Below are 455,623 nucleotides of genomic sequence, written 5' to 3' on the forward strand. Positions count from 1 at the left end.
TCGCCCGGGCGCACGGAGAACATTACCCCATGTCAGGGGGTGCGTGTGACCAGCGCGAAGCCGCCCCGGCCGACGTCCGCACCCCCTCGCGGATCACTGGTCCTTGATCTTCCAGGGCATGACGAAGCCGAACTTCCAGAGGTAGAAGCCGAGTATCGCGCCCACGATCACGAGGCCGATCGTCGTCAGGATGATGTTGCGGCGCCGCACCTTCGGGTCGAGGGCCTTCTGGGCCGCCTCGGTGACCTTGCGCTTGGTCCAGCGCAGCACGAGCTGGGCCCACACGAACTCGGTCGCCCAGACCGCCATGCCACCGAAGATGATCACCCAGCCCGGACCCGGCAACGGCAGCAGGACGATGCCGGCGCCCACTATGGCCAGGCCGATGATGAAGACGCCCACCTGCCAGCTCAGATGCAGCGCTCTACGCGCCTTGACGAACTCCGGCGCTCTCGACCCGAGCCCCTGCTCGCCGTCGTCCTTCACACCATCCACATCGACCTCGTTGGTAGCCACGGCAACCTTGCCCGGCTCGTTACTCCCCGTATTCATACGGCCAAACCCTACCGGACCGAAACGAGTCACCGGAATGGTCGTACCTCGCGAACCGGTTCTCGGCCGGAAGAGTTACGTAAAGACACGCAAAACACTCAGAGGGGTTTACAACGGCACCGTAGGTGGCATGTCGATTTCGCCGACGTGCGAATCCCCGAGCGCACACTGAGCGAAAGGCCCTGGCGCTTATGAACACCACGGTCAGCTGCGAGCTGCACCTGCGCCTCGTTGTGTCGAGCGAGTCCTCCCTGCCTGTCCCCGCAGGCCTGCGGTACGACACGGCCGACCCCTACGCCGTGCACGCCACCTTCCACACCGGAGCCGAGGAGACCGTCGAGTGGGTGTTCGCCCGCGACCTCCTCGCGGAGGGCCTCCACCGGCCCACCGGCACCGGCGACGTCCGCGTCTGGCCGTCGCGCAGTCATGGTCAGGGCGTCGTTTGCATCGCCCTGAGCTCCCCGGAGGGCGAGGCGCTGCTGGAGGCGCCCGCACGTGCTCTGGAGTCGTTCCTGAAGCGGACGGATGCCGCCGTGCCTCCCGGCACGGAGCATCGGCATTTCGACCTCGATCAGGAGCTCTCTCACATCCTGGCGGAAAGTTAGGGCGAGGCCCCACGAAGCCGCCCGGCGCCGTCGACTCGGGGAGACGGCTCGGGCCAAGACAACCGCATACGGCACACAGCAGCGCCGTCTCCGCACCGCGGGGGCGGCGCTGGTGCGCATGTGGGTGACGGGGACCGTGGGGCGAGAGGGGCGATTCTGGGGCAGGTGGGGCTCGCCGGGGCGAGTGTCGCCCTGAGTCACGCGGGGTCGGCGCTCAGGCGCGTGAGGACCGCTCCGTCGGGCCGCTCGGGGCGGCCCGGCCCGGCCCGGCGGGAACCGTTGGCGCCGCTGTGGCGTTGTACTCGGAGCCGCGTGCGGGCGCGGCCCGTGGGTGGGCTCCGTGAGCCACTACCATCGGCCAGCATCGGCGGGCACCCCGCCCGACCACCAGGCCAGGGAGCGAAACGTGCTGATCACCCATGACACCCGGTGTGCACTCGATGCCGTGGTGGATCTGGTGAACACCGTGCCGGAGGGCGACGAGACGTCGGACGGACTGGCGGATGTCGCCGCTCTAGGAGATTTCGTACGAAAGCACGAAATCAGCGATGTCGGGGTGCTGTCGGAGTTCGATCTGTCGGCGGTGCGCAAGGTGCGCGCGCGGTTCGCCGCGATCTTCGCGGCCCCGGACGCCCGGATCGCCGCGGCCCTGATCAACGAGCTGGTGGCCGCCGCGGGCACCACCCCGCGCCTCACCGACCACGACGGCTACGACTGGCATGTGCACTACTTCGCCCCCGGCGCCTCCGTCGCCGACCACCTCGCGGCGGACTGCGGCATGGCGCTGGCGTTCTTCGTGGTGGCCGGGGAGGAGGAGCGGCTCAGGCGCTGTGAGGCGCCGGACTGCCGGCATGCCTTCGTGGATCTGTCCCGTAACCGCTCGCGGCGCTACTGCGACAGCCGTACCTGTGGAAACCGTCTGCATGTGGCCGCCTACCGTGCGCGCCGCAAGGAAGCGGCCGGCTGAGCGGCCCGCCGACACGACAGGTGTGTCGACGCGGACCCCGGCGGGTGGCGCCGGGGGCCGCGGGTACGGCTCAGAGCAGCAGCAGATCGTGCAGCGCAGCCATGAGGAGCAGACACCCGATCACCGCAAGGAAGATCATCAGCGGTGGCTGGGAGAGGGCGAAGAGGCACCCGCGAGGCTCGTCCTGAGACGGTGCGGCCTCGCTCTGTGTCGTGTCCAGCATCTCGCGGCGATGATGACGTAGTTACGGCCTTGCGCGCGATCAACACGCCCGGAATGAGCGGGAGTTCGCTGGATTCCGTGATGTCCGGTCCGGGTCTTGATCACTTACGGCCGGGGGGCGACCCACTGTGTCGTTTCAGTCCTGCGCGCGGGCGTCATATGCCGTGCTTCTTGAGGATGGCCTCGATGTCGCTGAAGTCCTCCCCGGCCTGCGCTTTCGGTGCGGTCGCGGGCCGGGTCGACTGACGCGAGCCCGGGCCCAGCGAGGGCGCCGATGCCGCCGGAGCCACGGCCTCGCTCTGCGCGGCGGCGCGGGCCTCCTTGCGGTCCTTGCGGGTACCGCCGCGGCGACGCTCCACCGCCCGGGTGGTCGAGAACAGCAGCCAGGACACCCCGAGGACGCCGAAGCCCGCCCAGGCCGTCGGGCTGAACGCGGTGTCCGCCAGCCAGTCGACGACTCCGGTCATCACCAGGCCAAGGGGCACCAGGGAGTAGGCGGCGATGCGTGTGGCCGCGAGGAAACGCTTGCGGTACGCCGTGACCACCGCGATGCCCAGGCCGGCCGCGGCGACGGCTGAACAGACGGTCTCGGCAATCATCCGGGCCTCCAGGCAGGCTGCGTCGGGACAGGGCACTTCGTCCCTTCCATCCTGCACCGTGCCGACCCCGCCCGGCCATGCCTCACGCCGACATCAGGGACATCTCCGGGTCGTCTCCTCCGCAGGTGCCGGTCAGGGTCCCGGCACCCGGGCCGGCCCCCACCGAGGCCCAGGTCGGATTGGGCCGTCCGGGCCCGGACTGGGAGACTGGGACCATGAGCGACTCCTCCCCCGACCGCCCCGCCGCCCCCGTCCTCGACGTCTGGTGCGAGCTCCAGTGCCCCGACTGCCGCAGCGCCCTGGACGATCTCCGTGCCCTGCGCGCCCGCTACGGGGACCGGCTGGACCTGCGGCTGCGGCACTTCCCGCTGGAGAAGCACAAGCACGCCTTCGCCGCCGCGCAGGCCGCCGAGGAGGCTCTCGAGCAGGGGCAGGGATGGCCGTACGTCGAGGCCGTACTGGGCCGGGTCGAGGAGCTGGACCGTAAGGGGGAACCCTTCCTGGTCGAGGTGGCCCGGGAACTGGGCCTGGACGCCGAGGAGTTCGACACCGCGCTGATCGACGGCCGGCACATCCTGATCGTCGACGCCGACCAGGCCGAGGGCAAGGCGATCGGCGTGACCGGCACACCGACGTATGTGATCGGCGGCGAGCGCCTCGACGGCGGCAAGAGCCAGGAAGGGCTGCGCCAACGCGTCGAGGAGATCGCGGACCGGCTGCTCGCCGAGCAGGCGGGCGCCTGACCGGGCCCTACAGCAACGCCTTGTACAGGACGTACTGCTTCGTCTCGTAGCCGAGTGACTCATAGAGCCGCTCGGCCGGCGCGTTGCCCGCGAAGACGTTGAGGCCGAGGACGCGGTGTCCCGCGACGATCGCCTGGCCCTCGGCCACCAGCATCAGGGTGCGGCCGTGTCCCTTGCCGCGGTGATCGGGGTCGGTCGCGACGTCGTAGACATAGGCACGGTCCTCGTGCGCCGCCACCCACAAGGTGCCCACCGGGGTCCCCTCGTGTTCCAGGACGCTCAGGAACACATCCGGTGTGCGCGGGCCGTCAGGCAGCAGCGTCGCGTGGTCACGCTCGGACTTGGCCCGGGCCTCTGCCTCCGGCACCCCGCGGTCGATCCAGCTGCGGCTGTAGTCCTCCTGGCCCTTGGCCAGCCAGGGACCGTACTCGGCCTGAGTCATGGGCCGCGCCCGGCTGCCCGGAGGCAGTTCGGGCGGAGTGTCGCCGAGCGCCTTCTCCATGCCGCGGTTGCGTACGACGTAGCCGAGGGCCGTGGCCAGGCGCAGCGCCGGTCCGGCGGCGCCGGAGACCATCGTCTCGATGCGTCGGCAGCCCCAGCCGCGCGCCACCTCCTCCGCCGCGAGGGCGGCCACGGTGCCGCGGCCCCGGCGCCGGTCCGGCTCCTCGATCCGCAGCTCCGATATCCGGGCCACCGCGTCGCCGAAGACGGGATGTGTCCCGAGGTGAAGGGCGCCCACGGGTCGGCCGTTCACACACACCTGATAGCGGCGCGAACGGGTCCCGTCGTCGTTGCGCTGAAGCGGCTCGGTCGGCCGCAGGGTCGTGGTCATCAGGGGTGTTCTACCCACCCCGCCGCCCCACGGCAGCTCATTTTCCCCGCCCTCACGGATCCAGGTCGTCCCCGGACCGCTCCTCGAAGATCCGCATGGCCTTCGCGGTCACCGGGCCCGGTGCGCCCGGCAGTTCACGGTCGTCGACGCGGTGCACGGCCTGGACGTCCCGCAGGGTGGAGGTGAGGAAGACCTCGTCGGCCCGCTCCAGCGCGTCCAGCGGCAGGTCCGTCTCCTTGGCTCCGGTCCACTCGGCTGTGAGCGCGCGCGTGATGCCCGCGAGGCAGCCCGAGGCGACCGGCGGGGTGTGGATCTCGCCGTCCAGGACGACGAAGACGTTCGAGCCGGTGCCTTCGCAGAGTTGCCCGACGGTGTTCGCGAACAGGGCCTCGGACGCGCCGTGTTGGTGGGCGCGGGCGAGGGCGACGACGTTCTCGGCGTACGAGGTGGTCTTCAGGCCGGTGAGGGCGCCGCGTTCATTGCGGGTCCAGGGGACCGTGATCACGGCCGTGGAGTCGGGCCGGCGGGTGGTCTCGCCGAGGGCGACGACGAGGGTGGGGCCGTGCTCGCCGCGGTCGGAGCCCAGGGGGCCGTGGCCGCCGGTGTAGGTGATGCGCAGCCGGCCGAGCGGCATCGGGTTGGCCTCAAGGACGGCGGCGCAGGCGCGGCGGACCTCGTCGTGGTCGGGCTCGGGCAGGCCGAGACCGAGCGCCGAGCGGGTCAGCCGGTCGAGGTGCCGGGTCAGCGCGAACGGACGGCCGTCCACCGCCTTCACGGTCTCGAAGATGCCGTCGCCCACGGTCAGCCCGTGGTCGAAGACGGAGACACGGGCGGACTCCATGTCCTGCAGCCCGCCGTCGAGCCAGATCTTCACTGGTCCCCACCTCGCAAATCCATACCCGGGACCTGGCTGCGGCCGGGGGTCCGGGGGTTGTCCCCCGGGCTGGCACAGCACGATTGCAGTCCCTCTCCACTCACCTCGTACGCCCCCGACGCTACCGCGAGCAGCCGGGACGCCTTCAGTTCGGTCTCCCGCCACTCCCCCTCGGGATCCGACCCCCAGGTGATCCCGGCGCCGGTCCCGAACCTCAGCACCCCTTCGCCCCGGTCGATCCAGAACGTACGGATCCCGACGGCCAGCTCGCCGACACCCCGGTCGGCGTCGACCCACCCGATGCCTCCGCAGTACGGCCCGCGGGGCGCCGTCTCCAGCGCGTCGATGATCCGCAGCGCGCTCGACTTGGGCGCGCCGGTGACGGAGCCGGGCGGGAAGGCGGCGCCGAGCAGCTCGGGCCAGCCGGCGTCGGGGCGCAGCTCACCGCGGACGGTGGAGACCAGATGGACGAGGCCGGGATGCTTCTCGACGGCGCACAGATCGGGGACGGTGACCGTCCCGGTGGCACACACGCGGCCGATGTCGTTGCGCACCAGGTCCACGATCATCACGTTCTCGGCGAAGTCCTTCTCCAGCAGGTCCGCCTCGGTCCGCCCGGTGCCCTTGATCGGCCCGGACTCGACGACACGCCCGTCACGCCGCAGGAAGAGTTCGGGCGAAGCGGTGGCTATCTCGACCCCGTGCCCCGGCAGCCGGATCGTTCCTGCGTACGGCGCCGGGTTGCCGCGGGCCAACAGGGCGGTCAGGGCGTCCACATCGGCGCCCGCCCCGATCGGCGCGCTCAGTACGCGGCACAGATTCGCCTGATAGACCTCGCCGGCCGCGATGTGCTCACGTATGCGCCGCACGCCCGCCGTGTACGCGGCGCGGTCGAGGGACGACACCCAGTCATCGGCCGTGGGCCCCAGCCACTCCCCCGGCACCGGCGCGGGCACGGGCTCCTCGCGTACGTCCCGGAAGCGGGCGCAGGTCAGACCGCCCTCGAAGTCGGCGCAGACGGCCCAGAAGCCACTTGACTCCAAGGCCGCGGGATCGCTGGTGACGTCGAGGAGGCCGGTGGCGACGCGGTCGCCGAAGCGGGCAAGGGGAGGGAGGTCGAGCACGCAGTCGAGTCTATGGCCGGTGTCCTACGGGTGACCTGGCCATGTCCCTTCGGGAAGCTCCATCCGGTCCCTGAGCAGGTGCAGCGCAGCACGCTGCACAAACGCGTTTTTGTACTGGCTCCGGAATCCGCTAGAGTTCAACACGTCGCCGGGCCGCGGGAGCGGAACGAAACGACAAGCGGACGTAGCTCAGTTGGTAGAGCGCAACCTTGCCAAGGTTGAGGTCGCGAGTTCGAGCCTCGTCGTCCGCTCGATGGAACAGGGGATCATCCCGAACCCCTACACTCCTGGTGGAGTGGCCGAGAGGCGAGGCAACGGCCTGCAAAGCCGTCTACACGGGTTCAAATCCCGTCTCCACCTCCAAGGACGATTAGCTCAGCGGGAGAGCGCTTCCCTGACACGGAAGAGGTCACTGGTTCAATCCCAGTATCGTCCACTGGATCTTCGGATCCCCCCGCGCGATTAGCTCAGCGGGAGAGCGCTTCCCTGACACGGAAGAGGTCACTGGTTCAATCCCAGTATCGCGCACGCAGTGCTCCGTGATCTTTGGATCGATGATCTTCGGGTCAATGGTCGGTCACGGTCCCGAGGACGATTAGCTCAGCGGGAGAGCGCTTCCCTGACACGGAAGAGGTCACTGGTTCAATCCCAGTATCGTCCACACACCGAAGCCCCCGGTCGATGACCGGGGGCTTCGTCGTGCCGGTGCGGCTCAGCTGGAGAACAGCATGTGGCCAAAGCTCTTGTGACGCTTGTGGCCGTAGTGACCGCCGTGGTGGCCACCGTGCTGGGCGCCCCAGGCCGGAGCCTGCGGGGCGGCCGCCGGGTAGGCCTGCGGGGCGGCCGGGGGCGGCGGGGCGGGCTGGGACCACTGGCCCTCCAGGCGGGTCAGCGACTCCAGCTCGCCGTAGTCGAGAAAGATCCCGCGGCAGCCACTGCACTGCTCGATCTGGACACCATTGCGGTTGTAGGTGTGCATCGGCGCATGGCACTTCGGACACTGCATGGTCGGCTCAACTCCTCGCCGGTCGGTCCTGCTTCATGTATCGCCAGGACAGACACTGTCCGGCTGTGGTCGGTTGCACCCTACTTCGCCTCATCGTGGACCAACTCCGGGGGGACGGAAGCCATTCGGTCACAGGCGTCGACGAGGGCCTGTTCGACCTCGTCCAGGGGGCGTCCCTCGGCCGCGGCCTTGGTGATCGCGCGGGCCGCGGTCTGCACGGTGAGAGCGCGGGCCGGGACGTCCAGCGCGGGCCAGGGGTCGCCGTCGCCGGGCACTGCCGAACCGCCGGCGGCACGGTAGGCGGTCAGGAACCGGTGCCACTCGTCGGGCGGGAGCAGCCCGCAGGCGAACCAGGCGGCCGGGCGGCCCAGATCCCAGGCCGCAGCGCCCACGCCAAGATCGTCGACGTCGATGAGCCGCCAGGGGCCGTCCGGTGCCGGGTGGCGCACGAGCTGGCCGAGATGGAGATCGCCGTGGCAGAGGGTGGCTGTGTCCGGCTGGGGCGCCTCGTCCCGAGCCCAGGCGGGGAGGGTGTCCCAGGCGCGCAGGACGGCCGTGGCGGGGCTGCCGTCGGTGGCCACGCGCAGGCGGGACAGGGCGAGGGCGGCTTTCGCGGGGCCTCGCATGGGAGGCAGAGGGGTGGCTGCGGGGGTGCGGTGCAGACGGGCGAGCAGGGTCGCGACCGCTTCCCAGGGGGCCGCGTCCGGATCCTGGGGGTCCACCGGGGTGCCGTACGGCCAGAAGCTCACGGGCCGGTCGTGCAGGTCGACGGGTATGGGGGTGAGCGGGGGCAGGAAGATCTCGGGGAGGCGCGTGGCGGCAGCCAGGCGGGGTGCCAGGTCGGGGAGCGTGATGTCCGGGGCGTGGGCCTTGGCGACGGTGTCCGCGTGACGGACGACGGTGGCGTCGGGGCGTTCGGCGAGGGTGACGGTTGCTCCGCAGGGGCAGGCGGAGTTACGTGAGTGGGCCGCGGCTATGGCTCGTGCGGTGAGGTCGGGCAGGAGCGGGTTCGGGGTCACGGGTGTCCCTTGTGCGGGGTGGTCCGGGCCGGGCCGCCGGGTGCCGCGGCTGTCAAGGTGCTCAGCGTCCATGGAGCCCAGCTGGGGGCTGCCGCCCCCCAGACCCCCGCTTCGGTCCTGAACGGGCCTCGTCCTCAAACTCCCCCAAGCTCTTCGAGCAGGGGGGACCCTCAGACGGGCTGGATAATACCGCCCGGCATCCAGAGGAAGCCCTGTCTCACAGGGCCCCGTCGGTTTCAGGGAAAAGCAATGCCGGCGCAGCTCCCCAGCTGCGCCGGCATTTGTGCCGTCCGCCGCACCCCCGTCCCCACGGGGTTTCATGGGTGGATGTCCCCGCCCGGACCGCTCTTCCGGGCCTGGGGTCGCCGCTCAGCGCCCCAGCATCACTCCCACGGACGACGCCTGTGTGGCCACTGTCTCCCAGCCGTCGAAGACGAGGAGGAGAAGGGCCGCCAGGGGAAGGGCCATGAGCGTCGCCACCAAGGGGTGGCGGCGGCCCTGGCGGCGGGGGCGCATGGTGCGCTCCTGGATACGGATCAGTGTCCGCGGTGCCGTCTGGGCCATGGTCCCTCTCCTGACCTGTGTCAGTTGTCGTTGGCAGCGGCGGGTGTCTGACCTCGGGGGACGAGTGCTGCACCCGCCGCTTGACCTCAAATCTAGGCGCGCGGCCGCTCCGGCACGTCATGCCCTCGTACCGATTGGCGGGCCTCCCGGAGGATGAGCCATGACCTGCGGAGTACTCCCCTGGGTGGAGACGAGGTCCTAGGTCTCGGGGTCTTCCCCGAGGGGACGCCCGGTCTGCCCCGGTTTCTACTGACTCTTCTCCGAGCTGTCCTCCCGCGGTATCGGCTGCTCGACCAGGGCCAGGACCCGGTTCGCCATGAAGCGGGCCGTACGCACCACAGACCCGCTTCGGGTGACTTCGCTCACTTCCACGACACCTCGACGCACCGCCGTCTCCACCCTGCGGCCCGCCCTGCTCGCCACCACCTCATACGTACGCGTCGTGTCCCCGGCGTCCACGACTATCTCCACCCGATCACCCTTCACGAGCCCAATCCCCCTTCTGCGACGGACGGTTGGGGGTGGCAGGGGACCGAAGTCGCCCTGCTCACCCACCCTCTGACCACCCTTCAAGTCTCCCACCCGCCACTGACAATCCGTCGGCCCGAGAGGGCGCGGCCTCTGCGCACGGCGGCCCGCGGAAACGTAAGCTGTGGCTCGTCAGACGGACCGGGCAGCGGGGATGAACATGGCGATGATGCGCCTGAGGCGCGAGGACCCGCGCGTCGTCGGCTCGTTCAGGCTTCACAGACGGCTCGGCGCGGGCGGGATGGGCGTCGTCTACCTGGGCTCCGACAAGAAGGGGCAGCGGGTCGCGCTCAAGGTGATCCGGCCCGATCTGGCGGAGGATCAGGAGTTCCGCTCACGCTTCGCGCGTGAGGTCTCGGCGGCACGGCGGATTCGCGGGGGGTGTACGGCACGGCTCGTGGCCGCCGATCTTGAGGCGGAGCGGCCGTGGTTCGCCACGCAGTACGTGCCCGGGCCCTCCCTGCACGACAAGGTCGCCGACGAAGGCGCGCTCGGCGCGGCGGAGGTCGCCGCCGTCGGGGCCGCGCTGTCCGAGGGGCTGGTCGCCGTCCACGAGGCCGGTGTCGTGCACCGGGACCTCAAGCCGTCCAACATCCTGCTGTCCCCCAAGGGGCCCAGGATCATCGACTTCGGTATCGCCTGGGCGACGGGTGCCTCCACCCTCACCCATGTCGGCACGGCGGTCGGCTCCCCCGGCTTCCTCGCGCCCGAGCAGGTGCGCGGCGCCGCCGTCACCCCGGCCACGGACGTCTTCTCCCTCGGCGCCACGCTCGCGTACGCGTCGATGGGGGACTCTCCCTTCGGGCACGGCAGCTCCGAGGTGATGCTGTATCGCGTCGTGCACGAGGAGGCGCAGCTGCACGGCGTACCGGACGCCCTGGCCCCGCTGGTGCGGGCCTGCCTGGCGAAGGACCCGGAGGACCGTCCCAGCACCCTTCAGCTGTCGCTGCGTCTGAAGGAGATCGCGGCCCGGGAGGCGCAGGGTTTCGCGGACGTACGCCCGCCGGCCCCGCGGTCCCCGGAGTCGGACCGGCCCACCGGGCGGCTCGCCGACACCTACTCCGACCAGCAGCGTGCCGGGCGGCGCGCGCAAGGCGCTCCCCCGCCCCGCGGCTCCGCCATGCCGCGGGGCACGGGCACCCCGCGCGTCCCCGGCCCCGCCCGCGACACGGCTCCGCCGAGGGGCACCGGCGCCCCGCAGGGCGGTCCGCCGCCGTCCCGCTCCGGTACCCGGCCGATGCCCGGCCCCCGCACCACACCCCGCTCGGCGGGCGGCAGCCGGCCCACCGAGCGGGGCGGCGGCAGCCGGCCCGCGCCACGCGGCGGCAACGGACGTCCGGCCCCCCGGAACACGGGCACGGGCCGCAGGCCCGCCAATCCTCAGCTGCTCCGGCAGCGGCTGTTCGTGTTCGTCGTCGTGACGGTGCTCGTGGCGCTCGGCATCGCGGCGGCGCAGGGCTGCCAGGGCCCGGACCGCGGGCTCGGCGGGACCGGGGACGGGGAGGTCGTGCGTCCGCAGCAGGAGCAGATGGAGCCGGACTTCAAGCCGCTGGACGGAGACGAGATGTCCCAGCGGTACGAATCGACGGTCGAGATTCCCGAGTAGGTGGCATGGGCGGCCCCGCCCCGGTGGACTGCGCCGGACGGCAGGTGTCAGAGGAGTGCGGGCAGGATCCGCTCGAAGAACTCGCGGTCGCCCTCGAAGACCGGGTCCAGGGACAGGAACTCCTGCGGCGTGACCCAGCGGGCCTCTCCGACCTCGTCCGGGTCGGGGACGACGTCGCCCGTCTCGGCCCGCGCCGTCCACCAGTGCAGACGGAAGCTGCCGTCGTCGGTCTGCGACTCCCAGACCTTGGCGAGGGGTACGACGGTGAGGCCGACCTCCTCCTGGACCTCCCGGACGACGGCGTCCCGCTGGGTCTCCCCCGCCTCGATCTTGCCGCTGACGGGTTGCCAGTAGCCCGGGCGCGCGACGGCGGGGCCGCGCCGGACGGCGAGGACGCGGTCGGCTCGGAGCAGGACCGCGACGATCGCCTCGCCCCGGCTCATGTGGGGACGCCCTAGAACCGGGGGCGGCCGGTGGCCACCGCGTAGAAGGCGACCGCGGCCGCCGCACCGACGTTGAGGGAGTCGACTCCGTGGGCCATCGGGATGCGGACCCATTCGTCCGCGGCGACGAGGGCCTGGGTGGAGAGGCCGTCGCCCTCGGCGCCGAGCATCAGCGCGACCCTGTCCATCCGGTGCGGCGCGGCCTCGTCCAGGGTCTTGCCCTTCTCGTCGGGGGTGAGGGCGAGCAGGGTGAAGCCCGCCTCGCGGACCGACTCCAGGCCCTTCGGCCAGGTCTCCAGGCGGGCGTACGGCACCGAGAAGACCGCGCCCATGGAGACCTTGACGCTGCGGCGGTAGAGGGGGTCGGCGCAGTCCGGTGAGAGCAGGACGGCGTCCATGCCGAGGGCGGCCGCGGAGCGGAAGATGGCGCCGATGTTGGTGTGGTCGTTGACCGACTCCATGACGACGACACGGCGGGCGGTCTGCAACAGCTCGGTCGCCGTCGGCAGCGGCTTGCGCTGCATCGACGCGAGCGCGCCGCGGTGCACGTGATAGCCGGTGACCTGCTCGGCGAGGTCCGGGCTGACCGCGTACACCGGGGCCGGGAGCTCGTCGATGACGTCGCGCATGACGTCGACCCACTTGGCCGACAGCAGCATCGACCGCATCTCGTAGCCGGCTTCCTTCGCCCGTCTGATGACCTTCTCGCCCTCGGCGATGAACAGGCCCTCGGCCGGCTCGCGCTTGCGGCGCAGGTCGACGTCGGTCAGGCCCGTGTAGTCGCGCAGGCGCGGGTCGGTGGGGTCATCGACGGTGATGAGATCGGCCACAGAGTGATACTGCCTTGTCCTGGGTGCGGTGCCAACGGTTCGGGACGGGTTGCGTTACCCGCGGTTACGCGGAGGTGCTCGCTCCGCTCGGTCCTACGTTCACGACCTCGCCGATGACGATCACCGCCGGCGGCTTCACCTCGTGGGCGAGCACCACCTCGGCGGCCGTGGCGAGGGTCGCGTCGACCCGGCGCTGGGCGGCTGTCGTGCCCTCCTGGACCAGGGCGACGGGCGTGTCCGCGGGCTTGCCGTGGGCGATGAGGGTCTCGGCGACCTTCCCGATGGTGCCGACGCCCATGAGGATGACCAGCGTGCCGGTCAGCTTGGCGAGGGACGGCCAGTCGACCAGGGAGCGCTCGTCGTCCGGGGCGATGTGGCCGCTGACCACCGTGAACTCGTGGGCGACGCCCCGGTGGGTGACCGGGATACCGGCGGCGCCCGGGACCGAGATCGAGCTGGAGATGCCGGGGACGACCGTGCACGGGACGCCGGCCTCGGCCAGCGCCTGGACCTCCTCCATGCCACGGCCGTAGACGAAGGGGTCGCCGCCCTTGAGACGTACGACCGACTTGCCTTGCTTCGCGTGCTCGATCAGGGCGTTGTTGATGGCCTCCTGGGCCATGAAACGGCCGTACGGCAGTTTCGCCGCGTCGATCACCTCGACGCTGGAGGGCAGTTCGGCGAGCAGGTCGCGCGGGCCGAGGTGGTCGGTGATGACGACGTCGGCCTCGGCGAGCAGGCGGCGGCCGCGCACCGTGATGAGGTCCGGGTCGCCGGGGCCGCCGCCGACCAGGGCGACGCCGGGTGTCCGGGTGCGGTGGTGCGGGGCGACGAGGGTGCCGTCGCGCAGGCCCTCGACGACGGCGTCGCGGATGGCGGCGGTGTGGCGGGGGTCGCGGCCGCGGGAGTCGGTGGTGAGGACGGCGACCGTGACGCCCTCGCTGTGGCCGGTGGCCGGGGTCCAGGCGGTGGCCGCGTCGGCGTCGTCGGAGCGCACGCACCACACGCGGTGGCGCTCGGCTTCGGCGGAGGCCGCGGTGTTGGCCTCGGGGTCACTGGTGGCGATCAGGGCGTACCAGGCGTCGGCGAGGTCGCCGTCCTCGTAGCTGCGCTTGTGCCAAGTGAGCTCGCCCGCGTCCACCATCGCCTCGACCGACGGGGTCGCGTCCGGGGACACGAGGACGATGTCGGCGCCCGCCGCGACGAGTGCCGGGAGGCGGCGCTGGGCGACCTGGCCGCCGCCGAGGACGACGACCCGGCGGCCGGTGAGGCGGAGGCCTACGGGGTAGGCGGGGTTTTCGGCCATGAGGGTGCGGCTCCCTTTTGCGGCGGCGGTGCGATGCCCTGACGTGCGGATTTTATGCTGCCGACGGTTCTGACGATTCGGGTGTCCGATGGCTGGGCCACCGTGGCGACGTGACTGGGGACCCGGGGGTTGCACGTCCCCGGGTCCCCAGTCATGCGGCTACTTCTCGGTGACCCCGGCCGAGTCGAACGTCGCCACCTCGTGCATCGCCCTCGCCGTGCTCTGCACCAGCGGGAGCGCGAGCAGGGCGCCCGTGCCCTCGCCGAGGCGGAGGTCGAGGTCGACCAGGGGGCGCAGGCCCAGCTTGTTGAGGGCGGCCACATGGCCTGGCTCGGCGCTGCGGTGGCCCGCGATGCAGGCCGCGAGGACCTCGGGGGCGATGGCGCGGGCGACCAGGGCGGCGGCGCCGGCGCTGACGCCGTCCAGGATCACCGGCGTGCGCAGCGACGCGCCGCCCAGCAGCAGGCCGACGAGCGCTGCGTGCTCGAAGCCGCCGATCGCGGCGAGAACGCCGATGGGGTCGGCCGGGTCGGGCTGGTGGACCTCGAGCGCGCGGCGCACCACCTCGGTCTTGCGGGCCAGCGTCTCGTCGTTGATGCCGGTGCCGCGGCCGGTGACCTCGGCGGGTTCGGCGCCGGTGAAGACGGAGATGAGCGCGGCGGACGCCGTCGTGTTGGCGATGCCCATCTCACCCGTCAGCAGCGCCTTGTTGCCGGCCGCCACGAGATCGCGGGCCGTCTCGATGCCGACCTCGATGGCCTGTTTGGCCTCGTCGCGGGTCATCGCGGGGCCGGTCGTCATGTCCGAGGTGCCTGCGCGGACCTTGCGCGGCAGCAGGCCGGGGGTGGCCGGGAGGTCGGCCGCGACGCCGACGTCGACGACGCACACCTCGGCGCCCACCTGTCCGGCGAAGGCGTTGCAGACCGCGCCGCCGCCGAGGAAGTTGGCGACCATCTGGGCCGTCACCTCCTGCGGCCAGGGGGTGACGCCCTGGGCGTGCACGCCGTGGTCGCCGGCGAAGATCGCGACGGCCGCGGGCTCCGGGATCGGCGGCGGGCACTGCCGGGACAGGCCGGACAGCTGGGCGGAGATGATCTCCAGCATGCCGAGCGAGCCCGGCGGCTTGGTCATCCGCTTCTGCCGCTCCCACGCCTCACCGAGCGCCTTGGCGTCCAGCGGGCGGATCTGGGCGACGGTCTCGGCGAGCAGGTCGTGCGGCTCCTCGCCGGGCAGGGCGCGGCGGCCGTACGTCTCCTCGTGCACGACCCACGACAGCGGGCGGCGCTTGGACCAGCCGGCCTGCATCAGCTCGGGCTCGTCCGGGAACTCGTCGACGTACCCGACGCACAGGTAGGCGATGACCTCCAGGTGCTCGGGCAGCCCGAGCGCGCGGACCATCTCGCGCTCGTCGAAGAAGCTGACCCAGCCGACGCCGAGGCCCTCGGCGCGGGCGGCGAGCCAGAGGTTCTCGACCGCGAGCGCGGCGGAGTACGGCGCCATCTGCGGCTGGGTGTGCCGGCCGAGGGTGTGGCGGCCGCCGCGGGTCGGGTCGGCGGTGACGACGATGTTCACCGGGGTGTCGAGGATGGCCTCGATCTTCAGTTCCTTGAACTGCTTCGCCCGGCCCTTGGGGAGGGACTTGGCGTACGCGTCGCGCTGACGCGTCGCCAGCTCGTGCATGGTGCGCCGGGTGTCGGCCGAGCGGATGACGACGAAGTCCCAGGGCTGGGAGTGGCCGACGGAGGGCGCTGTGTGGGCGGCCTCCAGGACCCGGAGCAGGACCTCGTGCGGGATGGGGTCGCTGCGGAAGCCGTTGCGGATGTCGCGGCGCTCGCGCATGACCTTGAGGACGGCCTCGCGTTCGGCGTCGTCGTAGGCGGGCGCCGCGGGACCGGTGGGCTGTCGCGTCTCTTCGACCACGGCCGTGCTCTCTTCCGCCTGGTCTTCCTGGTCTTCCTGATCGGCGGCCCGGGTGTCCAGGTCGTCCGCGTGCTGTACGAGTTCGGGGCCGCCGTCGCGGGGTGCGGGCACCATGATGACGGGGCCCGGTCCCTCCGCCACGGGCAGCACGATCGGCTGCGGCGGCGTCGGGGCGAGGTGGGGGGTCGTCGGCACCGAGCCCTCGACCTGCACGAACTGGCCCATGGGCGGGTCCGGTACGGGCTCGTGGGGGATGCCGCCCGACAGGACGGCGGCCTCACCCTCGCCGGACGCCGTGGGCTCGACGGGCGTGCGAGCCGGGTCCTCCGCGATCTGTACAGGCTCGGCCTGAGCCTGGGCCCGCAGCTGCGGACCGGCGGGTTCGGCGACGAACGGCGGCTCGGGAGTCTCGGCCGCTACGACCTCTGCCGGGGCCGGTTGCGGATCGACGAGGTTCGGGGCGGCGGCAAGGTCCGGGGCCTGCGGGGCGTCCGGGAACGAGGCCGACGGTTCGGCGACAGCTGCGGCGGCTGCCACCGGTGCCTCTGCGTCGGCCTCCGTCGGAGCGCCTTCGTGCATCGGCTGCTGGGGCGGTGCGAGGCGCGCGTCGGGGACGACAGCTTCGAGGGCCTGCGCCTGCTGCGGGTCCTGAACGGGCTGCTCGACCGGGACGACGGGCTCGCTCGGACGAGCGGCCTGAGCCACGTCCGTGGGCTGCGGGAGCGGTTCGGCGGCTACGGCTGCGGGGGCGCCGTCGATCGGCGCGGCGCCGGCGTCGTCCGGCTGCGGGACGGGTGCGAGATGCTCGGCGTCCTCGAACTGGAGGGCCTGAGCGGCATCCGGTGTGGCCGGGGTGGCATCCACGAGGGCCTGCGCGGCCTCGGGGAACTGGGCGGCCTCGGGAGCCTGCGCGGCCTCGGGGAACTGGGCGGCCCCGGGAGCCTGCGCGGCCTCGGGGAAGTGGACAACCTCGGGCGGGTGGGTCGCTTCGGGAGCGGCGACGGCCTGCGGGGCAAGGGGCTCGGCGACCGGAGCGGGCGCCTCGGGCACAGCACCGTCGAGAACCTGAACCCCCTCCGGAGCGGGAGCGTCGGAGACCTGCGCGACGTCAGGAACGGATACCTCGGGAAGCGGCTCGCTCTGCGGGACGGGGGCGTCGACCACCTGAGCGGCCTCAGCAGCGGGCGTCTCGGGGAGCTGGTCGCCCTCGGAAATGGCGGCGACCTGCCCGGGCTCGGCCACCGGTACCTCGGCGACGTGCGCTTCTTCACTCACGACGGCCTCGGCGACCTCGACGACATCGGCAACCCCGACAGCCTCGGCACCGACCGGAACCTGCCCGATCGCAGCGCCGCCCTCCGGAGCCTCGCCGACCACCGGGACCTGCCCGGCGTCCTGGGCACCGTCCCCGCCGGGCATGGGCCCAGCAGCCGGGACGGCCTCGCTCACCGGCGTGTCCCCGGCTGCCGTACCGGCCGTCGGGACATCGCCTCCATCCGAGACAGGCGGGTCGACGGGCGAGACCTGGTCGCCCTGGGGAGCGGGCACGAACCCTGCGTCCCCCGGAACGGCCCCGTCCCCGGTGACCTCCACGGCACCCGCGGCCACCGGTCCCTGAACCGCGTCCTGACCGGGCACCGCCTCGGCGACGGGCACAGCGACCGCGGCCACCTCGCCACCCGACGGCACCTGACCGTCGTATCCGCTCTCCTGCACTCCGGACGCACCGGCCTCTTGAACCTCGCCCGTCACGGGACCGGCCTCCGTGGCGACCCGCGCCACGACCGCCTGTGCCACGCCCACCGGCGGCTCGGTGGGGACAACCGTTTCGGCAGCCGCCGCCTCGGTGCTCGACGGCACGGGGGCCTCTGCCTGGGCGGGGGCGGGAGCGCCCCAGGGCGCCGCAGGCTGCGGGACCGTGGCGTCGAGGTACTCGGGGCCGGCCGGAGCCAGGCCTGGCTGGCGTACCGGTGTGCCGACGGCGCCGCGGTCGGCGAGTGAGCGGACCGGGCTGGCGGAGGCGTCCGGGGTGGGCGGGCCCAGGTGCAGGGGGCGTCGCGGAGTGATCGGGGGGATCGGCGTCGTGGGTGCCATGGGGGTCGTCGGACCCGGGAGGCGGACGCCGCTGAGGTCGACCGAGCCGCTGTCGCGGCCCGAGATCTCGTGCGGGCCCGGCTCGTGCAGGGTCTCGACCACCGGCTCCGGCATGGGCGGGGCGACCTCGTTGCCCCAGGCCCCTTGGGTGCCGGGCATCAGCAGGTCTTCGTCCTCGGCGGTGGTCTCGGAGAGGTAGGTGTACGTACCGTGCGCCACGGGGGCGCCCGGCTGCTCCACCGTGCCTGCGCTCTCCGGCAGTCCCTCGCCCGGGACCTGGCCGGTGTCGGTCATGCGTACCCCTCGCCCATCGGTTAGTGCTTATACGACCAGCTCACCGGGAGCGGCGCACCGACCGCCCCCGCAGTGAAGAACGAGCGTGCCTGCCCAGCGGCACGAACGACCCGCCTCAAAAAGGCGACAAAGCCATTGAGTGGCATTGTCCTGGCCATTCGACCGTCGCGACAGGCTGATCCGCGACAGGCCGCTGTGGACTGCGCCACGTTGCGCGTCCCCCGGTTCCGCCGTACCACACTCTCCCCAAACGGGGCGTGTTTTTCCGGACATTGACCGACGAAGTGCCGGGCGACCGAGTGCGGTACAACGATCGGCCAGCCTACCGCGCGCGGTACGACAACAGGATCACGGGGACGGGTGGGCGCTCACCCTGTGCGGTCGGGCAGTACCCCGCTGAGCAGGAACGCGACACTCCGCTCGCGCTCCGTCCAGGCCCGCGTGTCGAGTTCGACGGACTGCAGGAGGGCGCACTCGACGTCGTAGCCGTGTTCGGTCAGGCCACGGCCGATGAGTTCGGCGTCGTCACGAGTCTCGGCGTGGGCGACGATGCGCTGCGGGCGCCGGTCGGCGACAGCCGAGACGACGGCCGCTCCCCCGCCGCCGACGCGGACGACGTCCGGCTCGGGGAGGTTCTCCAGGACGTGCGGGGCGGCGCCGTGGACGATCTGGAGCTGGACGCCGAAGGCGCGCGCGTTGGCCTCGGTACGGGTGCAGGCCTGCGGGTCGCGGTCGACGGCGATGACGGCGGCGCCGGCCCGGGCGGCCTCGGTGGCGAAGGCGCCGCTGGCGCAGCCGATGTCCCACACGAGGTCGCCGACGCGGGGGCCGAGCCGGGCGAGTTGGGCCGCGCGCAGCGGTTCGAGTTCGCTCTCGCTCATGAGGCCGCCGTAGGACTCGGCGGGCAGCGTCCAGCCGCGCGGGCCGGTGCCCGGGTCGCGGCCGGCGATCCATCCCCCCTCCGCCGCGGCGACCGTGGCGCCGATGACGATGACGACGTTCGGGTCGCGCCAGGTGTGGTCGGCGGCCTTGTCGGAGGTGACGACGGAGACCTGTTCGCGTTCGGTGCCCAGTTCCTCGCAGATCACGAAGGTGCGGTGGACGCCCTCCATGAGCAGGCCGAGTTCGGCCGGGCCGGCGCCGGGTGAGGTGAGGACGGCGACCTTGGTGTGGGCGCGGCACACATTCACCGCGCGTCGCAGGGTGCGGCGGTGTGCGACGACCACCTGTGCGTCGTCCCAGGGCATGCCGGCCCGGGCGAAGGCGGCCGCGACCGAGGAGACGGCGGGGACGACCTCGACCTCCAGGCCGAACTCGGGTGCGCGCAGGGTCCGTACGACTCCGAAGAAGCCGGGGTCGCCGTCGGCCAGTACGACCGCGGTGCCGCGGTGGCCGGCGATGCGGCGGGCGGCGAGGGCGACGCTGCCGAGGCGGATGCGCTCGGCGGTGGGCGGCACCTCGGGGAGCGCCAGGTGGTGGGCGGCACCGGCCACGAGCGTGGCGGCACCGAGGGCGGAGCGTGCCGCGGCGGTCAGCGGCGAGCCGTCCCAGCCGATCACCGTGACGCGGTCGGCCATCGTCGTCAGTCTCCAGGGTTTGCGCAGGTCGTCGTGGGGGCGCCCGAGGGCGCGCTCCGTGAGCGTACCTGGTCGCCGTTTCGGCGCCCCCGATGCCCGAGGGTTCGTTTCGCGTCAGTTCCACTCGCCGAACGAGGTGAAGCCGCCGCTGTCGGCCAGCTGGTCCCCGGCGCCGTCGAGGTCCTCCGGCAGGAGGCTCCATACGATGAAGTCGGTGCGTACATCGGCCCAGGTGCCGTCGTCCCTGCGGACGTGCGCTATGCACGCGCCCCGCAGGACGCCCTCGCTGATGCAGCCGATCTTCTGGGCGACCTGCTGGGAGGCGGTGTTGTCAGCGGCCGTGCGCAGCTCGATGCGCTCGAACTTCTGGTCGGTGAACAGCCATTGGGCGATCGCGAGCGCGGCCTCGGAGGCGTAGCCCTCGCCGCGGGCCCAGGGGGCGACGATGTACGACAACTCGGTGGCGCGCACATGCCAGTTCGTCTTGGCCAGCTGGACGACGCCGACCAGGCGCTGGGTGAGGAACTCGGTGACGGCGAGGTCGAGTCCGCGGCCGGTTTCCCGCTCCGCCGGGGCGTACTCGGCGATCCAGTTGCGGGCGCCCTCCTCGGTGAAGGGCTGGGGGACGTCGGTCCAGGCGCCGACCTGTTCGTCGTTCATCATCTCGGCCAGCGCGGGCACGTCGTCCTCGTCGAGGGGACGCAGCACCAACCGCTCCGTGCTGATGGAGATGTTGGGGAAGGTGCTAGTCATGCGACGCTCCGTAACCTTCGACGAACGTTCAAGGCCTGCTGAACTGCCCAGCATGCAGCATGAAAGCACTGAACTGCACCACGGGGTCCACACCAAGTGAAGGAGTGGACCCCGTGCGTGGCGATACGCGGTAAACGCACCGTCAGATAACGCTTGACCTCTTAGAACGCCGCGACGACCGCGCCGTCGTACTTGTCCGCGATGAACTTCTTCACCTCGGGCGAGGTGAGCAGCGTCGCGAGCTTCTTGACCCTCGGGTCGTCCTCGTTGCCCTTCTTGACGGCGAGGAAGTTGCCGTACGGGTTGTCCTTGGGCGACTCGGCGGCGATGGCGTCCTTGGCCGGGCTGAGGTCGGCCTCCAGGGCGTAGTTGCCGTTGATGACCGCGGCGTCGACGTCACCGAGGGAGCGCGGCAGCTGGGCCGCCTCGAGCTCCTTGAACTGGAGGTTCTTGGGGTTGGAGGCGATGTCCTTGGGGGTCGCTGCGTAGCCGGCGCCCGCCTTGAGCTCGATCACGCCATTGGCTTCGAGCAGCTTCAGCGCGCGGGCCTCGTTGGTGGTGTCGTTCGGCAGGGCGATCGAGGCGCCCTTCTTCAGGTCCGTCAGCTTCTTGACGCCCTGGGAGTACACGCCGAGCGGCTCCAGGTGCACCGTGGCGTTCGGCACGGCGACGATGTCGGTGCCGTTCTTCTTGTTGAAGTCGTCCAGGTACGGCTGGTGCTGGAAGTAGTTGGCGTCGACCTCACCCTGCTGGACGGCGGTGTTCGGCGTCACGTAGTCGGTGAACTCCTTGACCTCGAGTTCGAGGCCGGCCTTCTTGGCGAGGTTGTCCTTGACGTAGGTGAGGATCTCGCCCTGCGGGGTGGGAGTGGCGGCGACCTTAAGCGGGGCGCTCGTGTCGGAACCGGAGTCCTTGTCCGAGCCGCAGGCGGAGAGCCCGAGGGTGAGGGCTCCGGCGGCGAGGACGGCAGTGGTGATCTTGGCGGTGTTACGCACGAAAAGTGCCTTTCCTTATGGGTGGTGCGACCCCGACATGGGTGTTCGGGGGGATCAAGGGGAGCCGGACCGGATTCAGACGGTCTTGCTCGTGGCCGTCGACGCCTTCAGCAGCCGCAGCTTCGGCGCCGGGCCCGACTGGCCGCCGCGGCGGTGCAGGGAGCGGGCCGCGTAGTCGCCGGCGAACTGGATGAGGGAGATGACGACGGCGAGGATCGCGACGGTGAGCCACATCAGCTCGGTCTCGAAGCGCTGGTAGCCGTAGCGGATGGCGATGTCGCCGAGGCCGCCGGCGCCGACCGTGCCGGCCATGGCGGAGTAGCCGATGAGGGCGACGACGGTGGTCGTGGTGCTGGCGATGACGGACGGCAGGGACTCGGGTACGAGGACCTTGCGCACGATGGTCCAGGTGTTGCCGCCCATCGACTGCACGGCCTCGACGAGTCCGCCGTCCACTTCGCGGACAGCCGTCTCAACCAGGCGTGCGAAGAAGGGGATCGCGCCGATCGCGAGCGGCACGATGGCGGCCTCGCGGCCGATGGTCGTCCCGGTGATCGAGCGCGTGAAGCCCATCAGCGCGACCATCAGGATGATGAACGGCATCGAGCGGGCGACGTTCACGACCTGCCCGATCACCTTGTTGGCGACGACGTTCTGGAGCAGTCCGCCCCGGTCGGTGAGGACGAGGAGGATGCCCAGCGGAAGTCCGGCGACGACGGCGATCAACGTGGACCAGCCGACCATGTAGAGGGTGTCCCAACACGCCTGCTCCAGCAGGGGCTGCATCTCGGACCAGGTCACTTGGCGCCTTCCTTCAGCAGAACGGGCTCCTGGCCCAGTACGTCGATCTGCAGGCCCTGTTCGCGCAGGAAGCCGATCGGCACGACGTTGTCCTCGTAGCGGCCGGGCAGTTCGATGCGCATCCGGCCGACCTGGAGGCCGCCGACGGTGTCGATGGCGGCGCCGAGGATCGAGATGTCGATGTTGTAGGTCCGCGACAGCTGGGAGATGACCGGCTGGGTGGCGGCCTCGCCGTGGAAGGTGACGTCGACGACGGTGCGGTCGTCGCCGGTGGCCTCGCCGCCCACCGGGAAGAGCGCGGAGGCGAGTTCCGAGCCGGGGGTCGCGAGCAGCTCGCTGACCGTGCCGGACTCGACGATGCGGCCCTGCTCCATCAGCGCGGCGGAGTCGCAGATCGACTTCACGACGTCCATCTCGTGCGTGATGAGCAGGACGGTCAGGCCCAGCTGCCGGTTCAGGTCGCGCAGCAGCTGGAGGATGGAGCGGGTGGTCTCCGGGTCGAGGGCGCTGGTGGCCTCGTCGGAGAGCAGCACCTTGGGGTCGCCGGCCAGGGCGCGGGCGATGCCGACGCGCTGCTTCTGGCCGCCGGAGAGCTGGGCGGGGTAGGCCTTGGCCTTGTCGGCCAGTCCGACCAGGTCGAGCAGTTCGAGCGCCTTGCGGGAGCGCTCCTTGCCCGACGTGCCGAGGATCTCCAGCGGAAGCTCGACGTTGTCCTGCACCGTCCGCGAGGACAGCAGGTTGAAGTGCTGGAAGACCATGCCGATACGGCTGCGTGCCTGCCGCAGCTCCTTGCCGGCGCGGGGTCCGCGTCCGGCCAGGGCGGTGAGGTCCTGTCCGGCGACGGTCACCGTGCCGGCGGTGGGGCGCTCCAGCAGGTTGACGCAGCGGATGAGCGAGGACTTGCCGGCGCCGGACTGGCCGATGACGCCGTACACCTCGCCTTCGCGGACGTGCAGATCGACGCCGTCCAGGGCGGTGACCTCACGGCCGCGCGAGCGGTAGACCTTGGTCAGGCCTGATGTCGTGATCACTGGGGTTTTCCGTCACTGTCGAGTACGCGGGCGTGGGTGTGCCCTGGTACGGGAGGGAAGTCATGCGCGGGCAACTCGGTCACGTACGGCATCAGGCGTACGGACGTGCCACGGCGGCTCGCTTCGGGGCGCGAGGCTCAGAGTGGTGCGGGGGCCCTCTAGAAGGCGCGCATTCGACACATACAACGAGCACCGGGCGTCATGGTCGCCTCGGTCGCAAGGGTGCGGCAGCTCGTCGTGGTCATGCGATCAGTAAAACAGACGTACTGCGGTGACCAAGAACCGCTGTCCGCATTGCGGACAGCGGTGGACGCCCCTCAGCCGCGGACGGAGATCTCCACTCCCCCGTCGTTGACCAGCGCGGACAGGGCCGACAGGTCCTTCACCACCAGATCGGCGTCGACCTCGTGGGCCTGGTGGGTTGTGGTCAACGCCACGGTGGTCATCCCGGCGGCGCGGCCGGCCGCGAGACCTGCGGGGGCGTCCTCGAAGACGACGCAGTCGGCCGGCTCGACGCCCAGTTCGCGGGCGGCGAGGAGGTAGGGCTCGGGGTCGGGCTTGCCGCGGGTGATGTCGTCGGCGGTGATCATGGTCTTCGGGAGGATGCCGACGGCGTCGAGGCGGGCCTCGGCGAGGCGGCGGGTGGCGGAGGTGACGACGGCCCAGCGGTCGGCGGGCAGCGAGTCGAGGAACGCCCTGGTGCCGGGGAGCAGGTGCACGCCCCCGTTCGGTACGTCCTCCACCTCCAGGCTCTCGATCCGGGCGAGGGCCTCCGGCACGACGTCGGCGGGCAGCAGTTCGGCGACTATCTCGACGGCCGGGCGCCCGTGCAGCTCGACCCTGCCGAACTCCTCCGTGATCCCGTACTCCGCGGCCCACCGGGCCCAGCAGCGGTCCACGGAGTCGAGGGAGGAGACCAGGGTGCCGTCGTTGTCGAACAGGAGAGCGCGTGCGTGGATCGTCATGGTCTAGACCCTACGGCGCCCGCCGGAGCTTGCCGGACACGGCCTCGGGCGTCGATCATGCAGGCATGAGACCGGAGGTGGCGGCCTTCGTGGCCGACGGCGAGTTGCCCAGTGGGTACGACGACGGGGACGAGATCGATCGTCGAGTCGAGCAGTTGGACGCCATCGCCCGGCCGGTGACGGGCGAGGAGGCCCGTGCGCTGGCGGACTGCTTCGGCCCCGACGACTGCCACGGCGTGGCCTGGTCGCTGCTGCACCTGATCGAGACGGGGCCGAACCCGGTGTTCACCGTCCGGCCGGAACCCGATGCGAACGAGTGGCGGCACAGGTTGTGGCAGCGATGCGTGAACAGCGGCCTCGTCGCCGACGAACCGGCCGGCTGACCGCCGTCGGCCGGCCGCCGGGGGCGGCCGCATCGGGCCTTTTGGGCCGTAATAGGCTCGCCGCATGTTTGATGCCCTGACGCTGGTGACCGGGGTCGCCGCGCTGTTGCTCGCCGCCTGGTGCGGCTGGGCGGCCTACCGTGACCAGGCGACGAAGGACTGGCACTTCATCGGGATGGCCGTGGTGACGGTACTGGCCCTGGTGCAGCTGGTGGTCGGGATCGTCCTGCTGGCGCGGGGCGAGAAGCCGGAGCAGGGCACGACGATCTTCGTGGCGTATCTGCTGGGGTCGTTCGCGTGCATCCCGGCCGCGGGCTTCATGTCGCTGGCCGAGCGGTCCAAGTGGGGTTCGGTGACGGTCGCCGCCGGCGGTGTGGTGCTGGCCGTGCTGGAGGTGCGGCTCTATGACATCTGGGGAGGCTGAGGTGGCCGTGACGGAAGAGAAGCCGACGCGACTGATCAGCGGGCCGGGCATCCTGCTGGTGTGGCTGTACGGCGTGATGGTCGTCGGGGCGGTGTCGCGCTCGGCGTACCAGATCGCGACGGAGTTCGACCGGGCGCCGCTCGCCTACTCGCTGTCGGCGGTGGCGGGGCTCGTGTACGGATTCATCACGTACACGCTCGTCAGGGGCGGCGAAAGGGCCCGCAAGGCGGCGCTGGTGTGCTGCGCCGCCGAGCTCGCGGGCGTTCTGATCGTCGGCACCTGGACCCTGGTGGAACCCTCGGCGTTCCCCGACGCGACCGTCTGGTCCGACTACGGCATGGGGTATCTGTTCATCCCCGTACTGCTGCCCCTGTCGGCCCTGTACTGGCTCCGCAAGGCACGAACCGTCAAGCAGTAGCCGCGTAGGTGCCCGCCGCCTTCTCCAGGACGACCATCGGGACGCCGTCCGCGCCCTTCGACGTGCCCACCGCCTCGTAGCCGACCTTGCGGTACAGCCGTAGGTTGCCCTCGCTGCGGTGGCCCGCTTCCAGGCGGAACCGCTTGGCGCCGCGCTGTTCGGTCAGGGCGGCTTCCGCGGCGCGCAGGAGGCGGGCGCCGATGCCGTGGCCCTGGAGGCGGGGGTGGACGCAGAGCTTGCCGATGGCGGCCGAGCCGTCCTCGGTGACGCTGCCGCGGACGGAGCCGACCACCTCCTCGCCGAGCCGGGCCACGAAGACGCAGTCCGCGGTCACCTCGGCCCGGACCGAGTCCAGGGTTTGAACGAGCGGGTCGATGCGGTAATTGCCATACAGCGCCGCTTCGCTCTGGAAGCACAGGTACTGCAACCTGAAGATCTGCTCCGCGTCCTGCACGGTCGCCGCAGAGATGGTCACGCTCATGCCCATGTGCGCACGCCTCCCGCTCACCTGATCGCCTGTCGTCCCCCACTCCTATCCCCGCGTACTCCGGGCCGCAACCTCCGGTGTGAGCAATCGGCGCAGACATCCCAGGCATCTGGAACGTTCCGGGCCGAGACTGCCCTGTGAGATACCCAACTCCCCCGCGATTTCCCGGTATGTCAGGTCGTTCGGGGAGAGCAGTGCCTCCACGAGTCGGGGGCAGCGGCCGGGCAGGCGCCGCACGGCGTCCCGCAGGTCCCGGCGGCGGGCGGCCGCGAGGGCGAGGTGTTCGGGGTCGTGGCGATCGGTGTCGGCGGCGGGTTCGCTCTCGCTCCCGTAGGGCCGCTCACGATTCGTCGTACGACGGCTTCGGCGCGCCTCGGAGCGCACGGCCCTGCGCAGCCAGCGGTGCGGGTCCACGGGCGGGCCGTCGGCGTCGAGTCTTTCCAGCAGGCGCAGCCAGACCGCCTGTTCGAGGTCGCCCGGCTCCGCTCCGGAGGCGGGCGCCTCGGCGCGGGCCTCCGCGACGAGCAGCGGGCGCAGGGCGGCAACCAGGTCGTCCGTCATATGCGGCACGACGCGGCCGCCCGGGCACGGGGTTGCCCGGGCGGCCGACAGTCACCCCAACCGGGGCGCGGGTCTCAGCCGTTGACGAAGTCCTCGCGGGCCAGCAGGCCCGTGTCGGGGTTGTCGGTGAAGACACCGTCGATGCCGGTCGCGAAGTACGTCCGGTAGGCGCCGAAGACGTCGCCGTAGGCGTCCGCGTCGGTGCCCTTGCGGAAGTTCGCGGGCAGGAAGGGGTTCTCGTTGCGCATCGTGTAGGGGTGCAGGATCAGGCCGACCTTGTGCGCGTCCGCCACCAGCGTCGTCGGCCTGGTGAGGTTGCCGGCCGCGTCCTTCGGGATGACCAGGTCCAGGGTGGGGCCGATGCCCTGGGCGTAGGAGGCGATCTCGCGCAGGCCGGCCGGCTTGACCAGGTCGGCGACGGTGCGCGGGTCACCCGTCTCGACGAAGTCCCAGGGACGGGTCGTCGCGCCGGAGAGCAGGACCACCAGCGGGTTGTCGACCAGCTTGTTCATGCGCTGGATGCTGGTCGGCTCGAAGGACTGGATGATGACCGGCGAGTTCCGCTTGTCCCTGCCGTACTTGTGCAGCACCTTGGCGACCCGCTCCTCCAGGGCGAGGCCCTGCTTGCGGAAGTAGGTGGGGTGCTTGAGCTCGGGGTAGATCCAGACCTGCTTGCCGCGCTTGCGGGTCTGCTCCTCCTGCCACTTCAGGACCTCTTCGAAGGTCGGGATCTCCCAGCGACCGTTGTAGAGGGTGTTGTGCGGGCGGTTCGCCGGGATGCGCTCGGTCGCGCGCAGGGTCTTCAGCTCGGCGAGCGTGAAGTCCTCGGTGAACCAGCCGGTCGTGGCGACGCCGTCGAGGGACTTCGTCTTCTTGCGGTCGGCGAACTCGGGGTGGTCCGCGACGTCGGTCGTGCCGCCGATCTCCGGCTCGTGCCGGCAGACGAGATGGCCGTCCTTGGTGGGCACCAGGTCACCCGCCTCGACGATGTCGGCGCCCATATCGAGGGCCAGCTGGTAGGAGCCCAGCGTGTGCTCGGGCCGGTAGCCGCTCGCGCCGCGATGGCCGATGATCGTCGGCTTGGGCAGGCTCTTCACGCCACCGCTCACGCCACCGCCTCCGTGCCGGGCCTCCGCGGCCCTCGCCGTACCGGACAGGCCGAGGACCGCACTGCCCGCGCCGAGCACGGCCGCGCCGAGAAGCCTCCGCCGACCGGTCTCGGCCGTCTGCTCGTTCTCCTGGGTTCCCATGAGCGCCCTTCCTGCCTTCTCCTCATCGATGCGCGCCGATCGTAGGTGCGCGTCCATGACAGGTGGGAGACCCGGGGCGTAACTCGCGGGGGACTCCGGATGTCGCGTGAGAAGGGCGAGGTGACGACGCGTCGGATTCACCGCGGACCTGCGGGGCACTCGCACGGAGCGCCCGTGAGCGATGTCCGTCACATCATTGCGTGCGCGTTACGGACGGTCGACGGCGCGTCACCGCAGGTAAACGTGGGTCAACGGCGAGTAAGACCTGAGTGAAGTCGGCCCACCCGATGTGCGGGACCCCCTGAACCGCGAGTATCGTCCTCACCTGCACAGACTTCTACGAATCCCTTGACACCGGAGGGCCCGTTGTCCCGCTTCGCGCTCATCAAGGCAGTGCTCGGACCGATCATGCGCCTGATGTTCCGCCCACAGGTGGAGGGCGCGGAGCACATCCCGGGTGACGGTCCGGTCATCCTGGCCGGCAACCACCTCACCTTCATCGACTCGATGATCCTCCCGCTGGTCTGCGACCGTCAGGTCCTCTTCATCGGCAAGGACGAGTACGTCACCGGCAAGGGCTTCAAGGGCCGCCTGATGGCCTGGTTCTTCACCGGCGTCGGCATGATCCCGGTGGACCGGGACGGCGGCCGGGGCGGCGTCGCGGCGCTGATGACCGGGCGCCGGATCCTGGAGGAGGGTCAGGTCTTCGGCATCTACCCCGAGGGCACGCGCTCGCCCGACGGGCGGCTGTACCGGGGGCGCACCGGCATCGCGCGCCTCACGCTGATGACCGGGGCGCCGGTCGTCCCGTTCGCCATGATCGGCACGGACAAGATCCAGCCGGGTGGGGCGGGGATGCCCCGGCCGCGGAAGGTGACGGTGCGGTTCGGGGAGGCGATGGAGTTCTCCCGGTACGAGGGGATGGATCGCGACCGGTATGTGCTGCGGGCCGTGACCGACTCCGTGATGGCTGAGGTCATGCGGTTGTCGGGGCAGGAGTACGTGGACATGTATGCGAGCAAGGCCAAGGAAGCGGCGTAGCTCCGCTGGTTCGGCCGGGTGGGTTCGTCGGCTGTCGGCTGTCTGTCGGCCGCGGGTCCGTCGTGGCTTGTCGCGCAGTTCCCCGCGCCCCTTCGGGGCGCCACTCGGGCGGGCCGCCTGAGTGGCGCCCCGCCGTTCGTGTACTCCGCTACGAAGCCGTGTTCTCCAGGCGTTGGCCGCGCAGGAGGAACCATGCCGCCACCGCCGCTGCCAGCAGTACGGCCGCCCCGGCTCCCGACGCCAGGGCGAGGCCGTCGACGAAGGAACTGCGGGCCGCGTCCAGCATCGCCTCGGACGTCTGCGCCGGCATTCCGGCCGCCGCTTCCACCGCGCCGCCCAGTGACTCGTGGGCCTCGGCCGGCGTACCCGTCGGGCCCGTGAAGTCCCGGTAGACGCCCGTCACGATCGAGCCCAGCACGGCGATACCCAGGGCCGCGCCCAGCTCGTACGCCGTCTCGGAGACGGCGCTCGCCGCGCCCGCCTGCTCCTTCGGTACGGAGGACAGGATCACGTCGGACGTCACGGTGAAGGAGAAGCCCGCGCCGATGCCGACGACCAGGAGGGCGGCGCCGAGCAGGGGATAGCCCGTCGTGCGGTCGATCACCGTGAGCGCGGCCAGGGCGAGGCCGATCCCCGCGAGGCCGCCGGAGACCACGAGCCGTACCGAGAAGCGGCGGGCCGCGCGGCCGGCGATCAGACCGGCCACGACCGCGCCGATCGCGGCGGGCAGTTCGGCCAGACCCGCCTCGAACGGACCCCTGCCCTGCACGAGTTGCAGGAACTGGGAGAGGAAGAAGACCAGGCCGGACAGGCCGAGGATGGTGAGCAGGTCGGCCAGCACCGCGCCGCTGAAGCCGCGGCTGCGGAACAGCCGCATGTCGAGCAGCGGGGCCGGCAGGGTGAGCTGGCGGCGTACGAAGCCGTACAGCGCGGCCGCGCCCAGCAGGCCCGCGGCGAGCATGATCCAGGTGAAGCCGACCGCGGCCGCCTCCTTGACGGCGTACACCACGCCGATCATGCCGACGAGCGACAGGACGACGCTGATCATGTCCCAGGGACCGGGGTTCGGGTTGCGCGACTCCGGCAGCAGCTTGATGCCGACGACGACCAGGACCGCCATCACGGGCAGGTTGATCAGGAAGACCGAGCCCCACCAGAAGTGTTCGAGCAGGAAGCCGCCGACGATCGGGCCGACGGCGGTACCGGCGGACGCGGTCGCGCCCCAGATGCCGATGGCGAGGCTGCGCTCGCGCGGGTCGTGGAAGAGGTTGCGGATCAGGGCGAGCGTGGCCGGCATCAGGGTGGCGCCGGCGACACCGAGCAGTGCGCGCGCGACGATCATCATCTCCGGCGTCGTCGCATAGGCGTTGAGCACGGATATCGCGCCGAACGCCGTGGCGCCGACGAGCAGGATCCGCTTGCGGCCGATGCGGTCGCCGAGGCTGCCCATCGAGACGAGCAGACCGGCGATCACGAAGGAGTAGACGTCGCCTATCCACAGGAGCTGGGTGCCGGAGGGCTTCAGGTCCTCGCTGATGTAGGGGGTCGCGAGGCCGAGGACGGTCGCGTCGACGGCCACCAGCAGCACGGCGAGCACGAGGACGGACAGCGCCAGCCAACGACCGGGACGCTTGGTCACCGCCTCGGTCGTGGTCTCCCCATGCTGCAGGGTGCTGGTCATGATTCCTCTCTCCGGATTGCGCCGCCGAGCAGCAACTCGACGATCATGTGGGTGAAGTCGTTGCGGGCGACCCGGCCTTCCGCGACCGCCCAGGCCGCAGAGCCCAGGAGGCCGTAGAGCGCCTCGGTGAGCCAGAGCGGGCTGAGGTCGATACGGAACTCGCCGCTTTGCTGGCCGCGCCTGAAGAGCGCGGCGATCCGGTCGTCGATGCGCGCCCAGCCCGCGTTCTGCTGCTCGCCCTCGAACAGCTGGTTCTCCGTGTAGAGGAAGGCGAGCAGTCCGGCCGCGGGCTCGATCTCGCGGACCAGCCGGTGCACGGCGTCACTCGCCGGCCCCTCGTCCAGCCGCGCGGCGTCCACCGCGGCCTCGCACTCCGCGATGCCGAGCGACTCCAGCGCCCGCACGAGCGCGTCCCGCCCGGCGAACTGCCGGTGCAGTGTGGCGCGGCTGATACCGGCGGCTTTGGCGACCTCGTCCATGGTCGCGGTGGATTTACGGGTCAGCAGGGCGGCGGCAGCGCGCAGCACGTGGTCACGATCGACGGCCATGAGACAACCATAGCCCATGTGAGACATCATTGTCTCATTCAAGGCATGCGAAGCTCACGGTCTCCTGCATGCAGGGTGTCTCAGTGCCAGGGCAGCTGCCCGCGCCGCCCCCAGTACGCGCCCGGCTCCTCCACCAACGCCGCCAGGCTCTCCAGCTGATCCTCGTCGAGGTCCACGACGGCGGCATGCAGGTTGGACGCGAGCTGTACGGTCGTCGCGGCGCCGGAGAGGACCACGCCGGCCCAGGGCTGGCGCAGGACCAGAGCGAGGGCGACGGCGTCGCAGCCGAGAGACGTTTCCTCGGCGACCGCCTTGAGCGCGTCCGGCGCGTACGGGTCCGCCAGCCGCCCGTTGGCCATGCCCTCCTTGACGATCACCGTGAGCCCGGCGTCATGGGCCTCGGCGAGTGCGGGGGCGGCCGAGGTCTCCAGGGCGTTGTACGTCGACTGGACGGTGCGGAAGAGGGGCTCGCCGTCGACGGTCACCGCGAGGGCGGCGCGGATGGCGTCGGCCTGGGCGGGGCCGCTGGTGGAGAAGCCGATGGTGAGGCCGGCGGCCGCGGCCTCGGCCAGCCTGGCGTGGAGGTCCTTGTCGGTGAGGGCGGGGCTGTCCGGGGTCACCGAGTGGATCTGGTAGAGGTCGAGCCGGTCGCCGAGCAGGGCGTCGGTCTCGGCGCGCTGGCGTTCGTAGGTCTGGAGGCTGTGGTCCTTGACCTCGTGCTTCTCGGCGTCGGTGGTCCAGTCGGCGGTGTAGGTGTAGCCCCATTTGCTGCCTACGACGATGTCGTCGATGTCGGGGCGGGCGTTCAGCCAGTCCGCCAGGAACGCCTCGGAACGGCCGTAGGAGCGGGCCGCGTCGAAGTAGCGGACGCCCTGGGCGTAGGCGGCGTCGAGGAGTTCGTGGGTGCGGGTGCGCAGCGCTTCGGCACTGCGGTTGTCTCCGAGGTCTTGGTCGCGGCCGAGGTTGATGTAGCCGGGGCGGCCGACGGCGGCGAGGCCGAGTCCGATGTGGCAGGTGGGGGTTGTCGCGGTGGCCAGTCGGGCGAAGGGCATCGCGGGCTCCGTTCGGTCGGGTCCGGTACGGCTGTCGACCAACGTAACCCGCGATGACCTTCGCTTCAGAGCTCGGGTTGTGCGGTGTTGTGGCGAGTGCGGGATCGTCCTGGCTTGTCGCGCAGTTCCCCGCGCCCCTGGGGGCGCTGCCCTAGCGCGCCTTCTTGGCTGTCGCCCACTCGTGCTGCGCCGCCACGTCCCGCTTCACCTCTGCCAGCTGTACCGCCACCGCACTCGGTGCCGTACCCCCACGGCCGTTGCGGGACGCCAGCGCTCCCGGCACGTTGAGCACTGTCCGCACCTCCGGCGTCAGGTGGGCACTGATCTTCGCGAACTGTTCGTCCGTCAGGCCGTCCAGTTCCTTCCCCTCGGCCTCGGCCACCTTCACGCACTCGCCGGCGACCTCGTGGGCCACCCGGAAGGGGACGCCCTGTTTGACCAGCCACTCGGCGATGTCGGTGGCGAGGGAGAAGCCGGCCGGGGCCAGTTCCTCCATGCGCTCGCGGTGGACGGTGAGGGTCGCCATCATGCCGGTGAAGGCGGGGAGCAGGACCTCCAGCTGGTCGCAGGAGTCGAAGACCGGCTCCTTGTCCTCCTGGAGGTCGCGGTTGTAGGCGAGGGGGAGGGCCTTCAGGGTCGCCATGAGACCCGTCAGGTTGCCGATCAGGCGGCCGGACTTGCCGCGCGCCAGCTCGGCGATGTCCGGGTTCTTCTTCTGCGGCATGATCGACGAGCCCGTGGAGAACGCGTCGTGCAGGGTCACGAAGGAGAACTCCTTCGTGTTCCAGATGATGACCTCCTCGGCGATCCGGGAGAGGTTCACACCGATCATCGCGGTGATGAAGGCGAACTCGGCGACGAAGTCACGGGAGGCCGTGCCGTCGATCGAGTTGGCGGCCGAACCGTGCTCGAAGCCGAGGTCCTTCGCCACCGCCTCCGGGTCCAGACCGAGGGAGGAACCCGCGAGGGCGCCCGAGCCGTACGGCGAGACGGCCGTCCGCTCGTCCCACTGGCGCAGCCGCTCGGCGTCCCGGGACAGGGACTGGACGTGTGCCAGGACGTGGTGGGCGAAGAGCACCGGCTGAGCGTGCTGGAGGTGGGTGCGGCCGGGCATGGCCACGTCCGGGTGAGCTTCCGCGAGGCCGACCAGCGCGTCCTGGAGGTCCGCGATCAGGCCGCCGATGACGCGGGCGTGGTCGCGCAGGTACATCCGGAAGAGGGTCGCGACCTGGTCGTTGCGGGACCGGCCGGCGCGCAGCTTGCCGCCCAGGTCCGGGCCGAGGCGCTCCAGCAGGCCCCGCTCCAGCGCGGTGTGGACGTCCTCGTCGGCGATCGTGCCCACGAAGTCGCCGGCGGCCACGTCCGCCTCCAGCCGGTCGAGACCGGCGATCATGCGCTGCAGTTCGTCCTCGGTGAGCAGCCCCGCCTTGTGCAGCACGCGCGCGTGGGCACGCGAACCGGCGATGTCGTAGGGCGCCAGCCGCCAGTCGAAGTGGACGGACGCGGACAGCTTGGCCAGGGCCTCGGCGGGACCGTCGGCGAAACGGCCGCCCCAGAGCCGTACGTCACCGCTGTTGCTGCTCACTCGCTGTGCTCCTCGGGAGGGTCCGGGTGTGGCACCGCCTCCTCGTGGCGTGAACGAGGAGGCGGTCGTCAGGCTAGTGCGCAGTCACCACGCTCACCATGCATTGACCTGCATGAGTATGCAGAGGTCTGCATGATTCGTCAATTCGGACGGCTGGTGACGGAAATTCGAGCCGCCCATTGAACGCGAGAAACCGCTTTCCCGTACTTCTCGCCGAACGCAGGCGCCGCGTTCGTCAACGACGACACCTCGAACCCGAGTGAGGCATCCGCATGTCCAGGGCCCTTCCGAAGTACAACAAGCGTCGCGTCACGTTCATCGGCGGCGCCGCCGCGGTGGCGCTGTCCGGCACGGTGATCGCCGGGTTCGCCCTCGCCGGGGAGACGACCGCGTCCTCGAAGAGCGGCGGCACGAACGCCCGGACGCTGGCCGGACCCGGCACCGTCTCGTGCCCCGACGTGAAGTCGAAGCTGCCGGCCGTCCCCGCGACCGCGAAGGCCGAGATCGACCGCAACCTCGCGCTGCTCAACACGCAGATCCAGGAGGCGAACAAGCGGCTGGTGGACACCGTGGGCCAGGGCGGGCCCAACTTCGTCCAGAACGCCATCCTTGGCCCCCTCAAGGACAAGCGGGTGGCGACGATCAACCGCATGGCGACAGCCATCGGCCGCACGGCCGCCAGACCGCAGGGCCTGGACTCGCTGGCGCCGTGCACCCTCAACGCGAACGGGAGCGCGGCCGCTCCGGCCCCGACCCCGACGCAGCAGGCAGGCGGCAACACGGGAAACAGCGGCAACACCGGGAACGCGGGCAACACGGGCACGGGCAACACAGGTAATGCCAACGCCGCGGGCGCCATCTCCTGCCCGGACGTGAAGTCGAAGCTCCCGGCGGTCCCCGCGACCGCGAAGGCCGAGGTCGACCGCAACCTCGCCCTGCTCAACACCCAGATCCAGGAGGCGAACAAGCGGCTCGCGTCCTCGGTCGGCCAGGGCGGGCCCAACTTCGTCCAGAACGCCATCCTCGGCCCTCTGAAGGACAAGCGGGTGTCGACGATCGACCGCATCGCCATCTCCATCGGCCGTACGGCGGCCAAGCCGCAGGGACTCGGTTCCCTGGCCGCCTGCACGCTCACCAAGTGAGGTGACAGGCAGCCATGGCCGCCCGTTGGCACGCCGGCCGGGGCGGCCATGGTGACGCCAAGGTGACGTCAAATGGACCCCGCAATTCCTTAGACAGGCGAACGATCCCCGTCCATACTCGGTGGACGTGGGAAAAACTCATGAGCGCATAGACGGCAGGCTCCGCACCTTCATCGAAGAGCAGCCACTCTTCTTCACCGCCACCGCGCCGCTGTCGGCCGACGGGACGGTCAACCTCTCCCCCAAGGGCCTCAAGGGCTCCTTCGCGATCCTCGACGAACTCACGCTGGCCTACCTCGACTTCGCCGGCTCCAACGCCGAGACCATCGCGCACCTGCGGGAGAACGGCCGCATCACCCTCATGTGGTGCGCCTTCCAGGGGCCGCCCAACATCGTGCGGGTGCACGGCCAGGGTGAGGCGGTCTTCCGCGACGACCCGCGGTTCAAGGAACTGCTCGGCCACTTCCCCGACATCGACCCGTCCCTGCACGGCCTGCGTGCGATCGTCGTCGTGCGGGCCGAGCACATCCGCGACTCCTGCGGATACGCGGTCCCCTTGATGACGTACGACGAGGACCGCGACCTGCACGGCAAGCGGTTTGCCCGGGAGGACGACGACTCCCTCAGCGCGTACTTCGCCAAGAAGGACTACATCGCGAGCAGCCTGGATGGCCTACCCGGGCTGCCGTTGCCGCTGCCCCCGTCTAGCGTCTGAGCCATGCGCCCCGGTGTCGTCGCCCTCGCGTCCGCGTCCCTCCTCGTGCTCGGCGCCGCGCCGGGCGAAGGACCGCCGCGGCCACTGCCCGCGCGCATGGCCGACACCGGGGGCGGCACCCAGCTGATCACCGCCGTCGCGCACCGGGCCCGCTCGACGTCGGGGACGGTCACCTGGTGGAACCGGATCGACGGGCGCTGGGTGAAGGCCGGTTCTGCGTCGGCCCGGTTCGGGGCGAAGGGGCTCGTCCGGGGGACGAAGCGCCGTCAGGGCACGAACACGACGCCGACGGGCCTGTACGGGCTGCCGTACGCCTTCGGTATCGACAAGGCGCCGCGCGGGACGGCGTACAAATACCGCCGTGTCCACAAGAACTCCTGGTGGTGCCAGGACAACGACTCCCGCGTCTACAACCGCTGGACCGAGCCGCGGGCGCGCGACTGCCGGGCCGCCGAGTCCGAGCACCTGATCTCGTACGGGGCGCTGTACGCGCACGCGCTGGTCATCGGCTTCAACTACGAGCGTCCGGTGAAGGGGCGCGGCGCCGGGATCTTCCTCCATGTGAAGGGGCGTGGGGCGACGGCCGGTTGTGTGTCGGTGCCCGCGGACGCCATGCGGCGCATCCTCAACTGGGCCGAACCGCTGCGGAAACCGCACATCGCGATCGGCACGGCGAACGGGCCGACAGCGATCACCCGGTACTGAGCGAATACCGCTGAACACACGGACCTCCCCGCACGTATCTCTGGGCCAAGGGACCACGCCCACGCACTCCCCTTGCTCCCGTCCCCGGAGGAACCGTGACCACCACGCTCGCGGGCGGCCGTGCCGCCCGACGCCAGACGATGCGCCGCATCCGCCCGCGCCGCTCCCCGGCCGTACCGTTGGTGATCGCCCTATGGGCGGGCGCGGCGGCGGTGCTGTGGCTGTGGTGGGACAACACGCCGTCCCTCGCGGACAACACCGCCAAGATCATCGCCGCGGGCCGGATCACCGGTCTGCTCGCCGGCTACCTGATGGCGCTCGTGGTGCTCCAGATGGCGCGGGTGCCCGCGCTGGAGCGGCGGGTGGGCTCGGACCGGACCGCGCGCTGGCACGCGATGAGCGGCAGGTACACGGTCTGCCTGGTCATCGCGCACGTCTTCCTCATCATGTGGGGGTACGCGCTCCAGGCCGGCAAGACGCTCGGAGACATCGTCCAGCAGACGATCGACTCGGTGAACACACTGCCGGACATGGGCAAGGCGGCCATCGGCACCGGGCTGCTCTTCTTCATCGCGTTCATCTCGATCGGCGGCATCCGCCGCCGGATCCCGTACGACACCTGGTACCACGTGCACCTGCTGACGTACGCGGCGGTGTACCTGACGTTCTGGCACCAGATCACCACCGGCAACGAGTTCGCCGTCGAGCCCCTCGCGAAGACCTTCTGGTACGGGCTGTACGGGGCGGTGACCGCGGCGGTGGTCTGGTACCGGATCCTCACCCCGATCCGCCTCAACCTGCGGCACCGGATGTATGTCGAGGCGGTCATCGAGGAGACGCCGGGCATCGTGTCGGTGCTGATCGGCGGGCGCAAGCTGCACCGGATGGGCGCGGAGGCCGGGCAGTTCTTCCGCTGGCGGTTCAAGGCGCCGGGCATGCGGTTCAGCTCCCACCCGTACTCGCTGTCGGCGGCGCCCCGCCCCGACATGCTGCGCATCACGGTCAAGGCGATCGGCGACCACACGTCCCGGCTGCGCGATCTGAAGCCCGGCACCAAGGTGTGGGCCGAGGGTCCGTACGGCGCCCTGACCGCCCAGCGCCGCAGCCGGGGCAAGGTGCTGCTGGTCGCGGGAGGCGTCGGCATCACGCCGATGCGCGCCCTGTTCGAGACGCTGCCGGGCGCGTCCGGTGACATCACCCTGCTCTACCGGGCCAACAGCACCCAGGAGCTGGCGCTGTGGGACGAGCTCGCGGCCATCGCCGACGAGCGCGGTGCCCGGCTGATGTACGCGGTCAACAGCCCCGACGGCGAGCGGCCCGACATCTCGGCCGAGCGGTTGCAGCAGAAGCTCCCCGACATCGACAAGCACGACGTGTTCATGTGCGGGCCGGCCGGCTTCGCGCAGTCCGTGTACGAAGCACTGCGCGGCGCGGGTGTGCCCGCCCGCCGCATCCATCACGAGTCGTTCGAGATGTGAGCGACGGGACTTAAGGACTTCAGGAGCTGTTGAAGCGATGAAGAAGAGTCACCCCATCCGGCGTGTCGTGCTGGCCGGCGCCGCCACGGTGTCCGGGATCGTGCTGCTGCTGTCGCTGAAGCCGGCGTCCGACCCCGGTTCCGCGCAGGCGGCGGGCGCCGGCGCACCGCCCGCGGCCTCGGCCCAGGGCGGTGCCGAGGCGGCCGGGGGCACGGTCACCGGCGACGCGGCGCAGACCCAGTACGGCGCCGTCCAGGTCCGGCTGACCCTGGCCAACGGCAAGATCGCCAAGGCCGAGGCGGTGCAGGCGCCCAAGGGCGGCCAGAGCGACCAGATCACCGCCAACGCCATACCCAAGCTCAACCAGGCAGTGGTCACCGGGCAGACCGCGAACATCGACGCCGTGTCAGGGGCGACGTACACCAGCGCCGGCTACAAGAAGTCCCTCCAGTCGGCGATCGACAAGGCGAACGCGGGCGCCGGCTCCCAGGGCTCGGGCGGCTCCGCCCAGGCCGCCACCGTCACCGGCGACGCCGTCCAGACCCAGTACGGGGCCGTTCAGGTCCGTGTCACCGTCGCCGGCGGCAAGATCACCAAGGCCGAGACGGTCCAGGCACCCAAAGGCGGCCAGAGCGACCAGGTCACCGCCAACGCCGTGCCGAAGCTCAACCAGGCCGCCGTAGCCGCCGGAACCGCCGACATCGACGCCGTCTCCGGAGCCACCTACACCAGCGCCGGCTACAAGGAATCGCTCCAGTCGGCCCTGGACAAGGCGAAGGCGAGCGCCGGTTCGGCACAGGGCTCCGGCTCCCAGGGTTCGGGGGGCGGCGCCGCTCAGGCCCGCACGGTCACGGGCAGCGTCTCGCAGACCCAGTACGGGGCGGTTCAGGTCCGTGTCACCGTCGCCGGCGGCAAGATCACCAAGGCCGAGACGGTCCAGGCACCCAAGGGCGGCCAGAGCGACCAGGTCACCGCCAACGCCGTGCCGAAGCTCAACCAGGCGGCCGTGGCGGCCGGCAGCGCCGACATCGACGCGGTGTCCGGGGCCACGTACACCAGCGCCGGCTACAAGGAGTCCCTCCAGTCGGCTCTGGACCAGGCCGGTGGCTGACACGGTGGCGGATCCGACAGAAGCTCCCGCAGCGCTACGTCATGCGGAGGAGGTCATGGGGACGGTCTTCTCCTTCGACGTCCGCGGCGGGGATTCCGGTGCGGTGCAGTCGGCCCTTCAGGAGGCGGTCGCGGGGCTGCACCGGGTCGACGAGGTGTTCAGCACGTACCGCGACGACAGCCAGATCTCCCGGCTGGCGCGCGGGCAGCTGACCATCGACGAGTGCGACCCCGAGGTCACCGAGATCCTCGGCCTGGGCGCCGAGGCGGAGCGGCTCAGCGAGGGCTGGTTCAGCACGACGTACGAGGGCCGCTTCGACCCGACGGGCATCGTCAAGGGCTGGTCGGTGGAACGGGCGGCCCGCCGTATCGCGGACGTCCCCGGCGTGACCGGCGTCAGCGTCAACGGCGGCGGCGACGTCCAGCTCCTGGGCGTGCCCGGCCCTCAACGCCCCTGGCGTGTGGGCGTGTCCGATCCGCTGCGCCCGGGCGGCCTGGCCGCGGTGATCTCCGCGGCGGGACTGGACGAACTGGCGGTGGCCACCTCCGGCACGGCGGAACGCGGCGCGCACATAGTCGACCCCCGCACGGGCCGCTCCGCGGTGACGGACCTGGTGGCGGTGACCGTGGTGGCCCCGCAGCTCACCTGGGCGGACTGCTGGGCGACGGCGGCCTTCGCGATGGGCTCACGGCAGGGCCTGACCTGGCTGGAGTCCCTGCCGGACGTGGAGGCCCTCCTGATCACGGCGGGCGACGAGGTCCGGTGCACAGGGGGCTTGGCGGCTCGACTCGGGTGAGTGGGCCGACCCAGGGGCGCGGGACTGTCTCTGATATGCGGCTCCGCCGCGCGGGCGCGACCAGCCACAATCCACCCGCAGTCGGCGACTCGGCGCCACCACCCCACTCAGTGCCCGTTCTGGGCCAGCCTCAGCAAGTGATCGGCGAGGGCCTGCCCACCCGTCGGATTCCGGCTGATCAACAGCAACGTGTCGTCACCGGCGATCGTGCCGAGAATGTCGTGCAGCTCAGCCTGGTCGATGGCCGAGGCGAGGAACTGCGCGGCCCCCGGAGGGGTCCGCAGGACCACCAGGTTCGCGGAAGCCTCCGCAGAGATCAGCAACTCCTGCGACAACCGCCGCATCCGCTCTTCCTTCGCCGACTCCCCGAGCGGCGCCCGAGGGGTCCGGAAACCCCCCTCGCTCGGCACCGCATAGATCAGGTCACCGTCGTTGTTACGGATCTTCACCGCGTTCAGCTCGTCCAGATCCCTGGACAGCGTCGCCTGAGTGACACTCAGCCCGTCGTCGGCGAGCAGCTTCGCCAGCTGACTCTGCGACCGCACCGGCTGCCGGTTGAGGATGTCCACGATCCGGCGGTGACGCGCGGTGCGGGTCTGCGGCACGGAAGCCCCGGCGGCCCCGTTGTGCTCGTGCTCCTGCGCCTGACTCATCGTCGTCTCATTCTCCGGATCATTCTTCCCCGTCGGCCGTGTCGGCCCCGTCCAGGATGCCGGGGAGGGCCTGGAGAAGCGCCTCCACTTGATCGTCCCCGAGGTTCAGCGGCGGCATGAGCCGTACGACATCGGGGGCGGGCGCGTTCACCAGGAATCCGGCGTCCTGAGCCACCTGCTGCACCTTGGCGGCGAGCGGCTCGGTGAGCACGATACCCAGGAGCAGGCCCGCACCCCGGACATAATCGATCAGCCGGTGATCGAGAGCCTCGATTCCGTCGCGCAATTTCTCGCTCTGCCGCTTGACGTTCTCCAGCAACCCGTCGTTCGCGATGGTGTCCAGCACGGCCAGCCCCGCGGCACACGCGACGGGGTTCCCCCCGAAGGTCGTCCCGTGCTGCCCGGGCCGGAGCAGCTCCGCCGCCCGCCCGAACGCGACCGTCGCGCCCAGCGGCAGCCCGCCGCCGAGTTGCTTGGCGAGGGTGACGACGTCCGGCAGGACGCCCTCGTGGGCCTGGTACGCGAACCAGTGCCCGGTCCGCCCGGTGCCGGTCTGCACCTCGTCCAGGACCAGCAGCGCTCCGGTGGCCGCGGTGATCGCCCGTGCCGCCTTGAGATAGCCGGCCGGCGGGACCACGACGCCGTTCTCGCCCTGGACCGGCTCGATGATCACCAGGGCCGTCTCCTCGGTCACCGCCGCGGCCAGCGCCTGCGCGTCGCCGTACGGCACGTGCGTGACGTCGCCCGGCAGCGGCAGGAACGGTTCCTGCTTGGCGGGCTGGCCGGTGAGCGCGAGGGCGCCCATCGTGCGGCCGTGGAAGCCGCCGTCGGTGGCGACCATGTGGGTGCGCCCGGTCAGCCGGCCGATCTTGAACGCGGTCTCGTTGGCCTCGGCGCCGGAGTTGCAGAAGAACACCTTGCCGTCCCGGCCGAAGAGCTCCAGGAGCCGTTCGGCCAGGGCGACGGTCGGCTCGGCCATGAAGAAGTTGGAGATGTGACCGAGAGACGCGATCTGCTTGCTGACGGCCTCGACGATCGCGGGGTGGGCGTGCCCGAGCGCGTTGGTCGCGATGCCGCCGACGAAGTCGAGGTACTGGCGGCCCTCGGCGTCCCAGACCTTGAGGCCCTCGCCGCGGACGAGAGGGAGCCGCGGGGTGCCGTAGTTGTTCATGAGCGAGCCCTGCCACCGCTCGGCGTACTCGGCGTTTGTCGCGGTCCCGGTCATTCTGCGTCCCCCTCAGGCGCGTCCGGCACGACCATCGTGCCGATTCCTTCGTCGGTGAAGATCTCCAGCAGGATGGAGTGCTGGACCCGGCCGTCGAGGACCCGGGCGGTGTTCACGCCATTGCGTACGGCGTGCAGGCAGCCCTCCATCTTCGGCACCATGCCGGAGCTCAACTCCGGCAGCAGCTTCTCCAGTTGGGAAGCGGTGAGGCGACTGATCACCTCGTCGGAGTTGGGCCAGTCCTCGTAGAGGCCCTCGACGTCCGTGAGGACCATGAGGGTTTCGGCGCCAAGAGCAGCAGCGAGTGCCGCAGCCGCCGTATCAGCATTGACGTTGTAGACATGGTGGTCGTCCTGGCTCCGGGCGATCGACGAGACGACCGGGATCCGGCCGTCGGCCAGCAGCGCCTCGATCGCACCCGTGTCGATGTCGGTGATCTCGCCGACCCGGCCGATGTCGACGCGTTCGCCGTCGATCTCGGGCTGGTGCCGGGTGGCGGTGATGGTGTGCGCGTCCTCGCCGGTCAGGCCGACGGCGAGCGGGCCGTGCTGGTTGAGCAGTCCGACGAGCTCGCGCTGCACCTGTCCGGCCAGCACCATCCGTACGACGTCCATGGCGTCCTCGGTGGTGACCCTGAGTCCGGCCTTGAACTCGCTGACGATGCCGTGCTTGTCGAGGGCGGCGCTGATCTGCGGGCCGCCGCCGTGCACGACGACCGGCTTGAGCCCGGCGTGGTGCAGGAAGACGACGTCCTGGGCGAAGGCTGCCTTCAGTTCCTCGTCGATCATGGCGTTGCCGCCGAACTTGATGACGACGGTCTTGCCGTTGTGCCGGACCAGCCAGGGCAGCGCCTCGATGAGGATCTGGGCCTTGGGGAGCGCGGTGTGCTTGCGCGCGGGTGAGTTGCTCATGAGGAGTAGGCGCTGTTCTCGTGGACGTAGTCGGCGGTCAGGTCGTTGGTCCAGATGGTGGCGGTCTCGGAGCCCGCGGCGAGGTCGGCGACGATGTGCACCTCGCGGTAGCGCATGTCGACCTTCTCGCGGTCCTCGCCGACGCCGCCGTCCTTGCAGACCCAGACGCCGTTGATGGCGACGTTGAGCTGGTCCGGCTCGAAGGCGGCGGCCGTCGTGCCGATCGCGGACAGGACACGGCCCCAGTTGGGGTCCTCGCCGTGGATGGCGCACTTGAGGAGGTTGTTGCGGGCGATGGAGCGGCCCACCTCGACGGCGTCGTCCTCGGTCGCGGCGTTGATGACCTCGACCTTGATGTCCTTGCTGGCGCCCTCGGCGTCCCGGATCAGCTGCTGACCGAGGTCGTCGCAGACGGCCCGCACGGCCTCGGCGAACTCCTCGTACTCCGGGGTGACGTCGGCCGCCCCGGAGGCGAGCAGCAGCACGGTGTCGTTGGTGGACATGCAGCCGTCGGAGTCGACGCGGTCGAAGGTCGTGCGCGTCGCCGCCCGGAGCGCCTTGTCCAGTACGTCGTTGTCGAGGGCAGCGTCCGTGGTGAGGACGACGAGCATGGTGGCGAGGCCGGGGGCGAGCATGCCGGCGCCCTTCGCCATCCCGCCGACGGTCCAGCCGTCCTTCGTCACGACGGACGTCTTGTGGACGGTGTCCGTGGTCTTGATGGCGATGGCGGCCTTCTCGCCGCCGTGCTCGGAGAGCTGGGCGGCGGCGGTCCCGACGCCCGGGAGCAGCTTGTCCATGGGCAACAGCACACCGATCAGGCCGGTCGAGCAGACGGCGACCTCGATGGCGCCCCGCCCGAGCACCTCGGCGACCTTCTCGGCGGTGGCGTGGGTGTCCTGGAAGCCCTTCGGCCCCGTACAGGCGTTGGCGCCACCGGAGTTGAGGACGACGGCGGACACCGCGCCGCTCTTCAGCACCTGCTCGGACCACAGGACCGGCGCTGCCTTCACACGGTTGGAGGTGAAGACACCGGCGGCGCCGCGGCGGGGCCCGTTGTTGACCACGAGGGCCAGGTCCGGGTTGCCGTTCTCCTTGATCCCGGCGGCGATGCCCGCCGCCGTGAATCCCTTGGCTGCCGTGACACTCACGGTGCGACTCCGATCGTGGAAAGCCCCGTGTTCTCGTGAAACCCGAGGGCGATGTTCATGCTCTGGACGGCGCCGCCGGCCGTTCCCTTGGTCAGGTTGTCGATGGCGCTGATCGCGATGATGCGGTTCGCGGCGGCGTCGAATGCGACCTGCACCTGAACTGCGTTCGAACCGTAGACGGACGCCGTGGCGGGCCACTGCCCCTCCGGGAGGAGGTGGACGAAGGGCTCGTCGGCGAAGGCCTTGTCGTAGGCGGCGCGGACGGAGTCCGCCGTGACACCGGGGCGCGCGCTCGCGGTGCACGTGGCGAGGATGCCGCGCGGCATCGGCGCGAGGGTCGGTGTGAAGGAGACGGAGACCCGCTCCCCCGCCGCCGCGCTGAGGTTCTGGATCATCTCGGGCGTGTGCCGGTGGCCGCCGCCGACGCCGTACGGCGTCATGGAGCCCATGACCTCGCTGCCCAGCAGATGCGGCTTGGGCGCCTTGCCCGCGCCGGACGTGCCGGAGGCGGCGACGATCACGGCCTCGGGCTCGGCGAGGCCGGCGGCGTAGGCCGGGAAGAGGGCGAGCGAGACGGCGGTCGGGTAACAGCCGGGTACCGCGATGCGCTTGGACCCCTCCAGCGCGGCGCGGCCACCCGGCAGCTCGGGAAGGCCGTACGGCCAGGTGCCGGCGTGCGGGGAGCCGTAGAACGTCTCCCAGTCGCCCGCGTCCTTCAGCCGGAAGTCGGCGCCCATGTCGACGACCAGCACATCGGGGCCGAGCTGCTCGGCGACGGCGGCGGACTGTCCGTGCGGCAGGGCGAGGAAGACGACGTCGTGCCCGGCGAGGACCTCGGGGGTCGTCTCCTGGAGCACGCGGTCGGCGAGGGGCAGCAGGTGCGGCTGGAGCGCGCCGAGCCGCTGCCCGGCGTTCGAGTTGGCGGTCAGGGCTCCTGTCTCGACCTCGGGGTGGGCCAGGAGCAGACGCAACAGTTCCCCGCCCGCGTATCCGCTCGCTCCGGCCACTGCCGCACGTACCGCCATGGAATCCTCCTCTTAGACGGCATGACTATACGTATCGCCGCAGGTTTATGCAATCACGATTCACCGTGACCCGCGCCCGGAGTGGGCCGAGAAAAACCAGCTTTGTCCTGGACATGCCCCTGAGCTAGTGTCCCCGCGCGAACATCAGGGGATCACGGCAGGTGGGGGACATGGCCGAAGACGTCGGCGCGCCCGTGAAGGGCCCGAACGCATGGAGACAGGCCTTCGCGGCGGTGGCGCTGTTCGCCGCGATCGGTGGCGCTCTGTGGGTTTCCGAGGCGAGGCCCGGGAACAGTGGCTCACCGCCCGCCACCTGCTCCGACGAGGAACCCGGAAAGCCGACCGGACGGGTGACCGGTGCGCAGCTGTGCGAGGCACTGCACCGTAAGGACCTCGCCGAGCTGCTGGGCACACCGGCGCAGAGCGCGAAGACCGTCCAGAGCAACGACGGCTCCGTCGGACTGGAGGGCGGCAAGGACATCCCGATGCCCACCGCCGAGATCGAGTTCGACACCTACACCGTGACGCTCTCGGCCACCTACGACGACCTTCCTGTGGCCGGGGCCCATGAGTTGCTCGGGGACCCGAAGCAGCGCACGGTTCTGGGCCGTCCGGCGGTCCTGTACTCGGACCGCACGATCAGAATCAGCTTCCGCCTCGACGGGGGCGACACCGACAGCGGTCCGGGGGTCCCGCTCCGCTCCCTGATGGTCGCCCAGGACGCGAAGGACGGCGGCGGGTCCTTCGACGTGACCCTGTGGCGCTCGGACGGCATGGTGCCGGACGACGCCGTACTGCTGCGGGTCGCCGAGAAGATCCTGCCGACGGTCCCGGGGTGGGCCGCCGGCAGCTGACGCGTGCCGGAGGGGCGCTGTCCGCGGACAGCGCCCCTCCGGATGCCGTCACCTCTGCTTGATCCGCAGGAAGGTCACGGAGTTCGCGGGGAAGGTGTACGTGAACTTGGCGGCGACCCCCGAGACGGTCGACGTCGCCGGGGTGACCGGCGCGTCCGTCTCCGTGTTCACCGCGTCCTGGTCGGCGGCCAGGGTGGTGACCTTGGCGGTGCCGGCGACCTTGGCGCCGCCCAGGTCGATGGCGGTGCGGGCCTCGGCCGGCTGGGCGTTGACGACCTTGACGATCAGGTCACCGGTGCGGGCGTCCAAGGTGGCGACCTGGCGGAACGGCTCGGCCGGCTTGTCGTCGCTGAAGCTGCCCCATTCCTGACCGTCGAGGTACAGGGTGACCTGGCGGCCGCGCACCTTGATGTCGATGTCATAGGCGCGGCCCGTCTCGATCGACCCGGCCTTCGTCATCAGCGTGCCCTTGCCGCCGTCCGCGGCCTGCTCGATCGCGGACTGGGTGTTGTTCCAGCCGCCCAGGTTCCACCAGTAGTAGTTGCCGGTGTCCTTGACGCCGAAGGCGACGAGGAAGCCCTCCTTGCCGGACTTCTTGGTGGCCTTCACATGCAGGTCGTAGTCGTGCCAGGTCGGGTCGCCGGCCGAGACCATCGTGTTCTCGGCGGCGGCGTCCGTCTGCACGTACTGCCCGTCCGTGACGCTCCAGCTGCCGCCGCCCGTGTGGGTCCACTTCGAGGCGTCACCGGAGAAGTCGTCGCTCAGCAGCGTCGACCCGTCCGCCGCCGTGACCGACACGTCGTCGTAGGCGGCACTGGTCGCCCACGTCGACAGGCCGACGGCGCCGGCGATCGGGCCGCTGACGTCCGGCGTGGTCGTCGCCTTCGAGGGGACCACCTTGTCTCCCACGTTGTTCATGAACAGCTTCTGGACCTCGTAGTTCGTGGAGTTCCAGGAGGCACGGTTGTTGAACCACACCAGGTCCGGCCGCCACTGGACGTAGTCCTCGTTGGCGAGCAGCGGGGCGTACGAGGCGAGCTTGACGACGTCCGCGTTGCGCTCCAGACCGGTCATGAACGCGGCTTCGGAGAGGCCGTTCTTCCAGGCGTTGCCCTGGGAGGCGTACTCGCCGAGGAAGACCTTCGGGCCGTTCCTGTCGTAGGAGTCGTAGCGGTCGTTGTTCTGCAGGAACCAGTTGGGGCTGTTGTAGTAGTGCTCGTCGACCATCGCGACGTTCGCCTCGCGGTTCAGCTTCCAGGCGGCGTCGAAGGTCGTGCCGGAGTCGTCCGGGCCGGAGTTGGAGATGACCGTGATGTCCGGGTGCTTGGCCTCGATCGCGGCGCGGAACCGCTGGAAACGGGAGAAGAACTCGTCGGGCAGGTTCTCCTCGTTGCCGACCTCCAGGTGAGTGAGGCGGAAGGGCTTCGGGTGGCCCATCCGGGCACGGACCTTGCCCCACTTCGAGGTCGCCGGCCCGCCTGCGAACTCGATGAGGTCGAGGGTGTCCTGGATGTGCCGCTTGAGCAGCGCCTCGTCGTCGACGGCCCTGTTCTGGCCGCAGCCGGTCACCAGGGCCGGGACGACGGGCAGCGGCATGGCGCCGATGTCCTCGGAGAAGCGGAAGTACTCGAAGTAGCCGAGGCCGTAACTCTGGTTGTAGCCCCAGAAGTTGGAATTCGTCGCGCGCTCCTCGACCGGGCCGACGGTGTCCTTCCACTGGTAGGAGCGCCCCCGCTGCCAGCCGGAGGCCTCGCTGTAGTCCTCCATGGAGCCGGTGTTGACCAGGCAGCCGCCGGGGAAGCGCACGAAGCCCGGATGCAGGGCGGCGATCTTCTCGGCGAGGTCCTTGCGCAGGCCGTTCGGCTGGTTCCGGTAGGTGTCGCGCGGGAACAGCGACACCATGTCGAGGGCGGCCGCGTCGGTGGCGGCGACGGCGAGGCGACCGCGGTTGCTGGTGCGGGTCGCGGTGAACGTCGCCCGGTATTGGGCCCAGTCGCCCTTCACGGCCACCTCGCGGGCGGTGCCCAGCGCACCGGCGGCGTCCTTGAGGGCGACGCTCAACGTGGTGCCGCTCCCGGCGCGGGCCCACACCGAGAAGTCGTACTTCTTGCCCTGCTCGACGCGGATGCCGGTGTTGTAGCCGGCGTTAGTGACGGATGAACCGGCGTCCAGGGAGAGGTAGTTGCGGTTGCGCTCGTTCAGGCGGCCGGCGTCGTTCACGACCTGGCCCGTGCCGACGACCGTCCAGGAGGTGAGGGGCGTGTACGACCGGTTGTCGTCCGTGGAGTACTCGAAGGACCGGTTCTGCACGAGCTCGGCGTACAGACCGCCGTCCGCGGCCCGGTTGATGTCCTCGAAGAAGACGCCGTACATCGTGTCGTCGATCTTCGCGCCCCGGGTGGTCGGGTCGACGGTGATCGAGTAGTCGGTGACGTCCTCGGCGTGGGCGTGGACGGTGGGGATGAGGCCGGCCGCCACCAACAGGGCGGTGGCGGCTGTGCCGTATCTCCAGCGGGTGCGTGACATGGATGCTCCGCGGCTCGTTGTTCGACATATCAAATGCTGATCAGCACTTCGAACGGCAAGATAGGGAGGGGGCGGAAGAGCGTCAACGGGTCGAGCAGGATCGAAAGTGTCGGAAGCGAGGAGCGCATGGGCGAGTTCTGGCCGGTTCCGGATGCGCTGACCTATCTGGCCGGGCACTGGCGGGCCGAGCGGACCGTGCGGGATCTCGCGAGCGAGGCCACAGGTGAGTTCTCGGGCACGACGGCTTTCGGCCCACTGGAGGGCGGCGGGCTGCTGCACCGCGAGTCCGGCACGTTCGTCTGGCAGAGCGTCCCGCGCCCCGCGGAGCGGACGCTGCGCTTCCTGCCGGGGAGTTCACCGGGCACGGCGGACGTGCGGTTCGCCGACGGACGGCCCTTCCACGACCTGGACCTGACCTCCGGCCGGCATGTCGCCGACCATCCCTGCTCGGCCGACCTCTACCGGGGCGAGTTCACCGTCCTCGACGAGGACCACTGGCGGACCCTCTGGCGCGTGCGCGGCCCCGCCAAGGACCTGATCCTCACCACCGACTACGCGCGCGAGGGCTGAGTCGACGCCGCCTCGAAGCGGAGGTTCCAGCGGCCCGCGCGACCGGTGACCGTGGTCGTCGACAGGGGGCGGACGTCGATGTTCCAGTACGTCGACGGCGGCGCCTTCAGGGCGTACACCAGGGCGGCGCGGATCACGGACGGTTCGGCCACGGCGACGATCCGGCCGCCGTCCTCCACGGGCCGGGTGTCGAGCCAGCCGCCGACGCGACCGATGAACCCGAGCAGCGACTCGCCGCCGTGCGGTGTGGCGCGCGGGTCGGCCAGCCAGGCGTCCACCGCTTCCGGCTCGCGGGCCATCGCCTCGCCGAGCGTGAGCCCGCGCCAGCGGCCCATGTCACAGTCGCGCAGGGCGAGTTGCACCAGCGGGGCATAGCCCAGGGCGTCGCCGGTCGCACGGCTGCGCGGGGTCGGCGAGCAGTAGCGCAGCTCGGCCGCGGCGAGCGGCAGCAGCTCCCGCGCGACCTGCTGCACCTCCTCCCAGCCGGCCTGGTCCAGCGGCCGGTCGTCCTGGAAGCGCTCCGCGAGCAGCGGGGAGCTGCGCGCGGCTGCGACGAACGTGACCCGAAGTGGCATGCGGCGATGGTGTGACGCGAAAGTGCGCAGGTCAAGAGTGGTTGTGCAGCTGTCACCGAGGGTTGGCGAAGCCTTACTGCGGGGTCAGGATCAGACGGACAAGTTGCTGGAAAACGAGTCGTTGGAAAGTTCAAGCACGGCGCCCGAACCCGGAAGACGCCCGACCTAGAAGGAGAGCGCCATCCACCGGTCCGGGTACTCCAGCGGCGCGAAGCCGAGCTTCTCGTAGACCCCGTGCGCGTCGTGCGTGGCGAGCAGCAGCCGCTTCACCCCGTACGACCGCACCTGCTCGCGTACGGCCCCGACGAGCGCCGTCCCGACCCCCTTGCCGCGCACCGACGGGTCGACGTACACGTCGCACAGCCACGCGAAGGTCGCCCGGTCGGTGACGACCCGGGCATACGCCACCTGCTCCCCCGAAACCGTCTCGTACACCCCGAAGTTCAGCGAGCCCTCGATCGCCCGGTCCTGCTTCTCCCGCTCCCGCCCCCTCGCCCAGTACGCGTCGGTGGACAGCCACCGGTGCACGCGCTCGGCGTCGACGCGGTCGGGGTCGGTGGAGATCTCGTAGCCCTCGGCGAGGGGCGGGGTGTCGGTCATGCGGCGAGATTCGCAGGACGGGGGCGCCGGCGTCGAGCGGATTTCCCCGGTGGCACCGGAGCTCCTGGACACCGCGGAGTTCGTCTGCGGCCTCGCACCGCTGCCCGGCTACTGGAGCACCTCGTCCCAAGCCGCCCGCAGCCGCCGTACCCCCTCCGTGATCTCCCCCGCCCCCGCCACGGCCGCGAAGCTCAACCGCAGGTGCCCGGCCGGAGGCTCCGCGCTGAAGTACGGGCGGCCGGGGGTGATCGCGACGCCCGCGCGCAGGGCGGCCGAAGTGAGTCCGGACTCCTCGGTGCCGTCGGGCAGGCGGAGCCACAGGTGGTAGCCGCCGGACGGGATGTGCGGGAGGGAGAGGTCGGGGAGGTCGAGGCGCAGGGCGGCCGTCATCGTGTCGCGGCGGGTCTTCAACTCGGCGGAGATCGCCCGCAGATGGCGCGGCCAGGCGGGCGAGCCGACCAGTTCCAGCGCCGCCTCCTGCATCGGTCGCGGCACGAAGAAGCTGTCGACGACCTGGATCGCGCGCAGCCGCTCCAGCACCGGGCCGCGTGCGGCGAGCGCGCTGACCCGGAAGCTCGGCGAGGTCGCCTTGGTCAGCGAGCAGACGTGGACGACGACGCCGTCGGGGTCGTCGGCGGCCAGCGGACGCGGCAGCGGCCCGGCGTCCTCGTGCACCAGCCGTCGTACGAAGTCGTCCTCGACGACGAAGGCGCCGGCCTCGCGCGCGATGCGCAGCACCTCGCCGCGCCGGTCTGGGGCGAGCATCGCGCCGGTCGGGTTCTGGAACAGCGGCTGGCAGACGAAGACGCGGGCGCCGGTCGCCCGGAACGCGTCGGCGAGCAGGGACGGCCGTACGCCGTCCGCATCGACCGGGACGGGAATCGGACGCAGTCCGGCCGCGCGGGCGATCGCCAGCATGCCCGGGTATGTCGGTGACTCCACCAGCACCGGCGCCCCCGGCGGCGCCAGTGCCCTGAGCGCGGTCGTGAGCGCCGACTGGCCGCCCGCGGTGATCAGCACCTCGGCCGCCGTCACGGCACCACCCGGCCCGCCGATGCTGCGCGCGAACCACTCCCGCAGCTCCGGCAGCCCCTCCATGGGCGGCCTCCCCCACGCCCCGGGCCGCCGGCCGGCCCGCGCCAGCGCGGCGGCCATCGCCCGCTCGGGCTGCAACGACTGGTGCAGATAGCCACCGTTGAACTCGATCACGCCGGGCGGCGGAGCGGCGAGCGAGACCAGTACCCCCGACGCGTCCACCGAGCGCGGGACGAGTTCCGCGCCGCCTTCCGCGCTGAGGGTGACCTCCTGCCAGGAGGTGTCCCCGGCGGCTGCGGTCCGTGTGTGCGCCTCGGCCCGGAACGCTCCGGCGCCGGGCCGGGTCACCACGAGCCCCTCGGCGGCCAGCTGCCCGAGGGCGCGGGAGACGGTCACCGGGCTCACCCGGTACCGCTCGACCAGGGCCCGGCTCGACGGCAGCTTTCCACCTGGAGAGTAGCGGTCGAGTTCCCGCCGCAGCTGATCCGCCAGTTCACCGACACTGCTACGCTCTTGCATGAGGACCAAGAATAGCGCTATCGCTCAGAGCTCGATAGCAGTCACCGCCGAGCCGACCCCTGCAGCTCCGGGCGCCCCTGGCACTGCGGCCACTCCGGCCGGGGCGACCCTCGGCGGCACCCTCCAGGCCGCTCTGGGCGTCGCGGCGTTCTCCCTCACCTTCCCCGCCACCGCGTGGGGACTGGAGAGCTTCGGCCCCTGGTCCCTGGTGGCCGTCCGCAGCGTCCTCGCCGCCCTCATCGCGGGCGGCTGTCTGCTCGCCCTGCGCGTGCCGCTCCCCGCCCGCACGCACTGGGCGGGCCTCGCGGTGGTCGCCGCCGGAGTGGTGGTCGGCTTCCCCCTGCTCACCACGCTCGCGCTCCAGACGTCCACCACCGCGCACGCGGCGGTCGTGGTCGGCCTGCTGCCGCTGACCACCGCCCTGTTCTCCGCCCTGCGCGTCGGCACCCGCCCCTCGCGCACCTTCTGGCTGGCCGCGCTCGCGGGCGCGGCCGCGGTGGTCGCCTTCACGGTGCAGCAGAGCGGCGGCGCCCTGACCACCGCCGACCTGTATCTCTTCGCGGCACTGCTGGTGTGCGCGGCCGGCTACACCGAGGGCGGCCGACTGGCCCGGGTCATGCCGGGCTGGCAGGTGATCGGCTGGGCGCTGGTGCTGTGTCTGCCGATCGGCGCGGCGGCCGCCGCCGTGGCGCTGTCGTACGAGCCCGTGCACCTGACCTGGCACGGTGTGACCGGACTGCTCTGGGTCGCCGCGGGCTCGCAGTTCCTCGGTCTGGTCGTCTGGTACCGGGGCATGGCCGCCATCGGCATCCCGAAGGCCAGCCAGTTGCAGTTGGCCCAGCCCCTGCTCACACTGGTGTGGTCGGTGCTGCTGCTGGGCGAGCACCTGACAGTGGCCGCCCCGCTGACGGCCGCGGCGGTGCTCGTGTGTATCGCCGTGACTCAGCGGGCGCGTGGCTGAGCGGGCCCTGACGACCCACTTCCAACCACCGCTCCACGCCGTAGACTCAAGGCCACGGACCGCTGCTCCCGCACCTGGTGAGGAGGCCCAAGAGATGCGTGCAACCGTGGGCGACCAGCTTGTTCAGCACGGCAGGGTGGTCGGACAACACGACAAGGTCGGCGAGATCGTCGAAATCCTGGGCCAGGAGGGCAACCCCCCGTACCGCGTCCGTTTCGAGGACGGGCACGAGGGTCTGTGCTCCCCCGGCCCCGACACCGAGATCCGTCACAGGAACACGATGAGCAGGTAGTCCGGCGGCGCGTCCCGGCCGGACGGCCGGGCGCAGTCCGGGCGAGCGGATCAGCGCGGGGCAATCGCCGGCCGCGGATAGTGGTCGGCGACCACCCGCGCCATGGCCCCGATCCGGTCCGCCGCGATGTCCTTCGCGGCGAAGTAGACGTGACCGCGTGCCTCCGGGTGGTCCTTGGCCAGCGTGAGATGCCGTGACAGCTCGGCCGGGTCCTGCCAGGCCGCGGGCTGCGCGGCGTCCCCGGCCTTGTACAGGGCCTCGCCGAGGTAGAGCTGCGTCCTGCTGCCGCGCGCGACCTCCGACCACCACGGCAGGAGCTTGGCGTAGTCGGCGGCGGCGAAGCCGACGTTCCAGTACAGCTGCGGGCAGATGTAGTCGATCCAGCCCTCGCGGACCCACTTGCGGGTGTCCGCGTACAGGTCGTCGTACGTCTCGACGCCGCCCCGGGTGTCGGAGCCGAGCGGGTCGGTACTGGCGTTGCGCCACACCCCGAACGGGCTGATGCCGAACTGCGTGGCGGGCCGGAGCCACTTGATGCCGGTCGCCATCTCCTGGATCAGCTTGTCGATGTTGTCCCGCCGCCAGTCGGCCCTGACCGCGAAGCCGCCGCCGTGGCGGTCGTAGGCCTCGTCGTCGTCGAAGCTCTGGCCCGCGACCGGGTAGGGGTAGAAGTAGTCGTCGAAGTGGACCGCGTCGACGGGGTAGCGCGCCACGGCGTCGAGCATCGCCTGCTGCACGAAGGTGCGCACCTCGGGCAGCCCCGGGTTGTAGTACAGCTTGCCGCCGTACGGCACCACCCAGTCCGGATGCCGGCGGGCGGGGTGGGTCTCGGCCAGCCGGTCGAGGTCCGTGTGGTTGGCGATGCGGTACGGGTTGAACCACGCGTGCAGCTGAAGACCGCGGGCGTGGGCCTCCTCCACGGCCGTGCCGAGCGGGTCCCAGCCGGGGTCCTGGCCCTGGGTACCGGTGAGGACGAGCGACCACGGCTCGTACGGCGAGGGCCACAGGGCGTCCGCGGTGGGCCGTACCTGGAGGATCACCGTGTTCAGCCGGCAGTGCGCGGCCGTGTCGAGGTGGGCGATCAGTTCGGCGCGCTGCTCGTCCGGGGTGAGCCCCTGCTTGGAGGGCCAGTCCCGGTTGGCGACGGTCGCCAGCCAGACGCCGCGCATCTCGCGGGTCGGCCAGCGCCGGTTCCGGTTCGTTCCGTCCGCCATGGCAGAACCGGCCGCCGTCGCGCTGCCTGACGCCACGAGTGCCGACAGTGCGGTCACCGTGAACGCCCGTCGGGACAGCCAGGACTTCCGGTGCAGCATCTTCTTCGTACCTCCGTGTGCCGTGGTCAATGGCCCCACCCTGGGACAGATCCGAGCGTTCCGGACAGTCCCGTGTCAGCCTTTCATGCGGCACCCGAATGATCGATCAAGCTTCGCCGAAGGTAACGTGCAGGTTTGGAGCAGGCGCCGAACAACGGGAGACCTGCCGCATTCGTGGACCAGCGAAGGGGTCGATGTGACCGGCATCTCCGGAGATATTGCACGCGTCGGTGTGGTGGGCTGCGGCCAGATGGGAGCGGGCATCGCCGAGGTGTGCGCCCGCTCCGGACTGGACGTGAAGGTCGCCGAGACCACCGGCGAGGCCCTGGAGATCGGCCGCACCCGGCTGTTCAGCTCCCTGGCCAAGGCCGCCGAGCGCGGCAAGATCAGCGCGGAGGAGCTGGACGAGACCCAGGCCCGGCTGTCCTTCACCACCGACCTCGGCGAGTTCGCCGACCGCGACCTGGTGATCGAGGCCGTCGTCGAGAACGAGCAGGTGAAGACCGAGATCTTCCAGGTGCTCGACCAGGTCGTGACCCGGCCGGACGCGATCCTCGCCTCCAACACCTCCTCGATCCCGCTGGTGCGGCTCGCGGTCGCCACCTCGCGCCCCGACCAGGTCATCGGCGTGCACTTCTTCAACCCGGCCCCGGTGCAGAAGCTCGTCGAGCTGATCCCGGCCCTCACCACCTCCGAGGGCACGATCGCCCGCGCCCAGTCCTTCGCCGAGAAGCTGCTGGGCAAGCACGCCATCCGCGCCCAGGACCGCTCCGGCTTCGTGGTGAACGCGCTGCTGATCCCGTATCTGCTCTCCGCGATCCGGATGTTCGAGTCCGGTATCGCCAGCCGTGAGGACATCGACAACGGCATGGAGCTCGGCTGCGCCCACCCGATGGGCCCGCTGAAGCTGTCCGACCTCATCGGTCTGGACACGGTCGCCTCGGTGGCGCAGAGCATGTACGACGAGTTCAAGGAGCCGCTGTACGCCGCTCCCCCGCTGCTTCAGCGCATGGTCGACGCGGGCCGGCTGGGCCGCAAGTCCGGCTCCGGCTTCTACACCTACGGCTGATTACAGTCGGTCAGATTCCGGCCAAGTACACGGGCCCGGCACCGAGATGGTGCCGGGCCCGCGTCATTCACACACCGTGTGCGCCCCGGGCTCGCATATGCCCCTCGCACACTCTCCCCAGGCGCCCACCAGGCGAGTTCACTTTCCCTGCGCATGCCAGGGATTCGAGACGACTACGGAAAGGAGCGGCAAGTGACCGCCGATCCCGAGCATCCCGTCGTACAAGGAGAACTCGCAGAGTTACGACGTCGACTCGACGTCGCCTACGCCCGCGTGGAGGGCGGGCTGGCTCTGCTCACGCACCGCACCGAGGAGAGCGCCAAGGAACTCGACGAGCTGAACACCCGGATCAACACACTGGAACACGCGCGCTGGCCGCTGCCCGCGGTCGCCGCCATCACCGCCGTGGGTGCTCTCGTCGTGGCGATCTGGCAGGCCGTGGGGCACTAGCCGCGGTGGGGTGCACGCTCGGGGACGTCGCATCAGGGCAGGACGTCCTGCCCGAGCTTGAGATGGTGCAGCATCAGTAACGCGGCCGCCATGTTGGCGGCCGGGACCTCCCCACGGGCGACCATGTCGGGAACGAGCTTGAGCGGGACCCATTCCCGGCGGTCCGACTCGTAGTCGTCCACGGGATGCCCGACGTACTCGCCCTCGTCGGCCCAGTAGATGTGGTGCCGGGCGTCGGTGAGCCCGTTGGAGGGCTCCACGCTCATGAGGTGGCGCAGAGGTCCCGGCCGCCAGCCGGTCTCCTCCTCGAGCTCCCTGGCGGCCGCGCGGGCGATGTCCTCGCCGTCCTCGACGACGCCCGCCGCGAGCTCCCACCCCCAGCTGTCGGTGATGAAGCGGTGGCGCCACAGGAGGAGGACCTCGCCCGCCTCGTTGACCACCGTGGCTACGGCGACCGGCCGCATCCGTATGAGGAAGTGGTCCAGGTGCCGGCCGTCGGGCAGTTCCACGTCTGCCAGGTTGACGGTGAACCAGCGGTTTTCATACACAGTTTGTTCGTTCTGTTTCGTCCACTGCACGGTTCTGCCACCTTCCGTCGAGTAAGTGGCAATATCGCAGCAGGGACTATGAGGTGTCGGTGTTCGAGTACCCAAGCGTGCACCGGCCTACAGCGGTACGCGCAGTGCTCCGTCGATGAGTTCGGCGGCCTCGGCGGTGCCCGCGCCGCCGCTGCGCGCCAGGTGTTCGCGTACCGCGCGGAGTCGGTCGCGCAGGCGCTGGGACTCCATTCCCCGCGCCTGCTCGGCCATCTGCACCGCGGTGGCCACCGCCTTGTCGGCGTTGCCCTGGCGCAGCTCGATCGTGCTGAGCATGGCCAGCCGGTGCACCCGGCCCCGGTCGTGGGCGGGATTGTCGACGGCGGCCGCGGCGTGCTCCCCCGCGGCCGCCAGCTCTCCGAGACTCAGCAGCGCCTCCGCCACCTGGACGTTGACGAGTCCGGGCTGGACATAGCCCGTTTCGTCGGGTTCGTATCCGCGGTGGATACGATCGGCGGCCTGCTCGGCACGCCGGATGCAGGACAAGGCGCTCGTGCCGTCGCCGAGGTGGGCGTACGCCTTCGCCTGCATCGCGTACAGATCGGAGGCGAGCGCGGGGGTGATGTGCTTGCCGGCGGCCCGCAGCGCGGCCTCCGCGAAGGCGACGGCCTGCCGGAACTCCCGCATGAACAGCGCCTGGTTGACCAGCAGCGCGATCACATACGCACCGAGCCCCCGGTCCCCACTGGCCTTCGCGAGCCTGAGCGCCTGGTGGAAGTAGCGCTGGGCGAGCCCGTGCGCGTCGGAGTCGTAGGCGCAGATCCCGGCGATGGCCACCAACCCGCCCGTGGCCCGGTGCAGTTGGCGCCCGGTGGCGTCGGTGTAGCTGCCGCGCAGCAGCGGGGCGGCCTCGGCATTGAGGAAGCCGACGATCCGGGTGCGGGTCGCCATGCCGCCCGCCTTGCGGTACATCTGCTCGTAGTGGGTGCGCGCGGCACGCAGCATGTCGATGTCGCCGGAGGTGACCCGGTGCCGCCCGCCGCGCGACACATCCACGTCCTCGGGCGGGTTCTCCCACTCCCACACCGGCATCACGGCGGGCGTGCCCGTGACTGCCGGGGCGCCCAGTATGTGGGGGCGCTGCTGCTCGTCGGAGCGCCACAGGGCGGTGGCCCGCTCGACGAAGCCGGACAGCGAGGTGGTGTGCGCGGAGTTCGGTTCGCCGGGCACACCGAGGCCGATGTCGTCGAGGGTGACGGTGCGGTGCAGCCGGCCGGCGAGTACCTCGCAGATCAGGTCGGGCACCTGGCCGCGGGGCCGCTGCCCCTTCAACCACCGTGCGACGGCGGTGTGTTCGTATCTCAGCGCGAGCCCACGCGCCCGCCCCGCCTGGTTCACGTGTGCTGCCAGCCCCGCGTGCGATATCCCGGCCTCGTCCAGGATCGCGTCGAGCAGAGTGTTGGGCTGCATGTATGCCCCCCGGGTGGCTCGGTGCCGACAGAGTAGTGCGAACCGGTTCACACGGGGTGTGAACGGAGTACGCGAATCCGTAGCGTGCGCGCGCTGTTGCGGAGAGTTTCCTGCCGGTTGACTGAAATGCCTCGCAAGAGGCCGGCCGGGCCGCCGGCTCCCCCTCGTACAGTGCGGCGGCCCGCTTCCACGCCGTCCGCCCAGCTGCCTGCCCGACACTCCGTGGCGGGGCGGACGGCCTGCCGGCAGCTTGGCCGCGCGACTGATCGCCGTTGCGCTAAAGGTGGTTGGTCGGCTGCGGGTTCGAAGTGGCTGGTCGCGCAGTTCCCCGCGCCCCCAGGGGGGCGCAGTGGACCCTTGCTCGGTCGTTCCGTAGGACCAGTAGTGCTATGTCGTCCGTCTGCCTGCCCCTTGTGTGGCGGAGGAGACCGGTGAAGAGGGTGCGCAGGATCAGCTGGGGGGTGGCCGGATGGTGGTGTACGGCCCCGATGAGGGCCGCCCGCAGGGAAAAGAACCGGCCTCTCGCGTCCCGTGCGTCCTCGACGCCGTCCGTGTACAGGACCAGCGAGTCGCCGGGCGGCAGAGCCCCGCAGGGCAGCGGGGTCGGTTCGGCCGGGAGCGGGAACGGGCCGAGCGGTGGGAGGGGATCGGTGTCGGCGAGGGGTTCGACGGAGGTGCCGCTCAGCAGATACGGCCAGGGGTGACCGCAGTTGAGGGCCGTGATCTCGCCGTCCGGGGCGATCTCCAGCAGCAGGACGGTGACGAACTCCTCGGAGACCGGGTTGTCGGGCTCACGGCCCGAGGCGGGGTGCTCGTCCCGTGCTCGCTCACGCAGGTGCCGGGCCAGGGCGCGGTCCAGTCTGTGCAGCACCCGGCCCAGGTCGGGTTCGTCGTGGACGGCCTCGCGGAAGCTGCCGAGGACGGCGGCGACCGTGCCGATGGCGGAGATGCCGTGGCCGCGTACATCGCCCATGACCACGCGGACGCCGTGCTCGGTGGCGATGACCTCGTACAGGTCACCGCCGACGCGGGCGTCGCGATCCGCGGAGAGCTGGGCGGCGGCGACGGTCAGCCCGTCGATGCGCGGCGGCAGGGGCCTCAGCAGCACGCTCTGCGCGGCGCCGGCGACTTCGCGGACCTGCTTGAGCTCACGCAGCAGGGCCTGGCGGACGTGCAGGATCAGACCGGTCCCCACGGCGAAGAACACGGCGCTCGTGACGACCCGGGCCCCGAGGCTGTCCTGCTGGGCGAGCGGGCAGGCCAGCTTGTAGGTGATCGCCATCGCGCCCCAGGCGGTGGGCAGCCCCAACGCGAGCACCTTGCGGGGAACCCGAGGCTTGATGCGGAACATGCCGATGGCCCCCCAATAGGCCCTGACAACGCAGATCGGACCGACCTCGAAAGGCCGGTCCGATTCTGTCGAGTGAGGGTCCGGAAGTACCGGATCACCCGGAGAAGTCACCCTATTGAGTGAGGTGACCGCAACGCGTCACGAAAGGGGCGCTCAGCCCCTCAGAACTGCCCCGGTCCGCTCGCCCGCCAGGGCAACCGCCGCATCCCGAGCCGCCGAAGCCTCATCGACGGTCAGGGTCCGGTCACCCGCACGGAAGCGCAACGCATACGCCAGCGACTTCTTCCCGTCACCGAGCTGCTCGTCGTTGACGTACACGTCGAACAGCCGGATCCCCTCGAGGAGTTCACCCGCACCCTCACGCAGCGCGGCCTCGACCTCGGCGGCCGGCACCGGCTTGTCCACCACGAGGGCGACATCCTGCGTGGCGACGGGGAACGTGGAGATGCTCGGCGCCTGGGGCGTGCCGTCACCGACCTGCTCAAGGGCGTCCAGGTCCAGGTCCATCGCACAGGTGCGCGCGGGCAGACCGAGGGCCTTGAGCACCCGGGGGTGCAGCTCGCCCGCGTGTCCGACGACCGTCTCCGCACCGGCGACGACCACGACGAGCTCGGCGCAGCGCCCGGGGTGCCACGGCCCGTACTGGCCGCCCCGCACGATCAGTTCGGCCCCGGCCTCACGGGCCACGAGCCGTGCCGCCTCGATCGCGTCGGCCCAGTCGGCCGGGCGGCCCGCGCCCCACCAGCCCGCCTGCTCACGCGCACCGGCGAGGACGACGGCCACGTGCCGCGGCTGCTCGGGCAGCACGGCGTTCAGGGCGGCGAGCTCCTCGTCGGTCGGACGGCGGTCGACCGGCAGATGACCGGCGACACCCCGCTCCTCGTTCGGGAGGAAGACCAGCCCGGTCTCGAACAGCGCCAGGTCGTGCGAACCGCGCCCGTCGTTGCGCCGCAGCGCGCCGAGCAGACCCGGCAGCAGCGACGTACGCAGCGCGGGCTCCTCGTCGTTCAGCGGGTTGACCAGCTTGACGACGCGGCGGGCCGGGTCGTCGGCGGCCAGGCCGAGCTGGTCGAAGACCTGCTCGCTGACGAAGGGGTAGTTCGGTGCCTCGACGTAACCCGCTCCGGCCAGCGCGCGGCCGACCCGGCGGTGCAGGCGCTGACGGTGGGTCAGGCCGCGGCCGGACGGCGGCTTGGGCAGGGTGGAGGGCAGGTTCTCGTAGCCCTCCAGACGGATGACCTCTTCGGCCAGGTCGTTCGGCTCGAGGAGGTCGGGCCGCCAGGACGGCACGGTGACGATCAGCTCGTCCTGCCCGTACACGTCGCAGCCGATCTCCTGGAGCCGGCGTACGACGGTCTCGCGGCCGTACTCGACGCCCGCGACCTTGTCCGGGTGGTTGGCCGGGACGGTGATGGTGTGCGGCGCGGACGGCGTGATGACCTCGGTGACACCGGCGTCGGCGGTGCCGCCCGCGAGCAGGACCAGCAGGTCGACGGTGCGCTGGGCGGCCGCGGCGGCCGCCGCCGGGTCGACGCCGCGCTCGAAGCGGCGGGACGCCTCGGAGGACAGCTTGTGCCGGCGGGCCGTACGCGCGATGGAGACCTGGTCGAAGTGGGCGGCCTCGATGACGATCTCGCTGGAAGCGTTCTCGAGGTCGTCGTGGTCGGCGATCTCCGTGTTGGCGCCGCCCATGACGCCCGCGAGGCCGATCGGGCCGCGCTCGTCGGTGATGACGAGGTCCTCGGAGTGCAGCTCCCGCTCGACGCCGTCGAGGGTGACGAGCTTCTCGCCCTCCTCGGCCCGGCGCACCCCGATGGTGCCCTGGACCAGGCCCCGGTCGTAGGCGTGCAGCGGCTGCCCGAGCTCCATCATCACGTAATTGGTGACGTCGACGGCGAGCGAGATCGGGCGCATGCCGACCTTCTGCAGGCGCCGCTGGAGCCAGATCGGCGAGCGCGCCTCGGGGCTGAGGCCGCTCACCGTGCGGGCGGTGAAGCGGTCGCAGCCCATCGGGTCGGAGACCTGCACCGGGTAGCCGAAGGCGTTCGGGCCGGGCACGTCGAGCAGCGCCGGGTCGCGCAGCGGGAGGCCGTAGGCGATGGCGGTCTCGCGGGCGACGCCGCGGATGGACAGGCAGTCGCCGCGGTTGGCGGTGACGGCGATGTCCAGGACCTCGTCGACCAGTTCGAGCAGCTCGATGGCGTCCTTGCCGACCTCGGTCTCCGGCGGCAGCACGATGATGCCGTGCGTGCCGTCGTCGCCCATGCCCAGCTCGCTGGTGGAGCAGATCATGCCGTGCGAGACACGGCCGTAGGTCTTGCGCGCGGCGATCGAGAAACCACCGGGCAGCACGGCGCCGGGGAGGACGACGACGACCTTGTCGCCGACGGCGAAGTTCCGGGCGCCGCAGATGAGTTCCTGGGGCTCGCCGGTGCCGTTGGCCTGGCCGACGTCGACGGTGCAGAAGCGGATCGGCTTCTTGAACTCCGTCAGCTCCTCGATGGTCAGCACCTGGCCGACGACGAGGGGGCCCTTGAGGCCGTCGCCGAGCTGCTCGACCGTCTCGACCTCCAGACCGGCGGAAATGAGCTTGGCCTGGACGTCACGGCCGGTTTCGATGGCCGGCAGGTCGACGTACTCCCGCAGCCAAGAAAGCGGGACCCGCATCAGATCTCCATCCCGAACGGCCGGGTGAACCGGACGTCACCCTCGACCATGTCTCGCATGTCCTCGACGTTGTGGCGGAACATCAGCATCCGCTCGATGCCGAACCCGAAGGCGAAGCCGCTGTACTTCTCGGGGTCCACGCCGCAGGCGGTGAGCACCTTCGGGTTGACCATGCCGCAGCCGCCGAGCTCGATCCATCCCTCGCTGCCGCAGGTACGGCAGGGTCGGTCGGGGTTGCCGACGGACTCGCCGCGGCAGACGTAGCACACCATGTCCATCTCGGCGGACGGCTCGGTGAAGGGGAAGAAGTTGGGCCGCAGCCGGGTCTTCATGCCCTCGCCGAACAGGGCCTGGACCATGTGGTCCATGGTCCCCTTGAGGTCGGCCATGGTCAGGCCCTCGTCCACGGCCAGCAGCTCGACCTGGCGGAAGACCGGGGTGTGCGTGGCGTCCAGCTCGTCGGTGCGGTAGACCACGCCGGGGCAGATCACGTAGACCGGCAGCTCACGGTCGAGCAGCGAGCGGATCTGCACGGGCGAGGTGTGGGTGCGCAGCACGACACCGGACTCGGAGCCGCCGTCCGGACCCTGCACGAAGAAGGTGTCGGCCTCGCCGCGCGCGGGGTGGTCCGGGCCGATGTTCAGCGCGTCGAAGTTGAACCACTCGGCCTCGACCTGCGGCCCCTCGGCGACCTCGTAGCCCATGGCCACGAAGACGTCCTCGATGCGCTCCGACAGGGTGGTGAGCGGGTGGCGGGCGCCGGCCGGTACGCGCTCGTACGGCAGCGTGACGTCCACGGCCTCCTCGACCAGCACCCGCTGGTCGCGCTCGGCCTCCAGCTCGGCCTGGCGGGCGGCAAGGCCCTTGTTCACGGCGCCGCGTGCCTGGCCCACGCGCTTGCCGGCATCGGCCTTGGCGTGCGGGGGCAGGGCGCCGATCTCGCGGTTGGCGAGGGCCAGCGGGGAGGTGCCGCCGGTGTGGGCGACCTTGGCCTCCTGGAGGGCGTCGAGCGAGTCCGCGGCGGCGAAGGCGGCGAGCGCCTCGTCCCGCATGCGCTCGATCTCTTCCGGTTTCAAGGCCTCGACCTCTACAGGGTCGTACGACTTATTGGGTGCGGACATCTCTTCCCGTGCTTCCGATTGGCTGGCTGAAGTGCCCCGTCTTCGACCGGGAGACGATTCGTCTCTGGTTGTGGACACAAAGGTGCCAAAAGCCGAGTCTAACGGGGTTGAGGAATGCGAATGCGCCCGTGGTGCCTCAGGCCAGGAAGGCCGGTGCCGCCACGGGCAACGTAAATCGGAACTGTGCGCCGGCGCCGGGGGCGCGGCCGACCGTGATGGTGCCGCCGTGGGCCTCGACGATGCCCTTGACGATGTAGAGCCCGAGGCCCGTGCCGCCGCGCTTGCTGCCCCGCCAGAAGCGGGTGAAGACGCGGTTCATGGACTCCTCCGGGATGCCGGGCCCCTCGTCGCTCACGGTGACCGACGTGCCGGTGTCCTCGCCTTCGCGGGGGGACGCCGTGGCCGTGATGTCAATGGTGACCGTTCCCTCGCCGTGCCGCACCGCATTTTCGATGAGGTTGCTGAGCACCTGGTCGATCTTGTCGGGGTCGGCCCACAGGGCGGGCAGCGGCTGCTCCAGGCGCAGCAGGAACCGGTCGGCGGGCTGGCCGGCGGCGACGTAGGCCTGCATGTGCCGTCCCACGGCCGCGCCGATGTCGACGGGCTGGCGCCGCACCTCCAGGCGCCCGGAGTCGATGCGGGAGATGTCGAGCAGCTCGGCGATGAGCCGGGTGACACGGTCGGCGTCGGCGTCGACGGTCTCCAGCATGAGCCGCTTCTGGTCGTCGGTGAAGCGTTCCCACTTGGCGAGGAGCGTGGCGGTGAAGCCCTTGACGGAGGTCAGCGGGGAGCGCAGCTCGTGAGCGACCGTCGCGATCAGCTCGGCGTGACTGCGCTCGGTGCGCCGGCGGGCCTCGGTGTCCCGCAGGGAGACGACGACGCGGCGGACGGGCCCGGTCGGCTCGGTGCGGACGTAGCGCGCGGAGACCAGCACCTCCCGCCCGCCGGGCAGCAGGAGGTTGCGCTCGGGCTGCCTGCGCCTGATGGCCAGCCCGCCGTAGGGGTCGGTCAGCTGCCACCAGCGCCGCCCCTCCAGGTCCTCTAACGGCAGGGCCTTCTCCAGGCGCTGCCCGAGGGCGTCGGCGGCGCGGACGGCGGTGATGCGCTCGGCGGCGGCGTTGAAGCAGATGACGTGCCCGTGTTCGTCGGCGACGACGAGGCCGTCGGGCAAGTCGTCGGGTTCGAAGCCGAGCTCGGCGGGATCACCGGACCGGGACGCGGACTGCCGCCGCACCTCCCGTGCCCCCGGTGCGCTGCTCGTGCCGACACTCATCCCCGTACCCCACCTCTCACGACGGCTGAGGGGCCCCCGAGCGGGTCACACTACTAGCTCTCGGTGACGGTGCGGCACCCTGTGGAGGCGCGCTGTGCACGGGCCGACGCATAGAGACATACGGCGGCGGCGGTCGCGAGGTTCAGGCTCTCGGCCTTCCCGTGGATCGGGACGCGCACGACGGCGTCGGCCAGCGCGCGCGTCTCCTCCGGGAGCCCCCACGCCTCGTTCCCGAACACCCAGGCGGTCGGCCCGCCCATGCTCCCCTTGTCGAGCTCGTCGTCGAGGTCCCGGTCCCCGGCGCCGTCGGCGGCGAGGATCCGCACCCCGGCGCCCTGGAGGCCGGCCACGGCCTGCTCGACGGGCACACCGACGGCGACGGGAAGGTGGAACAGGGAGCCCACGGAGGCCCGTACGGCCTTGGGGTTGTACAGATCCACCGACGCGTCGGTGAGGACGACGGCCTCGGCGCCGGCGGCGTCGGCGCACCGCAGCACGGTCCCGGCGTTGCCGGGGTCGCGCACATGCGCGAGCACGGCCACGAGCTTGGGCCGGGCGGCAAGGATCTCCTCGAAGGGGGTGTCGATGAACCGGCAGACGCCAACGACTCCCTGCGGTGTGACGGTGGTGGAGATGTCCGCGATCACCTGCTCGGCGGCAAGGTGCACGCGGGCGCCCGCGGCCCGGGCCTCGCCGATGATGTCGGCGTACCGCTCCGCGGCCTCGACGGTCGTGAACAGCTCCACGAGCGTGGATGCGTAGGCCGCCGCCTCCCGCACCGCCTGCGGCCCCTCCGCGAGGAACAGGCGGTCCTTGCCCCGGAAGTTCCGCTTGGCGAGCCGCCGGGCGGCCAGGACGCGAGGGGAACGGGGGGAGATCAGCTCGGGGCTGACGGGGGACATGGCTTCACCTTGGAGTTCTGAGGTTCACGAACAACAGGACCCGCAGACCTCCTCGGCCTGCGGGTCCCTTCAGTCACGTCGGCTGGAGCCGTCGCAGCGTCACGCCGCCTTCGGGGCGTTGACGTCGCTCGGCAGCGCCTTCTGGGCGACCTCGACGAGCGCGGCGAACGCGTTCGCGTCGTTGACGGCCAGCTCGGCGAGGATCTTGCGGTCCACCTCGACGTTGGCGGCCTTCAGACCCTGGATGAAACGGTTGTACGTGATGCCGTTGGCGCGGGCAGCGGCGTTGATGCGCTGGATCCACAGCTGGCGGAAGTCACCCTTGCGCTTCTTGCGGTCGTTGTAGTTGTAGACCAGCGAGTGGGTGACCTGCTCCTTGGCCTTGCGGTACAGGCGAGAGCGCTGACCGCGGTAGCCGGAGGCCTGCTCGAGGATCGCCCGGCGCTTCTTGTGGGCGTTGACTGCCCGCTTGACGCGTGCCACTTGTTAACTCCTTGTAGCCGGGCCCGTGTGGTGACGTGACCCGAGAACGGCTTGGTTTCGGTGCCTTCGTGCGGTGCCCCGCGACTCGCGGGACGAACCGACTATCGACCGAGAAGCTTCTTGACCTTGGCGGCGTCGCCGGAGGCGACCTCGACGGTGCCGGCGAGGCGGCGCGTCAGCGTCGACGACTTGTGCTCCAGGTAGTGGCGACGGTTCGCCCGCTGGCGGAGCACCTTGCCGGAGCCGGTCACCCGGAAGCGCTTCTTGGCACCGCTGTGCGTCTTGTTCTTCGGCATAGCGCCGTTCTCTCCTCATGGGTGGCGCTCCGGTGCCCGGTCGTGAAACCGGGCACGGTGGAGCGTCGCTCTTGTTTCGGTTACATCCTGGGGACTCGCGTCCCTGGGATCACGCCTCGGCGGAAGCCTCGGCAGGGGCCTCGACGTCGTCCACTTCGTGGTCGGACTCCGCGGCGTTCTGCGACTTGCCGGGGTTGGCCTTCGCTTCGGCCTTGCGGGCTTCCTGCGCCTGGCGGGCCTCGGCCATCGCCTCGGTCTTCTTCTTGTGCGGACCGAGAACCATGATCATGTTTCGGCCGTCCTGCTTCGGGTTCGACTCGACGAACCCAAGCTCCTGGACGTCCTCCGCGAGCCGCTGCAGCAGTCGGTAGCCGAGCTCCGGCCGGGACTGCTCGCGACCACGGAACATGATCGTGATCTTGACCTTGTCGCCCTGCTTGAGGAACCGGACGACGTGACCCTTCTTGGTGTCATAGTCGTGCGGGTCGATCTTCGGCCGGAGCTTCATCTCCTTGATGACCGTGTGCGCCTGGTTCTTGCGCGCCTCACGGGCCTTCATGGCCGACTCGTACTTGAACTTCCCGTAGTCCATGAGCTTGCACACGGGCGGACGGGCGTTCGCCGCGACCTCGACCAGGTCCAGGTCGTACTCCTGCGCAAGCTCCAGTGCCTTGGCCAGCGGGACAATGCCCACCTGCTCGCCACTGGGACCGACAAGTCGCACCTCGGGAACGCGAATCCGGTCGTTGATGCGGGGCTCGGCGCTGATGGATCCTCCTCGGTTAGCACCACACGGCCATCTGGCGGACGGCCGCGTTTGTCTCTTTTCGACAGACCTAACCGCGCCGAAGCACAAAAAATGCCCCGGACGATCACAAGACGGGGCTCCAAAGCACTGCCGGAGCACCGCCGCAATGATCGCGGGGCGCGATTTCGGGCGACTCCATCGTCCGTACGGAACGATGGTGGCCGCCTGACCGGGGTGACCCGCCGTCCCGGGGGACGGTCAGGTGGGAGATCGGAGCCTCCACTTGTGGGTCGGTACATGACCGACCGGTCGAGAACCAGCGTACCAAATTCTGCAAGGACCGCTAACCGCGCGGTTAGGGTCGGCCGCATGCCCACGTCGATCTGGCTCTGGTCCGCCGAGGACGTCCTCCATCGTGACGTACTCAGCGAGGAGGAGCGACGGCGGGCCGCGGCCCTGCGGGAGCCGCTCGGGGCGCACTTCACGGCGGCGCGGGTGGCGGTGCGGACGATCCTCGCGGACCTGCTCGGTGTGCCCGGCGGCGACATCGTGCTGGGCAACCACCCCTGCCCCGGCTGCGGGGACGCCGGCCACGGGCCGCCGCGTGTGGTGTGGCCCGAGACGTCCCTGTGGATCAGCATGAGCCGTTCGGAGGGCTACGGCGCCCTGGCGGTGAGCACGGCCGCCGTCGGGGTGGACGTCGAGACGCACCGGCCGGTCGACCTGCCCAGCCTGAGCCGCAGCGCCCTCGCCCCGGCGGAGGTCGCCTGGCTGGACGGGCTCACGGAGCCCCGGGAGAGGTTGCTCGGCTTCTACCGCTGCTGGACCCGCAAGGAGGCGGTGCTGAAGGCGGTGGGAGTGGGCGTGAGCGTCGACCTGCGCCGCTGGGACACCGCGCCCGAGGCCGAGCGCGGCAGCGTGCGGGACACGACGTCGAGTCCGGCGCGGCTGTGGACGGTGGAGAACCCGCCGCCGCTGCCCGACACGACCGTGGCCGTCAGCCGCCCGGCTGCGTCCATGGCGCGGGAAGGGGACGTATCCGTCCGGACCCTTTCCTAGCCAGGGACCGGCGCGGCGGTTTTCGCGGTGAACGGTGACAGCGCAGCCGGCAATTGACCGCGTCGCGACCGGGGGCCGGCGGCGTGGGGACGGACCGTGCGGGGCGGCCATGGGGGTGCGAATTCGGCGCGAGTGGGTGGCACAGAAGGCGGGCGGGCGGTACCGAAAGGGAGTCGACTGACATTTTCCGGTGACCCTGCACAGGTGACGCCGGGTCGAGTTTGGAATTCCGGATTTGCTTCACGCATCCTCCGTCGCACAGATGCCGCTTTCAGGGGATCGCCACGTCCAGCGCATCCAACCCCTGGTCGGAGTCCCCCAGTTCGACCCCATACACGGGCACAACGGATACAGCAATCACGGATTAATTAGCCGGCCATTACTCCACTATGACCCCTTTGAGCACGTGAGATGGGTCACATCGCAGTCAAGGCTGTCCCTTGCCCAGCCCAACCTTGGCTGATAGCTTCCTGCGCAGACCATTTTGCTGTGCCGCTACAGGCGGCATATTTACGGGGCCTCCGGAAACGGGGCTGCGGGGGATTTATGCCTGATAATCAGGGGAGAGTCATACCCTCCTGGCCCGAGCTGGTGGAAAAACACGCCCGGCTCACTCCCAACGCGACCGCCGTCGTCGACGGTGCACAGGAATTGTCGTATCGGGAATTGATGACCGCCGCACGCGGGCTGGCGCAGCGGCTGGGGGAACTGGGCGTCGCGCCGGGCAGCCCGGTGGCCGTCGCCGTCGGGTACGGAACGCTGCTGCCGACGGCGGTGCTCGGGGTGTACGGCGCAGGGGGCACCGTCCTGCTCATGGACGCCGCCCTGCCGAGGCCGCAGCTGGCGGCCCGGCTGGCCGGGGCTGCCGCGACGGTCGTCGTCACCGACAAGGAGACCGCCCCCCTGCTGGCCGAGGCCGCCGCCGGGCTGGGCGACGCGGCGCCGGTCCTGATGGAATGGACGCCCGCTTCGCACACCGAGCCGTGGCAGCCCGCCTCGCCCGACGCGTTGCCTCGGCCGCTCCCCCGCGACCCGGCCTACCTCGTCTTCACCTCCGGCTCGACCGGAACGCCGAACGCGGTCGTGGTCTCACACGGCGCGTTCGCCGCGATGACCGCCGCGCACGGTGAGGTGCTTTTCGGTGACGTCGCCGCCGGCTGTCGCCGTTTCTCCCTGAACAACCCGGCCTCGGCCGACGCCGTCTACGCGGACCTGGCCGCCCTGGCTCACGGCCGGACCCTGGTCGTCGCCCGGCCCCGGGTCCGGCGCAACCCCGAGGCCCTGGCCGAGTGGATCACCGTCGCGGACGTGGAGGTCCTGGACGCCACGCCCACCCAGATCACCGCGCTGGTGACGGCTGGCCACGTCGCTGCGCTGGAGCGGCTGAGTGTACTGATCCTGGGCGGTGAGGCGGTGCCCGCCGCCCTGTGGTCCAGGCTGCGCGAGCTGCGCGGCACCCGGGTCCTCAATCTCTACGGCCCGTCCGAGTGCACGGTCGACGTCACCTGGGCGGAGCTGTCGGCGTGCGGCGACGAGCCGGTCATCGGGCGTCCGCTGCCGGGGAACACCGTGCGGATTCTCGGCCCGGACCTGCGTGAAACACCGGCCGGTACGACCGGGCAGATCGCCGTGTCGGGACCGCAGTTGGCCGATGCCTACCTCGGCAACGAGGCCCTGACGAACGAGCGATTCGTCCGTGTGGAGGGCGAGCGGACCTACCTCACCGGCGACAGCGGCCACGTCGACTCGGACGGGGTCATCCACTGTGTGGGCCGGCTCGACGGCCAGGTGCAGATCGACGGTTTCCGAGTGGAGCTGGGGGAGGTGGAGGCGGCCGTCGGCCGTGCCCCGTACGTGAACCAGTGCTGCGCCTTCGCGGTGACGGAGCCCGACGGCTCGACCACGCTGCATGCCGCGGTGGTGCTGGACCCGGCCGCGGACGCCGTCGGGTCGCCGGCCACCATCACGCGCGAGCTCGCCGACACGCTGGCGCGTCACATGCGCCCGCGGCTGCATGTGCGGGCGAGTCTGCCGCTCGCCGCGACAGGCAAGACGGACGCCCGGGCCGTGCGGGACGAGATCCTCGCCGAGCGCGAACGGGCCGCCGAGGGCTCCTCCGACTCGGCCGGCCCGTCCCCGGAGACGGTGCGGGACGCGGTCGCCCGGTTCTGGCGCGAGCTGCTCGGCGTGGATTCGGTGGCTCCCGACGACGACTTCTTCGCGATCGGGGGCAACTCCCTGCGGGCCGTGAAGTTCGTGCTGCGCGTACGCCGTGAGCTGGGTGTCGAGATGGCGATGACCCAGTTCTTCGGCGCTCCCACGCTGCGTCGGTGCAGTGAACGCATCGACGCCCTGCGGGAGGCTGCGGGTTCCGATGGCTGACCCCGGCCGCGATGACACGGTCTGGATGGATGCCGCTGCCTGGAAGGACGTCAGTGCCTGGGAGGGGGTGCGGCCGGGAATTGGGGGGCCGGTGCCGGTGGCCGTCGGCGGTGACGTCGCACCCGGAACCCTGTTGGCGGCCTATCGCCTGGGGGTCTTCTGCCAGCCGACACAGGACGCCGAACAGGCGTGGCTGAACCGGGAGATCTACGAGCCCGATGTGACGAGTGGCGCCATCCCCGTCCTGCCCGGACCAAACGGTGCCGACCCCTACGAGGTGCTGTGGTGGGCGCCCGCCCAGCGCGCGCTCCTACCGGTGGACGGGTTCCGGCTCGGTCGCCACGGTGCCAAGTACCACCGGCGGTACCCGGAACTCACGAGCACTGTCGACAGCGCCTTCGACGAAGTGGTCGAGCGGTGCCGTAAGGACCGCGAGCCGGTGTGGCTGACTGATCCACTGGTGGCCGGTCTGCGGAAACTGCACGACGCCGGGGCGGTGCACAGCCTGGAGATCCGGCGTGACGGCGCGCTCGTCGCCGGTCTGTTCGGGTACGCCCTCCCGCGCGTCTTCGTTGTCGACTCGGCCTTCCAGTCCGAGGACCAGGGACTCAAAGCGCTCTATCTCGACCTCACCCTGCGTTCCCGCGCCGCCGGAATCGAATTCATCGACCTTCAGATCGACGCCGAACACAAACGCAGGATGGGCGCGAGGATTTTCGACCGTGAATTCTACCTCGGGCTCCTCGGAGACGTTCGGGGTACTTTCGCGGCCGAGCCGCGCACACTGTCGCAGAACCTCATCGAGTATCTTGCGAATGAGGCAAATGCGACGTGATGAGCTGCACCACGGAGTTCATTTCATCCGCCACGAAGAAATGCCCACCCGAGAAGAAGCGGGCGGCGAATCCGGCAGTCGCCACGTCCGCCCAGGAATGCACGGCATCAAGGTGCACGCTCAGGTCGGACGCTCCGCCGAGCGCGGTGACCGGACAATCCACCGGAGTCACCTCACGCGGGCCGTACGTCTCCGAGATGCGGAAATCCGAGCGCAGTCCGGGAAGGATGATCTCGCGCAGGTCCTGGCTTTCCAGGATCGCGTCATCCATTCCACCGAGGGCGTGCACGGCCGCCCAGAATTCGTCGTCGTCGCGGGTCCACACCGTGCCGGCCCGGACGGTGTGCGGCGCCGCGCTGCCGGACACGAAGACATGAGCGGGCGGTCGGCCCGCGGAAACTGTCCGCAGCGCGACCTCGTACGCCACCAGGGCGCCGAGGCTGTGCCCGAACAGCACGAACGGCAGGTCGGGACGGTCGTCCAGGGCCTGAACCGCAGCGTCGGCCAGCTGCTCGACATCCGCGGCGGGCTGCTCGGTGATGCGCTCGATACCGCCGGGATAACGCGCCACGACCAGTTCGACATGGTCCGGTATCAACGCGCGCCACGGCCGGTAGAAGGAGGTACTTCCTCCGGCGTGCGGAAAGCAGACCAGCCGCACCCGGGGCTCGACCGGACCATGCACGACACAAAGCCGACGGTCCGTGTCGACCGCACCTGTAGGTCGCATTTTGCACTCCCTTTCAATTCCGCTTTCCCGCCAGTACGGCCTGGCCGGCAAACCCCGCCCAGCCACTGACGGGGTCCATACAACCATGCGGCCCGATTTGCTTGCCACCTCCATCTTCCGCAGCGTCTGAAGGGATCATTCCGTGCGGGCAGCACCAGACCATCCTCTTGCCGTCCCTCTGTCGCCCACCCAGAGCGACTCCAGCACTGCCTTTCCCGTCGTTCTCTGCCCGCATGCGGTGAGCGGCAGCGCGTCCGTGTACGGACTTCTCGCAGCCAAATGGCGGGATGCGTTCACCGTCATAGCCCTGCAATCTGCGGGTCTGACGGAGGGAGCGGCTCCGCATGAATCCGTCGAGGAAATGGCCGAGGCGTATCTGGCGGGCCTGAAAGCCGAGTCGCTGCCCGAGTCCGTTTGCCTGTTCGGCTGGTCCATGGGCGGAGTCGTCGCCTACGAGATGGCCCGGCGTCTGACCCTGCGCGGACACCGCGTCCGGCTCGTCATGGCGGACAGTGAGTTCCCGGAGCCCTTCGCCTCCCGGCCCTCGGAGAGCGAGTGTCTGGAGTGGTTCGCCGAGGACACACTCGGGTCGCTCGGCATGAGCCTCGGCTCCTGGCCGCCGGGCCTGTCGATGGACGCCTCTCTCACTCTTCTGCTCCAGCGGCTGGGCCTCGCCGAGGGCACGCCGCCGCAGGGCCTGCTGGACGACTTCCGGCGCCGTTTCGTCGTCTTCCGGCAGAACCTGCTCGCAGCCACCAGCTATCGCCCGGCCCCACTGGACGCGGACGTCCTGATGATCCGCGCCGCCGACGACGCGCTGTCGCTGACCCGCTGGCGGGAGGTCGTGCGCGGATCCCTCACCGACCGGGTCGTGCCCGGTGACCACTACGGCATGATGGCCGCGGGCACGGTCGACACGGTCGCCGACCTGGCCCGGGCGCATCTCACCGGGGGGTCCCCGGCGCCCCGCACCGAGCGGCCGGCCGACGGGCCGACGTCCGCCCCTCCCCTCTCCGGTACCTTGCGGGACGCCAGGACTTCCGCTGCCACGAGCGCCGCCGCCGACGCCGCCTTCCTTGAACTGCAGACGCCTGTCGGACTCGCCGACCCGTACCCCTGCTACGACCGGCTGCGCACCAAGGCACCGGTGTACCGCACCTCCTACGGGCAGGTGCTCGTCACCGGGTACACCGCGGCGGGGCAGGCACTGCGGTCCGGTGATCTCGCGGTCGAGGACGCGGGGTGGATGGATGTGCACGACCCGCAGTGGCGCTCCAGCCCCACCAACGTGGTGATGGGCGAGTCTCTGCTGCACCGCAATCCGCCGGATCACACCCGGCTGCGCCGGCTGGTGAACGGCGCGTTCGTTCAGCGCCGTGTCCAGGCACTCGGCAACCGGATCGAGGAGCTGGTCACGGCGCGGCTCGACGAGCTGGCCGAGCGCGGGGCGTCAGGCGCGACCGTGGATCTGCACGAGGTCCTCGCGTACCCGCTGCCGGTGGCGGTCATCGGGGAGATGCTCGGGGTGCCGCCTGCCGACTGGGAGTGGCTGCGCTGGTCGACCGCCGCAGTCTCCGTGGTCTTCGACATCTTCACCTCCGACGACGACTACAAGCGCTCCGACGAGGCGATCAACACGCTCACTCCGTACTTCGAGGCGCTGGTCGAGGAACGGCGCAAGGCACCTCGGAACGACATGATCTCGGCGCTGCTCGCCTCGCACGACGGCACGGGCACCCTGTCCGGCGACGAACTCCTACAGATCATCCTGCTGTTGTTCATCGCGGGCTTCGAGACGACGGTCAACCTGCTGACCAACGGCGTGGTCGAACTGCTGCGCCGTCCGGACCAGTTGGCGCTGCTGCGCGCCGACCCCGACCTGGTGGGCGCCGCCGTCGAGGAGACGCTGCGTTTCCAGTCCCCCGTGCAGGCCACCATCCGGCACGCCGTGCGAGACACCGAGCTCGGTGGGATACCCGTCGACCAGGGCACGCCGGTGGTGGTGTTCATGGGCGCGGCCAACCGCGATCCCGGACACTTCGAGACGCCCGACCGGTTCCGTGTCGACCGGGTGGGACCGAAGAACATGACGTTCGGCGGGGGCATCCACTACTGCCTGGGCGCGTCGCTGGCGCGTCTGGAGGCCTCGATCGTCTTCCGCTCGTTGTTCAGCCGCTTCCCCCGCCTGTCCTTGGCCGGTGAGCCCGAGCTCCGGCCGATCTTCAACCTCCGCGGTTACTCGACCCTGCCCGTCACGATCGGCTGACGGACCGGAAGGACGCGTCCGACGCATGCGCAAGAAATCCGTACTCTCCTCCACCGGCTTCTTCCGGATCTGGGCGGCCGAGTCGATCTCGCTGACCGGTGCTCAGATCACCACGTTCGCCCTGCCGCTGGTGGCGGCCATCAACCTCGACGCCTCGCCCTGGGAGATGAGTCTCCTGGTCGCCGCGGCGGGCGTCTCCAGTCTCACGTTCGGCTTGTCCGCCGGTGTGTTCGCGGACAAGTACGAGCGCACCGGGCTGATGCACATCGCCAACCTGGCCCGCCTCGCGGTGCTGCTCACCGTGCCGCTGCTGTACTGGGCGGACGCTCTGAGCGTGTGGCTGCTTGCGCTGGTGACGTATCTGATCAGCGCGCTCACCCTGCTCTTCGAGAGCGCCATGACGCCCTATGTCCCCCGGCTGGTGGGCCGGGACAAAGTGGGGCCCGCCAACTCGTGGCTGGAGGCCAGCGAGGCGGTCGGCGACGTGGGCGGGCCCGGTCTGGCGGGTGTGCTCGTGCAGACCCTGGGCGCCCCGATCGCGGTGCTGATCGACGCGGTCAGCTACGTCGTCAGCAGCGCGGCCCTGCTGGGCCTGCCCAAGGCGCATCCGCGGGACAACGGGGGCGCGGACAGCGCCGACGAGACGCATCTGGCCGCCATCCGCAGCGGGCTGCGGCTGCTGCGCCGGGACCGCTACCAGTGGCCGATCGCCGTCACCTCGGTGTTCTTCAACTTCTTCTGCTCGATGTTCATGGCGACGTACATGCTGTACGCGCTGCGCGTGGTGGGGTTCAGCCCCGCGCTGCTCGGTGTGATGACCATGCTGGGCGGGGTCGCCGGGCTGACGGCCGCGGCGGTCAACCAGCGGATCATCAACCGGTTCGGGATCGGCCCGACGGTGATCCTGGGGTACGTGCTGCCCGGAATCACCGCGCTGCCGGTCGGCTTCGTGCACCTCTTCGACCTGCCGGTGACGCTGACGCTGATCGGGATCTCGCAGTTCTCGTGGGTGTTCGGCATCGTCGTGATGCACATCTGCGTCGCCACTATGCGCCAGACGATGATTCCCGAGCATCTTCAGGGGCGGATCATCTCGTCGGCCAGGTTCATGGGCTGGGGCGTGGAGCCGATCGGTGCGCTGGTCGGCGGCGCGCTGGCGACGGTGTCCGCTGTCGGCCTGTCGGGGACCATCGTCGTCTCGACGGTGGGCCTGCTGCTGGCCGGTCTGTGGCCGCTCTTCTCGCCGGTGCGGACACTGCGCACGGTGGAGGCCGAGGCGGACGCCCCGGCGGACGAGAAGCCCACGGAGCCGGCGGGCGCCTGAGCGACGAGGGTCCGAAACGCCGGCGGCCCGCGCCCCCTCCAGGAGGGCGCGGGCCGCCGACGTTTCGGACCGGCCGGATGCTCTACGGTGCCGACGCTCCCGTGCCCAGTCCGAAGAAGTCGTCCGCCGCCACGGCGAGCCCGAGGCGGCCCGCCTCGTGGTGGATGAACCGGGCCAGCGCCAGGTCCAGGACGCCGAGGCCGAACGGCGAGAAGATCCGCGGGCGCGTCGGGTCCGGCGCGATCCGGCCCTCGATCAGGTCCGACACAGTCCCGGCGACGAAGTCCCGGCCTCCTGTGGCCTGTTCGGCCAGGTGCGGGGAGGTGTTGGCCTTCATGCAGTGCTCGACGTCGTCCAGCACGTTCTGGGCGGCGAGGATCACGGGCACGGCGAGGTCGCGCAGCGAGACGTTGAGGACGGTCTGGTCCGGCGTCAGCAGCCCGGGATCCGCCAGCCAGGGCTCGGCGGCGGTGGTGGCAAGGACGACCAGACCCGCGCCGCGGACGGCGTCCTCGGCCGAAGTGGTCACAGCCTCGGCATTCACCCCGAGAGCGCCCAGCTCGTCGCGGAACGCCTCGGCGCGGGCGGGGACCAGGTCGTGGACGCGGAAGCGCCCCGGCCTCCAGCCGGACTGCCTCAGATACTCCACGACCTGCCGGGCGATCGGGCCGGAACCGATGACGGCCACCGCGTCGGGTGCCGTGTCGGAGTGCAGCAGCCGGGCGGCGAGCGCGGCCGAGGCGGCGGTCCGGTTGGCGCTGATCGCGGATCCCTCGATGCAGGCGAGCGGGAACCCGGTGGCCATGTCGTTGAGGATCACGACGGCGGACGCGCGGGGCAGCCCGCCGTGCTCGTGGTTGCCGGGGAAGCTGGCGATCCACTTGATGCCCGCGACTTCGTCCTCGTCCGCGATACGGGCCGGCAGGGCGATGATGCGCGCGTCGGGCCGCTCGGGGAAGCGCAGGAAGTAGCTGTCCGGGTTGGTGGTACGCCCGTCGCCGTGCAGCCGGTACGTCTGCGCGACGAGCTCCATGACGTCCTCGTGGCGGCCGTGCAGCACCCGCGCCACCGCGTGGGCGCCGATCAGCTGGAACTCTGGTGCCTTCAAGGGTTCACTCCATCCATGGAACGGGGTCGTGCACGGCGCGGACTGCCGCGGTGCGCTGCTCGGGACCGGGCTCCCGTTCGGGCCGTCGGCCGTCCAGTACCTCCCGGAGCGGGCCGCACAGCGGCGGTCCCGGCCGACCGGCCCCCGTGAGAGAGCCGGGTGTCCGCTCGGCCAGTTCGGGGAAGTTGGCCGCCAGCCACTGCTGGTCGTACACCGTGTCCAGGTACTTGTCGCCGAGGTCGGCCGAGACGCCGACCACGACGCTCGTCTCCTGGAAGGTGTCCGCGTCCTGGGCGATGGCGTGCAGCACATGGCCGGTCGAGCACCCGACCAGCAGACCGCGCTCCGTCAGGATCTGGTGGCTGCGGCGGACCGCGTCACGCTCCGCGACGTGCACGATGCGGTGGACGCGGGTCGCGTCCGCGATCTCGGGGGGCCGGCTGGTGCCGACCCCCGGCAGGGTGCGGCGGCCGGGCCGCCCGGTACCGAAGGTGACCGAGCCCTCCGGTTCGACGGCGATGAGCTCGGTCTTGGGCGAGCGCTCGCCGAACCGGCGGGCGATGCCCATCATCGTGCCGGTGGTGCCGGTGCCGACGTACAGGTGGGTCACGTCGGGCACGGACCGCAGGATGTCGTCCGCCGTCCACTGGGCGTGCGCGGTGACGTTCGCCTCGTTGGCGTACTGGTTGAGCCAGACCCGGTCGTCGTCGGCGTCGACGAGCCGGCGCACCAGGTCGAGCCGGGTGCGCAGATAGCCGCCCTCCGCGTCCTTGTCGGTGACGGTCTCAATGCGTCCCCCGTACGCCCGGATCGCCATGACGTTGGCGGGCGAGGCGTTGGGGTCCATCACGCAGATGAAGCCGTAGCCACGCATCCGGCAGATCAGTGCGAGGGCGACGCCCAGATTGCCCGAGGAGGACTCGACGATCGTCGACCGGCCGGGGAAGAGGCGCCCCTCGCGCTCCAGTCGGTCCACCATGAAGAGGGCCGACTTCAGCTTGATCGACCCGGTGATGTTGAAGCCTTCCAGCTTCAGCAGCGTCCGCCCGGCGGAGGTGAAGTCGGTCAGGTCGAAGAAGACGTCGGGGAAGTGGAGGTCCAGCGGGTTGGCGGTGATCACGTGGCCTCCTCCACGGCCCCGGCGAGCGCGCCGAGGGGCGTGTCAGGTGCCTCGACGACCGCGTCGACGACGAAGGCCAGATCTGCGGCGATCCGCTCGACGGTGCGCTGCTCCAGCAGCGCGGTGGTGCAGTCGAGCTCCAGGCGCAGGCTGTCCGGCGCCTCGAGAACGCTCAGGGTGAGGTCCAGTCGGCAGGTCAGGCATGGCAGTTCGGGCAGGGCGGCACGCGGGTCGCCCACCACTTCGGCGAGGTCGGCGTCGGCCCAGGGGCTGCGGGCCTGCGGGTCGGCACTCACCATGTTGAAGAAGCCGTCGACGAGCGGGTCCTCGCTGACGTTGCGCCGCGAGCAGGCGCGCTCCACGATCGCGTCGTAGGGGTACTGGCTGTGATCGAGCCCGGCGAGGATGCCGTCGCGCACGGACGCGGCGAACTCGGTGAAGGTCAGGGTCGGCTCGGGGAAGCTGCGCACCGGCACCGTGTTGACGAACAGCCCCAGCTGATCGTCGAGACCGGCGTCGGCCCGCACGTCGACGGGGAACCCGATCACGACCTCGCCCTGGCCGGTGAACCGGTGCACGGCCAGGTGGTACACGGCCTGGAGGAACATGGCCGTGGTCAGTCCCCGGAACTGGCAGAATGCGCGCAGGGCGGCGGTCCTCCCGGCGTCGAACTCCACGTGAGCGCGCCGCGATTCGGAACCGAACAGCTCCGGGTGGAGCTGCGCGGGCGCGAGGTCGACGCGCGGCTCGGAGGCGAAGACCGAGTCCCAATACTCCCCCATCCGGCGCAGCTCGGGGCCGTCCAGACGCCGCTGCCACACGGCGAAGTCCTTGTAACCGACGGGCAGGGGCCCGAGCGGTTCGCCGCGATGGGCGCGCACGAAGTCGCGGGCGAACAGTGGCCGGGAGGCCGCGTCGAAGACCAGATGGTGCTTGTCGGTGAGGAGATAGTGCAGGTCGGGGCGGACTGTGACGAGGCGGGCGCGCAGCAGTGGCGGGTGCTCCAGGTCGAAGGGGTGCACGAAGTCCCCCGTGCCGCCCGGCCCCTCGGGTGCGAAGTCGGGATCGTGGACGTGCTCCAGCCGCAGCGTCACGTCCTCGTGGACGGTGGCCACCGGCTCGTCGCCGTCCAGGTCGAAACCGGTGCGGAACCCCTCGTGCCGGCGGACCAGCTCGTTCAACACCCGCTCGATGTGCGCGGGGTCCACCGGGCCGTCCAGGCGCAGCACGTCCGGCAGCTGATAGGTGACGGAGTCGGGGTAGAGCAGCTGGGTGAAGTAGAGCCGCTCCTGCCCGTGGGAGAGCGGGTACGTCGCGGCGGGCGGGGCCGGCGGTATGCGCGAGACAGCTCGGCGCGCGTGTCCCGCGCCGGCCTCGGTCAGCATCCGCAGCAGGTCCCGCTTGTGTTCGCGGACGAGGGCGAGCAGGGCGTCGTCCATGCTGCCCCGGGGGGCGTCCAGTACGAGCCGGTCGTCGTCGGCCCGCAGCTGGACGCCCGCGGAGCGCAGCCGGGACATCAGCTGCGCGAGATCCACGTGCGAGGTGTCCCTCATCAGATGTAGAACTCCTCGGTGTCGCCCGACGGCGTGGCGGCGGCGCCGGTCTCGAGCCACCTCAGGTTGTCGATGTGCTCGGCCAGTCCGCGGGCCGTGGGCCTCGGGAAGAAGTCCATCAGCCGGACCTCGACACCGAACGCCTCGCGCACCTCGGCCATGAGGGCCACCGCCTTGAGGGAGTGGCCGCCCGCCTCGAAGAAGTTGTCGTCGAGGCCGGGGGACTCGGTGGCCAGCGAGCGGGCCCAGATGTCGAGCACCTTGCGTTCGGTCTCGGTCCGGGCCGCCGTCCCTCCCGTGGACGGGGCGGTCACGGACCGCTCGCCGGGCGTAGGCAGCGGCAGCGCGTGCCGGTCGACCTTGCCGCTGGCGTTCAGCGGGAGGCGCTCCAGCACCACGAAGGCGTGCGGCTGGAGGTAGGACGGCAGCCGGTCGCGCAGATGGGTGCGGGCGGCCTCGGCGACCGACTCGTCGTCGGAAACCAGGTAGGCGCACAGCCGCTTCTCGCCGTCCAGGTCGCGGGCGACGACGCGGGCGTCGGTGACACCGGGGCATCCGCGCAGCGCCTCCTCCACCTCGGCGGGCTCCACGCGGAATCCGCGGATCTTGAGCTGGTCGTCGGTGCGGCCCATGAACTCCAGGGCGCCGCCGGGCAGTCGGCGGGCGAGGTCGCCGGTGCGGTACATGCGCTCACCCTCGACGAACGGGTCCGGCTGGAAGGGCCCGTCGGTGGCGTCCCCGGCACCGAGGTAGCCGCGTGCCACGCCGGTACCCGCGATGCACAGCTCGCCGGCGATGCCGTCGGGTGCCGGTTCGCCCTGCGGCATGAGCAGGTAGACACGGGTGTCGTCGACGGGTGTGCCGATGGGCACGGACACGGCGTCGTCCTCGATCTTGTCGACGCGGTGGGCGGTGGCGTAGACGGTGCCCTCAGTGGGTCCGTAGGCGTTGATCAGCCGGCCGGGGCCACCGCGTTCGACGACCCGGCGGGCATGGTCGGCGGAGAGCCGCTCGCCGGCCACCACCAGGGTGCCGATGGGGTCGAGGCACTGGGGGGAGACGTCGGACAGCAGATGGAAGTAGCCGGTGCTGAAGAAGGCCAGGTCGACCTCCTCGGCCTTGACGAGGCGGTGCAGGCTCTCCACATCCAGCAGTTCCTCGTACGACGGGCAGACCAGCGTGGCGCCGTTGAGCAGGGCGGTGTACATGCTGGCCGCGGAGACGTCGAAGCCCCAGCTGGTGGCCTGCAGGACGCGGTCGCCGGGTGTGAGCGGCACATAGTCCGGGTCGTGCGTGATGCGGCGCAGGCTCGCGTGTTCGACGAGGACGCCCTTGGGGCGGCCGGTGGAGCCGGACGTGAACATGATGTACGCGAGGTCCTGCGCGCCGGCGAGCGGCTCGGGCCGCTCACCGCTCCGCCCGGCGATCCGGTCGTCGTCGGGTGCGACGAGCGTGATGCCGTCGGGCACGGTGGCCGCGTCGGCGAGGTCGCTGACCAGAACGCCGGCCTCGGCGGAGTCGAGCAGTTCGGTGACGCGGGCCGTCGGCGTGGAGCGGTCGAACGGCACATAGGCACCGCCGGCCTTCAGCACGGCGAGCATGGCGGTGACGGTGTCGTGCGGGGTGGCCAGGAGGATTCCGACGGGCTGCTGGGGCCGCACTCCGAGGTCGGCGCGCAGCAGGTGGGCGAGGCGGTTGGCGCGCTCGTCGAGTTCGGCGTAGGTGAGCCGCACGGCGCCGCTGACCAGAGCGGTGCGGTCCGGCGTGCCGTCGACGGCGGCCTCGAACAGGGCGTGCAGGGTGGGGCCTTCGGTGCGGACGGGGTGCGTAGCCGCGGGGCCGGCCGTGCCGGTCGTGAGCGCGGCCCGCTCCTCGTCGGTCACCAGCCGGTGCCCACCCATCGGGGCGTCCGGCGCGGCCAGGGCCTGCTCAAGGAGCCGGGTGTAGTGGCGGCCCATCTGCTCGACGGTGTCCTCGTCGAAGACGTCGACCGCGTACTCCTGGATGACCTCGACGGTGTCCTCACGCTCGTACGCGGAGAACGTCATGTCCATCTTGGCCACGCCGATGCTGACCGGCTCCGGGGTGCCGATGGCGCCGTCCATCTCGAACCAGGACTCGGCCAGGTCGGTGAAGACGAACATGAAGTCGAACAGCGGGTTGCGACTCGGGTCGCGCGGCAGGTTCAGCTCGCGGACCAACTCCTCGAAGGGGTACGCCTGGTGGTGCAGCCCGTCGATGACGGCGGCGCGGACCTCGTCGACATATGCGCCGAAGGTCTTGTCCGCGTCGGGCGCCGTCCGCAGCGGCAGTGAGTTGCCGAACATGCCGATGATGTCGGCGCACGCCGGGTGGTAGCGGCCGTCGACAGGCGTGCCGACCACCAGCTCCTGCCGGCCCGTGTACTTGGACAGCATGAGCTTGAACGCGCTGAGCAGCACCATGTACGGCGTCACTCGGCGGGTCCTGCAGTGCTCGCGCAGGCGGGCGGTGAGGCCGGCGTCCAGGGTGAAGGAGTGCCGACTGCCCTTCATCTCCAGGACCGCCGGGCGGGGCCGCAGCGGGAAGGGTACGGGGCTCGGTGGGTTCTGGAACCGCTCCAGCCAGTAGGAGCGGTCGTCGGCGTAGGCAGGGGAGGTGCGGTAGAGCTGCTCCCACTCCGCGAAGTCCTTGTAGGTCAGCTGCGCCGGTTCGAGCTTCTCGCCCCGGTAGGCGGCGGACAGGTCGCGGAAGAGGACGCCCATGGAGCCCTCGTCCAGCACAATGTGCGGCAGGTCGAGGAGGACGACGTACTCTTCGCGGCCGGGCCGCCGGGCCAGGCCGGCGCGGATCGGCGGGCCGACGCGCAGGTTGTGCGGCTCGGCCCAGGCGTCGACCAGGTCCTCCAGCGACTCGTCGTTGATGCCGAGGTCGGCGAGCGCCACGTCGGCGGAGGGCAGGACGCGCTGGAGCAGCCGGCCGTTCTCCATGTGGAACGTGGTGCGCAGGATGTCGTGCTTGGCGACCACATCGTTGATCGCGCGGCGCAGCCTGGCGTGCTCGACCGTGCCGCGGACGACGTAGGCCATCGGGATGTTGTAGAGCCGGCTCTCGGGGTCCAGCGTCCACAGGAAGTACATGCGCTCCTCGGAGGCGGAGGCCCAGTAGGCGTCCTTCTCGCGGCTGCGCGGGATGGGCGCCAGCGGGTCGAAGACCCGGGCGGCCACGGCGTCGGCGAACTCGCGCAGCTTGGGGCGCTCGAAGATGGTGATGCCGGGCAGCGCGATGCCGAACGCCTCACGGACGAGCTGGATGAGCCGGACGGCGGAGATGGAGTTGCCGCCGAGCTCGAAGAAGTCGTCGTCCATGCCGATGTCGGAGTGACCGAAGATGGTGCGGGCGCACTTCAGGACGGCCTCGTCGACATGGTGGCGGGGCGGGGTGGCGGCGCTGCGGCGTCCGGTGAAGGCTCGCGGTTCCTCCAGCGCCTTGCGGTCGACCTTGCCGCTGTCGTTCAGGGGCAGCGCGTCCATCAGCACGACATGGGCCGGGACCATGTAGTCGGGCAGCCGGTCGCGCAGGTCGGCGCGCAGCCGCTCGGAGGCTGTGTCGGCACCCTGAGCCGCGACCGCATAGGCGACGAGGTAGGAGCCGCCGCCGTTGGGCTCGGGAAAGTTCCTGACCACGGCGTCTGCGATCTGGGGCAGAGTGTGCAGCGTGCGCTCGATCTCGCCGAGTTCCACACGCTGGCCGCGGACCTTCACCTGGTGGTCGCTGCGGCCGAGGATCTCGATCTGGCCGTCCTCTCGCCAGCGGGCCATGTCGCCGGTGCGGTAGACCCGCCCGGGCCGCTCGGGTTCGACCGGGTTGTGGTCGAGGAAGGCGTGCGCTCCGGCCGGGCTGTCGGTGAGGTAGCCGCGGCCGACCGGTATGCCGGCGACGAGTAGTTCACCGCGCACTCCCGGGGGCAGCAGCTGGAAGTCGTCGCCGACGATGTAGACGGAGGCGTTGCGGATGGGCTTTCCCGTCGGGGTCAGGTCGCCGTCGGGGACCGGGGTGACGGGGTGCAGCACGTCGTCCGCTGTCTCTGTGGCGCCGTAGGCGTTGGACATGACGATGTCGGGGAAGCGCTCGTACCAGCGGGCGACGAGCTGGGGCTTGAGCGGCTCGGCCTGCAGCACGACGTGGTGCAGGGACCGGAACAGGCCGGTGCGGCCGCTGAGGTCGAGTTCGTCGAGCATCAGCGCGAGGTAGCTCGGGACGAGTTCGAGGACGGTGACTGCGTGCCGGTCCACCAGGTCGATGAAGGCGGCGGGGTCCTCGACCACGCTGTCGGGGTAGACGCGGACAGTGCCGCCGCCCAACAGCGGCGCCACGAACTGCCATACGGAGATGTCGAAGGAGCTGGGCGCGTTCTGGGCGAGGACGCCGTCGCCGTCGTCGACCTTGTAGTCCTCGATCTTGGCGAGGATGTGGTTGAGCATCGCCCGCTGCTCGATGACGATGCCCTTGGGCTCGCCGGTGGATCCGGAGGAGAACATGATGTACGCCGCCGCGTCCATCGGGCGTGGTGCCGCGGCCGTGTCGGTGTCGGCCTGCGGGGTCTCGGCGAGCAGTTCGGAGTGGCGCAGCCAGGTGACCTCGCCCGTGGGCCGCTCGGGCTCGTGAGCGGCCTCGGATATGACGGCGACGGCGTTGCTGAGGCTCAGCACCTTCTCGTGCCGCTGGAGCGGGTGCCTGGGCTCCAACGGGACGTAGGCGGCGCCGCACTTCCACAACGCGAGGATCGTCACCAGGAAGTCCTCGGAGCGGGGCAGCCGGATACCGACCACGGTCTCGGGACCGATGTCCAGGCGTCGGCGCAGCGCGGTGGCCAGCCGGTTGGCGCGGTCGTCGAGCTGCGCGTAGGTGAGCGTGCGGTCCTCGCACGCCACGGCCCTGCCGTCGGGGGTGCGGGCGGTCTGCTCCTCGATCAGCTCGCTGACCGTGCGGGAGCCGAGCTCGACGTCGGGGCCGCGGCCCCAGCGCAGCAGCCCGGCCCGCTCCTCGGCGTCGACGAGGTCGAGCGCGGACAGGGACTGGCCGCTGTCCGCGGTCATCTCGGCCAGGAGGTTGCGGAAGAGAGTGGGCAGTTGCTCGGTGACGGCGTCGGAGAAGGACTCCAGCTGGGTGTCGAAGTCGCAGCGGTAGCCGGAGCCGGTGTCGGTGACGGTCACGAAGAGCGGGTGGATGGCGTGCCGGACGGGCGTCTTCCGGGCCTCGGTCATCCGCAGGCCGTCCATCCGCGGGAGAGGCACCTCGCGGTCGAAGACCAGGACGGTGCGGAAGATGCGTCCGGCCCGGCCGGGCCTGCCCGACTCGCGGTCCAGGGCGTGGACCGTGTCCGCGAAGGGGTGGGCCTCGTGGTCCATGGCGTCGAGGAGCTGGCCCTGGACGGCGTCGACGGCGGTGCCGATCTGCGTGGCGCCGTCGACGCGGAAGCGCAGCGGCAGCAGGTTGGTGCAGTAGCCGACGGTATCGCTGAACTCCGGGGCGCGGGCAGCCGACGGGACGAGGAGCATCACCTCCTGCTGGTCGAGGAGGCGCTGGAGCAGCGCGCCCCAGGCGGTGACCAGGTAGGCGAAGACGGTCACCCCCTGCGCGGCGGCCTCGCGGCGCAGAGTCCGGAGCAGCTCGCCCTCCAGGTGCAGGGTCCGGCGCTCGCTGCGGAAGGTCGGCAGGGTGTGCTGTGCGTCGCCGGGCAGCTCGGTCTCGGGGGCGTCCCGGGTGATCTCCGTCCAATAGGCGCGGTGTTCGGCGGCCTCGGGCGCGGCGGCGTTCCTGCCCTGGTGGGCGAGGAAGTCGCTGAGCTGGGCCACGGGGGCGAGGCCGACGTCGATGCCGGCGCGGGCCGCGTTGTAGAGCGTGGCCAGGTCGCCGAGCGCGGGCACCGTGGACCAGCCGTCGGCCGCGAGGTGGTGGACGGCGAGGTGCAGGAGATGGCGCTCTGGCGCGGTGCGGATCACGGTGACCCGGAACAGCGGACCGTCGAGCAGGTCGAAGTGCCGCTCGGCCAGTTCGTCCAGGAGCCGGGTGAGGGCCGCGTCGTCCGCGGCCTCGGTGAGGTGCAGGACGGTGTCGGGCGGGACGTCGGCGGCGGCGCGCACCAGGATGGTCTCGCCGTCGGCACTCATGGTCATGCGCAGTGACTCGTGCCGGGCGACCAGCTGGGTCACGGCGGTGCGCAGGGCGGCCTCGTCGAGCGGGCCGTCGAGCCAGAAGTCGGCGTTCAGGTTGTAGGCGAGGGAGCCGCCCTCGTTGAGGTTGGCCAGCGCCCAGAGCTGCTTGTGGGCACGGCCGGCCGGAAAGGAGGCCGCCCCGGCGGAGGTGTCGGCCGCTGCGGTGGAGGGGGCCGGAGCCGCTGCGGCGGGCGCGGCGGGAAGGGCTGGGACGGGCGGAGCGGAGGCCGCGGCACTGAGCGGCGGCAGCAGCTTGTGCTCTCGCAGTTCGCCGACCGAGTCGCTGATGGCCCGTCGCACGCGGGTGAGGTCGTCCTCGTCGTGGGACGTGGACAGGAAGCAGCAGCGCCACTCCCAGATGTACACGCCCTTGTCCAAGAGGTTGTAGAAGAAGAGGTCCATGTTCGCGTCGTGTTCGAACCGGAACAGGGAGGTGAAACGGTCGACGGTGATGGGGACTTCGAGGGCCTTGAAGTCGGCGTTCAGCGCGTCCGTGAAGCGGGCGGTCTTCTCCGCGAGGCCGGCCTGGAGCGCGGGGCCCTTCGCCCGCAGTTCGTCGAGCACGGTCTTGGCCGCGATCATCGACAGCGGGTGCTGGCAGAACGTGCCGCCGAAGAAGGTGGATTCGACCGTGGGGAAGGAGTCGTCGCCGAAGTGCCACACGCCGCCGTCGATGGCGTCCATCACGCCGCCGCGGCCGGCCACCACACCGAGCGGCAGGCCGCCGCCGATGACCTTGCCGTAGGTGCAGATGTCGGCCTGGATGTCCCACAGGCCCTGGATGCCGCCGGGGTGGGTGCGGAAGCCGGTGACCATCTCGTCGAAGATCAGCTTGGCGCCGTGCTTGTACGTCAGGCGCCGAAGGGCGCGCAGGAACTCCGGCTGCTGGTCGCCCGGGTGACGGGTGGTCACCGGCTCGACCATTACGGCGGCGAGTTCACCGCCGTGGCGGTCGATGAAGTTCAGCGCCTCCTCCGTACCGAACTCCAGGACGTAGACGTCCTGGACGCTGCGCTGGGTCACACCGGTGGCGATGGGCTTGGTGCGCAGGTCGCCGTCGACCCAGGTGGGCGCGGCGAGCACGCCGTCGGCGTGGCCGTGGTAGCCGGTCGAGAAGATGACGATCTTGTCGCGCTTGGTGGCGGCGCGGGCGAGGCGGACCGCGTTCATCACGGCCTCGCTACCGGTGTTCACGAACGCGACGCGCTCCATGCCGGTCAGTTCGAGGATGGCGGAGGCGACTTCTTCGGCGAGCTCGGTGCGCGGGCCCAGGCCGAATCCGACGTCCATGCGCTCGCGCAGGGAGTCGACGATGGGCTCGTACTGGTGGCCGAAGAGGTGGACACCGAAGCCCATGGTGAGGTCGACGTACTCGTTGCCGTCCAGGTCCCACAGCTTCGCGCGGCGGCCCTGCTCGGCGACGATGGGGTAGAGCAGTTCCTTGGTGGACATCCGGAAGCCGATGGTGGACCGGCTGTCGGCGATCGCCGGGCGGAAGCGCTGGGCGTAGTCCTTGGACTTGCGGGTGCGCTCCGAGAACCGCTTGATGAATCCGTCCAGGTACTCCTTGCGCGACTGTGTGTCGGCGGGCAGCGCGGCGGCGGCCCGCATGCGCGGGGCGAGCGGCACCTTCGGCGCGGGGGCGGCGCTCTCGGTGGCCGGGGCGGGCGTGGGCGGCCGGGTGAGCGCGGCGGCCGACGGGACGATGGCCTGAGCGGCAGGCAGTACGGCCGGCTGGGGCGCGGGATCCGTGACGGGTGCGGCGGTGTGGTGGCCCTGAAGCAGCTCCAGTTGACGGCCCATCAGCTTCAACTGTTCGGCCGCGATCCGCTCGATCGCCGACATCGGCGCGCCCGGCGCGGGGGTGTGTACGGCGACTGGCTGGGGCGCGTGGGCGGCCGGGTCTGTCGCGACGGCTGCGGAGCCGGCGGGCGCGGGGGAAAGGGGCACCGGGGCTGGGACCGGAACGGCGGCCCGGGTGGGGACCGCGGGCGCGGCGGGCACGGGAGCGGCCGCCTCCGCGGGCCGGGCAGCGGCCGCGTTCGGCAGGCGCTGTTGGTCCGCGTGCGCGGTCAGGTAGTCGGCCAGCTCGTCCAGCGTCTGGAACTCCCGGAAGAACTGACGCATCGACAGCTTGCAGCCGTACCGCTCTTCCAGGGGCTGAAGGATGCTCAGCAGGAGAAGCGAGTCCGCGCCCATCTCCAGGAAAAGGGGACGTGGGCGTCCAGGTCGTCCGGTTCCATCTTGAAGCGGGCGGCGACGATGTTCCGCAGTTCGGCGAGAAGAAGGTCTTTCATGGTGTCGTCCTCAGTCGGGTCGTCTGCGGTCGTCGCCTCGGGCAGCGGGGCCGGCACGGCGGTCTCGGCGGGCGCTGCCATCGGTGCCTGCTCCTCCACCGGGTCGGTGTCGGGCCAGTGGCGCTTGCGGATCATGGGGTGGGTGGGAAGGGGCAGCCGGCGGCGCGCCTCGCCCGCGTACAGGGCGTCGAAGCCGGCGGTCCGGCCGGCGAGCCAGCGGTTGCCGAGGTCGGCGAGCGGCCCGCTCCCGGGGTACGGCACGGTGACGCGGCTCTCGCCCGAGGGCACGGCCTCGCCCTCGCCGTACCGCCCCTCGGCGATGGCCGCCGCGGCCGTCTCGGCGTCGGCCGCCACCAGCATCCGGCGGTGACGGTAGGACTGGCGGCCGTTCTGGAGGGTGTAGGCGATGTCGGCGGGGGCCGTGTCGGGGTGGTCCTCCAGGTAGCGGCGCAGGTCGTCGGTGGCCAGGTCGAGTGCCGCGCGGCTGCGTGCCGACCAGACGAAGAGGTGCTCGGCGCCGGCGGTCGGGCCGCTGACGGGCTCCGGCGCCTCCTCCACGATGACGTGGGCGTTTGTGCCGCCGATGCCGAGGGAGTTCACCCCGGCCACGCGGCGCCCCTCGACGGGCTCCCAGTCCAGCGCCTGCGCGGCGACGTAGAAGGGGCTGTCGAGAAAGTCGATCTCAGGATTGGGCCGGTCGAAGTGCAGGCTCGCGGGGATACGGCGGTGGCCCAGTGCGAGCACCGTCTTGATGAGCGCGGTGACGCCCGAAGCCGAGTCGAGGTGACCGACGTTGGACTTCACCGAGCCGATCGCGCACACTCCGCGCCGGTCGGTTCCGAAGGCCTGGGTGAGCGCCGTGAACTCCACACCGTCGCCCAGCGGCGTCCCCGCACCGTGCGTCTCGACGTAGGAGACGTCCTGCGGCCGGACGTCCGCGGCGGCCAGCGCCTCGCGTACCGCCCGCGCCTGGCCACTGACGCCGGGGGCGGTGTAACCGGCGCGCTGTGCGCCGTCGTTGTTCACCACGGAGGCCCGGATGACGCCGAGGATCGTGTCCCCGTCCTCCAGGGCGTCCTCCAGCCGCCTCAGTACGACCACGGCGGCGCCGTCGCCGAAGATCAGTCCGTTGCCGTCCGCGTCGAAGGAGCGGCAGCGGCCGTCCGGGGACAGGGTCGCGCCGGCCCGGTGGAGGTAGCCGGTGTGCTGCGGCAGACGCAGGGCGACACCGCCGGCGAGCGCCATGTCGCACTCGCCGTCGAGCAGTTGCTGACAGGCCAGGTGGACCGCCACCAGGGAGGTGGAGCAGTAGGTCTGGACGGTCAGCGCGGGCCCGGTGCAGTCGAGCCGGTAGGCGACCTTGGTGGCCAGTGCGTCGGGGGCGTTGCCCTCCCTCACGAACGAGTCCGTGACGTTGTCGTACTCAGGGCGATCGAGGAGGTTGTCGTAGCCACTGCGGCGGGTGCCGGCGATGACGCCCACAGGGCCGTCGAAGGTGCCGGGAGCGTGCCCGGCGCGCTCCAGCGCCTCCTGGCAGATCTCCATGAAGATCCGCTGTTGCGGGTCGGTGAGTTCGGCCTCCCGGCCGGTGTAGCCGAAGAAGGACGCGTCGAAGTACTCGACGTCGCGCAGGTGCGCACCACGCTTGACGTAGTCCGGGTGCGCGAGCAAGCCCGGGTCGACTCCGGCGCGGATCAGCTCGGCGTCGGTGTAGGTGCGTACCGTCTCCCGTCCCTCGTCGAGCACGCGCCACAGCTCGTCCACGCTGTCGGCTCCGGGAAAGCGCCCCGCCATCCCGATGATCGCCACACTGGGATGCTCACTCACGCGTCCCGGTCCTTTCTGCTGTCACGGCGGGCCGCACGCCTGCGGGAACGCAGGTCCGCCCGTTGTTCTGCCTTCGCCATCGAGTCGTCGGCGGGGCTGTCCCCGTCGGGTGTGCCGTCCGCGTCGGCCCGGATGCGGGCCGCGAGATGGTCCACCGTGGGCGCCGCCAGCAGGTCGGTGGCCTGGAGCGGGATGCCCAGTCGCGCTTCGATCCTGAGCGCGAGTTCGACGAGGAGCAGCGAGTCGCCGCCCATGTCGAAGATGGTTCGGTCGTACTGGTCGACCTCGGTCCTGAGTACCTCGCCCCAGACCTCGGCGAGCCTCTGCTCCAGTCCGGGCCCGAGGTCGGGCGCGTCGGCGGAGGACGGTGCGGACGCGCCGTCGGGGGCCTCGTCCAGCGGTCTGGCCCAGCGGCGCCTGCGGGTTTCCAGGTCGACGGTGGAGACCGCGATCCGGCGCTCGGCCGTGTGCCGCATCACCAGGTCGAAGGCTGCGTTCCCCTCTGCGGGCCGCAGTGCCAGGGCGCGCAGCTCCTGCCACGCCGTGCCCTGGGCGGCGGGGGTCGCCGGGCCGGAGGGCGTGCCTTCGGCGGCGGTCACGTCCCAGCCCTCCCAGTCGACGCTGAACCGGTTGCGCCGACCTAGGGCCACGGTGTCGAGGAAGGTGTTGGCGGCCGCGTACGCCGCGTACCCCATCCCGCCCACGACCGACGACAGCGAGGAGACCATGCAGCCGAAGTCCAGGTCCTGCCCGGCGAACACATCCTCCAGTACCAGCGCGCCGAGGACCTTCGGGGCGAGGGTTGCCCGCCAGTCGTCGCGGCCGGTGGCGCCGATCCACTGGACCGCGTCGCTGAGCGGGACGCCCGCGGCGTGGAACCAGCCGTCGACACGGCCGAACCGCCGGGTCGCCTCCGTCACCACGTCGGCCATGGCCGCGCGGTCGGTGACATCGGCGGCTGCCGTCATCAACCCCCCGGCCACCGTGGCGAGTTCACGCAGTGCGGCGACCGTGGCGTACTGCGGGTGGTCCGGGCCGTGAACGTCGAGCCAGGCCGCGCAGGCGGCGGGTTCGGGCACGGCCGTGCGTCCAGTGAGGACGAGCCGTGCCCCGTACCGCCGGGCGAGGTTCGCGGCCAGCGTCAGCCCTACGGCGCCGAGGCCCCCGGTGATCAGATAGACACCGCCCTGCCGCAGCGGACTCGCACCCTCGGCGGCCCGTTCGGCGCCGATTTGCTGGAAGACCTGCCTCCAGCGGTGGCCGCGCCGCAGGGCAACGACGGTCTCGCCGGCCGACGGCTCGGCGGTGAGTTCGGCGAGCAGTGCGCCGGCGTCCAGCGGGCCGGTGCCCGGGTCGAGGACGTCACAGGTGACACCGGCGTACTCCTGGGGGATCACCCGTGCGGCCGCTGTCACGGTGGAGGTGGCCGGTGCGAGCGGCTCACCGCCCAGGACGTCGAACAGGCCGCGGGCCACGACGGAGATCCGGGTGGTGCCGGTGCGCCGGGCGCGCCCCAGGGCCGCCGCGGTGTCGAGCAGGGAGTACAGGCCGAGTTGCTGCGCCCTCTCGATCTGCGCGGGGGTGGGCATACGGCCGTCGTCGGCGGGCCCGGCCGCGTCGTCGAGGGACCACAGGTGGACGATCCGGTCCGGCAGTGAGCCGCGCTGTGCGAGGTGGGTCAGCAGCTCGCGGTGACCGTCGGCGTCGGCCGGGTCGACGGTGAAGGTGTTCGGGCCGGTGCGTTCGTAGCGTTCACCCGCCTGTACGGACATCGCTTCGACGCCATGTGCCGCGAGGGCGGTGCGCAGGCGTTCACCGACGCCGGAGCGGTCCTCGAAGATCAGCCAGGAGGAGCCTGCGGCGGGCGGCCGGACCACGTCGCGGACCGTGCCGGACCGTTGCCAGCTCTCCGTATGGAGCCACTGCTCGGGTGCGTCGGACCGGCGCGGAGCGGTGTCGGCGGGGGCGTCGGGCTCCCGGATCAGGCGTCGGCGCCGGAGCGGATGCGTCGGTAGCGGCACGCGCCGCGCTGTGCCGCCCCACCATGCCGACCAGTCCACGTCGGCCCCGGCCGACCACAACCGCCCCGCGGCGTCCAGGAGTCGGGTGGGCAGCAGGCCGGCCGCCGCCGTGGCGCCCGGCACCGTGAGGAGCCGCGCCGGGGTGAGGCCCAGCGCACCGATCGCCTCGGCCTCACGGGCGTTCAAGCTCAGGGCGAGCACGATGCCGTCGGGCGCTGACCCCGGCTCGGCCCCGGCCCCCGACTCGGCGGCGGTCACGGCCTCCGCGAGGTGCGTACCGCTCGTGAGCGCCTCGTGGGCCCAGTGGCGGACGCCGGTCGTGGCGGGGTCCAGCTGCCGTCCGTGCACGGCGGAGAAGAAGGGTACGGAGCCGGGCCTGATCCGGAGGGTCGGGAGGGTCGGCTCCTGCCCGCCGGCGGTGTCCAGCAACCCGGCCCGTGCAGCCAGCAGCGCAAGGACATCCCCCAGTGGCAGTACACCCGTGGCGCAGGCGGCCGCGAGTTCTCCGGTGCCTGCGCCGGCCACGGCGGCGGGCCGAAGACCCGACCTGGTCCACAGGACGGCGAGGGTGTGTGCGGACAGGAAGAAGGCGAGTTCCGCAACCTCCGGCCGGGGGCGGCCGTTCAGGGCACCGGCGACGGCGTCGCCGGCGTGCTCGGCGGCGACACCCCGGTCGGTCAGGAGCTGTTCGGCCCGTTCGAGCCGAGCCCGCACCGTGCCGCCCGGCGGGGCGATCTCCTCCAGGGGCGTGCCACCGCCGCCCACCACGAGGGTGACCGGCGCGGCGAAGTCGACGGCCCGGTCGTGCGGCAGTCCCGCGGCGGCCCGCAGCTGCGCGGCCACCTGGCCGTGTGTCGTGCCGCGCACCGCGTACCGGTACGGGAAGGCGCGACGTCCCGTGCGCAGGGTGAGGGCGACGTCCGCGAGCGGCGGCGCGTCGGGGGCTTCGAGCCGGTCGGAGAGCGCGGTGAGCGCGGCGACCAGAGCCGTCGGCGTGGTCGCGCTCACCGGAACCAGCTCGGGCATTACCCCGGCCCGGGCCGGCGCCGGGCCGGCGGCGGCCGGGGCCTCCTCCAGAACCACGTGGGCGTTGGTGCCGCCCATGCCGAAGGAGCTGACGCCCGCGCGGCGCGGGTACTGGTCGGCGGGCCAGTCGACCGGCTTGTCGTTGATGTAGAACGGGCTGTCGTCCAGGCCGAGTTCGGGCAGCGGGCGGGTGAAGTGCGGATGCGGCGGGATCTTGCCGTGGTGCAGGGCGAGGACCGTCTTGATGAAGCCCGCGATGCCGGCGGCACCGGCCAGGTGGCCGACGTTGGCCTTGACCGAGCCGAGCGCACAGAAACCGGTGTCCTGGGTGTCGGCGCCGAACACCTCGCGCAGCGCGGCGAATTCGACCGGGTCGCCCAGGGCCGTGCCGGTGCCGTGGGCCTCCAGCATTCCGATGCCGCGGCTGTCGACCTCGGCCACGGCGTGTGCCTCGCCGATGACGTCGCGCTGTCCGGCCACACCGGGAGCGGCGAAGCCGACCTTGCGGGCACCGTCGTTGTTGACGGCGGTGCCCCTGACCACCGCGAGAACGCGGTCACCGTCCTCGATCGCGTCGCCCAGCCGCTTGAGCGCGGCGATGCCGACGCCGTCGCCGAACGCCGTCCCCGACGCCTGCGCGTCGAACGGCCGGCACCGGCCGTCGGGCGAGAACATGAGCCCGTCCTGGTACAGATAGCCCGGCCGCGGTCCGACATGGACGGACACTCCCCCGGCCAGCGCGACGTCGCACTCCCCCGCCGTAAGGCTCTGCGCGGCGAGATGGACGGCGACGAGGGAGGTCGAGCAGCCCGTCTGGACGTTGACGCTCGGTCCCCTCAGGCCGAGCTTGTACGAGACGCGCGTCGGCAGATAGTCCTTGTCGTTCGTCAGCATGAGCTCGGTGCCCTCCAGGGAGAGCAGATCGACCGTGCGGCCCAGCACGTTGGTGAGGTAGGTGTTCATCGACGACCCGGCGAACACGCCCACCACGGGCTGCCCGTCCCGGTCCCCGGCGTAGCCGATCGTCTCCAGCAGCTCCCAGGCGGTCTCCAGGAAGATTCGTTGCTGCGGGTCGATCAACTCGCCCTCCCGGGCGCTGTACCCGAAGAACTCGTGGTCGAAGGCGTACGGCTCGTCGAGACCGCCGCGCGTCCTGACGTACCGCTCGTCGGCGAGCAGTGCCTCCGGCACCCCGGCCGCCCGCAGCTCGTCGTCGGAGTGGAACGTCACACAGTCGTCACCGGCGCTGATCCGCCGCCAGAACTCGTCGCAGTCCCGGGCTCCGGGGAACCGGCCGTGCACGCCGATCACGGCGATGTCGCCGGACCGGATGTCGGTCCGGTCACCGTGGGCCGCGTCCTCGTAGGCCTCGGGGTGGTCCGTTCGCTCAGTCATCGTCCTCGCCTCCGGCGGTGTCGGTACGCCCGGCCCGGTGGCCTCGGCGCAGTGCCGCCCGGTCGGTGCCCAGCTGTGCCGCCCGCCGGCGGGCGGCGCGGTCGCGGCCGGTGTGCTCGGTGCCCGCGGCGGACGGCTCGTCGTCCGCCGGCTGCCCGGCCGGGGCGAGCCGGGCGGCCTGGCTGGCCACGGTGGGGTGGCCGAACAGCTCGGAGACGCCGACCGGTCGGGCCCCTGGGAGTTCCCGCAGCCGTCGGTGAACCTGGAGCAGGAGCAGGGAGGTACCGCCGATGTCGAAAAAGTTGTCCAGCGGCCCGATGCCCTCCCGGCGCAGCACGTCACGCCAGACGGCGACGACTGCTTGCTCGAACCGGCCACCGAGCGGACGGGTGACTGTGGGCGGCCCGGCGGTGCCCCGCGCGGTGGCCGACGTGGCCCGTATCTCCCCCACGCGGCGGGCCAGTTCGCCCCGGTCGACCTTCTGATTGGGGTTGAGCGGCATGGCGTCCACGAACACGAAGGAGGTGGGCACCATGTACGCGGGCAGGGCGTCGTGCAGGCGCGCCCGCAGGCGGGCCTCCTCAGGCGCCGCCGCCGGGTCGGCGGGGGCCACGCAGGCCGTCAGCCGGCGGCCGATGGGGGTGCTGTCGCCCTCGACAAGGACGATGGAGCGGTCGACGCCGTCCTGCCGGTCGAGGACCGCCTCGATCTCCTCCAGCTCGATGCGGTAGCCGCTGATCTTCACCTGGTTGTCGACCCGGCCGAGGATCTCGACGAGTCCGTCGGCGGTGATGCGCGCGAGGTCGCCCGTGCGGTACATCCGGCCGCCGCCCGAGCCGGTGAACGGGTCCGGGAGATAGCGCTCGGCGAGGAGATCGGGCCGGTCCAGATAGCCACGGGCCACCGCCTGGCCGCCGATGTAGAGCTCGCCGGGCACCTCGGCGGGGACCGGCTGGCGCCGGGCGTCGAGGATGTGGACGGACGCGTTGGCCAGCGGGGTGCCGACGGGCACGGACGTGCCGGTGCAATGCTCGGGCCGCACGTCGTGCGCGGTGACGCACACGGTGGTCTCGGCCGGGCCGTACAGGTTCCACAGCGTGCCGCACCACGCGAGGGCCGAGCGGGACAGGTCCGCGGAGAGCAACTCTCCGCAGGCGAAGGTGTGCTGGAGGACGAGCCCCGCGCTGCCGGCGGCCGCCACCTCGGAGGCGAGGCCGTGCAGTGCGGAGGGCGTCTGGTTGAGGTGGGTGACGGCCTCGTCCACGAGCAGCCGGCGGAAGGCGTCGGGGGCGCGGGCGACGTCGGCGGGCACGACGACGAGGCGGGCGCCGGAGAGCAGGCATCCCCACAGTTCCCAGACGGAGACGTCGAAGGCGGTGGAGTGGAACAGGGTCCACACGGCCTCGGGGTCCGGGGTGACGTGCTCGCGCATAGCCTCCACCAGGCTCAGGACATTGCGGTGTTCGACGTCGATGCCCTTGGGCAGGCCGGTGGAGCCGGAGGTGTAGACGGTGTAGAGCAGGTCGCCGGCCGCCGGCCGCTCGGGCGTGAACGGCAAGGTTCCGGCGGGCGGTTCGCCGTCCACGTACAGGGCCCGGACCCCGTCGGGGGCCTCGCTGAGCAGTCCGGCGAGCGAACGGGTCGTCAGGACGACCGAGGCGCCGCAGTCCGCGAAGAGGAACGCGAGCCGGGCCGGCGGGTGGTGCGGGTCGAGCGGGACGTAGGCCGCCCCGGCCTTGAGCGTGCCGATCAGCGCGACGAGCGTCTCGACGGACGGCTCCAGCAGCAGCGCCACCCGGTCGCCCTGACCCACCCCGTGTGTCCTGAGCACGGCGGCCCAGGCCGTGCCCAGGTCGTCGAGTGCGCGATAGGTCAGCTCGCGCTCGCCGCAGCGAACGGCGACGCGGTCCGCGTGGGCCGCGACGGACTCCTCGAAGCGCCGCAGCAGGCTGTCGTCGGCGCCGATGACGGGTGCCGGCGCTGCACCGGCTGCGCGCGGGGCACCGGGCTCGGCGACCAGCGGGAGCGTTGCCACGCCGCGCGACGGGTCGTCCATGGCGGCGCCCAGCAGCACGGAGAAGTTCTCGATCAGGCACCGCACCGCTGTGGGTGAGAACAACGCGGGGCGGTACTTGAGGGTGCCGAGCAGGCGTTCGCCGTCCTCGACGACCTCCAGCTGGAGGTCGAGCTGGCCCTCCTGCTGGGGCAGCCGCCAGGGGCGCAGCTCCAGGTCCGCCCAGCCGACGGCGGGGCCGCCGTCGGACTCGTCGCCCCAGTGCAGTGCGGCCAGCCCCGGGAAGACGACCGGCTTCTGGTACACGAACATGGTCTGGAACACCGGGTTCACGCCGGGCGTGCGGCGCGGCGCGAGTTCCTGCACCAGGCGCTCGAAGGGGTAGTCCTGATGGTCCAGGGCCTCGGTCACGCTCGTCCTGGTCCGGCGCACCAGCTCGGCGAAGGACGGGTCGCCGCTCAGGTCGGCACGGAGCACCACCGGGTCGGTGAAATAGCCGGCACAGCTCCGGAACCGGGAATCGGTGCGTCCGGCCACGGGTGCGCCGACGAGCACGTCGTCCTGTCCCGTGTAGCGGGCGATCAGCGCCTGGAACGCGGTGAGCTGGACGATGTAGGGCGTGGTGTTCTCCTGCCGGGCGAACGCGAGGACACGCTTGGTCAGTTCGCCGTCCAGCTGGAAGTACTCCGAGGCGCCCGGTTCCCGCGCGGCCTCCGGGTCGGTGTGGAACGCGGGCCAGCGGGTGGTTTCCAGTTCCCCGGAGAGCCGCGCGCGCCAGTGGGCGGCGTCGCCCGCGCCGCGCCCGTCGGCCAGATAGTCGCGCTGCCAGGCGACGAACGAGTGGTACGGGGTGTTGTCCGACGACAACCTGCCGTCGCCCAGGCCGCGTTCGGCGACGTAGAGCGTGCCGAGCTCGTCGAGCAGGAATTCCAGGGTGCGGAAATCGGCGACGAGATGGTGGATCACGAGGAGCAGCACGGCCCGGTCGGGTGCGGTCCGCAGGAGCGTGACCCGTACCGGCGGACCGTCCACCACGTCGAAGGGCTGCCGGTACGCGGTCCGTATCTCCTCGCGCAGACGCTGTGGAGACCAGTTGGAGGCCTCGGTCTCGGCCCAGCTCGGCTCCAGCCAGCCATGCACGATCTGCCGCGTGTCGCCGTCCCGTTCGGCGAAGGTGGTGCGCAGGGCCTCGTGGCGGCCGGCCAGTGAGCGCAGAGCGTCGCGCAGTGCCGCCGGGTCGATCGGGCCGGTGACCCGAGCGACGAAGGCGATGTTGTACGCGGCCGAGTCCGGGTCCATCCGGTTCAGCAGCCACATCGAGCGCTGCCCGTAGGAGAGGGGGTGTTCGGTGCGCACGGACGCGGCGCGGCGCCGGAGTTCGGCTTCGATCCGCTTGCGTACGGAGATGTCCGCCATGGTCTCAGCTCTCCTGTTCCGTTACGGCGAGCAGTGCCGCGAGGGCTTCGAGTTCGGCGTCGTCCAGGTGGTGCACGGAGGCCAGCAGGTCGGCCGCGGCGTCGGGAGTGACGGTGTTGTCGTAGCGAGTGGCCACTCCGATGCCCGCGAGGCGCGGGTCGGTGGCCCCGGTCGGGGTGCCCATGGCCCGGTTCAGTCCGTCTTGGAGGGCGTCTTCGACTCGGCGTAGGGGTTCGTCCTGGAGGAGCAGGGTCAGCGGGAGGTCGACGCCCAGTTCGGACCTGACCTGGCTGCGGATCTCGATGGCGATCATCGAGTCGACGCCGAGGGCGGTGAGCGAGACGTCGGTCCCGGCCCGGGACGAGTCGGTGCCGACGCGTTCGGCGAGTACCTGGGCGAGGTATCCGGCGGCCAGGTCGCGACGCGCCTGCGCGGAGACCGTGCCCCAGTCGCGCAGCAGCGCGTCGCCCGGTGCCGTGCGCTCGCGCGGGCCGCTCGCGCCGGGCGCGGTGTGGACGCGTGCGCCGGCCGGGCGGTTGGCGGGGAGCCGGTCGGGGGCGAAGCGCGACAGGTGGGTGTCCCAGTCGAGTTCGAAAACGCCGTGCACCGGGTCGTGGTCGCCCGCGAGAAGTCGGCCGACGGCCGTGAACACCCGCCGGGGGTCGACGAGGGTGAATCCGGCCGCGGCCATCCGCTCGCGCAGCCGGTGGTCGAGCCGGGCCGTCATGCCGGCGGTGACCGGGCCCCAGGCGACGCTCAGCGCGGGCAGCCCGCCCGCACGCCGGTGGTGGGCGAGGGCGTCGAGGTAGGCGTTGGCGGCCGAGTAGTGGGTCTGACCGGCCGACCCGAGCAGGGCGGCGGTGGAGGAGTACATGACGAAGTGGTCCAGGTCCTCGGCCGTGGTGGCCAGATGCAGGTTCCAGGCGCCGGCGACCTTGGGGGCCAGGACGCGCTCGAAGGCGTCCCAGCCGAGCCCGTGGAGCGTGGCGTCCTCGATGACGCCGGCGGCGTGGAAGACACCGCGCAGCGGGACGCCCAGCCCCCTGATCCGGGCCACGAGGCCGTCCGCGGCGGCGCGTTCGGCGACGTCGGCGGTGAGGACGGTGACCCGGACGCCGGTGGCCTCCAGTTCGGCGATGGCACGCCGGGCCGTCTCGTCGGGGCCTCGGCGGCCGTTCAGCACGAGGTGCCGGGCGCCGTGCTCGGCAAGCCAGAGTGCGGTGCCGAGGCCGAGGGCGCCGAGGCCGCCGGTGATCAGGTGGGTGCCGTCGGGACGGACCCGGAAGTCCGTCTCGGGAGCGGTGCGGTGGACCTCGACCCCGGGCACGTGGATCCGCCCGCCGCGCAGCACGATTTCGGTGCCGTCGCCGCCGAGGGCGTGCCGCAGAGCTGCCGGGTCGGTGTCGAGGGCCGGGTCGAGGTCGACCAGCCGGACAGCGGTGTAGGACAGTTCGTGCGCGGCGCTGCGGCCGGCGCCCCACAGCGCGAACTGCTGGGGGTGCGCGGCCGCTCCGCCGTCGGCGTGCGCCACGGCGCCCCGGGTGAGCAGCGTCAACACGGCGGGGGCCGGCCGGCCCGTGCGGTCCAGGGCCTGGAGGAGCGCGGGGACGCTGCCGAGGGCACGGCGCAGCAGGGCGTGATCCGGCGTGGCGGTGGTGAGGTCGAGGGCGGCGCAGTGCACGACGCCGACGGGTGCGCCGTCGGTCCATGTGGGCGGAAGGGCCGCGGCGAGGCGCTCCGGGTCCGCGAGGTCGACGACCGGGCGGACGGTGCCGCCGGCATCGGCATCCTCGGGCGACGGTCCGTCGTGCAGTACGACGTGGTCGGCGCCGCGGGCCGCGAGGTCTGCGGCGATCGCGCGCCAGTTGCCCCGCCGGTCGGCGAGGACGAGCCAGCGGCCGGGTTCGGGGCCCGGTTCGGGCGCCCGGTCGTCGGCGGACCGCCAGGTCTGGGCGTGGACCGTCGCGGGCTCGTCGGCGCCCGCGGTGAGCGCGTGGGACGGCACCAGGCGCAGTTCGAGCCCCGTGAGTTCGACCAGCGGGCGGCCCTCGGGGTCTTCGACCCGGATGTCCAGCAGGCCGCCGGGAGCGGCGCTGTCCGCCGGGCTGCCGACGGAGCGCAGGGTGGCCCTGATCCGCCCGGTGCGGGGCACGGCCGCCACGGGGTGGAACATCGCCCGCTCGGCGCGGAAGGGCAGCAGCAGGCCGTCCAGGCGGTCGAGGTCACGTACGCAGACACCGATGGCCGTCTGGACGCAGACGTCGATGAGGACGGTCCTCGCGGGCCGGCCCGTGGGGTCGAGGAACTCCGGGACGGTGATGTCCGCCTCGATCCGCGCGCCCTCCTGTCGCAGTTCTCCGATCCACCGGAAGGCGGGGCCGAGCCGGTAGGAGAGCCGGTCGAGGTGGGCGTAGAGCTCGTCACCGGCCATGGTCCGGGTCGTCCCTGTGCCCGGCGCATCCCCGGCCTGCGGGCCGGCGCCGTCGGCGGCAGCCGTGGCGGGGACGGTCGCCGGGGTGCTGACGCGGCCCTGGGCGTGCACTGTCCAGGCGCTGTCCAGGTGGGCCGGGGCGCCGGGACGCAGCCCGAGGACGCGTGCCTCGCCGGCGCCGTCGCGCGGGGCGTCGAAGACGACCTGCACGCTGGTCGGTTCCACGCCGACGACGAGTGCGCGCGGGAAGAGCAGGTCGTCGATCAGGACCGGGCGGTTTGCGCCGTACGCCTCCAGCAGGCAGGCGGTGTGATAGGCGCCGGGGACGACGACCTCGCCCAGCAGCACATGGTCGGAGAGCAGGGCAGGGGTGCGGGCGTCGGCACCGGTCGCCCAGCGGCGCTGCGGCGACTGCGGCAGCGGGATGCGGGTGAGGTCGTCGAGCGCGCCGCGGCCGTCCGGCGTGACGGCCGGGGAGGCTGCGGGCGCGGGGTCCGTTGCGCGGGCCGCGGCGGAGCCGCCGTCGGTGATCCAGTGCCGGTCGCGGGCGAAGGGGTAGCCGGGGGCCGCGACGCGTCGCCGGCGCAGCGGGGCGTGGAAGGCCGTCCAGTCGACGCGGACCCCGTCCGTGTCGAGGACGCCGAGGGCGCGCAGCAGCGTGTCCCAGTCCGAGCCGCGCGCGGTGAGCAGGTCCAGCCAGGTGGCGGAGGCCTCGCTGCGGGCCCGGCCGAATCCGGTCAGGGCGCGGCCCGGACCGACCTCCACGAAGTGGGTGATGCCTTGCGCCAGCAGGGTGTCCAGCGTCTGGCTGAACAGGACGGGCGAGGTGAGCTGGCGGGCCCAGTAGCCGCCGTCGACGCCCGACGCCGTGCCGGTCACGTTGGTGACCAGGTCGATCCGGGCCGGGTGATGCGGCGTCTTCTCGGCGGCTCCCAGGAGCCGGTCGGCGCCGGGGGCCATGAGCGGCGAGTGGAAGGCGTGCGTGACGTCCAGGTCGACGACGGCCCAGCGGCGGTCACGGCACTGGGCGCGTAGCCCGTCCAGGGCCCGCCGGGTGCCGGACAGGGTGAGCAGGTCGGGCGTGTTGTGACCGGCGACGGCGAGTTCGTCGCCGTACGGCTCGATGAGCGTGCGCAGTGCGTCGACGTCGGGGCAGCGCACCGCGACCATGCCGCCGGGGGCGGCGGTCTCGGCGATGGCGGCGCCGCGCTCGGCGACGAGCCGCAGTCCGTCCTCGGCGCCGAGCACCCCGGCGGCGTGGGCGGCGGCGAACTCGCCGAGGCTGTGGCCGGCGACGGCCTCGGGGCGCACGCCCCAGGAGCTCAGTACGTCGTGCAGGGCGACCTGGAGGAGGAAGGTGGCGGGCTGGAGGATCTCTGCCCGGCGCAGCAGCTCCCCTCCGCGTTCCCGGTCGCACAGCGCGTCCTGGAGGGACACGCCGGTGAGTGCGCGGAACAGGTCCGCGTGCCGTGCCAGGGCGGCGCGGAAGTCGCTGTGGTGTGCGTGGAGTTCGGCCGCCATGCCGGCGTACTGCGAACCCTGCCCGGTGAAGAGGAAGGCGACCCGAGGAGCCCGTTCGCCCGTGCCGTGCACCACGCCGGTGCCGGGGTGTCCGTCGAGCCAGCTCTCAAGCTCGTCGGCGGTCCGGCGGGGCGAGCCGGCGACGACGCTGACGCGGTGGGGCAGCCGGCGCCGGCCCACCTGGCTGGTGTGGGCGAGGTCCGCGAGGTCGTCGTCGCGTCGCCCGCGCAGGTCGTCGGCCCAGCGGCGGGCGGCGGTGCGCAGGGCGTCCGCGGTCTTGGCGGTGACGGTCAGCAGTTCCCGGGGCAGCGCCACGGCGGCATGGACCGGATGGTCCGGGGCCTGTTCGAGGACGGCGAAGGCGTTGGTGCCGCCGATGCCCAGGGAGTTGACGGCGGCTCGTCGCGGTGGGCCGGCGGTGGTCCAGGGTTCGGCCTCGCGGTTGACGCGCAGTCCGCTGCCCGCCAGCCGCAGCCGGGGGTTGAGCTCCTCGACGTGCGGGCTGGGCGGCACGACGCCGTGGTGCAGGGCCAGCACCGTCTTGATCAGCCCGGCGACGCCCGCGGCGGCCTCCAGGTGACCCACCAGGGCCTTGACGGATCCGATCGCGCACCGGGCCTCGTCGCCGAGCGCGCGGCGGACGGCGGCGACCTCCAGCGGGTCGCCCACGAGCGTGCCGGTGCCGTGGGCCTCGACGTAGCCGATGGTGGCCGGGGACACCTCGGCGACCATGAGGGCCTGGCGCATCGCGGCGAGCTGGCCGTCCAGGGTTGAGGCGCCGTAGCTGGTCTTGCGGTCGCCGTCGTTGTTGACGGCGGTGCCGCGGATGACGGCGTACACGGTGTCGCCGTCGCGCAGGGCGTCTGCGAGCGGCCGCAGGACAACCGCGCCGGCTCCGCTGCCGAACACGGTGCCCGCGGCACGCGAGTCGAAGGGCCGGCAGCGACCGTCGGGCGACAGAATGCCCTGGTCCTGGTGGAGGTGGCCGGCGAGGGAGGGGACGCGGATGGTCACGCCGCCCGCGACGGCCGTGTCGCACTCGCCGAGGAGCAGGCTCTGGCAGGCGAGGTGTACGGCGACCAGGGAGGTGGAGCACGCGGTCTGGACGGTGAGCCCCGGGCCGGTGAGCCCGAGCTTGTACGAGACCCGGGTGGCCAGGAAGTCCTTGTCGTTGCCGAGGTGTTCCAGCGAGGCGGTGGGGTCGAGGAACCGGCCCTGCTCACCGAGGACGTCCGACAGATAGCCGGCCAGGACACCGCCCGCTCCGCCGAACACGCCCACGGAGGACGCACCCTTGGTGCCGCCGCCGTACGGTGCGAGGCGGCCCGCGTGCTCCAGCGCCGCCCAGCACGTCTCCAGGAAGACCCGGTGCTGCGGGTCCATGAGCGCCGCCTCACGGGGCGTGATGTCGAACAGCCCGGCGTCGAACCGGTCGGCGTCGTCGAGGACGGCCGCAGCCTTGACGTAGTCGGGGTGGTCGATCCACCGCTGGGCGACGCCGGCGGCCCGCAGTTCCTCGTCGGTCAGGTCACGCATGGCGTGCCGTCCGGCCAGGATGTTGTCCCAGTAGCGGCTGAGGTCCGGGGCGCCGGGGAAGCGGCCGGCCATGCCGACAACCGCGATCGCCCCGGGCGCGGTGTCCACCGTCTGCTCGGTCATGCCTCGTCCCGTGCCCTGGTGCGCAGTTCACGGGCGCGCAGTGCGGCGGCCCGGCCCGTCGGGGCGGGCTCCGGGGCGTCGGAGACCGGCGCGGCCGCGGAGGGGGCGATGTCCCCGGCGGCCAGGTCGTAGGCCCGGTAGAGGTCGTCCAGGGTGCGGATGCCGGTGATGGGGACGAGCTCGCTGAACGGGTCGAGGCCGAGCTCCACCTCCAGGATCGCCGTGATCCTGGCCAGGTGCAGGGAGCGCAGCCCGAGCTGGTCGACGAGTAGATCGCCGCCCCCGACCTCGCGGGGCTCGCCGGTGACTTCCTCCACCATGTCCAGGACGACGGCCTTGATGGCTTCTCTGCGGCTCAACTCTGGCCTCCGGTACCGATGGGGCTGTGGGAACGGACGAGCGGGAACGGGCGGCGGCGCGGGGTCAGCACGTGTAGCCGCCGTCGACCGTGATGGTCTGGCCGGTGATGAAGCGGGCCCGGTCCGAGATCAGGAAGGCGAAGACGTCCACGACGTCGTCGACGGTGCCCAGCCGCCCCAGCGGGGTGCGGCGGGTGAGCCGGCGCCGGGTGTCCTCCGGCATCCCGGCCGTCATCTCGCTGTCGAAGTAGCCGGGAGCGAGTCCGACGACGCGGATGCCGGCCGGGCCGACTTCCTTGGCGAGGCTGCGGGTGAGCCCGTCGAGCCCCGCCTTTGCGGCGCTGTAGACGGCCACGCCCTGCTGCCCGCGGACCGCGTTGATGGAAGAGATATTGACGACGCATCCGCCGCCGCGCGCGAGCATCGGCTTGAGGCAGGCGCGGGTGAGGTGCACCGGCAGGTTCAGGTTGACCTGGAGCGCCCGGTCGAGGGCGGTGGGCGGGGTCGTGGAGAGCAGCCCCTCCAGACCGATGCCGGCGTTGTTGACGAGCAGGTCCACCCGCCCGCGGCGGCGGACGATGTCCCGGACGAAGTCCGCCGCGGCGCCCGCCTGGTCCCCTGCGCCGTCGAGCTGGCTCCAGTGGAGCCGGTCGGGGTCGGCCAGGGAGGCGCGCAGCTTGGTCAGCCCCTCCGACTCGGTGCGACTGAAGGTGGCCACGTGGTAGCCCTCGTCGAGGAGATGGGCGATCAGGCCCAGCCCGAGGCCGCGGCTGCCGCCGCTGACGACGGCGACCCGGCGTTCCTCGCCGTGCTCCGCGACACGACTCGTGCGACTCGTCCGACTGCTCATACGGTCCGTCCCTGACGCTTGAATCGGCTGCTGTGGAGCTGGCCCTCGGCCTGGGTGATGACTGCGGGCACCTGGTGCGGAGCGAGCTGCTCGGCGCAGTGGGCACGCAGCCGTCTGCTCATCGCACGGGCGTCCTCGGGCTCGATGACCTCGACGGTGGCCGTGACGATCTGTCCGGTGACGGCGTTGGCACGGCCCTCGACGACGACGTCGCGGACGTTCGCCGCCTGGAGCAGGACGTTCTCGACGTGCGCCGGGTAGACCTTCTCGCCGCCCACGTTGATGCACAGGGAACGCCGTCCGATGATCCGCAGCAGTCCGTCCCCGGCCAACTCGACGGCGTCGCCGGTGTCCATCCAGCCGTCCGCGTCGAAGGGGTCGGGGCTGTTGAGGTAGCCGAGCATGCTGCTCGCCGAGCGGATGTGCAGGGTTCCGTCGACGATCCTGGTCTCGAACCCGTCGCCGCCGACGCGCATCAGAAGCGAGCCCGACGACTCCGACCGGGTCGGCAGGATGCCCGTCTCGGTGAGGCCGTAGGTCTGCTTGAGCCGTACCCCGGGAAACGTCTCGGCCAGGTGGGCGAGGGTGACGTCGCGCATCGGCTCGGTGCCGTACGTCATCAGCCGCAGCGAGGACAGGTCGTGGTTCTTGTACGCCCCCGAGATCAGCAGCATGTTGAGGAATGTCGGTGTGGTGGGCAGCAGTTCGGCCCGGTGCGTCTCGACGGTGCGGCAGATCTCCTCTGCCGTGCGCCGGTTCTCGACGATCACCGTGCCGCCGCCGGTGAGCGTGTGGAAGAGGGTGTTGACACCGCCGATGTGATCGAGCGCCATGAACTGCATCGTGCGCAGCGGCCGGCCCGCATGGGTGCGGAAGCGGTCCAGGAGGCGGGGGAAGGAGTGCAGGGCCGCCTTCACCTCGCCGGTGCTGCCGGAGGAGAAGAGCACGAGTCCGGCCTCGCCGGCCGCCCGCAGGGAGTCCAGCAGGGCGTGGCGTGAATCGGGCGCGGGGCGGTTGCTCACCTGCCAGTCGTCCGGCGCGCGGAACTCGACGACGGTCTCCACCGCGGCGATGTCCAGGCGCGGTCCGCGCGCACCCGGCGGCGGGTCGGCGGGGGCCAGGGGCACCACCACGCAGCCGCGCAGGATCAGCGCGAGCACCAGGGATACGGTGCCGACGGAGGTGTCGCCGATCACGGCCACGGAAGCGCCGCGGCGCACACCGGCGGCGCTCAGTTCCGCGCCCCAGGCGTCGACCCGCTCGGCCAGTGCGGTGTAGTCGGCCTGTCCGCCGCGTCCGGTGACGGCCTCCCGCTGTCCGAACGAGCGGAGCCGCTCCGGCAGCCAGTCCATGTTCACGTCCACATCAACGTCCCCGTACCGTTCGGTCTTCACAGTCGGACCCCCCGTGCCTGCGTCCGCGGGTCCTCGGCGAGCAGCCGGCGGTCGATCTTTCCGCTGGAGGTGCGGGGCAGGCCGGCGTGGCGGTCGTAGGTCGCGGGCACCATGTAGGCGGGCAGCCGCTCCGCGACATGGCGCCGCAGGGCCGCGCGGTCGAGCTCGTCGGTGCCGGTGACCGCCGCGCGCAGGACGGCCAGGGCGGGTCCGGGCTCGTCGAGGTGGACGGCGCACTCCATGACGCCGGGGGCCTCCAGCAGGACGTTCTCGATCTCCTGGAGGTCGATCCGGATGCCTCGGATCTTGACCTGGTGGTCCTCGCGTCCGAGGAAGTCGACATCGCCGGAGGGCAGCAGACGGGCGATGTCGCCGGTGTCGTACATCCGCTCGCCCGGCCTGCCGTATTCGGGCACGAACCGCCGGCTCGTGAGCTCCTCGTCGCCGAGGTAGCCCCGGGCGACGCCGGCTCCCGCGACATGCAGGGTGCCGTACACGCCCTCGGGCAGGGGCCGGCCGTGCCTCAGCACATACAGCCGGGTGTTGTCGATGGGGCGGCCGATCGGGACGCGCGCGCCCGGGGCGCCGGGCGGGCAGTCGAAGGCGGTGGAGTCGACGGTGGTCTCGGTGGGGCCGTACAGGTTGGCCAGCCGGGTGCCGTTGGGGGCGCCGAGGGTGGCGTGGAAGGCGTCCACCATGTGGCCGGTGAGGGTCTCGCCGCTGGAGAACACCACACGCAGTGCGCTCAACGCGCCCGCCGTCCGCGCCCGTTCGACTTCCGCGAGGAAGACGTTGAGCATCGAGGGGACGAAGTGCATCACGGTCACGCGGTGCCGTTCGACGGCCTCGGTGAGTGCGAGTGGGAAGCGTTCGGCGCCGGGGGCGGGCAGGTACATCCGGCTGCCGGTGAACATCCACCAGAACAGCTCCCACACGGACACGTCGAAGATCGCGGGGGTCTTCTGGATGAGCGTGTCGTCGGGTCCGATCGGGTACGCGCGCTGCATCCAGCACAGCCGGTTGACGACTGATCGGTGCTCCACCATGACGCCCTTGGGCGCACCCGTGGAGCCCGAGGTGTAGATGACGTAGGCCAGGTCGTCCGGCGTGGCACGGTCGGTGAGCGGCCGCGGCGCCGGACCCTCGGTGACTTCGGGGGCGTCGGGCGCCAGTACCGGCACCGGCAGGTCGAGCCCTTCGGTGAGGGCGGCCTGCCCCACGACGGCGCGGGCGCCGCTGCGCCGGACGATGTCCTGGACGCGCAGGGCGGGTGCCTGCGGGTCGAGCGGGAGGTAGGCGTACCCGGCCTTCAGTACGCCGAGGAGGGCGACCGGCAGGTCGAGCGAGCGCTCTGTGAGGACGGCGACGACCTGGTCGCGTCCGTCACCGAGGCGGCGGCGGAGCGCATGAGCCAACCGCTCGGAGCTCTCGTCGAGTTCGGCGTACGTCAGGGCGGCGTCGTCCGTGCACACGGCCTCGCGCCCGGGTGTGGCCGCGGCCTGTCGGCGGAAGACCTGATGGAGGGTCAGGTCGGACGGGAAGGTCCGGTCGGTGGCGTTGCGGGCGCGCAGCACCCGGTCCCGGTGAGCCGGCGGGATGACGGTGAACTCGCCGACCGTGCGCTCGGGCCGGGCAACGGACTGCCTCAGCAGCTCGGCGAACATCTCGGCGAGCGCCGTGCAGGCCGCCTCGTCGTCGGCCTCGGCGGCGACGACCCCGGTGGCCGGGTCCAGGTAGAGGTGCCAGCCACCGTCGGTGTGCGGGCTGCCGTGGGTGTCGGTGACTCCGGGGCCGATGGTGAGCCGGAACGCGGGGCCGCCGGTGGCGGTTGCCGCGGCCGGGGCCGGCACGGTCAGGTTCCGGGCGATCCGCTCGGTCAGCGCGGTGAAGCACTCGGCGGGGTCGACGGGCGTGCGGGCCGCGAGGGTCTTGCCGCCCGCCTCGTCGGCGGTGCGGGCGATGTCCACGAGGTCGACCCGCAGGTGGACTTCGCGGACGAACGCGGCGTAGTGGAAGGCAACAGCGCCGGTCGCCGCCGTGACGGCCAGCGGTACGGGCAGGGGGTCGAGGCCGCGCGGAAGTGCGGGGTCGAGGCGGGTGAGGACGCGTGCCATGTCACGCACCTCCCGAGGCGGCCGCCCGCAGAAGGGCGGGGGCGAGCATGCGCTCGATGATCTGCGTGGTGCCCTCGATGATGTTGAGGACCTTGCTGTCGCGGTACGCGCGCGCCGCGATGCCCTCCTCCAGCACGCCGCGCGAGGCGAGGACCTGCACCGCGGCGGCGGAGTGCTCCTCCAGCACCCGGCACACGAAGTACTTCGCCATCAGGATGCGGTCGGAGGCGTCCAGCCGGCCCTCGTCGACGGCGCGCGAGGCGGTCACGCACATCAGCTTCGAGGCTTCGAGATCGGTGCCCATCCGGGTCAACAGGCTCTGGATCTGTCCGTGTTCGATGAGATCGCGGCCGAAGGTGCGCCGCCCGGAGACGAACGCGGTGACCGCGTCGAAGGACGCCTGGAGCATGCCCAGCGCCATCCAGGCGACGGCGTGCCGCCCGTGCTCCAGTGCCTGCGGTACGAGGAAGTGGAGCCCTAAGCCCTCCGTGCCGACGATGTGCTCGGCCGGTATCTCGCAGTCGGCGAACTCCACGCGGGCGAGGTCGGCCGCCCGCAGCCCGAGGACGTCGCCCATCGGGTGGGTGGTGACGCCGGGGTGTTCCCGGTCGACCAGGCAGGCCACGGACCGTCCCTCGCGCTGAGCGAAGACCAGGAAGACATCTGCGAGACCACCGAAGGTGATGAACACCTTGGTGCCGTCGAGCCGCCACCGGCCGTCGGCGCCGGGGGCGAGCTCCGTACGGATCCCGGAGAGGTCGCTGCCGGCCCCGGTCTCCGTCATACAGATGGCCGCGACCCGCTCGCCGGCGGCGAGAGCGGGCAGAACCTTGTGCCACTGGTGCTCGGTGCCCCAGCGGACCAGGGTCTGGGCCGCCATGCCGTGGACGTTCACCAGAGAGGCCAGGGAGGCGCTGATCCTGCCGAGCGCCTCGTAGCGCAGCCCGGTCCGCACCGCCGTGCTGCCACCGCCCCCGAACTCCGCGGGCAGCGCTGCCCCCATCAGGCCCTGTTCCGCGCACCATCGGACGACGGGTGCGGGCAGGGTGCCCGCCCGCTCCCAGTCGGCCGCCGAGGCGGCCCAGGTTTCGGTGACGCGCCGGACGAGATCCGCGTGGTCGCGGTGCTCCTCCTCGGTCAGCAGGTGCTTCACGTCGTTCGCCCCATCTGTTGGTCCCGCATCCGGCCGTTACGCGCCCGTGGTGGTCGCCGTCTTCGCCAGGACGAGGTCGGCCACGCGGTTGACGGAGGAGAAGTTCTGCAGGTCGAGGTCGGTGACGGTGATCTTGATCCGGAAGGTGGTCTCCAGGAACCCGACCAACTGGATGGCGAAGAGGGAGTTGACCCGTCCCGTGTCGAACAGGTCCTCGTCCAGGTCAGGGGTGCCACTGGTGTCGTACTGGGCCAGGTAGTCGAGAACGACCTGGACGATTTCCTCACGGTCCGCGCGTGCCACGGCGAACTCCTCTCAATCCTGCGACGGTTGAACGGATTGAACGGGGCGATAGCGGTAGAACCCTTCTCCGGATTTGCGTCCCAGCCGCTCGGTCTTCACCATCTCGCGGAGCAGATCGGCGCACCGAAATTTCTCATCGCCATACGAGTCGTAGAGGTGGTCCAAAGTGAGGGCCACGGTGTCCAGGCCGATTAGATCGGCGGTCTCCAGCGGCCCCATGCGATGGCCGAAGCACTTCTTGAATACGGCGTCGACCGTGGCCGGATCCACGCCCTGTTCCTCGACGACCCGGATCGCCTCGTTGAAGAACAGGTGGGAAATCCGATTGCTGACGAAGCCTGGAAAGTCACCGACGACAACGGCGCTTTTCCCGAGGACTGTCAGCAGCTCCGAAACTTGCGCGAGACAGGCGTCGGAGGTTTTCTCACCGCGCATGATCTCCACCGCGTCCTTGAGATAGGACGGGTTCATGAAGTGAATACCGATGACATCGGGTGCGCGCTGGGTCTCGGCGGCCAGTCGCCCGATCAGAATGCTGGAGGTATTGACGCCGATACCGACTCCGGGCGGCAGCACCGACTCCAGTTCACGGTAGAGCCGGCTCTTCACCTCCCATGATTCGGTGACGTTCTCCACGACGAATTCACAGGCGGCCAGGTCCGCGAGCCGAGTGGTGAAGTCCACGCGCTCCAGCGCCTCCTCAGCCGGAATGCGGGGCAGCGCCGGCCGCAGCATCGGACCGTAGGTCACCGCCTCGACCAGCTCACCACGGGCCTGCTCCAGACGGGACTCGACGTTGTCGACGAGCACCACACGAAAGCCGTGCAGGACGAAGTCGGCGGCGACCGAGAGCCCGATACCACCGGCCCCCACCACGCCCACCGTCCTCGCGGCGCCGTTTTCGGACACACGTCCCCCTTATTCGTCGATCGTTTGAGAAGCCGCGCCGGACATACTTCGGCGGGCATGTGAACCGGTGGCGCGGGCGCGCCCCGTCAGGCCGCGAGCACGCGGCCGTCGAACACCTGGCGTAGCCGGGACTCCCGGTCGGCCCCCTGCCACCCCTTGGTCTCCAGGATCCATCCGATCCAGGTCAGGGCGTCGTCCACGTCCCTGCGGCCGACCGGCTCACCGGCGGCGGCCGCGCGGTCCAGTTCGCGCAGTGACGCGTAGGCCCGGTCCATGCGGTCCCGCTCCGCCGGGGCGGGCTGGGTGCGGCACGGGGTGCTCGCGGCGAGCGCCAGACAGCGCCGCACCACGTCCGGATAGTCGTCGGTCCCCAGGGCGAGTTCGGCCATCAGCGCGTCCGGGCAGTCGTAGCGCTCCAGGGGCCAGAGGCGCATGTGCTGTGTGGTCTTGCCGAGCAGGAAGGTCAGGACGTTACCCGGCCCGCACTCCAGAGCGAAGGGGACGTTCGCCTCAACCAGCCGGCGCTGCACGGTGAGCCAGTGCACCGGCGAGATGAGCTGGTCGGCGAGGAGCGCGCGGCTGCCGTCGCCGCCGGGATGGTGCCGTCCGTCGACGGTCGACAGCACCGTGCCGTTCGGGCGGGCGATGTGGACATCCCGCAGTACGTCGGCCATCCGGCGGGCGGCCTCGGCCATGAGGGGGCTGTGGTAGGGGCCCTCCATGCGCAGCGGGAAGACGCGTCCGCCACGCGCCTCCAGCAGTTCGGCCGCTCGTCCGACGAGGTCCGTCTCACCGGAGATGGCCACTTGACGGGGCGCGTCCACGGCTGAGACGACCAGGTTCGGTCCGCCGCCGGCGACTCTGCGGCAGACACCCTCGACCGCGTCCGGCGCGATGCCGATGACCCACACCATTGTGCCGTCGAGCGAGTCGGCGGTGTCGCGGATGATGTCGGCGCGCCTGCGCACCAGACGCAGTGCCTCGGCGAAGCCGAGGGCGCCGGAGCAGCAGAGTGCCGTCAACTCGCCGAGACTATGGCCGGCCAGGAAGTCGAATCGCAGGTCGAGTTCGGCGGCGTAGGTACGATACATCGCGACGCCGGTGACGAACGTGGTGAGCTGTGCCTCTTCCTGTCGAGCGAGTCTCGCTCTGTTCGCCGCTTCGAAAATGAGCGCGGGAACATCCTCACCCAGTTCGTCGGAAGCCTCCGCCAAGGTATCCCGGTAACTAGTGAAGCGCTCGAACAGTTTCTTTCCCATACCGACGCGTTGTGCACCGATCCCCGGAAAGAGTGCGGCCAACCCCGTTTGCACGGCTCCACTCTCACTCTCGATGTCCGCGATTCTCAGTGGCCAGGTCGGCCATCCGGTCGCGATGGACAGACATACATGAGGGGAATGGTCCACAACACGAACATCCGGTGCGAGTCACACCACAATAGCCCCCGTTGCTCCCCCTGCTCCAAACACCCTCTGTCAACGTACGCAACAAGTCAACCCTTGACTGCTTCATTGCCTTGCAGACGATATACGGAACCGAGTGTTCCGTATGTTACGCTCCAACTGGCGCCGGTTACGCCCGATTTGACGCACCGTAGGTTGCATATAAAGAGGCTGCGGAATGACATCCGCCCGCGGGCGCCTCAGAATGTCCCCCATGGACACGCGTACAGAATTGCTTCCGCGTCAGATCGCCGACGCGCATCTCACTGAATACACGGGTCTGGACCCCGTCAGCGGGGTGTTCCTCGGTATCGAGGGAAGCGAGGTGGCGCTCCCCGACTTCTCCCCCGCCTGGCAGGACTCCCTCGCCCGGCTCGCGCGCACCACGCTGACCCGGCTGGAGGCCGCCGAGCGCCGGCCGGGAGCCGCGGACGCGGCTGAGCGGCGGTGCGGGGCGCTGCTGCGGGAACGTCTGCACGCCGAACTCGCCCTGCACGAGGCGTCGGAGCATCTCCGCGCGGTCAGCAACATGGACACACCCGCGCACAACGCCCGCGAGATGTTCACCCTCGTCCCCACCGACACCGAGGACGACTGGGCCGCGGTACGGCGTCTGCTGGGTGACGTCCCCGCAGCCCTGAGCGGCTACCGCGAGTCGCTGACGCTCGGCCTGGAGCAGGGGCTCCCCGGCGGGCCGCACGCCACGGCCGCCCTCGTCGGCCAGCTCGGCGAGTGGCTGACGGATGGCGAACGGGGCTGGTTCCACGGGTTCGTGAGCGACGCCCCAGCGGCGTCCGCGTCGTTGCGGTCGGAGCTCGACACCGCCGCCGAGCGGGCCACCGAAGCGGTCGCCACCCTGCGCGACTGGCTGCGCGACACCTATGCGCCGGCCGTCGCCGACGCACCCGACACGGTCGGCCGCGACCGCTACGCGCACTGGTCGCGGTATTTCAACGGCACCGACCTAGACCTTGACGAGGCGTACGCGTACGGCTGGGCCGAGTACCACCGGCTGCTGGGCGAGATGCGCACCGAGGCCGCCCGCGTCCTGCCGTCGGCCGCCACGCCCTGGGAAGCCCTGGCCCATCTCGACGCCCACGGCACGCTCCTCGACGGCCCCGAGAAAGCCCGCGTCTGGCTCCAGGACCTGATGGACGGGGCGATCGAGACGCTGCACGGCGTCCACTTCGACCTCGACGGACCGCTGCGGCACGTGGAGTCGCGGATCGCACCGGCCGGCAGCGCGGCGACGCCCTACTACACCGGGCCCTCCGAGGACTTCTCCCGGCCGGGCCGCACTTGGCTGCCCGCCGAGGACGGGGCGCCGATACCCGTGCACACCCTGGTGTCGACCTGGTACCACGAGGGCGTCCCGGGACATCACCTCCAGACGACCCAGTGGATGCTCAACAAGGACCGGCTCTCGCGCTACCAGGCCACCCTCGGCTGGGTCAGCGCCAACTGCGAGGGCTGGGCCCTGTACGCGGAGCGTCTGATGGACGAGCTCGGGTTCCTCACCGACCCCGAGCACCGGCTCGGCCACCTGGACGCGCAGATGATGCGGGCCATGCGCGTCATCGTCGACATCGGCATGCACCTGGAGCTGCCGATCCCGAGGGAAGCGCCCTTCCGTCCGGGCGAGCGCTGGACCCCCGAGCTGGCGAGCGAGTTCATGGCGGCGCACAGCGGACGGTCCGCCGGCTATCTGCGCAGCGAGCTGGTGCGCTACCTCTCCACGCCCGGACAGGCGATCGGCTACAAGCTCGGGGAGCGGGCCTGGCTGCTCGGCCGTGAGAACGCCCGCCGGGCCCGCCCGGCCGCCTTCGATGTCAAGGCCTGGCACATGGCGGCGCTCTCGCTGGGTTCCCTGGGCCTGGACGACCTGGTCACGGAGCTGTCCGCCCTCTGACGAAGGGCGCCCGGCGAGCGGCCCGGTACAGCCGGTCAACTACGCTGAAGGGGTCCCGCGCCCTGAAAGAGATGTGAGCGATGACCGACAGTACGCCGCCGCCGTCCGACTTCGACGCCATGACCCGCGACATCGCCGAGGTCCCGGCGGTCGAGGTGATCGTGACGGTCGCCGTCAATCTGATGAGCGCCGCCGCCGTGAAGCTCGGTCTGACCGACGAGGGCGACAAGTACAAGGACCTGGACGAGGCCCGCAAGCTGGTGCACGCCCTCGCCGGGCTGCTGGACGCGAGCGCGACCGAGATCAGCTCGTTCCACGCGGCGCCCCTGCGCGACGGCCTGAAGTCGCTCCAGCTGGCCTTCCGCGAGGCCTCGATCGTCCCGGACGAGCCCGGTCAGGGCCCCGGCGAGAAGTACACCGGGCCGGTCTACGGCTAGGCCCCAGGTCACCCTCGGACGTACAGGGGCTCGCCCGGTGGCGTCGTCCCGGCCGGCAGCAGTGCCAGGTCGAGGCCGCGCACCAGGCGGGCCCTCAGTGTTGTGTCGGCGGCGAGCCGATCGGCGACCGCGCGTGCTGCCTCGGCGGGTACGGCGGAGGCGTCCACGACGAGGGCCAGGGTGCCGTCGGCCCGACCGGGTCCGAGGTGGGCGCGGAGCACGGCGGGCACGGCGGCGACCGCGGCGCGCACCGCCTCCCGCACGGCCGGGTCGGCCAGCGGATCCGTCGTCGTACGCCCCTCGGCGAGTGCGAGCAGCGCGCGCCCCGTCAGCTCGTAGGGCACCGGACCGGCCATGTCCAGCACGATCGTGTCCGCCTTCTCGTGCGCGGCGGCCTGAAGGGCCTGGTGCAGGGCTACGGCGACCGGGCGGGCCGCCGGATCCCAGCGGGCGAGGGAGTCGGTGGACGTGAAAGCGGGCAGGGCGGTGCGGTTCCCGGCCTTCAGGGTCGGTACGGCCATGTCGCTGGTCTTCTCGCGGCGCAGCCCGTTCTCGTCCTCCTCGACCTCGCCGAGCAGGGCCACGACGGGGACGAGCAGCCGGGCGCCCTTGAGCGCTTCGAGGACCGGGCCCTCGGCGGTGCGGTCCTCGGCCCAGGCCGCCAGCGCGGCAGTCAGTCGCGGGTCGGCGGAGCCGTCGTCGTCGGAGAAGAGAGAGTCGGGAATGTTCTTGTTCGCCACGGTCGACGACCCTATCGGGGGGATGCTGCTGCGCTTGTGCGGCCCCGTTAACCCGGGCGTGACACCCGCCCCCTGAATCTCCGTTTCTCTGACACGCCTCTAACGTCCGTCTCACGGCACACACAGACGCAGCCCCGAAGATCGCTGCATGGAGTCCTCCAGAGTCCGGCGCCGCGCACCCCGACGCCGCCCCCTGCTGCACGGCGCCCTCGCCACCGTCGTCGTGCTGGGCACCGCGGCCGGGGGCACCGCGTATGTGAAGGCGCGGGCGCACTCCGGGGTACGGGCCGTATCGTCGGCGGCGACGCCGTCGCCCTCGGCGTCGATCGCGGCCCGCGCGGGTGGGGAGGCTTCGGTGGATCCGGTGGCGGAGCCGACGGTGGACCACGACGCAGCTCTGGCCGGGGCCATGAAGGCGGTCACCGTCGAGGACGGCGCCGCGGTGTCGGTGGCGGTGCTGGACCTGACGTCCGGTGTCGGCGCCGCGTACGCCGGCGGCGGCTTCGACACCGCGAGCATCGTCAAGGTCGACATCCTGGCCGCGCTGCTGCTCCAGGCTCAGGACGCGGGGCGTGAGCTCACCGCGGCGGAGAAGTCGTACGCCACGAGCATGATCGAGAACAGCGACAACACCGCCGCGTCGGCCCTGTGGCGGACGATCGGGAAGGCGGGCGGGCTGGACACGGCCAATGAGCGGCTCGGGCTCATGGACACCGTCGGCGGCGACGGCATGTACTGGGGACTGACCCAGACCACGGCGGCCGATCAACTCACGCTGCTGCGCCAGGTGTTCGGGGACGACTCGGAGCTGAGCGCGGACTCGCGGGCGTATCTCACGGGGCTGATGGAGCAGGTCGCGGTCGACCAGCGGTGGGGAGTGTCGGCCGCGGGCGACGGCTCCGCGTGGGCGCTGAAGAACGGCTGGCTGCCGCGCACCGCCACCGGGCTGTGGGACATCAACAGCATCGGGCGGGTTACGGTGGCCGGCCACGGCTATCTGGTGGCGGTACTCTCCGACGGCAACTCGACGAAGGCGAGAGGTGTTTCGCTGGTCGAGACGGCGGCACGAGCTGCGGTGTCGGTGTTCACCGGGGAGACCGCGTCCGGTTCCCCGGCTCCCGCGACATCCGCCGTCTCCTCGTAGCGGACCCGTCGGCTAGGGCCTGTCCGGCGGATCAGGTCGGCTGCAAGGAACGGCACCTCATCAGCGCAGGTGAGCGGGGCCTGGTGCGTCCAGCTGCAAGGCGGAGGAGGGAGTCGACGCGGCGGCAACCGACGACAACGCGGCTGGGGGTCCCCCCTCTGGGGGGCGTGCCAGGCCCCGCGACGCCGGCATGATCCGCCGGACAAGCCCTAGAGGCCGTACCGTCCGCGGCGGCCCCGCCACACGACGACCGCCGACACCAGCAGGAGGCCGCCGGCGCCGCCCGCGAGCCAGGCGGTCCAGCTCATCGCGTCGTCGTCCGACTCGGCCGCGTCCGGGCCCGAGCCGAAGTACTCCTCGCCGTACGCCGCGGCCTCCAGGTCGTCCGGCTTCATGCCGGCGGCCTTCTTGATGGCGGCGGCCGGGTCGACGAAGCCGTAGCCGCGGGAGTCGTCGCGGCCGTCGGCCGGTGCGCCTCGGGCCGTGTCCTCCAGGAGCTTCTTGATCTGGGCCGGGGTCAGGCCCGGGTGGGCGGCCTTGACCAGGGCCACCGCGCCGGAGACGAAGGCGGCCGCGGCGCTGGTGCCCCAGCCCTCGTAGTACTTGTGATCGGGGTCGGCGATGACGACCTTTTCGCCGGGCGCGCTGACGGTGGCGTACCAGCGGCGGGTGGAGAAGGAGGCGCGGGTGCCGTAGCGGTCGACGGCGGTCGCGGCGATGACGCCCGGGTAGGCGGCCGGGTAGGAGATGTGGTCGCCCTTCTCGCCGCCGTTGCCGGCCGAGGCGACGACGACGGCGCCCTTTTTCAGGGCGTACTGGACGGCCTCGTCCTCGCCGGCCTCGGGGTGGGCGGACTTGGAGTCGTCGCCGAGGGAGAGGTTGATGACGTCGGCGCCGTGGTCGGCGGCCCAGCGGATGCCCTCGGCAAGGGCGTTGCCGCGGCTGCTGCGGGCCTTGGCGCGGGCCGGGTCGCCATCCTCCAGGATGACCCGGACGGGGAGGATCTTGGCCTCGGGGGCGATGCCCATGACGCCGTCGCCGCCGCCCGCCCCGTGTCCGTGGCCGGCGATGATGCCGGCCATGGCGGTGCCGTGCCGGGCCCAGGCGCGGTCGCCGCGGTCGGCTCCGAAGCCGACCATGTCCTTGCCTTCGAGGACGTTGCCGGCGAGGTCGGGGTGGTCGTCCTCGACACCGGTGTCGAGGACGGCGACGGTGACGCCCCTGCCCTTGGTGGTCTGCCAGGCCTCCTCCGTGTGCATGGCCTCCAGGGCCCACTGCTGGGCGCGTATGGAGTCGGCGTGCGCGGCGGTGGGCGGCAGGAGGGCGAGGCAGGCGCCGAGGAGGGCGGCGACGGGGCCGGTGCGCCGGGTCACGAGATGCTTCACACCACTGGTCACGGCGCCGGAAGCCGCTCCGTTCAGGCAGGTCCGCGTACCCGGGTTCGTGCCGGCGTTCATGACGACTGCTCCGTGGACGGACCGACGTTCTTGCGCAGGGCGCGTTCCATGCGGTCGGCGAGGCCCTGTGCCTCGTGGCCGAGGCCGGCCTGGGCGACGGCCGTGGTGGCGGCGGAATCCATGGCCTCCTCGGCGGGCTGGGGGTCGTCGACGGTGCGGCCGTCGGCCCAGCCGGAGACGGCGTAGACGACGACGGGTGCGTCGGTGAGGACGGAAATGGTCCAGGAGGCGCGCTGCTCGTCGCCGAATCCGGCGGCCGGGGTGCCCTTCGCCGCGTACGGACGGGGCATGAGGTCCGTACGGCGGTCGAGGCCCTCCCTGGTGAACCTGCTGTCGAGCGAGCGCATCGCGGCGGCGTCGGCGTCGGTGAAGAGCAGGCCGACGGTCGTGACGTAGCTCTGGGTGGCGTCGGTGTAGGTGGCGCGCAGGAGGCGCTCGCAGCCGACGGGGGCGAGAGCCTTGCGCAGCAGCGGGTCGAAGGCGCCCGCGCAGCCGGTGTCGGGGGCGACGGCGATCCGCGTCCAGATCCGGTCGGCACCGCCGGGTCCGGCGCCCTTCCCGATCACGGTGGGCGGGAACAGCTGGTCGACGGGAACGCCGTGCCACAGGTTCCCGGCCGCGGCGAAGGTGTCCCGCGCACCGTCGTCACCCGGCTCCCCGACCAGCCAACTCCCGGTCACGGCGCCGCCGATGAGCCCGACGCCGAGCACGACACAGGCGACGGCCACGGCGATCCGGGGCCGGATCCGCATCCCGAGCGGACGCGGCCGTGCCTGCTCGTCGTACCCCTCGGGCTCCCCGAACGACACGACGGGCCGCCCGGAACCCGACGTCATCGGCGCACTCCAGGACAGAGACGGGTCGGGCGAGAACTGGGCGGAGGTGCCCTGGCCGCCCGCCTCGTACGGCATCGCGCCCGAGGACCCGGCGGAGCCCGACCCTCCGTAGCCGTTGCCGGCCGAGGGCGCCTGGGCAGGTCGCATCGGAGGCAGCGGCGCGGAGGGGCTGCGCCGGGGGGACTCGGCGGGAGCCCGGCCCGGAGAGGGAGGCGTGCCGAGGGAACCCTGCGCGGAAGCGGTGGAGGGGCGGTTGCCGGAGTCGGTGGCCGGCGGGTTCGCGGGGATCGGGCGGAGGCGGAACGTCATCTCCGCGGCGGTCTCGGCGGGGGCGCCCGTACGGCGGCCGGGTGCGGGCCGGCCGGGGCTCTCGGGGCGGGGCGGCGTGCGGCCGGGGCCCGCCTGGTCGGCGTTCTCGGGGCGCGCCGGTGCGGTGCCGTCCCGGCGCTCGTCGCCGGCGCTCGGGCGTCCGGCCATGGGCGGTGCGTCCGGGAAGCGGGCCGAGGCCCGGGGCGGGGGCGGGGCGGAGGATCCGGGGGCCGGGATGCGTGCGCTCGGGCGGGGCTGGGTGCCCGGCGTCCGGGGGTCGGCCGTACGTCCGTCCGGCGAGCCGCCGGTGGGGTCCGGCCTCACGTCGACACCGCCTGGCACCGATCCCTCCGTTCGCGTACCCTCGCCGGTCGCCCGTGGGGCCGGCGTGCCCGGGCTGTCCGTGTCCTCGTCCCGTGTGTCGCCGGTGACAGGCGGCTGCGCGGGTCTGGGCGGTGTCGACGGGCGGGGCGGTACGGCGGGCGGAGGCGGGGTCGACGGGCGTGGGGGAATGGGGGCGCGACGCGCTTCCGTGCTCATGCACCCCCCGTTTCCTCGTGCCCGGGCCCGTCCTCGTACGCGGCCGCCGTCTTCTGTTGCTCCGTCTGCCCCGCCCGGCACGGACTGCTCCGACCAGGCACGCATACCCGCGCCGAGGGAGCGTCATCCCGGCACGACGCGCGGCCGGGGACGTTCCCCCCTGCGTGCGCGTCACTCTACGGGTTGAACCTGCGCGAACGGGAACCAGTCCACGACCCCGTGCAGATCTGCCCGGAACGTCCCCCTACCCTGCGGTAATCCCGTCTGGCAGGCTGCGTTCATGACTGCGCGCGCCGCTGACCGGGCCCGTTACGACCGGGCCACCGCCCATCTCGACGCCCCACTCGCGATCGTGGACCTGGACGCCTTCGACTCCAACGCGGACGACATGCGCCGCCGGGCCGGCGGAAAGCCGATCCGCGTCGCCAGCAAGTCCGTACGCTGCCGGGCGCTGCTGGAACGCGTCCTCGCGAAGGACGGCTTCGCGGGCCTCATGTCCTTCACCCTCGCCGAGTCGCTGTGGCTGGCGCGCTCCGGGTTCGACGACGTCCTGCTCGCCTATCCGTCGGCCGACCACGCCGGTTTCGCGGAGCTGACCGGTGACCCCAAGCTCGCCTCCGCGGTCACCGTGATGATCGACGACCCGGCACAGCTGCGCCTGATCGACGCCGCCCGCGGCGGTGGCCGGGAAGTGGTGCGGGTCTGCCTGGAGTTGGACACCTCGCTGAAGCTGCTCGGGGGACGGGTGCGGGTCGGCGCCCGGCGTTCGCCGCTGCACTCCCCCGCCCAGGTCGCCGACATGGCGCGGACCGTCGCCCGGCAGCCGGGGTTCCGGCTCGTCGGGATCATGGCGTACGAGGGGCACATCGCCGGGGTCGGGGACTCCCTGGCGGGACGGCCGCTGCGCTCGCGTGCCGTACGGCTGATGCAGGCCACCGCCCGCCGGGAGCTCGCCCAGCGCCGGGCCGAGGTGGTGCGGGCCGTGCGGGCGGTGGTGCCGGACCTGGAGTTCGTCAACGGCGGAGGGACCGGGAGTGTGCAGTTCACGGCCGCCGAGGACGCCGTGACCGAGATCGGGGCCGGGTCGGGGCTGTACGTACCGCGGCTCTTCGACAACTACACGTCCTTCACCGGGCGTCCGGCCGCGCTGTTCGCCCAGCCGGTCGTGCGCAGGCCGGGCGTCGGGATCGTGACGGTCCTCGGCGGCGGCTATCCGGCGTCCGGCGTGGCGGGCCCCGACCGGCTGCCGGTGCCGTATCTGCCGGAGGGGCTGCGTTACGACCCCCAGGAGGGGCCCGGCGAGGTGCAGACGCCGCTGCTCGGCTCCCCCGCCGACGACCTGCTGCTCGGCGACAAGGTGTGGTTCCGGCACGCGAAGGCCGGTGAGCTGTGCGAGCGGTTCGACGCGCTGCACCTGGTCGAGGGCGACTCGGTCACCGCGACCGTGCCGACGTACCGGGGCGAGGGCCAGACGTTTCTGTAGCCCGGTCCGTAGTCCGGTCCTGTGGCCCGGTCCTGTGGCCCGGTCCGCCCGGGCTCAGTCCGCGGTCGACCGGATCCCTTTGGTGAAGCGGTCCATGTCGGCCAGCGGCGGCCCGTCCTCGCCCGCGTCGAACACGTAGCGCACGACGACCGGCGACCCGGTGCCGATGCCGGACGGAAAGGCGAGCGACTGGACGTAGCCGCCCGGTCCCTCGGCCGTCGTGACCTGCCAGCGCACGAAGTAGCCGGCGCGGCCCGCCACCGAGACCGGGCCGGAGCCCATGACCTTGTGGGACTCGATGCCGCCGAAGGGGCGCCGGCCGACGAGGTCGCGGTCGTAGGCGTCGTCGGCCGCTTCCTGGATGTCCGCCTTGGCGATCGCCTCGGGGGAGCTTCCGTCGTCGCCGGTCGCCGTGCGCGAGCTGACCTCGCCGTGCCGGCAGTAGCCGAAGTCGGCCGGGCACTGGTAGGTGCCGTCCGTGGTCATCAGGACGTCGGCCTCGGTGATGTTGCGCGGTCTGACCCAGCCGCTGAGCAACGGCAGGGTGATGCCGTTGAGCTGGTCGGTCACGACGGCGGGGCCGTCGGCGGGGGGCTCGGAGGCGGACTCCGTCGGGGTCGGGGTGTCGGAGGCCGGCTCGCGGTCCACGGGCGCGGAGGTGGCGAGCGTGGGAGCCGTGTCCGGCTCGGTGCCCCCGTCGTCCTTTCCGAGGACGAGCGCGCCCGTGACGATCGCCGTGAGCAGGACGGCTCCGGCGGCGACGAGGGCGACGATCCTGGGCCCCCGCCCGGAGGCACCGCCTGCCGACGGCCGCCCGGCCGTCAGCGGCACGGTCGCGTGCGGCTCATAGGCCGGCGGGCCGGGCACCGGCGGTGTCGTGACCGCCGGTGCCGGTGCCTCGGGGGCGCGCCGGTGCTCGGTCCAGGCCGTCCCGTCCCACCAGCGCTCCAGGTGCGGGGCGGAGGGGTCGCGGTACCAGCCGGGCGGGGGCGTCATGCTCATTGGCGCAACTGTAGGGCGGCCTACAGCGGTGTGACGTACGCCCCGGAGATTCCGCCGTCGACCAGGAAGTCGGTGGCGTTCACGAAGGACGAGTCGTCGCTGGCCAGGAACGCGACCGCGGCGGCGATCTCCTCGGCCTCGGCGAAGCGGCCGACCGGGATGTGCACGAGCCGGCGCGCGGCGCGCTCGGGGTCCTTGGCGAACAGCTCCTGCAGGAGCGGGGTGTTGACCGGTCCCGGGCACAGGGCGTTGACCCGGATGCCGTCGCGGGCGAACTGCACGCCCAGCTCGCGGGACATGGCGAGGACGCCGCCCTTGGAGGCCGTGTACGAGATCTGGGACGTGGCGGCGCCCATCCTCGCCACGAAGGACGCCGTGTTGATGATGGAGCCCCTGCCCTGCTCACGCATGTAGGGGATGGCGGCCTTGCAGCACAGGTAGACGGAGGTGAGGTTGACCTCCTGGACGCGCTTCCAGGCCTCCAGGCCGGTCTCCAGGATGGAGTCGTCGTCGGGCGGCGAGATGCCGGCGTTGTTGAAGGCGATGTCGACGCTGCCGTAGGTGTCGAACGCCGTCTTGAACAGCGCCTCGACCTGCTCGGGGTCGGTGACGTCGACCTTGACGAAGATCCCGCCGACCTCCTCGGCGGCCGCCTTGCCGCGCTGCTCGTCGACGTCGCCGCAGACGACGCGGGCGCCCTCGGAGGCGAGCCGGCGGGCGGTGGCGAGACCGATGCCGCTGCCGGCGCCGGTGATGACGGCGGTACGGCCGACGAGACGCCGGCACACGATTGCTTCGGTCACTGTGCGGAACCCTCCGTGCTGATGAAGACGTTCTTGGTTTCGGTGAAGGCGGTCAGGGCGTCAGGACCCAGCTCACGGCCGATGCCGGACTGCTTGAAGCCGCCGAACGGGGTCCAGTAGCGGACGCTGGAGTGGGAGTTGACGGACAGGTTGCCGGCCCGGACCGCCTGGGAGACGCGCAGGGCGCGGCCGACGTCACGGGTCCAGATGGAGCCGGAGAGGCCGTAGTCGGTGGCGTTGGCCAGACGGATGGCGTCGGCCTCGTCCTCGAAGGGGAGGACCACGGCGACGGGGCCGAAGACCTCCTCGACGGCCACGCGCGCGTTCGGGTCGACGCCGGTGAGGACGGTGGGCGGGAACCAGAAGCCGGGACCCTCGGGAGCCTTGCCGCGGATGGCCTCGGCGCCGGGGGCGACGTACGAACGCACCCGCTCCAGCTGGGACTTGGAGATCAGCGGGCCCATGTCGGTCTTCTCGTCGGCCGGGTCGCCGACCGTGACCGCCTCGATCGCCGGGCTCAGCAGCTCCAGGAAGCGGTCGTAGGCGGAGCGCTGGACGAGGATGCGGGTGCGGGCGCAGCAGTCCTGGCCGGAGTTGTCCAGGAAGGCCATGGGAGCCGCTGCGGCGGCGGCCTCGATATCGGCGTCGGCGAAGACGATGTTGGGGCTCTTGCCGCCGAGTTCGAGGGTGACGCGCTTGAGGAGCGCCGAACCCTTGGCCAGGACCTGCTTGCCCACGGCCGTCGACCCGGTGAAGACGATCTTCGCGACGCCCGGGTGCTCGACGAGGGCGTTGCCCGCGACGGGGCCGCGGCCCGGCAGCACCTGGAACAGCCCCTCGGGGAGTCCCGCCTCCAGGGCCAGCTCCGCCAGCCGCAGAGCCGTCAGCGGGGTCGTCTCGGCGGGCTTGAGGATGACCGCGTTGCCCGCCGCGAGCGCCGGGGCCGTGCCCCAGGCCGCGATCGGCATCGGGAAGTTCCAGGGGGCGATGACGCCGACGACGCCGAGCGGTTCGAGGATCGTGACGTTCAGGCCGCCCGCGACCGGGATCTGGTGGCCGGTCAGCCGCTCCACTCCCCCGGCCGCGTACTCGAGCAGATCGCGGACATTGCCCGCCTCCCAGCGGGCGTTGCCGACGGTGTGCCCGGCCTCCTTGACCTCCAACTGGGCGAGTTCTTCGAGGTGTTCGTCGACGGCGACGGCGAACCGGCGCAGCAGGCGGGCGCGTTCGCCGGGCGCGAGGGCGGACCACACGGACTGCGCCTTGGTGGCGCGTACGACCGCCGCGTCCACGTCGGCCGCGGTGGCGGCCGGGACGGTGGCGACGACCTCTTCGGTGGCCGGATCGAGTACTTGGAGCTGGTCGGACAAAGCAGGCCTCACATGCGTTCGAAGGAGCGGCGCAGCTCCCAGTCGGTCACCGCGGCGTCGAAGGCGTCCAGCTCGACGCGCGCCATGTTGCGGTAGTGGGCGACGACCTCGTCGCCGAAGACGGCCTTGGCGATCGGGCTGTTCTCCCAGAGCTCGGCGGCCTCACGCAGGGTCGTGGGGACATGCGCGAAGTCGGCGGTGTAGGCGTTGCCGGGGCAGGGCTCGGGCAGCTCCAGCTTCTGCTCGATGCCGTACAGGCCGGCGGCCACCAGCCCCGCCACCGCGAGGTGCGGGTTGACGTCGCCGCCGGGGAGCCGGTTCTCGAAGCGCATCGAGCGGCCGTGGCCGACGACGCGCAGGGAACAGGTGCGGTTGTCGTATCCCCAGGCGACGGCGGTCGGCGCGAAGGAGCCCGGCTGGAACCGCTTGTAGGAGTTGATGTTGGGGGCGTAGAGGAGGGAGAAGTCACGCAGGGCGGCGAGCTGGCCTGCGAGGAAGTGGCGCATGACGTCCGACATGCCGCCTTCGCCGTCCCCGGCCATGGCGTTGTTGCCGGCGGCGTCCGCGAGGGAGAGGTGGATGTGGCAGGAGTTGCCCTCGCGCTCGTTGTACTTGGCCATGAAGGTGATCGAGACGCCCTCCTGGGCGGCGATCTCCTTGGTGCCGGTCTTGTAGATCGCATGCTGGTCACAGGTGACCAGGGCGTCGTCGTACTTGAAGGCGATCTCGTGCTGGCCGGGGTTGCACTCGCCCTTGGCGGACTCGACGGTGAGGCCGGCGTCCGCCATCTCGTTGCGGATACGGCGCAGCAGTGGCTCGATCCGCCCGGTCCCCAGCACCGAGTAGTCGATGTTGTACTGGTTGGCCGGGGTCAGCCCCCGGTAGTTCGCGTCCCAGGCCTGCTCGTAGGTGTCCTTGAAGACGATGAACTCCAGCTCGGTGCCGACGTTCGCGGTGTACCCGTGCTCGGCGAGGCGCTCCAGCTGGCGGCGCAGGATCTGGCGCGGGGCGGCCACCACCGGGGACCCGTCGTTCCAGGCCAGGTCGGCGATCAGCATGGCCGTGCCGGCGTTCCAGGGGACGCGGCGGAGTGTGGCCAGGTCGGGGTGCATGGCGAAGTCGCCGTAGCCGCGGTCCCAGGAGGACATCGCGTACCCGTCGACGGTGTTCATCTCGGTGTCGACGGCGAGGAGGTAGTTGCAGCCCTCGGTGCCGTGGTGCAGGACCTCGTCGAGGAAGAAGCGGGCGGCGAACCGCTTGCCCTGGAGCCGCCCTTGCATATCGGGGAACGCCAGGACGACAGTGTCGATCTCACCGCCGGCGACGAGGGCGTGCAGCTCCTCGACGCTCAGCGGGGGTGTGCGGTCTGCCACGGGAGAGCCTCCATTCGGCTACTTCGGTCAGCCGGGAGCCATAAGGTATTGCGCAGGACCATTGATTGGGAAGGGGGTCCGGCCACATGTCGCAGGCGGAAACGGAGCACGGGGCGCCCGGAGCCGACGACCGGCTGACGTCGGTGCTGCGGCCGGTGCGGGCCGGCAACGGCTTCGAGGAGGCCCTGGAGCAGATCCTCCAGGTCGTCCGGCTCGGCCTGGTGCCGGGCGGCGAACGGCTGCCCGCGGAACGGGAGTTGGCCGACCGGCTGGGGATCAGCAGGGTGACGCTGCGCGAGGTGCTGAAGGTGCTCCAGGACCAGGGCCTGGTCGAGTCGCGGCGCGGCCGCTACGGCGGAACGTTCGTGCTCCCTCGCTCCGTCACCCCCGGCGAGGAGGAGCTGCGCCGCCGCCTCAAGGACGTCGACGTCGAGGACGCGCTGCGCTTCCGCGAGGTGCTGGAGGTGGGCGCGGCCGGGCTGTGCGCGGCGCACGGGCTGGAGGAGGAGCAGGCGAACCGGCTCCGCGAGGCGCTGGCCCGCACGCACGACGCCCCGCTCGCCGAGTACCGCCGGCTGGACACCCTGCTGCACCTGACGCTCGCCGAGCTGTCCGGCTCCCCCACGCTCACGGCCCAGTACGCGGCCGTACGGGCGACGGTCAACGACCTGCTCGACTGCATCCCGCTGCTGGTGCGCAACCTCGAGCACTCCCAGCGCCAGCACACGGCCCTCGTGGAGGCGGTGATCGAGGGCAACGCGGAGTGCGCGCGGGAGATCATGCGCGAGCACTGCGGGGGGACGGCGGCGCTGCTGCGCGGCTTCCTCGGCTGAGCGTCGCCCCGTCCCCGGCGCGGGTGGATTTACCGGCGATTAACGCAAGGGTATTGCGTTCGAGCAGCCGACCCGGCAAAGGTATGCATCCATTCCATTGAACCGGAGCCCGGTCGACCCCACCGTGCCCGGAAATGCCCGGTGTCCACCGCACGTGGGGAGTTGGCCATGTCCGTCCCATCCACAAGCACACCCGCCGCCGCTGAAGGCGACGACTATCTGGAGCGCAGAACCCTGCGCCGCGGCAGCGCCGGCTGGGTGCTGCTGACCGGACTCGGCGTCGCGTACGTCGTCTCCGGCGACTACTCCGGCTGGAACTTCGGCCTGGCCGAGGGCGGCTTCGGCGGCCTGGCGATCGCCATGGTCCTCATGGGCACCATGTACGCCTGCATGGTCTTCGCCCTGGCCGAGCTGTCCTCGATCCTGCCGACGGCGGGCGGCGGCTACGGCTTCGCCCGCAGAGCGCTCGGCCCCTGGGGCGGCTTCCTCACCGGCACGGCGATCCTCATCGAGTACGTCCTCGCGCCCGCTGCCATCGTCATCTTCATCGGCGACTACGTCGAGTCGCTGGGCCTGTTCGGCCTGGAGTCGGGCTGGCCGGTGTACCTGGTGTGCTTCGCGATCTTCCTCGGCATCCACCTGTGGGGCGTGGGCGAGGCGCTGCGCTTCAGCTTCGTGGTCACCGGCATCGCGGTGGTCGCCCTGATCGTGTTCGCGCTGGCGGCGCTGCCGGACTTCTCGGTCGGCTCGCTGGACGACATCCCGGTCGACTCCTCCGCCGCCGGGTCGAACTCCTGGCTGCCCTTCGGCCTGCTCGGCATCTGGGCGGCGTTCCCCTTCGGCATGTGGTTCTTCCTGGGCGTCGAAGGGGTGCCGCTGGCCGCCGAGGAGACCAAGGAGCCGGCCCGTACGCTGCCGAAGGCCATCCGCTGGTCCATGGCCATCCTCGTCGTGCTGGCCGTGGTGACCTTCTTCGCGGCGGCCGGCGCACGCGGCTCGGCGGCGATCCAGGAGGCGGGCAACCCGCTGGTGGAGGCGCTCCAGCCGGGCGGCGAGGCGACGACGCTGAGCCGGATCGTGAACTACGCGGGCCTGGCGGGCCTGGTGGCGTCGTTCTTCTCACTCATCTACGCAGGCTCGCGCCAGCTGTTCGCCCTGTCCCGCGCGGGCTACCTGCCCCGCTTCCTGTCCCTCACCAGCCGCCGCAAGGCGCCGTACCTGGGCCTGCTGGTGCCCGGCACGGTCGGCTTCCTGCTGGCGGCGTGGTCGGGCGACGGTGCGCGGATGCTGAACATCGCGGTCTTCGGCGCGACCATCTCCTACGCGCTGATGTCCCTGTCGCACATCGTGCTGCGCCGCCGGGAGCCGGAGCTGGTACGCCCCTATCGCACGCCGGGCGGGGTGCTGACGTCGTCGGTCGCGCTGGTGCTGGCGTGCGCGGCGCTGGTGGCGACGTTCCTGGTGGATGTGACGGCGGCGGTGATCGCGCTGGTGGTGTACGTGGTCGCGATCGCGTACTTCGGCCTCTACAGCCGTAAGCATCTGGTGGCGAAGGCGCCGGAGGAGGAGTTCGCGGCGCTGGCGGCGGCCGAGGCAGAGTTGGCAAGGGACTGAACGCTTCCCTGTGAAGGAGCATGAGCATCGTGGTCAGGCCGTTGATCGGTGTCAGTACGTATCTGGAATCGGGTGCGCGCTTCGGGGTGTGGGAGCTGGACGCGGCGTTGCTGCCGGTCGGCTATCCACGGCTGGTCCAGCGGGCCGGCGGCCTCGCCGCAATGCTGCCGCCGGACGACCCGGAGCAGGCCGCGGCCGCGGTGGCCCGCCTTGACGGGCTGGTCATCGCGGGCGGCCAGGACGTCGAGCCGGTCCGCTACGGAGCGGAGCGCGAGGCGCGTACCGGGCCGCCGGCGCGGGAGCGGGACGCCTGGGAGCTGGCCCTGATCGACGCGGCGCTGGCCGCGGGCGTGCCGCTGCTGGGTATCTGCCGTGGCCTGCAACTCCTGAACGTCGCCCTCGGCGGGACGCTCGTCCAGCACATCGACGGGCATGCGGACGCGGTGGGTGTGTTCGGCAGCCATGACGTCAAGCCGGTGCCGGGGAGCCTGTACGCCGGTCTCGTCCCGGAGGCGATGTCCGTGCCGACGTACCACCACCAGTCCGTGGACCGCCTGGGCGAGGGCCTGGTCGTGTCGGCGTACGCGGCGGACGGGACGGTGGAGGCGGTCGAACTGCCGTCCGCGGCAGGGTGGGTGCTGGGGGTGCAGTGGCATCCGGAGATGGGTGACGATGTGCGGGTGATGGGGGGGTTGGTGGGGGCGGCGGGGGGCTGACACGGGCAGTTTCCCGCCCCCGCCGCCCCTACCCGTCCCGTCCCCGGGGGCTGCCGCCCCCGGACCCCCGCTTCGGCCCTGAAGGGGCCTTGTCCTCAAACGCCGGACGGGCTGATTTCAGCCTCTCCGGCGTTTGAGGAGCGGGGTCTGGGGCGGAGCCCAGAAGGATGGGACGGGTAGGGGCGGCGGGGGCGAGAAAGGCTACCCGCGGGTCAGGGACAACAAATCCCGCGCCGGGCCCACCGGCCGGTGTCCCGTCGGCCACACCGCCCGCAGGTCCCGCGCCAGCGACACCCCCGCCACCGGCACACTCACCAACCGCCGCATCGACAGCTCCTCCCCCACCGCCAACTCACTCAGCACCGCCGGCCCCGCCCCACTCACCGCGGCCGCCTTGACCGCAGTCGTCGAGGACAGCTCGATCAGCGGACGGGCCAGACCCCCCAGCGCCGCGTCCAGCACCTGCCGCGTCCCCGACCCCTTCTCCCGCAGGATCAACGGCGTGGCCGCCAGCTCCGACGCCTCCAGCGCCCGCCGCCGACGCGACCACAGATGCCCCGGCGCGGTCACCACGATCAGGTGGTCGTGGCCGATGACGACGGAGTCCAGCCCCGTCGGCACCGTGAGCCCCTCCACGAACCCGAGGTCCGCCTCGTCCGCCAGCAACCGCTCGGCGACGGCCGCGGAGTTCCCGGCGAGCAGTGACACCGCCGTGTCGGGCCGCTGGGCCCGCAGGGCGAGCAGCCAGCCCGGCAGCAGATACTCCGCGATCGTCATGCTGGCCGCCACCCGCAACCGCGAGTCCCGCCGGTCCCGCAACGCCTGCGCCCCCACGTCGAACGCCTCCGCCGCCTCCACGATCCGCCGCGCCCAGTCCGTCACCAGCGCCCCGGCGTCCGTCAGCCGGGAACCCCGCGGTGACCGGTCCACCAGCGCCACCCCCAGCTGGCGTTCCATCGACCGGATCCGGCTGCTCGCCGCGGGCTGGGTGATCCCCAGCTCACGCGCCGCCCCGCCGAGACTGCCGAGCCGCGCCACCGCCAGCAACAGCTCCAGCGCGCCGAGCTCCGGGACGCGATGCGCCAGGGATCCCGCGCGAAACTGCCCCTCCGCCGCCTGAGTCATAAACCCAGTTTATGTCGCCATAGAGCCGAACTCCCTGGTGGGAGTGGACCCGCGCGAACACCCTGGACTTCATGGTCACCGTCGCCCGTCACCTCGGGCCCCTCCCTCGCCTCGGCACCGTCCGTCACCTCGGACCGAACTGGTACGCCGCGATCATGGGCACCGCCGCCGTCGCCACCGCCGGAGCCCGACTGCCGCTTCACCTGCCCGGCCTGCGCACCCTCTGCACGGCCGTCTGGGCCCTCTCCCTCGTCCTGCTGCTGGTCCTGCTCGGCGCCCGCGTCCGGCACTGGACCCACCACGGCGACCAGGCCCGCGCCCACCTGCTCGACCCGGCCATGGCGCCCTTCTACGGCTGCCTGTCCATGGCCCTGCTCGCGGTCGGCGGCGGTGCGGTCACGGTCGGCCGGGACTGGATCGGGGTCGGGGCTGCGGTGGCCCTCGACGCCGTGCTGTTCGTCGCCGGTACCGCGATAGGACTGGCGGCCGCGGTCGCCGTCCCGTACCTCATGGCCGTACGCCATCGCGTCGAACCGTCGCAGGCCACGCCGGTATGGCTGTTGCCGCTCGTCGCGCCGATGGTGTCCGCCGCGCTCGGGCCGCTGCTCGTGCCGCATCTGCCGCCCGGGCAGGCCCAGGAGACGCTGCTGCTGGCGTGCGTCGCGATGTTCGGGCTCAGCCTGCTCGGCACGCTGCTGATGCTGCCGCTCGTCTTCGCCCGGCTCATCACCGGCGGGCCCCTGCCCCTCGCCCTCACCCCGACCCTTTTCCTGGTGCTGGGCCCGCTCGGGCAGTCCACCACCGCCGTCGGCGCGTTCGCGGACGTCGCCCCGGGTGTGGTCCCGGCGCCGTACGGCGAGGGCTTCGGGATGCTCGCCGTCCTGTACGGCGTGCCGGTCATGGGTTTCGCGCTGCTGTGGTTCGGGCTGGCCACCGCCCATGTCGTACGCGCCCGGCGGCACGGCATGAGGTTCTCGATGACCTGGTGGGCGTTCACCTTCCCGGTCGGCACCTGTGTCACCGGCGCGGAGGCGCTGGCCCGGCACACCGGGCTCGTCGTCTACGACGGGCTGGCCGTCGGGCTGTACGCCGTGCTCGTCGGCGCCTGGGCCGTGGCGGCCGTCAGCACCACGCGCGGGCTGCTCAGCGGTGCGCTGCTCGCAGCGCCTCGGACAATATCCGTGGTGCCTCGGCCAGTGACGGGCCGTACCACGTCAGGTGCCGTCCACTGACGAGTGCGCAGGGCAGATCGGGGAATGCCTCCGGGCCGTCGTCGGCCGTGAAGCGGTAGGGCTCGTCGGGGAGGACCACGACGTCGGGGGCCGCCGCCCGCAGGTCGTCCAGCGGAATGCGCGGGTAGCGGTCCTCGTGCGTGGCGTACAGGTGGTCCACGCCGAGGCGGGCCAGGACGTCGCCCGCGAAGGTGTCGCGGCCGAGGACCATCCAGGGGCGCCGCCAGATCGGCACCACGGCCGTCGTACGGCGTTCGGGGAGCGGAGGCGACGACCATGCCGCCTCCGCCTCGTCCAGCCACTGCGGGCGTGCGCCCACCCCGCAGGCGTCCAGCACGCGGGCCAGTTCCCGGAAGGCCTGCGCCACGTCCCGCACCTCGGTCACCAGGACCTCGACGCCGGCCGCGCACAGGGCGGCGAGGTCGGGGGCGCGGTTCTCCTCCTCGTTGGCGATCACCAGGTCGGGGGCGAGGGCGACGATCCGGTCCACGTCGGGGTTCTTGGTGCCGCCCACGCGGGTGACGTCGAGGCCGGCGGGGTGGCTGCACCAGTCCGTGGCGCCGACGAGGCGACCGGGGGCCGAGACGGCCACGGCCTCCGTCAGGGACGGGACCAGAGAGACTGCGCGCATCAGCGCCCCGGCCGGTCCCGGACCGCCTCGATGTGCTCCGCCACGGCGACGACGACCACGCGCGTGTCCGGCACGGTCGCCCGCCAGCGGTGGCGCACCCCGCCGGTCAGGTACAGGGTGTCGCCGCGGCCCAGGCGATAGGCGCGGCCCTCCGCCTCGATCTCCACGGCGCCGTCGGCGACGTACATCAACTGGTCGTTGCGGTACTGGAATTCACGGCCCGCGTCATGGTCGCCGGTGAACTCCGAGGCGTGCATCTGGTGGTGACCGCGCACCAGGGACCGCGTCCGGGGCTGCGGCGCGAGTTCCGTGGTGTCGGCGCGCACCACGTCGACGCTGCATGCGGGGTCGGCGGCGGCGAGGAGTTCGACGGCGGTCGTCCGCAGTGCGTCGGCGACCTTCTCCAGGGAGCTTCTGCTGGGCCGCGCCCGGTCGTTCTCGACCTGGCTCAGGAAGGGCACCGACAGGCCGCTGCGCTCGGCCACGACGGCGAGCGTGAGGTCCAGCGCACGGCGTCGCCGCCGCACGGCCGCGCCCACCCGAAGGGGCTGTTCTTTGTGGTCGCCCATCGCTCCGGCTCCCTCCTTCGCTCGTAGGTCCACTGTCCTCGCGCCCGGTTTCCGGCGCACACCTTCTGTTGAGTTCTCTGCACCCTACGCATGTTCGGCAAACCGTTTCATGCGCCCGTCACATCGACGACACATCGACGGGAGTACGACCCACTGGTTCGCGCCAGCGGATCGGCTCCCGCGACCTGCCGAGCGCCCCCGTGGCGCCGCTGACTGCCGTTCAGCACGCGAGCGCCGCTGTTTGGTTCAATGCTCCGCCGCTCCCCCGTGTTCCCGCGCCCGCGCCGACGGGCGGGCCTGGTCAGCGCGGAGGTGAAAGGGGGCGCGCGAGGCCGGGAAGTCGGAGTCGTCCGTGGGGAGTTCGCCCGGCCCGGCTCGGGTGGTGGGATAGCGCTACGTGGTTGGCCGGATCCTTTTCGTAGGCATGCCGGACGACTATGCGGACATGCCGCGAGGGGTGGGTCAGCCGTACGGAGGGGAAAAACGTACGGCGTGACCCACCCCTCGGGAGGCGGTCCGGGACTGTCAGGTCACCCGGCCGCCTGGCTCTTGTGCTGCGCCCCGGCGACCGGGGCCCACTTGTCCAGCAGGCCCGGGTTCCGCTTCAGCCAGCTGCGCACGGCGTCCTGCTCCTTGCCCTTGCCGGCCTTGGTGATCTGCGACTCCAGGCCGGTGAGCTGCTTCTCGGTCATGGAGAAGTTCTTCAGCCACTCGCCGACCTCGGGGTTGTCGTCGGCGAAGCCCTTGCGGGAAAGCGTGTGCACGCCGTCGCCCTTGCCCCAGGCACCCTTGGGGTCCTTGAGCTTCGTCAGGTCGTAGTCGCTGTACGCCCAGTGCGGCGACCAGAGCGTGACGACGACCGGCTCCTTCTTGGCGTACGCGCGCTTGAGCTCGGCGAGCATCGCGGGCGTCGAGCCGTCCACGACCTCGTAGCTGCCCTCCAGGCCGTACTCCTTGAGGACCTTGTCCTTGAGCATGCCCATCATTCCGGCGCTCGGCTCGATGCCGATGATCCTGCCGTTGAACTTGGAGGCGTTGCTCTTCAGGTCCTCCAGGGACTTCACGCCCTTGACGTACGAGGGGACGCTGAGCTCCAGGGAGGTGGGGCCGTACCAGGAGCCGAGGTCGTCGAGCTGCTTCCCGTACTTCTTCCAGTACTCGGCGTGAGTGGTGGGCAGCCAGGAGTCCGTCTCGAAGTCGACCTGGCCGGTGGCGAGGCCCGTGTAGAGGGGGCCCGCGGTGTACTGGGTGGTCGTGACCTTGAAGCCGCGCTGCTCCAGCAGTTCCTTCCAGAGGTACGTGGAGGCGATGCCCTCGTCCCACGGGATGTAGCCGATCTTGACCTCCTTGCCCTTGCCGACGTTCGTGGCGGAGGCCTCGGTGTCGGCGGAGGTCGGGCCGAAGACGCCCATGCCGCCCGCGACGAGGGCCAGGGCGGCGACGCCGGCGACAGCGACGACCGGGCGCGGCCGGTGGTTCCAGACCTTGACGCGGCCGGCGGCGCGGACCTTGGCGGCGGCGCGACGGCCCAGCGGGGAGATCTGCTCGCCGAGCGCGCCGGTGATGCGGTCCAGGTAGATCGCGAGGACGACGATGCCGACGCCCGCCTCGAAGCCGAAGCCGATGTCGAGCTGGCCGATGGCCTCGTTGACGGCGCCGCCGAGGCCGCCGGTGCCGACCATGCCGGCGATGACGACCATGGACAGGCTCAGCATGATCACCTGGTTGATGCCCGCCATGATCGTCGGCAGGGCCAGCGGCAGCTGGACGCGCAGCAGGGTGTCGCGCGGCGAGGTGCCGAAGGCCTCGGCGGCCTCGACCAGCTCGGCGTCGACCTGGCGGATACCGAGCTCGGTCATGCGGACGCCCGGGGCGAGCGCGAAGATCAGGGTGGCGATCACGCCGGCGGCGGTGCCCAGGCCGAAGAAGAGGATGGCCGGGATCAGCAGCACCATCGACGGCATCGTCTGGAGCAGGTCCAGGATGGGCCGAACGGTCGCGCTGACCGTCTTGGAGCGGGCCGCCCAGATGCCCAGCGGGACCGAGAGCACCAGGGCGATGGCGGTGGCGACCAGGACGAGGGCCAGCGTGGACATGGCCCGGTCCCACAGTTCGAGCGAGTCGATCAGTGCGAACCCGCCGAAGGCGAGGACGCCCGCTACGACGCCGCGCAGCCACCAGGCGAGCACGGCGAAGATGCCCGCGAGGAGCAGGGGCTCGGGGGCGGTCAGGAGGGCGTTGACGCCGTCGTACATGCCTTCGACGACTGCCTTGATCGCGTCGAAGAGCCAGCCCATGTGGGCGACCAGCCAGTCCACGCCGGAGTCGACCCAGTCACCGAGATGCAGCCTAGGCACGGGCGGTCACCTTCCCCTCCGGGGTGTCGCAGGGCGAGGGATCGGCGCTCTCGTCCCCGAGGAACCCGACCAGCCGCTGCCGCGGAACGACGCCGATGACCCGGTTCTCCTCGTCCACGACGCTGACGCGGTGGGACAGGCGGGCGCTGATCGCGCACAGTTCCACGAACGGCGTTTCGCTGGTCGCGGTCTCGCAGGCGCACAGCGGGGCGTCGGCGGTGACGGAGGTGTCCATGAGGGCGCCCGCGGTCAGCACGCGGGAGCGGTCGACGTCCTGGATGAAGGAGGCGACGTAGTCGTTGGCCGGGCGCAAGAGGATGTCCTCGGCGGTGCCGGTCTGGACGATGCGGCCGTCGCGCATGACGGCGATGCGGTCGCCGAGGCGCATGGCCTCGTTCAGGTCGTGGGTGATGAAGACGATCGTCTTCTTCAGGCTCTTCTGGAGCTGGAGCAGCTGGTCCTGCATGTCACGGCGGATCAGCGGGTCGAGCGCGCTGAAGGACTCGTCCATCAGGAGCAGGTCGGCGTCGGTGGCCAGCGCGCGGGCGAGACCCACGCGCTGCTGCATGCCGCCGGACAGCTCGTCGGGCCAGGACTTCTCCCAGCCGGCCAGTCCGCACAGGGCCAGCGCCTCGCCGGCGCGCTTCTCGCGCTCGGCGCGGGGCACGCCCTGCACGGCCAGACCGTAGGCGGCGTTCTCCAGGACGCTGCGGTGCGGGAACAGCGCGAAGTGCTGGAAGACCATGCTGATCTTCCTGGCGCGGACCTCGCGCAGCTCGCGGTCGCTGATCGCGGTCAGGTCCTGGCCGTCGAAGCGGACGTGACCCGCGGTCGGCTCCAGAAGCCCGTTGAGCATGCGCAGCAGGGTGGACTTACCGGACCCGGACAGACCCATGACGACGAAGATCTGGCCCGGTTCGACGGTGAAGGAGGCGTCGATCACGGCGGCGGTGGTCCCGTCGGCGCGCAGCTCCTCCCGGTCGGCTCCCTGGCGGAGCCGCTCGACGGCTTCGCCCGGTCGTCTTCCGAACACCTTGTAGAGCTGGTCGGCCTCAAGCCTGGATGACACGGGTACCTCTTGTCTCGACGGCAAATGAAGGGAGCGACTGGCGCAACAGTTGCGCAATGAGAGTCGCTCCGGCTGCGCGCCTGCCCGGCTTCCCCGCCCACAAACGCACAAGTGGTCCAGGCCACAGGACCGCCACACATCGCGACCGCACGCTCACACCGGGGCCGTTGTCGGTGCCGTACGGCATGATGCGTGGCGTGACCGGACGACTGATGCTCCTCGACACCGCCTCGCTGTACTTCCGCGCCTACTTCGGCGTCCCGGACTCCGTGAAGGCCCCGGACGGCACCCCGGTGAACGCCGTGCGCGGGCTCCTCGACTTCATCGACCGCCTGGTCAAGGACCACCGCCCCGACGCGCTGGTGGCCTGCATGGACGCCGACTGGCGGCCCCAGTGGCGGGTCGAGCTGATCCCCTCCTACAAGGCACACCGGGTCGCCGAGGAGCGCGCGGCGGGGCCGGACGAGGAGGAGATGCCCGACACGCTGTCGCCGCAGGTGCCGGTCATCGAGGCCGTCCTCGACGCACTCGGCATCGCGCGCGTGGGCGTCGAGGGGTACGAGGCGGACGACGTGATCGGCACGTTCACCGCGCGGGCGAAGGGCCCGGTCGACATCGTCACCGGCGACCGCGACCTGTATCAGCTGGTGGACGACGAGCGCGGGGTGCGGGTGCTGTACCCGCTCAAGGGCGTCGGCACCCTCCAGCTCACCGACGAGGCGTGGCTGCGCGAGAAGTACGGCGTCGACGGCGGTGGGTACGTGGATCTGGCACTGCTGCGCGGCGACCCGAGCGACGGCCTGCCGGGCGTGCCCGGGATCGGCGAGAAGACGGCGGCGAAGCTGCTCACCGAGTTCGGCGACCTGGCCGGGATCATGGCCGCGGTCGACGATCCGAAGGCGAAGCTCACGCCCTCGCAGCGCAAGCGACTGGACGAGGCACGGCCGTATGTCGCCGTCGCGCCGAAGGTCGTGCGGGTCGCGCAGGACGTCCCGCTGCCCGACGTGGACACGGCACTGCCGCACACGCCCCGGGATCCGGCAGGGCTGGACGAACTGGCGGGGCGCTGGGGGCTGGGCGGGTCACTCCAGCGGCTGCTCGTGACGCTGGGGGCGTGAAGGTACCGGGAGCGTGAAGGGCGTCCCGATCGTGCGCATGGGGCTCGTGACACGGGGAATTCGTTCCGTGCGTGCGCGACATGCACCACTTCATGAACGTTCATAGCGGCATTCGCCAGGCGGAGGTGCTAACTTAGGTAAACCTAAGCTTGGAACGAGGGAGGCCAGTGATGGCACTACGCCCTGCCCGCAAGCCGCGGAAGCCCCACTCCGCGCAGGTCATCCGTACCGAACGGCTGACCCCGCACATGCAGCGTGTGGTGCTGGGCGGTGAGGGGCTCGCCGAGTTCGCGGCGGACACCTGCACGGACCATTACGTGAAGATGCTGTTCTCCCCCACGGGTGTGAGCTATCCCGAGCCCTTCGACCTGGAGCGCATCCGCGAGGAGCTGCCGCGCGAGCAGTGGCCGGTGACGCGGACGTACACCGTGCGGGCGTGGGATCCCGAACACCGCGAACTGACACTGGACTTCGTGCTGCACGGCGACGAGGGTCTGGCCGGCCCGTGGGCGATGCGAACCGAGCCCGGCGAGATCGTACGTTTCATGGGCCCCGGCGGCGCCTACGCCCCCGACCCGGACGCCGACTGGCATCTGCTCGTCGGCGACGAGAGCGCCCTGCCCGCGATCGCCCGCTCCCTGGAGTCACTGCCGGACGGCGCCACGGCGTACGCCTTTGTGGAGATCGCCGGCCCCGAAGAGGAGCAGAAGATCGACTCCGACGTGGAGGTGATCTGGCTGCACCGCGGCTCCCGTCCCGTCGGCGAGGCGCTGGTCGAGGCCGTGCGGGCGCTGGAGTTCCCCGAGGGCCGGGTGCACGCGTTCGTGCACGGCGAGGCCCACTTCGTGAAGGAACTGCGCCAACTGCTGCGCGTCGAACGGAGCGTCGCCCGGGAGGACCTGTCCATCTCCGGCTACTGGCGGCTCGGCCACAACGAGGACGGCTGGCAGGCGTCCAAGCGGGACTGGAACGCGCGGATCGAGGCGGAGCAGGAGGGGGCGGCGCCGGCGGCGTAGCCCAAGGACGGCGGTAGGGCGGCACCTTGCGGGGTGCCGCCCTTTACTCATGGTCCGATACTCATGGGTCGGATACTCGTGGGTCGGATACTCATGGGTCCGATACTCATGGGTCCGACTGACCTCACACCGACCGCTGATACGACCGGAACGTCCGTATGGACAGCCACACAGCGGCGACCGCCAGCGCGAGCAGCCCACCGCCCCGGCTGAGCACGTCACCCCAGTCGGGGTGGTCGGACATCGCCGAACGGCCCGCGGCCATCGCCCAGTTGAGCGGGTTGAAGTCGGCGACGTGCCGCATCCAGCCCGGCATCTGCGACGGTGCCATGAAGGCGGAGGACAGGAAGGTCAGCGGCAGCAGCAGGAAGGTGTTGATGCCGATGATCGACTCGCGCTCCTGCACCAGCATGCCCAGCGCGTTGGACAGCGCCCCGAAGATCGTCCCGAGCAGGACCGAGGCGATGACCAGGACCGCGATGCCGCCGATGCCGCCCGGGTAGTCGGCGCCGCCCAGCAGGCCGAGCAGCACGATGACGACCGACTGGAGGGCGGTGACCAGGCCGTTGTTGACGACGTTGCCGTTCATCAGCGCGGCCCGGCTGACCGGGGTGGTCAGGAACCGGTTGAGTGTGCCCCGCTGGATCTCGTCGAGCGTGGTCATCCCCGCCCACATGTTGGAGCTGAGGGCGCTCATCACGACGACGCCCGGCACCAGGTAGTCGAGGTAGGAGGTGGTGCCGAAGCCACCGAGCTCGACGACCTTCTTGAAGAGGCTGCCGAAGAGGAAGAGCCAGATCACCGGTTGGATCAGCGTGATGATCGCGTACGCCGGCTGCCGTACGAAGACCATGAGTTGACGCTGCGTCATGTACCAGGTCTGGGTGATCGCGGTGCTCATCGCGCACCTCCGTCCGCGGCGAGGACGAGGTCCCCACCACTGTCGACGTCGGCCTCGACCTCGGCTTCCGCCTCGGAGTACCGGCGACCGGCGTAGCGGAGGTAGACGTCGTCGAGGGACGGGCGGGCGACGGTCGCGGTGGCTACGCCGACCCCGGCGCGTTCGAGCGCGGTGAGGAGCGCGGGCATCGCGGCGGCGCCTTCGTCGGCACGGACGCTGACGCGACGCCCGTCGATCAGCACGTCGTGCACACCCGGCAGCGCGCCGAGGGCGTCCCGCAGGATCGTACGGCCTGCTTCCCCGACCGCGTGGCGCAGTTCCACATGGACGGCGTCGCCGCGGAGTTCGCCCTTGAGGGCGTCCGGGGTGCCCGTGACGACGATCCGGCCGCGGTCGACGATCGCGATGCGCTCGGCGAGCCGGTCGGCCTCCTCCAGATAGTGCGTGGTGAGCAGGACGGTCATGCCGTCCTCGCCGGCCAGGCGCCCGATCTCGTCCCACATCGCGGCGCGGGTCTCGGGGTCGAGGCCGGTTGTGGGCTCGTCCAGGAAGAGCACCTCGGGCCGGTGCACCAGGCCGAGGGCGACGTCGAGGCGGCGGCGCATGCCGCCGGAGTAGCCCTTGACCGGGCGGTCGGCGGCGTCGGTGAGCCGGAAGCGGTCGAGCAGTTCGGCGACGCGGCGGCCGAGGGCGGCGCGGCTCAAGCCGTAGAGCCGGCCCTGGAGTCGGAGGTTCTCACGGCCGGTGGCGACCGGGTCGGCACCGGAGTTCTGGGCGACGACTCCGATCGCGCGGCGTACCCGGTCCGGGTGGCGCAGCACGTCGTGGCCGGCGACGGTGGCCGAGCCCGAGTCGGGGCGGGCCAGGGTGGTGAGGATCTTGACGGTGGTGGACTTTCCGGCGCCGTTGGGGCCGAGGAGGCCGAAGACGGTGCCGGGTTCGACGGTGATGTCCATGCCGTTGAGGGCGGTGACCTCGCCGTAGGTCTTGATCAGTTGGCGCGCCTCGACTGCGGGCGCACGGGTGTCAGGGCTGGTACTGCTCATGACGACTGCTCTCCTGGTGAGCGGATACGTGATCGTTCCGCGTGAGGAGCGCCGGGCTATCCTGGGTGTGCCGCACCTCGATCGCCCGGTTCTGCCCCACGGCGGATTCGTTTTCGGGGTTCGCGACCCCGGCGGAGCTGCTGCAACAGCCCTGCCGGGGTCCTTCTCATGATGTGAACTCGGCCGGCAACTCCCCCGTTTCATGGAAGTGCCGCCACGCCTCGACGCCGGGCAGGGAGCCCTCCTTGATCTCCTCGAGGAGACCTCCGACCCACTCCGCCTGCGCCTCGACCATGTGCAGTTGGTATTCGACCTCGACGAGGAAGAGCCTCGGCAGCGTTTCGCAGAGCTTCTCCAGGGCGCCCCGGCCGCTGGCCACCTGCACCTCCAGCGAGCTCAGCCGCATCTCCAGCAGCCGCACCACCTCGCCGGGAGGCAGCGCCGCCATCAGCGAGAGCGCCGTCTCGAAGATCGGGTACTCCTTCGCCGGGACGGCGAGCAGGTCGGACAGCCACTCGGCCATCTCCTCGCGCCCGGCCTCGGTGAGGCCGTAGATCGTGCGCTCGGGGCGGTTGCCCTGGCGCTCCACACCGGTCACCTCGACGAAGCCGTGCTTCTCGAGGTTCTGCACGACGGTGTACAGCGACCCGTAGTTGATCTTCGTACTGGCGTCCTTGCCCTGCTGGCGCAGGGTCTGGGCGATCTCGTACGGATGCATGGGCTTCTGCCAGAGGGTCGTCATCACGGCGAGCGCCAAGGGGTTGGTGAGCTTGCGTCGTTTCCTCGCCATGGTGAGCACCTCGCTTCCGAATATCCGTGGCCGAACATATCGCGAGTTCGACGAGCACGTCAATAGACACGACATATCGCGTATCGGCGGTGTTGCCGAGGGCACCGCGGCACCCCTCCATGAGAACCTGGAGTCGCGTCGGGCATGAGCACGTCACGCGTTGGAAGCAACCGCTCCTTAACTCCTGCCCCCGACAGGAACTCTCGCGCCGCTGCGCGAAAGCAGGTTGCCGCCATGACTGGGCCCGGCCCGCGGTGCTGGTCGGGCAGCTGCTGGTGACGGCATACTTCGCGGAGCCGGCCGCGCGCTACCCCATCTCAGGCGCGATCTACCAGTGGTCGTCGCGGCTTTCGAACGTCCCCTTCGGCTCCGAGCGATTCCTCGGTATCACCGTCCACACCGAAGGCGCCGTCCAGTCCAACCTGTTGGGCACGCTGCTGGTCGGCTCGTTCACGGCGGTGCCGCGGGCCTGCTCGGCGCGCTGCTCGCCGCACCCACTCTCACGGCCGGCCGGCGGTCGACGACTTGAGCTACGTCCTGACGAGCAGCCTGGGCAACGGCGGGGGCCGAGCGCTGCCGGCCGACGTGGTGGTGGCGATCGCGGTCGCGACCCTCGCCATCCAGAATGCGGCCTGCTACTCTCGATGACCCGCGACGGCCAACTCCCGCTCTCCCGCCGCCTCGCAAGGGTCAACCCGCGCACCAGCATGCCCAGCGCGCCCGCCGTGGTGGTCGGCGTCCTCGCGGCCGGCCTGCTACTGCTGGCGTATGCGATGGTCACGGGCCCTCTGCTGGTGGCCCGCCTGCGCGGCCGTCTCACCACCGACGGCACCGACGAGACGGGTAACCGCCTGTTCTCCCTGGGCCGCTGGAGGGAGCCGGTCAATGCCCTGGCTCTCCTCTACGGCCTCGTCATGACGGTCAACCTCGCCCGGCCGCGGGGGGGGTACGACCCGGCGGGCGGGCACTGGTGCTTCCTGGTTCACCGTGCTGTTCTTGCTGGGCACTGTGGGGGCGGGGTTCGTACCGGCTGCGGAGGGCACGGCGGGGGTAGGAACCGGCTCTCCTGTCCGACCCATGTTGATCCGCGCACCCAACAAGACCCGTAAGAAGGAACCTAGTCAGGCGTTCGATCCAGACACTCCACCCGGACCTGCAGCTTGTCAGGGCTGAGGGTCATGCGAGGTTCGACGTGTGGTGGTTGATGGTCGACATGCGAGAAACGCCACTGGGCCACAATCGTGGACAGGGCCAGTGTCGCCATGGTCATCGCATAATTGTCGCCGATGCACTTGCGCGCCCCTCCGCCGAACGGAATGAAGGCGCCGCGCACATGTTGCTGGCCCGGAAGCCAGCGGTCGGGATCGAAGCTGCTGGGGCGCGGATTGAATCGTGCATCGTGGTGGATGAGATACGGGCTGTAGATGAGGGTGGTTTCGGGGGGGATCACGGTGTCCGCGAGCCGGGCCTCGGTGGCGGTCGTTCGAGTCAGGATCCATCCGGGCGGGTAGATGCGTAGCGTCTCGGTGATGACCCGGCGTGCCAGGTCGAGCCGGGGAAGATCATCCCACGTGGCGTTTCGGGTACCCAGTACCTCGGCTGTCTCGGTGCGCAATCGCTCCTGGACATCGGGGTATTGGCACAGAAGATGCACAGCCCACGTAAGAGCCACGGCAGTGGATTCGATGCCGGCGACGAGCAGGGTCATGATCTGAGCGTGGATCTCGGCGTCACCGAGGGCTCCTCCCTCGTCGTCATGTGTTTTGAGGAGCATCGACAGCACATCGCCGTGGGTCTCATGGTCTTGCCGGTACATGCTGATGGTCTTGCTGACCGCGGCCCACGCTCGGTTGCGAGCCCTCTCGTAGCGCAAGTTCGCAGGGAGCGGAAGACGACTCAGCAAAGGTGGGAGGACAGCATGCTGGTAGATACCTCGGAAGATATCGGGTAGACATTCCTTCACGGTCTCCACAGCGGGTCCCGCGGCGTCAGCCGTGAACAGCGTTCGAGCAATGGTGCCACTCGCGAAATTGTACATCTGCGGAGCTAAGTCGATGACCCGTCCGTCGCTCCAACTGGTTTTGAGCGTACCGATTTGTTCGGTCATGATGGCGGCGTATTCACGCAGGCAAGCACGCGAGAAAGCTGGCTGCAAGCTGCGTCGCTGTCGCCGGTGGGCACTGTGGGGGCATGAGGCAAGGCCGTTCCCAAGCGCATTCCCGATCCGTTCGATGAGGGGTCCGCCCTTGTCGTAGATGCGGTCATGCAGGAGAACCTGCTGGACGAGCTCAGGCCGGCATACAACGACGGCCCTTTGTGGACCTAGTCGTATCTGCACCAAATCGCCGTAGGAGGGGAGGGCGTTCAAGAAACGCAGCGGGTCACGGAGCAGGGGAAACAGGTGCCCGACGATCGGCAGTGCCCCCGGCGCCTGGGTGATGCCTTCACGCTTTGTTGCCATGGTGTGTTGGCCCTTCTTTTCGATCCAGGATGTTGGCGGGACGGCATTTCAGCCGCTCTGGTTCGAAGGTCAACCGCAACTACCCCCGCGCACGCTCCTGACTCGGGAGCAACATCTGCAGGTGAGCATGCTGTTCATCCGACTCGCCCGAGCTGGCGGGAATGGCGTATCGGGTGGTGTTCCCGTACCACTCCAGGCATCCGTTCGTCCACTGCCGCATCCCGGCAGTTACCCTCAGAACCTCTTCCCGGTCGCCGGGCCGCACGCCGCGACTCGCTAGGAACGGCGAGAGCTGCTCTTCGGTGACCAGGAAGTCGGCCACTCGCCTCCGAACCTTGGCAACGGACGACTTGAACGCTTCCGTCAGCGAGATTCCGGCGGCATGCTGCATTACGATGACGACGTTGTGGAAATCTCCACGCTTGATGTCCAGAGGAACTGAATGTAGGTCATTCTGCCAGGCGACCACATCGCTCGCAGCTTCGACCATTCTCCGGAAAAAGCCCGTCTCGTATATGTCCTCGGGCACCTCCGTGCTCAGGCTGAGCTCGACCAAGTCGAAGCCGAACTCCATGCCCACGGACAATCGCCTGGTCTGGGTAAAACTATCAATCCCCGGAGGAGTGCCGCGGAACCGATTCTCGGACTCCTCGGCGAATCCCTGAAAGAACAGGTCCAGGTGCCGGTTCAGCCGTCCGTGCAGCGCTGGCGAGAGCCTTTCACGAGTACGGACCGAAAGATCCGTGAGCGCCTTGGTGAGCAGAGTTGCCTCTCGCGCAGGGGCAGGGTCTTCGCCGGTATTGATGATGTCCATCAGGCGTCGGTGGACCGGAGTCCAGGCTTCCGGAGTGTCATAGACCTTCAACGTGTGCAAGTCGTCCAGGATGAAGGTGAAGAAGAGCCATTCCGCGCAGAGGCAGAGATCACGGAATGAGGCTTCCGGATAGGTCCAGGCAACAAAGCGCCCATAGCCTGCCTCCAGCCGCTTCCGGCCGCCCGGCGTCTGTGTCAGGCCGAGACTCTCTCCAAGCGAGCGGACGTACTCCTCGATCTTCTCGGTGTACGGGCTTTCGGCCGGGGGGGTGGGCTCCGGATACGTCGGGATCATGGCGAGCACTAGGTCCTCCAGGTCTATGGCGCCGGAGTAGCTGAGGCGGATGAGGTGCGGTCAGGTTGCCTGCTCTCGCGGTGGGTGGCCGGTGGCCACGGGATGCGACGGCAGGACGAGCGGCGGCACAGTCTCCCCTTCCGTGATGGCGCGATCTGGACGCGCCGGCTTCGGCCGTACTCCCTTCAATCACATCGCAGTTGGGTCCGCATCGGAAGTGGGCACCGCTGATCGAGTCCTGAACGCTTTTGACCGTCCAGCGGACGGTCACCGGATCAGGGGGCACCCTTGGGTAACGTCCGTTCAGCCTGCCGGACCAAGGGAATCGTGGCGCTCCAGCGCTGCCGCCAGGTACGAGATCGGGGATCTACCTCCACTGCCGTCGACGGTGCGGCGGCCGAGGACACGCAGCATCGGGCGAGGTCGGACGGCTTTCTCACTCTGGCGGGTGAAGAACGCGCCGAGAGGGGAGACTGGCAGCTGAGCGTTGGCCATGTCGGCTCCCACGAGGTCCACGTCATCAGAACAACGGTGTGTGCAGGGCCATGGGGCTGCGCGGACGACTCCCAGTAGACGCAGGCCCGCCACACGGGACAAGCGATCGAGAGGGGGCGCGTGGAGGTACAAAGGCGATCGCGAAAGCACCAAGTATGGCCGGTTTACCGCATGCACCCTTGAACGTGCTCGTGCGCCGGTGCCAGTGGCAATGAGCCGGAGCGCAGAGGTGATGACCAGCGTGGGGTAACTCGTTCCTTCACGCCCGTGGTCCCCGTGTCGGTACCACATTCCCGCCACCCGTTCCCCACCGTCCGTGAGCGCGGCGCGCACGGTTTCCCCTGCAGCCCGCAAGTGTGCCCCTCGTACGCTTGATGCTGATGAGACGCCGCACTCCGCCCCCGCCCTCTCCCCTGCCGCAGCGCGACGGGGTGGATCCCGTACGTGTGCGCTTGCCGGCCGGGGACGCATGGGTGACCGTGCGGGATCATCTCGTGGCGCGGCTGGCAGCCGGGGCCGGGGTGATCGACAGCATGCTCGACGAGGGGCAGATCGTGGACGCCGCCGGGCGTCCGGTACCGCGGGACATGGCGTACGTGCCGGGGATGTACGTGTGGTTCCACCGCGAGTTGCCCGACGAGGAACGGGTGCCGTTCGCGATCGACGTCGTGTACCAGGACGAGCATGTGGTGGTAGCCGACAAGCCGCACTTCCTTGCCACCACGCCACGCGGCAGCCACGTCATCGAGACGGCCCTGGCGCGGCTGCGGCGGGAGCTGGGAATCCCGGCACTTGGCGCGGCACATCGTCTGGACCGGCTGACGGCCGGGCTGGTGCTGTTCACCGTGCGGCCCGAGGAGCGCGGTGCGTACCAGTCGCTGTTCAGCGACAAGCGGGTGGCGAAGGAGTACGAGGCGGTGGCCCGGTACGACCCGGAGCTGACCCTGCCGACCACTGTGCGCAGCCGGATCGTCAAGGAGCGCGGGGTCCTTGCCGCTCGCGAGGTCGAGGGTGAGCCCAACGCCGTCAGCCGGGTCGAGTTGCTGGACCACCGCGACGGGCGTGCCCGGTACCGGCTGACACCGCGTACCGGGCAGACGCACCAACTACGGGTGCACATGAGCACCTTGGGGGTGCCGATCCTAGGCGATCCCCTCTATCCGGTGGTGACCGACCCCGTGGCGGCGGGTGACTTCCGGCGTCCGCTCCAACTGCTGGCGCGTGCGCTGGAGTTCACCGATCCGTTCACGGGGCGCGAGCACCGGTTCGTCAGCCCGCGCGGACTGCGGGCCTGGTCGTCCTACGACGAGTGGGCCGAGTAACCCCTGGCGCCCCGTCGGGTCAGTCGCCGCGCCACCAGCGCAGGAGGCGCCGGAACATGCCTGGCCGGCGGGTCGGTTCGGGCGTGGCCACCGGCGTCGGAGCAGCGGGCTCCGTAGCCGTGGGCTGCGGCTGCGGCTGCGGCTGCGGCTGCGGCGAGCCGGCCTGCCAGTTGGTCGCGCGTTGCTGCGGAACCGGGTTGGCGGAAGGCGGCTGCATGACGTCCTGCGGGGGCTTGGGCGCGAACTTCACCGGCAGTTCCACCAGGTGCTGGTTCGAGATGGACGCCCGCCAGCGCAGCTCGTGCTCCTCGCAGGCGAGTTGGACATCCGGGAGCCGGGCCAGCAGCGCGTCGACACCGACGTCGGCGATGGCGCGGCCGATGTCCTGCCCCGGGCACTCGTGAGGGCCGCCGCCGAAGGCAAGGTGAGACCGGTTGCCCTGCATGTTGGCCTTGAGGTCGGGGCGGACACGCGGGTCGACGTTGCCCGGCGCGATGCCGAAGATGAGGCCGTCGCCTTTGCGGATCCGTTGGCCGCCCAGATCGGTTTCCTGCTTTGCGACATAGGGAAAGATGGCGCTGAACGGCGGTTCGTCCCACAGAGACTGCTCGACCGCCTCGGGCACCGTCATCTGACCGCCCTTGAGCTGGGCGCGGAACCGCGGGTCGGTGAGTACCACTCGCAGTACGTTGGCGAGCAGGTTGGCGGTGGCCTCGTACGAGACGATCATGACTACGCGCAGGTGCTGGCCGACCTCCTCGTCGGTGAGCCTCGCCGGGTGGTTGATCAGGTGGCTGGTGAAGTCCTCCATGGGTTCGGCCCGGCGGCGGGCGGTGAGCCGCATCAGGGCGTCCATGATGTACGCGTTGCTGGCGATGGCGGTCTCAGTGCCCTTGAGCATGTCGCGGGCGGCCTGCACGATCCGGTCGTTGTACTCCTCCGGCATGCCGAGGATCTCGCACATCACCGCCATCGGCAGATGCTCGGCGAACTGGCTCACTAGATCGGCCCCGCCCTGCTCGCAGAACTTGTTGACGAGATCCTGGGTCGCGCGGTTGATGTAGCGGCGGATGCCCCGGTGGTCGATGGTCGACATGGCGCCAGTGACTGCGCCTCGCAGTCGCAGGTGCTCGTCGCCCTCAGCGTGGCAGCAGATGGGCTGCCAGGCGATGATCGGCATGAGCGGGTGATCGGGCTTGATCGAGCCGTCCTGCAGAGAGGTCCACAACCGGGTGTCACGGGAGAACTGGGAGGGGGTGCCGACGGTGTGCATGTTCTCGGCGTGGCCGAGCACCACCCAGATCGGCACGTCCTCGTGCAACAGCGCGGGAGCCACGGCGCCATGCTCGGCACGCAGCTTCTCGTACACGGCTCCCAGGTCCTCCGCCTCGGGGCCGTACAGCCGGCGCAGCCCGCCAGGGCCGATGCCGTGCGCGGGACAGCCGGGGGGCGGGGTGGCCATGGGCTCGTCCGTACCGGTCGGGAAGAGGGATTCAGACGTCACGATGGTCGCTCCGAAGCTGAAGTGATTCCGGTGTACAGGAGGTGATGGGGGTAGTGGCTCACGCGGGCGCCTTCGCCGTAGCCAGCGCATGCAAGAAGTGCATCAGCGTCATCAGGACATCCCGGCTGGAGGCCCGGCGACGTACGTCGCACTCGATGATGGGGATCTCCTCGGGCAGGTCGAGCGCCGTTCGGAGCTCGGAGGCGGGGTAACGGGGCGCATCCGGGAAGGTGTTGACGGCCACCACGAAGGGCACGCCACGCTCCTCCAGCCTCCCCATGACATCGAAGCTGACCTCGAGGCGGCGAGTGTCGATGAGTACGACCGCGCCCAGGGCGCCGTCGAACAACCCGTTCCACAGGAACCAGAAGCGCTCCTGGCCGGGCGTGCCGAAGAGGTACAGCACAAGCTGCTCGGTGATGCTGATGCGGCCGAAGTCCATCGCCACGGTGGTGGCCGTCTTGGTGTCCGAGCCGAAGTTGTCGTCGACGCCGACGCCCGCCTGCGTCATGGTCTCTTCGGTGGTCAACGGCCTGATCTCGCTCACCGAGCCGACCATGGTCGTCTTGCCGACGCCGAACCCGCCCACGATCACGATCTTGACCGCGGCCTCGGCCGTGTGCGGCAGCTGGTCCTCAGTCCGTGGACCGGGGATGATTTCAGAGCCTTTGAAGTCCATGCATCACCGCTTCGAGAATTGAACGGTCGGCGACGGCCTGGCGCACGATCGGGACGCGCGCCGTCACCAGCCCGGTCGTCAGCATGTCGGTGAGCACGACCGTCATCATGCTGAACGGCAGGTTGAGATAGGCCGAGAGCTCGACCACGGACAGAGGGGTGGTACAGAGCCGGAGCAGCGCCGACTGTTCCGGTGTGGCGGAGGGCGGGGGTTCGGCGCGCGCCACGATTAAGGTGACGAGGTCGATGTCCGCGTCACGCTCACCGCTGTCCGGGCCGGCCACCACGAAGAGCCGTTCCGGGTGCTTCTGGGTTCCGGGTTTGGCGGGCGGCGGAGGCGGTTGTTGCTTCGGGAATCGCCGCTGGCGTTGCGGAGGAGTCATACGGTCTGCCCGTTGCGCCGGGGCGGACTGGTGAGGTGGGCACCGATGCGTGCGACGAGGTCGGACATGCGGTTGCTCATCCGGCCGGGCTCGGCGAACGTGTCGGAGAGGACGGCGAGGTAGGCGTTGGCGCCGGCGGCCATCAGATAGAAGTAGCCGCCATGGATCTCGATGAGGACCATCTTCATCTTGCCGTCGCTCTTCGGGATCTCCGAGGCGACCGCGCTGGCCAGGCTCTGCAGGCCGGCGCAGGCAGCGGCGACGCGGTCCGCGGTGTCCGGGTCGCCGCCGTAGCGGGCGATGCGCAGACCGTCAGCGGAGAGCACCACGATCATCTGGATGCCGGGTACGCCGTCGTGGAGCTCCTTGAGCATCCAGTCGAAGTTGGCGCGCTGCTGGATCACTTGAGGTCCCCCTCGTCGTCGGCCTCGGCGCGGGCCGGTTGGGTTCGCGGTTGGAGTGTGAGCGGGTCGGGCTTGTCCTTGAGTCCGTTCCAGAACGCCTCGACCCAGGCTCCGGGGACGGGCTCGTCCTCCGCCGGCTCGGGTTCGGGCTCGGGATCGGGCTTGTGCGTCGACCAGATGGTCGGCCGGCCTTCCCGTTCGGCCTGCTCGATGGCCGCCTGCTCCGCGAGTCGCTTGCTGAGCGGGGTCTTGACCCGGCTGCGGCGCTGGGGCAGACCGCCCGCGGTCCATTCGGTGACGACGGGGACGTCGTCCTCCATCGAGAGCCCGGCGGGGATCTTCGGGCTGGTGGGGCGCCGCTTCTTGGGGGCGCGCTTGGGACCTTCGAGCGCGTGGGGGTCGTCGGCCTTGGGCGCCGCCCCGGCGCCGATGCCGTGGGCGAGTCCTGGCGCGGGGTCGGTGGTCATCATGTCGCGCGGCACCACGAGGACGGCACGGACGCCGCCGTACGCGGAGGACCGCAGCGAGACCTGCATGTTGAACGCCGTGCACAGGCGACCGACGACGGCCAGGCCCAGGCGCGGGGACTCGACGAGGTCCTGCAGGTCGGTGCCCTGCTTGGCACGCTCGAGCATGCCCTCGACTCTGGCGCGGGCCTCTTCGCTGAGGCTGACACCGGCGTCCTCGATCTCGATCGCGACACCGGTCTGCACCTCGGTGGCGGTCACGTGCACCTTGGTCTGCGGCGGTGAGTAGCGCGTGGCGTTGTCGAGGAGTTCGGCCGCGGCGTGGATGATCGGCTCTACGGAGATACCGGCGATGTTGACCTTGACGATGGAGTCCAGGCTGATGCGGCGGTACTCCAGGATCCGGGACATGGCGCCCCGGAGCACGCTGTACAGCGGTACGGGCTCGGGCCACTGTCGGCCCGGGCGGCCGCCGCCGAGCACGGAGATGGAGTCGGCGAGGCGGCCGATCAGCATGGTGCCGTGGTCGATGCGCAACAGGTCGTCGAAGACCTCGGGGTTGCGGCCGTGGTCCTCCTCCATCTCCCGGAGTTCCACGGCCTGTTGGTGGACGATCGCCTGCACGCGGCGGGCAATGCTGACGAAGGAACGCTGGGCGGAGTCGCGCAGGGCTTCCTCGTGGTCGACGATGTCGACCATCGACTTCACCAACTCCACCTGAGCCGGGGGAAGTTGGGCGTACGACGGGTCGAGCTCGGCAAGGTCGCGCATCACCTCATAGGGGGAACTGCCACAGCGCAGCCGGTGGATCGCGGCGGGCGTGATCTCCCTGGCGAGGCGAGCCATCTCCTCGCCATGGGCGGCGACACGCCGTTCCAGATACGCGGTGTGACGGGCATGGTCGGCTCGCAGGTCGCGCAGTGCGCGGCCGCGGCGCGCGGCTTCGGCCGCGACTGCCAGCACCAGCAGCATGGCCACGGCGCCGCACACACCGACGGCCGTCCGGGCCGGTCCCGCCACCAGGGCGAGGGCGGAGCCGATCGCCGCGGCCATCACTATGGCCGGCAGCAACAGCACGCGTGTGTACGGGAGTTCACGGCGACTGGGCGGGGATTGAACGCTCACCATGTGGGCCCTCTGAAACGAATCGGGTGGGTGTAGGGGGAGCTTGCAGTGGGGTACTTCATGGGTATGTCGGAATGTTCTGCATGTTCGGGAACAAACGCGCGAATACGTCTCAACTCGGTGCGCCGCGGGCGAGCTTAGTCCGACCGGATCATCGCTGTGTCATATTCAGCAAGCACCTGAAATGGGGCGTACGACAGGAGTACGCTCGGCCCCATTTATACGCTCAGGTTGCATTCGCACACGGTGCGTTATGGCGTATGAATGTGCGAAGAGTACTCACCGTGACGGGTGAAGATCGGATCCCGGCGGAGCGGTGGACGAGTCCAGCTCACTCTTGGCGAGCGCGCCGCCCGCGGCCGTGGCGGCGGGCAACTGGCGGTAGGCGTCCCTGAGTTCGGCGCGAACGGCGTGGAAGTCGGCCAAGCGCTCGACGCGCACCTCGGCAAGCAGGTACAGCCCGCCGGGATCGCGCGAACCGCCGTACAGTACGGCCCGCGCCGTCGAGGCCGGAGAAACAGCAAAGGCGAGGAGCTCACCCGCTCCTCGCCACTCTTAACTTATAGCGCACCGGGGGGCTTGCCGCAAGGCCCCCGTCATGCCGCAGAATCTCCGGTCATAGGGCCAGGACCTGCGGAAACGGGAGTCACTAAGTGCGTGTGTTGTTGTCGACCTACGGGTCACGGGGGGACGTCGAACCACTGGTGGCGCTGGCGCTGCGGCTACGGGCGCTCGGCGCTCAGGTGCGGGTGTGCGCACCACCGGACGAGGACTTCGCGCGTCGGCTGGCCGGCGTCGGCGTGGAGATGGTGGCGGTGGGCCCGTCGGCGCGTGCGCTGACCAAGGCGGCGCCGCCCGCGTCAACCCTGCCGCAGCGCGCGGCCCAGATCGTCGCCGCGCAGTTCGAGGCGGTCACCGAGGCGGCCGAGGGCTGCGATGCGCTGGTGGCGACCGGCGTGCCGTCGGCCGCGGCCGGAGCGCTGTCCATCGCGGAGAAGCTCGGCATCCACGCCGTGTCCGTGACCTTCCAGCAGCTCACCCTCCCCTCACCGCACCGCCCGCCGCTGGCCTATCCGGGCCGGCCGCACCCCCCGGAGGTGACCGACAACCGGGCGCTGTGGGACCTGGACGCCCGCAGCATCGACGCGCTGTTCGGTGAGGCGGTCAACACCCACCGGGCGTCGATCGGCCTGTCCCCGGTCGACAGCCTCCGGGACTACGTCATCGGCGACCGGCCGTGGCTCGCGACGGACCCGTTCCTGGACCCGTGGCAGGAGCCGGCGGACTTCGACGTCGTACAGACCGGCGCCTGGACCGTGCCGGACGAACGTCCGCTCCCGGCCGAGTTGGTGGCGTTCCTGGACGCCGGCGAGCCGCCCGTGTACGTGGGCTTCGGCAGCATGCCCATGCACGGGTCGGCGGACGTCGCCGAGGTGGCCGTCGAGGCAGTGCGCGCGCAGGGCCGCCGCGCCGTCATGGCCCGCGGCTGGGCGGACCTGGCCCTGCTGGAGGGCCGGGACGACTGCTTCGTCGTCGGTGAGGCCAACCATCAGGCGCTGTTCCGCCGGGTGGCCGCCGTCGTCCACCACGGCGGCGCGGGCACCACCACGACGGCCGCCCTGGCCGGCGCGCCCCAGGTGGTGGTGCCCCAGCTGGCGGATCAGCCGTACTGGGCCGACCGCGTGGCCGAACTGGGCATCGGCGCCGCGCACGACGGCCCGACCCCGACCTTCGCATCCCTGTCGGCCGCGCTCGGCACGGCTCTGGCACCCGACACCCACGCGCGCGCGACCGCCGCGGCGGCCACGGTCCGCGGCGACGGGGCAGAGGTCGCCGCACGGCTGCTGCTCGACGCGGTCGGCCGAGGCGAACCGTCCGCGTGACCCACGCGAGCGCGAGCCCGCCCGCGTCCACGCGGGCCGTCCGCGTCCGCCCGAACCCCGCGGGACCTTCCGCCGCATCGCCGCACGCCAAGGCCGCCCAGGCGGCCCACGCCGCCCACGACCTACCTTCGGAGCCAAGCCGTGAACCCCCTGACCACCAGCGCTTTCGACCTTCCCGAACGCCTCTCCCCCAAGGCCGACCCGGCACTGATCGCCGCCGACGAGCGGCAGTTCGCCGCGATAGCGGAGTGCCTCCAGCAGTCGATCGCCGAGCTGACCGACCGCCTCACCGCCGTGCGCAAGGCACCGGGTGGCCTCGGCCGGGAGGCGATGGACCGCGACAACGAGGTCCACCGACTGACCGCGCGCCTGCGCACCCTGCGCCGCTTCGGCCTCGACCTGTGCCTCGGACACATGGTCGGCGCGGACAGCTCCGAGCCCCTGTACGTCGGACGGCTCGGCCTGACCGACAGCGCCGGCCGTCGGCTGCTGGTCGACTGGCGCTCCCCCGCGGCCGAGCCGTTCTTCGGCGCGACCCACGCCAACCCGATGGGCCTGGCCAGCCGCCGCAGGTACCGCTGGACCGAGGGCCGGATCAGCGACTACTGGGACGAGGTGTTCGCCTCGGACGGGTTCGCCGGGCATGCCGCGCTCGACGACCAGTCCGCGTTCATCGCGAGCCTGGGCAGCAACCGCTCCCCCAGGATGCGGGACGTGCTCGGAACCATCCAGGCCGACCAGGACGCCATCATCCGCGCGGGATCCCGCGGGGCGCTCGTCGTCGACGGCGGCCCGGGCACGGGCAAGACCGTCGTCGCCCTGCACCGCTCCGCCTACCTGCTGTATTCCGACCCACGGCTCGATCAGCGCCGGGGCGGCGTGCTGTTCGTCGGCCCGCACCGGCCGTATCTGGCCTACGTCTCCGACGTGCTGCCGAGCCTGGGCGAGGAGGGCGTGCAGACCTGCATTCTGCGGGATCTCGTCCCCGAGGGAGCCACGGCGGCCGTCGAGGCCGACCCGGAGGTGGCCCGTCTGAAGTCGTCCGCGGACCTCGTGAAGGCGATCGAGAAGGCCGTCCGCTTCTACGAGGAGCCGCCGGCCAAGGGCATGACGGTCACGACCCACTGGTCCGACGTGCGGCTGAGCGCCGCCGACTGGGCGGTGGCGTTCGACGCGGCCGAGCCCGGTACGCCGCACAACGAGGCCCGCGACCAGGTCTGGGAGGAGCTGCTCACGATCCTGGTCGACAAGCACGAGGAGGACGCCTCGGGCGACGCCGGCGAGGTCTCGCCCGAGCTGGTCCGCAAGTCGCTGTCGCAGAACCGGCAGCTGCTGACTGCCTTCAGCAAGGCGTGGCCGCTGCTGGAGGCGGCCGACCTGGTCGGCGACCTGTGGACGGTCCCGGCCTATCTGCGGATGTGCGCTCCCTGGCTCAGCCGCGAGGAGGTCCAACGGCTCCAGCGAGCGGACGCGCAGGCCTGGACGGTGTCCGACCTGCCGGTCCTGGACGCGGCACGCCAGCGGCTCGGCGACCCGGATGCGGCCCGGCTCAGGCGCCGGCACCAGGGCATCCTCGCCGCCCAGCGCGAGCGTATGACGCAGGTCGTCGACAACCTGATCGAGGCCACGGCGAACTCCGGCGCCGACCTCGACGACGGCGAGGGCCTGGTCATCATGCTGCGGGGCCAGGACGCCCAGGTCAGCCTGGTCGACGAGTCCGAGCTGACCGTGATCGACCCGGACCGGCTGGCCGGCCCGTTCGCGCACATCGTCGTCGACGAGGCCCAGGAACTGACCGACGCGCAGTGGCAGATGCTGCTCGTGCGATGCCCGTCGCGGAGCTTCACCATCGTCGGGGACCGTGCCCAGGCCAGGCACGGCTTCACGGAGTCCTGGCGGGAGCGGCTCGAACGGATCGGGATCGACCGGATCGAGCTTGCCTCTCTGAACATCAACTACCGGACGCCGGAAGAGATCATGACGGAGGCCGAGCCGGTCATCCGCGCCGCACTTCCCGACGCCAACGTGCCGACGTCCATCCGCAGCGGAGGCGTACCCGTCCTGCACGGGCCGGTGTCAGACCTCGGCCCGATCCTCGACGGCTGGCTGGCGACACACGCCGAGGGAACCGCCTGCGTCATCGGCGCCCCCGAGTTCCGCCCGACGGACCGGGTCCAGTCCCTGACCCCGGAGCTGTCGAAGGGTTTGGAGTTCGACCTGGTCGTACTGGTGAACCCGGAGACCTGCGGCGAGGGCATCGAGGGAGCGGTGGACCGCTATGTGGCGATGACACGGGCGACGCAGCAACTGATCATCCTCCGCTGAGCGCACGCCCGCAGGGGCGCGGGGAGCTGCGCGACCAGCCGCAACGCACCCGCGCCCACCGTCCACCCATCACCCCACCGACGAGTAGGCCACAACCCCCCGCAGCAACCCGTCAACAGCCTTGCGGGCACTCTTCCCCACGGTCGAGCCCTCCCCAGGAGACGCCGCCGAGATCTGCCCCAGCACATCGATCACCTGCTTGCACCACCGCACAAAGTCCCCGGCAGGCATCTCCGCCTCCCGCAGCACCTCGTCCAGCCCCTTGCCACTGGCCCACATATAGGCAGCCCAGGCAAAGCCCAGATCGGGTTCGCGCTGCCCGACGCCCTCGGTCTGGGTGATCCGGAAGTCCTCCTCCAGAGCGTCCAGCCGGCCCCAGATCCGCACCATCTCACCCAGCGCGGCCTTGGCCTTGCCCGACGGCAGCTTCGGGGCCATCGCATCGTCCCCGGCCCGCGACTCGAACACCAACGCCGAGACACAGGCGGCCAGTTCGGCCGGGCCGAGCCCCTCCCACACCCGCTCGCGCACGCACTCACTGGCCAGCAGGTCGAGTTCGCCGTACAGCCGCGCGAGGCGCTTTCCGTGCTCGGTCACCTCGTCGCCGCGCAGATAGTCCAGCTCGGTCAGCAGCGCGACGATGCGGTCGAAGGTGCGGGCGATCGTGTTCGTACGGCCTTCGATACGGCGCTCCAGCTGCGAGGTGTCCCGCGTCAGCCGGTGGTAGCGCTCGGCCCAACGGGCGTGGTCCTCACGGTCGTTGCAGCCGTGGCAGGGGTGTGCCCGGATCGCCTTGCGCAGCCGGTCGATCTCCCGGTCGTCCGCGGCCTGGGAACGCCGCTTGCGGTGCCGGTCCGGCGAGATGTGCCCGGCCTTGGTGCGCAGCGCGGACGCCAGGTCCCGACGGGACTGCGGGGAGCGCGGGTTGAAGGACTTCGGGATCCGCATCCGCTCCAACGCCTCGACGGGCACGGGGAAGTCCATCGACGCCAGCCGCTTGACCTGCCGCTCGGCGGTCAGAACCAGCGGGCGCGGCCCGTCATGGTGCTCGAAGCCGCGGTGGCCGTTGGAGCGGCCGGCCGGCAGCCCCGGGTCGAGCACCAGGGCGAGCCCGGCGTACTTGCCGGTCGGCACATGGATGACGTCGCCCGGCTTGAGCTTCTCCAGCGCGACCGCGGCCTCCGCGCGCCGCTCCACCGCCCCCTGCTTGGCCAACTCGTTCTCGCGGTCCTTCAGTTCGCGGCGCAGGCTCGCGTACTCCTCGAAGTCCCCGAGGTGGCAGGTCATGGACTCCTTGTAACCGGCCAGCCCCTCCTCGTTGCGCTGCACCTGACGGGAGATCCCGACGACCGACTTGTCGGCCTGGAACTGCGCGAACGACGTCTCCAGCAGCTCGCGCGAGCGGTGCCGGCCGAACTGATCGACCAGATTGACCGCCATGTTGTACGACGGCTTGAAGCTGGAGCGCAGCGGATAGGTGCGGGTGCCGGCCAGGCCCGCGAGGTGCTCGGGGCTCATGCCGCGCTGCCACAGCACCACGGCGTGGCCCTCGACATCGATGCCGCGGCGGCCCGCCCGACCGGTCAGCTGGGTGTACTCGCCCGGCGTGATGTCGGCGTGCTGCTCGCCGTTCCACTTGACGAGCTTCTCCAACACCACCGACCGGGCGGGCATGTTGATGCCCAGCGCCAGCGTCTCCGTGGCGAACACGGCCTTCACCAGGCCGCGGACGAACAGCTCCTCGACGACCTCCTTGAAGGTCGGCAGCATGCCCGCGTGGTGGGCGGCTATACCGCGCTCCAGGCCCTCCAGCCACTCGTAGTACCCGAGGACGTGCAGATCCTCGGTCGGGATGGACGCGGTGCGCTCCTCGACGAGGGCACGGACCTTCTCCCGTGCCTCCTCGTCGTTCAGCCGCAGTCCCGCGTGCAGGCACTGCTGGACGGCGGCCTCGCAGGCGGCGCGGCTGAAGATGAAGGTGATGGCGGGCAGCAGCCCCTCGGCGTCGAGCCGTTCGATGACTTCGGGCCGCCCCGGCGTCCACACCCGCGAGCGCTGTCTGCGCTCCCGCTCCCGGTCGGCCTCGCGCATGGCGCGGCCACGTCTGCGGTCCTGGTACGACGGCCGCTGGGCCTCCATCCGGGCCAGCCGCGTGAGGTCGGGGTTGACGGCCTTCTTGCTGCCCTCGCCCTCCTCGAACAGGTCGTACATCCGGCGTCCGGCGAGCACGTGCTGGAACAGCGGCACGGGCCGGTGCTCGGAGACGATGACCTCGGTGTCGCCGCGGACGGTGTCGAGCCAGTCGCCGAACTCCTCGGCATTGGACACGGTCGCCGACAGCGAGACGAGGGTGACCGACTCGGGGAGGTGGATGATCACCTCTTCCCATACGGCGCCGCGGAAGCGGTCGGAGAGGTAGTGCACCTCGTCCATGACCACGTAGCCGAGGCCGAGGAGGGTCTGCGACCCGGCGTACAGCATGTTCCGCAGCACCTCGGTCGTCATCACGACCACCGGCGCCTCGGAGTTGATGCTGTTGTCGCCGGTGAGCAGACCGACCATGCCGTCCCCGTAACGGCGGCACAGGTCGGCGTACTTCTGGTTCGACAGCGCCTTGATGGGTGTCGTGTAGAAGCACTTCTTGCCCTGCATCAGGGCGAGGTGGACGGCGAACTCGCCCACGATCGTCTTGCCGGAGCCGGTGGGGGCGGCCACCAGCACGCCCTTCCCCGCTTCGAGTGCCTTGCACGCCTCGATCTGGAAGGGGTCGAGGCCGAAGTCGTACATCTCGCGGAAGGAGGCGAGTGCGGTGGCCTGCTCGGCAGCGCGCGTGCGTGCTGCCGCATACCGCTCGGCCGGTGAGAGGTCCTCTGTCATCGTGCTTTCGAGCGTACCGGGCCCCACTGACAACAGGACGATCATTATCCGGATCGGCGCCCCGTGGACCCGGGAACCGCGCAGCTCACGACCGCGAAGCGGAAGCGGCCGGGTGCGCCCCGTAGGCGCCCCGGCCGCTGTCCCTCGAGATACGTCTCTCAGGTGACGTCGTCGTATCCGTTGACCCGCTCGGTGCTCGCCTGCTCGGGCAGCGCCCGGCTGGCGGAGACGGTCTCGACCTCACCGATGTCCTCGGGGGTCAGGTCCAGGTCGGATGCCTCGTCGTCGGCGGGGCCCATGGCGTCCCGGCGACGCCTGCGGCGGTCGTTCACCAGGGAGACGGAAACCGCGGCGAAGTACAGGATCCAGATCGGACCGGCGAGGGCCATCATCGTCAGCGGGTCCGTGCTCGGCGTCGCGATCGCCGCGAACACGGTGATGCCCATGATCATGCCGCGCCACCAGCCGAGCATGCGCTTGCCGGTGATCGCGCCGGTGAAGTTGAGCATCACCAGCAGCAGGGGCAGCTCGAAGGAGAGGCCGAAGACGATCACCATGCGCGTGACGAGGTCGAGCAGGTCGTCGAGCGGCAGGAGGTTGTCGACGCCGAACGGCGTGAACTCGATCAGGACGTTGGCGGTCTTCGGCAGCACCTTGTAGGCGAAGAAGGCGCCGGCGAGGAAGAGCGGGAAGCCCGTGGCTACGAACGCGTAGGCGTACTTCCTCTCGTGCTTGTGCAGGCCGGGGGCGACGAAGCCCCACAGCTGGTACAACCAGACCGGTGCGGCCAGCACGACACCGGCCGTCAGGGACACCTTCAGCGCCAGCGTGAACGGCGCGAGCAGACCGTTGATCGTGATCTGCGCGCACGGGTTCTCGTCGCGCGCAGTCTTGGCCAGCTCTTCGAACGACTTCGGGCAGCCGACCGAATCGAGGACCGGCTTGGTGAAGAAGTTGATGATGTCCTGATAGAAGAAGGCGGCGACGATCGTGATGACAACGATCGCGAGGAGCGCTTTCGCGAGCCGGTTGCGGAGCTCACGAAGGTGCTCCGCGAGGGGCATCCGCCCCTCGGGATCCTTCTCCTCTTTGCGGGCAGACTTCAGCAACCCACGTTCCCATCTCGTGCGGCGGGCCGGAGATCACCGGCCCTGCGTCAGCGCTTGCTGGTGTCCGTCGGCTCGTTGACCGGGCGCGAGCTGGTCACGTCGCCGGGGGAGGCCTGGATGATGCGCTGGGCGGGGGGCTGCTGGTCGTCGCCGGCATTGTTCGGCGGGTCGGCCGGGGCGGCAGGCTTGCCCTCGTCCTTCATCGCCTTGGCCTCGCTCTTCAGGATCCGGGCGGACTTGCCGAGCGAGCGCGCCATGTCCGGAAGCTTCTTCGCGCCGAACAGCAGGATGATGACGACGAGGATGAGAATGATCTCGGGGGCTCCGAGCCTTCCGAACATAAGTCTTTACCTTCTCACCGAGGCGGCTGGGGTGGGATGCTGTCGGACCGGTCGGACATGTGTCCGAACGATCGCGTTGACAGCGATCGTAACGCTCAGGGGTAAACGTCAGGCAATCCCCGGGCGTACTCCCTGTCCGCGGTCCGGGCCTCGTTCTCCGTCCCGCGACCAGCAGCGTACCTGTCCACGGCGGCAAGTTGACAGGGCGAAGTGGCCCAAAACGCATAGGGCCCAGGACTCACACCCATTCCTTGGGACGGCTAAAGGGAGTCCACAGCCCGGGCCGCGCTCATGCTCGCCCGCTCCAGGTCCTCCGCGGCCCTGCTGATGCGCCGCGCGGAGTCCGTGACCTGCCGGCCGAGGCGCTGCGCCTCCAGGAAGACCCGCACGGCGAGCACACCGAGGACGGCGAGACCCAGGAAACCCACAGCTACCGCGAACATCGGCCAGAACATGAAGGCGAGCCTAGACCGTCCTACAACGTGGAGTGCAGCCGCAGGGTGCTGACCCCGCCGCCGGTCAGCAGCTCGATGACCCGCTCACCGGCCGGCTTGCGCACGGATACGCCGCACTCGGGGCAGGTGAAGGAGTAGAACGTCGTACGGCTGCTCGCGCCGATGGCGAGTCTCAGGGCGCTCGCGGCGAGCTCGAAACGGCCCCGGCAGTCCGGGCAGCCGGCCCGGAATATCACCGGGGCCACGCTTCTCATCCCGGCGAACGCCGACGCCACCGTGATACCCCGCACACCGGACCCGGACGTAGCCGACTCGCTCAAAGCCCTCGCTCCTGCCTGTCGCCCTGCCGTTCCTGAACCGCACCTGCCCCGTGGGACTCCTGCACCTCTGCCCCGTCGTAGGCCGCCAGGGCCTCGCGGGCCGCCTGCCGGGCGCTGTCGGCCAGCTCGGGCGGCGACACGATGTGGCCGTCTCGGCCCAGCCGGAGCGCCAGACGCCGCAGCGACGTCGGGTCGGGGGTGCGCAAGGTGATACGCAGCCCGCCGTCCGCCAGCTCATCCGCGCTGTCGTGCGGGTAGTACTCGGCGACCCAGCGCCCGCCCGGACCGACCTCGACGACGACCTCCGGATCCTCCGCCGCGGGCTGCACCAGCCCCTCGGACAGGTCCCGCAGCTCGACCTCGGGCGGCGCGGCCGGCTCGTCGAGGATCCTGATCTCGGCGACCCGGTCGAGGCGGAAGGTGCGGCGCGCCTCGGAGCGGCGGCACCAGGCCTCGACATAGGTGTGGCCGACGCTGACCAGGCGGATGGGGTCGATCTCGCGCTCGGTGACCTCGTCGCGGGACGGTGAGTAGTAGCGGATCCACAGCCGGCGCCGCTCGGAGATCGCCCGGTCGACGTCCGCGAAGACGCCGCCCTCCGATTCGAAGGTCACCGAAAGCCGGGAGCTGGCGCCGGCCGCCTCACCGGAAGCGGCCTCCACCTTGGCGGTCGCCCGCAGCAGCGCCTGCCGGTCGCCCTCGCGCAGCCCGGGCAGGGTGGAAACGGCGCGGGCCGCCACCAGCAGCGCCGTCGCCTCGTCGGCGGCGATCCGCAGCGGCTCGGCGACGTCGTCGGGGTTGTGCCACCAGATGCGCTCGCCGTCGGTGTCGATGTCGAGCAGATCGCCGCCGCGGAAGCTGGTGCCGCACATGGGCAGCACATCCAGGTCGGAGACCAGCTCGTCCTCGGAGATGCCGAAGGCGCGCGCGACGTCCTCGACGCGGGCGCCGGGGCGCTCCTTCAGATACGTCACCAGGGAGAGCATCCGCCGGGTCTGGTCGATGGCGCTCGTGGGCCTGACCGGTTTGCCTGCCACGTCTCGCTCCGCTCCCCCTCAGCCCTTGGCCACGGCACGCAGCCGGTCCACCACGTCGGCCCGCAGCTCCGCGGGCTCCAGGACCACCACGTCCGGCCCGAACTCCACCAGCCAGGCATCCAGCCCATGGCCGTACGGAATCTCCAACTCGTCCCAGCCGTCGCCGAGTTCCCGCACCGCCGTGGCCTTCGCCCGAAGGGGGTACCCGGCCTCCGCGCGCAGCCGGATCAACGCGGAGCGGTCGGCGTTCTCCCCCGCCCAGCTCGCGACGGTCTCCCGCACGGTGACGACATCGGGGATCTCGGCGGTGAAGCGGCCGCTGCGGCTGCGCACCTTACCGGTGATCCGGGACAGCCGGAACACCCGCTCGGCGCCGCGGTCCCGGTCCCAGCCCGCCAGATACCAGTGGCCGCGCCAGCACTCCAGCGCCCACGGCTCGACATGCCGCGTCTCGGGACGGGCGGCGGTGGCCTTGCGGTAGTCGAAGACGACCGGGCGGCGGTCCCGACAGGCCAGCATCAGCGGCTCGAACGCCGCCTCGTGCACGGGGATACGGGGCTCCAGCGCACTGTGCGCCTCGTACGGGTCGACGTCCTCCGGCAGGCCTGCCGCGCGCAGTTTCTGCAGGGCGCCGCTGGCCGCGCCCGCGAGCCGGGCCTGCTGCCACACCTTGGCGGCCAGACCCAGTGCCGCGGCCTCTTCGGCGTCCAGGGTGATCGGCGGGAGGCGGTTGCTGTCGCGGCGGGCCAGATAGCCGACGTCGCCGTCGAGGTTCTCCACCGTCTCGATGACCAGGCCGAGCTCGCGCAGATCGTCCTTGTCGCGCTCGAACATCCGGTTGAAGGAGTCGTCGCTGCCCGCTTCGAGATAGGCCTCGATGGACTCACGCAGCTCGCGCTTGCTCAGCGGCCGCCGCGTCCCGAGCAGACACAGCGCCAGGTTCATGAGCCGCTCGGCCTTGGCAATGGCCATCGACGCCCTTCGCCTTCCCTATGGTGCTTACGAGCGTTGACCGTACCGCTCCGAAGTGGCCCGGCAAAAGCCGAGGCCCATGCCCGCACAGGCATGGGCCCCAGGTAGTCGGCTCCGGTCGCCCGCCGATCACAGGCGGCGATCGGACGCGACGATCAGACGCCGAGCAGGTCGACCACGAAGATCAGCGTCTCACCGGGCTTGATCGCCGGGGTGGGGCTCTGGTTGCCGTAGGCGAGGTGCGCCGGGATGGTCAGCTGGCGACGGCCGCCGACCTTCATGCCCTGCACGCCCTGGTCCCAGCCCTTGATGACACGGCCGCCACCGAGCGGGAAGCGGAACGGCGTCCCGCGGTTCCAGCTGGCGTCGAACTCCTCACCGGAGCTGAAGGCCACGCCCACGTAGTGGACGGTGACGGTCTGGCCCGCCTGCGCAACCGCGCCGTCGCCCTCCCAGATGTCCTTGATCTCGAGGTCCTTCGGCGGCTCGCCGCCCGGGAAGTCGATCTCGGGCTTGTCGATGCTCACGTCTTACGCTCCATGCTTGTTGTGGAAAGGCAACGGCCTCAGTCTTTCATCACCTCGGCCGGGGTCACATCTTGGCCAGGATGTCCACGGTGAAGACCAGCGTGGCTCCCTTGGCGATGCCGCTGTCCTGCGGCGGGGTGTCGCCGTAGCCCAGGTCCGGCGGAATGACGATCAGCACACGGCTGCCGACCTTCTTGCCGGTCAGCCCCTGCGACCAGCCCTTGACGACCTGCTGGAGCGAGAACGACACCAGCTGCTCCTTGGCGTACGTCGAGTCGAACTCCTTGCCGGTGTCCCACTGCACGCCCTTGTACTGGACCAGCACCGTGCTCTCGGCGGCGAGCTTGTCGCCGTCGCCCTCCAGGACGTAGTTCGCCACCAGCTTCTTCGGCGGGTCCGTCTTGGGGATCTCGATGGAGGGAGCCTTGCCGTCGGTGTTGGTGCCCACCTTCGGCAGGTCGACGTTGTCCTGGGCGACCTCGGTGCCCTTGGCGGAGCTCTTGCCGTTGAACGTGTCCTGGATGTCGACCACGAACACCAGCGTGTCGGTGCCCTTGATCCCCGCCTGCTCGTTGCCCTGCTCGCCGTAGCCCCAGGTCGGCGGGATGGCCATCTCCACGCGGCTGTTGACCTTCTTGCCCGTCAGCCCGTACCGCCAGCCGTCGATGATGCGGCCCTGGGAGAGCTGGAAGAACGCGGGCGCGCCCCGGTCGTAGGAGTTGTCGAAGACCTTGGCGGTGGCCCAGATCTGGCCGAGGTAGTTGGCGAGGACCCAGTCGTTCTCGGCGACCGGCTTGCCGTTGCCCGCGATGACCGTCTTCACGGCGAGGTCCTTCGACGGCTCGCCGCTGCCCTTGGCGACCGTGGGCTTCTGGTCGAACTTCGTGCCCGCCGTGATCGCCGGCAGCGGACCGTCCACGATCTTCGGCGACGGCGCGGCCGACGGCTCGGGGTTGGACGGCGACGCGCTGTCGCTTCCCTGGCTCGAATCGGTCCCGTCGTCGTCCCCGCATCCGGCGAGCGTGACCAGTCCGGCGGGTACGGCGATGAGAAGTGAGCGTCGGCGCACGGTGGGGGCCTCATAATCGGTCGATCTTGTGGATGGCGTGCGCGCAACTCTACGACGTGAGAAGGGCGCCGTACGGGAAACGTACGGCGCCCGTGTTGCGTTCCGGCCGGATGTGACGGCCGTTGGATGTCGGACCGATCGGAACGCGTCGCTCACATACCGGCGATGAGTTTCTCCACCCGGTCGTCCACGGAACGGAACGGGTCCTTGCACAGAACCGTGCGCTGCGCCTGGTCATTGAGCTTCAGGTGCACCCAGTCAACAGTGAAGTCACGGCGCTGTTCCTGGGCCCTGCGGATGAAATCGCCGCGCAGCCGGGCCCGAGTGGTCTGCGGCGGAACGGACTTGCCTTCGAAGATCTTCAAGTCGTTGCAGATACGCGCCGCTTGACCCTTCTTCTCCAGCAGGTAGTACAGGCCACGACGCCGGTGGATGTCGTGGTAGGCGAGGTCTATCTGCGCGACCCGCGGATGCGACATGGTCATGTTGTGCTTGGCCCGGTACCGCTCGATGAGCTGGTACTTCATGACCCAGTCGATCTCGGTGCCGATGCGGTCGAGGTCCTCGGACTCGATCGAATCCAGCGTGCGGCCCCACAGCTCCAGGACCTGCTCGACGACGCCCGTGCGAATTCCGCGACGCTCGCAGAAGTCCACGGCCTTCTCGTAGTACTCGCGCTGCACCTCCAGGGCGGAGGCCTCGCGGCCGCTGGCCAGGCGCACCTTGCGCCGGCCGGTGATGTCGTGGCTGACCTCGCGGATCGCCCGGATCGGGTTCTCCAGGGTCAGGTCGCGCATCACCGTGCCCGCCTCGATCATGCGCAGCACCAGATCGGTCGCGCCGACCTTCAGCAGCATCGTCGTCTCGGACATGTTCGAGTCGCCCACGATGACGTGCAGCCGGCGGTAGCGCTCCGCGTCGGCGTGCGGCTCGTCGCGTGTGTTGATGATCGGCCGGGAGCGGGTCGTCGCCGAGGAGACGCCCTCCCAGATGTGCTCGGCCCGCTGGCTGACGCAGTACACCGCGCCCCGCGGGGTCTGCAGCACCTTGCCGGCGCCACAGAGAAGCTGCCTGGTGACCAGGAACGGAATGAGGATGTCCGCGAGCCGGGAGAACTCCCCGTGACGCGCCACGAGATAGTTCTCATGGCAACCGTAGGAGTTGCCCGCCGAGTCGGTGTTGTTCTTGAAGAGGTAGACGTCGCCCGCGATTCCTTCCTCGTGCAGGCGTCGTTCGGCGTCCACCAGGAGTCCTTCGAGAATGCGCTCGCCCGCTTTGTCGTGGGTGACCAGTTCGGTCACGTTGTCGCATTCCGGTGTCGCGTATTCCGGATGCGATCCCACGTCTAGATAGAGGCGGGCGCCGTTTCGAAGAAAGACATTGCTGCTGCGGCCCCATGACACGACACGGCGGAAGAGGTACCGCGCCACCTCGTCAGGCGACAGGCGGCGCTGTCCCCTGAACGTGCACGTGACGCCGTACTCGTTCTCCAGCCCGAAAATGCGGCGGTCCATGACTGAACATTACGCCCGATCCCCTGAGCTGAAACGGGGTTCGACGGCACGGTTTGGATCATTTTCCGATGAAGCCGCAACCACCGCACCCCTGCCGGGAGCTGCGAGGACCCGTCCCGTGGCCATCAGGACCAGCAACGACACGGCCCCCGCGCCACCCGGCACGGCGAACCCCCAGAAGGCCCCGCCCGCCTCGACCACCGGCCCCGCGAGGCCCGTTCCGACCGACGCGCCCACCGTGAACGTCGTCACCAGCCAGGAGAACGCCTCGGTGACCGTCCCCCGCGGCGCGTGCCGGTCGACCAGCACGAACGCACATGCGATGCACGGCGCGAGGAACACCCCGGCGAGTACCGCCAGCAGTGTCATGGCGACCGCTCCCGGCATCAGCATCAGCGGCAGGTAACACACCGCCAGAAGCGCCACCAGCAGCCGCAGTCGCCGCGCCGGCTCGCCGCTCCACTGCCGCGCCCCGTACACCGTGCCACCGACCAGCGCGCCGAGCCCGAGGCCCGCCATCAGCCAGCCGTACACCACGTCACCGCCGTGGTCGTCGGCGTACGACACCGCCGCCACCGCGATGGACCCCATCGCCACGCCGACGAACAGGAAGGACGCCAGCAGCGCCAGCAGCCCCGCCGAGCGCAGCGCCCCCAGCCAGTGCGCCTCGCGCGGCGCCGAGCGCCACGCGCGCGAGGGCGGCGACACGACCACGGACAGGGCGCCCAGCACCCCGATGACGTTCAGTACGAGCAGCGCCGCCTGCGCCGACCACAGCGACGCGCACAGCGTCAGCAGCAACGGGCCCAGGGTGAACATGACTTCCTGCGCCACCGCGTCCATCGCGTACGCCGTGTGCACCTGGCCGTCCTTGTGCAGGACCGACGACCACAGCGCCCGCAGACCGCCCTCCAGAGGCGGCGTGAACAGGCCTGCGGCCGCCACCGAGGCATAGGCGAGGGCCAGCGGATCGATGCCCACGAAGGCGAACGCGGCCATCGCGAGCGCCGAGGCGACCGCGGCCGGCAGCTGCACCCGCGGTTGCCCGTGCACGTCCACCAGCCGCCCCAGCAGCGGCTGACCCACCGCGTTGGCGACCCCGTAAACGGCCGCCAGCCCACCGGCCAAGGTGTAGGAGCCGCCCTCCGCGCGCACGAACAGCAGGATCGCGAGAGCGGCCACGGCGTTCGGCAGCCGCCCTATGAGCGTGCCGACGAGCAGCCGGGCGGCATGCCTCGCCCTGAGGATCTCCACGTAAGCGCCGGTCATCGGCCGCGCCGCCCTCCGCTGAAGTTTTACGTATAACGTCCTTCGTCATACGTACCATGTGCGCTGTTCACGAGTCCAGGCAAAGGAGGAGGCGGAAGGTGGCACACGGCAGCACCCGCCCCACCAGCCGGGACGTCGCCCAGGCCGCGGGCGTGTCCCAGGCCACGGTTTCCCTCGTCCTCGGCGACAAATGGCGCGGCCGCGTCGCCGAGGCCACGGCCGAACGCGTACGGCAGGCAGCGCGCGAGCTCGGCTACCGGCCCAACCTCGCCGCCCGCAACCTGCGCCTCGGCCACACCCGCACCGTACTCCTGGTGGTACCCGCGCTCACCACCGAATTCTTCGCCGGCGTCTACACCGGCGCCGCCCGCGTCGCCGCCCGCAGCGGCTTCGGCGTAGTCCTCTACCCCTCCCCCGAAGGCATCGGCCCCGCCCGCAACCCCTTCGCCTCCGCCCAGGCCGCCCTCGACGGCGTCATCGCCTCCTCCATGGCCGCGGACGCCCTCACCGCCATCCGGGGCGACCAGCTCCCCCTCGTCATGCTCGACAGCGACCCGGGCGGCAGCCTCGGCGCCGCCACCGTGAACCTGGACATCGCCGACGGCGTCCGCCAGGTCACCGACCACCTGCTGGGCCTCGGGCACCGCCGCTTCCTGCACCTCGCGGCCGACATCGCGTCCTGGACCTTCGAAGTACGCGCACACGAACTGAGCACCCGGCTCGCCCGGACACCCGGCACCTCACTGCGGACCGTCCGCGCCCCCATCTCCATCGACGGCGCCCGCACCGCCGCCGAGACCGCGCTCGCCGCCGAGGGCCCCCGCCCCACCGCGATCATCTGCGACGACGACAAGCTCGCCGCCGGCGCCTACAAGGCGCTTCGCCGCCTCGGCCTGCGCATCCCGGACGACATCTCCGTCACCGGTCTCGACGACCTCGCCCTCGCCACCGCCATCGACCCCGAGCTCACCACCGTCCGACTGGACGCCGAGCTCTTCGGTGAACGCGGGATGCAGGCTCTCCTGGCCGTCCTGGAAGGCCGCGAGCCCGAAGAGGGCGACATTCCGGTCCAGCTCGTCGTACGAGGCTCCACAGCCCCGCCCAGCACCCCCTGACGGCCCTCATGAACGCCCTGTGCCCCGGCCGAGTGTCGGCCGAGGCACAGTACGGGCGGGGTGAGGCGGAAACCTGGGACTACTCCTCGGAGGCGCCGGACTCCTCGGAGGACTCGTCGTCGGCGCTCTCGGCCTCGGTGGTCGCCCCTCCGGCCTCCAGCAGCCGGGTGAGCTGAGGGCCGACGATGCGCCTGAACTTGCGCGACTGCGGACGCGTACGGTCCAGCACCGCGACCTCCAGGCGCTCCGCGGGAATCTCCCGCTGAGTGCCGTTCGACTCACGTGACAGCGCCTGCACGGCCAGCTCCAGGGCCTCGGCGAGGCTCATGCCGTCCTGATGGCGCTGATCCAGATAGTTGCTGATCAGCTCCGCATTGCCGCCGACCGCGACCGAACCGTGCTCATCCACGATCGACCCGTCATGCGGGAGCCGGTAGATCTGATCACCCTCCGGCGTCACGCCCACCTCGGCGACGACCAACTCCACCTCATACGGCTTCTCGGCCGCGGAGGAGAAGATCGTGCCCAGCGTCTGGGCGTAGACGTTGGCCAGACCACGGGCGGTCACATCATCACGGTCATAGGTGTAACCACGAAGATCGGCGTATCGCACGCCGCCGATCCGCAGGTTCTCGTACTCGTTGTACTTGCCGGCCGCCGCGAAGCCGATCCGGTCGTAGATCTCGCTGAACTTGTGCAGCGCACGGGACGGGTTCTCGCCGACGAACACGATGCCGTCGGCATACTGCAGCACGACCAGGCTGCGACCACGGGCGATGCCCTTGCGGGCGTACTCCGCCCGGTCGGCCATGGCCTGCTGGGGTGAGACATAGAACGGCGTCGACACCGGTTATCCGTCCCTTTCTGTCGAAGTCACAGGATCACCTTGATAAGACGGAACGACCGCTACAGCAGTGCGGCCCGCGGGCCGTCGGGCTGCTCCAGACGCCGCTCCAGGATCGAACGGGCGATCTCGGAGGACTCGTCATCGCCCAGCCGACGGAAACCGTCCTCGGTGATCACGGTGACGATCGGGTAGATCCGGCGGGCGACATCGGGACCACCGGTCGCCGAGTCGTCGTCAGCCGCGTCGTACAGGGCCTGCACCACGAGCGTCGTGGCATCGGCCTCGCTCAGATCGTCACGGAAGAGCTTCTTCATGGCGCCACGCGCGAAGATCGAACCGGAGCCGGTGGCGGCGAAGCCATGCTCCTCGGAACGACCACCGGTGACGTCGTAGGAGAAGATCCGCCCCCTGTCCCGGTCCACGTCGAACCCCGCGAACAGCGGAACCACGGCCAGCCCCTGCATCGCCATGCCCAGGTTGGACCGAATCATGGTCGACAGCCGGTTCGCCTTGCCCTCCAGCGACAGCTGAGCGCCCTCGACCTTCTCGAAGTGCTCCAGCTCCAGCTGGAAGAGCTTGACCATCTCGACGGCCAGACCGGCGGTGCCGGCGATGCCGACCGCCGAGTACTCGTCGGCCGGGAACACCTTCTCGATGTCGCGCTGAGCGATGATGTTCCCCATGGTGGCGCGACGGTCACCGGCCAGCACGACGCCGCCGGGGAACGTCACGGCCACGATGGTCGTGCCGTGCGGCGCCTCGATCACGCCCTGTGTGGGCGGCAGTTGGCGGTTGCCGGGCAGGATCTCCGGCTGATGCTCGGAGAGAAAGTCCATGAACGAGGACGACCCGGGCGTCAGGAAGGCAGCCGGTAGACGCCCGGTGCTACGAGTGTTGGCTTCCACGCGATTCCTTCCAAGTAAGCGGCGGCCCGGCGGACGGCGTCGGGATTCTCTCCCAACTTGCCGATGGCCGAATTGCAGTTGAAGCACATTACGCCACGGACCCTACCCGTCTTTGGGCAGTGATCCACATGAACGGGCGGAGCCTTGCGACCGCAGGCCGACGGGGGTCGTGCGCCCGGCCGCGAAGGCTGCGCGCGGCTTGAACCCACCGCACCGCGCGCAGCGCTTCATCTCCGCATCGCCGGCCACCACGCCACCCCGTTCACCTTCAGATCGAAGGATCAAGCGGCCTACTGGCCGCCCTTTTGAACGAAGGACCGCACGAAGTCCTCGGCGTTCTCCTCGAGGACATCGTCGATCTCGTCCAGTACCGAGTCGACGTCATCGCTCAGCTTCTCCTGGCGCTCCTTCAGGTCCTCGGAAGCCTGCGTCTCCGCCGCCTGCTCCTCGACCTCTTCAGTAGAGCGCGTGGCCTTCTGCTGTCCGCCGCCGGTGTCCTTGGTTGCCATATCCCTCACCCCGCTCATTTCGCCCGACATGGTCGGCAGGTCGGCTTTCCTGCCGATCGGTGATGATCAGACCCTACAAGCCGGGTCTGACATCGGCCCCGCAGTATCTCCAACGTACGGGGGCCATCTCGATGATTCCCGGACGCCGGGTTTTCCACCCTGCCCGGCCGGCGTCCGGCCGACACCTGCCGAGCGCTCTCAGTTGCCTGACAGGACCCTGACCAGGTCTTCTGCGGTGCGGCAGCGGTCCAGGAGCTCCTTGACGTGATTTCGCGTTCCGCGAAGCGGTTCGAGGGTTGGAACGCGCTGGAGGGAGTCCCGGCCCGGGAGATCGAAAATGACCGAGTCCCAGGACGCCGCGGCGACGTCGTCGGCGTACTGCTCCAGGCAGCGGCCGCGGAAGTACGCCCTGGTGTCCTCCGGCGGCTTCGCCTTCGCCCGCTCCACGGTTTCCTCGTCCAGCAGGCGCTGCATGCGGCCGCGGGCCGCCAGACGGTTGTAGAGGCCCTTCTCGGGGCGCACGTCGGCGTACTGGAGGTCGACGAGGTGGAGCCTGGCGGCGTCCCAGTCGAGGTCGTCGCGGCGGCGGTAGCCCTCCATGAGCTCTCGCTTGGCAACCCAGTCCAGTTCCCTGGAAAGGCTCATCGGGTCGTTCTCGAGGCGGTTCAGGGTGTCTTCCCAGCGGGACAGGACGTCCTTGGTCTGTTCGTCGACGTCGGCCCCGAAGCGTTCCTCGACGTATTTGCGCGACAGCTCGTAGTACTCCATCTGGAGCTGGACCGCGGTCAACGTGCGGCCGCTACGCAGCGTGACCAGGCGCTTCAGGGACGGGTCGTGGGAGACCTGGTGCAGTGTGCGTACGGGCTGGTCGACGGCGAGATCGACCGCGATGAAACCGTCCTCGATCATGGACAGGACCAGGGCCGTCGTGCCCAGCTTGAGGTAGGTCGAGATCTCGGACAGGTTGGCGTCGCCGATGATCACGTGGAGGCGACGGTACTTCTCGGCGTCGGCGTGCGGCTCGTCGCGGGTGTTGATGATCGGGCGCTTGAGGGTGGTCTCGAGCCCTACCTCGACCTCGAAGTAGTCCGCGCGCTGGCTGAGCTGGAAGCCGTGTTCGTGGCCGTCCTGACCGATGCCGACACGGCCCGCTCCGGCGAAGACCTGGCGGGAGACGAAGAAGGGGGTGAGGTGGCGCACGATGTCGGAGAAGGGGGTTTCCCGCTTCATCAGGTAGTTCTCGTGCGTGCCGTAGGAGGCACCCTTGTTGTCGGTGTTGTTCTTGTAGAGGTGGATGGGCTGGGCACCGGGCAGCTGGGCGGCGCGTTCGGCGGCTTCGGCCATGATCCGTTCGCCGGCCTTGTCCCAGAGCACTGCGTCGCGCGGGTTGGTGACCTCGGGCGAGCTGTATTCGGGGTGGGCGTGGTCGACGTAGAGTCGCGCTCCGTTGGTGAGGATGACGTTGGCCAGGCCGATGTCCTCGTCGGTGAGCTGGCTGGCGTCGGCGGCCTCGCGGGCGAGGTCGAAGCCTCGCGCGTCCCGCAGCGGATTCTCCTCCTCGAAGTCCCAGCGGGCCCGGCGGGCCCGGTGCATCGCCGCCGCGTAGGCGTTGACGATCTGGGATGAGGTGAGCATGGCATTGGCGTTGGGGTGGCCGGGGACGGAGATCCCGTACTCCGTCTCAATGCCCATTACTCGCCGTACGGTCATGCGGCCCTCCTTGCCCGGCGGCACCCTCGGTCGTGGGCGCCGCACAAGTACCGCTGGCGCTCGGTTGCGTGTGCGGTGCCCGTCCCCGCACTGCGCGACTCGGCGGTACGGAAGAGCCTAGAGCGCCTTTGCCCTGGTGGGGAGATCATTTGCGTCATTGCCTTGCACGCCTTGTGGTCCGGTTGTGGCCGGAAAAACAGTGGGCTGCGGGTACCCGGTGAGGGCACCCGCAGCCGCCCTGGGTTTTACAGGTACTGTCCGGTGTTTGCCACCGTGTCGATGGAGCGTCCGGTGTCGGCGCCCTGCTTTCCGGTGATGAGGGTGCGGATGTAAACGATCCGCTCGCCCTTCTTTCCGGAGATCCGGGCCCAGTCGTCCGGGTTGGTGGTGTTGGGCAGGTCCTCGTTCTCCTTGAACTCGTCCACGCATGCCTGGAGGAGGTGGGAGACGCGAAGGCCCTTTTGCTTGTGCTCCAGGAAGTCCTTGATCGCCATTTTCTTGGCGCGGCCCACGATGTTCTCGATCATGGCGCCGGAGTTGAAGTCCTTGAAGTAGAGGACTTCCTTGTCGCCGTTGGCGTAGGTGACTTCCAGGAAGCGGTTTTCCTCGGATTCGGCGTACATCTGCTCCACGGCGGTCTGGATCATGCTCTGGACCGTCATTCCCTTGTCGCCGCTGTGCTCGCCGACGTCCTCGGGGTGGAGCGGGAGACGCTGGGTGAGGTACTTGCCGAAGATGTCCTTGGCGGCCTCGGCGTCGGGACGCTCGATCTTGATCTTCACGTCCAGGCGGCCGGGGCGCAGGATGGCGGGGTCGATCATGTCCTCGCGGTTGGAGGCGCCGATCACGACCACGTTCTGCAGGCCCTCGACACCGTCGATCTCGGCGAGGAGCTGCGGGACGATGGTGTTCTCCACGTCCGAGCTGACGCCGGAGCCACGGGTACGGAACAGGGACTCCATCTCGTCGAAGAAGACGATGACGGGTGTGCCCTCGCTGGCCTTCTCACGTGCACGCTGGAAGACGAGGCGGATCTGCCGCTCGGTCTCACCGACGTACTTGTTCAGGAGCTCGGGGCCCTTGATGTTGAGGAAGAAGCTCTTGCCGGAGGCTTGGCCGGTGACCTCGGCGACCTTCTTGGCCAGCGAGTTGGCGACGGCCTTGGCGATGAGCGTCTTGCCGCATCCAGGGGGCCCGTACAGAAGGACGCCCTTGGGCGGCCGCAGTTCGTGCTCCTTGAACAGGTCCGGGTAAAGGTAGGGGAGCTCGACAGCGTCCCGGATCATCTCGATCTGGTTGCCGAGGCCGCCGATCGATTCGTAGCCGATGTCCGGTACTTCTTCGAGGACGAGTTCCTCGACCTCGCTCTTGGGGACGATTTCATAGACATAGCCGGAGCGGGGTTCGAGCAGGAGGGCGTCGCCGGGGCGGATGGTGACGTCCAGCAGCGGCTCGGCGAGCCGTACCACCCGTTCCTCGTCGGTGTGCCCGAGCACCAGGGCGCGTTCGCCGTCCTCGAGGATCTCCTTGAGGGTGACGATGTCCCCGACGCGCTCGAATTTCATGGCTTCGACCACGTTGAGCGCTTCGTTGAGCATCAGTTCCTGGCCGCGCCGGAGCTCGTCGAGTTCGACGCTCGGGCTGACGTTCACGCGGAGTTTGCGGCCGCCGGTGAAGATGTCGGCAGTGCCGTCCTCGTTCGCCGTGAGGAAGACTCCGAAGCCGGCCGGGGGCTGTGCGAGCCGGTCGACTTCTTCCTTGAGGGCCACGATCTGGTCGCGGGCCTCACGGAGCGTGTTGGCGAGTCGCTCATTCTGTGCGGACACGCCGGCCAGATTGGTCTGCAACTCGACGATCCGCTCTTCGAGGATCCTCGTGTGTCGCGGAGAGTCGGCGAGCTTGCGTCGCAGGACGGCGATCTCCTGCTCAAGGTAGGCGATCTGCCCGGCCGGGTCGTCGGACCCTCGTCCCGGGCGGATGCCGCGGTTCATGTCGTCGTCGTGGGCTGCCACGGTCCTCACCTCCTCCAAGGGGAGCTGGACGCTTCCAGACCCTACCTGGGTGGGTGTCGATTGAAACCCCTAGATCACAAAGACGGTCGGGGTGTGTCCGATCTTCACCCTTGCGCTCTCCCTCACGCCAGGGGAATACCCACCGCACATGATTGGAACCCAGGCGGAGGTAGGCTCGAAGCGTTCAACACCCGTCAGAGCTGGCCGGATTCCCGTTCGGCTCGGCGCAGGAAGCGGTAGGAGAGATGAGCGTGGAGCAGGCGGCCGGGGTCGATGGTGAGGCACTGGAGGTCTGGATCGATCAGGATCTCTGTACCGGCGACGGGATCTGTGCCCAGTATGCGCCTGAGGTGTTCGAGCTGGACATCGACGGCCTGGCCTACGTGAAGAGCTCGCAGGACGAGCTCCTGCAGGCCAAGGGGGCCACTACGCCAGTGCCGTTGCCGCTTCTCACGGATGTGGTGGACTCGGCGAAGGAGTGCCCGGGCGACTGCATCCATGTGCGTCGGGTTTCGGACAAGGTCGAAGTGTTCGGCCCGGACGCCGAGTGACCTTGCGTACACGGGGTGTTACGACTGTCTGATTTCTCACAACACTCGGTGGCGTGAGTCAGACGCTGTGCGCACCGGCGGGTGTCGAGCGGACGAACGTACCGTTCTGCCACTGCCATTTCGCGCTGTCCTTCACGTCGGGGCAGCAACGGGGTACGTCGGCCGACGAGTAGCCGAGCAGCTCGGCCTCAACCCCTCCGTCACGGACAGCGATGTCACTGACGGTGATGCTGTCCTTGGGATCGACGAGGGTCGCGACGAGGCGGGGTGTTGCGCTCGCCTTGGCGTGGGTGAGGACGTAGACGCCGTCGGGCGGGGTGCCCATCGGGGAGTCGCAGTGCACGACGGCCACGGTTTCCGGGCTGCCGTCGCCGTCGAGGTCTCCGGTGGCCTTCTTCACCACGACCGCTTCCACGGGGCCGCATTCGAGGGGGAACTCGATGCGGGCGGGGTCGGGTGGTGTGGTGGCCGCGGGGGCGTTCTTCGCCTCGGGGCCGGCCGTCGGGGCCGCTGTCGCCGGGTTGGGCTGGAGGACCGAGGAGAGCGCCACGACACCGGCGACCGCTGTGGCGGTGGCGAGCCAGTGGATGGGCCGGGTGTGGGTGTGTGCCAGTTCCGGGACGGCGGATTGCTGCACTAGGAGCGTCTCCTGTGAGGGCTGTGCCGGTGGGGGTGGGTGGCCAGCATCGTGCCACACGTCACAGGGTGGCGGAACGGCGGGGGTGTGGAGTTCCCGTGCCGGATGTCCGGCGGTCGGGGGTGCGGGTGGGGCGCTCGGCGCTCGGCGGGTTGCCGGTTGTCGGGTTTACGTCAACAGAAAGGCGCTGTGGTCGAGTTCCCGGGGTGACCTGGGAACTCGACCACAGCGCCGGTGCGTTGGGTGGAGTGCGGGGCCGGTTCAGCGGCCGGAGCCTCCGTCGGCGTTGGGGCCTTCGTAGTCCTCGCCGTAGGCGCCCTTGGCGGGGCGTCGGCGGCGCATGGGCGGCTCGACTCCGTCGGCGAGTCGGCGGGCGGTGAGCAGGAAGCCCGTGTGTCCGATCATCCGGTGGTCGGGGCGGACGGCGAGGCCCTCGATGTGCCAGTTGCGGATCATCGTCTCCCAGGCGGTCGGCTCGTTGAAGCAGCCGATCTCGCGGATGGACTCGACGGTCCGGGCGAGCTGGGTGGTGGTGGCGACGTAGCAGCAGACGATGCCGCCGGGGACGAGCGCCTTGGAGACGGCCTCCAGGCATTCCCAGGGGGCGAGCATGTCGAGGATGACGCGGTCGACGTCGGTGTCGCTCAGGTTGTCCTGGAGGTCGCCGACGGTGAGCTGCCAGGCGGGGTGCGGGCCGCCGAAGTAGCGCTCCACGTTCTGCCGGGCGATGTCGGCGAAGTCCTCGCGGCGCTCGTAGGAGTGCAGCATGCCCTGGTCGCCGATGGCCCGCAGCAGGAAGCTGCTGAGCGAGCCGGAGCCGACGCCGGCCTCGACGACGCGGGCGCCGGGGAAGATGTCGGCGAAGGCGAGGATCTGTCCCGCGTCCTTGGGATAGACGACGGCTGCCCCACGGGGCATGGACAGGACGTAATCGGGGAGCAGGGGGCGCAGCGCGAGGTAGGCGACGTTTCCGGTCGTTCGGACAACGCTGCCCTCGGGAGCACCGATCAGTTCGTCGTGCGGGAAGGAGCCCTTGTGGGTGTGGAAGTTCTTCCCGGCTTCGAGCGTGAACGTGTAGTGGCGGCCCTTGGGGTCGGTCAGCTGTACCTGGTCCCCGACCTTGAAGGGCCCGCGCCTGCGGGCGGCACCGGTCGGTTCGGACATGTGAACAGCCTACCGGGGTTTGTGGAGGCGGCTGACCACGAACAAGGCAGCACCGCTGGGGAGTGCGGTGCTCAGTTCGGGCGGGCCATCGCCTTCACGAAAGCCCGCTCCACGTCCGCCGCCGAGAGGACGCCGTAGATCTCGCCGGTCTCCTCGACGACCAGGTACTCGGTGGCGGGGGCGGCGCGCAGGGCGTCGAGGAGTTCCTCTCCGGAGAGTTCGGCGGAGACGCGCATGCCGTCGGTCAGATCCTGGGCGAGGCCGCTGACGGGGACCCAGGGGCGGCGGTGTTCGGGTACGCCGGCGATGGCGGCCTCGCGGACGAGGGAGACGGGGTTGCCGTCGGCGTCGACGACGACCAGGGCCCGGGCGCCGGAGGCGTTGGCGCGGCGCAGGGCCTCGGAGAGGGGGGTGTCGGTCTCGACGGGGACGGCACGACGGGTGAGGTTGCGGGCGCGCAGCTCGGGGAGGTGCTCGCGCAGGCGGGCCATGCGCAGGCTGTTGCCGGCGCCGGTCCAGATGATCGCCGCGAGGATGGCGGCGAGCAGGGCGTCCATGACGGTGTCCATGCCGACGTTGTCGACGGCGTCGGAGCCGAGGGCGCCGGACTGGGTGAGCCAGGGCAGGCCGACCAGGACGGAGACGGCGAGGGCGCGGCCGACCCAGGCGGCGGCGATGGTGCCCTTCATGGGTTTGCCGGTGATCTTCCAGACGACCGCGCGGAGCATGCGGCCGCCGTCCAGGGGCAGGCCGGGGAGCAGGTTGAAGGCGGCCACGATGAGGTTGGAGACCATCAGGCCGGCCAGCAGGACGCCGGGGACGGTGCCGGGTTCGACGAACTGCATGGCGCCGTAGAAGACGCCGGCGAGGACGAGGGAGAGCAGGGGGCCGACGAAGGCCAGCACGAACTCGCGGCCGGGAGTCTCGGCTTCCTTCTCGATCTCGGAGACGCCGCCGAAGAACTGGAGCTGGATGCGGCGCACGGGCAGCTTGAAGCGGAGGGCGGCGACCGTGTGGGCGAGTTCGTGGATGAGGACGGACGCGTAGAAGGCGACCGCGAAGAAGAGGGAGACGAGGTAGCGGGCGGCGCCGAGCTCGGGCAGTACGCGGTCGAGCTGCCCGCCGAACACCCAGGTGATCAGCGCGGCGACCAGAAACCAGCTGGGCGCGACGTACACGGGCACCCCGAACGGCCGCCCCATCAGCAGCCCGCCCCGGGGGTCCTTGGGGCGCTGGGGCGGACGGCCCTTGGCGGTGCCGGAGTGGGCGAGGGTGCGGTCGAGGTGGGGCGTGGTGGGGGCGTCGGGGTGCGGGCGCCGGGTCTGGTCGGGGGTGGGGGCCGCTTCTGTGGGGGGCTCGGAGGGCGCGGACGCCGGTGGTGTCACGGGGGCGGCGTCCTGCACGGGCTCGTCCGTGTCCGAGCGGCCGGCCGGGCCGACCCCGGCGTCCTTGCCGGATGCATCGCTCTCGTCGTCCGTGCCCCGTGCGTCCCGCGGGGCTTCGCCCTCTGTGCGGTTCTCGGGGGCGGGCGGGGCCGAGGAATCCTCGTGGGCGGCGTCGTCGCGGGTCGGATCGGGGCGTGTGGGGTCGGTGGCCGGGGCCGTCCGGTCCGGTCGGCGCTCGCTCGACTCGTCGGTGCCGGACCGCGGCTGCCCGCTCCCGCCGCTCTCGTCCACGGTGTCCCCTCGTTCGAAGCGTCTTCCGCGCCTGCCGGGCGAAAGGGTCTCGTGTCGATGGTATGCGGCCACCCTGACGCGTTCCGCCCCGGCACCCCCTGAGTTTCCCCTGACGTACCGGCCGTAACAGCCGGGGTGGGTCACTGTCAGTGGTGGGCCGTAAGGTCTGTGGTCATGGAGACGAGCACGGAGGGTGCCGCGGCGGACGGCGGCAGTGACACCGCGCCGGTGGCGGGGCCGGTGGCGGACGAGGTTCCGGCGGGGACGGACGGTACGGCGGCTGCGGCCGCGGCAGGTGACGGTGAGCCCACGGCCACCGAGCCCACGGCCACCGCGGCCACCGTCCGGCCGGTGATACCGCCGAGTTCGCTGTCCCCTTCCCGTGCCAGTGACTTCATGCAGTGCCCCTTGCTGTACCGGTTCCGGGTGATCGACCGGCTGCCCGAGAAGCCGAGTGCGGCGGCGACCAAGGGGACGCTCGTGCACGCGGTGCTGGAGCGGCTCTTCGACGCACCGGCCGCCGAGCGGACCGCTCCGCGCGCCAAGTCGCTGATCCCCGGGCAGTGGGACCGGCTGCGGGAGACCAAGCCGGAGGTCGTGGAGCTGTTCGCGGACGATCCCGAGGGCGAGCAGCTGGCGACCTGGCTGGGTGAGGCGGAGCAGCTCGTGGAGCGCTGGTTCGGGCTGGAGGATCCGACCCGCCTGGAGCCCGCCGAGCGCGAGCTGTTCGTCGAGGCCGAGCTGGACTCGGGCCTCAGACTGCGCGGGATCATCGACCGGGTCGACGTGGCACCCACGGGCGAGGTGCGCATCGTCGACTACAAGACGGGCAAGGCGCCCCGGCCCCAGTACGCCGAGGGCGCACTGTTCCAGATGAAGTTCTACGCCCTGGTGGTCTGGCGGCTGAAGGGGGTCGTCCCGCGCCGGCTTCAGCTGGTCTATCTCGGCAGCGGTGACGTGCTGACGTACGACCCCGTGCTCGCGGACCTGGAGCGGGTCGAGCGCAAGCTGCTCGCGTTGTGGGACGCGATCCGGCAGGCGACCGAGTCGGGTGACTGGCGACCCCGGCCGACGAAGCTGTGCGGCTGGTGCGATCACCAGGCGCACTGCCCGGAATTCGGCGGCACTCCTCCGCCGTATCCGCTGCCGGTGCGCGTGCCCGACCCGGGTTCGGCCGGGACTCCGGAGGGCGCCCCCGGGGCGCTGTAGTCGTTGCCGGTCAGGGCGGGCGAGTCCGGTGGCGGCGCGCAGGGCAGAATGGGGCCGGACTAGCGAAGGAGACTTACGTGGCCATCCGCGTCCTACTGGTCGACGACCAGCCCCTGCTGCGCACCGGCTTCCGGATGATCCTGGAGGCCGAGCAGGACATCGCGGTCGTGGGCGAGGCCGGAGACGGCCTGCAGGCCCTCGACCAGGTGCGGGCCCTGCAGCCCGACGTGGTCCTGATGGACATCCGCATGCCCCGGATGGACGGGGTGGAGGCGACGCGGCAGATCACCGGGCCCGGGCGGGACGGCCCGGCGAAGGTGCTCGTGCTGACGACCTTCGATCTCGACGAATACGTGGTCGAGGCGCTGAAGGCGGGCGCCAGCGGCTTCCTGCTGAAGGATGCCCCGGCCAATGAGCTGGTGCAGGCGATCCGTGTCGTCGCGGCCGGTGAGGCGATGCTCGCGCCGAGCATCACCCGGCGGCTGCTCGACAAGTACGCCACGCATCTGCCCTCCGGCGACGAGCCGGTGCCGGACACCCTGCACACGCTCACCGAGCGCGAGGTGGAGGTGCTCAAGCTGGTGGCGCGGGGTCTGTCCAACGCCGAGATCGCCGCCGACCTGTTCGTCAGCGAGACCACCGTGAAGACGCACGTGGGTCACGTCCTGACGAAGCTGGGTCTGCGTGACCGGGTGCAGGCCGCGGTGTACGCGTACGAGAGCGGTCTGGTGCGCCCCGGCGCGCAGTAGGAGTCCGGGTCATGACGAAGAGGGCGCCCCTTCCGAAGAAGGGGCGCCCTCGGCGCACGTGGGCGCGTACGGCCGTCCGTCAGCCCTTGCTGAGCTCCCAGAAGCGGAACACGGTGGAGGCGTCGAGGCAGTACTCCAGGCCGTAGACGTTGTCGCGGACGACCGCGTACTGCTTGGCCTGCCACACCGGGAGGACGGGCAGCTCCTTGGCGACGATGTCCTGGAGCTGGCCGAAGTCCTCGTCGGTCGCGGCGCGGTCGCTCTCGGCCGCGGTGCGCGGGATGAGCGTGCCGGTGATGGCGTTGTTGCTGTAGTTGTTGCCGAGCACGTTGCCCTTGCCGAAGAAGGGGGCCGTGAAGTTGTCGGCGTCCGGGTAGTCCGGGATCCAGCCCTTCACGTACACGCCGTACTTGCCGGCGGCGATGTCCTTCTCGTACTCGTCGAACGCGACGGACTGGACGTCGGCGTCGAACAGGCCGCTGTCGTTGAGCTGCTGCGCGATCGCCTTCAACTCGTCGTCGGTGGCGGGGCCGTAGCGCGACGGGGTGGACCAGAGGGTCAGCTTGACCTTGCCGTTGATGCCCTCGTCCTGGAGCGCCGCGGCGGCCTTGTCCTTGGACGGACGGGCGCCGTAGGTGTCGAAGAAGGCCGTGTTGTGGCCGCTGATACCGGCCGGGATGATCGAGTACAGCGGGGTGGCCGTGCCCTGGTAGACGTCCTTGATGAGGGCGTCACGGTCGATGAGGTAGGCGATGGCCTTGCGCACACCGAGCTTTCCGGTGACCGGGTCGTCCATGTTGAAGACCAGGTGCTGGACCTCGGCGCTGCCGCCCTCGACGACCTCGGCGCCGGAGTCGCCGCCGGACTTCTCGACGTCGGCGATGTCGCCCGCGGTGAGGCCGCGGTAGGCGATGTCGACCTCGTTGTCGAGCAGGGCCTTCTTCAGGGACTCCTGGTCGCCGTGGAAGAACTTCAGCGCGACGCCGGAGTTCTGCACGTCGGCGGTGCCCTTGTAGTTCTCGTTGACCGAGAAGACGGCCTCGTCGTCGTCGAACTTGTCCAGCTTGTACGGGCCGGAGCCGACGGCGGCGCCGTCCTTGCGCAGGCCGTCGGCGTCGTACTGGTCCTCGTCGACGATGGAGCCGGCACCCGAGGCGATCTTGCTCGGGAACGTGGCGTCGGAGGAGTTGAGCCGGAAGACAACCGTCTTGTCGTCCGGCGTCTCGACCTTGTCGAGGGTCGGGAACATGACCGCGGGACCGTCGGGGTCGTTGATCTTCACCAGGCGGTCGAAGGAGAACTTGACGTCCTTCGAGGTGAGGTCGTCACCGTTGCTGAACTTGAGGCCGTCCTTGAGGGTGCACTGGAAGACCGTGGCCCTCGTGTCGGAGAAGGCGCACTCCTCGGCGGCCTCGGGCTGCGGTTCCGTGGCGCCCTTGGGGAAGCTGAGCAGCGACTGGAAGACGTTGTTGAACAACAGCCAGGAGCCGGGGTCGTAGCCCGAGGCCGGGTCGGTGGCCAGGACGTCGTCCGCCATCCCCACGACCACCGAGGTACCGGACGCCCCGGAATCCCCCGTCTGGGTGCCGCAGCCGGTCAGCAGGCCGGAGGCCAGCCCTGCCACGACGGGCAGGACCGGCCACTGGTTGCGCATGTTCACGTACGAGTGCCTTGTCGTCGATTGTGAGGAACCCGTCCCGGGTCCCGGGCCAGGCCCGGCGTCCTGGTCGAGGGCGCCGGGCACGGAGAGACGTCAGCCGCTCACGCCACGGCCGAGCTCCCACAGCTGAAGGGTGGAGGAGGAGTTGAGCACGTACGCCGTGCCCGTGACGGCGTCGTTCGCCGCGACGTACTGCTTGCCCTGCCACAGCGGCAGCACCGGCACGTCGTTCGCCACGATGTCCTGAATCTCCGTCAGGCTGCCGGACGCGGACAGCCGGTCGGCGACGCGGCGGGAGTCCGGGATGAGGCTGGTGCGGATCGTGGGGTTGGCGTACGGCGAGCCGAGGAAGTTGTCCTTGTCGAGGAACGGCGCGAGGTAGTTGTCGGCGTCGGGGAAGTCCGGGAACCAGCCCATCCCGTAGACGTCGTACTCGCCCTTCTGCTCGGCGGGGCGGAAGGTCGCCCAGGGCGCGCCCTCGATGCCGACCTCGAACAGGCCGCTGTCGTCGAGCTGCTTCTTCAGCAGCTCGAACTCCTTCTTCGTGGCCGAGCCGTAGTGGTCGGTGGTGTAGTGCAGGGTCAGCTTCACCGGGGTGGTGATGCCGGCCTTCTCCATCACCGACTTGGCCTTGTCGACGTCCGGGTCGCCGTACTTGTTGAAGAACGCGTTGGAGTGGCCGGTGATGCTGGCCGGGACCAGGGAGTACAGCGGCTCGGCCTGGGAGCCGTAGACCTTGGAGACGAGCTCGCCGCGGTTGATGACCTGGGCCATCGCCTGGCGGACGGCCTTGCTCTTCACGGTCGGGGCGTTGGTGTTGAAGGCGAGGTAGCGGATTTCCAGGCCGGACATGTCGACGAGGTCGACCTTGTCGTCGGAGTCCGCGGACAGCTTCTGGATCTGCTCGGGCGACATGGTGCGGGTCATCAGGTCGATGTCGCCCTTGTCGAGGGCGGTGCCCATCTCGTCGGCGTCCGCGAAGGTGCGCAGTTCGGCCTTGTCGTTGTTCACCTTCAGGCTCCCCTGGTAATTGGGGTTCTTGGTGAACACGGCCGAGACCAGCTTGTCGTTGTCGACCTCGGCCTTGAGGGTGTACGGGCCGGAGCCGTCGACCTCGAAGCCGTCGCGCAGCTTGTCCTTGCCGTAGATGTCGGGGTCGACGATGCCGGCGACCGGGGTCGACAGCTTGAACGGGAAGGTGGCGTCGGCGGTCTTGAGGTGGAAGATGACCTCGCTGTCGCCCTGCGTCTCGACGGTGTCGATGGTGGACAGCAGGGCGAAGACGCCGCTTTCGGCCTTGAGCGCGAGGGCGCGGTCGATGGAGTACTTGACGTCCTCGGCGGTGACGCGGTCGCCGTTCGCGAACTTCAGGTCCTTGCGCAGGGTGCAGGCGTAGCGCTCGTTGCCGCTGTCGGTGAAACCGCAGCTCTGGGCGGCCTCGGGGACCGGGGCGCCCTCGCCGCGCGGCTGGATCATCAGGGTCTGCACGGTCTGGCGCAGGATGTTCCAGGTGCCGACGTCGTAGGCGTAGGCCGGGTCGAGGGGGGCGGGAGCGTCCTTCGAGGCAGTGAACGCGTCGGTGGTGCCGACGACGATCGCATCGCCGCTGCCACTGCCGCTGTCGGTTCCACCACAGGCGGCGAGAACCGGCGCGAGCAGGCCGATGACGGCCGGCAGCACCAAAGTCTTGCGGTTCATGCTCGGGTTTCTCCAGCTGTCGACTCCGTGTACCCGGCATGCAGGGGTGTCGCGGCGGGTCACGGGTAAGTGCGATGTTCTCGCGATGAGATTAGTCCGCGTCCGCAGGACGGTTCGAAGCGACCGGAGTTGAGGATCCATCACGCAGCGGAACCGGGCGCGGACACAACGAAAACCTGACGAGGGAAGGATTCGTGCACCGTCCCATCAATCGGGACACAAAGGTGCGTCCGGCGCCCCCGATCGAGGGGCGACAGCACACCGTGGGGCACCTGTCGACCCCCGGTTAAGTGGCGAACGTCACAAACTGAACGGTCTCGGGCGGTACCGGAATTCAGCCATCCGACACCTTCGAATTTCCCTGCGGAATTCTCGCGTTGTCGATGTTGCACGCTGGGTGAACGACGGGCGCATTTGCGTTGTCAGGCGGCCATGAGCCCGCGCAGAAATGCCAGATCGACCTCTTCGAGGGAGGTCACCACGGTGCGCCGGGTGGCCGGCGCGATGGGGACGATCGACGGTACGGCCACCACATGGCAGCCCGCGGCCTCCGCGGCGGCGACGCCGGTCGCCGTGTCCTCGACCACCGCGCACCTGGTCGGGTCGGCGCCGAGGCCGGCCGCGGCGAGCAGGTACGGGTCGGGGTGCGGCTTGGTGCGCTCCACCTCGTCACCGGCGACGGTCAGTGCGAAGTACTGGGGGCCCAGCGAGGTGAGCACGCGGTCGATGATGCGCCGGTGCGAGGCGGAGACCAGGGCCGTGGGGATCTCGTGCGCGGCCAGCTCGGCCAGCAGCCGGGCCGCTCCCGGCATCAGCGGCAGGGCGCGGTCGATACGGTCCTCGAAGCCCTGGTTGAGCAGCACCGTGAGCTCGGCGAGCGCGATGTCGGCGCCGGTGGCCTCGATCAGGAAGCCGGCGCTACGGGTCATGGGGCCGCCGACCACGACATGGCGCCAGGAGTCGTCGAGGGTGTGACCGAGGCCGGCGAAAATCTCGACCTCGACGTCCCACCAAAAGCCCTCCGTGTCCACCAGGGTGCCGTCCATGTCGAGGAGAACGGCCTGAAGGGCCGACCCATCGGCCGTGCGGGTTACTGGCGCGGGGACCGTGCTGGTCATCCTGGCGCACCTCCTTGAGGGGGCGACAGGCCGGCTCCCACTAAGGGAACCGGCCTGCGGTGGACCGTCCAGTGTACGACCTGCGACAGGGAAGCGCCTGGTTTATCCGCTGTGCCTCGGGGCACACCCGTAACACGCCGGGGGTGGCGTCAGCGTGCCCCTGACCTGCTGTCCGTCACCGTGCGTTGAAGTACTTCGCCTCCGGATGGTGGATGACGATCGCGTCCGTGGACTGCTCGGGGTGCAGCTGGAACTCCTCGGACAGGTGGACGCCGATGCGCTCGGGCTGGAGCAGGTCGGCGATCTTCGACCGGTCCTCCAGGTTCGGGCAGGCGCCGTAGCCCAGCGAGAAGCGGGCGCCCCGGTACTTCAGCGCGAACATGTCCTCGATGTCGGCGGGGTCGTCACCGGCGAAGCCCAGCTCGGAACGCACGCGCGCGTGCCAGTACTCGGCGAGCGCCTCGGCCAACTGCACGGACAGACCGTGCAGTTCGAGGTAGTCGCGGTAGGCGTTCGCCTCGAACATCCGGGCCGTCTCCTCACCGATCCGCGAGCCGACGGTGACGACCTGGAGGCCCACGACGTCCGTCTCGCCGGACTCCTGCGGGCGGAAGAAGTCCGCGAGGCACAGCCGGCGGCCGCGGCGCTGGCGCGGGAAGGTGAAGCGGGTGCTTTCGTTGCCGTGCTCGTCCAGCAGGATCAGGTCGTCGTCCTTGGACACGCACGGGAAGTAGCCGTAGACGACGGCCGCTTCGAGCAGGTTGTCCGTCTGGAGCTTGTCGAGCAGTCCGCGCAGCCGCGGGCGGCCCTCGGTCTCGACGAGTTCCTGGTACGACGGCCCGTCTCCGGTGCGGGTCTCCTTGAGGCCCCACTGGCCCTTGAAGAGGGCGCCCTCGTCGAGCCAGGAGGCGTACTCCTTGAGCTGGATGCCCTTGATGACGCGGGTGCCCCAGAACGGCGGCTCGGGGACCGGGTTGTCGGTGGCGACGTCGGAGCGGACGTGGCCTTCCTCGGGCCGCTCGTCCAGTACGGCGGCGGTGGCGGCGCTCCTGACGCGGCGCTGCTTGAGCTCGGGCAGCTTCGCGCCGGGCACCCCGCGCTTGACGCCGATGAGGGCGTCCATCAGACGCAGGCCCTCGAACGCGTCGCGGGCGTAGCGGACTTCGCCCTGGTAGATCTCGTGCAGGTCCTGCTCGACGTACGCGCGGGTGAGGGCGGCACCGCCGAGGATGACGGGGTAATTCGCCGACAGGCCGCGCTGGTTGAGCTCCTCCAGGTTCTCCTTCATGATCACCGTGGACTTGACCAGGAGGCCGGACATGCCGATGACGTCGGCGCGGTGTTCCTCGGCCGCCTCCAGGATCGCGGAGACGGGCTGCTTGATGCCCAGGTTGACGACGTTGTAGCCGTTGTTGGACAGGATGATGTCCACGAGGTTCTTGCCGATGTCGTGGACGTCGCCGCGCACGGTGGCCAGCACGATGGTGCCCTTGCCCTCGGCGTCCGACTTCTCCATGTGCGGTTCGAGGTAGGCGACCGCGGTCTTCATGACCTCGGCGGACTGGAGCACGAACGGCAGCTGCATCTGGCCGGAGCCGAACAGCTCGCCGACGACCTTCATGCCGTCCAGGAGGGTCTCGTTGACGATGTCGAGGGCGGGGCGGTCCTGGAGGGCCGCGTCGAGGTCGGCCTCCAGGCCGTTCTTCTCGCCGTCGATGATGCGGCGCTTGAGGCGCTCGTCCAGCGGCAGGGCGGCGAGTTCCTCGGCCTTGCCGGCCTTGAGGGACTTGGCGGTGGCCCCCTCGAACAGGGCCATGAGCTTCTGCAGCGGGTCGTAACCCTCGGCGCGACGGTCGTAGACGAGGTCGAGGGCGGTCTGGACCTCTTCCTCGGTGAAGCGGGCGATCGGGAGGATCTTCGACGCGTGGACGATCGCCGAATCCAGACCCGCCTTGACGCATTCGTCGAGGAAGACGGAGTTGAGCAGGATGCGGGCGGCCGGGTTGAGGCCGAAGGAGATGTTGGACAGACCGAGGGTGGTCTGGACGTCCGGGTGGCGGCGCTTGAGCTCGCGGATCGCCTCGATGGTGGCGATGCCGTCGCCCCTGGACTCTTCCTGACCGGTGCAGATGGTGAAGGTCAGGGTGTCGATGAGGATGTCCGACTCGTGGATGCCCCAGTTCGTCGTCAGGTCCTCGATGAGCCGCTCGGCGATGGCGACCTTGTGCTCCGGGGTGCGGGCCTGGCCCTCCTCGTCGATGGTGAGGGCGATCAGGGCGGCGCCGTGCTCCTGGGCGAGCTTGGTGACCTTCGCGAAGCGGGACTCGGGGCCGTCGCCGTCCTCGTAGTTGACGGAGTTGATGACCGCGCGGCCGCCGAGCTTCTCCAGGCCGGCCTGGATGACGGGGACCTCGGTGGAGTCCAGCACGATCGGCAGCGTGGAGGCGGTGGCGAAGCGGCCGGCCAGCTCCTCCATGTCGGCGACGCCGTCGCGGCCGACGTAGTCCACGCACAGGTCGAGCATGTGCGCGCCCTCGCGGATCTGCTCGCGCGCCATCTCCACGCAGTCGTCCCAGCGGGCGCCCAGCATGGCCTCGCGGAACTTCTTCGAGCCGTTGGCGTTGGTGCGCTCGCCGATGGCCAGGTAGGAGGTGTCCTGGCGGAACGGGACCGTCTGGTAGAGGGAGGCGGCGCCGGGCTCTGGGCGCGGGCTGCGCTCGGACGGGGTGAGGTCACGGACGCGGTCGACGACCTGGCGCAGATGCTCGGGGGTGGTGCCGCAGCAGCCGCCGATCAGGGAGAGGCCGTAGTCGAGTACGAAGTTCTCCTGGGCGTCGGCCAGGCCCTCGGGGCCGAGGGGGAAGTGCGCGCCGTCCTTGGTGAGGATGGGCAGACCGGCGTTCGGCATGCACAGCAGCGGGATGCGGGAGTGCCGGGTGAGATAGCGCAGGTGCTCGCTCATCTCGGCCGGACCCGTGGAACAGTTCAGGCCGATCATGTCGATGCCGAGCGGTTCCAGCGCGGTGAGGGCGGCGCCGATCTCGGAGCCGAGCAGCATCGTGCCGGTCGTCTCGAACGCCATCGAGACCAGCAGGGGCACGTCGGTGCCGGTGGCCTCCATGGCGCGGCGGGCGCCGAGGACGGAGGCCTTGGTCTGGAGGAGGTCCTGGGTGGTCTCGACGATCAGGGCGTCGGAGCCGCCGGCGAGCAGGCCCTCGGCGTTGGCCTGGTAGCCGTCGCGAATGGTGGTGTAGCCGACGTGGCCGAGGGTGGGCAGCTTGGTGCCGGGGCCGACGGAGCCGAGGACCCAGCGGGGGCGGCCGTCGCGGGCGGCGTACTCGTCGGCCACCTCGCGGGCGATGCGGGCGCCGGACTCGGACAGTTCGTGCACACGGTCGGCGATCTCGTACTCGGCCGCGGCGGTGTGGTTGGACCCGAAGGTGTTGGTCTCGACGCAGTCGACGCCCACCGCGAAGTACGCGTCGTGCACGGAGCGGACGATGTCGGGGCGGGTCAGGTTCAGGATCTCGTTACAGCCCTCAAGATTCTCGAAGTCCTCGAGGGTGGGGTCCTGGGCCTGCAACATGGTGCCCATCGCTCCGTCGGCGACCACCACACGGGTGGCGAGTGCCTCACGGAGCGCGGACACACGGGTCCGGCTGTCGGCGGAAGGGGTCGGTGGCAACGAGGCCATGAAAGGGCTCCCTGGAGTGCGACGGCTGTCGGCTTTGCACCCCTCACGGAACGGTCCGTGGCGGGCGCACGCCGCCAGCGTAACCGGGACCGCGCGGAAGTGGTCAGGCAGTCCACGACGCGGGACGAGGATGACGCCAGGGTCGATCTCCGGCCACAGGTGCGGCAACACAAGTGAACGGATGCTGACCGACCATTAGCGGGAGGTCGGCATCGACCGGTAGTGTTCGACATTGCCGAACGGCGGCAGCGACGTCGCAGGGTCGACGGTCGTAAGGGGACGGAGGCAGCACGGCGATGGCACGGAACATCCAGTCGCTCGAACGGGCGGCCGCGATGCTGAGGCTTCTCGCGGGCGGCGAGCGACGCCTCGGCCTGTCGGACATCGCCTCCTCGCTGGGCCTCGCCAAGGGCACCGCCCACGGCATCCTGCGCACCCTCCAGCAGGAGGGCTTCGTCGAGCAGGACGACGCCTCCGGGCGCTATCAGCTGGGCGCCGAGCTGCTGCGCCTGGGCACGACCTATCTGGACGTGCACGAGCTGCGGGCGCGCGCCCTGGTCTGGACGGACGACCTGGCCCGCTCCAGCGGGGAGAGCGTCTATCTGGGCGTTCTGCACCAGCAGGGCGTCCTGATCGTCCACCACGTCTTCCGCCCCGACGACAGCCGGCAGGTGCTGGAGATCGGCGCCATGCAGCCGCTGCACTCCACGGCGCTGGGCAAGGTCCTGTCGGCGTACGACCCGGTCGCGCACAGCGAGGCGATCGAGGCCGACCGCAAGGCGTTCACCGACCGCACGACGTGCGAGCTGGACGGCTTCGAGCACATCCTCGACATGACACGCGCGCGTGGGTACGCCGCCGACGTCGAGGAGACCTGGGAGGGCGTCGCCTCCGTCGCCGCCCCCATCCACGACCGGCGCCGCATGCCGGTCGGCGCTGTCGGCATCACCGGCGCCGTGGAACGGCTGTGCCGGGACGGGGAGCTGCAGCCCGAGCTGATCGCGGCTGTGCGGGACTGCGCCCGCGCGGTGTCGCGGGATCTGGGCGCCGGGCGTTTCTGAGCGCCGGAGCGCCGCGTGGGACGAGTAGGTACCGACCGGAACGTCACAGGACGTTCCGGTCATCGGCATATCCATACATAGCCGACTGAATCGCCCGCCCGGAACACACCGTGTTCTCTACGCGGCAGTAGGTGTCCGGCTCGACGGTGTCGATAAATCAACACGCCCGATAACGATCGAGCATTCGATAACAGGACCCTTGACGCGCGCCTTACACCGGGGCAAGCTCCCGTCCATCGGTCGGCATTGTCGAACACCTACCGGCAATACGCGCTAGAGTGTGACAGTGCCAAGGGCCGGCAATCGCTCTCACCCCCGAGGGCAACGCGAACCACCGGAAGGGACCCGGGGTTCGGGCTTTCCCTGGACGAAGGACAAAGGAGTCGCGGGTGTCCAGCTCCGACATCTTCATCGGCGAGACCATCGGTACCGCCATACTCATCCTGCTCGGCGGAGGCGTCTGCGCCGCCGTCACGCTGAAGGCCTCCAAGGCCCGCAACGCCGGCTGGCTCGCCATCACCTTCGGGTGGGGCTTCGCAGTGCTCACGGCGGTCTACACCTCGGCGCCGCTGTCCGGCGCCCATCTGAACCCGGCCGTGACCGTCGCGCTCGCGATCAAGGACAACGACTGGAGCAACGTTCCGACGTACTTCGCCGGACAGTTCCTGGGCGCCATGATCGGTGCGGCCCTGGTCTGGGTCGCCTACTACGGCCAGTTCCACGCCCACCTCACCGACAAGGAGATCGTCGGCGGTCCGGGCGCGCAGGCCACGGCGGCCAAGGCCGTCGAGGCCCAGGAGAAGGGCGCAGGACCGGTCCTGGGCATCTTCTCCACCGGCCCCGAGATCCGGAACGTGGCGCAGAACCTCGCCACGGAGATCATCGGCACGGTCGTGCTGGTGCTCGCGGTCCTCACGCAGGGCCTGAACGACAGCGGCAAGGGCCTGGGCACCCTGGGGGCCCTCATCACCGCACTCGTCGTCGTCTCGATCGGTCTGTCCCTCGGCGGCCCGACCGGCTACGCGATCAACCCGGCCCGAGACCTCGGTCCGCGCATCGTGCACGCCCTTCTGCCGCTGCCCAACAAGGGTGGCTCCGACTGGGGCTACGCCTGGATCCCGGTGGTCGGTCCGCTCATCGGCGGCGCCATCGCGGCAGGCATCTACAACGTCGCGTTCGCATAGCGAGAGTGAGCTTCACCCATCCGGGTGAGGTGCACCGAAACTCTCAGCACGCGCCGTACGTAAAGCCCCATAACCACGGAACTTCCAGGAGCACACAGTGACCGACGCCCACACCGCCGGGCCCTTCATCGCCGCGATCGACCAGGGCACCACCTCCAGCCGCTGCATCGTCTTCGACCGGGACGGCCGTATCGTCTCCGTCGACCAGAAGGAGCACGAGCAGATCTTCCCGAAGCCGGGCTGGGTCGAGCACAACGCCGTCGAGATCTGGACCAACGTCCAGGAGGTCGTCGCCGGAGCCATCGCCAAGGCCGGCATCACCCGCGACGACATCAAGGCCATCGGCATCACCAACCAGCGCGAGACCACCGTGCTGTGGGACAAGAACACCGGTGAGCCCGTCCACAACGCCATCGTCTGGCAGGACACCCGCACCGACGCGCTCTGCAAGGAGCTCGGCCGCAATGTCGGGCAGGACCGCTTCCGCCGCGAGACCGGTCTCCCCCTCGCCTCCTACTTCGCCGGTCCCAAGGCCCGCTGGCTGCTGGACAACGTCGAGGGCCTCAAGGAGCGCGCCGAGGCCGGCGACATCCTCTTCGGCACCATGGACACCTGGGTCATCTGGAACCTGACCGGTGGTGTCAACGGCGGCAAGCACGTCACCGACGTCACCAACGCCTCCCGCACCATGCTGATGAACCTCCACACCATGGAGTGGGACGACAAGATCGCCGAGTCGATCGGCGTGCCGCTGCAGATCCTGCCCGAGATCCGGTCCTCCGCCGAGGTCTACGGCGAGGTCACCGGCGGCAAGCTGGGCGACCTGCTCGGCGGCATCCCGGTCGCCTCCGCGCTCGGCGACCAGCAGGCGGCCCTGTTCGGCCAGACCTGCTTCTCCGAGGGCGAGGTCAAGTCCACCTACGGCACCGGCACCTTCATGGTGATGAACACCGGTGACAAGATCATCAACTCCTACGCCGGTCTGCTGACCACGGTCGGCTACAAGATCGGCGAGCAGCCGACGGTGTACGCCCTGGAGGGCTCGATCGCCGTCACCGGTTCGCTGGTGCAGTGGATGCGCGACCAGATGGGCCTGATCTCCACCGCCGCCGAGATCGAGACGCTCGCGCTCTCGGTCGAGGACAACGGCGGCGCCTACTTCGTACCGGCCTTCTCCGGCCTGTTCGCCCCGCACTGGCGCTCCGACGCCCGCGGTGTGATCGCCGGCCTGACCCGGTACGTCACCAAGGCGCACCTCGCGCGTGCCGTCCTGGAGGCGACCGCGTGGCAGACGCGGGAGATCGCCGACGCCATGGTCAAGGACTCCGGCGACGAGCTGGTGGCCCTGAAGGTCGACGGCGGCATGACCTCCAACAACCTGCTGATGCAGACCCTCTCGGACGTCCTGGACGCACCCGTGGTGCGCCCGATGGTCGCCGAGACCACCTGCCTCGGCGCCGCCTACGCCGCCGGTCTCGCCGTCGGCTTCTGGTCCAGCACCGACGAACTGCGCGCCAACTGGCGCCGGGCCGCCGAGTGGACCCCCCACATGGACGCGGACACCCGCGACCGTGAGTACAAGAACTGGCTCAAGGCCGTCGAGCGGACCATGGGCTGGATCGAGGACGACGAGAGCTGACGAGAGCCCTCGAAAGCTCTGAAGCTCTGATGAGGAGTAAGAACCCGACATGACCAGTCAGTCCACCCTGAGTTCCGTGCCTGCCCTGGGGACGCGCCCGGCCTCCGGCTCCAACCCGAGCCGAGCCGAGACCCGGGAGCAGCTCTCCAAGGCGTCGTACGACCTCCTCGTGATCGGCGGCGGCATCCTGGGCATCTCCACCGCCTGGCACGCCGCGCAGTCCGGCCTCAGGGTGGCACTGGTCGACGCCGGCGACTTCGCCGGCGCCACCTCCTCCGCCTCCTCCAAGCTGCTCCACGGCGGTCTGCGCTACCTGCAGACCGGCGCCGTGAAGCTGGTGGCGGAGAACCACTTCGAGCGCCGTGCGGTCTCCCGCCAGGTGGCCCCCCACCTGGCGAACCCGCTCACGTTCTACCTCCCCGTGTACAAGGGCGGGCCGCACGGCGCCGCGAAGCTCGGGGCGGGCGTCTTCGCCTACTCCGCGCTCTCCGCGTTCGGTGACGGCGTCGGTCACCTCCTGTCCCCCGCCAAGGCGGCGCAGGACGTGCCCGAGCTGCGCACCGACAACCTCAAGGCCGTGGCCGTGTACGGCGACGACCAGATGAACGACGCGCGCATGGCGCTGATGACGGTCCGCGGGGCCGTCGAGTCCGGCGCGGTCGTACTCAACCACGCCGAGGTGACCGGCCTGCGCTTCACCAAGGGCCGGGTCACCGGCGCGGACCTGCGGGACCGCGTGTCCGGTGACGAGTTCGGCGTCAACGCCCGTCTCGTGCTGAACGCGACCGGGCCGTGGGTCGACCACCTGCGCAAGATGGAGGACCCGAACGCCGCGCCGTCGATCCGTCTGTCGAAGGGCGCGCACCTGGTCCTGAAGCGGACGGCGCCCTGGAAGGCGGCGCTCGCGACCCCGATCGACAAGTACCGCATCACGTTCGCCCTTCCCTGGGAGGACATGCTGCTCCTCGGCACCACGGACGAGGAGTTCGAGGGCGACCCGGCGGACGTCGCGGTCAACGACAAGGACATAACCCAGATCCTGGACGAGGCCGCGTTCTCGATCCGGGACCAGCAGCTGGACCGCGACCTCATCACGTACTCCTTCGCGGGCCTGCGCGTGCTGCCGGGCGGCCCCGGTGACACCGCGAAGGCCAAGCGCGAGACGGTCGTGACCGAGGGCCGGGGCGGCATGCTGTCCGTCGCGGGCGGCAAGTGGACCACCTTCCGGCACATCGGCCGCACGATCATGAAGAAGCTGGAGGCCCTGCCGGGTCACCCGCTGGGCGACGACTTCGAGCCGATCGCCTCGCTGCCGAAGAAGCTGCCGCTGCCGGGCATCGCCAACCCGCGCGCGGTCGCGCACCGTCTGCTGACCGACCGTCCGGCGCCGGGTCCGCGCATGGCGGCCGACACCGCCAAGCACCTGGCCACGCACTACGGTTCGCTGGCCTTCGACATCGCCCGCATCGCCAACGAGAACCCGGAGCTGGGCGAGCGCGTCCACCCGGACGCCCCGGAGATCTGGGCCCAGGTCGTCTACGCCCGGGACAGCGAGTGGGCCGAGACGCAGGACGACGTGCTGCGCCGCCGTACGACGCTGACGATCCGCGGTCTTGCGACGGACGACGTCCGGGCGAAGGTGCAGGACCTGCTCGACAAGAAGTGACCTCGCACGCGCCGCGGGCGGTTTCCGCCGGATGAGCCTCCCGCGGCGCATGGTTCGGCCCACTCCCCTGACCAGGCCGGACCACACGAGGGCGGCCCCTTCCGCACCGGGGCCGGCCACGAACGAAAGGGGCGGCTCCTCGCCGATGGAGCCGCCCCTTTCGCATGCCGTGCAACGGCGGGATGTCCGGCGCTCGTCACCGCGGCTAAGGTCCCGCACATGGAGGACCTGCGCGTGCGCGTCGCCACGCCCGCGGACGGCGAGGTGATCGCCACTGTGCTCACCGACTCCTGGGGCGGCACGCTGATGGTCGGGCACTCGACGGTGTACGACGCCCTCGAACTGCCGGCGCTGCTGGCCGAGCGGGACGGCGAGGTGGTGGGTCTGCTCACCTACGCGCTGGGCCGGGACGGCCTGGAGGTCGTCACCGTCGACGCGAGGGTGCCGCGCATCGGCGTGGGCAGCGCCCTGCTCGCGGCGGCCGCCGAGACCGCCCGGGACGCCGGCGCCGAGCGGGTGTGGCTGGTCACCACGAACGACAACCTGGACGCCCTGCGCTTCTACCAGCGGCGCGGCATGCGCATCGTCGACGTCTCGCCGGGCGCCGTGGACGCGGCACGGTCCCTCAAGCCGTCGATTCCGGCGACGGGCGCCTACGGCATCCCGCTGCACGACGAGATCACCCTCGAACTGCGCCTGTGACCCGGTCGCGCCGGAGCCGTGCTCAGGGAAGCAGCGCCTCGGCGAGCCGCCTCCAGTGCGGCAGCGAGGTTCCGCCCGGCTCGGTGCCGATCACCTGGACGGCGACATGGTCGGCCCCCGCCTCGACATGGGCCCGGAGCTTGGCCGCGATCGTGTCCACGTCTCCCCAGAACACCAGGTCGTCCACGAGGCGGTCGCTGCCGCCGCCCCCGATCTCCGCGTCCGGGTAGCCCAGCCTGCGGAACTTGGCGACGTTGTAGGGGGTGTCGAGGTACGGCCCGAGATGCTCGCGTGCTGTCGCGCGGGCCTTGGCGGGGTCGGTTTCGAACAGCACCGGGTGCTCGACGCCGAGGAAGGCGTCCGGCCCGAGGATCTCCCTGGCTCCGGCGGTGTGGGCGGTGTTGACGTGGTAGGTGTGGGCGCCGAGGGAGCGCTCCCGGGCCAGGTCGAGCATCTTGGGGCCGTACGCGGCCAGGACCCGGCGTACCGGGGACCTCGGCGCGGGGTTGGGTGACTTCTCGGTGAGCGCGTCCAGTTCGTCGAGGTACTCGGCCATCGCCGCCAGGGGTTTGACGCCGGGCCTGCGCAGGCCGCCGAAGCCGAGGCCGAGCAGATGCCGGTCCGGGTAGGCGTCGGCCAGCAGGGTGCTCGCGCCATGGGTCGCCCGGGCCTCGCGCGCCCAGATCTGCGCGATGCCGTTCACGACGTGCAGCTGCTCGGTGGCGGCGAGGAGAGCGCCTGCCTGGGTGAGCGCCTCGCGCCCGCCCACTTCGGGGAACCACACCGCGCGCCAGCCCCGTTCCTCCAGTTCCTGGACCGAGTCGCGTACCTGTGTGGCCGGCTGGTGCTCGAAGTCGAAGGTGTAGATGCCGAAGGTTCCCAGGTTCATCATGGATCGAAATATCGCAGATTCTCGATATGAAGCGCAACGGACATGCCGGCGCGTGGCGTATTCCAACCTCTAGAGGGTTTGGCCGAGTTGGGTGAGCAGCCCGGCGATGCGCTCCTCGTCGCGCCGGTAGTGGGTCCACTTGCCCACCCGGGTCGCCCGTACCAGCCCCGCCCGCTGCAGCTCCGCCAGATACGCCGACACCGTCGACTGGGCCAGCCCCGCCTTGGCCTGGATATGGCTCACGCACACCCCGACGGTCGCGGGATCCGCGATGGCCCGGTCCATGGGGAAGTGCCTCTCGGGCTCACGCAGCCACAGCAGCAGCTGCAGGCGCACCGGGTTCGACAACGCCCGCAGGGCGCTGACCAGGTCGGGGTCCGGTGAGGTCGCTGCGTCGGCCATGGATCCGGAGTATAGGTCGACCGTTCTCCTTACCCCGCATAATGGCGAGAGACATCGGATGTCTCTCACGACATCCTGAACGACTGGGAGGCCGGCCATGGCAGTCACCGACGAGGCGATCGAGAAGATCAAGGGCATGATCGTCTCCGGCGCGCTGCGCCCCGGCGACCGACTCCCCCGGGAGAGCGAACTGGCCGCCGAACTGGGGCTGTCCCGCAACTCGCTGCGGGAGGCCGTGCGCGCCCTGTCGCTGATCCGGATCCTGGACGTTCGCCAGGGCGACGGCACGTACGTCACGAGCCTGGATCCGCAACTGCTGCTGGAGGCACTGAGCTTCGTCGTCGACTTCCATCGCGACGACACGGTGCTGGAGTTCCTCGCCGTACGCCGCATCCTGGAGCCGGCGGCCACGGCGATGGCCGCGTCCCGCATCAGCGAGCAGCAACTGAGCGCGCTGTCCAACCAGTTGGACAAGCTCGGCGACGCCCCGTCGGTGGAGGAACTCGTCGCCTGCGACCTGGAGTTCCACCGGGGCATCGTGCAGAGCTCGGGCAACTCGGTCCTGTGCTCGCTCCTGGACGGCCTGTCCGGACCGACGACACGGGCGCGCATCTGGCGGGGGCTGACCCAGGAGGACGCGGTCAGCCGGACCCTGCACGAGCACCGGGCGATCCTGGCGGCGCTGCGGGACCGGGACGCGGAGGCGGCGCGGTCGTGGGCGACGGTCCACATCGCGAGCGTGGAGCAGTGGCTGCGCTCCACGCTGTGATCTACGGCTCGGACTCGGCCAGTCGGTGCTGCAACTCGATGTGGCGGAACTGGTGGACGGCGCCGGTGCGGCGCAGGACGCCGCGGTGTTCATGGGCGTCGGCGACGAAGGCCATGAGGTCGAAGGGCACCTTGGCGCGCAGGGCGAGATAGCAGCGGGCGACCGCGTAGCGGCTCCAGGCCGACTGACGGATCCCGATGGCCAGCCCGGTCAGCAAGGAGGGGACCAGCCCGACCGCGTACGCCCAGGGCCGGCTCTCGGCGGTGGCCGCGCCCCACACCCCGGTCGACCCCCAGAGAGTGGCGCACCAGCCCTGGGTGCCGATCACCAGGGCGCCGAGGACCACCGCCGTCAGGACGCAGGTGCCCAGGGTGCGCCGGTCGTTGGCCAGGAGGGCGCGGCCCTCGAAGCCGGCGCCGAGATCGACCGGGACCGTCCGCAGACCGTTCAGGAGCACACAGGCCACCGCGAAGACCGCGCCGACCTGGAGCGCCGCCCAGCCGGCCGCGACGGGTTCGGCGGGCGCGATGTACACCTGGACCGAGCCGCCCGACAGGACATCGGCGAGCAGTCCCTCCAGCAGGATGCTGCCCCCGAGCAGCAGTCCGCCCAGCAGGCCCCTGCCCACACCGCGGGGGCTCCAGTGCCAGCGCACCCGGGTCACGGGGCAGGCGGGATCCGTCCCCACGTCGTCCCTGCCGACGACCGCCGCGGTCACTCCGTAGATCAGCGCGCTGACGGTTCCGCAGGCGTTGTCGAAGGACAGCCCGTAGCAGATCGCGGCGGCGAATCCCGTCGCCGGAAGCCGCCAGTCCCAGTCGGCGGGCCACCGCAGGCCGGTCCTGCCGCCGATGGCGAAGCCCGGGATGATCACCCCGACGAGCGCCAGCGCACCTCCGTCGGCCAGGCGGTGCAGCACGAGGTCGAGCGGTACGTCGGGGGCGACCGCCGCCACACACAGCAGCGCGGCCACGATGCCCGCGGCGAGGCCGCCCGCCAGCCCGCCGCAGATCCCGGCCGCCACGACTCCGAGCCCTCCGCGCTCCTCCCACTGCGGCGACGACTGCAACTGCGGGACGAAAAAGTGGCTCACCTCCATGATCACGCCCTCGACCAGCCACCCCAGCGCGCCCAGCAGTGCACCGGCCAGCACCTTGGGCAGGACGGCCGGCACGGCATGGCCGAGCTTCCACCAGGCCACCTCGGCCGCGCCGTCCACTCCCCGCTCCATGTACCGCGCCAGAAACCGCAACGCACCCCGCGCCTCGGCCACGGTCCACCGACACGGCCGTCCCGGATGCGGTCGGTAGGCGGCGTCGACGAAGGAGTCGAGCAGGTGGTGCTCCACGGCCGTCCGCGTCGGGCACCGCAGCAGCCCGCCGGGATCCGGCAGCCGGGTGCCGCCCTCCCCCGGCCGCGGGTTGTAGACGGTCCGCGCCAGCGACACCATCAGCGGGCTCGTGAGCGCCCGTGCCACCGGCGCGTCCGTCCCCAGCACCGCGACCACAGGCTCCCAACGCCGCGCCGCCGGCGTACCGGCCCCGCCCGCGTCCCGCAGCAGATAGTCGGCGACGTCCGAGGCGTCCAGCGGCTCTAGCTCGATCCCCGCCATCCCCGTCAACCGCGCCGGCACGCCCGTAGTGGGCCGCAGCGCCGCCCGGTACTCCGCCGGCCTGCTCGACAGCACCAGCCCGCACCCGTACGGGAGCGCCTCACCGATCCGGTGCAGGGCCGACGCGCTCATCGCGGCGGGCAGTTCGTCGAAGCCGTCGAGTACGGGCAGCACCAGGCGCCGGTCCAGCAGTATCCCGGCAAGCGTCGTCCCCCCGTACTCCCCCGGCGCCGGCCCGCCGAGCTCGGCGTGGTCCTGCACCAGCTTCCGCTCCATCCAGCCCCGCAGATCCACGGCCGTCGGATCCCAGGAGGCCAGGGGAAAGAGCACCGGCACCGGTTCGCCCGCGGTCCGGTCCTCGACCAGTGCGAGCAGCAGCCGCACCAGCAGCAGCGTCTTCCCCGACCCCGGCGCCCCCAGCACGAGCAGCCGCCGGTCGGGCACGCGGTCCGCGAAGAGGGCGCCGATCTGCGCGTCGCGGCCCGCGAGCCCCTGCGTCACCTCGGCCAGTCCGGCGTCGGCACCCCGCCAGGACACCGGCAGCGGATACGGGTCCGCCAGCCGCCGCGCCCGCGCCTCCGCCTCCCACTGCCGTCGTACGGCGACGGCGAGCCGGTCGGCGACCGCGCCGGGGTCCGTCGGTGCGGACGCCGCCTCGGCGCGATCCGCCCGATAGGCGCTCCACGCCAGATAGGCGCCCGCCAGCGTCGGCAGCAGCGCGGCGACCACGGCCGCCGGGTCCTCGACGCGCGGGGCGACCAGCAGCGCCCCCAGCGTCCCCACGCCGCACAGCGTCAGATACACGATCCCGACGCGCCGTACGCGTGACCTGGGGGCAACTCCGCTCACCCGACGAAGAGTTGCGCAGCCGCTGCCCCGCGCGGAGCCGATTCCGGCCGCGGCCACACGAGTGGGTGACGGGTCGGACGCACCCGGCCCGATGCTGCCCGGCCCTGACCACCGCACTCACCCGCCCGGGACACAGATCGGATGACTCCAGGGTGTTCCGGGGTGGCGAACGGGGCAGTGATCCGTTCACTGCCCCGTGCAAGGGGGCTGCGGGCGCCCCCGCCGCACGCCGTAAGGTTGGTTCGTCAGGCGAGGGCACGTCGGAAGGAGGCGCTGGGTGATCGAGCTCGAGGGGGTTCCCGAGCTGATCGACCCGGTCATGGTGGCCGCGTTCGAGGGCTGGAACGATGCCGGCGACGCCGCCTCCACCGCGGTCGCGCATCTGGACAGAGAGTGGAAGGGCGAGGTGTTCGCGGCGCTGGACGCCGAGGACTACTACGACTTCCAGGTGAACCGCCCCACGGTGTGGATGGACGCGGGCGTCCGCAAGATCACGTGGCCGACGACCCGCCTCTCGGTGGTCCGGGTCGGCGGCGAGAAGCCGCGCGATCTCGTACTCGTCCGAGGTATCGAACCGTCCATGCGCTGGCGCTCGTTCTGCAACGAGCTGCTCGGCTTCGCGCACGAGCTGGGCGTGGAGCTGGTGGTCATCCTGGGCGCCCTGCTCGGCGACACCCCGCACACGCGTCCGGTCCCGATCAGCGGCACCACGTCCGACCCGGACCTGGCCCGCCGCATGGACCTGGAGGAGACCAAGTACGAGGGCCCGACGGGCATCGTCGGCGTCCTCCAGGAGGCGTGCACGCACGCGGGCGTACCGGCCGTCAGCCTCTGGGCCGCCGTACCGCACTACGTCTCGCAGCCGCCCAACCCGAAGGCGACGCTGTCCCTGCTCAACCGGCTCGAGGACCTGATCGACGTACGGATCCCGCTGGGCGAGCTGCCCGAGGACGCGCGTGCCTGGCAGGTCGGTGTGGACCAGTTGGCGGCCGAGGACAGCGAGGTCGCGGAGTACGTGCAGACGCTGGAGGAGGCCCGCGACACCGCGGAGCTGCCGGAGGCGTCGGGCGAGGCCATCGCGCGCGAGTTCGAGCGGTATCTGCGGCGCCGGGACGGCGGCCCGTCACCCGGCGACCGTACGCGTCCGCCGATGCCCCCGAAGCCGAGCGGCAAGGACGACGACGAGGACGCGTCGGAGGACTGAGGCTCTCGGAGCCGGACTGAGGGCGGTGCGCCGTGATGCGCACCGCCCTCAGCCATGCCTCAGGTCACGTAGGTCACGCCGGCACGGAGATCACGTCGTACGTCGTCTCCGGCGTCGGCGTGGTGGTGAAGCGCGCGTTGGGCAGGTAGAGCCGGCCGTTGTCCGCGGCCACCGTGGTCGGGACGTCGAACAGCGGGTCGGTGATACGGCGCTGGAGGACGCCGCTGCGGCCGTCGGCGGCGAGGCGGAACACGTCGATGGCGTTCTGCCGGTTCTGCACGACGTACAGCGTCCGCCCGGTCAGCAGCAGGCCGTCGCCGTTGGTGAGGGGTGCCGCGTCGCCGAGGTCCACGCGTTCGGTGACGCCGGTGCGCGGGTTCACCCGGTGCAGGCCGCCGACCCCGGACTGCACGACCAGCAGCGCGGAGCCGTCGGGGGTGGCCGTGATGCCGTTGGCGTTGACGACCTCGCCGGCGACCTGGCTCCAGTCGCCGCTCAGGGTGAGCGTCACGACCTCGCCCGCGCCGGGCAGTTCGCCGTGCCGGCCGAGCGGCAGGGCGTACAGCGCGGGCTGGAAGGAGTCGGTGAACCAGGCCGTGCGCGGGGTGAGGAACACGTCGTTGGCGAAGGTCGGGGTCGCCGTGGTCAGGACGTAGGAGGCGAGGATCGCGCCGGTGCGGGCGTCCACGACGCGGGCGCCCTGGCCGCGCCCGGCGACGAACAGGCGTCCCCGGTGGTCGAGTTTGAGGCCGACCGAGGGCGTACCCGGGCCGGCGGAGATGATGCCGCCCTCGCCGGTGCGCAGGTCGGCGCGGTAGATGGAGCCGTCGCCGAGCGAGCCGAGGTAGGCGTACGGTCCGCCGCCGATGGTGATGCCCTCCGGGCGGAAGCCGTTCGGGAGGTGGATCACGGTGGGCCGGCGCTTTCCGGCCGCCGCCGCGGGGGTGCCGGCGGTGCCGACAAGCACGGCGCCTGCGGTGGCGGCGGTGGCGGCGCCGGCCGTGAGGAGTCTGCGGCGGGTCAAGTGAGGTGCGAAGGAGCGGTGTTCGGGGGCCACTGGGCGTCCTTCCGCGGACAGGACCGGCCAACAGCTGGTCCAACGGTCAACTGACTCCTCCACCCCACCACACGCCGGGCGCCTCCGCAGCCGTGGGCGGACTGTCGACAGGGTCTGGACAGCAGCTGGCCGGATTATGCCGTGACATCTGTTTCTGGACGGATTGCACACGTTGCCCAGTTCAACTTGTTGCCAAACCCCCTTCGCGAAATCGCTCTGGACGGACCGCGCCGCGCGTGCTTGGTTGTCACCCGAAGGCGCGCCGCACCACCCGCACTTGGCAACCCCAGGACCGAAGGGAGCGGCAGACGATGACGGACCAGGCAGAACCGGCGCAGAGCCCGGGAACGGCCGGGCCGGGGCCCGACGGAGCGGGATTCACCTATCGAGGAGCCGAGCGGGAACTGATCGTCGTCGCCCGTCCCGAGGCCCGGCTGCGTGCCCACACAGAGGGCGTACGGTCGGTCGCGGGCGCCGATGTCTCCGCCCTCAACATGTTCCTCAGTGACGAACAACTCACCCTGGAGCCGCTGTTCGGCGGCGAGGAGCGGCTTCAGCAGGCGACGGTCGCGCAGGAGGTGCCCGACCTGGCGCTGTTCTACCGGGTGCGCGGCGGGGAGCGCCGCACCGAGGAACTGCGGGCGCGTATCGCCGCGTTGCCCGGGATCGACACGGCGTATGTGAAGCCGGGCGCGGTGCCGGCCTCCGTCGGACACGTCGGGGAGGGCAGCGGGCGCCTGAAGGAGGGCGCGCCGGTCACGCCCGACTACAGCGGACGGCAGGGCTATCTGCGGCCCGCGCCCGAGGGCGTCGACGCCCACTGGGCCTGGCAGCGGCCCGGCGGCGCCGGTCAGGGCGTGACCGTGATCGACGTGGAGGGCTCCTGGCAGCTGGGCCACGAGGACCTGGCCGGCAAGCTGGCCGGTGTCGTCGTCGGCACCCCGCTGACGGACCTGGCCTGGCGCAACCACGGCACCGCCGTGATCGGGGTGATCGGCGGCGACCGGGGCGAGTTCGGCGTCACCGGCATCGTGCCGGAGACGGTGACCGCGGCCGCGTCCTTCCAGAGCCTCGGCACGGCGGCCGCGATCCAGGCGGCGGCCGACCGGCTGGGCCCCGGCGACATCGTGCTGGTCGAACTCCACCGCCCGGGACCCCGGTTCGAGTTCGCGGACCGCGACGACCAGCGCGGCTACGTCGCGCTCGAATGGTGGCCGGACGACTACGCCGCCGTCCGCTACGCCACCGCCAGGGGCGTCCTGGTCGTGGCCGCCGCGGGCAACGGCGCCGAGTCCCTCGACGACGCGGTGTACGAGCGCCGCCCGGACGAATTCCCCGAGGGGTGGCGCAACCCCTTCAACCCGTCCAACCCGTCCTCCGGGGCGGTCCTGGTCGGCGCGGGCGCCCCGCCGCCCGGCACCCACGGCCGCGATCACGGCCCGGACCGCTCACGGCTCGCGTTCTCCAACTACGGCGCCCGGGTGGACGCGCAGGGCTGGGGCCGTGAGGTGACGACGACCGGCGGCTTCTGGGACCGGCCCGGCGACCTCCAGGGCGGGCCCGAGGAGATCGCCTGGTACACCGACACGTTCTCCGGGACGTCGTCGGCGTCCCCGGTGGTGGTCGGCGCGCTGGCCGCGCTCCAGGGCATGCTCAAGGCGGCGGCCCAGCCTCCGATGTCCCCCGAGCGGGCGCGTGCGGTGCTGCGGGCGACGGGTTCCCCGCAGCAGGACGCGCCGGGCCGGCCCGCCTCCCAGCGGATCGGCAACCGGCCCGACATCAAGGCGGCGGTCACCGATCTGGTGCCGCAGGCGGTCGGCTCGGGCCTCGCCGAGCGGTACTGGGACGAGTTGCTGCCGTATCCACGCGAACTTCCGCCCCGCCTCCGGCTGTTGGTGGCCGGCGAGTGGCGGAACCTGAACCATCCGTCCCCCGAGATCCGCCAGGCGGTCCATACCGCCTTCGCGGGGGGACGGCCCGAAGTCCGAGTGTGGTTCTCGGACGACGAGATCGTCGGCCTGGTCATCACCGGCTGACGCAGCCCATCACATCAAGGGAAGGTGACACCCGAATGAGCACCACCCCGCAGATGAGTCACATGGGACAACAGCAGGGCCAGCAGTACCCGAGCACGTCTCCGTACCAGCAGCCCTTCGGGCAGCAGCAGGGACTCGGCCAGCAACAGCCGTACGGCATGAGCGGCTCCCTGGAGCAGCTCCAGCAGCTCGGCCAGCAGCAGCCGTTCCAGCAGCTGCTCCAGCAGCTCGGTCAGCCGCAGGGCTACGGGCAGCAGCAGAGCTACGGCCAGGCGCTGCAGGGCGAGCAGCAGCAACAGCAGTCCGAGCAGCAGGTGCTGCACCTGATGCAGCAGGTCACGCAGGCCGCCGTCCAACAGGCACCGCAGGCCGGCATCGCGAACGGCTACATCGACATCGTCCAGCCGCTGCCCGGGCAGCCGTCGCAGATCTTCCTGCGCATCAACGGCGTCTTCCGGGTCTTCAACAACCCGAACCCGCAGACCCATGACCAGGTCCAGGAGGCCTTCGCGTTCGGCCACCAGGTCGTCGGCGTATGGGACAGCAGCCAGCCGCTGGTTCTGCGGAGCATCCAGATCCGCAGGATCTGACCGCCGCACCGGAACCAAAAGGGGCGCTTCCTCCCGCGGGGAGGAAGCGCCCTTCTGACGGTCTCGGATCCCTACAGGGCCACGCCCAACAGCGCGTCCACAGCACGCGATACGACGCCCGGGGCGCCGATGTCCGTGCCGCCCTCGGCGTCCTGCCGCTCGACCCAGCGGTCGACCGCGGCGAGCGCGGCCGGGGCGTCAAGGTCGTGCGCGAGGGCGACGCGGATCTCCTCGACGAGCGCCTCGGCCGCGGGCCCGTCGGGCCGGGACACGGCGGCGCGCCAGCGGCCGAGGCGGGCCTCGGCGTCCTGGAGCACCTGGTCGGTCCACTCCCAGTCGGCCCGGTAGTGGTGGGAAAGTAGGGCGAGCCGGATGGCGGCCGGGTCGACGCCGTCGCGGCGCAGCTGGGACACGAAGACGAGATTGCCCTTGGACTTGGACATCTTCTCGCCGTGCAGGCCGACCATGCCCGCGTGGACATAGGCCTTGGCCATGGGGAACTCGCCGGTCAGCACCTGGGCGTGGGAGGCGCCCATCTCGTGGTGCGGGAAGGCGAGGTCGGAGCCGCCGCCCTGGACGTCGAAGCCCATGCCGAGGTGGTCGAGGGCGATGGCGACGCACTCGATGTGCCAGCCGGGCCGGCCGCGCCCGAGCGAGCCGCCGTCCCAGCTGGGCTCGCCCTCACGGGCGGCCATCCACAGCATCGGGTCGAGCGGGTTCTTCTTGCCCGGACGATCGGGGTCGCCGCCGCGCTCGGCGGACAGCAGGCGCATCGCGGCGGCGTCGAGGTTCGACACGTTGCCGAAGTGGGGGTCGGACTCGACGGAGAAGTAGATGTCGCCGTCGAGTTCATAGGCGGCGCCGGCGTCCCGCAGGCGCTCGACGAGCGGGACGATGCCGGGTATGGCCTCCACCGCGCCGATGTAGTGCTGCGGCGGCAGCATCCGCAGGGCGGTCATGTCCTCGCGGAAGAGGGCCGTCTCCTTCTCGGCGAGGGCGACCCAGTCGATGTTGTCGCGCTCGGCCCGCTCCAGGAGCGGATCGTCGACGTCGGTGACGTTCTGGACGTAATGAACCTGCCGCTTGGTGTCGAGCCACACGCGCTGCACGAGGTCGAACGCGTTGTAGGTCGCCGCGTGTCCCAGGTGGGTGGCGTCGTACGGCGTGATGCCGCAGACATAGATACGGGCGACGGGACCGGGGTCGAGGCTGACCAGGCCCCCGGTCGCGGTGTCGTGGATCCTCAGGTCGCGGCCCTGACCGGGCAGGGCGGGGACCTCAGAAGCGGGCCAGGCATACATGTCATGAGCCTAACCGGACGGATGTTCCGTACACGAACCGGACCGGGCCGGATGGCCGGGGAGGCGTTCTTGCGCGATACCGGCCATTGTGCTGCGGACGGGAGAGCGCTGCTAGGGCCTGTCGTTTGGATCAGGCCGGCTGAGAGAGGCTGCGCCTTTCAGCCCACCCGAGCGGGGCCTGGTGCGTGCAGCTGCAAGGCGGAGGAGGGCGGCGACGCGGTGGGGGCACCTCCCGGCCGAAGGCTGGGGGACGTCGGCAACCGACGACAACGCCGCTGGGGGTCCCCCCTGCTCGAAGAGCTTGGGGGAGTGCGTGCCAGGCCCCGCGACGCCGGGATGATCCAAACGACAGGCCCTAGACGGGCGGCCACGGAATGGCCGGCCACTCGCCGCTCGGTTCCGGGTGTTTCCCGGACGTGACAAGCGCCTCGACCCGCGCGCGTGTGGCCTCCACCTCGGCCGCGGTGATCAGCTCGGCCAGCCGTACGGCCAGCGCGCCGCCCTCCTTCAGCCCCTCCCGCAGGGCGCCGAGCACCTCGACGGCCTCTTGGGTCAGGGGCTCACCGGCCCATCCCCACAGCAGCGTCCGCAGCTTGTTCTCGACGTTGAAGGTGACGCCGTGGTCGATGCCGTAGAGCCGGCCGTCCTCGGTGGGCAGCAGATGACCGCCCTTGCGGTCGGCGTTGTTGATCACTGCGTCCAGGACGGCCATGCGTCGCAGCCGCTCGTCGTCGGCGTGCACGAGCAGGGCGGTCCTGCCCTCGCCGACCTCGGCGAAGCCGATCGCCCTCCAGCCCGGTTCGGGCTCCTCGCCGTCCACCAGGGCCAGCAGGTCGGCCTCGGGGGTCACGTCGATCCACAGCTGGCACATGCCCTGGCCGTACGGCCCGTCGCGCAGCACGGTGGGCGGTACGAGCCCCCAGCCGGTGGCCTCGGAGACCTCGTACGCGGCGACCTCGCGCTGGGCGAGGTTCCCGTCGGGAAAGTCCCACAGCGGCCGCTCACCGGCGACCGGCTTGTACACGCAGGTCGCTTCCCGGCCCTCGTGCGCGACAGTGCAGAACAGTGCAGCGTTGGACGCCTCACGGATGCGTCCGCGCACGGTCAGCTCGCCCTCGGTGAGGAGGTCCACCGAGGTCATGCGCCGCGGCGGTATCCGTTCTGGCGCGGACATACGTGTCCTTCCGGGTCGAGCGGGAGGCTGCACAGCGGACACGGCGGCCGCCCGGCGTTGACGACGTCCAGGGCGCGCTTGGCGAAGGCCCTCGCCTGCGCGCCGGTGAGCCGGACCCGCAGCATCGGGGGCCCGTTCTCCTCGTCCTGCAGGAGGCGCTCCTCGGCCTCGGCGAGGTCCTCCTCGGAGTCCGCGTCGAGCTCCACGAGGGCCTGCGCCTCGACGATCATGCGCTGCTCCTCGCCGTCCCAGGCGAGCGCCATGGTGCCGACGCGGAACTCCTCCTCGACGGGGGTTTCCAGCGGGGCGGTGTCGGCGACCTCGTTGGGCGCCATGGCGGGGACGGCGGCATTGCCGCCACTACGCCGTACGACCTCGTCGAGCAGTTCGTCCATGCGCTCGGCGAGTGCGGCGACCTGGGTCTTCTCCAGGGCCACGCTGGTCGACCGGGGGCCGGCGGTGGCCTGGAGGAAGAACGTACGGCGTCCGGGCAGTCCGACCGTGCCGGCCACGAACCGGTCCGGGGGGTCGTAGAGGAACACCTGACGGGACACGTCCTGTCTCCATTGGAATCGTGAGTACGGCGAATCGTGAGTGCGACGAATCGTGCCTGCGGCGCTGCTTCGACCGCTTCACCCTACTGCGCCGGACGATCACGGTGCGCCCGCGCCGCCCCCGACCGTCGCGTCTGCGGCCGGCGGCTCCTCGCGCGGCGCGAGGGACGCGAAATCACCGGTGTCCCCGAGGCGTACGAGGAACGGCCTCAGGCGTGTGTAGCGGATCGCGGTGATGGAACACGGATCAACGGAAATCCTCTGGAAGAGGTCGAGATGAAGACCGAGTGCGTCCGCCACCAGGGACTTGATGATGTCGCCGTGCGAGCACATCAGGTACACGGCGTCGGCCCCGTGATCGCGCTCCACGCGCGCGTTCCACTCCCGCACGGCCTCGGCGGCCCGGGTCTGCATGGCCCGCATCGACTCGCCGCCGGGGAACGCGGCCGCCGACGGATGGGCCTGGACGACCTCCATCAGCGGCTCGCCCCCCAGCTCGGCGAGCTTGCGGCCGGACCAGTCGCCGTAGTGGCACTCGCCGATCCGCTCCTCGGTGTGCGCGGTGAGTGCGGGCCGGGCCTGAAGGAGCGGCCGGATCGTCTCCTGGCAGCGCTCGAGCGGGCTGGTGACGACCTCGGAGATCGGCAGTGCGGCGAGCCGTGCGGGCAGCGCGGCGGCCTGCTGGGCCCCGCGCTCGTCGAGGACGACGCCGGGTGTCCACCCGGCGAGCACTCCCTCGGTGTTGGCGGTGGAACGTCCGTGCCGGACCAGGATCAGGGTGGGCATGCCGCCCAGCGTAGGCGCACGACGGGGTGCGCTCGGCGGCGGAGGGCGGGAGAATACGCTCCGTGATCGTCGACTGCGCCATCTACCGGGACGGGCGCCGCACCCAGGGGCCCGACGACTTCTCCGACGCCCTGGATCTGTGCCGCCTCCAGGACGACGCGTTCGTCTGGATCGGCCTGTACGAACCCACGGAGAAGGAGTTCGACAAGGTCACCGAGGAGTTCGGACTGCATCCCCTGGCCGTGGAGGACGCCCTGAACGCCCACCAGCGGCCCAAGCTGGAGGTGTACGACGACTCGCTGTTCATGGTCCTCAAGCCGGTCGGGTACGAGACGAAGAGCGACATCGTCTCCTCCGGCGAGGTCATGGTCTTCATCGGCGACTCGTTCGTGGTGACCGTCCGGCACGGCGAGGAGGCACCGCTGGGGGTCGTCCGCAACCGGCTGGAGCACGAGCCGGAGATGCTGCGGCACGGTCCCACGGCGGTGCTGTACACGATCGCCGACGCGGTGGTCGACCACTACGTGGACGTGGCGGGCGAGTTGGGCACCGACCTGTCGGAGCTGGAGGCGGAGGTGTTCTCGCCGACCGGCGGCGGCTCACGGCACACGGCCTCGCGCATCTACGCCTTCAAACGGCAGATCATGGAGTTCCGCAAGGCCACCGGCCCGCTCGCGCAGCCCCTGTCCCGGCTCGCGGGCACGGGCCTGATCGGCGCGCGCGTGCCGTTCGTGCACGACAAGGCGCAGCCCTTCTTCCGCGACGTGAGCGACCACCTCACGCGCGTGAACGAGGCCGTCGAGGGCCTGGACCGGCTGGTCTCCGACGTCCTCTCGGCGCATCTGGCGCAGATGAGCGTCCGGCAGAACGACGACATGCGGAAGATCTCGGCGTGGGCGGCCATGGCCGCGGTCCCCACGATGGTCGCGGGGATCTACGGCATGAACTTCGACCACATGCCGGAGCTGCACTGGACCGGTTCCTATCCGGTGCTGATCCTGGCCCTGGCCGCCGTCGAGGTGCTGCTGTACCGGCTGTTCAAACGCCGGGGCTGGTTGTAGGGGCTCAGGCGAACTCGGGTGCCGAGGTGGCGGGTCCGCCGAGGGCGTCGCGGCGCTCCGGCATCCTCAGGGACACCATGCGCCGCCAGCCCGCGAGCCGCTCCCAGGCGTACACGCCGTGGATGCCCGCCGCGAGCACCGCGGCCTTGGCCCGGGGCCAGCCGAGAATGCGGCCCATGTGGTCCATGACGGCGAGGCTGACGTCGCGGTAGACGCCGATCTCGGCCAGGGCGCACTCGCGCAGCGTGGACTGGATGAGCCGGCCGTGTCCTGCCGCCGCGAAGCGCAGCAGCTCCTCGTGCGTGTAGGCGAGGTGGTTGTCCTCGTCGTTGGAGATCATCCGGATCGCCTTGCCGATCACGGCATGGTCGGCGAAGAACTTGCGGAGCATGATCATCTGGTCCGCGGCGCGCTGCTCGGTGACCCGGCTGTGGGCGAGGTAGGTGATGATGTCGTCGACCGTGAGCGGCTTGTCGGCCTTGAGTTTCTCGTGGGCGAGCCCGATGCCGTGTTTCTCCAGAAGCATCGTGTAGTCGGTCTCGGGCGGGACGGGGACGGGTTGCAGGCCGCGCTTCTTCAGCAGGGCGTTGAAGATCCGCCCGTGCTTGTCCTCGTCCGCGCCGTGCCGGGTGATCTTGGGGGCCATGGCGCGCTCGCTGTCGGGTACGAGCGCGGCGATGCGCGCGTTCTCCCAGCCGCCCTGGGACTCGCCGCTGGCGGCGATGGAGCAGAACAGCCGGAAGGACTCGTCGTTGTCGAGGATCTCCTGGAACAGACTCTTGGCCGAAAGCATCGTGGGGCACCTCTCTCAGGACGCCGCAGGATTCCGCAAAGAACGAGTCAAATGCGGTGAGAGAGCCGCTGCAACAGCTGAGTCGGACAACTCCGCCAAAAGAATGACCATCGGGGTCACGACGGGGGCGTAACCGGGTGGGCACGCGCGCGTTGTTCTGCGTGACGGCCGTGGCGGGGAAGACCCCCGAGCCCCCACCACGGCCGCTGAAACTTCCCAGGCGGTACGGCCCTCGGCGTCACGCCAGCCCGGCGCGCTCCAGGGCCTCGCTGCCGGCCCGCAGCGAGGCGAGCCGCTCGTCGAGCGTGAAGCCCGCGGGCGCCAGGGACAGGGTGTTGACCCCGGCGGCGGCGTAGGCCTTCATCCGGTCCGCGATCCGGTCGACGGATCCGAGCAGCGTGGTCTTGTCGATGAGGTCGTGCGGTACGGCTGCCGCGGCGCCCTGCTTGTCGCCGGAGAGGTACTTGGTCTGGATCTCGGCGGCTTCCTTCTCGTAACCCATGCGCTGGGCGAGCTGGTTGTAGAAGTTCTGCTTGGCGCTGCCCATGCCGCCGACGTACAGCGCGGTGTAGGGGCGGAAGGTGTCGGCGAGCGTGGCCACGTCCTTGTCGTCGCCGATGGCGAGCGGCAGGGTCGGGCAGACGTCGAACCCGTCGAGGGTCTTGCCGGCCTTCTCGCGCCCGGCGCGCAGGTACTTGATCGCCGTGTCCTCCAAGTGCTCGGCGGACGGGAAGATCAGCAGGGCGCCGTCGGCGATCTCGCCGGTCTGCTCCAGGTTCTTCGGGCCGATGGCGGCGATGTACAGCGGGATGTGCTCGCGCTGGGGGTGCACGGTCAGCTTGATCGGCTTGCCGGGGCCGCCCGGCAGCGGCAGCGTCCAATGCTGCCCCTCGTACGACAGGCGCTCACGCGTCATGGCCTTGCGGACGATCTCGACGTACTCACGCGTGCGTGCCAGCGGCTTGTCGAACTTGACGCCGTACCAGCCCTCGGAGACCTGCGGCCCGGAGACGCCGAGGCCGAGGCGGAAGCGGCCTTCGGAGAGCGAGTCCAGGGTGGCCGCGGTCATCGCGGTCATGGCCGGCTGGCGGGCCGGGATCTGGAAGATGGCGGAGCCGACGTCGATGCGCTCGGTCTGGGCGGCGACCCAGCTGAGCACGGTGGCCGCGTCCGAGCCGTACGCCTCGGCGGCCCAGCACACGGCGTAGCCCAGCCGGTCGGCCTCCTGCGCGACCGCGAGATTGTCCGCGTCCATTCCGGCACCCCAGTAGCCGAGGTTGATCCCGAGCTGCATGGCCGATCCCCTTACCGATCAGTAACGTCCCTTGTGGCCCAGACCTTAGCGCGGGGCGCCTCTCGCGGGGAGGCCGATGTGGCGGGCGTCGCCCGACCGACCCCGCGCATGCCCGGTAACCGTCGTGAAAACTGGTTATCCACAGGCCCCCACATGGCAGGTTCTGGCCAGTAATCTCGGCGTTCATGGAGCAGAGGCATCTCGGCCGCACCGGCCTGCGCGTGTCCCGGATCGGGCTCGGCACCCTCACCTGGGGCAGGGACACCGACGAGCACGACGCCGCGGACCTCTTGAAGACGTTCTGGGAGGCGGGCGGCACCCTCGTCGACACGGCTGACGTGTACGGCGACGGGGAGGCCGAGTATCTGCTCGGGCGGCTCATGGAGGGGCTGGTGCCGCGGCGGGACCTGGTCATCTCGACGAAGGCGGGCAGCGTTCCCGACCCGGACCGCCGCTTCGACGGCTCGCGCGGCCATCTGCTCTCCGCACTGGACGCCTCGCTGGCCCGGCTCGGGACCGACTACGTCGACGTCTGGCACATACACGCCTTCGACCCGTACACACCACTGGAGGAGACCCTTCAGGCGCTCGACCTGGCGGTCAGCAGCGGCCGCGCGCGTTATGCCGGGGTCTCCAACTTCTGCGGCTGGCAGCTCGCCAAGGCGGCGACCTGGCAGCTCGCGGCGCCCGGCATACGCACCCGCCTGGCGAGCACACAGCTGGAGTACTCCCTGCTCCAGCGCGGGGTGGAACGCGAGGTGCTGCCGGCCGCCCTCGATCTGGGCATCGGCATGCTGCCCTCGTCCCCGCTCGGCCGGGGCGTGCTGACCGGCAAGTACCGCAATGCGACGCCGGCCGACTCGCGCGGCGCCTCGGAGCATCTGGCGCCGTTCGTCGCGCCGTACCTCGACGACACGGCGAGCCGGATCGTGGACGCCGTGCAGACGGCGGCCGACGGGCTGGCCGTCTCCCCGCTCCAGGTCGCCCTCGCCTGGGTCCGCGACCGGCCCGGCGTCGCCGCGCCCGTCATCGGCGCGCGCAACGCGCAGCAGCTCACGGCAGCGTTGTCAGTGGAGGCCCTTAGTCTTCCTGACGAGATCTGCCGGGCGCTCGACGACGTGTCGGCGCCTGTGCACCGCTATCCCGATCACGACTGGAGCACGCTGTGAGCACGGAGCCACCCGAGACCACGGAGGACACGGAGCCGGGGACGCCGGGGGCCGGGGGCACCGAGGCCGGCGAAGGCGTCGTCCCCGTGTCCGAGTCGGGTGACGGTGACGGCGGGACCGCGAGCGAGACCACCACGGCCGAGGGCGACAGCGCGGCCCAACTGTCCGAGGCCGAGGCCGAGCTGGCGGCTCAGCGCCTGGAGCGGGAGCGGATCGAGCGGCGCAAGGCCGAGAAGCAGGCGCCCGTCGAGAGCGGGGCCAAGCTCAGCGGGACGGCCGCCGATCTGCTCGCGGCCGTACGGGCCGTGGAGAGCGGCGCGAAGCCCCCGGCCACCGTCTTCAGGGAGCCGGAGCCACCGCGCCGCCCCGCCCCGGAGCCGGCCCGCCGGCCGCAGCCCGCGGCGCCGCCGGGCGCACCCACCGCCCCCGCTTCGGAGACCGTCGAGTCCGTGCGGCAGGTGCTGACCGAGGGCGGTGCCCCGGAGGCGCTCGCCGCGCAGGTCGCGGAGGCCTTCGGCGAGGGCGCCGCCGACCAGCTGCGGGCGGATCCCTGGCAGTTGCTGCGCGTCGGTGGCGTACGGCCCGAGCAGGCCGACGGGTTCGCGAGGGCGCTGCTCGGCGCGGAATGCGGACCGGACGACGAGCGGCGCGGGCGGGCGGTCACCGTCTGGCTCCTGGAGCAGGCGGCCCTGGCCGGGCACACGGCCCTGGAGATGCCGGCGCTCACCGCGGCACTGGGCCGGCACGCAGTGCCGGACGCCGATACGGCCGTGCAGAACACCCTGGCCGAGGGTGAGGCGTTGGCCTTCCAGGACGCCCTGGACGAGCCCGGCGCCCCGGCCGTGCGCGACGAGGAGGCGGAGGAGGACGAGGAGCGGCCGGTGCGTGTCCTGGTCGGCCTGGAGCGGTACGCCCTGGCGGAGGAGAGCCTCGCGGACGGACTGGGCCGGCTGATCAACTCGGCGCCCAAGCAGGACGGTTCGGCCGAGGAGTGGGAGCGGGCCGCGGCCGGCGCGGGTTCCGCAACCGACCTGATCCGCGCGGTCGCGACCCACGGCCTGGTCCTGCACACCGGTGGGGAGGCGTCCCGCGCGGAACCGGCGGAGCTGCTGCGCGGCGCGCACGCTCTCGGGCTGCGCGCCTGGGCGGCCACGCACGTTCCGCTCGGCCGGGAGCGCTTCTCGGCCCTGCTGAGCGGGCCCGGCAGTCCGGCCGAGCCGGGGTCCGTGCCCGGCGCCGCCACCGTGGCCGGTCTGCTGTCCGGCGCCGAAGGGCCCGGTCGGGACGCGGACGGGGCGTTCGACCTCGATCTGCTCGTCGTGCTCGACGCGCCCCAGTTGGACGTCGAGACGGCCGCCCTGCTCACGGAGTCCCTGCCGGACGGGGCCCGGCTGGTGCTCGCCGGGGATCCGGGGGTGTTGTGGTCGGCGGGGCCCGGGCGGGTATTCGCCGATCTGCTGGCGGCGCGGATCTGCCCGCAGATCGCCTCGCGGCGGCCGGATCCCGGCCCGCTGGGCGAGTTGGTGTCCGGTATCGGCATCGGCGAGCTGAACCAGGTCGAGGCGCCCGGCAAGGAGGTCGTGATCGTGCCCGTGCGGGACGCGGGCGAGGCCGTGCACCGCACCGTGCAGCTCGTGGCGGACTCGGTGCCGCGGGCGATCGGCATCCCGGCGGAGCAGACCCAGGTGATCACGCCGGGCCACGGCGGCGCGGCCGGCACCCGCGCGCTCAACGCCGCGCTCAAGGAGCGGCTCAACCCGGGCCCCGGCCGTTTCGGCGGCTTCGACCCCGGTGACCGCGTCGCGTACTCCCCCGCGCCGGGGCGTACGGTGCCGGGCCAGGTGGTGAAGGCGGACGCCGAGGGACTGCACCTGTCCTGCGCGGGCGAGGCCGTGGTCGTACCGAAGGAGCGGGTGGAGCAGTCCGTGCGGCACGGCTGGGCCGTGACCGCGCACCAGGCGGCGGGCGCCCGCTGGCCCGCGGTCGTCGTGGTCCTCCCCGGCGACGCGGCCCAGGCCCTGAACCGCCCCTGGGTCTACACGGCCTTCAGCCGGGCCGACCGCCACCTCTCCGTGGTCCACGGCGTCGACCAGGCCCTCTCCCGGGCGGTCACCGAGATCCCGGCCAAGCCCCGCACGACCCGCCTCCCGGTCCTGCTCGGACCACTGGTGCCGTCGGTGGACTGATCTGCGGCTGCGGCTGCGGCACACGACAACGGCGGCGATCACGGCATTCACCGTCATCGCCGCCGAAACAGCCGCGCCCCGCGTCAGCGATCCGCGTCGAGTGTTTCGAGGTCGTCCTCGTCCAGGTCGGTGTCGAGTTCGTCCTCGATGTCGTCCTCGGAGTCGTCCTCGGAGTCGTCCTCGAGGTCCCGCTCGGCTTCTTCCTCGGCGTCCTCGACGTCCTCGTCGTCCAGGTCGTCGTCGAACACCGTGCTGACGTCGAAGCGGCAGATCACCCGCTGCGGATCGACCCCCTCGAAGGGTGCCTCCAGCCACTCCCCGGGGTCGGACTGGTCGTCCGCGGCGGTCACCCAGAGCGTGGAGTCACCCTCCTCCAGGCCGAACTCCTTGTGCCGGGAGGCGATCTCGTCCGGTTCGAACTCGCCGAACAGGATGCCCAGCGCCCCGTGCACCGTGCCGGAGGCGTCCGCGTCCGCGCCGTCGTCGAAGTCCGCCGCCTCGACCCGCTGGGCCTGCGCCAGCAGGCGCTGCGGTTCCGCCACGGAGTAGTCGCGGCGGATCAGCACGCTCAGCGCGTTCGGTTCCTCGGGGCCCGTGTACGGCGGCAGCGCGTCCTCCGTACCGGGGATCTCGAAGGGTGTGACCTCGTCGTAGCGGTCGTAGAGCAGCTCGTCGTAGGCCTCGGCGGCCGCGGCCAGCTGGTTGAACGCGTCGTAGACGGCCGGGTCGTCCTCACCCGACCGGCCTTCGACCGCGGCCAGGTGGCGGTCGAGCGCGGTCTTGACCGCCTCGGCGGCGGCGCGTACCTCGGCAGCGGTGGGCTGCACAGCATCAGACATAGTGCAGACGCTATCCGTACCGGGCCCCAGCCCGCACAATAGATGCGATGCCGGAATACGAATTTGTCGACGTGTACGTGCCGCGCGGGGTCTCCCGCAAGGACGCCACACGCCTGCTGACGGACCATGCCGAGTACGGACACTGGGAGTTGGACCGCCTGAGCCTGCTGCGGGACGGCAGCCGCCGGGTGCGGTTGCGCCGCCGGATCATCCGACAGGTGCGGGCAACATGGTGAGCTGAGGCGGACAGGAAACACACGGAGCGGGCCCCGCCGAGGCGGGCCCCGCCGAGGCGGGGCCCGCTCCGTTCGTACCGGCAGTCAGGGCCTCCTACAGCGACGGCCGTGCCTTGCGGTACAGCACCGCTCCGGCCAGCAGCGCCCCCGCGCCGACCGGCAGGACCAGACCCAGCGGCAGGTCACTGCCGGTCTGGGCGAGCTCGGCGTCACCCCGGGGCTGGGTGACGAAGTGGGCACCCGGCTGGTTCGGGTTCGAGGAGCCGCCGCCCGGAGTCTCGCCGCCCGTGCTGGGCGGCGTGCTCGGGGAACCGGGGTGGGTCGGCTCCCCCGGGTTGCCCGGGTTACCGGGATTTCCGGGGTTCCCAGGATTACCCGGGTTACCGGGGTTTCCGGGGTTGCCCGGATTCCCGGGCTCTCCAGGATTGCCCGGGTTACCAGGGTTCCCCGGATTACCGGGGTTCCCGGGATTGCCCGGCTCCTGCGGCGACCCCGGCGGGTTGTGGGCCCCGCCGCCATTGCCGCAGTCGTTGCCGGTGCTGGGGTTGCCGATGCCGATGATGTCGACGCTGTTGCCACACACGTTGACCGGCACATGCACCGGCGCCTCGACGTGGTTGCCGGAGCCGACGCCGGGCGAGTCACTGGCGTGGCCGTCGGCCGACGCGCCCCCACCACCGTGGGAGCCGCCGCCCGTGTTGGCGCAGCTGTTGCCGATCGCCGGGTTGAGCACCCCGACGACGTTGACGGTGTTGCCGCAGACGTTGACCGGCACGTGCACCGGAGCCTGCACCGTGTTGCCCGAGAGCACGCCGGGCGAGTTCACGCTGGAGCCGTGCGCCCCCGCGCCGGTCGCGTGGGCCGTGCCGCCCGCGGCGGCGATGACGCCGGTCGCGGCCGCCACGGTCATCAAGCCCTTGCGGGTGACCTGTCGCATTTGCTGATTACCTGCCTTCGACGTTGTTCCGAAAGGAGGACGTCGGCAATTGCGCCGACGTCCCGAAAGGCCGGTCGGCCCCGGAGCGCATGGCACGCACTCCGGGGCCGACGGGCTCAGCCCCGATTCACGGGGCGAGGCACAACGTCACTTGTTGATGCAGGTGTTGCCGAAGGCGGGGTTCAGCAGCCCGATCACCGAGATCGTGTTGCCGCAGACGTTCACGGGGACGTGAATCGGCGCCTGAACAACGTTGCCGGACAGGATGCCCGGGGAGTGCACCGCAGCACCCTGGGCACCGGAGTCGGCGACGGCCAGGCCCGCACCCGCGAGAACCAGCCCACCAGTGGCAGCCGCAGCGGCGACGACCTTCTTGATCATTATTCCTCCTTGTTGGCAATGCGATCACAAGTAGCTGATCGCATCACCTGTAACGAGGAGGAACTAATAGGGCTACGACCCTATGAGCGTGTTCACTCTCCCCAGTCACGGCCAGTACGTCTGGTCGATTACGGAAGTGTTGTTCCGGTCGGCGGTCAGGACGCGTCGATGAAGCGGTCGAGCACCCGGACCCCGAATTTCAGGCCTTCCACCGGCACCCGCTCGTCGACGCCGTGGAACATGCCCGCGAAGTCCAGCTCCGGCGGCAGCTTCAACGGGGCGAAGCCGAAGCCACGGATGCCGAGGTCGTCGAACGACTTGGCGTCCGTGCCGCCGGAGAGCATGTAGGGGATGGCCTTGGCGGCCGGGTCCTCGGCGACGAGTGCGGACTGCATGGCGTCCACGAGCGCCCCGTCGAAGCTCGTCTCGACGGCCTTGTCGGCGTGCACGTCCTCGCGCCTGACCTTGGGCCCGAGGATCTTGTCGAGGTCGGCGAGGAACTCCTCCTCGAACCCGGGCAGGAAGCGCCCGTCGACATGCGCGGTGGCCTCACCCGGGATGACGTTGACCTTGTAGCCCGCGCCGAGCTGCGTGGGGTTGGCCGTGTTGCTGAGGGTCGCGCCGATGAGCTTGGCGATGCCGCCGAGCTTGGCGAGGGTGCCCTCCATGTTCTCCGGGTCGAGCTCGGTGCCGAGGGCGTCGCCCAGTTCGTCGAGGAAGGCCCGGGTGGTCTTGGTGACCCGCACCGGGAACTTGTGCCGGCCGAGCCGCGCGACCGCCTCCGACAGCTCGGTGATGGCGTTGTCCCGGTGGATCATCGAACCGTGCCCGGCGGTGCCGGCCACGGTCAGCTTCATCCAGTGCATGCCCTTCTCGGCCGTCTGGATCAGATAGAGCCGCCGCTGCTCGCTCACCGTGAACGAGAACCCGCCCACCTCGCTGATCGCCTCGGTGACGCCCTCGAAGAGGTCCGGGTGCTTGTCGACGAGGAACCGGGCGCCGAACTTGCCGCCGGCCTCCTCGTCCGCAAGGAACGCGAGGACGATGTCGCGCGGGGGCCTGCGGCCGCTGCGCAACCGGTCGCGGACGACCGCCAGGGTCATCGCGTCCATGTCCTTCATGTCGACGGCCCCACGGCCCCACACGCACCCGTCGGTGACCTCGCCGGAGAAGGGGTGGTGGGTCCAGTCGTCCGCGTTGGCCGGTACGACGTCGGTGTGGCCGTGGATGAGCAGCGCGGGCCTGGAGGGGTCCTCGCCCTGGATGCGGGCCACCGTGGAGGCCCGCCCGGGGTGCGACTCGAAGATCTGCGGTTCGAGGCCCACCTCGGCAAGCTTCTCGGCGACGTACTCCGCCGCCCTCCGCTCACCGGGACCCGAGTGGTCGCCGTAGTTGCTGGTGTCGATCTGGATCAGCTCGCGGCAGAGGTCAACGACCTCGTCCTCGCCGGTGACGCCCCTGGCCGTGTCCGTCTCGCTCACGCTGCTTCCTTCCGCGCGGTCCCTGCTGGTGGTCCCCCTCATACTCCCCCTCCCCGGGGCCCCGCCCAAGGGCGGCCGCGGCCCGTCACACGCCGTTCACGGCGCGACGGGGGGTGATCGGGGCACCCTTCGAAGCCTGGTAATGTTTCCTGTGTCGCCGCGGGGGAAACCCCGCACGACAGACACCTTGTCCGGGTGGCGGAATGGCAGACGCGCTAGCTTGAGGTGCTAGTGCCCTTTATCGGGCGTGGGGGTTCAAGTCCCCCCTCGGACACCAGCTGAAACCCCTGCTAAGCAGGGGTTTCTTGCTTTTCCGGGGTCCCGGGGGCGCTTCTACGGCCGTCGGCCGCCAGCAGGGCGATCACCACGAGTACGGCGAGCAGGATGACCACCAGGACCAGGATCGTCACCGGCGTGGGGTTGTTCCACAGCGCGAAGATCAGCACGATCAGCAGCACCACGCCGATCGTGAGCCACCTGCGGTGGGACTCGGTCCAGGTCCCGGCCCGGCCCGTGGTGACGCCGTGCGAGCCCGCCCACCGGGCCGTGGAGTCGGCGCTGCGCTCGGCCCGGCCGCGTACCGCGCGCGGCAGCCGCCCGGGGCCGACGAGGTAGGCGCCCAGCGCGACGACCACACCGAGCACGATCACCGTGCGCAGCGTGACCCGCAGGAAGCGCAGGAGGGTGTCGAAGAGCGTGGCCGCCGCCGGCTCGGACAGGACGGTGGGCGGGAGATGGTCCAGGTAGTAGCGGCGGGCGATGACGAGGCCGATGGCCACGATCAGACAGCCCAGGGCCGCTCCCAGGGCCGCCTTCGCCAGCGCGCGGCGGCGACGGCGGGCGAGCAGGACGCCGGCCGCCCCGAGCACCACGGTGATCACCGGCATCCAGTAGCCGGCCAGGTCCAGCGCGTGTGCCGCGTCCTGGAACTGGTCGAGCTGATCGGACTTGAACAGCACCACCTGCTTGTCGACGTTCGGGATCTTGGACGCCACCCCCACGCCGGCGCTCTCCAGTTCCTTCCTGACGGTGTCCACGGCGGTGCCGACGTCGAGGGTCACGGTGCCCTCCTCGACGCCGACCGCCCCGCGTCCCTTGCCCGTCAGGGCGTGCACCAGGGTCGAGTGGGCGGTGCGGTTCGCCGTGACCCACAGCGTCTCGAACCTGTCGCTCTCCACGAGGCGGGTCGCCACGCGCTCGGCCGCGGCGTTGGTGGCCGCGTCCACCTGGGGGGCCAGTGCCTTGACCGCGTTGGCCGCCCGCGGCGCCAGGCCCTGTGACTCCAGCCAGGCCGCGATGTCGGCGGTCACCTGCTTGCCGTTCACGCGGACGTCCACCGCGTCGACGAGCCGGTGGCGTACGGCGTCCTCGATCGCGCGGTCGGTGGCGAGCGGCTTCATCGTCTTGACGTAGCGGTCGGTGTCGAGGGCGATGTCGTGCACCCACACCGTGATCACGGTGACGGGGACCAGGACGCACGCGAGGACGATCAGCACCGCCGAGGCCGTGCTGCGCAGCACCCGGCCCGCACGACCACCCTGTGGGTTCGACATTCGTCCTCCGGCATCGGGACACCGTCCGCGGCACGTCGCGGCACGTGTCCATTCCCGCCGAGAACAGGGTTCGCGGCATCCCGGAATGGGCCATCCGGACGCCGTGTCGACCCCGCTGGTCACGCATTGTGTGGGCGATGTCTCGTTCGGTCGAAGATCACCAGGTCAGTGGCCGTCCGCCGCGTCGCCGAGGAGCCCGAACGGGTGCCCTGAGTGGCTGTGAACCTGCCCCGAACCTAGCGTCGTACTAAAATTTTCGGTTTGTACCTGACTGGAGCCGGACAACCCCAGGCAAACCTGCGGGCCCGCCAGCGCCCCGGAGATATCCGGGATCGAGACGCGAGGACCGGATGGCAGCGATTCACGAGAGCGATGCTCTCGGCCTGCTCGACGACGAGCTCCGCGAGAAGTTCGGCGACACCGCCCGTTTCTCCGGTGGCTCCGCGGCCTCCCCACGCACCCTCGTCGACATCTTCGACGCGTCGGTGCGGTCCTACCCGGACGAGCCGGCCCTGGACGACGGCACGACCAGCCTGACCTACCGGGCGCTGGCCGTCGAGGTGGAGCGGCTGCGGCGCGCGCTCGGCGCGGCCGGGGTCGGGCTCGGCGACCGGGTGGGCGTGCGCGTACCGTCCGGCACCAATGACCTGTACGTCGCAATCCTCGCCGTTCTCGCGGCCGGCGCCGCCTATGTCCCCGTCGACGCCGAGGACCCGGACGAGCGGGCCGAGCTGGTGTTCGGGGAGGCGGACGTACGGGCCGTCGTGGGGGCCGGGCACGAGCTGACCGTCACCGGCCGCAGCGAGGTTCCCGCCGGCCGCCCCGGCGTGGAGCACGACGCCTGGATCATCTTCACCTCCGGCTCCACCGGGAAGCCGAAGGGCGTCGCCGTCTCGCACCGCAGTGCCGCCGCGTTCGTGGACGCCGAGGCCGCGCTGTTCCTCACCGAGGAGCCGATCGGGCCCGGTGACCGGGTCATGGCGGGTCTCTCGGTCGCGTTCGACGCGTCCTGCGAGGAGATGTGGCTGGCCTGGCGTTACGGCGCCTGTCTGGTGCCGGTGCCGCGCTCGCAGGTCAGGAGCGGCGCCGATCTCGGGCCGTGGCTGGTCGAGCAGGAGATCACGGTCGTGTCGACCGTGCCTACGCTCGCCGCGCTCTGGGAGGTCGAGGCCCTCGGCGACGTTCGTCTGCTGATCTTCGGCGGTGAGGCCTGCCCGCCCGAGCTGGTGCAGCGGCTGGTGACCGAGGGGCGCGAGGTCTGGAACACCTACGGGCCCACCGAGGCGACCGTGGTGGCCTGTGCGTCGCTGATGAGCGGTGAGGAGCCGATCCGGATCGGGCTGCCGCTGAACGGCTGGGAGCTGGCCGTCGTCGACGAGGCCGGCGAGCCCGTGCCGATGGGCGCCAGCGGGCAGCTGGTGATCGGCGGGGTCGGTCTGGCCCGGTATCTCGACGCGGAGAAGGACGCGGAGAAGTACGCGCCGCTGGAGTCCCTGGGCTGGGAGCGGGCGTACCGCAGTGGTGACCTCGTCAAGGCGGAGCCGGAGGGGCTGGTCTTCCTCGGCCGGGCCGACGAACAGATCAAGCTCGGCGGGCGGCGGATCGAGCTCGGTGAGGTCGATGCCGCGCTGCAGGCGCTGCCCGGGGTGGCCGGTGCGGCCGCCGCGGTGCGCAGCGCGCGCAGCGGCAACCAACTCCTCGTCGGGTACGTCGTCACGCAGGACGGCTGGGACCAGGCGGCGGCCGTGGAGAAGCTGCGGGCCGAGCTGCCCGCCGCGCTCGTGCCGCTGCTCGCGCCGGTCGACGACCTGCCGACCCGTACCTCGGGCAAGGTCGATCGCAACGCGCTGCCCTGGCCGCTGGAGGGACTGGAGTCCTCCGGCCCGGCCGAGCACCTGTACGGCACCGAGGCGTGGCTGGCCGAGCAGTGGACCGAGGTGCTCGGCATCCCGGTCACCAGCGCCTCCGACGACTTCTTCGCGATCGGCGGCGGCAGCCTGGCCGCCGCACAGCTGACGACGCGGCTGCGCACCCGCTATCCGAGCGCGGCCGTCCTGGACATCTACCAGCAGCCGGTGCTGCGCAAGCTGGCCCGCCACCTGGAGAAGTCCGCGCAGGACGACGGGTCGGAGCGGATCGTCGCGCCGGTGCCCCGGCGTGCGCAGCTGGTCCAGCTCCTGCTGCTCGTGCCGCTGTTCACGCTGCTCGGCCTGCGCTGGACGGTCGTACTGGCCGCGCTCGGCAATCTGCTGCCGGCCTACGGCTGGCTGCCGACGGCACCTTGGTGGCTGCTCGCGGCCGGCGCGGTGGCTCTGTTCAGCCCGCCAGGGCGGCTCGCGCTCGCCGCCGGTGGTGCGCGGCTGCTACTCAAGGACGTGAAGCCGGGCCGGTACCCGCGTGGTGGCCGTGTGCATCTGCGGCTGTGGACGGCCGAGCGGCTGGCCGAGTTCAGCGGGGCGACCTCGCTGACCGGGGCCTGGCTGGAGCGGTATGCGCGGGCACTGGGCGCCAAGGTCGGGCCCGAGGTGGACCTGCACTCGCTGCCGCCGGTCACCGGGCTGCTCAAGCTGGGGCGCGGTGCGGCGGTCGAGTCCGAGGTGGACCTGTCCGGGTACTGGCTGGACGGGGACCGGCTGGAGATCGGCACGGTCAGGGTCGGCGCGCACGCCGTCGTCGGCACCCGCAGCATGATCTTCCCGGGCGCCCGCGTCGGCAAGCGGGCCGAGGTGGCCCCCGGCTCCGCGGTCACCGGGCAGATCCCGACCGGCCAGCGCTGGGCGGGCGCGCCCGCGGTCAAGCTCGGCAAGGCCAAGCGCAACTGGCCCAAGGAGCGGCCGCGCCGGGGGACGTACTGGCGGGTGATGTACGGCATCACGGGCTTCGCGCTCAACGCGCTGCCGGTGCTGGCGGGAGCCGCCGCGTTCCTGGTGGCCCGGGTGTTCTTCACGCCGGACGCGCCGCTGACGGGCGCCGCGCTGGCCCTCGTACCGGCGACGCTGACCTTCGGGGCGGCGTACGCGCTGCTGATCCTGATCGCCGTACGGCTGCTCAGCCTCGGCCTGCGTGAGGGCACGCATCCCACGCACAGCCGCATCGGCTGGCAGGCGTGGACCGTGACGCAGCTGATGGACCGCGCGCGCGACACCCTGTTCCCGCTGTACGCCGGGCTGGTCACGCCGGTGTGGCTGCGGCTGCTCGGGATGCGTATCGGGCGGGGCGCCGAGGTGTCCACCGTGCTGGCGCTGCCGAGCCTGACGACGGTCGGTGAGGGCGCGTTCCTGGCCGACGACACGCTGACCGCGCCGTACGAGCTCGGTGGCGGCTGGATGCGGATCGGGCGCGCGGAGATCGGGCGGCGGGCCTTCCTCGGGAACTCGGGGATGACCGCGCCCGGGCGGAGCGTGCCGGACGGCGGGCTGGTCGGTGTGCTGTCGGCGACGCCGAAGAAGGCCAAGAAGGGCACGTCGTATCTGGGGCTGCCGCCGATGAAGCTGCCGCGCAGCGCGGCCGACGGCGATCAGAGCCTGACGTACGACCCGCCGGCCCGGCTGCTGTGGGCGCGCGCTCTGGTGGAGCTGTGCCGGATCGTGCCGGTGTTCTGCTCGGCGGGGCTGGCGGTGCTGACGGTCGCGGCGCTGTGTGCGCTGGGCGTCTGGGCGCCGCTGCTCTCGGGGCTGGTGCTGCTCGGCGCCGGGGCCGTGGCGGGGCTCGTGTCGATCGTGGCGAAGTGGCTGCTCGTGGGGCGGCATCACAGCGGGGAGCATCCGCTGTGGTCCTCCTTCGTGTGGCGCAACGAACTGGCCGACACCTTCGTCGAGGTGCTCGCCGTGCCGTGGTTGGCGGGCTCGGTGCCGGGTACGCCGGTGCTGACGGCGTGGCTGCGGGGGCTCGGTGCGCGGATCGGCAAGGGCGTGTGGGTGGAGAGCTACTGGCTGCCGGAGACGGATCTGGTGACCCTTGAGGACGCCACCACCGTGAACCGGGGCTGTGTGCTCCAGACGCACCTCTTCCACGACCGGATCTTGCGGACGGATACTGTGGTCCTCCGTGAGGGCGCGACGCTGGGTCCTGGCGGGATCGTCCTTCCCGGCAGCGCGATCGGGGCCCGCACGACACTGGGTCCCGCGTCGCTCGTGATGGCGGCGGAGTCGGTCCCCGACGACACCCGTTGGCTCGGTAATCCGATCGAAGCATGGCGTCCCTGAGCGCGGCCCACTCGGGGCCGGTAAGCAGTGGGCCGGCACGGAGTGGCAGCAGTACGGCGCAGGGAGCACAGACGGCAGTGGCAGTTCAGCAGACGGCGGGCGCGGACCCGTACTTCCCGGAGCACGGCGACGCCCGCTACCGGGTGCACCGGTACGAGCTCGCGCTGGACTACCGCCCGGGCCCGAACCGGCTGTCGGGGACGGCCCGGATCAACGCGATCGCGGGGCGCTCCCCGCTGCCCGAGTTCGTGCTGAACCTGTCCGACTTCAAGATCGGGCGGGTCCGGGTGGACGGGCGCCAGCCGCACTACACGCACCGCGGTGGCAGGCTGCGGGTCCGTCCCGCCAAGCCGATCCGCGCCGGGGCGGCCTTCACGGTCGAGGTGCACTGGTCGGGCAACCCCAAGCCGGTGAACAGTCCCTGGGGCGGGCTCGGTTGGGAGGAGCTGGAGGACGGGGCGCTGGTGGCGAGCCAGCCGATCGGGGCGCCCTCGTGGTACCCGTGCAACGACCGGCCCGCCGACAAGGCGTCGTACCAGATCTCGATCACCACGCCGTCGGCGTACGCCGTGGTGGCGGGCGGGCGCCTGCTGACCCGGACGACGAAGGCGAGCACGACCACCTGGGTCTACGAGCAGGCGGCGCCGACGTCCAGCTATCTGGTCGGCCTGTCGATCGGCAAGTACCAGACGGTGCTGCTGGGCGACCCGGGCCTCGGCGGGGTGCCGCAGCACGGGCACATCCCGGCGCAGCTGCTGGCCGACTTCTCGCGGGACTTCGCGCGCCAGCCGCAGATGATGGACGTCTTCCAGGAGCTGTTCGGGCCCTACCCCTTCGACGAGTACGCGGTCGTGGTGACCGAGGAGGAACTCGATGTGCCCGTCGAGGCACAGGGGTTGTCGCTGTTCGGCGCCAATCACGTGGACGGGGCGCGGGGTTCGGAGCGGCTGGTGGCGCACGAGCTGGCGCACCAGTGGTTCGGCAACAGCGTGTCCATCGCGGACTGGCGGCACATATGGCTGAACGAGGGGCTCGCGAAGTACGCGGAGTGGCTGTGGTCGGAGCGCTCGGGCGGGCGGACCGCGCAGCAACTCGCGTCCGCCGCGCACCGGTTGCTGTCGACGATGCCGCAGGATCTGCGGCTGGCGGACCCGGGCCGCAAGGCCATGTTCGACGACCGGCTGTACGAGCGCGGCGGGCTGACCCTGCATGCGGTGCGCTGCGCGCTGGGCGACATCGCCTTCTTCCGCATGCTGCGCAGCTGGGGGCAGCTGCATCGGGGCGGCACGGTGACGACGGCGGCGTTCACCTCGCACGTGGCCCGCTTCGCGACCGAGCCGGTGGACGAGCTGTTCCAGGCGTGGGTGCACGAGGCGGCGCTGCCGGCGCTGCCGGGGGCCCAGACGTGGGCGGCGGGCTAGCACCATGGCGGCCATGACCACGCGTTCCTGCCCGTGCGGGCTGCCCGAGCCCTACGACGAGTGCTGCGGCCGGCGCCACTCGGGTGCCGCCGCCGCGCCCACCGCCGAGGCACTCATGCGGTCGCGCTACAGCGCCTTCGTCAAGAGCGATGTGGCGTACCTGCTGCGGACCTGGCATCCGCGGACGCGGCCCGCGCAGCTGGAGCTCGATCCGGCGATGCGGTGGACCGGCCTGGAGATCCTGGACACGACGGACGGGTCGGCGTTCCACACCACCGGGACCGTGACCTTCCGCGCCTCGTACCGGGGCGGCTCGCTGCATGAGCGCAGCCGGTTCGAGCGGGTCGACGGGGCCTGGGTGTACGTGGACGGGGAGTTCCAGAGCTAGCGCGGCTACGGCGCCAGAATGTCCAGTTCCTGAAGCGCGCCGACCGTGATCTCGCGGGTGAGGTGCTCCGCTCGCGTCGCGTCGCCCGCGCGGATCGCCTCGGCGACCTGGACGTGGAGGGTGACCGCGGCGGGGTCGGGGTCCTCGAACATGACCTCGTGGTGGGTGCGGCCCGCGAGGACCTCGGCGACGACGTCGCCCAAGCGCGCGAACATCTCGTTGCCGGAGGCCTTGAGGACGACGCGGTGGAAGGCGACGTCGTGGACGAGGTAGCCCTCCAGCTGGTGGCCGCGTGAGTGGGCGACCATGCCGAGGGCGCACTCGGTGAGTTCGGCGCACTGGTCGGCGGTGGCGTGCTTCGCCGCGAGGCCGGCGGCGGCCGGTTCGATCGCCGAGCGCAGGACCGTGAGCGAGCGCAGTTGGTGGGGGCGGTCGGCGCCGGCCAGTCGCCAGCGGATGACCTGGGGGTCGTAGACGTTCCACTCGGACTTCGGACGGACCGTCACACCGACGCGGCGGCGGGACTCGACCAGGTACATGGACTCCAGGACCCGGACCGCCTCGCGCATCACCGAGCGGGACACCTCGAAGCGCTGCGCCAGTTCGTCGGTGCGCAGGACGCTGCCGGGCGGATACTCGCCGGCGGTGATCGCGGGGCCGAGTATTTCCAGTACATGGCCGTGCAGACCCCGGCCCGGAGTGGTCATGCACTCAGCGTACGCGGTGGATCACGATCTCAAAAAGTCAGACTTATACATCACACACTCTTGAATTCGTCGTACCTAATGCGTTTCAGTGGCGTCGACATCACGTGTCGACGAGGACAGCAGACAGTGAGGCAGCGATGAGTACCCCCCATGTCGTCGTGGTCATGGGCGTCGCGGGCACCGGCAAGACCACCATCGGTCCCCTGCTCGCGGCCCGGCTCGGCGTTCCCTACGCCGAGGGCGACGACTTCCACCCGCAGGCCAACATCGCCAAGATGTCGGCCGGCGTCCCGCTCGACGACGACGACAGGTGGCCCTGGCTCGACGCCATCGGCGCCTGGGCGCACGGACGGGCCGGGCTCGGCGGGGTGGTCAGCTGCTCGGCGCTGAAGCGGTCGTACCGGGACCGGCTGCGGGCCGAGGCGCCCGGGGTCGTGTTCGTGCACCTGAGCGGTGACCGGGCCCTCATCGAGGACCGGATGGCGCACCGGCAGGGGCACTTCATGCCGACCGCGCTGCTGGACTCGCAGTTCGCCACGCTCCAGCCGCTCCGGGCCGACGAGGCCGGGGTCGCGGTGGATGTCGCCGGCAGCCCCGAGGAGATCACCGAACGGGCCGTCGAAGCGCTGAACGGGCTTCCCGAGTCAGGCGCGTAGCACCCGCACCACCGCCGCCCCCCACGGCAGTACCCCTCCCCCAACCCCCGTATCTGCAAGGGAACCCCCGTGACCAGACTCAGCGTCGAGATGCTGGCAGCGGACACCGTCGAGCCCATCACCTCGGCCGGCCACGCTCAGCTTGGTATCGCCGTCCTGGCGGGCATCGCCGTCATCGTCCTGCTCATCACCAAGTTCAAGCTCCACGCGTTCCTGTCGCTGACCCTCGGCTCGCTGGTGCTCGGCGCGCTCGCCGGGGCACCGCTCGACAAGGTCATCGCCAGTTTCACCACCGGGCTCGGCACCACCGTGGCCGGTGTGGGCGTGCTGATCGCGCTCGGCGCGATCCTCGGCAAGATGCTCGCCGACTCCGGCGGCGCCGACCAGATCGTCGACACCATCCTCGCCAAGGCGAGCGGGCGTTCGATGCCCTGGGCGATGGTGCTGATCGCCTCGGTGATCGGACTGCCGCTGTTCTTCGAGGTCGGCGTCGTGCTGCTGATCCCGGTCGTGCTCATGGTCGCCAAGCGCGGCAACTACTCGCTGATGCGCATCGGCATCCCGGCCCTCGCCGGTCTGTCCGTGATGCACGGCCTGGTCCCGCCGCACCCCGGTCCGCTGGTCGCGATCGACGCGGTCGGCGCCAACCTGGGCGTGACGCTGGCGCTCGGCGTCCTCATCGCGATACCGACGGTGATCATCGCCGGCCCGGTGTTCTCGCGGTACGCCGCCCGTTGGGTGGACGTCCCGGCCCCGGACCGGATGCTGCAATCAACTGGGGGTTCCCCCCAGACCCCCGCGCAGCGCGCCTCGGAGGACCTGAAGAAGCTCCCGGGCTTCGGCGCCACGCTGGCCACCATCCTCCTCCCCGTCGTCCTGATGCTCTCCAAGGCGCTCGTCGACATCGTCATCGACGACCCGGAGAACACCGTGCAGCGTGTGTTCGACGTCGTCGGCTCGCCGCTGATCGCGCTGCTGGCCGCCGTGCTCGTCGGCATCTTCACGCTTCTGCGGCCCGCCGGGTTCGGCAAGGAGCGCCTGACGCCGCTGGTCGAGAAGGGCCTCGCCCCCATCGCGGGCATCCTGCTCATCGTGGGCGCGGGCGGCGGCTTCAAGCAGACGCTGATCGACACCGGTGTGGGTCAGATGGTCCTGGACATCTCCGAGGACTGGTCGATCCCGGCGCTGCTGCTGGCCTGGCTGATCGCGGTCGCGATCCGGCTGGCGACGGGTTCGGCGACGGTGGCCACGGTCTCCGCGGCCGGTCTGGTCGCCCCCCTCGCGGCCGACATGTCGACGACCCACGCGGCCCTGCTCGTCCTCGCCATCGGCGCCGGCTCGCTGTTCTTCAGCCATGTCAACGACGCCGGATTCTGGCTGGTGAAGGAGTACTTCGGACTGAGCGTGGGCCAGACCGTCAAGACCTGGTCCGTCATGGAGACGATCATCTCCGTGGTCGCCGGTGGTCTGGTCCTGCTGCTCTCGCTGGTCATTTAGGGGTACGAACATGAGTCACCCGCTCTTCGACATCAGCGGCCGCACGGCCCTGGTCACCGGCTCCAGCCGGGGCATCGGCCTCGCGCTCGCCCGCGGTCTGGCCGAGGCCGGCTGCACGGTGGTCCTCAACGGGCGCAGCGGCGAACGCCTCACCGAGGCCGCCGCCGAACTGCCCGGCGACCGGATCCACACGGCCGTGTTCGACGTGACCGACGGCCCGTCGGTGGCCGCCGGGATCGCGGATGTCGAGGAGCGGGTGGGCCCGCTCGACATCCTGGTCAACAACGCGGGGATGCAACTGCGCGCACCCCTGCTGGAGTTCACCGACGCGGACTGGCACCGCATCCTGAACACCAACCTCACCAGCGCGTTCCTGGTGGGCCGTGAAGCCGCCCGGCGGATGACGGAACGCGGCCACGGAAAGATCGTCAACATCTGCTCGCTGCAGAGCGAGGTGGTCCGCCCGGGCATCGCGCCGTACGCCGCCACCAAGGGCGCACTGAAGATGCTCACCAAGGGCATGTGCGCCGACTGGGGCCCGTACGGCGTCCAGGTCAACGGCCTCGGCCCCGGCTACATCGAGACCGAACTGACCGGGCCGCTCGTCGCGGACGAGGAGTTCAGCGCGTGGGTGCGGCGGCGCACCCCGGCCGGACGCTGGGGCCGTACCGAGGACCTGGTGGGCGGTGTGCTGTTCCTCGCCTCTCCTGCCGCGGACTTCATCAGCGGACAGGTGCTCTACGTCGACGGCGGCATGACCAGCGTGCTGTGAAGGAGGCCCGAGGGATGCTCGGTTGTGTGATCCACGGTCAGGGCGACCTGCGGGTCGAGGAACTGCCGGCCGGGGAACCCGGCCCCGGGCAGGCGCTGGTGGCCGTCCGGTACGGCGGGGTCTGCGGCTCCGACCTGCACTACTGGCGCCACGGCGGCGTCGGCGACTTCCGCCTCAAGGAGCCGATGCTGCTCGGGCACGAGGTGGTCGGGACGGTCGTCTCCTACGGTGACGGGGCGTCCGGTCCCCTCGCCGGTACGGCCGTCGCCGTTCACCCCGCCACGCCCTGCGGCCGCTGCCCGGAGTGCGCGGACGGGCGGCGCAACGTCTGCCGCGACACCCGCTACCTCGGCAGCGCGGCCCGCTTCCCCCATGTGCAGGGCGCCTTCGCGGCTCGGGTGGCCGTCCCCGCCGACCAGTTGCGGGCGCTCCCGGCCGGCCTCGACCTGCGGCGGGCGGCGCTCGCCGAGCCGCTGTCCGTCGCACTGCACGCGGTGCGGCGGGCCGGGGAGGTGGCCGGGAGGCATGTCCTGGTCACCGGTGCCGGGCCCATCGGCTGTCTGGTGGTCGCGGCGGCGAAGGCGGCCGGCGCGGCCCGTGTGACGGTGACGGACCTGCTGCCGGCCGCCCTGCGGTACGCGCGGATCGCCGGCGCCGACACCGTCGTACGGGCCGACGAGCCGGACGATGCCGGGTGGCCCTCCGAGGTGGACGTGGCCATCGAGGCGTCCGGGGTCGCCGCGGGCCTGGACACCTGTCTGCGGCTCGTGCGGCGCGGCGGCGTCGTGGTGCAGCTGGGGATGCTGCCACCGGGGCAGAGTCCCTTTGCGGGGAACCTCGTCGTGAGCCGGGAGATCGAGTTGCGGGGGGCGTTCCGTTTCGACGGGGAGTTCGACGCGGCGCTGGAACTGCTCGCGGCGCAGGGCTCGTTCGACGGGTTGGTGAGCGCGGTGGTGCCGGTGCTGGAGGCCCAGGCGGCCTTCGAACTGGCCGCGGACCGGAGCCGCTCGTGCAAGGTGCTGCTGGACTTCCAGGAATGAAGGAATGACGGTCGGGCAACGCCCTTGGGTTCCCATCAGGGCGCGGCGGGCCCGATGATGTGGACACCCTCGGAGGCCTTTCAACCGTCGAGGGCGAGAAACATCGGGGGGCGTCATGACGGTTTCCCTCGGGATGCGCATCTCGGGGCTGCTCGTCGTAGGGGCGGTGGCGGTGGCCGCCGCGGCCTTCACCGGCGACGGGCGTGGCCCGGCGGACGGCAGGGGCGGCGAGGGCACGATCGTCACCGCCGAGCCCTCGGCCGGCGTCCGCAAGCCGTCGCCCGGACCGCCCGGTTCCGGCCCCGAGGTGCTGCAGAAGCCCGACGGGCATGTGAGCGTGCCGGTGCCCACGGCCGCTCCCGGCCTGCCGCGGAGCTCCGCGGCGAGCCCCACCGCGAGCCCCTCCCCCAGTCCCTCCGTGAGCCGGCGGATCCTGGAGGTCCCGGCCTGGCTCCCGCCCGGCCCCGAATCGCCGAACGCCGACGGCGTCCCGGATCCGGCGAGCGTGTACGACCTGCTCCGTGACCCCGCCGAGTGCCGGACCGCGCTGAGCGTGATCCCCGGCTCGTCGGCCGACGGCGACTGGACGCTGCTGCGCGCCCTGGCCACCGCGTGTCTCGCCGTCCAGGGCGAGGGCGGAAGCTGGGAGCGGGCGGCCCCGGCGGTGAAGTCCGACTCCTGCAAGAGCCGTGCCGCGTACGCCGTTCTGGGCGGGCTCCTCGACTTCCACCGACGGCATCCGGAGGCGACCGTCCGGCTGAAGCCCTCGTCGAACGGCACCCCGGCGTGCGGCTACCGGATCGCCGGGGTGGACACGGGAGGCGACGGCGAGGCGAAGCCCGGTGAGGTGATCGGGATCGAGCTGGCGGACCCGTACTTCGACCCCGCCGAACTCCTGCGGAGCGAGGCCGTGAGCGTCGGCGGACAGCAGTTCCTGAAGCCGGAGTCGAGCGACCGGGCGACGGTGTCCGTCGTCGTACCCGCTCTGGAGCCGGGGCCGGTGGACGTGGCCGTACGGTACGGCGGACCCGATGTGACTGTACGGCTGCCGGGCGCCTTCACGGTCGTGGCCCCCGACGTGGTCCCCGCTCCCAGTGCGGGGAACGGGACAGCGGGCGACACCACGCCACCGCTGAGTGGACTGCTGCCGCCCCTCACCGCCTCAGGGCTTCCACAGCCGATGCTCCCGCTCGGCCCACTCCCGGCTCACGAGTCCGGTGCGCATGCCCCGGCGGGCCTCCGGATCGCCCAGAGCCATGCCGATGTGGCCGGCCAGGACGATGCCGAGGGTCAGGGCCAGCCAGTCGTGGACGAAGGTCGCGCTGGTGCGCCACTGAATCGGCGTGAGATGCGTGAACCACATGATGAGGCCGGTGCCGAGCATCACCAGCGTCGCGCCGGCGATCCAGGCGGCGTAGATCTTCTGCCCGGCGTTGAACTTGCCCGCCGGACGGGACGAGTACCGCTTGTCGCGACGCAGGGCGGCGCGCAGCCAGACGCGGTCGTGCGAGCCGAAGCGGTTGAGGAAGCCCAGGTCGGCGCGGAACAGCCGGGAGGCGAGCCCGGCCAGGACGGGCACGGGCAGGGCCAGGCCGGCCCACTCGTGGACACGGACCACCAGCTCGCGGCGGCCGACGAGTTCGGCGAACTGCGGGATGTACAGGCAGGCCGCCGTCACCACGCACACGCCCATCAGCACGGCCGTCGTACGGTGCACCCAGCGCGTGGCTCCGCCGAAGCGCCGGACGCCGGTGGCCGCGCCGGGGGCGTCAAGTCGTAGGCTCATCGTCGCGTCCGTTCGAGCGGCCGACCCACGCGTCGACGTCGTAGCCCCGTTCCTCCCAGTAGCCCGGCTTCACGTCCTCGGTGACGGTGATGCCGGAGAGCCACTTGGCGGACTTGTAGAAGTACATGGGGGCCACATAGAGGCGGGCCGGGCCGCCGTGGGCGTGACCCAGGTCCTTGTCCTGCATGCGCAGGGCGACCAGGACGTCCGCTCGGCGGGCCTGGTCGAGGGTGAGGCTCTCGCTGTACGCGCCGTCGAAGCAGGTGAAGCGGACCGCTCCGGCCCCCTCGCGCACTCCCGCGGCGTCCAGGAGCCGGGACAGGCGCACCCCCTCGAAGGGCGTGCCGGGCACCCGCCAGCCGGTGACGCACTGGACGTCGCGCACCAGCCGGGTCTGCGGCAGGGCGCGCAGGTCGGCCAGTGTGTAGGACCCGGGGCGGTCGACCAGGCCGTCGACGGTGAGGCGGTAGGTGGTGGCGTTCTTGCGGGGTACGGAGGAGGTCACCGAGTAGTAGCGGAAGCCGCCGCCGTTGGGCAGCAGTTCGCTGAGGCCGGTGGGGTCCTTGTCGGAGGCGCTCGCGAGGAACGACTCCAGGCCGCGCTGGAGAGTGGGCGCGGTGACGACGCCGAGGGCGCCCAGGCCGAGGGTGCCGAGCAGGACACGGCGGCCGATGGGTTTGCCCTTCTGCTCGCCCTGTTCCTCGTCCTGCGCTTCGGGCTGTTCGGGGTTCACCTACTCATTCGAACACCCGCGACCCCGGCGGGACCAGGAATCGCGGGTGCTCGTCAGAGTTCCGTAACCACTTCTCACGCTACGGCGTCTTCGCCGCCTCCTTCTCCAGCTGGAACGCCTCGTTTCCGAGCCCGATGCGGGCGTGCCGCTCGGGGGCGCGGGAGCGCAGGAGCAGGCCCTGGGCCACGCCGACGGCCAGGGCGAGGACGATCACGGCGGGCAGCGCCCAGCTCAGGGCGGAGCCGGGGCCCGCGCCGATCAGGACGTCGAAGTCCTTCACGGTGTAGATGACGATGAACGCCAGCGCGACGACCGAGAGGGCGGAGGCGGCCAGCCGCCAGAACTGGCTGGCGGCGGCTCCGCGGCGGACGAAGAAGGCGATGACGGAGACCGAGGCGGCGGCCATCAGCGCGGCGACGCCCAGCGCCCCGAGGTTGCCCATCCACGTGAACAGGTGCAGCACCGGCGCGGTCGGGTCGCCGGTCGGCCTGTCGTCGGTGAGGGCGAAGACGGCGACGACCACCAGCGAGATCACGGTCTGGAGCAGCGACCCGGTGCCGGGGGCGCCGCTCGCGCCGCTGGTCCGGCCGAAGGCGGACGGCAGCAGGCCCTCGCGGCCCATGGCGAAGGCGTAGCGCGCGACGACGTTGTGGAAGCTGAGCATGGCCGCGAACATGCCGGTGACGAACAGCACGTGCAGGACGTCGGTGAAGGTGCCGCCGAGCAGGTCCTCGGTGAGGAAGAACAGCAGCCCGGCGCTCTGGTCCTGCGCGGTGCCGACGATCGCCGAGGGCCCGGCGGCGACGGTGTAGGCCCAGCAGCTGATCGTGTAGAAGACCGCGATGCCGCCGATGGCGAGGAACATCACGCGGGGTACGAGGACGTGCGGGCGGCTGGTCTCCTCGGCGTAGACGGGGGCCTGCTCGAAGCCGAGGAATGCGGCGACACAGAAGCACAGGGCGGTGCCGATGCCCGCGCCGCTGAGGGTGTCCGGGTTGAAGGCGTGCAGGGACAGGCCTTCCTTGGCCGGGTCGGCGATGGCGGCGACGTCGAAGACGACCACGAGGAGGACCTCGATGATCAGCAGGACGCCGAGCACGCGCGCGTTGAGGTCGATCTTCAGCCAGCCGAGGGCGCCGACCACGAGCACGGCCATCAGCGCCGGTATCCACCAGGCGATCTCGGTGTCGAGGTAGGTGGCGAACAGCCCCGAGACCTCGAAGCCGAAGATGCCGTAGATGCCGACCTGCAGCGCGTTGTAGGCGACGAGCGCGACCATCGCGGCGCCGGCGCCGGCCGTGCCGCCGAGGCCGCGGGAGATGTAGGCGTAGAAGGCGCCGGCGTTGTGGACGTGCCGGCTCATCTCTGCGTACCCGACGCTGAACAGGGCGAGGACGACGCCGAGGATCACGAAGAGCAGCGGCTGGCCGAGGACCCCCATCACCCCGAAGGTCGTGGGCATGACACCCGCGACGACCATGAGGGGTGCGGTCGCCGCGAGCACGGACAGCAGCAGGCCCGTGGTGCCCAGCCGGTCGGCGCGCAGGGCGCGGTCCTGTCCTTTGAACGTACTGATGCCGCCGCCGTCGGCGGTGGCTCTGCTCGTGCTGGAACTGCCCGTGGTCATCGGGGACCGTCCTTGGGTCGGCTTGGGTTGGGGGCGTTACGCCGTGCCGAGCGCGGTTTCGCGGGCGGCGCGGAAGGCGGAGTACGGGTCGCGGTCGGGGTAGGACCAGGGCGAGGGGGTGGCGTGTTCGCCGATGCGGTGGAAGAGGGCGGCAGCCTCTGCCCCCCGGCCCTCGCAGAACTTGGCGTGGGCGAGGAAGTTCAGGTCGATGAGCCGGCGCGGGTGGCCTTCCTGCTCCCACTCCAGCCACCAGTCGAAAGCCGCCCGCATCACCTGCCGGGCCCTGCGGCTCGCCCAGTGCCCGGAGGCGGCCGCGTCACCCGGCTCGTGTCCCGCCGCCGCGAGGACGCGGTAGCGCTCGGCGTGGGCGATGACCGGGAGGATGGCGAGCGGGGAGTCGGCGGGGGCGCGGTCCGCCGCGGCGTTGGCGAAGTCGTAGACCTCGTGCAGCGGGTCGATGCCGGTGCCGGACTGGTGCTCGGCGAGCCGGGCGACCATCAGATGGTGGGCGTGGTGGTGGTCGGCGTACCGGGCGCGGACCTCGGCGAAGAGGCGGCGCACCTCCGGCTCGGCACCGAGGGCGCTCTCCAGCATGAGCAGGCCGAGCCAGGGGGTGGGGTCGACGGGCGCGAGCGCGGCGGCCGCGTGGCAGGCCTCGCGGGCCCGGACCGGCTTCTCCTTGCCGCGCAGGGCGCGCCGCACCTGGCCGAGGGCGAGCAGGACGGCGGCGTCCACGGAGTCGGGCTCGGCGAGCAGCCAGTCGCGGGTCCAGGGGACGCAAGCCTGCTCCTGGGCGAGGACGGCGACGCGGTGCCCTCTGCGGTCCCACTCGTCGCCGGTCCGCGCGAGCAGCGAGCGGGCCGTCTGCCACCTGCCCTGAGCGAGGGCGGTGCGGGCGGCGGCGAGCTCGGCGTCGTCGAGGGCCGCGTCGAAGGCGTGGGCAGCGCGTTTGCGGCCGCGGCCCAGAGGTGGGGGTGGGGACACCGGCTTGGGTCCTGTTGTGAGCAAATTGTGGACTGTCATCAAGCGATCACTCGCAGCAAACCCCCCGCCAAGGGTTCGCGTCAAGTGCCGCTGACGCGTTACACGCGTCAACTAGTGTTACTGATGGGACAGTTGCGGCATTCAACCTGTCCACAATGCCGGATTTGTTCGGAAGATGTGGCGTACGTCATGGCGGCTTCCGTTTGGGCACCGCAGGATGGTGGGACGCGCACGCCGGGCTCAGGGCCGCTACAGTCGGCCCTTACCGCACCCCGTCCGCCCGGCAGGATTCGAGGTACGCAGCGTGTCGCTCCAGATCTTGATACTCGCCGTGACCGCCGCGTGCTGTCTTGGTTTCGGCTTCGTCCTCCAGCAGAACGCGGCCCAGAAGGCTCCACTGAGCGACTTCCTCTCGCCGCGGATCCTCCTGGACCTGATGAAGGTGCCGCGCTGGCTCGGCGGCATCGGCCTGATGGTGGTCGGCATGGCGCTGGGCGCGATGGCGCTCGGCCAGGGTGAGATCTCCCTGGTGGAACCCCTGCTCGCGACGAACCTGCTGTTCGCGCTGATGCTCTCCCGCCGCCAGACCAAGCAGCCCCTCGGGCGCCAGGGCTGGACGGGCCTCGCGCTGCTCGCGGGCGGGGTGACGGCGTTCATCGTCGCCGGCCAGCCGTCGGGCGGCGAGGCCACCAGCGACCCGATGCGGCACTGGCTGATCATCGGCGTCATGGTCGGACTGGCCCTGCTGCTCACGACGTACGCCAAGCGCTCCCGGCTCAGCTCCGGCCCGGCACTGCTGGCGACCGCGGCCGGTCTCCTCTACGGCGTGCAGGACGCACTGACCCGGGTGACCGGGGAGCGGTTCGCCGAGGGCGGCATCATGGAGGTCCTCACCGGCTGGCAGCCGTACGCCGTGGTGGCGCTCGGCCTCACCGGGCTGATCCTCGTCCAGAGCGCCTTCGAGACGGCGTCCCTGCGGATGTCCCTGCCCGCCCTGACCGCCGCCCAGCCGCTGGCCGGCATCCTCTGCGGCGTCGGCTTCCTCGGCGACCGGCTGCGCACCGACGCGGGCGCGCTGGCGTGGGAGGCCGCCGGACTCGCCGGGATCGTGGTCGGCATCATCATGCTCGGCACGCACTCCGCGATGCCGTCCGGGGCGATCCAGCCGAAGCGCACGCCGGCCTTCCAGACGCCCTGAACGCGTCCGGGCCGCCCCTGCTTGGATGGCCCCATGAGCTCTGCTGACGAGATCCTCGACATCGTCGACGAACAGGACCGGGTCATCGGGCGGTCCCCGCGCGGCGAGGCCTACGCCAAGGGGCTGTGCCACCGCTGCGTCTTCATCGAGGCGCGGGACGCGCAGGGCCGGCTCTTCGTGCATCGCCGTACCCCCACCAAGCTGGTGTTCCCCTCGCGGTACGACATGTTCGTCGGCGGGGTGGTCGGCGCGGGCGAGTCGTACGACGACGCCGCCCTGCGCGAGGCCGAGGAAGAACTCGGCGTGAGCGGCCTCCCCCGCCCCTCGTACCTCTTCAAGTTCCTGTACGACGACGGCACCGGGCAGACCTGGTGGTCGGCGGTGTACGAGGTGCGCTGCGAGCTGCCGGTGAGCCCTCAGGTGGAGGAGGTCGCCTGGCACGACTTCCTGTCCGAGGCCGAGGTGGAGCGGCGGCTGACGGACTGGGCGTGGGTGCCGGACGGGCTGGCGGCGTACGAGCGGCTCAAGGCGCTACGGGCGGCCCGCTGAGCCGACCCCCGGCAGGCGGATCCGGCGACGCCTGCGACGGGCGGCCCGGATAGGGTCGGTCATGTGAGCGAGTTCGTGCGAAACGTCCGGCTGTGGTTCGCGCCGCAGGAGATCCGCCAGGACGGCGGCACCCCCGACTACCGGTTCTCGCTGGCGAACGAGCGCACCTTCCTGGCCTGGCTGCGCACCGCGCTCGCCCTCATCGGCGGCGGCTTCGCGGTCGACCAGTTCCTGCCGGACCTGCGCTGGGGCTGGCGGGTCGGCCTCGCGCTCGCGCTGCTCGCGGCGGGCGTGCTGTGCTCGCTGCGCGCGGTCAATCACTGGATGCGCTGCGAGCGGGCGATGCGCCGGGGCGAGGACCTGCCTGTGTCGCGCTTCCCGGCGGTGCTGAGCCTCGTGGTCGCCGTGGTGGCCGTCGCGATGGTCGTGGTCGTGCTCGTCGGGTGGGAGGGATGAGCGCCGCGGAGCCGCTACGGGACCCGGGGCTCCAGCCCGAGCGGACCCGCCTCGCATGGCGCCGTACGACGCTGTCCGGCACGGTGGCCGCCGTACTCGCGATGAAGGCCGCGCTGCACGGCGGGTTCTCAGTCGCCGCGGGCATCGTCTGCGCCGTGTGCTGCGGGCTGTGGCTGGGCTTCCTGGCCCTCGCGCACCGGCGTATCCGCACCCTCGCCTCGTCGTCCCGACCCGCGGCACTGGCCCCCCGCCATGCCACGGCGACCGTCCTGCTCACGGTGGCCCTGGCGGTGTGCGGGGCGGCGCTGCTGTTCTGACGGCGACCGGGCTCCCGGCTCCGCCGCGAGGGCCGTTCGCTATTCCGCCCCCTGCCACAACCCCTCCGGCGCCACCGCCTCCTCCGTGTCCCAGTCGACCGTGACCACGATCTTGCCCCGGGTGCGACCCTCCTCGTTCAGGCGGTGGGCGTCCGCCGCGCGCTCCAGGGGGAACGTCTCGGAGACGTGTACGGCCACCACGCCCTCCTCCGCCAGCTCGGACAGCCGTAGCAGGTCCTCGGCGTCGGGGCGGACGAAGTAGTAGCGGCCGCCGAAGTCGAAGACGTCCGGGTCGGCGATCGAGACCAGGCGGCCCTCGGGGGCCAGCAGATTGGCGGAGGCCTTGAGCGCGTCGCCGCCGACCGTGTCGAACGCCGCGTCCACGCCCTCGGGCGCCAGCCCGCGCACCCGTTCCGTCAGCCCGTCGCCGTACTCCACGGGCTCGCCGCCGAGACCGCGGACGAAGTCGTGGTTGCGCTCGCTCGCCGTACCGATCACCCGGGCGCCCAGATGGCGCGCGAGCTGGACGGCGATCGAGCCCACGCCGCCCGCCGCGGCGTGCACCAGGACCGTCTCGTCCCGCTTGACCTGGAGCACCTTGGTCAGGACCTGGTACGCCGTCAGTCCGACGAGGGGCAGACCGGCCGCCGCCTCCCAGGTGAGGTTGCGGGGTTTGCGGGCGAGGGTGCGCACGGGGGCGGCCACGTACTCGGCGAAGGTGCCACGGGAGAGGAAGTCCTCGCGGACGTATCCGATGACCTCGTCGCCGACGCCGAACTCCGTGACGGACACTCCTGGCTGAACCACGACCCCCGACACGTCCCAGCCCGGGACCACCGGGAAGACCGGCTCGAGCATCCGGTCCATGTAGCCCTCGCGGCACTTCCAGTCGACCGGGTTGACCGATGCCGCCCGCACCTTGACCAGCACGGCGTCGGGCCCGACCCGCGGGTCGCGCAGGTCTCCGTATGCGAGCGTGTCCGGCCCGCCGTAGCTTGAGTAGCTGATCCCCTTCATGGGTCCGACCCTCCGGGGAGACCCAACGCCACGCAAGCCGAATGGGGCGATATGGGGCGTTCGCGTGGCAGCCTGTCCGACGTCACCACCCGCTCCTCCGAAGGTGAGCACGATGACCACCCTTCACACGGAACACGCCTCCCACACGCACGCCCACGGACCCGACTGCGGGCACACCGCGGTGCCGCACGGCGACCACACCGACTACGCGCACGACGGTCACCTGCACCGCGAGCACTCCGGGCACTGGGACGAGTGCGAGACGGCCGGGCACGTCGCCCACCAGGGCCACGCCCATCAGCACGGCGCCGACTGCGGGCACGAGAGCGTGCTGCACGGCGACCACGTCGACTACGTCCACGACGGCCACCGGCACGCCTCCCACGACGGCCACTGGGACGACCACTGAGCCCACCCGGCCGCCCCGCGACTCCACCGACAGCTCCCCGGCGCTCCGCGCGGGGAGCTGTCGGCATATCGTGGCGCCGATCACGTTCGGCCTGCCCACTGGACGGCATACCGACTGGTCGGCATCATGAGTCAGGTCCCGTTCACCTGCCTTGAGGAGCCATGTATGAGCCCCGACCATCCGCCCGGCCTCGACCTGGACCGGCTGCGCGGCCTGCTCGAGCGCGAGCGGCCCGGTCTGGCGCACGGTCCGCTGACCGGCCGGCTGATCGAGGGTGGACGGTCGAACCTCACCTACGCGGTCTCCGACGGCAGCTCGAAGTGGGTCGTACGACGCCCCCCGCTCGGTCATGTCCTCGCCACGGCGCACGACATGAAGCGCGAGCACCGGGTCATCAGCGCCCTGTATCCGACGGACGTTCCGGTGCCGCGGCCGGTGCTGCTGTGCGAGGACGAGGAGGTGCTCGGGGCGCCGTTCTACGTCATGGAGTTCGTCGAGGGCACCCCGTACCGCACCGCCGACCAGCTGGCCCCGCTCGGCCCGGAGCGCACCCGGGGCGCGGTGCTGTCGCTGGTGGACACCCTCGTCGAGCTGCACGCGGTGGACCCGGCGCAGGTCGGGCTCGCGGACTTCGGCCGTCCCGAGGGCTTCCTGGACCGGCAACTGCGCCGCTGGGGCAAGCAGTTGGACGCCTCCCGCAACCGTGAGCTGGCCGGCATCGACGAGCTGCACGCGACGCTCGGCAGGCAGCTGCCCGCCTCCCCGGCCCCGGCCGTGGTGCACGGCGACTACCGGCTCGACAACGTCCTCATCGGCGAGGACGACTCCATCAAGGCGATCCTCGACTGGGAGATGTCGACGCTCGGCGATCCGCTGACCGACCTGGGCCTGCTGGTGATGTACAGCATGCCGCTGGGCATGGCGCACTCCCCGGTCTCCACGACCGCCGAGGCGCCGGGGCACCCGGCACCGGCCGAACTGATCCAGCGGTACGCCGAGCGCTCCGGGCGCGACGTCTCCGCGGTCTCCTGGTACACGGCGTTCGCCTGGTTCAAGCTCGCCGTGATCCTGGAGGGCATCCACTACCGCTACACGCTGGGCCAGACGGTCGGCCGCGGCTTCGACCGCATCGGCGACCTGGTCCCGGTCTTCATCGAGCACGGCCTGACCACTCTTCAAGACGGCATCCAGGAAGGCTGACGGGACATGGACTTCGCGTTCGACGCACGCACCGAGGAGCTGCGGGCCAAGCTGCTCGCCTTCATGGACGAGTACGTCTATCCGGCCGAGGCGGTCGCGGAGGAGCAGCGGGCCGAGCTGGCGTCCCCGTGGGACACTCCGGCCGTGGTCGAGGACCTCAAGGCCGAGGCGCGCATGCAGGGCCTGTGGAACCTCTTCCTGCCGGACTCCGAGTACGGCGCCGGGCTCACCAACCTCCAGTACGCCCCGCTCGCCGAAATCACCGGCCGCTCCCCGCACTTGGCGCCCACCGCGCTGAACTGCGCGGCGCCGGACACCGGCAACATGGAGGTGCTGTCGCAGTTCGGCGACGAGCAGCAGAAGAAGCAGTGGCTGGAGCCGCTGCTGGCCGGTGAGATCCGCTCGGCGTTCGCGATGACCGAGCCGGAGGTGGCCTCGTCGGACGCCACCAACATCACCACGCTCATCGAGCGGGACGGTGACGAGTACGTCATCACCGGTCGCAAGTGGTACATCTCCGGGGCGATGAACCCGGACTGCAAGATCTTCATCGTGATGGGCAAGACGGACCCGGACGGCGAGGACATCCGCCGCCAGCAGTCCATGGTCCTGGTCCCCCGCGACACCCCGGGCGTCACGATCAACCGTGCCATGCAGGTCTTCGGCTACGAGGACCACTCCCACGGCGGCCACGCCGAGGTGATCTTCGACCACGCGCGCGTGCCGGTGGCCAACCTCATCGGCGAGGAGGGCGGCGGCTTCGCCATCGCCCAGGCGCGGCTCGGTCCCGGGCGGATCCACCACTGCATGCGGCTGATCGGCATGGCTGAGCGGGCGATCGAGCTGATGTGCCGGCGGGCCGTGTCCCGCAACGCCTTCGGCAAGGCGCTGGCTCAGCAGGGGGTGGTCCACAACTGGATCGCCGACGCGCGGGTGACGGTCGAGCAGCTGCGGCTGCTGGTCCTGAAGACGGCCTGGCTGATGGACACCGTCGGCAACAAGGGTGCCCACACGGAGATCCAGTCCATCAAGATCGCTACGCCGCGGGCGGTTGTCGACATCATCGACCGGGCGATTCAGTTGCACGGTGCGGGGGGTGTAAGTCAGGACTTCCCGCTGGCGGAGCTGTACGCGGGGGCGCGGACGCTGATGATCGCGGACGGGCCGGACGAGGTGCATCAGCGGTCGCTGGCTCGGCGGGAGTTGAAGAAGTACGTGTGACTCCGTGGGGCGGCCGGGGTGTTTCTCGCCCCCGCCGCCCCTACCCTTCCCTCCCCCAAGCTCTTCGAGCAGGGGGGACCCCCAGGGGGCTGCCGCCCCCGGACCCCCGCTTTCGGCCCTGAACGGGCCTCGTCCTCAAACGCCGGACGGGCTGAAAAGATCCAGCCCCTCTGGGGGTCCCCCCTGCTCGAAGAGCTTGGGGGAGTTTAAGGAGCGGGGGTCCAGGGGGCAGAGCCCCCTGGCGTCACGGACGTAGCGCTCGCAGCAGCAAGTCCGCCAAGTGGTCCGCGACCTGCTGCGGGCTCATCGGGCCGTCGGGGCTGTACCACGTCGACAGGTGGTGGACGGAGCCGAAGTGGTAGTCCACCACCAGGTCGGCCGGCGTCGCCGTGGAGAAGACGCCCGCCTGCTGCCCCTCCTCGATGAGCGCACGGAAGCGTTCGTGGTAGCGCCGGCGCTCAGCACGCACCTGCTTGTTCTTCTCCGGGCTGAGGTGATGCATTGACCGGAAAAAAATCATCGCGTCGTCGAGGTTCTCGATCGTCGTCACCACGACGTCCGCCGCCGCAGCCCGCACCCGCTTCTCGACCGGCTCGTCGGCATCCGCGAACGCGTCGAGCCGCTCCTGCTGAACGCGCAGCACGCGCGCGTACACCTCGTGCAGAAGGTCGTCCTTCGAGCCGAAGTAGTGATACAGCGCCCCCTTGGTGACGCCGGCCGCCTCGACGATCTCCTGCACCGAGGTGCGGTCGTACCCCTGCTCGGCGAAGAGCCGGGTGGCGGCGGCGAGCAGCCGCTGGGGGACGGGCGTACCGTCACCGTCCGTCGTCCTGGCCACTGTGCCGCCACCTGCCCTTCCGAGATGTTCCGCTGACCGTGTTGCCGTCGGCTGTCTAGCCGTCGTTCGCGCGGGAACGAAGTTCCCGACGGAGGATCTTCCCACTCGCCGTCTTGGGCAAGTCGGGCAGGACCTCCACCTGCCGCGGATATTTGTAAGCGGCCAGTCTCTCCCGGCAGTACGCGGCGAGTGCGTCGGGGTCCGCTTCGGCACCCGGACGGAGGCTGATGTACGCCTTGACGGTCTCCCCGCGGTACCCGTCGGGCACCCCGACGACGGCCGCCTCGCGCACCGCCGGGTGCGTGTAGAGCACGTCCTCGACCTCGCGCGGCCACACCTTGAAGCCGGACGCGTTGATCATGTCCTTCTTGCGGTCGACGACGTACAGCCAGCCCTCGGCGTCCATGAAGCCGATGTCGCCGGTCCGCAGTTCGCCGTCGGGGAAGGTCTCGGCGGTGGCGTCGGGGCGCCGCCAGTAGCCGGGGACGACCTGCGGCCCCCGTACGACGATCTCGCCCTGCTCGCCGAACGGCACCTCCTCGCCCTCGTCGTCGACGATCCGTACGACCGTCTCGGGCCCCGGCACGCCCACGGCGAGCGTCCCGGAGGCGGGGTCGACGGGGGCCTCGCGGCCGGGCGGGACGGCGGCGCAGGGGGCGGTGCACTCGGTGAGGCCGTAGCCGTTGCGGATGTACGGCCCGAAGCCGGCCCGGAACTTCTCCACCAGGGCGGGCGGCAGCGGTGCGCCGCCGGACGAGATGTTGACGAAGGACGCGAAGTGCTCCCGGCTGACGTCCGGGTGGGCGGCCAGCGCCATGAAGGCGGTCGAGGGGCCGACGGTGTAGTGCGGCCCGTGCTCGGCGAACGCGTCGAGCACGACACCCGCCTCGAAGCGGTACGCCAGCACGAGCAGGCCCGAACTGTTCAGGCAGGCCGCGAACTGGGCGACCATCCCGGTGATGTGGAACAGCGGCGCCATCCCGAAGTAGACGGGCGCCTCGGGCAGGGCGAGGCCGGTGCGCTGCCGTTCGGCGTTGTACATGATGTTGCGGTGCGTGTTGGTGGCGCCCTTGGGCGTGCCGCTGGTGCCCGAGGTGTAGCTGATCAGCGCGATGTCGGACGGGCCGGGGTCGCGGTCGTCCGGCGCCTTGTGGCCGGCGCGGGCGACGGCCGTCAGGTCGTCGGCGTCCTCGGCCCCCGGCAGTCGCTCGAAGGCCAGCACCCGCGCATCGCCCCGCGTCTGGAAGTCCAGCTCGCACCCGGTGAGCACGATCCGCACCGGCGAGTCGGCGGCCGTCTCGCGCAGATACGACTCCCAGGCCCGGTCGGAGCAGATCAGCGCGGCCACCTCGCCGTCCCGCAGGACATGGGTGACCTCCCCCGACTTGTACATCGGGTTGACGGGCACGACGACCGCCCCCGCCTTCCACGCGCCGAGCACGGCGAGCACGAAGTGCGGGGAGTTCTGCAGCAGGACCGCCACCCGCTCGCCGCGCTCCAGGCCGCGCGCCGCGAGATGCCCGGCGACGGAGTCGCTGAGCTCGTCGACCTCGCGGTAGGTGAGGCGGCCGTCGAAGTAGGCGAGGAAGGCACGGTCGGGGGTCTGCGCGGCGGCCCGGCGCAGGGCGTGCACGAGGGAGTCGGCGGGGGTTATCGGCGCGCGCTGGGCGTCGTTCAGCAGGGCCAGCCAGGGCTTGGCCGCGTACCGGGAGTCGGTCACCGGGCCTCCTCCCACTTCTGCTGGATGTGGTTCATGCCGGCCAGCCAGCGGTCGGGCTCGGCGGCCCGCGCCTGGTAGAACCCGGCGACCTCGGGGTGCGGCAGGATCAGGAAGCGGTCCTCCTCCATCCCCTTGAACAGGGCGTCCGCCACGTCCTCCGGGGCGATGGCGGTGGGCTTGAGCACCAGGTCGCCCGCGCTGCCGGTGGCGTCCAGCATGTCGGTGCGCACGCCCTGCGGGCAGATGGCGTGCACCTTGACCCCGCGGTGGCGGTACGTCAGCGACAGGTACTCGGCGAAGGCGTACGCCCCGTGCTTGGTGACGGCGTAGGGCGCCGCGCCGATCATGGTGAGCAGTCCCGCGGCCGAGACGGTGGAGACGAAACGCCCGCTGCCCCGCTCCAGCCAGGCCGGCAGGAGTTCGTTGGCGGCACGCACGTGTGCCATGACATTGACGTCCCAGGACGCCGACCAGGCCCTCTCGTCGAGCGGCTGCCCAGCGGCCTCGCCACCGAAGGCGACTCCGGCGTTGGCGCAGTAGACGTCTATGGAGCCCCCGAGGGCCTCTCGGGCATCGGCGACGATCGCGGAGGCGTCGCCGGGGACTGCTGTGCCGCCGATCTCGTCGGCGACGGCGGCGGCCTTCCCGGCATCGAGGTCATTGACGACGACCCGGGCCCCCTCGGCGGCGAAGCGACGGGCCAGCGCGGCGCCGATGCCACCCCCAGCCCCGGTAACGACGACTCCGGCACCCTGAACGGCTTCCACCATCGGTCTCCTTCGACTGCGGCTCTCCTGCGACGGCCAGACTAACCGGTCGGTATGTATCAAAGGAAGGGTGCTGGCAGCCCACCCAGGGGCGCGGGGCTGTATCGATGTGCGGCTCCGCCGCGTGGGCGCGAACAACCACGGACAACCGCCTCCTTCCCCACAACCTGCGGGAGCAATACCGTGCCCCACATGCGCCTATCCAGACGAGCTCTCCTCGCAGCGACAACGGCAGCAGCATCCCTCCCGTCCGCAGCGGCGGCGTCCGAGCGCCACTCGCGACTGCGCACCGGCTTCGAGCGCCTCGCAGCCGACGGTTACTCGGTCCTCGAAGGCCAGAAGGTCGGAATCGTCACCAACCCCACCGGCGTGACCCGAGACGTCCGCCACATCGTGGATGTCATGCACGCCGACAAAAGGGTGAACCTACGGGCCGTCTTCGGCCCCGAGCACGGCTTCCGCGGCACCGCCCAGGCAGGCGGCTCCGAGGGCCGCTACGACGACCCGGCGACGGGCCTCCCGGTCTACGACACGTACCTCAAGAGCGGTCAGCCGCTCGCCGACATCTTCACCGCCTCCGGCGTCGACACGATCGTCTTCGACATCCAGGACGCGGGCGCCCGCTTCTACACCTACATCTGGACCCTGTACGACTGCATGGAGGCGGCCCAGCTCGCCGGCAAGCGCTTCGTCGTGCTGGACCGGCCCAACCCCGTCACCGGACGGTCGGCCCAGGGCCCGGTCCTGCACAAGGAGTTCGCGACCTTCGTCGGCCGACAGCCCATCTCCCAGGCGCACGGCATGACGGTCGCCGAGTTGGCGCGGCTGTTCAACGGGGAGTTCCTCACCACCCCGGTCCCCCTGCAGACCGTACGGATGACGGGCTGGAAGCGGTCCGAGTTCTACGACGCCTGGGGGCTGCCCTGGGTGCCGCCGAGCCCGAACATGCCGACCCCGGAGACCGCCCTCGTGTACGCGGGGACCTGTCTCTTCGAGGGCACGAACCTCTCGGAGGGGCGCGGCACGACCCGCCCCTTCGAACTGCTCGGCGCGGAGGGCATCGACCGGCGCTGGGCCGAGGCGGCCGGTGAACTCGGCCTGCCCGGCGCGCACTTCAGGGAGGCGTACTTCGCGCCCACGTTCTCGAAGTTCCAGGGCAAGACCATCGGCGGCGTACAGATCCATGTGCACGACCGGGCCGCGTACGACCCCGTCCGCAGCGGAATCGCCCTGCTGGTGACCGCCAAGAAGGTCTGGAGCGGCTTCAGTTGGCGCTCCGACAACTGGATCGACAAGCTCACCGGCTCCACCCGGGTCCGCACGATGATCGACGCGGGTGCGAGCGCCGACGAGGTGGTGGCGGACTGGCAGCAGGAGCTGTCGGTGTTCCGGCGGACGCGCCGGGAGTACCTGCTGTACACATGAGCGGCCCACGGATGGGTGACGACGTATGGCCAATCCCGCCCGCCAGCAGGACGATGCGCCCGTATCGGACTGTTACGGGGGACGAGGGGGCCTGTCATGGCAAATCCGGCAGTGAGCGTGACTCCTTACTGGGAGCTGACCTTCGACGCGGACGGGGACCCGGACGCCGGGCGGCGGGACCGGCTGCTGGCCGGGGTGGCGCAGCACCACGTCCGTGATCTGATCGTCTTCGCGCACGGCTGGAACAACGACCGCTCGGGCGCGACCCGGCTCTACGACGGGTTCTTCGCGCCGATCCCCCAGCTCGCGCCGAAGGCGAAGGTCGGGTTCGTGGGCGTGGTCTGGCCGTCGATGCGGTTCTCGGACGAGCCGATCCCGGACTTCCCGCGGGCCGTGGCGGCCGAGATGCCACGTCGGCCGGTGCTCGACAAGGACACGCGGCACGCGCTGCTGGAGACGTTCCCGGGCCGGGCCACCGTGATCGACCAGATCGCGCGGCTGCTGGACCAGCAGCCGCGCGAGGAGGCCGAGTTGGAGGAGTTCGGGCGGCTGGTGCGGCTGCTGGTGGACGTCGTGCCGCCGGGGCCGCAGGCGCTCTTCGCGGCGGACACGCTGCGCGAGGGGGTGCCGCAGGACTCGCCGGACATCTTCGCCGACTGCACGGCGGCCGTGTGCGAGGAGTTCGCGCGGGCGCTGACGCTGCTGGAATCGCCCGACGCAGCGCCGCACGGCGCGCCGTCCTTCTCGTTGCCGAACCCGTGGGAGGGCGCGCACGAGCTGCTGCGGCAGGCGACGTACTACGCGATGAAGCGGCGTGCGGGGACGGTCGGTGAGCGTGGGCTCGGGCGGGTGGTCGGGCAGCTCGCCGCGCGGGCGCCCGAGGTGCGGGTGCATCTCGTCGGGCACAGTTTCGGCGCGCGGCTGGTGTCGTTCGCGCTGCGCGGGCTGCCGAAGGGCGTGCGCGCGGTGAAGTCCGTGACGCTGCTGCAAGGTGCCTTCTCGCACTACGCGTTCGCGTCCCGGCTGCCCCACGACGCCCGTGCGGGCGGGGTCCTGGAGGGCCAGCAGAACCGTATCGACGGACCGCTGGTGTGCTGCCACTCGCGGCACGACTCGGCCCTGTCCACGATGTACCCGCTGGCCGCGCGCATGGCGGGGGACGCGCGCGGGATCGCGGCCCTGGACATCGGCCGGATGCTGGGTGACAAGTGGGGTGCGATGGGGCACGACGGGGTGCAGGCGGTACCCGGGACGAAGTCGCTGAAGCTGGCCGACGCGCTGAAGGCGAAGCTGCCGGCCTCGGGGTGCGTGAACATCGACGCGGCGGCGGTGGTCAGGCGTGGCGGGCCGCCGGCGGGGGCGCACAGTGACATCGTGCACCGGGAACTGGCGCAGGTGGTGCTGGCGGCGGGCCGCATCAAGTGACCCGCCGCCATCGACCCGTCACCGATGTGACGTGAACTCCACGACCTGCTGATACGTAGGCCGGTTCTGCCAGCTGATCCTGCCGTGCTTGATGCCGCCCAGGGTGCGCTGGACGATCGAGTCGGCGCACCACTGGTCGCCCGCCGAGCACTGGTCGTCGCCGGGGTACACCTGCGCCGCGGTCTTGCCGGCGGCCTCCTTCAGGGTGCTGATCAGGATGTCCCGGCAGGCGGTGAGGCTGCCGCCGCCGCAGTACTTCTGCGCGAGCGGGCCCTGCACGGACTCACCGAGCACGGCCCGGATGTCCTTGTCGACGTAGGACCACCAGCCGTACTGGAAGGAGCTTCCGGCGTGCGAGCCGGTCGGGCCGTGCCCGGCCGACGGGGCCTCGTCGATGGGCAGGCTCGCGGTCATCGCGGCGTACAGCTCGCTGCCGAGGGCCGGTTCGAACTCGGCCTTGACCAGCAGCGGCCACCACGCGTCCAGGATGCGGATCGCGTCGGCGTCGGCGTACGTCTTCGATCCGGCCGACGTCTCGGTGCGCTTGCCGCCCGCCGACAGCCAGGTCTGGAGCCTGCTCACGGCCGCCGCTGCCGTGGGGTCGGGCACCGTGGCGCTGCCCACGACCTTGAGCAGGTCCGGCAGGACGTCCTCGGCCCGCAGGTCGGCCAGGCCCGCGTCGGCCATCGCCTTCACGAGGGAGGCCCGGGTCACGCCGCCCGCGTCGACGAGCTTCTTCACCCGGTCCTCCAGGAGGTTGCCGCGGTGGACCGAGCCGTCGCCCCAGGGCGCGGTTGTGTAGTCCTTGGCCTGCTTGTTGTTCCAGGAGATGTAGTAGTCCTGGTCGATCGAGTTGGGGTGGGCCGAGGGCGGGGTGTGGTCCGCCGTGTTCGTCGCCGGGTTCCAGCCCCGCCACTCGTACGCCTGCCGCGCCCAGACCGGGAACTCCGCGTCGACGCCGGTGGCCCGGACCGGGTTGTCGCCGCTGTTGTAGTAGGCGGTGTGCTCGGAGTCGGCGTAGAACCAGTTGAAGGTGTAGTTGATGTGCTGCGCCGCCTTCTGGAAGTCCTCCGGGCCCTTGACGTAGTCGGGGTCGTTCAGCATCTGGAAGCCGATGATCGAGTCGGCCTCGTGCAGGTAGGAGGAGCGCAGGGTGGTGTAGGCGACCTTCTTGCCGCCGACGGTCGCTCGGTGCGTGACGGGACCGTACTTGGTGCGCCAGACCCGCATCGTGTACGAGCCCGCGGGGGTGCTGTCGGCGGTCGTCGGCTTCCAGGCGTTCTTCTGCTCGACCTTGTCCATGGCCGTGCAGGTGCCGCGGTACAGGTAGTGGTAGTCGTCCTGGCACAGCTCGACGGCGTAGGTGTCGATGATGTCCTGACCGGAGGTCGTGGCGCTCCACGAGTAGTCCTGGCCGCGGCCCAGCTCGACGTACATGCTCAGGCCGGCGAAGGAGGCGCCGCGCGCGCTGATGCCCGGGCCCTGGATCTCCTGGAGCAGAAGCAGCTGGGGGGCGAAGTAGCCGGTCTGCGGGCCGAAGACGGCGACCGGGTGGCCGCTGGCGGTGTGCTCGCCGCTGACCACGAGGGCGTTGGACATGCCCCGCCTGGCCGAGGTCATGGCGGTCGCGGCCGCCGTGGTCGAGGCACCGCTCGCGGCTGAACCGGCCGCGCTGCCCGTACGGTCGTACACGAGCGGTTCCTCGGTCACCGAGCCGGCGTCGGGCAGTGCCCCGCCCTGCGGGGCGGCGGGTTTGGTGGCGTACGGGAAGCTCTTGTCGTGGACGGTGACGACCGCCTCGGGGTCGTTGCGCTCGCGGAACGACTCCCAGACCTCGGTGCCGCGGGCCACGCCGTACTTCTCCTGGGCGGCCAGCAGGGAGATCGCGTTGTTGACCTCGCCGCCGCCTCCGGAGCCGAACAGCGAGCCGATGACGGAGCCGAGCGCGACCAGGTCGGTGATCTTGAAGTGCTCGATGGTGCCGGCGTTGGTGACGGAGTCCTTGTGGCCGGTCAGGACGTACTCGCCGGGGAAGTAGCGGCCGCTGTCGGAGGCGTCGATGTAGGAGTTGATGCCGTCGAGGTAGGCCTTGGCGTCGGCGAGGGCCAGCTGCCCGCGTTCGCCGTTGGACGCGACAGCGTTGTCGATCTGCGCATGGAGATCGCCCTCGGTGTACGGCGCGTGACGCCAGAACTGCTGCTCAAGGCCCTGGTTGGAGGGCGCTCCGCCGGCGAAGGAGGTCAGCTGCCCGCGTCCGACGTGCCGGAAGACGTCCATCAGCCACAGCCGGTCCTGAGCGGCCGCATAGCCCGCGCCGAACTCCGTGCCGTATCTGGTGGTACCGGTGATGTGCGGCACACCCGTCTTCTTGTCACGGACGATCGTCACGTCACTGCGCCCTGCGGGACTGACGGTGGAGGCGACTTGATCGGACGGGACGCCGAACGAGGCGTCGTTGAAGAAGGTGTTGATCGTCGCGTTGGTGAGGCCGGAGTAGCCCTTGGCCAGGCCGGCGTAGGGGCCCAGCTGGTCCGAGGCGTGTTCGGGCATGGTCCCGAAGGCCTGGTTGAGCAGGATCTGCGCGAGGGTGGCATTGCCGTTCTGGCCCGGCGGCAGGATGTCGGAGCACTGGTTCCCGCAGTGGTCGTTCGCGGCCGTGGCCTCGGCCGCCGCCGCCCGGGTCGCGCCGACCGCCGGGGAAAGAGGCGACAAAAGTCCGGCAATCAGAGCGCATACGGATGCGGCCTTCAGGAACCCGGGGAATCCGCCGGGAGTTCTCAGTCTGTCTAACGCGGTGCGTGGGGTACGCCGTGGCATGGCAGCTCCTACCGACGAGGGTGGGCCGAGACTGTTACCGGCGGTATCCCCGGGATTGAAGATGAACATGCGTCACTTTTTTGAGTCGCCAAGGGCTCGCTATGGAGGTCATCGGAAATCGGATGGAGCCGATTCGCTTGTCGATACGTCTATTCGGCAACGTCCCGAACGACGACGCCGAAGTGACCGAAGTACAGGTGCAGATGTGACGGAGGTGCAGGGCGATGGCCGGTTTCCGGAGTCTCGCGAGACAGGTGCGCGATCCGCGGTGCGATCTCGCGCTGCGGCGCTACTCGCTGCGTAAGTGCCTGGAGCGATTCGCTCCTTACGGGCACAGGGCGACCTGGGACCACTTGTGCTCCCGGGCGGGATTCGGTCCCGAGGACCGCTCCCCCGAGCCGGCGCGGCTCGTGGCCGCGTTGGACGAGTTGGAGGAAGCGCGTTCGGTCTGGCTGGCCTACGAGGTCGAGTTCGCCGAGCGGCGCAAGAAGGAGAAGCACGACGGACTGCGCAGGCCGGGCAGCGTGGATGACTGGCACCGGCTGACCTGGGGCGGTTTCGGCGTCGCCTGGTGCGACGACCCCCGGGTCCACCCGCGAGAACCCCTGGCCGAGGTGCTGCGCCGGCTGATCTCCGCGCTGGAGCGCGAACCGGGCTCGGAGTGCCCGGCGTGCAGCGGGGGGCGGCTGATCTGGAAGTACGACCTGGCCCATGAACCGTCGTCGGGTCCGGTCTGCACGGACTGCGGGATCGTGGTGCCGCGTCCGGTGCTCACGCCCGAGGCGCTGGCGGCAGCCAGGCGCGGACGGCGGCTGCTCATGTCCGCCTAGAACGACGGGGGTGCGCCGGGGATGCCGCACCCCCTATGCCGGTAGGCACCGGCTGTCGGTGGCGGCTGGCACCATCGACGACATGATCCAGGTGTGTCTCAACGGGCCCCGCGGGGCGAACGACGGTGCGGTGGTGCCGCTCTCGCCCGAGGCGCTGGCCGAATCCGCCGCCGGGGCCGTCGCCGCCGGAGCCACGGACATCCACGTCCACCCCAAGACCCCCTGCGGCCAGGACAGTCTCTCGCCGCGCGTGCTCGCGCCGACGCTGGAGGCGATCCGGACCCGGGTGTCGGTGCCGGTCGGTGTGACGACGGGCGCCTGGGCGGAACCTGATCCCGAAGCACGGCTGGAGCGAGTCCGCAGCTGGACGGTGCTGCCGGACCACGCCTCGGTCAACTGGCACGAGCCGGGCGCCGAGGAAGTGGCCGCCGCACTGCTGGAGCGGGGCGTCGGCGTGGAGGCGGGCATCTGGTCGGGCACGGACGGGGCGGCGCGGTTCGCCGCCTCGCCGCTGGGGCCGAGGGTGCTGCGGGTGCTGGCCGAGGTGACGGACACATCGGCGCGGACGGCCGAGGAGAGCGCGCGTGGGCTGCTGGCCGACCTGGGCCCGGCGTTCGGCCGCCCGGTGCTGCTGCACGGGGAGGACGAGGGCGCCTGGCCGGTGCTGCGGCTGGCCGGACGACTGGGGCTGGCGACGCGGATCGGCCTGGAGGACACGCTGGTCCTGCCGGACGGGGAGCGGGCCGCCTCCAACGCCCGATTGGTGACCGAGGCGTTGCGCCAGTACGGAAGATCGCGACGGTAGCAGCCGCTAAATCCCTCGCACCATCCCTTTCCCGTAGGGACAGTTGGGGGGCGATGAAACACGCCTGAGCACCACCGAGGAGTCCCCGATGTCGACGCTGCGCGTCACCGCCGAAGTCCTGACCGTTCACGAACATCCCAATGCCGACGCGCTGGAGCTGGCGCAGGTGGGGTTGTACCGGGCCGTCGTCACCAAGGGCGCGTACCGCTCCGGTGAGGCCGCCGTGTACATCCCCGAGCAGTCCGTGCTGCCGGCCGGGCTGATCGAGGAACTGGGGCTGACCGGGCGGCTGGCGGGAAGCGGGGCCGACCGGGTCAAGGCGGTGCGGCTGCGCGGGGAACTGTCGCAGGGCATCGTGTGCCGGCCGCAGGCGCTGGCCGACGTCGATCTGACGTCGGCGGCCGCGGAGGGCGTCGACTTCGCCGAGCGGCTGGGGATCACCAAGTGGGTGCCGCCGATCCCGCCGACGATGTCCGGTGACGTGGAGTCGGCGCCGGATCTGCTGCCGTGGGTCGACATCGAGAACATCCAGCGGTATCCGGACATCTTCCGGCCCGGTGAGCCGGTGGTGCTGACCGAGAAGCTGCACGGGTCGGCGTGCCTGCTGACGTATGTCGCCGACCAGGAGCGGGTGTACGTCTCCTCGAAGGGCTTCGGCGCGAAGTCGCTGGCGCTGCGGGAGGAGCCCCGGAACCTGTACTGGCGCGCGGTGCGGGGGCACGGCGTCGCCGAGGCGGCGGCGCGGCTGGCCGAGCGGCTGGGAGCCCGGCGGGTCGGGATCTTCGGGGAGGTGTTCGGCGCCGGTGTGCAGGACCTGACGTACGGGGCCGACGGGCGCCGCGAGACGTTGGGGTACGCCGCGTTCGATGTCTCCGCGGAGATCGACGGGCAGGTGCGGTGGCTGGACGCGGCGGAGGCGCTGGAGGGGGAACTGCCCCTGGTGCCACGGCTGTTCGAGGGGGCCTTCGACATCGAGCGGGTGCTGGAGATCGCGAGCGGGCGGGAGACGGTGTCCGGGCGGGGGCTGCATCTGCGGGAGGGTGTGGTGATACGGCCGGTCGTCGAGCGGTACAGCGGGGTGACCGGGGGGCGGGCCATCGCGAAGGCGGTCAGTCCGGCTTATCTGACCCGGAAGGGTGGGACCGAGTACGAGTAACCTGCCCGCAGCTACCGGGCCGGGACGTACGGCCGCTTGTCGGCAACGTTCCGGCCCTGGGCGACGGCTCCCTCGTCACCTCCCAGCCCCCTTCCCCTTCTGCGGCCCTCCCCCCTGCTCCACCAGAAGCCGCGACCCCGTGAGACGTTCGCCGAACGCGTCGTCCGGGTTGGACAGGACGCAGGTGTCCAGGGAGAGGCAGCCGCAGCCGATGCAGTCGGTCAAGTGGTCGCGCAGGCGGTTGAGTTGCTTGATGCGTTCGTCCAGTTCCGAGCGCCACGCCTCGGACAGGCGCGCCCAGTCCTCGTGGGTGGGGGTGCGCTCCTCGGGCAGTTCGGCGAGGGCGTCGCGGATCGTGGCCAGGGGGATGCCGACACGCTGAGCGGCCCGTACGAACGCGACCCGGCGCAGGGTGTCACGGGTGTAGCGGCGTTGGTTGCCGGAGGTGCGCCGGCTGCTGATCAGGCCCTTGGACTCGTAGAAGTGCAGGGCGGAGACGGCGGCGCCGCTACGGGCGGAGAGCTGGCCGACCGTGAGTTCGTGGATCTTCTCGGGGATCTGGGGCACCCCACAAACCTACCTACCGCGTCACCCTCCCGGTCCGTTGACAGGGGCCTCACCACCTAGCATGCTAAGCAGTTGCTTAGACATACACATGACGCGGGAGGCCGGGACATGGCAGAGCCGAGGATCTTCACCTCCGTCGACGACCTGAAGTCGGCGGTGGGCGAGCAGCTGGGGTACACCGACTGGCTGGAGGTCGACCAGAAGCGGATCGACCTGTTCGCGGAGGCCACCGGTGACCACCAGTGGATCCACGTCGATCCGGAGAAGGCCGCCGCCGGGCCCTTCGGGACCACCATCGCCCACGGGTACCTGACGCTGTCGCTGCTCCCGCTCTTCGGGCCCCAGCTCATCGCGGTCGAGGGCGTGCAGATGGGCGTCAACTACGGCTCGAACAAGGTGCGTTTCCCCGCCCCGGTGCCCGTGGGCTCCCGGCTGCGCGCCACCGCGACGATCAGCGGCGTCGACGACGTGACGGGCGGCGTCCAGGTCACCGTCGCGTTCACCGTGGAGCGCGAGGGCGGGGACAAGCCCGTGTGCGTCGCCGAGTCCGTCTCGCGCTACTACCTGTAAACCGGGCCGGGAGCACGCGAGCGCTCGGCCGGAGCTACTTCACTCCCACCATCCGCAGCACGAGGTCGGCGTACAGCGCGCCGACCTCGTCCGGCGTCCAGGGGCCGTCGACGTTGAACCAGCGGGCCACGTCGATGCACAGCGACAGCACCGCGAGGGTCGTGCCCTTCACGTCCAGCACGTCGAAGTCACCGGCCGCCACGCCGTCCTCGATGATCCCGCGCACCTCGGCGTCGCACTGCCGCCGCAGCGCGAGGATCTCGGCGCGGGCGTCCGGGCCGAGCGAGTCCAGCTCGTACTGCACGACCCGCGCGGTGGTGCGTCCCCCGGCGTGCCAGCGGACGAAGGAGCTCACGGCGTCGGCGAGCCGCTCGGCCGGGGTGCCCTCGCGCCGGGCCGCCGTCTGCAGGATCTCCAGGGCCTTCTCGTGGCCGATCCTGCTGATGCGGTGGAGCAGCTCTTCCTTGGTCTTGTAGTGGATGTAGAGCGCGGCCGGGCTCATGCCGGCGCGGCCCGCGATGTCACGGGTCGTCGTGGCGTGGTAACCGCGCTCGGCGAAGGCCTCCACGGCGGCGATCAGCAGCCGCCGTGCCGCGTCGGGCGTGACCTCGGTCCACGCCGACTCGCCACCGGCCGTCTCCTCCGCCGTACTCATCGCTCACTCGCCCCTCTCGCTGACAGAAGGACCACCATACCGCCGATACTGAGCGAGCGCTTAGTGGGCTCGGCCGGAGGTGAAGTCGGCCAGATCCTGTCGGTCAGATCGTGTCGGTCAGATCCTGTCGGTCAGATCTTCTCGAAGGGGTCGTGTTCCGCGAGGAGCTTCTCCAGTCGCGCCTGGTCCACGCGGCTCACGATCTGTCCGGCCTCCTGACGGTCCCGGATGACCTTGGCGAGGGTGAACGCCGACGTCACCAGGTAGAGGACGGCGATCGCGAGGAATCCGCGCACCCAGGCGTCGGCGTTCAGCTGGTAGATGCCGACGCCGGTGGCGGCCATGGCGACCGCGAAGGAGGCTACGGACTGCCCGTAGAACGCCGCCGTGTTCTGCTGTTTGACCGGTGTGTCACTCATGGGGAACAGGATCGACAGGTGTGGCGCGGGCCACATCCGCTGAAGTACTCAGCCGGATACTCAGTCCACCGCACCCTCAGAACGCCGAAACCCCCGTCAGCGCCCGCCCGATGACCAGCTTCTGGATCTGGCTCGTGCCCTCGTAGAGGGTCATCACGCGGGCGTCCCGCAGCAGCTTGCCCGCCGGGTACTCGTCGATGTAGCCGTAGCCGCCGAAGACCTGCAGGGCGTTGTTGGCGGCGCGCACGGCGGCCTCCGAGGCGAAGAGCTTGGCCTTGGAGGACTCCACGGCGAAGGGCAGTCCGCGGTCGATCAGGTCGGCCACCCGCCAGGTCAGCAGCCGCGCCGCGTCCACGTCGACGGCGATGTCGCTGATCAGCTCCTGGACCAGCTGGTGGCGGGCGATCGGCTTGCCGAACTGCTCGCGCTCCCCGGCGTACCGGACGGCCGCGTCCAATGCGGCCTGCGCTATGCCGACGCACCCCGCGGCGACCGACATCCGCCCCTTGGCGAGGGCCGACATCGCGACCGAGAAGCCCTTGCCCTCCTCCCCCACCATGGCCGACGCGGGCACCCGCACGTCCTCCAGCACGAGCTCGGCGGTGGCCTGGCCGCGCAGGCCGAGCTTGCCGTGGATGGTGCGGCGGGTCAGGCCGGGCGTGTCGGTGGGGACGAGGAAGGCGGAGACGCCCTTGTGGCCCGGCGCGTCGGTGGAGCGGGCGAAGAGCAGCACGACGTCGGCCCAAGTGCCGTTCGTGATGAACATCTTGGTGCCGTTGAGGACGTACTCTCCCCCACTCTCGGCTCCGCTCGAGCGGGAGGTGCCCCCATCGTCCCGCACCGCCCGCGCGGCGAGGTTGCCGGCGTCGGAGCCCGTGCCCGGCTCGGTGAGGCCGAAGCAGCCGACCAGCTCGCCCGCGGTGAGCCCCGGCAGCCAGCGGCGGCGCTGCTCCTCGCTCCCCCAGACGGCGATCGTCTTGGCGACCAGGCCGAGGGAGACCGAAACGATCCCGCGCACCGAGGAGTCACCACGCCCCAGCTCCTCCGTGACCAGGCAGTACGCGAGATGGTCGCCGCCCGAGCCGCCGTACTCCTCGTCGATCGTCAGCCCCAGGAAGCCGACCTCGCCGAGCTTCTTGACGAGGGCGCGGTCGACCTCCTCCGCGCGGTCCCACTCGACGACGTTCGGTGCGATCTCGCGTTCCACGAAGTCCCGGGCGAGCCGGCGGACGGCGGTCTGCTCCTCGCTGAGCTCCAGGTTCATGCGGAGTCACCCCTCATCAGCTCTACTTGAACGTCGTACATTTAAATTAGCACTGCTAGTTTACCTGGGCAGCCCTACTATGTGCGCCATGGCCCGACCGCGCAAGCCCCTCCTCAGCTACGACCGGATCGTCGAGACGGCTCGCGAACTCGTGGACGCGGAAGGCCTGTCGGCCGTCTCCACGCGCCGGCTCGCCGCCGAACTGGGGGTGAGTGGGCCGTCCCTGTACAACCACTTCCGCACCAAGGACGAGATCCTGGAGGCGGTCGCAGACTCGGTGAGCGCGCAGGTCGATCTGTCGATGTTCGAGGACGGGCGGGACTGGCGCACCGCGCTGCACGACTGGGCCGTCTCGTACCGGACGGCCCTGCGCGACCACCCGAACGTCGTCCCGGTGCTCGCCCGCGGCCCGGGCCGCCGCCCGGCCGCGCTGCGGCTCGCCGACGCCGCCTACGGCGCGATGGTCGCGGCGGGCTGGCCGCCGGCGCAGGCCACGTCCATCGGCGCGCTGATGCGGTACTTCATCATGGGCTCGGCGCTCGGCTCGTTCGCCGGGGGGTTCGTGGACGACGCCAGCGCGTACGACCCCGCCGACTACCCGCACCTCGGGCAGGCCCACCTCCTCGCCGAGCAGCAGGAGAAGATCGACGAGCGGGCCTTCGAGACCGGGCTGACGGCGCTGCTGGACGGGCTGGCCCGGCAGTACGAGCAGGTGGGGCGGGCCACGTAGCCGTTCCCCGGCGGGACCCAACTACACTTCGGCGCCGACCGAAGTGTCCGTGCCCCATGCTGGACCGCATGGCCACCAAAGACCCCCAGGCGTCGCAGCTCGCCCGGCTCGCCGGGCTCATCGCCGACGAGACCCGGGCCGCCTGTCTGCTGGCGCTGTTGGACGGGCGCGCGTGGACCGCCGGCGAGCTGGCGCGGCACGCCGGGGTCGCGGCGTCGACGCTGAGCGAACACCTGGGCAAGCTGGTCGCGGGCGGACTGCTGGCCGAGGAGCGGCAGGGCCGGCACCGGTACGTCCGGCTGGCCGACGCCCGGGTCGCCCAGCTGGTGGAGGACCTGACCGCGCAGGTTGCCCCAGGGGCGGATCGGCGGCCCCGGAGCCTACGGGAGTCCAGCGCCGGCTCGGCCATGGCCCGCGGCCGGACCTGCTACGACCACCTCGCGGGGCGGCTCGGCATCGCGGTGACGGATGCGATGACCGCGCGCGGGCTGTTGCGCCAGGACACCGGGTTCGCGCTCACGGACACGGGGCTCGGCTGGTTCGACTCGGCCGGCATCCCCCTCGACCGTGCGAGCCGGCGCCCCTTGGCCCGGGCCTGCCTCGACTGGACCGAACGCCGACCTCATCTCGCGGGCGTCGCGGGCGCGGCCCTGTGCCGGCACGCGCTGGAGGCGGAGTGGTGCGTGCGGATCGGTTCGGAGCGGGCCGTGAAAGTGACTGCGTCGGGTGAGGGGGCCCTGCTGGAGATGCTCGGTATCGAGGCGGGGGCGCTGCGGTGAGCTGGGCGGCCCCTGGGGTGGGGGCCTTGTGTGGTGCCGGGTGCGGGCGCGTGCGGGCCGGCCTCGCAGTTCCCCGCACCCCTTTGGAGCGCTCCGGTTGGCGCTCCGGTTGCCCTGTCCGAAATCCGCCAGCCTCGGTCCCCCCTCCCTCCCTAGCCTCTGGAGCATGATGAACAGCACCCCCGCCCGCCGTCCCGACCTCCTCGCCGCCGGCGCCGCCACCGTCACCGTCGTGATGTGGGCCTCCGCCTTCGTCGCCATCCGCAGCGCCGGTGACGAGTACTCGCCCGGCGCGCTCGCGCTGGGGCGGCTGCTCGTCGGTGCCGTGGTGCTGGGAGCCATCTGTCTCGTCCGCCGGGAGGGGCTGCCTGCGCGGGCCGCATGGCCCGGGATCGCGATATCGGGCCTGCTGTGGTTCGGCTTCTACAGCGTCGTGCTGAACTGGGGCGAGCAGCAGGTGGACGCCGGTACGGCGGCGCTCGTGGTGAACATCGGCCCCATCCTCATCGCCCTGCTGGGCGCCCGGCTGCTCGGTGACGCGATGCCGCCGCGGCTGCTCGCGGGCATGGCGGTGTCGTTCGCCGGTGCGGTGGCCGTGGGTCTGTCGATGTCGGGTGAGGGCGGCTCCTCGGTGCTCGGGGTGGTGCTGTGCCTGCTCGCCGCGGTCGGCTACGCGGGCGGCGCGGTGGCGCAGAAGCCGGCGCTCGGCCACGCGAGCGCCCTCCAGGTGACGACGTACGGATGCCTGGTCGGCGCGGTCGTCTGCCTGCCCTTCGCGGGACAGCTCGTCGACGACGCCGCCCACGCCTCCGTGTCAGCGACGCTCAACCTGGTCTATCTGGGCGTCTTCTCGCTGGCGCTCGCCTTCACGACATGGGCGTACGCCCTGGCCCGTACGACCGCCAGCCGCATGGGCGCGACCACGTACGCGGTGCCCGCGCTGGTCGTGCTGATGTCGTGGCTGGCGCTCGGCGAGGTACCCGGACTGCTCACGCTGGCGGGCGGGGCGCTGTGTCTGGCGGGCGTGGCCGTGTCGCGGTCCCGGACGCGGTCCGCCCGGGTCGTGGCGAGTGCGCCGCAACCCGAGCAGACCCGCGAGTCAGCGTGAACTCGCCTTGCCGGCCAGCACCTTGATGGACAGCAGGGCGATCACCGCCAGGCCGATGATGTAGGCGGACACCGCCATCGAGGTGCCCGAGGCCTCCAGCAGCAGCACCATGACGAAGGGGGCGAGCCCGCCGCCGAGCACGGCCGCGATCTGGTAGCCGAGGGAGGCGCCCGTGTAGCGCATCTCGGGCGTGAACAGCTCGGCGAACAGGGCCGCCTGGGGGCCGTACATGATGCTGAGGAAGCAGCTGGCGACGAACGAGCCGACCGCCAGCCACAGCAGCGAGCCGGTGTCGATCAGCAGGAACAGCGGTACGGCCCACAGGGCGATGCCGGCCGCGCCGAGTGCGTAGATCCGGATACGGCCGACCTTGTCGGAGAGCGCGGCGGCGGCCGGGATCAGCACCAGCTGGGTGAGGCTGACGCACAGGGAGACGGTGAGGACCGCGCTCTTGTCCATGTCCAGTTCCCGGGTCGTGTAGTCGAGGACGCCGGTGATCAGGATGTAGAAGGTCGCGGTGTTGACGGCGAAGGAGCCGCCGGCGAGGAGGACCGTGCCGAGGTGGTCCTTCATGATGGCGCGCAGCGGGCTGCTCTGCTCCGTCTTCTCCTTCTCGGCCAACGCCCGCTCGGCCTCCCGGAATTCGGGGGTCTCCTCGACGCGGGTGTGGATGTACCAGGCGAGGGCGAGGACGAACAGGCCGATCAGGAACGGCACCCGCCAGCCCCACGCCGCGAACTGCGCGTCGGTGGTGAAGGCGCCGGCCAGCAGGAAGACGGTGTTGGCGGTGACCACACCGATGGGGACGCCGAGTTGGACGACGCTGCCGTAGACGCCGCGCTTGCCCTCGGGGGCGTACTCGGTGGCCATCAGCATCGCGCCGCCCCACTGGGCGCCGACCGCGACGCCCTGGGCGATGCGCAGGAGGACGAGCAGGATCGGGGCGGCGACGCCGATCGTTTCGTAGGTCGGGAGCAGGCCGATGCCGGTGGTGGCGATGCCCATGAGGGTGAGGGCGAGGACCAGCATGGGCTTGCGGCCGCGCTTGTCGCCGATCTGACCTGCGACGATGCCGCCGATGGGCCGGGCCAGGAAGCCGACGGCGAAGGTGGCGAAGGCGGCGAGCACTCCGGCGGTGGAGCTGCCGGCGGGGAAGTACAGGTCGCCGAGTACGAGGGCGGCGGCGATGCCGAAGACGAAGTAGTCGTACCACTCGACGGCGGAGGCGAGCGCCGCCGCTGTGGCGACGCGGCGCCGGTTGACCGTGGGGAGGGCGGTCGTGGTGTCAGGGTGAGCGGAGGGGGCCATGTCCATGCGTGCACACTCCGGTGGGTGCGGTGGGGACGTTGGCGGCGAACGTACTGACCGGACGGTATGGGGTCAACGGTTGTGCAGGAAGGTTGCCCGGGGCACCCGAGGCCCCGGGCAACGACATCGGAACCTCAGAACACCACCAGCGCCCGGCCGCCCTTGCCCGCGACCATGTTCTCGAAGGCCGCCGGAATCCCCTCCAGCGCGATCCGTTCGGTCACCAGCGATCCCAGGTCCAGGCGGCCGGCACGGACGTGCTCGGCCAGTACCGGCAGGTCGCGCGCCGGATCGGAGTTGCCGTAGACGCAGCCGGAGAGGGTGCGGCCCCAGTGGAAGATCTCCAGCGCGTTGAAGGTGACCTGCTGGTCCTTGCCGCCGATGCCGACGACCGTGGTGCGGCCGCCTCGACGGGTGGAGTCCCAGGCCGTGCGGATGGTGGTCGCGCGGCCCACGCACTCCACGGCCACGTCCACGCCCTGCTTGCCCGTCAGGCCCCGGATCTCGCGGGCGGTGTTCTCGGAGGCGACCACATAGTCGGTGGCACCTGCGGCGCGCGCCAACTCCTCCTTCTCCGGGGAGACATCGACCGCGACGATCTTCGCCGCGCCCGCGATCCGGGCCGCCTGGAGGGCCGACAGGCCGACGCCGCCGACGCCGAACACGGCGACGGTCTCGCCCGCCCGCACCCGCGCCGAGTGGTGCACGGCGCCGTAGCCGGTGAGGACGGCGCAGCCCAGCAGCGCGGCGTCGGTGAGCGGGACGCCGTCCGGGAGGGGCAGGACGCAGCCCGCCGCGACGACCGTCTCCTCGGCGAACGCGGCGACGTTCAGGCCGGGGTGCAGGTCGGTGCCCGCCGCGGTGCGGGCGTAGACGTCGGCGGCGCCGTTGAGGGCGTTGGCGCACAGCCAGACCTCGCCGAGCCCGCAGGCGTGGCAACTACCGCAGGACGGGGCCCAGTTGAGGACCACGGGGTCGCCGGGTGCGACATCCGTGACCCCCTCCCCCACGGCTGTCACCGTGCCGGCGCCCTCGTGGCCCAGGACCGCGGGGACGGGGACACGCATGGTGCCGTCGGACAAGGACAGGTCGGAGTGGCAGACGCCGGCGGCGGCGAGACGGACGCGGACCTGGCCGGGGCCGGGGTCGGGCAGGTCGATCTCGGTGACCTCCAGCGGGGCACCGATGGCGGGCAGGACTGCGGCGCGAACCATGTGCGGGCTCCTAGAACTGAAGGGACTTGGTCTGGAGGTACTCGGCCAGGCCGTGCGAGCCGAGCTCGCGGCCGACGCCCGACTGCTTGTAGCCGCCGAAGGGGGCGCGGACGTTGAAGCGGCCGCCGTTGATGTCGACCTGCCCGGTGTCCATCCGGCGCGCGAAGGCCACCGCCTCGGCCTCCTCGCCGGCCCAGACGGCGCCCGCGAGGCCGTAGACGGTGCCGTTGGCGATGCGCAGGGCGTCGTCCTCGTCCTCGTAGGGCAGGATCGACAGGACCGGGCCGAAGATCTCCTCCTGCGCGATGGTCATCTCGGGGGTCACGGCGGCGAAGACGGTCGGGCTGACGAAGTAGCCCTGCTCGCGGGGCGGTTCGGTGCCGCCCGCGACCAGTCGCGCCCCCTCGGCCACGCCCTTCTCGATGTAGCCGAGCACCCGCGCCTGCTGCTTGGCGTTGACCACCGGCCCGATGCGCTCGCCGTACTTCTCGGCGGCGGCCGCGGCCAGCTCCACGGCCTCGTCGTACTGGTCCCGGTGGACCAGCATCCGCGTCCAGGCGCTGCACGTCTGCCCGGAGTTGGACATGACGTTGGCGACGCCGACGTTGACGGCCTTGGCCAGGTCGGCGCTGGGCAGGATGACGTTGGCGGACTTGCCGCCCAGCTCCAGGGCGACCTTCTTGATGGCGGCGCCGGCCACCGCGGCGATCTGCCGGCCGACGGCCGTGGAGCCGGTGAAGGAGACCAGGTCGACGTCCGGGTGCTCGGCGAGCGCCTGGCCGGCGACCGGGCCGAGGCCGGTGACCAGGTTGAAGACGCCCGCGGGGACACCGGCCTCGTCGACCGCCTCGGCGAAGAGCTGGGCGACCAGCGGGGTGTCCTCGGCGGGCTTCAGGACGACCGTGCAGCCGGCCGCCAGCGCCGGGGCGACCTTGGCGACGATCTGGTGGAGCGGGTAGTTCCAGGGCGTGATCGCACCGACCACGCCGATGGGCTCCAGGTACACGGTCGAGTTGCCGACCGTCTCCTCGAAGGCGTAGGTCGCCGCGAGTTCGGCATACGTGCCCGCGACCGCGATCGGGGCGCCCGCGTGGACGGACTGGGAGAACTTGAGCGGTGAGCCGAGTTCGGCGGTGACCGTCTCGGCGATCTCGTCCCTGCGGGCCGCCAGGGCGTCCCGGAGAGCGGCCAGCCGCGCGGCCCGCCGCGCGGGCGCAGTCGCGGCCCAGCCCGGGAGGGCGGCGCGGGCGGCCCGTACGGCGGTGTCGACGTCGGCCGCGCCGCCGGCCGGGACGCGGCCGATGATCTGCTCGTCGGCCGGGTTGACCACGTCGATCACCTCCCCGCTCTCGGCGGGGCGCCAGGCGCCGTCGATGTACATGCCGTCGTGTGCCTTCATCACGCTTCCTCCAGGGCGGGGCGCCTCGTCGTCCGGCTCATAAACTAGCGGCGTTAGTTTTTGCGCGCCAGCTGCGCCGGACACCCCATGACATCAGAAGGCGACGCGCGCCTCGTCGTCCACCCTCCCCACCGCCTCCTGGCCGAAAGCCTTCTCGTAGGCGCGGCGGATCTCCTCGATCCTGCGGTCACCGGAATCCGCCTGCGTGCGCGGGTAGAGCAGGATGAGCTCGTAGGACCGCTCCTTCTCGATCACGCCGTTCACGTCCCGCCACTGCCCCCGCCCGGACTGGATCGTGAGCCCGTCCGGGAAGTCCGGCGTCACCTCCTTGTCGACGAACTCCATGAACTGCCCGTCGGTGACCACGGGACCGCCGTCCGGGCGCGCGGTACCGAAGAACAACTGGGTCTCGATGTACGGCTCTCCCCGCACCGGCGCCGCGGTGGCGCCGACGTCGAGGGTGGCGTAGGCGGTCGGCGCTCCGACGGCCAGCACAAGGCCGACGGCGGTGAGAACGGCCCGGGTTCGGGCGAAGTGCGCATTCATGGCGCATAACTAGCCAAACCCGGCGGACTTCACTCCTCCAGGTCGGGAAGCCTCGCCGGGGCCGGGCAGATTCGCTCTCCGTGCTGGTCGAAGACGAACAGATGGGCGATGTCGACGAGGAGGGGGACCTGCATACCGTGCCGCAGGTCGAAGTCGGGTGTGGTGCGGACGATGAGGTCGCCGGGGAGCCGGCCCTCGGGCGGCACCGGGTCGGCCGCGCCGTCGCCGGGGTGCTCCAGCGTCACCACGGGCCCGGCACGCAGGGCGCCCGCGCGGCTGCGCAGTCGCTCCAGCACCGTGCCGGAGTCACGGCGGCGGCGCCGGACCGCCCGGACCGGGCGCGGGGCCTCCAGGTCGGGGACGACGGCCGGCCGGGAGCCGGTGTTGAAGTGGACGAGGACCTCATGGCCCTGGAACTCCACATGCTCTACCAGGCCGGTGATGTGCACCTCGCCGGGGCGGGCACTGGCGGGCTGCGCGATGCGGACCGCCTCCGACCGCAGCCCCACGATGACCTCGCGCCCCTGCTGCACCCGCAGCAACTGGTGGTCCAGGCACAGGGGTTCGGGCAGCCGGAGGTACTGCTTGCCGAGGCTGATGGTCATCGCGCCGTCCAGCGGGGCGCGCACGAGGCCGCGCAGCAGGTTGATGCGCGGGGTGCCGATGAAGGCGGCGACGAAGACGTTGCGCGGCAGCGAGTACACCGAGCGGGGTGCGCCGACCTGCTGGAGGACGCCGCCGCGCAGGACGGCGACCCGGTCGCCGAGCGACATCGCCTCGGCCTGGTCATGGGTGACGTAGACCGTGGTGACGCCCAGCTTCCGGGTGAGGCCGGAGATCTCGGCGCGCAGGTGGCCCCGGAGCTTGGCGTCGAGGTTGGACAGCGGCTCGTCCATCAGGAAGGCGGTCGGGTGGCGGGCGATGGCCCGGCCCATGGCGACGCGCTGGCGTTCGCCGCCGGAGAGCTGGGCGGGGAAGCGGTCGAGGAGGTCCTCGATGCCCAGCATGCGGGCGGTGGCGTCCACCTGCGGGCCGGGATCCGCGCCGGGCGACTCGATGCGCAGCGGGAAGCCGATGTTGTCGCGGCCGGTCATGCTCGGGTAGAGGGCGAAGTTCTGGAAAACCATCGCCATCTTCCGGTCGGCGGGCAGCAGGTCATTGGCCCACTCGCCGTCCAGCAGCAGTTCGCCCTCGTCGATCTCCTCCAGCCCGGCGATCATCCGGAGCACGGTGGACTTGCCGCAGCCGGAGGGCCCGAGCAGGACGAGGAATTCACCGGGCTCGATGTCCAGCGAGAGCCCGTCCACGACGCGGGTGCCCCGTGTGTAGGACTTGCTCACGTCGTGCAGGGAGATGGCGCGTGTCATGACGGATGCCCCCGGGGGCTCGTTCAGGCGCCGGGGCCCGTCCGGCATGCCGGGTCAGCACGGTCCGGCACGCGCGTCCGCCGGACGGGCCCTGGTGCTCCGCGGTCGAACGCCTCGTGCGGGTCGCACGGGGCGTATGAGTCACGGAAGTTAACGGAATGTGTGCGGCCGGGGGAAGGGAACGGGCCGAATCCGGCGCCGCTGTCCAACAGGCGGGCAACCGGACGGCCGGATTCAGCGCCGGCCGGCGCCCTTCGGCTCACGGGTCGCGGTGAGATGGGCGTAGACGACGACGTTGCCCGTGTAGCCGGTCCTGCGGTTGTAGTTGCCACCGCAGGTGATCAGCCGAAGCTCCGGCCGGGCCCGGGCGCCGTACACCTCGCGGTTGGGGAACTTGTCCTTCTCGTACGTCTTGATGGCGTCGACCTTGTAGACGGCGGTCCGTCCGTCGGCGCGCCGGATCTCGATGCGCTTGCCGCGCTTCAGTTCTCCGAGGCCGCCGAAGACGGCGGGTCCGGTGTCGGTGTCGAGGTGACCCACGGCGATGGCGGTGCCCTGTTCGCCCGGGGAGGGCCCGTCCGCGTACCAGCCGACCAGGTTGGGCTTGTCCTCCGGGGGCGCGGGCAGGCGCCGCTCGCCGTCGAGGTGCAGGTCCATCAGCGGGGAGTCGACGCTGATGTAGGGGATGGCGAGGCGGGTCGCACGGGAGCGGGGCAGGGGGCGAGGGCCGTCGGGGCGCTTGCCCGCCTTTGAGGTGCGGGCGGGCCGGGGTGAGGGGGAAAGGGAGGTGGAGGGCGGGTCCGGGGTTGTCGCCGGGGCCGCGGTCGGGGCGGCGTAGTCGGGCCGGGGCGCGGCCGCCTGGCCGTCGGGTTCGGGTGGTTCGGGTGCTGACTCGCGGGCGTCGGCGGGCGGACCGCCCGCGCCGGGGCGGGAGTCGGCGCCCGCCCCGCCGGCACCGGATCCGGTGCCGGCGGCTTGGACCTCGGAGGCTTCGACGGAGCCCGGAGCGGTCGTGTCCGCTCCGGGTCTCTCGTGGTCGCACCGGACGCCGACCGCCACCAGCGAGACGGTCAGCACGGCCGTCCTCGTCAGGCGGTAGGCCCGCGTCCGGTACCAGGGCCTGCGTCTTCTACGCGCCATGCGTGCGGCGGCGGAGCCGGAACCAGATCACCCCGCCCACGGCGGCCAGTCCGACGATTCCGGCGCCGGCGACCGTGGTGAAGGCCTCGTCGCGGGCGATGCCACCGCCGCCGGCGGGCGGACCGCCCTGGGGGCCGGGCGGGGGCGTCGTCATCGAGGTCCGGCAGTCGATCGTGAACGTCTTCTCCCGCTCGCCGCCCGTCATGCCCGTGAACGTCCACGACAGCCGGTACTGCCCGTCGGGCAGGTTCAGGTCCTCGGTGTGGCCGATGCCGCCCGGCTGGAGGTTGAGGGTCCCGCGCAGCGTGGCACCGCCCGGCACATTGGGCTGGGTCGCGATGTTCCAGGTGACGTTCGGAACGGTCTCGAAGTTGGCCGCGTCGAGGTAGAACCGGCAGACCCTCGGCTCGTCGATCGCGTCCCCGTACGGCGTGCGCGCGACCCCGTCCCACGGCGCGGTGTGGATCTTGAGGGTGCCATTGTCGCCGGGTGCCATCGGCGCGGCTCCCGACGCCGGCATCCCGGTCAGCGGGGTCAGCGCGGCGGTGAGCGCCGTGACGGCGGCGATGCGCGCGGCCCGGCGTGGAAGAGACGTGGTGGGCATGCGAGTCCTCCGAGTCAGACGATTTTCGTACAAATCGCTCTTCGTCTGACTCTCTTTCACATGCGCACGCCGAATCGTGGATGCACCGCCTTACGGCCCATCAGATACCACTCTTTCGACGCAAGATCGCCCTCGCGCCGCGCCGCTCCCCGGCGTCCTCCCCCTCCCCCGCCGGCCTCGCCGGCGCCCGCAGCGCAATCCCCGCCGACACCAGCAGCAGCGCGCCCAGCATCGCGAACGGCGCAGCCACCCCCGCGACACCCGCGACCAGGCCCGCCGAGGCCGGCGCGGCGACCTGGCCGAGGCGGTTGCCGGTCAGCCTCAGGGCGAGGGCGGTGGAGCGGGCGCCCTCGGGTGCCGCCTGGACGACCGTCGTCATGGACAGCGGCTGGCCGACGCCGAGACAGAAGCCCAGCACCGCCAGCATCACGGCCAGCGCCCACACCGGCACCGGCAGCGCGATGCCCGCGCACAGCAGGGCCGCCAGCAGACAGGTCACGGTCAGCAGCAGGGTGCGGCCGAGCAGCCGCAGCAGGGGCGTCAGGACCAGACGGCACGCGATGGTGGCCGCCGCGCGCAGGCTGAGCAGGACGCCGACCACGGACGGCGCGATGCCCCGGTGCTCGCCGACCACCGGGAGGTAGGCGGTGAGGATGTCGGTCGCGGACAGCACGGCGAGGCTGATGAAGATGCCGGCGGGCACGCCCCGGGCGCGCAGGATGCGCTTGACGGGCACGCGCTCGCCCCGTTCCCCGCGGGACTTGGCCGTCGTACGGCTCTCTACGCGCCACAGCGAGGTGAACGCGACGGCGCCGCCCGCGCCCGCGACGAGCAGGGCGAGCGCGCTGGTCCCCGCCATGTCCCGGCCGCCGATCAGCGCGCCCGCCGCGATCGGGCCGACCAGCTGGCCGAGGGAGGCGCCGATGGTGAAGTGGCCGAAGTTGCGGTCCTGTTCGTGCGGCGCGGACTGGCGGGCGACCAGGGACTGGGCACCGATCACGAAGCACAGGTGCCCGAGGCCCATCACCCCGCTCCACACGGCCATCGCCCAGAGCGAGTCCGCGAGACCGCTCATCGCGCAGCCGCCGGATATGAGGACGACGCCGACGGGCAACAGCGGCGCACAGCGGCCATGGTCGGTACGGCGGCCCAGCGGGACGGCGACGAACAGCGGGAGCAGGGCGTACACACCCGCGATCACACCGACCGCCCGCTCGTCCGCGCCCAGCGCGAGGGCCCGGTAGGAGACGGCGGGCCGGGCCATCGACACCGCCCCCTGCGCGAAGCTGAAGGCGATGACGAGGCGGAGCAGCCAGCCACGGTTCCCACCGGGCCTCATGAACGTGTCCTCCTGGAAAGGTACTTGCGGATCAGGTGACTCGGGTGATTCAGGTGACGCAGATGATTCAGGCAGATCAGGCGGGTCAGATGATGCCGAAGAGGATTCCCGCCGCGAGGATGACCAGGCAGGTGAGCGCGGCCCACTTCACGACGAACCTGGTGTGGTCGCCGAACTCCACCTTCGCCATGCCGACCAGGACGTACACGGCCGGGACGAGCGGGCTCGACATGTGCAGCGGCTGGCCGACCAGCGAGGCGCGGGCCATCTCCAGCGGGGTGACGCCGTGCGCCGCGCCGGCCTCGGCGAGGACGGGCAGGACGCCGAAGTAGAAGCCGTCGTTGGACATGAAGTAGGTGAGCGGGAGGCTCAAGATGCCGGTGACCAGGGCCATGTGCGGGCCCATGCCCTCGGGGATGACGTCCACCATCCACTTGGCCATGTGGTCGACCATGCCGGTGCCCTGGAGGACGCCGGTGAAGACGGCGGCGGCGAAGACCATGCCGGAGACGTTCAGGACGTTGTCGGCGTGGGCGGCGAGGCGGGCCTTCTGGTCGGGGATGTGCGGGAAGTTCACGGTGAGCGCGAGCGCGGCCCCGATCAGGAACAGCACCGGGATCGGCAGCCACTCCATGATCATGGCGGTGAGCAGGGCGACCGTCATCAGCGCGTTGAACCAGTAGAGCTTGGGGCGCAGGGTGGACCGGTCGGGGTCCAGGGCCTGGAAGCGCTCGTCGTCCTCGGCGTCCTCCGCGTCGGTGCCGGAGCCCGAACCGCCGGTGCCCTGCGGGGCCTTGGCCGCACCGGAGCCGCCGGCGCCACCGGCGCCCACGAGAACCGTCTCGGTCTCCTTCTCCTCGACCTTCTCCTCGCCAAGGACCTCGTCCAGCGTGAGCACGCCCAGGCGCTTGCGCTCGCGCAGGCCGAGGAAGTACGAGAGGACGAAGACGGCCAGCAGACCGACGGCGAGAGCCGGGATCATCGGGACGAAGATGTCGCTGGCGTCGAGCTTGAGCGCGGTGGCGGCGCGGGCGGTCGGGCCGCCCCACGGCAGCGTGTTCATCACGCCGTTGGCCATCGCGGCGACACCGGTCATCACGACCAGGCTCATCTTCAGGCGCTTGTACAGCGGGTACATCGCCGAGACGGTGATCATGAAGGTGGTCGAGCCGTCGCCGTCGAGGGAGACGATCGCGGCGAGGATCGCCGTGCCGACGACGACCCGCATCGGGTCGGCCTTGCAGAACTTCAGGATGCCCCGAACGATCGGGTCGAAGAGGCCGACATCGATCATCACACCGAAGTAGACGATCGCGAACATGAGCATCGCCGCGGTGGGGGCGAGGCTGGTGACGCCTTCGATGACGTAGTCACCGAGCTTGGCGCCCTTTCCGACGAACACACAGAACAATGCCGGAATCAGTACGAGCGCCGCGATCGGCGACATCTTCTTCATCATGATCAGGACCAGGAAGGTCGCGATCATGGCGAAGCCGAGGATGGTCAGCATGAGTGGATACCTAACGTTCGCCCTTGAACATCCGACGAGGGCCGGGGTGCGACGACGTTAGGTCCCGTCAAGCGGCGTTAACAAGACGTTGACATGCGAGCAATAAGCGCAAAACTCCAGGTCAGAGCTTTGCTCAGGTCAGAGCCGTGATCTTTTCGGACACCGGGGCCACCTCGATGGGCACTCCGTTGAGGACCGCGTTGCCCGACAGCGGGTCGAGCAGGCTGCCGTCGAGGAGCTGGTTGACGTTGACTCCGGGGTCGGTGGCGGCGTGGCCGAGCCGGGTGCCGGGGCGGTCGTGACCCCAGCCGTGCGGCAGGCTCACCACACCCGGGCGCACCGCGTCGGTGACCTCGGCGGGCGCGGTCACCTCTCCCCCGGCGCCCTTCAGGCGTACGGCAGCCCCGTCCCGCACGCCGAGCCGCTCGGCGTCCGCCGGGTGGATGTGCAGGGTGCAGCGGTTGGAGCCGCCGGTGAGGGCGGGCACGTTGTGCATCCAGCTGTTGTTGGAGCGCAGATGGCGGCGGCCGATGAGGACGAGCCCGTCGGGGCGGTGCCGCAGGGCCTCCCGCAGCCGGGGCAGATCGCCGGCGATGGGCTCCGGCAGCAGCTCCACCTTGCCGCTGACGGTCTTCAGCGGCTGCGGCAGCCGGGACTTCAGCGGTCCGAGGTCAATGCCGTGCGGATGCGCGAGCAGCTTCTCCAGGGTCAGCCCGTCGGGGCGTACGCCGAAGCCGTCGCCGTAGGGGCCGAGGCGCAGCATCATGTCGAGCCGTCGCTCGGGGCCGCTGACGCCGGTGAGCTGCGCGGCGAGTTCCCTCGGGTCACGGCCGTGCACCGGGGAGTGCGGCTCCTTCACCGCCTTGCCGAGGGTCTGGTCGACGATCATCGCGTCCACGGCGGACGGGTCGGCGCCGTGCTTCCCCAAGCTCTCGGCTTCGCTCGAGCAGGGGAGACCCCAATCCGTGGCGGCCAGGATGAGCCGGGCCAGGATCTCGGACTCGGCCATGCGGCCGGGCTCCAGCGGGACGGCGGCGCGGGTGTAGCGGACCTGGTTGCGCACGGCGAGGGTGTTGAAGGCGAAGTCGTGGTGCGGGCTCTGCGAGGGCGGGGGCGGCGGCAGGACCACGTGGGCGTGGCGCGAGGTCTCGTTGAGGTACGGGTCGACGCTGACCATGAAGTCGAGCGAGCCGAGCGCCTTGTCGAGCCGGTCGCCGTCGGGGGCCGACAGGACGGGGTTGGACGCGACGGCGACGAGGGCCCGGATGGGTTCGCCCTCAGCGGTGGCGGTGTCGATCTCCTCGGCGAGCGCGGACAGCGGCAACTCGCCCTTGGCCTCGGGGTGGCCGCTCACCCGGGACTTCCAGCGCCCGAGCGCGAAGCCGTGGCCCGGCCCCGCGGGGCGGGGCGTCTTGTCGGTGGCGGCCTGCGGGAAGAGGGCGCCGCCCGGGCGGTCGAGGTTGCCGGTGAGGATGTTGAGGACGTCCACGAGCCAGCTGGCCAGGGTGCCGTGCGGGACGGTGCAGCTGCCGATGCGGCCGTAGACGGCGGCGGTGGGCGCGGCGGCGAGCTCGCGGGCGAGGGTCCGGATCGTACCGGCGTCCACGTCGCAGGCGTCGGCGACGGCTTCCGGGGTGAAGTCCCCGACCTCCGCGCGCAGTTCCTCGACTCCCTGGACGTGCGGCGCCAACTCCCCCAACGCGACCAGGTCTTCCTCGAACAGCACGTACGCCATCGCCGCCAGCAGCAGCGCGTCGGTGCCGGGCCGGATCGCGATGTGCCGGTCGGCGAGCTTGGCCGTGCGGGTGCGGCGCGGGTCGATGACGGTGAGGGTGCCGCCGCGGGCCTTGAGCGCCTTGAGCTTGCCCGGGAAGTCGGGGGCGGTGCACAGGCTGCCGTTGGACTCCAGGGGGTTGGCGCCGATGAGGAGGAGGTGGTCGGTGTGGTCGAGGTCCGGCACGGGGATCGCGAGGGCGTCGCCGTAGAGCAGTCCGCTGGAGACGTGCTTGGGCATCTGGTCGACCGTGGAGGCGGTGAAGACGCTGCGGGTGCGCAGGCCGGCCATCAGGACCGGCGGGTAGAGGGCGCCGGCCACGGTGTGCACGTTGGGGTTGCCCAGCACGACGCCCACGGAGTTCGGCCCGTACCGCTCGACGACCGGGCGCAGTCCGGCGGCGACCGCGTCGAAGGCCTCCTCCCAGGTGGCCTCGCGCAGCTCGCCGTCCCTGCGCACGAGCGGGGTGCGCAGCCGGTCGGGGTCGCCGTCGACGGCTCCGAAGGAAGCGCCCTTGGGGCAGATGAACCCCTTGCTGAACACGTCGTCACGGTCGCCGCGGGCGCCGGTGACCTTGGTCCCCTCGATGGTGAGGGTCAGGCCACAGGTGGCCTCGCACAGGGGGCAGATGCGCAGTGCGGTGCGGGACACGGGTCCTCCCGGAGGTGGCGGCAGTGGTGACGCACGAGCTCGAACCGAGCATACCGACCGGTATGCATGACGGGGAGCCCTCTCCGGGGGTGAGGTCGGAAATTCGCGAGCGGCGGCGTCAGTCCAGCACCCGCGCCAGATACGCCCGCAGCAGCAGCCGCGCTTCGTCCAGGATCCGGTCGTCGCCCTCCGGGGCCATCCGGAAGGCCAGGTGGACCAGCGTGTCGGCGGTTTCGACGGCGACGAGGAAGGTGCGGCGCAGATCCTCGTCCGGCTCGTGGTCGAGGTAGCCGGAGAGCAGATCGGTGAGGCGGTCGGCGACGCGGTGGTTGGGTTCGCCGCGGGTGCCTACGGGGATCTGGTTGCCGAAGTCGACGAGGGAGAAGCCGGGCGCGGTGCGCTTCATGGCGATGTACTCGTCGAGCACGGCGTCCATGGCCACGCGCCAGCCTCCCGCACCGGCCGCCTCGCCGGCCGCCTCCAGGCGCTCGGTGACGCGGGCGGTGTAGCGCTCGAGATTGCGCTGGGCGAGGGCGTCGGCCATCTGGCGTTTGTTGCCGAAGAACCGGTAGACCGATCCGATGGGGACGCCGGCGCGCTGGGCGACGGCCCGGGTGCTCAGGTCGTCGTAGCCGACCTCGTCGAGGAGGTCGGCGCAGGCGTCGAGGATCCGGGTGAGCCGTTCGGCGCTGCGCCGCTGCACGGGCGCCCGGCGAAGCGTTGCTGGATGGGGCACGGTCTTCATGATGCCTTTCCCGCTCGGTCCGGTGAACCCTTGCCCCCTGTACGGGAGCGGGTACCCGGCTCACTCAGTGCCGCGCTGGACGGTGACGGCGTCGGCGTCGCGGTCGTTTCCGCCCCCGACGCCGTGACGTCGGCCGTGCTCTGGACGGGCTCGCCGTCCACGGCCCACACCGTGCCGTCGTCGGCGTACAGCCGGACGGTGACCTGATGGGTGCCGCGCGGGACGAGGTCGGCCGGGAGGCGACAGTCGGGGGCGCGGAGCCTGGAGACGAGCCGGCCGTCCACGAAGAGGTACGCGAGCCCGCGCCCGGCCGTCGCCCTCGCCTCGGTTCCGGCGGGCGAGAAGCGGAATCCGCGGACCGTCAGCCGTACGTCCCAGCCTCCGTCGCCGCCGTCCGGGTCCGGCTGCACCTCGATGCCGACCTCGGGGGCGTCGTCCTCGCCCACCTCGCGGTAGTGCCGCCCCTCGTCGTCGGTGTCGTCGAGGACCTTGCCCACCGGGGAGGGCGACACCGCGGTGCCGTCCCGGTCCCGCGCAGCACTGGAGCCGCAGCCCGCGGTTCCGGTCAGCAGCAGGACACAGACCGCGAGCGCGGCGAGAAGGGTCCGCGTCCACGACATGCCCGGAGACTAGAACACCGGTCCGACAGCCGAATCCCCCTTGAGTCGGGTTGGCGTCCACTTCTGGTCGTACGCACAGGGAAGATCCGGCGGATCTCTTGCGCCCGGGAAATCGCAATCCTACGGTGAAGCATAGGAATCAGAACCCAAGGGAGCGATCATGAGCGGGGACACGCGGAAGACCGCGGAAGGGCTGACCTACCTCTCCGGTTTCGGCAACGAGCACAGCTCGGAGGCGGTGCCCGGTGCCCTCCCCGAGGGCCGCAACTCACCCCAGCGTGCCCCGCTGGGCCTGTACGCGGAGCAGCTGAGCGGTACGGCGTTCACCGAGCCGAGGGCGCACAACCGCCGCTCGTGGCTGTACCGCATCCGCCCGTCGGCCGCCCACCCGGCGTTCACGCGCACGGACAACGGCGCGATCCGTACGGCGCCGTTCGCGGAGTCGGTGCCGGACCCGAACCGCCTGCGCTGGAACCCGCTGCCCGAGCCCGCGCCCGGCACCGACTTCCTCGCCGGCCTGTGGACCCTCGGCGGCAACGGCGACGCGACCCAGCGCACCGGCATGGCCGTGCACCTCTATCACGCCAACTCCTCGATGGACCGCGTCTTCAGCGACGCCGACGGCGAGCTGCTGATCGTGCCGGAGCGCGGCGGGCTCCTGCTGCGCACCGAGTTCGGGCTGCTGCATGTGGAGCCGGGACATGTGGCGCTGATTCCACGTGGGGTGCGCTTCCGTGTGGAGCTACTGGATGACTCCGCCCGGGGCTATGTGTGCGAGAACTATGGGGCCCCCTTCCACCTCCCCGACCTGGGCCCGATCGGCGCCAACGGCCTGGCGAACGCTCGGGACTTCAGGGCTCCGGTGGCCGCGTACGAGGACGTCGAGGGCCCGGTGGAGGTGGTGAACAAGTACTGCGGCAACCTCTGGACGGCCACCTACGACCACACACCCCTCGACGTGGTCGCCTGGCACGGCAACCATGTGCCGTACGTCTATGACCTGCGCCGTTTCAATGTGATCGGCACCATCTCCTACGACCACCCCGACCCGTCGATCTTCACGGTGCTGACGTCCCCGTCGGACACTCCGGGCCTCGCCGGCGTCGACTTCGTCGTGTTCGCCCCGCGCTGGCTGGTGGGCGAGGACACCTTCCGGCCGCCGTACTTCCACCGGAACGTGATGAGCGAGTACATGGGCCTCGTCGAGGGCGCCTACGACGCGAAGGCGGAAGGCTTCGTGCCGGGCGGCGGTTCGCTGCACAACATGATGTCGGCGCACGGCCCGGACCGGGAGACGTTCGATCGCGCGAGCGCGGCGGAGCTGAAGCCGCAGAAGATCGACGACGGGCTTGCGTTCATGTTCGAGACCCGCTGGCCGGTGACGCTGACCCCGCAGGCGGCCGGCGCCGAGCACCTGCAACAGCGTTACGACGACGTCTGGCAGGGCATGGAGCGCCACTTCCGCCCCTTGCAGTAAAGATCCCCTACCGGTACGGATGGCCCCGTGACCTCCTTCGCCCCGGACTCGATCGTCCTGAACCGCAAGCTGCCGCTCTGGTACCAGGTGTCGCAGTCGCTGCGCGCCTCGATACTGGGCCGCCGCCCGCAGGACCCGCTGCGCCTGCCCACCGAGGAGCAGTTGGCGGAGCACTACGGCGTGAGCGTGCTGACCATGCGGCAGGCGCTCAAGGAGCTGGAGGACGAGGGCCTGATCACGCGCCATCGCAGGCGCGGCACGTTCATCGAGCCGGACGCCCGCCGGGGCGCCCCGGTGCGGCTGCTCGGCTCGGTGGACGCGATCGTGGCCCAGCAGTCCGGCATGGCGACCGAGCTGCTGGACCACGGCAGCACGCAGGTGCCGGCCGAACTCGCCGAGTACTTCCCGGACATCGACGAGGTGGCGACGTACCACCGGCTGCGCAGCGACGAGAAGACGGGCGAGCCGACCAACCACGCCCGCAACTACGTCCGCCCCGAACTGGCCGCGCGCATCGACCTGGGCGACCTGGTCCGCTGGCCGATGACGAAGGTGCTGCGCGATGCCGTCGGGGCGGACATCAGCCGCATCACGGACACCGTGGAGGCGCGGCTGGCGGATCCGGAGACGGCGAAGCTGCTCCAAGTCCCGCTGCTGAGCCCGATCCTGCACTACACGGGCGTGACGTACGACGCGGACGGGCGGGTGCTGGACGCGGCGGTCATCCACTACCGGGGCGACCGCTTCTCCTTCACGGTGACCCTGGACGCCAACTGAGCCCGCTGTCCGTGACAGGCTTTACGATGCCCAGCGTGACGCACGACGACGCTCCGCCGCTGGCGGACCTCATGCCGTGGTCCGTCGCACCGCCGCGGCTCGGCCGGGGGTGGCCGACGGGCCCCGACGCGGCGACCCTGAAGGCCCGCTGGGACGCCTTTGTGAAGGCCGAGGGCCCGGACCGGGAGGCCCTGCTGGAGCCGACGCGCTCGCGCACCCTGCACTCGGCGGTCGGCCAGCTGCCGGGCCATCCCACCGGCACGGAGAAGCTGATCCGCGCCACGGGCCCCTGCCCGGAGCCGGTACGCGTCCTGCACGCCCCCTTCGACGAGCAGTGGCTGATCCCCGACCACCGCCTGATCGACGCGGCCCGCCCCGAGCTGTGGCGGGTGATGGACGAGCACCAGATCTTCGTCCTGGAGTCGCCGGAGTCCCGTCTGCTGGCGACCTCCGTGCTCCCGCTGGTCCGCCCGGGACGCGTCCGCCCGCTGTACCGCCGCCCGGGCGGCACGGAACCCAACCTGTCGCCGGGTCTCCTGGAGCACCTCAGGGCCCGGCTCGACGGACCGGTCGAGCCGCTGGACCTCCTGGCCTGGACGCTGGCGGCCGTGCGCCCGGACCTCACCGTCCCCCTCACCGCCGACCCGGAACTCTGGGCGCGCGGCGTGGAGTCGGGCCGCCGCCTGCTGTGGCTGATGCGGCGCGACGGCGACCGCCCGAAGCTGCCCGGCGGCCGCCGCCCGTACGTTCGCGCGCCCCTCCCCTCCCGTCCGCAGACACTGGAGTACGACCGCGACGAGGAGGCCCTGCTGCTGGACGAGGGCCGCATCTCACCGGTCCCGCCGGAGGCGTGGGACTACGAGGTGGCCGGCGCGAAGGTGCTGGAGCAGTGGTTCACCGCCCGCGTCACGGACCCCGAGCCGGGCACCCTGGCGGCGATCCGCCCGGCGACCTGGCCGCAGGCGTGGACATCGGAACTGCTGGAACTGATCACGGTCCTGGCCCTGCTGGCGGAACTGCAGCCGCTCGACCAGGAGTTGACGTCGACGATCACCGCGACCGAGCTCCGCAGGGCCGGAGTCCTGCCGGTCCCGGACTCGACCCGCCGGCCGGCATCGGTGCTGGACGGCCACGAGGAGGGACCCGAGGGGCAACTCGCGCTGATCTAGCGCAGGCCGGGGTCGAAGGCGTCCAGTACCCGTTCGAGCGCCCGCCGGAACACCGCCTCCAGATCGATCGGCCCGCTGTCCTCCATGAAGGCCGCGGCCAGTCGCGGATAGGCGCCGGTTGCCACCTGGCCACCGAGGTAGGCGATCCGGACCGCGTTCTCCTCCTCCTCGGACCAGGGCATGGCCCGGGTGCGCTCGGCGGTGGCGATCTCGTTGGCGGTGTACGTCGTCACCACGCCGTTGAGCAGCGCGATCAGCTCCATCTTCACGCCGAACCGAACGTCGAGCGGTTCGAGACAGGCCAGGCAGTGCTCCAGATAGCGCAGGGTGTTGGGGCTGAAGCCGTACACCCCTGACATCAGCCGCGGCACCCAGGTGTGACGGTGCATGATCCCCCGCGTCTCCTGCGCGTTGCGGATCATGTCGGCACGCCAGTCGCCCGAAGGCTCCCGGATGTCGTGCTCGGCACCCACCGCGTCGATCATCAGCTCGTACAGGTCCTCCTTACGGGGGACGTAGTTGTACAGCGACATCGTCCCGCAGCCCAGCTCGGCCGCGACATGCCGCATGGACACGGCATCCAGCCCACCGGCGTCTGCGATCCGTACCGCCGCGGCCGCGATGTCCGCCCGCGTGAACGCGGGCCTGGGGCCACGCCCTGTCCGCTCGGGACGCGCCCAGATCACTTGGGGTTCGGCCGCCTTGCCCGCCATCGATCATCACCTCGACCACCATCCTAGTTACGTACACCGTACGTAGTGCGGTATGGTCAACCCATGACTTCTACGTACGCTGTACTTAGTGAAGGTCTGGAAAAGCGATTCGGCGAGGTCCACGCCCTGCGCGGACTCGATCTGGCCGTCGCGCAGGGCACCGTGTGCGGCCTCCTCGGCCCGAACGGCGCGGGGAAGACGACGGCCGTACGGCTCCTCACCACGCTCCTGCGACCGGACGGCGGCTCGGCCCGGGTCGCCGGGCACGATCTGCTCCGGGACCCGGCGGCCGTGCGCCGCAGCATCGGCGTCACCGGCCAGTACGCCTCGGTCGACGGCGACCTGACCGGCCGCGAGAACCTCCGGCTGTTCGCCCGGCTGCACCGGGTGCGCGGGCCGGCCGAGCGGGCCGACGAGCTCCTGGACCGCTTCGGACTGGCCGAGGCGGCCGACCGGCCGGCGTCCACGTACTCGGGCGGGATGCGCCGCCGCCTCGACCTCGCGGCGAGCCTCGTCCGCCGCCCCGACGTGCTGTTCCTGGACGAGCCCACGACCGGCCTCGACCCGGCCAGCCGCAACCGGATCTGGGACGCCGTACGGGAGCTGACCGCCGACGGCACGACGGTGCTGCTGACCACGCAGTATCTGGAGGAGGCCGACCAACTGGCCGACGACATCGCCCTGGTGGACCGGGGGCGGGTCGCGCACACGGGCTCGCCCGCCCAGTTCAAGGCGGCGGTCGGCGCACATGTCGAGGTCGTCGTCACCGAGGCGGACGTCATGGTGAAGGCGGCGGCCGTGCTGGATCAACTCACGGGCGCCGAGCCGTCGTTCGACCACGACCGGCGCGCCGTCGCCGCGGTCACCCGGGACGCCACGCTCACCCTGCCCCGTCTGGTGCGCGAACTCGACGTGGCGGGCGTGCCGTTGCTCGACGCGAGCCTCAAACCACCGACTCTCGACGATGTCTTCCTGCTACTCACCGAGGAGCGTGCGGCATGAGCACCCTGGCCTACGACGGCGGCGCCATGCTGGGCCGCCAGCTGCGGCGGATCCGCAACAACCCCGGGCTGCTGATCCTGACCCAGACCATGCCGATCACCATGCTGCTGTTCTTCGGCTACGTCTTCGGCAGTGCGCTCGCGATGCCCGGGGAGGAGTACCGGTCCTTCCTGGTGCCGGGGCTCCTGGTGGCGACCGCGGCCAACGGGATCATGACCGGGATGTTCCAGGCCGCCCAGGACACCCACCGCGGTGTGATGGACCGTCTGAGGACGCTGCCGATGAGCCGGGCCGCCGTACCGCTCGGGCAGGCGGCCGCGGACCTGATCGTGACGGCCGCCGGGACGGTGCCGTTCCTGCTGGTCGGGCTCGCGGTGGGGTGGCGGATCGAGGGGTCCGCGCTCGGAGCGGCGGGGGCCGTGGGGCTGTTGCTGCTGTTCCGGTTCGCGACGACGTGCATCGGGATCTTCCTGGGGCTGCTCACCCGGAACGAGGAGGCCGCCGGCCAGCTCGGCGGGGCGACCTTCCTCCTGCCGCTACTGTCCAATGCCTACATCCCGACCGACGGTCTGCCGGGCTGGCTGCGCACCGCGGCCGAGTGGAATCCGATCAGCGCGGTCACCACAGCGCTGCGGGACCTCTTCGGTAACGCTCCGGTGCCGGACGGCGCCGCCTGGCCGGTCGCCCACCCTGTCGCCGGGTCGCTGGCGTGGTGCGCGGTGCTGATCGCGGTGTTCGCGCCCCTCGCCGTGCGGCGATACGCGCGCGGCGAGGGCTGAGGACGGGAGCTCGGGGGGACCGCCTCGTCAACGTCGGTGCGCGACAGAGGCGTTACGCACGGGACGCGGGCCGGTGAACGGGGCGGGGTGGAGTTGGGGGACGTGCCCGCGCTCGGACAGCTCTCCGGGGCGCCGCTGCGTGCCGTGGGGATGACGGCGGCGACAGCGCTGTACGGCGCCGGGACCGGAGCGAGCTGCCGAGCGCGGGTCTCGTGCGGTGGCGCGAGGAACGCCGGTGCGGGTCAGCGCCCGCCGAACAGCGAACGCCGCAGCCGACGCAGCGGGGCGAAGAGCGAGACGCGACGCACTCGCGCACCCTGATCGCTGCGCTGCCCAGCGGTGTCACGCGTGGTCAGCTCGAGCATCAGCGAGGTCGCTTCGGCCGCCTCCGTCTGCGGTACGGCGGGACCGCCGAGCACCGACAGATGGCGGTCGAGGCGCGAACTGGTCGCGCTGCTCCCGCAGGTGATCGCAGGGACCCTGGCCCTGCTGCGCATCGTTATCTGATCCATGTCACTCCCCACCCGTACGAGTCCACCCGGCCCGGGCAGGCTAACCCTATCTCCCCGGTGGGGCACTCGTGTATCGCGGTCACAGGATTCACCTTCCCCGTAAGGGTGTTGACGACTCGTCCCTGATTACTCTCCGAATCCAACCGATTTCAGGGCGAGTTGGACAACTGGCTGGCTGGTGGGTTGCGGCGAACCCCCATCCGGCTCGACGGTCACAGCCAGTGACGTCGCCGACTTGTCGAGACCGGACGCGACCAAGGGCGTGTCGGCGTCGAAAAGGCCGAGGGAGCGTGGTTGCACATCGGGGCGCATCAACCAGAGCTGGTGCACCCGGCCGCCGGGCGGATCGCCGTATCCGCTCAGAGTGACGACGGCGCGCCCCGCCGATGCGGAGGCGACCACTCCGATCGTCCGGCCCTCGGCGTCCTCGCCGGTGCTCGCCCGGGCGTCGGGAGCCGCCAGAACGTTAGCGATCTCACTCGCCCGCTCCCGCTGGGCGTCCAGCTGATCCTGTGTCCGATCGGCCTGGACGGCGAAGAGGGAGGCGACGACGAGGGCCGCGGCGGCGGTGGCCGTGGCGAACGGCACGAAAAAGGGGCGCGTCCTGGGCGCACGGTTGCGCGGCGGCGGCTGGGTGCCCCACACATGCGGCGGCAACTGCGCCGCGTGCGCGCGCGCCGACTCCCGCCCGGGGGACTCCTGCGGAGTCGACCGTACGGCGGCCAGGACCCGGTCGCGCATCGCGGCCGGCGGCGCGGCGGCCGTCGACCAGGCGAGGCGTGCGGCGTCCTCGGACAGGGCACGTACCTCGGCAGCACAGATGGCGCAGGTCCTCAGGTGCTTCTCGAAGCGGTGCCTCTCGCCGGGCTCCAGGGCGTCGAGGGCGTAGGGCGCGGCCAGGGAGTGCAGGTCCTCGCGGCGCAGCAGGCGGTCGACGAAGCTCACGCGACACCTCCCAGGCACTTGCGCAGCTGGGTGAGTCCGTCGCGCATGCGGGTCTTGACCGTGCCCAGCGGCAGCGACAGCCGCTCGGCCACTTCACGGTACGTGTAGCCCTCGTAATAGGCGAGGGTGACCGACTGGCGCTGGAGGGCGGTGAGGCGTTCGAGACAGCGGCGCACCCACTCGCGTTCGAGGCCGGCCTCGACCTCCTCGGCGACATGGTCGAAGGCGGGGTGGTTCGCCCGCAGGGCCTCGCGCTGCTCGCGTTCGCCGGCCGCGCGGGCGCTGCGCACCCGGTCCACGGCGCGTCGGTGGGCGAGGGTGAGGATCCAGGACAGGGCGCTGCCCCGGCCCGGGTCGAACTTCGCCGCGGACCGCCACAGTTCGAGCAGCACCTCCTGCGAGACCTCCTCCGACTGGGCGGGGTCGCGCACCACACGCCGCACGAGCCCGTAGACCGGCCCGGAGACCAGCCCGTACAGCTCCTCGAAGGCCTTCTGGTCACCGCCCGCCACGAGCACCAGCAGCTCGTCCGCCTCCAACTCGTCTCCCCCTCCAGCCAGGCCGCATCTCGGCCGCCTTGTCCCACGAGGTATTCGCAACGAACACACCTCCGGATGGGGTTACGGATCAAAGAGCCGAAAACGCGGGTCGAGCAGCCGCGAAGTTTATTTTCGAGATCGACCAATCCGGCCCGCCCCCGGCTCCGAATCCCGGTGCGTCAGGCAAGTTGGCACTGAGGACGGACGGCATGACACCTAATTCCAGGAGCGGTGCGGGACGCAAGGGCCTCGCGACCCTCGTATGTGGTGCGCTGGCCGCCGGGGGGCTCGCAGCCGCCGGCGTCGCCGTGCTGGAACCGGGGGCGGCCTCCGCCTCCAGCCACCGCGAGGCCCCGCTGATCTCGGGGACCCCGCAGTACGACAACACGGACGTGTACGCGTTCGTCAGCCCGGACAAGCCGGACACGACGACGATCGTCGCGAACTGGATCCCCTTCGAGGAACCGGCCGGCGGACCGAACTTCTTCCAGTTCGCCGAGGACGCGCAGTACGACGTCCACATCGACAACAACGGTGACGCGCAGGGCGAGCTGCTCTACCGCTTCACCTTCGACACGCACGTCAAGAACAAGAAGACGTTCCTGTACAACACGGGTGCCGTCGAGAGTCTGGACGACCCCGACCTCAACATCACGCAGACGTACGACATCGAGCTCATCAAGCTGAAGAACCAGAAGCTCCTGTCGAAGACGAAGATCGCCAACGATGTGCCGGTGGCGCCGTCGAACGTGGGCAAGGCGTCCATGCCGGACTACGCCAAGCTGCGCGACCAGGCCGTGCACGAGCTGCACGGCGGCACGACGACCTTCGCCGGCCAGGCGGACGACCCGTTCTTCCTGGACCTGCGCGTCTTCGACCTCCTCTACGGCGGGAACCTCTCCGAGGTCGGCAACGACACGCTCAAGGGCTACAACGTCAACTCCATAGCCCTGCAGGTGCCGACGCACATGATCGCCGAGTCGGCCGACCAGCCGATCGTCGGCATCTGGTCGACGACGCAGCGCCAGAACGCCAAGGGCTACTACGAGCAGGTCTCGCGCCTGGGCAGCCCGCTGGTCAACGAGGTCGTCAACCCGATCAAGGACAAGGACAAGTTCAACGCGTCCGCGCCCTGGGAGGACGCCCAGTTCCTGAAGAACGTCACCAACCCCGAGCTGCCGAAGCTCATCGAGGCGATCTACAAGATCCCGGCGCCCAAGGAGCCGCGCAACGACCTGGTCGACGTCTTCCTCAAGGGCGTCAAGGGCCTCAACCAGCCGCCGCACGTGCGTCCGGCGGAGGAACTGCGCCTCAACACCTCCATCAAGCCGACCGCCGAGCCCAAGCGACTCGGTGTCCTCGACGGTGACAACGCGGGCTTCCCGAACGGCCGCCGCCTCACCGACGACGTGATCGACGCCTCCCTCCAGGTCGTCGAGGGTGAGCTGCTGGGCGCCAAGAACGACCTGGGCGACGCGGTCGACAAGAACGACAAGGACTTCGAGAAGGCCTTCCCGTACGTCGCCCTGCCGACCGAGGGTTCGCGCGGTCCGCTCGCCAAGGGCACCGAGAGCGGGACCGACGTCCGCAGCCAGATCGGCGACGCGCTCCAGCCGGCCGGCGCCTCCGGCGGCACCGACAACATGGCCCTGATCGCCGGTTCGGCGGGCGCCGGTGCGCTGGGAATCCTGCTGATCGGCGGGGCCCTGATGTGGTGGCGCCGGATGCGGGACCGGGCGTACTAGGCGCCCAGTGGGGGGTGGGGAACGGCGGTAGTTCCCCACCCCCCTTGGCCCATTGACTGGCGCGGCCCGCGAAGTACTCATCCCCCACGGCGCGGGCCGCGCCGTGCAACGACCGTTCCGGAGAACCCGATCGAGGAGAGGGCATGGCCCCGCGTACGAACGACAGCGCCCCGGAGAACGAGGACAACGGGGGCGACCTCTCAACGCCGGCCGGCATCAGCCGGCCTGTCTGGGGGTCCCCCCTCTGGGGGAGTTTGAGGACGAGGCCGTTCAGGCCGTTGGGGGTCCACGAGGCGGAGCCCACTGGCGGGGGCGAAACCCGGGTCGCCGCGTTGCGGCGTTTCGCCGCGGCCGGGCGGCGTCACCGGGCGCTGCATCTCGCCGGATGCGCCGCCCTGCTGGCCGTGGCCCTCACCGCCGGTTCCATCGCCCTCGGCGCGGCCCGCGACGACGCCGGCCAGAGCGTCGCCCCCGCCTCCGCCGCCGTCTCCCCCGGCCTCCTCGCAACCGGCGACCTGGACGCCGGCATCGCCTCCCTCCAGGCCCACCTCCGCGACCAGCCGAGGGACTTCGGCGGCTGGTCGACCCTCGGCCTGGCCTACGTCGAACAGGCCCGCACCAAGGGCGACCCCTCCCGCTACCCCCAGGCCGAGCAGGCTTTCAAGCACTCGCTCTCCCTCTCCCCCGACAACGACCAGGCCCTCGCCGGCCGCGCCGCCCTCGCCGCCGCCCGGCACGACTTCGAGGACGCCTTGAAGTACGCCGACCAGGCCCTGAAGGTGAACCCGTACAGCGAACGCGCCCTGTGCACCCGCGTCGACGCCCTGGTCGAGCTCGGCCGCTACGCCGACGCCGCCAAGGCCGCCGACACCGCAGACGACCGCCGCCCGGGCATCCCCGTCTTCACCCGGTACGCGTACGTGCGCGAACTGCGCGGCGACGTCCGCACGGCCGAGCGCGTGCTGGAGCAGGCGCTCTCCTCCGCCGTCTCCCCCGGCGACCTCGCGTACGTCGCCACCCAGCTGGGCCAGCTCGCCTGGAACCAGGGCGACTACGACACGGCCCTCACCCACTTCGCCCGCGCCCTCGCCGCCGACGAGAACTACGTCCCGGCGCTGGAGGGCCGTGCCCGCGCACAGGCCGCGAGCGGCGACAGGGCCGGCGCGCTCAAGGGCCTGAAGGACGTCGTCGCCCGCTACCCCCTGCCCGGCCCGCTCGTCGAACTCGGCGAGCTGTACGAGGCGGCCGGCGACCAGGTGAAGGCCGACGACCAGTACGCCCTCGTCGACGCCTGGACGGCCCTGGCCCGCGCCAACGGCGTCAACGCCGACCTCGACACGGCCCTCGCGGCGGCCGACCACGGCGACAAGGCGTCCGCGCTGCGGGCCGCCCGCGCCGAATGGGACCGCCGGCAGACCGTGCACACCGCGGACGCCCTCGCCTGGGCGCTGCACGTCAACGGCAAGGACGCCGAAGCCCTCCCCTACACCCGCAAGGCCACGGCCACCGGCTACCGCAACGCCGCGTTCCTCTACCACCGCGGCGTCATCGAGCGCGCCACGGGCAATGCCGAGAACGCCCGCGAGCACCTGGGGGCCGCGCTGAAGCTGAACCCCGGCTTCTCGCCGCTGGGCGCCCGGGAAGCCCGTACGGCACTCAAGGACCTGGAGGCGGCCAAGTGACTGCCCGTCGTCTGTTCGCCTCCGGCGCCGCCGTCCTGACGGCGGCCTGCGCGCTCGCGCTGTTCGCCTCCCCTCCCGCGAGCGCGCACCCCCTCGGCAACTTCACCGTCAACCGCTACGACGGCCTCGTCGTCGCCCCTGGCGAACTGCGCGTCCATCACGTCGAGGACCTCGCCGAGATCCCGGCGACGCAGGCCAAGCCCGACATCGAGAAGGCGGGCATGGCGGCGTGGGCCCGGCAGCGCTGCGAGAGCGCCGCGCGGGGCAGCGAGGTCACCGTGGACGGCCGTGGGGTCGATCTGGCGCTGCGGAGCAGCCACGCGCGCGTGCGGCCCGGTCAGGCGGGGCTCGACACGCTCCGGGTGGAGTGCCGGCTTTCGGCGCCGCTTTCCGAGGACGCCACGGCCGGCCTCGGCTTCCGGAGCGCGGGCGCGGAATCCGGCCCCGGCTGGCGGGAGATCACGGCTCGCGGCGACCGTATGACGCTCACCGCGTCGGACGTGCCGAAGCAATCGATCTCCGGCGAACTGACCAAGTACCCGGAGGAGTTGCTCTCCTCCCCGGCCGACACCTCGACCGCCTCCCTGCGTGTGCGCCCCGGCGGCCCGGCCCTCGCCGAGTCCGAGCAGGACGCGCCCGCCGCCTCGGTCCTGCCGCGCGGCGCCGACCGCTGGACGCGGGCCCTGGACGGCCTGGTCTCCCAGCACGACCTCACCCTCGGCTTCGGCGCGCTCGCCCTGCTCATCGCGGTCTTCCTGGGCGCGATGCACGCGCTCGCGCCGGGCCACGGCAAGACCATCATGGCCGCGGTCGCGACGGCACGCGGCGGCCGGGCACGCCTGAAGGACGTCATGCCCCTGGCCGCCTCGGTGACGGTCACCCACACCCTGGGCGTGGTCGCCCTGGGCCTGCTGATCACGGCCGGCTCGGCGGCGGCGCCCTCGGTGATCACCTGGCTGGGCATGGCGAGCGGCGCCCTGGTGATCGCGGCGGGCGCCACCCTCGTACGCCGGGCCTGGCACATCCGCCGGCACGGCTACGGGCACGGGCCCGCACCCGACCACTCGCACGACGACGACCACGACCATCCGCACGGCGGCCCCGGACACAGCCACGCGCACGACCACGACGACCACGCTCACGAACACCCCCACGAGACGGACCACGCTCACGACCGCCAACCTGTCCTCGTCGCCGCACACACCCACACCCCCGCGCAGGCTCCGGCGCCCGCACGTGCCCACACCCACTCGCACGCCCCCACGCGCGAGCACGCGCACCCCCACGCCCCGCAAGGGCACACCCACAAGCACGGCCTGCTCACCCACACCCACGGCGGCTTCACCCACACCCACTCCACCGCCCCCACCCTGCGCGGCACGATCCTCCTCGGCTTCGCCGGTGGGCTCGTGCCCAGCCCCTCCGCGGTCGTCGTGCTCGTCGGCGCGGCGGCGCTCGGCAAGGCGTGGTTCGGGCTGCTGCTCGTCGTGGCGTACGGCGTCGGGCTCGCCCTGACCCTCACCGCGGCCGGGTTCGCGGTCGTCAAGCTGGGTACGGGGGTCACGCGGGTACTGGACAAGCGCCCCCGCTGGACCGCCCACCCGGTCACGACCTTCCTGCGCAGGACCGCCCCGCTGGCCTCCGCGCTCCTGGTCGTGCTGCTCGGGGCGGGATTGGTGTTCAAGGGGGCGGCATCCGTACTCGGCTGAGCTACTTTTGGGAAGAAACAGCACGGAGTGGAGATTTCGCACGGATGCGAATGGGGGACGCCCGTGTCCGAAGAACACGGCAGTGAACGCGTGATCGCGGGCCGCTACCGCCTCCTGTCCCCGCTCGGCGAGGGCGGCATGGGCACCGTGTGGCGGGCCCGCGACGAGGTGCTGCACCGCGAGGTGGCCGTCAAGGAGGTGCGCGCGCCGCACGGACTGCCGGCCTCGGAGGTCGAGCGGATGTACGCCCGGCTGGAGCGGGAGGCGTGGGCGGCGGCCCGGGTCGCCAACCGCAATGTCGTCACGGTGTACGACGTGGCCACGCAGGACGGCCGGCCCTGGATCGTCATGGAGCTGGTCCGCGGCATCTCGCTGGCCGAGCTGCTGGACGCCGAGGGCCCGCTCACCGCGCAGCGCGCCGCGCACATCGGCGCCGAGGTGCTGTCCGCGCTGCGGGCCGCGCACGAGGCCGGGGTGCTGCACCGGGACGTGAAACCGGCCAATGTGCTGCTGTCGAACGACGGCCGGGTCGTCCTGACCGACTTCGGTATCGCGATGGTCGAGGGCAGTTCCGCGCTGACCATGACCGGCGAGGTCATCGGCTCCCCGGAGTTCCTCGCGCCGGAGCGCGCGCTGGGCCGCACGCCCGGCCCGGAGTCCGACCTGTGGTCCCTCGGCGTGCTCCTGTACGCGGCCGTGGAGGGCAATTCGCCGTTCCGTCAGGACACCCCGCTGAGCACCCTGCGCGCGATCGTCGACGACGAGCTGCCCCCGCCCCACCGGGCCGGTCCGCTCGCCCCCGTCATCGAGGGGCTGCTGCGCAAGGACCCGGCCGAGCGGCTGCCGGCCCAGCAGGCGGAGCAGGACCTGCGGATCATCGGCGCGGGCGGGACGCTGCGCGCGGACCCCCTGCGGTCGACCCCGTACACCCCGACCGTCGCGGGGATCCCGGGGCCGTCGCAGACCGCCCCGACGGCCCCGGTCCCCTCACCCGGGCCGACCCGGCCGGTCACCCCGGGCCCGTCGACGGCCCCCGTGCGCCCTGAGCGCAACCGCCGCGCCGCCCTCACCCTGATCGCGGGCATCGCCGTCCTCGCGCTGGCCGTGGCGGGGCTGACGTACGCCCTCCTCAACCGTGGGGACGGCGGCGGCAAGGCGAGCGGCGACGAGACCACCAGCCAGACCGGTGGCGGGACTCCACCGACCAAGACCGAGGAGGAGAACACCTCCGGCGGGGCCGAGAGCCCGACACCGAGTCCGAGCCGAACGAGCGCTCCCGCGCCGCAGTCCGTGAAGGTGACGCTGACGGGCTCGAATCTGGAGTACTCCGGGGCGTGTCCGCCGCCGAGCGGTGAGGCGCCCGCCTTCACGGCGACGTTCACGGTGGGGCGTTTGCCGGCCGAGGTCAGCTATCGCTGGGTGTCCGCGGACGGCCAGGTGATGGACCAGGGCTGGAAGACCCTGTCGTTCCCGGAGGGCGGCGGGCGCACGAAGCAGGACCGGGCGTTCGTGACGACGTACGACGAGAGCGGGACCTTCGAGAACGAGATCAGTGTCGAGGTCCGCGACCCTGTGGAGACGAAGTCCAACTCGGTGCCGTTCTCGGTGACATGTGCGACGGAGACCCCGACGGGCGGGGTCTCGCAGACGCCTACCGCTTCGCCGACCTCGTAGGAGAGCCGGCCCGGCGGGGTCTCAGGCCGCGCTGTTCAGTACCGGGAGATATCCACTCGACTGGCCCGCGACCGTCGGGTGGTACGACTCGGGGATGTTGAGCCAGTTGACGGAGTGCATCCACGAGCTGCCGGAGCAGAGCTCGTGCCCGGTGAAGGCGGGACGCACGTCGGCGAAGGTGAACCCGTGGTTCAGGGCGCGCTTCTCGGTCGCGGTGTCGATGTGGTCGGCGGCTTCGTTGAGCGCCTTGCGCTTGGTCTCGGACAGGCCGAGGCACCCCGACGCACCCAGCTTGTAGAAGCGGGGATAGCCGAGCACGACCACGTGGGCGGACGGGGCTTTGGACCGGATGGCCGAGTAGACGGTGTCGAGCCGGCCGGGCAGCGTCGAGTCGACGAACGCCTTGGCGGTGTTGATGCGGGAGACGCAGGCGCTGTCGGACTGGAGCACACAGGTCGTCATGATGTCGGCGAAACCGGCGTCGTTGCCGCCGATCGAGACGGACACCAGTGCGGTTGCGGAGTTGAGCGGACCGAGCTGACTGGCGGTCACATCACCCGTTTGAGCGCCCGAGCAAGCCGTGAAGTCGAACGACGAGGGTGAATTCGCGGCGGCCCACAGGTACGGGTACGCCTTCGTGCTGCGCTTGCAGTCGCCGCTGGAGCCGATGTAGCTGCCCGCGCCGAGGCCCGAGGAGTAGGAGTCGCCGAGCGCCACGTACCCGCCGATTGCGGCGGTGTCGGCGGCCTGCGCGGTGGCTGCCCCGGTGAGGGCGGTGCCGACGGCGAGGAGGAGTGAGGCGACGTATACGGAAAGTCGGGAACGTCTCATGGAACCTCCCTATAGCAGGATCTCTGCTGTAACCGTCGTACCAACTACGCGTGTTGACGGGAAGTGTCCATGCCAAGACTTTTCCGGGCATCGCGGCACTCGACCTATGGGTTCACCATGAGATTGATTTCGTGTTCATGACAGGCTTGTTGACAGACCGTCAACTCCCTTGTCCGTCACCGCCGGACCACAGATCCTTTACCTCGGCCCGGTAACGGGAACGCGACGTTCCGAGGCCGTGCCCGCGATCACGCGCGCACCCCCCACAGACGCGCGCCCCACCAGGGCGCGCGCCGCCTAGAGGAGGACTCCCTCGTAATGGCACAACTGCGTAGCAACAAGCTCCGGCTCGCCGCGATAACCAGCCTGGCGACCGCCGCCCTGGTCGGTGGACTCACGTCCCTCCCCGCCCACGCCGCCCCGGCCGAGGGCAAGGTCCTGGCCGCCGGCTCCCCCACGGCGGTCAAGGACAGCTACATCGTCACGCTCGACAAGAGCGCGGGCCTCAAGGCCTCCTCGGCCGCCGGCAAGGACCTGGTCGAGGAGTACGGCGGCACGGTGAAGAAGACGTTCGCCAAGGCGCTGAACGGCTACACCGCCACCCTCTCCGCGACCGAGGCCAGACAGCTCGCCGCCGACCCGGCCGTGGCCTCCGTCGAGCAGAACCAGCGCGTCCAGGTGGCCGACACCACGCAGACCAGCGCCCCTTGGGGCCTGGACCGCATCGACCAGGCCGCCCTCCCGCTCTCGGGCACCTACACCTACCCGGACAGCGCGGGCAGCGGTGTGACGGCGTACGTCATCGACACCGGCGTACGCATCACCCACCAGCAGATCAGCGGCCGTGCCAGCTATGGCTACGACGCCGTCGACGGCGACACCACCGCCTCCGACGGCAACGGCCACGGCACCCATGTGGCCACCACCATCGCGGGCTCGACCTACGGTGTCGCCAAGAACGCGAAGATCGTGGCGGTGCGCGTGCTCGACAACGCGGGCTCCGGCACCACCGCGGGCGTGATCGCGGGCATCGACTGGGTGACCAACAACCACTCCGGTCCCTCGGTCGCCAACCTGTCGCTCGGCGGCGGCGCCTCCACCACGCTGGACACGGCCGTGCGCAACTCCATCGCCAGCGGCGTGACCTACGCCGTCGCGGCCGGCAACAGCAACGCCAACGCCTCCTCGTACTCCCCGGCCCGGGTCACCGAGGCGATCACCGTCGGCGCCACCACCAGCTCGGACGCGCGGGCCAGCTACTCGAACTACGGCTCGGTGCTGGACATCTTCGCCCCCGGCTCCTCGATCACGGCCGGCTGGTACACCAGCGACACCGCGACGAACACCATCTCCGGTACGTCGATGGCCACCCCGCACGTCGCGGGCGCGGCCGCCGTCTACCTGGCGAGCCACACCTCGGCCACCCCGGCCGCGGTCGCCTCGGCCCTGACGTCCGGCGCCACCTCCAACGTCGTCACCAGCCCCGGCAGCGGCTCGCCGAACCGGCTGCTGAAGCTCGTGCCGTGACGCACCTGAGCACCACCTGAACCACCGGTCCCCGCAGGCCCCACGCCTGCGGGGGCCGCGTGCGCGGGCGCGTGAAACGAACAGATGTCAAGAGGCCGTTCGCATCTTGACGGCCGACGCGGCACTGAGCCACATTGAAGCCCGGCATCCGGCGCTTCAGGGGGCAAAGTCGCCAATGCAGACCTTACGTATCAAGACAGCTTCATCCAGAGCCGAGGCTCAGGACGGCGAGAGAGCGCGACCAGGACCGGGGAGGGACCTGACGCCGCTGCTCGCGGGCGCGGCGACGGCTGTGGGGGGAATCGGCGCGGTCCTCGCGCTCGTCGACTCGGGGTCGCCGCTGCGCGGCCCCTTCACGCTGTTCTTCCTGCTCGCCGCGCCGGCCGGCGCCATCGCCGCCGCACTGCGCGGGCTGGAACCCTTCGGCCGGACCGTGGCCTCGGTTGCGGGCGCGGTCGTCGTCAACATGCTGGTGACCCAGGGCATGCTCGCCGTGCACCAGTGGTCCGTACCCGGCGGGATCGTGGCCGTGACCTCGATCAGCGCCCTGATTCTCCTGCTGGTTCTGCTGCGGCGGCTGCGCGGCCGTACGACGCGAAGGCGGACTGACTGACGTGGACATCAGTGTGTACCGCCCCGGGGAGCTCAGCTCCGCCGACCGGGCGGCATGGACATCGATGCAGTCCAAGGCGCATCTCCAGGGCTCACCCGAGCTGGGCAACCCGTTCCTGTCACCGGAGTTCGCGCTCGCCGTCGGCCGCTGCCGGCGCGGGGTGCGGATAGCGGTCGTACGGGAGGGCGGCGAGCCGGCCGCGTTCTTCCCGTTCCAGCGGACGGCGTCCGGCGTCGGCCGGGCCATCGGGCTCGGTGTCTCCGACGCCCAGGGCGTCGTGCACCGGCCCGGGTTCGGCTGGGACGCCCGGGAGCTGCTGAAGGCGTGCGGGCTCTCCGTATGGGAGTTCGACCACCTGGTGGAGGGCCAGGCGGCGTTCGAGGCGGATACCTCCGGCACCTTCCCGTCCCCGGTCATGGACGTCGACCAGGGGTACGAGGCGTATCTCGCCCAACTCCAGGCCGAGTCACCGAAGTTCACCAGGACGACACTCGCCAAGGAGCGCAAGCTCGGCCGGGACCACGACGGCGTGCGGTATGTGCACGACGAGCGCGATCCGGCGGCGCTGCGCACGCTGATGGCCTGGAAGTCGGCGCAGTACCGCAGGACCGGGCGCAGCGACCGGTTCGCGCACGCGTGGATCACCCTGCTGGTGGACCAGCTGTTCCACACCCGCTCCGAGCCGTTCGCGGGGATCCTGTCGGTGCTGTACGCGGACGGCAAGCCGATAGCAGCGCACTTCGGGCTGCGCACCGAGCGGGTGCTGGCCTGCTGGTTCCCGGCGTACGACCCGGCGTTCTCGAAGTACTCGCCGGGCCTGGTCCTGCATCTGCGCATGGCCGAGGCGGCCGCCGCCGACGGCATCGCGTACCTCGATCTCGGCCGGGGCCAGAAGGAGTACAAGGACTCCCTGAAGACACGCGAGCTGATGGTGTCGGAGGGGTGGGTGACCAGGCGTCACCCGGTCGCGTTCGGACACCGGGCACGGCGTGCCCCGCTCCGGGCGCTGCGCAACACCGTGCAGACACGGCCGGAGCTGTTCGAGCCGGCGGACCGGCTCCTCAAACGTATGGGGAAGATCCGCTCGGTACGTGGGTAACTCCGGTCAAAACCAACAAAAACGTGAGGGCTCGTTCCAGCTCTTGCCATACAGGCTCAATCGTCAATACCGTCGTACATCTCACCCGCATCGGACGGTCGGCAGCGGCTCTAGGGGAGGGCTCAAGGACCGCGACGGTCCCGGCGCGGGGCGCGGTAGGGGGGTGCTCGGTGAAGGTGTCCGCACTTGCGACCGAGTCGTGCCGCGCGACCGGCTGCCGCTCTTCGGGTGGTCGGCCAGAAATGCCAGCTCACTTCACACGTACGGTGATCCGTTCCGCCGTTCCGTGAGTGAGAACCCCCCTTTCGAACCGGATACATAACCGGGCCGCCCAGGGGCGGGCGGTCCACCGGACGAGAGGGACCCGACTCATGAGTTCTGTTCTGCGCCCGGCTGTCGCGGATCAAGATCCGTCACCGGTCGGCAAATACCGGCCCATCTCCACGCACCTGGCCATCGCGCCACCGGTCAGCGTGGTGATCCCGGCCATGAACGAGGCAGAGAATCTGCCGTACGTCTTCAAGACACTGCCGGACTGGATACACGAAGTGGTCCTGGTCGACGGCAACTCCACCGACAACACCGTCGAAGTGGCCCGTGAGCTGTGGCCGGACGTGAAGGTCGTGCGCCAGCGCGGCAAGGGCAAGGGGGATGCCCTGATCACCGGGTTCGAGGCGGCCCGCGGCGACATCATCGTGATGGTCGACGCGGACGGCTCGGCCGACGGCCAGGAGATCGTCAGTTACGTCTCCGCCCTGGTCTCGGGCGCGGACTTCGCCAAGGGGTCCCGCTTCGCCAACGGCGGCGGCACCGACGACATGACCTTCATCCGCAAGCTCGGCAACTGGGCCCTGTGCACGGCCGTCAACCGCAAGTTCGGCGCCCGCTACACCGATCTCTGCTACGGATACAACGCGTTCTGGCGGCACTGCCTGGACAAGATCGAGCTCGACTGCACGGGCTTCGAGGTGGAGACCCTGATGAACATCCGGGTCGTCAAGGCGGGGCTGAAGGTGCAGGAGATACCCAGCCACGAGTACCTCCGGATCCACGGCACGAGCAATCTGCGGGCCGTGCGGGACGGGCTGAGGGTGCTCAAGGTAATCCTCCAGGAGCGCTCCAACCGGCGTGACCTGCGCCGCCGCACCGCCGCGGCGCACTCCCCGATGCTCGACTCGGTGCCGTCGGTCCAGCCGGCTCACCCCGTTCACTCGGTGCGGGGAGAGGCGTCTTGAGCGGTCCCGACATCTCCGTCGTGATCTGCGTGTACACCGAGGACCGCTGGGAGGACATCCTCGCGGCGGTCTCCTCGGTGCGTGCGCAGTCGTGTCCGGCCCTGGAGACGCTGCTGGTCGTCGACCACAACGCGGCGCTCCTGGACCGGCTGGCCAAGGAGTACAAGGAAGCGACCGATGTGCGGGTGCTCGCCAACGCGGGCCCCCGCGGCCTGTCCGCCGGCCGCAACACCGGCATCGCGGCGTCGTACGGCGAGGTGATCGCGTTCCTCGACGACGACGCCGTGGCCGAGCGCGACTGGCTGCGGCACTTCGCGGCCGGGTACGCCGACCCGCGCGTCATGGCCGTCGGCGGGCGCACCGAGCCGATCTGGGCGTCGGGGCGCCGCCCTGACTGGTTCCCGGAGGAGTTCGACTGGGTCGTCGGCTGCACCTACCGGGGCCTGCCGCGCGGCCGGGTCAAGGTGCGCAACGTCCTGGGCGGCAACGCCTCCTTCCGGCGTACGGCGTTCGACTTCGCGGGCGGTTTCGCCACCGGCATCGGGCGCGACGGCGACCGGCTGCCGCTGGGCTGCGAGGAGACGGAGCTGTGCATCCGGCTCACCCGGGCCAAGCCCGACGCGGTCCTGCTGATCGACGACCGCGCGGTGATCCATCACCGGGTGCCCGGACCGCGCGAGCACTTCCGGTACTTCCGCACGCGCACCTACGCCGAGGGCCTGTCGAAGGCGCTGGTGACCCGAAGTGTCGGCGCCGACAAGGGACTTGAGTCCGAGCGCCGGTACACCACCCGGGTCCTGCCGGCCGGGGTGGCGCGCGGACTGCGCGATGCCGTACTGGCCCGGCGGGGCGGTGCGGGACGGGCCGGCGCGATCGTCGCGGGGGTGCTGACGGCGGCCGGTGGGTACGTGGTCGGCAGTGTCCGCGTGCGCCGGGGCGGCGTTACGTACTCGGTGGCGGGGATCGAGGGGCAAGCCGTCGTCGAACCGGGAGTCGAGGGGGGCAGCAGATGACCGACGCGCGGGTACCGATCCTGATGTACCACGCCGTCTCCACCTCGCCGAACGACGCCACCCGCGAGCTGTCGGTGGCGCCGGAGGCCTTCGCGGAGCAGATGGCGCTGATCGGCGATCTCGGTCTCACGCCCGTGCGGACGGCCGATCTCGCGGCACGCTGGCGCTCCGGAAAGCCGCTGCCCGAGCGGCCGGTGCTGGTCACCTTCGACGACGGCTACGAGGGCGTGCACCGGCACGCGCTGCCCGTGCTCGCCAAGCACGGCTTCGCGGCCACGGTGTTCGTCTCCACGGGCTGGCTGAGGGGCCCGCATGACATGGGCGGCGGCCTGGACACCATGCTCGACTGGGACCAGGTCCGTGAACTCGCCGAGGCGGACGTCGAGATCGGCGGCCACAGCCACACGCACCCGCAGCTCGACCAGCTCCCGGACGGCAGGCTGCGCTCCGAGCTGATCCTGTGCAAGGAGATCATCTCGGACCGGCTGGGCACCGTCCCGGCCTCGTTCGCCTATCCGTACGGCTACTCCAGCCGCCGGGTGCGCGAGGCGGTGCGCGAGACCGGGTTCGCCCAGGCGCTCGCCGTCAACAACGGGCTCGCGCGGCGCCGGCAGGGGCCGTACGCCCTGACCCGGCTCACCGTGCGCCGCACCACCGGCATCGAGGAGTTCCGGCGGATGGTCGAGGGCCGCGCGATCGCCCGCACCTTCGCCAGGGACCGCGCCCTCACCAAGGGGTACGCAGTGGTCCGCAGAGCCCGACAGGTCCGCCGGAAGGCCATCCGTTCCCGTGTCTGACACGACGACCACGACCGAGCCCGCATCGACCGACGCGACGGCGCCCGAGCAGTCGGGGCGCCGCCTTCGCCTGCCCGGCCTGGGCAGGTCCTCCGGAGGCAGCCAGCTGTTCCGCAACGCCTACGCCCTGATGATCAACACCGGCGTCTCCGCGGTGCTGGGGCTCGGCTACTGGCTGGCCGCCGCCCGCTACTACTCCGAGTCCGCGGTCGGCCAGGGATCCGCCGCGATCGCCGCGATGAAGTTCCTCGCGGGGCTCACCGCGGTGACACTGACCGGCGCACTGGCCCGCTTCATCCCGGTTGCGGGGCGCAGGAGCGGCCGGCTGATCTTCCGGACGTACGCGGGCAGTTGTGTGATCGTGGCGCTGGCCGCGGGCGTCTTCCTGATGACGCTGGATCTGTGGGGGCCGTCGTACCGGTTCCTGAGCGGGACGACGGCCGGGCTCTTCTTCGTCGTGGCCGTCGTCGCCTGGAACCTGCTCACACTCCAGGACGGGGTGCTGACCGGGCTGCGCAGCGCGGTGTGGGTGCCGGTCGGCAACACCGTGTTCTCCGCGGTCAAGCTGGGTCTGCTGGTGGCCTTCGCGGTGGCGATCCCGACCGCCGGTGTCTTCGTCTCGTGGGTCGCGGCCATCGCGGTGTCGGTGCTGCCGCTGGGCTGGCTGGTGTTCCGGCGCCTGGTGCCGCGGCATGTGAAGGCGACCGAGGACCGCATCGATCCGCCGTCCCTGAGGGAGATCGGGAAGTTCCTGGCGGGCGACTACACCGGTTCGCTGTTCTCGCTCGCCGTGGTCTATCTGATCCCGGTGATCGTGGCCGCGCAGGTCTCCTCCGAGAACAACGCGTACTTCTACATCACGGCCACCATCGGCGGCACCGTCAACCTGCTCGCCATCAACATGGGCGCCTCCCTCACGGTCGAGGGCTCGCACGACCCCGGAAGGCTGGCCGCCAACACCCGTGCGGCGCTCAAGCGCATGGCGCGGATCATGCTGCCGGTCGCCACGATCCTGTTCTTCGGGGCGCCCTGGATCCTGGGCGTGTTCGGCGCCGGCTACGCGGACGCGGCGACCCCGCTGCTGCGCTGGTTCGCGCTCGGCGCGCTGCTGCGGGTCGTCATGGAGACGTACTTCGCGGTCCTGCGCGCGCAGAGCCGCACGGCCGGACTGGCGTGGCTGCAGGGCCTGTTGTGCACGCTGGTGCTCGGCCTGACGCTGGTGCTGCTCCCCCGCATGGGCCTGACCGGCGCCGGCGTCGCCGAGATCGCGTCCCTGTCGGTGATCGTCGCGATCGCCGCGCCCAAGCTGTACCGGACGGTGCGGGCGACCTCGGCCGAGGTGCCCGAGGACGCGGCTCCCGACGGCGACCTCGCCGACCTGGGGGCGCGCGAGGTGCCGGAGGGGACGCGCAAGCGGGGGCCCGCCTGGGCGCTGGACACCGACACCCTCGCGCTGGGCATCCATGTCGACTTCGACCACCTGGAACGCCGGCCCGACGTCCGCCCGGGACCGGGGACGCCGCCCACGGGCACGCCGCGGATCCGGCCGGAGCACCGCCCGACCTGGGCCCGCACGCCGGAGTTCGGTCTGCCGGTGGAGGAGCGCCCGGCGTCGACGGAGCCCGCCGAGGTGGACGCCCCGTTCGAGTCCGACTTCGACGCGGGCAAGGGCGAGGCGGCCGAACCGGAGGAGCGCGAGGAGGCTGTCGTACCCGAGGAGGCCGTCGTACGGCAGGAGGCCGCCGTACGGGAAGAGCCGCCCATGCACGAGGAGCCCGTACGGCGGCCCGTCGCACCCGGGCCGACCTGGCGCGAGCGGCTGCAGCCGACCCGTCTCGGGGTGATCCTCGGCTGTCTGCTGATCGCCGCGCTGCTGCTGTACTGGGTGCCGGCGCTGCGGCTCGGCGAGAGCGACCTGGACGGCATGGGCGGGCTCGGGCTGATCTCGGTGCTGCCGCCGCCGACGCTGCTGGGGGCCGCGCTGCTGGCGGTGACGTTCGCCTCGCTGCTGTGGCTGGGCCGCGAGCACCGGGCGCTGCTGCTGGTCACGCTGCTCGCGACGGTCGTGTCGCTGCACGCCCTGCCCGCGCTGATCGAGACCGAGCCGCGGTTCGCGACGGCCTGGCAGCACCTGGGCTTCCTCGACTACATCGACCGCACCGGGTCGGCGGTGCCCGACCTGGACGCGCGCTGGAGCTGGCCGGGCTTCTTCGCGGTGGCCGCGTTCGCCGCGAAGGCGTGCGGGGTCAGCGACCTGACCGAGGTCATCCGCTGGTGGCCGCCGGCGATGCAACTGCTGTATCTGGTCCCGATGTTCCTGCTGGTGCGCCACATGCGGGCGAGCTGGCGGGCCAAGTGGACCGGCATCTGGGTCTTCGTGCTCAGCGGCTGGGTGGGCCAGGACTACTTCTCGCCGCAGGGCTTCACGTATCTGCTGTATCTCGTCTTCGCGGCGATCCTGCTGGTCTGGTTCCGCGCGCCGCGGGTGATCTGGACGAAGTGGCGGCCCGGCGAGCTGGAGGTCGAGCCGACGGACCGGCGCCAGCGGGCCGTCCTGCTGCTGGTCGTGACCGGCCTGTTCGCGGCGAGCGTCCCGGCGCACCAGCTCACGCCGTTCGTGATGCTGGGCGTGCTCACCGCGCTCGTCCTGATCGGCAAGTCGGAACTGCGCGGCCTGCCCATCCTGTTCGGCGTCATCGTGACGGTCTGGATCGGCTTCCTGGCCGAGCCGTACTGGTCGGGCCACTTCGACGAACTCTTCGGCGGGGTCGGCGGCGTCGGCGGCAATGTGTCGTCGTCGGTGTCGGGCCGTATCGAGGGCGGCAGCTCCACGCACAAGCTCGTGCTGTACACGCGGGTGCTGCTGGCCGGCGGTGTGATGGCGTTCGCCTGCTGGGGCTGGTGGCGCCGGCGCTTCCACCACTACCGGGAGCGCTCGCTGCTCGTCCTCACCTTCGTGCCGTTCCTGGGCTTCGGCATGCAGTCGTACGGCGGTGAGATGGCCCTGCGGGTCTTCATGTTCGCCCTGCCCGGCGCGGCCCTGCTGACCGGTCTCGCCTTCTTCCCGCGCACCGGCGTCACCGCCAAGGAGCGCGACAAGGACCGGGTGAGCCTCGCCCCGCTGGCCGCGCTGATGGCGGGCCTGGTCCTCATGGGCGGCTTCCTGGTGGCCCGCTGGGGCAACGAGCCGTTCGAGCGGGTCCGGCCCGGCGAGGTCGCCGCCATGGAGTACGTGTACGCCCATGACGCTCCGAGCCTCAGGCTGCTGTGGCTGAGCAGCGACCCGGTCAACGACGTGACGCCGGCGATGCCGTGGGGCTCGCGGGACATGGAGAAGGTCTCGTACCTTCCGACGCAGGCGCCGGCCGACCCGGTGCTGGTGTCGGGCCTGGTGAAGGCGCTGAAGGACGCGGGCCCGAACTCGTACCTGATGATCAACCGGGGTCAGGTCACCTATCTCCGGCTGGACGTGGGCTATTCGGCGACCTGGGAGACGCGGCTGCTGCGGAACCTGGACAAGCGGCAGGAGCTGAGGAAGGTCTTCGTCAACGCCGACGTGACGATGTACGCGCTGCGCAAACAGCCGGCGGGCGAGGTGCCGAAGGCCGATCCCGGGCCCATCGGACCGCAGGTGACATGGACGCCGTGGTCGGTGGTCGGGGGGCTCGCGGCGATCGCGCTGATCGTGCTCCTGATGGCCCGCGAGATCGTCCGGGTGGCGATGGCGCCGAGCGTGCGGCAGTTGCGGTGGCTGCAGAGCACCTTCTGGTTCTCGCTGCCGCTCCTTGCGGTGTTGCTGGCCTCGTTGGTGCAGCGGTTCCTGACGATCAAGTGAGGGCGGAGGTCGAGTGGCTCAGCGCCCCAGCCACTTGACCTCGTACGCCTGTAGTTCCACCTTCTCGCCGTCGATCTGCGCGCCGGTCTGCCGGTCGCGGGTGTTCACGACGAGGATCACCTCGTCCGTGGCCAGGACCCGGACGTCGGGCTTGTCCACGGACACCGACCTGTACGCGGTCCCCGGCCGGAACTCCTTGCCGAACCTTGCGACGAGGTCGTACATGGGCAGCTTCTCGCCGCCGCCCGCGGTGTCGGTCGGCGTCCACAGACAGCCGGGGCAGTCGGTGCCCTTCTCCTCCTCCGGGTTCCAGTAGAAGGCGGACGTGGCACCGCCCTTGGCGAGCGCCATCATCCCGGCGGCCTGGACGGCGACGCGGCGGGCCTCGGACCAGCCCTTGCGGTCGTCGTTGCCGTCGGCGGGCTCGACGTAGTACTCCGCCCACCACAGTGGAAGATCACCGGTCTGCCTGCGCACCCACCGGCCCACCGCCGTGAACTTGTCGGTGGCCGTGAACTCGTCGGGCAGGAGCTCGTCGTCCCGGGTGTAGCTGGAGCCGTCCACGACGACGAAGTCGGCGCCGGCCTTGTGCTCGTTCCAGTACCCGAAGGCGTCGACGATGCGCTGGTCCAGGGCGCCCCAGGGGCCCTTCAGCGCCGTCGAGGCCTCTTCCGCGCGCGGGTCGACGCTGTCCATCACGAGGTACGGCCCGCCGACCATGATGTCCGGGTTGACCTTCTTCAGTGCCCGGTGGACGAGGTTGTACAGCTTGGTGTAGCCCTCGTAGTCCCAGCGGGCCTCGGCGTCGTTCCAGAAGCCCTTGAACTCGTTCCAGACGATGAAGTGGCGTACGTCCGGGTAGCGCTTGGCGACGGTCACGGCGAGCGCGGCGAAGTCCTCGAAGTGCTCGGGATCGGGCGCCGTCTCCAGGGCGGCCTGGTTCCAGTTCGTGTTGTCGACGCCGGCCTCGCCGCCCTTCATCCAGTCGGGGGCGCAGCACAGGGTGACGACCGGGGTGCTGCCGGAGGCGCGGACGAAGTCGATGCGGCGGTCCATCGCCTCGAAGTCGTAACGCCCTCTGACCGGCTCGGGGTTGTCGGCGCCCCAGCCCATGATGTGCTGGATCTGCGGCAGTCCCCCGGCGTCCGCGAGGCGTCCCTCGACGCGCTTGACGGCGGCGGAGGCGCCCTCGTCGGCGCTGTGCTGGGTATGGGTGAAGCCCCAGCCCACCTCCGGATTCGTCGCGTTCGGGGTGGCGGTCGGGGTGCCGTGCGGCCGGTCGCCGTCCTGTGAGGTGCCGTCGGTGTTCACGCCGTTCCCCGGAAGCGTGTTGAGGAGGGTCACGACCAGGGCCAGAGCCACCGCGCCCACGCCGAGCAGCGCGGTGAGCCGCCACCGCCGTGTCCCCGAATTCCACCCATGACGTCCCATCAAGGACAACGGTAACGGGGGTCATGGGCGCTCGGGCAGGTTTCGGCTCCACACGGTCCTGTAACAGCCCGCGGGCACGCGCCGGGAATACGACGCACGCACCGGACGTGCACCGTTGGCGGGACGTGGCGGGGAAACCGGGTGCACGGGGGCGCCGCGTGCCGGATCATGGCCGCATGTCTGCGAACCCACACGACGCTCTGCCGATCCGGCTCAACGTCGACGACAGCGACTCGCCGTCCGACGTCGTCGACGCGCTGTTCCTCGGCCGCTTCGCGACGGGCGAGCAGCCGTACTCGCACGCGGCGAACATCGACCGCGTACGGTCCGGCGCGACGCTGCTGCCGCCGGGCGCCCGTGTGCTGCGCACCGCCCGCGACGACGACCGCAGCGCGACGCTCGCGGAGGGCGACGGCTGGACCGTGCTGATCTCCCGCTGGAACCGGGGCGCCGACGTCACCGTGACGGCGACCAGCGAGGAGCTGGCGGAGCGCGTACTGGGCGAGGCGACGGACGGCGCGGCGGACGAGCCCGAGCCGCAGCCGGAGAACGTGACCATGGGCTTTTGGTACGTCTCCCCCAGGCGCGGCCCGCACCGCACGACCCGGCAGATCTCGGCGGGCACCTGGGACGAGGTGCGGGCCAACTACACCGCGCCGGTGGCGGACGCGATGGACCGCCTGATGAAGACGACCCCTGAGGACATCGCGGGCCGTCTGCTCCTGCTGCACGGCCCGCCGGGCACCGGCAAGACGTCGGCGCTGCGGACGCTGGCCCGCTCCTGGCGGGACTGGTGCCAGGTGGACTGCGTCCTGGACCCGGAGCGGCTCTTCAGCGACGTCGGCTATCTGATGGACATCGCGATCGGCGAGGACGACTCGACGGGCAAGGGCCGCTGGCGGCTGCTGCTCCTGGAGGACTGCGACGAGCTGATCCGCGGCGAGGCGAAGCACACCGCGGGCCAGGCGCTGTCGCGGCTGCTGAACCTGACGGACGGCCTGCTGGGCCAGGGCCGCAATGTCCTGGTCGGTGTCACCACGAACGAGGACCTGGAGCGCCTCCACCCCGCCGTCGTCCGCCCCGGCCGCTGTCTGGCCCGTATCGAGGTGGGGCCGCTGACCCGCCGCGAGGCGGTGAGCTGGCTGGGCGCGGAGGACGGCGTCGGCCGGGAGGGCGCCACGCTGGCGGAGCTGTACGCACTGAAGCGGGGCACGTCCCCGACGTCGGTGCCGGATCCCCGGGAGGGGGCGGACGCGGGGCTGTACCTCTAGCCCTCCGGTGCTTTCATGGTCGTATGACCCTGTTCGTCGGGACGTCGGGGTGGCAGTACCGGGACTGGCGGGGTGCCCTCTACCCCGCCGATGTGCCCGTGCGGCTGTGGCTGGAGGAGTACACGCGGCACTTCGCCACGGTGGAGATCAACAACGCGTTCTACCGGTTGCCCACGCGGGAGAACTTCGAGGCCTGGCGTGAGCGGGTGCCACGGGACTTCGTGGTCGCGGTGAAGGCGAGCCGCTATCTCACCCACATCAAGCGGCTCAGGGATCCCGAGGAGCCGGTGCACCGTCTGATGTCCCACGCGGCGGGCCTGGGCGACCGCCTGGGGCCGGTCCTCCTCCAGCTCCCGCCGACCCTGCGCGCCGACCCCGCCCTCCTGGACGCCTGCCTGGCCTGCTTCCCGTCCGGGACGCGGATCGCGGTCGAGCCCCGCCACGAGTCCTGGTGGACACGCGAGATCCGCAAGGTGCTGGAGTCCCGGGGCGCCGCCCTGTGCTGGGCCGACGTCCAGGCCCACCCGGTGACCCCGCTGTGGCGCACCACCGACTGGGGCTACGTCCGCTTCCACGAGGGCCGCGCCCGCCCCTGGCCGCGCTACGGCCGGCGCTCCCTGGAGACCTGGGTCGACCGCATCGCGACCACCTGGTCCGACGCCGAGGACCTGTACGCGTACTTCAACAACGACCCCGGCGGGGCGGCGGTGGCGGACGCGACGGCCTTCGGGAGGACGGCGACACGGGCGGGCCTCACGGTGACCCGCACGCCGGGGTTCGCCGCACGCCGCTGACTACCCCTCGTAGGCCGCCCGCAGGGCATCGCGCACCGCGGCCAGCGCCGCCTTCTCGTCCGACCCCAACCGCCGGGCCCGCTCCACGTAGGCCTGAGCGGCCGAGGCGAGCTCACGCTCCGCGGCCGAGCCGGCGGCAGCCACGAACGTGCCGTTGCGCCCGCGCGTCTCGATCACCCCGTCGCTCTCCAGCGCCCGGTAGGCCTTGGCGACCGTGTTGGCCGCCAGGCCCAGCGACTGAGCCAGCCCCCGCACGGTCGGCAGCCGGTACCCCACCGGCAGCACCCCCGACCGCGCCTGCTCGGAGATCTGCGCCCGCACCTGCTCGTAGGGCGCGGCACTGTCGTCGATGTGGATCTTCAAGGTCACAGGCCGATTGTCCCGTACCCGACGGAAAATGAGAGGCATCCGCGCGCATCCCCCCGTAGCGTGCGCCGTCATGACCGTGACCGTGCGCGACCTGCGCCCCGAAGTACCCGCCGACGTCGAGCGCTTCGCCCACAGCCGCCACCTCGCTCTCCCCTACGTCCTGTGGACCCCGGACGGCATCAGACACCGCCAGGCCCACACCCATCCCGACGCCCACTACCGCTCCCTCGTCGCGGAGGAGGACGGCGAGACGATCGGCACGGCCCAGGTCGGCATGGCGTACGACAGCCCGGAGCCCGGCCAGGGCTACCTCAACGTCTATGTGCGGCCGGACCGCACGCGCCGCGGCGCCGGCGAGCTCCTCGTCCGCGCCGCCGAGGAGCACCTGACCTCGCTGGGCGCGACCAAGCTGTTCTCTTGGGTCCTCGACGAGCCGGGCAACCGCACCTTCGCCGAGCGGCACGGCTATCGCGCCAGCCGCTCCGCCCACTTCCTGCGCCTGGACCTGGTGAACGGCGCCCTGCAACCGCTCCAGGACCCCCCGCCCGGCGTCGAGCTGCGCACCTTCGCCGACTTCGCGGACGACCCGCGCCCGCTGTTCGAGCTGGACGCGGAGACCGTGTCGGACGAACCGAGCGACGTCACAGCCGAGTTCACCGAGTACGAGACCTGGCTCGAGGAGACCTGGAAGCACCCGCTGCTCGACCGGGACCTGGCGACGGTCGCGCTCGTCGACGGCCGTCCCGCCGCCTTCAGCTCCGCCTTCACCGACCGCGCCACCCTCCCCCACTCTCGACTTCGCTCGAGCGGGGGGACCCCCATCTCCACGGCGATGACCGGCACCGCCCGCGCCTTCCGCGGCCGGGGCCTGGCCAAGCTCGCCAAGAACGCCTCCCTGCACCGTGCCCGCGCGGCCGGCTACCAGGAGGCGCTCACCGGCAACGACACCGACAATGAGCCCATGCTGGCGATCAACTTCTGGTTCGGGTACGAGATCTGTGCGACGGAGGTCCGCCATGTCCGCGAACTCGGCTGAGCGGCCACGCTCACTCGACGTGGTGCTCGTCAAGGCCGGCCGCACCAAGATCCGTTACGCGGCCGAACTGGTCGGCGACGACGGCACCCGCATCGCCGTGCGCGCCCCCTGGTCCGGCGCCGGCGTCCGCGACTTCGGCTTCGTGCGCTTCGCGCCGGGCGATGTCTTCACCGAGTACTACTGGCGCGACCGCTGGTACGCCGTGAAGGAGGTCCGCGCCGCCACGGGCGCCCTCAAGGGCTGGTACTGCGACATCACCCGCCCGGCCACGCTGTCCGGCGGCGAGCTGGTCGTCGAGGACCTCGACCTGGACCTGTGGCGCTCGGCCGACGGCACGGACGTACGCCGCCTGGACGAGGACGAGTTCGCCGAGAGCGGCCTGGCGGAGTCGGACCCCGAGGCGGCTGCCGCGGCGATGGCGGCTCTCGACGAGCTGGAGGCGTTCGCCAGGGTCGAGGGCGGCCTGGAGTCACTGCTGGCCTAGGGCCTGTCCGGCGGATCAAGCCGGCTGCAAGGAACGGCATCTCATCAGCGCAGGTGAGCGGGGGCTGGTGCGTCCAGCTGCAAGGCGGAGGAGGGCGTCGACGCGATGGGGGTCCCCCCGCTCGAGCGGAGTCGAGAGTGGGGGAGTCGGCAACCGACGACAACGCGGCTGGGGGTCCCCCCTCTGGGGGAGGGCGTGCCAGCCCCCGCGACGCCGGCATGATCCGCCGGACAGGCCCTAGTCCCGCCGTGGAGCTCTAGGCCACGGCCACTCGGTCACGCCGTCGCCACCACGGCGTACCGCTCGTCGTCGACCGCCTTCCCCCACAGCGGCCGGTCGTCCGACAGCGGCTCCACGCGCACGTCCCCGACGAGCGGTGCGAGGAGATCGGTGAGCCGGTCCGCCGGTATCCCGGCCGAGGGAGCAGCCGTCCCCCACACGCCCTCGACCAGCACGAACCGGCCTCCTGGGCGCAGCAGCCCGCGCCAGTGCCGCAGGACCCGGCCCGGGTCGGGCAGCGCCCACAGGACATGCCGTACGAGCAGTACGTCGAACCGCTCCTCCCCCACCGGTGGCGCCGCCGCGTCGCCGACGAGGAACGCCGCGTCACGCCCGGCGAGCTTGGCGCGGGCGAGGTCCACCATCGCCGGGGACCGGTCCACGCCCGTGACCCGGTGTCCCTGCTCGGCCGCGAGGAGCGAGAGGCTGCCGGTGCCGCAGCCCAGGTCGAGGACGTCGCAGGCGCGCTCGGGCAGCCAGGACCGCAGCCGGGAGGCCCATGCCTGGCGCACCTCGGCGTCGCGCAGGCCGTGGTCCGGCTCGTCGTCAAAGGTGGCGGCTGCCGCGTCCCAGTCCGTGTCCGCCGGCGTGATGGTGTGGTCACCGTTCGTCATGTCGGTCATGCCGCCAAGAGTGACACCCGCCACTGACAGTCCGGATCGTGACAGCCGCCACTGACAGGGCCGACACCGATGAGGAACTCTCCCCGAAAGGGTCTACCCCCGGTAAGAAACGCGGAACTCGGTGGGCCCTGAAGGAGGCAGCCATGCGCCATGTAACCGTGCACAAGCCCCTGAAGAGGCAGTCCGACGCCCGCCGCGTCCAGGAGGAGGCCGAAGAGCGCCCCTCGGGACGACCGGAGGTCCGCAAGGACATCGCACGAACGTGGTGGCCGGAAGGCTGAGACGCGTCAGACGAGCCGCTTGCGGTAGTGGACCCGGTCGTACGGGCCCTCCACCCGCCGCTCGACGACCTCATAGCCGTACTTCGGGTAGATCTTCTGGTTCTCCCACATCAGGGCGTTCGTGTAGAGCCTGACCTCGGGCAGGCCGAGCGCACGCGCGCGTGCGTCCACGAAGTGCAGCAGCCGTCGCCCCAGACCCCGGCCATGGGCGTCGGGGTGGACGGCGATGCTGTCGAGGAACAGATGGTCCTGGTACACCTCGACCACCACGAGCCCGATCACGGGATCCCCCGTCACGAACACCCGCCCCGCGGCCACGTTCGCCGCGTGGTCCGCCTCCATGGGCAACGGAACCCGCCCGATGCGCTCGATGTAGCGCGAGTAGGCCGCGTCCGTCACCGCCTTCACGGCGGGTACGTCGGCGGCCGTGGCGGGCCGGATCTCCTCGTTGGTCATGGTGCGCACGCTCCCTACCTGATCTCAGTCTGAGCACTCCCTTAAGACGACCCTAAAGATCGCCTTCACCCGCCTCCAGCAGGCGATTTCGCGGCCTCCTCGGGCTAGTTTCTGATCGCCCCCACGGGATTCACCCCATGCATCAGGCCCCTTGAGGAGATCTTCCATGTCCGCACGCCGCAAGGCCGCCGCCGTCGCCGCTCTCGGCCTGACCCCGCTCGCCCTGACCGCCCTCGCCGCCGCGCCCGCCTCGGCGCACGGCTCGATGGGCGACCCGGTCAGCCGGGTCTCGCAGTGCTACGCGGAGGGCCCGGAGAGCCCGAAGTCCGACGCGTGCAAGGCGGCGGTCGCGGCGGGCGGCACTCAGGCCCTCTACGACTGGAACGGCATCCGCATAGGCGACGCGGCAGGCCGCCACCAGGAGCTGATCCCGGACGGCAAGCTGTGCAGCGCGAACAGCGAGGAGTTCAAGGGCCTCGACCTGGCCCGCGCCGACTGGCCGGCGACGAGCGTGAGCAGCGGGTCGTACACCTTCAAGTACCGTGTGACCGCCCCGCACAAGGGCACCTTCAAGGTGTACATCACCAAGGCGGGTCACGACCCCGCGAAGCCGTTGGCCTGGGGCGACCTGGACCTGGCGAACCCGGTGGCGACGGTCACCGACCCGGCGGCCTCGGGCGGCTTCTACACGTTCTCCGGCTCCCTGCCTCAGCGTTCCGGCAAGCAGCTGCTGTACGCGGTCTGGCAGCGCTCGGACAGCCCGGAGGCGTTCTACTCCTGCTCGGACGTCACCTTCGGCGGCGGCAGCGGCAGCTCGGGCGGTGGCAGCAGCGACAACGGCAGCTCCGGCAGCGACACCGGCGCCGGCGGCGAGGCCTCGGTGGCGCCGAGCGCCTCCGCGCCCTCCGAGGAGCAGATCGAGGCCGGTGCCGACCAGTCGACGATCGAGCACCACGGCCACGGCGACCAGGACGCCGGTACGTCGGCGGAGCCGGCCGCGGCGGCCGAGGAGGAGCAGTCCGCCACCCCGGCCAACGAGCCGAAGGCGGCCGGTGCCACCGAGAACCTCGCCGAGACCGGCGGGGACAGCAGCACGGCGTATGTCGCGATGGGCGGTGCGGCGACGCTGGCGCTGGGTTCGGCTGTGCTGTTCGCCTCGGTGCGCAGGCGGGCGGCCGGCGGCGGGCGTCACAGCCGCTGACGTAAGGACTCCGGGGCCTGAACGGCGGCTCAGGCCGGTCAGGCCCCGGCGGTGTGCCCCGCGGTCAGGCGCTCAACTGATCGCGGACAGGCAGGTGGTGGGGCTGGCGTGGGCCGGGTCGAGCGCGTTGGCCACCTCGTGGAAGGCGATGCGGTCGGTCAGACCCAGAAGCGCGTGCTCGGAGATGTCGACCGCGCACAGATCCTGGATCAGCACGTTCTTCACGTCGGGCCCGGTCAGGAACTGGGTCCGATGCGGCGTGACCACCTCGTCGTACTTGGTGGCGATGACCGTGTAGCGCACTCCGGGGACGGTGTCGCCGCCCGCGTTGAGCTTGGTCATGAACTCGGATCCGACGACCTGCTGGGCGAGGGCGGGGGTGGCCGCGGTGAGCAGGTCCTGCGCGCCGGGGAAGTACGGCAGCAGGTTGGTGAACCCCGACAGGGTGGTGCCGTGGTTGTTGGGCGCGATGCCGACCAGGGCGTTCACCTTGCCCGCGCCACCGAGGAACTTGAGGTAGTAGCGGGGCATCATGCCGCCTTGCGAGTGGCCGACCAGGTCGGCCTCGGCGGCGCCGGTCGCGGCGAGCACCTTGTCGACATAGGCGGACAGTTGCTCGGCCGACTTGTCGATGGGGCCGAGGGCGTAGAAGAACGGCACGCCCGGCAGCTGGCCGTAGTCGAGGGAGAAGACGCAGTAACCGCGGTTCTTCAAGTAGGGCGCGAGTCCCAGCCAGTTGTCGACGGAGTTCGCGAAGGTGCCGTGCACGAGGACGACGGGGCGGGGGTGGGCGGCGGACGGCTTGCAGGAGTAGTCGTTCCAGCCGCTGCTGGATGCCGCCGCCGTTTCGGCGGCTTGGGCGGTGGTGGCGGGGACGACGGCGACCGCGGCGGTCAGCAGCAGTGCGGCAAGAGGTCTGAGCACTCGTTTCCAGGGCAGCATCGTGTGATCTCCTTGCGGCTCAAGGGAGTTGCGACGGCCTTACGCCCTGTGATCCGGATCACGAGGATGCTGTTCACTCGTCAAGTTACGGGTGAGTAGCAGACGTGTGAAGTTACGCGTCAGTAAAAACTTCCAGTGATAGTCAGTGGTGGGTCACATCCACTGATGAACCATCACCAGGCGGGCTTGATGGGACCATTGGGCGCGATGCGCACCAATTGACGTGACAGCGCCACCACTTCCCTGTCACCCAGCACCGCGGCCCAGGCCTGGACGACATCCGCGGCCGCCTCCTCGGCAGCACGCGTACAGGCCCACCCCCGCTCGGTCAGCACGACCAGCCGGGCTCGCGCGTCATCGGGGTGCGGCCGGCGCTCGGCGTACCCCTTGCGCACGATCTCGTCCACGAGCTGACTCGCGGCCTGCTTGGTCACCCCGAGATGGACGGCGAGGTCCGTGGCGGTGGCGCCGTCCGGGGCGAGCCGGGCGAAGGCGAATCCGTGCGCGGGCCTGAGCCCCTCGAAACCCCGGGCGACCACGCCGTCATGGATGCGTTGTGTGAGCTCACCGGCGACGGCGAGCAGCGCGGCGGACAGGGCCATGGCTTCGGAGTTCTGCACGCAGGCATTGAAACACCCTTGACGAATCGGTCAAGCGGCTTGACCATATGTGCATATAGTCAAGCTGCTTGACCATCTTCCACAGGAGGCATCCATGCCCGTGATCCGATCGTCCGACGCCGTCACCCACGAGATCCACGGCGCCCGTTTCGTCTCGTACGCCACCCCCGGCGCCGGCAGCAAGGAGCTGTGCGCCTGGCGCGGCGAGATCCCGGCGGGGACCAAGGCGCCCGCCCACACCGTCAACCGGGAGGAGATCCTGCACCTGCTCGACGGCGAGCTGCTGATCACGCTCGACGACCGCACCGACCGGATCACCGCGGGCGACACCCTGATCATCAACCCCGGCGCGACCCTGACCGTCGAGAACCCGACCGAGCGGACCGCCGTCACCTGGGTCACCACGTCCATCGGCCTGACGGCGGAGCTGGCCGACGGCACGGTCATCACGCCGCCGTGGGCCAACTGACCCGCGCGCAAGAGGGACTACGCGGCCAGCGACCCCGGCATCACCGCACGCGGCCCGAACTTCGCTCGCGCGCGGTCCGCGACCTCCTCGATACGGCGGGCCTTTTCGTCCAGCGGGTCGAAGGTGAGCTGATAGGAGGCCTGCTCGGCGGGGTCGAGCCCCTCGGCGCGCAGGGCGAGGGCGCGCACCCGGGCGCGCTGGAGGCCGAGCGCCTCGTACATGCCGTACGCCACCCTGGTCAGCGCCGCCGAGTGGGCCGTCGGCTCCTTCAGGGTGCGGGTGCGGGTCGTCGAGGAGCGGTCGGCGTAGCGGGCGGTGAGGGTCAGGGTGCGGCAGACCTTGTCGAGGGCACGCAGCCGGGCGCCCAGTTCCTCGGCGGCCGAGAGCAGGGCGCGGCGGTGCCGGTCGGGGTCCAGTTCGTCGCGGTTGAAGGGACGTTCGGTGGCCAGCGACCGCGACACGCCGTTCGGGACGACCCGGCCCCGGTCGACTCCGCTCGCCTTCTCGCGCAGCTCACGCCCGGCCTTCGCGCCGATCAGCCGCTGGAGTGTGGACAGCGGTGCGGCGGCGACCAGGCCGAGGGTGTCGAGGCCGTACTCGCACAGGGTGCGGGCGGTCGCGGCACCGATGCCGGGCAGTGCGGCGACGGGCTTGTCGGCGAGGAAGTCCGCGACGGCGTCCGGCTCCTCGGGCACGGCACATGTCACCCCGGGCCGCGCGTCCCGCAGCGCCACGCGGGCCAGCATCGGGCCGGGCCCGGCGCCGATCGCGCAGTCGACCCCGTGGTGGGCGAGGGCGCGCACCCGGATCACCGACGCCAGCTCGACCGCGTCGCGCCCGAAGTACCGCTCGGCACCGCGCAGATCGGCCAGCGCCCCGTCCGGTGGCAGCGCCTCGACGACCGGCGTGAAGTCCTCCAGCAGCCCGAGCAGCCCGGGCAGGGCCGCCTCGTACATCGGCGGCAGCTGGAAACGTACGCAGAGGATGGTCATCCCGCACTCCCCGGACTCTGGTGCCACAACTTCCGTACCTGTGAAGGCTCTTGGCCCGCAGGGCGCAGATCGGCCCACGGGTTCAGTTCGTATCCGGTGGGCATCTGGATTCGCCGGCCGTGCGCCGGATCCCCGTCGTCCCCCGTCGGCGCCGCCACCGGCTCCGCCAGCCGCGCCGCCACCACGTCCAGGCCGCCCTCGGCGCGCAGCTCGATCAGCTCGGCGAGGTTCCAGGCGGCGGACCCCACCACGCTCAGACTGCGCGGCCCGCGCCGCTGCACGACCCCGCGCACCAGCAGCAGCCAGGAGTGGAAGACCGTATGGGCGCACGCGTCGTGCGAGTCGTCGAAGAAGGCGAGGTCGACCAGGCCCGTCCCGTCGTCCAGCGTGCTGAAGATGACCCGCTTGCCGGACCGGATCGGCGGTGTCTGGGTGGCCGCCTTGGCGCCCGCGACCAGCACGGTCTCGCCGTGCCGGGCATCGCGCAGCCGCCGCGCGGAGACGACGCCCAACTCGTCGAGGAACGCCCGGTGATCGTCCATCAGGTTGCGCGAGGCGTCCATCGACAGCACCCCCAGCTCGGCGCTGAGCCGCTCCGCCGAGGTGAGGTCGGGCAGCCCGGCCGCGGCCGTCTTCCGCCCGCCGGCCAGCGGGAGTTGCCCGCCGCCACCGCTGCGGGCGCCCCGGTGCAGTTCGGTCAGATGCAGTTGCAGATCTCGCCGGTTGGCCCCGAAGGCGTCCAGCGCGCCGACCTGCGCGAGCCGCTGGGCCAGCGGACGGCTGGGCCGGGCCCGCTCCCAGAAGTCGAGCAGCGAGGCGTACGGCTGCCCGTCCGCGATCCGCGCCGCCTCGGCCTCGCTGATGCCGTGCACGTCGCAGAGGGCGAGCCGCAGCCCCCACGCCTTTCCCGGACCTCCGGATCCCTTCCCGGCCCTCTCCGACCCCTCTGATTCAGACACCAGTTCGATACGGTGTGCGATCCCGGACGCGTTCACGTCCAACGGCAGGATCGGCACCCCGCGCCGCCGCGCGTCCGCCAGCAGCAGCCGCTTCGGGTACATCCCGGGGTCGTGCGTGAGCAGCCCCGCGTAGAAGGCGGCCGGATGGTGGGCCTTCAGCCAGGCCGACTGATAGGTCGGCACGGCGAAGGCGACCGCGTGCGCCTTGCAGAAGCCGTACGACCCGAAGGCCTCGACGATCTCCCAGGTCCGCCGAATGGTCTCCGCGTCGTACCCGTTCGACGCCGCGTGCTGCGCGAACCACACCCGGATCCGCCCCTGCGACTCCGGGTCGGAGAGACCGCGTCGCACCCGGTCGGCCTCGTCGCGCCCACAGCCGGTCATGATGTGCACGATGTCGATGATCTGCTCGTGGAAGACGACGACCCCGTACGTCTCCCGCAGCGGCTCCTCCAGATCCGGGTGCGGGTAGCGGACGGGCGCCCGCCCGTGCCGGGCCTCGATGAACGGCCGCACCATGTCGGCGGCGACCGGCCCGGGCCGGAAGAGCGAGATGTCGACGACGAGATCGTGGAAGGTGGCCGGCTGGAGCCGTCCGACCAGGTCCCGCTGGCCGGGCGACTCGATCTGGAAGCAGCCCAGGGTCTCGGCGGACCGGATGAGCCGATAGGTCGCCGGATCCCCCTCCCGCACCCCGTCCAGGTCGATCCGCTCCCCCGTGACCCGCTCCACCTCCGCGACCGCGTGCGCCATCGCCGACTGCATCCGTACGCCCAGCACGTCGAGCTTGAGCAGCCCGAGGTCCTCGACGTCGTCCTTGTCGAACTGCGACATGGGGAAGCCCTCGCCGCTGGTCGGCATGACGGGCGTACGGGAGAGCAGGGAGGCGTCGGACAGAAGCACCCCGCACGGATGCATGGCGATGCCGCGCGGCAGGGCGTCGAGCGCCTCGACCAGCTCCCACATCTTGCCGTACCGCTCCCGCTCCCCGGCCAGTTGCCGCAGCTCGGGCAGCTCCTCCAGCGCCGCCCGGGCGTCCCGTGCGCGGATGTGCGGGAAGGACTTGGCGATCCGGTCGATGTCGGCGGGGTCCATGGACAGGGCCGCACCCACGTCCCGGATCGCGTGCCGCACCCGATAGGTCTCCGGCATGGAGACGGTGGCGACCCGCTCCGTCCCGAACCGGTCGATGATCGCGCGGTAGACCTCCAGCCGCCGCGCGGACTCCACGTCGATGTCGATGTCGGGCAGCACCGGCCGGCGCTTGGACAGGAAGCGCTCCATCAGCAGCCCGTGCTCCACGGGGTCGGCGTGCGCGATGCCCAGCAGATGATTGACGAGCGACCCCGCACCGGAGCCACGCGCGGCCACCCGGATCCCCATCTTCCTTACGTCGTCGACGACTTGAGCGACCGTCAGGAAGTAGGAGGCGAACCCGTGGTGGGCGATGATGTCCAGCTCCTGGTGCACCCGCTCCCAGTACGCCCGCCGCCCGTCATAGCCGCGCAGCACCATGCCCGCCACCGCCCGCGAGGCGAGCGCCCGCTGAGCGGTGCGCGCCCCGGCCCCGACGAGATGCGGCTCGGGGAAGTGGACGGTGCCGATGCCGAGATCGTCCTCGGGGTCGACGAGGCACTCGGCGGCGGCCGCCCCGGTCTGCTCCAGCAGCCGGTGCGCGGTGTCGCGCCGGAAACCCGCGGCCTCGACGACCCGCTCGGCGACCCGCGCCATCTCGCCCGCGTCCTTGAGCCAGGCCTCACCGGAGTCCAGTTCCTTGGTGGCGTCGATGGGCACGAGCCGTCGCGCGGCGTCCAGCACATCGGCGACCGGCCCGAGGCCGGGGTCGGCGTACCGGACGGCGTTGCTCAGCACGGGCCGTACCCGCTGCTCGGCGGCGAAGCCGACGGTACGGGCGGCCAGCCGCAGCGAGCCAGGACCGGTGCCCTTGCGCCCGTGCCAGACGGCCTCCAGCCGCAGGGCATCGCCGTAGACCTCCCGCCAGGGCACGAGCAGCCGGGCCGCCCGATCGGGACGGCCGGCGGCGAGCGCACGTCCGACGTCGGAGTCGGGCCCGAGCAGGACGGTCAGGCCGTCCCCCCGGTTGCCCTCCCGGGGCAGCATCGGCGGCCCCTCCCCGGCATGCGCGGCCGAAACGATTCGGCACAGATCGCCCCACCCGCGGGCCCCGTCCCGGGCGAGAAAGGTGACCCGGGGTGTCGACTCGTCCACAAAGGCACCCCCGCGCACCGGAGCCCGACGCCGCCCGGTCTCCCCCGCCCCCGAAAGCCCGAACTCCTCCACCGCCAGCCCCACACCGAACAACGGACGTACGCCCGCCTTCGCACAGGCCTTGGCGAACCGGACCGCACCCCCGAGTGAGTCACGGTCGGTGAGAGCCAGGGCGTCCATGCCCCGCTCGGAGGCACGCTCGGCCAGCCGCTCCGGGTGCGAGGCGCCGTACCGCAGGGAGAACCCGGAGACGGTGTGCAGATGCGCGAAGCCCGACACACGCACCTCCCGCATCAGTGAGTCCGGGACCGGCACTCGAACACCGGCACTCGAACATCAGTTCCCAACTCTCCCACCCCCACCATAGACCATTTCCGGACCGTTTCTCGAACACTCGTGCGACATCCGTTCGGCCGCCTCCCACCTGCGCAAACACCCCGTGCCCCGGACCGTGGGGGCATGACGCAGACCACCGGCGCCGACACCCCCCACAGCCCCTTCCTCGCCGAAGTGAAGGACGCAGTCACTCCACGAGCCACGGTGCTCGTGACCGGCACGGTGATCCTCGCCCTGCTCTTCATCGCCTCCTACGTGGGCGCGCTCCACGACCCGAAGCCCAAGGACGTGCCCTTGGGAGTCGTGGCCCCCCAGGTCGCCGCCCAGCAGACGGTGACCCGCCTGCAGAACCTGCCCGACGACCCCCTGAACCCACGCGCCCTGCCCGACGCGGCGACGGCCCGCAGCCAGATCCTGAACCGCGAGATCGACGGGGCCCTGCTGATCGACCCGGCAAGCACCACCGACACCCTCCTGGTCGCCACCGGAGGCGGCAGGGTGCTGGCCGCCACCCTGGAGTCCCTGGTCGCCACCCTGGAGAGATCCGAGGCCCGCACGCTCCGCACCATCGACGTGGCCCCGGCCGACCCACAGGACGCCAACGGCCTCACGTCCTTCTACCTGACCGTGGGCTGGTGCGTGGGCGGCTATCTCTGCGCATCGATCATGACGATCAGCTCGGGCTCCGGCCGCCCCACCACGAGACGCTCGGTGATCCGCCTCATCGTCATGGCCCTCGTCGCCATCGTCACCGGCCTGGGCGGCGCACTGATCGTCGGCCCGATCCTGAACGGCCTGCCGGGCAGCATCGCCGGCCTCTGGGGCCTCGGCGCCCTGATCGTCTTCGCGGTGGGCGCGGCCACGCTCGCCTTCCAGGCCATCTTCGGCCTGGCCGGCATCGGCCTGGCCATCCTGGTCGTGGTGATCCTCGGCAACCCGAGCGCGGGCGGCGCCCTGCCACCCCCACTGCTCCCACCGTTCTGGCGGGACATCGGCCCGGCCCTGCCACCGGGCGCGGGCACCTGGGCGGCACGCTCGATCGCCTACTTCAGAGGCAACGACGTGACCGACTCCCTACTGGTCCTCTCCGCATGGGCGGCCGCGGGGATCGTGGTCACACTCCTGGCGGGAACCCTGCGCGGCAAGGAGCGCGCAAAGCCGCCGGCCGGCGCACCTGCCGGCACATGAACGGCACATGAACGGCGCCGCAGGCAAACGCGAAAGCCCCGCCCCCCACACGAGGGACGGGACTCCGCAAAGCAACGACGAAGGCGTCAGCCGATCTCGGTACCCGTGGCAGACAGCGCCTCGGTCACCGGCTGGAAGAACGTCTCCCCACCGGAGGTGCAGTCACCGCTACCGCCGGAGGTGAGCCCGATCGCCTTGTCACCGGAGAACAGCGAGCCGCCGCTGTCACCCGGCTCGGCGCAGACGTCGGTCTGGATCAGCCCGTTGACGATGTCACCGTTGCCGTAGTTCACGGTGGCGTCGAGCCCGGTGACCTTGCCGTCGTGCACCTGCGTGGTCGACCCGCTGCGGGTGACCTCCATGCCGACGGTCGCCTCGGCGGCCCCGCTGATGGCCTGCGAGGAGCCGTTGTAGAGGTTGACCTCACTCGGGTGGTCCACCTCGGCGGTGTACTTGACCAGCCCGTAGTCGTTGTCCGGGAAGCTGGACGTCTCGTTGGTGCCGATCGCGTTGCCGTCCGCGTCCGACCAGTCCGTGATGCCCTCGGTGCAGTGCCCGGCGGTCAGGAAGAACGGCTCGCCGCCCTTGACGACGTTGAAGCCGAGCGAGCAACGGCCACTGCCACCGGTGATGGCGTCACCACCCGCGATGAAGGGCTTGAACTCCCCCTTCGACCGCTTCAGTTCCGCCTTGGCACCCAGTCCGTCGACGACCTTGCCGAGCGTGGCCCACTCGGCCTTGGAGACCGTACGGTCAGCCGTGACGACGACCTTGTTGGTCGAAGGGTCCGTCACCCAGGCGGTGCCGGGAATGGTCGCGTCCTGCTTGAGCGTCGTACGGGCGCTCTTGAGCTCGGCGAGCGAGTTCTCGACGACCCGCGCCTTGGCGCCGGCGGCCTCGACCGCGTCGGCCGCGACCTCGTCGAGGACGTTCACCACAAGGTTCTTGGTCTGCGCGTCGTAGTACGTGCCCGCGGCGTCACCGCCGAGGTCCTTCGCCAGCGTCGAGGCGAGCTTTCCGGCCGCGCCGATCGACAGGGTCTTCGGCGCGGACGCCTCAGGCGTCTCACTGGCGTTCGCACTCTGCAAGGTAACTCCCGCGGCAACCAGTGCGGCGATGCCCGCACCTGCCACGGCTGCACGCCGCTTGGGTATGCGTCGGTGCTTCAACTTACGTCCTCCTGTGGGGGGTCGGCCCGAGAGGTTGTGGGGACCTCGCCGGACCGGAAGGCGTACGGCTACGGAGGCGACGCACAACAAAAGCCACGCCCGTGCCGGTTGAACAAGGTTCACTATTCCTAGGTTCGAAGGGAGCACACAAGGCCGACTTCAGGACGCGCGTAGAACACGGTTGCGCGCCCCCATCGCCTTGACCGTGCACAGTCACACCCGCTCTCTTCGCTCAGCAAATACCGCAAGCGAGCGAACCATAAGCAGCGTGTGAGGTCTACTCCTGTCTTGAAATCACCCTCAGACGTCCACATCCAAGCGGTCGTCACCCGAGGGGAGTTCATCCTGTGCGGTCCGCGATTCAACAGACTCCGGCCGCTGTGCCCCCCTCGCCGGTTCCCGCACGGAGGGCGCAACTTGCGCACCTTTCTCCAGAAAACGCAGCAATTCCACCGGAATCGGCAACACCAAGGTGGAGTTCTTCTCGGCCGCCACCGCCATCACCGTCTGCAGCAACCGCAACTGAAGGGCGGCCGGCGCATCGGCCATCTGATGAGCCGCCTCCGCCAGCTTCTTCGAGGCCTGGAGCTCCGCGTCGGCGTTGATGACCCGCGCCCGCCGCTCCCGATCGGCCTCCGCCTGCCGCGCCATCGACCGCTTCATGGTCTCGGGCAGTGACACGTCCTTGATGTCGACCCGGTCGATCGTCACGCCCCACTCGATCGCCGGGCTGTCGATCATCAACTCCAGCCCCTGGTTGAGCTTTTCGCGGTTGGACAGCAGATCGTCCAGCTCGCTCTTGCCGATGATGGACCTGAGCGAGGTCTGCGCCATCTGCGAGACCGCGAACCGGTAGTCCTCCACCCGTACGATCGCCTCGGCCGGTGAGGTGACCTTGAAGTAGACGACGGCGTCGACCCGGACCGTGACGTTGTCCCGTGTGATGCCCTCCTGCGCGGGCACGGGCATCGTCACGATCTGCATGTTCACCTTGCGCAGCTTGTCGACGCCCGGAACGATCAACGTGAAGCCGGGCCCGCGCACTTGGGACCGGAGCTTCCCGAGACGGAAGACCACCCCCCGTTCGTACTGCTTGACGACGCGCGCGGCCGCCGCCACATACACGACTGCGGCGGACGCGAGCGTCACTCCCGCCGCCACCAGCTCCTCGACCATCACCGACCCCCAGGGTCCGACATGGGCGCATTACAGGGGGAGTACTGCCTGTCCGTCGACGGTAACCCCGCGGAGCGACCAAGGGCGAGCCCCCGCACGGCAGTTGCGTGCGGGGGCTCACATGCTGCTGGCTGCTATTTACTGGTCAGGCCGTATCGCTACCGATGTCCGCCGGACGTCAGTAGACGCTGACCCCGTACGCGCTGAGGGCCTCGGTGACCGGCTGGAAGAAGGTCGTGCCACCGGAGCTGCAGTTGCCGCTGCCGCCGGAGGTCAGACCGTACGCGGTGCCGTTGCTGCCGTAGAGCGAACCGCCGGAGTCGCCGGGCTCGGCGCAGACCGTGGTCTGGATCAGGCCACCGACGACGTCGCCGCCGCCGTAGTTGACGGTGGCGTTCAGGGCGGTGACCCGGCCGCTGTGCGTGCCGGTGGTGGAGCCGTCACGGATGACGGTGGTGCCCACGCTGGGCGTGGCCGCGCGGGTGATGTCCACGCCGTTCGCGGTGCCGGGCCGGCTGACGGAACCGGAGTAGCGCACGATGCCGTAGTCGTTGCCCGGGAAGCTGGAGCCGGCGGTCGAGCCGATGACCGTGGTGCGGCCGGAGTTGGAGTACCAGGTGCCGGCGCCGTCGGTGCAGTGGCCGGCGGTCAGGAAGTACTGGGTGCCGCTGCTGTCCTGGACGTTGAAGCCGAGCGAGCAGCGCCAGCTACTCGCATAGATGGCGTCGCCGCCCTGGATGAACTTGCTGAACTTGCCGGCGGTCCGCTTGATCGTGAGCGCGTCGGCATTGCCGCCCGCCTGCTCCTTGATCTTCGCAATCTCCGCCTGGGAGACCGTGGAGTCCACGGTCACGGTGACACGGTTGGTCTTGCTGTCGACGGCCCAGGCGGTGCCGGGGATGTCGGCCTTCAGCACGGAGCCGCTGGCGCTCTTGAGCTGGGCGGCACTGAAGGTGGCGGGAGTCTCCGCGGCGGTCGCGCTGGGGATCGCGATCGCGGCTGCGGCCACGAGGCCGGTGGATACGGCGATCAGCCGGGTCCGTCTCGTGATGCCACTGCGGGGGGTGGTGCGCTTGATCCTCACTTTTCGTTCCCTCCAAGGGGAGTTGGGGGCCCGCGTGGGGTCGGGGCCCGTGAGGCGCAGTCAGACGAGCGAAAGTCCGGATTTCGGACATGCCGTGCCCCTGACAAGCGCTGAGGGGGAGTATTCGGTCGAACGACCGGTCGGCGCAAGGGCGCCTTTCGGCCGTCAATCTTTGAACCATCTGTGCGAGTTGACCGCTCCTGCCCCGGTCAGAGCCGGTCAGAGCCGGTCGGCGCAGCTTGCGCTCCTGCGCGGCGGCAGCGAGGTCGGCATGTTGCCAGGTGGCGGAAAGGGGCGCACGAAGTGGCCGGCGAAGGCGCGGAGCGGCAACATGGCGCGGTTGACCATGGACGGCGCGGTCCTCGCATCACGGATGTCCGGAAGTAACCGGCGCCGACGCATTCCGCGGCATTGCGCCCGCGCCCCCCGCGAGGGGCGCGGGACGGTGTCGATATGCGGCTCAGCGCGGCTCAGCAACCGTCGCAGGGGCAGCAGCAGTCGCACCCGTCACAGTCGCAGTCACGGCAGCAGCCCTCGCGCTTCTTGCGGGACCACGGGCCCTCGTACTCCTTCGCGCAGCACAGCTTGCAGGTGCAGCACAGCAGCCAGAACATCCCGCAGCCGGCCCAGAACCCACGCCGCCCCTTCGGCGGCTGCGGGGCCGGCCCACCGCCGAACCCGCCGAAGTCACCACCGCCACCGCCGCCTCCACCGGCGCCACCGCCGGGCACTCCCCCACCACCGGCGTAGGGATTCCCACCGACGGCATACGGATTCTGCGTCGCCCCATAAGGCCCCGGCTGCGGCTGCTGCGGCGGCTGCCCATAGGGCCCGGGCTGATGGGACGCATGCGACGCGTGCGACGAACAGGTCGGCACCGTGCCGAACGCCCGGTCCACCGAGCGCCGCAGCTCGTGCACGAGCAGGAGGTGGGCGAGCCCCGCATCCGTGAACTCCACCTCGCGCAGCGCCAGCCGCACTCCGTGCACGGCGTCGTCGGCGAGCCGTCGCGCCTCGGCGAGCGAGGTCCCGGTCGCGGTGAGGGGGTTCCACGCACCCGCCTCGGCGTCGGCCGCCCGGTCCTCCACGGCGTCCAGGAGGTGCGCCAGCCGTCCGAACAGGCGCCCGGCGTCGGCGAGCGGTTCGGCGTTGTGCGGCCGTCCGGCCAGGATCGCGGTGTGCGCGAAGGCGGCGGCGGTCGCCGTCTCGGTCGGCTCGGTCACAGCGAGGATCGGCGTCCCGATCCCGGCGAGCGTCTCGATGCCGACCTGCCGGTCCACGGCGTCGACCAGTACGGCGGTGTCGAACCCGACGGCCGAGCCGCTGCGGGCACCCGCCGCACCCCACCCCGCGGCCACCCGGCGCGCGGCGAGCGCCACCGGCCTGCGGGCCAGCAGCCCGTCCCCGTCGGCGACATGGTCACGCACCTTGGCCGAGGCGAGCACCAGCGAGACGGCAGCGGCGAGCCGAGCGCCCTCACCCTGCGCGACGGACGCGGTGCGCATCCCCCGCAACGGGCACGGTCCCGCCGTACGCCTCAGTCCACTGTCCTTCTGGGCCTGAGCCTCCGTCAGAACGGAGATGAGGAGCCCGTCGTAGTTCGTCACGATCCGCGCGAACTGACCATGGTCCCCGCGCAACGAGAGGCACAGCCCGCACAAATGCGCCATCCATTGGCCTGCAAGGCTCTCGCCGAGACGATGACGACAGGGCCTGACTATTCCGAACATGACGCTCCCCCGAGGTTCTTACGACGCAACTACGACGCTGAGCTGCCGCATCGTACCGGCCGGCGTTTCGATGGCCACGGCTTCTCGTTCACCCGTACGCACCCCACATCACCCATACGCCGTGAAGAATCATATTTCACTCACAGTCAGCAGCCGTACGTGGCATGCCCCTTGGGGGACACGGGCTCTCGACGTATTCGCTGTGCACCAGTACCGTCACAAACCCCCCGCGCGGCGTCTATCCACTTGGCGTGAGGTCCGCATCATGGATGACCATAGGGATGCGGAAAGGGAAAGAGACCGCTGTGAGAGGAGGCGTCCATGGGATCGGTGCGCAAGGCGAGTGCCTGGCTGGGCCTCGTTGACGACAACGATGACGAGCGTTACTACGACGATGACTACTCCGAGGGGACCGAGCCCGGGGAGGCCTGGGTCACCGACCCGCGGGTCAAGGTGGCCACGGACGTCGCAGAGGAGAAGGGCCGCCGGATCGGCACGGTCACTCCGGACAGCTTCCGGGACGCCCGCGCCATCGGCGAGCTGTTCCGCGAGGGGGTCCCGGTCATCATGAACCTCACGGCCATGGAGCCGGCCGACGCCAAGCGTGTCGTCGACTTCGCGGCGGGGCTCATCTTCGGCCTGCGTGGCTCGATCGACCGGGTGTCCAACCGGGTGTTCCTGCTGACCCCGGCCGACACGGAGATCATCAACGGCGAGCGGGCGGCTCACCGCGAGGACGGCTTCTACAACCAGAGCTGAGGCAGGGCCGTTCACCGGCCCTGCCCCCTGGTGGGGTCAGCGGAAGGCGTCGAGCCCGGTGAGTGCCTTGCCCAGCACGAGCTGGTGCATCTCGACGGTGCCCTCGTAGGTGAGCACCGATTCGAGGTTGGTCGCGTGCCGCATCACGGGGTATTCGAGCGAGATCCCGTTGGCACCGAGAATCGTCCGCGCCGTACGGCAGATGTCGATGGCCTCGCGGACGTTGTTCAGCTTTCCGAAGCTGACCTGTTCCGGACGCAGTCGACCGGCGTCCATGCGCCGCCCCAGATGGTGGGCGAGCAGAATCCCCTTGTGCAGTTCGAGCGCCATGTCGGCGAGTTTGGCCTGGGTGAGCTGGAAGCCCCCGATCGGCCGGCCGAACTGCTCCCGCGTCTTCGAGTAGTCGACGGCGGCCTCGAAACAGGAGCGCGCCGCGCCCATGGCCCCCCACACGATCCCGTACCGGGCGTGCGAGAGACAGCTGAGCGGCCCCTTGAGCCCGACGACGTCCGGCAGCACCGCATCGGCCGGCAGCCGTACGTCGTCCATCACGAGCTCACTGGTGACGGAGGCGCGCAGCGACAGCTTGTGCTTGATCTCCGGTGCGGAGAACCCGGCGCTGTCGGCCGGCACGACGAACCCTCGGATCCCCTCGTCGGTCTGCGCCCACACGACGGCGACGCCGGAGACGGACCCGTTGGTGATCCACATCTTCCGCCCGTTCAGCACCCAGTCGGAGCCGTCCCGCTTCGCGTACGTCCGCATGGAGCCGGGGTCGGACCCGTGGTCGGGCTCGGTCAGCCCGAAGCACCCGATGACCTCACCGGAGGCCATGCGGGGCAGCCACGCCTGCTTCTGTTCCTCGCTGCCGAACCGGTGAATGGCGTACATGGCGAGGGATCCCTGCACGGAGACCAGGGACCGGATGCCGGAGTCGGCGGCCTCCAGTTCCAGACAGGCGAGCCCGTACTGCACGGCGGAGGCCCCGGCGCACCCGTACCCGTCGAGGGACATTCCGAGCGCGCCGATCTCCCCGAGCTCCCGGGCGAGCTCACGAATCCCCGGCAGCTCGCCCTTCTCGTACCAGTCGGCGACATACGGCACGACCCGATCCACGGCCCACTCCCGCACGGTGCCCCGGATGGCCAGATCCTCGGGTTCCAGGAGGTCGTCGATGCCGAGGGGGTCGGCGGGGTCGAACGGGGGCAACTTCGAGGACGCGGACATGGGAGACCCTCCGGCAACGACTAAAACTAGCACCGCTAGTCAGGACTGTGCGGCCGACGCTACGACGCGGCGTCCCGCACGTCCAGTACGCGACTGAGAACGCTCGGTCAAGCCGAGACGCGGGACTCCGCGACTTCCCTCGGCTTGGGCAACTCCACGGCGGGCGCCTCGCACTGCATGGTCCGCGGCAGCCGCAACGCCATCACCGCGCCCAGCAGCAACAATCCCGCACTCACCAGCAACGTCACATGCAGCCCGTGCACGAAGGAGTTCCGCGCCGCGTGTCGCAGGGCCGCCCCCGCCGACCCGCCCAGCTGCGCGGAGACCTCGTAGGCCTCCCCCAGCGAGTGCGAGGCCGCCATTGAGGCCGACGCCGGCACACCCGACACGGTCGACAGCCCGGGGGCGTACGCCGCGTTCATCACGCTGCCCAGCAGCGCGATGCCGATGCCGGCGCCCAGCTGGTACGACGTCTCCCCGATCGCCGCCGCCCCGCCGGCCTGCTCCTGCGGAGCCTCGCTCAGCATCGACTCGTACGCCCCGAAGAGCGTCGTCTCCAGGCCGAAGCCCAGCAGCACGAACCCGACCAGCAGCAGCCCGGGGTTGTCCTCGCCGCCCATGGCGGTCAGCACGACCACCGCGAGGGCCGTCAGACAGAACCCGGCGCACACCATCCGCCGCGGCCCGAACCGCCGCAGCATCCGCGCGCCCGCGAGCCCGGACGCCATCGCGGCGAAGGTCAGCGGCAGCAGCCTCAGGCCCGTCTCCAGCGGTGACAGCCCGAGCACCAGCTGGAGGTACTGCGCCGCGATCAGCTCCAGGCCGACCAGCGCGAGCATGGCCAGCACGATGCACCCGACGGACGTACTGAACGCCGGTCGCGCGAACATCTTGAGGTCCACCAGCGGATACGCCCGCCGCTTCTGGCGTCGTACGAAGAGGACCAGCATCACCGCGCCGACCACCAGCGGCACCAGGGTGAACAGGCTCGCCGCCGGCTCGCCGCCGCCGAGCCGCTTCACGCCCAGCACGACGCCGAACAGCCCGCCCGCCGCGAGCAGCGCGCCGACCACGTCCCAGGGCCCCTTGCCGTCGCCCTTCGACTCGGGCAGCAGCAGCCGGCCCACCGGGAGGCTGACCAGCATCAGCGGGATGTTGACGAGGAAGACCGAGCCCCACCAGAAGTGCTCCAGGAGGAAGCCGCCGAGCAGCGGTCCGACCGCCGCGCCGACCGCGGCCACGGCGCTCCAGATGCCGATGGCGAGGGCCCGCTCGCGCCGGTCGGGGAAGACCTGGCGCAGGATCGAAAGAGTCGCGGGCATGATCATCGCGCCGCCCACGCCGAGCAGGGCGCGGGCCAGGATCAGCACCTGTGGGTCGTGCGCGAGGGCCGCCAGGCCGGAGGCGACGCCGAAGAGGGCGTAGCCGAGCAGCAGCACGCGTCTGCGTCCCACCCGGTCACCGAGCGTGCCGAAGAGGATCAGCAGCGAGGCGCAGACGAGCGGGTAGATGTCGACGATCCAGAGCAGTTCTATCGCGCCGGGGCGGAGGTCCTCGGTGACGGCGGGTACCGCTACATGGAGCACGGTCGCGTCGACGGCGACGAGCAGCAGGCTGACGCAGAGGACGACGAGGACGACCCAGCGGTTGGCACCGGCCCCGGCCGCCCGACGGCGCAGCGCAGCGGCAGCCGTGGTCGTCCCGGACATGTACGTACCTCCCAGATGTTTCCTCGCCCTCGGCGGGCACACGGGGTGGGGACTCCCCGCGACTCGGCCGGAGAGGAGCGGTGGTCTCCGGCCCGCGCAACTAAGGGCGAGTGACTCGTCAGAGTACGCGAGTCCCCGTCGGCGCCGAGTGGCGGACCTCTCAGACTCCACACGAACGCGTGTGGCGTACGCCACACACACCGACCCGGACCGGTGATCTCCAGGAGAATTCCACCCAAGGATTCGGTGAACGAATTCATAAGCAGTGAAAAACGAACGAACAGAATGATCAAAGGAATTGAAGGGTGCAGCCCGCGTTGATTGCGGATTCCTTGGAAATAAACCCCCTCCTGAGAGGAATCCCACATCACATCGTCATCACAAAGCCGTGGATTCGCCCTTGAACTGCGCTCACTCGCTGTAACGTCGATTGGGTGTGTACCGAACGAAAGCTGACCCGTCTGGACCGGGTCTTCGCCAGGCTGGACCGGGAACCGGAACGCCCGGCCCACATCGATGTGCCGCGGATGACCCGGCACAGGATCGTGCTGTTCTCCGCGACCCTGGCCTTCTACGGGGCCATCGTGTGGGCCGTCGTCATCACCTCGTGGCTCGTCCGGCTCGACTGGCAGGTCATGTTCTTCCGCCCCTACCAGCAGTGGGCGGAGATCCACGCGTTCGTCGACTACTACGTGGTGCTCGGCCAGCGCGGCCCGACCGCCGTGATGGTCGCGGCCTGGCTGGGCTGGCGCTCCTGGCGCCAGCACACGCTGCGTCCGCTGCTCGCGCTCGGCGTCTCGCTGCTGCTGCTGAACATCACCGTCGGTGCCGCCAAGCTCGGCATGGGCCGCCTCGGCCCGCACTACGCGACCACCATCGGGTCGAGTGAGATGGGCCTGGGCGGCGATATATTTCCCAGCGGCCACACCGCCAACGCCGTGGTGACCTGGGGAATCCTGGCCTATCTGGCCTCGACCCCGAGAGCGCGCCGCTGGCTGTCGGCCCTGTCCGCGGTGACCTCGCTGGGCGTGGGTCTGTCCACCGTGTACCTCGGTACGCACTGGCTGAGCGACGTGCTGCTCGGCTGGGCCGCCGGTCTGCTGATCCTGCTCGCCCTGCCGTGGTTCGAGCCGCTGATCGCCCGCGCCGAGACCTGGCTCTTCGACCTGCGCGACCACTGGCGGGCACGCCGGGCCGGCTCCCTTCCGCTGGCGCCCGCCCCGGTCGGAGCCCCGGTGCAGCTCAAGCCGCGCCCCACGGCCGTCGACGACGAGGCCGCGGCACGCGAGGCGTCGTCCCCGGCCCGCTCCCCGCGCGCACCCGTCTACCTGGCGCCGGGCCCCCACACGGCCCGTGCGGAGCGCACGCCGGTCACCCCGGCCGGCACCCGCCGCCCGCCGCACACGGACCGCATCACCCGAGGCGGCGGGCCCCAGGCGGCCCGCCCCCTCACCGGCGGCTGACCCGCCCCCGCAGCGCGGGTTCGGTACACACGACCACCCGCACGGCGACGGCCCCGGCTCCTCCACAGGAACCGGGGCCGTCGCCGTGTGTCAGCCCTTCCAGGCCCGCGTCACCTGGCCGTCCTTCACCTCGAAGTTCAGCCGGCCCACGCGGTACTCCATGGTGATGATCGCCCCCGGCGGCAGCGAACGCACCGTCGACCACCCACGGTCACGGGCGAGTCGCTCAGCCCCCTCGGCGGCGAGACCGACGTACGCGTCCGGGTTGTCCTGGGGTTCTGCGGGGGGTTTCGGAATGGGTGCCATGCAGCCAACGCTAGGGCCTCGCCGAGGGATCGGGCCAGATCCGACCGGGATCCTTTGAAGCGGCCATCCGGGGGCACACGTCCCTCTCGGGTCACGCTTTTGTCACAGAATCACGACATGCGTTTCGGTCACTTCCACATTGACGGACCGTCACACGGACGAGGGATTCTCTGGGCCTTCTGCAGGCATTCGATCGTAATTCCCGCGTGTCGCGCCGCCCTCTCCGATAGCGCGGCGGAAAAGTTCCCGAGGAACTGCCCGCGGACTCTTTTTCTCCCCGTTTCCGCGCGGGTCACGGGAGCCGGCGCCGCACAGAAAGTACATGGTTCCACCACAGGACCTCCGTACGCCCTCTGTCGGAGCGCCGCCGACGCGAGCATCATGGCGTGAGCTCGCGTCGGCGCGTGCGACGCGGGCTTCAGCGGGCCCGGGACGCGACGAGCGAAGGGGCGAGCGAGCGATGGGGACGCAGACCGCACAGGCGACGACACGGCCCATGCGCAGCCTCCAGCCGGGCGGCCGTGTGGTCGTCGACTGGCTGACCACCACCGACCACAAGAAGATCGGCCATCTCTACCTGATCACGTCGTTCGTGTTCTTCCTGGCCGGCGGTGTGATGGCGATGCTGATGCGGGCCGAACTGGCCCGGCCCGGGATGCAGTTGGTGAGCAACGAGCAGTTCAACCAGATGTTCACCCTGCACGGCACGATCATGCTGCTGCTGTTCGCGACCCCGTCCTTCGCGGGCTTCGCCAACGAGCTGATGCCGCTGCAGATCGGCGCCCCGGACGTCGCCTTCCCGCGGCTGAACATGTTCTCGTACTGGCTGTTCCTGTTCGGCGGTCTGATCGTGATGGGCTCGCTGATCGTGCCGGACGGGCCGGCCGCCTTCGGCTGGTTCGCCTACGCCCCGCTCAACAGCCTGGAGCGCTCGCCCGGCATCGGCCCCGACCTGTGGATCATGGGCCTGGCGCTGGCCGGCTTCGGCACGATCCTCGGCGCGGTCAACTTCATCACCACGATCATCGGGATGCGCGCCCCCGGCATGACGATGTTCCGGATGCCGATCTTCACCTGGAACACGCTCTTCACGTCGATCCTGATCCTGATGGCGTTCCCGGTGCTCGCGGCGGCCCTGCTGGTGCTGGAGGCGGACCGGAGGTTCGGCTCGGTGGTGTTCGAGGCGGCCAACGGCGGGGCGCTGCTGTGGCAGCACCTGTTCTGGTTCTTCGGCCATCCCGAGGTGTACATCATCGCGCTGCCGTTCTTCGGCATCATCTCGGAGATCATCCCGGTCTTCAGCCGCAAGCCGATCTTCGGCTATCTGACGCTGATCGGAGCGACGATGGCGATCACCGGTCTGTCGGTCGTGGTGTGGGCGCACCACATGTTCGTCACGGGCGCGGTGCTGCTGCCCTTCTTCTCCTTCCTGAGCTTCCTGATCGCCGTCCCGACGGGCGTGAAGTTCTTCAACTGGACCGGGACCATGATCAAGGGCTCGCTGTCCTTCGAGACCCCGATGCTGTGGGCGACCGGCTTCCTGGTGACGTTCCTGTTCGGCGGTCTGACCGGGGTGATCCTGGCGTCGCCGCCGATGGACTTCCACGTCTCCGACTCGTACTTCGTGGTCGCCCACTTCCACTACGTCGTCTTCGGCACGGTCGTCTTCGCGATCTTCGCCGGCTTCCACTTCTGGTGGCCCAAGTTCACCGGGAAGATGCTCGACGAAAGACTCGGCAAGATCCACTTCTGGACGCTGTTCGTCGGCTTCCACACCACGTTCCTGGTGCAGCACTGGCTGGGCGCGGAGGGCATGCCGCGCCGGTACGCCGACTATCTGGCGGCCGACGGCTTCACGACTCTCAACACGGTCTCGACGATCGGCGCGTTCGTGCTCGGCCTGTCGACCCTGCCGTTCCTCTACAACGTCTGGAAGACCGCCAAGTACGGCAAGAAGGTCGAGGTCGACGACCCCTGGGGCTACGGCCGCTCCCTGGAGTGGGCGACCTCCTGCCCGCCCCCGCGGCACAACTTCACGACGCTGCCGAGGATCCGCTCGGAGTCCCCGGCGTTCGACCTGCATCACCCCGAGCAGACGGAGCTCGAGGAGTCCCGCGCTCCAGCGCCCGGGACAGCAGGTCCCGGGCCTGACTGATCGTCTCGGTCAGCCCGTCCGGCTCCAGCACCTCGAACTCGAAGCCGATCATCATCACGTGCAGCACCATCACGTCGAGGCCGGCGGCCCCGGTGCGCAGAATGCAGGCGCCCTCCCCGTCGGCCTCCAGCGTGCCCGCGGAGGGCGAGACGCGTTCGGCGGCCTCGGACAGGGGAACCAGCAGCCGGATGACGGCGTGTGAGGCGTACGCGCGCGTGGAGACGCCCTGGGAGACATACGCGGCGAGGTCCTCGGCGGGCGGGGTGCGCGGGGCGAAGCGCGGGCCGTGCGGCGGCCTGGGCGTGATGCGGTCGACGCGGAACGTCCGCCAGTCGTCGCGGTCGAGGTCCCAGGCGACCAGGTACCAGCGGCGCTCGCTGCACACGAGGCGGTGCGGTTCGACGCTGCGGCGGGTGGGGGCGCCGTCGTGGTTGCGGTACTCGAAGCGCAGGCGCTCGGCGTCCCGGCAGAGGTGGGCGAGCTCGGTGAGGACGGCCGGGTCCACGGTGGAGGGCTGGGGGCCGCGCAGCATCGGCACCGTGTAGGCGTTGAGGGCGCCGACGCGGCGGCGCAGCCGGTTCGGCAGGACCTGCTCCAGCTTGGCGAGGGCCCGCACCGAGGTCTCGCCGATGCCTTCGATGCCCTGGCCGGCGGCGGTGCGCAGGCCGACGGCGACGGCGACGGCCTCGTCGTCGTCCAGCAGCAGGGGTGGCAGTTCGGCGCCGGCGCCCAGTTGGTAGCCGCCTCCGGTGCCGGGGCTGGCGTTGACCGGGTAGCCCAGCTCGCGCAGGCGGTCGACGTCGCGGCGGATCGTGCGCGGGGTGACACCGAGCCGACCGGCGAGTTCGGGGCCGGACCATTCGCGGTGGGCCTGGAGGAGGGAGAGCAGCCGCAGGAGTCTTGCGGAGGTGTCCAGCATGGGGCGCCTAATGGCTCGGGAACGCGGGTTTCGTGGGCGGGTGCGGGTCCATGGTGGCTGATCGCCCAGCTGCCCGCCCCCCTAAGCGGGTTGCCGGTACCCGGCATTCGACGCTCAGGTTTCCTTGCCGGGTCTCGTACGGGACCCGGGAGGCGGAGGGGTGCACGTCCATGGCACCCGGCGCCAGACGATGGTCCGATTCCTCCTCCGTGACGCTTGCGTACGCGTCCCAGTGGCCCTCCGGCAGGGACACGCTGCTGGGCAGAGCGGCGCGCAGGCGGCCCGTCGTGGCCGGGGCCAGGGGCAGGGTGACCTCCTCGCGGCCCTCGCGGTGGCGCAGGACGAGGTGAGCCGCCTCGGTGGACCCGGCGGCGGTGACGTCGAAGGTCAGTCCACCGGCCGAATCAGCGATGCAGTCGGCGCGCAGTGGTGCGGCCTGCGGCACGGGCGTCATGCGCTGCGGTTCCTCCCTCGGCTCTGTGCTGTGTCGGTTGGAGGTTGGACCGGCGGTACGGCCTTTTGGTTGCGCCTCACGGCTGGTACGACAGCTGCGGCACCTCGAAGCACGTGTCGTTCATGTCTGACTGCGACACCCAGCCCCGGCCGTCCTCCCAGCGCGCCACCGACAGACAGGTCCGGCGGCTCTTCGGCGGCTCGGGCAGCCTCTCGAACCTGACCGGAATCAGCAGGCCGTCGGCGGTGTATCCCTGGCTGCGGTTCATGTGGTCGTCGACGCACGCGCGTGTGACGCCCTGTCCGGCGCACGCCTTCGCCGCGTCCGTGAACCACATCGCCGCGGCCCAGCCCTCCAGCTGCCACTGGGAGTGGGTCTCAAGGCCCAACGAGGCGTCCCGGAACTCCCGTACGGCGTCCCGGTCGGTGTCCTCGAAGTTGCGGGACGAGCCGGTCGCCCACAGGGCGTTACGGCAGCGCGGGGAGTCCTTGTAGTCCTCGGCGACGGTGGACGTCCAGTTCTGTACGTTCGTGACCTTGGCGGTGACCTCGGCGCCGACGTCGTCCATCGCCTCGCACAGCCGGGCGTTGCCGTGCGTGTCGATGGCGTCGAAGACGAGGTCGGCGCCCTGTTCCTTCAGGTCGGCCGCCACCGCACGGAAGTTGGGCAGCGCGAAGTCGACCTGCTCGGTGACCACCTTGTAGCCCTCGGCCTTCAACCCCCGCTCGACGAGCCGGGCGTAGGCGGCGGACGCGGGCTGGTTGTAGGAGACGACGGCGGCCGTACGGGCGCCGTGCTCGCGTTTGAAGTAGCGGTAGACCTCCGTTCCGCCGTACTGCTTGCCGTCCCAGCCGGTGGTGCCGTCGCGGGGCGCGAGGCTGCCGTAGATGCCGTACAGGTGCGGCCAGGTGTCGTAGGCGGCCCCGATCGGCTGGCCGCCGATATCGGGCACGCGCGCGCGTGAGACGCGTGAGGCGCCCGCGTAGTCCAGGGCGGTGGTGGCGACCAGCGCGACGACCTTGTCCTCCTCGATCAGCTCGTGCACGCATTCGTTGTTGCCGACGCCGCTGCCGCCGTCGTCGCACTCGCGCACCTCGACCCGGCGGCCGTCGATGCCGCCGCGCGCGTTGAGGCGGTCGAAGTACGCCTTGGCGCCGTCGCGCGGGCCGGTGAAGGCGTCGCCGCCGACGGGGCTGGTGGCGCTGGTGATGACGCCGACGCGGATCGGGGTGCCCTGCGCGGCCGGCTGCGAGGGTGTGCCCCGTTCGCGGTGCTCGAAGTCGCTCTCCGGCAGCCTGCTGCCGCACGCCGTACTCAGAGTCAGCAGCAGCACGGCAATCGCCGCCTCAGCACCCAGGGATCGGTGACCCATTGCCGCTCAACTGGACCAGCGCGCACAGGGTCTTGGCGGACACCTTCCAGGTGCCGTCCTGTTCGACCGCGGTCCCGGAGGCGTTCGGCAGGGCGGTCGCGCCCTTGAGGGTCAGGTCGTACGTCACGTTCGCCTCGGTCGGCGAGGTGAACTCGATCTTGGAGACCTGCGCCTGAACCTGCCCGCCGCGCTCGTCACCGCTGAAGGCCTGGAGGACCGGCGCCATCTGCTCGCCGTTCTCCAGGACGGTCTGCTTGTCCTCCGTGGTGGTCTTCGGGTCGAAGAACTTCTGCCAGTTCTGCTTGATCTCCGTCTCGGCCGCCCCCGCGTCGGCGGGCGCCGTCGCGGCCGGTGACTGCTCGGTCTGCTCGACGGTCGGTGTCGGCGGTGTCTCGTTGCCGCCGCCTCCCTCGTCGTCGCTGCACGCCACGAGGGCCGGGGCGAGGAAGAGGAGCAGGGCGGCCGCCAGCACCGTCCCCCGTCCCCTGCGTGCGCCGCGGCGCCTGAGGTCGCTCCCGAGAACCATCTGGCTCACCACCGGGTGTCGATCCGGGCCGTGTGCGCCCGGTGCTTTCAGGGTCAGCTTGCAGGAGGCATAGTGCAAGCCATTGGCTGACATGGACAGGCACATGCGCGGAAAGCCGGTGCACGGGCACCGAAACCGGATGCGCATGCACCAGGACCCGACGTGTGGGAGCCGGCGATGCGGACAGCCCGACTGCGGACCGTGCACCCCGTGCTGTGGGCCGGCTGGGCCGCGCTCGCGGCCGGCGCCGTGCTGTGCGTCATCGGCTGGTACGGCGTCTCCGGCGAGCGGTTCGCCGAGCGTCAGCTGCCGTATCTCGCGTCCTGCACGGTGCCCGGCGCCGCGCTGATCATCGCCGGTTCTGTGCTGCTGACCCACGGCCGGGGCGCACTCGCCTCCGCGCGCGTGGACGAGCTGTACGGCCTTCTGGTGGCCGCGGAGCCCGCCGACGCCGATGAGTCCGGGCAGGACGCCACGGCGCCCCTGGCGGTCAGCGGGGACCTGCTGATGGTGCCCGGCGGCACCCTCTGGCACCGCGCGGACTGCCCGCTGGTCGCCGGGAAGGTGGAGGCCGTCCCCGTCGACGCGAAGCTGGTCCGCAGCGGCGAGCTGGGCCCGTGCCCGATCTGTGAGCCCGCCGAAGCGGACGCCTGAGGTCCGCCCCGATGTCCTCCCTCACGTACGACCTCACGCTGGCCGGCCTGTCGGTCGGCAGCGCCGCCGCGCTCACCGGGATCGGCCTGGTCGTGACGTACCGCGCGACCGGCGTGCTGAACTTCGCGCACGGGGCGATCGCGATGGTGTGCGCGTATGCGCTGCGCCAGTGCGTGGTGGAGTGGGGCTGGCCGCTGTGGGCGGGCGCGACGGTGACGCTGCTGATCCTGGCCCCCGGCATCGGGATGCTGCTGGAACGGTTCGTCTTCCGGCCGTTGTCCGTCCTGGGCAGCGATCCGGCGCAGACCCTGGTGGCGTCCATCGGCGTGTTCGTGCTGCTGGTGGGCGGGGCGGCGCTGCTGTGGGGCCAGGGGGCGCGCGACGACGCGCCGGAGCTGGTGTCGGCGGACCCCTGGGGCCAGCTGGCGGTGGCGCTGCTGCTGGCGGCCGGGGTCGGCGCGGTGATCCGCTGGACGCGCTTCGGCCGCGAATTGCGTGCCGTGGTCGACGACCGGCAACTTGCGGTCCTCGGGGGCATCGACGCCGACCGGGTCGCGGCGGCGGGCTGGGCGTTCGGCTCGTTCACGGCGGGCCTGACGGGCGTACTGCTGGCGCCGTACGTGCGCCTGGACCCGTACGGCCTGCCGCTGCTGGTCATGGAGGTGGTCGCGGTCGCGGTGGTCGCGCGGATGCGCAGCCTGCCGGTCGCGGTGGTGACGGCGCTGGCCATCGGGGTGGCCCAGAGCCAGCTGACGCGCCTGCACCCCTCGGGCTGGGGCGCCCCGCTGCTCCAGGCCGTCAGCACGAACCTCTTCGTTGTGGCCCTGCTGATCGCGGCCCTGGCCCTGCCGAGCGTCGGCACGCGCGACGCGCTCCCGCGCACGGCCACCGCGCGCGTGCCGACCCCTCCAGGCGCCTGGATCGTGGCGATCGTCCTCTTCCTGCTCCCTCTCGGCTTCGCGGGCTCGGACCTGCATACGTCGGTGCAGGTGCCGGCGCTGGGCGTGGTGCTGCTGTCCCTGGTCGTCGTCACGGGCCGCGGCGGCCAGATCTCGCTCGGGCAGGCGGCCTACGCGGGCCTGGGCGCGCTGTTCACGGCCCTGCTGGCGGCGGGCCGCTTCCCTGGCCTGCCGCGCCTGCCGGAGCTCGCCGCACTGGCGCTGGCGGTCGTCCTGGTGGCCCCGCTGGGCCTCCTGACGGGCTGGCCGGCGATCAGCCGCCGCGGCCTCGCTCTGGCCCTGGCCACCTTCGCGGTCGGCGTCGGTGTGAGCCGTTTCGTCTTCGCCCAGCCGTACGCGATCTCGGGCCTGTCCCTCGGCCGCCCGGCGGGCTTCGAGGGCGACCGCGCGTACTACGTCCTGGAACTCGTCCTCCTCGCGGCGGCCCTGCTGGCGACCTGGCTGCTGCGCCGGGGCCGCACCGGACGGGCCCTGGCGGCGATGCGCGACCACGAGTCCGGGGCGTCGGCGGCGGGCGTCCAGGTGCCCTCCCTCAAGCTCCTGGCCTTCGTCTCGGGCGCCGCCCTCGCTGCCCTGGGCGGCGGCATGCTCGGCATGGGCCTGCGCGCCTTCGACCCGGCCGCCTACGACCCCGTCCGCGGCCTCCTCTGGTTCGCCGCGGTGGTCGTCCTGGGCGCCGACAGCACCCTGGGCGCCCTGGCAGCGGCGGCCCTCCTGGTCGGCCTGGACGCGGGCGCCCGGGGCGGCGTGGCGGCTGCGCTGATCGGGGTGCTGGCGGTGCTGGTGGGACGGTTCCCCGGGGGGCCGTACGAGGCGGTTCGGACGGCGGCGGGGAGGCTGCGACGGCGGCCGACGCTGACGGAACTGGGCACGCAGGTCCGCAGGCGCCTGCGCCCGACGGGCGGGGAGGCCGGACCCCGGCCTGCGTTGGCGGGGGTGACCGTATCGACCACGACACGCGCGGCCGCCGACGGCGTTCGGCCCCCACAAGGGCCACCCGCACCCGACGACGAAACCCGCACGGGCGGTGCGGATGGGAACCCAAACGCGGCCGAAGGCCGCGTGCACCCCCACGCACCCGCACCCGCACCCGCACCCACCCTCACCACCCACCACCTCCAGGCCCGCTACGACAATTTCACCGTCCTGGAAGACATCACCCTCACCGTCCCACCCGGCCACATCACCGCGATCGTCGGCCCCAACGGCGCGGGAAAGACGACCTTGTTCCACTGCCTCGCCGGCACCCACCGCCCCGCACAGGGACAAGTAAGGCTCGGCCCCCGCGACATCACCCACCTCCCCGCCCACGCCCGCACCCGCCTCGGCATCGCCCGAACCTTCCAGCAACTGGCCGTCTTCCCGTCACTGACCGTCGCCGAGAACGTCCGCGTGGGCGCCGAGCAAGGACGAGTCCAGGACCCGTCAGCCGTGGAACGCGCCCTGAGACTCCTCACCCTGGACGGCCCCGTACGTTCCCTGCCCGCAGCCGGCCTCCCCACCGGCACACTCCGGCGTGTCGAGTTGGCCCGGGCCCTCGCGGGCGGCCCACGCGTCCTGCTGCTCGACGAACCCGCCGCCGGCCTCGACACGGCGGAAGTCGGAGCGCTCACCCGGGTCCTGAAGGCCCTCGCCGCGGACGGCATGGCCCTGCTCGTCGTCGAGCACGACCTCGATCTGGTCGCCGACCTCGCCGACACCGTGCACGTCATGACGGCGGGCCGCATCGTCGCCTCCGGCCCACCCGACCGCGTACTCGACGCGGCAGGCACCCAGGAGACCCCGGCATGACGACCCTCTCGCTGCGCCACGCGCGCGTGCGCTACGGCCCCTTGGAGGCCCTCCACGGCGTCACCATCGCCGCTGCGGGCCCCGGCCTCACCGTCCTGCTTGGACGCAACGGATCCGGCCGTACGACAGCCCTGCGCGCGCTGGCGGGCACGGTGCGCCTGACCGGCGGCACGGTGGTCTGGGACGGCGTCGACGTGACCCGGGTGGCCGCCGACGAGCGCGCCCGCCGTGGACTGTGCCTGGTCCCCGAGCGGCAGGCGGTCTTCGGCTCCCTCACCGTCCGCGAGAACCTCGAACTCGCGGCCCCGTCGTACGACAGCGCCCTGGACGCCTACCCGCGGCTGGAGTCCCTCCTCGCGCGCCGCGCCGGCACGCTGTCCGGCGGCGAACAGCGCATGCTGGCGCTCTCCCGCGCTCTGCTGGCACGCGCGCGTGTCGTGCTCGTGGACGAACCGGCGCAGGGCATGTCGCCGACGGTCGCCGCCCGTACGTACGAGTTGCTGGCCGGCCTCGACGCGTGCGTGATCGTCGCCGAGCAACGACTGCCGCCCGTCCTGCGGGGCAGGGCGGCAGTCGTTCACGAACTGCGGCGGGGCGCTGTCGTGTTCAGCGGAGAGGCGGGCGAATATGAGCGACGGGCAGCCGCACGCCCAACCGGCCCGCGCCCCTCGGCATGAGCAGCAGGCCGGGGGTCAGGCGGTCCTTGGTGACGTCGGCGCGGGGCTTCTCCAGTTTCATACGGCCCTTGAGCCCGTACCGCCTGGAGCAGTTCGGCCAGGCTCCCCAGCCCTGCACGGCCACCACTTTCCGGGCGATGGCGATCTGCTCCTTGCGGGTGGCGAGATCCGCGCGCGGGGCGTACTTCCGCCCGCCGAAGCCCTCCCAGGTCGGCTGCGAGAACTGGAGTCCGCCGTAGTGGCCGTTGCCGGTGTTGATCTTCCAATTGCCGCCGCTCTCGCACTTGGCGACACAGCCCCATGGCCAATGACTCTTGGCACAGGCCAGGGACGCGGGTTTGGGTGGAGGGCCGGAGGCCGGATGTGGAGCCGCCACCTGAGGTGCGTACGTGGCGTGCGACGCGCCCGGGGTGACGGCGGTCAACAGGGCGGCGGTGAGGGCGATCGTGAGCGGTGCGTATTTCATATGAGCACGCTAGGCAGCTCATTGCCGCCGACCGGTGCGGCGCGTCCGACGGCCGCAGGTGCCCCACCCGGTCGGCGGACCGGGCGGGGCCCCGAGGGCGGCGCTCAGAGTTCGAGGCGCTGCCCGGGCACGATCAGGTTGGGATCGGCGCCGATGACGGACTTGTTAGCGGCGTGGAGCTGCCGCCAGGTGGTGCCGTGCCGGGCGGCGATACCGCTCAGCGTGTCGCCCGCGCGGACGGTGTAGTCGCCGCGAGACGCGTCGCGGTTCGTGTGCCCCGAGGAGCGCTCCGGCGTCTGCGACGGAGTCGACGGGGCCGACTTGGCGGTCGACGGGGCCGCCTTGCCGGAGGAGGGCGCCGAGCCGGCGGCGGAAGCCGCGGGTGCGCTTCCGTTCGCTCCGGCCCGGGCCGAACAGGTCGGCCACGCGCCCCATCCCTGGGCGCGCTGGACCTTGGTGGCCACGGCGATCTGCTGGGCCCTGGTGGCCTGGTCCGCCGTCGGCGCGTAGGCCGTACCGCCGTACGCGCGCCAGGTGGAGGCGGAGAACTGAAGTCCGCCGTAGTAGCCGTTGCCGGTGCTGATGTGCCAGTTGCCGCCGCTCTCGCACTGTGCGATGCGGTCCCACACTCCGCTGTCCGCCGCTGTGGCGTTGCCTGTAGCGGCCAGCAGTCCGAGCGGGGCGAGCAGTGCCGCCCCGGCGAGGACCGCCGTCGTACGAGTCCGGCTTCCGTTCGAAGCCTTCGGCGCCTTCCGAGCGTTGTCGTGAGTGTTATCGGCACATTCGGACATGTAGGTCCCTCTCGAAGAACCCGGGATCCCCCAAGGCGGAACGCCGCTCACCACGCCATGAGGCGCGTGAGCCGCGCTCGCCCCGTCCGCCGACAGGTCGTGCTGTGAAGCTGGCTGGTGCGGTCGGCGGACGTACCCGAGCGGTGCTCGTTGCACACGGCGGAGCAATGTAGGGACTTCGACCGGTCGACATCAACCAACTCCTTGTCAGGCCAGGCCAGTTCGCCGTTACCTCCGGTATCGGCGATTTTCGGCCACCCACTTCATTCGCTGATTTCCGGATTTGTCGACCACCATCCCTGACGATCTGTGATACACCCCACGCAACCAACTTCCTTCCATTTCCCAGGACTTGACGGTGAGTGGGCAATTCCGCACGCAAGGTGACCCTGCGCGTTGGATGGTTCGATTCCGTTCGCCGTCGTGCGTGACTCCCGCCACAGATCGCCCGTTGTCTTCTTCATGAGCCCGGGACCCGCCCGGTTCACGGGCCGGGAGCCACCCGGCCCCGCCACGCACCACATCCCGAGGAGCCACCCGTGCCGCGCATGCTCGATGTCAGCGACGAGGTACGTGCCGAGATCGGCGACGAGGAAGCCGACCGGCTGCTCGCCGGGGAGAACGCCCCCGGCAGTTACGACTGCACGTCCTGCCGCACCCCGGGCGACTCCGAACAGGAGCGCACCAGCACCGTCCTGTTCATCGGGGACGAGACCGCCGTCCTCGCCTTCGCCCACGCCACCTGCCTGCCGTCACAGGTCGTCCAGGTCACCGAGGAGCAGCTGCAGGGCGCCGTGAAGTCCATCACCGGTGACCGGGTCGACCTGGAGCCCGAGTCGATCGTGCCGGAGCAGGCCGTGCTCGGCGTGACCAGCGGACTGGTGCTGATCGCCGGGGAGTTGCACCCGGCGCTCGTCGTCGAGCCGACCGGGCCCATCGTGCGTCCCGGGGCGGTGGGCGCCGGCGACGACTTCCTGCCGCTGCTCATCGAACAGGGGTTCATGCCGGCGACCGAGCTGACCGATGTGCCGCCGGTGCTGCACGGGTGGTCGGTGCTGCTGGCCATGGGACAGCTGCACGCGGTGCTCCAGCCGGGCACGAACGGCGGGCAGCCGGTCGCGTGGTGGCAGGCGCATCAGCCGCTGCTGGTGACGGACGGCTGGCGGGCCGCCGCGAACAAGCATCAGCAGGTGCTGATGTTCGCGGCGCCGGTGGGGTCCATCGGGCGTCAGCCCAGGGAGGATCTGCTCCGGGACGCGCTGGACAAGGCGGCGGCGAACGGGAAGTTGGTCGCGGCGGCGCTGCCTCTCGCCGGAACCTGAGAAGCACCTGTTCAGCGGGAGCTGTGCGACGGTCAGCGACTACGGGTCACAGGTGGCCGGTCGCGCGGTTCCCCGCGCCCCTTTACGGCGTTACCCGGCCGCATCTCTTCCGGTGCCGGGTCGTTTGGACATACGTGCATGCATACGACGTTCCCCACCTTCAGGGCGGCTCATCGCCCACGCCGATCTACGACGCGCTCTACGCCGAGTACGTCAAGTCCTTCCGCTCGCTGCCGGGTGATCGCAGTGGCGAGGAGGACCTGGGCTTCATCGCCTTCGGGAACATCCAGCGCGGTACGGGTCCGTACGGCGGCCATCGCCCGGGGTCGTTCAGCAGTTCGTACAGCGCCTACAGCGCGGGGGCACACAGCGCCCGCCACGGCACCGGTCAGCAGCCGCAGTGGCAGCGGGTCGGGCACATCGGCCCGCAGGGCACGGGCATGCACCACGTCCCGGCCGCGCTGCCGCCGGCGCGCAGGGGCTGAGCACATGGAGGAAGGGGCGGCCCGATGCGGGCCGCCCCTTCCTCCATGTCCGCTTACTTCTTCTTGCCGCGCTTCTCGCGCACCCGCACCGAGATGTGGATCGGCGTGCCCTCGAAGCTGAACTCCTCGCGCAGCCGGCGCTCGATGAAGCGGCGGTAGCCGGCCTCGATGAAGCCGGAGGCGAAGAGCACGAACCGCGGGGGCTTGGTGCCCGCCTGGGTACCGAACAGGATCCGGGGCTGCTTGCCGCCGCGGATCGGGTGGGGGTGGGCGGCGACCAGCTCACCGAGGAAGGCGTTCAGCCGGCCGGTCGGGACCCGGGTCTCCCAGCCCGCGAGGGCCGTCTCGATCGCCGGAACGAGCTTCTCCATGTGGCGGCCGGTCTGCGCCGAGACGTTCACCCGGGGCGCCCAGGCGACCTGGCCGAACTCGGTCTCGATCTCCCGCTCCAGGTAGTAGCGGCGCTCCTCGTCGAGGGTGTCCCACTTGTTGTAGGCGATGACCAGCGCGCGGCCCGCCTCGACGGCCATCGTCACGATGCGCTGGTCCTGGACCGAGATGGACTCGGAGGCGTCGATCAGGATGACCGCCACCTCGGCCTTCTCGACGGCGGCGGCGGTGCGCAGCGAGGCGTAGTAGTCGGCGCCCTGCTGGAGGTGGACGCGCTTGCGGATGCCGGCCGTGTCGACGAACTTCCAGGTCACGCCGCCGAGTTCGATGAGCTCGTCGACCGGGTCACGGGTGGTGCCGGCCAGTTCGTTGACGACGACGCGCTCCTCGCCCGCCACCTTGTTGAGCAGGGAGGACTTGCCGACGTTCGGGCGGCCGATCAGCGCGATACGGCGCGGGCCGCCGATGCCGCCCCCGCCGAACGCCTCGCGCGGCGCCTCGGGCAGCGCCTCCAGGACGGCGTCGAGCATGTCGCCGGTGCCACGGCCGTGCAGCGCGGAGACCGGGTGCGGCTCGCCGAGGCCGAGGGACCACAGGTACGAGGCGTCCGCCTCGCCGCTGGGGCCGTCCACCTTGTTGGCGCACAGCACCACGGGCTTGCCGGCCTTGCGCAGCAGTCGTACGACGGCCTCGTCGGTGTCGGTGGCGCCCACCTTGGCGTCGACGACGAACACGACTGCGTCGGCGGCCTCGATCGCGAACTCGGCCTGCGCGGCCACGGAGGCGTCGATGCCGAAGACGTCCTGCTCCCAGCCGCCGGTGTCGACGACCTTGAAGCGGCGGCCCGCCCACTCCGCCTCGTAGCTCACGCGGTCGCGGGTGACGCCGGGCTTGTCCTCGACGACGGCCTCGCGGCGCCCGATGATGCGGTTCACGAGGGTCGACTTGCCGACATTCGGCCGTCCGACGACGGCGAGCACGGGCAGCGGCCCGTGGCCGGCCTCCTCGATGGCGCCCTCGACGTCCTCGAGGTCGAAGCCCTCTTCCGCGGCGAGCTCCATGAACTCCGCGTACTCGGCATCGCCAAGCTCTCCGTGGTCGTGCTCCTCGCCCGAGCCCTCGGAGTGGATGTGGTCGTTCATGAAGTCCGTACCTCGTCGTTCATCGTGGTGATCGGTGGACACCCCGGTTTTTCCGGTTTGATCCACTACTCAGTGTCGCCTAGCGGCCGGTCAGCCGCCTGGCGTTTTCCAGGTGCTCGGTGAGCTGCTTCTGGATGTGCTCGGTCGCCTCGTCCAGCGCCGTGCGGGTGCGCCGTCCGCTGCCGTCGCCCGCCTCGAAGGGGTCGCCGAAGACGACGTCGACGTGGTGGCGCAGCGGAGGCAGCCCCTTTACCAACCGTCCTCGCTTCTCGGAACTTCCCAGCACGGCGACCGGGACGATCGGAGCGCCGCCGCGCACGGCGAAGTAGGCGAGCCCGGCGCGCAGCGAGGCGAAGTCGCCCTCGCCACGGGTGCCCTCGGGAAATATGCCGAGGACCCCGCCGTTCGACAGGACGCCGAGCGCCTGCGTGATCGCCGCCCGGTCGGCGGCGTGCCGGTCCACCTTGACCTGGCCGATGCCGGTCAGGAAGCGGTCGAGCGGGCCGACGAACGCTTCCTTCTTGATCAGGAAGTGCACGGGCCGGGGCGACACGCCCATCACCATCGGACCGTCGACGTTGTGGCTGTGGTTGACCGCGTAGATCACCGGCCCCGCCGCGGGCACCTTCCAGGCACCCAGGACCCGCGGCCGCCACAGCCCGTACATCAGGGGGACGCCGATACGCCGGCCGATCTCGACGCCCCGTTCGGACGGAAGGTTCACTTCGCGGCTCGCTTCTCCTCGACGAGCGTCACGACGCACTCGATGACCTGCGGGAGCGTGAGCTCGGTGGTGTCCACCTCGACCGCGTCGTCCGCCTTGGCGAGCGGCGAGGTCTTGCGGGAGGAGTCGGCCGCGTCGCGCTTGATCAGGGCCTCGCGGGTGGCGTTGACGTCGGCGCCCTTGAGTTCCCCGCTGCGCCGGGCGGCACGGGCCTCCGCCGAGGCGGTGAGGAAGATCTTCAGGTCGGCGTCGGGCAGCACGGTCGTTCCGATGTCGCGCCCCTCGACGACCATGCCGTACTCGGCGGAGGTCGCCAGCGTGCGCTGGAGCTCGGTGATCCGCGCCCGCACCTCGGGCACCGCGCTGACCGCGCTGACCTTGGAGGTGACCTCCTGCGTGCGGATCGGACCGGCCACGTCGGTGCCGTCGACGCTGATCGTCGGGTCGGCCGGGTCGGTGCCGGAGATGATCTCGGGCTTGCCGGCGACGGCGGCGATCGCGGTCGGGTCCTCGATGTCGATGCCGTTGCTCACCATCCACCAGGTGATCGCCCGGTACTGGGCGCCGGTGTCGAGGTAGCTCAGCCCGAGCTGTGCGGCGACGGCCTTCGACGTGCTCGACTTGCCCGTGCCGGACGGGCCGTCGATGGCGACAATCACGGGCTTGGCGGCACCGTTTTCCACGGGGGGACACCTTCCTGGTGCGGTGTGGCGGGAGTGTGGGGACGCGAGGGCGCCCCGCACAAGGTTACTGGGTTCCCGTCACTCGTCCGGCCGGGCACCGCTCGGCTCCCCTGCTGACGCAGCTACTGGCGCAGCGCCCAGCCCCGCTCCCGCAGCGACGCGGACAGCACGGGCGCCGCCTTGGGCTCCACCATGAGCTGCACCAGACCGGCCTGCTGCCCTGTCGCGTGCTCGATCCGTACGTCCTCGATGTTGACGCCGGCCAGCCCGGCGTCCGCGAAGATCCGGGCCAGCTGTCCCGGCTGGTCGTCGATGAGCACGGCGACGACCTCGTAGACCCGTGGGGCGGTCCCGTGCTTGCCGGGCACACGCACCTGTCCCGCGTTCCCGCGCCGCAGCACGTCCTCGATCCCGGCCGTGCCCTCGGTCCGCTTGGCCTCGTCGGACGACTGGAGCGCACGCAGCGCCCGCACCGTCTCCTCCAGGTCGGCGGAGACGTCGGTGAGCAGGTCGGCGACGGGCCCGGGGTTCGCGGAGAGGATGTCGATCCACATCCCGGGATCGGAGGCCGCGATCCGGGTCACGTCCCGGATGCCCTGGCCACACAGCCGTACGGCCGCCTCCTCGGCGCTCTCCAGGCGCGCGGCGACCATGCTGGACACCAGATGGGGCATGTGGGACACCAGGGCGACCGCCCGGTCGTGGGCGTCGGCGTCCATGACCACCGGCACCGCACGGCAGTGCGAGACGAGTTCCAGGGCGAGGTTCAGCACCTCGGTGTCGGTGTCGCGGGTCGGCGTCAGCACCCAGGGCCGGCCCTCGAAGAGGTCCCCGGTCGCGGCCAGCGGGCCGGATTTCTCGCGGCCCGACATGGGGTGCGTGCCGATGTACGACGACAGGTCGAGGCCGAGCGCCTCCAGCTCACGACGCGGCCCGCCCTTGACGCTGGCCACGTCGAGGTAGCCGCGGGCCACGCCCCGGCGCAGGGCGTCGGCGAGCACCCCGGCCACGTGCGCGGGCGGGGCGGCGACGATCGCGAGGTCGACGGGCCCGTCGGGGGCCTCGTCGGTGCCGGCGCCGAGCGCGGCCGCGGTGCGGGCCTGCTCGGGGTCGTGGTCGGCGAGGTGGACGACGACGCCACGCTGGGACAGGGCGAGCGCGGCGGACGTACCGATGAGGCCGGTACCGATGACGAGTGCGGTTCTCACTGGGCGATGTCCTTGCGCAGGGCGGCCGCGGCGCCGAGGTAGACGTGGGCGATGTCGGCGCGGGGCCGGTCGGACTCGATGTGCGCGAGGACGCGGACGACCCGGGGCATGGCGCCCTCGATGTCCAGTTCCTGGGCGCAGATCAGCGGTACGTCGGCGAAGCCGCTGCCGAGCTTGCGGGCGGCGGCCGCCGGGAAGTCGCTGTGCAGATCGGGCGTAGCCGTGAACCAGACGCTGATCAGGTCGTCCGCGGTGAGGTCGTTCCGCTCCAGGATCGCGGTGAGCAGGGCCCCGACCTGCTCGTCCATGTGGCCGGCCTCGTCCCACTCCAGTTGGACGGCCCCCCGGACCGCTCGTACCGCCACGGCGCTGCTCCTTGCTGATGTACGGATCGGCTCTTCGGGAGTCCAGCCTAGTCAGCCCCCGTGCGGTGGACGCGGGTCGCCCGCCCGCTGAGACACCTGGACCCCCGCGGTCCGCTTTGAGTCACTGTCACCCGTCCATCCCGATTTCGCTACCAGACCGCGAACGCCACCGTGCGCCTCTGGACGCCGGGCCACGGCTCCGCTCTCATGGGCAGGAAGCTCGCCTCGGGGGAGGCCTCATGAAGCGTCCGGGACCCTTGCTCACCCTTCTCGCGGGACTGTTGGTCGGCGTGTTCATGCTGGCGCTCAATGCGACGACGGGGACGAAGAGCGCGGCGTCCTCGTCGGCGGACACGACGAAGCAGTCGCCGAGCCCCACGCAGACGACTCCGCCTCCGACATCGCCACCGTCACCGTCACCGTCCAGAACTCCGATTCCCGATGCCGGCTACGCGGGCCGCACCGACGACGACTCCGCCGCCGTCGCTCTCACCCTGCGCGACGGCAGGGCCGTGGCCTACTTCTGCGACGGCCGCGCCAAGGAGTCGTGGTTGAAGGGCCCCGTGAACGCCGACGGCACCATGCGGCTCACCGCCAAGGACGGGTCCGTGCTGAACGGGGCCCTCAAGGAGGGCAAGAGGGTCCGCGGCACGGTCGAGATCGACGGTGGGCGGTACGCCTTCACCGCCGACAAGACCAAGAAGCCGTCGGGCCTGTACCGGGCCACGACCACCGTGCGTGGCGCCGAGGTCGACGGGGGCTGGATCGTGCTGCCGGACGGCCGGCAGGTCGGCGTCCTCACCCGCGACGGCAGGCCCTCGGCCGCCCCGGAGATCGACCCGGAGACCGGCGCGGTGACGGTCGACGGACAGCAGCTCACGGCCCGCCCGGCCGTCCCCTGATCCCCTTCGTCACGGGAGTCGATCATGACCGTCGACCCGAACGCCCTCACCCAGGACTTCCCGTCTCCGCAGCCCGGCCACCGCCGCCCGGGTGCGGCCCGCTACGTGGTCCCCGCCCTGGTCGCCGGCGCGGTCGCGGTGGCCCTGGGCGTGTACGGCAAGGTCCACGACCCGGCCGGGACGGTCTTCAACCTCGCCGGGTTCAGCAGTACGAGCGCGATGAAGTCCTGGCTGGCGACGGTGGCGATCTTCTTCGCGCTGGTCCAGCTGGTCTCCGCGCTGATGCTGTACGGCAGGCTGCCGGGGCCCTCCTGGTCGGCCGCGCTGCACCGCTGGTCGGGCCGCGTGGCGTTCCTGGTCGCCGTCCCCGTGGCGGTGCACTGCCTGTATGCGCTGGGCTACCAGACGTACGATTCGCGCGTTTTCTTGCACTCTCTTCTGGGTTGCTTCTTCTTTGGTGCTTTCAGTGCAAAGATGCTGTTGATCCGCTCGGAGCGGCTTCCTGGTTGGCTGCTGCCGATCGTCGGCGGAGCGGTCCTGGCCACTCTCGCGATCGTCTGGCTGACTTCCGCCCTCTGGTTCTTCCGCACCTTCGGAGTGACGACATGACCAACCGTCCGACCCGGCGCACGATCCTCATCGCCACGGGCGCGACGGGCGCGACGGCGCTCGTCGCGAGCTGCGGCGACTCGGGCGACTCCGGAGACGGCGGCGACCCGACGCCGACCTCCACCACCGTCTCCCCCGGCGAAGAAGGCGAGGAACTGGCCAGCACGTCCGACATCCCGGTGGGCGGCGGCACGATCTTCAAGGACGAGAAGGTCGTGGTGACCCAGCCGGAGCAGGGCCAGTTCAAGGCCTTCTCCGCCATCTGCACGCATCAGGGGTGCACGGTCGGCTCCGTCTCGGACGGGACGATCAACTGCCCCTGTCACGGCAGCAAGTACGACATCACGGACGGCGCGGTGGCCAATCCTCCGGCCACGAAGCCGCTGCCGGCGAAGAACATCGTCGTCGAAGGAAATTCGATCCGCCTCGTGTGACCAGCCGCGTACCCTCCGGGGCATGCACCCCGAGACCCTGGTCCGCGACCACACGATCTACGCCTGTGTGATGGGCTCGCGCGCCTTCGGTCTGGCCACGGACGGCAGCGACACCGACCGCCGGGGCGTGTTCCTCGCTCCCACGCCGCTCTTCTGGCGCTTCGACAAGCCGCCGACCCATGTCGACGGCCCGCTGGAGGAACAGTTCAGCTGGGAGCTGGAGCGCTTCTGCGAACTGGCCCTGCGCGCCAACCCGAACATCCTGGAGTGCCTGCACTCCCCGTTCGTGGAGCACGTCGACGACACGGGCCGCGAGCTGCTGGCCCTGCGCGAGGCGTTCCTGTCCCGCCAGGCGCACGAGACGTTCACGCGCTACGCCCTGGGCCAGCGCAAGAAGCTGGAGGCCCACATCCGCCTGCACGGCGCCCCGCGCTGGAAGCACGCGATGCACCTCCTGCGCCTCCTCGCGAGCGCTCGCGACCTGCTGCGCACCGGCCGCCTCACGATCGACGTGGGCGACCGGCGCGAGGCGCTGCTGGAGGTCAAGCGGGGCGAGGTCCCGTGGCCGGAGGTGGAGTCCCGGATGACGCGCCTGGCGAGCGAGGCGGAGGAAGCCGCCCACCACAGCCCGCTTCCGACGGAACCGGACCGCCGCCGGGTGGAGGACTTCCTGATCCGGGTCCGCCGCGCCTCAGCTCTCCAGCCGGGTCCGTACGACGAAGGCGTGCAGGGCGTCGTAGACACTCGGGGCGTCGGGCAGCACTGACGCCGCCTGCGCCTCGTCGAGTACACCGTGCAGCCGCTCGACGTCGGCCGCCACGCGCGCGTGCTCGACGTCGGCGTCCCCGTGCTCCCGCTCCGCCTTCGCCGCGATCAGCTCCGGCAGATAGCGCGGGGCATCGACCTCCCCGATCAACGTAGGCAGATGCGGCTGCACCTCACCGCTGCGCATCAGATGGATGCCGGTGAGCAGGACCCGGAAGGTGTAGAGCAGCGGCTTGAGCTCCCCGGTCTTCTCGAACAGCCGCCACTGCGTGGTCGCGAACCCCCGGTAGTGGTGGGCATGGTGACCGGTGAGCACGCCTGGCGCGAGCTCGGTCAGCTCCCGGTGGGCGTCCGTGGTGTGCACGACGAGCGGCGACAGCAACTGCTCCAGCACATAGCCGTTGCGGCGCAGCATCAGCCGTACGAACTTGCGCAGGTCGTGCGTGACCAGGTCCATCTCGACGCCGTCCCGCACCCGCCCCCGAGCTCTCGACTCCGCTCGAGCAGGGAGGTACCCCCTTCGCGACCGCGTCTCGTCCGGCTCACGCAGCCCGACGAGGTCGGCGGCCGGCAGCAGGTGCACGCCCCGCAGGTCCACGTCGCTGTCGCGGGACGGGAAGCCGTACAGATGCGCGCCCGAGACGGTCGCGAACAGCACCGGGTCGGGCTGCTCGGCCACGACGGGCGCGAGGTCGATGTCCAGGGCGTCGATCATCCGTCAAGCGTCCCAGAGCGCTCCGAGGGTCAGCAGGTCCCCCCGGTACTCGATCCGGTCCGCCCACTCCGTCGGCCAGACGTCCGCGCCGAGCCAGGCGCCCGCGAACGCGCCGGCCAGGCAGGCGATGGAGTCCGAGTCCCCCGCGGTGCAGGCGGCCCGCCGCAGGGCCGTGAGCGGCTCGTCGACGAACCACAGGAAGCACAACAGCCCGGTGGCCATGGCCTCTTCGGCGATCCAGCCCTCGCCGGTCGCCAGGCACGGGTCGGTCTCGGGCGAGACGCTGCGCACGGCCTCCTGCAGGCGGTCCAGAACGCCCAGGCACTCGTCCCAGCCGCGCGCGATGAAGTGCTCGGGGGTGGGGTCCTGGCTGCGGGTCCACAGGTCGCCGAGCCAGCGCTCGTGGTACTGGGTGCGGTTGTCGTAGGCGTACGACCGCAGCAGCCCCACCAGGCCGGTGGGCTCGGCGCCCTGCGCGAGCAGCCGTACGGCGTGCGCGGTGAGGTCGGACGCGGCGAGCGCCGTCGGATGACCATGGGTGAGCGCGGACTGCAACTGGGCGGCGCCCGCGCGCTGTTCGTCGCTCAGCCCGGGGACGAGCCCGACCGGCGCGACGCGCATGTTGGCACCACAGCCCTTGGAGCCGAGCTGGCTGGCGTCCTGCCAGGGCCTGCTTTCGTCCTTCAGCAGATTGCAGGCGACCAGGCAGGTCCGGCCCGGTGCGCGGTTGTTCTCCGGTGACTGGTACCAGTCCACGAACTCCTCGCGCACCGGCCGCTCCAGTCGCTTCGGCCCGAGCACGCCCCGGTCCATCGCCGTCCGCAACCCCTTCCCCAACGCCAGCGTCATCTGCGTGTCGTCGGTGACGATCGCCGGCGTCGGCAGGTCCATCTCGCGCCAGGGCCCGCACTTGGCGAGGATCGACGGCACGTCGTTGAACTCGGTCGGGAAGCCGAGCGCGTCGCCGAGGGCGAGGCCGAGCAGGGAGCCGGTGGCGGCGCGCTTGCGGACGGTGGTCGTGGTCATGCGGGGCGTCCTTCCGAGGTGGGCCGCAGCAGGGGCGGATGCAGGGCGGTGGCGGTGCCCGCGCGGTACAGCGCGGCCGGTTTGCCGCGGCCGCCGGTGAGCCGGGCAGCGCCGGGGACCGGTTCGACGAAGCCCGGCGTGGCGAGCACCTTGCGGCGGAAGTTGGGCCGGTCGAGGGCCGTGCCCCAGACCACCTCGTAGACCTGCTGCAACTCGCCGAGCGTGAACTCGGGCGGGCAGAAGGCGGTGGCGAGACCGGAGTACTCCAGCTTCGCGCCGACACGTTCATGGGCGTCGGCCAGGATCCGGTCGTGGTCGAAGGCGAGCGGCCCCGCCTTGTCGTACGGCACCCAGCGGGCCTGCGCGGCGTCGCTGCCGCCGTGCGGTTCGGGAGGGTGGGGCAGCAGAGCGGCGAAGGCGACGGTCACGACCCGCATCCGGGGGTCGCGGTCGGGTTCGCTGTAGGTCCGCAGCTGCTCCAGGTGCAGCCCGGAGACGTCCGACAGGCCGGTCTCCTCGGCGAGTTCACGCCGGGCGGCCCTCTCCGCCGACTCGTCCGGCTGCACGAAACCGCCGGGCAGCGCCCAGTGCCCCTGGTACGGCTCCTGTCCGCGCTCGACGAGCAGGACGTGCAGGACGCCGTCGAGGATCGTGAGGACGGCGAGGTCGGCGGTGACGGCGAAGGGTTCATGGGCGTACTTGTCGTAGCCCGTCTTGTCGTAACCCGTCTTGTCGTTGGCCATCTTTTCGCTGTCCATGCGAACCCACCCCCTTAATAGTCACTACGACTATAAAGAGGGTGGGGGCGCTACGACAACCCCTGCGCTAGGTACGGCCGCGGGAGGGCGCGAACGCCGCCACCCCCGCCCCGACGGCCGCCGTGCCCGCCGTCACCCACAGCGCCGCACCGGCGCCTTCGATGAACGCGGCCGGCGAGCCGTAGCCGCCGTACGTCGTGAACACGGCGGCGGCGATGGCGATCCCGAAGACCCCGCCCAGCTCGCGCAGCGCGTTGTTGACGCCGGCCGCGACGCCCGCGTCGCCCAGGGGGACGGACGAGGTCACGGCGTTGGCCACGCTCGGGAAGACCATGGAGATGCCGACGCCGGCGACGATCAGCGGGACGACGAGGCTGCTGTACCCGACGCCGGGTTCGACCTGCCAGGCCAGCAGGGCGAGGCCCGTCGCCTGGAGCACCAGGCCGCCGAACATGAACGGCCGGGTGCCGTACCGGTCGGAGAGCGCCCCGGCGATCGGCGCGATCAGCAGCGGTGTGGCGTTCCAGACGAGGATCCGGACGCCCGCCTCCAGCGGGGAGTAGCCGAGGCCGAGCTGGAAGAGCTGCGTGATCATGAACAGGGCGCCGAGCAGCGAGGCGAAGAGGAGGAAGGCGGAGGCGTTGGCGGTCGAGAAACCGCGCCGCCGGAAGTGGGAGAGGGGCAGCATCGGATAGCGGGCTCCCTTCCGCTCCCAGCCCACGAAGGCCGCCACGAACACGACGCCGAGCGCCAGCGCGGTCAGCACCTCGGCGCTCCCCCACCCGACCTCGGGCGCGCGCACGGGTGCCCAGGCGAGGCCCGTCAGGCCCACGGCCGCCAACACCAGTCCGACCAGGTCGAGTTGGGGGCGTGTGCCGTAGCTCTCGTGCAGCTTGCGGGCGGCGAGGGGGATCATGGCGAGCCCGATGGGCACGTTCAGCCAGAAGATCCACTGCCAGGACAGCCCCTCGGTGACGGCCCCGCCCAGTACCGGTCCGGCGGCCACGCCGAGTCCGGTCACCCCGCCCCACATCCCGATGGCGACGCCCCGCTTCTCGGCCGGGAACGCCTCGCTGATCAGGGTGAGGGTGAGCGGCAGCAGTACGGCGGCCCCGGCGCCCTGCAGCACGCGCGCGCCGATGAGCTGGCCCGGGCCCTGGGCGAGGGCCGCGGCGGCCGAGGCGAGCGTGAAGACGGCGAGGCCCAGGACGTACATCCGCCGCCGCCCGAACCGGTCGCCGAGTGCGGCGCCGGTCAGGGTGAGGCAGGCGAAGACGAGGTTGTAGGCGTTGATCGTCCACTCCAGCTCGGACAGGCTCGCGCCGAAGTCGGCCCGCAGGGCGGGCAGCGCGGTGGCGACGACCACGACGTCGAGGGAGCACAGCAGCGCGCCGAGCCCGGCGAGGGCGACGGTCCACACACGTCGCGTCGGCGCCTGTTCGGCGGGTGGCGTACGCAGAGGAGCCTTGAGCGTGTCGGTCATGATCGTGCCTTCCGTGAGTTCCGTAGGAGGTCGCTCACGGAAGGCAGACCAGGCTCACTCCGGAAAGGAATCGCGGCGGCCCAGGAAGGCGAGCAGCCGGACGTCGGCACGCGCGCGCGGCGGAACCAGGACCTGCGCGCCGAACCGCACGCCCCGGTCCTCCTGAGCGACGACACAGCGGGCGACATTCAGAAGCTCGGCCGCGAGCGGCACCGGGATGGGCCTCGGCCGACCGCAGGCCTGGGCGACGTCCCACCCGTGCACGGCGATCTCGACGGCGCCCACGGCGCCCATCACCCGCACGTCCAGCGGCCGTTCACCGACCAGGACACGCTCCTCGGCGGGCCCGGTGGCCCAGGCGCCGAGCACCGCGCACGCGCGCGTGCGGAAGCCACAGGCCCGGTCGGCGCGCGGGAACAGCCCGATCCGCCCGCCCGTCAGCCCCTCGTACAGCGCGTCCAGCGAGTCGTCGAGATGCGCGAGCAGCTCCTCCAGGTCCCACTCGGCGCAGGGCGTCCCCCGCCCCAGGCTCACGGTCCGGACCTCGGCGACGCTGCCCAGCGCGTAGGCGAGGGAACGCTCCAGCAGCTCCCCGGAGTTCATGACAGCTCCTGAGGCAGCCCGCACCGGTCCAGCACGCGCGCGGGATCGAGGAAGGCCGTGATCCGGGCCAGGAGCCCCTTCTCCACCGTGAGCACCTGCAGGGAGTGCGCCCGCATGACGCCGTCCTCCCCGCGTACGTACATCGCCACGGCCGGCTGCCCGTTCGCGCGCGTGCGCAGCATCCGCAGGGTGCCCTTCTCGTGCACGCGCGCGTGCAGGAAGCGCAGCACGTCCTTCTTGCCGCTGTACCACTCCAGGTAGGGCGGCATCTGAAGTTCGACACCGTCCTGGAGGAGACCGATCAGCGTGTCCACGTCGGCGTTCTCGAAGGCGGCCACATACCGGTCGAGCACCTCGCGGTCGGCGGCGTCCTCCGGCTCCTCGACGAGGTCCTCGTCCGGCGCCACCTCGTCGAGACGGGCACGCGCGCGTTGCAGGCTGCTCTTCACGGCCGCCGTGGAGGTGCCGAGCAGCGAGGCCACCTCGGTCGCCCGCCACGCCAGCACGTCCCGCAGGATCAGCACGGCACGCTGGCGCGCGGACAACTGCTGAAGCGCCGCGACCAGCGCCAGCCTGAGGCTCCCCCGTGCCGCCACGACGTTCGCCGGGTCGACGAGCGCGTCCGGCAGCGGCTGGAGCCACGGAACGTCGGTCACAGGGGCCGTCAGCGGCTCCTCAGGCGTCTGTGCGGGCCCGCCGAGCCCCGAGGGCAACGGACGTCGCGCGCGGCTCTCCAGAGCCGTCAGACACGTGTTGGTGGCGATCCGGTGCAGCCAGGTCCGCAGGGACGCCCGGCCCTCGTAGCCGTCGTAGGACCGCCAGGCCCGCAGATACGTCTCCTGCACCAGATCCTCGGCCTCGTCGACCGACCCCAGCATCCGGTAGCAGTGCGCGAGCAGCTCCCGCCGGTACGGATCGGTCAGCCGTACGAACTCGTCACGGTCCACCGTGGTCGCACTCATCCCCGCTCCCTCCGTCACTGATACAGACCGGCGGAACGGCGAAAAAGAATCGGCCGGCCCCGGACGCATTCCGGAACCGGCCGCCATGTGCGCGTGCGGGTCTACAGATCGACTTCGTTCATCAGCATGCCGACCTCGGTGTTCGACAGCCGCCGCAGCCAGCCCGACTTCTGGTCGCCCAACGTGATCGGGCCGAAGGCGACGCGCACCAGCTTGTCGACCGGGAAGCCCGCCTCGGCGAGCATGCGGCGCACGATGTGCTTGCGGCCCTCGTGCAGGGTGACCTCGACCAGGTAGTTCTTGCCGGTCTGCTCGACGACCCGGAAGTGGTCCGCGCGCGCGTAGCCGTCCTCCAGCTGGATGCCGTCCTTGAGCTGCTTGCCCAGGTCGCGCGGGATCGGGCCCACGATGTGCGCGAGGTAGACCTTCTTCACGCCGTACTTGGGGTGGGTCAGCCGGTGCGCCAGCTCGCCGTGGTTGGTGAGCAGGATCACGCCCTCGGTCTCGGTGTCGAGCCGCCCGACGTGGAAGAGACGCGTCTCCCGGTTGGTGACGTAGTCACCGAGGCACTGCCGGCCCTCGTTGTCCTCCATCGTGGAGACGACACCGGCGGGCTTGTTCAGCGCGAAGAACTGGTACGACTGCGTCGCGACCGTCAGGCCGTCGACCTTGACCTCGTCCTTCTCCGGGTCGACCCGCTTGCCCTGCTCCAGGACGATCTCGCCGTTGACCTCGACCCGGGCCTGCTCGATCAGCTCCTCGCAGGAGCGCCGGGAGCCGTAGCCCGCACGCGCGAGCACCTTCTGCAGCCGCTCGCCCTCCTGCTCGGCGCCCGGGAAGGTCTTGGGCAGCTTGACGTCCTTCTTGCCGGCGTAGCGCTCGCGGTTGCGCTCCTCGGCCCGCGCGTCGTACTCACGGGAACTCGCCGGAGCCGTACGACCGCGCCCGGTGCCCTGGCCCTGCTTGGGCCCGCCCTTGGCGCCGCCGCGCGCCGAGGCGCCACGCCCCGACTTCGGCCCCTCCTGGGTGCCGCCGGGGCCTACGTCGTAGCGCCGCTCCTCCGGGCGCGGCCTCTTCGGCCGGCCGCCCTGCTTGTCGTCGCGGTTGCTCCCGGCGCCACGGGGATTACCGCGGCCACCGCTGCTCCCGCCGCGGCCGCCGCTGTTGCCACCACGGCTCCCGCCGTTGTTTCCGCTGCTGTTCCTGCCGCTACTGCTTCGCATCAAAGTTCCGTCTTGTCGTCTGCGTCCTCGGAATCCGGAGCGTCCGGATCGAACGACGGGACTCCTTCCAGCGTCTCGGCCTCGATCGCCTCCGCCTCCGGGAGGAAGGGCGCGAGCTCCGGGAGCTCGTCCAGACCGCGCAGGCCCATCCGCTCCAGGAAGTAGTTCGTCGTCGTGTACAGGATCGCACCTGTTTCGGGTTCCGCGCCCGCCTCCTCCACCAGCCCGCGCTGCAGGAGGGTGCGCATCACACCGTCGCAGTTCACTCCGCGCACGGCCGAGACACGGCTGCGGCTGACCGGCTGGCGGTAGGCGACGACCGCGAGCGTCTCCAGGGCGGCCTGGGTGAGCCGGGCCGTCTGGCCGTCGAGCACCAGCCGTTCGACGGCGGCGGCGTACTCGGCACGGGTGTAGAAGCGCCAGCCGCCCGCGACGAACCGCAGCTCGAAGCCCCGCCCCTGCACGGCGTACTCGTCGGCCAGCTCCCGCAGGGCGTCGGCGATCTGCCGCCGGGGCCGCTCCAGGAGCTTCGCGAGGCGCTCCTCGGTCGCGGGCTCGTCCACGACCATGAGCATCGCCTCCAGGGCGGGCTTGAGGTCGAGTTCCGCGACGGTACGCAGTCCGACGGGCAGTTCGGTGGTGTCCTCGCTCACGCCTTCTTCTCCTCCTTGGGCGGCTCGGGCGGCCGGTCGAACTCGTCGGTCACCGTCGGCTCCCCGTCCCCGTCCCCGCCGGTCCAGCGCACGAGGAGCTCGCCGAGCGCGGTCTCCTGGTCGAGGGCCACGGCCTTCTCCCGGTACAGCTCGAGAAGGGCCAGGAAGCGCGCGACGACGGTGAGGGTGTCATCGGTGTCCTCGATCAGGGACTGGAAGCTGGCCTCGCCGAGCTCCTTCAGCCGAGCGACGACGATCCCGGCCTGCTCCTGCACGCTCACCAGCGGCGCGTGGATGTGATCGACGTAGACCTGCGGCTTGGGCTTGGGCTGCATCGCCTTGACCGCGAGCCTGGCGAATCCTTCCGCCCCGATGCTGATGACGACCTCGGGGAGCAGCTCGGCATGGTGCGGTTCGAGCCCGACGGTCCGCGGATAGCGCCGGGCCTCGTCGTCGAGGCGCCGGCTGAAGATGTCGGCGATCTGCTTGTACGCCCGGTACTGCAGCAGCCGCGCGAACAGCAGGTCCCGCGCCTCCAGCAGCGCGAGGTCGGCCTCGTCCTCCACCTCGGCGGAGGGGAGCAGCCGGGCCGCCTTGAGGTCGAGCAGGGTCGCCGCGACCACGAGGAACTCGGTCGTCTCGTCGAGGTCCCAGTCCGGCCCCATCGCCCGGATGTGCGCCATGAACTCGTCGGTCACCTTGGACAGCGCGACCTCGGTGACGTCCAGCTTGTGCTTGGAGATCAGCTGCAGGAGGAGGTCGAAGGGGCCCTCGAAGTTGGAGAGGCGGACCTTGAAGACGCCGCTGTCACCGGACTCGGCCTCGTCCTGCTGGGCAGGGGGCTCAGGAGCGGGTTCGGCGACGGGATCCACATGTGCCGGCGGCTCTGGTTCCGAATATGCCGACGGCTCTGGTTCCGACTCGGTCTCGGGCTCCGGCTCGGGAGCGACGACCTGAGGCTCCGGCTGAGGCTCGGGAGCAATGACCTGAGGCTCCGGATCCGGCTCCGGGACCACGACTGCGGGAACCTCGGGCTCCGGATCCTCGCGCACCGGAGTCGACACAGGTGCGGGCGACGACCCCGGCCCCCGACCCAGCGCACGCCGACGGCCGCCGGAGGCACCGGCACCGTGGGCGGGAACGTCGTTCGAGGTCATGGCCCCCGCAGGCTACCGCTACCGCCCGCGCAGCCGTCGTACGAGGATGCTCGCGTCTCCCCGGCTCTCCAGATCCGCGAGGACCACGGCCACCGCCTCGCGGACGATCCGCCCGCGGTCGACGGCCAGCCCGTGCTCGCCCCGGAGCACCAGACGGGCGTGCTCCAGATCCATGAGCTCCTCGGCGGAGACATACACGGTGATCTTCTCGTCGTGCCGTTCGCGACCACTGGGCCGGCGCGCGGCGGCGCGTCCACGCTTGCGCGGCGCCGATGCGGCCGCACCGGAGTTGGTGGATCCGCCGGGAGTGCTCGTCGGCGCCCCGGCAGAACCTTCCTGCGCTGTCTGACGTCGCGCGGAACGCTCCGCGGTGGCGGACCGGCTGCGCGACTCGCCTGCGTCGGCGGACTCGGCGTCGGCCGCCACGTGCTCGGCGCCGTCGCCGTCACCGCCCTGAGCGGGCACCGACTGCGGCGCGTCCTCCCCGGCGGCGGCCGCGTCACTCTCTCCCGCGGGAGCCGGCACCCGGGCCTCGCCGTTGACCGGGCGCCGGGGAGTGGACGGCTGGAGTGCCATACCCCCTGTCGTACGGAACAGTTCGTCGGCCCCCGGCAGACTCACTCGGCGTGACACCGGGCGAGCACCTCCCTGGCGAGCTGGCGATAGGCGGCGGCACCGACGGAGTTGGAGGCGTACGTGGTGATCGGCTCACCGGCGACCGTGGTCTCCGGGAAGCGGACCGTGCGCCCGATGACCGTGTGGTAGACGTGATCGTCGAACGCCTCGACGACACGCGCGAGCACCTCACGGCTGTGCACGGTGCGCGAGTCGTACATCGTGGCGAGGATCCCGTCGAGCTCCAGCTCCGGGTTGAGCCGCTCCTGGACCTTCTCGATGGTCTCGGTCAGCAGCGCCACACCACGCAGCGCGAAGAACTCGCACTCCAGGGGCACGATCACCTTGTGCGCGGCCGTCAGCGCGTTCACCGTGAGCAGGCCCAGCGAGGGCTGACAGTCGATCACGATGAAGTCGTAGTCGGGCAGCAGCGGCTTGAGGGCGCGCTGGAGAGTCGACTCGCGCGCGACCTCGCTCACCAGCTGGACCTCGGCGGCCGACAGGTCGATGTTGCTGGGCAGCAGGTCCATGTTGGGGACCGCCGTCTTCAGGAGCACCTCGTCCGCCGACATGCCCCGCTCCATGAGCAGGTTGTAGACGGTGAGGTCGAGCTCCATCGGATTCACGCCGAGACCGACCGAGAGCGCGCCCTGGGGGTCGAAGTCGACGAGCAGGACCCGGCGCCCGTATTCCGCGAGCGCGGCACCCAGGTTGATGGTCGACGTGGTCTTGCCGACGCCGCCCTTCTGGTTGCACATCGCGATGATCTTCGCGGGGCCGTGGTCGGTCAGGGGACCCGGGATCGGGAAGTACGGCAGCGGACGCCCGGTCGGACCGACGCGCTCACGGCGCTGGCGGGCAGCGTCGGGCGCGAGCGTGGCCGCGTACTCCGGGTCGGGCTCGTACTCCGCGTCGGGGTCGTAGAAGTGCCCGTCGGGCAGTTCGTCGTAGACGGCGAATTGGTTGTGGGGCGCGCCACTTCCGTCGCCGGCCATGGCGTTCACGTGATGGCCATCCATGCTCTGGTGTGCTGTCTGAGTCAACCCTGAGATCTGGTGACTCTGGTGGGCTGCGAAGGTGCGCACCGCAACGGAGCCGACAGCCTCGAATCCCGCGGGACCCTGGTCCCGTACCGGCATTCCTGGTTGACCACCCCCGGGAGAAAATGTCGACTCATTCACAAGTCGTCTTACCTCCTTGGTGACCAGGAAACTTCTAGACAGGTCAGCGTGGCACCATGCCGACAGTCGGCGACTCTATGGCGTGTCGGCGGTCCGCAGCAACACAATCCGCCGGACCGGGCAGATGTGTCGACAATGAAACATCCCGCTGTCAAGGGCGTACGGCCGTCGCACAGCAGGTTTCAAGGGTGTGCGAATCGGTCGAAGGGTTGCGTTCGAGGCGAGTTGACCGAGAGTCGCAAAGTGACCATACACACATCCGGCCGGACCTTTTCGGGCAAGGTCCGGCCGGGTGCGTTCGGTTGACGACTCGTGTTGACGTATCGCCTTTACCAGAAAGTGACTTAGCCGATCGGCTCAGCCGAGCAGCGACGCGAGCTCCACGTGCTCCAGGCCGTGCGCCTCCGCGACCTCCCGGTAAACCACCTTGCCGTCATGCGTGTTGAGGCCCCTGGCCAGCGCGGGGTCACGGCGCAGCGCCTCGACCCAGCCGCGGTTGGCCAGCTCGACGATGTACGGCAGCGTGGCGTTGGTCAGCGCGTAGGTGGAGGTGTTCGGCACCGCGCCCGGCATGTTGGCGACGCAGTAGAAGACCGACTCGTGGACCGGGAAGGTCGGCTCGGCGTGCGTGGTGGGACGCGAGTCCTCGAAGCAGCCACCCTGGTCGATCGCGATGTCGACAAGAACACTTCCTGCCTTCATGCGCGACACGAGCTCGTTGGTGACCAGCTTCGGGGCCTTGGCGCCCGGGATGAGGACGGCACCGATGACGAGGTCGGCCTCGAGGCAGGCCTTCTCCAGCTCGAAGGCGTTGGAGACGACGGTCTGGATCTTCGTGCCGAAGATCTTGTCCGCCTCCTTGAGCTTGTTGATGTCCCTGTCGAGCAGGGTCACCTGGAAGCCCATGCCGATGGCGATCTGCGCGGCGTTCCAGCCGGAGACGCCGCCGCCGATGACGACGGCCTTGCCGGCGAGCACGCCCGGGACACCGCCGGGCAGCACACCGCGACCACCGTTGGCGCGCATCAGGTGGTAGGCGCCGACCTGCGGGGCCAGACGGCCCGCGACCTCGGACATCGGGGCCAGCAGCGGCAGGGCCCGGGAGGGCAGCTCGACGGTCTCGTAGGCGATCGCCGTCGTGCCGGACTCGATGAGGGCGTCCGTGCACTCCTTGGAGGCGGCCAGGTGCAGGTAGGTGAAGAGCGTCTGGTCCTTGCGGAGGCGGTGGTACTCCTCGGCGATGGGCTCCTTGACCTTCAGCAGCAGGTCAGCGGTGGCCCACACCTCGTCGGCGGTGCCGAGGATCCGGGCGCCTGCGGCGACGTACTCCTCGTCCGGGATCGACGAGCCGACACCGGCGCCCTGCTCGATGACGACCTGGTGGCCGTGGCGCACCAGCTCATGCACGCCGGCGGGGGTGATGGCCACCCGGAACTCGTTGTTCTTGACCTCGCGGGGGATGCCGACCTTCACGTCGATCACGGTCCTTGGCTCAGGGGGTGTGGGGGCATTACAAGACATACCCAGGCATGCAGGGCACACCGGGAGACACCGCAGGAGAAGGTGCGGCAGAGCCAGTCTAATGAAGGTGTTCCCGCTGTCTAGCCTTTCATTGCATCAATCTTCGTTCGATGCACTGCGGATTTCGCAGGCGTTAGGGTCTGATTCCGGCTCGATTGCCTCTTGCCGGGGCTCGGACTCGGCCGCATCGGAGTCCTCGGGCTCCTCCCCCAGCATCCGCTCCGCCGCGCCCCGGTGCAGCTGCGCAGCCGCGGGATCGCCCAGCCGGTCCAGGGTGTCGGCGAGCCTCAGATACAGGGCGCCCTGAAGCCGCGGGTCCTCGGCGCGGCGCGCCCAGTCCACCGCCTCCTGACAGGTACGCAGCGACTCCGCCAGCCGCCCGGCGTACTCCTGGACCCGGGCGAGCTCGCTCAACGCCCGTGCGTGACCCGCGACATCGCCGTCCTTGCGGTACCCGGCGACCGCGGCGCGCCAGCTGCGCTGCGCCTCGCCGTACTGGCCCGCAAAGGTGTGCGCCTCGGCGATACGGCCGTACAGCCGGGCGGTGTCCGATCGCTCGGCCCGGGCCAGCCGCTGGGCCAGGGCGCGGCCGAACCAGTCGGCGGCCCGGTCGTAGTCCCCGATCTCCAGATGCGCGCCGCCTACGGATTCCATCGCGCGGCCGGTCGCGTACAGGTCATTTCCTTCCCGTCCGGCGTCCAGCGCGGCCCGGAAACGCACCAGCGCCTCGCGTGTGCGCCCCGTGCGGGCGTCGAGGTCGCCGAGGTTCAGCAGGGCCGCGGCCTGCTCGCGGGGCAGGTTCCGGCGCTCGGCCACGTCCAGGACCAGGCTGTGCACCTCGTACAGGTCTGGGGCGGCGGCCTGGGTGCCGAAGTGCGCGACCATCGCCCTGACCAGCTGGGACATCAGGCGCCTGGCAAGGGTGTCCAGCTCCCCGTCGGCGACCGCGGCGCGGGCCGAGGCCAGCAGGGCGGGCCTGCGGATGCCGAGCCAGTCGGCGGCGGCCCGGGGGTTGGGGAAGCGCAGGGCGCGGGGCATGCCGATGAGCTTCTGCCGGGTCTCGGGGCTGTCCGTCTCGGTGATCGCCCGGCAGGACTGCAGCAGCCGTACGGTCCGCTCCAGCATCCGGGCGCGGGCGAGCTGGAGCTCGGCGGGGCGGTCCTGGGTCTCGGTGAGGGCCTTGAGCAGCGGGTGCAGGCAGGCCGGGACCTCGTACTGGGGCAGCGGTGAGTCGACGGCGTGCAGCAGGCCGAGGGCGACGAAGTCGTCCAGGGTGGTGTGGGCGCCCTCCACCGAGCTGCCGGCGAGCGCGGAGGCGGTGTGCGGGTCGATGAGGCCGCCCGGGGCGAGGGAGAGCAGCCGCAGTATGCGGGCGGCGGGGGCCGGCAGGCCGGCGTAGGCGAGGCGGAAGACCCGGCTGAGCGGTGTGCCCTCCTCGCCCTCGGCCCGCAGCTGTTTGGCGAGGTCGGCGACGGCCGACTTGGGCCGGGCGGCGAGCCAGCCGCCCGCCAGCCGCAGTGCGGCCGGCTGCCCCTGGCACACCTCGACCAGGCCCTCGGCGGCCCTGGGGTCGACGGTGATCCGGACCGAGCCGGCGTGCCGGGCCAGCAGCTCGACGGCGGACTTGGTGTCGAGGCCGCCGAGCGTGCAGGGCCGCACGTCCGAGATCCCGGTCAGCGGACCGCCGGAGACCGCGACGGCCAGGCACTCCGGGGTGTCCGGCAGCAGCGCGTCGACCTGGCCGGCCTCGGCGGCGTCGTCGAGCAGCAGCAGGACCCGGCGGTCGGCCAGGGCCTCGCGCAGTGCCGCCGTGAGGTCGTCCTCGGCGGCGCCGGCCGGGTTCGGCAGGTCCAGGGCGGTGAGCAGCTCGCGGGCGGTGCGCTCGACGGGGACGGGGGTGCCGTCGGAGTCGGTCAGGCGGGCGCGCAGCACACCGTCCGCGTAGCGGTCCGCGACCTGCCGTACGAGTTCCTCGGCGAGTGCGGTGCGGCCCGAGCCTGGGCGGCCCGCGATGAGCAGCACGCGCGCGCGTGGCACCTTGCGGCCGGAGAGAGTGTCCAGGCCCGCGCGCTCGATGTCGGCGCGCAGCTCCTTCAACTCGCGGGTGCGGCCCAGGAATTGGTTCGCGCCGGAAGTCCGTGCCGACACCTGCACGCCGCCTGTGTCCACCACCTGATCCGTCACGGGCCACACTCCCGTCCCACGCACGCGCAAGCCCGCCGGGACTCCGGTTCGGGCGTATTCAGAGCCTAGTTCACGCTCTGCTACGTTCCGGGCGGAGCGTGGCGGGCACGGCGCGGACGTCCCTCGATCGGATCAGCCGATCTTCACACCGCGAGGGGACGCGAAGGGGATGCGTCCGTTCAGGACTCGAAGGGGCGCGCGGGCCAGGGCGCCTCCGCCGGACGGAGCGCGTCGAGCCCGTCGCCGGCGCGCGCGGCGACCAGCGACAGCACGCCCACGACAAGGCAGTTGTTGTGCAGCTCGCCCGCGAGCACACCCCGCACCAGCTCGTCGACCGGCACGCGCGCGTGCTCCATGTCGGCCTCTTCGTCCTCCACCACGAAGCGCTCCCCGTCGGCCTCGGACAGATTCCGGGCGAGGAAGATCCGGATGGCCTCGTCACAGCCGCCGGGGGTGGTGTAGACGTCCGTCAGCACCCGCCAGTCCTCGGCCTTGACGTGCGCCTCCTCGTACAGCTCGCGCTGGGCCGCGTGCAGCGGGTTCTCGCCGGGGATGTCGAGCAGGCCGGCCGGGATCTCCCACAGCTTCTGGCGCACCGGGTGGCGGTACTGCTTGATCAGCAGGACGCGGTCCTGGTCGTCCAGGGCGAGGACGCCCACGGAGCCGGGGTGGACCTGGTAGTCACGCCGTACGACCGAACCGTCGGGCATGACCACCTCGTCCGTGCGGACGGAGGTCTTGTTGCCCACGAAGGGGGTGTCCGTCGCCCGGACCTCCCACTCCTCGGGGGTGTCCTTGATCGCCATGCCCTGCCCTTCCACACGCTTTCAAACAGACCCGCCAAAGAAAACCGGGGCGCCAACCTTTGAAGGTTTGCACCCCGGCCACCGTACAACTCTCGTGTTACTTCGAATCCTTGCCGACGCCCTCGGCCAGCTGGCGCTCGACGGCTGCCTTCACGAGCCCGGCGAACAGCGGGTGCGGGCGCGTGGGGCGCGAGCGCAGCTCGGGGTGGGCCTGCGTGGCCACCAGGTAGGGGTGGATCTCGCGCGGGTACTCGACGTACTCCACGAGCTTGCCGTCCGGCGACGTGCCGGAGAACAGGATGCCCGCCTTCTTCTCCAGCTCCGCCCGGTAGGCGTTGTTGACCTCGTAGCGGTGACGGTGCCGCTCCTCGACGTACTCCTTGCCGTCGTACACCTCGCGCACGATGGAGCCCTCGGCCAGCTTGGCCGGGTACATGCCGAGGCGCATGGTGCCGCCCATGTCGCCCTCACCGGCGACGATGTCGAGCTGCTCGGCCATCGTCGAGATGACGGGGTGGGAGGTGGCGGGGTCGAACTCGGTGGAGTTGGCGTCCGAGATGTCCGCGAGGTTGCGGGCCGCCTCGACCACGATGCACTGCAGGCCCAGGCACAGGCCGAGCAGCGGGATCCGGTTCTCGCGGGCGTACTTGATCGCGCCGACCTTGCCGAGCACACCGCGGTCGCCGAAGCCGCCCGGGATGCAGATGGCATCCACGTCGCCGAGCTGCTGCTTGGCGCCGGCCGGGGTCTTGCAGTCGTCCGAGGTGACCCACTTGATCTTCACGCGGGCCTTGTTGGCGAAGCCGCCCGCGCGCAGCGCCTCGGTGACCGAGAGGTAGGCGTCGGGCAGGTCGATGTACTTGCCGACCAGCGCGAGGGTGATCTCGTGGTCGGGGTTGTGGACGCGGTCGAGCAGGTCGTCCCAGGTCGTCCAGTCCACATCACGGAACGGCAGGTCCAGCTTGCGGACGACATAGGCGTCCAGGCCCTCGCCGTGCACGGTCTTGGGAATGTCGTAGATGGAGCGGGCGTCGGGGCAGGCGACCACGGCCGCCTCGTCGACGTCGCACATCAGCGAGATCTTCCGCTTGATCGCGGTCGGCACCTCGCGGTCGCAGCGCAGCACGATCGCGTCCGGCTGAATACCGATGTTGCGCAGAGCCGCAACCGAGTGCTGGGTCGGCTTCGTCTTCAGCTCTCCCGAGGGGCCGATGTACGGCAGGAGCGAGATGTGGACGACGAAGACGTTGTCACGACCGACCTCGTGACGGACCTGGCGGACGGTCTCCAGGAACGGCAGCGACTCGATGTCGCCGACCGTGCCGCCGACCTCCGTGATCACCACGTCGACCTCGTCCGTCGCCATGCGGCGGATGCGGTGCTTGATCTCGTTGGTGATGTGCGGGATGACCTGCACGGTGTCGCCGAGGTACTCGCCGCGCCGCTCCTTGGCGATCACCGTCGAGTACACCTGGCCGGTGGTGACGTTCGCGGACCCGTCCAGGTCGCGGTCGAGGAAGCGCTCGTAGTGGCCGATGTCCAGGTCGGTCTCGGCGCCGTCGTTGGTGACGAACACCTCGCCGTGCTGGAAGGGGTTCATCGTGCCAGGGTCGACATTGAGGTACGGGTCCAGCTTCTGCATGACCACCCGCAGGCCCCGAGCCTTGAGGAGCATGCCGAGGCTGGAGGCCGTCAGGCCCTTGCCGAGCGAGGAGGCGACACCCCCGGTGACGAAGATGTGCTTGGTCGTCGTGGATTTGGGCGTCATGGCCAAGAGGGGGCTCCCGTGGTCGCGGTCTGGGGTGCGTTACGGCTGCCTGACCGGAGAGATCTCCGGGGTCGCCGTCGCTGCGGTTCGGGGGTTTTTCTCCCACCGGTCCACGGGCTACCAGGGTATCAGCGACCGGAACCGATGGCTTCCGGCCACGCTCCGCACACGTCTCACCACGAACCTGCACGAGTGTTCCGGTTTCTCACCCGTTGCTCACCCGTTCGGCGGACCCGGGTTGTCCGGAGCGGCACGCAGATCATCTACGTGCGTCGTATCCTGCTCGGACATTCGCTGCCGAGCCCGGCCGGTAACACGGCACCACCCCTCGCTCGTAACCACCGGAACAACGAGAGCTCGTCAGTTCGTTGAGCAGAGATCGTCGAGAAGAGGCGGTCGTTTTGCCTCACGGCCGAAGCGACTGCTTTGCTTCACCGCTCAACGACGCTTAACAACACCCCTTGACCGCACTAGCGAGAGCCCCCTTGCCACAAGGGGGTGACGTGGCCGTTCGACTGGAGTTGCACGTGGCCGGGCGCATCGAAGATTACGCACTCATCGGAGACATGCAGACCGCAGCACTGGTCTGCCGGGACGGCACGGTGGACTGGCTGTGCCTGCCCCGCTTCGACTCGCACGCCATCTTCGCCGGCCTGCTGGGAACCGAGGAACACGGCTTCTGGCGGCTCGGCCCCGCCCACGCCTCCGACGCCCCGCCGCCCACCGCGGCCCGGCGCAGCTACCGCGGCGACTCCCTGATCCTGGAGTCCGAGTGGGACACGCCGCGCGGCACGGTCCGGGTGATCGACTTCATGCCTCCGCGTGACGGCGCGCCCCAGCTGATCCGGATCGTGGAGGGCGTCTCCGGCCGGGTGCCGATGCGCTCGGCGCTCAGGATGCGTTTCTCGTACGGCCGGGTCGTGCCGTGGGTGCACAAGCACGAGGGCCGTACGGTGGCCGTCGCCGGCCCGGACTCGGTGTGGTTCGATACGGAGGCCGAGACCTACGGCAAGTCGCTGACGACGTACTCGGACTTCACGGTCGCCCCGGGTGAGCGGATCGCCTTCACCATCTCCTGGGAGCCCTCGCACAAGCAGCCGCCGGCGCTGCCCGAGCCGGAGCAGTCGCTGGAGGCGACGGAGGACTTCTGGCGCGAGTGGGTCGAGCACTGTACGTACCACGGCCCCTACCGCGAGGCGGTCGTCCGCTCGCTGATCACCCTGAAGGCGCTGACCTACGCCCCGACGGGCGGCATCGTCGCCGCCCCGACGACCTCGCTTCCCGAGGACATCGGTGGCGTGCGCAACTGGGACTACCGCTACACCTGGCTGCGCGACGCGGCGATCACCCTGTCCTCGCTGCTGCGCACCGGCTACCGCGACGAGGCCCGTGCCTGGCGCGAGTGGCTGCTGCGGGCGGTCGCGGGCGATCCGGAGAACCTCCAGATCATGTACGGCATCGCCGGTGAGCGCGAGCTCGGCGAGGCCGAGCTGGACTGGCTGCCCGGCTACGAGGCCTCCGCGCCGGTCCGGGTCGGCAACGGCGCGGCGCACCAGCTCCAGCTGGACGTGTACGGCGAGGTCACCGAGGCCCTGCACCTGGCCCACATGACGGGCCTGGCCCGCAACGACTACGCGGCCCTCCTCCAGCTCAAGCTGATCCGCTACCTCGAGGACCACTGGCAGGAGCCGGACGAGGGCATCTGGGAGGTGCGCGGCCCGCGCCGCCACTTCGTGCACTCCAAGGTGATGGCCTGGGTCGCCGTCGACCGCACCATCAAGCTCATCGAGTCCGGGGACGCGGACGGCCCGCTGGAGCGCTGGAAGGAACTGCGCGACGAGATCCACCGGGACGTGTGCGAGAAGGGCTACGACAAGGAGCGCAACACCTTCACGCAGTCGTACGGCTCGAAGGAGCTGGACGCCTCCCTGCTGCTGATCCCGCAGATGGGCTTCCTGCCGCCGGACGACAAGCGCGTCATCGGCACCATCGAGGCGATCCAGCGCGAGCTGTCCACGCAGGACGGCTTCATCCTGCGCTACCCGACGCAGGGCAAGCACGAGGGCGTCGACGGCCTCCCCGGTGACGAGGGCGCCTTCCTGGCCTGCTCGTTCTGGATGGCGGACGACCTGGCGATGATCGGCCGCGTCGACGAGGCCCGCAAGCTGTTCGAGAAGCTGCTGTCGCTGCGCAACGACCTGGGTCTGCTGGCCGAGGAGTGGGACCCGCGCCTGCAGCGCCAGGTCGGCAACTTCCCGCAGGCCTTCAGCCACGTCCCGCTGATCGACACGGCGCTGCGTCTGACCGCTTCGGGGGCCTACGGCGGCTGAACAGGACCGCCGGCCAAAGCCTGCCTACGCTGGGATCCATCAGCCCCTGCAGGAAGGGGGCGCCCCATGGCCTCCCCATCGAAGGCGGGCGCGGCCCTCGCCGCGCTGCGCGAGGATCTGGTCGGCGACGTGTTCGCTCCGGACGATCCGGGCTACGACGAGGCCCGGACCGTCTTCAACGTGATGATCGACCGCCGGCCCGCGGTCATCGCCCAGTGCGTGGACGAGGACGACGTCGTACGGGCCGTGCGGTTCGGCAGGGACCTGGACCTGCACATCGCGGTGCGCGGCGGCGGGCACAGCGTGTCGGGCATGGCCGTCAACGACGCCGGACTGGTCGTCGACCTGCGGCACATGCGCGCGGTGAGCGTCGATCCCGCGGCCGAGGCGGTGCGGGTCGCGGGCGGCGCCACGATGAGCGACCTGGACCGCGCCTGCCAGCCGTACGCCCTCGCCACGACCGGCGGGCGGGCCTCCACGACCGGTGTCGGCGGCTTCGTCCTCGGCGGCGGCACCGGCTGGCTGGACCGCTGGTGCGGGCTGGCCGTCGACAACCTGGTCGGCGTCGAGCTCGTCACCGCGGACGGCGAGCGGGTCCACGCGAGCGCCGACGAGAACCCGGAGCTGTTCTGGGGCCTGCACGGCGGAGGCGGCAACTTCGGCGTCGCGACCGCGCTCACGCTGAAGCTCCACGAGCTGCCCCAGTTCTCCATCGCGCTGGTGCTGTACCTCCCGGAGTTCGGCCCCGAGGTCACCCGCACCTACCGCGAACTGATCACCGTGGCCCCGGACGAGGCGAGCGGCGCCCTGCTGTATCTCACCGGCCCGCCCGAGGAGTTCGTGCCGCCGCACCTGGTCGGCAAGCTCCTGTGCGGTGCGCTGCTGACGTACGCCGGGTCCGAGGAGGACATGCGCAAGCTGGCCGAGCCCCTCCTGTCACTGCCGCACGAGGCGGAGGTCGTCGGGGCGATGCCGTACGCCGATGTCCAATGCATGCTCGACGATCCGCCGGGGATGCGGAACTACTGGTCGGCGGAGTATCTGACGGGCGCGCCGGACGCCTACCTGGACGCGTTCTGCGCAGGCGGCGAGGCCTTGCCGCTCACCGGCACCCTCCATGCACTGTTCCCGCAGGGCGGGGCGATCGCCGCGGGCCCGCACGAGTACCCCGTGCCGTACCGGGACGCGCCCTGGGGCGTGCACCCCTTCGCGATCTGGGCGGAGCCTGCGGACGACGAGCGCTGCGTGCAGTGGGTCCGCGACGTCCGCGCCGCGGCGCAGCCCTGGAGCACGGGCGCGGTCTACCTCAACTTCATCGGCGACGAGGGCGCCGAGCGGGTCGTGGCCGGAATGGGCACCGAGAACACCCGGCGGCTGGCCGATCTGAAGCGCCGCTACGACCCCGACAACGTGTTCCGCTTCAACCACAACATCAGCCCGGCCTGAGCACCGCCGACGTCCGCTCCCCATGAACGCCTTCGGAGATGTCAGGAAGCCATCCGCACAGGTAGCGTCCGCACATGGACAGCGGCACGAGCAGCGCATTCGACACCCACGGCGCCGGGATCACCGTCCGGCGGGCGCTGGAGCTGCCCGGTCTGCGCAGTGGGCTGCCCGAGATCCTCGCGGGCGCCGACCGGCTGGAACGGACCGTGCGCTGGGTGCACGCGGGCGAGGTGCCCAACATCGCCTCCCTGCTGAAGGGCGGGGAACTGCTGCTGACCACGGGCTACGGCCTCGGCACCCGCCCGGCCGACCAGCGGGCGTTCGTGCGCACTCTCGCCGAGCGCGGCATCGCGGCCCTGGTCATCGAGCTCGGCGCCCGCTTCACGCGCCTGCCCGCCGCCCTGGTCGACACGGCTCGCACGGCCGGCCTCCCGCTCGTGCAGCTGCATCGCCAGGTCCCCTTCGTGACGGTCACCGAGGAGATCCACACCGAGATCGTCAACGGGCACTACGCGCTGCTGCAGCGCGCGGAGGAGGTGCACCGCCGCTGCACCGAGGCCCTGCTCGGCGGCGGCGGGGTGCCGCAGGTGCTCGGCATCCTCGCGGACTTCAGCGGCAACCCGGTCTTCCTGGAGGCGACGGACGGACGGCTCCTGTACGCCGCAGGGGCGGGCCCCGAGGGCACGGACCCGTTGCAGGTGTGGGAGGGGCTGCGGGAGCAGCACAAGGACGCCCCGCCGCCCTCGGGGTCGGTGCTGGTGGACGTGCCGGGCGGCGGCCAGGGGGCAGGGTCGGTCCGCGGCCGTATCGTCCTGCTGCCCGTCCTGGGCCCGCTGGCGCCCGTGCACCGGATCGCCGCCGAACGGGCCGCGGGCATCCTCGCCGTGGTGCTGATGCAGGCGCGCCAGGAGGAGGAGCTGGCGGCGCGCGGGCGGGGCGACTTCCTGACCGACCTCGCGGAGGGCCGTATCGCCGCCGGGGACGCCCCGGCACAGGCGCGCGTGCTGGGCTTCAAGCCGGGTACGGGCCCGCTGCTGCCGGTCGTGATGCGGCTCGGTGACGGGCCCGCGCCCGGTGGCTGGGCGGTGCTGGCGCGCGCGGTCGGTGAGGAGCTGGCCTCGGTGGGGGTGCCGGTGCTGCTGGGCGTGCGGCCGGTGGAGGGCCGGGTGCCGCTGCTGGTGGGCCTGCGTGCGGAGGCGGAGCGGTCGGCGGTCGCGGACCGGGTCGCGGCGGCGCTGCGGGCGGGCGTGGAGCGGGCCGGGATCCAGCGGCCGGGCGCCGCGCCGCCGGTGGTGGTCGTCGGCGTCGCGGGCGGCTGGGCGGCGGCGTCGGCGGGCCTCAGGCACGCGGCGGAGACTGCGACGGCGGCGCAGGGCCTGGCGGACCGCCCCTGGTACGACGCCCGCCGCCTGGACATCGACCTGCTGCTGTGGCGGCTGCGCGACCACCCCGACCTCGCGGCCTTCGTGGACCGCGCGATCGGCCCGCTGCGCGAGCACGACGACCGCTCCCGGCCGCCCCTGCTGCCCACGCTGGAGACCTACTTGGCACACGCGGGCCGCAAGGCGGAGACGGCGCGCGAACTGCACCTCAACCGGCAGACGCTGTACAACCGCCTCGCCCGCATCGGCGAGTTGCTGGGCACCGACCTCGACGACCCGCAGACGGTCCTTGCGTTGAGCCTGGCGCTGCGGGCACGCCGGCTGGTGCCGTAGCGTCGAGGGACTAGATCATGGGCCGGGGCTGCGTCAACTCGTCGTAGACGCTGAGCACTTGGGCCACCGTCTCGTCCTCGCTCGGCCAGGTGGCCGCCTGCCGCACGCCCCGTTCCCTGAGGACGTCCTGCCGCTCGGGATCGCCGAGCAGCCGTACGACGGCTTGGGCGAGGGCGTCCGGGTCGCCGTACGGGACGAGTTCGGCCGCGTCGCCGACGAGCTCGGACATGCCGCCGACGTCGGTGGCGATGAGCGGCACGCGCGCGTGAAGGGCTTCCTGGGCGAGGACGGACCGCGACTCCCAACTGCTGGACAGCAGGGCGATGTCGGCGGCGGCGAGCAGTTCGGTGACGTCGTCGCGCCGCCCGATGAGCCGCACGGGCAGCTCCTCGTCCTCGATACGTCGCTGGAGGGCGGCCCGCATCGCCCCCTCCCCGGCGATCACGACCAGCGGCGCGGGATCGAGCTGCCGCCACGCGCGCGAGGCGTTCAGCAGTACGTCGTATCCGCGATGCCGCTCCAGCGTGCCGACGGCGATGAGCAACGGCCGCCCGGTGGACCCGAGTTCGGCGCGCACCTTGGGCCGTAGCCGGTCGGGGTCGTCCTGCTCGACGGGGTGGCGGCGTCCGGGCATCGCCACGGCGGCGAGCCGCGCGTCCCGCGCACCGGTCCGGCGGGCCCGGTCGACGAGCGCAGAGGTGGTCCCGAGGACGACGGAGGCGGCCTTGACGACGCGCCGCTCCAACAGCCGCAGGAGATGGGCGCGGGCGCCCTCGGCATGCGCCCGGTCGTGCCAGGTGACGACGAGCGGAGTGCGCCGCCCGCTCAGCGCCAGCACCGCGCGGAAGGAGGCGTGCAGTCCGTGCGCGTGCACCAGATCGGCGTCCGCGCACGCCGCCCGCAGCGCGGCCACCGAGGCGGGATCGCTGCTGCGCGGGACGTGTACGTGCTCGGCGCCGGCTCCCGTGAAGTCGTAGGCCCGATCGGCCTCGACGGGGGCGGCCACGGTGACCCGCACGCCCCGCGCGACCAGCCCCGAGGCCAGCGATCGCACATGCGCGCTACTGCCGGCGTTGCCGCCGCCCAGCACCTGCACGGTGCGCAGCGACGACTGGCCGTGCGGTGAGTGGCTGCTCACGGGGGTCACGTGGCCGGGGCTCCTGGTGGTGGGTGGGGCGGACACGAAGAAAGTACAGAAGGATCGGGCGCAGGGGGTGTACCGCGAGGATCTCTTCGCGTACGACGTGTTTACGCCAAGGATGCCAGGACGCACGGCCGTTCCGGGACCGGCGGGAGGACGGGGGCGGGCAACGCGGCGGCCGGAGTCACCTGCACGAGTGAGTCCGGGCGGCCGTTGTACACGAACACGCGCGCGTGGCGCATGTCTCACCGCCCGGCCGGGACGAGAGGCGCGATGGCGCGCACACGCGCATCACGCCACGCCCGACACCCTCACCACCACACCCGCCCCGCCGCCTTGGCTCACGGCCCGCCCAACACATGCGCCATCTCGGTCACTTTGTCGCCGTACACCGCCGCGGCCACGACGGCCGCGGCGTGCGCGACCAGTCCGGCCCTGCCGTTGCCGGCGACGACGGCGGCGCCGAGGGCCGCGCCCAGGGCGTGCGCCCCGGTGTCGCCGATCATCGCCCGTTCCCCGAGGTCGTCGGGCAGCACGGCCGCTGCGGCGCCCATGGCGGTGGCGGCGATCCGGGCACCGGCCCCGCCGCGCAACAGCCCCGGCGCACCGAACGCGAGCACGCAGGCGGCTGCCCGTCCGGGCCGTACGTCGACGAGGTTCACGAAGTGCGCGGCTCCGGCGATCACGACCCCGGCGAGCAGCTTGTCCAGCGGCCGCTCCTTGAGGAACGCCCCCGCGACGAGCCCGGCGGCCGAGATCCCGAACAACTTGACGGCCCCGCTGGTGACTTCGCCGTCCCGAAGGGCGCTCAGATGCGCCCGGAAGCCCCGCCGTGCGTCACCTGCCCCGGCGACGTCGTCGTACGCCCCGCAGATCCCGGCGACGGCCACGGCGACCCCGGCGGCCGGCGACACCCGCCCGGCCAGGGCCGCGCCGGCCAGGGCCGAGGCGGGCCCGGCGTACAACTCCACACTCCGCCCGGCGTAGTTCTCGCGCTCCCAGCGGTCACGGCCGCCGGGGGCCTTGGCGCGCAGGGCGACGACGGCGGCCCGGGTGAGCGCGGCGGAGAGACCGAAGGAGGCGGCAGGCTTGATCATCCGGCCACCCTACGACCCTCCGGGGACGGGCTGGAGGTCCGCCCGAGCCACGGCTTCCGGGGACGGGCCGGACGTCCTCCCCAGCCACGGCTTCCGGGGACGGGCCGGACGTCCTCCCCAGCCACGGCTTCCGGGGACGGGCTAGGCGTCCGCCCGAGCCGTCGCCAGCAGCTCCTCGGCGTGCGCCCGCGCGGTCTCCGAGTCCTCCTGACCGGCCAGCATCCGGGACAGCTCCCGGATCCGCTCCTCGCCCTCCAGGACCTTTACGCCGGACCGGGTGACCGACCCGTCGTTGGTCTTCTCGACGAGCAACTGCCGGTCGGCGAAGGCGGCGACCTGCGGCAGGTGGGTCACCACGACGACCTGTGCGGACTTGGCCAGCCGTGCCAGCCGGCGCCCGATCTCCACGGCCGCCTTGCCGCCGACGCCGGCGTCGACCTCGTCGAAGAGATACGTCGGCACGGGATCGGTCCCCGCGAACACGACCTCGACGGCCAGCATCACGCGTGACAGCTCACCGCCGGACGCGCCCTTGGCGATCGGCCGGGGCGGCGCTCCCGGGTGCGGGGCGAGCAGCAGCTCGACCTCGTCGACGCCCGACGGCCCGTAGGCGACCGCGCGACCGCCGACCTCCACGCCCTCCGCGTCCTCGGTCTGCCGGAGGGCGAAGGACACGCGCGCGTGCGGCATGGCGAGCGAGGCCAGCTCCGCGGTGACGGCGGCGGCGAACCGCTCGGCGGCCTCCGTGCGCGCGTCCGTGAGCGCCTGCGCGAGCCCGCCCAGCTCGGTGCGCAGCGCGTCCCGCTCGGCGGTCAGCTCCCCGATCCGGTCGTCGTCGCCGTCCAGCTCGGTCAGCCGCGCGCTGCCCTCCTCGGCCCAGGCGAGCACGGCGGCGATGTTCTCGCCGTACTTGCGCGTGAGGGTGTTCAGCGCGGCCCGCCGCTCCTCGACGGCCGCGAGCCGCAGGGGGTCGGCGTCCAGGTCGTCGGCGTACCCCGCCAACTCCCCGGCGACGTCGCCCAGCAGGATCCCGATCTCCCCGATCCGGTCGGTCAGCGCGGCCAGCGCCGGGTCGTGCGAGCGCACGGCGTCCAGGGCGCGCTGCGCGCCCGCGACGAGCGTGGCCGCGTCGATGCCCTCGGGGTCCTCGGGATTGCCGGCGAGGGCGGCGTGAGCGGCCGTGGCGGCGGACGACAGGGCCTCCGCGTGACCCAGCCGCTCGGCCTCCTCCGCGAGCTCCACGTCCTCCCCGGCGCGCGGCTCGACACCGGCGATCTCGTCGAGCCCGAACCGCAGCAGGTCGGCTTCCTGGGCCCGCTCACGCGCGCGCGTGGTGATCTCGTCGAGCTCGACGGCGACGGCCCGCAGCCGCCGGTACGCCTCGCCGTACTTGGCGAGCGGCACCGCGACGGCGTCCCCCGCGTACCGGTCGAGCGCCTGCCGCTGCCGGGACAGCTTCAGCAGCCCCTGCTGGTCGGTCTGCCCGTGCACGGCCACCAGCTCGTCGGCCAGCTCGGCCAGCATGCCCACCGGCACGCTGCGCCCGCCCAGATGAGCCCGGGAGCGCCCCTCGGCGGAAACGGTACGGCTGACCAGCAGCACGCCGTCCTCGAGCTCGGCCCCCGCCTCCTCGGCGCGCACGGCGGCCGAGGCGCCCCTGGGGACGGTGATCCGTCCCTCCACGACCGCTTTCTCGGCCCCGATCCGCACGAGCGCCGGGTCCGCCCGCCCGCCGAGCAGCAGCCCGAGGCTGGTGACCACCATGGTCTTGCCCGCACCCGTCTCGCCCGTCACGGCGGTGAACCCCGGCGACAGCTCGACGACTGCGTCGTCGATGACTCCGAGCGACCGTATCCGCATCTCCTCCAACACGGACACGACCTTACGAGGTCGGGGGCGCGCAGTGCGACGGCCCCCGGGTCGATGATGTGAAGGCGCAGGTGACGAATGTGTACCGACGGCACATGTCACCCAGCCGAGTGTCACGTCCCCAGGGGCGCGGGGGGTTGTATCGATCTGCGGCTCCGCCGCGTGGGCGCGAGCAACCGCTAATGCGGCGCGCCCCGCCACCCGGAAACCGGCAACGCGAACTTCGCGACCAACCGGTCCGTGAACGACGCGTGATGCAGCCGGGCCAGCCGCACCGGCACAGCCCCCCGCCGCACCTCGACCCGAGCCCCCGGCGGCAGCTCGACGGTCCGCCGCCCGTCGCACCACAGCACCCCCGGCGGGATGTGCGGCAGAACCTCGACCGCCAGCACGGAATCCGGCGAGGTCACCAACGGCTTCGCGAACAAGGCATGCGCACTGATCGGCACCATCAACAACGCCTCGACCTCGGGCCACACCACAGGCCCACCCGCGGAGAAGGCATAGGCAGTCGACCCGGTAGGCGTGGACAGCACGATCCCGTCGCACCCGAACCCCGTGACGGGCCGCCCGTCGATCTCCAGCACGACCTCGAGCAGCTTCTCGGCGCCGGCCTTCTGCACGGCGGCCTCGTTCAGCGCCCAATCCGTGTGCACGATGTCGCCGTTCTTGTGCACGACGACGTCGACGGTCATCCGCTCCTCGACCTCGTACGACTTGGTGACGACCCGGTCGACAACCTTGTCGAGATCGTCCCGCTCGGCCTCCGCGAGGAACCCGACACGCCCGAGGTTGACGCCCAGCATCGGCACCCCGGAGGCACGCGCGAACTCGGCGCCGCGCAGCAGCGTCCCGTCACCGCCCAGCACGATGAGCAGCTCGCACCCGTCGAGGCACTGCGGTGTCGCCTCCTTGACCAGCTTCACCTCGTCCGGCAGCGGCAGGTCCTCCGCCTCCGCCTCCAGCACCCGCACGCCGATCCCCGACCGCAGCAGTCCCTTGACCACCAGCTCGGCGCTGCGAATGGCCGCCGGCCGCCCGGTGTGGGCGAGGAGAAAAACAGTACGAGCTCGGTTCTGCATCAACGCGGCCCCTCCGCCACTGCACGGTCAACGTCGGCCGGGTCCAGAGCGGGCGCCCCGGCACGCAGCCACAGAAAGTACTCGACATTCCCTGAGGGTCCGGGCAACGGACTCGCCGTGACCCCCTTCACCCCGAGGCCGAGTTCCCATGCCTTCTCGGCAACACCACGCACGGCCTCCGCCCGCAGCTGCAGACTCCGTACGACTCCCCCGCTGCCCAGCCGTTCCTTCCCCACCTCGAACTGCGGCTTGACCATCATCACCAGATCGGCGTCCGGCTTCACGCACCGCACCAGGGCGGGCAGCACCAGTCCGAGCGGGATGAAGGACAGATCCCCCACGACAAGATCCACTGGTTCCCCATCGATCGCTTCGAGCGTCAACTCGCGTACGTTCGTACGGTCCTTGACGGTGACGCGTTCATCGCTTTGGAGAGTCCAGGCGAGTTGTCCGTATCCGACGTCGACGGCGACGACCTGCGTGGCGCCCGCCCTCAGCAGCACATCCGTGAAGCCTCCGGTGGACGCGCCGGCGTCCAGTGCCCGCCGCCCCTCCACCGCGAGCCCCTGCGGCACGAAGACCTCCAGCGCGCCCGCGAGCTTGTGGCCGCCCCGCGAGACGTACATGGGATCGCCGTCGTCGGTCTGGACGACGATCGCCGCGGCGGTCTCCACCTGCGTGGCCGGCTTGGTCGCGACGGTCTTGCCGACGGTCACCCGCCCCGCGGCGATCAGCTGGCCGGCATGCTCACGCGAGCGCGCGAGCTTGCGGCGGACCAGCTCCGCGTCGAGACGGCGACGTGCGACTCCTGCCACGTTCGGTTCAGCTCCTGTGTCCGTACGGCGATTAAAAGGTGTGACCCGAAGGGTCTCGTTGAGGGGTGGTGGTCGGGTGACGGGTGGGAGCCGGAGGTCCCGGGCGGGCGTCGAGCGCGGTGAGCGCGTCGCGCAGCCCCCCGTGTACATCCTCGTACACCTCGAGGTGCCCGTCCGTGGCGAGGTGGTCGGCGTCACCGAGCCGCTCCAGCTGGGCGTCGACGTCGGCGTTGCCGGAGGGGGTTCGAGGGACGTTCAGCGGGGCGGGGGCGGCCGGGTCGTACTCGGGTTCGACCGGCGGCTCGACCACCGCCGTGGCCTGCGCCTCGGCCTCCTCGTGCGGGCCGCCGGGCTCCGGAAGCGTGTCGCTCATGCCCAGACGCTACCCCGAACCGCTGGGGTACCGTCGATCGCGATGGCCACGATTGAGGAGTGCCGCGCCGCACTCGAAAAGCTCTCGGACAACATGCAGCGCGCCGAAGGGGACGCCCGCACGGCCGCGGCCCTGGACCGCTCGGTGAGCTGCCACATCACCGACCTGGACGTCACGTTCGCCGGCCGCATGGCCGGCGGCCGGATCCACGTCCACGACACGCTCCAGGGCCCGCCCCGCGAAAAGGCCCAGATCAGACTGAGCATGGCCGGCGACGACCTGGTCGCCCTGGTCGCCGGCGAGCTGAACTTCGCCAAGGCCTGGGGCTCGGGCCGGCTGAAGCTGCACGCGGGCGTGCGCGACCTGCTGCTCCTCAGGAAGCTTCTGTAGCCGCCACCTTCGCCTCGGTCCGTGCCTTGCGCGCCGCCGGCACCACCAGCGGCGTCCCGGTCTCCGGGTCGTCGATGACCTGGCACCGCAGCCCGAAGACGTCCTCGACCAGCCCTGCCGTGACGATGTCGTTGGGCGCGCCCTCTGCGATGACCGTCCCCTCGCGCAGGGCGATGAGGTGGGTGGCGTAGCGGGCGGCGTGGTTGAGGTCGTGCAGGACGGCGACCAGCGTGCGTCCCTGCTCCTCGTGCAGCTGGGCGCACAGGTCGAGGACGTCGATCTGGTGCTGGATGTCGAGGTAGGTCGTCGGCTCGTCGAGCAGCAGCAGCGGCGTCTGCTGGGCGAGCGCCATCGCGATCCACACGCGCTGGCGCTGGCCGCCGGACAGTTCGTCGACATAGCGATCCGCGAGCTCGGCGACGCCGGTCTGCTCCATCGACTCCTGGACGACCCGCTCGTCCTCGGTGGACCACTGGCGCAGGATCCCCTGGTGCGGGTACCGGCCGCGGCCGACCAGGTCGGCGACGGTGATCCCGTCGGGCGCGATCGAGGACTGCGGCAGCAGACCCAGCGTGCGCGCGACCTTCTTCGCCGGCATCGACTGGATGACCTGCCCGTCCAGCAGCACCCGGCCCTGGCTGGGCTTGAGCATCCGCGACAGCGCCCGCAGCAGCGTGGACTTGCCGCACGCGTTCGGGCCGACGATCACGGTGAAGGAGTTGTCGGGTATCTCCACCGACAGCTGCTCGGCGATGACCCGCTGGTCGTAGGCGAGGGTGACGTTGTCGGCGGACAGGCGGTTCACAGTGCTCCTTCGGTTGTTCAGCCCGCTGCTGAGGCTCTCGCTGTTGTTGCTCTTGCTCCTGCCGGCCCTCATATCCGGCCCGCCTTGCGCTCGGTGACCAGCAGCCAGAGCAGGTATACGCCGCCGAGCACGCCGGTGACCACGCCCACGGGCAACTGGTCGGCGCCGAAGACCCGCTGGGAGATCCAGTCGGCGGTGACGAGGAGGGCGGCGCCCATGCACAGGGAGGGCAGCAGGTTCGGCCCGGGCGAACGAGTCAGGCGCCGGGCGAGCTGCGGGGCGGTGAGCGCCACGAAACTGACGGGGCCGGCGGCGGCGGTCGCGGCCGCGGTCAGCAGCACGGCGGCCAGCATCAGCAGCAGCCGTACGCGCTCGACGCGCACTCCTAGGGCGTATGAGACGTCGTCGCCCATCTCCATCATCCTGAGCCCGCGCGCGTTGCCGAGCACGAGCGGCACGAGGATGACGCACAGCGCGAGCAACGGCCAGACCTGGGCCCAGTCACGGCCGCTGAGGGAGCCGGTCATCCACACGACCGCGCGGGCCGCGTCGACCAGGTCGGCCTTGGTCATCAGATAGCCGTTGACCGCCGTCATGATCGCGGACATGCCGATACCGACCAGGACCAGCCGGTAGCCGTGCACGCCCCGCTTCCAGGCGAGCAGATAGATGCCGAAACCGGTCGCGAGTCCGCCCACGAGCGCGCCGACGGTGACCTGATCGGCGTCCCCGGAGAACAGCACGATCACCACGAGCGCGCCGGCCGTGGCGCCCTGTCCGAGGCCGAGGATGTCCGGGCTGCCGAGCGGGTTGCGCGACAGCGCCTGGAACAGCGCGCCGGCGAGGCCGAGCGAGGCCCCGACCAGGAGCCCGACCAGCACGCGCGGCAGCCGCAGCTCGTTGACGATGAAATCCTGCCCGGCATTGCCGTCGCCGACCAGCGTCCTGAGCACGTCGCCCGCCGAGATCGGGAAGTCGCCGGTGCCGATCAGCAGGACGCTCGCGGCGAGCCCGGCGAGCAGCAGCAGGACGACGGCGGTCAGCGCCCGGACGTCCAGGCGGACGGAGAGCCCGCCCGGGGTTCGTACGGCGCGGTTGGCGCGGGCGGACGTGGCCGTGTCCGGCGCCGCCGTCTTCGGTTCGCTCTTCACTGCGGTCCTCACAGCTGGGCCGTCCTCCGCCGTCGTACGAGAAAGATGAAGACCGGTCCGCCGAGGATCGCGGTGACGATGCCGACCTGGAGCTCGGAGGGCCGGGCGACCATACGGCCGAGGACGTCCGCGCCGAGCAGCAGCACGGGCGACAGGACGGCCGCGTACGGCAGGATCCAGCGCAGGTCGGGGCCGGTGAAGGAGCGCACGACGTGCGGCACCATCAGGCCGACGAACACGATCGGCCCGCAGGCCGCGGTCGCGGCGCCGCACAGCACGGTCGCGGCGAGCATCGACAGCACCCGGGTGCGGTTCAGGTTGGCGCCGAGGGCCTTGGCGGTGTCGTCGCCCATCTCCATGGCATTCAGCGGCCGGGCAAGGGCGAGCGCGAGGACCATGCCGGCCACGAGGAACGGCAGCACCTGCTTGATGGTCGAGTCCGTCGCCGAGGCCAGCGAACCGACCGTCCAGAAGCGCATCTTGTTCAGCGCCGCGTCGTCCATGATCATCACGGCCTGGAGATAGCCGTAGAGCGCGGCGCTGATCGCCGTACCGGCCAGTGCGAGCCGGACCGGCGTGGCGCCGCGGCTGCCGCCGAGGAACCAGACCAGCGCCCCGACCGCGGCCGCGCCGAGGAAGGCGAACCAAACGTAGGCGTTGAAGCTGGTGACGCCGAAGAACGTGATGGCGGTGACGACCGCGGCGGACGCTCCGGCGTTGATGCCGAGCAGGCCGGGGTCGGCGAGCGGGTTGCGGGTGAGCGCCTGAAGTACGGCCCCCGCGAGGCCGAGCGCGGCGCCGGCCAGCAGTCCGAGGACGGTGCGCGAGATCCGGTCGTCGACCACGACGTCGCCGAAGGTCCCCGAACTCTCGAACAGCCCGTGCCAGACCTCCCCCAGGGACAGCTGTTTCGCCCCGATCGCGATGCTCGCCAACACGACGACCACCAGAATCAGGACAGAGACGAGCAGCCCAACGGCACGTATCGCCCGTCGGGTTGGGGGCGCGGACACGGACTCCGCGCGCTGTTCGGGAGGACTGTCAACCAACACGCAGTTAGGTTAGCCTACCCTCCCATTCAGCCACGATCCCGCTGCATGCGCTCCCCCACTCCGCAGCGGTGCGAGGACTCACCAGCCCAGCCGCGCCAGCACCTTTCCCGAGTCCAGCGCGCACGAGCCGTCCCCGGCCGCCGTCCAGGCCGCCGCACACAGCGCACGCAGGCCGTCCAAGGCCGCCCCGTCACCGTCGAGTTCCAGCCGGTCTGCCCGCGCGGTCGCCGTCCAGCCACCGCACCGGAATCCCTCCCCGTCCTCGGCGACCTCAGGCTGCCCGGTGAGCACCCCGCGCAGATCGGCGTCGACATACGTCGGCCGGTGCTGCGGCGGCGCGGCCAGCAGCTGGGCGCCGTCGGTCACGCCGGTCAGGACGAGCAGCGAATCGACGTCCCCGTTGAACGCGCCCTCGATGTCCGTGTCCAGCCGGTCCCCGACCACCAGCGGCCGCTCGGCGCCGGTGCGCAGGATCGTCTCGCGGTGCATGGGGGGCAACGGCTTGCCCGCCACCTGCGGCTCGGCGCCGGTGGCGATCCGCACGACCTCCACCGCCGCCCCGTTGCCCGGCGCGATCCCGCGCGCGCTCGGAATCGTCAGGTCGGTGTTGGACGCGAACCACGGCACCCCGCGCGCGATGGCGTAGCACGCCTCCGCGAACCGCCCCCACACCAGCTCCGGCCCGCCGTACCCCTGCACGACCGCCGCCGGATCGTCGTCCGCCGACTCCACCGGCTCCAGCCCGCGCTCCCGCAGGGCGACCCGCAGCCCCTCCCCGCCGATCACCAGCACCCGGGCCTTTGCCGGCACCTGCTCACTGATCAGCCGCGCGACCGCCTGCGCCGAGGTGATGACGTCGTCCGCGCCGGTGGGTATCCCGAGCGCCGTCAGATGTGCGGCCACGACGTCCGGCGTCCGCAGCGCGTTGTTCGTGACATATGCCAGGTGCATCCCGCCCGCACGGGCCGTCGCGAGCGAATCGACGGCGTGCACGATCGCGTTCCCGCCCGCATACACCACACCGTCGAGGTCGAGCAGCGCCGTGTCGTACGCCTCGCTCAGGGCCTGGCCACTGGCTGCGGGCCTCTTCCTGACGCTCTGGCTCATTTGGCATCGCTCCTCGTTCGACGGCTTTCCCCCGATCATCCCCCATGCCACTGACACCCGTACGATGCCTGGATGAACACAGCAGGTCACCCGGAATCAACGGCGCGCCGAGGCCTCGAACTCACCCCGTTCCGAGGACTTCGCTACGACCCCGACCGAGTCGGCAGCCTGGCCGCCGTGACATCACCTCCGTACGACGTCGTCGTCCGACCCGACGGCGTGCACCATCTCCAGGACGCGGATCCGCACAACATCGTCCGCCTGATCCTCCCCCAGGCCGATTCGCCGGACGCCCGCAACGAACAGGCGGCGAAGACCCTGCGCCGCTGGCTGTCCGAAGGCGTACTGACGACGGACCCCGAGCCCGGCCTCTACGTCTACGAACAGCGCGACGGCGAGGGCATGCTCCAGCGCGGCGTCATCGGCGCCCTGCGCGTCTCGGAGCCGTCGGAGGGCCTGGTCCTGCCGCACGAGGACGTCATGCCGCACGTGGTTGCCGACAGAGCGGCCCTGATGCGCGCCACGTCCGCGAACCTGGAACCCCTGCTCCTGACCTACCGGGGCAACGGCACGGCGGCCGACACGACCTCCGTCATCGAGCGCACCATCGAGGGCCCGCCACTCCTCGCGACCACCACAGAGGACGGCTTCAGCCACCGCCTGTGGTCGATCACCGACCCGGCCGACCTGGCCCGCATCCAGTCGGACCTGACCCACCGCCAGGCCCTGATCGCCGACGGCCACCACCGGTGGGCGACTTATCGACGTCTACGCGCGGAGCACACCGGGCCCAGCCCCTGGGACTACGGCCTGGTCCTGCTGGTCGACACGGCTCGCTATCCCCTCCGCGTCCGCGCGATCCACCGCCTGCTGCACGGCGTGCCGGTGTCTGAGGCCCTGGCCGCCCTCGACGGCCTGTTCCGCGTACGCCGCCTCGACGTCCCCCTCGCCGAAGCGCTGGAGACCCTGGCCGACGCGGCCTGCGCGGGCAACGCCTTCCTCCTCGCCGGAGACGGCGCCTTCCACCTGGTCGACGGACCGGACGCGGCGCTCCTCGCCCGCACGGTCCCCACCGACCGTCCAACCGCCTGGCGCACCCTGGACGCGACGGTCCTGCACGCCACGCTCCTGGCCCACGTCTGGCACATCCCCGAGGACGACCCCACCCGCATCGCCTACATCCATGACACCGCCGCGACGGTCAGAAAAGCGGAACGCGACGGCGGTACGGCCGTCCTGATGCACCCGGTCCGCGAGGACGTCGTACGCGACCTCGCCCGCCAGGGCGTCACGATGCCCCGCAAGTCGACGTCGTTCGGCCCGAAACCGGCCTCGGGCCTGGTGCTGCGCACGCTGGACCTCTGAAACGCCGAGGGGCGGGACCCCTGTCCGGAATCCCGCCCCTCACTTCACACGCCGCTCATTCCTTGTCGCCTTCTTCGGGGTCGGCCTCTTCGGGGTCGGCCGACGCCTGCACGTCGCTGCCGCCGTCCTCGCTGTCGCCCTCGCCCTCCTCCTCGTCGAAGGCGTCGACGAACTCGACACCGTCCATCTCAGCGAGCCGGTCGGAAGCGTCCGTGCTGCCGTCCTTGTCGGCCTCGACGGCCTTCGCGAACCACTCGCGCGCCTCACCCTGCCGCCCGGCGGCGAGCAGCGCGTCCGCGTACGCGTACCGCAGCCGCGCGGTCCACGGCTGTACGGCGTTGGAGGCGAGCTCGGGGCTCTGCAGCGTCACGATGGCCGCGTCCAGCTGCCCCATGTCACGCCGGGCGCCGGCCGCGACGAGCCGCATCTCCACCTGTCCGGCCTTGTCGAGCTTCTGCACCTCGGGAGCCCCGGCCATGTCGAGCGCCTTCTCCGGCCGCCCGAGCCCACGCTCACAGTCGGCCATCAGCGGCCACAACTCCACGCCACCCGTCATCCGCCGCGCCGCCCGGAACTCCGCAAGCGCCTCGGCGTACTTCTGCGTGGCATACGCGGCGAACCCGGCCGCCTCTCGTACGGCCGCGACACGCGAAGCGAGCCGCAGAGCCACCTTGGAGTAGCCGTAAGCGCCCTCGGGGTCCTCGTCGATGAGCCGCGCGACCATCACCAGGTTCTTGGCGACATCCTCGGCGAGCGTCTTCGGCAGGCTCTGAAGCTCCTGCCGTACGTCCTTGTCGACCTCGTCACCCGTGACGTCCTCGGGGATCGGCAGCCGCTTGATCGGCTCGCGGTCCCGGTCACGATCCCGCTCATCACGGAACCGACCACCGCCACGCCGGTCATCGCGCCGGTCGTCCCGCCCGCGGAACCCTCCGGGCCGACCGCCACGGTCGTCCCGACGAGGCCCACGACCGCCACGGTCGTCGCCCCCACGGAACCCACCCCGGTCACCTCGGCTGTCGTCCCGCCGGAAGCCACCACGGTCATCACCACGACGGTCATCACCACGACGGTCGTCACGCCGGTCGTCACGGCGGTCGTCACGCCGGTCATCGCGGCGGAACCCACCGCGGTCGCCGCCCCGGTCGTCACCACGACGATCGTCACGCCGGAACCCACCGCGGTCGTCACGGCGGTCGTCACGACGGTCATCGCGGCGGAAGCCACCACGGTCGCCACCGCGATCATCACCACGGCGATCGTCACGACGGTCATCGCGCCGGAAACCGCCTCGGTCGCCACCGCGGTCATCGCCCCGACGGTCGTCGCGGCGATCGTCACGGCGGAAGCCACGGTCCCGGTCGTCGCCACGGAACCCGCGGTCCCGGTCGTCCCGGCGGAAGCCGCCGCGGTCGCCATCACGACGGTCGTCGCTACGGCGGTCGCCGCCACGGTCATCGCGCCGGCCGTAGCCGCCACCACGGTTGTCGTCCCGCCGGAACCCACCGCGGTCATCGCCACGACGGTCATCGCGCCGACCGTGGCTCCCTCGCTCGTCGTCGCGACGCTCCCCTCGCTCGTCACGACGGAAGGAGGGGCGATCGCCCTCGCGGCGGACGCCACGGTCACGGTCGTCCCGACGCGGTCCGCTGGAACGGTCGTCCCTACGGAACGGCGGACGGGGACCACGATCGCCTTCACGCCGGTCGCCGCCGCGGTCATCGCGCCGGCCGTAGCCCGCGCCACGGTTGTCGTCCCGCCGGAAGCCGCCACGGTCGTCGCCGCGACGATCGTCACGGCGGTCGTCGCGACGGAAGCCACCACGGTCACCACCGCGGTCGCCGCCCCGATCACTGCCCCGGTCGTCGCCACGACGATCGTCACGACGCCCGTAGCCACCACGGTCGTTGTCGCGACGGGGGGCACCGCCACGGTCGCCTCGGTAGCCGCCTCGATCACCCCGGTCGCCGCGGTCACCACTTTCCCGTCGCCGCGGTTCGCGCTCCGGTCGGTCGTCGGGAGAGTTGGTGGACATGGGTGACTCCTGTCTTCGGTACCACAAGCATTGTAAAAACAAAAGGACCCCTGGTCCCAGCTGAACGCTGGGACCAGGGGTCCTCCAAAGATTGTTCGGCGGCGTCCTACTCTCCCACAGGGTCCCCCCTGCAGTACCATCGGCGCTGTAAGGCTTAGCTTCCGGGTTCGGAATGTAACCGGGCGTTTCCCTCACGCTATAACCACCGAAACCCTAATGGTTTCGAGCGAACAAGCACACTCTTCTTTTGTCTGTTCTGCTCTAGAAACCGGCAACGGTCGTTGCCTCAGAACCAACACAGTGGACGCGAGCCTCTATGGACAAGCCCTCGGCCTATTAGTACCGGTCACCTCCACACGTTACCGTGCTTCCAGATCCGGCCTATCAACCCAGTCGTCTACTGGGAGCCTTACCCCATCTAGTGGGTGGGAATACTCATCTCGAAGCAGGCTTCCCGCTTAGATGCTTTCAGCGGTTATCCCTCCCGAACGTAGCCAACCAGCCATGCCCTTGGCAGAACAACTGGCACACCAGAGGTTCGTCCGTCCCGGTCCTCTCGTACTAGGGACAGCCCTTCTCAATATTCCTGCGCGCGCAGCGGATAGGGACCGAACTGTCTCACGACGTTCTAAACCCAGCTCGCGTACCGCTTTAATGGGCGAACAGCCCAACCCTTGGGACCGACTCCAGCCCCAGGATGCGACGAGCCGACATCGAGGTGCCAAACCATCCCGTCGATATGGACTCTTGGGGAAGATCAGCCTGTTATCCCCGGGGTACCTTTTATCCGTTGAGCGACGGCGCTTCCACAAGCCACCGCCGGATCACTAGTCCCGACTTTCGTCCCTGCTCGACCCGTCGGTCTCACAGTCAAGCTCCCTTGTGCACTTACACTCAACACCTGATTGCCAACCAGGCTGAGGGAACCTTTGGGCGCCTCCGTTACTCTTTAGGAGGCAACCGCCCCAGTTAAACTACCCATCAGACACTGTCCCTGATCCGGATCACGGACCCAGGTTAGACATCCAGCACGACCAGACTGGTATTTCAACGACGACTCCCCCTGAACTGGCGTCCAGAGTTCACAGTCTCCCAGCTATCCTACACAAGCCGAACCGAACACCAATATCAAACTGTAGTAAAGGTCCCGGGGTCTTTCCGTCCTGCTGCGCGAAACGAGCATCTTTACTCGTAGTGCAATTTCACCGGGCCTATGGTTGAGACAGTCGAGAAGTCGTTACGCCATTCGTGCAGGTCGGAACTTACCCGACAAGGAATTTCGCTACCTTAGGATGGTTATAGTTACCACCGCCGTTTACTGGCGCTTAAGTTCTCAGCTTCGCCATGACGAATCATGACTAACCGGTCCCCTTAACGTTCCAGCACCGGGCAGGCGTCAGTCCGTATACATCGCCTTACGGCTTCGCACGGACCTGTGTTTTTAGTAAACAGTCGCTTCTCGCTGGTCTCTGCGGCCACCCCCAGCTCACCGAGTAAATCGGATCACCGGACATGGCCCCCCTTCTCCCGAAGTTACGGGGGCATTTTGCCGAGTTCCTTAACCATAGTTCACCCGAACGCCTCGGTATTCTCTACCTGACCACCTGAGTCGGTTTAGGGTACGGGCCGCCATGAAACTCGCTAGAGGCTTTTCTCGACAGCATAGGATCATCCACTTCACCACAATCGGCTCGGCATCAGGTCTCAGCCTCATGTGCGACGGATTTACCTATCGCACGGCCTACACCCTTACCCCGGGACAACCACCGCCCGGGCTGGACTACCTTCCTGCGTCACCCCATCACTCACCTACTACAGGTCTGGTCCGTCGGCTCCACCACTCCCCTTTGCCCGAAGGCTCCAGGGCGGCTTCACGGACTTAGCATCGCCTGGTTCAATGTTTGACGCTTCACAGCGGGTACCGGAATATCAACCGGTTATCCATCGACTACGCCTGTCGGCCTCGCCTTAGGTCCCGACTTACCCTGGGCAGATCAGCTTGACCCAGGAACCCTTAGTCAATCGGCGCACACGTTTCTCACGTGTGTATCGCTACTCATGCCTGCATTCTCACTCGTGAACCGTCCACAACTCGCTTCCGCGGCTGCTTCACCCGGCACACGACGCTCCCCTACCCATCCATACGGGCGTTGGCCCTATTGTATGAATGACACGACTTCGGCGGTACGCTTGAGCCCCGCTACATTGTCGGCGCGGAATCACTAGACCAGTGAGCTATTACGCACTCTTTCAAGGGTGGCTGCTTCTAAGCCAACCTCCTGGTTGTCTGTGCGACTCCACATCCTTTCCCACTTAGCGTACGCTTAGGGGCCTTAGTCGATGCTCTGGGCTGTTTCCCTCTCGACCATGGAGCTTATCCCCCACAGTCTCACTGCCGCGCTCTCACTTACCGGCATTCGGAGTTTGGCTAAGGTCAGTAACCCGGTAGGGCCCATCGCCTATCCAGTGCTCTACCTCCGGCAAGAAACACACGACGCTGCACCTAAATGCATTTCGGGGAGAACCAGCTATCACGGAGTTTGATTGGCCTTTCACCCCTAACCACAGGTCATCCCCCAGGTTTTCAACCCTGGTGGGTTCGGTCCTCCACGAAGTCTTACCTCCGCTTCAACCTGCCCATGGCTAGATCACTCCGCTTCGGGTCTTGAGCGCGCTACTATATCGCCCTATTCGGACTCGCTTTCGCTACGGCTTCCCCACACGGGTTAACCTCGCAACACACCGCAAACTCGCAGGCTCATTCTTCAAAAGGCACGCAGTCACGAGATACGTGCAAGCACGTATCCGACGCTCCCACGGCTTGTAGGCACACGGTTTCAGGTACTATTTCACTCCGCTCCCGCGGTACTTTTCACCATTCCCTCACGGTACTATCCGCTATCGGTCACCAGGGAATATTTAGGCTTAGCGGGTGGTCCCGCCAGATTCACACGGGATTTCTCGGGCCCCGTGCTACTTGGGTGTCTCTCAAACGAGCCGCTGATGTTTCGACTACGGGGGTCTTACCCTCTACGCCGGACCTTTCGCATGTCCTTCGCCTACATCAACGGTTTCTGACTCGTCTCACAGCCGGCAGACTGTGAAAGAGAGATCCCACAACCCCGCACACGCAACCCCTGCCGGGTCTCACACGTATACGGTTTGGCCTCATCCAGTTTCGCTCGCCACTACTCCCGGAATCACGGTTGTTTTCTCTTCCTGCGGGTACTGAGATGTTTCACTTCCCCGCGTTCCCTCCACTTGCCCTATGTGTTCAGGCAAGGGTGACAGCCCATGACGACTGCCGGGTTTCCCCATTCGGACACCCCCGGATCAAAGCCTGGTTGACGACTCCCCGGGGCCTATCGTGGCCTCCCACGTCCTTCATCGGTTCCTGGTGCCAAGGCATCCACCGTGCGCCCTTAAAAACTTGGCCACAGATGCTCGCGTCCACTGTGCAGTTCTCAAACAACGACCAGTACACCGTCACACACCACTTTCGTGGTGCTACACCGGCGCCGGCAACTGAAGGCAGCCATAACGGCCGTGCCCTCAGACACCCAACAACGTGCCCGGCACACCCGCCTCTTCTTCATCCATTCCACGCCGAAGCAGTACTAGGAAGAGAAGACGATCAAGTGTGCCGAATAATCAACGTTCCACCCATGAGCAACCAGCATCAGACATTCGCTGATGTACTGGCCTCTGACCTCGTCCCGAAGGACTCGGTGAGAAGTGCTCCTTAGAAAGGAGGTGATCCAGCCGCACCTTCCGGTACGGCTACCTTGTTACGACTTCGTCCCAATCGCCAGTCCCACCTTCGACAGCTCCCTCCCACAAGGGGTTGGGCCACCGGCTTCGGGTGTTACCGACTTTCGTGACGTGACGGGCGGTGTGTACAAGGCCCGGGAACGTATTCACCGCAGCAATGCTGATCTGCGATTACTAGCAACTCCGACTTCATGGGGTCGAGTTGCAGACCCCAATCCGAACTGAGACCGGCTTTTTGAGATTCGCTCCACCTCACGGTATCGCAGCTCATTGTACCGGCCATTGTAGCACGTGTGCAGCCCAAGACATAAGGGGCATGATGACTTGACGTCGTCCCCACCTTCCTCCGAGTTGACCCCGGCGGTCTCCTGTGAGTCCCCATCACCCCGAAGGGCATGCTGGCAACACAGAACAAGGGTTGCGCTCGTTGCGGGACTTAACCCAACATCTCACGACACGAGCTGACGACAGCCATGCACCACCTGTACACCGACCACAAGGGGGGCACTATCTCTAATGCTTTCCGGTGTATGTCAAGCCTTGGTAAGGTTCTTCGCGTTGCGTCGAATTAAGCCACATGCTCCGCTGCTTGTGCGGGCCCCCGTCAATTCCTTTGAGTTTTAGCCTTGCGGCCGTACTCCCCAGGCGGGGAACTTAATGCGTTAGCTGCGGCACCGACGACGTGGAATGTCGCCAACACCTAGTTCCCACCGTTTACGGCGTGGACTACCAGGGTATCTAATCCTGTTCGCTCCCCACGCTTTCGCTCCTCAGCGTCAGTAATGGCCCAGAGATCCGCCTTCGCCACCGGTGTTCCTCCTGATATCTGCGCATTTCACCGCTACACCAGGAATTCCGATCTCCCCTACCACACTCTAGCTAGCCCGTATCGAATGCAGACCCGGGGTTAAGCCCCGGGCTTTCACACCCGACGTGACAAGCCGCCTACGAGCTCTTTACGCCCAATAATTCCGGACAACGCTTGCGCCCTACGTATTACCGCGGCTGCTGGCACGTAGTTAGCCGGCGCTTCTTCTGCAGGTACCGTCACTTTCGCTTCTTCCCTGCTGAAAGAGGTTTACAACCCGAAGGCCGTCATCCCTCACGCGGCGTCGCTGCATCAGGCTTTCGCCCATTGTGCAATATTCCCCACTGCTGCCTCCCGTAGGAGTCTGGGCCGTGTCTCAGTCCCAGTGTGGCCGGTCGCCCTCTCAGGCCGGCTACCCGTCGTCGCCTTGGTGAGCCATTACCTCACCAACAAGCTGATAGGCCGCGGGCTCATCCTTCACCGCCGGAGCTTTTAACCTCCACCCAGGAGAGTGGAAGTGTTATCCGGTATTAGACCCCGTTTCCAGGGCTTGTCCCAGAGTGAAGGGCAGATTGCCCACGTGTTACTCACCCGTTCGCCACTAATCCCCACCGAAGTGGTTCATCGTTCGACTTGCATGTGTTAAGCACGCCGCCAGCGTTCGTCCTGAGCCAGGATCAAACTCTCCGTGAATGTTTACCCGTAATCGGGTGCACACATCACGAGAGCGGAACAGTCGAGCGGAATAGGCCCGACCGTTCACAGCGTCCTCGCTGTGTTTATTTCAAAGGAACCTCGTCCCAACCGGAAGACCGGCCGGAGACGGGGTATCAACATATCTGGCGTTGATTTTTGGCACGCTGTTGAGTTCTCAAGGAACGGACGCTTCCTTTGTACTCACCCTCTCGGGCTTTCCTCCGGGCGCTTCCCTTCGGTCTTGCGTTTCCGACTCTATCAGATCCTTTTTCGATCCGATTCCCTGTCGGCGGGATTGCCATGGGGCCTGGGCTTTCGCCCGTCGGCCTTTCGACATTCACTACGTTAGCCGATTCCCCCGGCCGATTCATAATCGGGCTTCCGCGGATTCGAATTCGGGCATGCAGGCACGCCGGAATCGACCCCGCTGAGGGGAAGTCGTAGGTAGTGGGTTGGCCGCTCCGGCTGCTGACTTCGCAGTACCCGGTTCAGCGGCTCGGGCTACGTTACGCGCACGGCCATGCCGCGTCAACTTGAGCGACGCTTCGGGACATGCGCCCGATAGGGGCTGACCGTGGGGTCGTTGGCGATCCAGTAGCGCCAGGGGTGGATGTCGCCGTTGCCGCCGTCGCCGGCCACGCCGGTGCGTGGACCATTGCGTACCTGGTCGGAGGGGATCGGGGTGCCGGCGAGCATCCTCAGTGGGGTCTCGCCGGAAGCGCACACGTCCGTGCCGTCCAGGTCACGGTCCACGCCCAGGGCGGTGGCCAGGCGGGCCGGTCCTTTGGCCAGTTCCTTGTCGTTACGGGCCGAGAGTCGACGTGTGCGGGCGAGCTCGGCGCCCTCCACGATCTCGCCGGCGCGCAGCAGGACCGCGCTCGCCCGGCCGTCGGGACCGCAGACCAGGTTCATGCAGTGCCACATGCCGTAGGTGAAGTAGACGTAGACGTGCCCGGGGGGACCGAACATCACGTCGGTGCGGGGTGTGCGACCGCGATAAGCGTGGGAGCCGGGGTCGTTCGGGCCGTCGTAGGCCTCCACCTCTGTGATGCGGAGGGAGATCGGACCGTCCGGGGTGGTGCGTACGAGGATGCGGCCCAGGAGGTCGGGGGCGACTTCGAGGACGGGGCGGTCGAAGAAGTCCCGGGGCAGGGGCGTACGGTCGGGGGTCGCGATCATGCCGTCCGAGGGTAGTGCAGACGGGTGGTGGCGACGGGGTGGTCAGGGGGCCCGCGGCTTGCCAGGGTGGGAGCGCGGAACCGGCCACGGCCGGATCGCGTTTGTAGGGATCAGGGATCCACTCTGAGAAGAGGAGAGTCATGGCGTTCAAGAAGCTGCTCGCGAGCCTGGGGGCCGGCGGTGCTTCGGTCGAGACGGTGCTGACCGAGGTCAACGTCGTTCCGGGCGGTGTCGTCCAGGGCGAGGTGCGGATTCAGGGCGGGTCCGTGAGCCAGAACATCGAGGGCCTGTCCGTGGGACTTCAGGCACGTGTCGAGGTCGAGGGTCAGGACTCGGAGTACAAGCAGGACATCGAGTTCACGAAGATGCAGCTCGGTGGTGCCTTCGAGCTGCAGGCCGGGGGCGTGCACGCGGTGCCGTTCGGGCTGGAGATCCCGTGGGAGACGCCGATCACGTCGATCGACGGTCAGACTCTGCGCGGCATGAACATCGGTGTGACGACGGAGCTGGCGATCGCTCGGGCCGTCGACTCCACCGACCTGGACCCGATCATCGTGCACCCGCTGCCCGCGCAGAAGGCGATCCTCGACGCCTTCATCCAGCTGGGCTTCCGCTTCAAGAACGCGGACATGGAGCGCGGCCGCATCCGCGGTACGCGGCAGAAGCTGCCGTTCTACCAGGAGATCGAGTTCTTCCCGCCGCAGCAGTACCGCGGGATCAACCAGGTCGAGCTGAGCTTCGTGGCGGACGGCAACGCGATGGACGTCGTCCTCGAAATGGACAAGAAGCCGGGGCTGTTCAGCGAGGGCAGTGACACGTTCCGTTCGTTCCAGGTGGGTCTGAACGACTTCCACGGGACCGACTGGGCGGCGTATCTCAACCAGTGGCTGTCCGAGGTCGGCAGCAAGCGCAACTGGTTCTAGGCTCGGAACTGCTGATTCCACTGTTCCAACAGGAGGTATCGAAGTGACCGAGCTCAAGAGGCGCCCGCTGCCCCACGACTTCCATCCGCCCGTACCGTCCTTCACGGTCACGAGCGAGGACGTCTCGTCCGGCGGGACCCTCAAGGACGCTCAGGTCTACGCGGCCGGCAATACCTCGCCGCAGCTGCGCTGGGAGGGCTTCCCGGCTGAGACCAAGAGCTTCGCCGTGACGTGCTACGACCCGGACGCCCCCACGGGCAGCGGGTTCTGGCACTGGGTCCTCTTCGACATCCCGGCCTCCGTGACCGAGCTGCCGGCGGGTGCGGGCAGCGGCAAGTTCGAGGGGCTGCCGGAGGGTGCCGTACAGGCGCGGAACGACTACGGGTCGAAGGACTTCGGTGGTGCCGCGCCGCCGCCCGGCGACGGGCCGCACCGCTATGTGTTCACGGTGTACGCCGTGGATCAGGAGAAGCTCGGTCCTGACGCGGACGCCAGCCCGGCCGTCGTCGGCTTCAATCTGCGGTTCCACGCGCTCGCGCGTGCCCATGTGATCGGTGAGTACGAGGCGCCCGCCGAAGCCTGACGTTCATGGAACGTTTGCCCGCCCCAGGTCATGGAAGTGATCGGGGGCGGGCATTTTTTATTTCGTTGTCCATCTCGGCGTGCCCGGCCAGAGTTGATCCCAGCCCGCCAGGGGGTGGGCAGGTGCGCACGGGAGGTGGGCTGCAATGCGGGACACGCTGGTACTGAACGCGAGCTTCGAGCCGCTGTCGACGGTGACGTTGAATCGAGCCGTCGTTCTGGTGCTTCAGGACAAGGCCGTCGTCGAGCAGGCCCACCCCGAACTGCGCATGCGTGGAGCCGAGGTCGACATACCCGCGCCCCGGGTGATCAGGCTGTGCAGGTATGTACGGGTGCCCTTCCGAAGACAAGCGCCGTGGTCGAGGCGGGGTGTTCTGGTGCGGGACCGGCACCGGTGCGCGTACTGCGGGCGCCGGGCCACGACCGTGGACCACGTGGTGCCGCGGTCGCACGGTGGTCAGGACACATGGCTGAATACGGTCGCCTCGTGTGCGGAGGACAATCACCGGAAGGCTGACCGGACGCCTGAGCAGGCGGGTATGCCGTTGCTTCGGGAGCCGTTCGAGCCGACGCCTGCCGATGCGATGTTGCTGACGCTGGGTGCGGATGAGTTCGCTGCGCTGCCGGATTGGCTTGCGATGGATGCTGCCTGACTGTTCGCCGTGGGGTCGCGACCGGGGTGTCGGTTGCGGGCTGGGGGTGGCCGGTCGCGCAGTTCCCCGCGTCCCTAAAGGCGTTTGGGGCCCGCCTTCCGAGGAAGGTGGGCCCCAATGTCGTACGACGGACCGCGCGTCAGTCGATTGACGGCTTCTCTCGGCGTTCCGTGCCTGCGCTCGAACCGCCGCCCAGGTTGCCCAGGTTGCCCATCGCGCCCGACAGGCCCTTGAGGGCGTCGCCGATTTCGCTGGGGACGATCCAGAGCTTGTTGGCATCGCCCTCGGCGATCTTGGGGAGCATCTGGAGGTACTGGTAGCTGAGGAGCTTCTGGTCCGGGTCGCCTGCGTGGATCGCCTCGAAGACCGTGCGGACCGCTTGGGCCTCGCCCTCTGCTCGCAGGGCCGCCGCCTTGGCCTCACCCTCGGCGCGCAGGATCTGGGACTGCTTCTCGCCCTCGGCGGTGAGGATGGCGGCCTGGCGCGTACCTTCGGCCGTGAGGATCGCGGCGCGCTTGTCGCGGTCGGCGCGCATCTGCTTCTCCATCGAGTCCTGGATGGAGGTGGGCGGCTCGATCGCCTTCAACTCGACGCGGTTGACCCGGATTCCCCACTTGCCCGTCGCCTCGTCGAGGACTCCGCGCAGGGCCGCGTTGATCTCCTCGCGGGAGGTCAGGGTGCGCTCCAGGTCCATGCCACCGATGATGTTGCGGAGCGTGGTGACCGTGAGCTGCTCGATCGCCTGGATGTAACTGGCGACTTCGTAGGTGGCGGCGCGGGCGTCGGTCACCTGGTAGTAGATGACGGTGTCGATGTTCACGACCAGGTTGTCCTGGGTGATCACCGGCTGCGGCGGGAACGGCACGACCTGTTCGCGCAGGTCGATGCGGTTGCGGATGGTGTCGATGAACGGGACCACGATGTTGAGGCCCGCGTTGAGTGTCCGCGTGTAGCGGCCGAAGCGCTCGACGATGGCCGCGCTCGCCTGTGGGATGACCTGGATCGTCTTGATCAGGGCGATGAAGACCAACACCACCAGAATGATCAGGACGATGATGACCGGTTCCATCGTCGTGTCCCCGTACCCCTTCTCCGCTGCGGCATGTTCGGCAGATCTTATGGTTGTTGAAGATCTTGCTGGTGAGTCTGACAGACCGTCGCGTGCCTCGTGGCTGGTTCGCGCCACTTACGTCGTGCGAGGTCACATGACGATCGCCGTGGCCCCCTCGATGTCCACGACGTCGACTTCCTGGCCTGCTTCGTAGGCGCGGTCGGTGTCGAGAGAGCGTGCCGACCAGATCTCTCCGGCGAGCTTGATCCGGCCGCCGGATGCGTCGACGCGCTCCAGTACCACGGCCTGTTTGCCCTTCAACGCCTCAATGCCGGTGGCCAGTTGGGGCCGCTGTGCGCGATGCCGGTTGGCGATGGGCCGTACGACGGCGATGAGTGCGGTCGAGACGACGACGAAGGCCACGACCTGGACGACGGCGTCACCGCCGAAGATGCCGGCGGCCACGGCGGCCGCGACGGCGCCCACCGCGAGCATGCCGAGTTCGGGCATCGCGGTGATCACGAGCCCGATGCCGAGCGCTGCCGCTCCGATCAACCACCAAACCCACGCGTCGATTTCCACATGGTCATGGTAGGACCGCGGGCCCTGTCGCCGACAGGGCGCCGATCGTTTGAACGGCTCTTCCGAAGGAGCGGGTCAGGACAGCGGGAGGCCCTGTGCCGTCCAGCGGTCACCGACCTGTTCGACGACGAGGGGGAGGCCGAAGCAGAGGGAGAGGTTGCGGGAGGTGAGTTCGAGCTCCATCGGGCCGGCTGCGAGGACCTTGCCCTGACGGATCATCAGGACGTGGGTGAAGCCCGGGGGGATCTCTTCGACGTGGTGGGTGACCATGAGCATCGAGGGGGCGATCGGGTCGCGGGCGAGGCGGCCGAGGCGGCGCACGAGGTCCTCGCGACCGCCGAGGTCGAGGCCGGCGGCGGGCTCGTCGAGGAGGAGCAGCTCGGGGTCGGCCATCAGCGCACGGGCGATGAGGGTGCGCTTGCGCTCGCCCTCGGAGAGAGTGCCGAACTTGCGGTCGGCGTACTCGGTCATGCCGAGGCGGTCGAGGAAGGCGAGGGCGCGCTGCTCGTCGACCTCCTCGTAGTCCTCGTTCCAGGTGGCGGTCATGCCGTACGCGGCGGTGAGCACCGTCTGGAGGACGGTCTGGCGCTTCGGGAGCTTCTCGGCCAGGGCGATGCCGGCCACGCCGATGCGCGGGCGCAGCTCGAAGACGTCGGTGCCGGGCTTGCCGAGGGTCTCGCCGAGGATGGTGGCGGTGCCCTTGCTGGGGTAGAGGTAGCTGGAGGCGACGTTGAGGAGGGTGGTCTTGCCGGCGCCGTTCGGGCCGAGGATGACCCAGCGCTCGCCCTCCTTGACCGACCAGGACACCTGGTCCACCAGAGCCCGGCCCTCGCGGACCACGGATACGTCCTGAAGCTCCAGAACATCGCTCATGAGCGCGTTGTCTCCCCTTGCAGTGTGACCGGTCTCGGCGTCTCGGTGGTCGCGTGCGCCTGTGGGCGCAGCCCTCAACGAAATCTACGCCACCGGTCCGCCGCTTCATTCCATCGGTCCGGTCCTTAGGGTGGGGGCATGCTCTCGGAACCACGTTCAGGACGCCTCGCCGCTTGGGGAAATGCCCTTTTGGCCGGACTCGTCTCGCCGGACGACGCCGTGCACGAGATCGCCGGTGACGATGCCGTGCACCGGGTGGAAGGGCTGCCCGGCGAGGCGGCGCCCGTGGGGCTCACACTGGCGCTCGGGCGGCTGCGGACGCTCGGGGTGAGCGGGCTGCGGATCGCGCTGCCCGCGCCGGGGCATCCGCTGGGGCTGAGCGGGCCGCCGGAGTTCAACGCGCGGGCGATGGATGCCGAGGAGGCCGTGATCTGCCACGGCTCCGCCTTGGGGCTGGTGCCGGAGGTGTACGAGGCCGGGCCCGACGGAGATGTACATGTCGAGGTCGTCTGGCGCGTGCTGCCGGTGCGGGAGGCGCCGCCCGCGGATGTGCCGTCGCTGGGTGAGGCCGAGCGGGGGCTGGCGGAGGCGCTGCGGGATGCCACCGCGGTGTTGTCGCGGCTGGATGTGGCCGGATCGGGGCCGGTGGCCGAGGGGGCGATCGATGCGTACCGGGCGCGGGCCGAGGCGGGGCGGGAGGTGTTGGCGCCGGGGTATCCGCCGCGGGCGGTGCGGGTGCTGGAGCTGGCTCAGCGGGTGGGGTTGCTGGTGTCGCTGGCGTATGAGAACGGGCACGGGGGTGCGGTGAGCTCCGCCGAGATGGGGGCTCGGGTGGAGGCCTTGCGGCCGGTGGAGCGGGTGGCTCGGCGGGCGCAGGTTGCCGCGTACAACTCCGTTGTGGAGGAGCGGGAGCGGGGCGTGCGGTGAGCGTTCTTCGCTTGGTGATCGGTGTTTGTGTTGCCGTGGCTGGGGGCTCTGCCCCCAGGCCCCCGTGTCGGCCCTGAAGGGGCCTTGTCCTCAAACGCCGGACGGGCTGGATGGCGCGGGCCGGAGCCGGGGAGATGCCCGGCCTTCGCCGAGAAACCAGACCGGCCCCCCGGGCAAACCCGGGAGGCCGGAGGTCACTGCCTGTTCTGGGGGTCGTCAGTGGTTGACGGCCAGGTTGCCGAAGGCGGGGTTCAGGATGCCGACGACGTTCACGCTGTTGCCCGAGACGTTGACCGGGACGTTGACCGGGGCCTGGACGAGGTTGCCCGAGGCGATGCCCGGGGAGCCCACGGCCTGGCCGTCGGCGTGCGCGCCGCCGGTGGCGGAGGCCATTCCGGCACCGGCGGCCAGCAGGCCACCCGCCACCATCGTCACGGCCGCTGCCTTCTTCAGGTTCTTCACTTCTAAGCCCTCCTTGCGATTGCCGCGGCAGTCGCCGCAGCACGCACTGGAGAACGGTGGAGATCCGCGAAGGATGCGCCATCCGGGGGACATTCCCACGACGGTATGAATCTCAGTCCGGAGCGGAACCCTCCGTATTGCCGTCCGTCACGCCCTGCGGAGAGCGTTTCAGCCGGTCACGCCATGGCGTACGGCCCACAGGGCGGCCTGGGTGCGGTCCGCGAGGTCGAGTTTCATCAGGATGTTCGAGACGTGCGTCTTGACGGTCTTCTCCGAGAGAACCAGGGCTCTGGCTATCTCGCGGTTCGAGCGGCCGTCCGCGATCAGGGTGAGCACCTCGCGCTCCCGCTCCGTCAGGGAGCCCGCTCTCCCCTGCCCCGAGTTGGCCTCCTCCTGGGACAGCAAGGCGCCCGCGACCTCGGGCTGGAGCAGGATGTGGCCGGCGTGGACCGAGCGGATGGCTCCGGCGAGTGCGTCCGGGTCGACGTCCTTGTAGACGTAACCGGCGGCGCCCGCGCGCAGGGCTGGGATCACCGTGCGCTGTTCGGTGAAGCTGGTGACGATCAGCACGCGCGCGGGGTTGTCCAGTTCGCGGAGCTTGCGCAGGGCGTCGACGCCGTCCATGCCCGGCATCTTCACGTCCATCAGCACGACGTCCGGTTTCAGTTCCTCGGCGCGGGCCACTCCCTCGGCGCCGTCGGCGGCTTCGCCGACGACCTCGATGTCGTCCTGCACTTCGAGGAAGGTGCGCAGGCCCCGGCGGACCACCTGGTGGTCGTCGACGAGCAGCACCTTGATTGCGTCAGCCACCGGGGACCTCCATCTCGATCACGGTGCCCTTGCCGGGCGCCGATTCCACGGTCAGCGTGCCGCCGACCCCGCTCGCCCGGTCCCGCATGGAGACCAGGCCGAGGTGGCGTCCGGCGCGGCGTATCGCCTTCGGGTCGAAGCCGCCGCCGTCGTCCGTGATCCGCAGGACGGCTCCGCCGGCGCGGCGGTCCAGCGTCACGTCGACGTGCTCGGCTCCGGAGTGCCGCAGGGCGTTGTGCAGGGCCTCCTGGGCGACGCGCAGCACGGCCTCCTCCTGGGCGGAGGGCAGGGCCTTCACACCGCGGCCGGCGAAGGTGACGCGGGCGGTGTGGGCACGGTCGAGGACCTGGATCTGGGTGCGCAGGGTGGCGACGAGGCCGTCCTCGTCGAGGGCTGCGGGGCGCAACTCGACGACCGCGGCGCGCAGTTCGTCGGCGGCCTCGGCGGCGAGCGCGGCCACCTGGTGCAGCTCGCCCTTGGCGCGGGCCGGGTCGCGGTCGATCAGGGCGGTGGCGGCCTGGGCCGTCAGGCGCAGGGAGAACAGCTTCTGGCTGACCGCGTCATGCAGCTCGTGGGCCAGGCGCGAGCGCTCCTCGGCGATCGTCAGTTCGCGGCTGCGCTCGTACAGGCGGGCGTTGGTCAGGGCGATCGCGGCGTGCTGGGCGAGGATGCCGAGGAGGTCCTCGTCCTCCTCGGTGAAGCCGCAACTGCCTTCCGGCTTCGGGCAGTTCTTGTTGGCCAGGAAGAGCGCGCCGATGACCTCGTCGCCGTCGCGGATCGGCAGGCCCAGGAAGTCGGACATGTCGGGGTGCGCCGACGGCCAGCCCTCGAAGCGGGGGTCCTTGCGGACGTCGGCGAGGCGCTCGACCTCGGCCTCCTGGAGCATCGCGGCGAGGATGCCGTGCTGGCGCGGGAGCGGGCCGATGGCCTTCCACTGCTCGTCGCTGACTCCGTCGACCACGAACTGGGCGAAGCCCCCGTGGTCGTCCGGGACGCCGAGCGCGGCGTACTGCGCGTCGAGCAGCTCGCGGGCCGAGGCGACGATCGTCTTGAGGACGTCGCGCACCTCGAGATGCCTGCTCATGGCCAGCAACGCGGAGCTCACCGCGGCGAGGCCGGACCTGGGGCCTTGACTCATGCCCTCACGGTACCGGCGGGGTGTGACAGCCGGATCGGACCTCTGGCGGCGGCCGACCAGGGCCTCGGTCCTACTTCCGCGGTCCCCCCTCACCTACTTCTCCGGTCCCCCGATCAGCGGCGTAGGGCCAACGGCCGGGGTGCGCGGCTTAGGACGAAGGGCCCCGCGATGTTGCGGCCCGCGTCCGAGGCGGGGCGGGCGGCCCCGTTCCTACGTTGAGGGCACCCGCCGATCCGAGGCGGGCCGGGACGAGGGGACGGTTGTCATGCCGGTAGCGATCATCACGGGGGCCTCGAAGGGGCTGGGGCGGGCGCTCGCCGAGGGGCTGGCCGCGCGCGGCTGGGATCTGGTGCTCGACGCCAGGACGCCGGAGGCGCTCCAGGAGACGGCGTCCGGGCTCGGGGAACGGCACGGCACGCGCGTGACGGCCGTGCCGGGGGACGTCACGAACGCCGGTCATCGGGCCGAGCTGGTGGCGGCCGCCTGGAAGCTGGGCGGCGTGGATCTGCTGGTGAGCAACGCCAGCGCGCTGGGCGCCGAGCCGCTGGTACGGCTGGACGAGCTGCCCCTGGAGGGGCTGCGGCGGGCGCTGGAGGTGAACGTGGTCGCCGCGCTGGCCCTCGTCCAGGAGGCGATGCCGCTGCTGCGGGCGGCCAGGACGGGCGCCGTGATCACGGTCAGCTCGGACGCGGCCTCCGAGGCGTACGAGACCTGGGGCGGGTACGGGGCGTCGAAGGCCGCGCTGGACCATCTCGCGGCGGTGCTCGGCGAGGAGGAGCCCGGGCTGCGGGTGTGGGCGGTCGACCCCGGCGACATGGCCACGGACCTGTACGCGGCGGCCGTACCGGACGACGACGATCCGCGGCCGGCGCCGGCCAGTGTCGTGCCGGCGTTCCTGCGGCTGCTGGACGAGCGTCCGGCGAGCGGCCGCTACGGGGCTCCGGCTCTGCTGGAGGAGCGGCGGTGACGCTGGCGGTGAGCGTGCCGGAGGAGCTGTCGGCTCGGGTTCCCGCCGAGCAGCGGGGGCCGGGGCTGGGCCGGGATGCCGTACGGCTGCTGGTGTCGCGGGGTGCCGAGGTGTCGCATCACACCTTTCGCGAGCTCCCGCGGCTGCTGCGGGCCGGGGATCTGCTGGTCGTCAACACGTCCCGGACGCTGGCGGCGGCCGTGGACGGGCGGATCGGGCACGCGCGCGTGGTGGTGCACTTCTCCACGCGCGGGGACGACGGGCGGTGGGCCGTGGAGCTGCGGGATCCCGATGAGGCGGGCACTACGCGCGCGCGTGCGGGCGGACCCGCGGGGACTGAGGTGCGGCTGCCGGGCGGGCTGCGGCTGGTGTTGGAGGAGCCGCTGAGCGTGGGGAGCGCGCGGATGTGGTGGGCGCGGGTGGCCGCCGGGCCCGTGGAGGTGGGGGGTACGGGCAGTCGCGTCGACGGAGAGGCCACCGGGGCACGGGCCCCGGTGGATGCCGTCCTCGGGCTGATGCGGGAGCACGGTCGGCCGATTCGCTACTCCTATACGGAGCGGGACCAGCCGTTGTCCGTGTACCAGACGGTGTTCGCGCTGCCCTCGGCCGACGGGACGGGCAGCGCGGAGATGCCGAGCGCGGCGCGGCCCTTCACGGTCGGTCTGGTCACGGAGCTGGTGAGCCGGGGTGTGCAGTTCGCGCCGATCACGCTGCACACGGGCGTGGCGTCGGCGGAGGCGCACGAGCCGCCGTATCCGGAGCGGTTCGCGGTGCCGGAGGCCTCGGCTCGGCTGATCAATGCCGCGAAGGCCGGGGGCGGCCGCATCGTCGCCGTCGGGACGACGGCCGTGCGGGCGGTGGAGTCGGCGGTGGACGCCGACGGGGTCGTACGCGCGCGTGAGGGGTGGACGGATCTCGTCGTCACGCCGGAGCGCGGGGTGCATGTGGTGGACGGGCTGCTGACCGGGCTGCACGAGCCGGAGGCGTCGCATCTGCTGATGCTGGAGGCGGTCGCCGGGCGAGCCGCGATCGACCGCAGTTACGAGGAAGCGCTGCGCGGGCTCTACCTGTGGCACGAGTTCGGGGACGTGCACCTCATCCTCCCGGTGGAGAACCCTCACGCAGAGCATTGCGCCAGCAACTGCTGGTGAAACTGTCGCATGGCTGATGTGAGCCCGCGCATAGGGTGCAGGTCACGTACGAAAGTCCGTAGTAGGTGGAGCCGTCCCTTTTGAGCGGCGCGGACAGTCCTGTCTGTCCTATTTTGCCCTTCCTGGCTCCACTACCGGGGATCGTAGGTCACACCTTTGCCACCGCATTTTGCGGCCGCTAAGAATTGCTCTCGTCGCTCAGCGCCGTGGGTTCAGCCCGCGGCGTTTGTGCCGGAAGCACCCGTGTCCCCCACCGGACAGCGAGCGACCTCCGCGCTATTCGAAGAGGTCCATCTGCCATGCTCAAGAACACCAAGAACCGTGCCCTCAGTCGTGCCATAACCAAGCGCCAGAAGATCGCGATCGCCGGCGTGGGTACGCTCGGCGCCGCCGCTCTGGCCCTGTCCGCCGTCCCCGGCAACGCACAGACGACCACGGCCGAAGCCCCCGCGGGCAAGGTGGCCTACAGCAGCGAGCAGATCAAGGACGTCAAGGCCGGCGTCACCGACCAGCTCGCCGGCGAAAAGGTGAAGGCCGAGGCGATGGTGGCCAAGCACAAGGCCGCTGTGGCCGCCGCCAAGCACCGCGCCGCCGTGGCCCACGACAAGCACGTGGCCGCCCAGGCCGCCGCCAAGCAGCGGGCCGCCAAGGCCGCCGCCGCGAAGAAGGCCGCTGCCGAGCGCAAGGCGCAGGAGGCCGCGAGCCGGTCCGCGAAGCGCGTCGCGGTCAAGCAGGTCACCGCCAAGACCTACGCGAACAACCTCGACGGCTGGATCCGCGAGGCGCTCGACATCATGAAGAAGCACGACATCCCGGGCACCTACAACGGCCTGCACAAGAACATCATGCGGGAGTCCTCGGGTAACCCGAACGCGATCAACAACTGGGACATCAACGCCCAGAACGGCGTCCCGTCGATCGGTCTGCTCCAGGTCATCAAGCCGACCTTCGACGCGTACCACGTCCCGGGCACGGCCAAGAGCCAGTACGACCCGGTCGCCAACCTCACCGCCGCCGCCAACTACGCGGCCGACCGGTACGGCTCGATCGACAACGTCAACAGCGCGTACTGACCGAGGTAGGCGCGGGCCTCTGACACGTACGCCGAAGGGCGGCACCCTCCTGACGGGGTGCCGCCCTTCGGGCGTCCTACGACGGTGACTACTTGCGCATGACCTCGGGCTCGTGGCGGCGCAGGAAGCGGGCCACGAAGATGCCGCAGATCACACCGAGCACGAGCAGGGCGATCATGTCCATGGCCCACACGCCGACCGTGTGCTCCCACAGCGGGTCGTTGCTCTCGCCCTGGCCGGGCGGGCTGATCTTGTTGAAGTCCAGCGTGGCGCCCGCGGCGCCCACGGCCCAGCGCGACGGCATCAGATACGAGATCTGGTTGGCGCCGATCGAGCCGTTCAGGGCGAACAGACAGCCCGTGAACACGACCTGGATGATCGCGAACATGACCAGCAGCGGCATGGTCTTCTCGGCGGTCTTCACCAGGGCCGAGATGATCAGGCCGAACATCATCGAGGTGAAGCCCAGCGCCATGATCGGCACCGACAGCTCCAGCAGCGTCAGCTTGCCGAAGACCAGGCCCTCCTCCGGGATCTCCCGGCTGGCGAAGCCGATGACGCCGACCATCAGGCCCTGGAGCACGGTGATGAAGCCGAGCACGAAGACCTTGGACATCAGGTACGCCGAGCGCGACAGGCCGGTCGCGCGCTCCCGCTCGTAGATGACCCGTTCCTTGATCAGCTCACGCACCGAGTTCGCGGCGCCGGCGAAGCAGGCGCCGACCGCGAGGATCAGCAGCACGGTGGTGGCCGTGCCGTTCGGGATGATCCGGCCGGTCTGCGGGCTGGGCGGGTTGGGCAGCAGGCCCTTGCCCGAGTCGATGAGCAGGCTCACCGCGCCGAGCACGCCCGGCAGGATCACCATCAGGGCCAGGAAGCCCTTGTCGGACGCGATCACCGACACATAGCGGCGCACCAGCGTCAGGAACTGCGACAGCCAGCCCTGCGGCTTCGGCGGCTTCATCGCCTGCATCGGCGGCACCTGTACGGACTGCGGCGCAATCGCGTCGATGTCCGCGGCGTACATCTGGTAGTGCTGCGAGCCCTTCCAGCGTCCCGCCCAGTCGTAGTCGCGGTAGTTCTCGAAGGCGGAGAAGACGTCGGCCCAGGTGTCGTAGCCGAAGAAGTTCAGCGCCTCCTCCGGCGGACCGAAGTAGGCGACCGAACCGCCCGGGGCCATCACCAGCAGCTTGTCGCAGATCGCGAGCTCGGCCACGGAGTGGGTGACGACGAGGACCGTACGGCCGTCGTCGGCGAGGCCGCGCAGCAGCTGCATGACGTCGCGGTCCATGCCCGGGTCGAGGCCCGACGTGGGCTCGTCCAGGAAGATCAGCGACGGCTTGGTCAGCAGCTCCAGGGCCACCGAGACGCGCTTGCGCTGGCCGCCGGACAGGGAGGTGACCTTCTTGTCCTTGTGGATGTCGAGCTTCAGCTCGCGCAGCACCTCGTCGATACGGGCGTTGCGCTCGGCCGCCGTGGTGTCGGCGGGGAAGCGGAGCTTGGCCGCGTACTTGAGGGCTTTCTTGACGGTCAGCTCCTTGTGCAGGATGTCGTCCTGCGGGACCAGACCGATGCGCTGTCGCAGCTCGGCGAACTGCTTGTAGAGGTTCCGGTTGTCGTAGAGGACGTCGCCCTGGTTGGCGGGGCGGTAGCCCGTGAGTGCCTTGAGCAGGGTCGACTTGCCCGAGCCGGACGGGCCGATGACCGCGATGAGCGACTTCTCCGGGACGCCGAAGGAGACGTCCTTGAGGATCTGCTTGCCGCCGTCGACCTCGACGGTCAGATGGCGGGCCGAGAAGGAGACCTCACCGGTGTCGACGAACTCCTCGAGACGGTCGCCGACGATCCGGAACGTCGAGTGACCGACACCGACGATGTCCGCCGGGCCCAGGAGCTGCGAGCCGCCCTTGGCGATCGGCTGGCCGTTGACGTACGTGCCGTTGTGCGAGCCCAGGTCGCGGATCTCCATGCGGCCGTCGGGCGTCGAGTGGAACTCGGCGTGGTGCCGGGAGACCTGGAGGTCGGAGACGACCAGCTCGTTCTCCAGCGCACGGCCGATGCGCATCACACGGCCGATGGAGAACTGGTGGAACGTGGTGGGGCTGCGGTCGCCGTAGACCGGCGGCGCCCCCGCGCCACCACCGGGACCCTGCTGCTGCGGGATGTGGGCCGCCTGCTGCGGCTGCTGCCAGCCGGCCTGCTGCTGGGGCTGCTGCTGCGGTGCCTGCTGGGCGGGGGCCTGCTGGGCCCAGCCCGCCTGGGCGCTCTGCGCGGCATACGGCTGCTGCTGCGGCTGGGCCTGCGGCGTGGCGACGGAGGCCGCGGTGCCGGAGAGGTCCAGGCGCGGTCCGTCGGTCGCATTGCCCAGGTGCACGGCCGAGCCCGGGCCGATCTCCAGGTGATGGATCCGGTGGCCCTGCACGAACGTGCCGTTGGTGCTGCCCTGGTCCTCGATGACCCAACTGTGGCCGCTCCAGCTGATCGTGGCATGCCGCCACGACACTCTGGCGTCGTCGAGCACGATGTCGCCCTGCGGATCGCGTCCGAGGGTGTAGGGCCTGGACGGGTCGAGCGTCCAGGTCCTTCCATTCAATTCCAGTACGAGTTCCGGCACTCCATGCCCCACTGAGTAGTCCCCCGAGTTACCCCCAACACAGGGAGTCTAGGGATGTCGAACATCGTCGGGAACTATTTCAGGCTCCGCCCCCTGACCGAAAGCCGGGCCTTGTGTGGAGCACGCCCACGCGCTTCGAATGGTTCCGTTGACGGGGTTGAAACCAGCCCGGAGAGTGGTAATCCACGCGAGGGGGACATGCGCGGCGATCGGCCGCGCCGCGGATCGGGGGGTCTGCCATGAGCGCGTCCACGTACGTCGAGAGCTCGAAAGGCGCCAGGCTGCCCTGGGGCGACATCCTTCTGTCCGCCATCGCCGCCGTGAGCTGGGCATTGATCGGCATGGCGGGCACCGCGGCGCTCGGACTGCATCTGCTGGAGGCGGACTCGGCGAGCTCGCTGGGCCCGATGACCGCGGCTGTGGTGGCCCTTGGGGCGGGTGGTTCCGTCACTCCGTCCGGGGATGTGTCCGCTTTCGGGTTGACCGGTGCACAGGCGGCGACCGCCATCGAGATCACGCCACTCGGGGTGAGCCTGGTCGGCGCGGTGCTGTTGTCGTGGTTCTTCCTACGGTCCTTGCGGGGCGCGGGAGTTGTGATCGCGCCGGCCGAACTCCTCGCGCGCGCGGGCGCGGTGGTCGCCCTGTTCGTCGCGACGCTGGGCGGGCTGGCGTGGGCGGGGCACGACGTCATCACGATCGACGGGAGTGCGCTGGGGCTCGACGACCTGCCGGGCGGCGGCGGGGGCGGGGGCGGTATCGAGATTCCCGGGGTCGGTGACATCGGGGACATCGGCGGGCTGCTGCCCGACCAGATCGGAGACCTCATCGACGCCAAGGCGGCGGTGGGCTTCACCGTGGACACGGCGCCGACGCTGCTCGGCGGCCTGGTCTGGTCCGCCGGCATCCTGCTGATCGCCCTGCTGGCTTCGCGCCGCACCCCGCTCCCCCGCGCCTGGGAGGCCGTGCACCGCGTCGTACGGCCCGCCATGTCCGCCCTCGTCACGGTGCTGCTGGTGGCGGTCGTGGCCGGGCTCGCGGCGGCGGCGTACGCGGCGATCGGCGACGACCACCCCAAGCGGATCGCGGGCGCCGCCCTGCTCGGGGCCCCGAACGGCGTATGGCTCGGCATCCCGATCGGTCTGTTCGTCCCCTTCGACGGCCGGGCGACGGGAGTGCTGGTGAGCCTGCTCCCGGATCCCCTGGACGACCTGCTGAACAGCGACGCCGACCAGTCCGTGACGCTGGGCCGACTGGCCGAGCTGGACGGCCGGGTGTGGCTGCTGGGCGTCGCGGCGGCGGTGATGATGCTGCTCGCGGGGGTGCTGACGGCTGTGCGGACGCCGGTTGTGTACGGGGGTGTGGGCGCCGGGGTCGGTGGAGGCGGGGGGATCGACGGTGCTGCGGGTGCCGGGTCGGTGAGTGGCGCCGGTGATTACGGGGGCGTACGGGATCCGGGTGTCCTTCGTTTCGCCGGGCGGTGTGCGCTGCGGCTCGGGGTCGTGACGGCGTTGGCGCTGCCCTTGCTCGCATGGCTGGCGCAGGTGTCCGTGGACGCGTCGCTGTCGGTGCTGGGCTTCGACGCGTTCGGTGCCGGAGTGGAACTGCGGGGCAACCTCGGGATGGCGCTGGTCCTCGGGGCGGCCTGGGGCGCCGGGGCGGGTGCCGTGGGTGCGCTGCTGGCCCGCGCGACCGGGGCCGCGGGGCGTCAGGCGACGCCGTTGGCTCGGGGGGCGACGGCGACGGCGGGGGCGGTGCCAAGGCCGGGGGGCGTGGGAGCGGCGGGAACATCGGGTACGGCGGGTACGGCGGGTTCGGCGGGCATGCCAGGTACGGCGGGTTCGGCTTACCCGAGCCGGTCCGGCCCGTACACGCCCGGAATGCCGTACCGGCCGCCGAACCCCGACACCAACCCGTATCTGCACGTGCCGGACGAGATGCGGGAGCCGGAGGACGCCCGGCCGCCGGGTGTCGCGCCGCCGGGCGGTGACGTCCCGCCCGATGAGGCACCGCCCGCACGTGGCGACGACATGTACGGCGCCCCCACGGTCATGCGGCCGTTCACTCCACCCCCGAGGTCGCCCCGGCCCCCGCGGCGGCGTGGGAACCGCTCGTCGTCCGGGCCGGGCGACGGGCCGCCTCCGCCTCCGCCGCCCCCTCCTCCCCCGCCGCCGGGGAAGCCGAAGGGGCGCCCGTGACGGTTCAACCGGTGAACGGCGCGAGGCCGTGCGGCTCCGGCCACAGGTGATTCTGGGGCGGTTCACAGTTACTGGTGCGGCGGTGGTCCGAACGTAAGGCCTTCGCCACCCGGCCGACACCCAGTGTTCCGTGTCCGCTAGACGGACCTCGGGGGCGGCAGGCACTGGGTGCCGGATACGGTGGAGGCATCATGAGCGCTTCGCAGACCTCTGACACCCCCACACTTCTCGTCAAGATCTTCGGGAAGGACAGGCCGGGCATCACCGCCGGCCTCTTCGACACGCTGGCCGCCTACTCGGTCGACGTGGTCGACATCGAGCAGGTCGTCACGCGGGGCCGGATCACACTGTGCGCGCTCGTGACGGAGCCGCCGGCCGGTCTGGAAGGGGATCTGCGGGCGACCGTCCACAGCTGGGCGGAGTCCATGAAGATGCAGGCGGAGATCATCTCCGGCCTCGGCGACAACCGCCCGCGTGGCTCGGGACGCTCCCTGGTGACGGTGCTCGGGCACCCGCTCACCGCGGAGGCGACGGCCGCCATCGCCGCCAGGATCACCAGGTCGGGCGGCAACATCGACCGTATCTTCCGGCTCGCCAAGTACCCCGTGACCGCAGTGGAGTTCGCGGTCTCCGGCGTGGAGACCGAGCCGCTGCGCACGGCCCTGGTGACGGACGCCGCGGCACTGGGTGTCGACATCGCGGTCGTCGCGGCCGGACTGCACCGGCGCGCCCAGCGTCTGGTCGTGATGGACGTGGACTCCACGCTCATCCAGGACGAGGTGATCGAGCTCTTCGCGGCGCACGCCGGCTGCGAGGACAAGGTGGCCGAGGTGACGGCGGCCGCGATGCGCGGGGAGCTGGACTTCGAGCAGTCGCTGCACGCGCGCGTGGCGCTGCTGGCCGGGCTGGACGCGTCGGTGGTGGAGAAGGTGCGCAGCGAGGTGCGGCTGACGCCGGGCGCGCGCACGCTGATCCGCACGCTGAAGCGGCTCGGCTATCAAGTGGGGGTCGTCTCCGGTGGGTTCACGCAGGTCACGGATGATCTGAAGGAACGGCTCGGGCTCGACTTCGCCCAGGCCAACACGCTGGAGATCGTCGACGGCAAGCTCACCGGGAAGGTGACCGGCGAGATCGTGGACCGGGCGGGCAAGGCGCGGCTGCTGCGCCGGTTCGCGGCCGAGGCGGGGGTGCCGCTGTCGCAGACGGTGGCGATCGGTGACGGTGCCAACGACCTGGACATGCTCAACGCGGCCGGGCTCGGCGTCGCGTTCAACGCCAAGCCGGTGGTGCGGGAGGCCGCGCACACGGCGGTGAACGTGCCGTTCCTGGACACGGTCCTGTACCTGCTCGGCGTCACCCGCGAAGAGGTCGAAGCCGCGGACATGCACCACGAGGACTGACGCCCCGCACCGGACGGACGACCTGGGTACGCCCTGTGTACGACCGAACGACCTGCGCGGAACCGAACGGCCTAAAGCGGAACCGCACGGCCTAAAGGCGGCGAGCCGCTCTGCATGCAAGGGGCCCGGCACCGCGACGGTGCCGGGCCCTTCGTGCGGGGTCGGTCACTCGGACGGGGCCCAGTAGTCGAGCAGCGTGGCCGCGCCGGGCTCCAGGGTCTTCCAGGGGCCGCCGAAGGACAGGACGGCGAAGGCGGCGGCCGGGAAGCCGCGCCGGCTCATCCACTCGCGCGCATCACCGTCGGCGGAGCCGGACAGGACGTCGGCGAGGCCCTGCACTCCGGGGTTGTGGCCGATCAGCAGGACGTTCTGTGCGTCGTCCGGGGTTTCGTTGAGCAGGGCGATCAGCTCGCCGGGCGAGGCATCGTAGACCCGCTCTTCGTAGACGGTTTTCGGCCGGTGCTGGAACTCGTGGACAGCGAGCTTCCAGGTCTCCCGGGTCCGGATCGCGGTCGAGCACAGGGCCAGGTCGAAGGGGATGGCGGTGTCGGCCAGCCTGCGGCCGGCCTCCGCCGCGTCCATGCGGCCCCGCTCGGCGAGCGGCCGCTCGTGGTCGGTCACCTGTGGCCAGTCGGCTTTCGCATGCCGGAAGAGGACAATCCTGCGGGATTCTGCGACGCTCATGAGATCCAGCTTCGCACGAAACAGGCCATGGGGCGCAGGTAGTTGACGGGCGCCTCCGGGGGCGCTCAGTGCATGATCAGCTGCTGTATGCGCTCGAAGAGCTGGGTGACCGCGGGCTCGGCGGTTGCGGCCTGCGCGTCCGCGGGGTTGAGGATCAGTGTCAGCAGCGAAATGAACGCGAGCGTCGGCAGGGCGAGGGCCCACCAGGGCAGCCGGATATCGGCACGGCCCGTGGACGCCGGCTGGGGCGGGGTGTGCGTACGGGCCGACATGATGCCTCCGCGGGTCTTCGAGTGGTGGGTGTCCGCCTGTCGCGGTCACACTTCGAAGTTACGGACCGATCGGCCCTCAACCCATCCGGTGATCCACCCAGTTGACCCTGACACTCACCCCCTAGGGGATGGTGGTGCTAGCCCCACCATCGGCCCGCCGGGATGTGTCGGCCGGCGTCCATCGGGACGCCCGCGTCAGGGAGAGGCGACCGTCGCGACGACGGCGATGATCACGAAGATGGCGAAGAACACGCCGAAGACGAGCAGCAGCTTCTTCTGGCCGTTCTGGGGGTTCGGGTCGAGCACTGGCATACGGCAAGTCTCGCACCCGCGGACCGCGCCCGGCCCTCCGGGGTGTCAGCGTGCCGCCTCGTCCTCCACGATGCGGTTGCGTCCCGCCAGGACACCTACCGCCATCTGCGGGATCATCAGTGCGGCCATGAGCGCGATCGGCAGCCCCCAGCCACCGCTGTGCTGGTAGAGCACGCCGACCAGGAGCGGGCCGGGCATGGAGATCAGATAGCCGGTGCTCTGCGCGAAGCCCGACAGCTGGGCCACGCCCGCGCTGGTCCGGGCCCGCATGCCGACCATCGTGAGGGCCAGCGGGAACGAGCAGTTCGATATGCCCAGCAGCACGGCCCACGCCCAGGAGCCGGAAGTCGGGGCGAGGTACATGCCGGCGTAGCCGACGAGGCCGCAGGCACCCAGCGCGAGCACGATCGGCCCCTGGTGGGGCAGCCTGGTGGCGAGACGCGGGATGACGAAGGCCAGCGGCACTCCCATCACCATCGTGACCGCGAGCAGCAGCCCCGCCGTGCCGGCGTGCACTCCCGAGTCCCGGAAGATCTGCGCCATCCAGCCCATCGTGATGTAGGCGCCGGTGGCCTGGAGCCCGAAGTAGACGGCGAGGGCCCAGGCGGTGCGGCTGCGGGTGATCCGCAGCCGGGGCGCGTCCACGCGCCCGTGCTTGTCCTCGGCGGGCGTGCCGGGCATGCCCGCCCGGTCCCGTACGAAGGGGATCCAAGGCACCACGGCGGCCACCGCGAGCCCCGCCCAGACCACGAGCCCACTGTGCCAGTTTCCGCCCAGTGCCTCGGTCATGGGCACCGTCACGGCCGCGGCGGACGCGGTGCCGAAGGCCAGGGCCATCGAGTACAGGCCGGTCATGGAGCCGACCCGGTCGGGGAACCAGCGCTTGACGATGACCGGCATCAGGACGTTGCTGACCGCGATGCCCATGAGGGCGAGCGCGGTGGCGGCCAGGAAGCCGGCCGTGCTGCCCACGTACGGGCGTATGAGCAGGCCGGCGGTGATGGCGACCATGCCCGCGCATACGACGGCGCCCGGGCCGAAGCGGCGGGCCAGACGCGGGGCCGCGACGCCGAAGACGGCGAAGCACAGCGGGGGCACGGAGGTGAGCAGTCCGGCCACGCTGCCGCTCATGCCGAGCGCGTCCCGGACCTCTTCGAGGAGGGCGCCGAGGCTGGTGATGGCGGGGCGGAGGTTCATCGCGGTCAGCACGATGCCGACGACGAGGAGCCGCATCGTCCACGCGCGCGTGGTCGGCTCCGAGATGGTGCTTGCCTCAGGGGTGCGTATGGGCATGGACGTCACCGTCCGGGTTTCCTCGCTTGCCATGGGACCCATCATAGAATCATGGGATGATTGGTTGTCCACCCCTGGGCCGCCCGGCCCTCCTCCTGACGTGCGAAGGTGTGCCATGCCCCTGAGCCACCCCCGCCGCTCGGCACTCTCCGAGCAGGTCATCGCGGCCCTGCGGAACCAGATCGCCTCGGGCGAATGGCCCGTCGGCTCCCGCATCCCGACCGAGCCCGAGCTGGTCGAGCAGCTCGGCGTGGCCCGCAACACGGTTCGTGAGGCGGTCCGCGCGCTCGCGCACAACGGCCTGCTGGACATCCGCCAGGGCTCCGGCACCTATGTGGTGGCGACCAGCGAGCTGGCCGGCGTCATGCACCGCCGCTTCACCGACACCGACCCCCGGCACATCGCCGAGCTGCGCTCCACGCTGGAGTCGGGCGCCGCGAAGCTGGCCGCCGAGCGGCGCACGGAGAAGGACCTCAAGCAGCTGGAGGCGCTGCTGGCGCGGCGCGAGGAGGCCTGGGAGTCGGGTGACACGGAGGCGTTCGTGGCGGCCGACGCGACCTTCCACCTGGCGGTGGTCGCGGCCTCCCACAACGACGTGATGACCGCGATGTACGCGGACCTGGGCGAGGTCCTGCTGGACTGGCTGCGCGACGACGTCGGCACGGTGCTGACGCCGGAGTCGTACCTGGACCACGCGCGGCTGGTCGACGCGATCCGCGCGGGTGACGCGTCGGCGGCCGCGGACGAGGCGGCCGGCTATCCGTTCCACTGCCGTCCGGGGCGGGTCAGCCCTCCCTCTGGTGGCTGACCCAGACCGAGCCGACCTCCTTCCAGCACCGCGCGGTCAGCCGAACGGTCTGCGCGGGCTCGGCCTCCACCGCGGAGCCGTCGCTGTCGAGGTCCCACCAGCGGGCGCACTCCACGTGCAGGCTCACGCTGTCGGTCTGCGGATACGGGTTGTGGCAGTAGGCGGTCACATGGGAGCCGGTGACACCGATCCGGCAGTCGGCGCCGAACGGCTCCCGTGGCTCCGCCTGCGCCGGCGCGGTGTGCACACGCGCGTGGGCGTGCGTCATCGCCTCGTACGACAGGGGCAGTACGAGAACGAGGGCGACGGTCGTCGAGGCCAGGCGTCGGGACAAGCGCACAACGGGACCTCCTCGGCCGTACGGGTGAGGGGTTCACGCAAGGAACGCGTACTTCAGAGTGCGTGGTCGTGGGCCTCACCCGCCTCGCCGGATGGGCCGAACGGGTGACGCCCCGCTCCCCGCGCGGCGGCGGGAAACGGGGCGTCGAGGCCGTACGGAGAATCAGGCGCCGATGGCGTGCAGACCGCCGTCGACGTGGATGATCTCGCCGGTGGTCTTCGGGAACCAGTCGCTCAGCAGGGCGACGATGCCGCGGCCGGCCGGCTCCGGGTCCTTCAGGTCCCACTCCAGCGGGGAACGGCTGTCCCACACGGAGGCCAGGTCGGCGAAGCCCGGGATGGACTTGGCGGCCATGGAGCCGATCGGGCCGGCGGAGATCAGGTTGCAGCGGATGTTCTGCTTGCCCAGGTCACGCGCCATGTAGCGGCTGGTGGCCTCCAGGGCGGCCTTGGCCGGGCCCATCCAGTCGTACTGCGGCCAGGCGTACTGCGCGTCGAAGGTGAGGCCGACGACCGAGCCGCCGTTCTGCATCAGCGGCAGGCAGGCCATGGTCAGCGACTTCAGGGAGTACGCCGAGACGTGCATGGCCGTGGCGACGGACTCGAACGGCGTGTTGAGGAAGTTGCCGCCGAGGGCGTCCTGCGGGGCGAAGCCGATGGAGTGCACGACGCCGTCGAGGCCGCCGAGCTCCTCGCCGACGATGTCGGCCAGCCGGCCGAGGTGCTCGTCGTTGGTGACGTCGAGCTCGATGACCTTGGTGGGCTTCGGGAGCTTCTTGGCGATGCGCTCGGTCAGCGTGGGCCGCGGGAACGCGGTCAGGATGATCTCGGCGCCCTGCTCCTGGGCCAGTTTGGCGGCGTGGAAGGCGATGGAGGACTCCATCAGCACACCGGTGATCAGGACGCGCTTGCCCTCGAGAATTCCGCTCATGGTGATCAGTGACCCATTCCCAGTCCGCCGTCAACGGGGATGACGGCTCCAGTGATGTACGAGGCGTCGTCCGAGGCGAGGAACCGCACCGTCGCGGCGATCTCCTCCGGCTGCGCGTAACGACCGAGCGGCACCTGCTTCACGATGCCCTCACGCTGCTCGTCGGTGAGCACCTTGGTCATGTCGGTGTCGACGAAACCGGGCGCGACGACGTTGAAGGTGATGTTGCGCGAGCCCAGCTCACGGGCGAGGGAGCGCGCGAAGCCGACCAGCGCGGCCTTGGAGGCGGCGTAATTGGCCTGGCCGGGGCCGCCGAAGAGCCCGACGACCGACGAGATGAGCACCACGCGGCCCTTCTTGGCGCGCAGCATGCCGCGGTTGGCGCGCTTGACCACGCGGAAGGTGCCGGTGAGGTTGGTGTCGATGACCGAGGTGAAGTCCTCCTCGGACATGCGCATCAGGAGCTGGTCCTTGGTGATGCCGGCGTTGGCGATCAGCACCTCGACCGGACCGTGCTCGGCCTCGATCTCCTTGTAGGCCTGCTCCACCTGCTCGGTGTCGGTGATGTCGCACTTGACGGCCAGGAAGCCGGCCGGCGGCTCTCCAGAGCGGTATGTGATCGCGACCTTGTCGCCGGCGTCGGCGAAAGCGCGGGCGATGGCGAGGCCGATGCCCCGGTTGCCTCCGGTGACGAGAACCGAGCGGCTCAACGGATCACCCTTTCGATAGGTGTCTGACACACCCGCCCGACCAGCTGGATGACAGGCGGCTTCCCCGAAAACCTATCGGTCGCGTCCCGACCGGGGACATTCGGGCACCCACAGTGGCGTACGGCGGTGACTGTCGGGTCTCTACAGAAAGATGCCGACTCCAGCCGGAAACGTGTGGTCCAGCGGCCCGCCCGCGCGAAATGATCGGGCCGACAGGCCACGACAGCAGGGAGACCTCCGTGCCTCATACGATCGATGAAGCCTTCACGGCGCTTCCGCTACGCGCCCTCGCGGACGCCGCGCTGGCACGCGCGCGTGCGCTCGGCGCCGAGCACGCGGACTTCCGCTTCGAGCGGGTGCGCAGCGCGTCCTGGCGCCTGCGGGACGCCCGGCTCGCCGGGTCCTCGGACACCACCGACCTCGGTTACGCGGTGCGGGTGGTGCACGGCGGGACCTGGGGCTTCGCGTCGGGGGTGGATCTGACGCTGGACGCCGCCGCCAAGGTCGCGTCGCAGGCGGTGGCGATGGCGAAGCTGTCCGCGCAGGTGATCAAGGCCGCGGGGTCGCAGGAGCGGGTGGAGCTCGCCCACGAGCCCGTACACACCGACAGGACGTGGATCTCGTCGTACGAGATCGACCCGTTCACCGTGCCCGACGAGCAGAAGTCCGGGCTGCTGGCGGACTGGAGCGCGCGGCTGCTGGCGGCGGACGGGGTCAACCATGTGGACGCCTCGCTGCTGACCGTCCACGAGAACAAGTTCTACGCCGACACCGCGGGGACCGTGACCACCCAGCAGCGGGTGCGGCTGCATCCGCAGCTCACCGCCGTGTCGGTCGACGAGTCGAGCGGCGAGTTCGACTCCATGCGCACCATCGCGCCACCGGTCGGACGCGGCTGGGAGTACCTGACCGGCACCGGCTGGGACTGGGAGGGCGAGCTGGAGCGGATCCCGGAGCTGCTCGCCGAGAAGATGCGGGCGCCGAGCGTGGAGGCGGGGCCTTACGACCTCGTCGTCGACCCGTCCAACCTGTGGCTGACGATCCACGAGTCCATCGGTCACGCCACCGAACTGGACCGCGCCCTCGGCTACGAGGCCGCCTACGCCGGCACCTCCTTCGCCACCTTCGACCAGCTCGGCAAGCTCCGGTACGGCTCGGACCTGATGAACGTCACCGGTGACCGCACCGCCGAGCACGGCCTCGCAACGATCGGGTACGACGACGAGGGCGTCGAGGGCCAGTCCTGGGACCTGGTGAAGGACGGCACGCTGGTCGGCTATCAGCTGGACCGGCGGATCGCGAAGCTGACCGGCTTCGAGCGGTCCAACGGGTGCGCGTTCGCCGACTCCCCCGGCCATGTGCCGGTGCAGCGCATGGCCAACGTCTCGCTCCAGCCGGATCCGGCCGGGATGTCGACCGAGGATCTGATCGGCAGCGTCGATCGCGGGATCTACGTCGTCGGCGACCGGTCCTGGTCGATCGACATGCAGCGCTACAACTTCCAGTTCACCGGGCAGCGGTTCTTCAGGATCGAGAACGGGCGGATCACCGGTCAGCTGCGGGACGTGGCCTACCAGGCGACGACCACGGACTTCTGGGGCTCGATGGCGGCGGTGGGCGGTCCGCAGACGTACGTCCTCGGCGGCGCCTTCAACTGCGGCAAGGCCCAGCCGGGGCAGGTCGCGGCGGTCTCGCACGGCTGCCCTTCGGCCCTCTTCAAGGGCGTCAACATCCTCAACACCACGCAGGAGGCCGGTCGATGAGCGCCCGTACGAACAAGCCGCACGAGATCGTCGAGCGGGCTCTTCAGCTGTCGCGGGCCGACGGATGTGTCGTCATCGCCGACGAGCAGTCGACCGCCAATCTGCGCTGGGCGGGCAACGCGCTGACCACGAACGGCGTCACGCGCGGGCGGACGCTCACGGTCGTCGCGACCGTCGACGGCAAGGAGGGCACGGCCTCCGGTGTCGTGTCCCGGTCGGCCGTGACCGTGGACGAGCTGGAACCGCTGGTCCGGGCCGCCGAGGCCGCCGCGCGCGCCGCCGGGCCCGCCGAGGACGCGCAGCCGCTGGTGGCGGACGTACCGGCATCCCCGGACTTCACGGACGCCCCGGGCGAGACGTCGTCCACGGTGTTCGCCGACTTCGCCCCGGCACTCGGCGAGGCGTTCGCACGCGCGCGTGCCGGCGGGCGGGAGCTGTACGGCTTCGCCAACCACGAGATGGTGTCGACGTATGTGGGCACGTCCACCGGGCTGCGGCTGCGGCACGACCAGCCCAACGGGACGTTGGAGCTGAACGCCAAGTCGCCGGACCGCACCCGCTCGGCGTGGGCGGGCCGCTCGACGCGGGACTTCAAGGACGTGGACCCGACCGCGCTCGACGCCGAGCTGGCCGTACGCCTCGGCTGGGCCGAGCGGCGCCTGGAGCTGCCGGCCGGCCGGTACGAGACGCTGCTGCCGCCGACCGCCGTGGCCGACCTGTTGATCTACCAGTTCTGGTCGGCGTCGGGGCGGGACGCGGCCGAGGGCCGGACCGTGTTCGCCAAGCCGGGCGGCGCGACGCGCCTCGGCGAGAAGCTGAGCGAACTGCCGCTGACGCTGCGCAGCGATCCGAACGAGCCGGGCCTGGAGTCCGCGCCCTTCGTGATCGCGCACTCCTCCGGGGGCGATCAGTCGGTGTTCGACAACGGGCTGCCGCTCGCGGCCACCGAGTGGGTGCGCGAGGGCGAGCTGAAGCACCTGACGACCAGCCGGCACAGCGCGGGGCTGACCGGCCTGCCGCTCGCTCCGGCCATCGACAACCTGATCCTGGACGGCGGCGAGGACCGCTCGATCGAGGAGATGGTCGCGAACACCGAGCGCGGGCTGCTGCTGACCTGCCTGTGGTACATCCGCGAGGTCGATCCGGCGACACTGCTGCTCACCGGCCTGACCCGGGACGGGGTGTACCTCGTCGAGAACGGCGAGGTGACCGGCGAGGTCAACAACTTCCGGTTCAACGAGTCGCCGGTCGATCTGCTGGGGCGGGCGAGCGAGGCCGGGCGCACGGAGAAGACGCTGCCCAGGGAGTGGGGCGACTACTTCACCAGGGCCGCGATGCCGGCGCTGCGCGTCCCCGATTTCAACATGAGCTCTGTCAGTCAGGGCGTATAACCTCGTAGTCGGCTGTCACCCGACTGCCCGAGATCATCAAGGAGACACGAGAACCGTGACGGACATCGTCGACGAGCTGAAGTGGCGCGGCGTGATCGCCCTGTCCACTGACGAGGACGCATTGCGCAAGGCGCTCGCGGACGGTCCCGTCACGTTCTATTGCGGTTTCGACCCGACCGCGGCCAGCCTGCACGTCGGCCACCTCGTCCAGGTCCTCACGATGCGCCGCCTCCAGCAGGCGGGCCTGCGCCCGCTGGCGCTGGTCGGCGGCGCGACGGGCCAGATCGGCGACCCGCGCCCGACGGCCGAGCGCACGCTGAACGACCCGGAGACGGTCGCGAACTGGGTGACCCGGCTGCGCGGCCAGATCGAGCCGTTCCTGTCCTTCGAGGGCGACAACGCCGCGGTGATGGTGAACAACCTGGACTGGACGGCCGGCATGTCGGCCATCGAGTTCCTGCGGGACATCGGCAAGCACTTCCGCGTCAACAAGATGCTCACCAAGGACTCCGTCGCGCGTCGGCTCCAGTCCGAAGAGGGCATCAGCTACACGGAGTTCAGCTACCAGCTGCTCCAGGGCATGGACTTCCTGGAGCTGTACCGGCGGCACGGCTGCACGCTCCAGCAGGGCGGCAGCGACCAGTGGGGCAACCTCACGGCGGGCCTGGACCTGATCCACCGGCTGGAGCCGCACGCGGGCGTGCACGCGCTGGCGACGCCGCTGATGACGAAGGCGGACGGCACCAAGTTCGGCAAGACCGAGGGCGGTGCCATCTGGCTCGACCCGGAGATGACGACGCCGTACGCGTTCTACCAGTTCTGGCTGAACGCGGACGACCGGGACATCGCGAACTACATGCGCATCCTGTCCTTCAAGTCCCGTGCGGAACTGGAGGAGCTGGAGAAGCAGACCGAGGAGCGTCCGCATGCGCGGGCCGCGCAGCGCGCGCTGGCCGAGGAGCTGACGACGCTGGTTCACGGCGCCGACCAGACGGCCGCCGTGATCGCCGCGTCCCGCGCGCTCTTCGGGCAGGGCGAGCTGACGGACCTGGACGACCGGACCCTGGCGGCGGCGCTGTCCGAGGTGCCGCATGTCCAGGTCGCCGAGCTCGGCTCGGTGGTCGATCTGTTCGCCGAGGTCGGGCTGGTCGCCAGCAAGTCGGCTGCCCGGCGCACCGTGAAGGAGGGCGGGGCCTACGTGAACAACGTGAAGGTCGCCGGGGAGGACGCGGTGCCCGCCAAGGAGGACCTGCTGCACGGGCGGTGGCTGGTGCTGCGGCGCGGAAAGAAGAACCTGGCTGCGGTCGAGGTCACGGCTGTCTGACCGGACGTACACACAGCGATGGGGGCGGCTTCCGTTGAGGGAGCCGCCCCCGGCATGTCGGAGCTCACGTCTGTTGCATCTTCTTCTTGCCGATCGTCGCCATGTACAGCATGTCGCCCAGGTACACGATGATCACCGCAGCGACGATCTGGAAGATGTGCCGGCTCCAGTCGATGCCGCGGGTGGACTCGACGCCGAAGGCGCGGGCGATGGAGTTGCCGACGATGGCGCCGAGAATGCCGAAGATGGTGGTCAGCCAGAGGGGACTGTGCTGCTTGCCGGGGATGATCAGCTTCGCGAGCAGACCCAGCACGAATCCCACGATGATCGCCCACAACCAGCCCATGGCTGCCTCCTCGTACGGCTCGGGGTGAGCAGTACGCCCAGTCTTGGTCCGGCCCTGGTACGCCGCATGCCGGGGACGGCCGTACGCGTTACGGCTCACGGCGTTCCCCCAGGTGGCAGGGGCCCCGGTCTCGTAGGCGACGGAGTCGAGGCGTAACGTGGGAGATGTCCCGGCCCGGGTCCTCGACCGGGGACGGACGGGTACGGGCCGGGGAGAGTCCGATGCGGGCGGATGGTGGAATGTGATGCGGAAGCTGCACGCGGGCGGCAACACCGAGGTGTTCCGGATCACCGGGGCCCGTGCGGGTCTCCATGACGACGTGCGCGCCCGGCAGCGCCGGTACATCATCTCGATGTCGGTCCGTACGGTGTCGGTGATCCTCGCGGCCACGCTCTGGAACGTCGAACGGCACGTCGCGATCGTGGCGTTGGTGCTCGGGGCGATCCTGCCGTACATCGCCGTGGTGATCGCCAACGCGGGGCGGGAGAATGCGCCGTCCTTGCCGTCGACGTTCGTGACCGCACATGTGCGGCCGATGATCACGCCGCCGCGGACGAACGACGGTTTCGCGGAATCCGTCCCGGAAGATGTAGCGGGCGACTCCGCGCCGGGCGAACAAAGGAAACCGCACGACGGGGCGTGATCCCGCGGACCCTTTCCCTCCGGAAGCCGACTCCAAGCCAAGCTCAGGAAAAGCTCAGATCAATAGTGTTGTTCCGGTGCCGGGCGGCGGGTTACCCGTGACATACTTCGTAGGCGCTCCGCATCCCCCGTCGGAGCGACGGACCGACGCCGGGCAGCTCCCCCCGTGGCTGCTCGGCGTCGCCTTTTTGTGCGCGACTTGTGAGACGAATCTGTGAGTGACACGCCTGTTTGTTCCGCCAAGGGTTGTCGTGCCGACGCCGTGTGGGTGCTGGCGTGGAACAACCCGAAGATTCACACACCGGAGCGGCGTAAGACGTGGCTCGCCTGCGAGGAGCATCGCGAGCATCTGTCGCAGTTTCTCGGGGTGCGGGGGTTCTTGAAGGACGTTGTCCTGCTGGCGGAGTGGGAAGAGGCCTCTTCAGCCACCGATGGCTGACATCGGCCTGTCCGGCTGGACGAAGCTCGGGTCGTCCAAGCCCGCTCCGGCCTTCTTGCCCCACATCGCCAGACGCCAGATGCGGGCGATCTCCTCGTCGGGGGCGTCGGAGCGCAGCGCCGCTCGCAGGTCCGTCTCCTCCCTGGCGAACAGGCATGTGCGTACCTGACCGTCGGCCGTCAGGCGGGTGCGGTCGCAGGCCGAGCAGAACGGGCGGGTGACGGAGGCGATGACGCCGACGACATGCGGTCCGCCGTCGACCAGCCAGCGCTCCGCCGGGGCCGAGCCGCGCTTCTCCTCGCCCTCGGGGGTCAGCTCGAAGCGGGCGCGCAGGGAGGTCAGGATGTCCCCCGCGGTGATCATGCCGTCGCGCTTCCAGCCGTGCTGGGCGTCCAGGGGCATCTGCTCGATGAAGCGCAGTTCGTAGTCGTGCTCCACAGCCCAGGCCAGCAGGTCCGGGGCCTCGTCCCCGTTAAGACCCGGCATCAGGACCGAGTTGACCTTGACCGGGGTCAGGCCGGCGTCGCGGGCGGCGTCGAGGCCCTCGATGACGTCCTTGTGGCGGTCGCGGCGGGTGAGGGTCTTGAAGACATCGGGGCGCAGGGTGTCCAGGGAGACGTTGACCCGGTCCAGGCCCGCGGCCTTCAGGGCGGCGGCTGTGCGCTTGAGGCCGATGCCGTTCGTCGTCAGGGACATCTGGGGGCGCGGGGCGAGTGCGGCGACCCGCTCGACTATGCCGACCAGGCCGGGCCGCAGCAGGGGCTCGCCGCCGGTGAAGCGGACCTCTTCGATACCGAGGGAGGTGACGGCGATGTCGATCAGGCGGACGATCTCGTCGTCCGTGAGCAGGTCGGGCTTGGCCAGCCACTGGAGGCCCTCTTCGGGCATGCAGTACGTGCACCGCAGATTGCAGCGGTCGGTCAGGGAGACTCTCAGGTCGGTGGCCACTCGGCCGTAGGTGTCGATGAGCACGTGGGCCCCCTCCCTCGTCGCGAACCGGAGTCCTCTTCGGTTACCTGCGAGCCTACGTGACGGCACTGACAGCGACACCGTCCCGATCCGACGACGTACGACGCGGCCGCGTCGTAGGGATCTACGACGCGGCCGCTCGGGGCGTGCCCCGTGGGCGTACTAGTGGGCGCCGGTGCCGGTCAGGGACCGGACCTCCAGCTCCGCGTACTTGCGGGCGTCGGGCTCCTCCTTGGACAGGACCGTGCCGAGCCAGCCCATGAGGAAGCCGAACGGGATGGAGATGATGCCCGGGTTCTTCAGCGGGAACCAGGCGAAGTCGACGTCCGGGAACATCGCCTTCGGGTCTCCGGAGACGACCGGCGAGAACAGCACCAGGCCGACGGCGACGATCAGACCGCCGTAGATCGACCACAGCGCGCCCTGGGTGGTGAACCGCTTCCAGAAGAGGCTGTAGAGGATCGTCGGCAGGTTGGCGGAGGCCGCGACCGCGAAGGCCAGGGCGACCAGGCCGGCGACGTTCAGGTCGCGGGCGAGGGCGCCGAGGAGGATGGAGACGGCGCCGATGCCGATGGTGGCGAGGCGGGCCGCCCGGACTTCCTCCTTCTCGGTGGCCTCTCCCTTTCTGATGACGTTCGCGTAGATGTCGTGGGCGAACGACGAGGACGAGGCCAGGGTCAGACCGGCGACGACCGCGAGGATCGTGGCGAAGGCGACGGCCGAGATGGTGGCGAGCAGGATCGCGCCCCATGCCGAGTCGACGCCGCCGAGATGCAGGGCGAGCAGCGGTGCCGCCGTGTTGCCCGACGGGTTGGAGGCGATGATCTCGTCCTGGGAGATCAGCGCGGCGGCGCCGAAGCCGAGGGCGATGGTCATCAGGTAGAAGCCGCCGATGATGCCGATCGCCCAGTTCACGGACTTACGGGCGGCCTTGGCGTTGGGCACCGTGTAGAAGCGGATCAGGATGTGCGGCAGACCGGCGGTACCGAGGACCAGGGCGATGCCGAGGGAGATGAAGTCCAGCTTGGAGGTGCCGGTGGCGCCGTACTGCAGGCCGGGCTCCAGGAAGGCGGCGCCCTTGCCGCTGTTCTCGGCGGCCTTGCCGAGCAGGTCGGAGATGTTGAAGTTGAACTTCAGCAGCACCAGGAACGTAATCAGGATCGTGCCACCGATGAGCAGCACGGCCTTGACCATCTGGACCCAGGTGGTGCCCTTCATGCCGCCGATGGAGACGTACACGATCATCAGGACGCCGACCAGGGCGACGATGAGGATCTTGCCGGCGTCGGTGGTGATGCCGAGCAGCAGCGAGACCAGGACACCCGCACCGGCCATCTGGGCCAGCAGGTAGAAGATCGACACGACGATCGTGGAGGTGCCGGCGGCCGTGCGCACCGGGCGCTGGCGCATGCGGTACGCGAGGACGTCACCCATCGTGTAGCGGCCGGAGTTCCGCAGCGGCTCGGCTACCAGGAGCAGGGCGACCAGCCAGGCGACCAGGAAGCCGATGGAGTACAGGAAGCCGTCGTAGCCGAAGAGGGCGATGGCGCCCGCGATGCCGAGGAAGGACGCGGCGGACATGTAGTCGCCGGAGACGGCGAGGCCGTTCTGGAAGGCGCTGAAAGAGCGGCCGCCCGCGTAGAAGTCGGCGGCGTCCTTGGTCTGGCGGCCCGCCCAGACGGTGATGAAGAGGGTCGCGACCACGAAGCACGCGAACAGCGTGATGATCAGCGGCCGGTGCTCGCTGGCCTCGTTGGCGGCAAGCTGCACATGGGTCATCGCGGGGCTCATGCGCCGCCCTCCATACGGGTCTTGATGGCCTCGGCCTTGGGGTCGAGCTTCGCGCCGGCGTGGCGCGAGTACCACCAGGCGATGAGGAACGTGGTGACGAACTGGGCGATACCGAAGACGAACGCGACGTTGATGTTGCCGAACAGCTTGGTGCCCATGAAGTCGCCCGCGTAGTTGGAGAGCAGGACGTACAGCAGGTACCAGACGATGAAGGCGACGGTCAGCGGAAAGGCGAAGGAGCGGTAGGAGCGGCGCAGTTCACCGAACTCCGCGCTCTCGTGCACCTCGACGAACTCCTCGGGGGTGGGGAGTTTGTGTTGTTCTTTCGAGGGGGGCGGTGCGTCGGTTGCCACGGAGTCTCCTCGCGTTGCGGGCGCTGTTGCGACAGTGGACGGGGACGGTTGGGCGGTCGGGGACGGTTCGGGTGCGGACATGGCGGCTCTGTTCCTCGCAGTGATGCGGATCACTTGAACCGGCTGGCGATGTTAGGGCCCCGGCGCGTGATCCAACAGGGGGCTCGATCGTGCTCGCGCCTCCTGTCCAAGGTCACGGCGCCACGCGAGGACCGGTTCAACTCCCCGGGCTTCTTTCCGAAGTCGCCTCGGCCGGATTGCTGGCCAGGAGGTTCAGGGATAGCTTCGCCCCAGCACCACTCGTCATGTACCTGCCCGAGCGGCCACATCGCGGCTCGGGCGGTTCCTGTTCCGGATGATGTGGAGATCCCATGGCTCATCTGCGGTCCAGACGCCGACTCGGCCTCGCTGTCCCGCTCGTTCTGTCGCTGACCGCCTCGCTCGGCTTCCTGCCGACGGCGGCTTCGGCGGCACCCCCCACGGAGCCCGTCGCGCAGGCCGTGGACGGGCCCTCGCTGGCTTATGTCGTCAACACCAGGCCGGACCGCCGCACGATCGGGTCAGTGCGCAAAGCGATCGAGGCGGCCGGGGGGACCGTCGTGATCGCGTACGACAGGATCGGCGTGATCGTCGTCCATTCGGCGCACCCCGACTTCGCCGAGGTGATGCGTGGGGTGCGCGGGGTCCAGTCGGCGGGTGTGACGCGTACGACGCCCCTGACCGCCGCCGGGACGACGGACGAGGGCCCCGTCCAGCTCCTGACGGAGCAGCAGGCCGCGAGGACCGCCCGCGCCTCGGACGCGGCGGGCGACGGCGAACCGCTCGAGGCCGACCAGTGGAACCTGCGCGCCATCGGCGCCGACCGGGCCGCGAAGATCAACCCGGGCAGCCCCAAGGTGACCGTCGCCGTCATCGACAACGGCGTCGACGACACCCACCCCGACCTCGCCCCGAACTTCTCCGCATCCCAGTCCGCGAACTGTGCCGGCGGCAAGGCGGACACCGGCGCGGGCGCCTGGCGGCCGTACACGAGCACCGACGCCCACGGCACGCACGTCGCGGGCGAGATCGCCGCGCCCCGCAACGGCGTCGGCATCGCGGGCGTCGCGCCCGGCGTGAAGGTCTCCGCCATCAAGGTGAGCGACCCCGTCAACGGCCTCTACTACCCCGAAAGCGTCGTGTGCGCCTTCGTGTTCGCCGCCGACCACGGGGTGGAGATCACGAACAACAGCTACTACGTCGACCCGTGGCTCTACAACTGCGTGGACGACCCGGACCAGCGCGCGATCGTCGACGCCGTCAACCGGGCCCAGCTGTACGCCCAGCGCAAGGGCACCCTCAACCTCGCCTCGGCCGGCAACTCCAACCACGACCTGGACTCCGACGCGCTCGTCGACGACAGCAGCCCCGACGACTCGACCCCCGTCGAGCGCACCATCGACCCGCACAAGTGCTTCGACGTGCCGACCCAGCTGCCGGGCATCGTCACGGTCAGCGCGACCGGCGTGAAGAACCTCAAGTCGTACTACTCCTCGTACGGTTACGGCGTCGTCGACATCGCGGCCCCCGGCGGCGACCGGCTGTACCAGATCCCCGACACCCCGTCGAAGAACGGCCGCATCCTGGCCACCCTCCCGAACGGCCAGTACGGCTATCTCCAGGGCACGTCGATGGCCTCCCCGCACGCCGCGGGCGTGGCCGCGCTGCTGAAGTCCCGCTATCCGTACGCGACTCCGGACCAGCTGCAGGCGCTGCTGAAGGCGCAGGCGGACAACCCGGGCTGCCCGGAGTCGTACGACCAGAACGGCGACGGCACGCCGGACGCGGTGTGCGTGGGCGGCAAGCGGGTCAACGGCTTCTACGGGTTCGGGATCGTCAACGCCCTGGACGCCGTTGACTGAGGCAAGTAGTGCATAGTGCAGTCATGACTGCACTCGGTACTGCCTGGTCCGCGGTGGGCGGCGACCCCGTCCTGCTCCCGCGGGTGTCGACGGTGGTGCGGGAGGGCGCGCTTTCCGCGCGTCTTCCCGTACGGGAGTTGGCGCGCGCCTGCGTGGGCGCGTGCGCGCTGGCCGCCGCCGAGCTGGGGGCGCGGCGGGCAGGGCTCGCCGAGGTGCCTCAGGTGCGGCTGGACGACGGGGCGATCGCCACGGCGTTCGTGAGTGAGCGGCATCTGCTGGTCGACGGGCGCGCGCCGGTCTGGTTCGCGCCGCTGTCCAAGTTCTGGCGGACGGCGGACGGATGGGTGCGCACGCACGCGAACTATCCGCATCACCGGGCCGGGCTGCTGGCCGCGCTGGGGGTGCCGCAGGAGGATCCGGACGCCGTCGGGGCGGCCCTCGCCGAGCGGTCCTCGCACGAGGTGGAGCAGGCCGTGTACGCGGCCGGCGGGCTGGCCGTGGCACTGCGCACGCCGAAGGAGTGGGCAGCGCACGAGCAGGCGGCAGCGGTGGCCCTGCGGCCGCTCGTCGAGCAGGAACGGCTGGACACGGCACGCGCGCGTGCGCTCCCGCCGCTCGACGGCACTCCCCTGCTGCCCGCCGCCGGAGTGCGCGTGCTGGATCTGACGCGGGTCATCGCGGGACCGGTCGCCACCCGCACCCTCGCGCTGCTCGGCGCGGACGTGCTGCGGGTGGACGCGCCGCAGCTGCCCGAACTGGCGGACCAGCACGCCGACACGGGCTTCGGGAAGCGCTCGGCGACGCTGGACCTGGTGGCCGACCGGGCCGCCTTCGAGGAGCTGCTCGCGACGGCGGACGTCGTCGTCACCGGGTACCGGCCCGGCGCCCTGGACCGGTTCGGACTGTCGCCCCAGGCGCTGGCCGAGCGTCGGCCGGGGCTGGTCGTGGCGCAGTTGTCGGCTTGGGGGGCGTACGGGCCGTGGGGCGGGCGGCGCGGCTTCGACAGCCTTGTGCAGGTCGCCACCGGGATCGCCGCCACCGAGGGTTCGGCCGAGCGCCCCGGCGCCCTGCCCGCGCAGGCCCTCGACCACGGGACGGGGTATCTGCTGGCGGCGGCCGTGCTGCGGGCGCTGACCGAGCAGCGGGAGGAGGGGCACGGGCGGTGCGTACGGCTGGCGCTGGCGCGCACGGCGCTGTGGCTGACGGAGGGGATCCGGCCGGGCCCGCGGGGTGACGTGGCGTACGAGGCGCCCGACGGCTGGCTCGGCGAGCGGGACAGCGCGCTCGGGCGGCTGCGATACGCCCTGCCGCCGGTGTCGTTCGAGGGCGGTCCCGGCGGCTGGACGCGAGCGCCCGGGGTGTGGGGCGCGGATCCGGCGCGGTGGGGCTGAGCGGCGGTGACGCCGAAGCCGTACTCAGGGGCGGAATGCCGTACCGCCACTTCTATCCGGGCACTTGCCCGTCTCTGTGCTGGTTTGTGAAGATCTTGAGGTGACGTTGACAGGATCCTCCCCGGACGTGGCCGACGGGAGCACGCCGCAGCCGCGCCTGGGCATGGCGCGGGCCGTCGCCGTTCTCGCCCTCGTGGCGCTGGCGGCGCTGATCCCGCTGCTCGGGCCGTCGGCCGCGCTGCACGGCACCGGGGAGGCCGCCGCGCCCGGCACGGGCGGCATCGCGCTGCTGCGGGCGGTGCTGTTCGCGGCGCTGTGCGTGCCGTTGGGGGAACTGTTCGTGAACCGGCTGGCCCGGTCCGTGCCCGGCGCGCCCGCGACGCGGCCCCGCAGCTGGGCGCCGTACGCGGCCGCCGTCGGCTTCGTCGCCGCCCTCGGGCTGGCCTCGGTCGTCTCCACCGGCAACCTCGTGCCGCACAGCCCCGCCGACCTCGACATCGGCGGCCTGTACGCCTCGCGCGACGGCAAGCTCGCGCTGCTGGAGGTCAACGCCTTCGCCGCGGCCGGCCTGTGCGCCCTCTCGCGCCGGCCGGCCTCCCAACTCTGGCCGCTGGCCGCCGTGGTGGTCGCCGAGGCGCTGCGCGCTCACCCCACCAACGAATACAGCCCGCTGCTCGGCTCGGGTCTGACGCTGGTGCATCTGGCCTGCGCGTCGCTGTGGGTGGGCGGACTGCTGCACGCCCTGCGGGCCCTGCGCGGGTGGGGTGCCGGGGAGGCGGGCGCGGCGCTGTTGGGTCTCTACGCGCGCGTGGCGGCCGTACTGCTGGCCGCCCTCACCGCGACAGGGGTGTGGAGTGCGCTGCGCCGGATGCCGTCGGACACGATCCTGGACCAGCTCACGGGGACGGCGTACGGGCGTGCCCTGCTGGCCAAGGTGCTGGTCGTGGTGGTCGTGGCCGCGCTCGCCCTGTGGGCGCGGATCCGGCTGCGCCGCGCGGCCGACCCGCTGACCGCCTGCTCCCCCGCACGGGCCGAGGTCGTCGCCCTGGCGGTGGTGGTCGCGCTGTCGGGGCTGCTGACGGCGCTGCCGGTGCCGATCCGCTGGTGAACCGTCAGTTGGCGACCAGGACCTTGAGCGCGGTCCGCTCGTCCATCGCCTTGTAACCGGCGGGGACCTCCTCCAGACCGACCGTCAGGTCGAAGACCGGCGAGGGGTCGATCGTGCCGTCCAGGACGTCGGGCAGCAGCTCGGGGATGTAGGTGCGGACCGGCGCGACACCGCCGCGCAGCGCGATGTTCCCGTCGAACATGACGTCGAGGTCGAGCCCGGTGCCACTGCCGTGCGGCACTCCGACGAAGCCGATGGCGCCGCCGTCGCGGGTGATGTTGACGGCCGTCCGCATGGACTGTTCGGTGCCGACGGCCTCGACGACGGCGTGCGCGCCCTGCCCGCGCGTGAGTTCGCGTACGGCCTCCACGGCCGCGTCCCCGCGTTCGGCGACGACGTCCGTGGCGCCGAAGCGGAGCGCGATGTCGGTGCGGACCTGGTGGCGGCCGAGCGCGATGATCCGCTCGGCACCGAGCCGCTTGGCGGCGAGCACCGCGCACAGCCCGACGGCGCCGTCCCCGACGACCGCGACCGTGGCGCCCGGCCGGGCGCCGGCGCCGAGCGCGGCGTGGTGGCCGGTGCCCAGGACGTCGGACAGCGTCAGCAGGGCGGACAGCAGATGGTCGTCGGAGGCCGCGTCCTTCGGGAGCTGGACGAGGGTCGCGTCGGCGAAGGGGACGCGCACGGCCTCGCCCTGGCCGCCGTCGGAGCCGACGGAGCCCCAGAAGCCGCCGTGCTCGCAGGACGTGGTGAGGCCCTCACGGCAGTAGTCGCAGACGCCGTCGGACCACATGAAGGGCGCGACGACGAGGTCGCCCCGCTTCACCCCGGCGACCTCGGAGCCGGTCTCCTCGACGAGGCCGAGGAACTCGTGGCCGATGCGCTGACCCGGCTGCCGGGCCGCCTCGCCGCGGTACGCCCACAGGTCGCTGCCGCAGATGCAGGCCAGCAGCACCCGGACCACGGCGTCGGTGGGCCGGCGCACCACGGGGTCGGGCACGTCCTGCACGCGCATGTCGAAGGGGGCGTGAATGGTGGTGGCGCGCATGGCGAGGATCCTTCTCGTCTTTCGTCGTACGTGCGCCCAGGGGGTGGTCGGGCGCGCATCTCACCGTACGTCGAGGTCGGGATCCGGCGCGCTTCGAGGTACCGGTATCGCTCCTGAGCTGCGGAAACCGTCCCGTGGCAGTCGGCTCGCAGGCCCGGGGCGCTACGCCCCCGCCAGGTCCAGCAGCGACCCGGCCGCGTAGGTGACCCCCATGGCGAGCGCGCCGCCCGCCACATTGCGCAGCACCGCCCGGGCCCAGGGCGCCGAGCCCAGCCGGGCGCTGCTCCAGCCGGTCAGGGTGAGCGCGGCCAGGACGGAGACGACGGTGACCGTCAGCCGCCACTGCGCCGGCGGCAGCACCATGGCCAGCAGCGGCAGCAGCGCCCCGGCCGTGAACGCCAGGAAGCTCGCCCATGCCGCGTGCCACGGGTTGGCCAGCCGGTCGGGGTCGATTCCGAGCTCCACGCGCGCGTGCGCCTTGAGTGCGTCACGCTCCGTCAGCTGGACCGCGGCCTCCACGGCCACGTGCCGGGACAGCCCCCGCCGCTCCAGCAGTTGCGCCAGCTCCTCCAGCTCCGCCTCCGGCTGCTCCCGCAACTCCCGCTTCTCCTGGGCGAGCGCGGCCTTCTCCGAGTCGCGCTGCGTGGACACCGAGACGTACTCCCCCGCCGCCATCGACATCGACCCGGCGAGCAGCCCCGCCAGCCCGGCCGTGAGCAGGGCCGAGCGGTCGCCGGTCGCCCCGGCCACGCCGACGACGAGGCCCGCGGTCGACACGATGCCGTCGTTCGCCCCGAGCACGGCCGCCCGAAGCCAGTTCAGCCGCTCCCCCAGCGCGCCGCCGTGAGGTTCGCCATGCGTTGGTTCGGTCATATGCGGAGGATCGCACCGCGCGGGGCATCGCGGACGTACCGACGCTCCCCGCGGGCGGCGGGCTCACCGGCGTACGGCAACACCAGGTGCCCGTCGCGGGGTTGACGTTCCCGCGTTCGCATGGCTCGAACAGGCAGGCGGGGCAAGGCACCTGACGGTGAGGACTGTCAGTGGCGGCCCGTATCCTCAATGACCATGCTCGAAGACCGTACGACCGCAGCATCCGCCCCCACAGCGTGGCCGGCCGCGTATCCCCAGGGGTACGCGGTCGTTGACGTGGAGACCACCGGCCTGGCCCGGGACGACCGGATAATCTCCGCGGCCGTGTACCGGCTGGACGCGCGCGGCGAGGTCGAGGACCACTGGTACACGCTGGTCAACCCGGAGCGCGACCCGGGCCCGGTCTGGATCCACGGTCTGACGAGCGACGTACTCGAAGCGGCGCCCCTTTTCCCGGACATCGCCGAGGAGTTCTCGGCCCGGCTCGACGGCCGGGTGCTCGTGGCGCACAACGCGGTCTTCGACTGGCAGATGATCGCGCGGGAGTACGCGCGCGCGGAGCGCGAGGCCCCGGTGCGGCAGCGGCTGTGCACCATCGCGCTGTCGAAGGAGCTGGGGCTGCCGCTGCCCAACCACAAGCTGGAGTCGCTGGCGGCGCACTTCGGTGTCGTCCAGCAGCGGGCGCACCACGCTCTGGACGACGCGCGCGTGCTGGCGGAGGCGTTCCGGCCGAGCCTGCGGGCCGCGGCGGCGGACAGCGTGCGGCTGCCGCTCCAGGAGTGCCGGCCGCTGACCGAGTGGCGGGACACGGCCGCGCCCCGGATCGGGCAGCAGGCGGGAGGCTCCGGGGGCTACGGCTCGTATCGGCCGACCAGTTGGCGCCCGTCCCGCAAAAGGCCCATGTGCCCCCATCCCAACCCAGGCCGCTACGAAGACGGCAAGAGGCTCAAACAGGGCATGCGGGTGGCTTTCTCCGGGGACACGTCGATCGAGCGCGATCTGCTGGAGGACCGCGCGGTCGAGGCCGGGCTGCATGTGTCGACGAGCCTGTCCCGGCTGACCAGCCTGCTCGTCACGAACGACCCGGACTCGAACACCTCGAAGGTGGTCAAGGCCCGGCAGTTCGGCACACCGGTGGTGGACGAGGCGGCCTTCGGGCAGCTCCTGCGGGACGTGGAGCCGGCGTCGGAGCCGTGACCGTACGGACGGGTGATTACCGGGCGACTCGCCCGGAGCCCTCTCGCCCGCGCCCCGGTGACCGCTCACCCTGTGGCGCATGGCGACATGTGAAGTCTGTGGCAACGACTACGGCATGACCTTCGAGGTGCACGCGCAGGGCGTGGTGCACGTCTTCGACTGCTTCTCCTGTGCGATCCACCGCATGGCACCCATCTGCGAGCACTGCCGTGTGCAGATCATCGGGCAGGGCGTCGAGGTCGACGGTCACTGGTTCTGCGGCGCCCACTGCGCTCGCGCGGAGGGAAAGGTGGGGATCGTCGACAAGGTGTGACCCGGTACCCGCCTGAAAGCGCCCCACGACCGAGTTGTACGGTCGTGGGGTGTACCGCTTCCTGTTGTCCCGGCAGTGGGTGATCCTCACGCTGGTCGCCCTGATCCTCATCCCCACGATGATCCGGCTGGGCTTCTGGCAGATGCACCGCTACGACGAGCGCAGCGCCCGCAATCAGCTGGTCGCCGACGCCCTGGAGGCGAAGCCGGTACCGGTGGAGAAGCTGACGTCCCCGGGGCACACGGTCACCTCCAAGGAGCGGTATCGCACCGTGACCGCGCAGGGCCGGTTCGACACCGACCGGGAGGTCGTGGTCAGGCGGCGCGTCAACGCCGACGAGGAGGTCGGCTTCCACGTACTCACGCCCCTCGTGCTGACGGACGGCAAGGTGCTGCTGGTCAACCGTGGCTGGATTCCCGCCGACGGTCCGAGCCAGACGGCCTTCCCCAAGGTCCCCGCCGCGCCGAGCGGCACCGTCACGGTCACCGGGCGGCTGATGCCGGACGAGACGACCGAGGCGAGCGGCATCAAGAACCTCAAGGGCCTGCCCGACCGGCAGGTCATGCTGATCAACAGCGAGCGGGAGGCCGGGCGCCTCGACGCCGACGTACTCGGCGGCTACGTCGTCCAGACGGCACCGGAGCCCAAGGGCGACACACCGGAACTGATCGGCAAGCCCGGCAACGAGAACGCTCCGCTGAATTACGCGTACGCCCTTCAGTGGTGGCTGTTCGCGGCCGGCGTTCCCATCGGGTGGGTGGTCCTGGCCCGCCGGGAGGCGCGGGAGCGGGCGGCGGCAGCGGCAGCGGCGCCGGAGGAGACGGAGTCGGCGCCGGCCTCCGTCTAGCGTCCACGACCGGGCCGCTCTCACGTGCGGCGACCGGTCAGCTGGTCGCGCCAGTAGCGGAAGGTACGTTCCGGCTGGGGCAGCAGATCCCACGGGTGGCGGGTCATGTGGCACCCGATGCGCTGGAAGACGGGGCGCGGGCCGACCGGACGAAGGCACGATGGACCAGGGCGTCACCGTCGTCGGGCCGGTCGGCGACCCATCTCTCGGAGACCACGGGCGGAGCAGTTCAGCCACGGGTTCCCATGCGGGGCTTGTGCGGCCCGCTCCGAGGCCGTGGAGTTGTTGGGTGGGGCGGAGTTCGCGGAGGGTTCTGTGCAGGGGGCGTCGTCGAGTTCGGGGCGGATGAGCAGGGAGGGGCGGCGTTTCAGCATTTGGGTCTATTTGTCGCCGTCGGGGTTCGGCTTCGCGGGCGGCTGCGGGTGGTTCGTGGTTGCTCGCGCAGTTTCCCGCGCCCCTTGAGGTACGTCCGCTGCACGTCCCTAAGGGGCGCGGGGAACTGCGCGACCAGCCACAGACGACCCGCAGCCGGCCCCCGGCATCAACAGCAGCGGCCCTCCGGTCGGCCCTCCCGGTGCAGCAGGCTCAGTACGTCCATCAGCTCACGTACGTACCAGCGCACCCAGCGCGCCGCCCTCATGACCGGACCCCCACCAGCGGCTCGCCCTGGGGCTCGGGTACGTCGATGCGGGACTCGACGTACGGTGCCTCGGTCGTCGGCAGTGGTCCCGCCGCTCGGACCGCGCGGACGCACACCACCGCGCAGTTGACCAGGACCGTGAGGACCAGCAGGAGGAAGATCGCCATGAGCACGCCGTCGACGGTGTTGTTGAGCACGATGGTGTGCATGTCGTCCATGTTCGTGGCGCCCGGCAGCAGCTGGCCGTCCTCGATGGCCTGCGCGTACTTGTCGCGCAGGGCGAAGAAGCCGATCGCCGGGTTGTCGGAGAAGATCTTCTGCCAGCCCGCGGTGAAGGTGACGGCCACGTCCCAGGCCAGCGGGATGCCGGTCACCCAGGCCCAGCGGAGCTTGCCCGACTTGATCAGCACGGTGGTGGTGACGGCCAGGGCGACGGCGGCCAGCAGCTGGTTGGCGATGCCGAACAGCGGGAACAGCTGCTTGATGCCGCCGAGCGGGTCGGTGACACCGGCGTAGAGGAAGTAGCCCCACGCGCCGACGACCAGGGCGCTGGTGATCCAGATGCCGGGCTTCCAGGTGACGCGGCCGATCGGTTTCCAGACGTTGCCGAGCATGTCCTGGAGCATGAAGCGGCCGACGCGCGTGCCGGCGTCCACTGTGGTCAGGATGAACAGCGCCTCGAACATGATCGCGAAGTGGTACCAGAAGGCCTTCATCCCGGCACCGCCGATCACCCCGGCGAAAATCTCCGACATGCCCACGGCGAGAGTGGGCGCCCCGCCGGAGCGGCCGACCAGCGTCTCCTCCTCGACCGCCTTGGCCGCCGCGGTGAGCTGATCCGGAGTGATGGTGAAGCCGAGGTTCTTCACGGCTTCGGCGGCGCTGTCCACGGTCGGGCCGAGCAGCGCCGCCGGGGAGTTCATGGCGTAGAACAGGCCGGGTTCGAGCACACAGGCGGCGATCAGGGCCATGACGGCGACGAAGGACTCCGTGAGCATGGAGCCGTAGCCGATCAGCCGGACCTGGGACTCCTTCTGGATCAGCTTCGGCGTGGTGCCGGAGGAGACCAGGGCGTGGAAGCCGGACAGGGCGCCGCAGGCGATGGTGATGAAGAGGAAGGGGAAGAGGGAACCGGCGAACACCGGGCCCGCGCCGGTCGAGGCGAACTCCGTCACCGCATCGGTCTTGAGGTTCGGGGCGGCGATCACCACGCCGACGGCCATCAGGGCGATGGTGCCGACCTTCATGAAGGTCGACAGGTAGTCGCGGGGTGCAAGGAGCATCCAGACCGGCAGCACGGAGGCGACGAAGCCGTAGCCGACCAGGCAGAAGACCAGGGTCTCGGGGCTCCAGACGAAGTACTCGGCGAGTGCGGAGTCCTGGATCCAGCCGCCGCCGAGGATGGCGAGCAGCAGCAGCGCGACGCCGATGAAGCTGGTCTCCACGACCCGGCCGGGCCGCAGATAGCGCAGGTAGAAGCCCATGAACAGGGCGATCGGGATGGTCATGGAGACCGAGAAGGTGCCCCACGCGGACTCGGCGAGGGCGTTGACGACGACCATCGCCAGCACCGCGAGCAGGATGATCATGATGGCGAAGACGCCGATCAGCGCGGCGGCGCCGCCCACCTTGCCGATCTCGTCCCGCGCCATCTGGCCGAGGCTCTTGCCGTCCCGGCGCATGGACAGGAACAGCACGATCATGTCCTGCACGGCGCCGGCGAAGATCACGCCCGCGATGATCCAGACGGTGCCCGGCAGATAGCCCATCTGCGCGGCCAGCACCGGGCCGACCAGCGGGCCGGCGCCGGCGATGGCGGCGAAGTGGTGGCCGAACAGCACCCGCTTGTCGGTGGGGTGGTAGTCGACCCCGTCCTCCAGGCGTTCGGCCGGGGTCGCGCGGGTGTCGTCGACCTGGAGGACCCGCCGGGCGATGAAGCGCGAGTAGAAGCGGTAGGCGATCGCGTACGAGCCGAGGGCGGCCACGACCAGCCAGACGGCGGAGATCTCCTCACCCCGGGACAGGGCGAGCACGGCCCAGCCGAGGGCGCCGAGGAGGGCCACGGCACTCCAGATCGCCACCGACCTGGGCGACATTCGTGATTTCTCCGGCGCTCTGCGTTCGGATTCGGGCATGGCTGAGTTGGGCATGGCGGCTCCTGACCTGAAGCAAAGTAGGTGCGCAAAAGGGACGTACGGCTCAGCGCTCTCGATGTCGGTCCGTCAGCGCGTACGCGGCGAGCAGGCAGAGGCCGCACCCCGGCACCCAGGCGAGCTGGTACCAGTAGAAGAACGGCGTCCCCGCCAGCCGCGGCTCGGCACCGGCGTACCAGGGGACCCACAGCAGCCCCGCCGCGGGCGCGAGAAGCAGGACGGCGATCGCGACGCGCCGTAGCCGGTGATGACCGGTCCGTGCCATGACCTGCGCTCCTCTCCCGCTCGCTGTCGGTCTGTGCAAGAGTTGCCCACTCCCCGGAACCGGTTGACAGCGAAATTCCGGGAAATTTCCCGCCGGTTTCCTGTCCTCCGTTCCGGCTGTTCGCGCAACTCTCGCGCGAGGGCACAGGCACACCAAGGACGGTGACCCATGGCCGACGGCGCCATGACCGCGACGTTCCTCGCCGTGATCGGCGGAGCGTCGCTGCTCGCCGTCACCGCGCGGCGTCTGCGGCCCAGCGACCGGCTGCCGTCCCTGGAGGGCTGGGCGCTGGCCGACCGCAGCCTCGGACCGCTGTGGACCTGGCTGCTGCTCGGCGGGACGATCTTCACCGCCTACACCTTCGCCGCCATACCGGGCCTTGCGTACGGCAGCGGCGCGCCCGCCTTCTTCGCCGTGCCGTACACGGTGATCGTCTGCCCGCTGGCCTTCGTGCTGCTGACCCGGCTGTGGAGCGTGGCCCGCCGGCACGGCTATGTCACGGCGGCGGACTTCGTGCGCGGCCGCTACGGTTCGGCGCCGCTGGCCCTGGTGGTCGCGCTGACCGGGATCCTCGCGACGATGCCGTATCTGGCACTGCAACTGCTCGGGATCAGGGCGGTGCTGACGGCCGGGGGCGTGTATCCGCGGGGTGCGGCCGGTGATCTGGTGATGGTGGCGCTGTTCGCGGGGCTGGCCGTGGCCACGTACCGGCACGGGCTGCGCGCGCCCACCGTGATCTCCGCGCTCAAGGCCGTGGCCGTCTTCGTCTCGCTGACCGCGGTGACCTGGCTGGTCCTCGACCGGCTCGGCGGCCCGGGTGCCGTCTTCGACGGTGCCGCCGAGCGCCTGGGCGGCCCGGCCCTGCTCCTCACGCCCGAGCAGCAGCCCGCCTACGCCACCCTCGCCCTCGGCTCGGCGCTCGCCCTGCTGATGTACCCGCACGTGCTCACCGCCGGTTTCGCCGCCGACGGCCCGCGCACGCTGCGCAAGGTGGCCGTGGCGCTGCCCGCCTGGACCGGGCTGCTCGCCCTCTTCGGCTTCCTCGGCATCGCGGCCCTCGCGACGGGCGTGCGCGCCCCTGAGGGCGGCGCCGAGGCGGCCGTACCGATGCTGGTCGACCGGCTGATGCCGGCGCCGCTGGCCGGGCTGGTGTTCGGCGCGATCACCGTGGGGGCGATGGTCCCGGCGGCGGTGATGTCGATCGCGGCCGCCACGAGCTTCGTACGCAATGTGTATGTCGAGTACGTCCAGCCGACGGCCACGCCCAAGCGGCAGGTGCGTATCGCCAAGGCGGTGTCGCTCACCGCGAAGGTGGGCGCGGTGGCGTTCGTGTTCGGGCTGCGCGACCAGGACGCCATCAACCTCCAGCTCCTCGGCGGGGTCTGGATCCTGCAGATCTTCCCGGCCGTGGTGATCGGGCTGTTCACCGCGCGGCTGCATCCGCGGGCGCTGTTCGCGGGATGGGCCGTGGGGATGGTGGCGGGCACCTGCATGGTCGTCCGGGAGGGGTTCTCGTCGGTCGTGCCGCTGGGCTCCGGGCCGGAGATCTACGCCGGGCTCGCCGCCCTGCTGCTCAATCTGACCGTCGCCGTGGCCACGACCGCGGTGCTGAGCCGCCTCGGCGTCCCGCGCGGCGCCGATCTGACCGACCTGCCGTCACGCCTGAGCGTCAGGCGGCGTCCCGAGACGGGAGCGAACAAGCCGTGAGACAGCTGAGACGCGAAGCCGGTGCGGTACCTGCCGTACCCCTCACCCCCTCGGTGAGCGACCCGGCGGACGTGGAGCGCGAGGCCGGCCTTGCCCGCCTGTTCGAGCTGCACTACTCCTCGATGCTGCGCCTCGCGGTGCTGCTCGGCGCCGACGATCCGGAGAACGTGGTCGCGGAGGCCTACTACCAGATCTACCGGAAGTGGCGCCGCCTGCGGGACGCCGAGGCGGCGGAGGCCTATCTGCGTTCCACCGTGTGCAATCTGACGCGGATGCGGATCCGGCATCTCCAAGTGGCGCGCAAGCACGTCGAGAAGCCCGCCGACGAGCTCGTCGCCTCCGCCGAGAGTGCCGCGCTGCTGCGCGACGACCAGCGCGTCCTGATCGACGCGCTCCAGCAGCTGCCCGCCCGGCAGCGCGAGGCGCTGGTGCTGCGGCACTGGCTCGGACTGAAGGAGAGCGAGATAGCCGCGGCCATGGGGATCTCCTGCGGATCCGTCAAGACCCATACGGCACGCGGCCTCGCCGCCCTGACCCAGGCGATGGAGGCCCGGCGATGACGCACCGAGATGCGACTCCGTCGCGTGGCACCACTGAGGACCGCACCGAGCAGGAGCTGCGCCAGGCGCTCTCCGCGCTCGCCGACGGGGTACAGGCCGCGCCCGACGCCTATCGCACGGCGCGCGGCGCATGGCTGCGCCGCGAACGCCGGCGCCGGCTGGTCCTCGCCGTCCTCGTCGCGGTCGTGTTCGCCCTGGCCACACTGATCGGACTGTGGGTCCTCAACCACACCCCGGCGGAACCCGGCGTCATCTTCTCCGGCACCGGTTCACCCGCGGCGACGTCACTCCCCCGGCCCCACCCCTGATTGGCCCACCCGCCGTCGGGGAACCCGCAATTGCGTGCACCCGCGCATCGAGGACTACGCCCTGATCAGTGACGAGCAGACGGCTGCCCTGATCGGCAGGGACGGCTCGGTCGACTGGCTGTGTCTGCCCCGGTTCGACTCGGCCGCCTGTTTCGCCAGGCTCCTCGGCGACGAGGACAACGGCCACTGGCGCATCGCCCCCAAGCACGCGGAGGGCTCCTGCACGCGCCGCGCCTACCGCCCGGACACGCTGGTGCTGGACACCGAGTGGGAGAGCGACGAGGGCGCGATCCGCGTCACCGACCTGATGCCCCAACGCGACCGCGCCCCCGAACTCGTGCGCATCGTGGAGGGGCTGAGCGGCCGGGTCACCGTGCGCTGCACCCTGCGGCTGCGCTTCGGCTACGGCTCGATCGTGCCCTGGGTGCGCAAGTCCCACGGCCACCGGGTGGCCATCGCCGGCCCGGACTCGGTCTGGCTGCGCAGCGACCCCGCGGTGCAGACCTGGGGCGAGGACTTCAGCACGCTCTCGGAGTTCACCGTCGAGGCGGGCGAGACGGTCGCGTTCGTCCTCACCTGGCACCCCTCGCACGAGCCGCGCCCACCGCTCATCGACCCGTACAAGGCACTGCACAGCAGCATCCGGGACTGGCACAAATGGGTGGGGCACTGCCACTACGAGGGCCCCTACCGCGACACCGTCATCCGCTCCCTGATCACCCTCAAGGCCCTCACCTACCGGCCGACCGGCGGCATCGTCGCCGCCCCCACCACCTCGCTCCCGGAGGAGCTGGGGGGCGTGCGCAACTGGGACTACCGCTACTGCTGGCTGCGCGACTCCACCCTCACCCTGAACGTGGGCCTGTCGATGGGCTACCGGCTGGAGGCCGAGGCCTGGCGCGACTGGCTGCTGCGCGCGGTCGCCGGCGACCCGGCCGACCTCCAGATCATGTACGGCATCGCGGGCGAGCGCCGGCTGCCCGAGTTCGAGGTGCCGTGGCTGTGCGGATTCGCGGGCTCCGCCCCCGTACGCATCGGCAACCAGGCCGTGGAACAGCTCCAGTTGGACGTGTACGGCGAGGTCATGGACACGCTGGCGCTGGCGCGGGACGCGGGGCTGCCGACCAAGCCGCACATGTGGGCCATCCAGGTCGCCCTCGTCGAGTGGCTGCGCTCGCACTGGCGCCGGCCCGACGAGGGGCTGTGGGAGGTGCGCGGCGGCCGACGCCACTTCGTGCACTCGAAGGTGATGGTGTGGGTGGCCGCGGACCGGGCGGTGCGCACCCTGGAGCGGAACCCGCAGCTGGAGGGCGACCTGAGCGGCTGGCGGGAGTTCCGCGACGAGGTCCACCGCGAGGTGATCGAGCAGGGCTACGACCCCGAGCGCAACACCTTCACTCAGTCCTACGGCTCCCGGGAACTGGACGCCGCGCTGCTGCTCATCCCGCGCGTCGGCTTCCTGCCGCCCGAGGACCCGCGCGTCATCGGCACCATCGACGCGATCCGCACCGAGCTCAGCCACCGGGGCTTCCTGCTGCGCTACAGCACCGACGAGACGGCCGTCGACGGGCTGACGGGCAGCGAGGGCACGTTCCTGGCCTGCTCGTTCTGGCTCGCGGAGGCGCTGCACATGACGGGCCGTACGCACGAGGCACGCGAACTCTTCGACCGGCTGGTGGCGCTCACCAACGACGTGGGCCTGCTGGCCGAGGAGTACGACCCCGTCTCCGGCCGCCAACTCGGCAACTTCCCGCAGGCCTTCAGCCACATCGGCCTGGTGAACACGGCCCTCGCCCTGTTCGGGGCCGAGGGGGCAGGATAGGGGCCATGGATCTTGGACTGAAGGACCGGGTGTACGTCGTCACGGGGGCCACTCGTGGGCTGGGCAACGCGGCGGCGCGTGAGCTGGTGGCCGACGGGGCGAAGGTCGTGGTGACCGGCCGGGACGAGAAGCGGGTCGCCGACGCGGCGGCCGAACTGGGGCCGAACGCGGTCGGGGTGGCCGTCGGCAACGCCGAGCCGGACGCCGCGGCCCGGCTCATCGCCGCCGCCCGCGACGCCTTCGGCGGGTTCGACGGCATCCTGGTGAGCGTCGGCGGGCCGCCGGCCGGGTTCGTCGCGGACAACACGGACGAGCAGTGGCAGGCGGCGTTCGACTCGGTGTTCCTCGGCGCGGTGCGGCTCGCCCGGGCCGCGGCGGCGGAGCTCGACGAGGGCGGCGTGATCGGGTTCGTGCTGTCGGGGTCGGTGCACGAGCCGATTCCCGGGCTGACCATTTCGAACGGGCTGCGGCCCGGGCTCGCCGGGTTCGCCAAGTCACTCGCGGACGAGCTGGGGCCGCGGGGGATCCGGGTGGTCGGGTTGCTGCCGGCCCGTATCGACACGGACCGGGTGCGGGAGCTGGACGGACTGTCGGCGGACCCGGAGGCCACCCGGGCCGCGAACGCGGCGCGCATTCCGTTGCGGCGGTACGGCTACCCGGAGGAGTTCGGACGCGCGGCGGCGTTCCTGCTGTCGCCGGCCGCGTCCTATCTGACGGGGATCATGCTGCCGGTGGACGGCGGGATGCGGCACGGGTTCTGAGCTTGCTCTTCAGACCCTCACCACGGCACGACTCCGTTGTCGTCGAACATCTGCCCAGTGGGGCCGTCGTCGGGAAGACCCGCCAGCCGGATGGCGATCGCCGCGCCCTGCTCAGGGGTCTGAGTACCGCTGAAACCGTTGAGGTCGGTGGCCACGTAGCCGGGGCAGGCGTTGTTGATCAGGATGTCGGTGCCGCTCAGCTCCTTGGCGTACTGGAGGGTGACGGCGTTGAGGTAGGTCTTCGTCGGCGCGTACCCCCCGCTGATCCCTCCGAGGTCGACACCGGGCGTGCTCTGCAGGGCCAGAGAGCCGACATGGCTGGACTGGTTGACGATCCGCGGGTGTGCCGACCGGCGCAGCAGCGGCAGCATCGCGTTGGTGACCCGGATGACGCCGAAAACGTTGGTCTCCACCAACCGCCGCACGGTCTCCAGGTCGAGGGTCGTGGGCTCCTCCGGCCAACCGCCCGCGACACCGGCGTTGTTGACCAGCACGTCAAGGCGTCCCGCTCGCTCCTCGATCAGCCGCGCCGCGGCGGTCACGCTCGCGTCGTCGGTCACGTCCAGGGTCACGCCGAACGCGTCGGCACCTGCCGCGCGCAGTTTCGCCACGGCGTCCTTCCCGCGGCCCTCGTCCCGGGCGCCGACACCGACGCTCCAGCCAAGTGCGCCCAGCCCGGCCGCGATCTCGTACCCGATTCCCTTGTTCGCGCCGGTGACCAGCGCGATGGTCTTCTTGCTCATGACAGCGAGCATGGCCGCGCCTCGGCCAGGCACCAACACCACTTCGGTGACGTACTCATACCCGGGCGACATGAATCGACCGTCTGCCGAAGTACGGTGCGTGCATGGAAATACGCGAGCTGCGCTACTTCGTCGCCCTCGCCGAGGAACTGCACTTCGGCAGGGCCGCCCAGCGTCTGGAGATGGCCCAGCCGCCCCTGTCCCGCGCGATCGCCCGGCTCGAACGGCAGCTCGGGGTCAAGCTGTTGGAGCGCACCACCCGCAAGGTCTCACTCACCGAAGCCGGGGCCGTACTGCTGGCCGAAGGGCGCGCGATCCTCGGCGCGGTGACGGCAGCCGAGCGGCGTACCCAGCAGGCTGCGCAAAGGCGCCCCCGCCTCGTCCTCGCCGTCAAATCCGGCACCGCCGGCGAGTTGCTGGCCAAACTGCTCGACGCCTACCGCGCGGAGCCCGGCGCGGCCACCGTCGATCTGCTGCTCTGCGAGGCGCACCAGCAACAGACATTGCTGCAGGACGGGCAGGCCGACGTGGCTCTGCTGCACTTGCCGTTCGATTCAACGGCCGGACTCGACAGCGAAACCCTGTACGCCGAGGGGCAGGTGGCGATCCTGCCCGCCTCGCATCCACTCGCCGGCCGCTCCGAGATCCGGATGGCCGAGGTCACCGCACTGCCGGAACTCCCGATGGCTCGCTGGCCCGATCCCGACGGCACGTACCCGCAGGGGCCAGGGGCCGAGGTACGGAACCTGACACAGCTCTTCCAGCTGATCGCGCTCGGCCGTACCACCGCGATCATGCCCGAGTCCGCCGGCACCGACCTGCGCCGGGATCTCGCCGCCGTGCCGGTCCTGGACGCTCCACCCGTGACCACGGTGATCGCGTGGCCGTCGCACAGCCGACGTCGCGCGGTCGCCGACCTGATCCGCGTGGCCACACAGAGCTGAGCGGCCGGTCAACTGACCCTTTCGGCACCGTGCTTGACGCCCTTCAGACGGACCTCCGTCGGCAGTGCCGCGAGGCCCGCCGAGGTGCGGGCGTGCGCGAGGGCCTGGGTGGTGAGGTCGTTCAGCGCCGTCCCCGGGTCGACATGGGGTGCCAGCAGGAGCCGTACCCGGGTCTCCGGAGTGCTGCGCCGGCCCGTCAGGTGGACGTGGGCGCGTTGGACACCCTCCAGGCCCGCCGCCTCGCTCGCCAGCACGCTCTCCAGGGCCCGGCCCCGCAGCAGTGCGCCCTCGCCGTCCCCGGTGTCCACCAGGACCTCCGCCAGGCGGCGCCGGCGCAGCTCCGCGGTCAGCCACCACAGGGCGAGCAGGACCAGGACGGCCAGTACGGCGATGACCGTCGGCCACCACCAGCCGTCGTCCCGCCAGTGCGTGCGCTCGGCGTCGCTGAGCAGGACGTCGTGCCGGTCGTCGTGGATCCACCAGGACGGAGCCGGGGCTCCCAGTCCCACGGCGAGCACCGAGCCGCCGAGCACGAACAGCACCAGTCCGACCAGCCCGATCAGCACGCGGTTGACCACCCTGAGCACGGCCCTCACCCCTTCCGTCCGAGCCGGCGTACATGCACCGACAGCGCGGGCGGGCGGGACAGCCCGAGGCCCCTGATCGCGTCGGCGAGCGTGGCGTCCAGGTCGGCGCGTACGTCGTCCAGGTCGCGGAAGTGCGAGACCGCGCGGACGTCGGCCCGCCCCCGCCCCATCCGCACCCGTACCGACTGGACCCCGGAGATCTCCATGGCCCGGTCGCGCAGGACCAGGGCGGCCAGGTCGCGGTGGAGTCCGGCGCGTACGTCGGTGTGGGTGCGGCGCATCGGCAGCACCTGCCGCAGGCCGGGCGTGGCGGCCAGGACGAGCAGCCAGAGGCCGAGGACGGCGACGACACCCGCCCCGACCAGGACCCAGATGTCGTCGAGGGGGCGCTCGGCGAGCTGGTGGGCCAGTCCCCGGCGCCAGCGCATCCCGGGCCGGTCGGCCCGCACGGCCGCGATGTCGTACAGGAAGACGCCCGCGAGGAACAGCAGCACGAGTGCAATGATCGCGGCCGGGATCCGGCGGGCCGACCAGAAGCGGCGCTCGCGTCCGCCGTCGCCGTCGAGTGCGGTCGGCGGCTCGTAGTCCGCCGCCGACGCCGACTGGTCGAGTGGCTCGGGTCCGGTCTCCTTCTCCAGGACCGGGAGTCGTTGCGTGGTGCCCTCGGACCCCTGGGACTCGCTCATCGCGTCCTCCCCTGTGCCGCGCCCTGTCCGGGCGCCGGGTGCAGCCGCTCCACGTGCACGGCGACCTCCGGCACCTCCATGCCCACCAACGCGCCTACCCGCTCCACGACCCGCCGACGCACGGCCGCGCACCGGGAGCCGATGTCGGTGGGGTATTCGAGCTCGACATGGACGCGGACCCGGGCCGCGTCGACGGTGGTCCCCTGCGCGGCCTGGGGACGCACGACGACATGGGCGTAGGGCCGGGCGGCGTCCTCGGGAAGCGGCCCCACGGCCTCGCGCGCCGCCTGGGAGGCGATCTTCGCGACGACCCGGTCGGCGATCCGGGTCGACCCGCGCTCACCGGCCAGGACGACGGTGGCAGGTCTGCCTGTTTCCGTGGCCTGCGCGCTCACGGACGTCACCGCCGGTCGCGTCGGCCGTCACGCGGGCGGAAGAAGTCGCCGAGTTCGTAGTCCCCCTCCAGGAACCGGCCGACGCCGAACCCGATCGCGCCCAGCGCCGCCACCAGCAGGAAGGCGCCGAACCCGCCGAAGTACCCGGCGAAGCCCAACACCATGCCGGCGATCATGCCGAGCAAGGCCTTGCTCATGGTGCACTCCGTTCGGTTGTCGGTGGCGCCGGTGCCTCACCGGATCCGGATGTCACTGGAGCCGCGACTCCGGCTCTTCATCCTCTTCCTCGGGAAGCTTCACATCACTCACCGCGATGTTGACCTCGACGACTTCGAGTCCCGTCATCCGCTCGACGGCGGCGACCACGTTCTCCCGAACGGCCCGTGCCACGTCGCCGATCGACACGCCGTAGTCGACGACGATCTCCAGGTCGAGCGCGGTCTGCACCTCGCCGACCTCGACCTTGACGCCGCGGGTCACGGATTTCGCCGTGCCGGGCACCCGTTCCCGTACGGCGCCGAAGGTACGGCTCATCCCGCTGCCCATCGCGTGCACACCGACCACGTCGCGGGCCGCCATGCCGGCGATCTTCTCGACCACGCCGTCGGCGATGGTGGTCCGCCCGCGGCCGGCCGGGTCCCCGCCGCCGCGCTTGGTGGTCCTGCGCGCCGACGCCACGCTCGACGCGGTCTCCTCAGGGTTCTGCGTCCGGTTCTGCTCCATGTCGGTCATCGCCGTACGTCCCTTTCGGTTTGTCGTTCCCTTGACCACCGTAAGCGCGGTTGCCGCACTACGCTCCGGGGATGCGGCAGGCTGGAGGAATGACGACGGCGGACGGGTGGACGCAGGGAGTGCGGCGGCATCAGGTGGGGCTCGGAAGGCTGCTGCCGTTGGGCGGAGCGCACGACGGCGTGTGGATCTCCGAGGAGGCGGCCGAGGCGGTACTGCGGCGCGCGGCCATGGTCATGCGCGGGGTACGCCTCGACGCACTGCGGATCGTGCTCAGCGACCCGGAGCACGCCAGCGAGGCCGCCGTACTGCCACCGCCGAGCGCGCTGCCGCCGGGCCCGCTGCGGGTGACGGCCGACTTCGCGGCGACGGCGGCCGAGCCGCTGCCGGCGACGGCGGACCGGCTGCGCGCCCTGCTGGCCGCGGCGGCGACGGAACGCCTCGGGCTGAAGGTGACCGAGGTGGATCTGAGGGTGACGGCCCTGCTCGACGAGGACGCCGAACCCGCTTCCGTACGGCAGCCGGAGCCGGCACAGGCTGCCGAGCCCGGGACCGGCGACGAGGAGCGCGTCACCGCCGCGGCCCTGGCGGTCCCGGGGGTGAGTGAACTGACCGGCGCCCTGGGCGGGTTGGGGCAGGCGGTGCACATCGAGACGCGGCACGGCACGGCCGTACTGCCGCACCGGCATGTGCGCGTGGAGATCGCGGTGAGCGGGGACCACCGGGCCCTGGACGTGGCCCGGGAGGTCCGCAAGAGGGTGCGCACGGCGTTGGCGGATCATCCGACGGTGGCCGTGCTGGTGACGGCCGTCGGCTGACCGGCCGGCGGCCCGAACAGTCAGGCGAAGTCCCTGCGGATCGGCAGCGCCGCCCAGGGGCGCGGCGAACCGCGCGACCGGCCATGCCGGCCCCGCGGACAAGCGACGACATCACCCGGCACTGCCGGCGGACCGCTATTCGCCGAGGCCGGCCAGGTCCCGCAGCCGTCGCGCCTGCGCGGCCCGCTCGGCACCGCGCTGCTCGTCGTACGTGCGGTCCAGGGCACCACGGATCAGCGCCTTGGTCTCGACGACGGCGTCGCGCGGCGCGGCCACGATCGCCCCCGCCAGATCGCGTACGGCGTCGTCGAGCTGGTCGGCGGGCACCGCGAGGTTGGCGAGTCCGCTGTTCACAGCTTCCTCGGCCAGCACGAATCGCCCCGTCACACAGATCTCCAGCGCGCGGCCGTAGCCGACCAGCCCGACGAGCGGATTCGTGCCCGTCAGGTCCGGCACCAGCCCGAGGCTGGTCTCGCGCATGGCGAACTGCACGTCGTCGGCGACGACGCGCATGTCACAGGCGAGCGCGAGCTGGAAGCCCGCCCCGATGGCGTAGCCCTGCACGGCGGCGATGGACACGAGGTCGTTACGCCGCCACCAGGTGAAACCCTCCTGGAACTCGGCGATGGCAGCGTCGAGTTCACCGTCGCTGCTGCGCGCGAGATCCATGAACGAGGTCTCGCCCTCGATCCCCTCGGGCGTGAACATCTGCCGGTCGAGTCCGGCGGAGAAGGCCTTGCCCTCGCCGCGCAGCACAACGACCCGCACATTGCCCGGCAGAACCCGCCCGGCCTCGGCGAGCGTCCGCCACATGGCGGGGCTCTGTGCATTGCGCTTGGCCGGGTCGGTCAGCGTCACCGTGGCGATCGCGCCGTCGACGGTGAGCCGTACGCCGTTCTTGTCGAGCAGGGGAGCGAAGTCCTGGTCGGGCGAAGCCATGGGGTGCCTCCGATGCGTGCGGTCATCGCGGGATGCCCGGAGGGCATCCACTAAGTGACTGCACAGTAACCACCCGGTCGATCAGAGAACCGACCGGGTGGCCACCATCGAAGCCGATGGGCCGCCCGGGCTCAGGACGACGCGGCCTTTTTGCCCCGCGTCGCCCCGCCACGCCCACGGAGCGTGACGCCCGATTCGCTGAGCATCCGGTGTACGAAGCCATACGAGCGACCGGTTTCCTCGGCCAGCGCCCGAATGCTCGCACCGGAGTCGTACTTCTTCTTCAGGTCTGCCGCGAGCTTGTCGCGCGCGGCGCCGGTTACCCGGCTGCCCTTCTTCAGAGTCTCGGCCACCCGTGCCTCCTCATGGGAAGTGCGCTCTGGTCTCCTCATGATCACCCCTCCGGGGCTTCATGGCCACCCATTCGGCAAGGTCCGTGAGACATGGTTTTGACGACAGGAGCACATCCCCACATGCGGAATCTCAAATTCCGCAGTGTGGCGTCCGTACGGCCGAACGGGTTCTTTTACGAAGTACCAGGTCAGCGTCGTGCCGCGGCCGAGCCCTTGTCGATAAAGGAAACGGCCGCGAAATCGATGTAGCACACACCTCGGTACGAGGAGATCTCACACAGATGATGGATCACCGATGGGCCGAATGATCCATAGCCCGTTGATCACGCATTCGATCAAGCGAGGGCGACGAGATCCGCGTAGTCGGCGCCCCACAGGTCCTCGACGCCGTCCGGCAGCAGAATGATCCGCTCCGGCTGGAGCGCCTCGACGGCGCCCTCGTCGTGGGTGACGAGGACGACGGCGCCCTTGTAGGTGCGCAGCGCGCCGAGGATCTCCTCGCGGCTGGCCGGGTCGAGGTTGTTGGTGGGCTCGTCGAGCAGGAGGACGTTCGCCGACGACACCACGAGGGTGGCGAGGGCGAGCCGGGTCTTCTCGCCGCCGGAGAGGACACCGGCGGGCTTGTCGACGTCGTCGCCGGAGAACAGGAACGAGCCGAGCGTCTTGCGGATCTCGACCAGGTCCAGGTCGGGGGAGGCGGAGCGCATGTTCTCCAGGACCGTGCGCTCCGGGTCGAGGGTCTCGTGCTCCTGCGCGTAGTAGCCGAGCTTGAGGCCGTGGCCCTCGATCACCTCGCCGGTGTCGGGCTTCTCGACGCCGCCGAGGAGGCGCAGGAGGGTGGTCTTGCCGGCGCCGTTGAGGCCGAGGATGACGACCCGGGAGCCCTTGTCGATGGCCAGGTCGACGTCGGTGAAGATCTCCAGCGAGCCGTACGACTTCGACAGGCCCTCGGCGGTCAGCGGGGTCTTGCCGCAGGGCGCGGGGTCCGGGAAGCGGAGCTTGGCGACCTTGTCGGAGACGCGGACCGCCTCGAGGCCGGCGAGCAGTCGGTCGGCGCGCTTCGCCATGTTCTGCGCGGCGACGGTCTTGGTGGCCTTGGCGCGCATCTTGTCGGCCTGCGAGTGCAGCGCGGCGGCCTTCTTCTCGGCGTTCTGCCGCTCGCGCTTGCGGCGCTTCTCGTCGGCCTCGCGCTGCTGCTGGTAGAGCTTCCAGCCCATGTTGTAGACGTCGATCTGGGCGCGGTTGGCGTCCAGGTAGAACACCTTGTTCACGACCGTCTCGACCAGGTCGACGTCGTGGGAGATCACGATGAAGCCGCCGCGGTAGGTCTTGAGGTAGTCGCGCAGCCAGACGATCGAGTCGGCGTCCAGGTGGTTGGTCGGCTCGTCGAGCAGGAGCGTGTCCGCGTCGGAGAACAGGATGCGGGCGAGCTCGATACGGCGGCGCTGACCGCCGGAGAGCGTGTGCAGCGGCTGGCCGAGCACTCGGTCGGGCAGGTTGAGCGCGGCGGCGATGGTGGCGGCCTCGGCCTCGGCGGAGTACCCGCCCTTGGTGAGGAACTCGGTCTCCTGGCGCTCGTACTGCCTGAGCGCCTTCTCGCGGGTGGCGCCCTGGCCGCCCGCGATGCGCTGTTCGTTGTCGCGCATCTTGCGGATCAGTACGTCCAGACCGCGCGCGGACAGGACGCGGTCGCGGGCGAGGACGTCGAGGTCGCCGGTGCGGGGGTCCTGGGGGAGGTAGCCGACCTCGCCGGAGCGGGTGATGTTGCCTGCGGCGGGGATGCCGTCGCCGGCGAGGCACTTGGTGAGGGTGGTCTTGCCGGCGCCGTTACGACCGACCAGGCCGATGCGGTCGCCCTTGGCGACGCGGAAGGTCGCGGACTCGATGAGGACGCGCGCACCGGCGCGCAGCTCGATACCGGAGGCGGAGATCACGGACAGACTCCAAGGCGGGGGAAGGTGGCGGGATGGGCGGCTGAGGACGTTCCCGCCGTCTAATGCGCGAGGAGAATGGCCATGAGGCCAGTCTAACGGGGCCGTGCAACCACTTTTTCTGGGATCGGGTGTGCGGACCGGGCCGCCCGCCCGTCCAGGGCACGTCGGGGCAGGACTGGGCCATGAGGGGCGTCCTGCCGTGATGTTCGGCACGTGCGGTCCACGGCAAGGTGCCGGGGCCTCTTCCCCGTTCGGCAGTTCGGCCGGAGTCGCGGGCGCTGCTCACGAGCCGTTGTCAGTGGTCGCTGCAAGACTGGGCAGCGGCTCGAAATCCGGTCGAGGGTCGGCGGTCGCCGGCTGTGGACCACGGCGATTGATCACAAAGGGGTGATCGGCATGGCAGGCACGAGCGGCGGGCGTCCGACTATCTATCCGACGCTGCGGTACGCGGACGCGAAGGCGGCGATCAAGCAGCTCACGGAGGCCTTCGGGTTCACGGAGCTCGCGGTGTACGAGGGCGAGGACGGCTCGGTGGCGCACGCCGAGCTGGTGCAGGGCAACGGCGCGGTGATGCTGGGTTCGAAGGGCACCGGCAGCACCTTCGACAAGGCGATGCGGGAGGGCACGACGGGGGTGTACGTCGTCGTGGACGATGTCGACGCACACCACCGGCGGGCCGTGGAGCACGGCGCGGAGATCCTGATGCCCCCGACGGACCAGGACTACGGCTCGCGGGACTACATGGCCCGGGACCTGGAGGGCAATGTGTGGAGCTTCGGCACGTACGCCCCCGAGATCAAGGGCTGAGCGCCGGTCCGGCTCAGCTCCCCCCGGTGTGCACCTGGAAGGCGGCGCGGCGCACGGCTTTCGCGAGGGCCGGGTCGGGGTGCGCGGCGGCGAGCGCGACCAGGACCTGAACGGTGCGGGGGTGTCCGACGGCGCGCACCTCGGTGAGGAGCGCGGGCACGGTCGGCTGGACCGCGGACTCCAGGTGCCGTACGAGCATCGGGGCCTCGCCGTGGTCGGCGACGGCGGCGGCGGTGTCGACCCACAGCCAGGTGGCCTCTTCCCGGGTGAGCACCTCATGGGCGTCCTCGGGGTCGACGCCGTCGTGCTCGGCGAGCCACAGCAGGGCGTACGGCCGCAGGGTGGGCTCGTCGACGACGGCGTGTACGTCGGGCTCGGCGGGGGCGCCGACGACGCGCAGCGCCTCGAAGGCGAGGCCGCGCAGGAGGGCGTCGTCGCCGCGGGCGGCGCCGAGGAGTTCGGTGACGGCGCTGCCGACGGGGCGGGCGGCGAGCCAGGCGCGGTACTCGTCGCGGGCGGCGTTCGGGCGGAGCTGGGCGCAGCCGCGGAGCATGTCCTCGGCCGCCTGCTCGATGTTCCCGGCGGGGCTCTGGGCGGCGACGCAGATCTGCTCCAGCTTGACCCAGACCGCCCAGCTGCCCAGCGGGGTGAGCGTGGCCTGTCCGTCGCCGCAGGTGAGGGCGCCGACGGAGGTGAGGGCGTGCAGGGCCCAGTCGAGGAGCGGGGCGAGGGGGGTGTCCTCGACGGCGGCCGAGATGCCGGCCGGGGCGACGACCGGCTCGGGCTGCGGCCCGTAGGCGATCTCGCATCTCTCGGTGCGCAGCTCCATGACGCGCTGCTCCAGCAGGTCCAGGAGCTGCTCGACGGGGACGGGCCCGGCGGACAGCTGGAGGAAGGAGAGCACCTGGGGCAGGGCCGAGACGACGTCGGCGACGGCACCGTGTTCGAGGTCGTCGGGTTCGGGGTGGGCGAGCGACCAGGCGTCGAAGAGAGCGACCCAGCCACGCAGGACGGCGCTGTCGTCGCGGTCCCAGGCGCGCAGCCGCCAGCCGGGGCGGGCGCTGTCGCCGTGCACCTCGACGAGACCGGCGAGCCGCGCGGTGTCCCAGTCGGCGCGCACCTGAGCCACGGTCAGGCCCAGGTCACCGGCGGCCCGTTCGGCGGTCGCGTCGGAGAGGGTGCCTTGGCCGTCGGAGTGCGTGCCGCCCCGGCCGGGGCTCAGTGCGGTGTCGGCCCAGTGGGCTACGCGGGCCGCGGCGGCCAGACCCGAGCGAGCCATTCTGGCCAGCTCGGCGCGGGCCGGTGTGCCCTCCGGGGGGCGCGGTGCGGGGCGGCGTGGGCGCCGCTGGTTCACAGCTCTGGGGGCGGCGGCCAGGGGTCGCGGGCGGACGAGTCGAAGCCTGGAGTCGCGCGGGATACGGGACGTCACGGGTGCAGTCTTCCGGTTGACGGTCCGAAAACCCAAACGGAATGTCACGAGGGGCGACGGGGATGGCCAACGCACGGGGTCCGGCGAGCGGCTGAGGACCGATAACAGGCCACTGGTACGGGCTTAAACGGAATCTGTCCGACCGGTGCGGAAGGGGGTGTCGCCGAGGGGGGTGACGGGAGGCGGAGGGACGGCCGCACAGGCGACGCGCCGGCAGTCCGGGCCGCCGCGCACCGAGGGACGTCACATGAGCGGCGTCATGAAGCGGCGCAGGGACTCCTCGTAGGACTCGGGGTCGGCGTTCCACATGGCCGCGTGGGGGGCTCGATCGACCCGCTGGAGGGTCACCAGGTTGGGGTGGGCGTCGGCGAGACGGCGGGAGAGGGCCCAGGGCGCCACCCGGTCGTCGGGGCCGTGGAAGACCAGCGTCGGCACCGTCAGGGGGGCGAGGGCCTGGCCGTCGGCGTTCAGGCCGGTGCGGCCCTGTGCCGCGCGGACCGCGAGCGGCAGCAGCGCGCTCGGCGTGTGCCGGGCGGTGGCGAGGGCGCGCAGGGTGGCCTCCCAGCTGAGCACCGGGGAGTCCAGCACGAGGCCGGAGATCCGGTCGCGCAGCCCCGAGCGCGCGGCGGCGCGCAGCGCCATCGTCGCGCCGGTGGACCAGCCGAGCAGGACGAGTTGCTTGGCGCCGTACCGCACGGCGTAGCGCATCGCCGCGTCCAGGTCCCGCCACTCGGTCTCGCCGAGGTGGTTCAGGCCGTCCGACGGGCGGGGTGCGCCGAGGTCGCCGCGGTAGCCGAGGGCGAGGACCGGGAAGTGGCGGCCGCTCAGGAACTCCATGACGTTCATGGCGTGTTCGCGGGTGGTGCCGAGGCCGTGCACGGCGATGACCCAGGTGTCCCGTGCGGCGGGGACGAACCATGCGGGCAGGGAGCCGAGTTCGCCGGGGATGTCGACGTCGGCGTGGTCGAGACCGAGGGCGGCGCTCGGGTTGCCGACGTGCACGTTCGGGGTGAGCCAGACGCTGTCGCCGGGCTTGAGTGTGCCGTGGGTGACGCGTTCGAGTCGGCGTACGACGGTGTCGGCGGAGTGCCTCGCCGCGGCGAGGACGGGGCCGACGACCGCGTGCGAGCCGTCGCCGGAGAGGCCGTAGATGCCGGGGCGCAGGGAGGCCAGATGGCGGGTGAGCGCGATCTGGCCGGCGGCCGTGGCGTGCACGGTGAGCCGGGGTTCGGTGGGCAGGGGCCTGCCGGCGGGAGCCGTCAGCGCGGCCCCACTGGCGAACCGCCCGGCGGCGACGCTCGCGGCGCCGGCGGCCAGAGCCACGGTGACGGCAGCGGCCGTCGCTTTGACAGTGCGCACCCCTCCAGTGTCCGGGCGGACGGGAGGAGCGGCCAGTGGGAGGGCGACCTGGGGTGAGGCCGGGGGTGGGGCGTCCCCGTGCCGGGAGGGGGCTGGGCGGGGGTGGGGCGCGGCCCGGCGCCGGGCGGGTCCACAGGCATCACCCCCGCTGCCCGTACCCCCGCAACCGCTCCCCCACCTCCGCCACCTGCCCCTGCGACAGCAGCGTCGGTGTCAGTCCCGGCACGCTCGACGCCGTCAGCCACACGCGGCACATCCACTCCAGCTGGGCCGTGCGGTCGTAGGCCTGGTCCAGGGTCGTGCCGTAGGCGACCGTGCCGTGGTTCTGGAGGAGGCAGGCGGTGCGGTCGGTGAGGGCACGGAGCATGTTCTCGGCCAACTCATCGGTGCCGTACGTCGCATATGGGGCAACCCGCACCGGCCCGCCGAGCGCCGCGGCCATGTAGTGGATCAGCGGGAGCTCCGGCACCAGCGTCGACACCGCCGTGGCATGGACCGCGTGAGTGTGGACGACGGCGCCGGCGTCCGTGGCGCGGTAGATCGCCAGATGCATCGGCAGCTCGCTCGTCGGCACGAGCGAGCCGAGCACCCGATCCCCAGCCAGGTCGACCCCCGTCACGTCCTCCGGCGACAGCCGGTCGTACGGCACCCCCGACGGCGTGACCAGCACCGTGTCCCCGACCCGCACCGAGAGATTGCCGGACGTGCCCACGACGAGCCCCTCGGAGACGGTCCTGCGTGCCGTCACCACGAGGGCCTCCCAGGCCTCCGTCTCCTCGGGGCGCACACTCCTGCCCCACGCCTCCCCCACTTCCTGTGAGCCCTCCCGTGCATCCCGCTCGCCCCGCTGATCCCGCCGCTCCTCAACCATGCGGCGATCCTGCCAGCCGCCGCGTCGACATGGCGTCAAGTCGCCGCAGGGGCGGCGCACTCTAAGGGGGAACTCCGGCCTCCGGCAGGGCGCACAAGGGGATACACCACCCCCGCCCTCGCCTTGGCCTGAGATCGATCAGCTTTCAACGATCTTCCAGTAGCCTCTGGGGGATTTGTCGCACGCGTAGCCATTCCGGGGGGAAATATGGCCCGTGATCACAAACCGTCCCGCCACCGCTCCCGACTCATAGCGATATCCGTGGCGGCCCTCACCCTCAGCGGAACCGCACTCGCCGAGATCCCGGCGGCGGCCGCGAGCAAGCCCAAGGGGCACGACGTCTCTTCCCATCAGAAGAACGTCAACTGGCAGAGCTCGAAGGCCAAGGGCGCCAGGTTCGTCTACGTCAAGGCGACCGAGTCCCACACCTACCGCAACCCGTACTTCGGCCAGCAGTACAACGGCTCCCGCAACGCGGGCCTGATCCGCGGCGCGTACCATTTCGCGCTGCCGAACAAGTCGTCGGGCAAGACCCAGGCCGCCTTCTTCGTGCGCAACGGCGGCGGCTGGCGGTCGGACGGCTGGACCCTGCCGCCCGCCCTGGACATCGAGTACAACCCGTACGGCAGGCAGAAGTGCTACGGACTGAGCAAGGCGAAGATGGTCAGCTGGATCCAGTCCTTCAGCAACGAGATGAAGCGGCTGACCGGCCGCCGCCCGGTGATCTACACCACCACGCACTGGTGGAACAACTGCACCGGCACCAGCCGCACCTTCGCCTCGAACCACGCGCTGTGGATAGCCCGCTACGACTCCGCGACCGCGGGGGCGCTGCCGGCCGGATGGCGGTACTGGACCCTCTGGCAGTACGACAACGCCAGCGGCAGCCTGCCGGGTGATCAGAATCTCTTCAACGGCTCCATGACCCAGCTGAGGAAGTTCGCCCGAGGCTACTGACCGTGCGGCGCCTGGGCCGCGCGTCGACCGGCGGGGTCGGGGTCACCTCACCCGGCCGCTCCGGACACCGTGCGGCCCACCCCAGTTCACCTTTCGTTCACTCAGGTTACCTACGTTCGTCCAGCCAATGACCTCGAACGATTGCCTGGGTAAATGGAAAACTTCTCGCTGATCCTCGCGATTGTGGTGGTCACCGCACTCGCGTTCGATTTCACGAACGGTTTCCACGACACCGCCAACGCGATGGCCACCACCATCTCGACCGGTGCGCTCAAGCCCAAGGTCGCGGTGGCCATGTCCGCCGTACTGAACCTTGTCGGCGCCTTCCTCTCCGTGGAGGTCGCCAACACGATCTCCAAAGGTCTCGTCGACGAGACCGGCATACGCCCCGAGGTCATATTCGCCGCGTTGGTCGGCGCGATCCTCTGGAACCTGCTGACCTGGCTGGTGGGCCTGCCCTCCAGCTCCTCGCACGCCCTGATGGGCGGTCTGATCGGCGCCACCATCGCCTCGGCCGGCGTCGGCGCGGTCCACGGCGACGTGCTCGTCACCAAGGTGCTGATCCCGGCGATCGCCGCGCCGCTGGTCGCGGGCATCGCCGCGCTGCTCGCCACCCGCCTGATGTACACCCTCGGCAAGAAGGCCGACGGCAAAGCCGCCGCCAAGGGCTACCGCACCGGCCAGATCGCCTCCGCCGGCCTGGTCTCGCTCGCCCACGGCACCAACGACGCGCAGAAGACGATGGGCATCATCACCCTCGCCCTGGTCGCCGGCGGCGCCGTCGCCCCCGACTCCGACCCGCCCATGTGGGTCATCCTCTCCGCGGGCCTGGCCATCGCGCTCGGCACCTACCTCGGCGGCTGGCGCATCATCCGCACCATGGGCAAGGGCCTGACCGACCTTCAGCCGCAGCAGGGCTTCGCCGCCCAGACCAGCGCGGCCACCGTCATCCTGGCCTCCTCCCACCTCGGCTTCTCCCTCTCCACCACGCACTCCGTCTCCGGCTCGGTGATGGGCGCCGGCCTCGGCCGCAAGGGCGGCGTCGTCCGCTGGTCGACGGCCACCCGGATGTTCGTCGCCTGGGGCCTGACCCTCCCGGCCGCAGCCCTGGTGGGCGCGCTCGCGGAGTACGTGACGGGCTTCGGCGCCTGGGGCACGGCCGTGGTCGCCGTCTTCCTGATCGCCTCCAGCGCCGCGATCTGGAAGCTCTCCCGCCGCGAGGTCGTCGACCACACGAACGTCAACGAGTCCGACGAGCCGGCAGGCGTCGTCACCACCGCCATCGCCGCCGTGACCCCGCCCCCGGCAGGCACGGCCACCGAGGACCTCACGGCCACGATCCCGGCCCCGTCCTCCGAGCCCGCGCCCTCGCAGGCCACGGTCTGACCCCCGCCCCGTTACCGGCTCCCAAGAAAGAAGAAGCATGAAGATCGACTGGGCGGCTCTCGGCTCCGTCTTCGGCGTCAGCCTCGTGATCACGGTGGCCCTGGTGGGCCTGTTCACCCTCGGCATCGCGGGCCTGTCCCGCCGCGAACGGGCCGCGGCCCAGGGCGACTCGGCCGCACTCGCGGTCACGGGCGCGTACGCGTGCTTCGCGGCGTGCACGGCGGCGGTGGCCTACGGGATCTATCTGATCGTGGCCTGACGCAGCGCGCACACCACCTGAAACACCCGAGGTGCGGGACGGATCACCGTCCCGCACCTCAGTGCTGTGTGGGCCTTCGCACACTCTTCCCTCGCAGGTCAACGGCAAGTTGACGCCCCTTCCAACCCCGTGGTGGACTGCCGGGGCCAAGTACGGCGGCAGAAGAGGAAGCCGGTGTGAATCCGGCGCGGTCCCGCCACTGTCACCGGGGTAGAAAGCCCCGGGAGCCAGGAACTCTCGCCGCCGGTCTCGTCGTACCAGGGCGCGGACACCCTGAGTGAGGACATAACGCCATGCTCGCCTGCCGATCGACATGCAGTAGCAGACCCTCGTCTGACCCAGCGATCGGCTGACCCCGATGCGAGCCGATCGCGTTTTCGCGTACGGCGCCGCCGCCGGACTTCTCGGTGATCTGCTGCTCGGCGACCCTCGTCGGGGGCATCCGGTCGCCGCGTTCGGACGGGCTGCCGGCGCCGTGGAACGGGTGTTGTGGCGCGACGACCGCGCGTGGGGTGCGGTGCACACCGCCGTGTGCACCGGTGGCGCCGTGGCGGCAGGAGCGCTCGCCGCTCGTGCGGTACGTCCCTCTCCCGTCGCCTCCGTCGCGCTGACCGGCGCCGCCACCTGGGCGGTCGTCGGGGGGACTTCGCTGGCCCGGGAGGCCCGCGTCATCGGGCGAGCGCTGGAGGCGGGGGACATCGAGGGCGCCCGTGCCCGGCTGCCGCATCTGTGCGGGCGGGATCCGCAGGCGCTGGACGCGGACGGGATCGCGCGGGCCGTGGTCGAGTCCGTTGCCGAGAACACCTCCGATGCCGTCGTGGGGGCCCTTGTGTGGGGGGCCGTCGGCGGGGTGCCGGGGCTGCTCGGGTTCCGGGCCGTGAACACGCTCGACGCCATGGTCGGGCACAAGTCACCCAAGTACCGGCGCTACGGATGGGCTTCGGCCCGGCTCGACGACCTGGCCGGCTGGCCGGGGGCGCGGCTGACCGCCGTACTCGCCGCCGTCGCCGGGAGCGATCCCCGGGGAGCGGTACGGGCCTGGCGCGCCGACGCCGCCAAGCACCCGAGCCCCAACGCCGGGCCCGTCGAGGCGTCGTTCGCGGGCGCCCTCGGGGTGCGGCTCGGCGGGACGCTGTCGTACGGCGGCAGGGTCGAGCACCGGCCCGTGCTCAACACGGACGGGCGGGCCGTCGGCACCCACGACGTGGAACGGGCCGTACGGCTGTCGAAGCGTGTCAGCTTGCTGGCGCTCGGCGTCTGTGTCGCCGCGCGCCTCATCGCGAAGGGACGTCCCTCATGACGGGCGGTGGTCTCCTCGTCGCCGGCACCACCTCCGACGCCGGCAAGAGCGTCGTCACCGCGGGAATCTGCCGGTGGCTGGTGCGGCAGGGGGTCAAGGTCGCGCCGTTCAAGGCGCAGAACATGTCCCTCAATTCGTTCGTGACGAGGGAAGGTGCCGAGATCGGGCGGGCGCAGGCCATGCAGGCGCAGGCCTGTCGTGTCGAGCCGACCGCGCTCATGAATCCCGTGCTGCTCAAGCCCGGCGGCGAGCAGAGCAGTCAGGTCGTGCTGCTGGGGAAGCCCGTCGGTGAGCTCAGCGCACGCGGGTATCACGGCGGGCGGCAGCAGAAGCTGCTCGGGACCGTGCTCGACTGTCTCGCCGAATTGCGGGGCACGTATGACGCGGTGATCTGTGAGGGAGCCGGCTCTCCGGCCGAGATCAATCTGCGGCGGACCGACATCGTCAACATGGGGATCGCCCGCAATGCCGGGCTGCCCGTGCTGGTGGTGGGTGACATCGACCGCGGTGGCGTGTTCGCCTCCTTCTTCGGGACCGTCGCCCTCCTCTCGCCCGAGGATCAGGCGCTCGTCGCCGGGTTTCTGGTGAACAAGTTCCGGGGGGACGTCAGCCTGTTGGAGCCGGGGCTCGACATGCTGCACGAACTCACCGGACGCCACACCTACGGCGTCCTCCCCTTCCAGCACGGCCTCGGCATCGACGAGGAGGACGGGCTGCGGCCCTCTTTCAAATCAAACACAGCCCTGCGCGGGACGGTCCGGGAGTCGAACGTCGCCCCGCCCCTCGGGGAGGACGTGCTGCGCGTCGCCGTCTGTGCCGTCCCGCTCATGTCCAACTTCACGGACGTCGACGCCCTCGCCGCCGAACCCGGCGTCGTCGTGCGGTTCGTGGACCGGGCGGAGGAGCTGGCCGACGCCGACCTCGTCGTCATTCCGGGGACCCGGGGGACGGTCCGCGCGCTGGAGTGGCTGCGGGAGCGCGGGCTCGCCGATGCTCTCGCCCGCAGGGCCGCCGAGCAGCGCCCGATCCTCGGGATCTGCGGCGGCTTCCAGGTCCTCGGCGAGCACATCGAGGACGACATCGAGAGCCGGCGCGGGCACGTCGAAGGGCTCGGCATCCTGCCCGTCCGCGTCCGGTTCGCCCGCGAGAAGACCCTCACGCGGCCGGTGGGCGAAGCCCTCGGGGAGCCCGTCGAGGGGTACGAGATCCATCACGGGGTCGCCGAAATAAGCGGAGGCCGGCCATTCCTCGACGGCTGCCGGGTCGGCCAGACCTGGGGCACGCACTGGCACGGCTCGCTGGAGTCGGACGGCTTCCGGCGGGCCTTCCTGCGCGAGGTGGCCGCCGCCGCGGGCCGCCGCTTCGTGCCGGCGCCGGACACGTCGTTCGCCGCGCTGCGCGAGGAGCAGCTCGACCGGCTCGGCGACCTGATCGAACAGCACGCGGACACGGACGCGCTCTGGCGGCTCATCGAGTCGGGCGCGCCGCAAGGACTGCCTTTCATTCCACCGGGAGCGCCCGCATGAGCACAGTGTTGTTGTTGTCGACCGCCGACACGGATCTGCTGGCGGCCAGGGCCGCCTCCGGTGCCGACTACCGGATCGGCAACCCGACCCGCGTGGACGTCGAGGCCGAGCTGCCCGCGCTCCTCGACGGCGCGGACCTCGCCGTCGTACGACTGCTCGGCGGCAAGCGGGCCTGGGAGGACGGGCTGGCCAAGCTCAAGGCTTCCGGCATCCCCACCGTCCTGCTGGGCGGCGAGGCCGTGCCGGACGCGGAGCTGATGGCCGAGTCGTCCGTGCCGGCCGGTGTCGTGGCGGAGGCGCTGAAGTACCTGGTCGAGGGCGGCCCCGCCAACCTCACCGAGCTGGCCCGGTTCCTCTCCGACACCGTGCTGCTGACGGGCGAGGGGTTCGTCGAGCCGCAGAAGATGCCGGAGTACGGCGTCCACGGCGACCGTACGCTCCAGGAGGGCCGCCCGACCGTCGGCGTGCTCTTCTACCGGGCCCATGAGCTCAGCGGCAACACCGCGTTCGTGGACACCCTGTGCGACGCGATCGAGGCGCACGGCTCCAACGCCCTTCCCGTGTACTGCGGTTCGCTGCGCGGCGCGGACCCGGAGCTGTACGAGATCCTCGGCAAGGCCGACGCCCTCATCGCCACCGTCCTCGCCGCGGGCGGCACGCACGCCTCGCAGGCCTCGGCGGGCGGCGACGAGGAGGCGTGGGACATCGGGGCGCTCGCGGACCTCAACGTGCCGGTGCTGCAAGGGCTCTGCCTGACGTCGTCCCGCGCGGCCTGGGACGACTCCGACGCCGCGCTCTCCCCCATGGACGCGGCGATGCAGGTCGCCATCCCGGAGTTCGACGGGCGGCTCATCACCGTCCCGTTCTCCTTCAAGGAGCAGGGCCCGGACGACGTACCCGTGTACGTGGCCGACCCGGAGCGGGCCGGGCGCGTCGCCGGGATCGCCGTACGGCACGCGCGGTTGAAGCACAAGCCGAACGAGGACAAGAAGCTCGCGCTCGTCTTCACCGCCTACCCGACCAAGCACTCCCGCGTCGGCAACGCGGTCGGCCTGGACACGCCCGCGTCGGCGGTACGGGTCCTGGACGCGCTCAAGGCGGCCGGGTACGGCGTCACCGAGTACCCCGACAACGGCGACGAGTTGATCCACCGGCTCATCGAGGCCGGCGGGCACGACGTCGAGTGGCTCACCGAGGACCAGCTGTCCGCCGCGCCCGCGCGCGTGCCGCTGGCCGACTATCAGGCGTGGTTCGACAAGCTCGACCCGGAGCTGAGGGACGCGATGACCGAGGCGTGGGGCGAGCCGCCCGGCTCGCTGTACGTCGACGGGGACGACATCGTGCTCGCGTCCCTCCAGTTCGGGAACGTCGTCGTGATGATCCAGCCGCCGCGCGGCTTCGGCGAGAACCCGATCGCGATCTACCACGACCCGGACATGCCGCCGTCGCACCACTACATGGCGGCGTACCGGTGGCTGGAGAACTCGTTCGGCGCCGACGCCCTCGTCCACATGGGCAAGCACGGCACGATGGAGTGGCTGCCGGGCAAGGGGCTGGGGCTGAGCGGTGGTTGCGCTCCGGACGCCGTCCTCGGCGACCTGCCGCTGATCTACCCCTTCATCGTCAACGACCCCGGCGAGGGCACCCAGGCCAAGCGTCGTGGCCACGCCACCGTCGTCGACCACCTCGTGCCGCCGATGGCCCGCGCCGACACCTATGGCGACCTGGCCAAGCTGGAGCAGCTCCTCGACGAGTACGCGCTGGTCTCGGACCTGGACCCGACGAAGGCGCCGGCCGTGCGCGCGCAGATCTGGACGCTGGTCAAGGCGGCCGAGCTGCACCACGACCTGCATGTCGACGACCAGCCGGACGATGACGCCTTCGACGAGTTCGTCATGCACATCGACGGCTATCTGTGCGAGATCAAGGACGTGCAGATCCGCGACGGGCTCCACATCCTGGGCGGCGGCCCGGTCGGCGAGCCGCGCGTGAACCTGGTCCTCGCCGTGCTGCGTGCCTCGCAGGTGTGGGGCGGGCAGGCGAACGCGCTGCCGGGGCTGCGGGCCTCGCTGGCCGCTCACTTCGGTCTGGTCGAGAAGGA

Annotated in this window: 395 protein-coding genes, 7 tRNA genes, 3 rRNA genes, 7 pseudogenes and 1 riboswitch (2 of these 413 cut by a window edge); of the genes and pseudogenes, 162 read left to right on the top strand and 250 right to left on the bottom strand. The window is 70.9% G+C overall.

What is annotated here, in order from left to right; genetic code table 11:
• Positions 1-6, bottom strand: a tRNA-Val gene (locus tag OG254_RS09530) (it extends 66 nt beyond the left edge of the window).
• Positions 7-93: 87 nt separating this feature from the next.
• Positions 94-552, bottom strand: coding sequence for a TIGR02611 family protein (locus OG254_RS09535; RefSeq protein WP_405579456.1), 459 nt, complete (start codon positions 550-552; stop codon positions 94-96).
• A gap of 191 nt (positions 553-743) precedes the next feature.
• Here OG254_RS09535 and OG254_RS09540 point away from each other — a divergent pair, with 191 nt between their 5' ends.
• Together OG254_RS09540 and OG254_RS09545 are read left to right on the top strand one after the other, a co-directional pair.
• Complete coding sequence (locus OG254_RS09540) at positions 744-1,157, top strand: SsgA family sporulation/cell division regulator (protein ID WP_004002642.1); 414 nt, start codon at positions 744-746, stop codon at positions 1,155-1,157.
• Positions 1,158-1,563: 406 nt separating this feature from the next.
• Positions 1,564-2,124 (top strand): CGNR zinc finger domain-containing protein, encoded by a 561-nt coding sequence (locus OG254_RS09545; protein ID WP_351197054.1) that lies wholly within the window; start codon positions 1,564-1,566, stop codon positions 2,122-2,124.
• A gap of 70 nt (positions 2,125-2,194) precedes the next feature.
• Here the strand turns inward: OG254_RS09545 and OG254_RS09550 are convergent, their stop codons facing one another.
• The 3 genes from OG254_RS09550 to OG254_RS09560 form a co-directional block, all read right to left on the bottom strand.
• Positions 2,195-2,347: a hypothetical protein gene (locus OG254_RS09550; protein WP_007502994.1), complete on the bottom strand. Its 153-nt coding sequence runs from the start codon at positions 2,345-2,347 to the stop codon at positions 2,195-2,197.
• A 154-nt stretch (positions 2,348-2,501) separates the two neighbouring features.
• Positions 2,502-2,945, bottom strand: coding sequence for a hypothetical protein (locus OG254_RS09555; RefSeq protein WP_405579461.1), 444 nt, complete (start codon positions 2,943-2,945; stop codon positions 2,502-2,504).
• Positions 2,946-3,027: 82 nt separating this feature from the next.
• A complete protein-coding gene (locus tag OG254_RS09560; protein ID WP_351197058.1) occupies positions 3,028-3,162 on the bottom strand; it encodes a hypothetical protein in 135 nt (44 codons plus the stop codon).
• On the opposite strand from OG254_RS09560, the gene OG254_RS09565 reads away from it, so the two are divergent.
• Entirely contained in the window at positions 3,161-3,688 is a 528-nt protein-coding gene (locus OG254_RS09565) for a DsbA family protein (RefSeq protein WP_405579464.1), read from the top strand. The genes OG254_RS09560 and OG254_RS09565 overlap by 2 nt on opposite strands.
• 7 nt (positions 3,689-3,695) lie before the next feature.
• On the opposite strand, the gene OG254_RS09570 is transcribed toward OG254_RS09565, so the two are convergent.
• From OG254_RS09570 to OG254_RS09580, 3 genes are read right to left on the bottom strand one after another with little or no spacing between them, the layout of a single operon-like run.
• Complete coding sequence (locus OG254_RS09570; protein WP_405579467.1) at positions 3,696-4,520, bottom strand: GNAT family N-acetyltransferase; 825 nt, start codon at positions 4,518-4,520, stop codon at positions 3,696-3,698.
• A 52-nt stretch (positions 4,521-4,572) separates the two neighbouring features.
• The gene (locus OG254_RS09575; protein WP_405579470.1) at positions 4,573-5,394 is read right to left on the bottom strand and encodes an aminotransferase class IV; all 822 of its coding nucleotides are present in this window, start codon (positions 5,392-5,394) and stop codon (positions 4,573-4,575) included.
• Positions 5,391-6,518: a chorismate-binding protein gene (locus OG254_RS09580; protein ID WP_405579473.1), complete on the bottom strand. Its 1,128-nt coding sequence runs from the start codon at positions 6,516-6,518 to the stop codon at positions 5,391-5,393. The genes OG254_RS09575 and OG254_RS09580 overlap by 4 nt, the downstream gene beginning before the upstream one ends.
• Before the next feature lie 178 nt (positions 6,519-6,696).
• On the opposite strand from OG254_RS09580, the gene OG254_RS09585 reads away from it, so the two are divergent.
• From OG254_RS09585 to OG254_RS09605, 5 genes are all read left to right on the top strand, one after another.
• Positions 6,697-6,769: transfer RNA gene (locus OG254_RS09585), tRNA-Gly, on the top strand.
• A gap of 38 nt (positions 6,770-6,807) precedes the next feature.
• Positions 6,808-6,881: transfer RNA gene (locus OG254_RS09590), tRNA-Cys, on the top strand.
• A gap of 1 nt (position 6,882) precedes the next feature.
• Positions 6,883-6,954, top strand: a tRNA-Val gene (locus OG254_RS09595).
• A gap of 20 nt (positions 6,955-6,974) precedes the next feature.
• Positions 6,975-7,046, top strand: a tRNA-Val gene (locus OG254_RS09600).
• Positions 7,047-7,107: 61 nt separating this feature from the next.
• Positions 7,108-7,179 (top strand) — tRNA-Val (locus OG254_RS09605).
• 51 nt (positions 7,180-7,230) lie between these two features.
• On the opposite strand, the gene OG254_RS09610 is transcribed toward OG254_RS09605, so the two are convergent.
• The 4 genes from OG254_RS09610 to OG254_RS09625 form a co-directional block, all read right to left on the bottom strand.
• Positions 7,231-7,524 carry a zf-TFIIB domain-containing protein gene (locus tag OG254_RS09610; protein ID WP_147997123.1) on the bottom strand — a complete coding sequence of 98 codons (294 nt, stop codon included), beginning with the start codon at positions 7,522-7,524 and terminating at the stop codon, positions 7,231-7,233.
• A gap of 80 nt (positions 7,525-7,604) precedes the next feature.
• On the bottom strand, positions 7,605-8,543 hold the full coding sequence (locus OG254_RS09615) for a phosphotransferase family protein (RefSeq protein WP_405579476.1): 939 nt from the start codon (positions 8,541-8,543) through the stop codon (positions 7,605-7,607).
• 369 nt (positions 8,544-8,912) lie between these two features.
• Positions 8,913-9,107 (bottom strand): hypothetical protein, encoded by a 195-nt coding sequence (locus OG254_RS09620; RefSeq protein WP_147997122.1) that lies wholly within the window; start codon positions 9,105-9,107, stop codon positions 8,913-8,915.
• Between the two features lie 246 nt (positions 9,108-9,353).
• Complete coding sequence (locus OG254_RS09625; RefSeq protein ID WP_351197071.1) at positions 9,354-9,593, bottom strand: hypothetical protein; 240 nt, start codon at positions 9,591-9,593, stop codon at positions 9,354-9,356.
• A gap of 196 nt (positions 9,594-9,789) precedes the next feature.
• Between OG254_RS09625 and OG254_RS09630 the strand changes: the two genes are divergently transcribed.
• Entirely contained in the window at positions 9,790-11,241 is a 1,452-nt protein-coding gene (locus tag OG254_RS09630) for a protein kinase domain-containing protein (protein ID WP_405594914.1), read from the top strand.
• Between the two features lie 47 nt (positions 11,242-11,288).
• On the opposite strand, the gene OG254_RS09635 is transcribed toward OG254_RS09630, so the two are convergent.
• The 10 genes from OG254_RS09635 to OG254_RS09680 all read right to left on the bottom strand — a co-directional run bounded on the left by OG254_RS09635 (position 11,289) and on the right by OG254_RS09680 (position 24,250).
• Positions 11,289-11,684, bottom strand: coding sequence for an NUDIX domain-containing protein (locus OG254_RS09635; protein WP_405579480.1), 396 nt, complete (start codon positions 11,682-11,684; stop codon positions 11,289-11,291).
• Between the two features lie 11 nt (positions 11,685-11,695).
• Positions 11,696-12,514 (bottom strand): TrmH family RNA methyltransferase, encoded by an 819-nt coding sequence (locus OG254_RS09640; protein ID WP_405579483.1) that lies wholly within the window; start codon positions 12,512-12,514, stop codon positions 11,696-11,698.
• 64 nt (positions 12,515-12,578) lie between these two features.
• Positions 12,579-13,820, bottom strand: coding sequence for a uroporphyrinogen-III C-methyltransferase (gene cobA, locus OG254_RS09645; protein ID WP_405579485.1), 1,242 nt, complete (start codon positions 13,818-13,820; stop codon positions 12,579-12,581).
• Between the two features lie 159 nt (positions 13,821-13,979).
• Positions 13,980-18,128 (bottom strand): nicotinate-nucleotide--dimethylbenzimidazole phosphoribosyltransferase, encoded by a 4,149-nt coding sequence (cobT, locus tag OG254_RS09650; RefSeq protein ID WP_405579487.1) that lies wholly within the window; start codon positions 18,126-18,128, stop codon positions 13,980-13,982.
• 368 nt (positions 18,129-18,496) lie between these two features.
• Positions 18,497-19,705: a precorrin-6y C5,15-methyltransferase (decarboxylating) subunit CbiE gene (cbiE, locus tag OG254_RS09655; RefSeq protein WP_405579490.1), complete on the bottom strand. Its 1,209-nt coding sequence runs from the start codon at positions 19,703-19,705 to the stop codon at positions 18,497-18,499.
• Positions 19,706-19,819: 114 nt separating this feature from the next.
• The gene (locus tag OG254_RS09660; RefSeq protein ID WP_405579492.1) at positions 19,820-20,458 is read right to left on the bottom strand and encodes a GNAT family N-acetyltransferase; all 639 of its coding nucleotides are present in this window, start codon (positions 20,456-20,458) and stop codon (positions 19,820-19,822) included.
• A 161-nt stretch (positions 20,459-20,619) separates the two neighbouring features.
• Positions 20,620-21,453 carry a MetQ/NlpA family ABC transporter substrate-binding protein gene (locus OG254_RS09665; RefSeq protein WP_405579494.1) on the bottom strand — a complete coding sequence of 278 codons (834 nt, stop codon included), beginning with the start codon at positions 21,451-21,453 and terminating at the stop codon, positions 20,620-20,622.
• A 75-nt stretch (positions 21,454-21,528) separates the two neighbouring features.
• Positions 21,529-22,254 (bottom strand): methionine ABC transporter permease, encoded by a 726-nt coding sequence (locus tag OG254_RS09670; protein WP_147997112.1) that lies wholly within the window; start codon positions 22,252-22,254, stop codon positions 21,529-21,531.
• Entirely contained in the window at positions 22,251-23,285 is a 1,035-nt protein-coding gene (locus tag OG254_RS09675; RefSeq protein ID WP_405579498.1) for a methionine ABC transporter ATP-binding protein, read from the bottom strand. The genes OG254_RS09670 and OG254_RS09675 overlap by 4 nt, the downstream gene beginning before the upstream one ends.
• Positions 23,286-23,602: 317 nt before the next feature.
• Positions 23,603-24,250 carry an HAD family hydrolase gene (locus tag OG254_RS09680; protein ID WP_405579501.1) on the bottom strand — a complete coding sequence of 216 codons (648 nt, stop codon included), beginning with the start codon at positions 24,248-24,250 and terminating at the stop codon, positions 23,603-23,605.
• 65 nt (positions 24,251-24,315) lie between these two features.
• On the opposite strand from OG254_RS09680, the gene OG254_RS09685 reads away from it, so the two are divergent.
• The 3 genes from OG254_RS09685 to OG254_RS09695 all read left to right on the top strand — a co-directional run bounded on the left by OG254_RS09685 (position 24,316) and on the right by OG254_RS09695 (position 25,475).
• On the top strand, positions 24,316-24,633 hold the full coding sequence (locus tag OG254_RS09685; protein ID WP_405579504.1) for a hypothetical protein: 318 nt from the start codon (positions 24,316-24,318) through the stop codon (positions 24,631-24,633).
• A 64-nt stretch (positions 24,634-24,697) separates the two neighbouring features.
• Entirely contained in the window at positions 24,698-25,057 is a 360-nt protein-coding gene (locus OG254_RS09690) for a hypothetical protein (protein WP_405579507.1), read from the top strand.
• Positions 25,038-25,475 carry a hypothetical protein gene (locus tag OG254_RS09695; RefSeq protein WP_405579509.1) on the top strand — a complete coding sequence of 146 codons (438 nt, stop codon included), beginning with the start codon at positions 25,038-25,040 and terminating at the stop codon, positions 25,473-25,475. The genes OG254_RS09690 and OG254_RS09695 overlap by 20 nt, the downstream gene beginning before the upstream one ends.
• Here the strand turns inward: OG254_RS09695 and OG254_RS09700 are convergent.
• The 3 genes from OG254_RS09700 to OG254_RS09710 form a co-directional block, all read right to left on the bottom strand.
• Positions 25,465-25,962 carry a GNAT family N-acetyltransferase gene (locus OG254_RS09700; protein WP_405579511.1) on the bottom strand — a complete coding sequence of 166 codons (498 nt, stop codon included), beginning with the start codon at positions 25,960-25,962 and terminating at the stop codon, positions 25,465-25,467. The two genes, OG254_RS09695 and OG254_RS09700, sit on opposite strands and share 11 nt — an antisense overlap.
• 45 nt (positions 25,963-26,007) lie before the next feature.
• Positions 26,008-26,523, bottom strand: a complete 516-nt coding sequence (locus OG254_RS09705; protein ID WP_405579513.1) for a sigma-70 family RNA polymerase sigma factor — start codon at positions 26,521-26,523, stop codon at positions 26,008-26,010.
• 74 nt (positions 26,524-26,597) lie between these two features.
• Positions 26,598-27,773, bottom strand: coding sequence for a glycerophosphodiester phosphodiesterase (locus OG254_RS09710; RefSeq protein ID WP_405579516.1), 1,176 nt, complete (start codon positions 27,771-27,773; stop codon positions 26,598-26,600).
• Between the two features lie 366 nt (positions 27,774-28,139).
• Here OG254_RS09710 and OG254_RS09715 point away from each other — a divergent pair, with 366 nt between their 5' ends.
• Positions 28,140-28,814, top strand: a complete 675-nt coding sequence (locus tag OG254_RS09715; RefSeq protein ID WP_346182974.1) for a 1-acyl-sn-glycerol-3-phosphate acyltransferase — start codon at positions 28,140-28,142, stop codon at positions 28,812-28,814.
• A gap of 148 nt (positions 28,815-28,962) precedes the next feature.
• Here OG254_RS09715 and OG254_RS09720 read toward each other — a convergent pair whose 3' ends face one another.
• The 4 genes from OG254_RS09720 to argH form a co-directional block, all read right to left on the bottom strand.
• Positions 28,963-30,495, bottom strand: a complete 1,533-nt coding sequence (locus tag OG254_RS09720) for an MFS transporter (protein ID WP_351197103.1) — start codon at positions 30,493-30,495, stop codon at positions 28,963-28,965.
• Positions 30,492-31,043 (bottom strand): helix-turn-helix domain-containing protein, encoded by a 552-nt coding sequence (locus OG254_RS09725; protein WP_351197105.1) that lies wholly within the window; start codon positions 31,041-31,043, stop codon positions 30,492-30,494. The genes OG254_RS09720 and OG254_RS09725 overlap by 4 nt, the downstream gene beginning before the upstream one ends.
• Positions 31,044-31,123: 80 nt before the next feature.
• On the bottom strand, positions 31,124-32,095 hold the full coding sequence (locus tag OG254_RS09730; protein ID WP_405579521.1) for an aldo/keto reductase: 972 nt from the start codon (positions 32,093-32,095) through the stop codon (positions 31,124-31,126).
• 151 nt (positions 32,096-32,246) lie between these two features.
• The gene (gene argH, locus OG254_RS09735; protein ID WP_405579524.1) at positions 32,247-33,680 is read right to left on the bottom strand and encodes an argininosuccinate lyase; all 1,434 of its coding nucleotides are present in this window, start codon (positions 33,678-33,680) and stop codon (positions 32,247-32,249) included.
• 272 nt (positions 33,681-33,952) lie between these two features.
• On the opposite strand from argH, the gene OG254_RS09740 reads away from it, so the two are divergent.
• From OG254_RS09740 to OG254_RS09765, 6 genes are all read left to right on the top strand, one after another.
• Complete coding sequence (locus OG254_RS09740) at positions 33,953-34,822, top strand: hypothetical protein (protein WP_405579526.1); 870 nt, start codon at positions 33,953-33,955, stop codon at positions 34,820-34,822.
• Between the two features lie 127 nt (positions 34,823-34,949).
• Positions 34,950-35,537, top strand: a complete 588-nt coding sequence (locus OG254_RS09745; RefSeq protein WP_405579529.1) for a pyridoxamine 5'-phosphate oxidase family protein — start codon at positions 34,950-34,952, stop codon at positions 35,535-35,537.
• A 3-nt stretch (positions 35,538-35,540) separates the two neighbouring features.
• The gene (locus tag OG254_RS09750; RefSeq protein ID WP_405579532.1) at positions 35,541-36,242 is read left to right on the top strand and encodes a L,D-transpeptidase; all 702 of its coding nucleotides are present in this window, start codon (positions 35,541-35,543) and stop codon (positions 36,240-36,242) included.
• 95 nt (positions 36,243-36,337) lie between these two features.
• Positions 36,338-37,720: a ferric reductase-like transmembrane domain-containing protein gene (locus tag OG254_RS09755; protein WP_405579535.1), complete on the top strand. Its 1,383-nt coding sequence runs from the start codon at positions 36,338-36,340 to the stop codon at positions 37,718-37,720.
• Between the two features lie 37 nt (positions 37,721-37,757).
• On the top strand, positions 37,758-38,831 hold the full coding sequence (locus tag OG254_RS09760; RefSeq protein ID WP_405579537.1) for an FMN-binding protein: 1,074 nt from the start codon (positions 37,758-37,760) through the stop codon (positions 38,829-38,831).
• A gap of 55 nt (positions 38,832-38,886) precedes the next feature.
• The gene (locus OG254_RS09765; RefSeq protein WP_405579539.1) at positions 38,887-39,627 is read left to right on the top strand and encodes an FAD:protein FMN transferase; all 741 of its coding nucleotides are present in this window, start codon (positions 38,887-38,889) and stop codon (positions 39,625-39,627) included.
• 107 nt (positions 39,628-39,734) lie between these two features.
• On the opposite strand, the gene OG254_RS09770 is transcribed toward OG254_RS09765, so the two are convergent.
• Genes OG254_RS09770 through argC form a run of 5 tightly spaced genes read right to left on the bottom strand, consistent with a single transcriptional unit; the run spans position 39,735 to position 44,589 of the window.
• Complete coding sequence (locus OG254_RS09770; protein WP_405579542.1) at positions 39,735-40,280, bottom strand: arginine repressor; 546 nt, start codon at positions 40,278-40,280, stop codon at positions 39,735-39,737.
• 19 nt (positions 40,281-40,299) lie between these two features.
• Complete coding sequence (locus OG254_RS09775; RefSeq protein WP_351197125.1) at positions 40,300-41,505, bottom strand: acetylornithine transaminase; 1,206 nt, start codon at positions 41,503-41,505, stop codon at positions 40,300-40,302.
• Entirely contained in the window at positions 41,502-42,416 is a 915-nt protein-coding gene (gene argB / locus OG254_RS09780) for an acetylglutamate kinase (RefSeq protein ID WP_405579545.1), read from the bottom strand. Before argB ends, OG254_RS09775 begins: the two co-directional genes overlap by 4 nt.
• Positions 42,413-43,564, bottom strand: coding sequence for a bifunctional glutamate N-acetyltransferase/amino-acid acetyltransferase ArgJ (gene argJ / locus OG254_RS09785; protein ID WP_405579548.1), 1,152 nt, complete (start codon positions 43,562-43,564; stop codon positions 42,413-42,415). The genes argB and argJ overlap by 4 nt, the downstream gene beginning before the upstream one ends.
• Complete coding sequence (gene argC, locus OG254_RS09790; protein WP_147997091.1) at positions 43,561-44,589, bottom strand: N-acetyl-gamma-glutamyl-phosphate reductase; 1,029 nt, start codon at positions 44,587-44,589, stop codon at positions 43,561-43,563. The genes argJ and argC overlap by 4 nt, the downstream gene beginning before the upstream one ends.
• A gap of 170 nt (positions 44,590-44,759) precedes the next feature.
• Here argC and OG254_RS09795 point away from each other — a divergent pair, with 170 nt between their 5' ends.
• Positions 44,760-45,443, top strand: coding sequence for a DUF6215 domain-containing protein (locus tag OG254_RS09795; protein ID WP_405579551.1), 684 nt, complete (start codon positions 44,760-44,762; stop codon positions 45,441-45,443).
• A gap of 48 nt (positions 45,444-45,491) precedes the next feature.
• Here OG254_RS09795 and OG254_RS09800 read toward each other — a convergent pair whose 3' ends face one another.
• Positions 45,492-47,969 carry an alpha-L-arabinofuranosidase C-terminal domain-containing protein gene (locus OG254_RS09800; protein ID WP_405579554.1) on the bottom strand — a complete coding sequence of 826 codons (2,478 nt, stop codon included), beginning with the start codon at positions 47,967-47,969 and terminating at the stop codon, positions 45,492-45,494.
• A gap of 126 nt (positions 47,970-48,095) precedes the next feature.
• Here OG254_RS09800 and OG254_RS09805 point away from each other — a divergent pair, with 126 nt between their 5' ends.
• Positions 48,096-48,539 (top strand): DUF6314 family protein, encoded by a 444-nt coding sequence (locus OG254_RS09805; protein WP_405579557.1) that lies wholly within the window; start codon positions 48,096-48,098, stop codon positions 48,537-48,539.
• On the opposite strand, the gene OG254_RS09810 is transcribed toward OG254_RS09805, so the two are convergent.
• The 3 genes from OG254_RS09810 to OG254_RS09820 form a co-directional block, all read right to left on the bottom strand.
• A complete protein-coding gene (locus OG254_RS09810) occupies positions 48,521-49,114 on the bottom strand; it encodes a histidine phosphatase family protein (protein ID WP_147997087.1) in 594 nt (197 codons plus the stop codon). The genes OG254_RS09805 and OG254_RS09810 overlap by 19 nt on opposite strands.
• 165 nt (positions 49,115-49,279) lie before the next feature.
• Entirely contained in the window at positions 49,280-49,714 is a 435-nt protein-coding gene (locus OG254_RS09815; protein ID WP_405579561.1) for a GNAT family N-acetyltransferase, read from the bottom strand.
• A gap of 108 nt (positions 49,715-49,822) precedes the next feature.
• On the bottom strand, positions 49,823-51,268 hold the full coding sequence (locus OG254_RS09820) for a PLP-dependent aminotransferase family protein (RefSeq protein ID WP_405579564.1): 1,446 nt from the start codon (positions 51,266-51,268) through the stop codon (positions 49,823-49,825).
• Between OG254_RS09820 and OG254_RS09825 the strand changes: the two genes are divergently transcribed.
• Both OG254_RS09825 and OG254_RS09830 read left to right on the top strand, forming a co-directional pair.
• Positions 51,267-52,229, top strand: a complete 963-nt coding sequence (locus tag OG254_RS09825; RefSeq protein WP_405579566.1) for a DMT family transporter — start codon at positions 51,267-51,269, stop codon at positions 52,227-52,229. The two genes, OG254_RS09820 and OG254_RS09825, sit on opposite strands and share 2 nt — an antisense overlap.
• A gap of 94 nt (positions 52,230-52,323) precedes the next feature.
• Complete coding sequence (locus tag OG254_RS09830) at positions 52,324-52,521, top strand: DUF1918 domain-containing protein (RefSeq protein ID WP_147997083.1); 198 nt, start codon at positions 52,324-52,326, stop codon at positions 52,519-52,521.
• A gap of 50 nt (positions 52,522-52,571) precedes the next feature.
• Here OG254_RS09830 and OG254_RS09835 read toward each other — a convergent pair whose 3' ends face one another.
• Positions 52,572-53,834: a glycoside hydrolase family 10 protein gene (locus OG254_RS09835; protein ID WP_405594916.1), complete on the bottom strand. Its 1,263-nt coding sequence runs from the start codon at positions 53,832-53,834 to the stop codon at positions 52,572-52,574.
• 196 nt (positions 53,835-54,030) lie between these two features.
• On the opposite strand from OG254_RS09835, the gene OG254_RS09840 reads away from it, so the two are divergent.
• Both OG254_RS09840 and OG254_RS09845 read left to right on the top strand, forming a co-directional pair.
• Positions 54,031-54,903: a 3-hydroxybutyryl-CoA dehydrogenase gene (locus tag OG254_RS09840; protein ID WP_147997081.1), complete on the top strand. Its 873-nt coding sequence runs from the start codon at positions 54,031-54,033 to the stop codon at positions 54,901-54,903.
• A 192-nt stretch (positions 54,904-55,095) separates the two neighbouring features.
• The gene (locus tag OG254_RS09845) at positions 55,096-55,353 is read left to right on the top strand and encodes a hypothetical protein (RefSeq protein ID WP_147997080.1); all 258 of its coding nucleotides are present in this window, start codon (positions 55,096-55,098) and stop codon (positions 55,351-55,353) included.
• Positions 55,354-55,385: 32 nt separating this feature from the next.
• Here the strand turns inward: OG254_RS09845 and OG254_RS09850 are convergent, their stop codons facing one another.
• The 10 genes and pseudogenes from OG254_RS09850 to infC all read right to left on the bottom strand — a co-directional run bounded on the left by OG254_RS09850 (position 55,386) and on the right by infC (position 66,246).
• Entirely contained in the window at positions 55,386-55,931 is a 546-nt protein-coding gene (locus OG254_RS09850; protein WP_405579570.1) for an NUDIX hydrolase, read from the bottom strand.
• Between the two features lie 87 nt (positions 55,932-56,018).
• On the bottom strand, positions 56,019-57,359 hold the full coding sequence (locus OG254_RS09855) for a transcriptional regulator (RefSeq protein ID WP_405579573.1): 1,341 nt from the start codon (positions 57,357-57,359) through the stop codon (positions 56,019-56,021).
• 277 nt (positions 57,360-57,636) lie between these two features.
• Positions 57,637-58,710, bottom strand: a complete 1,074-nt coding sequence (locus OG254_RS09860; RefSeq protein ID WP_405579575.1) for a PP2C family protein-serine/threonine phosphatase — start codon at positions 58,708-58,710, stop codon at positions 57,637-57,639.
• Between the two features lie 153 nt (positions 58,711-58,863).
• On the bottom strand, positions 58,864-61,377 hold the full coding sequence (gene pheT, locus OG254_RS09865; RefSeq protein ID WP_405579578.1) for a phenylalanine--tRNA ligase subunit beta: 2,514 nt from the start codon (positions 61,375-61,377) through the stop codon (positions 58,864-58,866).
• Positions 61,377-62,498: a phenylalanine--tRNA ligase subunit alpha gene (pheS, locus tag OG254_RS09870; protein WP_351197158.1), complete on the bottom strand. Its 1,122-nt coding sequence runs from the start codon at positions 62,496-62,498 to the stop codon at positions 61,377-61,379. The genes pheT and pheS overlap by 1 nt, the downstream gene beginning before the upstream one ends.
• A 136-nt stretch (positions 62,499-62,634) precedes the next feature.
• A complete protein-coding gene (locus tag OG254_RS09875) occupies positions 62,635-63,771 on the bottom strand; it encodes an ATP-binding protein (RefSeq protein WP_405579581.1) in 1,137 nt (378 codons plus the stop codon).
• A 53-nt stretch (positions 63,772-63,824) separates the two neighbouring features.
• Complete coding sequence (locus tag OG254_RS09880; protein ID WP_405579583.1) at positions 63,825-64,673, bottom strand: TrmH family RNA methyltransferase; 849 nt, start codon at positions 64,671-64,673, stop codon at positions 63,825-63,827.
• 99 nt (positions 64,674-64,772) lie between these two features.
• Positions 64,773-65,156: a 50S ribosomal protein L20 gene (rplT, locus tag OG254_RS09885; RefSeq protein WP_006141703.1), complete on the bottom strand. Its 384-nt coding sequence runs from the start codon at positions 65,154-65,156 to the stop codon at positions 64,773-64,775.
• Between the two features lie 101 nt (positions 65,157-65,257).
• Entirely contained in the window at positions 65,258-65,452 is a 195-nt protein-coding gene (gene rpmI / locus OG254_RS09890) for a 50S ribosomal protein L35 (RefSeq protein WP_147997072.1), read from the bottom strand.
• Positions 65,453-65,561: 109 nt separating this feature from the next.
• Positions 65,562-66,246: pseudogene (infC, locus tag OG254_RS09895) on the bottom strand (translation initiation factor IF-3).
• Positions 66,247-66,569: 323 nt separating this feature from the next.
• Between infC and OG254_RS09900 the strand changes: the two are divergent.
• From OG254_RS09900 to OG254_RS09910, 3 genes are all read left to right on the top strand, one after another.
• Positions 66,570-67,259: a 4'-phosphopantetheinyl transferase family protein gene (locus OG254_RS09900; RefSeq protein WP_405579587.1), complete on the top strand. Its 690-nt coding sequence runs from the start codon at positions 66,570-66,572 to the stop codon at positions 67,257-67,259.
• Positions 67,260-67,805: 546 nt separating this feature from the next.
• On the top strand, positions 67,806-69,641 hold the full coding sequence (locus OG254_RS09905; RefSeq protein WP_405579590.1) for a non-ribosomal peptide synthetase: 1,836 nt from the start codon (positions 67,806-67,808) through the stop codon (positions 69,639-69,641).
• Positions 69,634-70,476, top strand: coding sequence for a leucyl/phenylalanyl-tRNA--protein transferase (locus tag OG254_RS09910; RefSeq protein ID WP_405579593.1), 843 nt, complete (start codon positions 69,634-69,636; stop codon positions 70,474-70,476). The genes OG254_RS09905 and OG254_RS09910 overlap by 8 nt, the downstream gene beginning before the upstream one ends.
• On the opposite strand, the gene OG254_RS09915 is transcribed toward OG254_RS09910, so the two are convergent.
• Positions 70,439-71,320, bottom strand: coding sequence for a thioesterase II family protein (locus OG254_RS09915; protein ID WP_405579595.1), 882 nt, complete (start codon positions 71,318-71,320; stop codon positions 70,439-70,441). The genes OG254_RS09910 and OG254_RS09915 overlap by 38 nt on opposite strands.
• Positions 71,321-71,348: 28 nt before the next feature.
• Here OG254_RS09915 and OG254_RS09920 point away from each other — a divergent pair, with 28 nt between their 5' ends.
• Together OG254_RS09920 and OG254_RS09925 are read left to right on the top strand one after the other, a co-directional pair.
• A complete protein-coding gene (locus OG254_RS09920) occupies positions 71,349-73,472 on the top strand; it encodes a cytochrome P450 (RefSeq protein ID WP_405579598.1) in 2,124 nt (707 codons plus the stop codon).
• Positions 73,473-73,497: 25 nt separating this feature from the next.
• Complete coding sequence (locus OG254_RS09925; RefSeq protein ID WP_405579601.1) at positions 73,498-74,796, top strand: MFS transporter; 1,299 nt, start codon at positions 73,498-73,500, stop codon at positions 74,794-74,796.
• 82 nt (positions 74,797-74,878) lie between these two features.
• On the opposite strand, the gene sbnB is transcribed toward OG254_RS09925, so the two are convergent.
• From sbnB to OG254_RS10005, 16 genes are all read right to left on the bottom strand, one after another.
• On the bottom strand, positions 74,879-75,904 hold the full coding sequence (gene sbnB, locus OG254_RS09930) for a 2,3-diaminopropionate biosynthesis protein SbnB (protein ID WP_405579604.1): 1,026 nt from the start codon (positions 75,902-75,904) through the stop codon (positions 74,879-74,881).
• 4 nt (positions 75,905-75,908) lie between these two features.
• The gene (locus OG254_RS09935; protein WP_405579606.1) at positions 75,909-77,024 is read right to left on the bottom strand and encodes a pyridoxal-phosphate dependent enzyme; all 1,116 of its coding nucleotides are present in this window, start codon (positions 77,022-77,024) and stop codon (positions 75,909-75,911) included.
• On the bottom strand, positions 77,021-78,577 hold the full coding sequence (locus tag OG254_RS09940) for a condensation domain-containing protein (RefSeq protein ID WP_405579609.1): 1,557 nt from the start codon (positions 78,575-78,577) through the stop codon (positions 77,021-77,023). The genes OG254_RS09935 and OG254_RS09940 overlap by 4 nt, the downstream gene beginning before the upstream one ends.
• Positions 78,577-86,973: an amino acid adenylation domain-containing protein gene (locus tag OG254_RS09945; RefSeq protein ID WP_405579612.1), complete on the bottom strand. Its 8,397-nt coding sequence runs from the start codon at positions 86,971-86,973 to the stop codon at positions 78,577-78,579. Before OG254_RS09945 ends, OG254_RS09940 begins: the two co-directional genes overlap by 1 nt.
• Entirely contained in the window at positions 86,946-88,898 is a 1,953-nt protein-coding gene (locus tag OG254_RS09950) for a beta-ketoacyl synthase N-terminal-like domain-containing protein (RefSeq protein WP_405579615.1), read from the bottom strand. Before OG254_RS09950 ends, OG254_RS09945 begins: the two co-directional genes overlap by 28 nt.
• Positions 88,895-93,340, bottom strand: a complete 4,446-nt coding sequence (locus OG254_RS09955; RefSeq protein WP_405579618.1) for an SDR family oxidoreductase — start codon at positions 93,338-93,340, stop codon at positions 88,895-88,897. The genes OG254_RS09950 and OG254_RS09955 overlap by 4 nt, the downstream gene beginning before the upstream one ends.
• The gene (locus tag OG254_RS09960) at positions 93,333-96,770 is read right to left on the bottom strand and encodes a non-ribosomal peptide synthetase (protein WP_405579621.1); all 3,438 of its coding nucleotides are present in this window, start codon (positions 96,768-96,770) and stop codon (positions 93,333-93,335) included. The genes OG254_RS09955 and OG254_RS09960 overlap by 8 nt, the downstream gene beginning before the upstream one ends.
• 4 nt (positions 96,771-96,774) lie before the next feature.
• Positions 96,775-102,381, bottom strand: a complete 5,607-nt coding sequence (locus tag OG254_RS09965) for a type I polyketide synthase (protein WP_405579623.1) — start codon at positions 102,379-102,381, stop codon at positions 96,775-96,777.
• Positions 102,378-102,740 (bottom strand): hypothetical protein, encoded by a 363-nt coding sequence (locus tag OG254_RS09970; protein ID WP_405579626.1) that lies wholly within the window; start codon positions 102,738-102,740, stop codon positions 102,378-102,380. The genes OG254_RS09965 and OG254_RS09970 overlap by 4 nt, the downstream gene beginning before the upstream one ends.
• A 64-nt stretch (positions 102,741-102,804) precedes the next feature.
• A complete protein-coding gene (locus OG254_RS09975) occupies positions 102,805-103,590 on the bottom strand; it encodes an SDR family NAD(P)-dependent oxidoreductase (protein ID WP_405579629.1) in 786 nt (261 codons plus the stop codon).
• Positions 103,587-104,984, bottom strand: a complete 1,398-nt coding sequence (locus OG254_RS09980) for a class I adenylate-forming enzyme family protein (RefSeq protein WP_405579631.1) — start codon at positions 104,982-104,984, stop codon at positions 103,587-103,589. Before OG254_RS09980 ends, OG254_RS09975 begins: the two co-directional genes overlap by 4 nt.
• Complete coding sequence (locus tag OG254_RS09985) at positions 104,981-107,098, bottom strand: non-ribosomal peptide synthetase (protein WP_405579633.1); 2,118 nt, start codon at positions 107,096-107,098, stop codon at positions 104,981-104,983. Before OG254_RS09985 ends, OG254_RS09980 begins: the two co-directional genes overlap by 4 nt.
• A gap of 1 nt (position 107,099) precedes the next feature.
• Positions 107,100-108,251 carry an acyl-CoA dehydrogenase family protein gene (locus OG254_RS09990; RefSeq protein WP_405579636.1) on the bottom strand — a complete coding sequence of 384 codons (1,152 nt, stop codon included), beginning with the start codon at positions 108,249-108,251 and terminating at the stop codon, positions 107,100-107,102.
• 36 nt (positions 108,252-108,287) lie between these two features.
• Positions 108,288-108,554: an acyl carrier protein gene (locus tag OG254_RS09995; RefSeq protein WP_405579639.1), complete on the bottom strand. Its 267-nt coding sequence runs from the start codon at positions 108,552-108,554 to the stop codon at positions 108,288-108,290.
• Positions 108,555-108,566: 12 nt separating this feature from the next.
• Positions 108,567-109,463, bottom strand: coding sequence for a 3-hydroxyacyl-CoA dehydrogenase family protein (locus OG254_RS10000; protein ID WP_405579641.1), 897 nt, complete (start codon positions 109,461-109,463; stop codon positions 108,567-108,569).
• A gap of 86 nt (positions 109,464-109,549) precedes the next feature.
• Positions 109,550-110,869: an ACP S-malonyltransferase gene (locus OG254_RS10005; protein ID WP_405579643.1), complete on the bottom strand. Its 1,320-nt coding sequence runs from the start codon at positions 110,867-110,869 to the stop codon at positions 109,550-109,552.
• A gap of 250 nt (positions 110,870-111,119) precedes the next feature.
• On the opposite strand from OG254_RS10005, the gene OG254_RS10010 reads away from it, so the two are divergent.
• Together OG254_RS10010 and OG254_RS10015 are read left to right on the top strand one after the other, a co-directional pair.
• The gene (locus OG254_RS10010; RefSeq protein ID WP_405579645.1) at positions 111,120-112,814 is read left to right on the top strand and encodes a DUF885 domain-containing protein; all 1,695 of its coding nucleotides are present in this window, start codon (positions 111,120-111,122) and stop codon (positions 112,812-112,814) included.
• 80 nt (positions 112,815-112,894) lie between these two features.
• Entirely contained in the window at positions 112,895-113,251 is a 357-nt protein-coding gene (locus OG254_RS10015; RefSeq protein ID WP_147997070.1) for a DUF1844 domain-containing protein, read from the top strand.
• Between the two features lie 8 nt (positions 113,252-113,259).
• Here OG254_RS10015 and OG254_RS10020 read toward each other — a convergent pair whose 3' ends face one another.
• The gene (locus OG254_RS10020; protein WP_405579649.1) at positions 113,260-113,991 is read right to left on the bottom strand and encodes an SseB family protein; all 732 of its coding nucleotides are present in this window, start codon (positions 113,989-113,991) and stop codon (positions 113,260-113,262) included.
• Positions 113,992-114,139: 148 nt separating this feature from the next.
• On the opposite strand from OG254_RS10020, the gene OG254_RS10025 reads away from it, so the two are divergent.
• A complete protein-coding gene (locus tag OG254_RS10025) occupies positions 114,140-115,135 on the top strand; it encodes a serine hydrolase (RefSeq protein ID WP_405579651.1) in 996 nt (331 codons plus the stop codon).
• A 209-nt stretch (positions 115,136-115,344) separates the two neighbouring features.
• Here the strand turns inward: OG254_RS10025 and mycP are convergent, their stop codons facing one another.
• Together mycP and OG254_RS10035 are read right to left on the bottom strand one after the other, a co-directional pair.
• Positions 115,345-116,592: a type VII secretion-associated serine protease mycosin gene (gene mycP / locus OG254_RS10030; protein WP_405579653.1), complete on the bottom strand. Its 1,248-nt coding sequence runs from the start codon at positions 116,590-116,592 to the stop codon at positions 115,345-115,347.
• Complete coding sequence (locus tag OG254_RS10035) at positions 116,589-118,061, bottom strand: hypothetical protein (protein ID WP_405579655.1); 1,473 nt, start codon at positions 118,059-118,061, stop codon at positions 116,589-116,591. The genes mycP and OG254_RS10035 overlap by 4 nt, the downstream gene beginning before the upstream one ends.
• A gap of 496 nt (positions 118,062-118,557) precedes the next feature.
• On the opposite strand from OG254_RS10035, the gene OG254_RS10040 reads away from it, so the two are divergent.
• A complete protein-coding gene (locus OG254_RS10040; RefSeq protein WP_351201778.1) occupies positions 118,558-119,760 on the top strand; it encodes an amino acid deaminase/aldolase in 1,203 nt (400 codons plus the stop codon).
• Positions 119,761-119,814: 54 nt separating this feature from the next.
• Here the strand turns inward: OG254_RS10040 and OG254_RS10045 are convergent, their stop codons facing one another.
• Genes OG254_RS10045 through OG254_RS10060 form a run of 4 tightly spaced genes read right to left on the bottom strand, consistent with a single transcriptional unit; the run spans position 119,815 to position 124,308 of the window.
• The gene (locus OG254_RS10045; protein ID WP_405579658.1) at positions 119,815-120,762 is read right to left on the bottom strand and encodes a DUF2510 domain-containing protein; all 948 of its coding nucleotides are present in this window, start codon (positions 120,760-120,762) and stop codon (positions 119,815-119,817) included.
• Positions 120,763-120,782: 20 nt separating this feature from the next.
• Complete coding sequence (locus tag OG254_RS10050; protein ID WP_147997065.1) at positions 120,783-121,565, bottom strand: 3-oxoacyl-ACP reductase; 783 nt, start codon at positions 121,563-121,565, stop codon at positions 120,783-120,785.
• Entirely contained in the window at positions 121,562-122,935 is a 1,374-nt protein-coding gene (locus OG254_RS10055) for an aldehyde dehydrogenase family protein (RefSeq protein WP_405579661.1), read from the bottom strand. Before OG254_RS10055 ends, OG254_RS10050 begins: the two co-directional genes overlap by 4 nt.
• 8 nt (positions 122,936-122,943) lie before the next feature.
• On the bottom strand, positions 122,944-124,308 hold the full coding sequence (locus OG254_RS10060) for a glutamine synthetase family protein (RefSeq protein ID WP_405579664.1): 1,365 nt from the start codon (positions 124,306-124,308) through the stop codon (positions 122,944-122,946).
• Positions 124,309-124,394: 86 nt separating this feature from the next.
• On the opposite strand from OG254_RS10060, the gene OG254_RS10065 reads away from it, so the two are divergent.
• The 3 genes from OG254_RS10065 to OG254_RS10075 all read left to right on the top strand — a co-directional run bounded on the left by OG254_RS10065 (position 124,395) and on the right by OG254_RS10075 (position 127,471).
• Positions 124,395-125,141, top strand: a complete 747-nt coding sequence (locus OG254_RS10065) for a FadR/GntR family transcriptional regulator (RefSeq protein ID WP_405579666.1) — start codon at positions 124,395-124,397, stop codon at positions 125,139-125,141.
• A 168-nt stretch (positions 125,142-125,309) separates the two neighbouring features.
• Complete coding sequence (gene eat / locus OG254_RS10070; RefSeq protein ID WP_405579669.1) at positions 125,310-126,755, top strand: ethanolamine permease; 1,446 nt, start codon at positions 125,310-125,312, stop codon at positions 126,753-126,755.
• A gap of 26 nt (positions 126,756-126,781) precedes the next feature.
• Positions 126,782-127,471 (top strand): gamma-glutamyl-gamma-aminobutyrate hydrolase family protein, encoded by a 690-nt coding sequence (locus tag OG254_RS10075; protein ID WP_405594918.1) that lies wholly within the window; start codon positions 126,782-126,784, stop codon positions 127,469-127,471.
• A 201-nt stretch (positions 127,472-127,672) separates the two neighbouring features.
• Here OG254_RS10075 and OG254_RS10080 read toward each other — a convergent pair whose 3' ends face one another.
• Entirely contained in the window at positions 127,673-128,596 is a 924-nt protein-coding gene (locus OG254_RS10080) for a LysR family transcriptional regulator (RefSeq protein ID WP_351198313.1), read from the bottom strand.
• Between the two features lie 71 nt (positions 128,597-128,667).
• On the opposite strand from OG254_RS10080, the gene OG254_RS10085 reads away from it, so the two are divergent.
• A complete protein-coding gene (locus OG254_RS10085; RefSeq protein ID WP_405579673.1) occupies positions 128,668-129,828 on the top strand; it encodes a TDT family transporter in 1,161 nt (386 codons plus the stop codon).
• On the opposite strand, the gene OG254_RS10090 is transcribed toward OG254_RS10085, so the two are convergent.
• The 4 genes from OG254_RS10090 to OG254_RS10105 all read right to left on the bottom strand — a co-directional run bounded on the left by OG254_RS10090 (position 129,740) and on the right by OG254_RS10105 (position 134,454).
• Positions 129,740-130,459 carry a helical backbone metal receptor gene (locus tag OG254_RS10090; protein ID WP_405579676.1) on the bottom strand — a complete coding sequence of 240 codons (720 nt, stop codon included), beginning with the start codon at positions 130,457-130,459 and terminating at the stop codon, positions 129,740-129,742. The two genes, OG254_RS10085 and OG254_RS10090, sit on opposite strands and share 89 nt — an antisense overlap.
• Positions 130,459-131,028, bottom strand: a complete 570-nt coding sequence (locus tag OG254_RS10095) for a helix-turn-helix domain-containing protein (RefSeq protein ID WP_147997057.1) — start codon at positions 131,026-131,028, stop codon at positions 130,459-130,461. Before OG254_RS10095 ends, OG254_RS10090 begins: the two co-directional genes overlap by 1 nt.
• 530 nt (positions 131,029-131,558) lie before the next feature.
• Complete coding sequence (locus OG254_RS10100; protein ID WP_405579679.1) at positions 131,559-133,385, bottom strand: ABC transporter permease/substrate binding protein; 1,827 nt, start codon at positions 133,383-133,385, stop codon at positions 131,559-131,561.
• On the bottom strand, positions 133,378-134,454 hold the full coding sequence (locus OG254_RS10105) for a glycine betaine/L-proline ABC transporter ATP-binding protein (protein WP_405579682.1): 1,077 nt from the start codon (positions 134,452-134,454) through the stop codon (positions 133,378-133,380). The genes OG254_RS10100 and OG254_RS10105 overlap by 8 nt, the downstream gene beginning before the upstream one ends.
• 188 nt (positions 134,455-134,642) lie before the next feature.
• Between OG254_RS10105 and OG254_RS10110 the strand changes: the two genes are divergently transcribed.
• The gene (locus OG254_RS10110; RefSeq protein ID WP_405594920.1) at positions 134,643-135,572 is read left to right on the top strand and encodes a 5'-3' exonuclease H3TH domain-containing protein; all 930 of its coding nucleotides are present in this window, start codon (positions 134,643-134,645) and stop codon (positions 135,570-135,572) included.
• Between the two features lie 170 nt (positions 135,573-135,742).
• Complete coding sequence (locus OG254_RS10115; protein WP_405579685.1) at positions 135,743-136,588, top strand: siderophore-interacting protein; 846 nt, start codon at positions 135,743-135,745, stop codon at positions 136,586-136,588.
• A 124-nt stretch (positions 136,589-136,712) separates the two neighbouring features.
• On the opposite strand, the gene OG254_RS10120 is transcribed toward OG254_RS10115, so the two are convergent.
• The 3 genes from OG254_RS10120 to OG254_RS10130 form a co-directional block, all read right to left on the bottom strand.
• Positions 136,713-137,489, bottom strand: coding sequence for an ABC transporter permease (locus tag OG254_RS10120; protein ID WP_405579687.1), 777 nt, complete (start codon positions 137,487-137,489; stop codon positions 136,713-136,715).
• Complete coding sequence (locus OG254_RS10125; RefSeq protein WP_405579690.1) at positions 137,486-138,535, bottom strand: ATP-binding cassette domain-containing protein; 1,050 nt, start codon at positions 138,533-138,535, stop codon at positions 137,486-137,488. Before OG254_RS10125 ends, OG254_RS10120 begins: the two co-directional genes overlap by 4 nt.
• 166 nt (positions 138,536-138,701) lie before the next feature.
• A complete protein-coding gene (locus OG254_RS10130) occupies positions 138,702-139,325 on the bottom strand; it encodes a PadR family transcriptional regulator (RefSeq protein WP_405579692.1) in 624 nt (207 codons plus the stop codon).
• A 20-nt stretch (positions 139,326-139,345) separates the two neighbouring features.
• Here OG254_RS10130 and OG254_RS10135 point away from each other — a divergent pair.
• Positions 139,346-140,379 (top strand): annotated as a pseudogene (locus OG254_RS10135) (hypothetical protein).
• A 63-nt stretch (positions 140,380-140,442) separates the two neighbouring features.
• Here the strand turns inward: OG254_RS10135 and OG254_RS10140 are convergent.
• Positions 140,443-141,786: a cytochrome P450 gene (locus OG254_RS10140; RefSeq protein WP_405579695.1), complete on the bottom strand. Its 1,344-nt coding sequence runs from the start codon at positions 141,784-141,786 to the stop codon at positions 140,443-140,445.
• Positions 141,787-141,865: 79 nt separating this feature from the next.
• Positions 141,866-142,894 carry a hypothetical protein gene (locus OG254_RS10145; RefSeq protein WP_405594922.1) on the bottom strand — a complete coding sequence of 343 codons (1,029 nt, stop codon included), beginning with the start codon at positions 142,892-142,894 and terminating at the stop codon, positions 141,866-141,868.
• Positions 142,895-143,769: 875 nt separating this feature from the next.
• Between OG254_RS10145 and OG254_RS10150 the strand changes: the two genes are divergently transcribed.
• On the top strand, positions 143,770-144,711 hold the full coding sequence (locus OG254_RS10150) for an RluA family pseudouridine synthase (protein ID WP_405579698.1): 942 nt from the start codon (positions 143,770-143,772) through the stop codon (positions 144,709-144,711).
• A gap of 19 nt (positions 144,712-144,730) precedes the next feature.
• On the opposite strand, the gene OG254_RS10155 is transcribed toward OG254_RS10150, so the two are convergent.
• The 6 genes and pseudogenes from OG254_RS10155 to OG254_RS10180 form a co-directional block, all read right to left on the bottom strand.
• Positions 144,731-146,173, bottom strand: a complete 1,443-nt coding sequence (locus tag OG254_RS10155) for a cytochrome P450 (RefSeq protein WP_405594924.1) — start codon at positions 146,171-146,173, stop codon at positions 144,731-144,733.
• A gap of 100 nt (positions 146,174-146,273) precedes the next feature.
• Positions 146,274-146,894: a GTP-binding protein gene (locus OG254_RS10160; RefSeq protein ID WP_405579701.1), complete on the bottom strand. Its 621-nt coding sequence runs from the start codon at positions 146,892-146,894 to the stop codon at positions 146,274-146,276.
• On the bottom strand, positions 146,875-147,276 hold the full coding sequence (locus tag OG254_RS10165; RefSeq protein ID WP_405579704.1) for a DUF742 domain-containing protein: 402 nt from the start codon (positions 147,274-147,276) through the stop codon (positions 146,875-146,877). The genes OG254_RS10160 and OG254_RS10165 overlap by 20 nt, the downstream gene beginning before the upstream one ends.
• On the bottom strand, positions 147,273-147,680 hold the full coding sequence (locus OG254_RS10170; RefSeq protein WP_147997043.1) for a roadblock/LC7 domain-containing protein: 408 nt from the start codon (positions 147,678-147,680) through the stop codon (positions 147,273-147,275). The genes OG254_RS10165 and OG254_RS10170 overlap by 4 nt, the downstream gene beginning before the upstream one ends.
• Entirely contained in the window at positions 147,677-149,275 is a 1,599-nt protein-coding gene (locus tag OG254_RS10175) for a sensor histidine kinase (protein ID WP_405579707.1), read from the bottom strand. The genes OG254_RS10170 and OG254_RS10175 overlap by 4 nt, the downstream gene beginning before the upstream one ends.
• Positions 149,276-149,587: 312 nt before the next feature.
• Positions 149,588-149,767: pseudogene (locus OG254_RS10180) on the bottom strand (TetR family transcriptional regulator); the annotation flags it as partial.
• 164 nt (positions 149,768-149,931) lie between these two features.
• On the opposite strand from OG254_RS10180, the gene OG254_RS10185 reads away from it, so the two are divergent.
• Both OG254_RS10185 and helR read left to right on the top strand, forming a co-directional pair.
• On the top strand, positions 149,932-151,155 hold the full coding sequence (locus tag OG254_RS10185) for a glycosyltransferase (RefSeq protein WP_405594926.1): 1,224 nt from the start codon (positions 149,932-149,934) through the stop codon (positions 151,153-151,155).
• A 141-nt stretch (positions 151,156-151,296) separates the two neighbouring features.
• The gene (helR, locus tag OG254_RS10190) at positions 151,297-153,480 is read left to right on the top strand and encodes an RNA polymerase recycling motor ATPase HelR (protein WP_405579709.1); all 2,184 of its coding nucleotides are present in this window, start codon (positions 151,297-151,299) and stop codon (positions 153,478-153,480) included.
• Positions 153,481-153,549: 69 nt separating this feature from the next.
• Here helR and OG254_RS10195 read toward each other — a convergent pair whose 3' ends face one another.
• The 11 genes from OG254_RS10195 to OG254_RS10245 all read right to left on the bottom strand — a co-directional run bounded on the left by OG254_RS10195 (position 153,550) and on the right by OG254_RS10245 (position 164,970).
• Positions 153,550-156,402: a DEAD/DEAH box helicase gene (locus OG254_RS10195; protein ID WP_405579712.1), complete on the bottom strand. Its 2,853-nt coding sequence runs from the start codon at positions 156,400-156,402 to the stop codon at positions 153,550-153,552.
• A 113-nt stretch (positions 156,403-156,515) separates the two neighbouring features.
• Entirely contained in the window at positions 156,516-157,466 is a 951-nt protein-coding gene (tatC, locus tag OG254_RS10200) for a twin-arginine translocase subunit TatC (protein ID WP_405579714.1), read from the bottom strand.
• Positions 157,467-157,513: 47 nt separating this feature from the next.
• Positions 157,514-157,807: a Sec-independent protein translocase subunit TatA gene (tatA, locus tag OG254_RS10205; protein WP_351198348.1), complete on the bottom strand. Its 294-nt coding sequence runs from the start codon at positions 157,805-157,807 to the stop codon at positions 157,514-157,516.
• Positions 157,808-158,067: 260 nt separating this feature from the next.
• Positions 158,068-158,262 carry a hypothetical protein gene (locus OG254_RS10210; RefSeq protein ID WP_128427945.1) on the bottom strand — a complete coding sequence of 65 codons (195 nt, stop codon included), beginning with the start codon at positions 158,260-158,262 and terminating at the stop codon, positions 158,068-158,070.
• Between the two features lie 20 nt (positions 158,263-158,282).
• Positions 158,283-158,582: a hypothetical protein gene (locus OG254_RS10215; protein WP_405579718.1), complete on the bottom strand. Its 300-nt coding sequence runs from the start codon at positions 158,580-158,582 to the stop codon at positions 158,283-158,285.
• Positions 158,579-159,619, bottom strand: a complete 1,041-nt coding sequence (locus tag OG254_RS10220) for a helix-turn-helix transcriptional regulator (RefSeq protein WP_405579720.1) — start codon at positions 159,617-159,619, stop codon at positions 158,579-158,581. The genes OG254_RS10215 and OG254_RS10220 overlap by 4 nt, the downstream gene beginning before the upstream one ends.
• A gap of 18 nt (positions 159,620-159,637) precedes the next feature.
• Complete coding sequence (locus tag OG254_RS10225; RefSeq protein ID WP_405579722.1) at positions 159,638-160,591, bottom strand: helix-turn-helix transcriptional regulator; 954 nt, start codon at positions 160,589-160,591, stop codon at positions 159,638-159,640.
• A 155-nt stretch (positions 160,592-160,746) separates the two neighbouring features.
• A complete protein-coding gene (locus OG254_RS10230) occupies positions 160,747-161,118 on the bottom strand; it encodes an FKBP-type peptidyl-prolyl cis-trans isomerase (RefSeq protein ID WP_351198358.1) in 372 nt (123 codons plus the stop codon).
• Positions 161,119-161,182: 64 nt separating this feature from the next.
• Positions 161,183-162,187 (bottom strand): FKBP-type peptidyl-prolyl cis-trans isomerase, encoded by a 1,005-nt coding sequence (locus OG254_RS10235; RefSeq protein WP_405579725.1) that lies wholly within the window; start codon positions 162,185-162,187, stop codon positions 161,183-161,185.
• Positions 162,188-162,339: 152 nt separating this feature from the next.
• Positions 162,340-163,701 carry a Pup--protein ligase gene (pafA, locus tag OG254_RS10240; protein ID WP_405579728.1) on the bottom strand — a complete coding sequence of 454 codons (1,362 nt, stop codon included), beginning with the start codon at positions 163,699-163,701 and terminating at the stop codon, positions 162,340-162,342.
• 9 nt (positions 163,702-163,710) lie between these two features.
• Positions 163,711-164,970: an MFS transporter gene (locus tag OG254_RS10245; protein WP_405579731.1), complete on the bottom strand. Its 1,260-nt coding sequence runs from the start codon at positions 164,968-164,970 to the stop codon at positions 163,711-163,713.
• 98 nt (positions 164,971-165,068) lie between these two features.
• On the opposite strand from OG254_RS10245, the gene OG254_RS10250 reads away from it, so the two are divergent.
• On the top strand, positions 165,069-166,085 hold the full coding sequence (locus OG254_RS10250; RefSeq protein ID WP_405579733.1) for a LacI family DNA-binding transcriptional regulator: 1,017 nt from the start codon (positions 165,069-165,071) through the stop codon (positions 166,083-166,085).
• A 79-nt stretch (positions 166,086-166,164) separates the two neighbouring features.
• Here OG254_RS10250 and prcA read toward each other — a convergent pair whose 3' ends face one another.
• From prcA to arc, 6 genes and pseudogenes are all read right to left on the bottom strand, one after another.
• Positions 166,165-166,932: a proteasome subunit alpha gene (gene prcA, locus OG254_RS10255; RefSeq protein ID WP_405579736.1), complete on the bottom strand. Its 768-nt coding sequence runs from the start codon at positions 166,930-166,932 to the stop codon at positions 166,165-166,167.
• A 59-nt stretch (positions 166,933-166,991) separates the two neighbouring features.
• The gene (gene prcB, locus OG254_RS10260) at positions 166,992-167,837 is read right to left on the bottom strand and encodes a proteasome subunit beta (protein ID WP_351198367.1); all 846 of its coding nucleotides are present in this window, start codon (positions 167,835-167,837) and stop codon (positions 166,992-166,994) included.
• Positions 167,789-167,983 (bottom strand): annotated as a pseudogene (locus OG254_RS10265) (endonuclease domain-containing protein); the annotation flags it as partial. The gene prcB and the pseudogene OG254_RS10265, both read right to left, overlap by 49 nt.
• Positions 167,984-168,127: 144 nt before the next feature.
• Positions 168,128-168,346: a ubiquitin-like protein Pup gene (locus OG254_RS10270; protein ID WP_019757212.1), complete on the bottom strand. Its 219-nt coding sequence runs from the start codon at positions 168,344-168,346 to the stop codon at positions 168,128-168,130.
• Between the two features lie 198 nt (positions 168,347-168,544).
• Entirely contained in the window at positions 168,545-170,056 is a 1,512-nt protein-coding gene (dop, locus tag OG254_RS10275) for a depupylase/deamidase Dop (RefSeq protein ID WP_405579740.1), read from the bottom strand.
• 245 nt (positions 170,057-170,301) lie between these two features.
• Complete coding sequence (gene arc / locus OG254_RS10280) at positions 170,302-172,068, bottom strand: proteasome ATPase (RefSeq protein ID WP_405579743.1); 1,767 nt, start codon at positions 172,066-172,068, stop codon at positions 170,302-170,304.
• Between the two features lie 245 nt (positions 172,069-172,313).
• Here arc and OG254_RS10285 point away from each other — a divergent pair, with 245 nt between their 5' ends.
• The gene (locus OG254_RS10285) at positions 172,314-172,619 is read left to right on the top strand and encodes a ferredoxin (RefSeq protein ID WP_147997025.1); all 306 of its coding nucleotides are present in this window, start codon (positions 172,314-172,316) and stop codon (positions 172,617-172,619) included.
• Between the two features lie 58 nt (positions 172,620-172,677).
• On the opposite strand, the gene OG254_RS10290 is transcribed toward OG254_RS10285, so the two are convergent.
• The 3 genes from OG254_RS10290 to OG254_RS10300 all read right to left on the bottom strand — a co-directional run bounded on the left by OG254_RS10290 (position 172,678) and on the right by OG254_RS10300 (position 176,096).
• Positions 172,678-173,256, bottom strand: a complete 579-nt coding sequence (locus tag OG254_RS10290; protein ID WP_405579747.1) for a hypothetical protein — start codon at positions 173,254-173,256, stop codon at positions 172,678-172,680.
• A gap of 261 nt (positions 173,257-173,517) precedes the next feature.
• The gene (locus tag OG254_RS10295) at positions 173,518-174,420 is read right to left on the bottom strand and encodes a tRNA (adenine-N1)-methyltransferase (RefSeq protein WP_093909072.1); all 903 of its coding nucleotides are present in this window, start codon (positions 174,418-174,420) and stop codon (positions 173,518-173,520) included.
• Between the two features lie 71 nt (positions 174,421-174,491).
• Entirely contained in the window at positions 174,492-176,096 is a 1,605-nt protein-coding gene (locus OG254_RS10300; protein ID WP_405579751.1) for a site-2 protease family protein, read from the bottom strand.
• Between the two features lie 174 nt (positions 176,097-176,270).
• Here OG254_RS10300 and OG254_RS10305 point away from each other — a divergent pair, with 174 nt between their 5' ends.
• Complete coding sequence (locus OG254_RS10305; protein WP_405579754.1) at positions 176,271-177,305, top strand: RecB family exonuclease; 1,035 nt, start codon at positions 176,271-176,273, stop codon at positions 177,303-177,305.
• 77 nt (positions 177,306-177,382) lie between these two features.
• Positions 177,383-178,054: a response regulator transcription factor gene (locus tag OG254_RS10310; RefSeq protein WP_030946450.1), complete on the top strand. Its 672-nt coding sequence runs from the start codon at positions 177,383-177,385 to the stop codon at positions 178,052-178,054.
• Between the two features lie 79 nt (positions 178,055-178,133).
• On the opposite strand, the gene OG254_RS10315 is transcribed toward OG254_RS10310, so the two are convergent.
• The 4 genes from OG254_RS10315 to metH all read right to left on the bottom strand — a co-directional run bounded on the left by OG254_RS10315 (position 178,134) and on the right by metH (position 186,224).
• Complete coding sequence (locus OG254_RS10315) at positions 178,134-179,714, bottom strand: ABC transporter substrate-binding protein (RefSeq protein WP_405579757.1); 1,581 nt, start codon at positions 179,712-179,714, stop codon at positions 178,134-178,136.
• 93 nt (positions 179,715-179,807) lie between these two features.
• A complete protein-coding gene (locus tag OG254_RS10320; RefSeq protein WP_405579760.1) occupies positions 179,808-181,412 on the bottom strand; it encodes an ABC transporter substrate-binding protein in 1,605 nt (534 codons plus the stop codon).
• A 422-nt stretch (positions 181,413-181,834) separates the two neighbouring features.
• Positions 181,835-182,530, bottom strand: coding sequence for an HAD family hydrolase (locus OG254_RS10325; RefSeq protein WP_405579762.1), 696 nt, complete (start codon positions 182,528-182,530; stop codon positions 181,835-181,837).
• A gap of 175 nt (positions 182,531-182,705) precedes the next feature.
• Positions 182,706-186,224 carry a methionine synthase gene (gene metH / locus OG254_RS10330; RefSeq protein WP_405579765.1) on the bottom strand — a complete coding sequence of 1,173 codons (3,519 nt, stop codon included), beginning with the start codon at positions 186,222-186,224 and terminating at the stop codon, positions 182,706-182,708.
• A 296-nt stretch (positions 186,225-186,520) separates the two neighbouring features.
• On the opposite strand from metH, the gene OG254_RS10335 reads away from it, so the two are divergent.
• The 5 genes from OG254_RS10335 (at position 186,521) to OG254_RS10355 (ending at position 192,476) form a co-directional block, all read left to right on the top strand.
• Positions 186,521-187,285, top strand: coding sequence for an IclR family transcriptional regulator (locus OG254_RS10335; protein WP_351198384.1), 765 nt, complete (start codon positions 186,521-186,523; stop codon positions 187,283-187,285).
• 389 nt (positions 187,286-187,674) lie between these two features.
• Positions 187,675-188,469, top strand: coding sequence for an MIP/aquaporin family protein (locus OG254_RS10340; protein ID WP_147997016.1), 795 nt, complete (start codon positions 187,675-187,677; stop codon positions 188,467-188,469).
• A 97-nt stretch (positions 188,470-188,566) separates the two neighbouring features.
• Entirely contained in the window at positions 188,567-190,108 is a 1,542-nt protein-coding gene (glpK, locus tag OG254_RS10345) for a glycerol kinase GlpK (protein WP_405579769.1), read from the top strand.
• Between the two features lie 49 nt (positions 190,109-190,157).
• Complete coding sequence (locus OG254_RS10350; protein ID WP_405579772.1) at positions 190,158-191,774, top strand: FAD-dependent oxidoreductase; 1,617 nt, start codon at positions 190,158-190,160, stop codon at positions 191,772-191,774.
• A gap of 219 nt (positions 191,775-191,993) precedes the next feature.
• Positions 191,994-192,476 carry a GNAT family N-acetyltransferase gene (locus OG254_RS10355; RefSeq protein WP_405579775.1) on the top strand — a complete coding sequence of 161 codons (483 nt, stop codon included), beginning with the start codon at positions 191,994-191,996 and terminating at the stop codon, positions 192,474-192,476.
• Between the two features lie 22 nt (positions 192,477-192,498).
• On the opposite strand, the gene OG254_RS10360 is transcribed toward OG254_RS10355, so the two are convergent.
• The gene (locus OG254_RS10360; RefSeq protein ID WP_405579777.1) at positions 192,499-193,368 is read right to left on the bottom strand and encodes a TIGR03620 family F420-dependent LLM class oxidoreductase; all 870 of its coding nucleotides are present in this window, start codon (positions 193,366-193,368) and stop codon (positions 192,499-192,501) included.
• Between the two features lie 69 nt (positions 193,369-193,437).
• A complete protein-coding gene (locus OG254_RS10365; RefSeq protein ID WP_405579780.1) occupies positions 193,438-193,770 on the bottom strand; it encodes an ArsR/SmtB family transcription factor in 333 nt (110 codons plus the stop codon).
• A gap of 97 nt (positions 193,771-193,867) precedes the next feature.
• Between OG254_RS10365 and OG254_RS10370 the strand changes: the two genes are divergently transcribed.
• Positions 193,868-194,539 carry a FadR/GntR family transcriptional regulator gene (locus OG254_RS10370; RefSeq protein WP_147997011.1) on the top strand — a complete coding sequence of 224 codons (672 nt, stop codon included), beginning with the start codon at positions 193,868-193,870 and terminating at the stop codon, positions 194,537-194,539.
• Position 194,540: 1 nt separating this feature from the next.
• Here OG254_RS10370 and OG254_RS10375 read toward each other — a convergent pair whose 3' ends face one another.
• The gene (locus OG254_RS10375) at positions 194,541-197,000 is read right to left on the bottom strand and encodes an NACHT domain-containing protein (RefSeq protein ID WP_405579783.1); all 2,460 of its coding nucleotides are present in this window, start codon (positions 196,998-197,000) and stop codon (positions 194,541-194,543) included.
• A 277-nt stretch (positions 197,001-197,277) separates the two neighbouring features.
• Here OG254_RS10375 and OG254_RS10380 point away from each other — a divergent pair, with 277 nt between their 5' ends.
• Positions 197,278-198,204, top strand: coding sequence for a PAC2 family protein (locus OG254_RS10380; protein ID WP_405579785.1), 927 nt, complete (start codon positions 197,278-197,280; stop codon positions 198,202-198,204).
• Between the two features lie 73 nt (positions 198,205-198,277).
• Here the strand turns inward: OG254_RS10380 and OG254_RS10385 are convergent, their stop codons facing one another.
• Positions 198,278-199,261 carry an SMP-30/gluconolactonase/LRE family protein gene (locus OG254_RS10385; RefSeq protein ID WP_405579788.1) on the bottom strand — a complete coding sequence of 328 codons (984 nt, stop codon included), beginning with the start codon at positions 199,259-199,261 and terminating at the stop codon, positions 198,278-198,280.
• Positions 199,262-199,572: 311 nt separating this feature from the next.
• Here OG254_RS10385 and OG254_RS10390 point away from each other — a divergent pair, with 311 nt between their 5' ends.
• Both OG254_RS10390 and OG254_RS10395 read left to right on the top strand, forming a co-directional pair.
• A complete protein-coding gene (locus OG254_RS10390; RefSeq protein WP_405579791.1) occupies positions 199,573-201,297 on the top strand; it encodes a S8 family peptidase in 1,725 nt (574 codons plus the stop codon).
• A 35-nt stretch (positions 201,298-201,332) separates the two neighbouring features.
• Positions 201,333-201,887 (top strand): hypothetical protein, encoded by a 555-nt coding sequence (locus OG254_RS10395; protein WP_405579794.1) that lies wholly within the window; start codon positions 201,333-201,335, stop codon positions 201,885-201,887.
• Between the two features lie 71 nt (positions 201,888-201,958).
• On the opposite strand, the gene mshC is transcribed toward OG254_RS10395, so the two are convergent.
• The 4 genes from mshC to OG254_RS10415 form a co-directional block, all read right to left on the bottom strand.
• Positions 201,959-203,188 (bottom strand): cysteine--1-D-myo-inosityl 2-amino-2-deoxy-alpha-D-glucopyranoside ligase, encoded by a 1,230-nt coding sequence (gene mshC / locus OG254_RS10400; RefSeq protein ID WP_405579796.1) that lies wholly within the window; start codon positions 203,186-203,188, stop codon positions 201,959-201,961.
• 355 nt (positions 203,189-203,543) lie between these two features.
• Positions 203,544-204,362 carry an SCO1664 family protein gene (locus tag OG254_RS10405; protein ID WP_405579799.1) on the bottom strand — a complete coding sequence of 273 codons (819 nt, stop codon included), beginning with the start codon at positions 204,360-204,362 and terminating at the stop codon, positions 203,544-203,546.
• Positions 204,326-204,916, bottom strand: coding sequence for a DUF3090 domain-containing protein (locus tag OG254_RS10410; RefSeq protein ID WP_351198407.1), 591 nt, complete (start codon positions 204,914-204,916; stop codon positions 204,326-204,328). The genes OG254_RS10405 and OG254_RS10410 overlap by 37 nt, the downstream gene beginning before the upstream one ends.
• 99 nt (positions 204,917-205,015) lie before the next feature.
• Complete coding sequence (locus OG254_RS10415) at positions 205,016-205,702, bottom strand: histidine phosphatase family protein (protein WP_405579802.1); 687 nt, start codon at positions 205,700-205,702, stop codon at positions 205,016-205,018.
• A 62-nt stretch (positions 205,703-205,764) separates the two neighbouring features.
• On the opposite strand from OG254_RS10415, the gene OG254_RS10420 reads away from it, so the two are divergent.
• Positions 205,765-206,763, top strand: coding sequence for a magnesium and cobalt transport protein CorA (locus OG254_RS10420; protein ID WP_405579804.1), 999 nt, complete (start codon positions 205,765-205,767; stop codon positions 206,761-206,763).
• 4 nt (positions 206,764-206,767) lie between these two features.
• Here OG254_RS10420 and OG254_RS10425 read toward each other — a convergent pair whose 3' ends face one another.
• Both OG254_RS10425 and OG254_RS10430 read right to left on the bottom strand, forming a co-directional pair.
• On the bottom strand, positions 206,768-207,556 hold the full coding sequence (locus tag OG254_RS10425) for a ferritin-like domain-containing protein (RefSeq protein WP_405579806.1): 789 nt from the start codon (positions 207,554-207,556) through the stop codon (positions 206,768-206,770).
• 238 nt (positions 207,557-207,794) lie between these two features.
• Positions 207,795-208,850: an LLM class F420-dependent oxidoreductase gene (locus OG254_RS10430; protein ID WP_351198415.1), complete on the bottom strand. Its 1,056-nt coding sequence runs from the start codon at positions 208,848-208,850 to the stop codon at positions 207,795-207,797.
• Positions 208,851-209,035: 185 nt separating this feature from the next.
• On the opposite strand from OG254_RS10430, the gene OG254_RS10435 reads away from it, so the two are divergent.
• Positions 209,036-210,019: an aldo/keto reductase gene (locus OG254_RS10435; RefSeq protein ID WP_405579808.1), complete on the top strand. Its 984-nt coding sequence runs from the start codon at positions 209,036-209,038 to the stop codon at positions 210,017-210,019.
• Positions 210,016-212,205 carry a helix-hairpin-helix domain-containing protein gene (locus tag OG254_RS10440; protein WP_405579811.1) on the top strand — a complete coding sequence of 730 codons (2,190 nt, stop codon included), beginning with the start codon at positions 210,016-210,018 and terminating at the stop codon, positions 212,203-212,205. Before OG254_RS10435 ends, OG254_RS10440 begins: the two co-directional genes overlap by 4 nt.
• Before the next feature lie 83 nt (positions 212,206-212,288).
• On the opposite strand, the gene OG254_RS10445 is transcribed toward OG254_RS10440, so the two are convergent.
• Complete coding sequence (locus tag OG254_RS10445) at positions 212,289-213,044, bottom strand: hypothetical protein (RefSeq protein WP_405579814.1); 756 nt, start codon at positions 213,042-213,044, stop codon at positions 212,289-212,291.
• Between the two features lie 47 nt (positions 213,045-213,091).
• Here OG254_RS10445 and OG254_RS10450 point away from each other — a divergent pair, with 47 nt between their 5' ends.
• The gene (locus tag OG254_RS10450; RefSeq protein ID WP_005485166.1) at positions 213,092-213,280 is read left to right on the top strand and encodes a DUF5703 family protein; all 189 of its coding nucleotides are present in this window, start codon (positions 213,092-213,094) and stop codon (positions 213,278-213,280) included.
• Between the two features lie 94 nt (positions 213,281-213,374).
• On the opposite strand, the gene OG254_RS10455 is transcribed toward OG254_RS10450, so the two are convergent.
• The 3 genes from OG254_RS10455 to OG254_RS10465 all read right to left on the bottom strand — a co-directional run bounded on the left by OG254_RS10455 (position 213,375) and on the right by OG254_RS10465 (position 216,079).
• On the bottom strand, positions 213,375-214,217 hold the full coding sequence (locus OG254_RS10455; protein WP_405579818.1) for a chaplin: 843 nt from the start codon (positions 214,215-214,217) through the stop codon (positions 213,375-213,377).
• Positions 214,218-214,364: 147 nt separating this feature from the next.
• On the bottom strand, positions 214,365-214,598 hold the full coding sequence (gene chpH, locus OG254_RS10460; RefSeq protein ID WP_147996994.1) for a chaplin ChpH: 234 nt from the start codon (positions 214,596-214,598) through the stop codon (positions 214,365-214,367).
• Between the two features lie 155 nt (positions 214,599-214,753).
• Positions 214,754-216,079, bottom strand: coding sequence for a M20/M25/M40 family metallo-hydrolase (locus OG254_RS10465; protein WP_405579821.1), 1,326 nt, complete (start codon positions 216,077-216,079; stop codon positions 214,754-214,756).
• A gap of 189 nt (positions 216,080-216,268) precedes the next feature.
• Between OG254_RS10465 and OG254_RS10470 the strand changes: the two genes are divergently transcribed.
• Positions 216,269-216,356 (top strand) — tRNA-Leu (locus OG254_RS10470).
• Between the two features lie 13 nt (positions 216,357-216,369).
• Here OG254_RS10470 and OG254_RS10475 read toward each other — a convergent pair.
• Positions 216,370-217,632, bottom strand: a complete 1,263-nt coding sequence (locus OG254_RS10475; RefSeq protein WP_405579823.1) for a hypothetical protein — start codon at positions 217,630-217,632, stop codon at positions 216,370-216,372.
• Positions 217,633-217,982: 350 nt separating this feature from the next.
• On the opposite strand from OG254_RS10475, the gene OG254_RS10480 reads away from it, so the two are divergent.
• The 3 genes from OG254_RS10480 (at position 217,983) to OG254_RS10490 (ending at position 223,646) form a co-directional block, all read left to right on the top strand.
• The gene (locus OG254_RS10480) at positions 217,983-221,837 is read left to right on the top strand and encodes a Pls/PosA family non-ribosomal peptide synthetase (protein WP_405579826.1); all 3,855 of its coding nucleotides are present in this window, start codon (positions 217,983-217,985) and stop codon (positions 221,835-221,837) included.
• A 77-nt stretch (positions 221,838-221,914) separates the two neighbouring features.
• Positions 221,915-223,258, top strand: a complete 1,344-nt coding sequence (locus OG254_RS10485; RefSeq protein ID WP_405579829.1) for a M1 family metallopeptidase — start codon at positions 221,915-221,917, stop codon at positions 223,256-223,258.
• A gap of 13 nt (positions 223,259-223,271) precedes the next feature.
• Positions 223,272-223,646, top strand: a complete 375-nt coding sequence (locus OG254_RS10490) for a YchJ family protein (protein WP_405579832.1) — start codon at positions 223,272-223,274, stop codon at positions 223,644-223,646.
• A gap of 5 nt (positions 223,647-223,651) precedes the next feature.
• On the opposite strand, the gene OG254_RS10495 is transcribed toward OG254_RS10490, so the two are convergent.
• Positions 223,652-224,353: a FadR/GntR family transcriptional regulator gene (locus OG254_RS10495; RefSeq protein WP_405579835.1), complete on the bottom strand. Its 702-nt coding sequence runs from the start codon at positions 224,351-224,353 to the stop codon at positions 223,652-223,654.
• Between the two features lie 137 nt (positions 224,354-224,490).
• Between OG254_RS10495 and OG254_RS10500 the strand changes: the two genes are divergently transcribed.
• The 4 genes from OG254_RS10500 to OG254_RS10515 all read left to right on the top strand — a co-directional run bounded on the left by OG254_RS10500 (position 224,491) and on the right by OG254_RS10515 (position 228,318).
• On the top strand, positions 224,491-225,009 hold the full coding sequence (locus OG254_RS10500; RefSeq protein ID WP_351198438.1) for a gluconokinase: 519 nt from the start codon (positions 224,491-224,493) through the stop codon (positions 225,007-225,009).
• A 69-nt stretch (positions 225,010-225,078) separates the two neighbouring features.
• Positions 225,079-226,506, top strand: a complete 1,428-nt coding sequence (locus OG254_RS10505) for a GntP family permease (RefSeq protein WP_405579838.1) — start codon at positions 225,079-225,081, stop codon at positions 226,504-226,506.
• A gap of 10 nt (positions 226,507-226,516) precedes the next feature.
• Positions 226,517-227,278, top strand: coding sequence for an SDR family oxidoreductase (locus OG254_RS10510; protein WP_351198442.1), 762 nt, complete (start codon positions 226,517-226,519; stop codon positions 227,276-227,278).
• Positions 227,279-227,292: 14 nt separating this feature from the next.
• Positions 227,293-228,318, top strand: coding sequence for an L-idonate 5-dehydrogenase (locus OG254_RS10515; RefSeq protein WP_405579841.1), 1,026 nt, complete (start codon positions 227,293-227,295; stop codon positions 228,316-228,318).
• Between the two features lie 1,162 nt (positions 228,319-229,480).
• Here OG254_RS10515 and OG254_RS10520 read toward each other — a convergent pair.
• From OG254_RS10520 to OG254_RS10535, 4 genes are all read right to left on the bottom strand, one after another.
• Positions 229,481-230,104: a cytochrome b/b6 domain-containing protein gene (locus tag OG254_RS10520; protein WP_405579844.1), complete on the bottom strand. Its 624-nt coding sequence runs from the start codon at positions 230,102-230,104 to the stop codon at positions 229,481-229,483.
• Positions 230,088-230,837, bottom strand: a complete 750-nt coding sequence (locus tag OG254_RS10525; RefSeq protein WP_405579846.1) for a molybdopterin-dependent oxidoreductase — start codon at positions 230,835-230,837, stop codon at positions 230,088-230,090. Before OG254_RS10525 ends, OG254_RS10520 begins: the two co-directional genes overlap by 17 nt.
• A gap of 79 nt (positions 230,838-230,916) precedes the next feature.
• On the bottom strand, positions 230,917-232,464 hold the full coding sequence (locus OG254_RS10530; protein WP_405579849.1) for an APC family permease: 1,548 nt from the start codon (positions 232,462-232,464) through the stop codon (positions 230,917-230,919).
• A gap of 36 nt (positions 232,465-232,500) precedes the next feature.
• On the bottom strand, positions 232,501-233,448 hold the full coding sequence (locus OG254_RS10535; RefSeq protein ID WP_405579852.1) for a hypothetical protein: 948 nt from the start codon (positions 233,446-233,448) through the stop codon (positions 232,501-232,503).
• Positions 233,449-233,752: 304 nt separating this feature from the next.
• Here OG254_RS10535 and OG254_RS10540 point away from each other — a divergent pair, with 304 nt between their 5' ends.
• From OG254_RS10540 to OG254_RS10555, 4 genes are all read left to right on the top strand, one after another.
• Positions 233,753-234,646: a DMT family transporter gene (locus tag OG254_RS10540; RefSeq protein WP_405579855.1), complete on the top strand. Its 894-nt coding sequence runs from the start codon at positions 233,753-233,755 to the stop codon at positions 234,644-234,646.
• 33 nt (positions 234,647-234,679) lie between these two features.
• Positions 234,680-235,195, top strand: coding sequence for an NUDIX hydrolase (locus OG254_RS10545; protein WP_405579858.1), 516 nt, complete (start codon positions 234,680-234,682; stop codon positions 235,193-235,195).
• 63 nt (positions 235,196-235,258) lie between these two features.
• On the top strand, positions 235,259-235,651 hold the full coding sequence (locus OG254_RS10550) for a DUF202 domain-containing protein (protein ID WP_351198458.1): 393 nt from the start codon (positions 235,259-235,261) through the stop codon (positions 235,649-235,651).
• Entirely contained in the window at positions 235,648-235,968 is a 321-nt protein-coding gene (locus OG254_RS10555; RefSeq protein WP_405579861.1) for a DUF202 domain-containing protein, read from the top strand. The genes OG254_RS10550 and OG254_RS10555 overlap by 4 nt, the downstream gene beginning before the upstream one ends.
• 39 nt (positions 235,969-236,007) lie before the next feature.
• Here the strand turns inward: OG254_RS10555 and OG254_RS10560 are convergent, their stop codons facing one another.
• A complete protein-coding gene (locus OG254_RS10560) occupies positions 236,008-236,985 on the bottom strand; it encodes an NADP-dependent oxidoreductase (protein ID WP_405579863.1) in 978 nt (325 codons plus the stop codon).
• A gap of 112 nt (positions 236,986-237,097) precedes the next feature.
• Between OG254_RS10560 and OG254_RS10565 the strand changes: the two genes are divergently transcribed.
• From OG254_RS10565 to OG254_RS10575, 3 genes are all read left to right on the top strand, one after another.
• Positions 237,098-237,394, top strand: a complete 297-nt coding sequence (locus tag OG254_RS10565) for a hypothetical protein (protein WP_405579866.1) — start codon at positions 237,098-237,100, stop codon at positions 237,392-237,394.
• A gap of 165 nt (positions 237,395-237,559) precedes the next feature.
• Complete coding sequence (locus OG254_RS10570; protein WP_405579869.1) at positions 237,560-238,594, top strand: phosphotransferase family protein; 1,035 nt, start codon at positions 237,560-237,562, stop codon at positions 238,592-238,594.
• A 6-nt stretch (positions 238,595-238,600) separates the two neighbouring features.
• A complete protein-coding gene (locus tag OG254_RS10575; RefSeq protein WP_405579872.1) occupies positions 238,601-239,815 on the top strand; it encodes an acyl-CoA dehydrogenase in 1,215 nt (404 codons plus the stop codon).
• A gap of 244 nt (positions 239,816-240,059) precedes the next feature.
• Here OG254_RS10575 and OG254_RS10580 read toward each other — a convergent pair whose 3' ends face one another.
• Genes OG254_RS10580 through OG254_RS10590 form a run of 3 tightly spaced genes read right to left on the bottom strand, consistent with a single transcriptional unit; the run spans position 240,060 to position 243,143 of the window.
• Complete coding sequence (locus OG254_RS10580) at positions 240,060-240,653, bottom strand: TetR/AcrR family transcriptional regulator (protein WP_405579875.1); 594 nt, start codon at positions 240,651-240,653, stop codon at positions 240,060-240,062.
• Positions 240,654-240,708: 55 nt separating this feature from the next.
• Complete coding sequence (locus tag OG254_RS10585; protein WP_405579878.1) at positions 240,709-242,373, bottom strand: class I adenylate-forming enzyme family protein; 1,665 nt, start codon at positions 242,371-242,373, stop codon at positions 240,709-240,711.
• Positions 242,370-243,143 (bottom strand): SDR family oxidoreductase, encoded by a 774-nt coding sequence (locus OG254_RS10590; RefSeq protein WP_405579881.1) that lies wholly within the window; start codon positions 243,141-243,143, stop codon positions 242,370-242,372. The genes OG254_RS10585 and OG254_RS10590 overlap by 4 nt, the downstream gene beginning before the upstream one ends.
• A gap of 189 nt (positions 243,144-243,332) precedes the next feature.
• Between OG254_RS10590 and OG254_RS10595 the strand changes: the two genes are divergently transcribed.
• Both OG254_RS10595 and OG254_RS10600 read left to right on the top strand, forming a co-directional pair.
• Positions 243,333-244,565 carry an exo-beta-N-acetylmuramidase NamZ domain-containing protein gene (locus tag OG254_RS10595; protein ID WP_405579884.1) on the top strand — a complete coding sequence of 411 codons (1,233 nt, stop codon included), beginning with the start codon at positions 243,333-243,335 and terminating at the stop codon, positions 244,563-244,565.
• 96 nt (positions 244,566-244,661) lie between these two features.
• Complete coding sequence (locus OG254_RS10600) at positions 244,662-245,990, top strand: serine-threonine protein kinase (RefSeq protein WP_405579887.1); 1,329 nt, start codon at positions 244,662-244,664, stop codon at positions 245,988-245,990.
• A gap of 18 nt (positions 245,991-246,008) precedes the next feature.
• Here the strand turns inward: OG254_RS10600 and OG254_RS10605 are convergent, their stop codons facing one another.
• Positions 246,009-248,807 (bottom strand): penicillin acylase family protein, encoded by a 2,799-nt coding sequence (locus tag OG254_RS10605; protein WP_405579890.1) that lies wholly within the window; start codon positions 248,805-248,807, stop codon positions 246,009-246,011.
• Positions 248,808-249,031: 224 nt separating this feature from the next.
• Here OG254_RS10605 and OG254_RS10610 point away from each other — a divergent pair, with 224 nt between their 5' ends.
• From OG254_RS10610 to OG254_RS10620, 3 genes are all read left to right on the top strand, one after another.
• The gene (locus OG254_RS10610) at positions 249,032-249,637 is read left to right on the top strand and encodes a hypothetical protein (RefSeq protein WP_351199505.1); all 606 of its coding nucleotides are present in this window, start codon (positions 249,032-249,034) and stop codon (positions 249,635-249,637) included.
• A gap of 82 nt (positions 249,638-249,719) precedes the next feature.
• Positions 249,720-250,442, top strand: coding sequence for a 3-keto-5-aminohexanoate cleavage protein (locus OG254_RS10615; protein ID WP_405579894.1), 723 nt, complete (start codon positions 249,720-249,722; stop codon positions 250,440-250,442).
• Positions 250,443-250,530: 88 nt separating this feature from the next.
• Entirely contained in the window at positions 250,531-251,598 is a 1,068-nt protein-coding gene (locus tag OG254_RS10620; RefSeq protein WP_405579897.1) for an RNA ligase (ATP), read from the top strand.
• A gap of 75 nt (positions 251,599-251,673) precedes the next feature.
• Here OG254_RS10620 and soxR read toward each other — a convergent pair whose 3' ends face one another.
• Positions 251,674-252,165: a redox-sensitive transcriptional activator SoxR gene (gene soxR, locus OG254_RS10625; RefSeq protein ID WP_405579900.1), complete on the bottom strand. Its 492-nt coding sequence runs from the start codon at positions 252,163-252,165 to the stop codon at positions 251,674-251,676.
• A gap of 108 nt (positions 252,166-252,273) precedes the next feature.
• On the opposite strand from soxR, the gene OG254_RS10630 reads away from it, so the two are divergent.
• Positions 252,274-252,735, top strand: a complete 462-nt coding sequence (locus tag OG254_RS10630; RefSeq protein ID WP_405579903.1) for a MaoC family dehydratase — start codon at positions 252,274-252,276, stop codon at positions 252,733-252,735.
• A gap of 34 nt (positions 252,736-252,769) precedes the next feature.
• Here the strand turns inward: OG254_RS10630 and OG254_RS10635 are convergent, their stop codons facing one another.
• From OG254_RS10635 to OG254_RS10645, 3 genes are all read right to left on the bottom strand, one after another.
• Positions 252,770-253,390 carry a TetR/AcrR family transcriptional regulator gene (locus tag OG254_RS10635; RefSeq protein WP_351199495.1) on the bottom strand — a complete coding sequence of 207 codons (621 nt, stop codon included), beginning with the start codon at positions 253,388-253,390 and terminating at the stop codon, positions 252,770-252,772.
• 131 nt (positions 253,391-253,521) lie between these two features.
• Positions 253,522-253,809, bottom strand: coding sequence for a YiaA/YiaB family inner membrane protein (locus tag OG254_RS10640; RefSeq protein WP_405579907.1), 288 nt, complete (start codon positions 253,807-253,809; stop codon positions 253,522-253,524).
• Positions 253,810-253,885: 76 nt separating this feature from the next.
• Positions 253,886-255,073, bottom strand: coding sequence for an acyl-CoA dehydrogenase family protein (locus tag OG254_RS10645; protein WP_405579910.1), 1,188 nt, complete (start codon positions 255,071-255,073; stop codon positions 253,886-253,888).
• Positions 255,074-255,161: 88 nt separating this feature from the next.
• Between OG254_RS10645 and OG254_RS10650 the strand changes: the two genes are divergently transcribed.
• The 3 genes from OG254_RS10650 to OG254_RS10660 all read left to right on the top strand — a co-directional run bounded on the left by OG254_RS10650 (position 255,162) and on the right by OG254_RS10660 (position 257,690).
• On the top strand, positions 255,162-255,803 hold the full coding sequence (locus OG254_RS10650; RefSeq protein ID WP_147996959.1) for a TetR/AcrR family transcriptional regulator: 642 nt from the start codon (positions 255,162-255,164) through the stop codon (positions 255,801-255,803).
• A 68-nt stretch (positions 255,804-255,871) separates the two neighbouring features.
• Positions 255,872-256,582: an ArsR/SmtB family transcription factor gene (locus tag OG254_RS10655; protein WP_405579913.1), complete on the top strand. Its 711-nt coding sequence runs from the start codon at positions 255,872-255,874 to the stop codon at positions 256,580-256,582.
• Between the two features lie 169 nt (positions 256,583-256,751).
• On the top strand, positions 256,752-257,690 hold the full coding sequence (locus OG254_RS10660; RefSeq protein WP_405594928.1) for a DMT family transporter: 939 nt from the start codon (positions 256,752-256,754) through the stop codon (positions 257,688-257,690).
• Here OG254_RS10660 and OG254_RS10665 read toward each other — a convergent pair.
• The 12 genes and pseudogenes from OG254_RS10665 to OG254_RS10720 form a co-directional block, all read right to left on the bottom strand.
• On the bottom strand, positions 257,682-259,004 hold the full coding sequence (locus OG254_RS10665; protein WP_405579915.1) for an MFS transporter: 1,323 nt from the start codon (positions 259,002-259,004) through the stop codon (positions 257,682-257,684). The genes OG254_RS10660 and OG254_RS10665 overlap by 9 nt on opposite strands.
• A 128-nt stretch (positions 259,005-259,132) precedes the next feature.
• Positions 259,133-260,212 (bottom strand): Zn-dependent alcohol dehydrogenase, encoded by a 1,080-nt coding sequence (locus OG254_RS10670; RefSeq protein WP_405579917.1) that lies wholly within the window; start codon positions 260,210-260,212, stop codon positions 259,133-259,135.
• 10 nt (positions 260,213-260,222) lie between these two features.
• Complete coding sequence (locus OG254_RS10675; RefSeq protein ID WP_405579919.1) at positions 260,223-261,611, bottom strand: aldehyde dehydrogenase family protein; 1,389 nt, start codon at positions 261,609-261,611, stop codon at positions 260,223-260,225.
• 93 nt (positions 261,612-261,704) lie between these two features.
• A complete protein-coding gene (locus OG254_RS10680) occupies positions 261,705-262,157 on the bottom strand; it encodes a DUF3574 domain-containing protein (protein WP_405579921.1) in 453 nt (150 codons plus the stop codon).
• Between the two features lie 29 nt (positions 262,158-262,186).
• Positions 262,187-263,524 carry an ABC transporter ATP-binding protein gene (locus tag OG254_RS10685; protein WP_405579923.1) on the bottom strand — a complete coding sequence of 446 codons (1,338 nt, stop codon included), beginning with the start codon at positions 263,522-263,524 and terminating at the stop codon, positions 262,187-262,189.
• 234 nt (positions 263,525-263,758) lie between these two features.
• Positions 263,759-264,664 carry a class F sortase gene (locus tag OG254_RS10690; RefSeq protein ID WP_405579926.1) on the bottom strand — a complete coding sequence of 302 codons (906 nt, stop codon included), beginning with the start codon at positions 264,662-264,664 and terminating at the stop codon, positions 263,759-263,761.
• Entirely contained in the window at positions 264,654-265,268 is a 615-nt protein-coding gene (locus OG254_RS10695; RefSeq protein ID WP_405579928.1) for a hypothetical protein, read from the bottom strand. Before OG254_RS10695 ends, OG254_RS10690 begins: the two co-directional genes overlap by 11 nt.
• A 100-nt stretch (positions 265,269-265,368) precedes the next feature.
• Positions 265,369-266,607 carry an MFS transporter gene (locus tag OG254_RS10700; protein WP_405579930.1) on the bottom strand — a complete coding sequence of 413 codons (1,239 nt, stop codon included), beginning with the start codon at positions 266,605-266,607 and terminating at the stop codon, positions 265,369-265,371.
• A gap of 85 nt (positions 266,608-266,692) precedes the next feature.
• Positions 266,693-268,135 (bottom strand): annotated as a pseudogene (locus tag OG254_RS10705) (CitMHS family transporter); the annotation flags it as partial.
• Between the two features lie 115 nt (positions 268,136-268,250).
• Positions 268,251-270,542 (bottom strand): molybdopterin oxidoreductase family protein, encoded by a 2,292-nt coding sequence (locus tag OG254_RS10710; RefSeq protein WP_405579933.1) that lies wholly within the window; start codon positions 270,540-270,542, stop codon positions 268,251-268,253.
• Positions 270,543-270,660: 118 nt separating this feature from the next.
• Positions 270,661-271,287, bottom strand: a complete 627-nt coding sequence (locus tag OG254_RS10715; protein ID WP_405579935.1) for a TetR family transcriptional regulator — start codon at positions 271,285-271,287, stop codon at positions 270,661-270,663.
• Positions 271,284-271,907 (bottom strand): hypothetical protein, encoded by a 624-nt coding sequence (locus OG254_RS10720; RefSeq protein ID WP_405579937.1) that lies wholly within the window; start codon positions 271,905-271,907, stop codon positions 271,284-271,286. Before OG254_RS10720 ends, OG254_RS10715 begins: the two co-directional genes overlap by 4 nt.
• Positions 271,908-272,067: 160 nt before the next feature.
• Here OG254_RS10720 and hmgA point away from each other — a divergent pair, with 160 nt between their 5' ends.
• Genes hmgA through OG254_RS10735 form a run of 3 tightly spaced genes read left to right on the top strand, consistent with a single transcriptional unit; the run spans position 272,068 to position 275,330 of the window.
• Positions 272,068-273,384, top strand: a complete 1,317-nt coding sequence (gene hmgA, locus OG254_RS10725; protein WP_405579939.1) for a homogentisate 1,2-dioxygenase — start codon at positions 272,068-272,070, stop codon at positions 273,382-273,384.
• A 27-nt stretch (positions 273,385-273,411) separates the two neighbouring features.
• Positions 273,412-274,161, top strand: a complete 750-nt coding sequence (locus OG254_RS10730; protein WP_405579941.1) for a GntR family transcriptional regulator — start codon at positions 273,412-273,414, stop codon at positions 274,159-274,161.
• Positions 274,162-274,187: 26 nt separating this feature from the next.
• A complete protein-coding gene (locus OG254_RS10735; protein WP_405579944.1) occupies positions 274,188-275,330 on the top strand; it encodes a type ISP restriction/modification enzyme in 1,143 nt (380 codons plus the stop codon).
• Here the strand turns inward: OG254_RS10735 and OG254_RS10740 are convergent.
• Complete coding sequence (locus tag OG254_RS10740) at positions 275,327-276,043, bottom strand: TetR/AcrR family transcriptional regulator C-terminal domain-containing protein (RefSeq protein WP_405579947.1); 717 nt, start codon at positions 276,041-276,043, stop codon at positions 275,327-275,329. The two genes, OG254_RS10735 and OG254_RS10740, sit on opposite strands and share 4 nt — an antisense overlap.
• 63 nt (positions 276,044-276,106) lie before the next feature.
• On the opposite strand from OG254_RS10740, the gene OG254_RS10745 reads away from it, so the two are divergent.
• Both OG254_RS10745 and OG254_RS10750 read left to right on the top strand, forming a co-directional pair.
• Complete coding sequence (locus OG254_RS10745) at positions 276,107-277,045, top strand: ATP-binding cassette domain-containing protein (protein WP_405579949.1); 939 nt, start codon at positions 276,107-276,109, stop codon at positions 277,043-277,045.
• Positions 277,042-277,824, top strand: coding sequence for an ABC transporter permease (locus tag OG254_RS10750; protein ID WP_405579951.1), 783 nt, complete (start codon positions 277,042-277,044; stop codon positions 277,822-277,824). Before OG254_RS10745 ends, OG254_RS10750 begins: the two co-directional genes overlap by 4 nt.
• A 242-nt stretch (positions 277,825-278,066) precedes the next feature.
• Here the strand turns inward: OG254_RS10750 and OG254_RS10755 are convergent, their stop codons facing one another.
• The 3 genes from OG254_RS10755 to OG254_RS10765 form a co-directional block, all read right to left on the bottom strand.
• Positions 278,067-278,336 carry a hypothetical protein gene (locus OG254_RS10755; RefSeq protein WP_351199449.1) on the bottom strand — a complete coding sequence of 90 codons (270 nt, stop codon included), beginning with the start codon at positions 278,334-278,336 and terminating at the stop codon, positions 278,067-278,069.
• 126 nt (positions 278,337-278,462) lie between these two features.
• Positions 278,463-279,281 carry an anti-sigma factor domain-containing protein gene (locus OG254_RS10760; RefSeq protein WP_405579953.1) on the bottom strand — a complete coding sequence of 273 codons (819 nt, stop codon included), beginning with the start codon at positions 279,279-279,281 and terminating at the stop codon, positions 278,463-278,465.
• Entirely contained in the window at positions 279,278-279,820 is a 543-nt protein-coding gene (locus tag OG254_RS10765) for a sigma-70 family RNA polymerase sigma factor (protein WP_147996938.1), read from the bottom strand. The genes OG254_RS10760 and OG254_RS10765 overlap by 4 nt, the downstream gene beginning before the upstream one ends.
• Before the next feature lie 209 nt (positions 279,821-280,029).
• Here OG254_RS10765 and OG254_RS10770 point away from each other — a divergent pair, with 209 nt between their 5' ends.
• The 4 genes from OG254_RS10770 (at position 280,030) to OG254_RS10785 (ending at position 286,630) form a co-directional block, all read left to right on the top strand.
• A complete protein-coding gene (locus tag OG254_RS10770; protein WP_405579956.1) occupies positions 280,030-281,565 on the top strand; it encodes a DUF4331 domain-containing protein in 1,536 nt (511 codons plus the stop codon).
• A 143-nt stretch (positions 281,566-281,708) separates the two neighbouring features.
• Entirely contained in the window at positions 281,709-283,247 is a 1,539-nt protein-coding gene (locus OG254_RS10775) for a tetratricopeptide repeat protein (RefSeq protein ID WP_405579958.1), read from the top strand.
• Entirely contained in the window at positions 283,244-284,956 is a 1,713-nt protein-coding gene (locus OG254_RS10780) for a nickel transporter (protein WP_405579960.1), read from the top strand. The genes OG254_RS10775 and OG254_RS10780 overlap by 4 nt, the downstream gene beginning before the upstream one ends.
• A 63-nt stretch (positions 284,957-285,019) precedes the next feature.
• Positions 285,020-286,630, top strand: a complete 1,611-nt coding sequence (locus OG254_RS10785; protein ID WP_405579963.1) for a protein kinase domain-containing protein — start codon at positions 285,020-285,022, stop codon at positions 286,628-286,630.
• Between the two features lie 21 nt (positions 286,631-286,651).
• Here the strand turns inward: OG254_RS10785 and OG254_RS10790 are convergent, their stop codons facing one another.
• Positions 286,652-287,461, bottom strand: a complete 810-nt coding sequence (locus OG254_RS10790) for an SGNH/GDSL hydrolase family protein (RefSeq protein ID WP_405579965.1) — start codon at positions 287,459-287,461, stop codon at positions 286,652-286,654.
• 318 nt (positions 287,462-287,779) lie between these two features.
• Between OG254_RS10790 and OG254_RS10795 the strand changes: the two genes are divergently transcribed.
• From OG254_RS10795 to OG254_RS10825, 7 genes are all read left to right on the top strand, one after another.
• Positions 287,780-288,988, top strand: coding sequence for a S8 family peptidase (locus OG254_RS10795; RefSeq protein WP_405579968.1), 1,209 nt, complete (start codon positions 287,780-287,782; stop codon positions 288,986-288,988).
• Between the two features lie 292 nt (positions 288,989-289,280).
• Positions 289,281-289,601: a hypothetical protein gene (locus OG254_RS10800; protein WP_405579971.1), complete on the top strand. Its 321-nt coding sequence runs from the start codon at positions 289,281-289,283 to the stop codon at positions 289,599-289,601.
• A gap of 1 nt (position 289,602) precedes the next feature.
• A complete protein-coding gene (locus tag OG254_RS10805) occupies positions 289,603-290,700 on the top strand; it encodes a GNAT family N-acetyltransferase (RefSeq protein WP_405579974.1) in 1,098 nt (365 codons plus the stop codon).
• Between the two features lie 371 nt (positions 290,701-291,071).
• Positions 291,072-291,935: a glycosyltransferase family 2 protein gene (locus OG254_RS10810; RefSeq protein ID WP_405579976.1), complete on the top strand. Its 864-nt coding sequence runs from the start codon at positions 291,072-291,074 to the stop codon at positions 291,933-291,935.
• Positions 291,932-292,948, top strand: coding sequence for a glycosyltransferase family 2 protein (locus OG254_RS10815; protein WP_405579979.1), 1,017 nt, complete (start codon positions 291,932-291,934; stop codon positions 292,946-292,948). Before OG254_RS10810 ends, OG254_RS10815 begins: the two co-directional genes overlap by 4 nt.
• A complete protein-coding gene (locus tag OG254_RS10820; RefSeq protein ID WP_405579981.1) occupies positions 292,945-293,745 on the top strand; it encodes a polysaccharide deacetylase family protein in 801 nt (266 codons plus the stop codon). The genes OG254_RS10815 and OG254_RS10820 overlap by 4 nt, the downstream gene beginning before the upstream one ends.
• Positions 293,738-297,580 (top strand): lipopolysaccharide biosynthesis protein, encoded by a 3,843-nt coding sequence (locus OG254_RS10825; protein WP_405579983.1) that lies wholly within the window; start codon positions 293,738-293,740, stop codon positions 297,578-297,580. The genes OG254_RS10820 and OG254_RS10825 overlap by 8 nt, the downstream gene beginning before the upstream one ends.
• An 18-nt stretch (positions 297,581-297,598) precedes the next feature.
• Here OG254_RS10825 and OG254_RS10830 read toward each other — a convergent pair whose 3' ends face one another.
• Positions 297,599-299,011, bottom strand: a complete 1,413-nt coding sequence (locus OG254_RS10830; RefSeq protein ID WP_405579986.1) for a GH39 family glycosyl hydrolase — start codon at positions 299,009-299,011, stop codon at positions 297,599-297,601.
• 176 nt (positions 299,012-299,187) lie between these two features.
• Between OG254_RS10830 and OG254_RS10835 the strand changes: the two genes are divergently transcribed.
• Both OG254_RS10835 and OG254_RS10840 read left to right on the top strand, forming a co-directional pair.
• Complete coding sequence (locus tag OG254_RS10835; RefSeq protein ID WP_351199418.1) at positions 299,188-300,282, top strand: DUF5925 domain-containing protein; 1,095 nt, start codon at positions 299,188-299,190, stop codon at positions 300,280-300,282.
• Positions 300,283-300,305: 23 nt separating this feature from the next.
• Positions 300,306-301,076 carry a DUF72 domain-containing protein gene (locus OG254_RS10840; protein ID WP_405579988.1) on the top strand — a complete coding sequence of 257 codons (771 nt, stop codon included), beginning with the start codon at positions 300,306-300,308 and terminating at the stop codon, positions 301,074-301,076.
• On the opposite strand, the gene OG254_RS10845 is transcribed toward OG254_RS10840, so the two are convergent.
• Positions 301,077-301,445 carry a GntR family transcriptional regulator gene (locus OG254_RS10845; protein WP_405579991.1) on the bottom strand — a complete coding sequence of 123 codons (369 nt, stop codon included), beginning with the start codon at positions 301,443-301,445 and terminating at the stop codon, positions 301,077-301,079. It abuts the gene before it with no gap.
• 70 nt (positions 301,446-301,515) lie between these two features.
• On the opposite strand from OG254_RS10845, the gene OG254_RS10850 reads away from it, so the two are divergent.
• Positions 301,516-302,481, top strand: a complete 966-nt coding sequence (locus OG254_RS10850; protein WP_405579994.1) for a GNAT family N-acetyltransferase — start codon at positions 301,516-301,518, stop codon at positions 302,479-302,481.
• Complete coding sequence (locus OG254_RS10855; RefSeq protein WP_405579997.1) at positions 302,462-302,965, top strand: DUF402 domain-containing protein; 504 nt, start codon at positions 302,462-302,464, stop codon at positions 302,963-302,965. Before OG254_RS10850 ends, OG254_RS10855 begins: the two co-directional genes overlap by 20 nt.
• A gap of 275 nt (positions 302,966-303,240) precedes the next feature.
• Here the strand turns inward: OG254_RS10855 and OG254_RS10860 are convergent, their stop codons facing one another.
• Complete coding sequence (locus tag OG254_RS10860; RefSeq protein WP_405594930.1) at positions 303,241-303,858, bottom strand: class I SAM-dependent methyltransferase; 618 nt, start codon at positions 303,856-303,858, stop codon at positions 303,241-303,243.
• A gap of 152 nt (positions 303,859-304,010) precedes the next feature.
• Between OG254_RS10860 and OG254_RS10865 the strand changes: the two genes are divergently transcribed.
• Positions 304,011-304,148, top strand: coding sequence for a hypothetical protein (locus OG254_RS10865; protein ID WP_405580000.1), 138 nt, complete (start codon positions 304,011-304,013; stop codon positions 304,146-304,148).
• A gap of 6 nt (positions 304,149-304,154) precedes the next feature.
• On the opposite strand, the gene OG254_RS10870 is transcribed toward OG254_RS10865, so the two are convergent.
• Positions 304,155-304,604 carry a GNAT family N-acetyltransferase gene (locus tag OG254_RS10870; RefSeq protein ID WP_405580003.1) on the bottom strand — a complete coding sequence of 150 codons (450 nt, stop codon included), beginning with the start codon at positions 304,602-304,604 and terminating at the stop codon, positions 304,155-304,157.
• A 166-nt stretch (positions 304,605-304,770) separates the two neighbouring features.
• On the opposite strand from OG254_RS10870, the gene OG254_RS10875 reads away from it, so the two are divergent.
• A complete protein-coding gene (locus OG254_RS10875; RefSeq protein WP_405580006.1) occupies positions 304,771-305,805 on the top strand; it encodes a lytic polysaccharide monooxygenase in 1,035 nt (344 codons plus the stop codon).
• A 72-nt stretch (positions 305,806-305,877) separates the two neighbouring features.
• Here OG254_RS10875 and OG254_RS10880 read toward each other — a convergent pair whose 3' ends face one another.
• Together OG254_RS10880 and OG254_RS10885 are read right to left on the bottom strand one after the other, a co-directional pair.
• Complete coding sequence (locus OG254_RS10880) at positions 305,878-306,747, bottom strand: esterase/lipase family protein (protein WP_405580009.1); 870 nt, start codon at positions 306,745-306,747, stop codon at positions 305,878-305,880.
• Between the two features lie 173 nt (positions 306,748-306,920).
• The gene (locus OG254_RS10885) at positions 306,921-307,367 is read right to left on the bottom strand and encodes a MarR family winged helix-turn-helix transcriptional regulator (RefSeq protein WP_405580012.1); all 447 of its coding nucleotides are present in this window, start codon (positions 307,365-307,367) and stop codon (positions 306,921-306,923) included.
• Between the two features lie 94 nt (positions 307,368-307,461).
• Here OG254_RS10885 and OG254_RS10890 point away from each other — a divergent pair, with 94 nt between their 5' ends.
• Entirely contained in the window at positions 307,462-307,836 is a 375-nt protein-coding gene (locus OG254_RS10890; protein WP_405580015.1) for a cupin domain-containing protein, read from the top strand.
• Positions 307,837-307,853: 17 nt separating this feature from the next.
• Here OG254_RS10890 and OG254_RS10895 read toward each other — a convergent pair whose 3' ends face one another.
• Complete coding sequence (locus tag OG254_RS10895; RefSeq protein ID WP_351199393.1) at positions 307,854-308,828, bottom strand: DNA polymerase thumb domain-containing protein; 975 nt, start codon at positions 308,826-308,828, stop codon at positions 307,854-307,856.
• Complete coding sequence (locus OG254_RS10900) at positions 308,825-312,310, bottom strand: DNA polymerase III subunit alpha (protein WP_405580019.1); 3,486 nt, start codon at positions 312,308-312,310, stop codon at positions 308,825-308,827. Before OG254_RS10900 ends, OG254_RS10895 begins: the two co-directional genes overlap by 4 nt.
• Positions 312,311-312,475: 165 nt before the next feature.
• On the opposite strand from OG254_RS10900, the gene OG254_RS10905 reads away from it, so the two are divergent.
• A complete protein-coding gene (locus OG254_RS10905) occupies positions 312,476-313,540 on the top strand; it encodes a DUF3533 domain-containing protein (protein WP_405580022.1) in 1,065 nt (354 codons plus the stop codon).
• 86 nt (positions 313,541-313,626) lie between these two features.
• On the opposite strand, the gene OG254_RS10910 is transcribed toward OG254_RS10905, so the two are convergent.
• The 4 genes from OG254_RS10910 to OG254_RS10925 form a co-directional block, all read right to left on the bottom strand.
• Complete coding sequence (locus tag OG254_RS10910) at positions 313,627-314,709, bottom strand: S1 family peptidase (RefSeq protein WP_351199389.1); 1,083 nt, start codon at positions 314,707-314,709, stop codon at positions 313,627-313,629.
• 300 nt (positions 314,710-315,009) lie between these two features.
• Positions 315,010-315,885, bottom strand: a complete 876-nt coding sequence (locus OG254_RS10915; RefSeq protein ID WP_351199387.1) for a slipin family protein — start codon at positions 315,883-315,885, stop codon at positions 315,010-315,012.
• 178 nt (positions 315,886-316,063) lie between these two features.
• On the bottom strand, positions 316,064-316,969 hold the full coding sequence (locus tag OG254_RS10920; protein ID WP_351199385.1) for a S1 family peptidase: 906 nt from the start codon (positions 316,967-316,969) through the stop codon (positions 316,064-316,066).
• A gap of 470 nt (positions 316,970-317,439) precedes the next feature.
• Entirely contained in the window at positions 317,440-318,699 is a 1,260-nt protein-coding gene (locus OG254_RS10925) for a DUF5685 family protein (RefSeq protein ID WP_405580027.1), read from the bottom strand.
• A 321-nt stretch (positions 318,700-319,020) separates the two neighbouring features.
• Here OG254_RS10925 and OG254_RS10930 point away from each other — a divergent pair, with 321 nt between their 5' ends.
• Positions 319,021-319,458, top strand: a complete 438-nt coding sequence (locus OG254_RS10930) for a cell division protein SepF (protein WP_351199381.1) — start codon at positions 319,021-319,023, stop codon at positions 319,456-319,458.
• Between the two features lie 36 nt (positions 319,459-319,494).
• Here the strand turns inward: OG254_RS10930 and OG254_RS10935 are convergent, their stop codons facing one another.
• Positions 319,495-320,685 (bottom strand): acyl-CoA dehydrogenase family protein, encoded by a 1,191-nt coding sequence (locus OG254_RS10935; protein ID WP_405580030.1) that lies wholly within the window; start codon positions 320,683-320,685, stop codon positions 319,495-319,497.
• 107 nt (positions 320,686-320,792) lie between these two features.
• The gene (locus OG254_RS10940; RefSeq protein ID WP_405580033.1) at positions 320,793-322,394 is read right to left on the bottom strand and encodes an MFS transporter; all 1,602 of its coding nucleotides are present in this window, start codon (positions 322,392-322,394) and stop codon (positions 320,793-320,795) included.
• Positions 322,395-322,828: 434 nt separating this feature from the next.
• Here OG254_RS10940 and OG254_RS10945 point away from each other — a divergent pair, with 434 nt between their 5' ends.
• On the top strand, positions 322,829-323,857 hold the full coding sequence (locus OG254_RS10945; RefSeq protein ID WP_351199375.1) for a phosphatase PAP2 family protein: 1,029 nt from the start codon (positions 322,829-322,831) through the stop codon (positions 323,855-323,857).
• Between the two features lie 90 nt (positions 323,858-323,947).
• Here the strand turns inward: OG254_RS10945 and OG254_RS10950 are convergent, their stop codons facing one another.
• Positions 323,948-324,163, bottom strand: coding sequence for an I78 family peptidase inhibitor (locus OG254_RS10950; RefSeq protein ID WP_351201136.1), 216 nt, complete (start codon positions 324,161-324,163; stop codon positions 323,948-323,950).
• A 460-nt stretch (positions 324,164-324,623) separates the two neighbouring features.
• Here OG254_RS10950 and ctaD point away from each other — a divergent pair.
• A pseudogene (gene ctaD / locus OG254_RS10955) lies at positions 324,624-326,309 on the top strand (cytochrome c oxidase subunit I); the annotation flags it as partial.
• Here the strand turns inward: ctaD and OG254_RS10960 are convergent.
• The 4 genes from OG254_RS10960 to OG254_RS10975 all read right to left on the bottom strand — a co-directional run bounded on the left by OG254_RS10960 (position 326,197) and on the right by OG254_RS10975 (position 329,589).
• The gene (locus OG254_RS10960; RefSeq protein WP_405580036.1) at positions 326,197-327,237 is read right to left on the bottom strand and encodes a helix-turn-helix transcriptional regulator; all 1,041 of its coding nucleotides are present in this window, start codon (positions 327,235-327,237) and stop codon (positions 326,197-326,199) included. The pseudogene ctaD and the gene OG254_RS10960 overlap by 113 nt on opposite strands.
• Before the next feature lie 7 nt (positions 327,238-327,244).
• Positions 327,245-327,691 carry a hypothetical protein gene (locus OG254_RS10965; RefSeq protein ID WP_405580039.1) on the bottom strand — a complete coding sequence of 149 codons (447 nt, stop codon included), beginning with the start codon at positions 327,689-327,691 and terminating at the stop codon, positions 327,245-327,247.
• A 76-nt stretch (positions 327,692-327,767) separates the two neighbouring features.
• Entirely contained in the window at positions 327,768-329,063 is a 1,296-nt protein-coding gene (locus OG254_RS10970; protein WP_405580041.1) for an ABC transporter substrate-binding protein, read from the bottom strand.
• Entirely contained in the window at positions 329,038-329,589 is a 552-nt protein-coding gene (locus tag OG254_RS10975; RefSeq protein WP_405580044.1) for a hypothetical protein, read from the bottom strand. Before OG254_RS10975 ends, OG254_RS10970 begins: the two co-directional genes overlap by 26 nt.
• Positions 329,590-329,766: 177 nt before the next feature.
• On the opposite strand from OG254_RS10975, the gene OG254_RS10980 reads away from it, so the two are divergent.
• From OG254_RS10980 to OG254_RS10990, 3 genes are read left to right on the top strand one after another with little or no spacing between them, the layout of a single operon-like run.
• On the top strand, positions 329,767-330,243 hold the full coding sequence (locus tag OG254_RS10980; protein ID WP_405580046.1) for a hypothetical protein: 477 nt from the start codon (positions 329,767-329,769) through the stop codon (positions 330,241-330,243).
• Between the two features lie 11 nt (positions 330,244-330,254).
• Positions 330,255-332,993 carry an ABC transporter permease subunit gene (locus OG254_RS10985; RefSeq protein ID WP_405580048.1) on the top strand — a complete coding sequence of 913 codons (2,739 nt, stop codon included), beginning with the start codon at positions 330,255-330,257 and terminating at the stop codon, positions 332,991-332,993.
• Entirely contained in the window at positions 332,990-333,670 is a 681-nt protein-coding gene (locus tag OG254_RS10990; RefSeq protein WP_405580050.1) for an ATP-binding cassette domain-containing protein, read from the top strand. The genes OG254_RS10985 and OG254_RS10990 overlap by 4 nt, the downstream gene beginning before the upstream one ends.
• Here the strand turns inward: OG254_RS10990 and OG254_RS10995 are convergent.
• A complete protein-coding gene (locus tag OG254_RS10995) occupies positions 333,600-334,136 on the bottom strand; it encodes a transglycosylase family protein (RefSeq protein ID WP_405580052.1) in 537 nt (178 codons plus the stop codon). The genes OG254_RS10990 and OG254_RS10995 overlap by 71 nt on opposite strands.
• A gap of 104 nt (positions 334,137-334,240) precedes the next feature.
• Positions 334,241-334,927 (bottom strand): transglycosylase family protein, encoded by a 687-nt coding sequence (locus OG254_RS11000; protein WP_405580055.1) that lies wholly within the window; start codon positions 334,925-334,927, stop codon positions 334,241-334,243.
• Positions 334,928-335,466: 539 nt separating this feature from the next.
• Here OG254_RS11000 and OG254_RS11005 point away from each other — a divergent pair.
• Both OG254_RS11005 and OG254_RS11010 read left to right on the top strand, forming a co-directional pair.
• Positions 335,467-336,249, top strand: a complete 783-nt coding sequence (locus OG254_RS11005) for a hypothetical protein (RefSeq protein ID WP_351201118.1) — start codon at positions 335,467-335,469, stop codon at positions 336,247-336,249.
• A 134-nt stretch (positions 336,250-336,383) separates the two neighbouring features.
• A complete protein-coding gene (locus tag OG254_RS11010; RefSeq protein WP_147996894.1) occupies positions 336,384-336,734 on the top strand; it encodes a hypothetical protein in 351 nt (116 codons plus the stop codon).
• 53 nt (positions 336,735-336,787) lie between these two features.
• Here OG254_RS11010 and der read toward each other — a convergent pair whose 3' ends face one another.
• The 5 genes from der to aroH all read right to left on the bottom strand — a co-directional run bounded on the left by der (position 336,788) and on the right by aroH (position 341,246).
• Positions 336,788-338,266, bottom strand: coding sequence for a ribosome biogenesis GTPase Der (gene der, locus OG254_RS11015; protein ID WP_405580058.1), 1,479 nt, complete (start codon positions 338,264-338,266; stop codon positions 336,788-336,790).
• A gap of 79 nt (positions 338,267-338,345) precedes the next feature.
• Positions 338,346-338,933 carry a lysophospholipid acyltransferase family protein gene (locus tag OG254_RS11020; protein ID WP_351201138.1) on the bottom strand — a complete coding sequence of 196 codons (588 nt, stop codon included), beginning with the start codon at positions 338,931-338,933 and terminating at the stop codon, positions 338,346-338,348.
• Between the two features lie 53 nt (positions 338,934-338,986).
• Positions 338,987-339,673: a (d)CMP kinase gene (gene cmk / locus OG254_RS11025; RefSeq protein ID WP_147996892.1), complete on the bottom strand. Its 687-nt coding sequence runs from the start codon at positions 339,671-339,673 to the stop codon at positions 338,987-338,989.
• A gap of 122 nt (positions 339,674-339,795) precedes the next feature.
• Positions 339,796-340,881, bottom strand: coding sequence for a prephenate dehydrogenase (locus tag OG254_RS11030; protein WP_147996891.1), 1,086 nt, complete (start codon positions 340,879-340,881; stop codon positions 339,796-339,798).
• Positions 340,878-341,246 carry a chorismate mutase gene (aroH, locus tag OG254_RS11035; RefSeq protein WP_405580061.1) on the bottom strand — a complete coding sequence of 123 codons (369 nt, stop codon included), beginning with the start codon at positions 341,244-341,246 and terminating at the stop codon, positions 340,878-340,880. Before aroH ends, OG254_RS11030 begins: the two co-directional genes overlap by 4 nt.
• A 239-nt stretch (positions 341,247-341,485) precedes the next feature.
• Here aroH and OG254_RS11040 point away from each other — a divergent pair, with 239 nt between their 5' ends.
• Genes OG254_RS11040 through OG254_RS11055 form a run of 4 tightly spaced genes read left to right on the top strand, consistent with a single transcriptional unit; the run spans position 341,486 to position 343,957 of the window.
• The gene (locus tag OG254_RS11040) at positions 341,486-342,148 is read left to right on the top strand and encodes a hypothetical protein (protein WP_405580063.1); all 663 of its coding nucleotides are present in this window, start codon (positions 341,486-341,488) and stop codon (positions 342,146-342,148) included.
• A 24-nt stretch (positions 342,149-342,172) separates the two neighbouring features.
• Positions 342,173-342,757, top strand: a complete 585-nt coding sequence (locus OG254_RS11045) for a DUF6529 family protein (protein ID WP_405580065.1) — start codon at positions 342,173-342,175, stop codon at positions 342,755-342,757.
• Complete coding sequence (locus tag OG254_RS11050; RefSeq protein WP_405580068.1) at positions 342,754-343,191, top strand: Rieske (2Fe-2S) protein; 438 nt, start codon at positions 342,754-342,756, stop codon at positions 343,189-343,191. Before OG254_RS11045 ends, OG254_RS11050 begins: the two co-directional genes overlap by 4 nt.
• A gap of 22 nt (positions 343,192-343,213) precedes the next feature.
• On the top strand, positions 343,214-343,957 hold the full coding sequence (locus OG254_RS11055) for a DNA polymerase beta superfamily protein (protein ID WP_405580070.1): 744 nt from the start codon (positions 343,214-343,216) through the stop codon (positions 343,955-343,957).
• Here OG254_RS11055 and OG254_RS11060 read toward each other — a convergent pair.
• The 15 genes from OG254_RS11060 to OG254_RS11130 all read right to left on the bottom strand — a co-directional run bounded on the left by OG254_RS11060 (position 343,883) and on the right by OG254_RS11130 (position 360,611).
• On the bottom strand, positions 343,883-344,671 hold the full coding sequence (locus OG254_RS11060) for a DNA polymerase beta superfamily protein (protein ID WP_405580072.1): 789 nt from the start codon (positions 344,669-344,671) through the stop codon (positions 343,883-343,885). The genes OG254_RS11055 and OG254_RS11060 overlap by 75 nt on opposite strands.
• Positions 344,672-344,674: 3 nt before the next feature.
• Positions 344,675-345,697, bottom strand: a complete 1,023-nt coding sequence (locus OG254_RS11065; RefSeq protein WP_405580074.1) for an ADP-ribosylglycohydrolase family protein — start codon at positions 345,695-345,697, stop codon at positions 344,675-344,677.
• Complete coding sequence (locus OG254_RS11070) at positions 345,694-346,455, bottom strand: NUDIX hydrolase (protein ID WP_405580076.1); 762 nt, start codon at positions 346,453-346,455, stop codon at positions 345,694-345,696. The genes OG254_RS11065 and OG254_RS11070 overlap by 4 nt, the downstream gene beginning before the upstream one ends.
• A gap of 67 nt (positions 346,456-346,522) precedes the next feature.
• The gene (locus OG254_RS11075) at positions 346,523-347,938 is read right to left on the bottom strand and encodes an MFS transporter (protein ID WP_405580079.1); all 1,416 of its coding nucleotides are present in this window, start codon (positions 347,936-347,938) and stop codon (positions 346,523-346,525) included.
• A gap of 54 nt (positions 347,939-347,992) precedes the next feature.
• Complete coding sequence (locus tag OG254_RS11080) at positions 347,993-348,541, bottom strand: TIGR03086 family metal-binding protein (RefSeq protein ID WP_405580082.1); 549 nt, start codon at positions 348,539-348,541, stop codon at positions 347,993-347,995.
• Positions 348,538-349,503, bottom strand: a complete 966-nt coding sequence (locus tag OG254_RS11085; RefSeq protein WP_405580085.1) for a sigma-70 family RNA polymerase sigma factor — start codon at positions 349,501-349,503, stop codon at positions 348,538-348,540. Before OG254_RS11085 ends, OG254_RS11080 begins: the two co-directional genes overlap by 4 nt.
• A 101-nt stretch (positions 349,504-349,604) precedes the next feature.
• Positions 349,605-350,726 (bottom strand): pseudouridine synthase, encoded by a 1,122-nt coding sequence (locus OG254_RS11090; protein ID WP_405580087.1) that lies wholly within the window; start codon positions 350,724-350,726, stop codon positions 349,605-349,607.
• Positions 350,726-351,379: an SMC-Scp complex subunit ScpB gene (gene scpB / locus OG254_RS11095; RefSeq protein ID WP_405580090.1), complete on the bottom strand. Its 654-nt coding sequence runs from the start codon at positions 351,377-351,379 to the stop codon at positions 350,726-350,728. The genes OG254_RS11090 and scpB overlap by 1 nt, the downstream gene beginning before the upstream one ends.
• A complete protein-coding gene (locus tag OG254_RS11100) occupies positions 351,376-352,536 on the bottom strand; it encodes a segregation/condensation protein A (RefSeq protein WP_405580092.1) in 1,161 nt (386 codons plus the stop codon). The genes scpB and OG254_RS11100 overlap by 4 nt, the downstream gene beginning before the upstream one ends.
• A gap of 18 nt (positions 352,537-352,554) precedes the next feature.
• Complete coding sequence (locus tag OG254_RS11105; protein ID WP_351201084.1) at positions 352,555-353,169, bottom strand: hypothetical protein; 615 nt, start codon at positions 353,167-353,169, stop codon at positions 352,555-352,557.
• A complete protein-coding gene (locus tag OG254_RS11110; RefSeq protein WP_147996875.1) occupies positions 353,154-354,290 on the bottom strand; it encodes a ParA family protein in 1,137 nt (378 codons plus the stop codon). The genes OG254_RS11105 and OG254_RS11110 overlap by 16 nt, the downstream gene beginning before the upstream one ends.
• A gap of 399 nt (positions 354,291-354,689) precedes the next feature.
• Positions 354,690-355,814, bottom strand: coding sequence for an alanine dehydrogenase (gene ald, locus OG254_RS11115; protein WP_405580097.1), 1,125 nt, complete (start codon positions 355,812-355,814; stop codon positions 354,690-354,692).
• A 135-nt stretch (positions 355,815-355,949) separates the two neighbouring features.
• Positions 355,950-358,037 (bottom strand): tetratricopeptide repeat protein, encoded by a 2,088-nt coding sequence (locus OG254_RS11120; protein WP_405580099.1) that lies wholly within the window; start codon positions 358,035-358,037, stop codon positions 355,950-355,952.
• A 179-nt stretch (positions 358,038-358,216) separates the two neighbouring features.
• Positions 358,217-358,843 carry an NUDIX hydrolase gene (locus OG254_RS11125; protein WP_351201079.1) on the bottom strand — a complete coding sequence of 209 codons (627 nt, stop codon included), beginning with the start codon at positions 358,841-358,843 and terminating at the stop codon, positions 358,217-358,219.
• A gap of 97 nt (positions 358,844-358,940) precedes the next feature.
• The gene (locus OG254_RS11130; RefSeq protein WP_405580103.1) at positions 358,941-360,611 is read right to left on the bottom strand and encodes a CTP synthase; all 1,671 of its coding nucleotides are present in this window, start codon (positions 360,609-360,611) and stop codon (positions 358,941-358,943) included.
• Positions 360,612-361,138: 527 nt separating this feature from the next.
• Between OG254_RS11130 and OG254_RS11135 the strand changes: the two genes are divergently transcribed.
• The 3 genes from OG254_RS11135 (at position 361,139) to OG254_RS11145 (ending at position 366,102) form a co-directional block, all read left to right on the top strand.
• A complete protein-coding gene (locus tag OG254_RS11135; RefSeq protein ID WP_405594932.1) occupies positions 361,139-362,941 on the top strand; it encodes a glycoside hydrolase family 15 protein in 1,803 nt (600 codons plus the stop codon).
• Between the two features lie 66 nt (positions 362,942-363,007).
• Positions 363,008-364,387, top strand: coding sequence for an FAD-binding protein (locus tag OG254_RS11140; RefSeq protein WP_405580105.1), 1,380 nt, complete (start codon positions 363,008-363,010; stop codon positions 364,385-364,387).
• 74 nt (positions 364,388-364,461) lie between these two features.
• On the top strand, positions 364,462-366,102 hold the full coding sequence (locus OG254_RS11145) for a PucR family transcriptional regulator (protein WP_405580108.1): 1,641 nt from the start codon (positions 364,462-364,464) through the stop codon (positions 366,100-366,102).
• A 10-nt stretch (positions 366,103-366,112) separates the two neighbouring features.
• On the opposite strand, the gene OG254_RS11150 is transcribed toward OG254_RS11145, so the two are convergent.
• The 6 genes from OG254_RS11150 to OG254_RS11175 form a co-directional block, all read right to left on the bottom strand.
• Positions 366,113-367,249 (bottom strand): glycosyltransferase family 4 protein, encoded by a 1,137-nt coding sequence (locus OG254_RS11150; RefSeq protein ID WP_405580111.1) that lies wholly within the window; start codon positions 367,247-367,249, stop codon positions 366,113-366,115.
• Between the two features lie 335 nt (positions 367,250-367,584).
• Positions 367,585-368,340 (bottom strand): hypothetical protein, encoded by a 756-nt coding sequence (locus tag OG254_RS11155; RefSeq protein ID WP_351201499.1) that lies wholly within the window; start codon positions 368,338-368,340, stop codon positions 367,585-367,587.
• Positions 368,341-368,481: 141 nt separating this feature from the next.
• Positions 368,482-370,200, bottom strand: coding sequence for a DNA repair protein RecN (recN, locus tag OG254_RS11160; RefSeq protein WP_405594934.1), 1,719 nt, complete (start codon positions 370,198-370,200; stop codon positions 368,482-368,484).
• A gap of 188 nt (positions 370,201-370,388) precedes the next feature.
• On the bottom strand, positions 370,389-371,294 hold the full coding sequence (locus tag OG254_RS11165; RefSeq protein WP_405580114.1) for an NAD kinase: 906 nt from the start codon (positions 371,292-371,294) through the stop codon (positions 370,389-370,391).
• Positions 371,291-372,106, bottom strand: coding sequence for a TlyA family RNA methyltransferase (locus tag OG254_RS11170; protein ID WP_405580116.1), 816 nt, complete (start codon positions 372,104-372,106; stop codon positions 371,291-371,293). Before OG254_RS11170 ends, OG254_RS11165 begins: the two co-directional genes overlap by 4 nt.
• 31 nt (positions 372,107-372,137) lie before the next feature.
• Positions 372,138-372,479, bottom strand: coding sequence for a hypothetical protein (locus OG254_RS11175; protein WP_405580119.1), 342 nt, complete (start codon positions 372,477-372,479; stop codon positions 372,138-372,140).
• 42 nt (positions 372,480-372,521) lie between these two features.
• Here OG254_RS11175 and OG254_RS11180 point away from each other — a divergent pair, with 42 nt between their 5' ends.
• Positions 372,522-372,869, top strand: coding sequence for an SCP2 sterol-binding domain-containing protein (locus OG254_RS11180; RefSeq protein WP_351201493.1), 348 nt, complete (start codon positions 372,522-372,524; stop codon positions 372,867-372,869).
• Here OG254_RS11180 and OG254_RS11185 read toward each other — a convergent pair.
• The 4 genes from OG254_RS11185 to OG254_RS11200 form a co-directional block, all read right to left on the bottom strand.
• Positions 372,853-373,746, bottom strand: coding sequence for an ABC transporter ATP-binding protein (locus OG254_RS11185; RefSeq protein ID WP_351201491.1), 894 nt, complete (start codon positions 373,744-373,746; stop codon positions 372,853-372,855). The genes OG254_RS11180 and OG254_RS11185 overlap by 17 nt on opposite strands.
• A complete protein-coding gene (locus OG254_RS11190) occupies positions 373,743-374,825 on the bottom strand; it encodes a FecCD family ABC transporter permease (RefSeq protein WP_405594936.1) in 1,083 nt (360 codons plus the stop codon). Before OG254_RS11190 ends, OG254_RS11185 begins: the two co-directional genes overlap by 4 nt.
• 8 nt (positions 374,826-374,833) lie before the next feature.
• On the bottom strand, positions 374,834-375,877 hold the full coding sequence (locus OG254_RS11195; protein ID WP_405580124.1) for a FecCD family ABC transporter permease: 1,044 nt from the start codon (positions 375,875-375,877) through the stop codon (positions 374,834-374,836).
• Between the two features lie 78 nt (positions 375,878-375,955).
• The gene (locus tag OG254_RS11200) at positions 375,956-376,984 is read right to left on the bottom strand and encodes an HAD hydrolase-like protein (protein WP_405580127.1); all 1,029 of its coding nucleotides are present in this window, start codon (positions 376,982-376,984) and stop codon (positions 375,956-375,958) included.
• 72 nt (positions 376,985-377,056) lie between these two features.
• On the opposite strand from OG254_RS11200, the gene OG254_RS11205 reads away from it, so the two are divergent.
• Positions 377,057-378,349 (top strand): DUF1015 domain-containing protein, encoded by a 1,293-nt coding sequence (locus OG254_RS11205; RefSeq protein ID WP_405580130.1) that lies wholly within the window; start codon positions 377,057-377,059, stop codon positions 378,347-378,349.
• A gap of 55 nt (positions 378,350-378,404) precedes the next feature.
• On the opposite strand, the gene OG254_RS11210 is transcribed toward OG254_RS11205, so the two are convergent.
• Together OG254_RS11210 and OG254_RS11215 are read right to left on the bottom strand one after the other, a co-directional pair.
• Entirely contained in the window at positions 378,405-379,181 is a 777-nt protein-coding gene (locus tag OG254_RS11210; RefSeq protein WP_405594938.1) for a hypothetical protein, read from the bottom strand.
• 33 nt (positions 379,182-379,214) lie between these two features.
• Positions 379,215-379,967: pseudogene (locus OG254_RS11215) on the bottom strand (tetratricopeptide repeat protein); the annotation flags it as partial.
• Between OG254_RS11215 and OG254_RS11220 the strand changes: the two are divergent.
• Complete coding sequence (locus tag OG254_RS11220; protein WP_405595671.1) at positions 379,890-380,390, top strand: hypothetical protein; 501 nt, start codon at positions 379,890-379,892, stop codon at positions 380,388-380,390. The pseudogene OG254_RS11215 and the gene OG254_RS11220 overlap by 78 nt on opposite strands.
• Before the next feature lie 87 nt (positions 380,391-380,477).
• Here OG254_RS11220 and rrf read toward each other — a convergent pair.
• The 4 genes from rrf to OG254_RS11240 all read right to left on the bottom strand — a co-directional run bounded on the left by rrf (position 380,478) and on the right by OG254_RS11240 (position 386,838).
• Positions 380,478-380,594, bottom strand: a 5S ribosomal RNA gene (gene rrf, locus OG254_RS11225).
• Between the two features lie 106 nt (positions 380,595-380,700).
• Positions 380,701-383,820 (bottom strand): 23S ribosomal RNA (locus OG254_RS11230).
• A 310-nt stretch (positions 383,821-384,130) separates the two neighbouring features.
• Positions 384,131-385,656: ribosomal RNA gene (locus OG254_RS11235) — 16S ribosomal RNA — on the bottom strand.
• Together the 16S, 23S and 5S rRNA genes form the textbook arrangement of a ribosomal RNA operon.
• Positions 385,657-386,187: 531 nt before the next feature.
• Positions 386,188-386,838, bottom strand: a complete 651-nt coding sequence (locus OG254_RS11240) for a DNA-3-methyladenine glycosylase (protein WP_405580133.1) — start codon at positions 386,836-386,838, stop codon at positions 386,188-386,190.
• A gap of 140 nt (positions 386,839-386,978) precedes the next feature.
• Between OG254_RS11240 and OG254_RS11245 the strand changes: the two genes are divergently transcribed.
• The 3 genes from OG254_RS11245 (at position 386,979) to OG254_RS11255 (ending at position 388,996) form a co-directional block, all read left to right on the top strand.
• Positions 386,979-387,761 carry a sporulation protein gene (locus OG254_RS11245; protein ID WP_405580136.1) on the top strand — a complete coding sequence of 261 codons (783 nt, stop codon included), beginning with the start codon at positions 386,979-386,981 and terminating at the stop codon, positions 387,759-387,761.
• Positions 387,762-387,804: 43 nt separating this feature from the next.
• Positions 387,805-388,344, top strand: coding sequence for a YbhB/YbcL family Raf kinase inhibitor-like protein (locus tag OG254_RS11250; RefSeq protein WP_351194954.1), 540 nt, complete (start codon positions 387,805-387,807; stop codon positions 388,342-388,344).
• Between the two features lie 145 nt (positions 388,345-388,489).
• The gene (locus tag OG254_RS11255) at positions 388,490-388,996 is read left to right on the top strand and encodes an HNH endonuclease (RefSeq protein WP_147996856.1); all 507 of its coding nucleotides are present in this window, start codon (positions 388,490-388,492) and stop codon (positions 388,994-388,996) included.
• Between the two features lie 139 nt (positions 388,997-389,135).
• On the opposite strand, the gene OG254_RS11260 is transcribed toward OG254_RS11255, so the two are convergent.
• The 3 genes from OG254_RS11260 to OG254_RS11270 all read right to left on the bottom strand — a co-directional run bounded on the left by OG254_RS11260 (position 389,136) and on the right by OG254_RS11270 (position 391,502).
• On the bottom strand, positions 389,136-390,065 hold the full coding sequence (locus tag OG254_RS11260) for an SPFH domain-containing protein (protein ID WP_405580139.1): 930 nt from the start codon (positions 390,063-390,065) through the stop codon (positions 389,136-389,138).
• A 132-nt stretch (positions 390,066-390,197) separates the two neighbouring features.
• On the bottom strand, positions 390,198-390,629 hold the full coding sequence (locus OG254_RS11265) for an NfeD family protein (RefSeq protein ID WP_405580141.1): 432 nt from the start codon (positions 390,627-390,629) through the stop codon (positions 390,198-390,200).
• A gap of 75 nt (positions 390,630-390,704) precedes the next feature.
• Positions 390,705-391,502: an ABC transporter ATP-binding protein gene (locus OG254_RS11270; RefSeq protein ID WP_393522669.1), complete on the bottom strand. Its 798-nt coding sequence runs from the start codon at positions 391,500-391,502 to the stop codon at positions 390,705-390,707.
• 138 nt (positions 391,503-391,640) lie between these two features.
• On the opposite strand from OG254_RS11270, the gene OG254_RS11275 reads away from it, so the two are divergent.
• Positions 391,641-392,429 carry a hypothetical protein gene (locus OG254_RS11275; protein WP_405580143.1) on the top strand — a complete coding sequence of 263 codons (789 nt, stop codon included), beginning with the start codon at positions 391,641-391,643 and terminating at the stop codon, positions 392,427-392,429.
• A gap of 216 nt (positions 392,430-392,645) precedes the next feature.
• On the opposite strand, the gene OG254_RS11280 is transcribed toward OG254_RS11275, so the two are convergent.
• From OG254_RS11280 to OG254_RS11290, 3 genes are all read right to left on the bottom strand, one after another.
• A complete protein-coding gene (locus tag OG254_RS11280) occupies positions 392,646-392,891 on the bottom strand; it encodes a chaplin (RefSeq protein ID WP_405580146.1) in 246 nt (81 codons plus the stop codon).
• A 168-nt stretch (positions 392,892-393,059) separates the two neighbouring features.
• Positions 393,060-393,701, bottom strand: a complete 642-nt coding sequence (locus OG254_RS11285) for a response regulator transcription factor (protein ID WP_351194964.1) — start codon at positions 393,699-393,701, stop codon at positions 393,060-393,062.
• The gene (locus OG254_RS11290; protein ID WP_405580148.1) at positions 393,694-394,839 is read right to left on the bottom strand and encodes a GAF domain-containing sensor histidine kinase; all 1,146 of its coding nucleotides are present in this window, start codon (positions 394,837-394,839) and stop codon (positions 393,694-393,696) included. Before OG254_RS11290 ends, OG254_RS11285 begins: the two co-directional genes overlap by 8 nt.
• A gap of 265 nt (positions 394,840-395,104) precedes the next feature.
• Here OG254_RS11290 and OG254_RS11295 point away from each other — a divergent pair, with 265 nt between their 5' ends.
• The 3 genes from OG254_RS11295 to OG254_RS11305 all read left to right on the top strand — a co-directional run bounded on the left by OG254_RS11295 (position 395,105) and on the right by OG254_RS11305 (position 398,030).
• A complete protein-coding gene (locus OG254_RS11295; RefSeq protein WP_405580151.1) occupies positions 395,105-395,806 on the top strand; it encodes an SDR family NAD(P)-dependent oxidoreductase in 702 nt (233 codons plus the stop codon).
• Positions 395,803-396,957 carry an S-adenosylmethionine:tRNA ribosyltransferase-isomerase gene (locus OG254_RS11300; protein WP_405580153.1) on the top strand — a complete coding sequence of 385 codons (1,155 nt, stop codon included), beginning with the start codon at positions 395,803-395,805 and terminating at the stop codon, positions 396,955-396,957. Before OG254_RS11295 ends, OG254_RS11300 begins: the two co-directional genes overlap by 4 nt.
• A 299-nt stretch (positions 396,958-397,256) precedes the next feature.
• The gene (locus OG254_RS11305) at positions 397,257-398,030 is read left to right on the top strand and encodes a transglycosylase SLT domain-containing protein (RefSeq protein ID WP_405580156.1); all 774 of its coding nucleotides are present in this window, start codon (positions 397,257-397,259) and stop codon (positions 398,028-398,030) included.
• Positions 398,031-398,118: 88 nt separating this feature from the next.
• Here the strand turns inward: OG254_RS11305 and OG254_RS11310 are convergent, their stop codons facing one another.
• On the bottom strand, positions 398,119-400,644 hold the full coding sequence (locus OG254_RS11310) for an FHA domain-containing protein (protein WP_405580158.1): 2,526 nt from the start codon (positions 400,642-400,644) through the stop codon (positions 398,119-398,121).
• A 239-nt stretch (positions 400,645-400,883) separates the two neighbouring features.
• On the opposite strand from OG254_RS11310, the gene OG254_RS11315 reads away from it, so the two are divergent.
• Both OG254_RS11315 and serB read left to right on the top strand, forming a co-directional pair.
• A complete protein-coding gene (locus tag OG254_RS11315; protein ID WP_405580161.1) occupies positions 400,884-402,839 on the top strand; it encodes a streptophobe family protein in 1,956 nt (651 codons plus the stop codon).
• A 191-nt stretch (positions 402,840-403,030) separates the two neighbouring features.
• Complete coding sequence (serB, locus tag OG254_RS11320) at positions 403,031-404,239, top strand: phosphoserine phosphatase SerB (RefSeq protein WP_405580164.1); 1,209 nt, start codon at positions 403,031-403,033, stop codon at positions 404,237-404,239.
• Positions 404,240-404,404: 165 nt separating this feature from the next.
• Here serB and OG254_RS11325 read toward each other — a convergent pair whose 3' ends face one another.
• The 4 genes from OG254_RS11325 to OG254_RS11340 all read right to left on the bottom strand — a co-directional run bounded on the left by OG254_RS11325 (position 404,405) and on the right by OG254_RS11340 (position 406,845).
• The gene (locus OG254_RS11325; protein WP_351194977.1) at positions 404,405-404,923 is read right to left on the bottom strand and encodes a histidine phosphatase family protein; all 519 of its coding nucleotides are present in this window, start codon (positions 404,921-404,923) and stop codon (positions 404,405-404,407) included.
• A gap of 65 nt (positions 404,924-404,988) precedes the next feature.
• On the bottom strand, positions 404,989-405,195 hold the full coding sequence (locus OG254_RS11330; RefSeq protein WP_405580167.1) for a hypothetical protein: 207 nt from the start codon (positions 405,193-405,195) through the stop codon (positions 404,989-404,991).
• Positions 405,196-405,390: 195 nt separating this feature from the next.
• Positions 405,391-405,507 carry an SGM_5486 family transporter-associated protein gene (locus OG254_RS11335; protein WP_351194981.1) on the bottom strand — a complete coding sequence of 39 codons (117 nt, stop codon included), beginning with the start codon at positions 405,505-405,507 and terminating at the stop codon, positions 405,391-405,393.
• A gap of 45 nt (positions 405,508-405,552) precedes the next feature.
• Positions 405,553-406,845 carry a CynX/NimT family MFS transporter gene (locus OG254_RS11340; RefSeq protein WP_405580170.1) on the bottom strand — a complete coding sequence of 431 codons (1,293 nt, stop codon included), beginning with the start codon at positions 406,843-406,845 and terminating at the stop codon, positions 405,553-405,555.
• Between the two features lie 70 nt (positions 406,846-406,915).
• Here OG254_RS11340 and OG254_RS11345 point away from each other — a divergent pair, with 70 nt between their 5' ends.
• Complete coding sequence (locus OG254_RS11345) at positions 406,916-407,608, top strand: FadR/GntR family transcriptional regulator (RefSeq protein WP_405580173.1); 693 nt, start codon at positions 406,916-406,918, stop codon at positions 407,606-407,608.
• On the opposite strand, the gene OG254_RS11350 is transcribed toward OG254_RS11345, so the two are convergent.
• The 3 genes from OG254_RS11350 to fabG all read right to left on the bottom strand — a co-directional run bounded on the left by OG254_RS11350 (position 407,586) and on the right by fabG (position 409,588).
• A complete protein-coding gene (locus tag OG254_RS11350; protein WP_405580175.1) occupies positions 407,586-407,948 on the bottom strand; it encodes a hypothetical protein in 363 nt (120 codons plus the stop codon). The two genes, OG254_RS11345 and OG254_RS11350, sit on opposite strands and share 23 nt — an antisense overlap.
• Before the next feature lie 162 nt (positions 407,949-408,110).
• Positions 408,111-408,878 carry an enoyl-ACP reductase FabI gene (gene fabI / locus OG254_RS11355; protein ID WP_062142324.1) on the bottom strand — a complete coding sequence of 256 codons (768 nt, stop codon included), beginning with the start codon at positions 408,876-408,878 and terminating at the stop codon, positions 408,111-408,113.
• A 5-nt stretch (positions 408,879-408,883) separates the two neighbouring features.
• Positions 408,884-409,588: a 3-oxoacyl-[acyl-carrier-protein] reductase gene (fabG, locus tag OG254_RS11360; RefSeq protein ID WP_274237934.1), complete on the bottom strand. Its 705-nt coding sequence runs from the start codon at positions 409,586-409,588 to the stop codon at positions 408,884-408,886.
• A gap of 200 nt (positions 409,589-409,788) precedes the next feature.
• On the opposite strand from fabG, the gene OG254_RS11365 reads away from it, so the two are divergent.
• Genes OG254_RS11365 through tyrS form a run of 3 tightly spaced genes read left to right on the top strand, consistent with a single transcriptional unit; the run spans position 409,789 to position 414,066 of the window.
• The gene (locus tag OG254_RS11365; RefSeq protein WP_405580179.1) at positions 409,789-411,351 is read left to right on the top strand and encodes a TldD/PmbA family protein; all 1,563 of its coding nucleotides are present in this window, start codon (positions 409,789-409,791) and stop codon (positions 411,349-411,351) included.
• Positions 411,348-412,742 carry a metallopeptidase TldD-related protein gene (locus tag OG254_RS11370; protein WP_405580180.1) on the top strand — a complete coding sequence of 465 codons (1,395 nt, stop codon included), beginning with the start codon at positions 411,348-411,350 and terminating at the stop codon, positions 412,740-412,742. Before OG254_RS11365 ends, OG254_RS11370 begins: the two co-directional genes overlap by 4 nt.
• Before the next feature lie 55 nt (positions 412,743-412,797).
• Positions 412,798-414,066 carry a tyrosine--tRNA ligase gene (gene tyrS / locus OG254_RS11375; protein ID WP_405580183.1) on the top strand — a complete coding sequence of 423 codons (1,269 nt, stop codon included), beginning with the start codon at positions 412,798-412,800 and terminating at the stop codon, positions 414,064-414,066.
• Between the two features lie 64 nt (positions 414,067-414,130).
• Here tyrS and OG254_RS11380 read toward each other — a convergent pair whose 3' ends face one another.
• Positions 414,131-414,412, bottom strand: coding sequence for a GlsB/YeaQ/YmgE family stress response membrane protein (locus tag OG254_RS11380; RefSeq protein ID WP_351195228.1), 282 nt, complete (start codon positions 414,410-414,412; stop codon positions 414,131-414,133).
• A 244-nt stretch (positions 414,413-414,656) separates the two neighbouring features.
• On the opposite strand from OG254_RS11380, the gene OG254_RS11385 reads away from it, so the two are divergent.
• Both OG254_RS11385 and OG254_RS11390 read left to right on the top strand, forming a co-directional pair.
• Positions 414,657-415,055 (top strand): DUF3099 domain-containing protein, encoded by a 399-nt coding sequence (locus OG254_RS11385; RefSeq protein ID WP_351194994.1) that lies wholly within the window; start codon positions 414,657-414,659, stop codon positions 415,053-415,055.
• A 213-nt stretch (positions 415,056-415,268) separates the two neighbouring features.
• Entirely contained in the window at positions 415,269-415,493 is a 225-nt protein-coding gene (locus OG254_RS11390; protein WP_405580186.1) for a hypothetical protein, read from the top strand.
• Here OG254_RS11390 and moaA read toward each other — a convergent pair.
• From moaA to OG254_RS11405, 3 genes are all read right to left on the bottom strand, one after another.
• The gene (moaA, locus tag OG254_RS11395; protein ID WP_405580188.1) at positions 415,476-416,465 is read right to left on the bottom strand and encodes a GTP 3',8-cyclase MoaA; all 990 of its coding nucleotides are present in this window, start codon (positions 416,463-416,465) and stop codon (positions 415,476-415,478) included. The genes OG254_RS11390 and moaA overlap by 18 nt on opposite strands.
• Before the next feature lie 159 nt (positions 416,466-416,624).
• Positions 416,625-418,253 carry a cation acetate symporter gene (locus OG254_RS11400; RefSeq protein ID WP_405580191.1) on the bottom strand — a complete coding sequence of 543 codons (1,629 nt, stop codon included), beginning with the start codon at positions 418,251-418,253 and terminating at the stop codon, positions 416,625-416,627.
• Positions 418,250-418,606, bottom strand: coding sequence for a DUF485 domain-containing protein (locus tag OG254_RS11405; protein ID WP_351195000.1), 357 nt, complete (start codon positions 418,604-418,606; stop codon positions 418,250-418,252). Before OG254_RS11405 ends, OG254_RS11400 begins: the two co-directional genes overlap by 4 nt.
• A 371-nt stretch (positions 418,607-418,977) precedes the next feature.
• Here OG254_RS11405 and OG254_RS11410 point away from each other — a divergent pair, with 371 nt between their 5' ends.
• The 3 genes from OG254_RS11410 to OG254_RS11420 all read left to right on the top strand — a co-directional run bounded on the left by OG254_RS11410 (position 418,978) and on the right by OG254_RS11420 (position 423,006).
• Complete coding sequence (locus tag OG254_RS11410; protein ID WP_405580193.1) at positions 418,978-420,507, top strand: S8 family serine peptidase; 1,530 nt, start codon at positions 418,978-418,980, stop codon at positions 420,505-420,507.
• A gap of 23 nt (positions 420,508-420,530) precedes the next feature.
• Positions 420,531-421,898 carry a CoA transferase gene (locus tag OG254_RS11415; RefSeq protein WP_405580196.1) on the top strand — a complete coding sequence of 456 codons (1,368 nt, stop codon included), beginning with the start codon at positions 420,531-420,533 and terminating at the stop codon, positions 421,896-421,898.
• Between the two features lie 163 nt (positions 421,899-422,061).
• Positions 422,062-423,006 (top strand): CopD family protein, encoded by a 945-nt coding sequence (locus OG254_RS11420; protein WP_405594941.1) that lies wholly within the window; start codon positions 422,062-422,064, stop codon positions 423,004-423,006.
• A gap of 4 nt (positions 423,007-423,010) precedes the next feature.
• Here OG254_RS11420 and OG254_RS11425 read toward each other — a convergent pair whose 3' ends face one another.
• Positions 423,011-424,054, bottom strand: coding sequence for a zinc-dependent alcohol dehydrogenase family protein (locus tag OG254_RS11425; RefSeq protein WP_405580199.1), 1,044 nt, complete (start codon positions 424,052-424,054; stop codon positions 423,011-423,013).
• 162 nt (positions 424,055-424,216) lie between these two features.
• Positions 424,217-424,927 carry a VIT family protein gene (locus OG254_RS11430; RefSeq protein ID WP_405580201.1) on the bottom strand — a complete coding sequence of 237 codons (711 nt, stop codon included), beginning with the start codon at positions 424,925-424,927 and terminating at the stop codon, positions 424,217-424,219.
• 195 nt (positions 424,928-425,122) lie between these two features.
• On the opposite strand from OG254_RS11430, the gene OG254_RS11435 reads away from it, so the two are divergent.
• The 3 genes from OG254_RS11435 (at position 425,123) to OG254_RS11445 (ending at position 427,284) form a co-directional block, all read left to right on the top strand.
• Positions 425,123-426,124, top strand: a complete 1,002-nt coding sequence (locus tag OG254_RS11435) for a DEDDh family exonuclease (RefSeq protein WP_405580204.1) — start codon at positions 425,123-425,125, stop codon at positions 426,122-426,124.
• 79 nt (positions 426,125-426,203) lie between these two features.
• Complete coding sequence (locus OG254_RS11440) at positions 426,204-426,437, top strand: hypothetical protein (protein ID WP_147996822.1); 234 nt, start codon at positions 426,204-426,206, stop codon at positions 426,435-426,437.
• Positions 426,438-426,486: 49 nt separating this feature from the next.
• The gene (locus OG254_RS11445; protein WP_405580206.1) at positions 426,487-427,284 is read left to right on the top strand and encodes an SURF1 family protein; all 798 of its coding nucleotides are present in this window, start codon (positions 426,487-426,489) and stop codon (positions 427,282-427,284) included.
• A 636-nt stretch (positions 427,285-427,920) separates the two neighbouring features.
• Here the strand turns inward: OG254_RS11445 and OG254_RS11450 are convergent.
• Both OG254_RS11450 and OG254_RS11455 read right to left on the bottom strand, forming a co-directional pair.
• Complete coding sequence (locus OG254_RS11450) at positions 427,921-430,074, bottom strand: carbon starvation CstA family protein (RefSeq protein WP_405580209.1); 2,154 nt, start codon at positions 430,072-430,074, stop codon at positions 427,921-427,923.
• A 49-nt stretch (positions 430,075-430,123) separates the two neighbouring features.
• Positions 430,124-430,342 (bottom strand): DUF3311 domain-containing protein, encoded by a 219-nt coding sequence (locus OG254_RS11455; RefSeq protein ID WP_147996819.1) that lies wholly within the window; start codon positions 430,340-430,342, stop codon positions 430,124-430,126.
• A 168-nt stretch (positions 430,343-430,510) separates the two neighbouring features.
• On the opposite strand from OG254_RS11455, the gene OG254_RS11460 reads away from it, so the two are divergent.
• The 5 genes from OG254_RS11460 to OG254_RS11480 are packed head-to-tail and all read left to right on the top strand — an operon-like array spanning position 430,511 to position 435,500.
• Entirely contained in the window at positions 430,511-432,049 is a 1,539-nt protein-coding gene (locus tag OG254_RS11460) for a sodium:solute symporter (protein WP_405580212.1), read from the top strand.
• 5 nt (positions 432,050-432,054) lie between these two features.
• Complete coding sequence (locus OG254_RS11465; RefSeq protein WP_405594944.1) at positions 432,055-432,609, top strand: sigma-70 family RNA polymerase sigma factor; 555 nt, start codon at positions 432,055-432,057, stop codon at positions 432,607-432,609.
• The gene (locus OG254_RS11470; protein ID WP_405580215.1) at positions 432,606-432,917 is read left to right on the top strand and encodes a hypothetical protein; all 312 of its coding nucleotides are present in this window, start codon (positions 432,606-432,608) and stop codon (positions 432,915-432,917) included. Before OG254_RS11465 ends, OG254_RS11470 begins: the two co-directional genes overlap by 4 nt.
• A gap of 34 nt (positions 432,918-432,951) precedes the next feature.
• Positions 432,952-434,739: a glycoside hydrolase family 15 protein gene (locus OG254_RS11475; RefSeq protein ID WP_405580218.1), complete on the top strand. Its 1,788-nt coding sequence runs from the start codon at positions 432,952-432,954 to the stop codon at positions 434,737-434,739.
• Between the two features lie 5 nt (positions 434,740-434,744).
• Positions 434,745-435,500 carry an SDR family oxidoreductase gene (locus OG254_RS11480; RefSeq protein WP_351195015.1) on the top strand — a complete coding sequence of 252 codons (756 nt, stop codon included), beginning with the start codon at positions 434,745-434,747 and terminating at the stop codon, positions 435,498-435,500.
• Between the two features lie 17 nt (positions 435,501-435,517).
• Here the strand turns inward: OG254_RS11480 and OG254_RS11485 are convergent, their stop codons facing one another.
• Complete coding sequence (locus OG254_RS11485) at positions 435,518-436,255, bottom strand: SDR family oxidoreductase (protein WP_405594946.1); 738 nt, start codon at positions 436,253-436,255, stop codon at positions 435,518-435,520.
• Between the two features lie 92 nt (positions 436,256-436,347).
• On the opposite strand from OG254_RS11485, the gene OG254_RS11490 reads away from it, so the two are divergent.
• Positions 436,348-437,187 carry a LysR family transcriptional regulator gene (locus tag OG254_RS11490; protein ID WP_405580222.1) on the top strand — a complete coding sequence of 280 codons (840 nt, stop codon included), beginning with the start codon at positions 436,348-436,350 and terminating at the stop codon, positions 437,185-437,187.
• A gap of 8 nt (positions 437,188-437,195) precedes the next feature.
• Here OG254_RS11490 and amaP read toward each other — a convergent pair whose 3' ends face one another.
• From amaP to OG254_RS11515, 5 genes are read right to left on the bottom strand one after another with little or no spacing between them, the layout of a single operon-like run.
• Complete coding sequence (gene amaP, locus OG254_RS11495) at positions 437,196-437,783, bottom strand: alkaline shock response membrane anchor protein AmaP (protein ID WP_405580225.1); 588 nt, start codon at positions 437,781-437,783, stop codon at positions 437,196-437,198.
• Positions 437,780-438,460, bottom strand: coding sequence for a DUF6286 domain-containing protein (locus OG254_RS11500; RefSeq protein ID WP_405580227.1), 681 nt, complete (start codon positions 438,458-438,460; stop codon positions 437,780-437,782). Before OG254_RS11500 ends, amaP begins: the two co-directional genes overlap by 4 nt.
• Positions 438,457-438,864: an Asp23/Gls24 family envelope stress response protein gene (locus OG254_RS11505; RefSeq protein WP_405580230.1), complete on the bottom strand. Its 408-nt coding sequence runs from the start codon at positions 438,862-438,864 to the stop codon at positions 438,457-438,459. Before OG254_RS11505 ends, OG254_RS11500 begins: the two co-directional genes overlap by 4 nt.
• Positions 438,861-439,052, bottom strand: coding sequence for a hypothetical protein (locus OG254_RS11510; RefSeq protein ID WP_351195024.1), 192 nt, complete (start codon positions 439,050-439,052; stop codon positions 438,861-438,863). The genes OG254_RS11505 and OG254_RS11510 overlap by 4 nt, the downstream gene beginning before the upstream one ends.
• A 52-nt stretch (positions 439,053-439,104) precedes the next feature.
• The gene (locus OG254_RS11515) at positions 439,105-439,587 is read right to left on the bottom strand and encodes an Asp23/Gls24 family envelope stress response protein (protein WP_405580233.1); all 483 of its coding nucleotides are present in this window, start codon (positions 439,585-439,587) and stop codon (positions 439,105-439,107) included.
• A gap of 89 nt (positions 439,588-439,676) precedes the next feature.
• On the opposite strand from OG254_RS11515, the gene OG254_RS11520 reads away from it, so the two are divergent.
• Positions 439,677-440,402, top strand: a complete 726-nt coding sequence (locus OG254_RS11520) for a nucleopolyhedrovirus P10 family protein (protein ID WP_405580236.1) — start codon at positions 439,677-439,679, stop codon at positions 440,400-440,402.
• A gap of 135 nt (positions 440,403-440,537) precedes the next feature.
• Here OG254_RS11520 and OG254_RS11525 read toward each other — a convergent pair whose 3' ends face one another.
• The 3 genes from OG254_RS11525 to OG254_RS11535 all read right to left on the bottom strand — a co-directional run bounded on the left by OG254_RS11525 (position 440,538) and on the right by OG254_RS11535 (position 443,628).
• Positions 440,538-441,341, bottom strand: coding sequence for an enoyl-CoA hydratase/isomerase family protein (locus OG254_RS11525; RefSeq protein WP_351195027.1), 804 nt, complete (start codon positions 441,339-441,341; stop codon positions 440,538-440,540).
• A gap of 131 nt (positions 441,342-441,472) precedes the next feature.
• Positions 441,473-441,694: a helix-turn-helix domain-containing protein gene (locus tag OG254_RS11530; protein WP_004002281.1), complete on the bottom strand. Its 222-nt coding sequence runs from the start codon at positions 441,692-441,694 to the stop codon at positions 441,473-441,475.
• A gap of 335 nt (positions 441,695-442,029) precedes the next feature.
• Positions 442,030-443,628, bottom strand: a complete 1,599-nt coding sequence (locus OG254_RS11535) for an ABC-F family ATP-binding cassette domain-containing protein (RefSeq protein WP_405580239.1) — start codon at positions 443,626-443,628, stop codon at positions 442,030-442,032.
• A 396-nt stretch (positions 443,629-444,024) separates the two neighbouring features.
• On the opposite strand from OG254_RS11535, the gene OG254_RS11540 reads away from it, so the two are divergent.
• On the top strand, positions 444,025-444,435 hold the full coding sequence (locus tag OG254_RS11540; protein ID WP_405580242.1) for a VOC family protein: 411 nt from the start codon (positions 444,025-444,027) through the stop codon (positions 444,433-444,435).
• A gap of 13 nt (positions 444,436-444,448) precedes the next feature.
• Here OG254_RS11540 and OG254_RS11545 read toward each other — a convergent pair whose 3' ends face one another.
• From OG254_RS11545 to OG254_RS11555, 3 genes are all read right to left on the bottom strand, one after another.
• Positions 444,449-445,864: a hypothetical protein gene (locus OG254_RS11545; RefSeq protein ID WP_405580245.1), complete on the bottom strand. Its 1,416-nt coding sequence runs from the start codon at positions 445,862-445,864 to the stop codon at positions 444,449-444,451.
• 243 nt (positions 445,865-446,107) lie between these two features.
• Positions 446,108-447,223: an alpha/beta hydrolase gene (locus OG254_RS11550; RefSeq protein WP_405580248.1), complete on the bottom strand. Its 1,116-nt coding sequence runs from the start codon at positions 447,221-447,223 to the stop codon at positions 446,108-446,110.
• Between the two features lie 139 nt (positions 447,224-447,362).
• Positions 447,363-448,094, bottom strand: coding sequence for a class II aldolase/adducin family protein (locus tag OG254_RS11555; RefSeq protein WP_405580250.1), 732 nt, complete (start codon positions 448,092-448,094; stop codon positions 447,363-447,365).
• 207 nt (positions 448,095-448,301) lie between these two features.
• Between OG254_RS11555 and OG254_RS11560 the strand changes: the two genes are divergently transcribed.
• The 6 genes from OG254_RS11560 to cobN form a co-directional block, all read left to right on the top strand.
• Entirely contained in the window at positions 448,302-449,051 is a 750-nt protein-coding gene (locus OG254_RS11560; protein WP_405580253.1) for a lysozyme, read from the top strand.
• A 153-nt stretch (positions 449,052-449,204) separates the two neighbouring features.
• Entirely contained in the window at positions 449,205-450,437 is a 1,233-nt protein-coding gene (locus OG254_RS11565) for an anion permease (protein ID WP_405580255.1), read from the top strand.
• 37 nt (positions 450,438-450,474) lie between these two features.
• On the top strand, positions 450,475-450,696 hold the full coding sequence (locus OG254_RS11570) for a hypothetical protein (protein WP_405580258.1): 222 nt from the start codon (positions 450,475-450,477) through the stop codon (positions 450,694-450,696).
• A gap of 116 nt (positions 450,697-450,812) precedes the next feature.
• Positions 450,813-450,956: riboswitch (cobalamin riboswitch) on the top strand.
• A gap of 98 nt (positions 450,957-451,054) precedes the next feature.
• A complete protein-coding gene (locus tag OG254_RS11575; RefSeq protein ID WP_405580261.1) occupies positions 451,055-451,996 on the top strand; it encodes a cobalamin biosynthesis protein in 942 nt (313 codons plus the stop codon).
• On the top strand, positions 451,993-453,522 hold the full coding sequence (locus OG254_RS11580) for a cobyric acid synthase (protein WP_405580264.1): 1,530 nt from the start codon (positions 451,993-451,995) through the stop codon (positions 453,520-453,522). Before OG254_RS11575 ends, OG254_RS11580 begins: the two co-directional genes overlap by 4 nt.
• Positions 453,519-455,623, top strand: the 5' portion of a protein-coding gene (cobN, locus tag OG254_RS11585; protein WP_405580267.1) for a cobaltochelatase subunit CobN. 1,552 nt of this gene lie beyond the right edge of the window; only the first 2,105 of its 3,657 coding nucleotides appear in the window; the start codon lies at positions 453,519-453,521; its stop codon lies beyond the right edge, outside the window. Before OG254_RS11580 ends, cobN begins: the two co-directional genes overlap by 4 nt.

The organism is Streptomyces sp. NBC_01092 (genome assembly GCF_045039535.1).
Classification (GTDB): Bacteria; Actinomycetota; Actinomycetes; order Streptomycetales; family Streptomycetaceae; genus Streptomyces.

Excerpts from the sequence above, each read along its gene's own strand:
- OG254_RS09535 (WP_405579456.1), bottom strand. The coding sequence starts at position 552 with ATGAATACGGGGAGTAACGAGCCGGGCAAGGTTGCCGTGGCTACCAAC.
- OG254_RS09540 (WP_004002642.1), top strand. The coding sequence starts at position 744 with ATGAACACCACGGTCAGCTGCGAGCTGCACCTGCGCCTCGTTGTGTCG.
- OG254_RS09550 (WP_007502994.1), bottom strand. The coding sequence starts at position 2,347 with ATGCTGGACACGACACAGAGCGAGGCCGCACCGTCTCAGGACGAGCCT.
- OG254_RS09555 (WP_405579461.1), bottom strand. The coding sequence starts at position 2,945 with ATGATTGCCGAGACCGTCTGTTCAGCCGTCGCCGCGGCCGGCCTGGGC.
- OG254_RS09565 (WP_405579464.1), top strand. The coding sequence starts at position 3,161 with ATGAGCGACTCCTCCCCCGACCGCCCCGCCGCCCCCGTCCTCGACGTC.
- OG254_RS09560 (WP_351197058.1), bottom strand. The coding sequence starts at position 3,162 with ATGGTCCCAGTCTCCCAGTCCGGGCCCGGACGGCCCAATCCGACCTGG.
- OG254_RS09570 (WP_405579467.1), bottom strand. The coding sequence starts at position 4,520 with ATGACCACGACCCTGCGGCCGACCGAGCCGCTTCAGCGCAACGACGAC.
- OG254_RS09610 (WP_147997123.1), bottom strand. The coding sequence starts at position 7,524 with ATGCAGTGTCCGAAGTGCCATGCGCCGATGCACACCTACAACCGCAAT.
- OG254_RS09620 (WP_147997122.1), bottom strand. The coding sequence starts at position 9,107 with ATGGCCCAGACGGCACCGCGGACACTGATCCGTATCCAGGAGCGCACC.
- OG254_RS09630 (WP_405594914.1), top strand. The coding sequence starts at position 9,790 with ATGAACATGGCGATGATGCGCCTGAGGCGCGAGGACCCGCGCGTCGTC.
- OG254_RS09635 (WP_405579480.1), bottom strand. The coding sequence starts at position 11,684 with ATGAGCCGGGGCGAGGCGATCGTCGCGGTCCTGCTCCGAGCCGACCGC.
- cobA (WP_405579485.1), bottom strand. The coding sequence starts at position 13,820 with ATGGCCGAAAACCCCGCCTACCCCGTAGGCCTCCGCCTCACCGGCCGC.
- cobT (WP_405579487.1), bottom strand. The coding sequence starts at position 18,128 with ATGACCGACACCGGCCAGGTCCCGGGCGAGGGACTGCCGGAGAGCGCA.
- cbiE (WP_405579490.1), bottom strand. The coding sequence starts at position 19,705 with ATGGCCGACCGCGTCACGGTGATCGGCTGGGACGGCTCGCCGCTGACC.
- OG254_RS09660 (WP_405579492.1), bottom strand. The coding sequence starts at position 20,458 with ATGACTAGCACCTTCCCCAACATCTCCATCAGCACGGAGCGGTTGGTG.
- OG254_RS09680 (WP_405579501.1), bottom strand. The coding sequence starts at position 24,250 with ATGACGATCCACGCACGCGCTCTCCTGTTCGACAACGACGGCACCCTG.
- OG254_RS09685 (WP_405579504.1), top strand. The coding sequence starts at position 24,316 with ATGAGACCGGAGGTGGCGGCCTTCGTGGCCGACGGCGAGTTGCCCAGT.
- OG254_RS09690 (WP_405579507.1), top strand. The coding sequence starts at position 24,698 with ATGTTTGATGCCCTGACGCTGGTGACCGGGGTCGCCGCGCTGTTGCTC.
- OG254_RS09695 (WP_405579509.1), top strand. The coding sequence starts at position 25,038 with ATGACATCTGGGGAGGCTGAGGTGGCCGTGACGGAAGAGAAGCCGACG.
- OG254_RS09700 (WP_405579511.1), bottom strand. The coding sequence starts at position 25,962 with ATGGGCATGAGCGTGACCATCTCTGCGGCGACCGTGCAGGACGCGGAG.
- OG254_RS09705 (WP_405579513.1), bottom strand. The coding sequence starts at position 26,523 with ATGACGGACGACCTGGTTGCCGCCCTGCGCCCGCTGCTCGTCGCGGAG.
- OG254_RS09710 (WP_405579516.1), bottom strand. The coding sequence starts at position 27,773 with ATGGGAACCCAGGAGAACGAGCAGACGGCCGAGACCGGTCGGCGGAGG.
- OG254_RS09720 (WP_351197103.1), bottom strand. The coding sequence starts at position 30,495 with ATGACCAGCACCCTGCAGCATGGGGAGACCACGACCGAGGCGGTGACC.
- OG254_RS09725 (WP_351197105.1), bottom strand. The coding sequence starts at position 31,043 with ATGGCCGTCGATCGTGACCACGTGCTGCGCGCTGCCGCCGCCCTGCTG.
- OG254_RS09730 (WP_405579521.1), bottom strand. The coding sequence starts at position 32,095 with ATGCCCTTCGCCCGACTGGCCACCGCGACAACCCCCACCTGCCACATC.
- OG254_RS09740 (WP_405579526.1), top strand. The coding sequence starts at position 33,953 with ATGTCCAGGGCCCTTCCGAAGTACAACAAGCGTCGCGTCACGTTCATC.
- OG254_RS09750 (WP_405579532.1), top strand. The coding sequence starts at position 35,541 with ATGCGCCCCGGTGTCGTCGCCCTCGCGTCCGCGTCCCTCCTCGTGCTC.
- OG254_RS09760 (WP_405579537.1), top strand. The coding sequence starts at position 37,758 with ATGAAGAAGAGTCACCCCATCCGGCGTGTCGTGCTGGCCGGCGCCGCC.
- OG254_RS09765 (WP_405579539.1), top strand. The coding sequence starts at position 38,887 with ATGGGGACGGTCTTCTCCTTCGACGTCCGCGGCGGGGATTCCGGTGCG.
- OG254_RS09770 (WP_405579542.1), bottom strand. The coding sequence starts at position 40,280 with ATGAGTCAGGCGCAGGAGCACGAGCACAACGGGGCCGCCGGGGCTTCC.
- OG254_RS09775 (WP_351197125.1), bottom strand. The coding sequence starts at position 41,505 with ATGACCGGGACCGCGACAAACGCCGAGTACGCCGAGCGGTGGCAGGGC.
- argB (WP_405579545.1), bottom strand. The coding sequence starts at position 42,416 with ATGAGCAACTCACCCGCGCGCAAGCACACCGCGCTCCCCAAGGCCCAG.
- argC (WP_147997091.1), bottom strand. The coding sequence starts at position 44,589 with ATGGCGGTACGTGCGGCAGTGGCCGGAGCGAGCGGATACGCGGGCGGG.
- OG254_RS09795 (WP_405579551.1), top strand. The coding sequence starts at position 44,760 with ATGGCCGAAGACGTCGGCGCGCCCGTGAAGGGCCCGAACGCATGGAGA.
- OG254_RS09800 (WP_405579554.1), bottom strand. The coding sequence starts at position 47,969 with ATGTCACGCACCCGCTGGAGATACGGCACAGCCGCCACCGCCCTGTTG.
- OG254_RS09805 (WP_405579557.1), top strand. The coding sequence starts at position 48,096 with ATGGGCGAGTTCTGGCCGGTTCCGGATGCGCTGACCTATCTGGCCGGG.
- OG254_RS09810 (WP_147997087.1), bottom strand. The coding sequence starts at position 49,114 with ATGCCACTTCGGGTCACGTTCGTCGCAGCCGCGCGCAGCTCCCCGCTG.
- OG254_RS09815 (WP_405579561.1), bottom strand. The coding sequence starts at position 49,714 with ATGACCGACACCCCGCCCCTCGCCGAGGGCTACGAGATCTCCACCGAC.
- OG254_RS09825 (WP_405579566.1), top strand. The coding sequence starts at position 51,267 with ATGAGGACCAAGAATAGCGCTATCGCTCAGAGCTCGATAGCAGTCACC.
- OG254_RS09820 (WP_405579564.1), bottom strand. The coding sequence starts at position 51,268 with ATGCAAGAGCGTAGCAGTGTCGGTGAACTGGCGGATCAGCTGCGGCGG.
- OG254_RS09830 (WP_147997083.1), top strand. The coding sequence starts at position 52,324 with ATGCGTGCAACCGTGGGCGACCAGCTTGTTCAGCACGGCAGGGTGGTC.
- OG254_RS09835 (WP_405594916.1), bottom strand. The coding sequence starts at position 53,834 with ATGCTGCACCGGAAGTCCTGGCTGTCCCGACGGGCGTTCACGGTGACC.
- OG254_RS09855 (WP_405579573.1), bottom strand. The coding sequence starts at position 57,359 with ATGCAGCCCAACACTCTGCTCGACGCGATCCTGGACGAGGCCGGGATA.
- OG254_RS09860 (WP_405579575.1), bottom strand. The coding sequence starts at position 58,710 with ATGTTCCGCATCAAGCCTCGGGTTCCCCGCAAGGTGCTCGCGTTGGGG.
- pheT (WP_405579578.1), bottom strand. The coding sequence starts at position 61,377 with ATGCGGGTCCCGCTTTCTTGGCTGCGGGAGTACGTCGACCTGCCGGCC.
- pheS (WP_351197158.1), bottom strand. The coding sequence starts at position 62,498 with ATGTCCGCACCCAATAAGTCGTACGACCCTGTAGAGGTCGAGGCCTTG.
- OG254_RS09875 (WP_405579581.1), bottom strand. The coding sequence starts at position 63,771 with ATGAGTGTCGGCACGAGCAGCGCACCGGGGGCACGGGAGGTGCGGCGG.
- OG254_RS09880 (WP_405579583.1), bottom strand. The coding sequence starts at position 64,673 with ATGTCCCCCGTCAGCCCCGAGCTGATCTCCCCCCGTTCCCCTCGCGTC.
- rpmI (WP_147997072.1), bottom strand. The coding sequence starts at position 65,452 with ATGCCGAAGAACAAGACGCACAGCGGTGCCAAGAAGCGCTTCCGGGTG.
- OG254_RS09900 (WP_405579587.1), top strand. The coding sequence starts at position 66,570 with ATGCCCACGTCGATCTGGCTCTGGTCCGCCGAGGACGTCCTCCATCGT.
- OG254_RS09905 (WP_405579590.1), top strand. The coding sequence starts at position 67,806 with ATGCCTGATAATCAGGGGAGAGTCATACCCTCCTGGCCCGAGCTGGTG.
- OG254_RS09910 (WP_405579593.1), top strand. The coding sequence starts at position 69,634 with ATGGCTGACCCCGGCCGCGATGACACGGTCTGGATGGATGCCGCTGCC.
- OG254_RS09915 (WP_405579595.1), bottom strand. The coding sequence starts at position 71,320 with ATGGAGGTGGCAAGCAAATCGGGCCGCATGGTTGTATGGACCCCGTCA.
- OG254_RS09925 (WP_405579601.1), top strand. The coding sequence starts at position 73,498 with ATGCGCAAGAAATCCGTACTCTCCTCCACCGGCTTCTTCCGGATCTGG.
- OG254_RS09940 (WP_405579609.1), bottom strand. The coding sequence starts at position 78,577 with ATGAGGGACACCTCGCACGTGGATCTCGCGCAGCTGATGTCCCGGCTG.
- OG254_RS09945 (WP_405579612.1), bottom strand. The coding sequence starts at position 86,973 with ATGGGCGCGGACTCGCTTCTCCTGCTGAGCATCCTTCAGCCCCTGGAA.
- OG254_RS09955 (WP_405579618.1), bottom strand. The coding sequence starts at position 93,340 with ATGACTGAGCGAACGGACCACCCCGAGGCCTACGAGGACGCGGCCCAC.
- OG254_RS09960 (WP_405579621.1), bottom strand. The coding sequence starts at position 96,770 with ATGGCGGACATCTCCGTACGCAAGCGGATCGAAGCCGAACTCCGGCGC.
- OG254_RS09965 (WP_405579623.1), bottom strand. The coding sequence starts at position 102,381 with ATGACCGAGCAGACGGTGGACACCGCGCCCGGGGCGATCGCGGTTGTC.
- OG254_RS09975 (WP_405579629.1), bottom strand. The coding sequence starts at position 103,590 with ATGAGCAGTCGGACGAGTCGCACGAGTCGTGTCGCGGAGCACGGCGAG.
- OG254_RS09985 (WP_405579633.1), bottom strand. The coding sequence starts at position 107,098 with ATGGCACGCGTCCTCACCCGCCTCGACCCCGCACTTCCGCGCGGCCTC.
- OG254_RS10010 (WP_405579645.1), top strand. The coding sequence starts at position 111,120 with ATGGACACGCGTACAGAATTGCTTCCGCGTCAGATCGCCGACGCGCAT.
- OG254_RS10015 (WP_147997070.1), top strand. The coding sequence starts at position 112,895 with ATGACCGACAGTACGCCGCCGCCGTCCGACTTCGACGCCATGACCCGC.
- OG254_RS10025 (WP_405579651.1), top strand. The coding sequence starts at position 114,140 with ATGGAGTCCTCCAGAGTCCGGCGCCGCGCACCCCGACGCCGCCCCCTG.
- mycP (WP_405579653.1), bottom strand. The coding sequence starts at position 116,592 with ATGAACGCCGGCACGAACCCGGGTACGCGGACCTGCCTGAACGGAGCG.
- OG254_RS10040 (WP_351201778.1), top strand. The coding sequence starts at position 118,558 with ATGACTGCGCGCGCCGCTGACCGGGCCCGTTACGACCGGGCCACCGCC.
- OG254_RS10045 (WP_405579658.1), bottom strand. The coding sequence starts at position 120,762 with ATGAGCATGACGCCCCCGCCCGGCTGGTACCGCGACCCCTCCGCCCCG.
- OG254_RS10065 (WP_405579666.1), top strand. The coding sequence starts at position 124,395 with ATGTCGCAGGCGGAAACGGAGCACGGGGCGCCCGGAGCCGACGACCGG.
- eat (WP_405579669.1), top strand. The coding sequence starts at position 125,310 with ATGTCCGTCCCATCCACAAGCACACCCGCCGCCGCTGAAGGCGACGAC.
- OG254_RS10080 (WP_351198313.1), bottom strand. The coding sequence starts at position 128,596 with ATGACTCAGGCGGCGGAGGGGCAGTTTCGCGCGGGATCCCTGGCGCAT.
- OG254_RS10085 (WP_405579673.1), top strand. The coding sequence starts at position 128,668 with ATGGTCACCGTCGCCCGTCACCTCGGGCCCCTCCCTCGCCTCGGCACC.
- OG254_RS10090 (WP_405579676.1), bottom strand. The coding sequence starts at position 130,459 with ATGCGCGCAGTCTCTCTGGTCCCGTCCCTGACGGAGGCCGTGGCCGTC.
- OG254_RS10095 (WP_147997057.1), bottom strand. The coding sequence starts at position 131,028 with ATGGGCGACCACAAAGAACAGCCCCTTCGGGTGGGCGCGGCCGTGCGG.
- OG254_RS10110 (WP_405594920.1), top strand. The coding sequence starts at position 134,643 with ATGCGTGGCGTGACCGGACGACTGATGCTCCTCGACACCGCCTCGCTG.
- OG254_RS10115 (WP_405579685.1), top strand. The coding sequence starts at position 135,743 with ATGGCACTACGCCCTGCCCGCAAGCCGCGGAAGCCCCACTCCGCGCAG.
- OG254_RS10120 (WP_405579687.1), bottom strand. The coding sequence starts at position 137,489 with ATGAGCACCGCGATCACCCAGACCTGGTACATGACGCAGCGTCAACTC.
- OG254_RS10125 (WP_405579690.1), bottom strand. The coding sequence starts at position 138,535 with ATGAGCAGTACCAGCCCTGACACCCGTGCGCCCGCAGTCGAGGCGCGC.
- OG254_RS10130 (WP_405579692.1), bottom strand. The coding sequence starts at position 139,325 with ATGGCGAGGAAACGACGCAAGCTCACCAACCCCTTGGCGCTCGCCGTG.
- OG254_RS10140 (WP_405579695.1), bottom strand. The coding sequence starts at position 141,786 with ATGGCAACAAAGCGTGAAGGCATCACCCAGGCGCCGGGGGCACTGCCG.
- OG254_RS10145 (WP_405594922.1), bottom strand. The coding sequence starts at position 142,894 with ATGATCCCGACGTATCCGGAGCCCACCCCCCCGGCCGAAAGCCCGTAC.
- OG254_RS10150 (WP_405579698.1), top strand. The coding sequence starts at position 143,770 with ATGAGACGCCGCACTCCGCCCCCGCCCTCTCCCCTGCCGCAGCGCGAC.
- OG254_RS10155 (WP_405594924.1), bottom strand. The coding sequence starts at position 146,173 with ATGGCCACCCCGCCCCCCGGCTGTCCCGCGCACGGCATCGGCCCTGGC.
- OG254_RS10160 (WP_405579701.1), bottom strand. The coding sequence starts at position 146,894 with ATGGACTTCAAAGGCTCTGAAATCATCCCCGGTCCACGGACTGAGGAC.
- OG254_RS10165 (WP_405579704.1), bottom strand. The coding sequence starts at position 147,276 with ATGACTCCTCCGCAACGCCAGCGGCGATTCCCGAAGCAACAACCGCCT.
- OG254_RS10175 (WP_405579707.1), bottom strand. The coding sequence starts at position 149,275 with ATGGTGAGCGTTCAATCCCCGCCCAGTCGCCGTGAACTCCCGTACACA.
- OG254_RS10195 (WP_405579712.1), bottom strand. The coding sequence starts at position 156,402 with ATGATCGTCCTGTTGTCAGTGGGGCCCGGTACGCTCGAAAGCACGATG.
- tatA (WP_351198348.1), bottom strand. The coding sequence starts at position 157,807 with ATGTTCGGAAGGCTCGGAGCCCCCGAGATCATTCTCATCCTCGTCGTC.
- OG254_RS10210 (WP_128427945.1), bottom strand. The coding sequence starts at position 158,262 with ATGTTCTGGCCGATGTTCGCGGTAGCTGTGGGTTTCCTGGGTCTCGCC.
- OG254_RS10225 (WP_405579722.1), bottom strand. The coding sequence starts at position 160,591 with ATGGCCATTGCCAAGGCCGAGCGGCTCATGAACCTGGCGCTGTGTCTG.
- pafA (WP_405579728.1), bottom strand. The coding sequence starts at position 163,701 with ATGGACCGCCGCATTTTCGGGCTGGAGAACGAGTACGGCGTCACGTGC.
- OG254_RS10245 (WP_405579731.1), bottom strand. The coding sequence starts at position 164,970 with ATGACCGGCGCTTACGTGGAGATCCTCAGGGCGAGGCATGCCGCCCGG.
- OG254_RS10270 (WP_019757212.1), bottom strand. The coding sequence starts at position 168,346 with ATGGCAACCAAGGACACCGGCGGCGGACAGCAGAAGGCCACGCGCTCT.
- dop (WP_405579740.1), bottom strand. The coding sequence starts at position 170,056 with ATGACCGTACGGCGAGTAATGGGCATTGAGACGGAGTACGGGATCTCC.
- OG254_RS10285 (WP_147997025.1), top strand. The coding sequence starts at position 172,314 with ATGAGCGTGGAGCAGGCGGCCGGGGTCGATGGTGAGGCACTGGAGGTC.
- OG254_RS10295 (WP_093909072.1), bottom strand. The coding sequence starts at position 174,420 with ATGTCCGAACCGACCGGTGCCGCCCGCAGGCGCGGGCCCTTCAAGGTC.
- OG254_RS10305 (WP_405579754.1), top strand. The coding sequence starts at position 176,271 with ATGGAGACGAGCACGGAGGGTGCCGCGGCGGACGGCGGCAGTGACACC.
- OG254_RS10320 (WP_405579760.1), bottom strand. The coding sequence starts at position 181,412 with ATGAACCGCAAGACTTTGGTGCTGCCGGCCGTCATCGGCCTGCTCGCG.
- OG254_RS10325 (WP_405579762.1), bottom strand. The coding sequence starts at position 182,530 with ATGACCAGCACGGTCCCCGCGCCAGTAACCCGCACGGCCGATGGGTCG.
- metH (WP_405579765.1), bottom strand. The coding sequence starts at position 186,224 with ATGGCCTCGTTGCCACCGACCCCTTCCGCCGACAGCCGGACCCGTGTG.
- OG254_RS10335 (WP_351198384.1), top strand. The coding sequence starts at position 186,521 with ATGGCACGGAACATCCAGTCGCTCGAACGGGCGGCCGCGATGCTGAGG.
- OG254_RS10350 (WP_405579772.1), top strand. The coding sequence starts at position 190,158 with ATGACCAGTCAGTCCACCCTGAGTTCCGTGCCTGCCCTGGGGACGCGC.
- OG254_RS10355 (WP_405579775.1), top strand. The coding sequence starts at position 191,994 with ATGGAGGACCTGCGCGTGCGCGTCGCCACGCCCGCGGACGGCGAGGTG.
- OG254_RS10360 (WP_405579777.1), bottom strand. The coding sequence starts at position 193,368 with ATGATGAACCTGGGAACCTTCGGCATCTACACCTTCGACTTCGAGCAC.
- OG254_RS10365 (WP_405579780.1), bottom strand. The coding sequence starts at position 193,770 with ATGGCCGACGCAGCGACCTCACCGGACCCCGACCTGGTCAGCGCCCTG.
- OG254_RS10370 (WP_147997011.1), top strand. The coding sequence starts at position 193,868 with ATGGCAGTCACCGACGAGGCGATCGAGAAGATCAAGGGCATGATCGTC.
- OG254_RS10390 (WP_405579791.1), top strand. The coding sequence starts at position 199,573 with ATGACGGACCAGGCAGAACCGGCGCAGAGCCCGGGAACGGCCGGGCCG.
- OG254_RS10395 (WP_405579794.1), top strand. The coding sequence starts at position 201,333 with ATGAGCACCACCCCGCAGATGAGTCACATGGGACAACAGCAGGGCCAG.
- mshC (WP_405579796.1), bottom strand. The coding sequence starts at position 203,188 with ATGTATGCCTGGCCCGCTTCTGAGGTCCCCGCCCTGCCCGGTCAGGGC.
- OG254_RS10405 (WP_405579799.1), bottom strand. The coding sequence starts at position 204,362 with ATGTCCGCGCCAGAACGGATACCGCCGCGGCGCATGACCTCGGTGGAC.
- OG254_RS10415 (WP_405579802.1), bottom strand. The coding sequence starts at position 205,702 with ATGCCCACCCTGATCCTGGTCCGGCACGGACGTTCCACCGCCAACACC.
- OG254_RS10425 (WP_405579806.1), bottom strand. The coding sequence starts at position 207,556 with ATGCTTTCGGCCAAGAGTCTGTTCCAGGAGATCCTCGACAACGACGAG.
- OG254_RS10430 (WP_351198415.1), bottom strand. The coding sequence starts at position 208,850 with ATGCAGCTCGGGATCAACCTCGGCTACTGGGGTGCCGGAATGGACGCG.
- OG254_RS10435 (WP_405579808.1), top strand. The coding sequence starts at position 209,036 with ATGGAGCAGAGGCATCTCGGCCGCACCGGCCTGCGCGTGTCCCGGATC.
- OG254_RS10445 (WP_405579814.1), bottom strand. The coding sequence starts at position 213,044 with ATGTCTGATGCTGTGCAGCCCACCGCTGCCGAGGTACGCGCCGCCGCC.
- OG254_RS10450 (WP_005485166.1), top strand. The coding sequence starts at position 213,092 with ATGCCGGAATACGAATTTGTCGACGTGTACGTGCCGCGCGGGGTCTCC.
- OG254_RS10455 (WP_405579818.1), bottom strand. The coding sequence starts at position 214,217 with ATGCGACAGGTCACCCGCAAGGGCTTGATGACCGTGGCGGCCGCGACC.
- chpH (WP_147996994.1), bottom strand. The coding sequence starts at position 214,598 with ATGATCAAGAAGGTCGTCGCCGCTGCGGCTGCCACTGGTGGGCTGGTT.
- OG254_RS10475 (WP_405579823.1), bottom strand. The coding sequence starts at position 217,632 with ATGTCGAACCCACAGGGTGGTCGTGCGGGCCGGGTGCTGCGCAGCACG.
- OG254_RS10480 (WP_405579826.1), top strand. The coding sequence starts at position 217,983 with ATGGCAGCGATTCACGAGAGCGATGCTCTCGGCCTGCTCGACGACGAG.
- OG254_RS10490 (WP_405579832.1), top strand. The coding sequence starts at position 223,272 with ATGACCACGCGTTCCTGCCCGTGCGGGCTGCCCGAGCCCTACGACGAG.
- OG254_RS10495 (WP_405579835.1), bottom strand. The coding sequence starts at position 224,353 with ATGACCACTCCGGGCCGGGGTCTGCACGGCCATGTACTGGAAATACTC.
- OG254_RS10500 (WP_351198438.1), top strand. The coding sequence starts at position 224,491 with ATGAGTACCCCCCATGTCGTCGTGGTCATGGGCGTCGCGGGCACCGGC.
- OG254_RS10510 (WP_351198442.1), top strand. The coding sequence starts at position 226,517 with ATGAGTCACCCGCTCTTCGACATCAGCGGCCGCACGGCCCTGGTCACC.
- OG254_RS10515 (WP_405579841.1), top strand. The coding sequence starts at position 227,293 with ATGCTCGGTTGTGTGATCCACGGTCAGGGCGACCTGCGGGTCGAGGAA.
- OG254_RS10520 (WP_405579844.1), bottom strand. The coding sequence starts at position 230,104 with ATGAGCCTACGACTTGACGCCCCCGGCGCGGCCACCGGCGTCCGGCGC.
- OG254_RS10530 (WP_405579849.1), bottom strand. The coding sequence starts at position 232,464 with ATGACCACGGGCAGTTCCAGCACGAGCAGAGCCACCGCCGACGGCGGC.
- OG254_RS10545 (WP_405579858.1), top strand. The coding sequence starts at position 234,680 with ATGAGCTCTGCTGACGAGATCCTCGACATCGTCGACGAACAGGACCGG.
- OG254_RS10555 (WP_405579861.1), top strand. The coding sequence starts at position 235,648 with ATGAGCGCCGCGGAGCCGCTACGGGACCCGGGGCTCCAGCCCGAGCGG.
- OG254_RS10560 (WP_405579863.1), bottom strand. The coding sequence starts at position 236,985 with ATGAAGGGGATCAGCTACTCAAGCTACGGCGGGCCGGACACGCTCGCA.
- OG254_RS10565 (WP_405579866.1), top strand. The coding sequence starts at position 237,098 with ATGACCACCCTTCACACGGAACACGCCTCCCACACGCACGCCCACGGA.
- OG254_RS10570 (WP_405579869.1), top strand. The coding sequence starts at position 237,560 with ATGAGCCCCGACCATCCGCCCGGCCTCGACCTGGACCGGCTGCGCGGC.
- OG254_RS10575 (WP_405579872.1), top strand. The coding sequence starts at position 238,601 with ATGGACTTCGCGTTCGACGCACGCACCGAGGAGCTGCGGGCCAAGCTG.
- OG254_RS10590 (WP_405579881.1), bottom strand. The coding sequence starts at position 243,143 with ATGGTGGAAGCCGTTCAGGGTGCCGGAGTCGTCGTTACCGGGGCTGGG.
- OG254_RS10595 (WP_405579884.1), top strand. The coding sequence starts at position 243,333 with ATGCGCCTATCCAGACGAGCTCTCCTCGCAGCGACAACGGCAGCAGCA.
- OG254_RS10600 (WP_405579887.1), top strand. The coding sequence starts at position 244,662 with ATGGCAAATCCGGCAGTGAGCGTGACTCCTTACTGGGAGCTGACCTTC.
- OG254_RS10605 (WP_405579890.1), bottom strand. The coding sequence starts at position 248,807 with ATGCCACGGCGTACCCCACGCACCGCGTTAGACAGACTGAGAACTCCC.
- OG254_RS10610 (WP_351199505.1), top strand. The coding sequence starts at position 249,032 with ATGGCCGGTTTCCGGAGTCTCGCGAGACAGGTGCGCGATCCGCGGTGC.
- OG254_RS10615 (WP_405579894.1), top strand. The coding sequence starts at position 249,720 with ATGATCCAGGTGTGTCTCAACGGGCCCCGCGGGGCGAACGACGGTGCG.
- OG254_RS10620 (WP_405579897.1), top strand. The coding sequence starts at position 250,531 with ATGTCGACGCTGCGCGTCACCGCCGAAGTCCTGACCGTTCACGAACAT.
- OG254_RS10630 (WP_405579903.1), top strand. The coding sequence starts at position 252,274 with ATGGCAGAGCCGAGGATCTTCACCTCCGTCGACGACCTGAAGTCGGCG.
- OG254_RS10635 (WP_351199495.1), bottom strand. The coding sequence starts at position 253,390 with ATGAGTACGGCGGAGGAGACGGCCGGTGGCGAGTCGGCGTGGACCGAG.
- OG254_RS10640 (WP_405579907.1), bottom strand. The coding sequence starts at position 253,809 with ATGAGTGACACACCGGTCAAACAGCAGAACACGGCGGCGTTCTACGGG.
- OG254_RS10645 (WP_405579910.1), bottom strand. The coding sequence starts at position 255,073 with ATGAACCTGGAGCTCAGCGAGGAGCAGACCGCCGTCCGCCGGCTCGCC.
- OG254_RS10650 (WP_147996959.1), top strand. The coding sequence starts at position 255,162 with ATGGCCCGACCGCGCAAGCCCCTCCTCAGCTACGACCGGATCGTCGAG.
- OG254_RS10655 (WP_405579913.1), top strand. The coding sequence starts at position 255,872 with ATGGCCACCAAAGACCCCCAGGCGTCGCAGCTCGCCCGGCTCGCCGGG.
- OG254_RS10660 (WP_405594928.1), top strand. The coding sequence starts at position 256,752 with ATGAACAGCACCCCCGCCCGCCGTCCCGACCTCCTCGCCGCCGGCGCC.
- OG254_RS10665 (WP_405579915.1), bottom strand. The coding sequence starts at position 259,004 with ATGGACATGGCCCCCTCCGCTCACCCTGACACCACGACCGCCCTCCCC.
- OG254_RS10670 (WP_405579917.1), bottom strand. The coding sequence starts at position 260,212 with ATGGTTCGCGCCGCAGTCCTGCCCGCCATCGGTGCCCCGCTGGAGGTC.
- OG254_RS10675 (WP_405579919.1), bottom strand. The coding sequence starts at position 261,611 with ATGAAGGCACACGACGGCATGTACATCGACGGCGCCTGGCGCCCCGCC.
- OG254_RS10680 (WP_405579921.1), bottom strand. The coding sequence starts at position 262,157 with ATGAATGCGCACTTCGCCCGAACCCGGGCCGTTCTCACCGCCGTCGGC.
- OG254_RS10685 (WP_405579923.1), bottom strand. The coding sequence starts at position 263,524 with ATGACACGCGCCATCTCCCTGCACGACGTGAGCAAGTCCTACACACGG.
- OG254_RS10690 (WP_405579926.1), bottom strand. The coding sequence starts at position 264,664 with ATGGCGCGTAGAAGACGCAGGCCCTGGTACCGGACGCGGGCCTACCGC.
- OG254_RS10695 (WP_405579928.1), bottom strand. The coding sequence starts at position 265,268 with ATGCCCACCACGTCTCTTCCACGCCGGGCCGCGCGCATCGCCGCCGTC.
- OG254_RS10700 (WP_405579930.1), bottom strand. The coding sequence starts at position 266,607 with ATGAGGCCCGGTGGGAACCGTGGCTGGCTGCTCCGCCTCGTCATCGCC.
- OG254_RS10715 (WP_405579935.1), bottom strand. The coding sequence starts at position 271,287 with ATGAAGACCGTGCCCCATCCAGCAACGCTTCGCCGGGCGCCCGTGCAG.
- OG254_RS10720 (WP_405579937.1), bottom strand. The coding sequence starts at position 271,907 with ATGTCGTGGACGCGGACCCTTCTCGCCGCGCTCGCGGTCTGTGTCCTG.
- hmgA (WP_405579939.1), top strand. The coding sequence starts at position 272,068 with ATGAGCGGGGACACGCGGAAGACCGCGGAAGGGCTGACCTACCTCTCC.
- OG254_RS10735 (WP_405579944.1), top strand. The coding sequence starts at position 274,188 with ATGCCCAGCGTGACGCACGACGACGCTCCGCCGCTGGCGGACCTCATG.
- OG254_RS10740 (WP_405579947.1), bottom strand. The coding sequence starts at position 276,043 with ATGGCGGGCAAGGCGGCCGAACCCCAAGTGATCTGGGCGCGTCCCGAG.
- OG254_RS10745 (WP_405579949.1), top strand. The coding sequence starts at position 276,107 with ATGACTTCTACGTACGCTGTACTTAGTGAAGGTCTGGAAAAGCGATTC.
- OG254_RS10750 (WP_405579951.1), top strand. The coding sequence starts at position 277,042 with ATGAGCACCCTGGCCTACGACGGCGGCGCCATGCTGGGCCGCCAGCTG.
- OG254_RS10755 (WP_351199449.1), bottom strand. The coding sequence starts at position 278,336 with ATGGATCAGATAACGATGCGCAGCAGGGCCAGGGTCCCTGCGATCACC.
- OG254_RS10770 (WP_405579956.1), top strand. The coding sequence starts at position 280,030 with ATGACACCTAATTCCAGGAGCGGTGCGGGACGCAAGGGCCTCGCGACC.
- OG254_RS10775 (WP_405579958.1), top strand. The coding sequence starts at position 281,709 with ATGGCCCCGCGTACGAACGACAGCGCCCCGGAGAACGAGGACAACGGG.
- OG254_RS10790 (WP_405579965.1), bottom strand. The coding sequence starts at position 287,461 with ATGAGACGTTCCCGACTTTCCGTATACGTCGCCTCACTCCTCCTCGCC.
- OG254_RS10795 (WP_405579968.1), top strand. The coding sequence starts at position 287,780 with ATGGCACAACTGCGTAGCAACAAGCTCCGGCTCGCCGCGATAACCAGC.
- OG254_RS10810 (WP_405579976.1), top strand. The coding sequence starts at position 291,072 with ATGAGTTCTGTTCTGCGCCCGGCTGTCGCGGATCAAGATCCGTCACCG.
- OG254_RS10820 (WP_405579981.1), top strand. The coding sequence starts at position 292,945 with ATGACCGACGCGCGGGTACCGATCCTGATGTACCACGCCGTCTCCACC.
- OG254_RS10830 (WP_405579986.1), bottom strand. The coding sequence starts at position 299,011 with ATGGGACGTCATGGGTGGAATTCGGGGACACGGCGGTGGCGGCTCACC.
- OG254_RS10835 (WP_351199418.1), top strand. The coding sequence starts at position 299,188 with ATGTCTGCGAACCCACACGACGCTCTGCCGATCCGGCTCAACGTCGAC.
- OG254_RS10840 (WP_405579988.1), top strand. The coding sequence starts at position 300,306 with ATGACCCTGTTCGTCGGGACGTCGGGGTGGCAGTACCGGGACTGGCGG.
- OG254_RS10850 (WP_405579994.1), top strand. The coding sequence starts at position 301,516 with ATGACCGTGACCGTGCGCGACCTGCGCCCCGAAGTACCCGCCGACGTC.
- OG254_RS10855 (WP_405579997.1), top strand. The coding sequence starts at position 302,462 with ATGTCCGCGAACTCGGCTGAGCGGCCACGCTCACTCGACGTGGTGCTC.
- OG254_RS10860 (WP_405594930.1), bottom strand. The coding sequence starts at position 303,858 with ATGACGAACGGTGACCACACCATCACGCCGGCGGACACGGACTGGGAC.
- OG254_RS10865 (WP_405580000.1), top strand. The coding sequence starts at position 304,011 with ATGCGCCATGTAACCGTGCACAAGCCCCTGAAGAGGCAGTCCGACGCC.
- OG254_RS10870 (WP_405580003.1), bottom strand. The coding sequence starts at position 304,604 with ATGACCAACGAGGAGATCCGGCCCGCCACGGCCGCCGACGTACCCGCC.
- OG254_RS10875 (WP_405580006.1), top strand. The coding sequence starts at position 304,771 with ATGTCCGCACGCCGCAAGGCCGCCGCCGTCGCCGCTCTCGGCCTGACC.
- OG254_RS10880 (WP_405580009.1), bottom strand. The coding sequence starts at position 306,747 with ATGCTGCCCTGGAAACGAGTGCTCAGACCTCTTGCCGCACTGCTGCTG.
- OG254_RS10890 (WP_405580015.1), top strand. The coding sequence starts at position 307,462 with ATGCCCGTGATCCGATCGTCCGACGCCGTCACCCACGAGATCCACGGC.
- OG254_RS10895 (WP_351199393.1), bottom strand. The coding sequence starts at position 308,828 with ATGACCATCCTCTGCGTACGTTTCCAGCTGCCGCCGATGTACGAGGCG.
- OG254_RS10900 (WP_405580019.1), bottom strand. The coding sequence starts at position 312,310 with ATGCGGGAGGTGCGTGTGTCGGGCTTCGCGCATCTGCACACCGTCTCC.
- OG254_RS10905 (WP_405580022.1), top strand. The coding sequence starts at position 312,476 with ATGACGCAGACCACCGGCGCCGACACCCCCCACAGCCCCTTCCTCGCC.
- OG254_RS10915 (WP_351199387.1), bottom strand. The coding sequence starts at position 315,885 with ATGGTCGAGGAGCTGGTGGCGGCGGGAGTGACGCTCGCGTCCGCCGCA.
- OG254_RS10925 (WP_405580027.1), bottom strand. The coding sequence starts at position 318,699 with ATGTTCGGAATAGTCAGGCCCTGTCGTCATCGTCTCGGCGAGAGCCTT.
- OG254_RS10930 (WP_351199381.1), top strand. The coding sequence starts at position 319,021 with ATGGGATCGGTGCGCAAGGCGAGTGCCTGGCTGGGCCTCGTTGACGAC.
- OG254_RS10935 (WP_405580030.1), bottom strand. The coding sequence starts at position 320,685 with ATGTCCGCGTCCTCGAAGTTGCCCCCGTTCGACCCCGCCGACCCCCTC.
- OG254_RS10940 (WP_405580033.1), bottom strand. The coding sequence starts at position 322,394 with ATGTCCGGGACGACCACGGCTGCCGCTGCGCTGCGCCGTCGGGCGGCC.
- OG254_RS10950 (WP_351201136.1), bottom strand. The coding sequence starts at position 324,163 with ATGGCACCCATTCCGAAACCCCCCGCAGAACCCCAGGACAACCCGGAC.
- OG254_RS10960 (WP_405580036.1), bottom strand. The coding sequence starts at position 327,237 with ATGCTGGACACCTCCGCAAGACTCCTGCGGCTGCTCTCCCTCCTCCAG.
- OG254_RS10965 (WP_405580039.1), bottom strand. The coding sequence starts at position 327,691 with ATGACGCCCGTGCCGCAGGCCGCACCACTGCGCGCCGACTGCATCGCT.
- OG254_RS10970 (WP_405580041.1), bottom strand. The coding sequence starts at position 329,063 with ATGGGTCACCGATCCCTGGGTGCTGAGGCGGCGATTGCCGTGCTGCTG.
- OG254_RS10975 (WP_405580044.1), bottom strand. The coding sequence starts at position 329,589 with ATGGTTCTCGGGAGCGACCTCAGGCGCCGCGGCGCACGCAGGGGACGG.
- OG254_RS10980 (WP_405580046.1), top strand. The coding sequence starts at position 329,767 with ATGCGGACAGCCCGACTGCGGACCGTGCACCCCGTGCTGTGGGCCGGC.
- OG254_RS10985 (WP_405580048.1), top strand. The coding sequence starts at position 330,255 with ATGTCCTCCCTCACGTACGACCTCACGCTGGCCGGCCTGTCGGTCGGC.
- OG254_RS10990 (WP_405580050.1), top strand. The coding sequence starts at position 332,990 with ATGACGACCCTCTCGCTGCGCCACGCGCGCGTGCGCTACGGCCCCTTG.
- OG254_RS10995 (WP_405580052.1), bottom strand. The coding sequence starts at position 334,136 with ATGAAATACGCACCGCTCACGATCGCCCTCACCGCCGCCCTGTTGACC.
- OG254_RS11000 (WP_405580055.1), bottom strand. The coding sequence starts at position 334,927 with ATGTCCGAATGTGCCGATAACACTCACGACAACGCTCGGAAGGCGCCG.
- der (WP_405580058.1), bottom strand. The coding sequence starts at position 338,266 with ATGAACGACCACATCCACTCCGAGGGCTCGGGCGAGGAGCACGACCAC.
- OG254_RS11020 (WP_351201138.1), bottom strand. The coding sequence starts at position 338,933 with ATGTACGGGCTGTGGCGGCCGCGGGTCCTGGGTGCCTGGAAGGTGCCC.
- OG254_RS11040 (WP_405580063.1), top strand. The coding sequence starts at position 341,486 with ATGAAGCGTCCGGGACCCTTGCTCACCCTTCTCGCGGGACTGTTGGTC.
- OG254_RS11045 (WP_405580065.1), top strand. The coding sequence starts at position 342,173 with ATGACCGTCGACCCGAACGCCCTCACCCAGGACTTCCCGTCTCCGCAG.
- OG254_RS11050 (WP_405580068.1), top strand. The coding sequence starts at position 342,754 with ATGACCAACCGTCCGACCCGGCGCACGATCCTCATCGCCACGGGCGCG.
- OG254_RS11055 (WP_405580070.1), top strand. The coding sequence starts at position 343,214 with ATGCACCCCGAGACCCTGGTCCGCGACCACACGATCTACGCCTGTGTG.
- OG254_RS11060 (WP_405580072.1), bottom strand. The coding sequence starts at position 344,671 with ATGATCGACGCCCTGGACATCGACCTCGCGCCCGTCGTGGCCGAGCAG.
- OG254_RS11065 (WP_405580074.1), bottom strand. The coding sequence starts at position 345,697 with ATGACCACGACCACCGTCCGCAAGCGCGCCGCCACCGGCTCCCTGCTC.
- OG254_RS11070 (WP_405580076.1), bottom strand. The coding sequence starts at position 346,455 with ATGGACAGCGAAAAGATGGCCAACGACAAGACGGGTTACGACAAGACG.
- OG254_RS11075 (WP_405580079.1), bottom strand. The coding sequence starts at position 347,938 with ATGACCGACACGCTCAAGGCTCCTCTGCGTACGCCACCCGCCGAACAG.
- OG254_RS11080 (WP_405580082.1), bottom strand. The coding sequence starts at position 348,541 with ATGAACTCCGGGGAGCTGCTGGAGCGTTCCCTCGCCTACGCGCTGGGC.
- OG254_RS11085 (WP_405580085.1), bottom strand. The coding sequence starts at position 349,503 with ATGAGTGCGACCACGGTGGACCGTGACGAGTTCGTACGGCTGACCGAT.
- OG254_RS11090 (WP_405580087.1), bottom strand. The coding sequence starts at position 350,726 with ATGCGAAGCAGTAGCGGCAGGAACAGCAGCGGAAACAACGGCGGGAGC.
- OG254_RS11100 (WP_405580092.1), bottom strand. The coding sequence starts at position 352,536 with ATGACCTCGAACGACGTTCCCGCCCACGGTGCCGGTGCCTCCGGCGGC.
- OG254_RS11110 (WP_147996875.1), bottom strand. The coding sequence starts at position 354,290 with ATGCCGGTACGGGACCAGGGTCCCGCGGGATTCGAGGCTGTCGGCTCC.
- OG254_RS11125 (WP_351201079.1), bottom strand. The coding sequence starts at position 358,843 with ATGGCGATCAAGGACACCCCCGAGGAGTGGGAGGTCCGGGCGACGGAC.
- OG254_RS11130 (WP_405580103.1), bottom strand. The coding sequence starts at position 360,611 with ATGACGCCCAAATCCACGACGACCAAGCACATCTTCGTCACCGGGGGT.
- OG254_RS11140 (WP_405580105.1), top strand. The coding sequence starts at position 363,008 with ATGGCCTCCCCATCGAAGGCGGGCGCGGCCCTCGCCGCGCTGCGCGAG.
- OG254_RS11145 (WP_405580108.1), top strand. The coding sequence starts at position 364,462 with ATGGACAGCGGCACGAGCAGCGCATTCGACACCCACGGCGCCGGGATC.
- OG254_RS11155 (WP_351201499.1), bottom strand. The coding sequence starts at position 368,340 with ATGATCAAGCCTGCCGCCTCCTTCGGTCTCTCCGCCGCGCTCACCCGG.
- recN (WP_405594934.1), bottom strand. The coding sequence starts at position 370,200 with ATGCGGATACGGTCGCTCGGAGTCATCGACGACGCAGTCGTCGAGCTG.
- OG254_RS11175 (WP_405580119.1), bottom strand. The coding sequence starts at position 372,479 with ATGAGCGACACGCTTCCGGAGCCCGGCGGCCCGCACGAGGAGGCCGAG.
- OG254_RS11180 (WP_351201493.1), top strand. The coding sequence starts at position 372,522 with ATGGCCACGATTGAGGAGTGCCGCGCCGCACTCGAAAAGCTCTCGGAC.
- OG254_RS11185 (WP_351201491.1), bottom strand. The coding sequence starts at position 373,746 with ATGAGGGCCGGCAGGAGCAAGAGCAACAACAGCGAGAGCCTCAGCAGC.
- OG254_RS11200 (WP_405580127.1), bottom strand. The coding sequence starts at position 376,984 with ATGAGCCAGAGCGTCAGGAAGAGGCCCGCAGCCAGTGGCCAGGCCCTG.
- OG254_RS11205 (WP_405580130.1), top strand. The coding sequence starts at position 377,057 with ATGAACACAGCAGGTCACCCGGAATCAACGGCGCGCCGAGGCCTCGAA.
- OG254_RS11240 (WP_405580133.1), bottom strand. The coding sequence starts at position 386,838 with ATGATCGCGACCCCCGACCGTACGCCCCTGCCCCGGGACTTCTTCGAC.
- OG254_RS11245 (WP_405580136.1), top strand. The coding sequence starts at position 386,979 with ATGGCGTTCAAGAAGCTGCTCGCGAGCCTGGGGGCCGGCGGTGCTTCG.
- OG254_RS11255 (WP_147996856.1), top strand. The coding sequence starts at position 388,490 with ATGCGGGACACGCTGGTACTGAACGCGAGCTTCGAGCCGCTGTCGACG.
- OG254_RS11260 (WP_405580139.1), bottom strand. The coding sequence starts at position 390,065 with ATGGAACCGGTCATCATCGTCCTGATCATTCTGGTGGTGTTGGTCTTC.
- OG254_RS11270 (WP_393522669.1), bottom strand. The coding sequence starts at position 391,502 with ATGAGCGATGTTCTGGAGCTTCAGGACGTATCCGTGGTCCGCGAGGGC.
- OG254_RS11275 (WP_405580143.1), top strand. The coding sequence starts at position 391,641 with ATGCTCTCGGAACCACGTTCAGGACGCCTCGCCGCTTGGGGAAATGCC.
- OG254_RS11290 (WP_405580148.1), bottom strand. The coding sequence starts at position 394,839 with ATGAGTCAAGGCCCCAGGTCCGGCCTCGCCGCGGTGAGCTCCGCGTTG.
- OG254_RS11295 (WP_405580151.1), top strand. The coding sequence starts at position 395,105 with ATGCCGGTAGCGATCATCACGGGGGCCTCGAAGGGGCTGGGGCGGGCG.
- OG254_RS11305 (WP_405580156.1), top strand. The coding sequence starts at position 397,257 with ATGCTCAAGAACACCAAGAACCGTGCCCTCAGTCGTGCCATAACCAAG.
- OG254_RS11315 (WP_405580161.1), top strand. The coding sequence starts at position 400,884 with ATGAGCGCGTCCACGTACGTCGAGAGCTCGAAAGGCGCCAGGCTGCCC.
- serB (WP_405580164.1), top strand. The coding sequence starts at position 403,031 with ATGAGCGCTTCGCAGACCTCTGACACCCCCACACTTCTCGTCAAGATC.
- OG254_RS11325 (WP_351194977.1), bottom strand. The coding sequence starts at position 404,923 with ATGAGCGTCGCAGAATCCCGCAGGATTGTCCTCTTCCGGCATGCGAAA.
- OG254_RS11330 (WP_405580167.1), bottom strand. The coding sequence starts at position 405,195 with ATGTCGGCCCGTACGCACACCCCGCCCCAGCCGGCGTCCACGGGCCGT.
- OG254_RS11335 (WP_351194981.1), bottom strand. The coding sequence starts at position 405,507 with ATGCCAGTGCTCGACCCGAACCCCCAGAACGGCCAGAAGAAGCTGCTG.
- OG254_RS11340 (WP_405580170.1), bottom strand. The coding sequence starts at position 406,845 with ATGATGGGTCCCATGGCAAGCGAGGAAACCCGGACGGTGACGTCCATG.
- OG254_RS11345 (WP_405580173.1), top strand. The coding sequence starts at position 406,916 with ATGCCCCTGAGCCACCCCCGCCGCTCGGCACTCTCCGAGCAGGTCATC.
- fabI (WP_062142324.1), bottom strand. The coding sequence starts at position 408,878 with ATGAGCGGAATTCTCGAGGGCAAGCGCGTCCTGATCACCGGTGTGCTG.
- OG254_RS11365 (WP_405580179.1), top strand. The coding sequence starts at position 409,789 with ATGATCGGGCCGACAGGCCACGACAGCAGGGAGACCTCCGTGCCTCAT.
- OG254_RS11370 (WP_405580180.1), top strand. The coding sequence starts at position 411,348 with ATGAGCGCCCGTACGAACAAGCCGCACGAGATCGTCGAGCGGGCTCTT.
- OG254_RS11380 (WP_351195228.1), bottom strand. The coding sequence starts at position 414,412 with ATGGGCTGGTTGTGGGCGATCATCGTGGGATTCGTGCTGGGTCTGCTC.
- OG254_RS11385 (WP_351194994.1), top strand. The coding sequence starts at position 414,657 with ATGCGGAAGCTGCACGCGGGCGGCAACACCGAGGTGTTCCGGATCACC.
- OG254_RS11400 (WP_405580191.1), bottom strand. The coding sequence starts at position 418,253 with ATGAGCCCCGCGATGACCCATGTGCAGCTTGCCGCCAACGAGGCCAGC.
- OG254_RS11410 (WP_405580193.1), top strand. The coding sequence starts at position 418,978 with ATGGCTCATCTGCGGTCCAGACGCCGACTCGGCCTCGCTGTCCCGCTC.
- OG254_RS11415 (WP_405580196.1), top strand. The coding sequence starts at position 420,531 with ATGACTGCACTCGGTACTGCCTGGTCCGCGGTGGGCGGCGACCCCGTC.
- OG254_RS11420 (WP_405594941.1), top strand. The coding sequence starts at position 422,062 with ATGGCGCGGGCCGTCGCCGTTCTCGCCCTCGTGGCGCTGGCGGCGCTG.
- OG254_RS11425 (WP_405580199.1), bottom strand. The coding sequence starts at position 424,054 with ATGCGCGCCACCACCATTCACGCCCCCTTCGACATGCGCGTGCAGGAC.
- OG254_RS11430 (WP_405580201.1), bottom strand. The coding sequence starts at position 424,927 with ATGACCGAACCAACGCATGGCGAACCTCACGGCGGCGCGCTGGGGGAG.
- OG254_RS11435 (WP_405580204.1), top strand. The coding sequence starts at position 425,123 with ATGCTCGAAGACCGTACGACCGCAGCATCCGCCCCCACAGCGTGGCCG.
- OG254_RS11440 (WP_147996822.1), top strand. The coding sequence starts at position 426,204 with ATGGCGACATGTGAAGTCTGTGGCAACGACTACGGCATGACCTTCGAG.
- OG254_RS11450 (WP_405580209.1), bottom strand. The coding sequence starts at position 430,074 with ATGCCCAACTCAGCCATGCCCGAATCCGAACGCAGAGCGCCGGAGAAA.
- OG254_RS11455 (WP_147996819.1), bottom strand. The coding sequence starts at position 430,342 with ATGGCACGGACCGGTCATCACCGGCTACGGCGCGTCGCGATCGCCGTC.
- OG254_RS11460 (WP_405580212.1), top strand. The coding sequence starts at position 430,511 with ATGGCCGACGGCGCCATGACCGCGACGTTCCTCGCCGTGATCGGCGGA.
- OG254_RS11470 (WP_405580215.1), top strand. The coding sequence starts at position 432,606 with ATGACGCACCGAGATGCGACTCCGTCGCGTGGCACCACTGAGGACCGC.
- OG254_RS11480 (WP_351195015.1), top strand. The coding sequence starts at position 434,745 with ATGGATCTTGGACTGAAGGACCGGGTGTACGTCGTCACGGGGGCCACT.
- OG254_RS11485 (WP_405594946.1), bottom strand. The coding sequence starts at position 436,255 with ATGCTCGCTGTCATGAGCAAGAAGACCATCGCGCTGGTCACCGGCGCG.
- OG254_RS11490 (WP_405580222.1), top strand. The coding sequence starts at position 436,348 with ATGGAAATACGCGAGCTGCGCTACTTCGTCGCCCTCGCCGAGGAACTG.
- OG254_RS11500 (WP_405580227.1), bottom strand. The coding sequence starts at position 438,460 with ATGAGCGAGTCCCAGGGGTCCGAGGGCACCACGCAACGACTCCCGGTC.
- OG254_RS11510 (WP_351195024.1), bottom strand. The coding sequence starts at position 439,052 with ATGAGCAAGGCCTTGCTCGGCATGATCGCCGGCATGGTGTTGGGCTTC.
- OG254_RS11515 (WP_405580233.1), bottom strand. The coding sequence starts at position 439,587 with ATGACCGACATGGAGCAGAACCGGACGCAGAACCCTGAGGAGACCGCG.
- OG254_RS11520 (WP_405580236.1), top strand. The coding sequence starts at position 439,677 with ATGACGACGGCGGACGGGTGGACGCAGGGAGTGCGGCGGCATCAGGTG.
- OG254_RS11525 (WP_351195027.1), bottom strand. The coding sequence starts at position 441,341 with ATGGCTTCGCCCGACCAGGACTTCGCTCCCCTGCTCGACAAGAACGGC.
- OG254_RS11540 (WP_405580242.1), top strand. The coding sequence starts at position 444,025 with ATGGCAGGCACGAGCGGCGGGCGTCCGACTATCTATCCGACGCTGCGG.
- OG254_RS11555 (WP_405580250.1), bottom strand. The coding sequence starts at position 448,094 with ATGGTTGAGGAGCGGCGGGATCAGCGGGGCGAGCGGGATGCACGGGAG.
- OG254_RS11560 (WP_405580253.1), top strand. The coding sequence starts at position 448,302 with ATGGCCCGTGATCACAAACCGTCCCGCCACCGCTCCCGACTCATAGCG.
- OG254_RS11565 (WP_405580255.1), top strand. The coding sequence starts at position 449,205 with ATGGAAAACTTCTCGCTGATCCTCGCGATTGTGGTGGTCACCGCACTC.
- OG254_RS11570 (WP_405580258.1), top strand. The coding sequence starts at position 450,475 with ATGAAGATCGACTGGGCGGCTCTCGGCTCCGTCTTCGGCGTCAGCCTC.
- OG254_RS11575 (WP_405580261.1), top strand. The coding sequence starts at position 451,055 with ATGCGAGCCGATCGCGTTTTCGCGTACGGCGCCGCCGCCGGACTTCTC.
- OG254_RS11580 (WP_405580264.1), top strand. The coding sequence starts at position 451,993 with ATGACGGGCGGTGGTCTCCTCGTCGCCGGCACCACCTCCGACGCCGGC.